369 protein-coding genes, 2 tRNA genes and 3 pseudogenes (2 of these 374 only partly in view) are annotated in these 458,534 nt (G+C 70.8%); 193 read left to right on the forward strand and 181 right to left on the reverse strand.

Going from position 1 to position 458,534, the window contains the following annotated elements:
- The 6 genes in view from FHT37_RS06565 to FHT37_RS06590 are tightly spaced (at most 14 nt apart) and all read left to right on the forward strand, a layout consistent with a single transcriptional unit that may run on beyond the window.
- Positions 1-560 carry the 3' portion of an aldo/keto reductase gene (locus tag FHT37_RS06565; protein ID WP_183479620.1) on the forward strand. Its footprint begins 454 nt before the window's first position, so 560 of the gene's 1,014 nt are visible here — the last part of the coding sequence; the start codon falls outside the window, past its left edge; the stop codon is at positions 558-560.
- Between the two features lies 1 nt (position 561).
- Positions 562-1,407, forward strand: a complete 846-nt coding sequence (locus FHT37_RS06570) for an amidohydrolase (RefSeq protein ID WP_183479622.1) — start codon at positions 562-564, stop codon at positions 1,405-1,407.
- Entirely contained in the window at positions 1,401-2,411 is a 1,011-nt protein-coding gene (locus FHT37_RS06575; RefSeq protein WP_183479624.1) for a zinc-binding alcohol dehydrogenase family protein, read from the forward strand. Before FHT37_RS06570 ends, FHT37_RS06575 begins: the two co-directional genes overlap by 7 nt.
- Complete coding sequence (locus FHT37_RS06580) at positions 2,405-3,550, forward strand: mannitol dehydrogenase family protein (protein ID WP_183479626.1); 1,146 nt, start codon at positions 2,405-2,407, stop codon at positions 3,548-3,550. Before FHT37_RS06575 ends, FHT37_RS06580 begins: the two co-directional genes overlap by 7 nt.
- 14 nt (positions 3,551-3,564) lie before the next feature.
- Positions 3,565-3,894 carry an L-rhamnose mutarotase gene (locus FHT37_RS06585; RefSeq protein WP_183479628.1) on the forward strand — a complete coding sequence of 110 codons (330 nt, stop codon included), beginning with the start codon at positions 3,565-3,567 and terminating at the stop codon, positions 3,892-3,894.
- Complete coding sequence (locus FHT37_RS06590; RefSeq protein WP_183479630.1) at positions 3,884-5,461, forward strand: UxaA family hydrolase; 1,578 nt, start codon at positions 3,884-3,886, stop codon at positions 5,459-5,461. Before FHT37_RS06585 ends, FHT37_RS06590 begins: the two co-directional genes overlap by 11 nt.
- Positions 5,462-5,471: 10 nt before the next feature.
- Here FHT37_RS06590 and FHT37_RS06595 read toward each other — a convergent pair whose 3' ends face one another.
- On the reverse strand, positions 5,472-6,200 hold the full coding sequence (locus tag FHT37_RS06595) for a FadR/GntR family transcriptional regulator (RefSeq protein ID WP_147242367.1): 729 nt from the start codon (positions 6,198-6,200) through the stop codon (positions 5,472-5,474).
- Between the two features lie 110 nt (positions 6,201-6,310).
- Here FHT37_RS06595 and FHT37_RS06600 point away from each other — a divergent pair, with 110 nt between their 5' ends.
- Positions 6,311-7,843, forward strand: coding sequence for an alpha-N-arabinofuranosidase (locus tag FHT37_RS06600; RefSeq protein WP_183479632.1), 1,533 nt, complete (start codon positions 6,311-6,313; stop codon positions 7,841-7,843).
- A 131-nt stretch (positions 7,844-7,974) separates the two neighbouring features.
- On the opposite strand, the gene FHT37_RS06605 is transcribed toward FHT37_RS06600, so the two are convergent.
- Positions 7,975-8,613, reverse strand: coding sequence for a FadR/GntR family transcriptional regulator (locus FHT37_RS06605; RefSeq protein WP_183479634.1), 639 nt, complete (start codon positions 8,611-8,613; stop codon positions 7,975-7,977).
- A gap of 215 nt (positions 8,614-8,828) precedes the next feature.
- Between FHT37_RS06605 and FHT37_RS06610 the strand changes: the two genes are divergently transcribed.
- From FHT37_RS06610 to FHT37_RS06625, 4 genes are all read left to right on the forward strand, one after another.
- Positions 8,829-10,334 (forward strand): tryptophan halogenase family protein, encoded by a 1,506-nt coding sequence (locus FHT37_RS06610; protein ID WP_183479636.1) that lies wholly within the window; start codon positions 8,829-8,831, stop codon positions 10,332-10,334.
- A gap of 26 nt (positions 10,335-10,360) precedes the next feature.
- Positions 10,361-13,018 (forward strand): glycoside hydrolase family 2 TIM barrel-domain containing protein, encoded by a 2,658-nt coding sequence (locus tag FHT37_RS06615; RefSeq protein WP_183479638.1) that lies wholly within the window; start codon positions 10,361-10,363, stop codon positions 13,016-13,018.
- 88 nt (positions 13,019-13,106) lie between these two features.
- Positions 13,107-15,968 carry a beta-galactosidase GalA gene (gene galA / locus FHT37_RS06620; RefSeq protein WP_183479640.1) on the forward strand — a complete coding sequence of 954 codons (2,862 nt, stop codon included), beginning with the start codon at positions 13,107-13,109 and terminating at the stop codon, positions 15,966-15,968.
- Between the two features lie 219 nt (positions 15,969-16,187).
- Entirely contained in the window at positions 16,188-18,722 is a 2,535-nt protein-coding gene (locus FHT37_RS06625) for a glycoside hydrolase family 3 C-terminal domain-containing protein (RefSeq protein ID WP_221210969.1), read from the forward strand.
- 105 nt (positions 18,723-18,827) lie between these two features.
- On the opposite strand, the gene FHT37_RS06630 is transcribed toward FHT37_RS06625, so the two are convergent.
- Positions 18,828-19,166 carry a hypothetical protein gene (locus FHT37_RS06630; RefSeq protein ID WP_183479642.1) on the reverse strand — a complete coding sequence of 113 codons (339 nt, stop codon included), beginning with the start codon at positions 19,164-19,166 and terminating at the stop codon, positions 18,828-18,830.
- Between FHT37_RS06630 and FHT37_RS06635 the strand changes: the two genes are divergently transcribed.
- The 3 genes from FHT37_RS06635 to FHT37_RS06645 all read left to right on the forward strand — a co-directional run bounded on the left by FHT37_RS06635 (position 19,165) and on the right by FHT37_RS06645 (position 22,807).
- The gene (locus FHT37_RS06635; RefSeq protein ID WP_183479644.1) at positions 19,165-19,788 is read left to right on the forward strand and encodes a hypothetical protein; all 624 of its coding nucleotides are present in this window, start codon (positions 19,165-19,167) and stop codon (positions 19,786-19,788) included. The genes FHT37_RS06630 and FHT37_RS06635 overlap by 2 nt on opposite strands.
- 649 nt (positions 19,789-20,437) lie before the next feature.
- A complete protein-coding gene (locus tag FHT37_RS06640; RefSeq protein WP_183479646.1) occupies positions 20,438-21,403 on the forward strand; it encodes a hypothetical protein in 966 nt (321 codons plus the stop codon).
- A 243-nt stretch (positions 21,404-21,646) separates the two neighbouring features.
- A complete protein-coding gene (locus FHT37_RS06645) occupies positions 21,647-22,807 on the forward strand; it encodes a GGDEF domain-containing protein (RefSeq protein WP_183479648.1) in 1,161 nt (386 codons plus the stop codon).
- A 15-nt stretch (positions 22,808-22,822) separates the two neighbouring features.
- Here the strand turns inward: FHT37_RS06645 and FHT37_RS06650 are convergent, their stop codons facing one another.
- Positions 22,823-23,626 carry a polysaccharide deacetylase family protein gene (locus FHT37_RS06650; protein ID WP_183479650.1) on the reverse strand — a complete coding sequence of 268 codons (804 nt, stop codon included), beginning with the start codon at positions 23,624-23,626 and terminating at the stop codon, positions 22,823-22,825.
- A 217-nt stretch (positions 23,627-23,843) separates the two neighbouring features.
- Between FHT37_RS06650 and FHT37_RS06655 the strand changes: the two genes are divergently transcribed.
- The 9 genes from FHT37_RS06655 to FHT37_RS06695 all read left to right on the forward strand — a co-directional run bounded on the left by FHT37_RS06655 (position 23,844) and on the right by FHT37_RS06695 (position 43,675).
- On the forward strand, positions 23,844-25,427 hold the full coding sequence (locus FHT37_RS06655; RefSeq protein ID WP_183479652.1) for a glycoside hydrolase family 28 protein: 1,584 nt from the start codon (positions 23,844-23,846) through the stop codon (positions 25,425-25,427).
- A 72-nt stretch (positions 25,428-25,499) separates the two neighbouring features.
- Entirely contained in the window at positions 25,500-27,056 is a 1,557-nt protein-coding gene (locus tag FHT37_RS06660) for a methyl-accepting chemotaxis protein (protein ID WP_183479654.1), read from the forward strand.
- A gap of 136 nt (positions 27,057-27,192) precedes the next feature.
- Positions 27,193-28,326, forward strand: coding sequence for an ABC transporter substrate-binding protein (locus FHT37_RS06665; RefSeq protein ID WP_091724681.1), 1,134 nt, complete (start codon positions 27,193-27,195; stop codon positions 28,324-28,326).
- Positions 28,327-28,444: 118 nt separating this feature from the next.
- On the forward strand, positions 28,445-29,086 hold the full coding sequence (locus FHT37_RS06670) for a response regulator transcription factor (RefSeq protein ID WP_141225288.1): 642 nt from the start codon (positions 28,445-28,447) through the stop codon (positions 29,084-29,086).
- Complete coding sequence (locus tag FHT37_RS06675; RefSeq protein ID WP_183479656.1) at positions 29,070-32,282, forward strand: histidine kinase; 3,213 nt, start codon at positions 29,070-29,072, stop codon at positions 32,280-32,282. Before FHT37_RS06670 ends, FHT37_RS06675 begins: the two co-directional genes overlap by 17 nt.
- Positions 32,283-32,482: 200 nt before the next feature.
- Positions 32,483-32,806: a winged helix-turn-helix domain-containing protein gene (locus tag FHT37_RS06680; RefSeq protein ID WP_175538274.1), complete on the forward strand. Its 324-nt coding sequence runs from the start codon at positions 32,483-32,485 to the stop codon at positions 32,804-32,806.
- 22 nt (positions 32,807-32,828) lie between these two features.
- Entirely contained in the window at positions 32,829-35,450 is a 2,622-nt protein-coding gene (locus FHT37_RS06685; RefSeq protein ID WP_183479658.1) for a 2-oxoglutarate dehydrogenase E1 component, read from the forward strand.
- Positions 35,451-35,499: 49 nt separating this feature from the next.
- Positions 35,500-41,955: a filamentous hemagglutinin N-terminal domain-containing protein gene (locus tag FHT37_RS06690; protein ID WP_183479660.1), complete on the forward strand. Its 6,456-nt coding sequence runs from the start codon at positions 35,500-35,502 to the stop codon at positions 41,953-41,955.
- A gap of 97 nt (positions 41,956-42,052) precedes the next feature.
- Positions 42,053-43,675 carry a ShlB/FhaC/HecB family hemolysin secretion/activation protein gene (locus FHT37_RS06695; protein ID WP_183479662.1) on the forward strand — a complete coding sequence of 541 codons (1,623 nt, stop codon included), beginning with the start codon at positions 42,053-42,055 and terminating at the stop codon, positions 43,673-43,675.
- 48 nt (positions 43,676-43,723) lie between these two features.
- On the opposite strand, the gene FHT37_RS06700 is transcribed toward FHT37_RS06695, so the two are convergent.
- Positions 43,724-44,743, reverse strand: a complete 1,020-nt coding sequence (locus tag FHT37_RS06700; RefSeq protein ID WP_183479664.1) for an expansin EXLX1 family cellulose-binding protein — start codon at positions 44,741-44,743, stop codon at positions 43,724-43,726.
- A 190-nt stretch (positions 44,744-44,933) separates the two neighbouring features.
- Between FHT37_RS06700 and FHT37_RS06705 the strand changes: the two genes are divergently transcribed.
- Positions 44,934-46,910, forward strand: coding sequence for a phosphatase PAP2 family protein (locus tag FHT37_RS06705; RefSeq protein WP_091724689.1), 1,977 nt, complete (start codon positions 44,934-44,936; stop codon positions 46,908-46,910).
- Between the two features lie 17 nt (positions 46,911-46,927).
- Positions 46,928-47,785, forward strand: coding sequence for an NPP1 family protein (locus tag FHT37_RS06710; RefSeq protein ID WP_221210970.1), 858 nt, complete (start codon positions 46,928-46,930; stop codon positions 47,783-47,785).
- Between the two features lie 72 nt (positions 47,786-47,857).
- Here FHT37_RS06710 and FHT37_RS06715 read toward each other — a convergent pair whose 3' ends face one another.
- Positions 47,858-49,069, reverse strand: a complete 1,212-nt coding sequence (locus FHT37_RS06715) for a PAS domain-containing sensor histidine kinase (protein ID WP_183479666.1) — start codon at positions 49,067-49,069, stop codon at positions 47,858-47,860.
- 59 nt (positions 49,070-49,128) lie between these two features.
- Positions 49,129-50,691 (reverse strand): nitric oxide reductase transcriptional regulator NorR, encoded by a 1,563-nt coding sequence (gene norR, locus FHT37_RS06720; protein WP_183479668.1) that lies wholly within the window; start codon positions 50,689-50,691, stop codon positions 49,129-49,131.
- Positions 50,692-50,874: 183 nt separating this feature from the next.
- On the opposite strand from norR, the gene hmpA reads away from it, so the two are divergent.
- Both hmpA and FHT37_RS06730 read left to right on the forward strand, forming a co-directional pair.
- Positions 50,875-52,068, forward strand: coding sequence for an NO-inducible flavohemoprotein (hmpA, locus tag FHT37_RS06725; RefSeq protein ID WP_183479670.1), 1,194 nt, complete (start codon positions 50,875-50,877; stop codon positions 52,066-52,068).
- A gap of 78 nt (positions 52,069-52,146) precedes the next feature.
- The gene (locus tag FHT37_RS06730; protein WP_183479672.1) at positions 52,147-52,980 is read left to right on the forward strand and encodes an enoyl-CoA hydratase-related protein; all 834 of its coding nucleotides are present in this window, start codon (positions 52,147-52,149) and stop codon (positions 52,978-52,980) included.
- Between the two features lie 184 nt (positions 52,981-53,164).
- Here the strand turns inward: FHT37_RS06730 and FHT37_RS06735 are convergent, their stop codons facing one another.
- From FHT37_RS06735 to FHT37_RS06750, 4 genes are all read right to left on the reverse strand, one after another.
- A complete protein-coding gene (locus tag FHT37_RS06735) occupies positions 53,165-53,440 on the reverse strand; it encodes an HU family DNA-binding protein (protein WP_091724693.1) in 276 nt (91 codons plus the stop codon).
- Positions 53,441-53,689: 249 nt separating this feature from the next.
- Positions 53,690-55,177 carry a PA domain-containing protein gene (locus tag FHT37_RS06740; RefSeq protein ID WP_183479674.1) on the reverse strand — a complete coding sequence of 496 codons (1,488 nt, stop codon included), beginning with the start codon at positions 55,175-55,177 and terminating at the stop codon, positions 53,690-53,692.
- A 3-nt stretch (positions 55,178-55,180) separates the two neighbouring features.
- A complete protein-coding gene (locus tag FHT37_RS06745) occupies positions 55,181-55,636 on the reverse strand; it encodes a post-PEP-CTERM-1 domain-containing protein (RefSeq protein WP_147242362.1) in 456 nt (151 codons plus the stop codon).
- 61 nt (positions 55,637-55,697) lie between these two features.
- Positions 55,698-56,378 carry a choice-of-anchor J family PEP-CTERM protein gene (locus tag FHT37_RS06750; protein WP_183479677.1) on the reverse strand — a complete coding sequence of 227 codons (681 nt, stop codon included), beginning with the start codon at positions 56,376-56,378 and terminating at the stop codon, positions 55,698-55,700.
- Positions 56,379-56,936: 558 nt separating this feature from the next.
- Here FHT37_RS06750 and FHT37_RS06755 point away from each other — a divergent pair.
- The gene (locus FHT37_RS06755) at positions 56,937-57,707 is read left to right on the forward strand and encodes an alpha/beta fold hydrolase (RefSeq protein ID WP_183479679.1); all 771 of its coding nucleotides are present in this window, start codon (positions 56,937-56,939) and stop codon (positions 57,705-57,707) included.
- A 195-nt stretch (positions 57,708-57,902) separates the two neighbouring features.
- Positions 57,903-59,447, forward strand: coding sequence for an HD domain-containing phosphohydrolase (locus FHT37_RS06760; protein ID WP_409072690.1), 1,545 nt, complete (start codon positions 57,903-57,905; stop codon positions 59,445-59,447).
- A 31-nt stretch (positions 59,448-59,478) separates the two neighbouring features.
- On the opposite strand, the gene FHT37_RS06765 is transcribed toward FHT37_RS06760, so the two are convergent.
- The 4 genes from FHT37_RS06765 to FHT37_RS06780 all read right to left on the reverse strand — a co-directional run bounded on the left by FHT37_RS06765 (position 59,479) and on the right by FHT37_RS06780 (position 64,736).
- Positions 59,479-60,312 (reverse strand): alpha/beta fold hydrolase, encoded by an 834-nt coding sequence (locus FHT37_RS06765; protein WP_409072691.1) that lies wholly within the window; start codon positions 60,310-60,312, stop codon positions 59,479-59,481.
- A gap of 303 nt (positions 60,313-60,615) precedes the next feature.
- A complete protein-coding gene (locus FHT37_RS06770; RefSeq protein WP_183479683.1) occupies positions 60,616-61,857 on the reverse strand; it encodes an MFS transporter in 1,242 nt (413 codons plus the stop codon).
- Between the two features lie 94 nt (positions 61,858-61,951).
- Complete coding sequence (locus FHT37_RS25625; protein ID WP_183479685.1) at positions 61,952-63,739, reverse strand: ATP-binding protein; 1,788 nt, start codon at positions 63,737-63,739, stop codon at positions 61,952-61,954.
- Between the two features lie 307 nt (positions 63,740-64,046).
- On the reverse strand, positions 64,047-64,736 hold the full coding sequence (locus FHT37_RS06780) for a response regulator transcription factor (protein WP_217648414.1): 690 nt from the start codon (positions 64,734-64,736) through the stop codon (positions 64,047-64,049).
- A 441-nt stretch (positions 64,737-65,177) separates the two neighbouring features.
- Here FHT37_RS06780 and FHT37_RS06785 point away from each other — a divergent pair, with 441 nt between their 5' ends.
- From FHT37_RS06785 to FHT37_RS06820, 8 genes are all read left to right on the forward strand, one after another.
- Positions 65,178-67,808: a TonB-dependent receptor gene (locus FHT37_RS06785; protein WP_183479687.1), complete on the forward strand. Its 2,631-nt coding sequence runs from the start codon at positions 65,178-65,180 to the stop codon at positions 67,806-67,808.
- Between the two features lie 10 nt (positions 67,809-67,818).
- A complete protein-coding gene (locus tag FHT37_RS06790; RefSeq protein ID WP_091724702.1) occupies positions 67,819-68,787 on the forward strand; it encodes a family 43 glycosylhydrolase in 969 nt (322 codons plus the stop codon).
- Positions 68,788-68,882: 95 nt separating this feature from the next.
- Complete coding sequence (locus FHT37_RS06795; RefSeq protein ID WP_183479689.1) at positions 68,883-70,631, forward strand: IlvD/Edd family dehydratase; 1,749 nt, start codon at positions 68,883-68,885, stop codon at positions 70,629-70,631.
- A gap of 99 nt (positions 70,632-70,730) precedes the next feature.
- Complete coding sequence (locus tag FHT37_RS06800; RefSeq protein ID WP_310739721.1) at positions 70,731-72,284, forward strand: alpha-L-arabinofuranosidase C-terminal domain-containing protein; 1,554 nt, start codon at positions 70,731-70,733, stop codon at positions 72,282-72,284.
- Positions 72,285-72,286: 2 nt separating this feature from the next.
- Entirely contained in the window at positions 72,287-73,861 is a 1,575-nt protein-coding gene (locus FHT37_RS06805) for a glycoside hydrolase family 43 protein (protein ID WP_183479691.1), read from the forward strand.
- Positions 73,861-76,470, forward strand: a complete 2,610-nt coding sequence (locus FHT37_RS06810; protein ID WP_255489510.1) for a glycoside hydrolase family 127 protein — start codon at positions 73,861-73,863, stop codon at positions 76,468-76,470. The genes FHT37_RS06805 and FHT37_RS06810 overlap by 1 nt, the downstream gene beginning before the upstream one ends.
- A gap of 300 nt (positions 76,471-76,770) precedes the next feature.
- Complete coding sequence (locus FHT37_RS06815; RefSeq protein WP_183479693.1) at positions 76,771-77,487, forward strand: MipA/OmpV family protein; 717 nt, start codon at positions 76,771-76,773, stop codon at positions 77,485-77,487.
- 132 nt (positions 77,488-77,619) lie between these two features.
- Positions 77,620-78,765 carry a sterol desaturase family protein gene (locus tag FHT37_RS06820; protein WP_183479695.1) on the forward strand — a complete coding sequence of 382 codons (1,146 nt, stop codon included), beginning with the start codon at positions 77,620-77,622 and terminating at the stop codon, positions 78,763-78,765.
- Positions 78,766-78,775: 10 nt separating this feature from the next.
- On the opposite strand, the gene FHT37_RS06825 is transcribed toward FHT37_RS06820, so the two are convergent.
- Positions 78,776-79,894 carry a DUF4126 family protein gene (locus tag FHT37_RS06825; RefSeq protein ID WP_183479697.1) on the reverse strand — a complete coding sequence of 373 codons (1,119 nt, stop codon included), beginning with the start codon at positions 79,892-79,894 and terminating at the stop codon, positions 78,776-78,778.
- 86 nt (positions 79,895-79,980) lie between these two features.
- On the reverse strand, positions 79,981-81,432 hold the full coding sequence (locus FHT37_RS06830; protein ID WP_183479698.1) for a PLP-dependent aminotransferase family protein: 1,452 nt from the start codon (positions 81,430-81,432) through the stop codon (positions 79,981-79,983).
- A gap of 244 nt (positions 81,433-81,676) precedes the next feature.
- Between FHT37_RS06830 and FHT37_RS06835 the strand changes: the two genes are divergently transcribed.
- A complete protein-coding gene (locus FHT37_RS06835) occupies positions 81,677-82,138 on the forward strand; it encodes a carboxymuconolactone decarboxylase family protein (RefSeq protein ID WP_091724709.1) in 462 nt (153 codons plus the stop codon).
- Between the two features lie 29 nt (positions 82,139-82,167).
- Here the strand turns inward: FHT37_RS06835 and FHT37_RS06840 are convergent, their stop codons facing one another.
- Positions 82,168-82,809 (reverse strand): N-methyl-D-aspartate receptor NMDAR2C subunit, encoded by a 642-nt coding sequence (locus tag FHT37_RS06840; protein WP_183479701.1) that lies wholly within the window; start codon positions 82,807-82,809, stop codon positions 82,168-82,170.
- 60 nt (positions 82,810-82,869) lie between these two features.
- Between FHT37_RS06840 and FHT37_RS06845 the strand changes: the two genes are divergently transcribed.
- Entirely contained in the window at positions 82,870-83,781 is a 912-nt protein-coding gene (locus FHT37_RS06845; RefSeq protein ID WP_183479703.1) for a pyridoxal-phosphate dependent enzyme, read from the forward strand.
- Between the two features lie 14 nt (positions 83,782-83,795).
- Here the strand turns inward: FHT37_RS06845 and FHT37_RS06850 are convergent, their stop codons facing one another.
- On the reverse strand, positions 83,796-84,209 hold the full coding sequence (locus tag FHT37_RS06850; RefSeq protein WP_147242564.1) for a helix-turn-helix domain-containing protein: 414 nt from the start codon (positions 84,207-84,209) through the stop codon (positions 83,796-83,798).
- 92 nt (positions 84,210-84,301) lie between these two features.
- Between FHT37_RS06850 and FHT37_RS06855 the strand changes: the two genes are divergently transcribed.
- The gene (locus tag FHT37_RS06855) at positions 84,302-85,255 is read left to right on the forward strand and encodes an aromatic alcohol reductase (RefSeq protein ID WP_183479705.1); all 954 of its coding nucleotides are present in this window, start codon (positions 84,302-84,304) and stop codon (positions 85,253-85,255) included.
- Between the two features lie 23 nt (positions 85,256-85,278).
- Here FHT37_RS06855 and FHT37_RS06860 read toward each other — a convergent pair whose 3' ends face one another.
- Positions 85,279-85,713: a DUF1801 domain-containing protein gene (locus FHT37_RS06860; RefSeq protein WP_183479707.1), complete on the reverse strand. Its 435-nt coding sequence runs from the start codon at positions 85,711-85,713 to the stop codon at positions 85,279-85,281.
- A gap of 360 nt (positions 85,714-86,073) precedes the next feature.
- On the opposite strand from FHT37_RS06860, the gene FHT37_RS06865 reads away from it, so the two are divergent.
- The 5 genes from FHT37_RS06865 (at position 86,074) to FHT37_RS06885 (ending at position 91,760) form a co-directional block, all read left to right on the forward strand.
- The gene (locus FHT37_RS06865) at positions 86,074-87,048 is read left to right on the forward strand and encodes an ABC transporter substrate-binding protein (RefSeq protein WP_183479709.1); all 975 of its coding nucleotides are present in this window, start codon (positions 86,074-86,076) and stop codon (positions 87,046-87,048) included.
- Positions 87,048-88,568, forward strand: coding sequence for a sugar ABC transporter ATP-binding protein (locus FHT37_RS06870; RefSeq protein WP_183479711.1), 1,521 nt, complete (start codon positions 87,048-87,050; stop codon positions 88,566-88,568). Before FHT37_RS06865 ends, FHT37_RS06870 begins: the two co-directional genes overlap by 1 nt.
- 201 nt (positions 88,569-88,769) lie before the next feature.
- Positions 88,770-89,753, forward strand: a complete 984-nt coding sequence (locus FHT37_RS06875; protein WP_147241643.1) for an ABC transporter permease — start codon at positions 88,770-88,772, stop codon at positions 89,751-89,753.
- On the forward strand, positions 89,750-90,733 hold the full coding sequence (yjfF, locus tag FHT37_RS06880) for a galactofuranose ABC transporter, permease protein YjfF (protein ID WP_183479713.1): 984 nt from the start codon (positions 89,750-89,752) through the stop codon (positions 90,731-90,733). Before FHT37_RS06875 ends, yjfF begins: the two co-directional genes overlap by 4 nt.
- A gap of 37 nt (positions 90,734-90,770) precedes the next feature.
- Positions 90,771-91,760 (forward strand): glycoside hydrolase family 43 protein, encoded by a 990-nt coding sequence (locus tag FHT37_RS06885; protein ID WP_183479715.1) that lies wholly within the window; start codon positions 90,771-90,773, stop codon positions 91,758-91,760.
- Between the two features lie 21 nt (positions 91,761-91,781).
- On the opposite strand, the gene FHT37_RS06890 is transcribed toward FHT37_RS06885, so the two are convergent.
- The 11 genes from FHT37_RS06890 to FHT37_RS06940 form a co-directional block, all read right to left on the reverse strand.
- A complete protein-coding gene (locus FHT37_RS06890) occupies positions 91,782-92,732 on the reverse strand; it encodes a LysR family transcriptional regulator (RefSeq protein WP_183479717.1) in 951 nt (316 codons plus the stop codon).
- Between the two features lie 15 nt (positions 92,733-92,747).
- Positions 92,748-93,509: a FadR/GntR family transcriptional regulator gene (locus FHT37_RS06895; RefSeq protein ID WP_183479719.1), complete on the reverse strand. Its 762-nt coding sequence runs from the start codon at positions 93,507-93,509 to the stop codon at positions 92,748-92,750.
- Between the two features lie 132 nt (positions 93,510-93,641).
- Positions 93,642-94,595 (reverse strand): family 43 glycosylhydrolase, encoded by a 954-nt coding sequence (locus FHT37_RS06900; RefSeq protein ID WP_183479721.1) that lies wholly within the window; start codon positions 94,593-94,595, stop codon positions 93,642-93,644.
- A gap of 51 nt (positions 94,596-94,646) precedes the next feature.
- Positions 94,647-96,266, reverse strand: a complete 1,620-nt coding sequence (locus tag FHT37_RS06905; RefSeq protein WP_183479723.1) for an alpha-N-arabinofuranosidase — start codon at positions 96,264-96,266, stop codon at positions 94,647-94,649.
- Between the two features lies 1 nt (position 96,267).
- The gene (locus tag FHT37_RS06910) at positions 96,268-97,581 is read right to left on the reverse strand and encodes an extracellular solute-binding protein (protein WP_175538278.1); all 1,314 of its coding nucleotides are present in this window, start codon (positions 97,579-97,581) and stop codon (positions 96,268-96,270) included.
- Between the two features lie 194 nt (positions 97,582-97,775).
- Positions 97,776-98,612: a carbohydrate ABC transporter permease gene (locus FHT37_RS06915; protein ID WP_091724724.1), complete on the reverse strand. Its 837-nt coding sequence runs from the start codon at positions 98,610-98,612 to the stop codon at positions 97,776-97,778.
- Positions 98,609-99,523 (reverse strand): carbohydrate ABC transporter permease, encoded by a 915-nt coding sequence (locus tag FHT37_RS06920; protein WP_183479724.1) that lies wholly within the window; start codon positions 99,521-99,523, stop codon positions 98,609-98,611. Before FHT37_RS06920 ends, FHT37_RS06915 begins: the two co-directional genes overlap by 4 nt.
- Positions 99,520-100,611, reverse strand: coding sequence for an ABC transporter ATP-binding protein (locus FHT37_RS06925; protein ID WP_183479727.1), 1,092 nt, complete (start codon positions 100,609-100,611; stop codon positions 99,520-99,522). Before FHT37_RS06925 ends, FHT37_RS06920 begins: the two co-directional genes overlap by 4 nt.
- A gap of 71 nt (positions 100,612-100,682) precedes the next feature.
- Positions 100,683-101,732 (reverse strand): arabinan endo-1,5-alpha-L-arabinosidase, encoded by a 1,050-nt coding sequence (locus FHT37_RS06930; protein ID WP_183479729.1) that lies wholly within the window; start codon positions 101,730-101,732, stop codon positions 100,683-100,685.
- 2 nt (positions 101,733-101,734) lie between these two features.
- The gene (locus tag FHT37_RS06935) at positions 101,735-103,183 is read right to left on the reverse strand and encodes an aldehyde dehydrogenase family protein (RefSeq protein WP_183479730.1); all 1,449 of its coding nucleotides are present in this window, start codon (positions 103,181-103,183) and stop codon (positions 101,735-101,737) included.
- Between the two features lie 102 nt (positions 103,184-103,285).
- A complete protein-coding gene (locus FHT37_RS06940; RefSeq protein ID WP_091724729.1) occupies positions 103,286-104,215 on the reverse strand; it encodes a dihydrodipicolinate synthase family protein in 930 nt (309 codons plus the stop codon).
- A gap of 183 nt (positions 104,216-104,398) precedes the next feature.
- Between FHT37_RS06940 and FHT37_RS06945 the strand changes: the two genes are divergently transcribed.
- The 3 genes from FHT37_RS06945 to FHT37_RS06955 are packed head-to-tail and all read left to right on the forward strand — an operon-like array spanning position 104,399 to position 107,174.
- Positions 104,399-105,151 (forward strand): SDR family NAD(P)-dependent oxidoreductase, encoded by a 753-nt coding sequence (locus FHT37_RS06945; protein WP_183479732.1) that lies wholly within the window; start codon positions 104,399-104,401, stop codon positions 105,149-105,151.
- Positions 105,148-106,122, forward strand: coding sequence for an SMP-30/gluconolactonase/LRE family protein (locus FHT37_RS06950; RefSeq protein ID WP_183479734.1), 975 nt, complete (start codon positions 105,148-105,150; stop codon positions 106,120-106,122). The genes FHT37_RS06945 and FHT37_RS06950 overlap by 4 nt, the downstream gene beginning before the upstream one ends.
- Positions 106,119-107,174, forward strand: a complete 1,056-nt coding sequence (locus tag FHT37_RS06955) for an aldose epimerase family protein (RefSeq protein ID WP_183479736.1) — start codon at positions 106,119-106,121, stop codon at positions 107,172-107,174. Before FHT37_RS06950 ends, FHT37_RS06955 begins: the two co-directional genes overlap by 4 nt.
- A 57-nt stretch (positions 107,175-107,231) precedes the next feature.
- Here the strand turns inward: FHT37_RS06955 and FHT37_RS06960 are convergent, their stop codons facing one another.
- The 6 genes from FHT37_RS06960 to FHT37_RS06985 form a co-directional block, all read right to left on the reverse strand.
- Positions 107,232-107,459: a hypothetical protein gene (locus FHT37_RS06960; protein WP_221210971.1), complete on the reverse strand. Its 228-nt coding sequence runs from the start codon at positions 107,457-107,459 to the stop codon at positions 107,232-107,234.
- Between the two features lie 184 nt (positions 107,460-107,643).
- A complete protein-coding gene (locus tag FHT37_RS06965; protein WP_183479740.1) occupies positions 107,644-110,832 on the reverse strand; it encodes an efflux RND transporter permease subunit in 3,189 nt (1,062 codons plus the stop codon).
- A gap of 10 nt (positions 110,833-110,842) precedes the next feature.
- A complete protein-coding gene (locus FHT37_RS06970; RefSeq protein WP_183479742.1) occupies positions 110,843-112,129 on the reverse strand; it encodes an efflux RND transporter periplasmic adaptor subunit in 1,287 nt (428 codons plus the stop codon).
- Positions 112,130-112,137: 8 nt separating this feature from the next.
- On the reverse strand, positions 112,138-113,442 hold the full coding sequence (locus FHT37_RS06975) for a TolC family protein (protein ID WP_183479744.1): 1,305 nt from the start codon (positions 113,440-113,442) through the stop codon (positions 112,138-112,140).
- Between the two features lie 135 nt (positions 113,443-113,577).
- Complete coding sequence (locus FHT37_RS06980; RefSeq protein ID WP_183479746.1) at positions 113,578-113,958, reverse strand: DUF2946 family protein; 381 nt, start codon at positions 113,956-113,958, stop codon at positions 113,578-113,580.
- Complete coding sequence (locus FHT37_RS06985; protein ID WP_183479748.1) at positions 113,928-115,037, reverse strand: beta family protein; 1,110 nt, start codon at positions 115,035-115,037, stop codon at positions 113,928-113,930. The genes FHT37_RS06980 and FHT37_RS06985 overlap by 31 nt, the downstream gene beginning before the upstream one ends.
- A 256-nt stretch (positions 115,038-115,293) precedes the next feature.
- Between FHT37_RS06985 and FHT37_RS06990 the strand changes: the two genes are divergently transcribed.
- Complete coding sequence (locus tag FHT37_RS06990; protein WP_183479750.1) at positions 115,294-116,346, forward strand: alpha/beta fold hydrolase; 1,053 nt, start codon at positions 115,294-115,296, stop codon at positions 116,344-116,346.
- Positions 116,347-116,536: 190 nt separating this feature from the next.
- Here the strand turns inward: FHT37_RS06990 and FHT37_RS06995 are convergent, their stop codons facing one another.
- Positions 116,537-116,983, reverse strand: a complete 447-nt coding sequence (locus tag FHT37_RS06995) for a DUF4148 domain-containing protein (RefSeq protein WP_175538280.1) — start codon at positions 116,981-116,983, stop codon at positions 116,537-116,539.
- A 191-nt stretch (positions 116,984-117,174) separates the two neighbouring features.
- Between FHT37_RS06995 and FHT37_RS07000 the strand changes: the two genes are divergently transcribed.
- A complete protein-coding gene (locus FHT37_RS07000; RefSeq protein ID WP_221210972.1) occupies positions 117,175-118,026 on the forward strand; it encodes an ATP-binding protein in 852 nt (283 codons plus the stop codon).
- Positions 118,023-119,342 carry a 3-oxoacyl-ACP reductase gene (locus tag FHT37_RS07005; RefSeq protein ID WP_183479754.1) on the forward strand — a complete coding sequence of 440 codons (1,320 nt, stop codon included), beginning with the start codon at positions 118,023-118,025 and terminating at the stop codon, positions 119,340-119,342. Before FHT37_RS07000 ends, FHT37_RS07005 begins: the two co-directional genes overlap by 4 nt.
- Before the next feature lie 81 nt (positions 119,343-119,423).
- Here FHT37_RS07005 and FHT37_RS07010 read toward each other — a convergent pair whose 3' ends face one another.
- Positions 119,424-119,579, reverse strand: a complete 156-nt coding sequence (locus FHT37_RS07010) for a DUF3309 family protein (RefSeq protein WP_091725332.1) — start codon at positions 119,577-119,579, stop codon at positions 119,424-119,426.
- A gap of 323 nt (positions 119,580-119,902) precedes the next feature.
- Between FHT37_RS07010 and FHT37_RS07015 the strand changes: the two genes are divergently transcribed.
- Complete coding sequence (locus tag FHT37_RS07015) at positions 119,903-120,253, forward strand: DUF1778 domain-containing protein (protein WP_183479757.1); 351 nt, start codon at positions 119,903-119,905, stop codon at positions 120,251-120,253.
- A 27-nt stretch (positions 120,254-120,280) separates the two neighbouring features.
- Here the strand turns inward: FHT37_RS07015 and FHT37_RS07020 are convergent, their stop codons facing one another.
- Positions 120,281-121,192: a LysR family transcriptional regulator gene (locus FHT37_RS07020; RefSeq protein ID WP_091724745.1), complete on the reverse strand. Its 912-nt coding sequence runs from the start codon at positions 121,190-121,192 to the stop codon at positions 120,281-120,283.
- A 164-nt stretch (positions 121,193-121,356) separates the two neighbouring features.
- Here FHT37_RS07020 and FHT37_RS07025 point away from each other — a divergent pair, with 164 nt between their 5' ends.
- From FHT37_RS07025 to paoC, 13 genes are all read left to right on the forward strand, one after another.
- A complete protein-coding gene (locus FHT37_RS07025) occupies positions 121,357-122,052 on the forward strand; it encodes a substrate-binding domain-containing protein (protein WP_310739722.1) in 696 nt (231 codons plus the stop codon).
- 50 nt (positions 122,053-122,102) lie between these two features.
- The gene (gene ligK, locus FHT37_RS07030; RefSeq protein WP_183479758.1) at positions 122,103-122,786 is read left to right on the forward strand and encodes a 4-carboxy-4-hydroxy-2-oxoadipate aldolase/oxaloacetate decarboxylase; all 684 of its coding nucleotides are present in this window, start codon (positions 122,103-122,105) and stop codon (positions 122,784-122,786) included.
- 155 nt (positions 122,787-122,941) lie between these two features.
- On the forward strand, positions 122,942-123,979 hold the full coding sequence (locus tag FHT37_RS07035) for a tripartite tricarboxylate transporter substrate binding protein (protein WP_183479760.1): 1,038 nt from the start codon (positions 122,942-122,944) through the stop codon (positions 123,977-123,979).
- 1 nt (position 123,980) lies between these two features.
- Positions 123,981-124,952, forward strand: coding sequence for an NAD(P)-dependent oxidoreductase (locus FHT37_RS07040; protein WP_183479762.1), 972 nt, complete (start codon positions 123,981-123,983; stop codon positions 124,950-124,952).
- Positions 124,953-125,045: 93 nt separating this feature from the next.
- Positions 125,046-125,984 carry an amidohydrolase family protein gene (locus FHT37_RS07045; RefSeq protein ID WP_183479764.1) on the forward strand — a complete coding sequence of 313 codons (939 nt, stop codon included), beginning with the start codon at positions 125,046-125,048 and terminating at the stop codon, positions 125,982-125,984.
- Between the two features lie 59 nt (positions 125,985-126,043).
- Positions 126,044-126,505 carry a protocatechuate 4,5-dioxygenase subunit alpha gene (ligA, locus tag FHT37_RS07050; protein WP_091725334.1) on the forward strand — a complete coding sequence of 154 codons (462 nt, stop codon included), beginning with the start codon at positions 126,044-126,046 and terminating at the stop codon, positions 126,503-126,505.
- Positions 126,502-127,398 (forward strand): class III extradiol dioxygenase subunit beta, encoded by an 897-nt coding sequence (locus tag FHT37_RS07055; RefSeq protein WP_183479766.1) that lies wholly within the window; start codon positions 126,502-126,504, stop codon positions 127,396-127,398. The genes ligA and FHT37_RS07055 overlap by 4 nt, the downstream gene beginning before the upstream one ends.
- A 53-nt stretch (positions 127,399-127,451) precedes the next feature.
- The gene (locus FHT37_RS07060; protein ID WP_183479768.1) at positions 127,452-128,411 is read left to right on the forward strand and encodes a Gfo/Idh/MocA family oxidoreductase; all 960 of its coding nucleotides are present in this window, start codon (positions 127,452-127,454) and stop codon (positions 128,409-128,411) included.
- A 65-nt stretch (positions 128,412-128,476) separates the two neighbouring features.
- Positions 128,477-130,603: a diguanylate cyclase domain-containing protein gene (locus FHT37_RS07065; RefSeq protein WP_183479777.1), complete on the forward strand. Its 2,127-nt coding sequence runs from the start codon at positions 128,477-128,479 to the stop codon at positions 130,601-130,603.
- Between the two features lie 81 nt (positions 130,604-130,684).
- Complete coding sequence (locus FHT37_RS07070) at positions 130,685-130,867, forward strand: DUF3606 domain-containing protein (protein WP_091724754.1); 183 nt, start codon at positions 130,685-130,687, stop codon at positions 130,865-130,867.
- Between the two features lie 97 nt (positions 130,868-130,964).
- Positions 130,965-131,705 carry an aldehyde dehydrogenase iron-sulfur subunit PaoA gene (gene paoA / locus FHT37_RS07075; protein ID WP_183479780.1) on the forward strand — a complete coding sequence of 247 codons (741 nt, stop codon included), beginning with the start codon at positions 130,965-130,967 and terminating at the stop codon, positions 131,703-131,705.
- Entirely contained in the window at positions 131,702-132,670 is a 969-nt protein-coding gene (locus tag FHT37_RS07080) for a xanthine dehydrogenase family protein subunit M (protein WP_183479782.1), read from the forward strand. Before paoA ends, FHT37_RS07080 begins: the two co-directional genes overlap by 4 nt.
- Positions 132,667-134,889, forward strand: coding sequence for an aldehyde oxidoreductase molybdenum-binding subunit PaoC (gene paoC / locus FHT37_RS07085; RefSeq protein WP_183479784.1), 2,223 nt, complete (start codon positions 132,667-132,669; stop codon positions 134,887-134,889). The genes FHT37_RS07080 and paoC overlap by 4 nt, the downstream gene beginning before the upstream one ends.
- Here paoC and FHT37_RS07090 read toward each other — a convergent pair.
- Complete coding sequence (locus FHT37_RS07090) at positions 134,864-137,149, reverse strand: ATP-binding protein (protein WP_183479786.1); 2,286 nt, start codon at positions 137,147-137,149, stop codon at positions 134,864-134,866. The two genes, paoC and FHT37_RS07090, sit on opposite strands and share 26 nt — an antisense overlap.
- 95 nt (positions 137,150-137,244) lie before the next feature.
- Here FHT37_RS07090 and FHT37_RS07095 point away from each other — a divergent pair, with 95 nt between their 5' ends.
- Positions 137,245-137,937, forward strand: coding sequence for a heavy metal response regulator transcription factor (locus tag FHT37_RS07095; RefSeq protein ID WP_091724759.1), 693 nt, complete (start codon positions 137,245-137,247; stop codon positions 137,935-137,937).
- On the opposite strand, the gene FHT37_RS07100 is transcribed toward FHT37_RS07095, so the two are convergent.
- A complete protein-coding gene (locus FHT37_RS07100; protein ID WP_091724760.1) occupies positions 137,910-138,863 on the reverse strand; it encodes a DUF4886 domain-containing protein in 954 nt (317 codons plus the stop codon). The genes FHT37_RS07095 and FHT37_RS07100 overlap by 28 nt on opposite strands.
- Positions 138,864-139,132: 269 nt before the next feature.
- Between FHT37_RS07100 and FHT37_RS07105 the strand changes: the two genes are divergently transcribed.
- Positions 139,133-139,924 (forward strand): Crp/Fnr family transcriptional regulator, encoded by a 792-nt coding sequence (locus FHT37_RS07105; protein ID WP_091724761.1) that lies wholly within the window; start codon positions 139,133-139,135, stop codon positions 139,922-139,924.
- Positions 139,925-140,138: 214 nt separating this feature from the next.
- On the opposite strand, the gene pepA is transcribed toward FHT37_RS07105, so the two are convergent.
- Positions 140,139-140,939, reverse strand: coding sequence for a flocculation-associated PEP-CTERM protein PepA (pepA, locus tag FHT37_RS07110; RefSeq protein ID WP_183479788.1), 801 nt, complete (start codon positions 140,937-140,939; stop codon positions 140,139-140,141).
- A 460-nt stretch (positions 140,940-141,399) separates the two neighbouring features.
- Between pepA and FHT37_RS07115 the strand changes: the two genes are divergently transcribed.
- Positions 141,400-141,699 carry a hypothetical protein gene (locus FHT37_RS07115; RefSeq protein WP_183479790.1) on the forward strand — a complete coding sequence of 100 codons (300 nt, stop codon included), beginning with the start codon at positions 141,400-141,402 and terminating at the stop codon, positions 141,697-141,699.
- 275 nt (positions 141,700-141,974) lie between these two features.
- Here the strand turns inward: FHT37_RS07115 and FHT37_RS07120 are convergent, their stop codons facing one another.
- The 5 genes from FHT37_RS07120 to FHT37_RS07140 form a co-directional block, all read right to left on the reverse strand.
- Complete coding sequence (locus FHT37_RS07120) at positions 141,975-142,361, reverse strand: hypothetical protein (RefSeq protein ID WP_183479792.1); 387 nt, start codon at positions 142,359-142,361, stop codon at positions 141,975-141,977.
- Positions 142,362-142,527: 166 nt separating this feature from the next.
- On the reverse strand, positions 142,528-143,358 hold the full coding sequence (locus tag FHT37_RS07125) for a protein-glutamate O-methyltransferase CheR (RefSeq protein WP_091724765.1): 831 nt from the start codon (positions 143,356-143,358) through the stop codon (positions 142,528-142,530).
- Positions 143,359-143,371: 13 nt separating this feature from the next.
- On the reverse strand, positions 143,372-146,962 hold the full coding sequence (locus FHT37_RS07130) for a response regulator (RefSeq protein WP_183479794.1): 3,591 nt from the start codon (positions 146,960-146,962) through the stop codon (positions 143,372-143,374).
- A gap of 111 nt (positions 146,963-147,073) precedes the next feature.
- Positions 147,074-147,865, reverse strand: coding sequence for a beta/gamma crystallin-related protein (locus FHT37_RS07135; RefSeq protein ID WP_255489511.1), 792 nt, complete (start codon positions 147,863-147,865; stop codon positions 147,074-147,076).
- A 111-nt stretch (positions 147,866-147,976) separates the two neighbouring features.
- The gene (locus tag FHT37_RS07140; protein WP_183479799.1) at positions 147,977-149,074 is read right to left on the reverse strand and encodes a response regulator; all 1,098 of its coding nucleotides are present in this window, start codon (positions 149,072-149,074) and stop codon (positions 147,977-147,979) included.
- A gap of 206 nt (positions 149,075-149,280) precedes the next feature.
- Here FHT37_RS07140 and FHT37_RS07145 point away from each other — a divergent pair, with 206 nt between their 5' ends.
- From FHT37_RS07145 to FHT37_RS07170, 6 genes are all read left to right on the forward strand, one after another.
- On the forward strand, positions 149,281-150,171 hold the full coding sequence (locus FHT37_RS07145) for an STAS domain-containing protein (RefSeq protein WP_091724768.1): 891 nt from the start codon (positions 149,281-149,283) through the stop codon (positions 150,169-150,171).
- Positions 150,168-150,602, forward strand: coding sequence for an STAS domain-containing protein (locus FHT37_RS07150; protein ID WP_091724769.1), 435 nt, complete (start codon positions 150,168-150,170; stop codon positions 150,600-150,602). Before FHT37_RS07145 ends, FHT37_RS07150 begins: the two co-directional genes overlap by 4 nt.
- Positions 150,550-150,996, forward strand: a complete 447-nt coding sequence (locus FHT37_RS07155) for an anti-sigma regulatory factor (RefSeq protein WP_183479801.1) — start codon at positions 150,550-150,552, stop codon at positions 150,994-150,996. The genes FHT37_RS07150 and FHT37_RS07155 overlap by 53 nt, the downstream gene beginning before the upstream one ends.
- 2 nt (positions 150,997-150,998) lie before the next feature.
- Positions 150,999-152,039 (forward strand): ATP-binding protein, encoded by a 1,041-nt coding sequence (locus tag FHT37_RS07160; protein WP_183479803.1) that lies wholly within the window; start codon positions 150,999-151,001, stop codon positions 152,037-152,039.
- Positions 152,040-152,111: 72 nt separating this feature from the next.
- Positions 152,112-153,053 (forward strand): sensor histidine kinase KdpD, encoded by a 942-nt coding sequence (locus FHT37_RS07165; protein ID WP_183481370.1) that lies wholly within the window; start codon positions 152,112-152,114, stop codon positions 153,051-153,053.
- On the forward strand, positions 153,050-155,044 hold the full coding sequence (locus tag FHT37_RS07170; RefSeq protein ID WP_183479805.1) for a response regulator: 1,995 nt from the start codon (positions 153,050-153,052) through the stop codon (positions 155,042-155,044). The genes FHT37_RS07165 and FHT37_RS07170 overlap by 4 nt, the downstream gene beginning before the upstream one ends.
- Before the next feature lie 24 nt (positions 155,045-155,068).
- Here FHT37_RS07170 and FHT37_RS07175 read toward each other — a convergent pair whose 3' ends face one another.
- Positions 155,069-157,201 (reverse strand): TonB-dependent receptor, encoded by a 2,133-nt coding sequence (locus FHT37_RS07175; protein WP_183479807.1) that lies wholly within the window; start codon positions 157,199-157,201, stop codon positions 155,069-155,071.
- Positions 157,202-157,383: 182 nt separating this feature from the next.
- Here FHT37_RS07175 and FHT37_RS07180 point away from each other — a divergent pair, with 182 nt between their 5' ends.
- The 3 genes from FHT37_RS07180 (at position 157,384) to FHT37_RS07190 (ending at position 160,772) form a co-directional block, all read left to right on the forward strand.
- Positions 157,384-158,805, forward strand: coding sequence for a sorbosone dehydrogenase family protein (locus tag FHT37_RS07180; RefSeq protein WP_183479809.1), 1,422 nt, complete (start codon positions 157,384-157,386; stop codon positions 158,803-158,805).
- A 162-nt stretch (positions 158,806-158,967) separates the two neighbouring features.
- A complete protein-coding gene (locus FHT37_RS07185) occupies positions 158,968-159,291 on the forward strand; it encodes a helix-turn-helix transcriptional regulator (RefSeq protein WP_183479811.1) in 324 nt (107 codons plus the stop codon).
- Positions 159,288-160,772 carry a type II toxin-antitoxin system HipA family toxin gene (locus FHT37_RS07190; RefSeq protein ID WP_183479813.1) on the forward strand — a complete coding sequence of 495 codons (1,485 nt, stop codon included), beginning with the start codon at positions 159,288-159,290 and terminating at the stop codon, positions 160,770-160,772. Before FHT37_RS07185 ends, FHT37_RS07190 begins: the two co-directional genes overlap by 4 nt.
- Before the next feature lie 13 nt (positions 160,773-160,785).
- On the opposite strand, the gene FHT37_RS07195 is transcribed toward FHT37_RS07190, so the two are convergent.
- From FHT37_RS07195 to FHT37_RS07205, 3 genes are all read right to left on the reverse strand, one after another.
- The gene (locus tag FHT37_RS07195; protein WP_091724777.1) at positions 160,786-161,349 is read right to left on the reverse strand and encodes a hemerythrin domain-containing protein; all 564 of its coding nucleotides are present in this window, start codon (positions 161,347-161,349) and stop codon (positions 160,786-160,788) included.
- On the reverse strand, positions 161,346-161,990 hold the full coding sequence (locus tag FHT37_RS07200; protein WP_091724778.1) for a PAS domain-containing protein: 645 nt from the start codon (positions 161,988-161,990) through the stop codon (positions 161,346-161,348). Before FHT37_RS07200 ends, FHT37_RS07195 begins: the two co-directional genes overlap by 4 nt.
- A 207-nt stretch (positions 161,991-162,197) precedes the next feature.
- Positions 162,198-163,190 carry an SDR family oxidoreductase gene (locus FHT37_RS07205; RefSeq protein WP_217648416.1) on the reverse strand — a complete coding sequence of 331 codons (993 nt, stop codon included), beginning with the start codon at positions 163,188-163,190 and terminating at the stop codon, positions 162,198-162,200.
- A 138-nt stretch (positions 163,191-163,328) separates the two neighbouring features.
- On the opposite strand from FHT37_RS07205, the gene FHT37_RS07210 reads away from it, so the two are divergent.
- From FHT37_RS07210 to otsB, 4 genes are all read left to right on the forward strand, one after another.
- Entirely contained in the window at positions 163,329-163,541 is a 213-nt protein-coding gene (locus FHT37_RS07210) for a hypothetical protein (protein WP_175538128.1), read from the forward strand.
- A 126-nt stretch (positions 163,542-163,667) separates the two neighbouring features.
- A complete protein-coding gene (locus tag FHT37_RS07215; protein WP_183479815.1) occupies positions 163,668-164,234 on the forward strand; it encodes a hypothetical protein in 567 nt (188 codons plus the stop codon).
- Positions 164,231-166,522, forward strand: a complete 2,292-nt coding sequence (locus tag FHT37_RS07220; protein WP_147242625.1) for a trehalose-6-phosphate synthase — start codon at positions 164,231-164,233, stop codon at positions 166,520-166,522. The genes FHT37_RS07215 and FHT37_RS07220 overlap by 4 nt, the downstream gene beginning before the upstream one ends.
- The gene (gene otsB / locus FHT37_RS07225) at positions 166,519-167,304 is read left to right on the forward strand and encodes a trehalose-phosphatase (protein WP_183479817.1); all 786 of its coding nucleotides are present in this window, start codon (positions 166,519-166,521) and stop codon (positions 167,302-167,304) included. Before FHT37_RS07220 ends, otsB begins: the two co-directional genes overlap by 4 nt.
- Positions 167,305-167,477: 173 nt before the next feature.
- Here the strand turns inward: otsB and FHT37_RS07230 are convergent, their stop codons facing one another.
- The gene (locus tag FHT37_RS07230; protein ID WP_183479819.1) at positions 167,478-168,599 is read right to left on the reverse strand and encodes a mechanosensitive ion channel family protein; all 1,122 of its coding nucleotides are present in this window, start codon (positions 168,597-168,599) and stop codon (positions 167,478-167,480) included.
- A gap of 83 nt (positions 168,600-168,682) precedes the next feature.
- On the opposite strand from FHT37_RS07230, the gene FHT37_RS07235 reads away from it, so the two are divergent.
- Complete coding sequence (locus tag FHT37_RS07235; RefSeq protein ID WP_183479821.1) at positions 168,683-169,039, forward strand: hypothetical protein; 357 nt, start codon at positions 168,683-168,685, stop codon at positions 169,037-169,039.
- 117 nt (positions 169,040-169,156) lie between these two features.
- Here FHT37_RS07235 and rpoN read toward each other — a convergent pair whose 3' ends face one another.
- Entirely contained in the window at positions 169,157-170,560 is a 1,404-nt protein-coding gene (gene rpoN, locus FHT37_RS07240; RefSeq protein ID WP_221210973.1) for an RNA polymerase factor sigma-54, read from the reverse strand.
- A gap of 537 nt (positions 170,561-171,097) precedes the next feature.
- Between rpoN and FHT37_RS07245 the strand changes: the two genes are divergently transcribed.
- From FHT37_RS07245 to FHT37_RS07255, 3 genes are all read left to right on the forward strand, one after another.
- Positions 171,098-172,351, forward strand: coding sequence for an AI-2E family transporter (locus FHT37_RS07245; RefSeq protein WP_175538284.1), 1,254 nt, complete (start codon positions 171,098-171,100; stop codon positions 172,349-172,351).
- A 79-nt stretch (positions 172,352-172,430) separates the two neighbouring features.
- Complete coding sequence (locus FHT37_RS07250) at positions 172,431-174,782, forward strand: ATP-binding protein (RefSeq protein WP_183479824.1); 2,352 nt, start codon at positions 172,431-172,433, stop codon at positions 174,780-174,782.
- 44 nt (positions 174,783-174,826) lie between these two features.
- Positions 174,827-175,285 (forward strand): PA2169 family four-helix-bundle protein, encoded by a 459-nt coding sequence (locus tag FHT37_RS07255; protein ID WP_147242642.1) that lies wholly within the window; start codon positions 174,827-174,829, stop codon positions 175,283-175,285.
- Between the two features lie 50 nt (positions 175,286-175,335).
- Here FHT37_RS07255 and FHT37_RS07260 read toward each other — a convergent pair whose 3' ends face one another.
- From FHT37_RS07260 to FHT37_RS07275, 4 genes are all read right to left on the reverse strand, one after another.
- Positions 175,336-175,977, reverse strand: coding sequence for a hypothetical protein (locus FHT37_RS07260; RefSeq protein WP_183479826.1), 642 nt, complete (start codon positions 175,975-175,977; stop codon positions 175,336-175,338).
- Positions 175,952-176,494: a hypothetical protein gene (locus tag FHT37_RS07265; RefSeq protein ID WP_183479828.1), complete on the reverse strand. Its 543-nt coding sequence runs from the start codon at positions 176,492-176,494 to the stop codon at positions 175,952-175,954. Before FHT37_RS07265 ends, FHT37_RS07260 begins: the two co-directional genes overlap by 26 nt.
- Positions 176,495-176,507: 13 nt before the next feature.
- Positions 176,508-176,873, reverse strand: a complete 366-nt coding sequence (locus tag FHT37_RS07270) for a YqjD family protein (RefSeq protein WP_091724791.1) — start codon at positions 176,871-176,873, stop codon at positions 176,508-176,510.
- A 95-nt stretch (positions 176,874-176,968) separates the two neighbouring features.
- A complete protein-coding gene (locus tag FHT37_RS07275; RefSeq protein ID WP_183479830.1) occupies positions 176,969-177,472 on the reverse strand; it encodes a hypothetical protein in 504 nt (167 codons plus the stop codon).
- A 252-nt stretch (positions 177,473-177,724) separates the two neighbouring features.
- Between FHT37_RS07275 and FHT37_RS07280 the strand changes: the two genes are divergently transcribed.
- Both FHT37_RS07280 and FHT37_RS25305 read left to right on the forward strand, forming a co-directional pair.
- The gene (locus FHT37_RS07280) at positions 177,725-178,258 is read left to right on the forward strand and encodes a response regulator (RefSeq protein ID WP_183479832.1); all 534 of its coding nucleotides are present in this window, start codon (positions 177,725-177,727) and stop codon (positions 178,256-178,258) included.
- A gap of 22 nt (positions 178,259-178,280) precedes the next feature.
- Positions 178,281-178,829: pseudogene (locus tag FHT37_RS25305) on the forward strand (D-glycero-alpha-D-manno-heptose-1,7-bisphosphate 7-phosphatase); the annotation flags it as partial.
- Positions 178,830-178,881: 52 nt separating this feature from the next.
- Here FHT37_RS25305 and FHT37_RS07285 read toward each other — a convergent pair.
- From FHT37_RS07285 to FHT37_RS07310, 6 genes are all read right to left on the reverse strand, one after another.
- Positions 178,882-180,102, reverse strand: a complete 1,221-nt coding sequence (locus FHT37_RS07285) for a DNA topoisomerase IB (RefSeq protein ID WP_183479834.1) — start codon at positions 180,100-180,102, stop codon at positions 178,882-178,884.
- Positions 180,103-180,181: 79 nt separating this feature from the next.
- Positions 180,182-181,657 (reverse strand): sigma-54 dependent transcriptional regulator, encoded by a 1,476-nt coding sequence (locus FHT37_RS07290; RefSeq protein WP_147242506.1) that lies wholly within the window; start codon positions 181,655-181,657, stop codon positions 180,182-180,184.
- A 262-nt stretch (positions 181,658-181,919) separates the two neighbouring features.
- Positions 181,920-182,267: a hypothetical protein gene (locus FHT37_RS07295; RefSeq protein WP_183479836.1), complete on the reverse strand. Its 348-nt coding sequence runs from the start codon at positions 182,265-182,267 to the stop codon at positions 181,920-181,922.
- 228 nt (positions 182,268-182,495) lie between these two features.
- Positions 182,496-183,557 carry a glycosyltransferase family 9 protein gene (locus tag FHT37_RS07300; protein WP_183479838.1) on the reverse strand — a complete coding sequence of 354 codons (1,062 nt, stop codon included), beginning with the start codon at positions 183,555-183,557 and terminating at the stop codon, positions 182,496-182,498.
- Between the two features lie 142 nt (positions 183,558-183,699).
- On the reverse strand, positions 183,700-184,920 hold the full coding sequence (locus tag FHT37_RS07305) for a hypothetical protein (RefSeq protein WP_183479840.1): 1,221 nt from the start codon (positions 184,918-184,920) through the stop codon (positions 183,700-183,702).
- A 200-nt stretch (positions 184,921-185,120) separates the two neighbouring features.
- Complete coding sequence (locus tag FHT37_RS07310) at positions 185,121-186,035, reverse strand: YihY/virulence factor BrkB family protein (RefSeq protein WP_175538285.1); 915 nt, start codon at positions 186,033-186,035, stop codon at positions 185,121-185,123.
- A 164-nt stretch (positions 186,036-186,199) separates the two neighbouring features.
- On the opposite strand from FHT37_RS07310, the gene FHT37_RS07315 reads away from it, so the two are divergent.
- Positions 186,200-186,541 (forward strand): PRC-barrel domain-containing protein, encoded by a 342-nt coding sequence (locus FHT37_RS07315; protein WP_147242765.1) that lies wholly within the window; start codon positions 186,200-186,202, stop codon positions 186,539-186,541.
- A 219-nt stretch (positions 186,542-186,760) separates the two neighbouring features.
- Here FHT37_RS07315 and FHT37_RS07320 read toward each other — a convergent pair whose 3' ends face one another.
- Complete coding sequence (locus tag FHT37_RS07320) at positions 186,761-187,216, reverse strand: CBS domain-containing protein (protein ID WP_091724801.1); 456 nt, start codon at positions 187,214-187,216, stop codon at positions 186,761-186,763.
- Between the two features lie 100 nt (positions 187,217-187,316).
- Here FHT37_RS07320 and FHT37_RS07325 point away from each other — a divergent pair, with 100 nt between their 5' ends.
- The 3 genes from FHT37_RS07325 to FHT37_RS07335 all read left to right on the forward strand — a co-directional run bounded on the left by FHT37_RS07325 (position 187,317) and on the right by FHT37_RS07335 (position 189,879).
- On the forward strand, positions 187,317-188,630 hold the full coding sequence (locus FHT37_RS07325; RefSeq protein WP_183479842.1) for an O-acetylhomoserine aminocarboxypropyltransferase: 1,314 nt from the start codon (positions 187,317-187,319) through the stop codon (positions 188,628-188,630).
- 5 nt (positions 188,631-188,635) lie between these two features.
- A complete protein-coding gene (locus FHT37_RS07330) occupies positions 188,636-189,457 on the forward strand; it encodes an alpha/beta fold hydrolase (protein WP_183481373.1) in 822 nt (273 codons plus the stop codon).
- Between the two features lie 62 nt (positions 189,458-189,519).
- Positions 189,520-189,879, forward strand: coding sequence for a DUF962 domain-containing protein (locus tag FHT37_RS07335; RefSeq protein WP_091724803.1), 360 nt, complete (start codon positions 189,520-189,522; stop codon positions 189,877-189,879).
- 43 nt (positions 189,880-189,922) lie between these two features.
- Here FHT37_RS07335 and FHT37_RS07340 read toward each other — a convergent pair whose 3' ends face one another.
- The 4 genes from FHT37_RS07340 to kbl all read right to left on the reverse strand — a co-directional run bounded on the left by FHT37_RS07340 (position 189,923) and on the right by kbl (position 193,231).
- Positions 189,923-190,126, reverse strand: a complete 204-nt coding sequence (locus FHT37_RS07340; protein ID WP_183479844.1) for a hypothetical protein — start codon at positions 190,124-190,126, stop codon at positions 189,923-189,925.
- Between the two features lie 111 nt (positions 190,127-190,237).
- Entirely contained in the window at positions 190,238-190,972 is a 735-nt protein-coding gene (locus FHT37_RS07345) for a hypothetical protein (RefSeq protein ID WP_183479846.1), read from the reverse strand.
- Positions 190,973-191,014: 42 nt separating this feature from the next.
- Positions 191,015-191,992 (reverse strand): NAD-dependent epimerase/dehydratase family protein, encoded by a 978-nt coding sequence (locus FHT37_RS07350; RefSeq protein ID WP_183479848.1) that lies wholly within the window; start codon positions 191,990-191,992, stop codon positions 191,015-191,017.
- A gap of 21 nt (positions 191,993-192,013) precedes the next feature.
- Positions 192,014-193,231, reverse strand: a complete 1,218-nt coding sequence (gene kbl / locus FHT37_RS07355; protein WP_091724806.1) for a glycine C-acetyltransferase — start codon at positions 193,229-193,231, stop codon at positions 192,014-192,016.
- A gap of 129 nt (positions 193,232-193,360) precedes the next feature.
- On the opposite strand from kbl, the gene FHT37_RS07360 reads away from it, so the two are divergent.
- Both FHT37_RS07360 and FHT37_RS07365 read left to right on the forward strand, forming a co-directional pair.
- Positions 193,361-193,939 (forward strand): helix-turn-helix domain-containing protein, encoded by a 579-nt coding sequence (locus FHT37_RS07360; RefSeq protein ID WP_183479850.1) that lies wholly within the window; start codon positions 193,361-193,363, stop codon positions 193,937-193,939.
- A 110-nt stretch (positions 193,940-194,049) separates the two neighbouring features.
- Positions 194,050-194,370 (forward strand): hypothetical protein, encoded by a 321-nt coding sequence (locus FHT37_RS07365; RefSeq protein WP_091724808.1) that lies wholly within the window; start codon positions 194,050-194,052, stop codon positions 194,368-194,370.
- On the opposite strand, the gene FHT37_RS07370 is transcribed toward FHT37_RS07365, so the two are convergent.
- Complete coding sequence (locus tag FHT37_RS07370; protein WP_255489512.1) at positions 194,354-195,628, reverse strand: YihY family inner membrane protein; 1,275 nt, start codon at positions 195,626-195,628, stop codon at positions 194,354-194,356. The two genes, FHT37_RS07365 and FHT37_RS07370, sit on opposite strands and share 17 nt — an antisense overlap.
- 57 nt (positions 195,629-195,685) lie before the next feature.
- Here FHT37_RS07370 and FHT37_RS07375 point away from each other — a divergent pair, with 57 nt between their 5' ends.
- The 3 genes from FHT37_RS07375 to FHT37_RS07385 all read left to right on the forward strand — a co-directional run bounded on the left by FHT37_RS07375 (position 195,686) and on the right by FHT37_RS07385 (position 200,925).
- Complete coding sequence (locus FHT37_RS07375; RefSeq protein WP_183479854.1) at positions 195,686-196,138, forward strand: DUF2069 domain-containing protein; 453 nt, start codon at positions 195,686-195,688, stop codon at positions 196,136-196,138.
- Positions 196,135-197,547: an FAD-binding oxidoreductase gene (locus tag FHT37_RS07380; protein WP_183479856.1), complete on the forward strand. Its 1,413-nt coding sequence runs from the start codon at positions 196,135-196,137 to the stop codon at positions 197,545-197,547. Before FHT37_RS07375 ends, FHT37_RS07380 begins: the two co-directional genes overlap by 4 nt.
- A 189-nt stretch (positions 197,548-197,736) precedes the next feature.
- Entirely contained in the window at positions 197,737-200,925 is a 3,189-nt protein-coding gene (locus tag FHT37_RS07385; protein WP_183479858.1) for a sensor histidine kinase, read from the forward strand.
- 6 nt (positions 200,926-200,931) lie between these two features.
- Here the strand turns inward: FHT37_RS07385 and FHT37_RS07390 are convergent, their stop codons facing one another.
- A complete protein-coding gene (locus tag FHT37_RS07390; protein ID WP_183479860.1) occupies positions 200,932-204,165 on the reverse strand; it encodes an efflux RND transporter permease subunit in 3,234 nt (1,077 codons plus the stop codon).
- A gap of 30 nt (positions 204,166-204,195) precedes the next feature.
- Positions 204,196-205,389, reverse strand: a complete 1,194-nt coding sequence (locus FHT37_RS07395) for an efflux RND transporter periplasmic adaptor subunit (RefSeq protein WP_147241974.1) — start codon at positions 205,387-205,389, stop codon at positions 204,196-204,198.
- A 389-nt stretch (positions 205,390-205,778) separates the two neighbouring features.
- On the opposite strand from FHT37_RS07395, the gene FHT37_RS07400 reads away from it, so the two are divergent.
- A complete protein-coding gene (locus tag FHT37_RS07400) occupies positions 205,779-206,855 on the forward strand; it encodes a glycosyltransferase (protein ID WP_183479862.1) in 1,077 nt (358 codons plus the stop codon).
- On the forward strand, positions 206,848-207,777 hold the full coding sequence (locus FHT37_RS07405; RefSeq protein ID WP_183479864.1) for a glycosyl hydrolase family 43: 930 nt from the start codon (positions 206,848-206,850) through the stop codon (positions 207,775-207,777). The genes FHT37_RS07400 and FHT37_RS07405 overlap by 8 nt, the downstream gene beginning before the upstream one ends.
- 13 nt (positions 207,778-207,790) lie before the next feature.
- Here FHT37_RS07405 and FHT37_RS07410 read toward each other — a convergent pair whose 3' ends face one another.
- Together FHT37_RS07410 and FHT37_RS07415 are read right to left on the reverse strand one after the other, a co-directional pair.
- On the reverse strand, positions 207,791-209,272 hold the full coding sequence (locus tag FHT37_RS07410) for an MFS transporter (RefSeq protein WP_183479866.1): 1,482 nt from the start codon (positions 209,270-209,272) through the stop codon (positions 207,791-207,793).
- Between the two features lie 59 nt (positions 209,273-209,331).
- The gene (locus FHT37_RS07415; protein WP_183479868.1) at positions 209,332-210,120 is read right to left on the reverse strand and encodes an inositol monophosphatase; all 789 of its coding nucleotides are present in this window, start codon (positions 210,118-210,120) and stop codon (positions 209,332-209,334) included.
- 133 nt (positions 210,121-210,253) lie between these two features.
- Between FHT37_RS07415 and FHT37_RS07420 the strand changes: the two genes are divergently transcribed.
- A complete protein-coding gene (locus tag FHT37_RS07420) occupies positions 210,254-210,637 on the forward strand; it encodes a FlxA-like family protein (RefSeq protein WP_183479870.1) in 384 nt (127 codons plus the stop codon).
- Positions 210,638-210,701: 64 nt separating this feature from the next.
- The gene (locus FHT37_RS07425) at positions 210,702-211,136 is read left to right on the forward strand and encodes a response regulator (RefSeq protein ID WP_183479872.1); all 435 of its coding nucleotides are present in this window, start codon (positions 210,702-210,704) and stop codon (positions 211,134-211,136) included.
- A gap of 273 nt (positions 211,137-211,409) precedes the next feature.
- On the opposite strand, the gene FHT37_RS07430 is transcribed toward FHT37_RS07425, so the two are convergent.
- The 7 genes from FHT37_RS07430 to scpA form a co-directional block, all read right to left on the reverse strand.
- Positions 211,410-213,776 (reverse strand): cold shock domain-containing protein, encoded by a 2,367-nt coding sequence (locus FHT37_RS07430; RefSeq protein WP_221210975.1) that lies wholly within the window; start codon positions 213,774-213,776, stop codon positions 211,410-211,412.
- A gap of 724 nt (positions 213,777-214,500) precedes the next feature.
- A complete protein-coding gene (locus FHT37_RS07435; RefSeq protein WP_183479876.1) occupies positions 214,501-214,641 on the reverse strand; it encodes a hypothetical protein in 141 nt (46 codons plus the stop codon).
- An 86-nt stretch (positions 214,642-214,727) separates the two neighbouring features.
- Positions 214,728-215,246, reverse strand: coding sequence for a VOC family protein (locus FHT37_RS07440; RefSeq protein WP_183479878.1), 519 nt, complete (start codon positions 215,244-215,246; stop codon positions 214,728-214,730).
- 11 nt (positions 215,247-215,257) lie between these two features.
- Positions 215,258-217,351 (reverse strand): acetyl-CoA carboxylase biotin carboxylase subunit, encoded by a 2,094-nt coding sequence (accC, locus tag FHT37_RS07445; RefSeq protein WP_183479880.1) that lies wholly within the window; start codon positions 217,349-217,351, stop codon positions 215,258-215,260.
- 23 nt (positions 217,352-217,374) lie between these two features.
- On the reverse strand, positions 217,375-218,907 hold the full coding sequence (locus FHT37_RS07450; RefSeq protein WP_183479882.1) for an acyl-CoA carboxylase subunit beta: 1,533 nt from the start codon (positions 218,905-218,907) through the stop codon (positions 217,375-217,377).
- Positions 218,900-219,931 (reverse strand): methylmalonyl Co-A mutase-associated GTPase MeaB, encoded by a 1,032-nt coding sequence (gene meaB / locus FHT37_RS07455; RefSeq protein WP_255489591.1) that lies wholly within the window; start codon positions 219,929-219,931, stop codon positions 218,900-218,902. Before meaB ends, FHT37_RS07450 begins: the two co-directional genes overlap by 8 nt.
- Before the next feature lie 53 nt (positions 219,932-219,984).
- On the reverse strand, positions 219,985-222,192 hold the full coding sequence (gene scpA, locus FHT37_RS07460) for a methylmalonyl-CoA mutase (RefSeq protein WP_183479884.1): 2,208 nt from the start codon (positions 222,190-222,192) through the stop codon (positions 219,985-219,987).
- Positions 222,193-222,272: 80 nt separating this feature from the next.
- Here scpA and FHT37_RS07465 point away from each other — a divergent pair, with 80 nt between their 5' ends.
- The 7 genes from FHT37_RS07465 (at position 222,273) to FHT37_RS25630 (ending at position 242,432) form a co-directional block, all read left to right on the forward strand.
- Positions 222,273-222,950: a GntR family transcriptional regulator gene (locus tag FHT37_RS07465; protein WP_183479886.1), complete on the forward strand. Its 678-nt coding sequence runs from the start codon at positions 222,273-222,275 to the stop codon at positions 222,948-222,950.
- A 614-nt stretch (positions 222,951-223,564) separates the two neighbouring features.
- Positions 223,565-233,020: a hypothetical protein gene (locus FHT37_RS07470; protein WP_183479888.1), complete on the forward strand. Its 9,456-nt coding sequence runs from the start codon at positions 223,565-223,567 to the stop codon at positions 233,018-233,020.
- 124 nt (positions 233,021-233,144) lie between these two features.
- A complete protein-coding gene (locus FHT37_RS07475) occupies positions 233,145-237,689 on the forward strand; it encodes a heme utilization protein (RefSeq protein ID WP_183479890.1) in 4,545 nt (1,514 codons plus the stop codon).
- 79 nt (positions 237,690-237,768) lie between these two features.
- Positions 237,769-238,923: a glycosyltransferase family 4 protein gene (locus FHT37_RS07480; protein WP_183479892.1), complete on the forward strand. Its 1,155-nt coding sequence runs from the start codon at positions 237,769-237,771 to the stop codon at positions 238,921-238,923.
- A 1-nt stretch (position 238,924) separates the two neighbouring features.
- Positions 238,925-239,683 (forward strand): DUF5672 family protein, encoded by a 759-nt coding sequence (locus tag FHT37_RS07485; protein WP_183479893.1) that lies wholly within the window; start codon positions 238,925-238,927, stop codon positions 239,681-239,683.
- A 61-nt stretch (positions 239,684-239,744) separates the two neighbouring features.
- Complete coding sequence (locus tag FHT37_RS07490) at positions 239,745-240,752, forward strand: hypothetical protein (protein WP_091724829.1); 1,008 nt, start codon at positions 239,745-239,747, stop codon at positions 240,750-240,752.
- 111 nt (positions 240,753-240,863) lie between these two features.
- A complete protein-coding gene (locus tag FHT37_RS25630; protein ID WP_183479894.1) occupies positions 240,864-242,432 on the forward strand; it encodes a methyl-accepting chemotaxis protein in 1,569 nt (522 codons plus the stop codon).
- An 86-nt stretch (positions 242,433-242,518) separates the two neighbouring features.
- Here FHT37_RS25630 and FHT37_RS07500 read toward each other — a convergent pair whose 3' ends face one another.
- Entirely contained in the window at positions 242,519-245,002 is a 2,484-nt protein-coding gene (locus FHT37_RS07500) for a glycosyl hydrolase family 95 catalytic domain-containing protein (protein ID WP_221210976.1), read from the reverse strand.
- Positions 245,003-245,431: 429 nt separating this feature from the next.
- Between FHT37_RS07500 and FHT37_RS07505 the strand changes: the two genes are divergently transcribed.
- Positions 245,432-245,656 (forward strand): hypothetical protein, encoded by a 225-nt coding sequence (locus tag FHT37_RS07505; RefSeq protein WP_147241610.1) that lies wholly within the window; start codon positions 245,432-245,434, stop codon positions 245,654-245,656.
- Positions 245,657-245,744: 88 nt separating this feature from the next.
- Here the strand turns inward: FHT37_RS07505 and FHT37_RS07510 are convergent, their stop codons facing one another.
- From FHT37_RS07510 to FHT37_RS07530, 5 genes are all read right to left on the reverse strand, one after another.
- Positions 245,745-247,028: a patatin-like phospholipase family protein gene (locus tag FHT37_RS07510; protein ID WP_255489513.1), complete on the reverse strand. Its 1,284-nt coding sequence runs from the start codon at positions 247,026-247,028 to the stop codon at positions 245,745-245,747.
- 131 nt (positions 247,029-247,159) lie between these two features.
- Positions 247,160-248,200 (reverse strand): TRAP transporter substrate-binding protein, encoded by a 1,041-nt coding sequence (locus FHT37_RS07515; protein WP_183479895.1) that lies wholly within the window; start codon positions 248,198-248,200, stop codon positions 247,160-247,162.
- A 53-nt stretch (positions 248,201-248,253) separates the two neighbouring features.
- A complete protein-coding gene (locus tag FHT37_RS07520; protein WP_147241587.1) occupies positions 248,254-249,546 on the reverse strand; it encodes a TRAP transporter large permease in 1,293 nt (430 codons plus the stop codon).
- 18 nt (positions 249,547-249,564) lie between these two features.
- Entirely contained in the window at positions 249,565-250,104 is a 540-nt protein-coding gene (locus FHT37_RS07525) for a TRAP transporter small permease (RefSeq protein ID WP_409072692.1), read from the reverse strand.
- Positions 250,101-250,595: a gluconokinase gene (locus FHT37_RS07530; protein ID WP_183481389.1), complete on the reverse strand. Its 495-nt coding sequence runs from the start codon at positions 250,593-250,595 to the stop codon at positions 250,101-250,103. Before FHT37_RS07530 ends, FHT37_RS07525 begins: the two co-directional genes overlap by 4 nt.
- Before the next feature lie 346 nt (positions 250,596-250,941).
- On the opposite strand from FHT37_RS07530, the gene FHT37_RS07535 reads away from it, so the two are divergent.
- The gene (locus FHT37_RS07535; RefSeq protein ID WP_183479896.1) at positions 250,942-251,964 is read left to right on the forward strand and encodes a LacI family DNA-binding transcriptional regulator; all 1,023 of its coding nucleotides are present in this window, start codon (positions 250,942-250,944) and stop codon (positions 251,962-251,964) included.
- 88 nt (positions 251,965-252,052) lie between these two features.
- On the opposite strand, the gene FHT37_RS07540 is transcribed toward FHT37_RS07535, so the two are convergent.
- From FHT37_RS07540 to surE, 9 genes are all read right to left on the reverse strand, one after another.
- Positions 252,053-255,325: an efflux RND transporter permease subunit gene (locus FHT37_RS07540; protein ID WP_183479897.1), complete on the reverse strand. Its 3,273-nt coding sequence runs from the start codon at positions 255,323-255,325 to the stop codon at positions 252,053-252,055.
- Positions 255,326-255,481: 156 nt separating this feature from the next.
- Positions 255,482-256,636, reverse strand: coding sequence for an efflux RND transporter periplasmic adaptor subunit (locus FHT37_RS07545; RefSeq protein ID WP_183479898.1), 1,155 nt, complete (start codon positions 256,634-256,636; stop codon positions 255,482-255,484).
- Positions 256,637-256,903: 267 nt separating this feature from the next.
- Positions 256,904-258,133: an MFS transporter gene (locus tag FHT37_RS07550; RefSeq protein ID WP_183479900.1), complete on the reverse strand. Its 1,230-nt coding sequence runs from the start codon at positions 258,131-258,133 to the stop codon at positions 256,904-256,906.
- Positions 258,134-258,188: 55 nt separating this feature from the next.
- The gene (gene aroC, locus FHT37_RS07555; RefSeq protein ID WP_183479902.1) at positions 258,189-259,298 is read right to left on the reverse strand and encodes a chorismate synthase; all 1,110 of its coding nucleotides are present in this window, start codon (positions 259,296-259,298) and stop codon (positions 258,189-258,191) included.
- Positions 259,299-259,399: 101 nt separating this feature from the next.
- Positions 259,400-260,872, reverse strand: a complete 1,473-nt coding sequence (rlmD, locus tag FHT37_RS07560) for a 23S rRNA (uracil(1939)-C(5))-methyltransferase RlmD (RefSeq protein ID WP_183479918.1) — start codon at positions 260,870-260,872, stop codon at positions 259,400-259,402.
- Positions 260,873-260,927: 55 nt separating this feature from the next.
- A complete protein-coding gene (gene rpoS / locus FHT37_RS07565) occupies positions 260,928-262,061 on the reverse strand; it encodes an RNA polymerase sigma factor RpoS (RefSeq protein WP_091724843.1) in 1,134 nt (377 codons plus the stop codon).
- A 24-nt stretch (positions 262,062-262,085) separates the two neighbouring features.
- A complete protein-coding gene (locus tag FHT37_RS07570; protein WP_183479920.1) occupies positions 262,086-262,967 on the reverse strand; it encodes a peptidoglycan DD-metalloendopeptidase family protein in 882 nt (293 codons plus the stop codon).
- A 55-nt stretch (positions 262,968-263,022) separates the two neighbouring features.
- Positions 263,023-263,868: a protein-L-isoaspartate(D-aspartate) O-methyltransferase gene (locus FHT37_RS07575; RefSeq protein ID WP_091724845.1), complete on the reverse strand. Its 846-nt coding sequence runs from the start codon at positions 263,866-263,868 to the stop codon at positions 263,023-263,025.
- A complete protein-coding gene (gene surE, locus FHT37_RS07580; RefSeq protein WP_183479922.1) occupies positions 263,865-264,620 on the reverse strand; it encodes a 5'/3'-nucleotidase SurE in 756 nt (251 codons plus the stop codon). The genes FHT37_RS07575 and surE overlap by 4 nt, the downstream gene beginning before the upstream one ends.
- A 107-nt stretch (positions 264,621-264,727) precedes the next feature.
- Between surE and FHT37_RS07585 the strand changes: the two genes are divergently transcribed.
- The 3 genes from FHT37_RS07585 to FHT37_RS07595 all read left to right on the forward strand — a co-directional run bounded on the left by FHT37_RS07585 (position 264,728) and on the right by FHT37_RS07595 (position 266,843).
- Complete coding sequence (locus tag FHT37_RS07585) at positions 264,728-265,705, forward strand: NADPH:quinone oxidoreductase family protein (RefSeq protein WP_183479924.1); 978 nt, start codon at positions 264,728-264,730, stop codon at positions 265,703-265,705.
- An 82-nt stretch (positions 265,706-265,787) separates the two neighbouring features.
- The gene (locus FHT37_RS07590) at positions 265,788-266,531 is read left to right on the forward strand and encodes a response regulator transcription factor (RefSeq protein WP_091724848.1); all 744 of its coding nucleotides are present in this window, start codon (positions 265,788-265,790) and stop codon (positions 266,529-266,531) included.
- A gap of 9 nt (positions 266,532-266,540) precedes the next feature.
- Positions 266,541-266,843, forward strand: a complete 303-nt coding sequence (locus FHT37_RS07595; RefSeq protein ID WP_183479926.1) for a hypothetical protein — start codon at positions 266,541-266,543, stop codon at positions 266,841-266,843.
- 139 nt (positions 266,844-266,982) lie between these two features.
- On the opposite strand, the gene FHT37_RS07600 is transcribed toward FHT37_RS07595, so the two are convergent.
- From FHT37_RS07600 to FHT37_RS07640, 9 genes are all read right to left on the reverse strand, one after another.
- Positions 266,983-267,390 (reverse strand): hypothetical protein, encoded by a 408-nt coding sequence (locus tag FHT37_RS07600; RefSeq protein ID WP_183479928.1) that lies wholly within the window; start codon positions 267,388-267,390, stop codon positions 266,983-266,985.
- Between the two features lie 93 nt (positions 267,391-267,483).
- Positions 267,484-269,829 (reverse strand): TonB-dependent siderophore receptor, encoded by a 2,346-nt coding sequence (locus tag FHT37_RS07605; RefSeq protein WP_255489515.1) that lies wholly within the window; start codon positions 269,827-269,829, stop codon positions 267,484-267,486.
- Between the two features lie 133 nt (positions 269,830-269,962).
- Entirely contained in the window at positions 269,963-270,388 is a 426-nt protein-coding gene (locus tag FHT37_RS07610) for a DUF1828 domain-containing protein (RefSeq protein ID WP_183479932.1), read from the reverse strand.
- A 117-nt stretch (positions 270,389-270,505) separates the two neighbouring features.
- Positions 270,506-271,117 carry a GNAT family N-acetyltransferase gene (locus FHT37_RS07615; RefSeq protein ID WP_183479934.1) on the reverse strand — a complete coding sequence of 204 codons (612 nt, stop codon included), beginning with the start codon at positions 271,115-271,117 and terminating at the stop codon, positions 270,506-270,508.
- Between the two features lie 47 nt (positions 271,118-271,164).
- On the reverse strand, positions 271,165-272,406 hold the full coding sequence (locus tag FHT37_RS07620) for an MFS transporter (RefSeq protein WP_183479935.1): 1,242 nt from the start codon (positions 272,404-272,406) through the stop codon (positions 271,165-271,167).
- A 281-nt stretch (positions 272,407-272,687) separates the two neighbouring features.
- A complete protein-coding gene (locus FHT37_RS07625) occupies positions 272,688-274,763 on the reverse strand; it encodes a S9 family peptidase (RefSeq protein ID WP_183479937.1) in 2,076 nt (691 codons plus the stop codon).
- A 166-nt stretch (positions 274,764-274,929) separates the two neighbouring features.
- Positions 274,930-276,393: an efflux transporter outer membrane subunit gene (locus FHT37_RS07630; protein ID WP_221210977.1), complete on the reverse strand. Its 1,464-nt coding sequence runs from the start codon at positions 276,391-276,393 to the stop codon at positions 274,930-274,932.
- A 17-nt stretch (positions 276,394-276,410) separates the two neighbouring features.
- Positions 276,411-279,617 carry an efflux RND transporter permease subunit gene (locus FHT37_RS07635; RefSeq protein WP_183479941.1) on the reverse strand — a complete coding sequence of 1,069 codons (3,207 nt, stop codon included), beginning with the start codon at positions 279,615-279,617 and terminating at the stop codon, positions 276,411-276,413.
- Positions 279,617-280,909, reverse strand: coding sequence for an efflux RND transporter periplasmic adaptor subunit (locus tag FHT37_RS07640; protein ID WP_183479943.1), 1,293 nt, complete (start codon positions 280,907-280,909; stop codon positions 279,617-279,619). Before FHT37_RS07640 ends, FHT37_RS07635 begins: the two co-directional genes overlap by 1 nt.
- 144 nt (positions 280,910-281,053) lie before the next feature.
- Between FHT37_RS07640 and FHT37_RS07645 the strand changes: the two genes are divergently transcribed.
- Positions 281,054-282,445, forward strand: a complete 1,392-nt coding sequence (locus FHT37_RS07645; RefSeq protein WP_183479945.1) for an ATP-binding protein — start codon at positions 281,054-281,056, stop codon at positions 282,443-282,445.
- Positions 282,438-283,184 carry a response regulator gene (locus FHT37_RS07650; RefSeq protein WP_255488662.1) on the forward strand — a complete coding sequence of 249 codons (747 nt, stop codon included), beginning with the start codon at positions 282,438-282,440 and terminating at the stop codon, positions 283,182-283,184. Before FHT37_RS07645 ends, FHT37_RS07650 begins: the two co-directional genes overlap by 8 nt.
- Before the next feature lie 75 nt (positions 283,185-283,259).
- Here FHT37_RS07650 and FHT37_RS07655 read toward each other — a convergent pair whose 3' ends face one another.
- The gene (locus tag FHT37_RS07655) at positions 283,260-285,125 is read right to left on the reverse strand and encodes a GDSL-type esterase/lipase family protein (RefSeq protein ID WP_183479947.1); all 1,866 of its coding nucleotides are present in this window, start codon (positions 285,123-285,125) and stop codon (positions 283,260-283,262) included.
- A 137-nt stretch (positions 285,126-285,262) separates the two neighbouring features.
- Positions 285,263-285,742: a VOC family protein gene (locus FHT37_RS07660; RefSeq protein ID WP_091724858.1), complete on the reverse strand. Its 480-nt coding sequence runs from the start codon at positions 285,740-285,742 to the stop codon at positions 285,263-285,265.
- Between the two features lie 269 nt (positions 285,743-286,011).
- On the opposite strand from FHT37_RS07660, the gene FHT37_RS07665 reads away from it, so the two are divergent.
- Both FHT37_RS07665 and FHT37_RS07670 read left to right on the forward strand, forming a co-directional pair.
- Positions 286,012-288,255 (forward strand): TonB-dependent siderophore receptor, encoded by a 2,244-nt coding sequence (locus FHT37_RS07665; protein WP_183479949.1) that lies wholly within the window; start codon positions 286,012-286,014, stop codon positions 288,253-288,255.
- Positions 288,256-288,444: 189 nt separating this feature from the next.
- On the forward strand, positions 288,445-289,488 hold the full coding sequence (locus tag FHT37_RS07670; RefSeq protein ID WP_183479951.1) for a GAF domain-containing protein: 1,044 nt from the start codon (positions 288,445-288,447) through the stop codon (positions 289,486-289,488).
- A gap of 33 nt (positions 289,489-289,521) precedes the next feature.
- Here FHT37_RS07670 and FHT37_RS07675 read toward each other — a convergent pair whose 3' ends face one another.
- Positions 289,522-290,526 (reverse strand): tripartite tricarboxylate transporter substrate binding protein, encoded by a 1,005-nt coding sequence (locus tag FHT37_RS07675; protein WP_183479954.1) that lies wholly within the window; start codon positions 290,524-290,526, stop codon positions 289,522-289,524.
- A gap of 626 nt (positions 290,527-291,152) precedes the next feature.
- Positions 291,153-292,481, reverse strand: a pseudogene (locus FHT37_RS25320) (acyclic terpene utilization AtuA family protein); the annotation flags it as partial.
- A gap of 145 nt (positions 292,482-292,626) precedes the next feature.
- Between FHT37_RS25320 and FHT37_RS07685 the strand changes: the two are divergent.
- Positions 292,627-293,658 (forward strand): LysR family transcriptional regulator, encoded by a 1,032-nt coding sequence (locus tag FHT37_RS07685; RefSeq protein ID WP_183479958.1) that lies wholly within the window; start codon positions 292,627-292,629, stop codon positions 293,656-293,658.
- Positions 293,659-293,766: 108 nt separating this feature from the next.
- On the opposite strand, the gene FHT37_RS07690 is transcribed toward FHT37_RS07685, so the two are convergent.
- The 3 genes from FHT37_RS07690 to bluB all read right to left on the reverse strand — a co-directional run bounded on the left by FHT37_RS07690 (position 293,767) and on the right by bluB (position 295,966).
- Positions 293,767-294,555, reverse strand: a complete 789-nt coding sequence (locus FHT37_RS07690; RefSeq protein ID WP_255489516.1) for a MipA/OmpV family protein — start codon at positions 294,553-294,555, stop codon at positions 293,767-293,769.
- Positions 294,556-294,697: 142 nt separating this feature from the next.
- Positions 294,698-295,105, reverse strand: coding sequence for a hypothetical protein (locus FHT37_RS07695; protein WP_183479962.1), 408 nt, complete (start codon positions 295,103-295,105; stop codon positions 294,698-294,700).
- Positions 295,106-295,240: 135 nt separating this feature from the next.
- Positions 295,241-295,966 (reverse strand): 5,6-dimethylbenzimidazole synthase, encoded by a 726-nt coding sequence (gene bluB, locus FHT37_RS07700; protein ID WP_091725358.1) that lies wholly within the window; start codon positions 295,964-295,966, stop codon positions 295,241-295,243.
- 87 nt (positions 295,967-296,053) lie between these two features.
- On the opposite strand from bluB, the gene FHT37_RS07705 reads away from it, so the two are divergent.
- Complete coding sequence (locus tag FHT37_RS07705) at positions 296,054-296,608, forward strand: GNAT family N-acetyltransferase (protein WP_183479964.1); 555 nt, start codon at positions 296,054-296,056, stop codon at positions 296,606-296,608.
- 16 nt (positions 296,609-296,624) lie between these two features.
- On the opposite strand, the gene FHT37_RS07710 is transcribed toward FHT37_RS07705, so the two are convergent.
- Positions 296,625-297,425, reverse strand: coding sequence for a DUF4239 domain-containing protein (locus FHT37_RS07710; protein ID WP_091724867.1), 801 nt, complete (start codon positions 297,423-297,425; stop codon positions 296,625-296,627).
- A 250-nt stretch (positions 297,426-297,675) separates the two neighbouring features.
- Here FHT37_RS07710 and FHT37_RS07715 point away from each other — a divergent pair, with 250 nt between their 5' ends.
- The gene (locus FHT37_RS07715; protein ID WP_091724868.1) at positions 297,676-298,005 is read left to right on the forward strand and encodes a DUF4148 domain-containing protein; all 330 of its coding nucleotides are present in this window, start codon (positions 297,676-297,678) and stop codon (positions 298,003-298,005) included.
- Between the two features lie 71 nt (positions 298,006-298,076).
- On the opposite strand, the gene FHT37_RS07720 is transcribed toward FHT37_RS07715, so the two are convergent.
- Positions 298,077-299,006: a LysR family transcriptional regulator gene (locus FHT37_RS07720; RefSeq protein WP_183479966.1), complete on the reverse strand. Its 930-nt coding sequence runs from the start codon at positions 299,004-299,006 to the stop codon at positions 298,077-298,079.
- Positions 299,007-299,117: 111 nt separating this feature from the next.
- Here FHT37_RS07720 and FHT37_RS07725 point away from each other — a divergent pair, with 111 nt between their 5' ends.
- Positions 299,118-299,897, forward strand: a complete 780-nt coding sequence (locus FHT37_RS07725; protein ID WP_183479968.1) for an SDR family oxidoreductase — start codon at positions 299,118-299,120, stop codon at positions 299,895-299,897.
- Positions 299,898-299,960: 63 nt separating this feature from the next.
- Here FHT37_RS07725 and FHT37_RS07730 read toward each other — a convergent pair whose 3' ends face one another.
- Positions 299,961-300,266 (reverse strand): YMGG-like glycine zipper-containing protein, encoded by a 306-nt coding sequence (locus FHT37_RS07730; RefSeq protein WP_091724871.1) that lies wholly within the window; start codon positions 300,264-300,266, stop codon positions 299,961-299,963.
- A 235-nt stretch (positions 300,267-300,501) separates the two neighbouring features.
- Here FHT37_RS07730 and FHT37_RS07735 point away from each other — a divergent pair, with 235 nt between their 5' ends.
- Complete coding sequence (locus tag FHT37_RS07735) at positions 300,502-300,822, forward strand: plasmid stabilization protein (protein WP_091724872.1); 321 nt, start codon at positions 300,502-300,504, stop codon at positions 300,820-300,822.
- Between the two features lie 9 nt (positions 300,823-300,831).
- Here FHT37_RS07735 and FHT37_RS07740 read toward each other — a convergent pair whose 3' ends face one another.
- The 4 genes from FHT37_RS07740 to FHT37_RS25635 all read right to left on the reverse strand — a co-directional run bounded on the left by FHT37_RS07740 (position 300,832) and on the right by FHT37_RS25635 (position 309,218).
- Entirely contained in the window at positions 300,832-301,125 is a 294-nt protein-coding gene (locus tag FHT37_RS07740; RefSeq protein ID WP_141225299.1) for a hypothetical protein, read from the reverse strand.
- 582 nt (positions 301,126-301,707) lie between these two features.
- Positions 301,708-304,155, reverse strand: coding sequence for an RHS repeat domain-containing protein (locus FHT37_RS07745; RefSeq protein ID WP_183479971.1), 2,448 nt, complete (start codon positions 304,153-304,155; stop codon positions 301,708-301,710).
- 3 nt (positions 304,156-304,158) lie between these two features.
- Positions 304,159-306,681 (reverse strand): RHS repeat domain-containing protein, encoded by a 2,523-nt coding sequence (locus FHT37_RS07750; protein ID WP_183479973.1) that lies wholly within the window; start codon positions 306,679-306,681, stop codon positions 304,159-304,161.
- 2 nt (positions 306,682-306,683) lie between these two features.
- Positions 306,684-309,218, reverse strand: a complete 2,535-nt coding sequence (locus tag FHT37_RS25635) for an RHS repeat domain-containing protein (RefSeq protein ID WP_221210978.1) — start codon at positions 309,216-309,218, stop codon at positions 306,684-306,686.
- A 373-nt stretch (positions 309,219-309,591) separates the two neighbouring features.
- On the opposite strand from FHT37_RS25635, the gene FHT37_RS07760 reads away from it, so the two are divergent.
- From FHT37_RS07760 to FHT37_RS07780, 5 genes are all read left to right on the forward strand, one after another.
- Positions 309,592-310,479, forward strand: a complete 888-nt coding sequence (locus FHT37_RS07760; protein ID WP_183479977.1) for a DUF2272 domain-containing protein — start codon at positions 309,592-309,594, stop codon at positions 310,477-310,479.
- The gene (locus tag FHT37_RS07765; protein WP_183479979.1) at positions 310,476-311,087 is read left to right on the forward strand and encodes a hypothetical protein; all 612 of its coding nucleotides are present in this window, start codon (positions 310,476-310,478) and stop codon (positions 311,085-311,087) included. The genes FHT37_RS07760 and FHT37_RS07765 overlap by 4 nt, the downstream gene beginning before the upstream one ends.
- A 150-nt stretch (positions 311,088-311,237) precedes the next feature.
- Positions 311,238-312,173, forward strand: coding sequence for a sensor histidine kinase (locus FHT37_RS07770; RefSeq protein ID WP_091734212.1), 936 nt, complete (start codon positions 311,238-311,240; stop codon positions 312,171-312,173).
- An 83-nt stretch (positions 312,174-312,256) separates the two neighbouring features.
- Positions 312,257-312,943: a response regulator transcription factor gene (locus FHT37_RS07775; RefSeq protein ID WP_091734214.1), complete on the forward strand. Its 687-nt coding sequence runs from the start codon at positions 312,257-312,259 to the stop codon at positions 312,941-312,943.
- On the forward strand, positions 312,934-313,782 hold the full coding sequence (locus FHT37_RS07780; RefSeq protein WP_183479981.1) for a DUF4239 domain-containing protein: 849 nt from the start codon (positions 312,934-312,936) through the stop codon (positions 313,780-313,782). The genes FHT37_RS07775 and FHT37_RS07780 overlap by 10 nt, the downstream gene beginning before the upstream one ends.
- A gap of 14 nt (positions 313,783-313,796) precedes the next feature.
- On the opposite strand, the gene FHT37_RS07785 is transcribed toward FHT37_RS07780, so the two are convergent.
- Both FHT37_RS07785 and FHT37_RS07790 read right to left on the reverse strand, forming a co-directional pair.
- The gene (locus FHT37_RS07785) at positions 313,797-314,276 is read right to left on the reverse strand and encodes a hypothetical protein (RefSeq protein WP_183479983.1); all 480 of its coding nucleotides are present in this window, start codon (positions 314,274-314,276) and stop codon (positions 313,797-313,799) included.
- Entirely contained in the window at positions 314,273-317,809 is a 3,537-nt protein-coding gene (locus FHT37_RS07790; protein WP_183479992.1) for a winged helix-turn-helix domain-containing protein, read from the reverse strand. Before FHT37_RS07790 ends, FHT37_RS07785 begins: the two co-directional genes overlap by 4 nt.
- A gap of 278 nt (positions 317,810-318,087) precedes the next feature.
- On the opposite strand from FHT37_RS07790, the gene FHT37_RS07795 reads away from it, so the two are divergent.
- From FHT37_RS07795 to trxB, 25 genes are all read left to right on the forward strand, one after another.
- The gene (locus FHT37_RS07795) at positions 318,088-318,666 is read left to right on the forward strand and encodes a DUF4255 domain-containing protein (protein WP_183479994.1); all 579 of its coding nucleotides are present in this window, start codon (positions 318,088-318,090) and stop codon (positions 318,664-318,666) included.
- 17 nt (positions 318,667-318,683) lie between these two features.
- The gene (locus FHT37_RS07800; protein WP_183479996.1) at positions 318,684-319,541 is read left to right on the forward strand and encodes a hypothetical protein; all 858 of its coding nucleotides are present in this window, start codon (positions 318,684-318,686) and stop codon (positions 319,539-319,541) included.
- Between the two features lie 18 nt (positions 319,542-319,559).
- A complete protein-coding gene (locus FHT37_RS07805) occupies positions 319,560-321,179 on the forward strand; it encodes a phage tail sheath C-terminal domain-containing protein (RefSeq protein ID WP_091734224.1) in 1,620 nt (539 codons plus the stop codon).
- Positions 321,180-321,286: 107 nt separating this feature from the next.
- Entirely contained in the window at positions 321,287-321,712 is a 426-nt protein-coding gene (locus FHT37_RS07810) for a phage tail protein (RefSeq protein ID WP_233218237.1), read from the forward strand.
- A gap of 11 nt (positions 321,713-321,723) precedes the next feature.
- Positions 321,724-322,242, forward strand: coding sequence for a phage tail protein (locus FHT37_RS07815; protein ID WP_255512067.1), 519 nt, complete (start codon positions 321,724-321,726; stop codon positions 322,240-322,242).
- Between the two features lie 34 nt (positions 322,243-322,276).
- The gene (locus tag FHT37_RS07820; RefSeq protein WP_183479998.1) at positions 322,277-322,444 is read left to right on the forward strand and encodes a DUF5908 family protein; all 168 of its coding nucleotides are present in this window, start codon (positions 322,277-322,279) and stop codon (positions 322,442-322,444) included.
- Position 322,445: 1 nt separating this feature from the next.
- A complete protein-coding gene (locus tag FHT37_RS07825; protein WP_183480000.1) occupies positions 322,446-323,183 on the forward strand; it encodes a peptidoglycan-binding protein in 738 nt (245 codons plus the stop codon).
- Between the two features lies 1 nt (position 323,184).
- A complete protein-coding gene (gene vgrG, locus FHT37_RS07830; RefSeq protein ID WP_183480002.1) occupies positions 323,185-324,978 on the forward strand; it encodes a type VI secretion system tip protein VgrG in 1,794 nt (597 codons plus the stop codon).
- Between the two features lie 13 nt (positions 324,979-324,991).
- Entirely contained in the window at positions 324,992-325,291 is a 300-nt protein-coding gene (locus FHT37_RS07835) for a PAAR domain-containing protein (RefSeq protein ID WP_099864373.1), read from the forward strand.
- 71 nt (positions 325,292-325,362) lie between these two features.
- A complete protein-coding gene (locus tag FHT37_RS07840) occupies positions 325,363-325,788 on the forward strand; it encodes a GPW/gp25 family protein (RefSeq protein ID WP_091734236.1) in 426 nt (141 codons plus the stop codon).
- Positions 325,785-329,714, forward strand: a complete 3,930-nt coding sequence (locus tag FHT37_RS07845) for a hypothetical protein (RefSeq protein WP_183480004.1) — start codon at positions 325,785-325,787, stop codon at positions 329,712-329,714. The genes FHT37_RS07840 and FHT37_RS07845 overlap by 4 nt, the downstream gene beginning before the upstream one ends.
- Positions 329,711-330,511, forward strand: coding sequence for a hypothetical protein (locus FHT37_RS07850; protein ID WP_091734240.1), 801 nt, complete (start codon positions 329,711-329,713; stop codon positions 330,509-330,511). Before FHT37_RS07845 ends, FHT37_RS07850 begins: the two co-directional genes overlap by 4 nt.
- Positions 330,508-333,306 (forward strand): hypothetical protein, encoded by a 2,799-nt coding sequence (locus FHT37_RS07855; protein WP_183480006.1) that lies wholly within the window; start codon positions 330,508-330,510, stop codon positions 333,304-333,306. The genes FHT37_RS07850 and FHT37_RS07855 overlap by 4 nt, the downstream gene beginning before the upstream one ends.
- Complete coding sequence (locus tag FHT37_RS07860; protein ID WP_183480008.1) at positions 333,299-335,233, forward strand: contractile injection system tape measure protein; 1,935 nt, start codon at positions 333,299-333,301, stop codon at positions 335,231-335,233. The genes FHT37_RS07855 and FHT37_RS07860 overlap by 8 nt, the downstream gene beginning before the upstream one ends.
- Positions 335,217-336,647 carry an ATP-binding protein gene (locus FHT37_RS07865; RefSeq protein ID WP_183480010.1) on the forward strand — a complete coding sequence of 477 codons (1,431 nt, stop codon included), beginning with the start codon at positions 335,217-335,219 and terminating at the stop codon, positions 336,645-336,647. The genes FHT37_RS07860 and FHT37_RS07865 overlap by 17 nt, the downstream gene beginning before the upstream one ends.
- Before the next feature lie 5 nt (positions 336,648-336,652).
- Positions 336,653-339,589: a putative Ig domain-containing protein gene (locus FHT37_RS07870; RefSeq protein WP_183480012.1), complete on the forward strand. Its 2,937-nt coding sequence runs from the start codon at positions 336,653-336,655 to the stop codon at positions 339,587-339,589.
- A gap of 115 nt (positions 339,590-339,704) precedes the next feature.
- Positions 339,705-340,271 carry a DUF4157 domain-containing protein gene (locus FHT37_RS07875; RefSeq protein ID WP_183480014.1) on the forward strand — a complete coding sequence of 189 codons (567 nt, stop codon included), beginning with the start codon at positions 339,705-339,707 and terminating at the stop codon, positions 340,269-340,271.
- Positions 340,272-340,392: 121 nt separating this feature from the next.
- Positions 340,393-340,791 carry a type II CAAX prenyl endopeptidase Rce1 family protein gene (locus FHT37_RS07880; RefSeq protein WP_183480016.1) on the forward strand — a complete coding sequence of 133 codons (399 nt, stop codon included), beginning with the start codon at positions 340,393-340,395 and terminating at the stop codon, positions 340,789-340,791.
- Between the two features lie 13 nt (positions 340,792-340,804).
- The gene (locus tag FHT37_RS07885) at positions 340,805-342,910 is read left to right on the forward strand and encodes a choice-of-anchor D domain-containing protein (RefSeq protein WP_183480018.1); all 2,106 of its coding nucleotides are present in this window, start codon (positions 340,805-340,807) and stop codon (positions 342,908-342,910) included.
- Between the two features lie 41 nt (positions 342,911-342,951).
- A complete protein-coding gene (locus FHT37_RS07890) occupies positions 342,952-343,512 on the forward strand; it encodes a TlpA disulfide reductase family protein (protein WP_255489517.1) in 561 nt (186 codons plus the stop codon).
- A 143-nt stretch (positions 343,513-343,655) separates the two neighbouring features.
- The gene (locus FHT37_RS07895) at positions 343,656-343,916 is read left to right on the forward strand and encodes a DUF4266 domain-containing protein (RefSeq protein ID WP_091734254.1); all 261 of its coding nucleotides are present in this window, start codon (positions 343,656-343,658) and stop codon (positions 343,914-343,916) included.
- A complete protein-coding gene (locus FHT37_RS07900; RefSeq protein ID WP_310739724.1) occupies positions 343,903-345,129 on the forward strand; it encodes a DUF3570 domain-containing protein in 1,227 nt (408 codons plus the stop codon). The genes FHT37_RS07895 and FHT37_RS07900 overlap by 14 nt, the downstream gene beginning before the upstream one ends.
- 10 nt (positions 345,130-345,139) lie before the next feature.
- Positions 345,140-346,219: an FAD:protein FMN transferase gene (locus FHT37_RS07905; RefSeq protein WP_183480022.1), complete on the forward strand. Its 1,080-nt coding sequence runs from the start codon at positions 345,140-345,142 to the stop codon at positions 346,217-346,219.
- Entirely contained in the window at positions 346,216-348,141 is a 1,926-nt protein-coding gene (gene dsbD / locus FHT37_RS07910; RefSeq protein ID WP_183480024.1) for a protein-disulfide reductase DsbD, read from the forward strand. The genes FHT37_RS07905 and dsbD overlap by 4 nt, the downstream gene beginning before the upstream one ends.
- A gap of 16 nt (positions 348,142-348,157) precedes the next feature.
- Positions 348,158-349,117 (forward strand): thioredoxin-disulfide reductase, encoded by a 960-nt coding sequence (gene trxB / locus FHT37_RS07915; protein WP_183480026.1) that lies wholly within the window; start codon positions 348,158-348,160, stop codon positions 349,115-349,117.
- A 10-nt stretch (positions 349,118-349,127) separates the two neighbouring features.
- Here the strand turns inward: trxB and FHT37_RS07920 are convergent, their stop codons facing one another.
- Positions 349,128-349,889 (reverse strand): hypothetical protein, encoded by a 762-nt coding sequence (locus tag FHT37_RS07920; protein WP_183480028.1) that lies wholly within the window; start codon positions 349,887-349,889, stop codon positions 349,128-349,130.
- Positions 349,890-349,941: 52 nt separating this feature from the next.
- On the opposite strand from FHT37_RS07920, the gene FHT37_RS07925 reads away from it, so the two are divergent.
- From FHT37_RS07925 to FHT37_RS25640, 3 genes are read left to right on the forward strand one after another with little or no spacing between them, the layout of a single operon-like run.
- A complete protein-coding gene (locus tag FHT37_RS07925) occupies positions 349,942-350,562 on the forward strand; it encodes an RNA polymerase sigma factor (protein WP_091733763.1) in 621 nt (206 codons plus the stop codon).
- Positions 350,559-351,302: a zf-HC2 domain-containing protein gene (locus tag FHT37_RS07930; protein ID WP_183480030.1), complete on the forward strand. Its 744-nt coding sequence runs from the start codon at positions 350,559-350,561 to the stop codon at positions 351,300-351,302. Before FHT37_RS07925 ends, FHT37_RS07930 begins: the two co-directional genes overlap by 4 nt.
- Positions 351,303-351,305: 3 nt before the next feature.
- Positions 351,306-352,823 (forward strand): S8 family serine peptidase, encoded by a 1,518-nt coding sequence (locus FHT37_RS25640; protein WP_183480032.1) that lies wholly within the window; start codon positions 351,306-351,308, stop codon positions 352,821-352,823.
- A 59-nt stretch (positions 352,824-352,882) separates the two neighbouring features.
- Here FHT37_RS25640 and FHT37_RS07940 read toward each other — a convergent pair whose 3' ends face one another.
- From FHT37_RS07940 to uvrC, 12 genes are all read right to left on the reverse strand, one after another.
- Positions 352,883-353,329 (reverse strand): SgcJ/EcaC family oxidoreductase, encoded by a 447-nt coding sequence (locus tag FHT37_RS07940; RefSeq protein WP_183481403.1) that lies wholly within the window; start codon positions 353,327-353,329, stop codon positions 352,883-352,885.
- Positions 353,330-353,583: 254 nt separating this feature from the next.
- Positions 353,584-354,273: a response regulator transcription factor gene (locus tag FHT37_RS07945; RefSeq protein WP_091733757.1), complete on the reverse strand. Its 690-nt coding sequence runs from the start codon at positions 354,271-354,273 to the stop codon at positions 353,584-353,586.
- Entirely contained in the window at positions 354,270-355,901 is a 1,632-nt protein-coding gene (locus tag FHT37_RS07950) for a cell wall metabolism sensor histidine kinase WalK (RefSeq protein WP_183480034.1), read from the reverse strand. The genes FHT37_RS07945 and FHT37_RS07950 overlap by 4 nt, the downstream gene beginning before the upstream one ends.
- A 30-nt stretch (positions 355,902-355,931) precedes the next feature.
- On the reverse strand, positions 355,932-357,473 hold the full coding sequence (locus FHT37_RS07955) for a YXWGXW repeat-containing protein (protein WP_183480036.1): 1,542 nt from the start codon (positions 357,471-357,473) through the stop codon (positions 355,932-355,934).
- A gap of 454 nt (positions 357,474-357,927) precedes the next feature.
- Positions 357,928-358,440, reverse strand: a complete 513-nt coding sequence (locus FHT37_RS07960) for a hypothetical protein (RefSeq protein ID WP_183480038.1) — start codon at positions 358,438-358,440, stop codon at positions 357,928-357,930.
- Between the two features lie 66 nt (positions 358,441-358,506).
- Positions 358,507-358,582 (reverse strand) — tRNA-His (locus FHT37_RS07965).
- A gap of 116 nt (positions 358,583-358,698) precedes the next feature.
- The gene (locus FHT37_RS07970; RefSeq protein ID WP_183480040.1) at positions 358,699-360,609 is read right to left on the reverse strand and encodes a peptidylprolyl isomerase; all 1,911 of its coding nucleotides are present in this window, start codon (positions 360,607-360,609) and stop codon (positions 358,699-358,701) included.
- A 147-nt stretch (positions 360,610-360,756) separates the two neighbouring features.
- A tRNA-Val gene (locus FHT37_RS07975) sits at positions 360,757-360,832 on the reverse strand.
- A gap of 9 nt (positions 360,833-360,841) precedes the next feature.
- A complete protein-coding gene (locus FHT37_RS07980) occupies positions 360,842-361,114 on the reverse strand; it encodes an HU family DNA-binding protein (protein ID WP_067270581.1) in 273 nt (90 codons plus the stop codon).
- A 115-nt stretch (positions 361,115-361,229) separates the two neighbouring features.
- On the reverse strand, positions 361,230-361,796 hold the full coding sequence (pgsA, locus tag FHT37_RS07985) for a CDP-diacylglycerol--glycerol-3-phosphate 3-phosphatidyltransferase (protein ID WP_091733749.1): 567 nt from the start codon (positions 361,794-361,796) through the stop codon (positions 361,230-361,232).
- A 48-nt stretch (positions 361,797-361,844) separates the two neighbouring features.
- On the reverse strand, positions 361,845-362,390 hold the full coding sequence (locus FHT37_RS07990; RefSeq protein ID WP_183480042.1) for a hypothetical protein: 546 nt from the start codon (positions 362,388-362,390) through the stop codon (positions 361,845-361,847).
- A 29-nt stretch (positions 362,391-362,419) separates the two neighbouring features.
- Entirely contained in the window at positions 362,420-364,570 is a 2,151-nt protein-coding gene (uvrC, locus tag FHT37_RS07995) for an excinuclease ABC subunit UvrC (RefSeq protein WP_183480044.1), read from the reverse strand.
- Positions 364,571-364,602: 32 nt separating this feature from the next.
- On the opposite strand from uvrC, the gene earP reads away from it, so the two are divergent.
- Together earP and efp are read left to right on the forward strand one after the other, a co-directional pair.
- Positions 364,603-365,709 carry an elongation factor P maturation arginine rhamnosyltransferase EarP gene (gene earP / locus FHT37_RS08000; RefSeq protein WP_183480047.1) on the forward strand — a complete coding sequence of 369 codons (1,107 nt, stop codon included), beginning with the start codon at positions 364,603-364,605 and terminating at the stop codon, positions 365,707-365,709.
- A 146-nt stretch (positions 365,710-365,855) separates the two neighbouring features.
- Positions 365,856-366,410 (forward strand): elongation factor P, encoded by a 555-nt coding sequence (efp, locus tag FHT37_RS08005; RefSeq protein ID WP_091733741.1) that lies wholly within the window; start codon positions 365,856-365,858, stop codon positions 366,408-366,410.
- A gap of 101 nt (positions 366,411-366,511) precedes the next feature.
- Here efp and FHT37_RS08010 read toward each other — a convergent pair whose 3' ends face one another.
- From FHT37_RS08010 to FHT37_RS08035, 6 genes are all read right to left on the reverse strand, one after another.
- Complete coding sequence (locus FHT37_RS08010) at positions 366,512-366,955, reverse strand: hypothetical protein (RefSeq protein WP_183480049.1); 444 nt, start codon at positions 366,953-366,955, stop codon at positions 366,512-366,514.
- Positions 366,956-367,045: 90 nt separating this feature from the next.
- Positions 367,046-367,906, reverse strand: coding sequence for a 2OG-Fe(II) oxygenase (locus FHT37_RS08015; RefSeq protein WP_091733737.1), 861 nt, complete (start codon positions 367,904-367,906; stop codon positions 367,046-367,048).
- A gap of 53 nt (positions 367,907-367,959) precedes the next feature.
- Complete coding sequence (gene yaaA, locus FHT37_RS08020; protein ID WP_183480051.1) at positions 367,960-368,745, reverse strand: peroxide stress protein YaaA; 786 nt, start codon at positions 368,743-368,745, stop codon at positions 367,960-367,962.
- Positions 368,746-368,865: 120 nt separating this feature from the next.
- Entirely contained in the window at positions 368,866-370,218 is a 1,353-nt protein-coding gene (locus FHT37_RS08025; RefSeq protein WP_147242481.1) for a TolC family outer membrane protein, read from the reverse strand.
- A gap of 256 nt (positions 370,219-370,474) precedes the next feature.
- Positions 370,475-371,128 (reverse strand): protein-L-isoaspartate O-methyltransferase, encoded by a 654-nt coding sequence (locus FHT37_RS08030; protein WP_091733731.1) that lies wholly within the window; start codon positions 371,126-371,128, stop codon positions 370,475-370,477.
- Between the two features lie 48 nt (positions 371,129-371,176).
- Positions 371,177-371,872 carry a TetR/AcrR family transcriptional regulator gene (locus tag FHT37_RS08035; RefSeq protein ID WP_183480053.1) on the reverse strand — a complete coding sequence of 232 codons (696 nt, stop codon included), beginning with the start codon at positions 371,870-371,872 and terminating at the stop codon, positions 371,177-371,179.
- A 263-nt stretch (positions 371,873-372,135) separates the two neighbouring features.
- On the opposite strand from FHT37_RS08035, the gene FHT37_RS08040 reads away from it, so the two are divergent.
- The 4 genes from FHT37_RS08040 to mnmH all read left to right on the forward strand — a co-directional run bounded on the left by FHT37_RS08040 (position 372,136) and on the right by mnmH (position 377,647).
- Positions 372,136-372,963 (forward strand): undecaprenyl-diphosphate phosphatase, encoded by an 828-nt coding sequence (locus FHT37_RS08040; protein ID WP_147243002.1) that lies wholly within the window; start codon positions 372,136-372,138, stop codon positions 372,961-372,963.
- Positions 372,964-373,076: 113 nt separating this feature from the next.
- Positions 373,077-373,895, forward strand: a complete 819-nt coding sequence (map, locus tag FHT37_RS08045) for a type I methionyl aminopeptidase (protein WP_091733726.1) — start codon at positions 373,077-373,079, stop codon at positions 373,893-373,895.
- Positions 373,896-373,911: 16 nt separating this feature from the next.
- A complete protein-coding gene (locus FHT37_RS08050) occupies positions 373,912-376,575 on the forward strand; it encodes a [protein-PII] uridylyltransferase (RefSeq protein WP_183480055.1) in 2,664 nt (887 codons plus the stop codon).
- 4 nt (positions 376,576-376,579) lie between these two features.
- The gene (gene mnmH / locus FHT37_RS08055; RefSeq protein ID WP_183480057.1) at positions 376,580-377,647 is read left to right on the forward strand and encodes a tRNA 2-selenouridine(34) synthase MnmH; all 1,068 of its coding nucleotides are present in this window, start codon (positions 376,580-376,582) and stop codon (positions 377,645-377,647) included.
- A gap of 202 nt (positions 377,648-377,849) precedes the next feature.
- On the opposite strand, the gene FHT37_RS25335 is transcribed toward mnmH, so the two are convergent.
- The 4 genes and pseudogenes from FHT37_RS25335 to FHT37_RS08070 all read right to left on the reverse strand — a co-directional run bounded on the left by FHT37_RS25335 (position 377,850) and on the right by FHT37_RS08070 (position 380,661).
- Positions 377,850-378,197 (reverse strand): FKBP-type peptidyl-prolyl cis-trans isomerase, encoded by a 348-nt coding sequence (locus FHT37_RS25335; RefSeq protein WP_147241905.1) that lies wholly within the window; start codon positions 378,195-378,197, stop codon positions 377,850-377,852.
- A 33-nt stretch (positions 378,198-378,230) separates the two neighbouring features.
- A pseudogene (locus FHT37_RS25340) lies at positions 378,231-378,575 on the reverse strand (FKBP-type peptidyl-prolyl cis-trans isomerase); the annotation flags it as partial.
- Between the two features lie 125 nt (positions 378,576-378,700).
- Positions 378,701-379,594, reverse strand: a complete 894-nt coding sequence (gluQRS, locus tag FHT37_RS08065) for a tRNA glutamyl-Q(34) synthetase GluQRS (RefSeq protein WP_183481406.1) — start codon at positions 379,592-379,594, stop codon at positions 378,701-378,703.
- 104 nt (positions 379,595-379,698) lie between these two features.
- The gene (locus tag FHT37_RS08070; RefSeq protein ID WP_091733716.1) at positions 379,699-380,661 is read right to left on the reverse strand and encodes a LysR substrate-binding domain-containing protein; all 963 of its coding nucleotides are present in this window, start codon (positions 380,659-380,661) and stop codon (positions 379,699-379,701) included.
- A 122-nt stretch (positions 380,662-380,783) separates the two neighbouring features.
- Between FHT37_RS08070 and FHT37_RS08075 the strand changes: the two genes are divergently transcribed.
- Together FHT37_RS08075 and FHT37_RS08080 are read left to right on the forward strand one after the other, a co-directional pair.
- Positions 380,784-381,506, forward strand: a complete 723-nt coding sequence (locus FHT37_RS08075; RefSeq protein ID WP_183480061.1) for a pirin family protein — start codon at positions 380,784-380,786, stop codon at positions 381,504-381,506.
- A gap of 61 nt (positions 381,507-381,567) precedes the next feature.
- On the forward strand, positions 381,568-382,278 hold the full coding sequence (locus FHT37_RS08080; protein WP_183480063.1) for a DUF599 domain-containing protein: 711 nt from the start codon (positions 381,568-381,570) through the stop codon (positions 382,276-382,278).
- A 55-nt stretch (positions 382,279-382,333) separates the two neighbouring features.
- Here the strand turns inward: FHT37_RS08080 and clpB are convergent, their stop codons facing one another.
- The 4 genes from clpB to FHT37_RS08100 all read right to left on the reverse strand — a co-directional run bounded on the left by clpB (position 382,334) and on the right by FHT37_RS08100 (position 386,940).
- Positions 382,334-384,946 carry an ATP-dependent chaperone ClpB gene (gene clpB, locus FHT37_RS08085; RefSeq protein WP_091733710.1) on the reverse strand — a complete coding sequence of 871 codons (2,613 nt, stop codon included), beginning with the start codon at positions 384,944-384,946 and terminating at the stop codon, positions 382,334-382,336.
- A 97-nt stretch (positions 384,947-385,043) separates the two neighbouring features.
- Complete coding sequence (locus FHT37_RS08090; RefSeq protein WP_091733708.1) at positions 385,044-386,072, reverse strand: S66 peptidase family protein; 1,029 nt, start codon at positions 386,070-386,072, stop codon at positions 385,044-385,046.
- Positions 386,069-386,449: a fluoride efflux transporter CrcB gene (gene crcB, locus FHT37_RS08095; RefSeq protein ID WP_091733706.1), complete on the reverse strand. Its 381-nt coding sequence runs from the start codon at positions 386,447-386,449 to the stop codon at positions 386,069-386,071. Before crcB ends, FHT37_RS08090 begins: the two co-directional genes overlap by 4 nt.
- The gene (locus FHT37_RS08100) at positions 386,446-386,940 is read right to left on the reverse strand and encodes a molybdenum cofactor biosynthesis protein MoaE (protein WP_183480064.1); all 495 of its coding nucleotides are present in this window, start codon (positions 386,938-386,940) and stop codon (positions 386,446-386,448) included. The genes crcB and FHT37_RS08100 overlap by 4 nt, the downstream gene beginning before the upstream one ends.
- 208 nt (positions 386,941-387,148) lie before the next feature.
- On the opposite strand from FHT37_RS08100, the gene FHT37_RS08105 reads away from it, so the two are divergent.
- Entirely contained in the window at positions 387,149-387,658 is a 510-nt protein-coding gene (locus tag FHT37_RS08105; protein ID WP_091733703.1) for a hypothetical protein, read from the forward strand.
- Positions 387,659-387,800: 142 nt separating this feature from the next.
- Positions 387,801-388,526 carry a glutamine amidotransferase gene (locus FHT37_RS08110; protein WP_091733701.1) on the forward strand — a complete coding sequence of 242 codons (726 nt, stop codon included), beginning with the start codon at positions 387,801-387,803 and terminating at the stop codon, positions 388,524-388,526.
- Positions 388,527-388,645: 119 nt separating this feature from the next.
- On the opposite strand, the gene FHT37_RS08115 is transcribed toward FHT37_RS08110, so the two are convergent.
- The 10 genes from FHT37_RS08115 to FHT37_RS08160 form a co-directional block, all read right to left on the reverse strand.
- On the reverse strand, positions 388,646-389,533 hold the full coding sequence (locus FHT37_RS08115; RefSeq protein ID WP_183480066.1) for an RNA ligase family protein: 888 nt from the start codon (positions 389,531-389,533) through the stop codon (positions 388,646-388,648).
- 344 nt (positions 389,534-389,877) lie between these two features.
- Positions 389,878-390,150 carry a hypothetical protein gene (locus FHT37_RS08120; RefSeq protein ID WP_147241639.1) on the reverse strand — a complete coding sequence of 91 codons (273 nt, stop codon included), beginning with the start codon at positions 390,148-390,150 and terminating at the stop codon, positions 389,878-389,880.
- Positions 390,151-390,246: 96 nt separating this feature from the next.
- The gene (gene kdpE, locus FHT37_RS08125; protein WP_183480068.1) at positions 390,247-390,942 is read right to left on the reverse strand and encodes a two-component system response regulator KdpE; all 696 of its coding nucleotides are present in this window, start codon (positions 390,940-390,942) and stop codon (positions 390,247-390,249) included.
- Positions 390,939-393,683 carry a DUF4118 domain-containing protein gene (locus FHT37_RS08130; RefSeq protein ID WP_183480070.1) on the reverse strand — a complete coding sequence of 915 codons (2,745 nt, stop codon included), beginning with the start codon at positions 393,681-393,683 and terminating at the stop codon, positions 390,939-390,941. The genes kdpE and FHT37_RS08130 overlap by 4 nt, the downstream gene beginning before the upstream one ends.
- A gap of 174 nt (positions 393,684-393,857) precedes the next feature.
- Positions 393,858-394,448 carry a potassium-transporting ATPase subunit KdpC gene (gene kdpC, locus FHT37_RS08135; protein ID WP_091733689.1) on the reverse strand — a complete coding sequence of 197 codons (591 nt, stop codon included), beginning with the start codon at positions 394,446-394,448 and terminating at the stop codon, positions 393,858-393,860.
- Between the two features lie 16 nt (positions 394,449-394,464).
- A complete protein-coding gene (gene kdpB, locus FHT37_RS08140; protein WP_183481409.1) occupies positions 394,465-396,639 on the reverse strand; it encodes a potassium-transporting ATPase subunit KdpB in 2,175 nt (724 codons plus the stop codon).
- Positions 396,640-396,712: 73 nt separating this feature from the next.
- Positions 396,713-398,506, reverse strand: a complete 1,794-nt coding sequence (gene kdpA / locus FHT37_RS08145; RefSeq protein ID WP_183480072.1) for a potassium-transporting ATPase subunit KdpA — start codon at positions 398,504-398,506, stop codon at positions 396,713-396,715.
- A gap of 1 nt (position 398,507) precedes the next feature.
- Positions 398,508-398,597: a K(+)-transporting ATPase subunit F gene (gene kdpF / locus FHT37_RS08150; RefSeq protein ID WP_091733683.1), complete on the reverse strand. Its 90-nt coding sequence runs from the start codon at positions 398,595-398,597 to the stop codon at positions 398,508-398,510.
- Between the two features lie 200 nt (positions 398,598-398,797).
- Positions 398,798-399,970 carry a hypothetical protein gene (locus tag FHT37_RS08155; protein ID WP_183480074.1) on the reverse strand — a complete coding sequence of 391 codons (1,173 nt, stop codon included), beginning with the start codon at positions 399,968-399,970 and terminating at the stop codon, positions 398,798-398,800.
- 43 nt (positions 399,971-400,013) lie between these two features.
- Positions 400,014-400,694, reverse strand: a complete 681-nt coding sequence (locus tag FHT37_RS08160) for an AraC family transcriptional regulator (protein WP_183480076.1) — start codon at positions 400,692-400,694, stop codon at positions 400,014-400,016.
- A gap of 140 nt (positions 400,695-400,834) precedes the next feature.
- Here FHT37_RS08160 and trhA point away from each other — a divergent pair, with 140 nt between their 5' ends.
- The gene (trhA, locus tag FHT37_RS08165; RefSeq protein ID WP_091733677.1) at positions 400,835-401,506 is read left to right on the forward strand and encodes a PAQR family membrane homeostasis protein TrhA; all 672 of its coding nucleotides are present in this window, start codon (positions 400,835-400,837) and stop codon (positions 401,504-401,506) included.
- A 36-nt stretch (positions 401,507-401,542) separates the two neighbouring features.
- Here trhA and FHT37_RS08170 read toward each other — a convergent pair whose 3' ends face one another.
- On the reverse strand, positions 401,543-402,217 hold the full coding sequence (locus FHT37_RS08170; protein ID WP_091733675.1) for a TetR/AcrR family transcriptional regulator: 675 nt from the start codon (positions 402,215-402,217) through the stop codon (positions 401,543-401,545).
- Between the two features lie 125 nt (positions 402,218-402,342).
- Here FHT37_RS08170 and FHT37_RS08175 point away from each other — a divergent pair, with 125 nt between their 5' ends.
- The 14 genes from FHT37_RS08175 to FHT37_RS08240 all read left to right on the forward strand — a co-directional run bounded on the left by FHT37_RS08175 (position 402,343) and on the right by FHT37_RS08240 (position 416,148).
- Positions 402,343-403,536: an MFS transporter gene (locus FHT37_RS08175; protein WP_183480078.1), complete on the forward strand. Its 1,194-nt coding sequence runs from the start codon at positions 402,343-402,345 to the stop codon at positions 403,534-403,536.
- A 105-nt stretch (positions 403,537-403,641) separates the two neighbouring features.
- Positions 403,642-404,061 (forward strand): DUF2147 domain-containing protein, encoded by a 420-nt coding sequence (locus FHT37_RS08180; protein ID WP_183480080.1) that lies wholly within the window; start codon positions 403,642-403,644, stop codon positions 404,059-404,061.
- A 24-nt stretch (positions 404,062-404,085) separates the two neighbouring features.
- Positions 404,086-405,006 carry a TorF family putative porin gene (locus tag FHT37_RS08185; RefSeq protein ID WP_183480082.1) on the forward strand — a complete coding sequence of 307 codons (921 nt, stop codon included), beginning with the start codon at positions 404,086-404,088 and terminating at the stop codon, positions 405,004-405,006.
- Positions 405,006-406,610 (forward strand): FGGY-family carbohydrate kinase, encoded by a 1,605-nt coding sequence (locus tag FHT37_RS08190; protein ID WP_183480084.1) that lies wholly within the window; start codon positions 405,006-405,008, stop codon positions 406,608-406,610. The genes FHT37_RS08185 and FHT37_RS08190 overlap by 1 nt, the downstream gene beginning before the upstream one ends.
- Positions 406,607-407,269 carry a class II aldolase/adducin family protein gene (locus FHT37_RS08195; protein ID WP_183480086.1) on the forward strand — a complete coding sequence of 221 codons (663 nt, stop codon included), beginning with the start codon at positions 406,607-406,609 and terminating at the stop codon, positions 407,267-407,269. The genes FHT37_RS08190 and FHT37_RS08195 overlap by 4 nt, the downstream gene beginning before the upstream one ends.
- A 140-nt stretch (positions 407,270-407,409) precedes the next feature.
- The gene (locus tag FHT37_RS08200) at positions 407,410-408,840 is read left to right on the forward strand and encodes an aminotransferase class III-fold pyridoxal phosphate-dependent enzyme (protein ID WP_310739725.1); all 1,431 of its coding nucleotides are present in this window, start codon (positions 407,410-407,412) and stop codon (positions 408,838-408,840) included.
- The gene (locus FHT37_RS08205; protein ID WP_183480090.1) at positions 408,837-409,529 is read left to right on the forward strand and encodes a hypothetical protein; all 693 of its coding nucleotides are present in this window, start codon (positions 408,837-408,839) and stop codon (positions 409,527-409,529) included. The genes FHT37_RS08200 and FHT37_RS08205 overlap by 4 nt, the downstream gene beginning before the upstream one ends.
- A 119-nt stretch (positions 409,530-409,648) precedes the next feature.
- Positions 409,649-410,701, forward strand: a complete 1,053-nt coding sequence (locus tag FHT37_RS08210; protein ID WP_091733659.1) for an SPFH domain-containing protein — start codon at positions 409,649-409,651, stop codon at positions 410,699-410,701.
- A gap of 32 nt (positions 410,702-410,733) precedes the next feature.
- Positions 410,734-412,335, forward strand: coding sequence for a DUF4178 domain-containing protein (locus FHT37_RS08215; protein WP_183480092.1), 1,602 nt, complete (start codon positions 410,734-410,736; stop codon positions 412,333-412,335).
- Positions 412,336-412,448: 113 nt separating this feature from the next.
- Complete coding sequence (locus FHT37_RS08220) at positions 412,449-412,673, forward strand: DUF350 domain-containing protein (protein ID WP_091733655.1); 225 nt, start codon at positions 412,449-412,451, stop codon at positions 412,671-412,673.
- A gap of 91 nt (positions 412,674-412,764) precedes the next feature.
- Positions 412,765-413,556, forward strand: a complete 792-nt coding sequence (locus FHT37_RS08225) for a hypothetical protein (RefSeq protein WP_183480094.1) — start codon at positions 412,765-412,767, stop codon at positions 413,554-413,556.
- 268 nt (positions 413,557-413,824) lie between these two features.
- Positions 413,825-414,592 (forward strand): hypothetical protein, encoded by a 768-nt coding sequence (locus tag FHT37_RS08230; RefSeq protein WP_183480096.1) that lies wholly within the window; start codon positions 413,825-413,827, stop codon positions 414,590-414,592.
- Positions 414,593-414,737: 145 nt separating this feature from the next.
- Positions 414,738-415,175 (forward strand): PA2779 family protein, encoded by a 438-nt coding sequence (locus tag FHT37_RS08235; protein ID WP_175538485.1) that lies wholly within the window; start codon positions 414,738-414,740, stop codon positions 415,173-415,175.
- A gap of 7 nt (positions 415,176-415,182) precedes the next feature.
- On the forward strand, positions 415,183-416,148 hold the full coding sequence (locus FHT37_RS08240; RefSeq protein ID WP_183480098.1) for a PA2778 family cysteine peptidase: 966 nt from the start codon (positions 415,183-415,185) through the stop codon (positions 416,146-416,148).
- 82 nt (positions 416,149-416,230) lie between these two features.
- On the opposite strand, the gene FHT37_RS08245 is transcribed toward FHT37_RS08240, so the two are convergent.
- Complete coding sequence (locus FHT37_RS08245; RefSeq protein ID WP_091733647.1) at positions 416,231-416,488, reverse strand: hypothetical protein; 258 nt, start codon at positions 416,486-416,488, stop codon at positions 416,231-416,233.
- 365 nt (positions 416,489-416,853) lie between these two features.
- Between FHT37_RS08245 and FHT37_RS08250 the strand changes: the two genes are divergently transcribed.
- Positions 416,854-417,693 (forward strand): PEP-CTERM sorting domain-containing protein, encoded by an 840-nt coding sequence (locus tag FHT37_RS08250; RefSeq protein ID WP_183480100.1) that lies wholly within the window; start codon positions 416,854-416,856, stop codon positions 417,691-417,693.
- 15 nt (positions 417,694-417,708) lie between these two features.
- On the forward strand, positions 417,709-417,936 hold the full coding sequence (locus FHT37_RS08255; RefSeq protein WP_091733643.1) for a hypothetical protein: 228 nt from the start codon (positions 417,709-417,711) through the stop codon (positions 417,934-417,936).
- A 53-nt stretch (positions 417,937-417,989) separates the two neighbouring features.
- Here FHT37_RS08255 and FHT37_RS08260 read toward each other — a convergent pair whose 3' ends face one another.
- Entirely contained in the window at positions 417,990-418,682 is a 693-nt protein-coding gene (locus FHT37_RS08260) for a glutathione S-transferase N-terminal domain-containing protein (protein WP_183480102.1), read from the reverse strand.
- Between the two features lie 85 nt (positions 418,683-418,767).
- On the opposite strand from FHT37_RS08260, the gene FHT37_RS08265 reads away from it, so the two are divergent.
- Entirely contained in the window at positions 418,768-419,514 is a 747-nt protein-coding gene (locus FHT37_RS08265; protein WP_147242151.1) for a hypothetical protein, read from the forward strand.
- Between the two features lie 63 nt (positions 419,515-419,577).
- Here the strand turns inward: FHT37_RS08265 and FHT37_RS08270 are convergent, their stop codons facing one another.
- Together FHT37_RS08270 and FHT37_RS08275 are read right to left on the reverse strand one after the other, a co-directional pair.
- Positions 419,578-423,198, reverse strand: a complete 3,621-nt coding sequence (locus FHT37_RS08270; protein ID WP_183480104.1) for a UvrD-helicase domain-containing protein — start codon at positions 423,196-423,198, stop codon at positions 419,578-419,580.
- Complete coding sequence (locus tag FHT37_RS08275) at positions 423,195-425,894, reverse strand: PD-(D/E)XK nuclease family protein (protein WP_183480106.1); 2,700 nt, start codon at positions 425,892-425,894, stop codon at positions 423,195-423,197. The genes FHT37_RS08270 and FHT37_RS08275 overlap by 4 nt, the downstream gene beginning before the upstream one ends.
- 312 nt (positions 425,895-426,206) lie before the next feature.
- Between FHT37_RS08275 and trxA the strand changes: the two genes are divergently transcribed.
- The 4 genes from trxA to FHT37_RS08295 all read left to right on the forward strand — a co-directional run bounded on the left by trxA (position 426,207) and on the right by FHT37_RS08295 (position 430,333).
- Positions 426,207-426,536, forward strand: coding sequence for a thioredoxin TrxA (gene trxA, locus FHT37_RS08280; protein WP_088383781.1), 330 nt, complete (start codon positions 426,207-426,209; stop codon positions 426,534-426,536).
- Positions 426,537-426,772: 236 nt separating this feature from the next.
- Positions 426,773-428,035, forward strand: coding sequence for a transcription termination factor Rho (rho, locus tag FHT37_RS08285; protein WP_091733634.1), 1,263 nt, complete (start codon positions 426,773-426,775; stop codon positions 428,033-428,035).
- Between the two features lie 140 nt (positions 428,036-428,175).
- Positions 428,176-428,439 carry a type B 50S ribosomal protein L31 gene (locus tag FHT37_RS08290; protein WP_091733632.1) on the forward strand — a complete coding sequence of 88 codons (264 nt, stop codon included), beginning with the start codon at positions 428,176-428,178 and terminating at the stop codon, positions 428,437-428,439.
- 244 nt (positions 428,440-428,683) lie between these two features.
- Entirely contained in the window at positions 428,684-430,333 is a 1,650-nt protein-coding gene (locus tag FHT37_RS08295) for a hypothetical protein (RefSeq protein WP_091733630.1), read from the forward strand.
- 22 nt (positions 430,334-430,355) lie between these two features.
- On the opposite strand, the gene phoR is transcribed toward FHT37_RS08295, so the two are convergent.
- From phoR to FHT37_RS08355, 12 genes are all read right to left on the reverse strand, one after another.
- A complete protein-coding gene (gene phoR / locus FHT37_RS08300) occupies positions 430,356-431,735 on the reverse strand; it encodes a phosphate regulon sensor histidine kinase PhoR (RefSeq protein WP_183480108.1) in 1,380 nt (459 codons plus the stop codon).
- Positions 431,736-431,745: 10 nt separating this feature from the next.
- Positions 431,746-432,447 (reverse strand): phosphate regulon transcriptional regulator PhoB, encoded by a 702-nt coding sequence (phoB, locus tag FHT37_RS08305; RefSeq protein WP_091733626.1) that lies wholly within the window; start codon positions 432,445-432,447, stop codon positions 431,746-431,748.
- A gap of 83 nt (positions 432,448-432,530) precedes the next feature.
- On the reverse strand, positions 432,531-433,238 hold the full coding sequence (gene phoU / locus FHT37_RS08310) for a phosphate signaling complex protein PhoU (RefSeq protein ID WP_091733624.1): 708 nt from the start codon (positions 433,236-433,238) through the stop codon (positions 432,531-432,533).
- A gap of 19 nt (positions 433,239-433,257) precedes the next feature.
- Positions 433,258-434,043: a phosphate ABC transporter ATP-binding protein PstB gene (gene pstB, locus FHT37_RS08315; RefSeq protein ID WP_091733906.1), complete on the reverse strand. Its 786-nt coding sequence runs from the start codon at positions 434,041-434,043 to the stop codon at positions 433,258-433,260.
- A 72-nt stretch (positions 434,044-434,115) separates the two neighbouring features.
- A complete protein-coding gene (gene pstA, locus FHT37_RS08320; protein ID WP_091733622.1) occupies positions 434,116-434,976 on the reverse strand; it encodes a phosphate ABC transporter permease PstA in 861 nt (286 codons plus the stop codon).
- Entirely contained in the window at positions 434,973-435,995 is a 1,023-nt protein-coding gene (pstC, locus tag FHT37_RS08325; RefSeq protein ID WP_404932678.1) for a phosphate ABC transporter permease PstC, read from the reverse strand. The genes pstA and pstC overlap by 4 nt, the downstream gene beginning before the upstream one ends.
- An 87-nt stretch (positions 435,996-436,082) precedes the next feature.
- Positions 436,083-437,117 carry a phosphate ABC transporter substrate-binding protein PstS gene (gene pstS / locus FHT37_RS08330; protein WP_409072693.1) on the reverse strand — a complete coding sequence of 345 codons (1,035 nt, stop codon included), beginning with the start codon at positions 437,115-437,117 and terminating at the stop codon, positions 436,083-436,085.
- 352 nt (positions 437,118-437,469) lie between these two features.
- Entirely contained in the window at positions 437,470-438,804 is a 1,335-nt protein-coding gene (glmM, locus tag FHT37_RS08335; RefSeq protein ID WP_091733620.1) for a phosphoglucosamine mutase, read from the reverse strand.
- Between the two features lie 146 nt (positions 438,805-438,950).
- Positions 438,951-439,799 carry a dihydropteroate synthase gene (folP, locus tag FHT37_RS08340; protein WP_183480112.1) on the reverse strand — a complete coding sequence of 283 codons (849 nt, stop codon included), beginning with the start codon at positions 439,797-439,799 and terminating at the stop codon, positions 438,951-438,953.
- Positions 439,800-440,018: 219 nt separating this feature from the next.
- Complete coding sequence (gene ftsH / locus FHT37_RS08345; protein ID WP_147240354.1) at positions 440,019-441,923, reverse strand: ATP-dependent zinc metalloprotease FtsH; 1,905 nt, start codon at positions 441,921-441,923, stop codon at positions 440,019-440,021.
- Positions 441,924-442,155: 232 nt separating this feature from the next.
- Positions 442,156-442,830: an RlmE family RNA methyltransferase gene (locus FHT37_RS08350; protein ID WP_147240355.1), complete on the reverse strand. Its 675-nt coding sequence runs from the start codon at positions 442,828-442,830 to the stop codon at positions 442,156-442,158.
- Between the two features lie 92 nt (positions 442,831-442,922).
- Positions 442,923-443,741, reverse strand: coding sequence for an alpha/beta fold hydrolase (locus FHT37_RS08355; RefSeq protein WP_183480114.1), 819 nt, complete (start codon positions 443,739-443,741; stop codon positions 442,923-442,925).
- A 239-nt stretch (positions 443,742-443,980) separates the two neighbouring features.
- Here FHT37_RS08355 and FHT37_RS08360 point away from each other — a divergent pair, with 239 nt between their 5' ends.
- Positions 443,981-444,658, forward strand: coding sequence for a type III effector (locus FHT37_RS08360; RefSeq protein WP_183480116.1), 678 nt, complete (start codon positions 443,981-443,983; stop codon positions 444,656-444,658).
- Positions 444,659-444,765: 107 nt separating this feature from the next.
- Here the strand turns inward: FHT37_RS08360 and FHT37_RS25645 are convergent, their stop codons facing one another.
- Positions 444,766-445,491 carry a pectate lyase gene (locus FHT37_RS25645; protein ID WP_310739726.1) on the reverse strand — a complete coding sequence of 242 codons (726 nt, stop codon included), beginning with the start codon at positions 445,489-445,491 and terminating at the stop codon, positions 444,766-444,768.
- Positions 445,492-445,983: 492 nt separating this feature from the next.
- Between FHT37_RS25645 and FHT37_RS08370 the strand changes: the two genes are divergently transcribed.
- Together FHT37_RS08370 and FHT37_RS08375 are read left to right on the forward strand one after the other, a co-directional pair.
- Complete coding sequence (locus tag FHT37_RS08370; protein WP_183481587.1) at positions 445,984-446,238, forward strand: hypothetical protein; 255 nt, start codon at positions 445,984-445,986, stop codon at positions 446,236-446,238.
- A gap of 187 nt (positions 446,239-446,425) precedes the next feature.
- Complete coding sequence (locus FHT37_RS08375) at positions 446,426-449,587, forward strand: hypothetical protein (protein WP_183480118.1); 3,162 nt, start codon at positions 446,426-446,428, stop codon at positions 449,585-449,587.
- A gap of 67 nt (positions 449,588-449,654) precedes the next feature.
- On the opposite strand, the gene FHT37_RS08380 is transcribed toward FHT37_RS08375, so the two are convergent.
- Positions 449,655-451,124 (reverse strand): pectate lyase, encoded by a 1,470-nt coding sequence (locus tag FHT37_RS08380; RefSeq protein ID WP_183480120.1) that lies wholly within the window; start codon positions 451,122-451,124, stop codon positions 449,655-449,657.
- Positions 451,125-451,362: 238 nt separating this feature from the next.
- Between FHT37_RS08380 and FHT37_RS08385 the strand changes: the two genes are divergently transcribed.
- A complete protein-coding gene (locus tag FHT37_RS08385; protein ID WP_183480122.1) occupies positions 451,363-452,001 on the forward strand; it encodes a GNAT family N-acetyltransferase in 639 nt (212 codons plus the stop codon).
- A 58-nt stretch (positions 452,002-452,059) separates the two neighbouring features.
- On the opposite strand, the gene FHT37_RS25110 is transcribed toward FHT37_RS08385, so the two are convergent.
- Both FHT37_RS25110 and FHT37_RS08390 read right to left on the reverse strand, forming a co-directional pair.
- Entirely contained in the window at positions 452,060-452,299 is a 240-nt protein-coding gene (locus FHT37_RS25110) for a LamG domain-containing protein (protein ID WP_221210980.1), read from the reverse strand.
- Between the two features lie 12 nt (positions 452,300-452,311).
- Entirely contained in the window at positions 452,312-454,252 is a 1,941-nt protein-coding gene (locus FHT37_RS08390; RefSeq protein WP_221210981.1) for an alginate lyase family protein, read from the reverse strand.
- Positions 454,253-454,532: 280 nt separating this feature from the next.
- On the opposite strand from FHT37_RS08390, the gene FHT37_RS08395 reads away from it, so the two are divergent.
- Positions 454,533-455,171 (forward strand): OmpW family protein, encoded by a 639-nt coding sequence (locus FHT37_RS08395; RefSeq protein WP_183480123.1) that lies wholly within the window; start codon positions 454,533-454,535, stop codon positions 455,169-455,171.
- Positions 455,172-455,182: 11 nt separating this feature from the next.
- On the opposite strand, the gene FHT37_RS08400 is transcribed toward FHT37_RS08395, so the two are convergent.
- Entirely contained in the window at positions 455,183-455,626 is a 444-nt protein-coding gene (locus tag FHT37_RS08400) for a helix-turn-helix domain-containing protein (RefSeq protein ID WP_310739727.1), read from the reverse strand.
- 33 nt (positions 455,627-455,659) lie between these two features.
- Here FHT37_RS08400 and FHT37_RS08405 point away from each other — a divergent pair, with 33 nt between their 5' ends.
- On the forward strand, positions 455,660-456,067 hold the full coding sequence (locus FHT37_RS08405) for a DoxX family protein (protein WP_255489521.1): 408 nt from the start codon (positions 455,660-455,662) through the stop codon (positions 456,065-456,067).
- Positions 456,068-456,247: 180 nt separating this feature from the next.
- Complete coding sequence (locus FHT37_RS08410) at positions 456,248-457,627, forward strand: TAXI family TRAP transporter solute-binding subunit (RefSeq protein WP_183480127.1); 1,380 nt, start codon at positions 456,248-456,250, stop codon at positions 457,625-457,627.
- 664 nt (positions 457,628-458,291) lie between these two features.
- On the opposite strand, the gene FHT37_RS08415 is transcribed toward FHT37_RS08410, so the two are convergent.
- Positions 458,292-458,534, reverse strand: the final stretch of a protein-coding gene (locus FHT37_RS08415) for a LysR family transcriptional regulator (RefSeq protein ID WP_254783578.1). Its footprint extends 675 nt past the window's final position; only the last 243 of its 918 coding nucleotides appear in the window; its start codon lies beyond the right edge, outside the window; its stop codon occupies positions 458,292-458,294.

Consider the following 458,534-nt stretch of genomic DNA (forward strand, 5'->3'; position numbering starts at 1 on the left):
GGCGCCACTGGCGCGCGCTCACCCAGGGCCGGGGCTTTCGCGCGCTCGAGTCGCTGCGCGACCAGGGCGCGGTGCAGGCCATCGGGCTGGGGGTGAATGAATGGGAGGTGGCCTGGGATGCGCTGTCGGCCGCGCCGATCGACTGCGTGCTGCTGGCCGGCCGCTACACGCTGCTGGAACAGGGGGCGCTCGGTTTCATGGACCGCTGCGTGGCGGACGGCGTGGACGTCCTCATTGGCGGGCCGTTCAACTCCGGGCTGCTGGCGGGCCAGGCCAGGTACGACTACGGCGCCGTGCCGGCGGCGGTGCGCGAGCGCGCCGAGGCGCTGGCCGCCGTCTGCGCCGAATTCGAGGTGCCCCTGCCGGCGGCCGCGCTGCAGTTCCCGCTGGCCCATCCGGCGGTGGCGAACGTGCTGTCGGGCATGCGTTCGCCGGACCAGGTGCGGCGCAACGTCGACTGGATGCGGCAGCCGATTCCCGGCGCGCTGTGGCACGCCTTGCGCGATCGCGGCCTGATCCATGCCGGCGTGCCGCTGCCGGACGAACCGGGGGCGGGCTGACATGCGGGTCGATGCCCACCAGCATTTCTGGCGCCTCGCCGACCGCGAGGGGCAATGGCCGCCGCCGTCGCTGGCGGCCATCCACCGGGACTTCGGCCCGGAGGACCTCGAGCCGCAACTGCGCGCCTGCGGCATCGACGCGACGGTGCTGGTGCAGTCGCTGCCCAGCGTCGAGGACACGCGCTGGATGCTGTCCGTCGCGGCGCGGACGCCCTGGGTGCGCGGCGTGGTCGGCTGGGTCGACTTCAAGGCGACCGACGCCGCGGCGCAGATCGACGAGCTGGCGCGCGACCCCGCGCTCAGGGGCCTGCGACCGATGCTGCAGGACCTGCCGCGGGACGACTGGATCGACGATCCGGCCTGCGCGCCCGCGGCCGCCGCGATGCAGCGGCACGACCTGGTCTTCGACGCGCTGGTGCTGCCGCGCCAGCTTCCCGCGCTGGGCCGCTTCGCCCGGCGCCATCCCGGCCTGCGCCTGGTCGTCGACCATGCCGCCAAGCCCTTCATCGCGCGCGGCGAGCTCGAGCCCTGGCGCACCGACCTCGCCGCGCTGGCCGCCCTGCCCCAGGTCCACTGCAAGGTCTCCGGCCTGCTGACCGAGGCGGGGGACCGCCTCGACGACGCGGCGCTGCGGCCCTACGTGCAGGCGCTGTGGGAGCTCTTCGGTCCGCGCCGGCTGCTGTGGGGCAGCGACTGGCCCGTGCTGCGCCTGGCCGCAGACTACGCGCCCTGGTGGCACCAGGCGCAGCGCCTGGCCAGCCAGCTCCACCCCGCACCGGCCGCCGCCGACCTGGATGCCCTGTTTGGCGGCAATGCCGCCGCCCTCTACCGCCTCACGCCATGCTGACCGTCCTCTGCGAATCCCCGGGCACCCTTGCCGTCCACCATCGTCCCAAGCCGCAACGCCAAACCGGCGAGGTGCTGCTGCGCGTCCGCCGCGTGGGCGTGTGCGGGACCGACCTCCACATCTTCACCGGCCACCAGCCCTACCTCGCCTACCCGCGGGTCATGGGGCATGAACTGTCCGGCGTGGTCGAGGAGGCGGATCCCGACAGCGGCCTGCAGCCCGGCGACACCGTGTATGCGATGCCCTACCTGTCCTGCGGCCGCTGCCGGGCCTGCCGGCAGGGCAAGTCCAACTGCTGCGTGCAGATGCAGGTGCTGGGCGTGCATCGCGACGGCGCCTTCACCGAGTACCTCTGCCTGCCCCGCCGCTTCGTCGGCAAGGCGGACGGCCTCACGCTGGACCAGGCCGCGATGGTGGAGTTCCTGGCCGTCGGGGCGCACGCGGTGCGTCGCGGCGAGGTCGGCGCCGGGCAGCGCGTGCTGGTGGTGGGGGCCGGTCCGATCGGGCTGGGCGCGATGCTGTTTGCCGCCCTGCGCGGCGCCACCGTGGTGGCGCTGGACAGCCGGCGGGACCGGCTCGAGGTCGCGCGCGCCCACGCCGGCATCGCGGCCGCGGTGCCGCTGGGCGACGGCGACGAGGCCGAACTCGCGCGGCTGACCGACGGCGAGTTCTTCGACGTGGTGTTCGACGCCACCGGCAATCCGCAGGCGATGGAGCGCGGCTTCCGTTTCATCGCGCATGGCGGCCGCTACGTGCTGCTGTCCATCGTGCAGGGCGACATCCGCTTCTCCGATCCGGAGTTCCACAAGCGCGAGGCCACGCTGCTCAGCAGCCGCAACGCCACGATGGAGGACTTCGACACCGTGATCGCCGCGATGCGCGCGGGCCAGGTGCCGCATGCCGCGCTGGCGACGCATCGCCTGGCGCTGGGCGACCTGCCGGCGCGCTTCCCCGACCTGCTCGATCCCGGGCAAGGCGTGATCAAGGCGCTGGTCGAATGCTGAGCCCTGGCCTGGACGGTGCGCCGCCGATCCTTCAATTCGGCACCGGGCGCTTCCTGCAGGCCCATGTGGACCTGCTCGTCAGCGAGGCGGCGGAGACCGGCGACGCGCTGGGCGGCATCACCGTGGTGCAGAGCACCGACCATCCGGCCAGCACCCGCCGCGCGCGGGAACTGGCCCGCGCGCAGGGGTTTCCCGTCGTGCTGCGCGGTCTGGTCGGCGGCGTGCCGGTGGAGATGCAGCGCACCTGCCGCTCGGTGCGCGAGGTCCTGCATGCCGCCGCCGACTGGCCCGCGGTGCGCGAGCGCGTGCGCGGACCGGTGCGAGTGATCGTGTCCAACACCGGCGACGAGGGCTGGGCGCTGTCGCTGCGCGACGGCCCGGCGCTGCTGGCCGACGCGGCGCCCGCGCCCGAGGCCTTCCCGGCCCGGCTGCTGGTGCTGCTGCACGACCGCTGGCAGGCGGCCCCGGACGCCGGGCTGACGCTGCTGCCCTGCGAGCTGGTCTCGCGCAACGGCGCCGTCCTGGGCGACCTGGTGGTGGCCCTGGCGCGGTCCTGGCACTGCCCGCCGGCCTTCATCGACTGGCTGCTCGGCCACGTCGTCTGGGCCAGCTCGCTGGTCGACCGCATCGTGGCCCAGGCCCTGGAGCCGGTCGGCGCGGTGGCCGAGCCCTATGCGCTGTGGGCCGTGCAGGCCCAGCCGGGCCTGCAGCTGCCGTGCCGGCACCCGGCGCTCATCGTGACCGAGGACCTCGCGCGCCATGAACGGCTCAAGCTCTTCCTGCTCAACCTGGGCCACACGATGCTGGCGGAGCTCTGGCGCGTCCTCGACCGGGCGCCGGACATGACGGTGCGGCAGGCCATGGAAGACCCCGCGCTGCGCCAGCCGCTCGAGGACACCTGGCAGGAGGAGGTGCTGCCGGTGCTGGCGGCGCTCGGGCAAGGCGATGAGGCGCTCGTCTACCTGGACGGCCTGCGCGACCGCTTGCTCAACCCCTTCCTCGAGCACCGGCTCGCCGACATCGCGCAGCACCACGCGAGCAAGAAGGCCCGCCGCCTGCTGCCGGTGGTCGAGCTGGCGCGGCGGCATGTGCCGGCGCTGTCCCAGTCGCGGCTGCGGACCGCCCTCAGGACCTCGTGATCAAGGGGCAGGACATGGAACGCATGGGCATGGTGATCGGCATCGCGCCGGAGCACATCGCCGAATACAAGCGCCTGCACGCGGCCGTCTGGCCGGCGGTGCTGGCCCGGCTGGCGGCGTCGAACGTGCGCAACTACAGCATCTTCCTGCGCGAGCCGGAGCACCTGCTGTTCAGCTACTGGGAGTACCACGGCAGCGACTATGCGGCCGACATGGCCGCCATCGCCGCGGACCCCGAGACCCAGCGCTGGTGGACCTTCTGCGGCCCCTGCCAGCGCCCGCTGGACAGCCGGGCCGAGGGCGAGCACTGGGCCGCGATGGAGCAGGTGTTCCATGTCGACTGAATCGCCGGGCGAAGGCGCCGCCGTGGATCCAGGGACCCTGCCGGCCTCGGCGCTGATCGTCCTGCATCCGGACGACAACATCGCGGTCGCGCGGTTCGCGCTGCCCGCCGGCGCACGCATCGCCCGCCCCCACGGGCCCACGCTGCCAGTGCTGGCGCCGATCGAGGCCGCGCACAAGGTCGCGCTGCGCGCGATCGGGCGCGGCGAGCTGGTGCTCAAGTACGGCCAGCCCATCGGCCTGGCCAGCGCGCCGATCGAGCCCGGCGCCCACGTGCATGGGCACAACCTCGAGATGGCCGAGGTGATGCCGCCGCGAGCGGCGGCGCAGGCCGCGGACGCCGCGGCTGCCGTGATGCCCGTCGACTCGGCGGCGACCTTCGAGGGCTACCGGCGCGCGGATGGCCGCGTCGGCACCCGCAACTACATCGGCGTCATCGCGTCGGTGAACTGCTCCGCGACCGTCTGCAAGGCGATCGCGCAGGTCTTCCAGGGGCCGGGCCTGCCGGCGGGCGTGGACGGCGTGGTGGCCATCACCCACGGCAGCGGCTGCGGCATGAGCGCGGAGGGCGACGGCCTGGTGCTGCTGCAGCGGACGCTGCGCGGTTATGCGGCGCATCCCAACTTCGCCGCCGTGCTGCTGGTCGGCCTGGGCTGCGAGGTCAACCAGATCGAGCCGCTCGTCCAGGCGCTGCCGGCGGCCACCCGCGAACGCCTGCGCCTGCTGACCATCCAGGAGGCCGGCGGCACCCGGGAAGCCGTCGAGCAAGGCCAGGCGCTGGTGCGCGAGCTCGCCGAGCAGGCGGGGCTGGCGCGCCGCAGCACGGTGCCGATGTCGGCGCTGGTGGTGGGGCTGCAGTGCGGCGGGTCGGACGGTTACTCGGGCATCAGCGCCAATCCCGCGCTGGGCGCCGCGGTCGACCTGCTGGTGCGCCATGGCGGCACCGCCCTCCTGTCGGAGACGCCGGAGATCCATGGCGCCGAACACCTGCTGACCGCGCGGGCCGCGTCGCCCGAGGTCGCCCGGCGACTGCTGGACCGCCTGCAGTGGTGGGAGCAGTACGCCGCGCGCCACGGCGCGCGGCTGGACAACAACCCCTCGCCCGGCAACAAGGCGGGCGGCATCACCACCATCCTGGAGAAGTCGCTGGGCGCGGTCGCCAAGGGCGGTGGCAGCCCGCTGAACGACGTGATCGAGTACGCCGAGCCGGTCCGCGCGCGCGGTCTGGTCTTCATGGACACGCCGGGCTACGACCCGGTGTCGGCGACGGGTCAGGTGGCGGGCGGCGCCACGCTGATCTGCTTCACCACCGGCCGCGGCTCGACCTACGGCTGCAAGCCGACGCCCTCGCTGAAGCTGGCCACGACCACCACGCTGTTCGAGCGCATGCGGCTGGACATGGACTTCAATGCCGGCGGCATCGTCGACGGCACGCAGACCGTGGCCGAGGCCGGCGAGGCGCTCTTCCAGCTGATGCGCGAGACCGCCTCGGGCCGCCGCACCCTCAGCGAGGAACACGGCCTGGGCGACAACGAGTTCGTGCCCTGGCAGCTCGGGGCGGTGATGTGAGCGCCGCGGCTCAGAGCATCAGGGCGCCGCGCGACGGGATCTCCGCGGCATCGCCGGTCCAGCGCGCATGCGAGGCGATCAGGTGACGGCAGATCGCCGCCGACGCGGCCTGCGGGTCTCGGGCCTCCAGCGCCTGGTAGATGGCCTCGTGCTCGGCCAGCGCGTCCTTCCAGGTGTCGTTCGACTCGATCTGGCCGCTCATGTGCAGCGACAGCGGGCTGTGGCGGCCATCGAAGAGCGATCCGACCATGTCGACGAGGACCGAATTGCCGCTCATCTCCGCGATGCTCAGGTGGAAGCGGCGGTCCGCCTCCACCGGCTTGAGCCCGCCGGCCAGTTCCGCGCGCATCGCGTCCAGGGCTTCCTGCACGCGCTGCAGTCCCGCCTTGGTGACGCGGGCCGCGGCCAGCGTGATCACGGCGCTCTCCAGCACCAGCCGCGCGTGCATCAGTTCCGCCGGGCTGTCGCCCAGGGACGGCGTCCCGTTGTCCGCCAGCGGGCGGACGCTGGTCACATAGACGCCGGAGCCGCCGCGGATCTCGATCCGGCCCTCGATCTCCAGCGCGATCAGCGCCTCGCGCAGCGAGGGTCGCGACACCCCCAGCTGCAGCGCCAGTTCCCGCTCCGCCGGCAGGCGCGCCCCGGCGGAAAAGCCGCCGGTCTCGATGAGGGACCGGATGCGGTCGGCAACCAACTGGTATTGCCGGCGGGTCTCGCCGCCGCGGTGTGGCATGGCCATGCTCTTCCCAACGCTCTCAAGTGGACTGACCAATGGTAGCGCTCTCAAGCGGCCTCCCGATTCGACGGATCCCCAAGAACCCAGGCGTCAAGCGCCATGAGAAGAGACAGATGACGCAGTTGCTTTCCCTCGCGGCGCTGAGCTGCACCCTCCTGACCACGGCGGCCCCGGCCCAGACCGCCCCGACCGCGCCGGCGCAGGCGCGCCTCGATCTCGGCCAGGACGCCGCCGGCCCGGCGATCGACCCCGCCGTCTACGGCCATTTCGTCGAGCACATGGGCACCGGCGTCTATGGCGGCCTCTGGGTCGGCCCGGAGTCCCCCATTCCCAACACCCGGGGCTGGCGCAATGACGTCGTGCAGGCGCTGAGACAGGTCGGCATCCCGGTGATGCGCTGGCCGGGCGGCTGCTTCGCCGACGACTACGACTGGCGCGACGGCATCGGCGATCCGGCGAAACGGCCGGTCCGGGTCAACCGCTGGTGGGGCGGCACGGAAAGCAACCGCGTCGGCACCCACGAGTTCATGGACCTGGCCGAGCAGCTCGGCAGCGAGGCCTACCTCGCCGGCAACATGGGCTCGATGCCGCCGCGCGCGCTGAGCCAGTGGCTGGAGTACATGACCGCCGACGGCGCCTCCACGCTGGCCGAGGAGCGCCGCCGCAACGGCCGCGAGCAGCCGTGGAAGGTCAAGTACGTCGGCGTCGGCAACGAGAGCTGGGGCTGCGGCGGCAACATGCGCGGCGAGTACCAGTCCGACCTGCACAACCGCTACGCCACCTTCCTGAACCAGGTGGTGCGCGTGGCCTCCGGCGATGGGGAAGGCAACGACCAGCTGGTCGAGGTGCTGATGGCGCGTTCGGGCAAGCACATGGACGCGTTCACGCTGCATTACTACACGATGCCCGGAGACTGGTCCGCCAAGGGCGCGGCGACCGGATTCGACGCCACCGCCTGGGCGCGCACGCTGAAGTCGGCCATGGGCATCGACGGCCGCATCGCCGCCGTCTCGCGCATCATGGACAAGCATGACCCGACGCGTCGCATCGGCCTGTATGTCGACGAATGGGGCAGCTGGTACGACACGCCGCCCGGCGCGCCGGCGCTGCACCAGCAGAACTCGCTGCGCGACGCGCTGATCGCGGCGCTCAGCTTCAATGTCTTCCATCGCCATACCGACCGGGTCCGGATGGCCAACATCGCGCAGATGGTCAACGTGCTGCAGGCCATGGTGCTGACCGACGGCCCGTCCATGGTGCTCACCCCGACCTATCACGCCTTCGACCTGTACCGGCCGTTCCGCGGCGCGACGCCGCTGCGCGCCACGCTGACGACGCCCCGCTTCCGCATCGCCGATGTCGAGCTGCCGGCGGTGGACGTCAGCGCGGCCCGCACGCCGGACGGCCAGGTCGTTCTGGCGCTCGTCAACCTGGATCCGAAGCAGCCGGCGCAGCTCGCCACCGGCCTGAAGCGCGCGGCGCACGGCCGGCTGCTGACCGCCCCCGCGATCGATGCCCACAACACCGTGGCGCAGCCCCGCGCGGTGGTGCCGGTCCCGTTCGATGCCTTGCCCGGCAAGGACGGCCTGACGCTGACGCTGCCGCCGGCCTCGATCGCCGTCGTCACGCTGTCGGCTGCGCCCTGACCGCCAGCGGAGGCCAGACCCGCCCGCCGGTCCTGGCGCGCGGGCCGGTCGTCGCCGCGCCGCAAGGCGCTTCAGTCGGACACGCCGGCCCAGCGGTCGTGGGCCGCGAGCAGGTGACGGCACATCGCCGCCTAGGCCGCCTGCGGATCGCGCGACTCGAGCGCGCGCAGGATGGCTTCGTGCTCGTCCAGCGCGTCCCGCCACGGTGGGGTCACCGACTCGATGCGACCGCTCATGCGGGTGGAGATCGCGCCGTGGCGCCCGTCGAACAGGGTCCCCACCACGCCGGCCAGCACCAGATTGCCGCTCATCTCGGCGATGCTCACGTGAAAGCGACGATCCGCCTCGACCGGCTTGCGCCCCGCGGCGACATCGGCGCGCATCGCCTCGAGCGCGTCGCGGACGCGATCCAGCGAGGCCTTGTCGACCCGCGCCGCCGCCAGCGTGGCCACGGCGCTTTCCACCACCACCCGCGCATGCATCAGCTCCGCGGGGCTTTCCCCGAGCGTCGGCGTCGCGCCGAGCTCCTCCGGCGCGGCGCAGACATAGACGCCGGAGCCGCCCCGGATTTCGATCCGGCCCTCGATCTCGAGCGCGATCAGCGCCTCGCGCAACGAAGGACGCGACACGCCGAGCTGCTGGGCGAGCTCGCGTTCCCCCGGCAGCCTCGCGCCGGCGAGGTAGGCCCCATCGCGGATCAGCACGCGGACCCGGTCGGCCACGACCTGGTATTGCCGGCGGACCTCGCCGCCGTACGGATGTTGTGCCATGGCTCCCTGCGCGCGAAAACGCGACTCCTGTCCTTGTGGGCCTTTTATAGGGGGAGCCCTCGCCCCCGAGGAACAGGGTATCTACCGGTCTGACCAACAAAACATCATGGCAAAGTGGTAATACCAAAAATTGGGCGAGGCCATCGTGGCGTTGGCATCGCCCGCGCGAGGCTGCGCGCGTGCGTCGGCGCCGGCTTGCGAAAGAGGAGAAGCAGATGGTCCAACGCATCGTGATCGTGGGCGGCGGCGCCGCCGGCTGGATGACCGCCGCCGCGCTGGCGTCGAGTCGGCAGGGGCGCTGGTCGGTGACGCTGGTCGAGTCCGAGGAGATCGGCATCATCGGCGTCGGCGAGGCGACCTTCCCCTCGATCCGCGCCTTCAACGAGCGCATCGGCATCGACGAGGCGGAGTTCCTGCACGCCACCCACGGCAGCTACAAGCTGGGCATCGAGTTCCGCGACTGGCACAGCATCGGCGATCGCTATTTCCACACCTTCGGCAACTTCGGCAGCCTGCTCGGCCCCTACATGCTGTGGGGCCAGTACCGGCGCGCGGCCGATGCCTCGCTGGGCGAGCTCGGCGAGCAATGCCTGCCCACGGCGATGGCGATGCAGGGCCGCTTCGTGGTGCCCGACGAGGACGGCGGCGCGCCCTACAAGTACGCCTACCACTTCGACGCGATGCTGTATGCGGCCTTCCTGCGCGAGTGGTCGATGCGCCGGGGCGCACGGCGCATCGAGGGCCGCATCGTCGAGGTGCTCCGGCGCGAGGACGGCGACGTCGAGCGGCTGCGCCTGGCCGACGGCCGCGAGGTCGAGGGCGACCTGTTCATCGACTGCTCGGGCTTCGCCTCGCTGCTGCTGGGGCGCGCGCTGAAGGAGCCCTTCGTCGATTTCAGCCACTGGCTGCCGGTCGACGGCGCCTGGGCCTGCCCCTGCGAGCGCGTCGGCGAGGCGCTGACGCCCTACACCCGCGCCACCGCGCTGGAGGGCGGCTGGGCGTGGCGCATCCCGCTGCAGAGCCGCACCGGCCATGGCCACGTCTTCAGCAGCCGGTACATCGACCCGGACGCCGCGCGCGCGCAGCTGATGGCGCAGCTCGACGGCAAGCCGCTGGCGGAGCCGCGGCTGCTGCGCTTCAGCACCGGTCACCGCGAGCGCTTCTGGGTCCGCAATGTCGTGGCGCTCGGGCTCTCCTCGGGTTTCCTGGAGCCGCTGGAGTCCACCAGCATCTTCCTCATCCAGACCAACCTGGCCCACCTGATGACGCTGCTCGAAGCGAAGGCGCCGATCGACGAGGCGGCGATCGACGCGTTCAACGCGCGCGGCACGCGCGAGTTCCGCCGCATCCGCGACTTCATCCTCCTGCACTACTGCCTCACCGCGCGCCGCGACAGCGCGCTCTGGCGCGACATGGCGACGATGGACCTGCCCGAGACCCTGGCCTACAAGATCGAACTCTGGCGCCATCACGGCGTGCTGCATCAGCAGCAGGACGAGGGCTTCGACGAGACCAGCTGGCTCGCGATCCACGCCGGCATGCGGCATTGGCCGCAGCGGACCGACCCGGTCCTGGAGGAACTGCCGCTGGACCACGCCCGCGACATCCTGCGGCAGCGTCGCGAGGCCATCGCCCGCGCCGTCGCGCCGCTGCCTCCGCATCACGCCTACCTCGCCAGACTCATGAACCTGGCGCAAGGCGCCGGAAGATCCACTCGATGACCACGCCGATCCCCTGTTTCCGCCCCATGACCACCCTGCCCGTCCTGGCCATCGCGCTGTGCGCCGCCCTGCTCGCGCCGCTGGCGCGCGCGGCGACCGCCGCTGTCCCCGCGACGACCACGGCTGCGGCGAGCGAGCGCACCAGCGAGCTCATCAACCGCGACTGGACCTTCACGCTCGGCGACCCGGCCGATGGCCAGGCCATCGACCGCGACACGGCGGACTGGCGCCGCGTGGATCTGCCGCATTCGTTCTCCGAGCCCTACTTCCTGGGCACCGGCTTCTATGTCGGCCATGGCTGGTACCGCAAGCAGCTGACGCTGCCCGCGTCCGTCGCGGGTCGGCGTGTCTCGCTGGAGTTCGACGGCGTCTTCCAGGACGCCGAAATCTTCGTCAACGGCCAGCGCGCCGGCCGCCACGTCGGCGGCTACACCGGCTTCAGCATCGACATCACCCCGTTCGCGACACCGGGGGCCAACCTGGTCGCCGTGCGGGTGAACAACGAATGGAACGCGCGGGTCGCGCCTCGCGCCGGCGAGCATGTGTTCTCCGGCGGCATCTATCGCAACGTGCGGCTGGTCATCACCGACCCCATCCATGTCGCGTGGTACGGCACCTTCGTCACCACGCCGCAGGTGTCGGACGAACGCGCCACCGTGCGCGTGCAGACCGAGGTGCGCAACGACCGCCCCCGCGCCGCGGCCCGGGTCGCGCTGGTGTCCGAGGTGCTCGACGCGACCGGCCGGCGCGTGGCCTCGCGGCGCAGCGAGCGCAGCGTGCCCGCCGCCACCACCGTCACCTACGACCAGACGATGCCCGCGATCCCGACCCCGCGGCTGTGGTCCCCCGACCATCCGCATCTCTACCGCATGATCAGCCGTCTGTACGTCGACGGTCGGCCGGTCGATCGCTTCGAGACGCCCTTCGGCATCCGCAGCCTCAGGTTCACCGCCGACCGCGGCTTTTTCCTCAATGGCAAGCACCTCTACCTGGTCGGCGCCAACGTGCACCAGGACCAGGCCGGCTGGGGCGACGGCGTGACCGACGGCGCCGCGCGCCGCGACGTCCGGATGATCAAGGACGCCGGCTTCAACTTCATCCGCGGCTCGCATTACCCGCACTCGCCAGCCTTCACGCAGGCGACCGACGAACTGGGCCTGCTGTTCTGGTCGGAGGCGCCCTTCTGGGGCATCGGCGGCTTCGGCGCCGATGGCAACTGGCTGTCCAGCGCCTATCCGCCGGACCCGGCCGATCGCCCCGCCTTCGAGGCCAGCGTGCTGCAGCAGGTCCAGGAGATGGTGCGCATCCACCGCAACCGGCCGTCGGTCTTCCTCTGGAGCGCCAGCAACGAGCCCTTCTTCACCAAGGGCGAGGCGATGCCGGCGATGCGCGACTTCCTGCGGCGCGAGGTGGCCTTCTTCCACCGCATCGATCCGACGCGCCCCGTGGCCATCGGCGGCGCCCAGCGCGGCGAGATCGACAAACTCGGCGACGTGGCCGGCTACAACGGCGACGGCGCCACGCTCTTCCTCGATCCGGGCGTGCCGTCCATCGTGTCGGAGTACGGGTCCACGATGGTAGACCGCCCGGGGGAGTACGAGCCCGGTTTCGGCCTGATGCCCGAGACGCCGGACCAGAAGGCCAAGGCCGGCGCCGCGCCGAGCGCCCCGGGCTCGCCCACCTACGCCTGGCGCTACCCGTGGCGCTCGGGCGAGGCGCTGTGGGCCGGTTTCGACCATGGCTCCATCGCCTCCATCGAGTTCGGCTCGATGGGCTTCATCGACTACTTCCGCCTGCCCAAGCGGCAGTACCACTGGTATCGCAACGCCTACGCCGGCGTGCCGCCGCCGGTCTGGCCGGTCGACGGCAAGCCTGCGCAACTGCACCTGGCGGCCAGCCAGACCGTCATCCACGGCACCCAAGGCCTGGACGACGCGCAGCTGGTGGTGTCGGTGCAGGACGAGGCGGGCCGCGCGCTGAGCAATTCACCGGACGTGACGCTGACCATCGTGAGCGGTCCGGGCAAGTTCCCGACAGGCCGCAGCATCCGCTTCAGCCACCAGTCCCTGGTCGCCATCCGCGACGGCCAGGCCGCGATCAGCTTCCGGTCCTACTTCGCCGGGCGCAGCGTCATCGAAGCGAGCTCGCCCGGCCTGAAGCCGGCGCGCATCGAGATCACGACCACCGGGCCCGATCCCTTCATCCCGGGGCAATCGCCGCTGGCGCCGGACCAGCCGGTCATCGCCTATCCACCGGTCACCCGCAAGGCCTTCGAGGGCGACCCGATCAACGTGACCATCAGCCGGCCGACCTCGACCAGCGGCTCCGCGCCCGGCCACGAGGCGCCGCTGGCCAACGACGACCAGCTGCAGACCGCGTGGCGCGCGGCCGCGAAGGACGGTCCGGCGTTCTGGGCCGTGGACCTGGAGAACCTGTACACGCTGCACTGGCTGTCGGTGATCCTGCCCGATGACCGGGCGCCCGACTTCGTCGTCGAGATCAGCAACAACGCCAGCGACTGGCGCCAGGTCGGCGAGGCCAAGGCCGGTCGGAAGAGCTATGAGTTCGCACTGTTCGAGCCGGTGGTCGCCGCGCGCTTCCTGCGCATCCGCTTCCCCGCCGTCACGCCCGACCATCCCGCCGCGCTCAGCGAAGTGCGGGTGATCGGCAAGCCGGCCAACTGACGATCGAGCCCTCGCGAGGCCAGCCGGCCTCGCGAGGTCCCACCACCGGACGGCGCGATCGAGCGCGCCGCCCGAGCCCTTCCTCCTCATGAGACGACAACTGCTCACCTCCTGGCTGCTCGCGCTGGCGATGTTCGTGATCGCCGGCCCCGCCGCGGCCGACGATGTCCGGCAACGCGTGCGCATCGATGACGGCTGGCGCTTCGCGCTGGGCCATGCCTGGGACCCGGCCCAGGACTTCGACCATGGCACGCGTGCCTTCTTCTTCGCCAAGGCCGGCTTCGGCGACGGGCCCGCCGCGGCGGACTTCGACGACCGGCCGTGGCGCCGCGTCGACCTGCCGCACGACTGGGCGGTGGAACTGCCGTTCAGCGAGCGCGGCAGCTCGCCCCATGGCTCGAAGGCGATCGGCCGCGCGTTCCCCGAGAACAGCATCGGCTGGTACCGGCGCGAGCTGGCCATCCCGGCGTCGGCGCAGGGTCGGCGCATCGCGCTGGAGTTCGACGGCGTCTTCCGCGACAGCGTCGTCTGGATCAACGGTCACTACCTGCGGCGCGAGGCCAGCGGCTACTCGAGCTTCCGGGTGGACCTCACCGACTACCTGAACTACGGCGGCCGCAATGTCGTCGCCGTGCGGGTGGACGCCACCACGCAGGAGGGCTGGTGGTACGAGGGTGCGGGCCTCTATCGCCATGTCTGGCTCACCCAGACCGACCCGCTGCATGTGGACCACTGGGGCACCTTCGTGCGCTCGACCGTCGCGGGACAGCGGGCCGAAGTCGCCGTCGACACCACGGTGCGCAACGACGGCAAGGGCGCGGCCTCGTTCACGCTGGAACATGAACTGCGCGACCCGGACGGCCGCGTCGTCGCGCGCACCGCCGTGCCGGCGCGGCAGGTGGCCGCCGATGCCGCCTTCACGAGCGGCGCGACGCTGCGGGTGGCCATGCCGCGGCTGTGGTCGCTGGAGACGCCGCAGCGCTACACCTTGACGACGCGGGTGCGCCGCGACGGCCGGGTCGTCGATCGCTACGACACGCCCTTCGGCATCCGCTCGATCCGCTTCGACGCCGACCAGGGCTTCTTCCTCAACGGCCGCCCCGTCAAGCTGCATGGCGCCAACAACCACCAGGACCATGCCGGCATCGGCATCGCGTTGCCGGACGCCATGCATGACGCGCGGCTGCGGATGCTCAAGGCCATGGGCGTCAACGCGATCCGCTCGGCCCACCATCCGGCCACGCCGGAGCTGCTGGACGCCTGCGACCGCCTGGGCATCCTCGTCATCGACGAGCACCGCATGATGGGCACCGCGCCGCAGATCCGCGACGAGCTCGAGCGCATGGTGCGGCGCGACCGCAACCATCCGTCCATCATCCTGTGGTCGGTGGGCAACGAGGAATGGGCGATCGAGAACACCGAGATCGGCACGCGCCTGGCGCGGGAGATGCAGGCCATCGTGGCGCGCCTGGATCCCACCCGCCCGGCGACGCTGGCGGCGTCCAGCTCGGGCCAGCCGGAGGGCACCTCGGTCGGCTCGCAAGTGATCGGCTTCAACTACAAGGGCCAGCACGACATCGACGCGATGCACCGCCGCTTCCCCCAGCGGCCGATGGTCGTGACCGAGGAGGGCCTGACCTACGCCACCCGCGGCGTCTACGCCGACGACGCGGCGCGGGTGCAGGTCGCCGCCTATGACCGGCGATCGGGCGGCGCGTCGACCTCGACCATCGAGGAGGCCTGGCGCTTCAATGCCGAGCGGCCCTTCCTGGCCGGCATGTTCGTCTGGACCGGCTTCGACTATCGCGGCGAGACCACGCCCTTCGGTTGGCCGGCCATCTCGTCCCAGTTTGGGATGATGGACACGACCGGGGCGCTGAAGGACAGCGGCTACTACCTGAAGGCCGCCTGGACCACCGAGCCGATGGTCCACCTGCTGCCGCACTGGAACTGGCCGGGCCGCGAAGGCCAGCCGATCGACGTGCGCGTCTACGGCAACACCGAGGACGTGGAGCTGCTGCTCAACGGTCGCTCGCTGGGCCGCAAGACGCTGCAGCGCTACGGGCACCTGCAGTGGAGCGTGCCCTACGAGCCGGGCACGCTGGTGGCGCGCGGCTACAGGCGCGGCGAATGGGTCGCCTCCGACACGGTGGCCACCACCGGCGATGGCGCGGCGGTGCGCTTGACGGTGGACCGCGCGAAGATCCGCGCCGATGGCACCGATGTGGCGCTGGTCACGGTCAACGTGGTCGACCGCGAGGGCCGGGTCGTGCCTACGGCCAGCCAGCGGATCGACTTCGAAGTCGACGGCGCCGCGCGGCTGATCGGGATGGGCAACGGCGATCCGGGTTCTCACGAGGCCGACAAGCCGGCCGAGCGCCACCGCTTCGTGCCGCTCACCGAATGGCGGCATCGCGGCATCGAGCGGCCGGAGGACGCCGCCGCGCTGATCGCCGACACCGGCGCGACGGGCTGGCGCGAGCCCTTCGGATGGGTGCCGCCCGAGCAGCAGCCTGCCGACAGCGCCTGGAACCTCGTGCGCGCCAGTTTCCCGCGCCCGACCACGGCGGCGGGTGAGCGGTCAACGCTGTTCATCGGCGACCTGGGCGCCGGCCAGTTGGTCTACGTGAACGGCCGGGCCGTGACGCCGAGGCTCGAGCAGGGCCTCGGCGTGGTGGACCTGGATCCTGCGCAGCTGCGCGACCGCAACACGCTCGCCCTGGTCTTCCCCACGCCGGCCGGCGGCCTGCGCGCGATGACCGACAACGCGCAAGGCGGCAAGCGCTGGGTCACCTTGCGGGCGACGACGCCGGCCGCGCCGTGGCAGCGCCGGGTCTTCAACGGGCAGGCGCAGGTGATCCTGCAATCCACCGGCGCGAGCGGCCCGGCCACGCTGCGTGCGCGCGGCGAGGGGCTGCCGACCACGACCTTGACGATCGACGCCTTCTGAAACGGCATGCCTGCTGAAACACCCCTGCCTGCAGCCTCGACGGATTGGCGTCGGCGCGCGATGTCGGTCCTGGCCCCGCCCCTGACCACAGTGCTGGCGACGTCGTTGGCCACGTCGCTGGCGTGCGCGTCGACCACCGGCGTCGCGGCCGCCCCCACCGCGTCCCCGCTCGCGGACGCACCGCCGCCCGCCGCCACCGGTGCGCCGCCGAGCCCCTCGATGCAACGGGCGCAGGCGCTGGTGGCGCGGATGACGCTGGCCGAGAAGGCGAGCCAGGTGCAGCACGAGTCGCCGGGCATTCCGCGGCTCGGCATCCCGGCCTACAACTGGTGGAGCGAAGGCCTGCACGGCGTCGCGCGCGCCGACGTGGCGACGGTGTTCCCCCAGGCCATCGGCCTGGCGGCGACCTGGGACACGCCGCTCGTGCAGCGCGTGGGCGAAGTCATCGGCATCGAGTTCCGCGCCAAGTTCCGGGGCACCGTCGGTGCCGACGGCTCCTCCGGCCTGTACCGCGGCCTGACGGTGTGGTCGCCCAACGTCAACATCTTCCGGGACCCTCGCTGGGGCCGCGGCCAGGAGACCTATGGCGAGGACCCGGCGCTGACCGCGCGCATGGGCGTGGCCTTCATCCAGGGGCTGCAGGGACCGGACCCGCGGCATCCGCGCGTGTCCGCGGCGGTGAAACACTTCGCGGTGCACAGCGGCCCCGAGGCCGACCGCCACAAGGAGGACGTGCGGGTCTCGCCGCGCGACCTGGTGGACACCTACCTGCCGGCCTTCCATGCGGCGGTCACCGAAGGCCGCGCGGAATCGGTGATGTGCGCCTACAACGCGGTCGACGGCGTGCCCGCGTGCGCCAGCGAGCCGCTGCTGCGGCAGCGGCTGCGCGAGGAATGGAAGTTCCAGGGGCATGTGGTGTCGGACTGCGGCGCGGTGGCCGACATCCACCAGGACAGCGCCCACCACCATGTGAAGACGCCCGAGGCCGCCGTGGCCCTGGCGGTGCGCGCCGGCACCGACCTGATCTGCGACTTCGGCGGCAACAGCACCGCCTCGCCCATCACCACCGTGGCGGCCGTGCGGCAGGGCCTGCTGGCCGAGGCCGACCTCGACCGGGCGCTGCATCGGCTGTTCGACGTGCGCCTGCGCCTGGGCCTGCTCGACCCGCCTGGGCAAGGGCCTTTCGCCGGGATCACGGCGGACGAGTTCGACACGCCCGCGCATCGCGCGCTCAACCTGGAGACGGCCCGTCGCTCGCTGGTCCTGCTGAAGAACGATGGGCTGCTGCCATTGAAGACGCCGCCCCGGCGCATCGCGGTGATCGGCCCCAACGCCGACAGCGTCGACGCGCTGGTGGGCAACTACAACGGGACGCCGTCCCGGCCGGTCACCCTGCTGGCCGGCCTGAAGGCCCGCTATCCGGATGCCCGGATCGACTTCGTCGAAGGCACGGGCTGGGTGGCGCCGCCGCTGGAAGACCTGCCGGCCGAGCGGCTGTGTGCCGACGCCGCCTGCACCCGCCCCGGGCTGAGCTTCGAGCGCTTCGCAAATCTCCAGCTCGAGGGCCCGCCGATCTCGTCGACGGTCGAGGCGCAAGCCCGCTTCCGATGGGGCTGGCCGGACGCGCATGACCGCCAGGAATCGGCGCGCTGGAGCGGCTTCGTGCGCGCCGCCGAGAGTGGCGAGCATCTGTTCCGGCTGAAGGGGAACCGGGGCTACCGCGTCTGGATCGACGGCGAACGGGTGGTGGACCTGTGGGACATCGCCTGGCCCACCAGCACCCGCGGCGTGCAGCTCGAGGCGGGGCGGACCTACGCCCTGCGCGTGGAGGCGCTGCAGACCGGCTGGGAAGGCGAGCAGCGCCTGCAGTGGAGCCGGCCCGGCGCCAGTGACGAGGCCGCCCTGGCCGCCGCGCGCGAGGCCGACCTGGTGGTCTTCGCCAGCGGCTTGACCTGGGAGTTCGAAGGCGAGGAGATGACGGTGCTGGCGCCCGGTTTCGCGGGCGGGGACCGCACCCGGATCGATCTGCCGGCACCGCAGCAGAAGTTGCTGGAGCGCCTGGCCGGCCTGGGCCGCCCGCTGGTGCTGGTGAACTTCAGCGGCAGCGCCATGGCCTTCGGCGCCGCGACATCGCAGGCCGCGGCCATCGTGCAGGCCTGGTATCCGGGCGGCGAAGGCGGTCAGGCGGTGGCGGAGCTGCTGGCCGGCGACTTCAGTCCGTCCGGCCGGCTGCCGGTCACCTTCTACCGGTCGGCCGAGCAACTGCCGCCCTTCAAGGCGTACGGCATGCAGGGGCGCACCTACCGCTGGTTCAAGGGCGAGCCGCTGTTCCCCTTCGGCCATGGGCTGGGCTACGCGCGCTTCAGCTATGCACAGGCCCGGCTCGCGAGCCCCCGGGTCCGGGCCGGGCAAGGCACGCGGCTGTCGGTGCTGTTGAAGAACGAGAGCGGACGCGAGGCGGCCGAGGTCGTCCAGGTCTATGCCCGGCGCCCCGGTGCCCTCGCGCCGGAACGCACGCTGGTGGCCTTCCGGCGGGTCGTGCTGCGCGGCGGCGAATCGCGCCGGCTCAGCGTCGATCTGGACGCCAAGGCGATGAGCGTCGTGCAGGCCGATGGGCAGCGCGTCGTGGAGGCCGGGCCGGTGTGGCTGTGGATCGGCGGAGGACAACCGGTGCCGGCGATCACCGGCGTGCGCGCGCCGGGTCAGGCTTTGACCCTGCAGGTCACCGGCCGCGCGCGACTGCCGGCGTTCTGAGCGGGCGTCGCACCGGTCCACGGCGTTACGCTGTCCGGCCGCCATCGCCTGGGCGCGGCCCGGGCAGGCTCGAACGAAGGAAGGACACATCGGCATGGCATCGAATCAGGGCTCGCGAGCGGATCGGCCGCGTCGCCACATGGCGTTGGCCGTGGTCATCGGCGCATTGCTGCTGGCTGCCGGCGGGTGGCTGTCGAGCCGGCCCAGTGATGCCGCTGGCCCCGCCAAGGCGACGGCGGCGAGCTCGCCCACGAATGAACCCGGCTCGTCGCTTCCGGCGGCGAAGACGGAGGCGGCATCGGCCGTGATGGCGGTCGCCTCGTCGGCGCCCGGCTCGACGAGCGCCCCGCCTCCTGCGCCCGGCTGGCCAGAGGACGCGCTGCGTCGGGTCCAGCTGGCGCTGGACGGCCATGGGACGCCGAAGGACATGATGGAGGCGGCCATGATGCTCTCCGCCTGCCAGGGCGCGGACGCGATGGTGGACCACCAGTACAGGGAGCGCGACCAGCCGTCCGCGACGGGTCGGCAGCTCCAGCGGATCACGGGCCTGTCCAGCCAGGAGTGGATCCGCCGCTCGCAGGATTTCCAGCGCCACTGCCAGGTCTTCGATGCGGCCACGCTCGCGCGCCAGGGCGAGCTGCTCAAGCGTGCCCACGACGGCGGAGTCAAGGAGGCCGCGCTGCCCTACCTGCAATGGCTGGACGCGAACCGGCAGCCGATCGATCCGGCGCTGCGCGGGCAACTGCAGCGCGAGGCGCGCCAGACGGCCGAGGACGGCGATTTCATGGCGCTGGTGACCTTCAGCTTCGCCTTCAGTCCAGGCGCGATGGGCATCACCGAGGTCCAGCGGCAGGCCTACAAGGAAGCGCAATTTCGCATCCAGGGTTTGATGTCGGGCGCGGAGATGGAAAAGGCCAGCCGCGATGCGATGGCGGACACGGAAAAGATGATGGCCCAGTGGGGCGCGGTGCCGCCGCCATTGACGGCCGACCAGCAGCGCGAGGCCGACGCGCTCGCCGCGCGGGTGATCGAGGCCTGGCGCAAGCGTCAAGGCAAGCCGGGGTGAATCGCACAAGCCCTCGCTGTCGATGGGCAAGTGCTGGCCCGCGAATTGCACTCCTTCGCGCGCACGACGCGCGAGGCGCCTAAAGCGGCTCCGTCCGAGCCGCGTCTGACATTCCTTGGCCGCCTTGGATGACAACGCTGACAAATTTCGTCAGTGCGATGCAACCAACTTGCAACGGACCCGTCACCGCCGCGCGCGCATGACGCTTCACATCATTCGAAAGGAACCCATGTCGTCCATCCCGAACGCCACGCCCGCGGTCCAGCGGCTCGCGCTCGCCCTCCTGACGGCAGGCCTCGCCGCCTGCGGTGGCGGCGGATCGGCCTCATCGCCGGCGACCGACGCGCCGGCACCGCCGCTTGGTGCCGCACCGGCACCTTCGCCCTCGCCTTCGCCCTCGCCTTCGCCTTCGCCCGCGCCCTCGCCTTCGCCCGCTCCAGCGCCGGCCCCAGCACCTTCCCCCGCGCCGGCCCCAGCACCTTCCCCGGCGCCGGCACCAGCACCCACTCCGGCGCCCGCACCTTCGCCCGCTCCGGCGCCCGCACCAGCGCCCGCGCCTTCGCCTTCGCCTGCGATCTCGATCACCACGGCCCTGGGGACGGCCAACCGGCTGCTGGGCGGCCTGGGCGCCGGCAACCCGATCGCGGAGATGACGACGCAGCAGATCCGTCCCGACATCATCGACACCTACCTGGTTGGTGTCGGTGGCGGCGCGTGGCCCACCTGGAACAGCCCGGACGGGGCTTATGTCACTTACACGGCCGCGAACGTGTCGGCCGTCGGCGCGGTGCCGATGTTCACGCTCTACCAGATGGCGAGCCGGGGCGAGGGCAACCTGGCCGCGATCAACGACGCGAGTTTCATGACCCCCTACTGGGCCCAGGTCAAGCTCATGTACCAGAAGATCGGCGCGACCAACCTGCCCACGCTGGTCAACCTGGAGCCGGATTTCTGGGGCTTCGTGCTGACCGGCGCCCCGGGCGGCGACCCGACGAAGGTGCCGGCGCGCGTGAGCCAGGTGGCCGAATGCGCGAACCAGCCGGACAACGCCGTCGGCATGGCGGGTTGCCTGCTGGCGCTGGGACGGACCTACGCGCCCAAGGCCCGGATCGGTTTCCCGCCGTCCTTCTGGGGCCGCGACGCCACCACCGTCGGCAACTTCATGCTGAAGCTGGGCGCAGACAAGGCCGACTTCATGGTGGCCCAGACCAGCGACCGCGATGCTGGCTGCTTCGAGGTCTCGCCGCCTCCGTCCGAGTGCGCCGGTCGTGGCAACGGGCCGTTCTACTGGGACGAGAACAACGTGGCGACGCCCAACTTCCATCAGGACCTCGCCCAATGGGTCGCCGTGCAGGGCAAGCTCGGCAACCTGCCCATCCTGTTCTGGCAGACGCCGATGGGCGTGCCCTCATCCACGCCCGGCGGCACCTGGGGGCACTACCGCGACAACCACGTCCAGTACATGCTGACCCACCCGACCGAGTACACCGCCAACGGCGTGTTCGCGATCGTGTTCAGCGGCGGCGGCGCGGGCTCGGTCAACATCACGACGGACGGCGGCCAGTTCGCCCGCCTGTTCAAGGCCTACCTGGCGAATCCGGCCCCGCTGCGCTGAGCGGCAGGCAGCATCGGACGCGTGGCGGCGGCGGGTCGCCGCGGCGCCCGGTCGTCCATCGGCAAGCTTCTGCGACGAGAATGCGCGCGGGGCGCGGCCCATCCCTCGGGATGCGGACCGCCCCACGATCGCCTGCCCCGGCGACAGCCACCGAGGTTCGATACCGATGGCCGGCCTGCGCGGGGTGGTCCTCAACCGCCAGACCCGCGCACCCGGCCGCTCGTGTGCCGGCCGAGTCCCCGCATGCTGTCCCGTCTCGATCTGCCGACCGTCCTGTTGTTCTACAACACGTCCCTGCTCGCCGGCGCGTTCGCCATCGTCCACGTCCGTCGCAATTCATGCCGCCCCGAGGGCCTCATGGCGCTGGCGATCGCCTACCTCATGCTGGCCGCCGGAGCCGCCCTGGCTTGGAACGGCGAGGAAGCCGCCCTGCCGGCGGCGGTCTGGACGCACGGCAGCCTGCTGCTCGGCACGGCCGGCTATGCGGTGTTCCTCGCCGGCATCCTCGCGATGAGCGGCCGCCGCCGTGTCCACTGGGGGCTCCTGCTGACGCCGGTGCTGCTGTGTTTTCTGGTGGGGCTGGTCACCGGATTCCCCCGCGACAACCTGAGCCGCGCCGGCGTGTTCCATGCGGCCGCCGTGCTGTCGCTCGCGTGCAGCGCCCACGAGATGCTGCGCAATCATCGCCTCGAGGCCTTGCCATCGAGCCGGCTGCTTGCGGCGCTCCTGGCGCTCAGCGGCGGCGTCTACACGCTCAGGCTGGTGTTCATCCTGAATGGCACCGCGGGCAGCGCCGGCTTCTCGCTGGCGTTCTTCGTGCAGATGTTCTGCCATTTCGGCATCGCCCTGATGGTGGCCACCATCTCCAAGGAGCGCGCGGAAGTGCGCCTCGCCCAGTTGGCGGACACGGACCCGTTGACCGGCGTGGGCAACCGCCGCTGGCTCGGCACGCGCCTGCCCAAGCAGCTGCGAGGCCACAGTGCGGTCCTCCAGCTGGACCTGGACCGGTTCAAGCGCATCAACGACCAGTACGGACACGCCGCCGGCGATGCGGTCCTGGTGGCCTTCGCCAGCTGCCTGAAGGCGCAGCTGCGCGAGTCCGATCTGCTGGCCCGCACCGGCGGCGAGGAGTTCCTGGTGTACACGCCCAACGTCACCGAGGCGGTGGCGCGCTCCATCGCCGAGCGACTCCGGGCCAGCGTCGAGCAGTTGCGGATCGTCGAGGACGGCACGCCCCTGCCGGTGTCCACCAGCATCGGCGTGGCCTGGGTGCCGGACGGCAGCGCGCCCGCGGAGGCCTGCCTCGCCCGGGCCGACGAGATGCTCTACGAGGCCAAGCGCGACGGCAGGAACCGCGTGGCCTTCGCCACGATGGCAGTGCAGGCGCCCGACCGCGCCGCATGACGCGTGGCGGGGGACCTACTCCTCGCGCCACTGCAGGTGCACCACGCGCAGGCCCTGGGCCTTGATCGTGCGCAGCAGCAGCGGCAGCGCCGCGGCAGTGCGGTCCTGCGCATCGTGCAGCAGCACGATGCCGCCACCCGAGGCGCCCAGGCGCTGCGCGAGCTTGTCGGCCATCTGCTGGGCGCTCTGGGGCTCCCAGTCCTCGACGCCCAGGTCCACCGACATCACGGTGTAGCGCGAGGCCGCGAGCGCCTCGCGCAGGACCGGTGTTTCCTCGAGGAAGGGAAAGCGGTAGGCCGCCGCCCGGCCGCCGAAGACCTCGCGGTACGCGGCCTCGGCCGCCCGCAGGTCGCCGAGCTGCTCCGATGCGGGCAGTGACGCGAAGTGGGGATGGCGGAAGCCGTGCAGGCCGACGCTGTGCCCCTGCGCCTTCACCTCCCTGGCGAGCGCCGCATCGGCCAGCATCGGCTCGCCGTTCATGAAGAAGGTCGCACGCACGCACTCGGCCTTCAGCGCCTGGAGCACGAGCGGGGTGGAGGCCGGCCGCGGCCCGTCGTCGAAGGTGATCACCACCTCGCCCGGCTGCAGCGGCAGTGGCCCGTGCTGCGAGCGACCGTAGGCCGCGGCTTCACGTGGCAGCGTCAGCACGCGCGAGGTGCCCAGCGCGGCCGGGCCGCAATCGGCCGCCGCGCCCAGCGCCTGGCCCAGCGCGAGCACCGCCAACGCCGCACGCGCCGTGCGCAGCCGCGGCCGGCGCGCCGTCCGGGCCGAGGCCCGCGCCTCGTCGGCCTCGGGGACGTCGCCCCATGCATTCCTCATGTCGTCTCCTGCGGTCATGGTCGCCAGCGAGCTTAGCGAAGGGGCGCGCCCTGCGAAGCGGTGCATCCACCGATACCGCCTGTTTCCACGCCGGTGACGCGACGGTGCGAACTCGGTGATGTTTGCGTGGCGACTCCTCCGTAAGCTGCGGCCCCCGATCAATGCTTCGCGCCCGCCTCGGCCCCACCGCAGCCGGCGCACCGACTTCAAGGATCCCATGTCCCTGTCCTGCTCGATCCGCCACCTCGCGGCCGTCACCGCGCTTGGCGCGGCCGCCCTGCCGGCGGCGCACGCCGCCTCGTTCAATCCGACGTTGCCAGCCGAACCGCGCCTGCCCACCGCCACCGAGGTGTGCAAGACCCTGACCGCCTCGCTGACGCAGACCGGCGGCCTGCTGCCGAGCTCGGTCGACGCGGATCCCACGCACTCGCAACCGGACACCGCCCAGATCCAGGACGCCATCAATCACTGCCCCGCCGGCCAGGCGGTGCGCCTGGTCGCCAGCGGCAACGCCAACGCCTTCCTGTCGGGACCGCTGGTGCTGAACAGCGGCGTCACGCTGTGGGTCGACAGCAACGTGACGCTCTTCGCGTCCCGCAGCCCCAAGGACTTCGACAACGGCGGCGGCCGCTGCGGCACCGCCGGCGGTGACGGCAAGTCGTGCAACGCGCTGATCCGCCTGAAGAATGCCGCGAACAGCCGCATCGTCGGCGACGGCCGCATCGACGGACGCGGCGGCGCGGTGCTCACCTCCGGCCCCAACGCCGGGAAGATGACCTGGTGGGACGTCGCCAACCTGCTGGAGGCGACCGGCAAGAAGCAGAACAATCCGCGCCTGGTCAACCTGATCGGCGGCAGCAACTTCACGCTCTATCGCATCTCGCTGCTCAACTCGCCGAACGCGCATGTCGTCGTCAGCGGGCTGACCGGCTTCGTGGCCTGGGGTACCAAGGTGCTGGCGCCGTCGCTGGCCTACGCCAAGCCCAACTACGCCTGCGCCGCCGGCACGACGCCCAACCCCGACGTCGCCGCCACCCAGCCCAGCACCTGCTTCACCCCGGCCACCGCCGCCAACACCGACGGCATCGACGTGGTCGAGAGCTCCAAGGTCAGGATCGCGCACTCGTCGATCAGCACCGGCGACGACCACATCGCGATCAAGGCCGCCGACGCGCCGGCCTCCGACATCTACATCGCCCACAACGACCTGTACCACGGCCATGGCATGTCGATCGGCAGCGAGACCACGCAAGGCGTGAACCAGGTGCGGGTCGACGACCTCAGCATCGACGGTTTCGACGACGCGCAGGTCAACGGCCTGCGCATCAAGACCTACGACAGCGTCGGCGGAACGGTCAGCAACATGATCTTCGCCAACGTCTGCATGCGCAACGTCAAGCAGCCGCTGATCTTCACGCCCTACTACAGCTCGGGCAACCACAGCACCGCGCCCAACATCAACGACATCCTGCTGCAGAACATCCATGTGCTGAGCAGCGCGAAGTTCGGCGCCGGCAAGCTGGTCTTCCGCGGCTATCGCAACGGCAGCGTCGTCAACCCGCTGAAGATGACCCTGGACAACGTCGTCTTCGACTCGACGAGCTTCCTCACCGCCGACGGCAAGAAGGGCGGCCCCACGCAGCCGGATGACGCGACCCTGACGCTGGGCCCCGGACCGGTGACGATCCCCTTCGCGGCGTCGTCGACCTTCAAGCTGATCGACCAGCGCGCCGGCTCCCAGGCACCGCGGGCCTGCGACAGCGCCTTCCCGCCCTTCCCCCTGGCCGAATCGCCGATCTGAACGCGGGCTATCGCGGTGGCGCGATGGCCTGCCGATGCGATACAACCCTCTCATCGAACGAGGGAGACCATCGTGACCGCATTCAGCAACCTGAAGATCGGTGTCCGCCTGACCGGCGGCTTCGCGGCAGTGATCGCGCTGCTGATCGTGCTGGCGGTGATCGGCGTCACCAAGATCAGCGCGGTGGACGCCAACACCGAGGTCATCCTGCATGACCGCTTCGTCAAGGTGCAGCTGGCCCAGACCGTCGAGAACGAGGTCAACAAGCAGCTCCGCGCGATGCGCACCGCGCTGATCGTGTCCGACCGCGCCATCGTCGACAGCGAGCTGGCCAAGCTCGAGGCCTCGCTGCCGCTGGTCGGTCGCGCGATCGACCAGCTCGGCGCGACGGTGCACAGCGAACGCGGCAAGGCGGCGCTGCAGGCGCTGGTCGAGGGCCGGGCGAAGTTCAAGGACAAGGAGCGTCAGCTGGTCGACCTGATCAAGGCCGGCAAGGTCGACGAGGGCCGCACGCTCCTGGTGACGGACATCCTGCCGCTGCAGACCGTCTACCTGGAGGCCGTCGAGCGCTTCGTCGAGACCCAGGCGGAGAGCATGGAGGAGTTCGGCGCGCAGGCCTCGGCGCTGGCCCGCGGCGCCCGCACGCTGATGATCGTGCTGTCGGTGATCGCGGTGCTGCTGGCGGTGGGCATCGCCGTGCTGCTCACGCGCTCGATCACCCGGCCCATCGCCCAGGCGGTGCGGGTGGCCGAGACGGTCGCCGCCGGCGACCTCACCTCCACCATCGCGGTGGGCGCACTCGACGAGACCGGCCAGCTGCTGGCCGCGCTGCGCTCGATGAACGACAGCCTGGTGCGCATCGTCGGGGAGGTGCGGCTGAGCAGCGAGTCCATCGCCACCGGCTCGACCCAGATCGCCACCGGCAGCATGGACCTGTCGCACCGGACCGAGGAGCAGGCCTCCAGCCTCGAGCAGACGGCCGCGGCGATGGAGGAAGTCGCCTCCACCGTGCAGCGCAGCGCCGACTCGGCGCGCAACGCCACGGCGCTCGCGGCCACCGCCAGCGAGGTCGCCACCCGCGGTGGCTCGGCCGTGGCCGAGATCGTCGCGACGATGCGCGACATCAGCGCCAGCTCGACCCGGATCGCCGACATCACCGGCGTCATCGACGGCATCGCGTTCCAGACCAACATCCTGGCGCTCAACGCGGCCGTGGAGGCGGCGCGCGCCGGCGAGCAGGGCCGCGGCTTCGCGGTGGTGGCCGGCGAGGTGCGCACGCTGGCCCAGCGCGCGGCCACCGCCGCCAAGGAGATCCGCGCGCTGATCGGCGAGAACGTCAGCCGCGTCGAGACCGGGTCGCGCCTGGTCGAGGGCGCCGGCACCACGATGGACGAGATCGTGCGGCAGATCCGGCAGGTGGCCGAGCTGATCACCGAGATCGGCACCGCCACCGGCCAGCAGAGCCTGGGCATCGGCGAGGTCAGCAAGGCGGTGCACGTGCTCGACCAGGTGACGCAGCAGAACGCCGCGCTGGTCGAGGAATCCGCCGCCGCCGCGGACAGCCTGAGCCAGCAGGCGCGCCGGCTGACCGAGCTCGTCGGCGCTTTCAAGCTGCACCTCGGGCGCTGAGCGGCAGTGCGGCAGTGCGGCTGGCGGTCTTCCGGGCAAATTTCCGCGCCGGTGAACGCGGCGTCAGCGCTCGGTGATGTCTGCGGCGCGGTCCCTCCGTAAGCTGCGGCCACCCCTTCCAACCAGCAGTCTTGCCATGCGCATGTTCTCCACACTGGGTGTCTTTTTCTCCACCATGGCGGTGGCCGGCGCCGCCGCCGCGGCCGATCCTGCGGTCACCGGGACCATCCTGCTCGGCCAGGTCGCGCCGTTCAGCGGCCCGTCGGTCAAGCTGGCCGAGGAATACAACCTGGGCGCACGGACCTACTTCCAGGCGCTCAACGAGCGCGGCGGCGTCAACGGCCATCGCGTCGAGCTGCGCACCCGCGACGATCGCTACGACCCCGCCGAGACCGCCCGCCAGGCCAAGGCGCTGATCGAGCAGGACGACGTGTTCGCGCTGTTCGGCACCGTCGGCACCGGCACGACGCTGGCGGCCGTGCCGGTCGCCACCGCGGCGGGCGTGCCGCTGTTCGCGCCGTCCACCGGCGCCGAGGCGCTGCGCACGCCGCTGAACCGGCAGATCTTCCATGTGCGCGCCGGCTATAACCAGGAGGCCGATTACATCGTCGAGCAGCTCTCGACCAGCGGCCTGCGCAGCGTCGCGGTGCTCCATCAGGACGACGCCTTCGGCAAGGCGGCGCTGGAGTCGGTGACACGCGCGCTGACGCAGCGCGGCGTGAAGAACGTGGGCATGGCCGCCGTCGAGCGCGACGCCACCGAGGTGGCCGACGTCGCCCGCAAGCTGGCCGCCGGTCATCCGCAGGCGGTGATCCTGATCGCCTCCTACACCTCGAGCGCCGCCCTCATCAAGACGATGAAGAAGCAGGGCTACGCCGGCCAGTTCGTCGCGACCTCCTACGTCGGCGGCAAGTCGCTGGCCGATGAGCTCGGCGGCGAGGGCAGCGGCGTGTGGATCTCCGAGGTCGTGCCCTTCCCCTGGGGTGAAGGCACCGCGCTGCAGCGCGAGTACAACCAGGCGCTGCAGCGCGCCGGCGTGCCGCACCGCAGCTTCGGGTCGATGGAGGGCTTCCTGGCCGCCAAGGTCTTCACCGAAGGACTGCGCCGCGCCGGCAAGGAACCGAACCGCGCCCGGCTCATCGCCGCCCTCGAGTCGATGCAGGGCTGGGACGCGGGCGGCTACCGGATCTCCTACTCGCCCACCGACCACGCCGGCACCCATCGGGTTGAGATGACAATGATCGGCCCCGGAGGCAAGTTCGTGCATTGACGATGACACCCAGCATATCCAGCGACCGCCCCTGCCCGCGCCCTGCGCGGGCGGCTCTTTTCCCGCGATCCGCCTCGCATCCCCGCGGACCCGCCGCGCGCGACCGGGGGGCTTGGCGGTGAGCCCCGCCGCCAAGACCCGCGTGGTGATCGCGGACGATCATGCGCTGGTGCGCGAGGGTCTGCGCAAGGTCCTGGAGCTCGATGACAGCATCGAGCTGGCCGGCGAGGCCGCCAACGCCGACGAGGTGATGGCCCGCCTGGCGCAGGGCGGCGTCGACCTGCTGCTGCTGGACCTGCTGATGCCGGGCTGCACCGATGTCGAGCTGATCCAGCGCATCCATGCCGCCCATGCCGAGCTGCCGGTGCTGGTGCTGACCATGCATGCCGATCCGCACATCGCGCGCCGCGCGCTGGAGGCCGGCGCGGGCGGCTACCTGACCAAGGACATCTCCACCGAGCTGCTGATCGACGCCATGCACCACGTGGCCGCCGGCCGCAGCTACGTCGACCCCTCGCTCAGCGCCGCGCTGATCCGCCAGGAACCGAAAGCGCCGGAGCCGCTGGAATCGCTGTCCCCGCGCGAGCGCCAGGTGCTGGTCGCGCTGGTGCGCGGCCAGTCGCTGGTGGACATCGCCGCCGCGCTCCAGGTCGCGCCGAACACGGTGAGCACCTACAAGACCCGCCTCATGGACAAGCTGGACCAGGCCTCCCTGAGCGACCTGGTGCGATACGCCGTGCGCCATGGCATCGTCGACTGAGCACGCGACCGGGCTCGCCCCGGTCGTGTCGCCGGCGCGGCGCCTGCTCGACCTGCTCCCCTCAAGCGGCCCACCCGCCGCCTCGCGCCGGGCGCGTCTCCCGCTCCTCGCTGTCGTCGCCTCCCTCGCCCTGGCGCTGCTGGCGGTGCTTTTGCCCCTGCCCGCGCGCGCCGAGCGCATCGTGCTGGCCTCCTACCAGGAGCGCGAGGGCCTGCAGAACCTCACCCCCACCTGCCTCACGCAGGACCGGCGCGCGGTGCTGTGGATCTGCACCGAGAACGGCCTGTTCCGTTTCGACGGCTTCCGGGTCCATCGCGAGCCGCTGCCGGCCGCCGTCGGCAACGGCATCTGGGGCGGCCGTGTCGACGGGCTCGGCCGGCTCTGGCTGACCACCGACCAGGGGCTGTTCCTGCGGCGCCCGTCGAGCGACGCGGCACGCCCGGAGGGCGGCGAGGCCGCGGACTGGGTGGAGATCCGGCGCGCCGACGGCCAGCCGCTGGACGTGGCCTTCGACGGCCAGTTCGACGTCGACGAGCGCGGCGTGCTGGTGGCGGTCGATCGCGACCATCGGTTCTGGACGGCCACGGTCAGCGATGCCGGACCGTCCACGGTCCGCGCCGAGCCCCTCCCCGTGGCTGCCCTCGACCGCCCGCCGGCGGCCGGCTACGTCGAGACGATCCCGCTGCGGCGGCTTGGCGACCGCCTCTGGTTCGGCTGCGGCGACGGCCTGTGCGCCTGGGACCGACGCCAGGCGGCGGTGACGCTGTGGTCCGCCGCGCAGGGCCTGCCGCCGGAAACCTGGGCGACGCTGCTGGTCGGCCGGGACGGTAGCCTGTGGGCGCGCGGTCGCAGCCACCTGGCCCGCCTGGCGCCCGGCGCCCAGCGCTTCGAGACCGTCGAGGCGCCGATGGTGAACCAGGAATGGGAGGCCAGCAGTCCCCTCATCGAGGATCCCCGCGGTGGCATCCTGATGGCCGCGGCGACCGGGATCGCCCGCTGGGACGGCCGGGCCTGGCAGACCTGGTCCCGCGACGACGGCCTGCCCGACTCGGCCGTGCGCAGCCTGCTGGTGGACCGCGACGGCGCGCTGTGGCTGGGCGCGTCCGGCCAGGGTTTCCATCGCTGGATCGGCTACGGCGACGTGGACCACTGGAGCCGGGCCTCGGGCCTGCCGTCCGACGTCGTCTTCCGCCTGCTGCAGGACCGCAGTGGCCGTCACTGGGCCATCACCCGGGAGGGCCTGGCCTGGTTCGACGCCGCGGCCCGCCGCTTCCAGCCGCTGCCCCCTTCCGCCGCCACGGCGCCCCGCGTTGCCGGCATCGTGGCGGGCGCGGCCATCGATGCCGCGGGCGACCTCTGGTGGCTGGACCGCGGCCAGCTCAACACCATCAAGGCGGGCGGTACGACGGCCCGCCGCGTGCTCACCGAGCCTGCGCTGCTGGGCCTGCTGGCCGGGCATGGCGGAAAGCTCTACGTCACGAGCCGCTCGCGGATCGAGCGGCTGATCCCCCAGCCCCGGGGCGGCGTGAAGCGCGAGCCGGTCGCCGCCGACCTGCCCGGCGGCGAGCCGGCCATCTCGGTCTTCAGCGACGGCACGACGGACTGGTTCATCAACGTCCGGTGGCAGGTCTTCCGCGCGCAAGGCGACGCCTGGGTGCCGCTGCGCGACGAGCAGGACCGGGTGCTCACGGCCTACACCGCGACGGTGGCGGACGGCGCGCTGTGGGCGTCGGACGACCGGGGCGTGGCCACCTACACCTTGTCCGGCGACCGCGCGCAGTTGCAGCGGCGTATCCCCAAGGCGTCCTTCGGCGGGGCCGATCCGATGTGGGTGGTCCGCGGTCCGGGGCACGAGATCTGGCTGGGCACCGGACGGGGTGTCTTCCGCCTCGGCCCGCAGGGCGAGTGGCTGGGGCTGCTGGACCGCGACAGCGGCCTGGTGTGGAACGACGTCAATGACGACAGCTTCCTGCTGGACGCCGCCGGCGACGCCTGGATCGGCACCAGCGGCGGCGCGACGCGGGTGCGCCGGCGGCCGCCGCCGCCGGGCCCGCCCGCCGTGTTGCGGGTGGACCGGCTGGAATTCGGCACCCACCAGTTCAGCGGGCCGCCGACCGCGCCGGTGCCCTGGACCGACCGCCAACTGCGCATCACGCTGGGCACGCCGACGCTCTCGCTGCCGCGCGACCGCCGCATCGAATACCGGCTGTCGCCGCAGGCGCCATGGCGCACGGTCGAGGGCGCGTCCATCGACGTCGGCGCCATGGACGAGGGCCGGCATGTGCTGACGCTGCGCGCCGCCGGCCGCGTGCCGCTGGAGCCACCGGGGCCGGAGCTGGTGCTGCCCTTCACCATCGCGCCCCCGTGGTGGAACTCGCCCGGCATGCGGCTGACCTACCTCGCGCTGCTCGGCGCGCTCTGGTGGGCGCTGACGCTGTGGACGCAGCGCCGCGCGCGGGCGCGCCGGCGCACGCTCGAACGGGCCATCGACGAGCGCACGGCCGAGCTGCAGGCCTCGCGCGAGGCGCTGCACCGGCTGAGCGAGCACAACGCGCTGGCGCTCGAGCAGGAGCGCACCCGGGTGTCCCGCGAGCTGCACGACGAGCTGGGCCAGCAGCTGGCGGCGCTGCGCCTGGAGATCGCCGTCATGCGCGCGCGCGCCGCACGGGCCACCGCCTCGATCGACGCCGGCCAGTTGGACCTGCTGCATGAGCGGGTCGACCGGCTCGTCGCCGCCGTGCGCGCGGTGGTCTCGCAACTGCGTCCGCCGGCGCTCGATGGCGGCCTGGAAGCGGCCTTCCGCTGGCTCGGCACCGAGTTCAGCCGCGACACCGGCCTGCCCTGCGACGTGGCCGTCGCGGCGGGCGCCGGCCAGCTGGGCTCCGAGGCCGCCACACAGCTGTTCCGCGTCGCGCAGGAATCGCTCAACAACGTGCGCCGTCATGCCGACGCGACCCGGGCGGCCCTGTCGCTGTCCTTCGACGACGGCCTGTGGATCCTCACGGTGCGCGACGACGGTCGCGGCTTCGACCCCGGTGGCCGGCCCGCCGGCTACGGCGTGATGGGCATGCATGAGCGGGCCCGCCTGCTGGGCGGGACGCTGTCGATCCACAGCGCACCCGGTCAGGGCACGGTGGTCGAACTGCGCGTCGTGCCCGGCACGCCCGCGGCGCCACCGTCCCCCTACGGTACGTAGTTGTTCGACTACACGAAGTGGCAAAAGTGCGGATTCCTGCACAGGTTTTTCATTGCATCGTCCTGTAGAGTTTCACCTACACGCTCGCAGTAGCTCTTCAGGATCCCACGATGTTCATTGCCGTGCCACCGCGTCATGCGGCTTTCCTCCCGACGGGCCTTGATGCGGACAGCCGCGCGGAACCCCCTCTTCGACCCTCGGTGCCCTTCTCCGACGCCAGCTGGCGTTTCGGTGAATGCATGGTTCGGCCGGCCTGTCGTGACATCGTTGTCAGCGGCCAGTCGCGTCACCTGCAACCGCGCCCCTTCGACCTGCTGGTCCACCTGATCGAGCACCGCGACCGCGTGGTCAGCGCCGACGAGCTGCTGGACGTGGTCTGGGGCGAGCAGGATGTGCAGCCCGGCGCGCTGGCGATGGCGATCGCGCGGATCCGCGCGGTGCTGCAGGGGGCGCTGCCGCCCTCGGTCGAGATCATCCGCACCTACCACCGCGTCGGTTACCGCTTCGTCGCCGCACTGGAGTGAGCAGACCCGGCGCGAACCTCCCATGAGTTCCTTCCGTGTGGGCACGGACGCGCCCCGCCCCGCCGTCACGGCCCTGATCGAGGCCTTCCGACGCGACGGCCACCGCCATGCGCTGCTCGACCCGCTGGCGACGAGCTCGCGGGTGCGGCCGCCCCGCCCTGCCGACTTCGGCCTGGCGCCGGGCGATGCGCTGACCGGCGACGGCGGTTCGGTGATGGGCGCGACCGATGTCGAAGCGCTGTTCGCCCGGCTGCGGGCGATCTACTGCGACACCTTGACGCTGGACGCCTCGGCCGTGCGCAGCGCCGAGCGACGCGACTGGCTGCAGCGCCGGATGGAGTCGGACCGGCCGGTGCTGACCGGTCCGGAGGCGGCCACGCTGCTGCGCCGCCTGGCCAATGCGCAGGCCTGGGAACGGCATGTCGCGCGCCTGCATCCGCAGGCCAAGCGCTTCTCGCTCGAAGGCTGCGAGGCGCTGCTGCCGCTGCTCGAGCAGGTGCTGGAGACGGCGGCCGCGCAGGGCGTGGACCAGGTCTTCATGGGCATGCCGCATCGCGGGCGCGTCAACCTGCTCGCCACCCTGCTGGGGCATCCGGTCGCCGAGCTGCTGGACCACTTCGCGACCGAGCCGGTCCATCCGGAACGCCAGCGCGAGCTGGTCCACCAGCTGGGCGGCGACTATTGGCTGCACACCCCGCGAGGCGAATTGCGGGTCGCGCTCGCGAGCAACGCGTCCCACCTGCAGAGCGTCTATCCGGTGGTGCTCGGCCGGACCCGCGCGGCGCGCAGCGCCGACGGCCCGGGGCGTGAGCGCAGCATCGCCGTCGTGCTGCATGGCGACGCCGCCTTCGCGGGCCAGGGCGTGGTGATGGAGACGCTGGCGCTCGGCCTGCGGCCGGGTTACGAGGTCGGCGGCGTGCTGCACATCGTCATCAACAACCAGCTGGGCTTCACCGAACCCAACCGGATGGACCCGATGGCCGGGCGCTTCTGCACCGATCCGGTCCGGATGATCGATGCGCCGGTGCTGCGCGTCGGCGCCGACGATCCCGAGGCGGTGCTGCAGGCCGCGCGCCTGGCGGTGGACTATCGCGCCCGCTTCGCGGCCGACGTGGTGCTGGACCTGGTGGGTTATCGGCGCCACGGCAATTCCGAGCACGACGTGCCCGCGCTGACCAGCCCCGCCCTGTATCGACGCCTGGCGCGTCGCGCCAGCGTGACCGCGCTCTACGCCGACCGGCTGGTGGCCGATGGCCGCTTGTCGGTCGCCGAGGGACGCGCCTTGGCGGCCACCGGCGACCGCTTCGATCCCGACGCGGCGCCGGGCCGGCCGGTTCGCGACCTTCCCGCCGCGATGGCCCGGCCGCTCGGCCACGACGCGACCGCGCACGCCGTGCGGGAAACCGAACGGACCGGGAGCGTCGCCGCGCCCTCGCCCGTGGACGGCGAGCCCACGGCCGCGCTGACGACGGCCGCCGTGCGCTTCGCCCTGACGCTGCTGACGACGCCGCCGCCGCGCTTCGAGCCGCATCCGATGCTGGCCGCGCTGCTGGTGCGTCGACGCGCCCTCGCGGCGGACGAGCACCTGGGCGTCGACTGGTGCACGGCCGAGGCGCTCGCCTGTGCGACGGCCTTGCGCGCCGGCGTGTCGCTGCGCCTGTCCGGGCTGGACGTGCAACGGGGCACCTTCATGCATCGGCACGCGGTCTGGCACAACCAGGCCGACACCGCGCCGTCGAGCTGGACACCGCTCGCACCCGCGGCGCGACGCGGCGCGCGGCTGGAGATCCACAACTCCCTGCTGTCCGAGGAGGCGGTGCTCGGCTTCGAGTACGGCCACAGCGTGCAGGCCCGCGACACGCTGACCGTGTGGGAAGCGCAGTTCGGCGACTTCGTCAACGGGGCGCAGATCTTCCTGGACCACTACATCAGCTGCGGCGAGGAGAAATGGGGCCTGCCCAGCGGCCTCACGCTGCTGCTGCCGCATGGGCACGAGGGCGCGGGGCCGGAGCAGTCCAACGCCTTCTTGGGCCGCATGCTGCAGCTGTGCGGCGCGGACAACCTGCGCGTCGCCTGCCCGTCGACCTCGGCCCAGTACGCGCACCTGCTGCTGGACCAGGCGATGACGCCGCGGCGCAAGCCGCTGATCGTGCTCACGCCCAAGACCCGTTTGATGAGCGACGCGCGCAGCCAGACGCCGGTCCGGATGCTCGCCGACGGTCGCTTCGAGCCCGTGCTGGACGAGGTCGCGGCCGATCCGGCCGTCGTGCGGCGCGTCGTGCTGTGCAGCGGCAAGCTGCATTACGAGTTGCGCGACGGACGGGACGCGATGTCGGTGTACGCCCCCGAGCGGGCGGCCGAGATTGCGCTGGTGCGCGTCGAGCGGCTCTACCCGTTCCCGAGCGATGAACTGGGCGCCGTGCTGCGGCGTTATCCGGGCCTGGAGATCGCGGTCTGGGCGCAGGAGGAAACCCGGCACCAAGGCGCGTGGCATTTCGTGCGCGACGAGTTGTCGGCGCTGCTGCCGGCCGGCGTGACGCTGCGCGAGGTCTCGCGGGCGCCCTCCGCGGCGGGGGCGACCGCGTCGGCCGTGTTGCACCGCGAGCAGCAGGCGGACCTGGTGCGGCAGGCCCTGGATGGCTGATTCCGCCGCACTTGCGTAAGAATGCGACGTCACGTCTGCAGGCCCGCCCATGAACAAGCACGTTCCGCGCGTTCCGCATCGAAGTGCCCCGCCGGCTCCGCTGCCAGCCCCGTTGCCGGTGGCCTGCGCCGCGGCGATCCTGCTGGCGGGCGCGGCCCTGGCGCCGTCCGCGGCGGCCGCGCCGGGCGGCGGCCAGGTGACCGCGGGCAACGGCCGCATCGTCCAGGGCAACGGCACCACCACCATCACGCAGCAATCGCCCCGGCTGGCGATCGACTGGACCAGCTTCGGCATCGCCGCCGGCGAATCGGTCCGCTTCATCCAGCCCGGCCCCGGCGCGATCGCGCTGAACCGCGTCACCGGTCGTGAACCCAGCAGCATCCTGGGCGAGCTCAGCGCCAACGGCACCGTGTTCCTGCTCAATCCGAACGGCGTGCTCTTCGGCCGCGGCGCGCGGGTCGACGTCGGCAGCCTGGTCGCCAGCACGCTGCAGCTGAGCAATGCGGACTTCGAGGCCGGGCGTCATGCGTTCTCCGGCGACAGCGCCGCGAGCGTCGTCAACCGCGGCGCGATCCAGGCGGGCGCCGGCGGCAAGCTGGCGCTGATCGCCGCCAAGGTCGAGAACGCGGGCACGCTGAACGCGGACGGCGGCAGCGTGCTGCTCGCGGGCGCGTCCGCGGTCTCGCTGACGCTGGCCGATGGCCGGCCGCTGGGCTACACCATCAGCCGCGGCGCGGCCCAGGCGCTGGCCGCCAACGGCGGGCTGATCGTCGCCGATGGGGGCCATGTCGTGCTCACCGCCAAGGGGCTGGACGGGCTGGCCGAGTCGGTCGTCAACGCGTCGGGCGTCGTGCAGGCCAGGACGGTGCGCCAGGACCGCGGCGTGATCGAGTTGATCGCCGACCCGGCCACCGGCGTCGCGCGGGTCGAGGGGCGACTCGACGCCAGCGCGCCGGAGGCCGGCGGGGTCGGCGGCACGATCCGCGTGCTGGGCGACAAGGTCGGCGTCTTCGACGGCGCGCGGCTGGACGCCCGCGGCGCCGGCGGTGGCGGCCAGGTGCTGGTCGGCGGCAACTTCCAGGGCGCGGGACCGTCGCCGAATGCGACCGCCGCCTATGTCGCGCCCACGGCCGCCATCGACGCGAGCGCCACCACGCGGGGCGACGGCGGCGAGATCGTCGTCTGGGGCACCGAGGTCGCGAACGTCTTCGGCCGACTGAAGTCCGTCGGCGGACCGCAAGGCGGCGCCGGCGGTCGCATCGAGACCTCCGGCCATGTGCTGGACACCACCGGCATCGATGTCGAAGTCTCCAGCGGCGGCCTGTGGCTGCTGGACCCGTACAACGTCACCATCTCCACCGGCACGCAGACCGGGGGCGGCTTCTCCGGTGGGATCTGGACGCCGAGCGCGAGCGGCTCGCTGGTCAGCGTCAACAGCATCCAGACGCTGCTCAACAGCGGCAGCAACGTCACCATCCGCACCGTCGGCGCGGGCGCGCAGGAAGGCAACATCGCGATCAACGGCAACATCGCCAAGACCGCGGGCGGCGCCGCCACGCTCAGCCTGGTGGCCGATGGCCGGATCACGACCAATGCCAGCGCGGGCACGCATCGCACGATCACCAGCACCAGCGGCGCGCTGAACGTGTCGATGAGCGCGGCGGCGACCACCACCACCTCGGGCAACAGCCCGATCAGCCTGCGCTTCCTGGACATCAACGCCAACGGCGGCAACATCACGGTCACCGCCAACCGCGCCTCGGCGGCCACGGCCGCGGCGGTGGACCTGAGCACCAACGTCTGGACCACCGCCGGCGCGGGCAGCATCTCGATCACCGGGACGCAGGCCGGCAGCGGCAACGGGATCGGCGTCTGGCTGCGCTCGAACAGCTTCAGCACCGCCGCCGGGTCGATCTCGGTGAACGGCACCAGCGGCGGCATCGCGACGGTCACCGGCACGAACGCCAATGGCGCGCCGCTGTTCTCGACCGGCAACATCGGCGTCTACCTCAACGGGGGCAACACCCTGAGCAGCAGTGGCGGCGGCGCGATCACCCTGGCCGGGACCGCGACCGGCAACACGGCCACCTGGTCCGGCAGCGCGGTCACGCTCGGCGCGCTGGACGCGCTGTCGACCGCCGGGGCGCTGACGATCACCGGCACCGCCTCCAATCCGTCGGCGAGCACCTACCGGAACCAGCAATCCACGGTGGCGCTGATCGGCAGCAGTTCGAACGCGGTCACGCTGACGGGCGGGTCGGTGACGATCAACGGCACGAACACGACGGTCGGCGGCGCCGCCAGCACCAGCAATGGGAACGCGGCGGTGAAGCTCGACGGCAAGGTCGACATCACCGCGTCGACCGGCGCGCTGCACATCGCGGGCAGCAACGCGGGGGGCGACGGCGTCTGGGGATCCGGCACCGCCGCCGTCCGGCTCAGCGCGCCGGCGGCGATCCCGATCCAGATCTCCGCGCAGGCGCTGGACACGGTCAGCGGCTACACCGGCTTCTACATCGGCGGCCCGGCGACGCTGTCGGTGCTGACGCTGGCGCCCTTGCAGATCAGCGCCGAGAGCCAGGTCGCCACGCGGCGCGCGCTGTGGAACAAGGGCGGGCTGATCGTGCCCGGCGCGCTGAGCATCACCACGGCCGCCGGCATGGTGGCCGACGACACCACCTTCGGCGGCTACTTCCACATCGGTGGCGCGACCTCGATGACCGCGGCCGGCGCGGGCAACACGGTGAGCCTGGTCAACGCCGGCAATGCCTTCTCGGGCGCGGTCGCGGTGACGGCGGCGGACACGACCTTGCGCAACAGCGCGGCGCTGACCTTCGGGGCGTCCAGCATCAGCGGCGCACTGACGGTCACGGCGCCCGGGATCTCGCAGAGCGGCGCGGTCTCGGTCTCCGGCGCGAGCACGCTGAACAGCGGCAGCTCGGCCATCACGCTGGCCAATGGCGCCAACGCGTTCGGCGGCGCGATGAGCCTCACCGCCGGCAATGCGACGATGGCCGCGAATGCGCCGCTGACGTTTGGCGCATCGACGCTGGCCGGCTCGTTGACTGCGAGCGCGCCCGGGCTGCTGCAGACGGGTGCGCTCTCGGTCGCAGGCACGACCGCGTTCAACAGCGGCGCGTCGGCGATCGCGCTGGCCAACAGCGGCAACGTGTTCACCGGCGCCGTGAGCCTCACCAGCGGCGACGCAACGATCAACTCCAGCACGGCGCTGCTCCTCGCGGCCTCGACCTTGAGCGGTGGCCTCACTGCCACCGCACCGGGCATCTCGCAGAGCGGCGTCCTCTCCATCGCCGGCCCGAGCGCGCTCAACAGCGGCAGCTCGGCCATCACGCTCGCCAACGCCGCCAACGTGTTTGGCGGCGCGATGAGTCTTACCGCTGGCAATGCGACGATGGCCGCGAATGCGCCGCTGACGTTTGGAGCGTCGACGCTGACCGGCTCGTTGACTGCGAGCGCGCCCGGGCTGTTGCAGACAGGCGCGCTTTCGGTCGCAGGCACGAGCGCGCTCAATAGCGGCAGCTCGGCCATCACGCTGACCAACGGCGCCAACGCGTTCGGCGGCGCGATGAGCCTCACCGCTGGCGATGCGACGGTGGCAGCGAATGCGCCGCTGACGTTTGGAGCGTCGACGCTGACCGGCTCGCTGAACGCGACCGCGCCCGGCCTGCTGCAGACGGGCGCGCTTTCGGTCGCCGGCACGGCGACGTTCAATAGCGGCACATCGGTGATCACGCTCGCCAACAGCGGCAACGTATTCACCGGTGCTGTGAGCCTCATCGGCGGCGATGTGACGATCGGCTCAAGCACGCCGCTGCTGCTCGCGGCCTCAACCTTGAGCGGCGGCATCAGCGCCACCGCGCCGGGCATCTCTCAGAGCGGCGTCCTCTCCATCGCCGGCCCGAGCGCGCTCAACAGCGGCAGCTCGGCCATCTCGCTGGCCAACAGTGCCAACGCGTTTGGCGGCGCGATGAGCCTCACGGCTGGCAATGCGACGTTGGCGGCGAATGCGCCCCTGACGTTTGGAGCGACGACGCTGACCGGCTCACTGAACGCGAGCGCGCCCGGGCTGCTGCAGACGGGCGCGCTCTCGGTCGCAGGCACGACGACGCTCAACAGCGGCACGTCGACCATCACGCTGGCCAACACCGGCAACGTGTTCACCGGCGCCGTGAGCCTCATCGGCGGCGATGCGACGATCAGTTCAAGCACGCCGCTGCTGCTCGCGGCCTCGACATTGAGCGGTGGCCTCAACGCCACCGCGTCGGGCATCTCGCAGAGCGGCGTCCTCTCCATCGCCGGCCCGAGCGCGCTCAACAGCGGCAGCTCGGCCATCACGCTGGTCAACGGCGGCAACGCGTTTGGCGGCGCGATGAGTCTCACGGCTGGCAGTGCGACGGTGGCCGCCAATGCGCCGCTGACCTTTGGAGCATCGACGCTGACCGGCTCGTTGACTGCGAGTGCGCCCGGGCTGCTGCAGACGGGCGCACTCTCAGTCGCAGGCACGACCGCGCTCAACAGCGGCAGCTCGGCTATCACGCTCGTCAACGGCGCCAACGTGTTTGGTGGCGCGATGAGTCTCACGGGCGGCGATGCGACGTTGGCCGCCAACGCGCCTCTCACGTTTGGAGCGTCGACGCTGACCGGCTCGCTGATCGCGAGCGCGCCGGGTCTGCTTCAAACGGGCGCCTTGTCGGTCGCGGGTCCGTCCACGCTCGACAGCGGCACTTCGGCCGTCACGCTCGCCAACGTCGGCAACACCTTCGGCGGCGCGCTGAGCCTCACCGGCGGCGACGCGACGATCGTGGCCCACACGCCGCTGACCTTCGCCGCATCGACGCTCAGCGGCTCGCTGACGGCCAGCGCGCCCGGGCTGCAGCAGACCGGAGCGCTGTCGGTCGCCGGGACTTCGACGCTGAGCAGCGGCACCTCGGCGATCACGCTGGCCGACGCCGGCAACGTGTTCACTGGCGCCGTGAGCCTCACCAGCGGCGACGTGCTGCTCAACACCAGCGTCCCGCTGGCCTTCGCGCCCTCGTCCGCGGGCGGCGCGCTGCGCGTGAACGCCCCAGGCATCCAGCAGGTCGGCGCCGTCTCGGTGACCGGTCCCGCCACGCTGGACGCCGGTGGCGCCAACATCGCCCTGCCCCGCCCGGACAACCACTTCGGCGGCACGCTGAGCCTGACCGCCGCCGACGCCAGCGTTGCCGCCGCCGGACCCCTGGTCGTCGGCGCTTCGGCTGTGAGCGGCAACCTGGACCTGACCGCGTCCGGTGTCTCGCAGCTGGGCGCGCTGGCGGTGGGCGGCACCACGACGCTGAATGCCGGCGGCGGGGCCGTCACGCTGCAGGACCCGCTCAATGCCCTGCACACGCTGCGCGTCGTCGACGCCGGCAACCTTGCCGTCGTGAACGGCCAGGCGATGACCGTCGATGGCGTCGGTGCCACGGGGAATGTCTCGTTGAGGACGACCGCCGGCGACCTGACCGCCTCCGGGACCTGGCGCGTCACCGGTGGCGACCTCCTCCTGTCGGCCGGCGCCACTCGCGCGCGCGGTGATGCGGCCGGTGGCGACGTGATCAGCACCGCCACGCTGAGCCTGGACCCCGGCCGCCTGCTCTCCGTCTACACCGGCAGCCTCGATGGGACCGGGCTGGCGGGCACGCTCGCCGAGCGCGCGCCCGACGGCAGCGGCAATTTCCGCTATGGCCGGCAGGCCGGCGACGCGCCCGGCGCGATCGGCATCGGCGACGGCAGCACCTACGTCCTGTACCGCGAGCGCCCCTCGCTCACGGTCACGCCCACCGACGGCGCCAACACCAAGGTCTACGACGGCGGCCTGAGCGATCCCGGCATCGCCTACACGGTGGCGGGCCAGCGGCACGGCGACAGCGCCGCGATGATCCTCACCGGCAGCCTGGACCGCGCGCCCGGCCAGGACCGCGGCCGCTACGCGGTCCAGCCGGGCACGCTGGCCGACCGCCTCGGCTACCTCGTCACCGTGACGCCCGGGCACAGCTACGAGATCAAGCCCGCGCCGCTGCTGGTTTCGGTCACGGACGCCAGTCGGCTCATCGGCCGGCCCGACCCGGCGTTCTCGGTGACCTATGCCGGCCTGGTCGCCGGCCAGACGGCCGCGACCAGCGACCTGTCCGGCACGCTGCGCTACCTCACCGGCGCGACGGCATCGTCCCCGCCCGGACGCTACGAGGTGTCGGCCACGGGCCTGTCCAGCCGCAACTACGACATCCGCTATGCGCCGGGCGTCCTGACCGTCTTCCCGGCCAGCGCCGGCCTGATCGCGACCGGCTCGGAGCAGGCCGCGTCGCGTTACCTCTCGGCGCTCGCCGACCTGTTCTGGAAGGCCCGGACCATGACCTCCGCACCGCTGGACCACCTGGAACCGGCGACGGTGGGCATCGGCCGCTGGTGGACCGGGACGCTCTCGGTCGAGACCCGCGATCTGCCGCCGGAGTCGGTGCGATAGAGTCGGCGGGTCCGACGACGAACCCCTCATGATCCGCCGCCCGCGCGACACACCCCCAGCTCATCGAACCCTCGTCCAGGCCTCGCTGCTGCTCCTGATGGCACAGCAGGCCCAGGCGGACGTCCTGCCCATGGCGGACACCGCCCATCGCGCCAGCGCGCCGCCCAGCCAGCTCACCGCCCCCTCGCGCGACATCGCCTTGCCCCGTCGCCCGGACGATCCTGCCCAGGCTTCGGCGTCCGGAGACGCGACCCCCATTCCCGTGCGCCGCGTCCGCGTCACCGGCGCGCGGCTGTTCCCGGCCGAGGCCCTGGAGGCCCTGGTCGCCGACCTGAACGACGGCACGCGGACGCTGGACGAGCTCGCACGCGGCGCGGCCCGCATCACCGAGCACTACCGCGATCACGGCTGGTTCCTGGCACGCGCGGTCCTGCCGCCGCAGACGATCCGCGATGGCGAGGTCGAGATCCGCGTGATCGAAGGCCGCTTGGCCGAGGTGCGTGTCCAGGTGGCCCCCGGCAGCCGCATCGACGCCTCGGTCCTCGAGGCCCGCATGACCGCGATCCCGCTCGGCGAGCCGCTGAACCAGGCGCAGGTGGACCGCACGCTGCTGCTGCTGTCCGACCTGCCCGGCGCCCGGTTGAAGGCGCGGCTGCAGGCCGGCGCGCAGCCCGGGGACACGACGATCTCGATCGAGTCCGAACCCGCCCCTCTGGTCAGCGGCCGGATCGAGGCGGACAACCACGGCTCGCGCTACACCGGCCAGCGCCGCGCCGGTGGGTCCATCGTGCTGGACAGCCCGACCGGGCACGGCGAATCGATCAGCGCCCGCCTGCTCGCGAGCGAGGGCGACCTCTACTACGGCCGCCTGGCCGCGCAGCTCCCCCTCGGCAACGGCGGATGGAGCACGGGGCTGAGCGTGACGCGCACCCAGTACGCGCTGGGCTCGTCCTTCGCCGAGCTCGACGCGCGCGGCCAAGCCAACGTGGCGGAATGGCAGCTCAGCTATCCGCTGATCCGCAGCACCGCCCTCAACCTCACCGCGCAGGCCAGCCTCGAGCGCCGTCGCCTGAACGACGAGATCCGCGCCACCGGGACCGCCACCGGCAAGCGTGCGACGCATGGCACGCTGCAGCTGATGCTCGGCCTGCGGGACGATGTCGCCGCCGGCGCGGATACACGGATCGCGCTGCGCGTCGGCCGCGGGCACCTGGGCTTCAGCTCGCCGGACGCGGCGCTCATCGACAGCCTGAGCGCGCGCACCGCGGGGCGCTACGGCACGCTCAACCTCGACCTGCAGCGCAACCAGCGACTCGGCGGCGGCTGGGGCGTGCTGATGGCGGCCAGCGGGCAGCTCGCCTCGCGCAACCTGGACTCGTACCAGAAGTTCGTCCTCGGCGGCGTGCAGGGCCTGCGCGGCTACCCCTCGGGCGAGGCCGTCGGCGACGAGGGCTGGCTCGCGTCCGGCGAGCTCTACTACGCGGCGAATCCGGCCTTCATTCCCAGCGTGTTCCTGGGCGCCGGCGGCGTGCGGCTCAACGAGGCGCCCTTCCTCCCGACGGACAACCGTCGCACGCTGCACAGCTACGGCGCCGCCCTGCGCGGCACCTGGCGGACGATGGACTGGACGCTCTCGATCGCCGGGCACGGCGCGGAGCGGGCGCAGTCCGAGCCGGACCGCGCCGTGCGCGTCTGGGTCCAGGCCGGCTGGGCGTTCTGACCGGTCAGGGTCATCGCGCCGGGCCGGCCCCCGCCCGTCTCGTGCCGCTCAGCGGTTGGCGCAGAAGCCGAACGAGGTGGTCGCGCCGGCCTGCAGCGTCTGGTTCCAGCTGACGCCGACCGCGGTCGCACTGGTGCCGCTCTGCGACACCGTCGCGTTCCACGCGGTGTAGATCGCGCCGACGACCGGGAAGGACACCGTCCAGTTCAGCGGCGTCGCGTTGGGATTGCCCACGGTGACGTTGTTGCAGTAGCCCTGGCCCCAGTCGTTGGCCACGCTGATGCTGACCGTGGCCGGCTGCGCGGGCGTCGTCGGCGTCGTCGGCGTGCCGCCGCCGCCGGACGATCCGCCCGAGCCCGCCGCCGGCAGGACCAGCGGGAACTGCTGGCCGAGGTCGATCTCCGTCGTCACCGCCAGCGTCACGTTCGGGGCCAGCATCTGCTGGCCGAAGACGTCGGTGATCCGGATGTCGTAGGGGCCGGGGCCCATGCCGCTCGGGGCGATGAAGTAGTTGTACATCTCGCGGCCGAGCGTCGTGAACGCGCCACCGCTGCTGGGCCGGTATTCGAGCGAGGCCACCGGGCCGGCGTGATCGCGGACCTGCACCCCCGCCCACCACTGGCTCGATCCCTCCTTGAAGAACAGCTTGGCCGAGCGCGCGTTGCACGACACGTAGCGCCAGCTGATGGGGATGCGTCCGGCCTCGATCGGCGAGATCTTCGCGAAGGCCTCCTGCGACAGGTCCACGTCACCGGGCGCGCACTCGGGGCAGCGGTCATCGACGCGTGCCACCACCTTCTGCTGCGTGTTGAGGTTGGTCACCTCGATGCAGGCGCCGCAGGCCTGCGCGGTGTTGTAGTCGGCGGTGTTCATCGCCGCGGTCAGGATGTCGGTGGGCTTGGGCAAGGAGCAGTTGCCGCCTCCGCCGTAGCCGTAGAAGGTGCCCTGCCCGGTGTGGGTCTGCTGGTAGTTGCCCTGCGCCGCGGCGGTGAGCTGCAAGCCCGCCAGCAAGCCGCCAACCAGCAGCGACAGAAACGCGCGGCGCTGCGCCGCAAGCCGTGATGTCATGACGATTCCCCCGTTGACCTCGATGAACACTGGTGAATCCGTGGTCTGCCCCACCGGACCGCCGCAGTGTCCCGGCTTCGTCCGCAAGCCCTGGTGAGAATGGGTAACGCCATATGACTGCGTTGTCATCGGCACGACATCGAGGTCCCCTAGAGTCCGCCGCCGTTCCCACCCGCTTGTCTCACCACCGATGTCTCTCTCCGCCTTCCCGGCCAAGCGCCGCCCGCTGCTGCTCGCCCTGCTCCCCGTGTTCGTGCCCGCGCTGCTGCTCGGCGCCTGCTCCTCCGACGACGACGACAGCCCGGAGCAGCCGCTGGTCATCCCCGCCGCGCCCAAGGGCCTGGGCACCACCGACAGCGCCGCGGTGCAGGACGAGACGCAGGTCCCGCCCTTCATCGACAACATCGCGAGCAACCAGCGCGGCGACGCGCGCTACGCCACCTTGCAGACCAATGCCGGCGTGCGCGTGGTGTCGGGCTTCCTGGACATCTGGCAGCCGAGCACGCTGCTCGTCGACGCGGGCGCGAGCGCCCCGGCACGCGACGGCTTCGCGGCCGTTGCCGCATCGAGCTGGAGCGGCCTGCCCGGCGACGCGACCGACGGCAAGGTGCTCAACGCGGCGGTCCATGCCGCCAACGTGCAGTACGTCGTCGATGCCACCGCGCGCCGCACGCCGGCGCAGGAGCTGGCCGCCTACCTCGACGATCGCCGCGGCAAGGGCTACAGCATCAGCGACGGCATGGGCCCGTTGACGACGGCCTGGCGCACGCTCAGCGAGCAGAGCACCACCATCACGGACATCGCGGCCGACGCGACCACGGTGCTCTACAACGACAAGGGCAACGACATCGGCAACGCGGGCAGCGCCAACAGCCACGGCTTCGGCGCGGCGATCGACCTGGTGGCCAACATCGGCAACAACGCGTCGACGGAGCCGGCCAAGCGCTTCTACAAGTACGCCCGCCCCTGGCGCTGGAGCGCCAGCGTCAAGGTGGTGCCGGCGCTGGAGCCGGCCAAGAGCGGCACGCCGACGACCGATGGCGGCTTCGTCAGCGGCCACAGCGCGGAAGCCGTGCGCAAGGCGCTGGCGATGGCCTACCTCGTGCCCGAGCGCTACCAGGAGATGGTCACCCGTGCCCTGGTGCTGGGCGAGAACCGCATCTACGCGGGCATGCATTCGCCGCTGGACGTGATCGGCGGTCGCATCCAGGGCGTGGCGGCCGCGGCGGCCAACCTGGCGACCGATCCCAACAAATCCGGCCGTCAGGCCGCCTACGACCAGGCGCGCACGGCCTTGATGGCCGCCGTCGGCGCGAAGGACGCCGCGGCGCTGCAGGCCTATGCGCATTCGCTGCCGCTGGCGCAGGACCCCTACGCCGACTACGCCACCAACAAGGCGACGGTGTTGCGCCTGATGACCTTCGGCCTGGCGCCGATCGCCGCCACCACCAAGGCGGCGGTCGTGCCCAAGGGCGCGGAGGTGCTGCTGGAGACCCGCCTGCCCTACCTCAGCGCCGACCAGCGCCGCGTGGTGCTGAAGACGACCGCGCTGGCCTCCGGCACGCCGGTCATGGACGATGCCGAGGGCTGGGGCCGGCTGAACCTCTTCGCCGCGGCCGATGGCTACGGCGCCTTCGATGGCGACGTCAGCGTCACGATGGACGCGGCCCGAGGCGGCTTCCAGGCGCTGGATGTGTGGCGCAACGACATCCGCGGCGCCGGCAAGCTGACCAAGCTGGGCAGCGGCACGCTGGCCCTGGCCGGCGCGAATGCATTCACCGGCGGCACGCAGGTCTCGGGCGGCGTGCTGCGCGCCGACAGCGCCAAGGCGCTGGGCACCGGCGATGTCTACGTCGACACCGGCACGCTGATGACGCAGGCGGCCACGCCGGTGGCGGTGGTGAACTACACCCAGCTCGCGACCGGCGCGCTGGAGCTGCACCTGGGCGCCGCCAACGCCGGCAGCCTGACCGCGGCGGGCAACGTGGTGATCGCTGGCGGCACGCTGACGGTGAAGTTCCAGGCCGGCACGGTGCCGCGCAGTGGCGACACCGTGGTGGCGATCCAGGCGGCGACGCTGAAGGGCAAGTTCGACAAGGTGGTGGTCGAGGGCTTCACCGCGACGCCGACCTACACGGCCACCGGTCTGCAGATCCGCATCAACTGAGCACGAGGGGACATCGCATGAACCGCATGAAGCGCATGAACCGCATGAAGCGCATGAACCACACGAAGCGCATGAATCGCATGAGACGCTTGAGCGCCGCCGCCGCGCTGGTCCTGTCGACCGTCGTCGCCGCGCCGTCGGCATGGGCCGACGACTTCCCCGCCCTCTCGGCGGCCTGGCCGGCGAACGTGTCGATCGCAGCGACCTATCCGCTGTTCGACTTCGACACCGACGGCTGCCTGCCCAGCGCCGGCGTCAGCCGCAGCGGGCAGCAGAACGGCGGACTGAAGACCTCGGGCGGCATCACCGCCGGCTGCCGCCGCGCGGACTTCCTGGACTACGCGAACACGCTGCATCGCCACGCCTGCGTCACCAGCGGCGGCAACGTCTATTGCGGCCATTTCTACGCGCTGTATTTCCTGAAGGACCAGGTGACGGCGCTTGGCGGCGGTCATCGCCACGACTGGGAGCACGCGGCGATCTGGACCACGAATGGCGTGGTCACCCATGCCGGCTACAGCGCGCATGGCGACCTGACCAACGCGGCGGTCGGCACGCTGGCCGTGCAGAACGGGCACGTGCGCTTCGTCTATCACAAGGACGGCGCGCTGACGCATGCGATGCGCTTCGCCGGCACCGACGAGATCGCCGCCGAGAACCCGTATGGCCAGTGGCTCACGCCGGCGATCGTCAGCTGGACCGCGATGACCGGCGACGGCGTGAGCAACGCGACGATGCGCGGCCTGCTCAACGGCTTCGACTACGGCTCGGCCAACGTGCCGGTCAAGGACAGCAACTTCCTGACCAACCTCAACAACGGCCGCCCGGCCGGTTATCCGGCGTTCACGTCGGCCAGCATCGACGCGGCGCGCTGAGTCGCCGCGATCGGTTCGGCGCCTCGGGCGCCGGGCGCGACCCAGGGCCGCGGCGCGATGCCGCGGCCCTTGTCATTTCATCGCGTGCGCCGGCTCGTCCGCCAGCGGGTCGGCGCTCAGCGGCAACCGGACCGACACCGACGCGCCCTGCCCGCTGCCCGCGCTGTGGGCGGCCGCGCCGCCCCCATGCAGTTCCGCGATGCTGCGCACCAGCGCGAGCCCCAGGCCCAGGCCGCCGTGCGCCCCATGCGCGCCGTGACCGCGCGCATGCTCCTCGCCCTGCGAGAAGGGCTCGAACGCATGGGCCAGCGTCTGCGCGGTCATGCCGATGCCGTTGTCGACGACGGTGATCACCGCCGCATCGTCGTCGCGCCGCAGCGTCAGCGCGATCGTGCCGCCCGGCGGCGTGAACTTGATCGCGTTGCTGAGCAGGTTGCTCACCAGCTGGATCAAGCGCGTGCGGTCGCCCGTGACCGCCAGCGGCTGCGTCGGCCAGGTGGCCTGCAGGCGATGCTCGCGGGCCTCGGCCGCCGGACGCATGCCCTCGACGGCCTCCCGCACCACCTCGCCCAGCTCCAGCGGCGTCATGGTCAGGCGCACCTTCCCGGTGGTGACGCGGCTGACGTCGAGCAGGTCCTCGACCAGCCGGTTGATCTGCCGCACCTGCTTGCTCGCGACCTCGACGCACCAGGTGGCGCGTGGGCTCAGCGTCTCGCGGTCCAGCAGGGACAGCACGTTGGTCAGCGGCGCCAGCGGATTGCGGATCTCGTGCGACAGCACCGCGATGAATTCGGTCATGCGGCGGCTCTCCTCGACCAGCTCCGCCATGCGGCGGCGCTCGCGCTCCTGCTCCATGCGCGCGGTGAGGTCGCGGGTGACCTTGGCGTAGCCGAGCAGGTCGCCGTCCGCATGCTTGATCGCCGTGATCACGACATTGGCCCAGAAGGTCGACCCGTCGCGCCGCACGCGCCAGCCCTCGTCCTCGAAGCGGCCGTGCTCGCGCGCGAGCTTGAGCTCCGCGTCGGGCCAGGCCGCGTCGATGTCCGGCTGGGTGTAGAAGACCGAGAAATGCCGGCCGATGATCTCGTCCGCCTCATACCCCTTGATGCGCCGCGCGCCCGCGTTCCAGGTCGCGATCCGGCCGGACGGCGTGAGCAGGAAGATCGCGTAGTCCAGCACGCCCTCCACCAGGCGCCGATAGGCCTCGTCGCCCGCCTGGTGCAGGCGCGCGACGTCGTCGCCCTCTCGGTCCTGTCCGTCGTTTCCTGGCTTGTCAGCCGTCATCCCGTACCTCGTCCGCCTCACTGTCCCGTGAGTCCGTGACCTGCCCTGAGCGGCCGACTCTATCGCGCCACGCCGACGCCCAGCCGCTTGGCCAGACGGAGGAAATTGCTGCGATCCATGCCGGCCTCGCGGGCCGCGGCGGCCATCGCGCCACCGTGGCGCCGCAGCGCCTCCTCGATCCAGCGGCGCTGGAACTGCTCGGTCGCCGCGCGCAGGCCCGGCCCCGTGGCGTCCGTCGCAGCATCGACCGCCGAGGCCATCGGGTCACGGGGCATTCGGGGCTCCCGACCGGCATCCGCGCCGTCATCGGTGGGCGCAGGGCGAGTCACCGATGCACCTTCGCCCAGGCCGAGGTGCTCCGGCTCGATCGCGATCCATCGCCCGCCGCGCCCGGCCGTCGCCAGCGCGCGGAGCGCGGCGCGGCTGATCAGATGCTCGAGTTCGCGGACATTGCCCGGCCAGTCGTGGGCGAGCAGCGCCTGCGACGCCGCCGGCGACAGCCGCAGGTTGCGGGCGCCGAGCCGGTGCTGGTTCTCCTCCAGGAAGCTGCCCGCCAGGGCCAGCACGTCGCGGCCGCGCTCGCGCAGCGCCGGCACGCGCAGCGGATAAACCGACAGCCGGTGATAGAGATCGGCGCGGAAGCGCCCGCGCGCGACCTCCTCGCGCAGGTCGCGGTTGGTCGCGGCCAGGACCCGCACGTCGACCCGCTGCACGCGATCGCTGCCGGGACGCTGTACGTCGCCGCTCTGCAGCACGCGCAGCAGCTTGGCCTGCACCGGCAGCGGCAGCTCGCCGACCTCGTCCAGCAGCAGCGTGCCGCCGTCGGCCAGCTCGAACTTGCCGACGCGGTCCGCCACCGCGCCGGTGAAGGCGCCGCGCTTGTGGCCGAAGAGCTCGCTGTCGGCCAGGGTCTCGGGCAAGGCGGCGCAGTTGATCTGCACCAGCGGCCGGTCCTGGCGCGTCGAGCGGGCATGCAGGCGCTCCGCGACGAGTTCCTTGCCCACGCCGGTCTCGCCCAGGATCAGCACCGTCAGGTCGGAGGCCGCGACGGTGTCGATCTCGCCGCGCAGGCGGACCATCGCCGCGCTGCGTCCGAGCAGCTCGCGCGGACTGTCGCGCCGCACTGCGCGCGCCAGCGCCTGTTCGCGCGCGGCACGCTGGGCCAGCGTCGCGATCGTGTCCTCGGCCGCGAGGCCCGCCTCGAGCAGCCGCACGACCGCCGCCAGCCGTTGCGGACCGACCTCGTCGAACGCGTGGGGATCGAGCGCATCCAGCGTCACCAGGCCCCAGACGCGGCCGTCGACGCGCAGCGGTGCGCCCATGCAGTCGTGGACGGCCTCCAGTTCCTGCTGGTGCTCGAGCAGGCCGTCATAGGGATCGGGCAGGCCGGCGTCGGCGGCGAAGCGCAGGCCCTCGCCGCTGGCCAGCAGGCGGGCCAGGCGCGGATGGGCAGCCGCCGGAAAGCGCCGGCCCAGCGCTTCCTCGGCCAGTCCGTCGACGGCCACCGGTTGCAGCACCGGCTCGCCCTCTTCGGGCAACAGGCGCAGCAGCGCGGCCGCGTCGCAGCGGACCAGGCCGCGCACCGCAGCGAGCAATTGGCGAAACCGCGCTTCCGTTGTCATTTCGACACCTTCGTTGTCTGTTCGACAGCGGCGGATTCTCGGTCATTCCGACCACACATCCGCCGTGCAGCGCGGAAACCCCAGCCGGCTCAATGACTTGCAGCGCCACTGCCAACGCCGCATGCTTGGCACGATTCCTGATTGCTGACGGGCATCCTCAACGAATCCGGAGTTCCGACGCTCATGTTCAAGCCCCAGACCATCGCCCTGATCCAGGCCACGGTGCCGCTGCTGAAGTCGCGCGGCGAGGAGATCACGCGCCACTTCTATCGCGTGATGCTGTCCGAGCATCCCGAGCTGAAGGCCTTCTTCAACGAGGCGCACCAGGCCGAGGGCACGCAGGCGCGCGCACTGGCCGGCGCGGTGCTGGCCTACGCGAGCCACATCGACCGCGTCCATGAACTGGCCCCGGCCCTGCCCCGCATCGTCCAGAAGCATGTGGCGCTGGGCGTGCAGCCGGCGCATTACCCGATCGTCGGCCAATGCCTGCTGCGCGCGATCCGCGAGGTGCTGGGCGCCGAGGTGGCCACCGACGCGATCATCGACGCCTGGGCCGAGGCCTACGGCGCGCTCGCCCAGTTGCTGATCGATGCCGAAGAGCAGGCCTACGCCGCCACCGCCGCGCTGCCGGGCGGCTGGCGCGGCCAACGCACGATGGTCGTCGCGCGCAAGGAGCGCGAGAGCGAGCTGATCACCTCGTTCTACCTGGAGCCGGTCGACGGCCAGCCGCTCCCGCCCTTCCAGCCCGGGCAATACCTGACGCTGGTGCTGGACATCGACGGCCGCACGGTGCGCCGCAACTACTCGCTGTCGGACGCGCCGGGCAAGCCCTGGTACCGCGTCAGCATCAAACGCGAGGACGGCGGCCTGGTGTCGGGCTGGATGCACGACCGCGTCGAGGTCGGCGCGCGCCTGGAGGTCCAGGCGCCGGCGGGCGAGTTCACGCTCGACCCGCAAGCCACCCGGCCGCTGCTGCTGGTGACCGGCGGTGTCGGCATCACGCCGGCGATGGCGATGCTGGAGTCGGCGGCCCCCAGCGGCCGGCCGATCCGCTTCATCCATGCGGCGCGCCACGGCGGCGTGCACGCCTTCCGCGAGCGCGTGGACCTGCTGGCCGCGGCGCACCGCAACGTCGAGGCCATGTACGTCTACGACGCGCCGCGCGAAGGCGACGAGCCGCACGAGGTCGGCCAGGTGACGGATGCGCTGCTGGCGCGCCACCTGCCCGAGGACCGCGACGTCGACCTGTACCTGCTCGGACCGAAGCCGTTCATGCAGGCGGTCTACCGCGCCGGCCGCCAGCTCGGCGTGCCCGAGGCGCAGCTGCGCTACGAGTTCTTCGGCCCGACGCAGGAGCTGGTCGCGTCGCCTCGATGACGCGGCGCGGCGGGGTCTGCCGCTAGCATGGCCCGTCCCCTGCCCGCCCGACGGCAGGGACGGAACAAGGAGACCCGCATGGAATGCCTCACCCTGACCGAAGACGCCGGCGTCGGCCACCTGGTGCTGAACCGGCCCGACGCGATGAACACGATGTCGCCGCAGCTGTGGCGCGAGCTGGAGACGGTGCTGGACCAGCTGCATCGCAGCCCCACGCTGCGGGCGCTGGTGATCTCCTCGACGGGGCGGCATTTCAGCGCGGGCATGTCGCTGGACGTGTTCCAGAACGGCGGCATCCAGCTCGACGACCGCAGCGCCGAGGGGCGTGCCGCGATCGTCGACCTGCTGGCCGACATGCAGCAGGCCTTCAACCGCCTGGACGACCTGCGCGTGCCGACGATCGCCGCGATCCAGGGCGGCTGCATCGGCGGCGCGGTGGACCTCGTGGCGGCCTGCGACATCCGCTATGCGGAGGCTGGCGCCTTCTTCTGCATCCAGGAGATCAACATCGGCATGGCCGCCGACCTGGGCACGCTGCAGCGCCTGCCCAAGCTGATCCCGCTGGGGGTGGTCAAGGAAATGGCCTACACCGGCCGCCGCCTGCCGGCGGCGCGGGCGCTGGCGGTCGGGCTGGTGAACGATGTCCTGGCGACGCCGGCCGAGTGCGTCGAGGCCGCGCTGCAGTGCGCGCGCGAGATCGCGCAGAAGCCACCGGTGGCGGTGTGGGGCAGCAAGCAGGCGATCCACTACGCGCGCGATCACGGCGTCAAGGACAGCCTGCAGCAGATGGGCTGGCTGCAGGCGGCGATCTGGCAGAACAGGAATTTGATGGAGGCGTTCGCGGCGACGCAGGCCAAGCGGCCCACCGCCTTCCCGGATCTGGCTGCGCTGAAGTTCTTCCGCGAGGGCTGAGGTCCTCGCTGCCAGCCCGCCCTTGGCCTTCATCGGAAAAGGCGGCTCCGCCTCAAGGCCCCCAGACGTCCCGGCGTCGTAGCTCCAGGCCGAGGTCAAGCCCGACGCGGCGGTCCAGAAAACAGAAACGCCCGCCCTGCTTATCGCAGGAGCGGGCGTTGTCGCGAGACAAGCGCCGGGAGGCTTACTTGTTCACCGCATCCTTCAGCGCCTTGCCGGCGGTGAACTTGGCGACCTTGGAGGCCGGGATGTCCAGCGCTTCGCCGGTGGCCGGGTTCTTGCCGGTGCGGGCGGCGCGCTCGCTCACCTTGAAGGTGCCGAAGCCGACCAGGGCGATCTGGTCGCCGGCGGCCAGGGCTTCGGTGATGGTTTCCAGGGTCGCGTCCAGGGCGGTCGCGGCCACGGCACGGGTGACGCCCGCCTTGGTGGCGATGCCTTCGATCAGTTCACTCTTGTTCATCAATGCTTCCAGTAAAAAACCAGGGTCCGGCGAGCCGGGGCCGCGATTATCAGCCAGTCCGGCACCCCCGCCTGTTTGAAGACGCAACCGCCTCGACGCCAGGGCCGTCAGGCGTCCGCATCGCGGATGGCATCGCCTTTTCGGGCGACATCGTCCCCCTGAAGACGGCCCTCCCAGCCATTCAGTCCCCCTGAACGACGAAGCCCGGCGCGAGCGCCGGGCTTCAGGGGCGTCAGGTCGCCGGAAGGCTTACCAGCCCAGGTCCTTCAGCAGCGACTTGGTCAGGTCCTTCGGCGGCACCAGCACCAGGCCCAGGTCCGGGCTGATGTTGGGTTCCATCAGCAGGTTGGGCGAGGCCGAGACATCCCAGTGCGACACCGACGAGCCGCCCACCAGCGGGTTGGGCGTGTACAGCAGCGGCCGGCCCAGCGCGTCGGCACCGGCGCGGCGGCTCGGGTCGGTCGTCAGCGAGCCGGTCGCGTAGCCCACCTTGCCGCGCATGCCGTAGGGCACCGAGGCGGTGATGGCGGCGCGCAGCTTCACGCCGTCGGCCTGCGACACGCTGATCGTGGGGATGGTGACCGTCGGATCGCTGCCGCCCAGGCCCGGCGCGGCGCCCGCGGCGTTGTTGGCGATGATCACGCCGATCGCGCCGGCGTTCTGCGCGTTCTTGGCCTTAACCGCGAAACCGCAGGTACCGCGATCGATCACCACCACCTTGCCGGCGCTAGCGGCCGTGTCGGCGCCGTTGAACGGCAGGCAGCCCTGGCCCGCGCCGACCGTGTCCGGCGCGATCGTCGAGATCGACCCCAGCGTCATCCCGCTGCCGACCGCCGGCCCGAAGGAGGCGGTGCCGTAGGGGTACTGGCCCGAATAACCCGGCGCCGCGGTCGCAACCTTCAGCACCGGCGTGGCCGCCAGCATGCCGGCACCGGCGACCACGTTGGGCCCGACCCAGGCCAGGCCCAGCGGGTTCACCGCCGAGGCCTTGCGCTCCGCGCTCGTCATGTTCAGCCAGGTCTTGCCCTGGGTGTTGTCGAACATGAAGCGCTCCCAGATGCTGGGCAGTCCGTCGTCGGTGTAGGCGGTGCCGGCGCGGTTGATGCGCTTGCCGGTCGAGGTCTGCACCGACAGCACGCTGAAGCCCAGGCCATGGCCCAGCTCATGCAGCAGCGTCTCGACGAAGTTCACGCCATTGCCGAAGTTGCCGTCGATGCCCAGGTAGAACGGCGAGCCGGTCAGGCAGCCTTCCTTGCCCAGGTTGATGTTGAACTGGGTCTTGATGTCGACGTTGTTGAAGCCCGTGGTGTCGGGCTGGCCCTCGCTCAGGTTGACCTTGGCCAGCTTGTTGGCCAGGGCTTGCGGATACCAGGTGTCGGGCGCGCCGCCCTGGAAGCCGTACCAGAAGTTCCAGGCGCTGGCGCTGCCCAGCGTCGCCGACGAGGCGGTGCAGGCCAGCGGTTCCCAGGCGGCGCTGACGGTGATGGTCACGTCGCTCTCCAGCGCCTGTTCCCACACGTCGGCGACGTAGCGGTAGATGAACATGCGCTGCTCGCCGAGCGTGGTGCCCGGGTTGCCGCCCACCGGCGCGACCGGCGTCGTGTCGTTGAAGCCGACGCCGGCCGGATCGCGGCTCTGGATGACGATGGTGGCGGCCTGCGCCAGGCCGGCGCCGCACAGGGCGGCCACGACGGCCGAGCGCAGCAGGGTCTGCTTGAAGCTGAAGGTCTTGGGCATGGCTTACTCCGTGGGCAGGGCCGACTTGGCGGCGGCGGCGCTCTTCATGAAGGCCTCGGCCTCTTCCTTGCTGGCGAAGCAGGCTTCGATCAGCTTGCCGTCGGGACCGCGCACGACGACGGACTGGCTCGCCATCTCGTCGGTCGCGCGGATGCCGGTGGCACCGCTGCTGTGCAGCTTCATCTGCGGCGAGAGCGCCACCGCGCGCAGCGCGACGCGGGCCTTGGCGGCCGGCAGCTGCGCCTGCAGCGCGGCATGTTCCTCGGCCGTGGCCGGGCGGAGCTTGCCGGTCTCGGCGTCGCGCACGACGACGAGGGACTCCTGCGCCATGACGGGCGCGGCGGAGGGTGCCGACGGCGCGGCGGGGGCGGCAGTCGCCGGCGCGGCGGCTTCGTGAGCCTGCGCCGCCAGCGGCAGGGCCACGGCGATCGCCAGGCCCAGGGAGATGCGGGTGATCATGGTCGTTGTCCTTGCGGAGATGACTCGGAGGGATCGGGAAACGGGAAGCGCGCGTCGGCGCTCAACGCGCGGCGCGACGGCGGCGGGCGGCCATCAGGCCCAGCAGGCTGACGCCGGCCAGCGCCCAGCTCGAGGGCTCGGGCACCTGCGCCACCACCAGGCTGTCGACGGCGGCGATGTCGGAGGTGTCGACGGCGCCGACGTGGCCGAGGGCGAAGCGCGCGCTCGAGCCCGCGCCCTGGCCCGCGATCGTGAAGGTGTATCGGCTCCACTCGCCGAGGGTGGCGGTGATCGTGGCGACCGGCAGCAGGCTGGCCAGGTCGCCGGCCGCGTCCACCAGGCCGTAGGTCAGGTCGTCGGCGTAGTTGCCGTCGACGCCGCCACGGGCCCAGAAGGAGACCTGCGTGTCGAAGGCCGTCGAGAAGGCGGAAGTGATCAGCCAGCTGCCCAGCGAGCCGCCGTCCGGACCGGCCGCCCAGCGCGCCTGCAGGAAGGATTCGCCGGCGCCGGCCTGGGCCGGGAAATTGGACTCCAGGCCCTGCGTCCAGCCCGGCACCGCGCCCGACGGCGAATTCAGGTTGATGAAGCGCCAGTCGGCGGCGCCCAGGCGGTCGGGGGCGAGCACCGTGCCGCCGTTGACGACCGTGGTGTCGAAGCCTTCGTTGATGAGGATGTATTGCTCGGCATGGGCCGACGCCATCGCGCCGAACACCGCCGCGGCCAAACAGACTTTCTTGAACATTGCTGCGTCCTTCTTCGGGATGAAGGTGGGATGACCACCTGGACTCGAGCGGCGGCGCACCGGGATGACGGACGCCGCCGCGACTGCTGTCGGCCGGCGGGAGGGCGGCCTTCGGGCGGGTCGATTCTGTGACTCCCGTCACGGTTCGCAGGAGGGGGTCGGGCCGTGCCTCCCCCCCGGTGCGGGGGTGGTTGTTTCCCTAAGGCGTGTGGGGACGCGGGTCGCCATGACGGGGACAGGACTTGCCCGGTCCGGTCGCGCACGCGGACGCAAACGGCCGCGCAAACGCATCGTCACGGGAAGTGCCTGCGGCGGGCCACCGCGCGCGTGGCGGCACGACATGGCGCCAGCCGCCCAAGGCGCGCGATGCGCAAACCACGCGCCTCGCAACTCGCCCGTCGGCGAGTGTGGCGAGCTCCGCGTAAATCCGGATGGGCAGCGGGTGCGAATCTCACCGGCACGGTGCCCTCGGACATTCGTCCGATACCGGCGCGCGCCTCGATTCGCGACAGTGGAGCCCTGTTCCAACACCCCTCCACTGTCCTCAGGAGCTTCCCCATGAACATCGCCCGCCGCCTCCTCGTCGCCGCCACCGCGGCCTCCGCCCTCGCCGCCTCGGGCCTCGCGTCCGCAGCCACGCCGGCGCCGCAGCCCTCGGTCGTGATCGTCCACGGCGCCTTCGCCGACGGCTCGGACTGGGCCAAGGTGATCCCGCTGCTGCAGCGCGAAGGCGTGCAGGTCACCGCGGTGCAGAACCCGCTCAGCTCGCTGGCCGACGACGTCGCCGCCGCGCGCCGCGCGATCGACGCGCAGCCCGGCAAGGTGGTGCTGGTCGGCCACTCCTGGGGCGGCACCGTGATCACCGAGGCCGGCGCCGCGGACAAGGTCGCCGCGCTCGTCTACATCGCGGCCTTCGCGCCCGACGTCGGCCAGAACACCGCCGAGCAGGGCAAGGGTTTCCCGACGCCCTCCGGCCTGGCGCACTTCAAGGCCGACGCGCAGGGCTGGCTGAGCCTGACCCCCACCGGCATGCGCGACCACTTCGCGCAGGACCTGCCGGCCGCGACCACCGCCGTGATGGCGGCGACGCAGGGGCCGATCCAGGCCAAAGCCTTCGAGCAGCCGGTGTCGGTCGCGGCCTGGAAGACCAAGCCGTCCTGGTACCTGCTGGCCAGCGCCGACCGCATGATCGCGCCCGAGGCGCAGGCCGCGATGGCGCAGCGCGCCGGCGCCAAGGTGACCCGGGTCGGCACCTCGCACGTGCCGCAGCAATCGCAGCCCGAAGCGGTCGCCAGGCTCATCCTGGACGCCGTCCGGCAATCCCGGTAAGGTCCGCGCCGACCGCGGGCCAGCCCAGCGCGCCGAGCACGCAAGGTGCGCCACGCCGGCGAGGCGCGCCGGACGCGCCCCGTGCGCGGCCCGCGGTGCGCTGGACCTCGCTCCTGGAATGCCGTGACCGCTGCTTCTCTTCCGATCTCTCCGTCAATCCCGTCGACGCCCTCCCCGGCGCCGGCGGGTTCGCGCGTGCCGGTGCTCGATGCCGTACGCGCACTCGCCTTCGTCGGCGACCTCAGCATGGGCCAGCCGGTCGACCACTCGACCCGCGCCGCCTGGCTGGCGACCCGCATCGCCGAGGCCGCCCGGGCTGAAGGCCTCGCGCTCGGCCGCGATGCCGACGAGGCTCCCGGCCATGCGACCTGCGTCGCGCTGCTGCGCTGGTCTGGCTGCACGGCCAACGCGCCGGAGTTCTCGGTGCTGATGGGCGACGACGTCGGCGGCCGCGACGCGATGCTCTCCAACGGCTCGGCCGCGGAGGCCTCGGCGCTGGCCGGCACGCTCGGCGACGCGGCGCTGATCCACTGCGAGGTCGCCGGCGAGATCGCCCGGCTGCTGGGCCTGCCCGCGGGCATCGAGCGCGCGATGCATCACCTCTTCGAAACCTGGGACGGCCGCGGCAAGCCCGCCGGCCTGCGCGGCGACGCGGTGCCGGCCGTCGTCTTCGCCGTCGCGCTGGCCGGCGACCTGGAGATCTTCAGCCGCGTCCACGGGCTGCCGGCGGCGCTGCGGCACATCGCCGAGCGCGCCGACGCCAAGTACCCGCAGGCGCTGGTGGCGCTGTCCACGCGACACGCGGCCGACTGGATGGCGGCGCTCGACGAAGGCGCCCATGAGGCCGTGGGTGACGCCGCGATGGCGAGCTCGATGGCCGGCCCTGAACGCGGCGCCCAAGGTGCCCCCGGTCGGCGAGCGCCCGGCAACGCGCCCGACCTGAACGGCGCGCTGGCCGCGCTGCACACGCCGCTGGAGCTCGTCGCGGACGTCATCGATCTCAAGCTGCCCTGGATGACCGGCTTGTCGCGGCGCGTCGCGGAGGCCGCCCGCGCGGCCGGCGCCGCGCTCGGCCTGGACGAGCCGGCGCAGGCGCGGCTGCACCGCGCCGGGCTGCTGCATGGCATCGGACGGGCGTCGGTGCCCAACGCGCTGTGGAGCGAGGGCCGCCGCCTCGGCGAAGCCGATCGCGAGCGCCTGCGCTTGATGCCCTACTGGACCGGCCGCGCCGCCCGGCGACTGACCGCGCTGCAGGAGGAGGCCGAACTGGCGTCCTTCGTCGACGAGCGCATGGACGGTTCGGGCGCGTTCCGGGGCGCGTCCGGCGCGGCGATCCCCGTACCGGCGCGGGTGCTCGCGGCGGCGGCCGCCTGGGTCACCGCGCGCACCGCCCGGCCCGGTGCGCCGGCGCTGGACGTCGACGCGGCGCGCGCGACCCTGCAGGTCGAAGTGGCGGCGGGCCGGCTCGATGCGCAGGCCACCGCGGCCGTCTGCGGCGCCGAACCGCGTCGCGTGACGCCCACCGCGCCCTCGCCCGCGACGGTCACGCTCTCCGCGCGCGAGACCGAGGTGCTCGCGCGCATCGCGATCGGCGAGAGCAACAAGGAAGCGGCCAAGGTCCTGGGCATCAGCCCGGCCACCGTGCGCACCCATCTGGAAAGCGCCTTCCGCAAGCTCGGCTGCAGCACGCGCGCCGCCGCGACGCTCAAGGCGATGACGATGGGTTTGCTGCCGGTCTGAGCGGCTCTCTCCCGGACCCGCGCGACACCGCTCAGCGCGGCGCGCCGGGGCCGACCTCGACCAGCCAGTCGCGGACCGCGGCGATCACCTCCGCGGGCCGGTCCTTGTGCGGCGAGTGTCCGCAGGCGGGGATCTCGAAGAGGCGCGTCCACGGCACCGCGCGGGCGATGCCGCGGATCTGCTCGAGCGTGCCGTATTCATCGTCGACGCCCTGCATCGCCAGCAGCGGGCAGCGGATCGCGCGGATCTCCTCGACGATCGACCAGTCGCGGAACGCGGGGCTGAGCCAGCAGTCGCTCCAGCCTCGGAAAGGCGAGTCGGGATCGTCATGGAAGCGCGCCAGGCGCTCGCGCAGCGGGCCGCGCTCATACGCCGCGACGGTGTCGCGGATGCCGTCGATGGAGAGCGACTCCACGACGATGTGCGGCGCTGCGACGACCGCGCCCGCGGTGGGCAGGCGGGCCGCATGCAGCAGCGCGATGGAGCCGCCGTCGCTGTGGCCGAAGAGCCAGGGCGGCGAGTCGACGCCCAGGCCGGCCAGCACCGCGGGCAGCACCTCATGCGCCTGGCGGTGGAGATAGTCCGGGGTCCAGCGCTCATCGGGGGCCCGCATCGTCGAGCGGCCGTAGCCGGGCCGCGAGTACACCAGGCCGCGCAGGCCCAGGGCCTCGCACAGGCGGGCCGGGAAGTCGCGCCACATCGCGATCGACCCGAGCCCCTCGTGCAGGAACACCATCACCGGCGCCGGCGCGCCGGCCGGTCCGCGGGCGGTGTCGTTGACCCAGGCGTAGTCGATGTCGGTCGGCCGGCCGCGCCAGTCGATGCGCAGGCGCTGCGTCGTTGTCGTGCTGTCCATGGCGCGCATCTTAGGCAGGCCGGACGATCGCCTGGACGCGCCAAAAGAAAAGGCCCCGGTCGTGAGACCGGGGCCGAAAGTTCGTCCGTCTGCAGAGGGAAAAGACGGACCATGCGAGAGAGAAGCATGAACAACGGAAGCTCGAATTCCGTTGTCAGGATCTACTGTACGGAGGTCCGCATCCGCGGGCACGAGGGCAACGGCGCATCGTCGCGGAGGACATCGCCCGATGCGGCTGTCAGGCGATCGCCTACAAGCCTCGCGGTCGTGCCCGCCCTCGCTCCCTGGCGCCTCGGCGCCCTTGCCTCGCCTTCAGTCCGCGGCGCCTGCGGGCGCCCCGGTGGCACCGCGCTGCTGGGTCACGCCCAGCGCGCGGTTGGCGCTGATCGCCATGATCAGCGCGAAGAAGACCACGCAGGAGAGCCCGGCCGTCAGCGACGAGTGCTCCCCGATCATCCCGATCAGCGGCGGCCCGGCCATCATGCCCAGGTAGCCCAGCGACGACACCGCCGCGATGCCGTGCGCCGCGCTGACGCCCGGCACCTTGGACGCGGCGCTGAACAGCACCGGCACGACATTCGACAGCCCCAGGCCCACCAGCGCGAAGCCCAGCAGTCCCGCCGGCGCGACCGGCACCAGCAGCGCCGTGGCCATGCCGGCCGCGGCGAGCAGCCCGCTCGCGACCATCAGCGGCACCGGCGCGACACGCGCCCGCACCCAGTCGCCACCGAAGCGGCCCAGCGCCATGGCCAGGCTGAAGCTCGCGTAACCCAGCGCCGACACGCTGGCATCGCTGGCCCGCTCCTGCTTCATGAACAGCACGCTCCAGTCGTACATCGCGCCCTCGGCGATCAGCCCCAGCGCCGCGAGCGTGCCGATCAGCGCGAGCACGCCGCGCGGCAGGCTCAGCGGCTGCTTCTCGCCGGGCTCGGTCCGCATCTTCAGCATCGCCGCGCAGGCGCCGACGATCAGCGCCATGCCGACGCCGCAGGCCACCAGCAGATGCGTCTGCGGCGCCCAGCCCAGCAGCGGCAGCAGGCTGCCGACGCCGGCCCCGACCATGCCGCCCAGGCTGAACATCGCGTGAAAGCCGCTCATCAGCGGCCGCGCCGCGAGGTGCTCGATCTCGGTGGCCTCGGCGTTGATGGACACGTCGAAGAGGCTGGCCGTCGCGCCGAACAGCGCCAGCAGCAGCACCAGTCCCAGGTAGGCGCTCGGCACGATCAGCAGCGAAACGCCCGCCGCGCACAGCACGCCGGTCACGCCCGCGACGCCGCGCGGGCCGAAGCGCGCCACGACCCGCCCCGCCTGCGTCAGCGCCAGCAGCGCGCCCACGCCCGAAGCCAGCATCGCAATCGCGAGCGACTGCTCGCCCAGGCCGTAATGCGCCTTCACCGTCGGCACGTGCACGCCCCAGGTCGCGAACAACGCGCCGGAGACGAAGAACTGGATGCGCAGCGCCCAGGCGGCCGCCGACAGGCGGCGGGGTGTCGGGACCGGGGCGCTCGAGGCGGAGGCCGTGGAGGAACTCGTGGAGGCGGTGTCGGCGGACATCTTCGGCAGGGCGTGAAGAGGCCGTTACTGTAGGCGGCGCGGCGTGGACCGCGCGCGAGGGTCGCCCCCGGCGAGGGCGCACGAAGTCAGGCGCTCAGGACACCATGCCGCGCAGCGCGTTGAACAGCTTGCGCGGCTGCAGCGGCTTGAACAGCACCGTGTGGCCGCTCTCGGTGGCGCGGCGCAGTTCCTCGCGGCTGGTGTCGCCGGTGACCAGGATCGCCGGCACCTGCAGCGCGCAGAGCTCGCGCACCGCGCGGATCGCCGCGATGCCGTCGGGCCCGTCGCCCAGGTGCAGGTCGGACAGGATCAGGTCGGGCGGCATCGCCCGCGCCCGCACCGCATCCGCCGCCTCGCCCGCGGTCGCCGCGATGATGGTCTCGTAGCCCCATTCCTCGAGCAGCAGCTGCAGGCCGAGCCGGATCGACTCCTCGTCGTCGATCACCAGCACCGAGCGCGGTTCCATCACCGGCATCGGCACCGTGTCCGCGGCGGTGGTGAACTCGGGGATCTCGGGCAGCCCGCCCAGCGGGACGCTCAGCCGGAACATCGTCCCGCGCCCCGGCCGCGACGCCACCATCAGCCGGTAGCCCAGCAGATGCGCCAGGCGCTTGACGATCGCCAACCCCATGCCCAGGCCCTGCGTGCGGCTGCGCTCGCTCTGGCCCACCTGGTAGAACTCCGCGAAGATCCGCGGCAGGTCGCTGGACTTGATGCCGATGCCGGTGTCCCAGACCTCCAGGTTGAGGGACTCCTCGGTGGTGCGGGCCACCACGACCACCCCGCCCTCCTCCGTGTACTTGATCGCGTTCTGGATGAGGTTGCCCAGGATGCGCTCGAGCAGCTGCGGGTCGCTGGTCACCGACTTGCCGCCCGGCGAGAAGCGCAGGCCCAGGCCCGACGCCTCCGCCTGGCCGGCGTAATGCATGTGCAGGCGCCGGAACAGGTCGCGCAGCGGGAAGTGCTGCAGGTTGGGCTCCACCGTGCCGGCGTCCAGCCGCGAGATGTCCAGCATCGCGTTGAAGGAGCGCTCCAGGCCCTCGATCGAGCGCATCACGTTGCGGATCAGCGGCTCCTCCTCGGTGCCCTGCAGCCGCCGCTCGAGGCTGGCCGCGAACAGCCCCAGCGCATGCACCGGCTGGCGCAGGTCGTGGCTCGCGATGGCCAGGAAGCGGCTCTTCTCCTGGTCGGCGCGGATGGCGCCGTCGCGGTCCTGCTCCAGCGTGCTGACGTGCAGGTCCTGTTCCATCAGCAGGCGCTTGGCGCGCTGCCAGCGGTAATGCTCCAGCAGCGCCAGGCCGCCGATCACCGCCGCGGCCAGGAACCACACCGGCCCGGCACCGGGTCGGGCCGCCGGATCGAACAGCCGCGCCACGCCCTCCGAGGCCGGCAGCAGCGCAATCACCGCCGCCCAGCGCCCCATCGGCGCGAGCAGCACGCCCACGACCGCCGCGGTCGCGGCCAGCAGCGGACCGGTGAGCAGGCCGCGCGATCCCGGCGACTCCGCCAGCCAGGGGTGCAGGCACAGCAGGCCCAGGCAGCCGGCGGCCTGCAGGTAGAGCAGGCGTCGCCCATCCCGGTCGCTGAAACCGGTGCGTGCGTCGACCTTGGCGCCGCGGTAGGACATCGACCGCGCGGTGAAGACGCAGCCCACCGCCAGCGCGATGACGCCGATGATCCAGACGATCATCCCGGTCGTCGGCGTGCCGCGCAGCAGCGCCGACACCAGCGGCACCGCGACCGCGATCAGCAGCCACGGCCAGTGGCTCCAGGCCTCGTCGAAGCCGGCATCCTGCAGCCGGCGGGCGATCGCGCGGCGTTCGCGCCGGCGGCCTTCCTGCACGGCCTCGTCGGTCGCGGACGCGGCGCCGGCGACGGCCACGAACAGGCTGGGACGTGGCGCGCGCCGGGACCGCTTCTGGCGCGGGGGAGGCGCCGGCGGCTCCTCGTCCGGTGTCCCGCCCGACATCCCTCCCGAGGGTGGGCTCGTGGGCGTCGCGGCGGGGGGCGAGTTCATTGGGCCGGCGGCCCCGTGACCGCCGTCGCGGCGGGGCGGGCCGCCAGAAACGGCGCTCGCCGGCACGTCGTCGACGCCCGGCGAGTCGATGAGGATCTCGGTCGGCGGAAAGGTGGTGTCGGGCGCGCGTTCCTCGCCCGGGTGATCGCCTCGGTGAGCCGTGGCCACCTCGTCAGCGGAACAGGCTGATCATGTGCGAGCGCGACTTGACGTCCAGCGCCAGCAGCAGCGAGGACACATAGTTCTTCACCGTGCCCAGCGACAGCTGCGTGGAGTTGCTGATCTCCTGGTTGCTGCAGCCGGACAGCACCAGCTCCAGGATCTCCAGGTGGCGCGGGCCCAGTTCGGCCACGCGGTCATACATGGCGGAGGACGGGAAGCGCGGGAACAGCGAGCCGGCCTGGGTCGAGCGATGGCGCTGGCCCTCGGCCAGCAGCGTGCGCAGCGTGCTGCGCATCTCGGCCATCAGCGCGCCCTTGGGCAGGTAGCCCACGGCGCCCAGCGCCCGCGCCTGGCGCACGACGAATTCATCCTGCGTGCCGCTGAACACGACGACGCGCGCGTCGGGGAAGGCTTCCATGAACTGGCGCAGGCCCTGCAGGCCCTTGCAGTCGCCCAGGTTCAGGTCCAGCAGCACCGCGTCCACCGCGCCACGCTCGCCATAGGCCAGCAGGCCTTCCTGCAGCGACGCGGCCTCGACCCATTCGATGTCGATCTCGTCCAGCGTCTGGTAGAGCGTGCGGATGCCCGCGCGCACCAGTTCGTGGTCGTCGACCAGCAACACGCGGCGCTTGAGCGCGGGCATCGTGTAGCCGCCATTTCCTGCCGCCTCGAATGCACGGGCAACGGACACTGCTTCCATAGGGCCTCCCTTCTTTGACTGACCGATCGTCTCCGGTTCGGCCGTCGTCACCCTTTGATCACCGGAGAAGGCCCGCATGATAGGCCGATGGTCACTTGCGTCGCCCCCTCTTCAGGGGGAACCCTGAGGGGCTGCGCCCGAAACACTTGTGACGACATGTTGCTGGTGCGATTCGTCAACGTTGTCAGGCCCCTTCCCTATTCCCTATTTATAGGTCTTGGCCGGTCCACGCCACCCCCTGTTCGGTGGGGACGCCCATCCGCCGCGCGGGCGATATCGGGGCCTGCCCTGATGCCGGAAATAGCATTGGCCAACTGGAAAATGTGATTGGCCGGGGATCACCCGGCTCCCTAGCATTTGCTCCGCTCGACAACAACCCCACGGCGGTTGTGGAGTCGCCCGGTCAGCGGGTTGACACGCCAGAAAAACGACGGAGACAACATGAGCAAGATTCCCTTCGGGCTGCGGACCACCGTGGCCGCGGCCGCCCTCCTCGGGGCGGCGATCCAGGTCCAGGCGCAGAGCCAGCCCCCGGCCGACGAGAAGAAGTCGGACGACACCAAGCTGGAAACCGTGGTCGTGAGCGGCATGCGCCGCTCGGCCGAATCGGCGCAGACCATCAAGCAGAACAGCGACCAGGTGGTGGATTCCATCGTCGCCGAGGACATCGGCAAGTTCCCCGACAAGAACGTCGCCGAGATCCTGGGCCGCGTCACCGGCGTGCAGATCCAGCGCAACAACGGCGAAGCCAGCGGCGTGATCGTGCGCGGCCTGGGCGGCGTGGTGACGCTGCTCAACGGGCGCGAATTCTTCTCGGACTCGGGCCGCAGCCTGTACCTGTCGGACGTGCCCGCGACGATGCTCAAGCGCATCGACGTCTACAAGACCCAGGAAGCCGCGCTGCCCGAGGGCGGCACCGCCGGCGTCATCGACGTGCGCACCAACCGCCCGCTGGACTTCAAGGACGCGCAGCTGGTGCTGTCGGCCCGTGGCGAGCACCGCGACAAGGCCAAGACCAACAACCCGGACATCTCCGGCATGGCCTCCAACCGCTGGAAGACCGACCTGGGCGAGATGGGCGCGTTGATCGGCCTGTCCTACCAGCGCGGGCAGTACCACGACGAGACCGGCTTCGTCGGCAACCCGGAATCCATCGTCGTGCCGGGCCGCGCGAACCCGGTGCTGGGCACCGACTCGATGGGGCGCGTCTTCGCGCTGGGCGACCGCAAGCGCGTCGCCGGCAACTTCGCGCTGCAGTGGAAGCCCAACAAGGATTCGGAGATCTACCTCGAAGGCTTCGGCACCCGCATCGACCATCGCTATCAGCTGTCCTTCCTGGTGGGCGGCATCGGCATGTTCAACGACGGCGCCTGGCGCCCGGTGCCCGGCACCGTCATCACGACCAAGCCCGGCACCGACAACCTGGACACCGCGACCAACACCAACTACCCGGGCTGGGGCTTCACCTCGACGCAGGCCAAGCATGACGAGGTCGGCAACAACCAGTTGGCGCTGGGCGGCAACTGGCGCCTGACCGACCGCCTCAAGGTCAGCACCGAACTGGCCCGCACCCGCAGCGTGATCGACTGGGTCAACCGCATCCTGGACACCGGCTACAGCCCGACCAGCACCGTCGCCGCGGTGCGAGGCGGTGGCGGCTACATCGACTACCCGGGCCTGGACCTGACCGACGCCGCGAACTTCCGCGTCAACGGCGGCGTCGACGTGCGCGGCCGCCGCGAGGGCAAGTCCACCGACTGGCGCGCCGATGCCGACTACGACATGGGCGACGGCTTCCTGAAGGAGCTCAGCACCGGCGTGCGCCTGGCCAAGCGCGACGCGATGTCGATCAACACCAACATGCCGTGGACGACCTCGTTCTCGGCGGTGGGCCAGACCCTGACCAACTTCCCCGGCATCTACGAGGTCTCGCCGAGGACCTACGGCGACTTCGGCGTGAAGCAGTACGTCTTCGCGTCCCGCGACTGGCTGCTCGACAACGGCGAGGCCTTCCGCCAGATGCTGACCGGCAGCACGGCGCTGACGCCGTACGACCCGATGACGCTCTTCGACGACACGGAGAAGACCAGCGCCCTCTACGGCCGCGCCAAGTTCGGCTTCGACGCCTGGGGCGTGCCGGTCTCCGGCGTCGCCGGCCTGCGCGTGGTCCGCACCGAGCAGACGCTGCGCGGCAACTCCCGCGACGCGTCGACCAACGTCATCACGCCGGTGCTGGTCGACACCTCGCGCACCGACACGCTGCCGACGCTGTCGCTGCGCGCCGACCTGACCCCGCGCCTGGTCAGCCGCCTGGTCTGGGGCAAGACGATCGAGCGTCCCAACTTCGTCGACTACAACCCGGGCCAGACCAACACGCCTCCCGGCGGCGGCGTCACCTTCGGCACCCTGGCCGGCGGCAACCCCAACCTGAAGCCGACCGAGTCCAACAACACCGACGTGGCGCTCGAGTACTACTTCGCCAAGACCGGCTCGGTCACCGGCACGGTCTTCGAGCACAAGTTCAAGAACCGCGTCATGACGCAGACGACGCAGACGACGATCAACGGCGTGCCCTACAACGTCACGCAGCCGATCAACGTCACCCGCGCCAACCTGCATGGCTACGAGCTGAGCTACCGCCAGTTCTACGACTTCCTGCCGGGCTGGCTGGGCGGTTTCGGCATGGAGGCCAACTTCACCTTCATGACGGGCAAGCAGACGCAGCCCGACGGCACCGACGGCCCCTTCCTCGGCCAGTCCAAGAAGGCCTACAACATCGTCGGCATGTACGAGCGCAACGGCATCTACGCGCGCCTGGCCTACAACTGGCGCGACAAGTTCCTGGCCGAGTCGCCGTACCGCAGCACCCAGCACCAGCTGTGGGTGGCGCCGCTCAAGACCCTGGACCTGTCGCTGGGCTACGAGCTGACCAAGCAGATGACGGTGTCGCTGGACGTGACCAACCTGCTCAATCAGGCCTATCACGACTACTTCGACAAGGACCCGTCGCTGGTGCGTGACGTGCGCTACTACGACCGCACCGTGGCCGTGGGCCTGCGCTGGAAGCTCTGATCCCGCCGCGATGCTCGACGACCCGCAAGTCCTGACCCCGCTGATCCCGCAGCGGGCCGATCCCCACCTGACCCGTCACGTGGACGGGGCCGGCCGCGCGCGCTACTTCTTCACCGCCTCGGTGCCGGAGTACGACCGCATCGAGCTGCGCGCCGCGGACGCGTGGCAGGACCTGCCCCACGCGACGCCGCGGGTGGTCTGGCGCAAGCCGGACACGGGGCGTTGGAGCGAGCTGATCTGGGCGCCGGAACTCCATTTCCGCCAGGGCGCCTGGTACCTCTACTTCGCGGCGGCGCCGAGCCGCGAGATCGTCGGCGGCCTGTTCCAGCACCGCATGTATGCGCTGCGGAACCGGTCGCCCGATCCGATGGCCGGCGAGTGGGAGTTCCTCGGGCAGATCGACACCGGCATGGACACCTTCTGCCTGGACGCGACGACCTTCGAGCATCGCGGCCAGCTCTACTACCTGTGGGCGCAGAAGGCGCTCGACATCCCGGGCAATTCCAACCTCTACATCGCGCCGATGCGCACGCCCTGGCAGCTGGCCGGCGCACCGGTGATGCTGAGCAAGCCGGAGTTCGACTGGGAATGCCGCGGCTTCCTGGTCAACGAGGGCCCGTCGGTGCTGCACAGCCACGGCAAGGTCTTCATCAGCTACTCGGCCAGCGCGACCGACGAGAACTACGCGATGGGCCTGCTGTGGATGGACGAGTCCGCCGATCCGATGGATCCGGCGAGCTGGACCAAGTCGCCGGCGCCGGTGCTGACCACGAGCCCCACCCAGCCGATCTTCGGCCCGGGGCACAACAGCTTCGCGCTGGACGAGGACGGCCGCACGGTACTGCTCGTCTATCACGCCCGCACCTACACCGAGATCGTCGGCGATCCGCTCTGGAACCCCGATCGCCACACCTTCGTCAAGCACCTGGGATGGACCGCGGACGGCATGCCCGACTTCGGCGACGCCGGATTGGCGTGATATCCGATTCGATATCGGAATCCCGGAAGTTTTGATTGGATCCGAATCACCTGTCTCCCTAGCATGGCTCACGGAGACATCACCCACTACCTGCAATGACCGAGGCCAAGAAGAAGATCAAGCTGCGTTCCGCCGAATGGTTCGGGACCCAGGACAAGAACGGATTCATGTACCGGTCCTGGATGAAGAACCAGGGCATCCCGGACCATGAGTTCGAGGGCAAGCCGATCATCGGCATCTGCAACACCTGGTCCGAGCTGACGCCGTGCAACGCGCACTTCCGCAAGCTGGCCGAGCACGTCAAGCGCGGCATCCTGGAAGCGGGCGGCTATCCGGTGGAGTTCCCGGTGTTCTCCAACGGCGAGTCCAACCTGCGCCCGACCGCGATGCTCACGCGCAACCTGGCCAGCATGGACGTCGAGGAATCGATCCGCGGCAACCCGATGGATGCCGTCGTGCTGCTGGTGGGCTGCGACAAGACCACGCCGGCGCTGCTGATGGGCGCGGCCAGCGTGGACCTGCCCACCATCGTGGTCACCGGCGGGCCGATGCTCAACGGCAAGCTGAACGGCAAGAACATCGGCTCCGGCACCGCCGTCTGGCAACTGCATGAGCAGGTCAAGGCCGGCGAGATCTCGATGCACGACTTCATCGCCGCCGAGGCGGGCCATTCGCGCTCGGCGGGCACCTGCAACACGATGGGCACGGCCTCGACCATGGCCTGCATGGCGGAGTCGCTGGGCACCTCGCTGCCACACAACGCCGCGATCCCGGCGGTCGACGCGCGCCGCTACGTGCTGGCGCACCTCTCCGGCATGCGCATCGTCGAGATGGTCTGGGAGGACCTGAAGCTCTCCAAGATCCTGACGCGCGAGGCCTTCGAGAACGCGATCCGCACCAACGCCGCGATCGGCGGCTCGACCAACGCGGTCATCCACCTGAAGGCGATCGCCGGCCGCATCGGCGTGCCGCTGGAGCTGGAGGACTGGACCCGCATCGGCCGCGGCACGCCCACGCTGGTGGACCTGCTGCCCTCGGGCCGCTTCCTGATGGAAGAGTTCTATTACGCCGGCGGCCTGCCCGGCGTGCTGCGCCGGCTCGGCGACAACGGCCTGCTGCCGCACAAGGACGCGCTGACCGTCAACGGCAAGACGCTCTGGCAGAACTGCCACGACGCGCCCATCTACGACGAGGAAGTGATCCGCCCGATCGCCAAGCCCCTGATCGAGGACGGCGGCATCTGCGTGCTGCGCGGCAACCTCGCGCCGCGCGGCGCGGTCCTCAAGCCGTCGGCGGCGACGCCCGCGCTGATGCAGCATCGCGGCCGGGCCGTGGTGTTCGAGGACTTCGACGACTACAAGGCGCGGATCATGGATCCGAACCTCGAGGTCGACGCCGATTCCATCCTCGTCATGAAGAACTGCGGCCCGATGGGCTATCCCGGCATGGCCGAGGTCGGCAACATGGGCCTGCCGCCCAAGTTGCTGGCGCAGGGCATCAAGGACATGGTCCGCATCTCCGACGCCCGCATGAGCGGCACCGCCTACGGCACCGTGGTGCTGCACGTCGCGCCGGAGGCCAAGGCCGGCGGCCCGCTGGCGGTGGTGCGCGAGGGCGACTGGATCGAGCTCGACTGCGCGGCCAACCGGCTGCACCTGGACATCAGCGACGCGGAGTTGCAGGCGCGCCTGGCCGACTGGGCCGCGAAGCAGCAGCCCGATCCCGCGGACCAGAGCGGCTACCGCAAGCTCTATGTCCAGCACGTGCTGCAGGCCGACGAGGGCTGCGACTTCGATTTCCTGCGTGGCTGCCGCGGTTCCGCGGTGCCGCGGCACTCGCACTGACCGTGCGCGTGGACTGAAGAACGAAGGACCGGGAACGGTCCTTCGTCGTTTCGGCACCGCAGAGTGCCGACGAAACGATAACGACACCTGGAGACAAGCATGACCATGAAGAGGACGGCCTTCGGCCTGGCCGCGGGCGCCCTGCTCGCCTGGAGCGCGCACGCGGCCGATGTTCAGCTCACCGTCGATGCGGGCAAGCCCGGTCCGGTGATCCACCGCAATGTCTACGGCCAGTTCGCCGAGCATCTGGGCACCGGCATCTACGAAGGCATGTGGGTCGGGCCCGACTCCAACATCCCCAACGTGCGCGGCTGGCGCAAGGACGTGGTGGGCGCGCTCAAGGCGCTGCACGTGCCGCTGGTGCGCTGGCCCGGCGGCTGCTTCGCCGACGAGTACCACTGGCGCGAAGGCATCGGCCCGCGCGGCAAGCGGCCGGTGAAGGTCAACACGCACTGGGGCGGCGTTGCCGAGAACAACGCCGTCGGCACGCACGAGTTCTTCGACCTGGTCGAACAGCTCGGCGCCGAGGCCTATGTCAACGGCAACCTGGGCACCGGCAGCGCGCAGGAGATGGCCGAGTGGCTGGAGTACATGACGGCCGAGGGCAACTCCACGCTGGCGCAGCTGCGCCGCAAGAACGGCCGCGACAAGCCGTTCAAGGTCAGCTACTTCGCCGTCGGCAACGAGGCCTGGGGCTGCGGCGGCAACATGACGCCGGAGTACTACGTCAACCAGTACCGTCAGGTCGCGACCTTCCTGAAGACGCCGGACAACAACCGTCCGAAGTTCATCGCCAGCGGCGGCAATGCCAACGACACGCGCTGGACCGAGGTGCTGTCGACGCAGAACATCAAGTTCAACTTCGACGCGATCGGCCATCACTACTACGTGTTCCCGAGCGGCAAGTGGGAAGGCAAGGGATCGGCGGCCGGTTTCAAGGAAGACGAGTGGATCTCGCTGCTGTCCTACACGCAGGACTTCGAGAAGACCGTCGCCGCCAACATCGCGGTCCTGGACAAGAACGACCCGCAGAAGCGCATCGGCCTCTACCTGGATGAGTGGGGCAGCTGGTACGACCCGGAGCCGGGCACCAACCCGGGCTTCCTGGTCCAGCGCAACACGCTGCGCGACGCGGTCCTGGCCGCCCTGCACTTCCACATGTTCCATGCGCATGCGGACCGGGTGCACATGACCAACATCGCGCAGATGGTCAACGTGCTGCAGGCCATGATCCACACGGACAAGACCCGCATGGTGCTGACGCCCACGTATCACGCCTTCGCGCTGTACACGCCGTTCCAGGATGCGACCACGCTGCCGGCGACGCTGAGCGGCAATCCCGAGTACGCGCTGGCCGGCAAGTCGCTGCCGGCGGTGAGCGCGTCGGCCGCGCGCGGCAAGGACGGCAAGCTCTACCTGGCGCTGATCAACGTGAACCCGCGCGAGGCGCAGACGGTGAAGCTGGCCGTGCAAGGCGCCGCCGCGCGCCGCGCCGTCGGCCAGGTGCTGAGCGCCGAGGCCATGGACAGCGAGAACACCTTCGCCAAGCCCGAGGCCGTCAAGCCCAAGGCCTACGAGGCGCAGGCGAAGGACGGCGCGCTGAGCCTGCCGCTGCCGCCCAAGTCCATCGTCGTCGTCGCGCTGGAGGGCTGAGCATGAGCACCCTCAACAGACGCACCCTGCTCGCGCAGGGCGGCGCGGCGGCGCTCGTCCTGACCGGATGCGGCGGTGGTGGTGGCGGGTCGTCCAGCGTCGACGTCAGCGCGGCACCGGCGCCGAGTCCCGCGCCGGCTCCGGCTCCGGCCCCTGCGCCGGCTCCAGCACCCGCGCCCGCTCCGACGCAGGCCGCGATCCCGTTCACCGAGATCTCGGTGCACGATCCGTCGGTGATCCGCGTGGACGGCAGCTTCCTCGTGTTCGGCTCGCACCTCGCGGCGGCGAAGACCACCGACCTGATGAACTGGACGCCGGTCGCCGACGGCGTCAACGACGCCAACCCGCTGTTCAACAAGGTCACGACGGCGCTGGCCGACACCTTCGCCTGGGCGCAGGTCACCGACCTGTGGGCGCCCGATGTCGCGCGGCTCGACGACGGCAAGTTCCGCATGTACTACTGCGCCTGCAAGGGCGACTCGCCGCGCTCAGCGCTGGGCGTGGCGATCGCGGACGCGGTCACCGGTCCCTACGTGAACCAGCAGATCCTGCTGAAGTCCGGTCAGTGGGGCCTGCCCAGCGAGGACGGCACGATCTACGACGCCACCGTGCATCCCAACGTGGTCGATCCGAACGTCTTCAAGGACGCCACCGGTCGGCTCTGGATGGTCTACGGCTCGTACTCGGGCGGGCTCTTCATCCTGGAGCTCGACAAGACGAGCGGCCTGCCGCTCGCGGGCCAGGGTTACGGCAAGCACCTGATGGGCGGCAACCATGCGCGCATCGAGGGCGCCTACGTGCTCTACAGCCCGGCCTCGCAGTACTACTACCTGTTCAGCAGCTTCGGCGGGCTGGACGCCAACGGCGGCTACAACGTGCGGGTGTCGCGCTCGCGCAATCCCGATGGCCCGTATCTGGACGGACGCGGCACCGACATGGCCACCGTCAAGGGCGCCGCGGGCACGCTGTTCGACGACGCCAGCATCGCGCCGCACGGACAGAAGCTGATGGGCGGCCACCAGTGGAGCCTGGCGGCCGGGGAGACCGGCACGCCGCTGGGTTACGTCTCGCCGGGGCACAACTCGGCCTACTTCGACGCGGGCACCGGGCAGTACTTCCTGATCTTCCACACCCGGTTCCCGGGCACCGGCGAACTGCACCAGGTCCGCGTGCACGAGATGTTCCTCAACGCCGACGACTGGCTGGTCGCCGCGCCCTTCCGCTACGCGCCGCTGTCGCTGGCGACGCCGGCGGTGACGGCCGCGATCGGCGCCGCCGAGACGGCGGGCAGCTACCAGCTGATCAACCACGGGCTCGACATCACGGCCGTGTCCAAGAGCGCCATCGCGGTGAAGCTCGGCGGCGACGGCACGGTCAGCGGCGGCGCGAGCGGGACCTGGACGCATCAGGGCAACAACCGCATCAGCCTGACGCTGAGCGGCAGCGGCACTGCGGGCGGGACCTTCGCCGGCGTGCTGTCGCGGCAGTGGAACTCCAAGGCCGGAGCCTTCGTCGTGACCTTCACTGCGCAGTCGAGCGGCGGCGTGTCGCTCTGGGCCGCGCGCGCGGGCGACTGATGCGACGCGACTTCCTGCGCCAGTGCGCCTGCGGCGTCGCGAGCGCGGCCGGAGCGGCGATGGGCGGCCCGGGCCGCGCGCTCCTCGGTCCGGCCTTCGGCGCGCTGCTCGCGACGGATGCGATGGCCCGGGCCGGCGCGATGCCGGCGTCCGCCCCCGAGGACGCCGCTTCCGCGATCACACGGCGCCACGCGACCGAGGCCATGTCGACCGCCGCCCGCGTGCCGCTGTCGCAGGTGCGGCTGCTCGACGGCCCGCTGAAGGCGGCGCAGGACGTCGACCAGCGCTACCTGATGGCGCTCGATCCGGACCGGCTGCTCGCGCCCTTCCGGCGCGAGGCCGGCCTGCCGCAGCCCAAGCCGTCCTACGGCAACTGGGAGAGCAGCGGCCTGGACGGTCACATGGGCGGGCACTACGTGTCGGCGCTGGCGATGATGGCGGCGTCCACCGGCGACCCGCAGGTGCATCGCCGGCTCGTCGAGGTGCTGCGCGAGCTCCGCCAGTGCCAGCTCGCCCATGGCGACGGCTACCTCGGCGGCATCCCCGATGGCAAGGCCGCCTGGCGCGAGGTCGCGCGTGGGGAGCTCAAGGTCGACAGCTTCTCCGTCAACGGGCGCTGGGTGCCTTGGTACAACCTGCACAAGACCTTCGCCGGCCTGCGCGACGCGTGGCAGCTGACGCAGGAGCCGCTGGCGCGCGAGATGCTGATCGACCTGGGCGCCTGGGCGCTGGCCCTGCTCGAGCCGCTGAGCGACGCGCAGCTGCAGGACTTGATGCGCGCCGAGCACGGCGGCATGAACGAGGTCTTCGCCGACATCGCCGCGATGAGCGGTGGCGCGCGTTACCTGCGCCTGGCCGAGCGCTTCTCGCACCGCGCGATCCTCGATCCGCTGCGCGAGCCCCGCGACGCGCTGACCGGGCTGCATGCCAACACGCAGATTCCCAAGGTGATCGGCTTCGCCCGCATCGCCGAGGAGCGCGACCCCGGCGCGGCGGACAAGGACTGGCTGGCGCCCGCGCGCTTCTTCTGGACCACGGTGCGCGAGCGTCGCAGCGTCGCCATCGGCGGCAACAGCGTCAGGGAGCATTTCCATCCGCTGACCGACTTCCAGCCCATGCTCGACGAGGTGGAAGGTCCCGAGACCTGCAACACCTACAACATGCTCAAGCTCACCGAGCTGCTGCACGCGCACGCGGCCGGCGACGAGGAGCGCGCACGCTACGCCGACTACTACGAGCGCGCGCTGTTCAACCATGTGCTGGCGTCGCAGCATCCGGCGGGCGGCTTCGTGTACTTCACGCCGATGCGGCCCAACCACTACCGGGTGTACTCGCAGGTCGATCTCGGCATGTGGTGCTGCGTCGGCTCGGGGCTGGAGAGCCACGCGCGGCACGGGCAGTTCATCTACACGCGCGACGAGGGATCGAATGCCGAGGCCGCGCCGGTGCTGTTCATCAATCTCTTCGTGGCCTCGTCCCTCGACTGGCGCGAGCGCGGCCTGCGGCTGACGCAGCGCACGCGCTTCCCCGACGAGTCGACGACGCGCATCGTCATCGACGAGGCGCCAACGCAGGCCCGCTTCACGCTGAAGATCCGGCATCCTGGATGGCTCGCGCCGGGCGCGCTCCGCGTCAAGGTCAACGGCGAAGCGCTTGCCCTGAGCGCCGCGGACCGACAGCCGGGCGGCTATGTCGCGCTGACGCGCGACTGGCGCGCCGGCGATGTCGTCGAGGTCCGCCTGCCGATGCGCACGACGCTCGAGGCCCTGCCCACGCGCAGCGACTTCGTCGCGGTGCTGCACGGCCCGATCGTGCTCGCGGCGCGGACCGTGCCGATCGCCGGCGAGCGGCTCGAGTACCGGGCCGGCGAGGCGCGCATGGACCACGTCGCGCAGGGCGCGCTCGTACCGCTGGCGCAGACGCCGCAGTTCGTCAGCGCGAAAGCGGACTTCGGCGGACGGCTCGCGCCGGTGCCGGGCCGCTCGCTGAGCTTCAGCGCCGGCTCGCTGCTGCAGGGACCGGATGGCGCGCCGATGCCGGACCTTGTGCTCGAGCCCTTCTTCCGCGTGCACGACTCGCGTTATGTCCTGTACTGGCCCTGCAGCACGCCGGCCGAGGCGAAGGCGCGCCGCGAGCGACTGGCCCTGGAAGAGCGCGAACGGCTGGCGTTGCAGGCCCGCACCGTCGATGCGGTCGCGCCCGGCGAGCAGCAGCCCGAGAGCGATCACGGCTTCGCTGGCGAGGGCATCGAGACCGGCCTCAACAAGGGCCACCGCTGGCGCCATGCGACCGCATGGTTCAGCTATCGCCTGAACGATCCCAAGCGCGAGGGCCGGCTGCTGCGGCTGGCCTTCTCGGCGCTGGATGACGGCCGCCGGTTCTCGGTCTGGGTCAACGACCGGCGGCTGGCGGATCTGACGCTGCGCGCGGACGAGGCCACCGACCGGGCTCCGGGCGCGGAGATCTACAGCCGCGACTTCCCGTTGCCAGAGGACTGGCCGCGAGCGGCGGACGGCGCCGTGCGGGTGCGATTGGTCGCGGAGCCCGGCTCGATCGCCGGCGGGATCTACGACCTGCGGCTGTTGCGGGCCAGCGCGCCGGCGCACTGACGGCGCTTCCAGGCGCTCGGACGACCCAGGCGGCCCGGACGGATCGAGCGCATCGGACAACCGGAGCGACCGGGAGGCGGGAACGGGTCGGTTCGCGGCGACAGATTGCCGCAAGGTTGCGGCGGGGACCTCTTCCTAGAATCCCGCAACCTGTTTTCGTCCATGCGCCGCTCCGTCCCTTGCCCGCCCGCGCGCGGCGCCGCCGCCCTCCGCTGCGCCGCGCGAGCCACCCTCCCCTTGCTTGGCGCCGGCCTCATGGCCGGCTCGGCGGGATGCTGGGCCGCCGGCAGCCTCGTGTTGATGGACGCACCGCCCGAGGCCGCGAGCTGGTCCGGCGGGGCGACCGCCCACAGCTGGCCGTCGGCGCCGGGTAGCCGCTCGCGCAGCGACGACCTCCTGCCCGCGCTGGAATACCTCGCGCCCAGCGGCGCCTTCGTGTCGACCGACCTGGGCATCGGCTGGAACCTCGTGCCGCTGCTCGCCGGCGCCGAGGCCGCCAGGACCTGGCAGGTCGGCGCCCGGCTCTGGCCGCAGTTCGGCCGCCCGTCGCGATTCACGCCAAACGGCATCGACCGGCTGGGCCCGCGCGTCACCACCGAGGCCTTCGCCAACGTCCAGGCGACGCCGTGGCTGCTGCTGCAATCGGGCCTGTCCTGGGGCAGCGCCCGCCATCACGACGGGCAGTTGCTGGAGCTTGGCATCACCTCCGGCCTCCCCGTCGGCGACGACCTGATCGCGGTGACGCTGGCGGCGACCGCGGCCAACGGCGCGCACCTGCGCAGCAGCTACGGCGTCGGCCCCGGCGAGTCGCTCGCCAGCGGCCTGCCCGAGTGGCGCCCGCGCGCCGGGATGATGGACTGGAGCGTGGCGCTGAGCGGTGAGCACAAGTTCTCCGAGCGCTGGTCCGTCAGCGGGCAGTGGCTCAACGCGCGCCTGGTCGGCGACGCGGCGCGCTCCCCGCTGACGAACTCGAAGTCGCAGCAGACCTTCATCCTGAGCCTGTGGCATCGCTTCTGAGCAATCGCAGGTCCGTTCCCGCCGCCCCTCGTTACTGCCTCTCATCACCGCTCGCCGTCACTGCTCGCCGTCACTGCTCGCCGTCACTGCTTCCGTCACTGCGCCCGTCACCGACTGCCGCCACCGCCCGCCATGCACCGCGTTCTCCTCATCGCCGTCCCGCTGTTCGGGCTCTGCATCGCGCTCGAATGGCTGTGGGGCCGGCTCACCGGCCGCGACAGCTACCGGCTGCCGGACTCGATCAGCAGCCTCAGCCAGGGCGTGCTGAGCCTGGCCGTAGCGGCGGTGACACCGCTGTTCCAGAGCGGCCTGTACGCCTGGGCGCTGCCGCACCTGGCGCTGCTGCCGGCCTCGACCTGGTCGGGCGCGTGGGGATGGGTGGTCGCGATCGTGGTCTACGACTTCTGCGACTACTGGCTGCATCGCGTCAGCCACGAGAGCGCGCTGTTCTGGGCCGCGCATGCAGTGCATCACCAGAGCGAGCATTTCAACCTGACGACCGCGCTGCGCCAGGAGAGCTTCTACGCGGTGATGGGCGCGCCCTTCTTCCTGCCGATGGCGCTGCTGGGGCTGCCGGTCGACCTGTACCTGGGCGCCGGGCTGTTCGTGCTGCTGTACCAGTTCTGGATCCACACCGAGCACATCGGCCGCCTCGGCTGGCTCGACCGCGTGTTCTCGACGCCCTCCAACCACCGGGTACACCACGCGGTGAATCCGGGCTACCTGGACAAGAACTACGGCGCGGTGCTGGTGATCTGGGACCGGATGTTCGGCACCTTCGCCGAGGAGACCGAGCGCTGCGTCTACGGGACGGTCAAGCCGCTGCGAAGCTGGCATCCGCTGCAGGCCGTCGGGCAGTTCTATGGCGAGTTGCTCGACCGCGCGCGGGCCACGCCGCGCTGGTTGGATCGGGCGCGGCTATTGTTCAAGTCGCCCGGCTGGGCGCCGCCCGGACTCGCGCCCTTCGCGCCTCCGGACGAAGCCCGGCTGCGACAGCCGCGTTTTGATCCGCCGGTCAGCTTGCTCGACAAGATCCGCGCGACCAGCCTGCTCCTCGTGACGGCGGTGGCGTCGGCGGTCTGGCTCGACGTCAGCGATGCGCTTGGCGAAGGCCGCAATCTCCTCGCGGCGGCCGTGATCGCGATCGGCCTGTCGGCCGCGGGCGCGATGCTGTCGCGTGGTGCGACGGAGCCTCGCCGGACAGCGCGGTGGCTGGCGTGGGGGATCTACCTCGGCGCGATGGTCGCTTGCGGGGGATTGATCGCGGTGATGGTCTGACGCCAGCCGTTCAGCTGTGCGGCCAGCCCAGGGCCGCCAACGCGTCGTCGTAGTCCTCAGTCGAGGCCGCATCGAGCCGCGCGGTGTCGGCTTGTTGGCCGAGCGATGCAAGGCAAAGCAGCGTCGCGCCGCCGAAGGCGATCAGATCTTCGGCCGCAGCCACCGGGGCGTCGTGGCCGAGCGCCCGCGACAGGCGCTGGCGCAGCCGGTGACAGGCGTAGGTCGACACGACGGCGCCCACGGTGCCGGCCAGCGCCGCCGGCCATGAACGCCCACCCGCCAGCGCGGCACCGGAGATCGCGCCACTGATCGCGCGCGCGGCGAGGCCGGGCGGATCGGTGCGATCGGGCGTCGACGGCAGCTTGTCGACGATCAGCTCGCCCAGGGCCATCGGCGTGGTCAGCGCCACCGCGGGCGTCGTGCCGAGCATCGCCAGCGGGGAGTCCTTCAGGTCGATCCAACTGAGCTTGGCCGCCCAGCTCGCGGTCACCAGCGGCGCGCTGGTGCGCGGTCCCGCGGTCGCACCGAGCAGGAAGGCCATGGTCAGCGTCCGACGCGAGTCCGCCACCGGGCGGGTGACGATCGCGACACGTCGCGCCTTCGCCTGGCGGATCACCGCCGCGCCGGCTCGCGCATCGCCGAAGAGCCGGCGGAAGCAGCGGCGGGCGGCCTCGGTGAACGCGCCGTAGACGAGGTGCGAGACATACGAATAGGGATGCGACTGGACCGGCGCCCGCGTGACCGGATCGCCAAAGCGCATGGCGGGCACCAGGCCCTCGTCCAGCAGCGTCGCGGTGGCGATGCCGAAGGCAGCGCCCCGCCCCCAGGCGGCCTGCGGCTGGCGTTCCGCCACGGCGCCGTAGAGGCCGCCGACCAGTGATCCCACCGTGTAGTGCACCGCCTCGCCCGCCGCTGGCCGATGGCGTGACGGCAGCCGGCGGCCGCCCAGGCGGGCGAGCCGATCGGCGGCCCGCTCGGTGGAGGGCCAGCCGCGCACGCCGGACGTAATGCCCACGCGCGCGAGCAGGTCCTGGAACGCCGTCATCGCCGCGGCACCGATCAGTCCGCCGGCCAGGCCGGCCGCGGCGCCCAGCGGAAGGTCGGAACGACAGGGAGGTGACGTGTTCATGGGGACTCCTTGGCTGACGAAGCCCGCACTGCGGCAAGGCTCGTGCCTTGCGGGTCGACCGGTCGCCGGTCAGCGCGATGTGCGCCTCAGGTGGCCGGCCGCCGCGCCGTCCCGGCCGGGGCGAATCGCGCCAGTGTCTCGACCACGCGGTCGCAGGCGCGCTCGACCTGCGTCGCCGGGGCCGTGGCCACGCTGAGCATCAATCCCGACCGGGCTTGCGCCGGCCGGGCGAACCAGACCGACAGCGGCGCCGGCGCGATGCCGAAGGCGAACAGCGCGCGAGCGACCGCCAGGTCGGACACACCGTCGGGCGTGCGCACCAGAACCGCGAGCGCGGCCGGGTGGCTGCCGCCCAGGCCGCGATCGCGCAGCGCCCGCAGCAGCCCCTCGCGCTGCGCCAGGTACAGCCGCTTGGTCCTGCGCAGATGGCGCAGGTAGTGCCCGTCGCGCATGAACGCGGCGACCGCCAGCTGCGCCGCCGGTCCGGGGGGCGGCGCCAGGCAGGCGGCCACCTCACCCAGGCGCGCCGCCAGCGACGCCGGCGCGACGACAAAACCCAATCGCAGCCGCGGATCGATCGTCTTGCTGAAGGAGCCGATGTGGAGGACGCGGCCGTGGCGATCCTGCGATGCCAGCGCCGGGGCGGCGCGGCCCTGCAGCTGCAGCTCGCTCAGGTAGTCGTCCTCGACGATCCAGCCGCCGGTGCTGGCGGCCCAGTCCAGCAACCGCAGCCGGCGTCGCAGCGACATCGTCACGCCCAGCGGCGCCTGCTGCCCGGGCGTGACCACCGCGAGCGCCGCATCGGGCGCGTCGCGCCAACCGGCCTCGACATCCAGGCCTTCCTCGTCCACGAGTACCGGAACGGGTGTCAGCCGCCCGAGCTCGAGCGCGTGGCGCGTGAAGAAGAAGCCGGGCTCCTCCATCCAGGCGCGACGCCCCTCGAGACCGAGCGCACGCAGGGCGAGGCCCAGTCCCGCCGCGTAGCCGCCGGTGACCAGCACCTGATCGGGGGAACACACCAGCCCGCGCGCCACCGCGAGGTAGCCGGCGATCTCGCGCCGCAGCGCCAGTTCGCCGCGAGGGTCGGGATAGAGCGCCGCGCCGCTGATCTCCGCCGCCAGCGCGCGCGTCCGGAGCCGGGCCATCAGCTTGGCCGGCAGGCTGTCGCGCGAGGGAATGCCCGGCTGGAACAGCCCGGGACCGCCGGTCAGCTCGCGATACATCGACACGAAGGCGCCCGGGTCCAGCGCTTCGTCGCTGCCACGCGCCCGCGACGGCCGCTCGGCGACACGGGTGCCGGCGGCGCGCGAGGCCTCGATCAGCTGGTCCGCCGCGAGCTTCTCGTAGGCGACGCGCACCGTGCCACGCGACACGCCCAACTGGGCCGCGAGGTCGATCCACGACGGCAGCCGCATGCCAGGGGTCAGCACCGACTGCTCGATCGCCGCCGAGATGCCGCGATGGATCTGGTCGGTGAGCGGCGTGGCCGCGGACTTGTCGAGCGTGAGCGGCAGTGGCGGGTGCGGCGTGGAGGTCATCGGAGGCCTGCGGGGCAAGGGGATGGCACGGAACGGGACGGCAGTGGCGAAACCGCGAAACCGCGAAACCGCGAGACGGCGAGACGAAAAGGTATTGGCTCGTAGTACAGCGATTCTTGCGAATCTTGGGCCTTCGCATTGCACCACTGGCGGCGAAGAATGGCGCTCATCGATGACGCGGTCCGTTGGCAGCGTCACCGTCCCCGCCTCGGGCGATGCCGCCCTACCCCTTCAGGAGTCCCTCATGACCCAACGTCTCGATTACACCCAGGTCTCGCCCGCCGGCGTCAAGGCGCTCGGCGGCGTCTACGGCTATGTAACGCAGAGCGGCCTGCCCGCCGCGCTGGTGGAACTGGTCTTCCTGCGGATCTCGCAGATCAACAACTGCGCCTACTGCCTGGACATGCACACCCGCGACCTGTTGAAGAAGGGCGTGCCGATCGAGAAGCTCGCCCTGGTGCAGGCCTGGGAGGAAGGCGGCGCGCTGTTCGATGCCCGGGAGCGCGCGGCGCTCGCCTGGGCCGAATCGGTGACGCGCGTGGCGAGCACCGGCGTCCCGGATGCCGACTTCGCCGCGGCGCATGCGGTGTTCAGCGAGAAGGAACTGGTCGACCTGACGATCGCGATCGGCCTCATGAACACCTACAACCGCCTCGCGATCAGCTTCCGCAACACGCCGCAGGCGGTCGCGATGGCGGCACGCTGAGCGCCAGCCATGGCGCCGCGCCGGGGCGTTCAGCCGATCGCCCGGCGCAGGTTCTCGCGGGCGCGTGCCTCGAGGCGCTCGCGCAGCATCGCCGTGCTGTACAGCACCGGCCGGTCGAGGAATGTGCGCAGGATCTGTCGACGCTTGCGGCGGAACAGGAAGCCGGGCACGAACGCGTATTCATTGCGGATCTGACGTTCGTACTCGTCGAAGCGCGGGCGCTCGGCGCCGAGGATGGCCAGGTCGATGTCCACGAGCACCTGCTCGTCGACGTTGCCCGGCACGCCGTCGTGCCGCGTGACCAGCACCAGCTGCCGCACCCGCTCGGCCGCCGCGGCCGCCGCGCCGGCGCTGGTCAATGCGCGGTGCGCCCATTCGGCGCTTCGTTCCTCGTTGCCGGATCCCTTGACGTCATAGATGGCGTCGTGGAACCACAGCGCCATCTCGACCTCCTCGGGGTGCTCCGCCAGATCGCGCACCTGCTCGAGCAGCGCCAGGCATTCCTCGAGGTGCTGCTGCGTGTGATAGCGGCGTTGCGGTTCGGCATAGCAGGCGAGCAGCTCATCGCGCAGCGCGATGCCGTCCGGGCCGTCCGGGCCGCGGGTTCCGGCGCCGGGTCCGACCAGGGCGGACCACGCGCGCCGCCAGGAGCGTTCGAAGAGAGCGTTCATGTGGGCGCGATGGTAGCGACTCCTGGGGCTTGATCGGTCACTGCCCTACGATGCGGCCCCATGGCCATTCACATCACCACCCCGACCGTCGACTCCGACGCCTTCAGCACCGCCGATCAACGCGTCTGGCTCAAGCTCGAAGCCCTGCAGCCTTGCGGCTCGTTCAAGCTGCGCGGCGTCGGCCATGCCTGCGAGGTCCATGCGGCGCGCGGCGCGAAGCGATTGCTGTCGTCATCAGGCGGCAATGCGGGCATGGCGGTCGCGCATGCGGGCAGGCGGCTCGGGCTGCCGGTGGTGGTGGTCGTTCCCGAGACCACGCGCGAATGGCCGAAGACGCTGATCCGGCGCCAGGGCGCGGAGGTCATCGTCCACGGCAAGAGCTGGATGGAGGCCAATGACTTCCTGATAGCGATGCGCCAGCCGACGGATGCCTTCATCCATCCGTTCGACGACCCGCTGCTGTGGGAGGGGCACGCCACGATGATCGAGGAGGCCGCCGCGCAAATGCCCAAGCCCGACGCGGTCGTGCTGTCGGTCGGCGGCGGCGGGCTGATGAGCGGCGTGCTGCAGGGGATGCACGCCGTCGGATGGCAGGACGTGCCGCTGGTGGCGGTGGAGACCATTGGCGCGGAGTCGCTGAACGCGTCGATCGCCGCGGGAGAGCTCGTCACGCTGGACGCCATCACGAGCATCGCCACCTCGCTGGGCGCACGCCGCGTCAGCGAGCAGGCCTTCGCGTGGACGAAACGGCATCCGGTCACGGCGACCACGGTCAGCGACGCGGAGGCGGTGCAAGCCTGCCTCACGGTGGCGAAGGAGCATCGACTGATCGTCGAACCGGCGTGCGGCGCGGCGGTCGCCGCCGCGCTGAAGCGCTCGGTGCCCGTGTTGCAGGGCGCCCGGAACGTGCTGGTGATCCTGTGCGGCGGGGCTTGTGCGACGTATGAGGATCTGCAGGCGTGGGCGGGGTGAGGCGATGAAACCGGCTAGGCGCCGGTGTTACGGTGCCGGCTGTCGAAGTCTTGCCTCGCTTCTCGGAAGCGGTCCGCGTTCCCGACGATCCAAGTCCACAGCGGGACCATGCGAACCAGCAGCTCCATGCCCATGTCGGTGAGCTCGTACTCGACTCTGGGAGGCACCTCTTCAAAGTCGTGACGAAGCACCAAGCCGTCGCGTTCGAGTTGTCTCAGGGTGAGCGTCAACATGCGCTGAGTCACCCCGTGCATGCGCCTGCCGATCTCGGCGTGGCGAAGCCTGCCATACACACCGAGGGTGTGCACCACGCCGAGTGACCAACGACTTCCGGCATGCGCGAGCACCTCGCGCCGCACGCCGTCGTCGTCATCTCGCAGACCGTCACACACGGTCTGCGAATACTGAAGGATTTCGTCTCTGTTCACAGTGTTCAGCCCTCGGTATCACGCGTGTGCCTTCTTACGTCCGCGCTCCTGCGTGACTAGACTGGCGCCACTTCCTTGCAGTGGCCTACACGATGAACCGATCCGATCCTAACGCTACGTCTCAGAACATCCTCGTCCTCGGTGCCGGAGAGCTCGGCCTGCCTGTGCTGCGCCATCTCGCTCGCCGGGCGAAGGACGTGAAGGGTGCCAGGATCAGCGTGCTGCTGCGCGCGAGCGCTGTTGAATCCAACGATCCGGGCAAGCAGCGGGATATCGGGGAGATTCGACACCTGGGCATCGAGATCGTCGTGGGCGACCTCGTGAAGAGCTCCATCGATGAACTCGCCACGGTCTTCGCGCGCTATGACACGGTCATCGGTTGCGCAGGCTACGCCGCGGGAATCGACACGCCGATGAAGCTGGCGCGAGCCGCCCTGCAGGCCCGCATCCCAAGGTATTTCCCCTGGCAGTTCGGCGTCGATTTCGACGTGATCGGCCGAGGCAGTCCACAGGACATCTTCGATGCTCAGCTGGATGTGCGCGAGTTGCTGCGCGGCCAGCAAGAGACGGAGTGGGTCATCATCTCGACCGGCATGTTCATGAGCTACCTGTTCGAGCCCGAGTTCGGCGTGGTGGATCTCCAAGCGAATGCCGTCCATGCCCTGGGCAGCCTCGACACCGCGGTGACGCTGACGACACCGGACGACATCGGCGCACTGACGGCCGAGGTCGTCTTCTCCGAGCCTCGAATCCGCGACGAGATCGTTTACCTCGCAGGCGACACCGTCACCTATGCGGAGGTGGCCGACAAGCTGCAATCGGGCCTGGGCCGCCCCTTCAGCCGCCACGAGTGGACAGAGCAGTACCTGTTGGACGAGCTGGCGCGCGACCCGAACAACATGATGCGAAAGTACCGCGCGGCTTTTGCCCAAGGACGGGGTGTGGCATGGGAGAAGAGCGGCACATTCAATCAGCACCGCGCCATCCCTGTTACCGACGTGGCGTCCTGGATCAATGCCAATCTCGCTTCGAGTCGTCGCGACTAGTTCGGCTTGCCGGGCGCATCCCCCTACATCTTCTCGCCGGGCAACTCGCTCGCGGCCTTCGCCCAGGCGATGAAGACGGCTTCGTCGAGCGGGTCCTGTTCGCTCACGTGAAGATAGCGCGCATGCGCGGTCTTCGACTCGACCGGCGGCATCGGATCCAGCGACCTGCCGTTGAAGAACGCCACCTTGACGTAGCGCGTCATCACATGGATGCCGAGGAACCAGGTCTCGCCGTCCGTGCCGTAGAGCGGGGAGTTGTACTTCACCGCCTTGCGGACCTCGGGCACCGCGTCGGTGACCAGCGCGTCCAGGCGCCGGACCACGGTCTGCTTCCAGCCCGTGAGGGCCGCGATGTAGGCCTGCACCGGCGCGTCGCCGTGGCCCTTCGGGATCTGGGGATTGCCGCCGGCGAGCAGCACGCCCGTGGCGGCCGGGCTCGCCGTCTTCTGCTTCGTCATGCGCGCGTCCGTCTGTCGAGGAGATCGGCGGACCTTAACACTGCCTTCACGCCGACGCCCGCTGACTGCATCGAGCCCCCTCACCCCTTCCCTCTCCCCCTCGGGGGAGAGGGAGTGAATCCTGGATCGCCCCCCTTGCTCTCCCTATTGCTCTCTTCACTCGCTCCACTCTCCGTCCCTCGGGGGAGAGGGAGTGGATCTGGGCGGGGATCTCACGGAGTGATATCGATCAGGACATCGCCGGCACTAGAAATGTGATTGGTCCGACATCCCTGGCCTCCCTACGATCGCTGTCACCTCACGAGGCGCGCCGGCCATCGGCGTGACCTCCACAGCAACATCAACGAGGAGACAACGACCATGAAGACGACGCGTCGTCATCTGCTGGCCATGGCCGCGCTCGGCCTGTCGCTGGCCGGCACCGCTTACAGCGCCTTCGCCGCCGACAAGCCGCTCGTCCTGGGCTTCTCCCAGGTCGGCGCCGAGAGCGAATGGCGCACCGCCAACAGCAACTCCATCAAGGACGCCGCCAAGCAGGCCGGCATCACCCTCAAGTTCGCCGACGCCCAGCAGAAGCAGGAAAACCAGGTCAAGGCCATCCGCTCCTTCATCGCCCAGAAGGTCGACGTCATCGCCTTCTCCCCCGTCGTCGAATCCGGCTGGGACACCGTCCTGCGTGAAGCCAAGAACGCCAAGATCCCGGTCATCCTCACCGACCGCGCCGTCAAGGTCAGCGACCCCTCCCTCTACGTCACCTTCATCGGCTCCGACTTCGTCGAGGAAGGCCGCAAGGCCGGCCGCTGGCTCGTCGACTGGGCCAAGAAGAACGCCCCCACCGGCGAGGTCAACATCGTCGAGCTCCAGGGCACCGTCGGCTCCGCGCCGGCACTCGACCGCAAGCGTGGCTTCGAGGAAATCATCCAGGCCGAGCCTCGCCTGAAGATCGTGCGCTCGCAGTCCGGCGACTTCACCCGCGCCAAGGGCAAGGAAGTCATGGAGGCCTTCCTCAAGGCCAAGGACAAGAAGATCCACGTCCTCTTCGCTCACAACGACGACATGGCCATCGGCGCCATCCAGGCCATCGAGGAAGCGGGCCTCAAGCCCGCCAAGGACATCGCCATCGTCTCCATCGACGGCGTGCGCGGCGCCTTCCAGGCCATGGCCGCCGGCAAGCTCAACGTCACCGTCGAGTGCAACCCCATGCTCGGCCCGCAGCTCATGCAGCTGGCCAAGGATGTCGTCGCCGGCAAGCCGGTGGCCAAGCGCATCACGACCGAGGAAGGCGTCTTCACCGCCGACGTCGCGGCCAAGGAACTCCCCAACCGCAAGTACTGATGGACGCCCCGGCTCCGCTGCTCTCGCTCGCCGGCATCGACAAGGGCTTCCCCGGCGTGCAGGCCCTGTCCGGCGTCGGGCTGCGGCTCTTCGCCGGCGAAATCCACGCGCTGATGGGCCAGAACGGCGCCGGCAAGTCCACGCTGATCAAGGTCCTCACCGGCCTCTACGCGCCGGATGCCGGCCGCATCGAACTCGGCGGCGCGCCCATCGCGCCGCGCTCCACCGCCGACGCGCAGGCGCTGGGCATCAGCACCGTCTACCAGGAGGTCAACCTCGTCCCTAACCTCTCGGTGGCGGAGAACCTCTTCATCGGCCGCTATCCGCGGCGCTGGGGCCAGATCGACTGGCGCCGCATGCGCGAGCGCTCGCGCCAGCTGCTGGCGGAACTGGAGCTCGACATCGACGTGGACGCGCCGCTGGCGCGCTACTCGCTGTCCATCCAGCAGATGGTGGCCATCGCACGGGCGCTCAACATCTCGGCGCGCGTCCTCATCCTCGACGAGCCCACCTCCAGCCTCGACGAGGCCGCGGTCCAGCACCTGTTCCGCGTCATGCGCCGGCTGCGCGAGCAGGGCATGGCCCTGCTCTTCGTCACCCACTTCCTGGACCAGGTCTACGCCGTCTCCGACCGCATCACCGTCATGCGCAACGGCCGCACCGAGGGCGAGTACCTCGCCCGCGACCTCGGCCGCCTGGAACTGGTCCAGAAGATGGTGGGCCCGCACGCGGCCTCGACGGCACCACCCGCGTCCTGCGCCCAGACCACCACGCCGGCCCTGATCACCCACGGCCTCGCCCGCCGCGGCGGCTTGCAGCCGCTGGACCTGGAGATCCGCGAGGGCGAGGTACTGGGCCTGTGCGGCCTGCTGGGATCGGGCCGCACCGAGGCAGCGCGGCTGCTCTTCGGCGCGGACACCGCCGATGCCGGCGACATCGAGATCGCCGGCCAGCGGCAACGCTTCGCGTCCCCTCGACAGGCCATCGCGAGCGGCCTGGCCTTCTGCTCCGAGGACCGCAAGCTCGAGGGCGCGGTGCTGGCGCTCTCGGTCCGAGAGAACATCGTGCTTGCGCTGCAGGCGCGGCAAGGCTGGTGGCGAGCGATCCCGCTCAAGCGCCAGCAGGCGATTGCTGCCGACTACGTCCAGCGCCTGGGCATCAAGACGGCGGACATCGAGACGCCGATCGGTCTGCTCTCCGGCGGCAACCAGCAGAAAGCGCTGCTGGCTCGCTGGCTGCTGACGCAGCCGCGCCTGTTGATCCTGGACGAGCCGACGCGCGGCATCGACGTTCGCGCGAAGGAGGAGATCATGGACGAGGTCCGTCGCCTGTGTGCCGAGGGCAACGACGAGGACCGCCGCATGGCCGTCCTGTTCATTTCGTCCGAGCTCCCCGAGGTCCTGCGCTGCAGCGATCGTGTCGTCGTCCTGCGCGACCGCCGCGCGATCGGCACCTACGAACGGGGCCAGCTCGACGAACGCTCGGTCCTCGAAGTGATCGCCGCCGATGGTCCTCGGTAGCAAAACCGTTGAAGGAAGGTGGTGGTTGGGGACGGCAGTGCGTGGGGTTTTGGCGCTTGCCGCCAAGGCCCCATGCACTGGCGGCCAACGCCCGGACCGCGGCAGTGAATGCCAGAGCGCATGAATCGAAAGACTCCCGTGACAGACGCCCTCCCCCTGAGCGCTCTCCCGACGCCGAAGCGTCGACGCGTTTTCGCCCTCATGGCCGAGCACCCTCTGCTCCGCCCGATCGCCGCGCTGGCGATCCTGTTGCTGATCGACGTGATCCTGCTGCCCGGTTTCTGGCACCTGGAGATCAAGGACGGCCACCTCTACGGCCCGTTGATCGACATCCTGAACCGTGCTGCGCCCTTGATGCTGGCGGCCTTGGGCATGAGCCTGGTGATCGCGACGCGCGGGATTGACGTGTCGATCGGCGCCGTCGTGGCGATCGCCGCCACAGTGGCGGCGATGCTGGTCAACGGTGACCAGCCCCTGGTGCTGGCCTATGCCGGTGCGCTGGGCGCGGCGCTGCTTTGCGGCGTCTGGAACGGCGTGCTGGTGGCCGGCCTGAAGCTGCAGCCGATCATCGCGACCCTGATCCTGATGGTGGCGGGCCGCGGCCTGGCGCAGCTGCTGTCGGACGGCCAGATCCTGACCGTCTACCGCGACGATTTCTTCGTGCTGGGCGGCGGCTACCTGCTGGGGCTGCCGGTGTCGCTGTGGGTCGTGGCGGCCCTCTCGCTTGCCACCATCGCGCTGCTGCGCAAGACCGCGCTGGGCCTTTTCATCCAGGCGGTGGGCCTCAACCCGGTCGCATCGCGCCTGGCGGGCCTGCGCACCGCGACGCTGATCTTCGGCACCTATGTCTTCGCCGCCGGCTGCGCGGGCCTGGCCGGCCTGATGATCGCGTCCAACATCAAGAGCGCCGACGCCAACAACGCCGGCCTGCTGCTGGAGCTCGACGCCATCCTGGCCGTGACGCTGGGTGGCGCCTCGCTGGCCGGCGGCCGCTACCACCTGGCCGGCGCGCTCATCGGCGCGCTGATCATCCAGACCTTGACCACGACGATCTACTCGCTGGGCGTGCCGCCCGAGGTGAACATGGTGGTCAAGGCCATCGTCGTGTTCCTGCTCTGCATCCTGCAATCGAGCGAGCTGCGGCCGATGCTGCGCCGGCTCGCCCCGCGCGGAGGCGCCCGATGACTCCCCTCGTCCTCTTCCAGCGCTGGCTCCGCCAACCCGCCTTCAGCGCGCAGGTCACCGTCGTGCTGCTGCTCGCGCTGATCGCCGCCGGCGGCGCCCACTACACCGGCTTCGCCGCGCCGCAGGTGATGCTCAACCTGATCATCGACAACGCCTACCTGCTGGTGCTGGCCGTCGGCATGAGCCTGGTGATCCTGTCGGGCGGCATCGACCTGTCGGTCGGCGCGGTGCTGGCGCTGGCCACGACCGTCGCCGCCTGGCTGCTGCATCACGCCCACTGGCCGGCCTGGGCCGTCATCGCGCTCGTGCTCGGCGGCGGCGCGGCCTTCGGCGTGCTGCAGGGCGCGCTCATCCATGCGTTCCGGCTGCAGCCCTTCATCGTGACGCTGGCCGGCATGTTCCTCGCGCGCGGCCTGTGCTACCTGATCAGCGTCGATTCGATCACCATCGAGGATCCCACCTTCGTGCTGGTGTCCCAGACGCAATGGGCGGTGCCCGGCGGCTTCATCTCGCCCAGCGCCGCCATCGCGGTGGCGGTGCTGGTGGCGGGGATCTGGCTGGCGCACCGCAGCGCCTTCGGGCGCGCCGTCTACGCGCTGGGCGGCAACGAGCAGTCGGCGCTGATGATGGGCCTGCCGGTCGGGCGCACCAAGCTGATGGTGTACGGCCTGAGCGGCCTGTGCGCCGCCCTCGCCGGCCTGCTCTTCGCGTTCTACATGCTCAGCGGCTACGGCCTGCATGCGCAGGGCGCGGAGCTGGACGCGATCGCCGCGGTGGTCATCGGCGGCACGATGCTCAGCGGCGGCTATGGCTACGTCGCCGGTGCGCTGTCGGGCGTGCTGGTGCTGGGAGTGATCCAGACGCTGATCGCCTTCGACGGCACGCTCAGTTCCTGGTGGACCAAGATCGTCATCGGCGCGCTGCTGTTCGTGTTCTGCGTCGTGCAGCGCCTGCTGGCGCGGCCCGCGGGCCAGGCCTGAGCGGGCGTCCGACTTCAACCCTTCAATTCCTTCCCGCATGAATCCCTCCGCGTTCAGGTCCTGCCTCGCCGCCGCGCTGGTCACCGCCCTCGCGATCACCGCCGCGCCGGCGCGAGCCGCCAACCCGCTCTTCCCCCAGCTCTACACCGCCGATCCCGCAGTGCTGGTCGACAAGGGCCGCGTCTATCTCTACGTCGGCCATGACGAAGCCAAGCCCGATGGCAAGGACTTCGTGATGAACGAGTGGCGGGTGTATTCCAGCTGCGACCTGGTGCGCTGGACCGACCACGGCTCGCCGATGAAGGCGCTGGACTTCAAGTGGGCCAAGGGCCGCGCCTGGGCCTCGGACATCACCCGGCGGGTGGTCGACGGCAAGCCGACCTACTTCTTCTACACGACCGTCGAGCATGCGACGGTCCCCGGCTTCGCCATCGGCGTCGCGAGTTCGGACAGCCCCACCGGCCCGTTCAAGGACGCGCGCGGATCCGCCCTGGTCACCAACGACATGACGACCCAGACCGACATCGCCTGGGACGACATCGACCCGGCTGTGTTCGTCGACGACGACGGCCAGGCCTACCTCTACTTCGGCAACACGGTGCTGAAGGTCGCGAAGCTGGCGCCGTCGATGACGGCGTTGGCCGGCGCCATCGACGTCGTGCCGGTCAAGGACTTCACCGAGGCGTCCTACCTGCACAAGCACGGCGCGACCTACTACCTGTCCTACTCGCAGCATTTCCCCGAGGAGACGGCGTACATGACCGGCCCGTCGGCCACCGGCCCGTGGACGCCGCGCGGCGTGATCATGGCGAAGAACGCAGGGACGCCGACGATCCATCAGGCGATCTTCGAATTCAACGGCAAGAGCTACATCGCGTATCACAACGCCAAGCTGCCCGGTGGCGGCGAGTTCCGCCGCTCCGTCGCCATCGAGGAACTGCACTACAACCCGGACGGCACGATCCGCTTCATCCCGCAGACCGACGCCGGTCCCGCCGCGAATCCCTCGCCGGGTTGCCGGGGCTGAGCCCCTCGGCCCGTCAGCGTCTCAGCGCGCGTAGAGCTCCCTGGCGACGCCGCGCACCTCCTGCAGCAGCGTCCGCGCCCCGGGCGACAGCAGGTGCCCCTCGCGCGTGATGATGCCGAACGCGTCCATGCTGCAGGGCAGCTCGATCGGCAGGATCGCCAGCGCCTTCAGCGAGGCGTAGTAGCGCGCCACCTCGATGGGCATCACATGCAGCGCGTCGGTCTGCTGCAGCAGCGCCGTGATCACCAGCAGCGCCGTCGTGTCGACGGCATCGGCCGGCGGCTCGATCGCGGCGCGCCGGAACATCTGCTCCCAGCGATGCCGCAGCACGCTGCCGGGCGGCGGCAGGATCCACGCCTGGGTGGCCAGGTCGGCCAGCGACAGGTCGTCGCGCAGCAGCAGCGGATGCCCGATCCGGGCGACGGCGCAGGCCGGCTCGCCGCTAAGTTCCTCGTACTGCAGGCCCGACACGCTGTCCTCCTCGAGGATGCGGCCGATCATGAAGTCGAGCACGCCGCGCTGGAGCTGGTCCAGCAGCACCTTGCTGGTCTCCATCTGCACGCCGATGCGCAGCAGCGGCGCCTGCGCCTTGACCCGCGCGATCGCGCGCGGCAGCAGCGACATGCCCGGCGTCATGATCACGCCGACCTCGACCTGCCCGGTCAGGCCCTTCTTGAGCGCGACGATGTCGTCATGCGCCGCCGCCAGGCTGGTCAGCGCCATGCGCGCGTGCCGGATCATGGTCTCGCCGAACAGCGTCGGCACCATGCCGCGCGGCAGGCGCTCGAAGAGCTTGACCTCCAGCATGTCCTCCAGGTCCTTGAGCTGCTTGGACGCGGCGGGCTGGGTCATGCACAGCGCCTCCGAGGCGCGGTGGATGTTGCGGTGGTCGTCCAGCGCGATGAGCAGCAGCAGCTGCCGCGTCTTCAGCCGCGCGCGGAGGAACCAGTTGGGATTGGGAGCGTCGTCCATCGCGTCGGGGGTCGGTCAGGCCAGGTCCACGATGCCCTTGGCGGAGAGCACGTTGCTCAGGTCGTCGCCGGTTTCCTGCAGCTGCACCAGCGTGGCCTGGCGCGCGCCCAGCGGGTCGCGATTGCGGATCGCCGTCAGGATGGCCTGGTGGCGCGGCAGCGAGAGCTCATGGGTGTTGGGCAGCTGGCTGCTCAGCAGGATGGATTCGCGCAGCGCCAGCGAGAGCATGTTGCCGATGTAGGCCATCAGGTCGTTGTTGGTGGCCTCGGCGATGTGGCGGTGGAAGGCCAGGTCGGGCTCGAGCAGTTCCTCGGTGTCGGTGGCCGCGGCCATGCCGTCGAAGGCTTCCTCGATGCGATGGAGCTGGTCCGGCGTCGCGGCCTTGGCGGCCAGCGCGGCGGCGGCCGGCTCGAACACCCGCCTCACCTCCATCAGCGTGTTCAGGAACTCCGTCTGCGGCTTGGACTGGATCAGCCAGTACAGCACGTCCGGGTCGAGCAGATGCCACTCGTTGCGCGGGCGCACGATCGCGCCGGCGCGCTGGCGCGACACCACCAGCCCCTTGGCCACCAGCACCCGGATGGCCTCGCGCAGCACCGGCCGGCTGATTTCGTAGCGGTCCAGCAGCTGCTGCTCGGGCGGCAGGCGGTCGCCGGGGCCGAGCTCGCCCGAGACGATCGCCAGGCCCAGCTCGCTGACGATGCGGCCGTGCTGGCTCTTGCCCTCGGCGCGGCGGGAGCGCGGGCTGTAGGTCGAATGGTCGGCGCGGGTCTTCATATCGGGCGGCAGGCTATCACGGGCGGCCGGCCGGGAGACTCGCGACAAATCCTCCCTTGGCGGGCGGCGCGAGGCGTTGCAGGCAGCCGCCCTGGCGCAGCGCCGGCCGCCGCCTCGCGCGTCGACCCGTCGTCATGCGTCCACCGCCTGCACCGGCCCGTCGGGCTGCGGCTGGCCGAAGTCCGGCAGCCCGTCCGCGCGCCAGCCGAAGGGTTGCACGCGCGCATGGCGGTTGGGATCGTGCAACGGGTCGCCGACGATGTCGCGATAGCTGCGCGCGTGGTAGACCAGCAGGTCGGTGCGGCCATCCAGCGTGGTCGTGAAGCTGTTGTGGCCCGGACCGTACTGGCCGTTGGCGCTGGCGAAGACCGGCGTCGGCGACTTGTGCCAGACCGACGGATCGAGCAGATCCGCCTGGGCATCGGCCCACACCAGCCCCATGCAGTAGTTCGCATCGGTCGCCGCTGCCGAGTAGGCGACCAGCACGCGGCCGAAACGCTGCAGCACGGCCGGCCCCTCGTTGACGGCGAAGCCCACCCGCTCCCACGGCAGCACCGCCTCGCTGATCAGGGTCGGCGCGCTCTTGAGCGTCCAGGCATTGGCCAGCGTGGCCAGGTAGAGATTGGTCTTGCCCTGCCGCGCGCGATCCGCTTCCGCCCAGCACAGGTACTGCTCGCCGCCATGGCGGAAGGTCGTCGCATCGAGCGCGAAGTCGTCCAGCGGCGTGTGGATCTGGCCGCGTTCGATCCATTCGCCCTGCGTGGGATCGGCATGTGCGTTCTCCAGCACATGCATGCGGATCTTCCAGATGTCGTCGCGCTCGCCGCCGGCGAAGTAGATCAGCCAGCGGCCGTCGACGCGATGGAGCTCGGGCGCCCAGATGTGCCAGCTCGCCGGCCCCTGCGCATGGCGGGTCCAGACGATCCGCGGCGCTGCCTCGGGCAGGTCCTCGATGCGCGCGGCGCTGCGCAGCTCGATCGCATCGAAGCCCGGCACCGAGGCGGTGAACCAGTAGCGCCCGTCGTGCAGCGACAGGTGGGGATCGGCGCGTTGGGGAATCAGCGGATGGGACCAGTTCAGCGACATGGGAGCGACAGGAGGAAGAAGGAGGATCGACGAAGGCCAGGCAGCCGGTGATCAGCGGGGACGAAGGACGATCACGTTCCAGGACGCGGGCCGGAGCGTCGCGCGCAGCGTGTCGCCATCGACGCAGATGCCGCCCAGCGCGCGCGGCTGGAAGCGGTCCGGCAGGTCGACGGTGTTGGTGGCGTGGAGGTCCAGGTCATGGAGCTCCCAGGCCTCGCCGAGCGCCAGCCCGGCGTCGCCGCCCAGGCCCTGCAGTGCGACCGCGAGGTCCATCGGCGCGGCAAGGTGACGGTTCAGCGCGAAGACCGCGAGCGTGCCGTCGTCCTCGTTCCAGACCACGCTGGCCACCAGGTAGGGCAGCTCGCCTTCCTTGACATGGGGATAGGTCGGCGACGCGATCGACGGCCGCAGCACAGTGCCGCGCCCGAAGCGCGAGGCCAGCGCGAAGGGCCAGAAGATGGTCTGCCGCCAGGCCGGGCCGCCGGGCTCGGTCATGATGGGCGCGATCACGTTGACCAGTTGCGCCAGGCAGGCCACCTTCACCCGGTCCGCATGGTTCATCAGCATGCACAGCATGCCGCCGACCAGCAGCGCGTCCTCGACGGTGTAGACCTCCTCGAGCAAGCGCGGCGCCTCGGGCCAGCCGCCCTGCTTCAGGTGATGGCCGTGCCGCGCGCGGTACCAGACGTTCCACTCGTCGAAGCTCAGCATCAGCCGCTTCTTCGAGCGCCGCCGCGCCGCGACCGCATCGGCGATCGCGACGGTCGCCTCGATGTAGCGCGCGTTGGTCTCGATCTGGGCGAAGAAGCTTTCGGTGCTGGTGTCCGCACCGGGCGGCAGCACGCCGTCCGGCGCGAAGGGCTTCACGAAATAGCTGTGCAGCGAGACGAAGTCGACCTCGTCATGGCAATGCGACAGCACGCGGTCCTCCCACTCGCCATAGGTCGGCATGTCGAAGGCCGACGAGCCGCAGGCCGCCAGCTCGATGCCGGGCTGCAGCATGCGCATCAGCTTGGCGGTCTCCTGCGCGAGGCGACCATACTCGTCCGGCGTCTTGCGGCCGATCTGCCAGGGGCCGTCCATCTCGTTGCCCAGGCACCAGAGCGGGATCCGATGCGGCGGCTCGACGCCGTGCGCGCGGCGCCGGTCCGACAGTTCCGTCCCGCCGGGATGGCAGCAGTACTCGAGGTAGCGGCGCGCATCGTCCATGCCGCGCGTGCCGAGGTTGACGCCGAACATCGGGCTCAGGCCGAGTTCCTCGCACCAGGCCATGAACTCGTTGGTGCCGACCTGGTTGGTCTCGGTCGAGTACCACGCCAGGTCCAGCCGGCGCGGCCGCTGGTCCCGCGGCCCGACGCCATCCTCCCAGTCGTAGCCCGACATGAAGTTGCCGCCCGGATAACGGACCAGCGTGACGCCCAACTCCTTCACCAGCGCCTTCACGTCGCCGCGGAAGCCCTGTTCATCGGCGGTCGGGTGACCGGGCTCGAAGATCCCGGTGTAGACGCAGCGGCCCAGGTGCTCGACGAAGGCGCCGAAGAGGCGACGATCGAGCGCGCCGATGGCGAAGTCGCGGTGCACCGTCAGCGCGGCCGGGAAGCCCTCGCCCGCGGCGCCGGGCGATGCGGTACCGGCGTGGGCGCCGGCAGCAGCGGCATTCGGGAACGTCATCTCAGCGCCTCACCTTCTTCAAGGCCTTGTTGACCTGCTTCTCGACGTCGTCCTGCACCTCGGCGATGGGCTTGCCGGACACCAGCAGGTTGCTCACGTCCTCGCCGATCAGCAGCTCGACCGCCCGCTGCGTCGGCACGCTGCTGGGCATGGACGCGCCGGTGCGGGTGATCTCGGCCAGGTTCTCGCGGAACGGCAGCGCGCGGAAGGCCGCGCTCTGCGCCACCGAGCGCCGCACCGGCAGATGGCCGGTGCGCGCCCATTCGGCGCTGCGCTGCCAGATGAACTGCAGCAGCTTCAGCGCCGCCGCATGCTGCTCCGGCGTGGCGGCGCCGCCCTTGAAGAGCGCCCAGCTGTGACCGTCGGCGAAGACCGCCGGCCGCTGGTACAGCTGCGGGAACGGCACGACGGTGTAGCCGCCCTTGAGCGGCGACTCGGGCTTGCGGGCCTCGCGCAGGAACTGGTCGATCGTCCAGGTGCCGACCACCACGACACCGGCCTCGCCGTTGAGGAAGGCCTGGTTGGCCGCGCCGTAGTCGAGGTTGGGCTTCACATGCCCCTCGGCATAGAGCCGCTGCATCAGCGACAGCGCATTGACCACCTGCGGCTGGTGCATGTCGATACGGCGGCCATCGTCGCTGAACAGCTTCGTGTCCTGCTGCGCGATCAGCGTCTGGAAGGTGCGGTTGGTCGCCGCCGTCTCCTTCACGATCGCCCAGGCAAACAGCGGCTTGCCGGTCCGCTGCTTGAATTGGCGCGCCATCGCGAGCAACTCGTCCGGCGAATGCGGCAGGCGCGGCTTGCCATCCGCGCCCATCAGGCCGGCCTGGCCCATCAGCGTGGTGTTGATGTGCCACAGCCAGGCCCAGGTATCGAAGGGGAGCGCGTAGATCTGGCCGTTCAGCGTCACGCCGCGGCGGGCATGGTCGGTGAAGTCGTTCACGTCGATGCCCAGCGCCGGCAGCGACGCATCCAGCGGCTCGATCAGGCGGCGGCGAACGTAGTCACCGAGCGCCGATTCGTGCATCACCGCCACCGTCGGGATGTCCTTGGCCACCAGACGCGCAGTCAGCTGGTCATAGTACGGCGCCCACTCGGCCGTCTGCGTCTTCACGCGGATGCCGTCGGTGTTGGTGGCGTTGAACTCGTTGACCATCGCGGTCACGATGCCGCATTCGCCAACGCCCTGGCTCGCGTCGTTCACCGCGCCGAACTTGGCGTCGCAGCTGCCGAAGAAACGCATCAGCGTGATCTCGGTCTTGGGCGCGGGCTCGGCGTGGTTGTCGCCGCAGCTGGTCAGGAACGTGGTCGACATCAAGGCCGCGATGGTGGCCATGGCGAAGGCGGCCGCCCTTCGCGCGAAGGACTTCGCAACGCCTGGCGCGGGCTCTCCACGGGGCATGGGGGATCCCTCCTGGACCCCCAAGCCCCATTCCGGCCCCAGCAGCGCTCGTTGACGGCGGGCCTGAGCATGCGCGGCGTGCGCGGCGTGCGCGGTGGGCTGCGCGGTCATGAGCGGCCCGTCCCGGCGACGGCGGTCACCAGATGCTTCTGGAAGAAGAGATAAATCATCAGCACCGGGGCGCCGGCGAAGACCGCCTGCGCCATCAGGAAGCCCAATCCCTCCGACTGGGCGAAGTTGGTCTGCGTGGAGGCCAGGCCCCGCGTCAAGGTGTACATCTCCGGCTTGGTCGCGATGACCAACGGCCAGAGGTAATCGTTCCAGCACGCCAGGAAGGTGAAGATGCCCAGCGTCGCCTGCGCCGGCAGCGTCAGCGGCAGCACCACCTTGAAGAAGGTCTTGAAGCGCGAGGCGTTGTCCAGCATCGCCGCCTCCTCCAGGTCGATCGGGACGGCCTTGAAGTACTGCGTCATCAGGAAGACCCCGAACGGCGCGGCCAGTCCCGGCAGCGCCAGCCCGGCGTAGGTGTTCTGCAGGCCCCAGTCGGAGAACAGCCGGTGCAGCGGGATGAAGACGCTCTGCGAGGGCACGGCCAGGCCGAAGAGCACCAGCGGGAACAGCCAGCGCCGGCCCGGGAACTCGCAGCGCGCGAAGCCGTAACCCGCCAGCGAGGACAGCACCAGCACGCCCAGCGTCTGCAGCGCCGCCACCAGCGCGCTGTTGCCCAGCCAGCGGAACACCGCCGAGGTCTGCAGGATGTCGGCGTAGTTGGCCAGGGTGTAGGGCGGCGCCAGGAAGACGTCGGTGCGGACCATCAGCAGCTCGTTGGGCTTGAACGAGAGCGCCAGCACCCACAGCAGCGGCAGCATCCACAACGCGGCCAGCAGAACCAGCGCGGCCATCACCGCGCGGTCGAACCAGCCCTTGCGCAACATCGGGGTCATCGACGCGCTCCTTGCGCGGCTTCGCGCCGCTCCAGCCACATCTGCACGCTGACGCCGACCAGCATCACCGCCAGCAGGACCTGCGACGCGGCGGTGGCGTAGCCCAGCGAGAGCTGCATGAAGGCCTGCTCGTAAATGAACTGCACGATGGGCCGGGTGGTGTTGTTGGGGCCGCCGTTGGTCATGAGCATGATCTGCGGGAAGACCTGGAACTGGCGGATCACCTCGATGACGGCCACCAGCGCGACCGTGCGCTTGAGCGCCGGCAAGGTGACATGCGTCAAGGTGCGCCAGCGGCTGGCGTTGTCCAGCGCGGCGGCCTCGTAGACGTCGGACGGGATCTGCTGCAGCGCCGAGAGGAAGAGCATCATCGGCAGGCCGATGATCCACCACACCGTCACCAGCGCGAGCGTGGGCAGGGCCAGCAGGTCGCTGGTGAGCCAGGGCAGCTGCGGCAGGCCGAGCGCGGCGCTGCCCTGCGCGATCAGGCCGCGCTCGGGCATCAGCGCGAGTTGCCAGACCAGCGTGATCAGCGTGACGGAAAAGACGCTGGCGCAGAAGAAGACGGCGCGCAGGAAGGCGGCCAGCTTGCCCGGCCGGTTCAGCGCCAGCGCCAGCATCAGCGACAGGCCGACGAAGACCGGCACGCTCAGCAGCACGAAGCGGATCGTGTTCCAGACGACCTGGTGGAAGACGTCGTCGGCGAGCAGTTCGCGGTAGTTCTGCCAGCCGATGAAGAAGCTGTCGTTGGACAGCAGGTCGTGGTCGTGGAAGCTGATGAACCAGCCCTTGGCCAGCGGCCAGAGCAGCAGCAGCGCGTAAACGGCGACGAAGGGCAGCACGAACAGCGCATGCGCCGGGCGCGAGGCGCGCAATCCGACGGAGGACCGCGCAGGGACCTCTGGACTCATGCCGCCGCTCCCTGCGCCGACGCGTGGTGCGCCAGTCCCTGCTTGTCGAAGAGATGCGCCTCATCCATCGCGAGGTCCAGCTGCACCGTCTCCCCGGCCGTCGGCGACACGCCCGCGACCGTGGCGATCGCGCGGGTGCCGTCGACCAACCGCACATGCGCCAGGGTCCGCTCACCCAGGAACTCGACCATCTCCACCTGCGCCGGCAGCGGACCGCGCGCCGCGGTGACGAGGTGCTCGGGACGGATGCCGAGCGTGAGCTCGCTGCCCGGTACCGCCGCCTCGACCAGCGTCCCGATCTCCTGGCCGCCCGGCAGCTCGACCACCGCCCGTCCCTGCCGATCGGCCAGCCGCCGCACCGGGATGAAGTTCATCCCCGGCGTGCCGATGAACCCAGCCACGAAGCGCGTCGCCGGCCGGCGGTAAAGCTCCGCCGGCGGCGCGACCTGCTCGATGCGGCCGGCATTCATCACCACGATGCGGGTGGCCAGCGTCATCGCCTCGATCTGGTCGTGGGTGACGAAGACCATGGTCGCGCCCAGGCGCCGGTGCAGCTGCGCCAGCTCCAGCCGCGTGCGGCCGCGCAGCGCCGCATCCAGGTTGGACAGCGGCTCGTCGAACAGGAAGATCGCCGGCTCCTTCACCACCGCGCGGCCGATCGCCACGCGCTGCCGCTGACCGCCGGACAGCTGCCCCGGCTTGCGCGCCAGCAGCGCGTCGAGCTCCAGCATCCGCGCCGCCTCCTGGATGCGGCGGTCGATCTCGGCCTCGGTCAGCTTGATGTTGCGCAGGCCGAAGGCCAGGTTGTCGCGCACCGTCATGTGCGGATACAGCGCGTAGTGCTGGAACACCATGGCCAGCTGCCGCAGGCCCGGCGCCGCATGGGTGACGTCCTGCCCGCCGATCAGGATGCGTCCGGCCGTCACTTCCTCCAGCCCGGCGATCATGCGCAGCAGGCTGGTCTTGCCGCAGCCCGACGGGCCGAGGAACACGATGAACTCGCCCGGCGCCACGTCGAGCGACAGGTCGGGGATGACCTGCACCGCGCCATAGCGCTTGCCGATCTGCTCCAGCTTGAGGGCTGCCAACGGAATGTCTCCTGAATCCTGGTGGGAAGGCCGGGGATCGTGTCGATCTTCTCCGGCCGCATGAAATTCGCCTACAGCTGGGGCCAGCCGTCCTCGGTCCAGCGCAGCGCGTCGATGCGCAGCTTGGGTTTGCCGCCGTCCTCGGCGTCATAGGCGTGACGCACGATCCAGCGGCCGGCCACGTCCTGGTGGCCCGGACCGATCCAGCGCCCGGCGCCCTGCTCCACCACCGTGCCGCCGCCGTCCAGCATCGCCCGGCCGTCGCGGTCGAGGAAAGGGCCCGTCGCCGACCGCGCGCGGCCGACGCGGATGTTGTAGGTGCTGGCCGTGCCGCGGCAGCAGAAGTCGTGCGAGGCGAACAGGTAGATCCACTCGCCATGCCGCACGATCGTCGGCGCCTCGATCGCGTCGCCGCGGCCCACGCCGTCCTTGCCGCGGCCGCGCGCGATGAAGCGCGTCGGCCCGGTCGGCCGCATCGTGGCGGGGTCGAACTCCACCAGGCGGAGTCCGCCCCAGAAGGAGCCGTAGCTCAGCCACAGCCGGCCATCGCCGCCCGCCGCGCGGTCATCGATGAACAGGTCGGGATCGATCGCATTGAAGTCGTCGCCCTCGACGCTCTTCACGACCAGGCCCTCGTCGCGCCACGGCCCGTCCAGCGACGCGCTGCTCGTCAGCCCGATCGCCGAGCGGTTCTTGCCGAAGGTCGAGATCGAGTACAGCAGCCAGTAGCGCCCCTGCAGCGCGAAGACCTTGGGCGCCCAGACGTCCAGCCCGCGATGCGCGGGCACGGCCTCGGCCCACCAGGCCGGCGCCTGCTGGAGCGCCGGCGCCAGGCGCGACCAGCGGCGGCCATCCTCCGAGCGCAGGTGCTGGATGCCGTTGCCAGTCGTGAAGACGTGCAGCACGCCGTCGCGCTCGATCAGCGTCGGGTCATGCGCGCCGGGGGCGAGCTCCGCCGCTTGCCGGTCGCCGCCCGACGACACGCCGGACGGCGCGATGGCCGCGCAGCCCGCCGTCAACGCCGCTGCGAGCGAGACCGTCAGCGCAACGCTGGCCGCCTGCGCGAGCGAGGCCCGACGCGCAGGTCGATGCGGACGATGACGGGGCTGCGCGCCTTGCATGGTCAGCCGGCGAAGGTGTAGGCGGTCTTGACCGTCGTGTAGAACTCGCGGGCATGGGTGCCCTGCTCGCGCGGCCCATAGCTCGAGCCCTTCGTGCCGCCGAAAGGCACGTGGTAATCGACGCCGGCGGTCGGCAGGTTGACCATCACCATCCCGGCCTGCGCATGCAGCTTGAAGTGGCTCGCATGCTTCAGCGAGCGGGTGCAGATGCCGGCGGACAGGCCGAACTCGGTGTCGTTGGCCAGCGCCAGCGCCTCGTCGTAGTCGCGCACCCGCACGACGTTGGCCACCGGGCCGAAGACTTCCTCGCGACTGATCGTCATCGCGTTGGTCGTGCCGGTGATCAGCGCCGGGCGCTGGTAGAAGCCCTTCGTCTCGCGCTCGACCACATCGCCGCCGAAGGCGAGCGTGCCGCCCTCCCGCTGCGCGATGTCGACGTAGCGCAGGTTCTGCTCGAGCTGGCGCTGGTCGACCACCGGGCCGATGTCGGTGCCGGCCTTGAGCGCGTGGTCGATCTTCAGCGTGCCCAGCTTGGCGACGACGGCCTCGACGAAGCGGTCGTGGATGCCCTCGGTGACGAGGATGCGGCTCGACGCGGTGCAGCGCTGGCCGGTCGAGAAGAAGGCGCTCTGCACGGCCGAGTTCACGGCCACGTCCAGGTCGGCGTCGTCGAGCACGACCAGCGGATTCTTGCCGCCCATCTCGGCCTGCACCTTGGCCTGGCGCGCGGCGCAGGCGGCGATGATGCGGCGGCCGGTGCCCACCGAGCCGGTGAAGCTGATGGCCTTGACGCGCGGCGAGTCGACCAGCGTCTGCCCGACCTGCGAGCCCGCGCCCATCACCAGGTTGAAGACGCCCTTGGGCAGCGCGGTGCGCGACAGGATGTCCGCCAGCGTCCAGCCGCAGCCCGGCACCAGCTCCGCCGGCTTGAAGACCACCGTGTTGCCGTAGGCCAGCGCCGGCGCGATCTTCCAGGCGGGGATCGCGATCGGGAAGTTCCACGGCGCGATCAGGCCGACGACGCCCACGGGCTGGCGCAGCACGTCCACCGACACGCCGGGACGCACCGAGGCCACCGTCTCGCCGCCGCAGCGCAGCGCCTCGGCGGCGAAGAACTTGAAGATCATCGCGGCGCGGTGCGTCTCGCCCATGCCCTCGGGCAGGGTCTTGCCTTCCTCGCGCGATAGCAGCCGGCCGATCTCCTCGCGGCGCGCCAGCAGCTCGTTGCCGACCGCGTCCAGCACGTCGAAGCGCTGCTGCGGCGTGCTCGCCGCCCACGCGGGGAACGCGGCCTGCGCCGCGGCGATGGCGGCCTCGGTCTGCGCGGCGTCGGCTTGCGCGTACAGCCCGATCACGTCGCTGGTGTCGGACGGATTGATGTTGGGTCGCTGGTCCACGCCGGCGACCCATTCGCCGGCGATGTAGTTCTTGAATTCGGGGATGGCGCTCATGACGGTCCTTGCTGACCCGGCGTCGCTCACGGCCTTATGCGGCTCTGGGCGGCTCTGGCCGGGTCTCGGCGGGTCTGGAAGTGAGGGAGAAGAAGGCGGGACTCAGCGGCCCCAGCGCAGCACCAGCGGATCGAGCCGCCGGGCCGCGTCGAGCAGGCCGGCCCGCACCTGCGGGTTCATCGTCGGGAACGGATGGCGCGGTGCGTCGCACGCGATCACGCCGCCCTCCTTCATCAGCGCCTTGGCGGTCAGGATGCCGCCCTGGCGGTTCTCGTAGTTGATCAGCGGCAGCCAGCGGCCGTATTCGGCCACGGCGGTCTCGCGGTCACCGGCGGCGTAGGCATCGACGATGCGACGGATGCCGTCCGGATAGGCACCGCCGGTCATCGCGCCGGTGGCGCCGGCATCCAGGTCGGCCAGCAGCGTGATCGCCTCCTCGCCGTCCCAGGGACCCTCGATCGCCTCGCCGCCCAGCGCGATCAGCTCGCGCAGCTTGCTGGCGGCGCCTGCGGTCTCGATCTTGAAGTAGCGGACCTGCTCGATCTCCTTGGCCATGCGGGCCAGGAACGGCGCCGGCAGCGGCGTGCCCGACATCGGCGCGTCCTGGATCATGACGGGGATGTCGATCGCATCGGACAGGCGCGCGTAGAACTCGAAGATGCCGGCCTCGCCCACCCGCAGCGTCGCGCCGTGGTACGGCGGCATCACCATCACCATCGCCGCGCCCAGGTCCTGCGCCAGGCGGCTGCGCTCCGCGCAGATCTGCGTGCTGTAGTGGGTGGTGGTCACGATGACCGGCACGCGACCGGCGACATGCTCCAGGATCGTGCGCGTCAGCACCGCGCGTTCGTCGTCGCCGAGCACGAACTGCTCGGAGAAATTCGCCAGGATGCACAGGCCGGTGGAGCCGGCATCGATCATGAAGTCGATGCAGCGCTTCTGGCTTTCCAGGTCGAGGCCGCCCTGGGCGTTGAAGGTCGTGGGCACGACCGGGAACACGCCCTTGTAGGGCCGGGGGAAGCTCAGGCTCATCTTGTCTCCAGAGGATCGGTGATTCTTGTTGGATCGAATTAAAGTATTACTTTATTGATTCACGTATCGGTGCAAACCCTCATTCATGGCTTCTTCACTTCTCAAATAGTCAGACTTATAGAATCAGCACCACGACACACCCACAAGGGCGCGACACTCGCGTCCGACAACGACGGAGACACCATGACCAGCGCCCTCTATCCCAGCCTGCGCGAGCAGCGCGTGCTCATCACCGGTGGCGCGACCGGCATCGGCGCGACGCTGGTCGAGCGCTTCGCCGCCCAGGGCGCGCGGGTGGGATTCATCGACATCGCCGCGGACGCCGGGCGCGAGCTCGCGGCGCGGCTGCCGGGTTGCGCCTTCGTCGCGGCCGACCTGACCGACATCGCGCAGCTGCGCGCCGCGATCGCGACGCTGCGCGAGCAGCTCGGCGGCCCGTTCAAGGTGCTGCTGAACAATGCCGCCAACGACAAGCGCCATCCGCTCGATGAGGTCACGCCCGAGTTCTGGGACCAGGCGATGGCCGTCAACATCAAGCACCAGTTCTTCGCCGCGCAGGCGGTGGCGCCGGACATGAAGGCGCTGGGCGGCGGCTCGATCATCAACTTCGGTTCCTTCAGCTGGATGCTGATGCAGGGCGGCATGGCGGCGTACACGACCTCCAAGGCCGGCGTGCAGGGGCTGACGCGCTCGCTGGCGCGCGACCTCGGGCCCTTCAACATCCGCGTCAACACGCTGGTGCCGGGCTGGGTGATGACCGAGAAGCAGCTCAAGCTCTGGGTCAACGACGAGACCAAGAAGGAGATCGACGCCAACCAGTGCCTCAAGCAGCCGCTGATGCCGGACCATGTCGCGGCCATGGCGCTGTTCCTGGCGGCGGACGACAGCGCGATGTGCAGCGCGCAGGACTACATCGTCGACGGGGGCTGGGCATGAGCGCCGGGCTGGCATCGACGGCCGCCGCCCCGCGCGGCGCGGCCGGAGCGGCGGAAGCGGCCCGCGTGCATGTGAACGGGCGGGACCGGCTCGGCGAATGCGCGCTGTGGTGCGAGCGCGAGCAGGCGCTGTACTGGACCGACATCGACAACCAGCGTCTCTTCCGCTGGCGGGCCGAGGCCTCGGCCACCCGCGAGGCGGGCGGGCCGGCGCTGGCCGGCGAGATCACCGAATGGCCGATGCCGGAGCCGCTGGGCAGCTTCGCGCTGTGCGACCAGCCGGGGCAGCTGCTGCTGGGGCTGGCCTCGGGCGTGGCGATGTTCGACCTGGCCACCGGCGAGGTCGGACCGCTGACGCCGGTCGAGGCCGATGAGCCGCGCACCCGCATCAATGACGGCCGCTGCGATCCGCAGGGGCGTTTCGTGTTCGGCATGTTCAACCCGCACGGCGCGGTGGTGGGCGGTTATTACCGCGCGGCCATGGCGGGCGTCGGCATCGGCCGCGGTCTGGCCATCGAGCGCTTGCCGCTGCCGCCGGGGATCGTCGGCAACTCGCTGAACTTCAGTCCCGACGGCGGCACGCTGTACTACACGGACTCCCCCACCCGCACGATCTGGGCGATGGACTACCACGCCGACGGGCGGCTCGGGGAGCGCCGCGTCTTCGCGCAGCTGCCCATGGACGGCGGCGAGCCGGACGGCGCGGCGGTCGATGCCGACGGCGGCCTGTGGTCGGCCATCTGGGGCGATGGCGTGGTGATCCGTTTCGACGCGCAAGGCCGCGAGACACTGCGCCTGTCCGTGCCGGCCTCGCAGCCGACCTGTCCGGTGTTCGGCGGGCCGGCGCTGGACCGGCTCTTCGTCACGACCGCGCGCCGGCAATGCGAACACGAGCCGCTGGCCGGCGCGCTGTTCGAGCTCGATCCACACGGCCATCGCGGCCAGGTTCCTCACCGGTTCAACACACGATGACAGCGATTCAACAGCGGGTCTACGGCCACCTGCCCGACGGCCGGCCGGTGCATGAATTCACGATGGACAACGGGCGCGGCCTGCGGCTGTCGGCGATCACCCATGGCGGCATCGTCACGCGGCTGGAGGTGCCGGATGCGCGGGGCGAATCGGCCAACGTCGTGCTGGGCCTGCCGACGCTCGAGGACTACGTGCTGCGCAATCCGCATTTCGGCGTGATCGTCGGCCGGTATGGCAACCGAATCGCGGGCGCCACCTTCCGGCTGGACGGTGAACGCCACACGCTGGTGGCCAACGACGGCGGCAACTGCCTGCACGGCGGCCCGCGCGGATTCGGCCACCTGCTGTGGCGGGCCGAAGCCGAGAGCGACAGCTGCCTGCGACTGGAGCTCGACAGCCCGGCGGGCGACCAGGGCTTCCCGGGCCGGCTGCGGGCGGTGGTGCGGTACCGGCTCGATGACGAAATGGGCTGGGCCATCGAGTACGAAGCCACGACCGATGCGCCGACGGTGGTCAACCTGACGCATCACGACTACTTCAACCTGGCGGGTCGCGGGTCGGTGCTGGGGCATGAGCTGCAGATCTTCGGCAGCCGCTATTGCGAGGTGGACGAAGCGCTGATTCCGACCGCGATCGCGACGGTGGCTGGAACACCCTTCGACTTCCGTGAACCGCGGGTGATCGAGTCGCGGCTGCGCCAAGCGCATCCGCAGTTGCAGCGCGGCAAGGGCTACGACCACAACTGGGTGCTGGACGCGCCCTTCGATGGTCGACTGCACCTGGCGGCGCGGCTGCGCGATCCCGTCTCGGGCCGAAGCATGGAGGTCCTGACCACCGAGCCGGCGATGCAGTTCTACTCCGGCAACTTCCTGGACGGCAGCCTGCTGGGCAGCGAAGGCGCCTTCTATCGGCAGGGAGATGGCCTCTGCCTGGAGACGCAGCACCACCCGGACTCGCCAAACCGACCGGCGAGCCCCGACTGGCCGTCCACGATCCTGCGACCCGGCGAGGTCTATCGCAGCGTGACACTGCATCGCTTCGCCGCTGCCTGAGCCGGGGCTTGTCAAACGGACGACCGCACGCGGTGCGGTCGTCGATGAGGACACAGATCAGATCGCGGCGGGTGGGTTGTCGTCTCTTTCGTCGTGGGACGACTCATCGCGCCTGGGCCACGGCTCCACGACCACGACCGCGGGAGCGGCCTTGACGGTCACGCGCACGCTCCCGTCTTCCTGCAGCTCCCAGAAGAACCGCGTGTCCAGCTTCGCGCCCGTGGCCTTGCGGATCTCCTTCGGGACGAGGATCCGGCCATTCATCTCCATGCGGGTCATCGGCACCTGAGTCTCCTGGCGGCCTCCAAATTGAGCTGCCCACTCTAGGAATCCAGCCCAACGCGTGCCATGGCCCTCATGTGTCGAGATCGCCTCACGCCGACTTCGACAAGGCAGCGCACTGCCTCCGATGCGGGGCAGCGCGCCGCCACCCGGGTCGTCTCCCGACGCCCGGGTCGGAGCGCCCGCCTCAGGAGGCCACCGGGTCCCGCGTCGGACCCTGATCAAGCAGCTCGGGCGCCTGCGCCTGCGCCGGCTCATCGCGCCGGTAGGCCCACCGGTACAGCACCGGCAGCACCAGCAAGGTCAGCGCCGTCGACGACAGGATGCCGCCGATCACCACCGTCGCCAGCGGCCGCTGCACCTCCGCCCCGGTGCCCGTGGCCAGCGCCATCGGCACGAAGCCCAGCGAGGCCACCAGCGCCGTCATCAGCACCGGCCGCAGGCGCGTCAGCGCGCCCTCGTGGATCGCCAGGTCCAGCGGTCGGCCCTGCTCCCGCAACTGCCGGATGAAGGCGATCATCACCAGTCCGTTGAGCACCGCCACGCCGCTGAGCGCGATGAAGCCCACCGCCGCCGAGATCGACAGCGGGATCCCCCGCAACCACAGCGCCAGCACGCCCCCGGTCAGCGCGAAGGGAATGCCCGAGAACACCAGCAGGCCGTCCCGCGCATTGCCGAACATCGCGAACAGCAAGGCGAAGACCAGCCCCAGCGCCACCGGCACCACCACGCGCAGCCGCTCGCTGGCGGACTGCAGGTTCTCGTACTGCCCGCCCCAGCCGAGCCAGTAGCCGGACGGCAGCACCACCTGCTCGCTCACCGCCCGCTGCGCCTGCGCGACGAAGGAACCGAGGTCGCGGCCACGCACATTGGCGCTGACCACCACCCGGCGCTTGCCGTCCTCGCGGCTGACCTGGTTCGGCCCCGGCGCCAGCGACAACTTCGCCAGCGCCGACAGCGGCAGGAAACGCACCGCGCCGTCCGCGCCCTTGGGCAGCGGCACCGGCAGCCGCTCGATCGCCGACAGGTCGGTGCGCAGCGCCTCGGGCAGGCGCACCACGACCGGGAAGCGCCGGTCGCCCTCGAACAGCGTCCCCGCGATCGCGCCGCCGGTGGCCGTGGCCACCAGCTCCTGCACGTCCAGCAGGTTCAGCCCGTGCCGCGCAACCTGCTCGCGGTCGATGTCCACCGTGAGCACCGGCAGGCCGGTCGTCTGCTCGACGTTGACCTGCGTCGCGCCCTCGATCCCGCCCAGCACCGCGGCGATGCGCGCCGCGGCCGCGTCCAGTTGCGCCATGTCGTCGCCGAAGACCTTCACCGCCACGTCCGAGCGCACGCCCGAGATCAGCTCGTTGAAACGCAGCTGGATCGGTTGCGAGAACTCGTAGTTCTGCCCCGGCAGCGTGGCCAGTTCCGCCTGCACGGCTTCGATCAGCGCCTCGCGCGTGCGCCGGGGCTCGGGCCACTGGTCGCGCGGCTTGAGCATCACGTAGGCATCGGAGATGTTGGGCGGCATCGGGTCCGCCGCGATCTCGGCCGTGCCGGTGCGCGAGAACACCCGCTCGATCTCCGGGAACTTCTGCTTGAGCCGCGCCTCCAGCTGCCGCTGCATCGCCACCGATTGCGTCAGGCTGGTGCCCGGCAGCCGCAGCGCCTGCACCGCGAAGTCGCCCTCGTCCAGGCTGGGCACGAACTCGCTGCCCAGCCGCGTGGCCAGCAGCGCGGACAGCACCACGGCCACGACCGCGCCGGTGATGACCACCGGCCGCGCCGCCATCGCGCGGCCCAGCAGCGGCTCGTAGGCGCGATGCGCCCAGGCCATCAGGCGGCTCTCCTTCTCCTGGACCTTGTCGCCGATGAACAGCGCCACCGCGGCCGGCACGAAGGTGATCGACAGGATCATCGCGCCCAGCAGCGCCAGCACCACCGTCACCGCCATCGGATGGAACATGCGGCCCTCCACGCCGGTGAGCGCGAAGATCGGCAGGTACACCACCATGATGATCAACTGCCCGAACAGCAGCGGCCGGCGCGCCTCCTGCGCCGCGGCGAAGACCTCGTGGAAGCGCTCGCCGCGGGTCAGCGGCCGGCCCAGCCGCGCCTGGGCATGCGCCAGCCGCCGCACGCAGTTCTCGACGATCACGACCGCCCCGTCCACGATGATCCCGAAGTCCAGGGCGCCCAGGCTCATCAGGTTGGCGCTGACCTTCTGGCTGACCATGCCGCTGAAGGTGAACAGCATCGACAGCGGGATGACCATCGCCGTCAGCACCGCCGCGCGCAGGTTGCCCAGGAACAGGAACAGCACCGCGATCACCAGCACCGCGCCTTCGACCAGGTTCTTCCTCACCGTGGCGATGGCCTTGTCCACCAGCACCGTGCGGTCGTAGACGGTGACCACCTGCACGCCCTTGGGCAGCGTGGTGGCGACCGCCTTCATCTTGCGGTCCACCGCCTGCGCGACGCTGCGGCTGTTCTCGCCGCTCAGCATGAACACGGTGCCCAGCACCACCTCGCGGCCGTTGTCGGTCGCGGCGCCGCCACGCAGTTCCTTGCCGATGCCCACCTGCGCCACGTCGCGCACCCGCACCGGCACGCCGCCGTCGCTGCGCAGCACGACCTGGCCGATGTCGGCCAGGCCGCGCAGCTGGCCGGGGGCGCGGATCAGGTACTGCTCGCCGCGCCGCTCGATGTAGCCCGCGCCGACATTGGCGTTGTTGCGCTCCAGCGCCGCGACCACGTCCGCCAGCGTCAGCCCGTGCGAGGACAGCCGGCCGGGATCGGGCGCGATCTCGAACTCCTTCGCGAAGCCGCCGATCGTGTTGACCTCGGTCACGCCCGGCACCGTGCGCAGCTGCGGCTTGACGACCCAGTCCTGCAGTTCGCGCAGGTCGGTCGGCGTGTAGGGCGTGCCGTCGGCCTTGCGCGCGCCCTCCTCGGCCTCGAGGGTCCACTGGTAGATCTCGCCCAGGCCCGTGGACACCGGCCCCATCGCCGGCGTCAGGCCGTCGGGCAGTTGCTCGCGCGCGGCCTGCAGCCGCTCGTTGACCAGCTGCCGCGCGAAATGAATGTCGGTGCCGTCGCGGAAGATCACCGTGACCTGCGACAGCCCGTAGCGGGACAGCGAGCGGGTCTGCTTCAGCCCCGGCAGCCCGGCCATCGCGGTCTCCACCGGGAAGGTCACGCGCTGCTCGGTCTCCAGCGGCGAATAGCCCGGTGCGCCGGTGTTGATCTGCACCTGGACGTTGGTGATGTCGGGCACGGCGTCGATCGGCAGCTTCTGGTAGCTGAAGACCCCCAGCGCCGCCATGCCCAGCACGGCCAGCAGCACCAGCCAGCGGTGCTCGATGGCGAATCGGATGATGCGTTCGAACATGCCGCCTCCGTCAGTGCGAATGGGTCGCCGAGCCTTTGCCGGCCTCGGACTTGATGACGAAGGCATTGCGCGTCGCGACCCGTGTGCCGGGCTTCAGGCCCTCGAGGACCTCGATGCGTTGCCCGTCGGCGCGACCGGTCTTCACCGGCTGCGCGGCGAAGCCCTCGGCCACCCGCACGAAGACGACCGGCCGGTCCTCGACGACCTGCACCGCCTCCGCCGGCACGGTGACCGGCGCCGACGTTTCGCCGGTCACCAGGTCCACGTCGACGAACAGGCCGGGTCGCCAGGCGCCGTCCGGGTTCGACAAGGCGATCCGCGCCTGCGCCGTGCGGGTCTGTCCGCCGATCAGCGCGCCGACGTAGGTGACGGAGCCCGGCGCCGACTGCTCGAAGGCGGTGGCGCGCACCACGGCGCGCGCGCCCACACGCACCTTGGCCAGGTCGGCGGCGGGCACGTCGATCCGCGCCCAGACGGTGCGCAGGTCCGACAGCACGAAGGCGCTGGCGTCCTCCTTGACCTGCTCGCCCAGCGCGAGATGCTTCTCGACGACGACGCCATCGAAAGGCGCGCGCAATTCGAAGCGGTTGAGCGCGCCGCCGGTCGGCGACGCGCCCACGGCCTGCAGCTTCTGGCGCGCGTTGGCGACCGCGATCTCCGCCTCGCGCAGCGCCTGCTCGGCCACGTCGACGTCCTGGCGGGGCGAGATCTTCTCCTCCCACAGCTGGCGTTCGCGCTCGAAGGTCGTGCGCGCCAGCTGCAGCCGCTTCTGCGCGGCGAGCCACTCGCTGCGCTGGTCCGACACCTGCGCGCTGGCGATGACCGCCAGCAGCTCGCCCTTGCGCACCGCCTGGCCGAGCGCCGCCGGCACCGCCTCGACGACCCCGGCCACGCGCGGCACCACATGCGCGGTGCGGTCCTCGTTGAAGCCGATCTCGCCCGGCAGGCGGGTGGTCGCGCGCAGGGTCGCCGGTCCGGCGGCCTCGAGCGCGATCGCGGCGGCCTGGACCTGCGCCTCGCTCATGGCGACGGTCTCGGGCGCTGCGGCCGAGCCCGCATGCCCGTGCTCATCCTTCGCCGCAGCCGGCCGCGCACCCGGCGCCTCGTCATGCCCGTGGTCATCGTGTCCGTCCTCGGCGTGCTCGCCGTGGCCCTTGGGCGAGGAAGCAGGCCCCGAGGCCAGGATCGCGGCGCCGCCGCCCAGGCCGATGGCCAGCAGCACCGCGATCGCGATCCGTTGCCGCTTCGGCAGCGCGTGGCCCGAGGCGGTCTTGTCGTCTTGCTTGTTGAAATTCATCGTCGTTCTCACGGTTGCTGGGCGGGGGCGCCGAGGCGCCGGTCGAGTTCAGCCTGGGCGCGGTAGGCCTTGACCAGCGCGTCCAGGAGCTGCGTCCGCGCCTGCAGCCAAGTGCGCTGCGCGTCGAGCACGTCCAGGAAGCCGAACTTGCCGAGCTCGAAGCCGCGGCTCGCGGCGGTGTAGGCCTCGCGCGCGCCGGGCAGCACTTCGCGGCGCAGCGCCTCGACCTCGTCGGCCCGGGCCCTCAATTCGTCGGCGGCGGCCAGCACCTCGGCCCGCAGGCGCTGCGATTCCGCCTCGGCGCGCTGCTCGGCCGCCTGCCGGCGCTTGTGAGCCTCGCGTTGCGCGCCCTGGTTGCGATCGAACAGCGGCAGCGGCAGCGACACGCCGATGACGGCCTGGCTGCGGCCGATCTCCTGCGAGCGCTTCGCGCCCAGGCTCACCGTCAGGTCGGGGATGCGCTGGGTGCGCGCCAGGTCATAGGCGGCCTGGGCCTGCTCGACGTCCAGCCGAGCCCGGCGAAGCGCCGGCGCATCGGCCAGCCGCCGGCCGACCTCGGCCGCATCGGGCAACGGCGGCAGCGCGTCCGCGCGACCGTCGAGCGCGCCGATCGTGGATTCCTCCACGCCGATGGCGGCCGCCAGCGCATGCCGCGAAGCGAGCTGCTCGGCCTGCGCCTGGCGCCATTCGATCCGCGCCGTCGACACCGCGACCCGGGCGCGGGTCTCGTCGATCGGCGACAACTTGCCGGCCGCGACGCGGCGCGCGGTCGCGCCGGCGCCGTCGCCCGCGATGCGCAGCGACTCCTCGGCGCTCTGCAGGCGCTCCTGCGCCAGCAAGGCAGCGAAGAAGGCCTGGACCACCTCGGCGCGCAGCTCGGCGCGCACGGCGTCGAGTTCCGCCTGCGCCAGGTCGCGACCGCGCCGGGCCCATTCGGTCCGGGCGGCGCGCTGGCCACCGATCTCCAGCGGCTGGCTCAGCAGGACGGTGACGGTGCGGGTCTCGCGCCGGGTGTCCTCCTGCTCGAGGCTCAGCGTGGGATTGGGCGGCAAGGCCGCCTGCCGCACCGCGCCGTCGGCGGCCTCGACGTCGAAGGCGGCCGCGCGCAGCCGCGGGTGCGCGCCCAGGGTGCGCTCGATGGCGGCCTCCAGCGAGAGCGGCTGCGGCGTGTCGGGCCGCGGCGAGGCGGCTGGGGGTGGAGATCCGGCATCGGACGAAGGCCCGGCGGTGGCCGGACCGGACGAGGCCCGGCTCGCCAGGGGAAGAAGGGACAGCAGTGCCGCGCTGCACAGCGGCACCAGGAACTTGCGCATCGGAGACTCCGGCGTTGCGCCCGCCGCCGCGTGGAGCGGCGGGCAGGAAAGGGATCAACGGGGAATCGGCGAGCGCCTGAGGCCTCGGCCAGGCCGAGGCGGTCGAGGATCAGGGAAGGGGGAGGCGCCCGCCGCTCAGGCGGTGCGCCAATTGGGGCGTTCGCGGCGGTCGGGGCCGCGTGAGGACCAGGACTCGGGCGCGGCGGCGCGAGCGATCGGCCCGTTCACCGCGGGCAGCTCGAGCGGCGTGCTCGCCACCGGCTGGGTGTGCCCCAGATGGCAGAAGCCGCAGTCGTCGTCAACGCAGGGCGTCGGCAGATGGGTGGCCTTGGCGGCGTCGGCGGATGGGGCCTCCGGCGAGGAGCCAGACCGATGCTCGCCCTCATGACGATGCTCGTGATGCCCGACATGACGGGCGGCGGGATCTTCCTCATGCCCGCAATAGGTCGCCGCCACCGCCCAGCTCAGCTGGAGCGGCACCAGGATCAGCAGGAAGACGGCGAACCAGCGGCGCATGGGGCGCGAGTATAGGCGGCCGCTTCCTCGATCATCTCGTCGACCTGCGTCGCCAGATGCAGGTTGACACGCACGGCGGTCCACTCCTCCCGGCCGCGCGCGAAGGCCCGGCCGTTCGCGGCCTCCTGGATCGCGTGCTCGCCCCAGAGGCCGCGTTCCCCGAAGCCCGGCGCGCCCGAGACGATCGCCGACGCCGCCTCCTGGCTGGCCTCGTCGACGGTCGATCGCAGTCGTCGTTCGAAACGCCATTCACCCTGCCGCGAGTAATCGATCCGCACCAGGCCCGGCGGCCACTCGGCGCCAGGCTCGCTCGGCACGTGGACCGCCCCATGGTCGCCATAAGCGACCCGCGCCGAGGCGCCCACCCGTCGATGCAATTCCCGCTCGAGCAGGGCCAGGCGCCCCGAACGCGGGAACTCGCCGGTCGGCGCGCGGCCCACGGCCTGCGCCGCGGACGGAAAGCTGTTGCCCATCACCACGACGCGCAACTCAGGCCATCTGGCGCGCCAGCGCAGCACCAGGTCACGCGCGTTGCCCGCGCAGCCCAGCAGCCAGTCCCGCTCGGTCCCGAAGTCCAGGACGACCAGCGCCCGCCCGGGCGCGTCGAGCTGGTCCAGCGCCAGCTCGACGCCGCTCGTCAAGGGCACCGCGCCGCGCAGGCGGAAGACGACCAGACCGAACTCGCGCTCGATGTCCACCGCCTGCTGCGCGACGGCACGTGGGTTGGCACCGTCGGGCGCCTGGACCACGGGCAGCGCGCCCGGATGGTCCTGGACGAACTCGCGCCAGAGCCGGAAACCCTGCGCCGGATCGACCAGTTGCCGCCAGGCCGCGGCATGCTCGGACGGCGCACGGCCGAGGTCCACCAAGTAGGGCAGCGAGCGCATCACCTCTTCGGCCTGCCGGGCGGCATGGCGGAAGTCCACCAGGGCGGGCATCCGCGGCGTCGGCGTCAGCGTAAGCAAGGGCAGCATGCGGCGCTTGCGCGCCCGATCGAGCTCGCGCAGGCCCAGCAGTTCCGCCGGCTGCGTCCGCAGCGAGGGAAAGTAGACGACCTCGTCCAGCGACACGTCCTTCATCGACTCCTCCTTGGGGCCCTGCCCCGGTCGCGGACGCCCCGCGCGCCCGGTCCGCGCAGGCTAGGAACGCGGGGCCTCGCATGCCAGCGGCGGGATTGATCGATGTCAGGAATCGCAGCGGACGACGCGTTTGTATGCCGCTGTATCTGCTGGCGCCCGGGCGACACCGGCATGCACCCCGGCCGGCAGGTCGACAAGCCGGCGATACATCCGCCCGGTCCACTGGGGCCTTCGCCACCACACCCTGGAGACCGACATGACCGAGGCCTTCCTGCCCCGCCGCCGCTTCCTGATCAGCGCCGCTTCCGCGGCCACCGCCGTTGCCGTCCCGACCGGCCTGAGCCGGGCCGCCACCGCCGCGCCCGCAGGTGACGCGTCCGGCGCCAGCGGATCCCCGATCGCCGTTTCGCCGGCCTTCGGCGTCCTGAAGGAGATCGACGCCGGCGACCTGCGCGTGGGCTACGTCGAAGCGGGCCCCGCCGACGGCCCGCCGGTGCTGCTGCTGCATGGCTGGCCGTATGACGTCCATACCTACGAGGCGGTCGCGCCCCTGCTGGCCGCGGCCGGACATCGCGTGATCGTTCCCTACGCGCGGGGTTACGGCACGACGCGCTTCCTGTCGGCCGGCACGCCTCGCAACGGCCAGCAGGGCGCGCTGGCCAGCGATGCCATCGCCTTGCTGGACGCGCTGCGCATTCCGAAGGCGCTGGTCGCCGGCTGCGATTGGGGCGCGCGCACGGCGGGCATCCTGGCCGCGTTATGGCCGGAGCGCTGCGAGGCGCTGGTGTCCGTCAGCGGCTACCTGCTGGTCAGCCGACAGGTCAACCAGCAGCCGCTGCCGCCGGCGGCCGAGCTGCAATGGTGGTACCAGTACTACTTCGCGACCGAGCGCGGCCGCCTGGGCTACCAGCAACACCGCGAGGCCTTCGCGCGGCTGATCTGGCAGCTGGCCTCGCCGCAATGGCGCTTCGACGACGCGACCTTCGCTCGCAGCGCGGCCGCGTTCTCCAACCCGGACCATGTCGACATCGTCGTGCACAACTACCGCTGGCGCCTCGGGCTGGCCGAGGGCGAGCCGCGCTTCGATGCGATCGAGGCCCGCATCGGCGCGGCGCCGGTGATCGGCATTCCGACGATCACGCTGGAGGGCGATGCCAACGGCGCGCCTCATCCGTCGCCCGCGGCCTATCGACCCAAGTTCAGCGGGCGTTACGAGCACCGCGACCTGCGCGGTGGCATCGGCCACAACCTGCCGCAGGAAGCGCCGAAGGCGTTCGCGCAAGCCATCCTCGACGTCAGGCGGTTCTGAGCGCCTCAGAATTTCCGGTGCGAAAACGAAAGCGGGGTTCCCATGCGGGAACCCCGTTGCTCGAAGTGGGATGACCGTTCGGTACGGGTCGGGTCATCCGAAGTCCATCCTGCGGTCCATCAGGCCAGCACGGTTCCGGTCGGACCCGACGAGCGGATCGTCACGGCCGGTGCGGGATCTGAGGGAGCGATCAGCGAGTGGACGAACGCGCCGCCTCGAACTCCGGCGCATACCCCTGCTCGCTCCACAGACGCTCCAGCGTCCCGTCGGCGCGAGCCTGTTCCAGCTCATCCATGACCTGGGCACGTGTCTTGCCACCCGCAGCTGGTGCGGAGAAGCGCACTTCGCTGCTGGTGTCCGACGACATGCCCACCGTCACATCGGCATCGGCCTGGTGATTCGAATACTGCACGTCCATGCCGCGGGCTTCATCGAAGTCCGGCGCATAGCTGTGCTCCCCCTGCAGCTGAGCCAGGGTGCCGTCCGCGCGGGCCTGCTCCAGCTCCGCGATCACCTGGTCGCGGGACTTGGGCCCGGACACGATCTCTTCCTCCACCTGGGCGAATGCGGGCACGGCCAGCGCGGCGGCCAGGGCCGCGGCGCCCAGGGGAATCGACAGTTTCTTGAAGTGATGCATGGTGAAACTCCTTCGGTTGAAAGTGGTCCAGCACGCGTGATCCATCGCGTTGCCGCGGAGCGGATCTCGCTGCGTCGGCGCGCTTTTCAAACGCCTTGGGATCGACTCTACGCAGCCCGCGCTGACACGAGGCGGACATGCGGATGACCGTTTTGTCATCGTTGCGCAGCGCGGGTGGCCTGCTCCGCGCCATGCGGCAACGCGTCGACCAGCTGACCGCGATGCTCGAGCGGCAGCGGCGCTCCTGCGCGCAGCGCGAGGCCTTCAGCGCGAACGTCGCGCATGAACTGCGCACGCCGCTGGCGACGCTGATCGCCGGCACCGAACTGACCTTGCGCGAGGGCGGCCTGCCGCCGGCCGTCGCGGATCGTCTGGGCGGTCATCTGGATGAACTGCATCGCATGCAGGACATCGTGGGCGACATGCTTTTCCTGTCGCGCGCTTACGGCGGCCAGCGCGCGCGGCGTCAAGCGGTCGACAGCCTGGCGGCGCTGGCGCGCGAGGTGGCGGACTATCACGATGCCGCGCTCGACGAAGCCGGACTGTCCCTGCGCATCGAGGGCGACGGCGCGGCCGAGGTCGATGCGGCGCTGCTCAAGCGCGCGCTGTCCAACCTGATCGGCAACGCGACCCGCTATGCGACGCCGGGCAGCGCGCTGCGCGTGGGCATCGAGCCGGTTCGAGGCGGCGTCGTCCGGCTGTGGGTCGCCAACCTCGGGCCGGTGATTCCGGCGGCCCGGTTGCCGCGGCTCTTCGACCGCTTCTATCGGGCGGAGTCCTCGCGCGAGTCGCAGGCGGTCGGCACCGGGCCGTCCGGGGAGCATCTGGGCCTGGGGCTGTCCATCGTCGACGCGATCGCGCGCATGCATGGCGGCGCGCCGTTCGCGCGGTCCGGCGACGGGGAGACGCGCATCGGGTTCACCTTGACCGGGGGCCGGCGCGCGGCCGCCTACACTGCGCGCCGGCCCGAGGCGGCCCCCACCGGCGCGCGTGCGTCGACGCCGTCCGCCTCGACGAGTTCCCCGCCCGCCTCGCCCCGATGACCGATCGCCTGCTCTCCTTCGTCCAACATCCCCTGGGTCGCCGCGTCGCACGCGCGCTCGGCCTGCCGCAGCCGGTGCCGCTCCTGCGGCGCCACGATGCCTGGCGGGACCAGGAACTGGCGGGACGTCTCCTGAGCGTGATCGCGCCGGGGAGCGCGGCGCCGATGCCCTCGCTGCTGACGGCCATCGCCGCGCAAGGCGGCACGGCGGCGGGTGATGCACCGGCAAGCGCGCTGGTCATCGACGCCACCGGCTGCCGCGATGTCGCCGCGCTGCAGGCGCTGTTCATGCAGGCGCAGTTCGGCGTCTCGCGGCTGGCGCCCGGTGGCCGGGTGCTCGCGCTGAGCTCGTCCGGCGCGGCCAGTGCGGCCGAAGCCGCCTGCCTGCAGGCGGTGTCGGGTTTCATCCGCGCGCTGGCCAAGGAGATCGGTCGCCGCGGCGCGACCGCGAATGCGCTGGTGCTGGGCGAAGGCGCGGCGTCGGCCGAATCGCTGGCGGGCGCGCTGCGCTTCTTCGCGACGGACCGCTCGGCCTACGTGTCCGGACAGGTGCTCGCCTGGCGCAAGGAGGCGGCGCCCGCGCCTGACCGGCCGCAGCCGGTGGCGCTGGTGACCGGCGCCGCGGGCGGGATCGGCGCCGCCACCGCGCGTCGGCTGGCGCGTGACGGGCTGCGGGTGCTGTGTGTCGACGTGCCGGCGGCGCGCCAGCCGCTGGAGGCGGTGGCGCGCGAGATCGACGGCCCGCTACTGGCCGCGGATCTGACCGCGGCGGGCACGGTCGACGAATTGGTCGATGCCGTGCGCCGGGTCGGTGGCGTCGACGTGCTGGTACACAACGCCGGCATCACCCGCGACCGCACGCTGGCGCGGATGTCGACGGCGGAATGGGACGCCGTGATGGCGGTGAACCTCGCGGCGATCCTGGCGATCGATGCGCGCCTGGACGAAGCGGGCCTGCTGAACGCGGGCGTCCGCGAGGTCTGCCTGTCGTCGATCAGCGGCATCGCCGGCAACGCCGGGCAGACCAACTACAGCGCGTCGAAGGCCGCGTTGATCGGTTACGTCGCGGCACGCGCCGCGCCTCTGGCCGAACGCGCCGGCACGATCAACGCCGTGGCGCCGGGATTCATCGAGACCGCGATGACACGGCGCATGCCGCTGATGGTGAGGGAAGCGGGGCGCCGCCTGAATGCGCTCAAGCAAGGCGGCACGCCGGCGGACGTGGCCGAAGCGATCGCTTTCCTGGCCTCGCCCGCCGCGCATCCGCTGACCGGCCAGGTGCTGCGCGTATGCGGCCAGTCGCTGCTAGGCGCGTGATCGCTTGAGGCCATGGACGGGCGCCTGAGCGCCCGGCCCGCTGACGGGGCGTGAGCGCCCCGGTGGCCGCTGACCGACCGGTCAGATGTAGCCCATCAGCAGCAGGATGACCAGGATGAGCACCACCAGGCCCAGGCCGCCGCTGGGGTAGTAGCCCCATCCGCGGCTGTGCGGCCAGGCGGGCAGCGCGCCGATCAGGAGCAGGATGAGGACGACAAGCAGGATGGTGCTGATCATGCGGATCTCCGGCATCTTGTGAATCGATCCCGGCCGGCGCCCGGGAGCGCCGCCGGCAGATGCCTTTGCGTGGCAACCGCTGTGCCTGCGCCGGCTATCGAGCTCCCCCGCGCGATCCCCCATTGGCGGGCCCTCTCTTCCCGCCCATTCAGAGCGATGGTCAAGCGCACCTGCTTTCCGCGAGCATGACTGCCGTCGCGTCGTGCATTGAGGCAGATCAATCGAGTGCAGCAATCACGTCGCGCCCCTGCCGGGCCGACTTGCCGATCCGCATTCCGCGCACCAGCATATCGACCCCTCGCCCTTTGACTTGCCACTTGATCATGACCACCCTCCCCTTCGATGCCCGATCGAGCGCTCCGGCGCTCGCAAAATTCCCGTCCCCGCTTGGACAGTCGGGAGGTCCCCGACCTGCCGAAGACACGATCGGCCTGCGCCTGCCCGCGGAAGTCTGCGAACTGATCGACCGCGCCGCCGCCGCGGCGGAGAAATCACGCGAGGCCTTTCTGATGGATGCCATCCTGGATGCTTCCGAAGCGACGCTGCTGCACCGGGCCACGTTCGGCCTCGACGAGGCGCAACTGAGCGCTTGTCAGGCGCTGCTCGACCGCCCGCTGGACGAGAACCCCGGCTTCCAGCGGCTCATGGCCAGGAAAGCGCCATGGGCGACCTGACGGATGCACTCCATCCGCCACTGATGCTCATGCTCGCTCTTTCCCCAACGGCCCCGCGCCGTCCCCCACCATGCGCATGAGCACCGCCGCCGTGCGCTGCATCAGCGGCGTCGCGCGCTTGCTGGTCGGGGTGACCAGGCAGAGCGTGCTCTGGATGTCCGCCCGCGCGAACGGCGTCGTGACCAGACGCTCCGGCCGCTCGTAGATCTGCAGCGCGTCCTCGCCGAGCGCCGCGTGGCCGATGCCCGCCGCGACGCAGTCCAGGATCGCCGGCACGCTGGCCACTTCCCAGCGCACGTCCAGCTGCACGCCCGCCATCGCCGCCGCCTGCTCCATCAGCGCGCGGAAGATATGCCCCCGCTGCGGCATCACCAGCGGATAGCGGGACAGCTGCGACAGCGTCGGCGGCCGCGCCGGCGCCTGGTCCTTGGGGCTCACCAGGCACAGCCGCTCGCGGCGCAGCGGCAGGATCTCCAGCGCCGGCAGCGGCTCCGGGTTGTAGACCAGCGCCAGGTCGGTGCGCCCGGTCAGCAGCCACTCGGTCAGGTGCACCGAGAAACCCTCCATGATCGTCAGCCGCGCCTGCGGCATCTCCGCCTGGAACGCCCGGATCAGCGCCAGCGTGTGCAAGCGCGCCAGCGTCGGCGGCATCGCGATCGTGATCTGCCCCACCGGCTCGCTGCGGCGCGAGCGCAGGTCGTCCTTCGCGTGGCTCACCAGGTTGAGGATGTCCTGCCCGTGCTGCAGCAGCCGCCGCCCCGCCTCGGTCAGCGCCACGCCGCGCCCGTTGCGCAGCAGCAGGGTCTCGTGCAACTCCGTCTCCAGCGCCCGCACCTGCCGGCTCAGGGCCGGCTGCGCCACGCCAAGCACCATCGCGGCCTTGCTGAAGCTGCCGTGTTCGGCGACATGGACGAAGGTTTCCAGCTGGGTCAGGTTCATGCGGCGATGCTCTCACGATCCGGCATGGCCGGACCATCCGGTCCATGCCCGATCGGAATATCAGCTAGTGGAAGCTAGAACTGGATCGTCTGGCCCGGCCGGACCAGAATCCGCCGCAATCCCTCCCCGCCCCTCCGACCTCGACCTCCAACGGAACCACCTACGTGATCGCCCCCCTCGCCGGCATTTCCTCGATGGCCACCCGCGTGCTGCTGGCCGAGCTGTCCGCCGCCTACACCGCCGCGCACGGCCTGGAGATCCGCTTCGAGTCGATCGGCGGCCTCGATGCCGCGCGTCGCGTCGAGGCCGGCGAGGCGGTCGACCTCGTCGTCCTGGCCGCCGACGCGATGGCGCGCTTGGCGGCCGCCGGTCGCCTGCGAGCGGGCTCGCTGCGGCCGATCGCGGATTCGCCGATGTACGTCGCCGCACCCGAGGGACAGGCACGGCCCGCCGTCGACAGCGCCGGCGCGCTGCGCCAGGCGCTGCTGGACGCGCGCGCCATCGGCTACTCGACCGGCCCCAGCGGCCAGGCCTTGCTGGCCCTGCTGGCGGACTGGGGCCTGAAGGACGCGCTGGCCGCGCGCCTGCGCCAGTCGCCCGCGGGCGTCCCCGTCGCGACGATGGTCGCCGGTGGCGACGTCGACCTGGGTTTCCAGCAGCTCAGCGAGCTGCAAGGCCATCCCGGCGTGACGCTGCTGGGCCCGATGCCGCCCGGCCTGGAGATCGTCACCCGCTTCACCGCCGCCGTCGCCGCCAACAGCGGCGAACCCGCCACCGCGCAGCGGGTCGTCGACGACTTTGCCTCGGCCCACCACGACGCGCTGCGCCGTCGACTCGGGCTGGCCACGCCGGCGGCCTGAAGCGAGCCCCCTTCTACCGCCCACCGTCCACCGCCCACCAGGAATCCGCCATGTACGAACTCGGCGTCGTCTACCGCAACATCACCCGCGCCGACCGCACGGCCGCCGACGCGCTCGGCCACTTCGGCGCCGCGACGGTCCATGAGGCGCTCGGCCGGGTCGGTCTGCTCAAGCCCTACATGCGGCCGATCCAGACCGGCGTGTCGGTGTCGGGCACCGCCGTCACCGTGCTGCTGCAGCCCGGCGACAACTGGATGCTGCATGTCGCCGCCGAGCAGATCCGCGAGGGCGACATCGTCGTCGCCGCCGTCACCGCCGAGTGCAGCGACGGCTACTTCGGCGACCTGCTCGCCACCTCCTTCAAGGCGCGCGGCGCTCGCGCGCTGGTCATCGACGCCGGCGTCCGCGACGTGCGCACGCTCAACGAGATGGGCTTCCCGGTCTGGAGCCGGTGCATCTCGGCCAAGGGCACGATCAAGGCGACGCCCGGCTCGGTCAACATCCCGGTCGTGTGCGCCGGCGCGCTGGTCCATCCCGGCGACGTGATCGTCGCGGACGACGACGGCATCGTCTGCGTCCCCGCCGCGATGGCGTCCAAGACGCTGGACGCCGCCGCCGCCCGCGAGGCCAACGAGGGCGCCAAGCGCGACCAGTTCGCCGCCGGCGTGCTCGGACTGGACCTGTACAAGATGCGCGAGCCGCTGGCCAAGGCCGGCCTGCGCTACATCGACTGATCCGGCCAGTCCGCCCGCCGTCCCTGGTTCCCGCAGTTCCCCTGAAGTCGCCCTGAAGTCCCTCTGAAGTCCCCCGCAGTCCCCAACGCAGTCCCCCTCCCCCGAACGGCCCGCCCCGCAGAGGCCGACGATCGACGCCCCTGGAGACAACGACGATGACCGCACTCCGCCTTCGCGCCCGCCGCACCGCCCTCGCCCGCAGCGGGCAAGTCCTGGCCCTGGCCGCCGCCGCGCTGTTCGCCGCGGCCCTGCCCCGCCTCGCCACGGCGCAGGCCAGCGCGCCCGCCACCGACTGGCCGACCCGGCCGGTGCGCATCCTCACGCCCTTCCCGGCCGGTGCCGGTCCGGAAACCGTGGCCCGCGTCGTCGCCGAGAAGCTGTCCAAGAAGTGGGGCAAGCCGGTGATCGTCGAGAACAAGCCCGGCGCCAACGGCTTCATCGCGATCGACACCTTCAAGCGCGGCGCCACCGACGGCCACGACCTGATCCAGCTGGACAACGCCCACCTGGTCATCTATCCGCACCTGTTCAAGAAGCTGCCCTACGACCCGGTCAAGGACTTCGACCCGATCGCGCCGCTGTTCAAGGCCTATTTCTTCGTCGGCGTGTCGGCCAACAGCAAGTACAAGACCGTCGGCGACATCGTGGCCGATGCCAAGGCCCATCCCGGCGCGCTGAACTACGGCTCCTGGTCGGTCGGCAACCCGGTGCACCTGGGCGCGGCGCAGCTCGAGGCGATGACCCAGACGCAGATGACGCACGTCGTCTACAAGGAGACGTCGATGCTCTACACGGCCGTGGCCAACGGCGAGCTCAACTTCGCCCTGGGCACGATGGCGACGGCCGGTCCGCTGCAGCGGGCCGGCAAGATCCGCTTCATCGCCATCACCAGCCCGAAGCGCCACCCGGCCTTCCCCGACGTCCCCACCGTGGCCGAGTCCGGCGGCCCCGCCGGCTACGAGGCCACCGGCTGGACCACCATCGCCGCGCCGCGCGGGCTGCCCAAGGCGGTGCAGGAGCGCATCCAGCGCGACATCGAGGCTGCGCTGGCCGAGCCCGACATCCGCGAGCGCTATGTCACCTTCGGCTACGACGTCTTCCCGACCACGAAGGAGCAGTACATGGGCTTCATCGCCGCCGAGTCGGCCAAGTACGCCGCGCTGATCAAGCGCTTCAACCTCTCGCTGGACTGACATGAGCACCGCCGCCAACGATCAGGGCCAGCCGCCGTCGCTGGACGAACTGCGCGTGGGCCTCGTCGGTTACGGCGAGGTCGGGCGCATCCTGGCCGAGGACCTGCGCGCCGTCGGCGTCGCCGTCAACGCCTACGACCTGAAGCTGGAGTCACCGTCCGCCGACGCCGACACCATGCGCGAGCACGCCGTGGAGTTCGGCGTCGGGCTCAGCCCGTCGGCGACGATGGTGGCCACGCCAGCCGACCTGATCGTGAGCGCCGTCACCGCCAGCCAGACGCTGGACGCGGCGCGCGCAGCCGCCGCGGGCCTGCGGCCCGGCACCTTCGTGCTGGACTTCAACTCGGCCTCGCCCAAGGCCAAGCGCGAGGCGGCCGAGGCGGTGCAGGCGGCCGGTGGCCGTTATGTCGAGGGCGCGGTGATGACCAGCGTGCCGCCCTACCGGATCAAGGTCCCGCTGCTGCTGGGAGGCCCGCATGCGGACGCGATCGCGCCGCTGCTGGCGCGGCTGGGCTTCGCCGCCAGCGTGGGCAGCGCGGAGCTCGGCATCGTCAGCGCGACCAAGATGTGCCGCAGCGTCATGATCAAGGGCCTGGAGGCCATGGTCATCGAGAGCCTCACGGCCGCCCGCCATTACGGCGTCGAGGACGCGGTGCTGGCCTCGCTGAAGGAGACCTTCCCCGGCATCGAGTGGGAGAAGCAGGCCGCGTATTTCTTCCAGCGCGTGATCCAGCACGGCCGGCGCCGCAGCGAGGAGGTGCGCGAGGTCGCGGAGACCGTCCGCGACGCCGGGCTCACGCCCTGGAGCGCCGAAGGCACCGCCGAGCGCCAGGCCTGGATGGCCGACCTGGCCGAGGACGGCCTCTTCGGCCAGCGCGGCGATGCGGCCTTCGGCCGCAGCCCCGACTGGCGCACCGAGGCCGACCGGCTGCTGGCGCACCTGGCCAAGCCCCGGTTGCCGCCGCACGGCTGAGCGCTGCACCTCGCCACCGGCCGCCGAGTTCCCGCTTCCGATTTCCGGCTCCTCGATTCCCTGGTTTCCCCGATCCTCCACAAGGACCCCGCGATGACGCTCCCCACCACCGGCGGCTTCGACAAGACCCCGGGCTGGCTCGACTGGCACCCGAGCCCGTCGACCCCGCGCTTCCAGCTGCCCGAAGGGGCCGTCGACGCGCACTGCCACGTCTTCGGTCCCGGCGCCGAGTTCCCCTACGCGCCCGAGCGCAAATACACCCCCTGCGACGCCGGCAAGGCCCAGCTCTTCGCGCTGCGCGACCGGCTCGGCTTCAGCCGTAACGTCATCGTGCAGGCCACCTGCCACGGCGACGACAACCGCGCGATGGTCGATGCCTGCCGCGCTTCGGGCGGCCGCGCGCGGGGCGTGGCCACGGTGCGACGCGGCGTCACCGACGCGCAGCTGCGCGAGCTGCACGAGGCCGGTGTGCGCGGCGTGCGCTTCAACTTCGTCAAGCGCCTGGTCGACTCCACCCCGCGCGACGAGCTGATGGAGATCGCCCACCGGGTGAAGGCGCTGGGCTGGCACGTGGTCCTCTACTTCGAGGCGCCCGACCTGCCCGAGCTGTGGGACTTCTTCGCCGCGCTGCCCACCACCGTCGTGGTCGACCACATGGGCCGGCCCGACGTGACGCAGCCGGTGGACGGCCCCGCGTTCGCGCTGTTCCTGCGCTTCCTGCGCGAGCATCCCTTCGTCTGGAGCAAGGTCACCTGCCCGGAGCGGCTCTCGGCCAGCGGCCCGCCGGCGCTGGACGGCGAGACCGAGCCCTACCGCGACGTGATCCCCTTCGCGCGCCGCGTCGTCGAGGAGTTCCCGGACCGCGTGCTCTGGGGCACCGACTGGCCGCATCCCAACCTCAAGGACCACATGCCCGACGACGGCCTGCTGGTGGACCTCATCCCGCGCATCGCGCCCACCGCCGCGCTGCGCCAGCGCCTGCTGGTCGACAACCCGATGCGGCTGTACTGGCCGGAGGCCTCATCTCGATGAGCCTGATGAACCCGACGAGCCAGATGCGCCCGATGGCGAACCGTTTCCAGGAGACCTCGATGTCGATCGACAAACCCTACCGGGACATCCCCGGCACCACCATCTTCGATGCCGACCAGGCTCGCAAGGGCTACTGGCTCAACCAGTTCTGCATGTCGCTGATGAAGGCCGAGAACCGCGCGCGCTTCAAGGCCGACGAGCGCGCCTACCTCGACGAATGGCCGATGACGCCGGCGCAGAAGGAGGCCGTGCTGGCGCGCGACCTCAACCAGTGCATCCGGCTGGGCGGCAACATCTATTTCCTGGCCAAGATCGGCGCCACCGACGGCCGCAGCTACCAGCAGATGGCCGCCGGCATGACCGGCATGACCGAGACCGACTACCGCGACATGATGCTGGCCGGCGGGCGCCAGCCCGATGGCACGCCGCGGCGCAAGCGGGTGGACGACGCGGCCTCCGCGGATGCGAAGCAGGCGACGGCGGGCGACACCCGGGGCGCGACGAAGGGAAATACCCGATGAGCACGCATGCGCGCATCACCGCCTCCGTCTACACCTCCCATGTGCCGGCCATCGGCGTGGCCATGGACCAGGGCCGCACGCAGGATCCCTACTGGCAGCCACTGTTCGCGGGCTACGAGGCCTCGCGCCGCTGGATGGACGCGCACCGGCCGGACGCGATCGTGCTGGTCTACAACGACCATGCCAACGCGTTCAGCCTGGACATGATCCCCACCTTCGCGCTGGGCACCGCCGAGCGTTACGAGCCCGCCGACGAAGGCTGGGGGCCGCGCGCGGTGCCGCCGGTCCTCGGTCATGGCGAGCTGGCCGCCCACCTCGCGCAGAGCGTGATCCAGCAGGACTTCGACCTGACACTGGTCAACCGCATGACGGTCGACCACGGGCTGACCGTCCCGCTGTCGCTGATGTTCGGCGAGCAGCCGGCCGGCGCGGCGCACTGGCCGGTACCGGTGATCCCGCTGGCGGTCAACGTGGTGCAGTACCCGGTGCCTTCGGGCCGGCGCTGCCTGCAGCTGGGGCAGGCGATCCGCCGCGCGGTGGAAAGCTTCGACGCGCCGCTCAAGGTGCAGGTCTGGGGCACCGGCGGCATGAGCCACCAGCTGCAGGGACCGCGTGCCGGCCTCATCAACCAGACCTGGGACCAGGCCTGGATGGACCGCCTGATCGCCGACCCGCGCGGCCTGTCCGAGATGCCGCACCTGGAGTACGTCCGCGAGGCCGGCTCCGAGGGCATCGAGCTGGTGATGTGGCTGATCGCGCGCGGCGCGATGAGCGACCTCGCGGACCTTCCCGGGCTCGACGCCCCGCCCCGCACGCCGCGCGTGGCCCACCGCTTCTATCACGTGCCCGCCTCCAACACGGCGGTCGGCCACCTGATCCTCGAGAACCCCTGATCCCCCGCGATCCCCGGGGCTCCCATCGGAGCCCCGCCCCACTGGAGCCTTCCATGTCCACTCCCCTGCGCATCGCGCTGGCCGGCGCCGGCGCCTTCGGCCAGAAGCACCTCGACGCGCTGCGACTCATCGACGACGTCGAGGTCGTGTCCCTGATCAGCCGCGACCTCGACAAGACCCGCGAGACCGCCGCCAAGTACGGCATCGACCACGCCACGACCGAGCTCGACGAGGCGCTCGCCCGCGACGACGTCGACGCCGTCATCCTCTGCACGCCGACGCAGCTGCATGCCCGCCAGACGCTGGCCTGCCTGGACGCCGGCAAGCATGTGCAGGTCGAGATCCCGCTGTGCGACGTGCTGGCCGAGGGCGAGGCCGTCGTGCGGCGCCAGCGCGAGACCGGCCTGGTCGCCATGTGCGGCCACACCCGCCGCTTCAATCCCAGTCACCAGTGGCTCCATCGCCGCATCGCGGCCGGCCAGCTGCGGATCCAGCAGATGGACGTCCAGACCTATTTCTTCCGCCGCACCAACATGAATGCGCTGGGCCAGGCCCGCAGCTGGACCGACCACCTGCTGTGGCACCACGCGGCGCACACGGTGGACCTCTTCGCCTGGCAGTGCGGCAGCCCGATCGTCAAGGCCCACGCGCTGCAGGGCCCGATCCACCCCACGCTGGGCATCGCCATGGACATGAGCCTGCAGCTGCAGGCGGCCAACGGCGCGATCTGCACGCTGTCGCTGTCCTTCAACAACGAGGGGCCGCTGGGCACCTTCTTCCGCTACATCGGCGACACCGGCACCTACATCGCCCGCTACGACGACCTGGTCACCGGCAAGGACGAGATCATCGACGTCAGCCAGGTGGATGTGTCCATGAACGGCATCGAGCTGCAGGACCGCGAGTTCGTCGCCGCGATCCGCGAGGGCCGCGAGCCGGTCGCCAGCGTCGCCCAGGTGCTGCCCTGCTACCAGGTGCTGCACGACCTGGAGCGCGAGTTGACGGCCGGCTGATCTTCGGCTGACCACCGGCGGGGGGTCGGCGCGGTTAGGATGGCCGCCTCGTCCCCGTGCCGCCGATGGACCGCCTGCCCCCCTACGTTCCCCGCTCGCTGACCCGTCTGGCCTTGTGGCTGGCGGTGGGCAACCTCGTCATCGCCGCGGCCATCGTCGCCGCGACCTGGCTGGCGCTGCAGGCCGGCCGCGAGTCCGACCTGACCCGCGCCCGCGAGACCACCGAGAACCTGGCCGCCAGCCTCAGCATCGAGATCGGCGCCGAGCTCAAGCAGGTGGACAACGCGCTGCAGACGCTGGCGCTGCAGTACCGCCGCACCGGCGGCGGTCCCGAGGCGCTCAAGCGCGCGATGGAACGCGCGCTGGCCGACCAGCGCAGCCTGCTGCCGCAGGTCGACGCGATCCGCATGACCGACGCGCATGGCCAGGTGATCTACGGCCTGGCGGCCGAGGAAAGCAGCGTCAGCGTCGGCGATCGCGACTACTTCCAGCGCGCCCGCGACAGCGACGGCGTGGTGATCTCCGAGCCGCTGTTCGGCCGCGTGCTGCGCAAGTGGGGCATCGTCGTCGCCCGCCGGCTCGAGGCCGGGGACGGCAGCTTCGCCGGCGTCGTCTACACCACGCTCTCGACCGAACACTTCATCGAGGGCTTCAAGGGCCTGACCATCGGCGCCGAGGGCGCGATCTCGCTGCGCACCCGCAGCCAGCGGCTGATCGCGCGCTACTCGGCGGCGGAGCCGCATTCGATCCGCGGCGTCGGCGACGTGATCGTGTCCGAGGACCTGATGCGCAAGATGGCGGCCAACCCGCAGCAGGGTTGGTACATGACCAAGACCAGGCTCGACAACATCGAGCGCATCACCTGCTACCGCCAGGTGCGCGGTTATCCGCTGACCATCTTCACCGGCGCCAGCACCGCCGACTTCCTCGCCGCCTGGCGCGGCGAGGTGCTGCAGCAGGGCGCGCTCGCGGCGGTGGTCATCCTGACGGTGCTGGGCTGCTCGGTGCTGGTGTTCCTGCAGCAGCGCCGCGACCGCCGTGCCGCCACCGGCCTGCAGCAGCTGGCGCTGGAGCAGGCGCTGATGCTGGACAACGACATGGTCGGCATGATGCGCCTGCGCGGCCGCAACGTCGTGTGGCAGAACCGCGCGTTGTCGTCGCTGTTCGGTTATGCGCCCGGCGAGCTGCTCGGCCAGCCGACCCGCCAGCTCTACCTGGACGAGGCCAGCTTCCGCGAGGTCGGCGAGGCGGCCTACCCGGCCATCGAGTCCGGCCGGCGCTACCGCCAGCAGCTGCGGATGCGGCGCAAGGACGGCACGCCGGTGTGGATCGACCTGAGCGGCGCGTCGGTGTCGGGCAACGAGTCGCTGTGGATGATGATCGACGTCTCCGCGCTCAAGGAGAGCGAAGCCACCGCCCGGCACCTGGCGGTGCACGACGCGCTGACCGGCCTGCCCAACCGGGTGCGCTTCACCGAGCGGCTGGCCGGCGCGCTCACGCTGCTGGGCGAGCGGGTCGGGCTGGTGGCGGTGTGCTGGGTCGACCTGGACGGCTTCAAGGAGCTGAACGACCAGTTCGGCCACGAGGCCGGCGACGTGGTGCTGCGGGTGGTGGCGCAGCGCCTGCAGGCCGGCGTGCGCAACCACGACCTGGTGGCGCGCATGGGCGGCGACGAATTCGCCCTGCTGCTGACCGCGCTGCGTGGGGAGCACGAGGCCGAGCCGGCGCTGCGCCGCATGCTGGCGTCCATCGCCGAGCCGATCCGCCTGCCCGACGGCGATCATGCGGCGATCACGGCCAGCATCGGCATCGCGTTTGCCCCGCTGCATGGCCGCCAGGCGGAAGCGCTGATGCGGCTCGCCGAGACGGCGATGACGATGGCCAAGCGCGCCGGCAAGCGGCGCGTGGTGTCGGCCAGCAGCATGCCAGGGAACGCCATGAACGCACCGAACTCGCCGGCGACCTCCGTCGGCCCCGACGCGCCCACGCCGGTGGACGCGATCGACACGCCCTCCAGCCCCGCACCCGAACCGGGGACCGACAGCGCCGCGCCCGCGGGCCAGCGGCCGAGAGACCCCGGGCCACCGGCGGTGCCGGACCATTCGTTCGACGAATCGGTCGCCGGGGAGGAAGACCCGGGCGCCACGCTGGACGGCGAGGACAGCAGCCGGGTGCCGCCGCGGCGGTCCTAGCGCGACGGCCACGCGGCCGCGGGCCGGTGGCAGCGATAGCGGCAGCGACAGCGATACCGTGACCGACAGGGAGCGATCGTCATGACCGAGGAAACCTCCAGCCCGCACACCAGCGACCGCCATCGGGTCAACGTGCAGGACGACTACGAACTGCGTTACTGGGGCGAGCGCTTCGGTGTCTCGCCGGAACTGCTGCGGCACGCGGTGGACGCGGTCGGCACCAGCGCCAAGGCCGTCGAGGAGTGGCTCCAGGCGCACCGTTGAGCGGCGCGCCGAGCGGCCGAGGGTGCTCCGCCCACCGCCGGGAACAAGGATTGCTGCCTGGGCAGTTTCCCGATCCGACCCGCCAGGAGTGCCCAGCATGGATGTCGACCCGGACCTCGCGTCTTCCCTGTCTCCCCCGGACGCCGCCCCGTGCGACGCTGACCCCGGGGCGATCTCGCGCCGCGGCCTGCTGATCGCCGGCGCGGGCGCCTCAGCCGCGGTCGCCGCCGGCGCGCCCCTCGAGGCGGCCGCGCAGACCCCGTCGCGCCCCGGCGCGCGCCCTCAGGAGAACCTCGTGGCCACCACCCGCGTGACGCTCGACGTCAACGGCCAGTCCCACACGCTGGACGTCGACAACCGCACCTCGCTGCTGGACCTGCTGCGCGAGCACCTGCAGCTCACCGGCACCAAGAAGGGCTGCGACCACGGCCAGTGCGGCGCCTGCACCATCCACCTCGACGGCCGGCGCGTCAACGCCTGCCTGACGCTGGCGGTCATGCACCAGGGCGCGAAGGTCGTCACCATCGAGGGCCTGGGCACGCCGGAGCGGCTGCATCCGATGCAGGCGGCCTTCGTGCGGCATGACGGCTACCAATGCGGCTACTGCACGCCGGGCCAGATCTGCTCGGCGGTGGCGGTGCTCGACGAGATCAAGGCCGGCCTGCCCAGCCACGTCACGCCCGACCTCCAGGCCCGTCCGCTGCTGTCCATCGACGAGCTGCGCGAGCGCATGAGCGGCAACCTGTGCCGCTGCGGCGCCTACTCCAACATCATCGACGCGATGGCCGAGGTGGCCGGCGTCGCCGTGCCGGGCACCGGCGAGCGGAGGCCCGCATGAAGCCCTTCACCTACGAGCGCGCCGCCTCGCCCACCGCCGCGGTCGCCGCGGCGGCGGCGCGGCCCGGCGCGCGCTTCATCGCCGGCGGGACCAACCTGCTCGACCTGATGAAGCTGCAGATCGAGGCGCCCGTCCACCTGGTCGACGTGGACGGCCTGGGCCTGGACCGGATCGAGCCGACACCCGAGGGCGGCCTGCGCATCGGCGCGCTGGTGCGCAACACCGACCTGGCGGCGGACGCCCGCGTGCGGCGCGACTACGGCGTGCTGTCGCGCGCGCTGCTGGCCGGCGCTTCCGGCCAGTTGCGCAACCGCGCCACCACCGCCGGCAACCTGCTGCAGCGCACCCGCTGCCCCTACTTCTACGACACGGACCAGCCCTGCAACAAGCGCCAGCCCGGCAGCGGCTGCCCGGCAATCGCCGGCATGAGCCGGCCGCTGGCGGTGATCGGCGTCAGCGACGCCTGCATCGCCTCGCATCCGAGCGACATGGCGGTGGCCATGCGGGTGCTGGACGCGACCGTCGAGACCCTGCGGCCCGACGGCCAGGCGCGGCGCATCCCGATCGCCGACTTCCACCGCCTGCCGGGCAACACACCGCACATCGAGACGACGCTCGAGGCCAACGAGCTGATCACCGCGGTCACCCTGCCGCGGCCGCTCGGCGGCACGCAGCTCTATCACAAGGTGCGGGACCGCGCGTCCTATGCCTTCGCGCTGGTCTCGGTGGCCGCGGTGATCCCGCGCGACGGCGGCGCCGCGCGCTTCGCCGTCGGCGGCATCGCGCCCAAGCCCTGGCGCGTCGAACGCGCCGAGACGGCGCTGCGCCAGGGCGTGCCCGCCGCCGCGCAGGCGCTGCTGGCCGGCGCGACACCGACCGCGGAGAACGCGTTCAAGCTGCCGCTGGTCGAGCGCACGCTCGCCGCCGTCCTGGCTCAGGCCCGGCTCACCGGGAGGACCGCATGAAGTTCGACACCCCCGCCACCACCAATCCGATCGACCAGCTGCGGATCGTCGGCCGGCCCAGCGACCGCATCGACGGGCCGCGCAAGACCACCGGCACCGCGCCCTACGCCTATGAGCGCCATGACGTCGCCCGGGACGCGGCCTACGGCGTCGTCGTCGGCGCGGGCATCGCCAAGGGCCGCATCGCGTGGATCGACGTCCAGGCCGCGGAAGCGGCGCCCGGCGTGCTCGCCGTCGTGACCGCGCAGAACGCCGGCAAGCTCGGCAAGGGCCGGATGAACACCGCCGCGCTGCTGGGCGGACCGGAGATCGCGCACTACCACCAGGCCATCGCCGTCGTGGTCGCCGAGCGCTTCGAGCAGGCGCGCGCGGCGGCCGCGCTGATCCGCGTCGAGTACACGCCCGAGCCGGGCGCCTTCAGCCTGGCCAAGGCCAAGGACCAGGCCAAGCCGCCCAAGCAGGACGACGGCCCCGGCGGCACGCCGCCCGAGACGCGGGTCGGCGACTTCGACGGCGCCTTCGCCCGCGCGCCGGTGCGCATCGATCACACCTACACGACCCCCGACCAGTCGCACGCGATGATGGAGCCGCATGCGACGCTGGCGGTCTGGGAAGGCGATCGCCTCACCGTCTGGACCTCCAACCAGATGATCGACTGGGGCCGCGGCGACCTGGCGCGCACCCTGGGCCTGCAGCGCGACAAGGTGCGGCTGATCTCGCCCTTCGTCGGCGGCGGTTTCGGCGGCAAGCTCTTCCTGCGCGCCGACGTGCTGATGGCCGCGCTCGGCGCGAAGGCGGCCGGCCGTCCGGTCAAAGTGGCGCTGCAGCGGCCGCTGATGATGAACAACACCACCCACCGCCCGGCGACGCTGCAGCGCATCCGCATCGGCGCGGGCCAGGACGGCCGCATCACCGCGATCGGCCATGAGAGCTGGTCGGGCGACCTGCCCGGCGGCTCGCCCGAGACGGCGGTGGCCCAAACCCGCCTGCTCTACGCGGGCGAGCACCGCATGACCGCGATGAAGCTGGCGGTGCTGGACCTGCCGGAGGGCAACGCGATGCGCGCGCCGGGCGAGGCGCCCGGCCTGATGGCGCTGGAGATCGCGATCGACGAGATGGCCGAGCAGCTGCGCATGGACCCGATCCAGTTCCGCCTGCTCAACGACACGCAGGTCGATCCGGAGCAGCCCGACCGGCCGTTCTCGCAGCGCCGGCTGGGCGAATGCCTGCGCACCGGGGCCGAGCGCTTCGGCTGGAACCGGCGCACGCCGCCGGGCCAGCGGCGCGAAGGTCCCGGCGGCCGCTGGCTGGTCGGGATGGGCGTGGCGGCGGCCTTCCGCAACAACCTGGTGATGAAGTCGGCCGCGCGGGTGCGGCTGGACCGCCGCGGCATCGTCACGGTCGAGACCGACATGACCGACATCGGCACCGGCAGCTACACCATCCTGGCGCAGACCGCGGCCGAGATGATGGGCGTGGGGCTGGACCAGGTCGTCGTGCGCCTGGGCGACTCGGCGCTGCCGGTGTCGTCCGGCTCGGGCGGGCAATGGGGCGGCAACAGCTCGGCCTCGGGCGTCTACGCCGCCTGCGTCGCGCTGCGCGAGGCGGTCGCCCGGCGCGCCGGCATCGACCTCAAGGACGCCGTCTTCGCCGACGGCCAGCTGCGCGGCGGCGGCCGCAGCCTGCCGCTGGGCGAGATCGCCGGCGCCGAGGGCATCGCCGCCGAGGACCGCATCGAGTTCGGCGACCTCGACAAGAAGTACCAGCAGTCCACCTTCGGCGGCCACTTCTGCGAGGTCGCCGTCGACGCCTACACCGGCGAGGTGCGCGTGCGCCGCATGCTGGCGGTCTGCGCCGCAGGGCGCATCCTCAATCCGAAGACGGCGCGCAGCCAGGTGATCGGCGCGATGACCATGGGCGTGGGCGCGGCGCTGATGGAGGCACTGCATGTCGACGAGCGCCGCGGCTTCTTCGTCAACCACGACCTGGCCGGCTACGAGGTGCCCGCGCATGCGGACATCCCGCACCAGGAAGTGATCTTCCTTGACGAGACCGACCCGGTCTCCTCGCCGCTCAAGGCCAAGGGCGTCGGCGAGCTGGGGATCTGCGGCGTCGCGGCGGCGGTGGCCAACGCCATCCACAACGCCACCGGCGTCCGGATCCGCGACTATCCGATCACGCTCGACAAGCTGCTCAAGGACCTGCCGAAGCCGGCGTGAGGTCCTCGCGCGTCGGATTCATCGCCTCGGCCAGCACCGCGGCGAGGCTGTCGATGTCGTAGGGCTTGGGCACCAGCGGCACGTTCGGCGCCTCCTCGATGCGCACCGGATGGCCGCTGGCCAGCACCACCGGCAGTGTCGGCTTGAGCACCTTCAAGGTCCGCACCAGGTCCACGCCGCTGCGCGCGCCGGGCATGACGATGTCGGTCAGCACCACGTCGGCGCTCAGGCCGGCCCGCAGCTGGTCCAGCGCATGGTCGGCCGAGGGCGCCGTCTTGACGGTGAAACCGCGCTCCTCCAGCGCCTGCGCGGTGAGCTCGCGCACCGAGGGTTCGTCCTCGACCAGCAGCACCGTGCCCGCATGGCGACGCTCCGCGGCCGGACCGGCGGGCACCGGCGACGCCGGGTCCTCCATCCGCCCATGCGAGCGTGGGAGCCACAGCGTCACCTCGGTGCCCAGGCCGATCTTGCTGACGATGCCGGCAGTGCCGCCCGCCGACCGCGCCAGCGCATACACCTGCGCCAGCCCCAGGCCCGTGCCCTGCCCCACCGGCTTGGTGGTGAAGAAAGGCTCGAAGGCGCGCTCCATCTGTTCCTGCGTCATGCCGTCGCCGGTGTCGCGCACCGCGATCGCGACGTACTCGCCCGGTTGCAGCTCCGGCGCCAGGCCAACCGGGTCGCCCTCGGCCAGCACGCGGTTGCGGGCCGACACCGTCAGCGTGCCACGCCCCTGCATCGCATCGCGCGCGTTCAGCGCCAGGTTGAGCACCGCCAGCTCGAGCTGGACCGGATCGGTGCGCACCGGCCAGAGCGCCTCGTCGATGGCCAGCGTGACCTCGACCGCGCTGCCCACCGCGCCGCTGGCCAGCGCCATCAGCTCGGGCAGTTGGCGGCGCAGGTCGATGACGGTCTCATGGCCCACCTGCTGGCGACCGAAGGCCAGCAGCTGCCGCGTCAGCTGCGCGGCCTTGGACGTGGCGCGCTGGCAGGCGTCGAGCGCGCTGTCGGCGCGCGGATCGCTGCTCAGCCGACGCGCCAGCTGCAGCCCGGTGGTCATCGTCTGCAGCAGGTTGTTGAAGTCGTGCGCGATGCCGCCGGTCAAGCGGCCCAGCGCCTCCAGCTTCTGGCTGCGCAGCGCCGTCTGCTGCGCGTTGCGGGTCTGGGCGACGGCGGTGTCGACCTCCTCGCGCAAGCGCTGCTCGCTACCGGCGCGCTCGCGGCTGGCCACGGCCAGGGCGCGCTGGACGATGTCGATCTCGTCGATGCCGCTGCGCACCTCCTCGAGCGTGCCGCCTCCGCCCAGCCGGATCGCGTCCTTGCGCAGGCGGCGCAGCGGCTCGGCGATCGCGCGGCTCATGCGCCGTGCCAGCACCAGCGCCAGCACGATGAAGACCAGCGACAGCGCCAGCATCATCGCGAACGCGGCCCAGGCGCTCTTGGCCAGCTCCGCCTGGCTCAGACCGATCAGCACCACCCAGCCGGAGTCCGGCGCGCGGCTGAAGGCGGTGAAGACCGGCTCGCCGTCGAGCGTGCGCAGGTCCACCACGCCGCGGTCGGCGCGGGCCAGGGCGTCCAGCATGTCGCCGGTGGCGCGCTGCCCGACGCGGCGTTCCGGCTCGCGCGTGCGGGCGATGACGGCGCCCTGCCCGTCCAGCACCACGCCCAGCCAACCGGCGGGCAGCGGCTGCTGGCGGAAGATCTGCTGCATCTCGCTGACCGGACTGCCCAGGCCGAGGAACATCGCCTGGCCGGCCACGGTCACCGGCACCCGCACCGCGAAGCTGGGGCGACGGTCAACCGGACCGAGATAGAGGTTGGAGACGATCAGCCGGCGGCGCGTGTCGATGCCGCCCGGGAAAGCCGCAGCCGCCGGCAGCGGCTGCCCCCAGGCGACCCGGGTGTTGAGCAGTTGCCGGCCGTCCGGCGCCGTCAGCACGATGGTGCTGGGCGTGCCGGCCACGAGCCGCGTGGCCTCGCCATGGAACTGCGCCAGCCGGCCCTCGGCCAGGCTCGGGGACACGCTCAGGGCCTGCAGCAAGGCGGTGCGCACCGCCATCTCGCGGTCGGTGACCAGGCTCAGCGCCTCGGCGGTCTCGGTCGCGGCGGCGACGGCCGCGCGCCGTTCGGTGTGGAAGACCGCCATGCCGGCGATCACCGACAGCAGCAGCGTCGGCAGCACGATCAGCCAGACCATGGCGCGCAACTTGCCGCTGACGGACCCGGCGCGCGGCGCGGTGGAGGTCGGGGTCCGGTCGGGCATGGTGCGCGATTCTAGGCGCGGGCCCGGGCCCTTGACGGTGTCCTCACACCCCCGATCCGGGGCCACGCGACCATGACCTGCCAGGGAGGGCGGCGATGAAACTGCTCGTCATCGAGGACGAGGACAAGCTCGGCGAATACCTGCGCGGCGGCCTCACGCAGGAGGGCTTCGTCGTCGACCTGGTGCGCGACGGCGTCGACGGCCTGCACCAGGCCAGCGAAGGCGCCTACGACCTGGTGCTGCTCGACGGCGTGCTGCCGGGCATCGACGGCCTGGCCGTGCTGGCCGCGCTGCGCCAGCAGGACCACACCCGCACGCTGCCGGTGCTGATGCTGACGGCGCGGGCCGAGGTCGAGGACCGCGTGCGCGGCCTGCAGGCCGGCGCCGACGACTACCTGGTCAAGCCCTTCGCCTTCTCGGAACTGGTGGCCCGCATCCAGGCGCTGCTGCGGCGCGCCAGCGCGACGCCGGTGGCCGAGGCCACCGTGCTGAAGCTGGCCGACCTGGAGCTCGACCTGCTGCGCCGCAAGGCCCACCGCGCCGGCCAGCGGCTGGACCTGACGGCCAAGGAGTTCAGCCTGCTCACGCTGCTGCTGCGGCGCCAGGGCCAGGTCTTGTCACGGACGGAGTTGGCCGAGCAGGTCTGGGACATGAACTTCGACAGCGGCACCAACGTCGTCGAGGTCGCCGTGCGGCGCCTGAGGACCAAGCTGGACCGGCCCTTCGAGGCGCCGCTGCTGCACACGGTGCGCGGGATGGGCTACGTGCTGGAGACGCGCGAGCCCTGAGGCCGCCGGCGCCACCACGCCAGCAGCCCCAGGCCGCCGGCCAGCATCGCCCAGCTCGACGGCTCGGGCACCGGCGCCGCCAGCTGCTCGAAGGCCAGCTGCTGCATCGCCGTGGCCTGCGCCTGCGAGATGCCGAGTTGCGCCGCGGCCGTCTCCGTCGCGCCCAGGCTGCGCGGGTCCAGCCCCGTGATGCGGCCGAAGATCGTCAGCGCCTCCAGGTAGCTGCCGAAGCGGCTCGCGTGGTAGTTGTCGTCGGCCCAGAGCTTGACCGTGCCCGGGTCGATGCCGTCATAGGGATTCGCGTCCGCGAAGCCCTGCGCCATCGCCCGGTTCCAGGCCAGGCCCACCGGGATCACGCCGTCGATGTGCTCCGACGCCAGGTCCGCCTGCTGATAACCGGCGTAGACGTCCCGGGCCATCTGGTAGATGGATTCGCCGTACCAGGCGCCGCTGGGCGGATAGGTCTGGTCGGCGCGCGACCAGGTCGCCATCAGGTTGATCTTCACGTCCGCGTTGCGGGCATGCAGCGCATCGGCCAGCAGGCCCGAGTACTGGATCAGCTTGGCCGGATTGCCGGGATCGGACGCGTCCAGCGTGCTGTAGCTCTGCAGCACCACGCGGTCCCAGGGCTTGTCGATCAACGCCATCTTGGTGTTGTAGTGCAGGTCCAGACCGCTGCCGCCGACGGTCTCCAGGCTCACGTCGTAGTTCAGCCCCGCCTGCACGGTGAAGGCCTTGAACAGCGCGGGGATGCCGCCGATGCCGGTGCCGTTCAGGTCGGTGACCGAGCCGGGGTTGAACTGCATCACGGCCGAGCCCTGCGCGTAGGTGAAGCTGTTGCCGACGAACAGGATGCTCTCGGCCCGCGCCGCGCCGGCGGACAGCGCCAGCACGACGCCCGCGAGCGGGCAGAAGAATCGATTCATGGATGTCGTCCTCGGTGTGGAGTCGTTGAAGCGCGCCCGCGTCCAGGCCGGCGCCTCGCCCTTATAGGAAGCGGGACACCGTCCGGGAGGACCTCCCCCTAGTTCGCTGTGCGGCAGGCATGTGGAAACTGGTGCGCCAGCGCACGCAAACGGCGCATGGGCTGCGCGAGGACGCAGCTTGGCACAAACGGACACCCGCGTTTACCGCGGCGGGCACGGTGATTGCCGTCTTGTCCGGTTGGAACGATGTCCAGTTCCTGGAGCTTTTGATGTCCCTGCCCGTTGCCGCAACTCCTTCCGCGTCCCAGCCCCGCGCCAATCTCCTGCTCGTGCAGATGCCCGAGGAGGATCAGGCCCGCTGGTCCGGACAGCTCGAGACCGTCGAGCTGCTCAAGGGGCGCGTGCTGTTCGAGGCCGGCGCTCCCGCCACGCATGTGTATTTCCCGATCACGGCCATCGTGTCGCTGATCCACACCACGCATTCGGGCGACTCGGCGCAGGTCGCGATGATCGGCTCCGAGGGCGCCGCCGGCCTGGCGGCCGCGATGGGCGGCGAATCGCCCGCCTGCCGCGCCGTCGTGCAGCGCGCCGGCCTGGCCTTCCGCATGCGGGTGTCGCTGGTGCGCGAGGAACTGATGCGGCCCGGCGGGTCGACGCAACTGCTGCTGCGCTACCTGCAGTCCCTGATCTCGCAGATCGCGCACACCGCGGTCTGCAACCGTCATCACTCGCTGGAGCGGCAGCTGTGCCGCTGGCTGCTGTTGTGCCTGGACCGCCAACATGGTCACAACGAGCTGTCGGTCACCCAGGAGTCGATCTCCAACCTGCTGGGCGTGCGCCGGGAAGGCGTCACCGAGAGCGCCCAGCGCCTCCAGGCCGCCGGCCTGATCCGTTACTCCCGCGGACATATCGCGGTGCTGGATCGACCGGGGCTGGAGGCCCGGGCCTGCGAGTGCTACGCCCTGCTCAAGCAGGACTTCCAGCGCTTGCTGCCCCAGGACCCGGACGGCGTGAACGCGGCCACCTCTGCCACCTTCGCGCCCGTCGCCGTGCAGGCCTGAGGGCTTCTTCGCATCGCTTCAAAGCATCGCAGCGGACGTCCCGTCGAGGACGGGGCGTCGTCGAGCGCCTGTTGAACGCTCCGTGCCGCGCGCCACGGTGCCGGCCCGCACCGTCGCCGTGTCGCGCGTGTCGGTCCGGCGCTTGCGGGCACCCGCATGCCCTCGAGATCCGGACCCTGGACCTGACCAGCCCCGGGCGGGACCGGTCGCACGATCACTTCTCCGTGCGGCCGCGACGGCGCGCCACGAAGCCGATGGCACCCAGACCGGCGATCAGCATCGCGTAGGTCGAGGGCTCCGGCACCACGGCGGCGGCGAAGTTGATCGAGCCGCCGCCCTGGCGGATGCGGAAGCCACCGGCGAAGGGCTCGACCTGCGACGTCGTGTTGGAGAACGAGGTCAGCGCCAGGTCATACACCGGCAGCGAGGTCTGGAAGCCCGGCACCAGCCAGTTCAGCGTCAGCTTGGCATTGGCCGAGGGGTTGAAGGTGCCGTCGCCCAGCGGCGTGGTCGCCACCGTGCCCAGCACCAGCGAGCCGCTGGCCAGGGCCACTTCGCCGGCCGCGCTTTCGGTCGGGGTGTTGCCCGCGAAGCCGAACGACGAGGTGCCGTTGTAGCCGTACAGGGTGTAGGTCAGCGAGGTCAGCGTGCCGACCGTGGACACCGAGCCCGGGTCACCGGCCTGCGTCAGCGTGCCGTTGCCGCTGAACTGGATGTAGAAGCCGTAGTCCGAGTTCAGGCCGTTGGACGGCAGCGTGGTGCCGCCGAGCTGGGCGGCGCTGATGGCCAGGTAGCCCGATTCGCTGAACGTGTTGCCGGCCCCGAAGGTGATGGTCGAGTAGTTCGACACCAGCAGGTTGTCGGCGGTGAAGGCCGAGCCGTTCAGGCCGGCGGTGGCCGGGTCCCAGGTGAATTGCGGCAGCGCGGAAGCGCTGGCGCTGACGGCGGCCAGGGCGATGGCCAGCAGGGTGCGCTGGAACGCCACAGGCTTGCGGGAGAGCAAAGGCAGGGTCATGGTGGTTGCTCCGATAGAAAGATGTCCGCCAATCGCGGACGGCGCAGTGTCCCCAGGCGCCCCAGAGAGCGTCTGTACGTCCACCCACATAAAAACGGCCCCTCCCGGGGGCTGTACCCGGAAGGTGCGACGAACCGCCCCCGGCGTGCCTGGAACGCCCCCGCGTTCGCGGGATGCCGCGTGTGCGCGACGGGCCACATCCCCGATGCCATCGGGGGCAAGTCGCGCTGCGGCGCCAACGCGTCAAGGTGCGTCGGCATGCGTCGATGTGCATCGGCACGTGCAGCCTGCAACGACCTGCATCGGGATGCGTGGCCCGCATCGGCATGCGCGGCCTGCGCTTGCATGCGTCGATGCGCCTCGGCGCGAATTACTGCGCTCGCCCGGCGCTTTTCCGTGGCCGCATCGGCGCGGCCGCACCGGACAATCGCGCATCGCTTCCGACGCCCCTTCGCCCGCCATGTCCCAGCCCGCCCGCTCCGCCGCTTCCGCCGCCCTGACCTCCACCGCCGCCTCCGGCGTCGCCGGGCTGATGCTGGGCCAGATCGTGTTGGCGCTGGCGCTGCATCACAACCGCTCGGTGGAGGGACTGGGCTTCGCGCTCGTCTTCCTGCTGGCCGGCGGCGCCGCGGTGGCCTGCTTCCTGACGCACCGCCACCAGCAGCGCCGCCCGCGCCAGGAGCCTGCGCCGCTGCGCCTGTGGCTCATCGCGCTGGCGGGCGGCGTGCTCGCCTCGATGCTGATCATCGGCGCGCTCTGAGCGTCGTAGCTCCGCACCCCACGCGCGCCATGCGCGATGGCGATCGCCATCGATCGCCGCGGGACGGGCACACTCCTTGCCCTCGAGCCGCGATGCCCACCGATCGCCACGTCCGCACCTCTGCCACCGATGCCACGCCCGCCCGCACGCGCGCCGCGTCGGCGACACCTGGGCGCGGCGCACGGCGGGCCTCGCCGCGCCGGATCCGCACCGGCCGCGGCTGAGCGGCGCCGGCGGCGCTTGCGCGCTGCCGGCGGCTTCTCTCCACCGGCGCTTCAGGCCGACGGATCGTCCTTATGCTCCGGATCCGGCCCCGCGGACGGATCGTCGCCGCTGGCCAGGTCCTCGACGTCGATCGACGCGTCCACGTCCTCGATCGCCGGCGAGCGGCTCACCCGGTCCGGCAGGATGTCGGCGGCGTCCGTCGCGCGGCCCGGCGTGGCCGAGCCACGCTCGCCGGTGCCGAAGCGGTCGGTATCGCTGGAAGGATCGGCGGGCGTCGCGCCCAGTTCATCCGGATCGTCCGTCCCGGTGGCCAGCGGACGTTCGCCGAGCACGTCGCTGCCGCTGTCGGAACTGTCGCTCGGGCCGAGCGAGTCGGTGCCGCGTCCCTTGGACTGCGACGGGGCGGGCACGCCGCCAAGGATGCTGCTGGTGGCCATCTGGGTACTCCTTGCAAGACCTCGAGGGGTCGATGCAGACAGTTCGGCAAAGGCCGGACCCGCAGCCCAGACATGCAAACCCCATCGCTGCTCCCGCGCGGCCGCACGACCACAAGGCCACACGACCCCCTCGCCCGCTTGCGGGAGAGGGTTGGGGTGAGGGTCTTCAACGCGCCCGCTTCTGATAGAGCCGCTCACGCGCCGCGATCTCGACGAAATCGCCGGCATGCGAGGAAAAGCGCAGCGTCTCCCGCGCGCCCAGGCCGAGGAAGCCGTTGCGGCACAGCGCCTCGCTGAACAAGCCCAGCGCCCGGTCCTGCAGCGCGCGATTGAAATAGATCAGCACGTTGCGGCAGGACACCAGCTGGACCTCGGCGAAGACGCTGTCGGTGGACAGGCTGTGGTCGCTGAAGACGATGCGCTCCTTGAGCGCCTTGTCCATCAGCACATGGTCATAGGCGGCCGTGTAGTACTCCGACAGCGAGCCCCTCCCACCCGACGCCCGGTGGTTCTCCGAGAACAGCGGCACCTGGTCCATCCGGTACACCCCGGCCTGCGCCTGCGCCAGCGCCTCGTGGCTGATGTCGGTCGCGTAGATCAGCGTGCGCTCCAGCAGCCCTTCCTCCTTCATGAGGATCGCCATCGAATAGGCCTCCTCGCCGCCGCTGCAGCCCGCCACCCAGATCCGCAGCGACGGGAAGGTGCGCAGCACCGGCACGACCTGCTCGCGCAGCGCGCGAAAGTACTCGGGGTCGCGGAACATCTCGCTGACCTGCACCGTCAGGTCGGCCAGCACCGAGCGGAAGACCTCGGCCTCGCGCAGCAGCCGCCCCTGCAGCTGCGACAGGTTGGCGCAGTGGAAGCGCTGCATCGCCGCCTTCAGGCGGCGGCGCAGCGAGGTGCCGGCGTAGTCGCGGAAGTCGTAGTGGTAGCGCTCGTAGATCGCTTCCAGGATCAGGCGGACCTCGATGTCCAGCTCGGGGGCTGCTTGCGCCATCGGCCGGTCGTCCTCAGCGCGGCATCCAGACCCGCACCAGCGAGAGCAGCTTCTCGATGTCCAGCGGCTTGGCGATGTAATCGTTGGCGCCCGCGGCCATGCACTTCTCCTGGTCGTCCTTCATCGCCTTGGCGGTGAGCGCGATGATCGGCAGCCGCTTGAGCTCGGGCCGCGCGCGGATCTCGCGCATCGCGGTGTAGCCGTCCATCTCCGGCATCATGATGTCCATCAGCACCAGGTCCACCGGCGCCTTCGCGCCCGGTCCCTGCAGCGGCGCGGCCAGCCGCTCCAGCGCCTCGCGGCCGTTGCGCGCGATCTCCACCTTCACGCCCTTGGGCTCCAGCACCGCCGACAGCGCGAAGATGTTGCGCACGTCGTCCTCGACGATCAGCACCCGCCGCCCCTCCAGCATGTTGTCGCGCGCCCTCACCTCCTTGAGCATGCGCTGGCGCTCGGGCGGCAGCTGGGCTTCCACCTGGTGCAGGAACAGCGTGACCTCGTCGAGCAGCCGCTCGGGCGAACGGGCGCCCTTGATGATGATCGAGCGCGAGTAGCGCCGCAGCTGCTGCTCCTGCTGCGGCGACAGCGTGTGGCCGGTGTAGACGATCACCGGCGGGAAGGCGACGTCGTCCTGACGCGCCATCTGGTCGAGCAGGTCGTAGCCGCTCATGTCCGGCAGGTTCAGGTCCATGACCATGCAGTCGAAGGTCGACTGGCGCAGCGCCTCCAGCGCCTCGGCCGCGGTCGAGACGCCATGGATGCGGACCTCGTCCGCCGCCAGCAGGTGGCGGATGCTGTCGAGCTGCCGGGCATCGTCCTCGACCACCAGCACCGTGCGCAGGCGCTGCGAGAACTTGGCCTCCAGCCGCTGCAGCGCGATCTCCAGCTCGTCGCGCTTGACCGGCTTGAGCGCATACCCGACCGCGCCGCGCTCGAGCGCCTCGTGGGTGTAGTCGGCCACCGAGATCACGTGCACCGGGATGTGCCGCGTCAGCGGCTCGCGCTTGAGGCGGTCCAGCACGCCCAGCCCGGAGTGGTCCGGCAGGTTCATGTCCAGCAGGATCGCGCTGGGCGCATAGCGCTGGGCGACGGACAGGCCGTTCTCGGCCGTGTGCGCCATCAGGCAGACGAAGCCCATCTCGCGGATCAGGTCGCGCAGGATGAGCGCGAAGCGCGGGTCGTCCTCGATGACCAGGATGGCGCGGTCGCCCGGCACCCAGGAGAGCCGGTCGTCGTCGAGCTGCGGCAGCCGCGGCTCGGGCGCGGCGGGCGCCGGCTCGCGCAGCAGCGACACCGCCAGGCCGTCGGCGCCCTCCTCCGCCTCGCCGTCCGCCGGCAGCGAGGCCTGGAAGGCGGCGATGGCCGGCGGCGCGGTGATCGGCGCCTGCGCCGGCGACAGCGGACGCTGCACCTGGCCGTCGGCCGGCAGCTCGTGCGTGGGCGGCAGCACCAGGCTGAAGGTCGAGCCCTCGCCGGGCGCGCTGCGCAGGTGGATGTCGCCGCCCAGCAGCCGCGCCAGGTCGCGCGAGATCGACAGGCCCAGCCCGGTACCGCCGTACTTGCGATGGGTGCTGCCGTCGGCCTGCCGGAAGGCCTCGAAGATCGGCGCCTGCTGGTGCGCCGGGATGCCGATGCCGGTGTCGGTGACCGCGAAGGCGATGCGGCCGTCGGCGGTGGCGCCCACCTCCATGCGCACCGAGCCGCGCTCGGTGAACTTCAGCGCGTTGGACAGCAGGTTCTTGAGGATCTGGCCCAGGCGGGCCTCGTCGGTCTCGATCCATTCGGGCGCGCCGGGCGCCAGCTGCAGGCCGAAGGCCAGGTTGCGCTGCGCGGCGATCGGCGCGAAGACCTGGGTCAGCTGCTGCAGCAGGCGCGGCAGCGACACGCGGTCGATCTGCATGTCGACCTTGCCGGCCTCGATCTTGGACAGGTCCAGGATGTCGTTGATCAGCGCCAGCAGGTCGTTGCCGGCCGAGCTGATGGTCTGCGCGAAGCGGACCTGCTCCTCGCTCAGGTTGCCGTCCTTGTTGTCGGCCAGCAGCTTGGCCAGGATCAGGGTCGAGTTCAGCGGCGTGCGCAGCTCGTGGCTCATGTTGGCCAGGAACTCGCTCTTGTACTGGTTGGAACGCTCCAGCGCCTCGGCGCGGTCGGTCAGCTGCGCCTGGGCCTGGGTCAGCTCCGAGCGCTGCAGCTCGAGCTGGCGCGCCTGCTCCTCGAGCTGGGTGTTGCTTTCCTCGAGCTCGGTCTGCTGCTTCTCCAGCCGCAGCTGCGAGTCGCGCAGCGCGTTGCCCTGCTCTTCCAGCTCCTCGTTGCTGGCGCGCAGCTCCTCCTGCTGCATCTGCAGTTCCTCGGCCTGGCGGCGGCTCTCCTCGAGCAGCGACTCGAGCCGGCTGCGGTCCTTGGCGGCGCGCAGCGCCATCGCCAGCGGTTCGGCCACCCGCGCCAGCAGCTCGCGCTCGGCCTCGCCGACGTGATGCAGGAATCCGAGTTCGATCACGCCCTGCAGGCGCCGGTCCACGCCGACCGGCGCGATCAGCAGCTCGGTCGACGTCGCCCGTCCCAGCGCGGAGCTGACCGGCAGGTAGTCGGCCGGAAGCCGCGTGACATGCACCGGCCGGCGATCGCGCGCCGCCTGGCCCACCAGCGTGTCCCCGCCGCGCACCACGGGCGCGGACTCGCCCTCCGCCGCGACCGGCAACGCATAACCGCCCACGCGCAGGTAGCTGCCGTCGTCCTGGGTGACGTAGAAGGCCCCCACCCGGGCGTCGGTCCAGCGCGCCAGGAAGCTGGTCGCGACGTCGGCGAGCCGCTCCACATGCGGGTCGCCCTGCAACTCCACGCCCAGGCCGGCCAGGCCGGCCTTGAGCCACTCCTCGGTGCGGGCGGCGCGATGGGCGCGCGCGCTCAGCGCGGCCGCGACCGCCGTCAGCACCAGCAGCAGCGCCGAGCCGCCCCACATCATCCCGGCCGTCTGCTGGACGGCGGCGTCCCAGAGCGCGCGGCGCTCGGCGGCGCGATCGCGCTCCTCGCGCTCCATCTCGCCCAGCAGCGTGCGGATGCGCTCCATCAGGATCCGCCCCCGGTCGCCCTGCACCACGGTCACCGCGCCGATGCCGTCGCCCTTGCGGCGCATCGCGATGGATTCCTCCATCTCGCCCAGCTTGGCCTTGACGAGCTGCTCGATCAGCTCCAGCCGGGCCAGCTGCGAACGGTAGTTCTGGAAGCTCGCGCGCAGGCGCTCGGTCGCGGCCGGCAGCGTGACCTGCGCGGTGTTGAACGGCAGCAGGTAGTTGTCCAGGCCGGTGATCAGGAAACCGCGCTGGCCGGTCTCGGCATCCTTGATCGCCGAGCCCAGCGCCTGGATCTGCTCCTGCACGGCCAGGGTGCGCGCCATCGCATCGGCGGCCTCCGCCTGCGTGCGCTGCGTGCGCCATGAAAAGGCGGCGACGACCACGATGGTGAGCACCGCCAGCGCGAAGCCGAGCAGCGTGGGCAGCGGGAGCCATTCATGGCGGCGGGCGAGCGCGCCGCCAAGGTTCGCGCTGTTGGCACTGGTGGCGCCGGTGGCGCTGGCGAGGGGGCCGGAAGTCGTCGTGGTGTTCATGAATGCATGAATGAGAAAGCGGGGCGGCCGGGACGGGGGCGCATGCTAGCGCGCCCTCGTCCCGGCCGGTCCCCGGGATCCTCTCGGGGGGCTGTCGATGACCCTGGCCGGTCACTCGCGCGGCTCGCCGCGCGCATTGACCGTCACGGTCGCTCCCGGCGGCTGCCGGGTCTGCATGTAGTGCTCCTGTCCGTTGAAGCGATAGGTCACGTCCCAGTACTGCGGGTTGCCGCCGTTGGGCGCCGCGCCGCAGCGCTGCACGTTGCGCACGTCGTTGCGGTTCACGTTGCTGCCCACCACCGCGCCGCCGATCGCGCCGGCCGCGGTCGTCACCGCCTGCCCGCTGCCGCCGCCGAACTGATGGCCCAGGATGCCGCCCAGCACGCCGCCGATCACCGCGCCGCCGACGTTGGGCCGGTCCCGCACTTCCTTCTGCTCGATCCAGCAGCGTTGCTGCCCGTTGCCCATCACGGCGCGCACCGACACCACCTGCGCCTGGTACAGCGTCTCCTCGCCGCGGCGGTAGTAGGTGGGCTGCGGCTCGGGGCCGTAGCGGTCGCGGCCGACCTCGGCGCGCTCGTCCACGCGCCGCGCCGAGCTGATCCGGTTGTCGAGGCCCATGGAGCGCAGCGACGGGTAGCTGCCCGGCTGCAGCACGCGGCAGCGGCCGCGATAGTCCGGGTCCTCGCAGACCTCCCAGCGCTCGCCGCGCACCTCGATCGAGGACGCGCGGTCGTTGAAGCCGATCTCCTTGAGGAAACGCACCTGCGTGTCGATGCCGCCGGTGCGGCCGCGGAACTGCTCGTCCTCGTAGAAGGTGATGTCGGCCATCGCCTGGCCGGCCAGGACGCAGGCGGCGGCCGCGACGGCCGCCTTCATCGTGCGGGAGCTGCAAGGCTTCATGACGATCCCCATCGTGTTGATGCGATGCCTCCACTGTGGTCCAGCGGCGCGCCGGGGTCTGTCGGGCCGCGCTGGCCCGGGCTGTAGGACGCCACGCCGCATCGGGGCCTCTCAACGTTCCGACTGCAGCCGCGGCAGCAGCAGCTCGAACATCGTGCCCTGCCGCGCCCGCGACGCGCCGATCAGCGAGCCGCCATGCGCGCGCGCCACGCGCTCGGGCTCTTCCAGCCCCGGGCCGACCAGGGCCGAGGACATGCCCGACACCGGCTCGGTGCCGCCGAACAGGTGGATGGCGGCCTCGGGTTCGAGCACGCGATCGAAGCTGATGCGCAGCGTCAGCGAGCGATGCGCCGCGCCGTCGACCTGGATGCGGATCCCGCAGTCGCCGGCATGCGTGGCGCCCTGCATGATCAGCCGGTCGATGGCCTGGGCCATCAGTTCCGGATCGAAGTCGCCGGTGGTGTCGCCGACGCGTTCGAACGCGGGCGGCACCCACATCACCGCCTGGTTGCTTTCGACGTCCAGGCGCTGTGCCGCCAGCGTGGCCAGGTCGCTGCGCACCGGCTGCACCTGCAGCAGCTCGCAGGGCCGCCGCGCCAGGCTGCCCAGGTGGTCCACCTGGCGCCCGAGCAGCGTCGCCGCCGCCTTGACGCGCTGGCCGGCCTTCTGCAGCGAGGGCGACTCGGTCTGGCGGATCAGCAGCTCGGCGTTGAGCATCATGACCGACAGCGGGCTGCGGATGTCGTGGCTGAGCGCGCCCAGCATCAGCGCGTTCACCCGCGCCAGGCGTTCCTGCTCGACGATGCGCTCGGCCAGCATCAGGCGCTGGCGGTGCAGGTCGGCGAAGACCGCGACCTTGCTGCGCAGCACATGCGCGTCGACCGGTTTGTAGATGAAGTCGACCGCGCCGGCCTCGTAGCCCTTGAAGCTGCGCTGCGCCTCCTGGGAGCCGGCGGTCAGGAAGATGATCGGCACGTGCCGGGTACGCTCCGCCCCGCGCATCAGCTCGGCCAGGGTGAAGCCGTCCATGCCCGGCATCTGCACGTCCAGCAGGGCCAGCATCACGTCATGCACCAGCAGCAGTTCGAGCGCGGCGGGACCAGATTCCGCCGTCAACACGCGCAGCCCCGAGTCGGCCAGCAGCGCCTTCATCGCGAGCAGGTTCTGCGGCTTGTCGTCCACCACCAGCACGCTGATCTCATCGGCCACGTCGTTCTCCCAATCGTTGGTCTTGAATGTCTGACAGGGGCACTGGGCAAACGGCATGCCCATTTCGCCCCAGGGCTTACCCGCCCCCAATCCTCGCCCCGTGACGCCGGAGCGGGTGAGGTCGGCAGAGTACGATCGCGGCCGCCGCGCCATCCCGCGCACCCTTCTCCCCGCATCACGGCGTCAACCGCGCCCAAGAGGACCCGATGAAACAGAACAGCGCCGCCGTCGAAGATCTCCTGTCCACCCAACGCGACCGTGTGCTCGCCGAATGGCAGGCCGAACTCGCCGCCAGCGGCCGCGCGCTGGCCAGCGAAGGCCGCGAGACCGGCGAACTGCTGGACGCCCTCCTCGCCGGCGTGCGCGCCACCGGCAACACCGAGAACTTCGACGATGCGCCCTGGGCGCCTTTGCGCGAGGTGCTGGCGAGCCTGTCGCGCTCGCGCGCCGCCCAGGGATCGACCGCCGCCGACACCAGCCGCTTCGTGCTGGCGCTCAAGAAGCCGCTGTTCGCCGGCCTGCAACGCCGCTTCAGCGACCAGCCGGCCGCACTCGTGGACGCCACCTGGGAGGTGTCCTCGCTGCTGGACCACATGGCGCAGCACACCGTCAGCACCTACCAGCGCAGCCGCGAGGACATCATCGCCCGCCAGCAGCAGGAGCTGCTGGAGCTCTCCACCCCGGTCGTCAAGCTGTGGGACGGCGTGCTGGCGGTGCCGATGATCGGCACGCTCGACAGCGGCCGCACCCAGCTGGTCATGGAGACGCTGCTGCAGCGCATCGTGGAGACCGGCTCCGCGCTGGCGATCATCGACATCACCGGCGTGCCGACCGTCGACACGCTGGTCGCGCAGCATCTGCTCAAGACCGTCACCGCCATCCGGCTGATGGGCGCGGACGCGATCATCAGCGGCATCCGGCCGCAGATCGCGCAGACCATCGTGCACCTGGGCATCGACCTGGAAGGCATCACGACCAAGGCGACGCTGGCCGACGCGCTGGCGCTGGCGATGCGACGCGCCGGCTTCGTCGTCTCCAGGGCCAAGGCCGCCCCGGGCGCCATGAGCGGAACGGCCGGCACGGGCGGCGCCGCATGACGACGCGCATCCCCATCCTGCGCATGGGCAGGACGCTGCTGGTCACCATCCAGGTCGACCTGCAGGACCAGACCGCGATGGCGCTGCAGGACGACCTGGCCAACCGCATCCAGGAGACCGGCGCGACCGGCGTGCTGATCGACATCTCCGCGCTGGAGATCGTCGACTCCTTCATCGGCCGCATGCTGGCCGGCATCTCCGGCATCGCCCGGGTGCTGGGCGCCAACTCGGTGGTCGTCGGCATGCAGCCGGCGGTGGCCATCACGCTGGTGGAGCTGGGCCTGTCGTTGCCGGGCGTGAGCACCGCGCTGGACGTCGAGCGGGGCATGGCGCTGCTGCGCCGCGCCGACGCCCTGGCGCAGGCCGGGCTGGACGAGGATGAGGCCGCATCGACCGACGACATCGAGGAGCCGCCCGGTGCCGGCCGCTGAGTCCGCCGGCGCGCTGCCGATCCGCGTCGAGTCCGACATCGTGCTGGCGCGCCAGCTGGTGCGGCGCCTGACGCAGGAGCTGCGCTTCTCCCTGGTCGACCAGACCAAGATGATCACCGCGGCCAGCGAGCTGTCGCGCAACACGCTGATCTACGGCGGCGGTGGCGAGATGGCCTGGCAGTTCGTCCAGGCCGGCGTGCGCACGGGCCTGCAACTTGCCTTCGTCGACCAGGGGCCGGGCATTCCGGACCTGGAGCTGGCGATGAAGGATGGATGGACCTCGGGCAACGGGATGGGCATGGGCCTGTCCGGCAGCAAGCGGCTGGTGAACGACTTCGAGATCGAGTCCGGGCCCGGACGCGGCACGCGCGTGACGATCACGCGCTGGAAGTAGCCATGCGTCCGCTTCGTCGCTTCCCCATCGACGACGTCAGTCAGGTGGGCGAGGCCCGGCGGGCCGCGCAGGCGCTGGCCACCGAACTGGGCTTCGACGCGGACGCCGCCGGCCGGCTGGCCCTGGTGGTGACCGAGCTCGGCACCAACCTGGTCCGGCACGTCGGCCCCGGCCGCAAGGCCGAATTGCTGGTCGGCCCCGACGTCGCGCGCGATGGGGGCCCGCCCGCCGTGCAGGTGCTGGCCATGGACCAGGGCGACGGCATGGACCTCGAGCGCTGCCTGCGCGACGGCTACAGCACCGGCGGCTCGTCCGGCACGGGCCTGGGCGCGATCCGGCGCCAGGCCGACCGCTTCGGCGCGTTCTCGGCGCCTGGCCGGGGCACGGTCATCGCCACCCGCCTCGCGGTGCGGGGCGAGCGCACGTCCGTGCCCGCGCGCCCTGCGGCCTTCGACATCGCCGGGCTGTCGCTCGCGGCGCCCGGCGAGTCGGTGAGCGGCGACGCCTGGGCCCTGCGCCGCGACGGCACGCAGTGGTCGCTGGCGCTGGCCGACGGCCTCGGGCACGGGCCCGACGCGGCCACGGCGGCGGATCGGCTGATGGCGCTGCTGGGCGAGGCGGCGCCGGGCCTGCTGGCCTCGCCGGCCGCCTTCCTGGACAGCGCGCACGAGCCGCTGCGAAGCACGCGCGGCTGCGCCGCCGCGATGGTCGCGCTCGATGAAGGCGGCGCGTCGCTGCGCTTCGGCGGCGCCGGCAACGTCATCGGGCGCCTGATCTCCGGCGTGGCCGACCGCTCGCTGCTATCGCAGCACGGCACGCTCGGCCTGCAGGTGCGACGCCTGCAGGATGTGGTCTACGATTGGCCGCCCCACGCGGTGCTGGTGCTGCACTCCGATGGCATCGTCAGCCGCTGGTCGCTGGCGGACACGCCCGGCCTGCTGCAGGCCGACCCGGCGGTCATCGCCGGATGGATCGCCCGGGACCACCTGCGCGGACGGGACGACGCGACCGTCGTCGTGGTGCGCCGCCATGAAGGACCATGACGGACGATGAAGGACCGTGAGGACAGCGAGACAGTGAGGACAGTTGTCACAGTTGGAACGCGCATGACGCCCATGAACGACACCACGACCATCGCTCCGGATGTCGCCGCGCTGCAGGCCGCGCTGGCCGCGGCCCGCGCCCAGGTCGAGGCCTTGCAGAGCGAACTCGACGAGACCAACCGCGGCGTGCTGGCGCTGTACGCGGAGCTGGACACGCAGGCCCAGCAGCTGCGCCAGGCGACCGAGCTCAAGAGCCGCTTCCTCGCCTACATGAGCCATGAGTTCCGCACGCCGATCTCGTCGATCCGCAGCCTGACGCGGCTGCTGCTCGACCGCATCGACGGCCCGTTGACGCTGGAGCAGGAACGGCAGATCAACTTCATCCGCACCACGTCGGAGGAATTCGCCGACATGGTCAACGACCTGCTCGACCTGGCCAAGGTCGAGGCCGGCCGCATCGACATCTCGCCGGCCTGGTTCGAGCTGGTCGACCTGTTCGCGGCGCTGCGCGGCATGTTCAAGCCGGTGCTGGTCAACCCGGAGGTGCAGCTGGTCTTCGAGGAGCCGCAAGGCGTCTCGCAGCTCTTCACCGACAACGCCAAGCTGTCGCAGATCCTGCGCAACTTCATCTCCAACGCGCTGAAGTTCACCGCGCAGGGCGAGGTGCGCGTCAGCGCGGTGGTGGGCGACGGTCCGGACGGCGCGGACGAGGTCACCTTCTCCGTGCGCGACACCGGCATCGGCATCGCGCCGGAATTCCACGGCGCGATCTTCCAGGACTTCGCCCAGATCGACTCGCCGATCCAGAAGCGCCTGCGCGGTACCGGCCTGGGCCTGTCGCTCAGCAAGCGGCTGGCGGAGCTGCTCGGCGGCCGCGTCGCGCTGAGCAGCACGCCGGGCGTGGGGTCGGTGTTCTCGGTGACGCTGCCGCTGCAGCTGCCGGGCGCGACCGGCGCGACCGAAGCGCCCACCGACGCGGAGGCCAACGCAGTCAGGGAAGTGCCCGACGCATGAGCGAGCCCCACGCCATCGACCGCTCGCGGCACCGGCTGCTCGTCGTCAACGACGATCCGGTGGGCCGCTACACCACGGTGCGGCTGCTCAACGCGGCCGGTTTCCCGACGCTGGAAGCCGCCACCGGCGCCGAGGCGCTGCGCGCCGCGGAGCAGCGGCCGTCCGCCGTCGTGCTGGACATCCACCTGCCCGACATCGACGGCTTCGAGCTGTGCCGCCGCCTGCGCGCCCAGGCCAGCACCTTCCGTATGCCGGTCATCCACCTGACCGCCGCCTACCTCACCGACGAGGACAAGGTCCGCGGCCTGGACGCCGGCGCCGATGCCTACCTCACCCACCCGGTCGAGCCGGCGGTGCTGGTGTCCACCATCCAGGCGCTGGTGCGCACCCGCGAGGCCGAAGAGGCGATGCGGCGCAGCGAGGCCAAGTTCCGCGCCGTCTACGCGCAGGCGCCGATCGGCATCTGCCTGCTGCGGGCCGGCGACAGCACGCTGCTGGAAGCCAATCCCGCGATGCTGGCGCTGCTGGGGCTCGGCGCCGACCAGGGCGAAGCGGTCGCGGGCCGCCCGCTGACCGACTTCGTCGCCAGCGATGACCTAGGCGCCGCGCGCGGTTTCATCGCGATGCTCGGCAGCGAGGGCGCGCGCGCGGAGTTCCCGCTGCGCTCGAGCGGCGGCCGCGCGGTGCCGGTCGAATGGACCGCCTCGCCGCCGATCGAGCCCGGCATCTGCATGGCGATGGCCTCGGACATCTCGCAGCGCCAGCTGCTGGCGCGGCAGCGCCAGGAACTGCTCGACCGCGAGCGCGTCGCGCGCGGCGAGGCCGAGCGGCTCTCGCGCATGAAGGACGACCTGATCGCGGTGCTGTCGCACGAGCTGCGCACGCCGCTGAACGCGATCATGGGCTGGACGCACGTGCTGCAGCGGCACAGCCCGCCGGAGCTGCTCGTCAAGGGGCTGGCGGCGATCGACCGCAACGTGTCGATCCAGGCGCGGATGATCACCGACATCCTGGACATGTCCCGGCTCAACATCGGCAAGCTGCCGCTGGCGCGCGAGCGCGTCGAGGCCGGCGCGGTGCTGCGCGAGGCGGCGGCGGTGGTCCAGCACACGCTCGACGAAAGCGGCCACCGGCTGGCGCTGGACCTGCGGGACGAGGCCACGCCACTGCTGGCCGACAGCGGGCGGGTGCAGCAGGTGATCTGGAACCTGATGGGCAACGCCGCCAAGTTCTCGCCGCGCGGCAGCACGATCACCCTGACGCTGCGAGCCGCCGACGGCGGCGTGCGCGTGGAGGTCCGCGACGAGGGCCAGGGCATCGCGCCGGAGTTCCTGCCCCATGTCTTCGACCGCTTCACCCAGAGTGACGCGGCCAGCAGCCGCCAGCACGGCGGGCTCGGCCTGGGGCTGGCAATCGTCAAGAGTCTGGTGGAGGCGCATGGCGGCTGGGTGGAGGTCCACAGCGAAGGGCGTGGGCGCGGCGCGGCCTTCCGCTTCTGGCTGCCCGGTGCCGACAACGCGCCGCCCGACGTGGACACCGGCCCCGGCATGCTGAGCGCCTTCGGCGCCCTCGGCGAGGCCGCCACCGGCGACGCGCCGGCGATCGTGCTGCCGGGCCTGCGGGTGCTGGTCGTGGACGACGACGTGGACGCCGGCGCGATGCTGAAACTGATCCTGGGCGAGCGCGGCGCGCAGGTGACCGTGGTCCACGGCGCGGACGAGGCGCTGCTGGCCCTGGCCGGCAACGCCTTCGACCTCTTGATCAGCGACATCGGCATGCCGGGTCGCGACGGCTACGACCTGGTGCGGGACATCCGCGGCCTCGAGCCGCCCGGCGAGCGGCTGCCGGCGATCGCGCTGACCGCCTTCTCGCGCGACGTGGACCGGCAGCAGGCGCTGCAGGCCGGCTTCGACGCCCACCTGGCCAAACCGCTCAAGCCGCCGCTGCTGATGCGGCTGGTGGCGCAGATCACCCGCGCGGACGTGGGCTGAGGCGCGCCGCGACCCGGCGCCGGATCAGCCGCCGCCCGGCGGCGCGGCGCGCAGCGACAGGCCCAGCCAGAAGGCGCGGCCCGGCGCCGGCTCGTAGAAGCGGCCGTTGCCGTCGTTGACGATCACGCTGCCGGCGTAGCGACGGTCGGCCAGGTTGTCGATGCGGGCGGTCAGCTCGGCGCGCAGCGCGCCGACGGTCCAGCCGTGACGCGCCCGCAGGTTGAGCACGCCGTAGCCGGCGGCCCATTCGCTGTTGAGGTCGTTGACCGCGGTGCGCTTGACGCCGCGCCATTCGACCGCCCACTCGCCGTCGCGCGCCGTCTCGAAGGGCCGCCAGGCCAGCTCGGCGTAGGCGCTGCCGCCGTTGGTTCCGGCGATGCGATTGCCTGAGGGCACCGCCACGTTCGCGGATGGACAGGGCGTGCCGACACAGGTCAGGAATCCATCGCGGTATCGCGCCTTCAGCGTGCCGAGCGCCAGTTGGGCCCGCCAGCGCGGCGTCGCGTCCCAGCTGCCCGCCAGCTCCACGCCGCTGCGCCGGGTGCGACCGACGTTCTGGAAGCTCGACCGCCCGCCGCTGTTGGACAGCACGCCGATCTCATCGCGCGTCGCGACATGGAACACCGCGGCGTCCAGCGAGACCGTCCCCGCGCGCCACTTGGCGCCCAGTTCCTGCTGCGTGCTCTCCTGCGGCCGCAGTCCCGCGTTGAAGCCGCCCTGCCCGTCCGCCCGGTAGGCGAACTCGTTGAGCGTCGGCGATTCGAAGCCGCGGCCGACTGCGGCATGCAGCAGCAGCGCCGGCGTCAGTCGCCATCCGAGTCCGACGGCCGGCGTCGCGTAGCGGTAGCGCATCGCGCCCGAGTCGTCGCCGTTGCTCAGGAAGCGGTCGCGCGCGGCCAGGCGCACGCGACCGGCGCGCAGGCCGGCGCTGGCGTCCAGCGTCGCCGTCAGCGGCAGTTCCAGCTGCGCGTAGGCCTCACGGGTGATCGCCTCGTTGCCCTCGTCGCGGCGCAGCGCGCCGGTGACGCCCAGGCGCTGGGCCGCGCCGCTGCCGACGAAGTTCTCGTAGCCCTGGCGGTCGTCCTCCTGGCGTTCCGTGTTCACGCCGGTGACCAGCGTCGCCGCGCCGACGCGCCACAGCGCCCGCGCGTCGATGCCGTCGTAGTCGCGGCTGAAGTCGACCACGCCGCCGCCGCTGCCCGGCGGCGTCTGCGCGGCGACCGGAATGGACTGCCACTGCGTCACCGCGCGCCGGCCCGCATAGGCCGTCAGCACGCTTTCCGCCAGGGGACTTGCCGCTTCGAACTGATGACGCCAGCGCAGGCCGAGCTGCGTCTGCCGGGCGTTCTTGCGGGTGTTGAACTGCGTCGCCGACGCCGCGGTCTGGTCCGGATCGGCGGCGAGCTGCGCGGCGGTCAGTCCCAGTGGGTCCTGCGCGCGCTGGTCGATGTCGCTGAGCAGCATCAGCACCTGGTCGCGCGCGCCGGTCCAGGCCAGACGCCCGCTGGCCAGCGTCCGCCTGGCCGCGCTGTGCGGCCGGCTGCCGTCGGTCTCCAGGTGGGACGCGCCCAGTCGCGCCTCCCAGCCGTCGCCGAAAGGCGTGCCGGCCTGGAGCCGCGTCTGGCGCAGGCCGGCGCTGCCGGCGTCCAGGTCCAGTTCCGCGAATCGCTCGCGCACCGGCGCGCTCACCAGCGCGATCACGCCGCCCGAGCTGTTGCCGTACAGGGCGGTGAAGGGCCCGCGCAGCACCTCCACCCGCGCGGCGGAGGCCAGGTCGAAGTGCGTCACCTGCCCCTGGCCATCGGGCATCGTGGCCGGGATGCCGTCGGTGTACAGGCGCAGCCCGCGCACGCCGAACGGGGCTCGCGCGCCGAAGCCGCGCGACGACAGCTGCAGGTCCTGCGCGTAGTTCTGTCGGTTGTTGGCGGTGAGGCCGGGCACGCGATTCAAGGCCTCGGACAGATGGATGCCGGGGCCGGCGCCGCGCAGCGTGTCGGCGTCGACCACCGACGCCGCGTAAGGCGCGTCCTGCAGCGCGCGCTCGGACGTGCTGCCGGTGACCACCACCGCCGGCAGCGCGGCCGGCTGTCCCTGCGCCACGGCCAGTCCCCATCCCCACAGCGCCGCGGCGCCTATCCATTCCCTCGTCGATCGCATGAAGTCCCCGGTGAATGACGGACCGCGACGATACGCGGCCCGGCGCCCGAGGGAGCAATCGGGATGCCAGCGGCGTGCGACGCGCGCCAGGTCCGGGCACCTCGCTTGCTGGACCGCACGAGGTGCCGCGCCCGGACGCGGCGTCCCGGTCCGCGCACGGACCGATCCCGCCTGGAGTCCGCATGAACGACAACACCTTCCGGCGCCTCGCGCGCCCAGCCGCCGCCGGCCTCGCGCTGACGGCCCTCGCCGCCGTCGCGGCGCTCGGCCATCAGGCCGTGCTCGCGCTCGAGGCGCAGACCGCCACGCCGCCCGGCTACGGGCCCAACCCGACGCTGCCCGAGCCGCAAAGGACGCTGGTGCCGACGGTCAAGGTCGCCAAGGCGGTCGGCTGGCCCGCCGGCGGCAAGCCGCAGGCGGCGCCCGGGTTGGCGGTCACGCGCTTCGCCGACAAGCTGGACCACCCGCGCTGGCTGCACGTGCTGCCCAACGGCGACGTGCTCATCGCCGAGACCAACGCGCCGGAGCGCCCCGACGACGGCAAGGGTCCCAAGGCCTGGATCACCAAGCAGTTCCAGAAGAAGGCCGGCGCCACGCCCAAGAGCGCCAACCGCATCACGCTGCTGCGCGACACCGACGGCGACGGCGTCGCCGACCAGCGCTTCGCCTTCGCCGAGGGCCTGAACTCGCCCTTCGGCATGGCGCTGATCGGCAACAACTTCTACGTCGCCAACACCGACGCGGTGGTCCGTTTCCCCTACGCGAGCGGGCAGACCCGGTTGGCCGGCGCGCCGGTCAAGGTGGCGGACCTGCCGGGCGGCACGATCAACCACCACTGGACCAAGAGCCTGATCGCCAATGCCGAGGGCACCAAGCTCTACGCGGGCATCGGTTCCAACAGCAACATCGCGGAGAACGGCCTGGAGAACGAGCAGCGTCGCGCCGCGATCCTGGAGATCGACCTGCAGAGCGGCGCCTCGCGCGTCTTCGCCTCGGGGCTGCGCAACCCGGTGGGCCTGGCCTGGGAGCCCACCAGCAAGGCGCTGTGGGTGGCGGTGAACGAGCGCGACGAGCTCGGCGACGACCTCGTGCCCGACTACATCACCTCGGTGCGCGACGGCGGCTTCTACGGCTGGCCCTACAGCTGGTACGGCCGGCACGTCGACGAGCGGGTCAAGCCGCAGCGGCCGGAGCTGGTCGAGCAGGCGCTGGTGCCGGACTACGCGGTCGGCGCGCACACGGCCTCGCTGGGGCTGGCCTCGGCGGATGGCAACAAGCTCACGCAGGACTATGCGCACGGCATGTTCATCGGCCAGCACGGCTCCTGGAATCGCAAGGTGCCCGCGGGCTACAAGGTCGTCTTCGTGCCCTTCGTCGGCGCCAAGCCCAGCGGCATGCCGATCGACGTGCTGACCGGCTTCCTCGACGCCAAGGGCCAGGCGATGGGCCGGCCGGTGGGCGTGGCGATCGATCGCCAGGGCGCGCTGCTGGTGGCGGACGACGTCGGCAACGCGATCTGGCGCGTGACGGCGGCCGGCGCCGCCGGGCCTCGCGCGGCCTTCCCGGCCGCGGCCGGCGCGGCCAGCACGCCGGCTTCCCGCTGAGGAGCCGCGCATCGGGCGCCGTCGCGCCCTTCCCTTTCGAGGGCGGCATTGGAGAATGGCACTTGGGTGCCATTTTCATTTTTATGCGCAATATATTGCCAATCTCTTGAAGCCGATCTGGCAATAAACTACGGTTTAACCATCGATCAGCAATTCATTACCATGCTCACCCTCCCGGAAATCGCCGGCACCCTGCGCGATGCCGCCAAGCGCAACGGCTGGACGCAGGCGCGTCTGGCGGAATCGTCCGGCGTGTCGCCGCGCACGCTGACCCATGTGCTCAGCGGCGAGGAGGACTTCCGTCTCACCACGCTGATGGCGCTGGCCGACCGGTTGGGACTGGAGTTGCTGCTGGTGCCCAAGGGCGCGGCGCGGGCACTGGGCGCAGGCGAGGAACTCGGCCCGCCGGTCCGGTCCGTCGTCACCGAGGCGCTGGACGCGCTGCACGCGCCCGCCGGGTCCTCCGCCGCCAAGGGGCCGCGATGAACGTCAAGGCGCTGGCCATCCACCTGGGGGAGCTCCGCCTGGGCGTGCTGTTCCAGTACGCCCTGCCCGGTGCGGCGGTCACCAACCGCTTCGTCGCCGACGAGGACCTGGTCGCGCGCGCCGGCGCCGTCATGCCCACGCTGTCGCTGTCGATGCGCGCGGCCACGCCGCAGGCGCAGGCGGCGGTCTGGCGCGACATCCGGTCCGCCAGCTTCAACGGTCGCCACTCCGCGAAGAACGGCTGGCTGCTGCCGGCCTTCTTCCAGAACCTGCTGCCCGAGGGCGTCTTCCGCGACCACGTCGCCGCGCTGCGCCAGTGCGCCCCGACCGACCACTTCGAGATGCTGGCCGCGTGCGGCAAGGATCTGCCCGGCAAGGTCCACGCGCTGCCGGTGGCGTTGTCGCGGGACGAGCTCGCCCGCTACGTGACCCAGGGCCAGGACGCGCTGGAGATGTCGGTCACCGCCGATCCGCTCGAGGAAGGCGTGTCGCTGTCGGGCGTGCAGCCCAAGCTCGGCGTGATCCGCGATGGCGACCGCTACGTCGGCCGCACCAAGGACCACGACACCCACATCATCGCCAAGCTGCCGGTCGTCGGGCAGCCGCTGCTGCCGGAGGTCGAGGACCTGACGCTGCGCCTGGCGCGCGCGGCCGGCGTGGACACCTGCGACGCGGCGCTCGAGCCGCTGGAGCGCCTGGGCCTGCCGCATGGCTACGACCTCGGCGACGCGACGGGGCAGACCCGCTTCCTCGCGGTGACGCGCTTCGACCGCTCGCCGGCCGGGCGCATCCACGTCGAGGACTTCGCCCAGATCCTGGGCCGCATGCCGGAGGACAAGTACGGCGGTGGCCCCGACGGACGCCCGGTGACCTACCTCGACATCGCCGCGGTGCTGATGGCCGAGCCCTCGATGGGGCAGCCGGCGGTGCATGAGCTGCTGCGCCGGCTGGTGGTCAACGAGATGGTCGGCAATGCCGACATGCATCTGAAGAACCTCGGCGTGCGCTACCTCGACGGCCTCACGCCGACGTTCTCGCCGGCCTACGACCTGGTCGCCTACGCGGTGTACCACCGCCTGCGCGGCCATGCGCTGCTGATCCTGCCGCCGGAGTACCTGCCGCGGGCCGCGCGGGCTTCCGAAGGCGCGGCGACGGCGCCGCAGTCGATGTCGCCGGCGCTGCTGCAGGCCTTCTGCGACCGGCTGCGCATCCCGGTCAAGCCGGCGGAGCAGGCGATCTCGCGCTGCGTCAAGGCGGCCTTCGCGCACTGGCCCGAAATGATCGAGGCGTCCCTGCTGACCGCGCAGCAGAAGCAGCGGCTGCTGGCGCACTTCCAGGCGCATGAGCTGGTGGCATCGCTGGCGCGACGCGCGGCACGCACCGCCGCAAAGGCCCAGACGGCCCAGTCTGTCCAGACGGCACAGGCATCCCCGACGGCCCCCATGGCCGAACGCCACGACGGCGAGGCGGCCTCGGGCTGAGGCCCATGGACGCTCAGGCGTCCTGCTGCCGCTCGTATTCCGCGCTCTCCTGGGCGAGTTCGTCGCGCCACTGCCGTTCCAGCTCGTCGCGACGGCGCCGCAGCGCGGTCGACAGGGACGACCAGTCCACCGATGAGGCGTGCGTCAGCCGCGGCAGGATGCCCTGCTCCACGTCCTTGGCGTGATGGCTGACGTAGCGGCCCAGCACGCCGACCAGGGGCGCGAACTGCGCGTCGTCCGCGCGCATGCGCCGCAACTGCGACATCAGGATGCGCACGACCAGGTGCTCGATCTCGGCCTCGTTGATCAGCCGGCGCTCCACGGCGCCGACCTCCGGACACTTGCGCACCGCCGGGTAGAACAGCTCTTCCTCCAGCGTCGCATGCACCGTCAGCAGCGCGCAGGTGCGGCGCACCAGCGCCTCGCAGGACTCGTGGTCCCCCAGCGCCCAGAGCCGGTCGAACTGGTGGAAGGCGTGCTGCGCGCGCTGGTGGTCGTCGATCAGGAGGGCCACGACCTCATCCCGCGCCATCAGGTCGGCGCGGAACTCGGTCCTCGGCAGGACATGGGCTCTCATGCCGGTTCCCCTTGCTCGAGGCACTCCGCCAGCGGCTGCGCCAGGCGTTGCCTGGCCGGCGTGGCGTGGTCGTCGTGATAGCGCCGGGGGCCGTCGGGGTGGACGCCTGGATCGTCCGGATGCTCATGGGGCGCCTGCTCTGGGCCGGGCGCGGGCGGCTCCGCGGGCGCGGTTTCTTCGGAGCGCTTCGGCGCCTCGGTCGGGCCTGGCGCGGGCGGCGAGGCGGCGTCCGGCCCCTCCCACAACTGCTGCCAGGACGACTCCCCGAGCGCCTGCGCATCGAGCGGCGCTTCGCCGAGTGCCTCGATCACGCCCAGGGTCCGCAACTCGCCGCTGAGCGGATCGCGGCGGCGGAAGCGCCGGTCGCGCACGCGGTAGAGGTGCAGGTCGGCGCCGATCATCCGGTACTCGCGCACATGCCCGTCGCCATGCGGCAGATCGTCGGCGCAGAACGGCCGCGGCAGCTCGCCGGCATCGGCCGGCAGCACCGCGTGGTTCCACTGGATCGGGTCGTCGAGCAGCGACTGCGGGGTCAGGCCGAGCAGCCCTTCCACCGAGGCGCTGACATGCAGCAGGCGTTGACTCGCGACGTCGGCGCACCACACCAGGTGCCAGGGCGTCTCGAAGGCCTTGTCGTTCATGAGGCGGGTCTCCTTGGAACTTCCGGAGGGCGGGTGGCGCGGGCGGGGAACCGCCTTCGACAGGCTCCGGGCAATCGCGGTGCCGTCCCCGATCCGGGGACAGCGGCCGCGCATCGCCCCCCCCGGCGCGCCGCTCGGAGCGCGCTGGGGGAACCGGCGTCGGAGCCAAGGTCGAAGGCGGCATGGAAGGCGGCGTCGGGCTGATCCTCAAATGGCGCCCACGCTGCCGGTCACCGGCAGCACGATGCCAGTCACGTAGCCCGAGCACACGGGCGAGGCGAGGTAGACGTAGGCCGGCGACAGCTCCTCGGGCTGCGCGGCGCGTTTCATGTCGCTGGTGGCGCCGAACTCGGACACCTTCTTGGCGGGCGAGTCGGCCGGGTTGAGCGGCGTCCACACCGGCCCGGGCGCGACCGCGTTGACGCGGATGCCTTGCGGCAGCAGGTTCTGCGCCAGCGACTTGGTGAAGGCATGGATCGCGCCCTTGGTCGAGGCGTAGTCCAGCAGCGTCGCGCTGCCGCGCAGGCCCACCACCGAGCCGGTGTTGATGATGCTCGCGCCCTGCTTCAGGTGCGGCAGGGCCGCCTGGGCCATGTGGAAGTAGCCGAAGATGTTGGTCCGGAAGGTCAGCTCCAGCCGTTCCTCGGTCAGGTCGGCCAGCGTCTCGGCGTGCTCCTGGAAGGCCGCGTTGTTGACCAGCACGTCCAGCCGTCCGAAGCGCTGCACGACCTTCTGCACTGCTTGCCGACAGAACTCCCGGTCCTGCACGTCGCCCTTGATCAGCTCGCACTGGCGGCCCTCGGCCTCCACATGGCTGGCGGTCTTGCGCGCGTCCTCGTCCTCGCTGAGGTAGACGATGGCCACGTCCGCGCCCTCGCGGGCGAACAGCACCGCCACCGCGCGCCCGATGCCGGAGTCCCCGCCGGTGACGATCGCCGTCATGCCCTCGAGCTTGCCGCTGCCGCGGTAGTCCGGCGCCAGGAAACGCGGTGCGAGGTCGAGATCGCCCTCCTCGCCCGGCTTGTCCAGGTGTTGCGTGGGGAAGCGGCTGGGCTGCTCGCGCGCGCCGGCCTGCACCGGCTCGTCCTTCGAGGACTTCCTGCCGGCTTCCTTGGCCTGCTTCTCCTGGTCCTTGACGTCCTGCTGATGCTGCACGTGCTGCTGCTTCTCCACGGTGTCCTTCGCGGTCTTCGTCGTCATGGGGTACTCCTTGGGAACGGTCGTCGATGCCGGGATTCGGCAAGCGCCGGACCGGGCTGCGCGCCTCCATGGCGGCGAAGCCGCCACTTGAAACCGGGCGCGCCGCTTGCAGGCACCCGTGCGACACAAGGACCGCTCATGACGCCATTCGCTCCGCCGCTCCACGCCCACACGGTGCCGCCCAGCCCGCCGCATCCGAACGAGGTGCCTTTCGTGCCGCCGCCGCCGCACGGCCCCACGCCGGAGCCGGACGACCAGCCGCCCGACGTCATCGACCCGCCCATCCCTGGCGAGAACCCGATCCCGGTGCGCGAGCCGCCCTACATGCCGCCGCCCACCGCCATCAACTGACTTCGGGCGGCTGGGCGAGCGGGCGAATCGCGGGCGGCGCGTTCGGAGAGAGGCGCGCACCAGCATCGGGCGGCACGGCGATTGCCAATGACAGGGGCTTGTTTCCCTCTGTCACAGGAGTCGCCTTTGAATGCATTGCTGCTCCCGGCGCTGCGCCGGGCATGCGCCGACGGCGTGTTGGCCAGCCTGTTCTCGGGGCTGGCGCTGTTGCGCGGCAGCCGGTCCGACCATGCCCATCTGGTCGGTCGTTCCGAGTACCGCGTCGGCCGTCCGCCGCTGAAATCCTCCGCCGCCAACCTTTTGCTACACACCGCCACCGGCCTGGTGTGGGGCGCGCTCTACGACCGCCTGCGGGCCCTGCGTGACCGCCCCACCCGCGGCAACGCCGTCACCGACGCGCTGCTGCTCACGGCCGTCGCCGTCGGCGTCGACCGCGTCGTCGCGCCCAGCGTGCTCACCCCTGGCGCCGACAAACGCGCCACCGCCGCCGGCACGCGCCCGCCTTCGGCGATGAGCCTGCTGATGATCTACGGCGGCTTCGCGGCCGGCCTGGCGCTGGGCGGCATGCACGCGCTGCGCGACCATCCCCGCGCCAGCGCGGACGCTGAGAACGACAGCGACTACGGCGACTACGACGAGGACTTCGACGTCCTGGCAGACCCTGCGCCCCGACGCGCAGGCAGCCGCGCATGAAGTCGCTGCATCTCCAGATCCGTTTCCTGGTTCCGCTGCTGATCACGCTGACCGTCGCGGCGCTGCTGGCGCTGCCGCTGCTGGACCGGATGACGCTGCGCTGGTTCTCGCGCGACCTGAGCGCCCGCGGCGAGATGGTCGCCAAGACCCTCTCCGTCGCCATCGCCGACATCGATCCCACCGCCAAGCGCGACCGCCTGCGCAACCTGCTCGAGCGCGGCGTGCTCGACGAGCGCCTGGTGGGCATCGCCATGTGCGCGGCCGACGGCACGCAGGTGCTCAGCACCAAGGGCTTCCCCGACACGCTGGGCTGCAAGGAGGCCGAGATCACCGCCGCGCGCAAGGATCCGCGGCTGGAGCTGGCCAGCGGCGCGGTGCACGTGGGCGTCTTCCCGGTCAATCCGCAGCAGGCCGACTCCGACCGCCTCGTGCTGCTGCACGACCTGAGCCTGCCCGACCGCCGCAGCCTGGACACGCGGCGCTACATGATCATCTTCATCACGGTGCTGGGCCTGGCGGTCGCGGGCATCACGATGGTCGTGGCGCAGCTGAGCTGGCGCGGCTGGGTCTCCGGCATGCGCGCGATCCTGCGCGGCGAGGGCCTGGTGCGGCCGCTGCTGGGCGGCGCCGCTTCCGACGGCAGTGGCCCGCAGACCGCGCCGCCCGAGCTGCAGCCGCTGGAGGTCGAGATCCGGCAGCACATCCGCGAACTCGAGGACAACCTCTACCGCGAGCACGGCCCGCTCACGCCCTGGGACCCCGACCGCCTGCGCGGCCTGCTGCGCACGCAGCTGCGCGGCGACCAGGTCATCGTCGTCTCCAACCGCGAGCCCTACATCCACCAGCGCGGCCCGGGCGGCATCTCGGTCAGCCGGCCCGCCAGCGGCCTGGTCACCGCGGTCGAGCCAGTCATGCGCGCCTGCTCCGGCACCTGGATCGCGCACGGCAGCGGCAGCGCGGACCAGGACGTCGTCGACGCCAACGACCGCGTCGCCGTCCCGCCCGACACGCAGGAGTACGTGCTGCGCCGCATCTGGCTCAGCGACGAGGAAGAGCGCGGCTACTACCAGGGCTTCGCCAACGAAGGCCTCTGGCCGCTGTGCCACGTCGCCCATGTGCGACCGGTCTTCCGCGAATCCGACTGGGCGCAGTACCGCGCGGTCAACCAGCGCTTCGCCGACGCCGTCGTGGCCGAGGCGCGCGGCGACGACCCCGTGGTCCTGGTGCAGGACTACCACTTCGCGCTGCTGCCGGCGATGGTGCGAGAGAAGCTGCCCAAGGCGACGATCATCACCTTCTGGCACATCCCCTGGCCCAACCCGGAGTCCTTCGGCATCTGCCCGTGGCGGCGCGAGTTGCTGCAGGGCATGCTGGGCAGCACCATCCTCGGTTTTCACACCCGCTTCCACTGCAAGAACTTCACCGAGACCGTGGACCGCTACCTGGAGGCCCGCATCGAGCACGAGCACTCCACCATCAGCTACCAGGGCGAGCCCACGCTGGTGCAGAGCTACCCCATCTCCATCGCCTGGCCGACCGACGAGGAGCGCGCCGGCTGGCCCTCGCCGGCGGACGCGCGCGCGGCGGTCTTCGAGCGGCTGGGCCTGGCGCCCGACACCGTCATGGCGGTCGGTGTCGACCGCTTCGACTACACCAAGGGCATCCTGGAGCGGCTGCACGCGGTCGAGCGCCTGCTCGAGAAGTACCCGCAGTGGCAGGGCCGCTTCGTCCTCGTGCAGGTCGCCGCGCCCACGCGCAGCGCACTGGAGGAATACCGCGAGTTCCAGGACCGCATCCACCGCGTCACCGAGCGCATCAACCTGCGCTTCGGCGGCGCGGGCTACAAGCCGGTGCTGCTGCTGGCCGAGCACCACGACCACTCGGCCCTGATGGAGCTCTACCGCGCGGCCCACATGTGCGTCGTCACCAGCCTGCACGACGGCATGAACCTCGTCTGCAAGGAATTCATCGCCGCGCGCGACGACGACCAGGGCGTGCTCATCCTCAGCCGCTTCGCTGGCGCCGCGCGCGAGCTGCCGGAGGCGCTGGTCATCAACCCGTACCACGTCGAGGAAACCACCGATGCCTTGCACCGCGCCGCCACCATGCCGCCGCAGGAGCAGCGCGAGCGCATGGCCAGCCTGCGCATGACGGTGCGCGAGTTCAACGTCTACCGCTGGGCCGGCCGCATGTTGACGGACGCCGGCCAGTGGCGGCTGCGCGAGCGCATCACGCGGCGCGTGCAGCGCCGTGCGCGCGAGTCCGGCGAGGAGGCCCTCACGCCATGAAGCCGGTGCGATACCTGCTCGACGCGGAGGGCCGCGCCGCGCTCGCCCGCCTCATGACCCGCCGACCGCTGCTTGGTTTCGATTTCGACGGCACGCTCGCGCCCATCGTCATGCATCCGGACGAGGCGCGCATCCCGGCGCGCACGGCGGCCCTGCTCGCGCGGCTCGCGGAGCGCGTGCCGATCGCGGTCGTCAGCGGCCGCCAGGTCCTGGACGTCCGGCACCGGCTCGGCTTCAAGCCCACGCACATCGTCGGCAACCACGGCGCGGAGGACGAGTTCGACGGCCCGGACCCGCGCCTGGTCACCACGCTCGAGGCCTTCCGGGAACGGGCGCGGCGCCTCGCGCCGATGCTGGCCGACGCGGGCGCGACCATCGAGGACAAGGGCGCCTCGCTCGCCATCCATTACCGCTTGGCGCCCGACCCGGTGCTGGCGCGCGAGGCGATCGCGACGCTCATGCGCGAGTTGCCGCCGGGCGTCGAGGCGGAGCATGGCAAGCGCGTGGTCAACATCCTGGTCGAGAACGCGCCGGACAAAGGCGACGCCATGCAGCGCCTGGCCCGCCGCTACGGTGCCGAGGCTGGTTTCTACGTCGGCGACGACACCAACGACGAGCCTGCCTTCGAGCGTGCGGGCGACGACTGGGTGACGGTGCGCATCGGTCCTCGCCTGGACCACAGCCACGCGCGCTACTACCTCCAGGAGCAGTCGGAGATCGACGAAGTCCTGCGTCTGATGCTCTCGCACCTCGACAGCTCCGGCTCCTACGCGCGCCCCTGACGCCGCACGTGACGTCGCAGGACGTCGGTGCAACGGGCTCAGTCCGACCGGGTCCCCTTTTCGGAACTTAAGGAGGGAATTTGGCGGCCGGGGCGGCCGCCAAAGGAGGGAGATGGAGAAAAGGGGACCCGGTCGGACTGAGCGGCGCTCGGTCTCCGCAGAACCAGCCGCCTTCAAGGCGCCGGCGACGGCGGCAACGAGGGTTTGATGACGGGTGCCGCCGGCGCTGGCACGTCTTCCACAAGCGCCCTCACCCTGGGCAGCGACTGCGGATAGGTTTTCTGCAGCCAGGCGATGAGCCCTTCCCTCAACTCGCATCGCAGGTCGAAGGCTTTCCCGGAGTCTTTCGCGCTGACCAGCACGCGGATCTGCATGGTGCGCTCGGTGGTCTCGACGACCTGCACGCCGCAGACGCGCCCATCCCAATGGGTTGAAGCTTTGCACATCGCCATGGCCTTCTCCCGCAGATCCTGGACTGGGAGCGTGAAGTCGACCCACAGCATGACGGTGCCGAGGATGCTGGCGCTGGTGCGCGTCCAGTTCTGGAACGGGTGTTCGATGAACCATTGCAGCGGGATGACGAGCCGGCGTTCATCCCAGACCTTGAGCACGACGTAGGTGGAGGTGATTTCCTCCACCCGTCCCCATTCGCCTTCGATGATGAGCACGTCGTCGAGCCGGATGGGTTGGGCCATGGCGATCTGCAGGCCGGCGAGCAGGTTCCCGAAGACCGTGCGTGCGGCCAGGCCGAAGACGAGGCCGGCGATGCCGGCGGAGGCCAGCAGGCTGGCGCCGACCTGTTTCGCGCGGGGGAAGGTCATCAGCACGAAGGCCAGCGCGGTGAGCATCACCGCGCCCTTGGCCACGCGGGCGAGCACCTTGGTCTGGGTCTGGATGCGGCGTGCCGCGAGGTTGTCCTCGACGTCGGCCGGATGCATCAGCGCCACGCCCTGCGCGACGCCGGTGATCGCCCCGGCGCCGACGGCCGCGAGCGCGAGGATGGTCAGCACGCCCAGCAGGTGTTGCACGCCGCCGATGCCGGCGACGGTATCGGGCACGCCCTGGGCGGCGATCAGCAGGCCGATCAGCGGCAATGCCCAGCGCGCGGGGTTGTCGCAGCGTTTCACCACCGCGGTCAGCAGCGGCGAGAAGCGGGTCAGCCGCAGCGCGATCGGCCGCAGGATCGCGTGCAGCAGGAGCGCGCCCGCCACCACGGCCAGTGCGCCGAGCAACAACTGACCCCACAACAGCAGGTCGGCATCGAGGACGTTGAATCGGGTCTTCCAGGCTTGCATGCGGCCCGGACCGGCAAGTCCCGTTCCGACGCCGGGCCGCCCGCTTGCCGGACGGGGAGTGATTCCACGATCAGGAGACCGACATGGCCGACAGCAAGACCCGTCCGTCGCCCGGCGACGCGTCGCAACCGCGGCGCCTGCTGGACCAGGCGCCGGTCGCGCCGGGCACGCAGGCGCCCGACGCGCAGCCACAGCACCAGGAGGATATGCAGCTGCCGCACGAACGCGACCAGAGCGTGCGCGGCGACTCGACCGGCAGCCACGGTACCGGCGCCGCGGGCGAGCGCCAGCGCGAAGTCATGGGCCAGGCGGGCGACGACCTCCAGCAGGGGCAGGTCGATACCGACTTGCGCACCACACCCGGCCTGGATGCCGAGCGGCGCGACCGGCTGGTCCCCGGACCGGCGCCCTCCGGCCCCACGCGCCGCGGCGGCGGCTGACCACCGCACCGCGCCTCCACGGCGCACCGCGCGACCGCACGGCACGCGCCAATGAAAACAGGGCCTCTTCGGGCCCTGTCCTTGTCTCCATCGCGCCTCGGGATTGATCGTCGGTCGTCAGCTGTGCTGGCGGCGCCGCTCAACGGCGTCGATGCGCAGCATCTGGCGGTACTTGGTCACCGTGCGCCGCGCCACCACCAGGCCCTGGCGGGCCAGTTGGCGCGTGATCTCGGCGTCGGACAGCGGGTTCTCGGGCCGCTCGGCCTCGATGATGTCCTTGATCAGCCCGCGGATCGCCGTGCCGGAGCAGGCGCTGCCGTTGCTGCTCACGATCGCGCGGGAGAAGAAGTACTTGAGCTCGTACACGCCGGTGGGCGTCGCCAGGTACTTGTTGTTGGTCACCCGCGAGACGGTCGATTCATGGATGCCGACCTCGTCGGCGATCTCCTTGAGCCCCAGCGGCTTCATCGCCATCGCGCCGAACTCGAGGAAGTGGCGCTGCCGGCGCACGATCGCGCTGGCCACGTCCAGGATGGTCGAGAAGCGCTGCTCGATGTTGCGCATCGTCCAGCGCGCCTCCTGCAGGTGGTTGGCCATCTCGGCATGCCCCTGCTGGCGATGGCGCTGGAACAGCTCCGCATAGACCTGGTTCATCCGCACCTTGGGAATGACCGCCGGATTGAGCTGCACCCGCCACTGGCCGCGCACCTTGGTCGTCAGCACGTCCGGCACGATGTAGGCGGCCTGCGTCGTCTCGTAGCGCCAGCCCGGCCGAGGATCGAAGCGGCGCAGCTTCAGGCAGACCGCCTCCGCTTCCGCCACGCTGACATCCAGCAACTGCGCCAGCGCCGGAATGTCGCGCGAGGCCAGCAGGTTCAGGTGCTGGGTGATGATGCGCTCGGCCAGCCGGCGGCTGCGGGCGTCCTCGATCTTGGGCAGCTGCAGCAGCAGGCATTCCGCGACGCTGCGCGCGCCCACGCCCAGCGGGTCCAGCGCCTGCACGCGCTTGAGCGCGATCTGCATCTCTTCCAGCGCCACCGGCGGTTGCATCTGGGCCACCGCGGCCAGCTCCTCCAGCGAGCTGCGCAGGTAGCCGTCGTCGTCGACCGATTCGGCCACGATGGTGGCCAGCACCAGGTCGCGCGGCGACAGCCGCAGCACGTTGAGCTGGCTGCGCAGGTGCTCGCGCAGGCAGGTCTGCGCGGCGGTCATCTCGAGCGCGCTGAGTTCGCCGTCTTCGGCGCGGCGCATCGAGCCGGAGCTCTCCGCGCGCCAGATCTCGCGATCGTCCGGCAGCGGCTCCGGGGTTTCGGCCATCACCGGCGACGGCGCCACCGGCACGTCGGCGTCCAGCGGCAGGGCTTCATCCGAGCCCTCGGTGACTTCGAGGAAGGGATTGCGCCCCAGCATGTCGGTGACCATGGTGGAGAAATCCAGCGAGGACATCTGCAGCAGCCGCACGGCATGCTGGAGGCGAGGCGACAGTGTCTGCGACTGCTTGTGCTCGTGCCTGAGTTCCATTGCTCCCACTTGTGAGACTCCTGTCCGGTAGAGGATGAAACTGCCCGCAACCGGTTCCGGAGGTCCCCGCCGCGGAGGACGGGAACGGGTTGCAGGCAGTGCCGGCGAACCGGCCTGATGGTCCTTCTGCGCAAGGACCATGCCACCTCGCCGCGACGGTTTCACATCGCGGAGCCGGCGTCATCCGGCGTGCCTGCCCGAAAGCCGCAAACCCACTGGGCACGGGGCCTGCCGGCGAATTGGTCGGACGCGACGGCGACCTCGGATTCATCGCTCGCGCGCCGGTCCGCGGCGTCCCGCAAGGTCGCGGGCCCTCTTTCACCGGCTCGATCGAGCAAGGCTTTCGGCACCGTTTACCGATGGCCGGCGTGGTCGTGCCCGCTCGCCGGCGCGCCATTCCAGTCCGTTGGGCGGGTAACCACCCGTACCGTGCCTGGGTCCCGCGCGCCCTCGGGTCATGGACGCGAGCGGCACGACGGCTGGCCCGGGGCTTGCTTCGAGCGTCCGACAGCCCCGTCCCTCCGTCATCCTTACATCTTGCGAGCCGCCACCCTGCCCCCGACCACGATGCGCCGCTGGGCGACGCGGGGCCTCCTCTTGATCGCGCTGGTCTTCCTGTTGAAGGAAGCGAGCGCCATCGTGCTGCCGGTCCTGGTGGCCCTGATCCTCACCTTCGTGCTGGCGCCGGCCGTGCGGACGATGCGGCACCATGGCATGCCCGAATCGGTGAGCGCCGCGATGCTGGTGACGACCGTGGTGGGCTGCAGCGTGCTGAGCGTGGCGCTCCTCGCGGAGCCTGCCGCGCAATGGTGGCAGCGCGCGCCCGAGGCGGTGACGCAGGCGCTGAACCGGGTCGACCGGTGGCGCGCGTCGATTCCGGGTTTCGGCCCGCCGGTCGAGCGGCGCAGCGCCGGCCGCGCGCCCGCCCCGCCCGCCGACCCGGTGCGCGACCGCCTGGCCAGCGAAGGCGTCGCCTTGACGGCGCAGGTGCTGGGCGGCGGCCTGAAGTTCCTGGTGTCGGCCGCGGCGACGACCATCCTGCTGTACTTCCTGCTGGCCTCCGAGCACTGGGTGCTGTCGCGCTGCATCGAGCTCCTGCCTCACCGCCCGCGGCTGCGCGCGATGGTGCTGGGAGGACTGCGCGCCGCCCAGCGCGACATCTCGCGCTACGTGGCCTCGGTCACCGCGATCAACGTCGGCATGGGGCTGGTGGTGGCCGGCACGATGTGGATGGTAGACCTGCCCAACCCGGGCCTGTGGGGCGCGCTGGCCGGGCTGCTCAACTTCATTCCCTACCTCGGGCCGCTGATCATGTGCGGCCTGCTGCTGGCCGCCTCGCTGGCCTCGGCGCTGGGCGACGCGGGCTTCGCGGCGATGAGCGCGCCGGTGCTGGCCTACCTCTGCATCCACGGGATCGAATCCAACTTCGTGACGCCGATGGTGATCGGCAAGCGGCTGTCGATGAACCCGCTGTCGGTGCTGCTGTCGGTGATGTTCTGGGGCTGGCTCTGGGGCGTCGCGGGCGCGGTGCTCGCGGTGCCGCTGCTGATCTGCCTGCGCAGCATCAGCCAGCGCAACCGCCACATGCGTCCCGTCGCGGTCTACCTGCGCGGCAGCGACCGGCCCTGCCCGCCGCTGAGCAGCTTGCTGCGCCCGCCGCCCTTGTCGTCGACGCCCTTGTCGCCGGCCGCCGTCTCGGCGGTCCCGCCCTCCTCGACGTCGCCCGTGACTTCCCTCGACGGCGCCGCCCCGGCGGCCCGTCCCGACGCCCTTGAACAGCACCGCCCATAATCTGCCGCCGCGACGCTCCCGCGTCCGCGCCGCCGGCCTCTGGCCGCGGCGGCATGACCGTTCCTCCGCCGCACCGCCCATGCCTTTGCCGATCCGTTCCCGCCTGCTCGTGCTCGTCCTGTCCGTGATGCTGCCGGGCATCATCGCGGCGCTGTGGGTCAGTTGGCGGACCTGGAGCGACGAGCAGGAAGCCACCGTGCGCCACATGCGCGACAGCACGCGCGCGCTCTCGATGGTGGTGGACAAGGAACTGGCGCGCCGCGCCGGCATCGCGCGGGTGCTGTCGCTGTCGCAGATCCTGGACAGCGCGCCGCAGGTCCCGCAGGACGACCTGGCGATGCTGGAGCTGCAGTCGCGCCGCGCGATGCAGGGCTTGTCGGGCTGGGTCGAGCTGAACGCGCCCGGCCGCACGCTCTTCAGCACCCGCCTGGCCAGCGGCCGCGTGCCCGACACGCCGCTCGCGCCGGCGGCCGCCGCGTCCGCACCGGGGCTGGCGGTGACCGGCCCGGCAGCCGTCGCCGCAGCGCCAGCGCCCCTCGAGCTGCCCACGACGGCCGCCTCGCGCCCGGTGCTGGTCCGCGAGGCCGTCCCGCTGATCGAGCAGGCCGTCATCGGCGACCTCGGGCCGGACCCCGCGACCGGCCAGTTGCGCGCGCAGATCGTCCAGCCGATCGAGCGCGGCGGGCATGTCTGGCTCAACATGAGCATCAGCGTCCTGCCGCAGGAGATGCAGCAGATCATCGATGCCCAGCGGCTCCCGCCCGACTGGACCGCCACGATCATGGACGGCCGCGGCACGGTGGTCGCCCGCCACCCGGGCGGCATCAGCTACGCCGGCCGCCCCGGCACCGACGATCTCCGGCGCCTGATGGCCACGCGCGAGGAAGCGCGCTTCGACTCGGTCAACCTGGACGGCAAGCCGGTGGTCGGTTATTTCACCAAGTCGCCGCAGGGCTGGACGGTGGTGACCGCGGTGCCGCGCGACAGCGGCATGGGCGGGCTGGGCGGCCGCACCGCGCTGCAGCCGATCGCCATCGGCGCGCTGCTGCTGGTGCTGGTCGGCATGTTCGGCGCGCTGTGGATCAGCCGGCGCATCTCCGGCCCGATCCACGCGCTCAGCGCGATCGCCAGCGAGCTGCGCGCCGGCGAGCCGGTGCGCGCGCCCAAGACCGGCATGCTGGAGTGCGACGAGGTCGCGCTGGCGCTGGCGGACGCCAGCGTCGCGATCCGGCAGGGGCGCTCGGAGCTCGAGGACCGCGTCAACGAGGCCATCGACCGCACCCGCGAGGCCGAGCAGCTCAGCTCGCGCTCGCAGCGCACGGCGGCGCTGGGCCGGCTGACCGGCGGCGTCGCGCACGACTTCAACAACCTGCTGGGCGTCATCAGCAACAGCGCCCACCTGATCCAGCGCAGCCCGCATGCGGAATCGCTGGCGATGCCGCTGGGCGCGATCATGCGTTCGGTCGACGTCGGCAGCCGGCTGACCCAGCACCTGCTGCGGGTGGCGGGCCGCCAGCCGGTGCATCCGCAGGTGGTGGACCTGCGCTCCACGCTCGGCGAGATGAACGAGCTGCTGGCCACCGTGCTGGGCAAGCGCATGCAGCTGACGATGACGATGGCGCCGGACCTGCCGAGCGTGCGGGTCGACCCTTCGGAGCTGGAGCTCGCGCTGATCAACATCGCGCTCAATGCGCGCGACGCGACCAACGGCATGGGCGAGATCACGCTGGAGGCCGGCCGCGCCGCGCCGGGCGACGTCCAGGACCTGGCGCCCGGGGAGTACGTCGCCATCAGCGTCTCCGACCGGGGGCCCGGCATTCCCGAGGACCTGCTGGTGCGCGTCTTCGAGCCCTTCTTCACCACCAAGCCGGTCGGCAAGGGGACGGGCCTGGGCCTGAGCCAGGTGCTGGGTTTCTGCGTGCAGGCCGGTGGCACCGCGCGCATCGCCAGCCAGCTGGGCGCCGGCACGACGGTGACCCTGCTGCTGCCCGCGCGCAGCAACGCGTCCGCCGGCGGCGGCGCCCGCGACGAGGTGGCGCAACCGGAGACGCGCGCCAACGCGCTGGCCGGCGCGCGGGTGCTGCTGGTCGAGGACAACGAGGAGCTCAACCGCGTCACCGCCAGCCTGCTGCGCAGCTTCTCGTGCCAGGTGCTGACGGCCAAGGACGCCGACGAGGCGCTGCAACTCTTCGGCAGCGGCGCGGCGGTGGACGTCGTGCTGTCGGACGTGGTGATGCCCGGCTCGATGGACGGCCAGGCGCTGGCGCGCGAGCTGCGCAAGCGCCGGCCGGGCCTGCCGGTGGTGCTGATCAGCGGCTACAGCGAGGCGCTCACCGCCGAGTCCTCCTTCATCGTGCTGCGCAAGCCGGCTTCGCCGTCGCAGATCCTGGAGGCGCTGCGGCGCGCGATGGGCCTGCCCACGGGTATGTGACTTGCTGAATCCAGGCATCTCCACTCCCCAACGGAAGGACTGCCATGGACAACAAGGATGTCATCGACGAGCTGAACACCCTGATCGAGACCTGCAAGGACGGCGAATACGGCTTCCTCAGCTGCGCCGAGCACGTCAAGAGCACCAGCCTGCGCGAAGTCTTCGCGCAGCGCGCGGCGGACTGCCGCCAAGCCTGCTCGGAGTTGCAGCAACTGGTGCGGCAGCACGGCGGCACCCCCGAGGATGACGGCAGCACCAGCGGCGCGATGCACCGCGGCTGGGTCGCGGTCAAGGGCACCCTGACCGGCTACAGCGACAAGGCCATGCTCGAGGAATGCGAGCGCGGCGAGGACGCCGCCGTGGGCCGCTATCGCAAGGCCGCGCAGAAGCCCCTGCCGGCCGGCGTGCTGGAAGTGGTGCAGCGCCAGCTGGCCGGCGTGCTGCGCAACCACGACCAGATCAAGCTGCTGCGCGATCAGGCGCGTAACGCCGAGAAGGTGTAAGCCCTCCCCGGACCGCACGGGAGCGCGCCGCTGGCGCGCTCCTCGTCGTTTCAGCGTGGGTCCTGGCGAGGGCCTTGGCGCCGACCGTGAGACGGCGCCGCGGCTTCATCCTGGGCCGCATCGCGGTCTGACGCGCCGCCCGCCGCCGCGCCCTGCGCCTGTCGCGCTTCCTCGCGCTGCTGCTTGCGGCCTTGGAGGAATCCAGCGATCACGCCCAGCAGCAGCTGCGTGACCTCGGGCCCGAGGCGGCCGCGCACGCGCGTCGGCATCAGGCCCCACAGCACCGTCAGCAGCTGCAGCATGCCGAGTTCCGGCCGGCCGCCGCCGCCCTCGTGCGCCGGGCCGGCGGCCGCGTCGCGATCATGGGCGTGGAAGGTCCGCGCGGTCGCGTCGTGCCGCCCGCCGCGCTCATGTCGCGCGTGACGGCGGCGCTTGCCCCGCACCAGGCGCCAGAACAGCCAGCTCGCGCCGGTGCCCAGGGCCGGCAGCAGCCAGCGGCTCGGCACCATCACGGCCTTGCCGCGCTGCTGCAGCGCCTCCCAATGCAGGCGGAACTCCAGGTCGCGCCGGACCACCCGCAGCTCGGCCATTTCGATGCGCAGGTTCAAGTCCTCGATCGTCTCCGTCGCGAGCTCGCGATCGGGGACGTCGGGAATGCGGCGGGGATCAGGGCGGGGTTGAGGTGTGGCCATCGGCGCTCGGTGCCTCGGGATCCATCGGATCGTTGAACAGCCAGTGGAACTGGCGACGCGAGGCCGGCAGCGCCAGCATCGGCGCCAGCGCCTTCATCGCGGCCACCACCCACAGCAGCAGCAGCAGGTTGACGGCCAGGATGCCGGCGAAGGCCCAGGGCCAGCTCAGGCCCAGGTGCACCGCCAGCGCCGCCAGCAGCGCCCACAGGGCGAGCCAGGCGGTCGCGCCGGCGATCGCGGCCACGACGCCGAGGATCGCCAGGCTGACCAGCCCGTGCCGGGCCCGGCGGAGCTCCAGCGCCAGCAGCAGCAAGCGGCCGGACAGCATGCCGCGCGCGGCGCGGGCCATGCCCTGGATCTCGCCCATCCAGCCCTGCCCGCCCGGCGGCACCGCGGCGCCCGGCGAGGCGTCGGCGGCGCTGCCCGGCGGCGCCCCGGAGGGCGGCGACGGCGGCGGCGGAAAGGGTGGCGGGAACGGGGGCGGGAAGGACGGCGAGCCGTGCGGCACGTCGCTCATGGGCGCGCCGGGCTCAGCGCGTCAGACGCGCGATCAGCAGGCCCACCGCCAGCGCGGTGCCCACGGCCATCAGCGGATGCTCGCGCACGTTCGCGCGCAGGCTGTCGCACCACTCGTTGCCGGTCGTGCGCAGCCGGTCGGCGCGCTCGTGCAGCAGCTCGTTCGTGTCTTCCAGGCTTTTCTGCAATTGCTGCGCCTTCGGCGCGGCGGTCGTCGCCAGGCGGTCGATGGTGGCGTGGGCCTTGTCGGCGACGCGATTCACCAGGTCGACCGCGGCGGTGCTGGACGGCGCGCTGCCGTTGGCGATCTTGGCGGCGTCGTCGGCCGTCGTGAACGGCACGGACTTGTCGCTCTTCTCGTTGTTGGGCGTGGTGCTCATGGGAAATTTCCTTTCGTCGTGCACGAGGGCGGCGGGAGTGCCGGGACAGTAATCGGGGTGACGGCAAGCCGCGTGCCGTCATTCGCAGGCGCGATTCAGCGTGGCAGCGGCGGCTTCGGATGAGCGTCCAGGCCGCGGTGCGGCGACTCGGCCACCTGCGGCCGACCGCCTTCGGGCTCGAGCAGCTCCTCGATGATGAAGTGCCCGTAATACTGGGCGCGCTCGGCCCGGTTGCGACGCGCGATCTCGGCGATCTCGCGCGCCTGCGCATCGTCCTTGGCCTTGACGACCAGGAAGTGGTAGCCGCGTTCGGCCAGCTCGCCATGGCTGCGCAGCAGGTTGATCTCCTGCCCGATCGCCGCCAGCGGGCTGGCATGGCGCAGGTCGCGCTCGACCAGCTTCACCATCTCGCGATCGTCCACCGCGTGCAGGTCGGCCTCGGCGATGCCGTGCGCCGCCAGCGCGGCGCGCGCCTGGCCCGCCTCGGCGGCGCCGGGGAAGCTGATCACCAGGTGGTCCACCGGCTTGTGGACGCCGAAGCTGGTGGGACGGTCGTCGTCGCTGCCGCCGGCGGCGCCGGCTCGGGTACTCGTGGCCATGACGGGCTCCTTGGAGTGGCGAGTCTTCCTCGGCAAGGCAAGCCTCGTACCCATCGCGCGCTTCGCCTTTCCGGATGGCGAAGCACGAAATCCCAAGCCCCCGACATCGTGTCAGGACCGTTGACGGATCGGTCGTCGGGCGGTTACACCGCTGGAGCCGAATGCGTGACATCCCCAAGGATTGGGACGCATCCGGGCACGAGGATTGCCCTTTTTCGCGACCAACTGAAGGACCAGGGAAGGAGCGAAACGATGAACGACGGTCTCACGTCGGTGCTGTACATCGAAGACAGCCCGCTCAACGTCATCGTGATGGAGGCGATGTTCGAGCAACGCCGCGACCTGCGGCTGCATGTGGCCGAGGCCGGCATGCCGGCCTGGCGCCTGAGCGCGCGGCTGCAGCCCTCGTTGCTGCTGGTGGACCTGAACCTGCCCGACTGCCACGGTTCCGACCTGCTGAAGCTGCTGCGCATGCGGCGCGGCTGGGCGCAGGTGCCGGCGATCGCGGTGACCGCCGATTCCGATTTCGACGCGCTCGGCGCGGGCTTCCTCGAGCTCTGGGCCAAGCCGCTGGACGTGCGCAAGACGCTGGACCGCCTGGCCGAGCTGCTGCCGCCGCCGCGTGGCGGGCAGCACCTGGGCGCCGAACGGACGGCACCGTCCGTTCAGGCCGGCGTCGTCATCGACCCGGCCGCCGACGGCCCGGCGCGCCGCGAGGCCGGCATGATGGCGCGGCACAAGCAGTCCTTGGCGCCGCGCCAGACCGATTACGGCTGGATGCGCTGAACGCGCCGCGGAGGCTGCCCTCGTGACTGTCTGGCTCGACGCCCCCCTCGCCACCCTCTCCCTACACGACCTCGACTTTTCCCGCGCGCCTGCCGGCAGGCCGGCGCGCGCGCGGCTGCGTCCCGCCGTCTTCCTCGACAAGGACGGCACGCTGACGGTCCCGGACGACGGCGCCATCACCGATCCGGCGCGGCTGCGCCTGATGCCGGGCGCCGGCGAGGCGCTCGCCCGGTTGCAGGCCGCGGGGCTGGCGCTGGTGCTGGTCACCAACGAGAGCGGCATCGCCCGCGGCGCGTTCACGCGGGTCCAGTTCGCCGGGCTGCAGGCGGCGCTGGTGCGGCGCCTGAAGGACGACTTCGGCGTGACGCTCGACGACGTGGCGGTCTGCCCGCATGCGCCCGATGCGCAGGGCCGGCCCGGCTGCCTGTGCCGCAAGCCCGCGCCGGGGATGCTTACCCGCGCCGCGCGGGCGCACGGCCTGGACCTGGCGCGGTCGACGATGGTGGGCGACCTGCTCGACGACGTCGAGGCCGGCCATCGCGCCGGCGCGTCCGGCCTGCTGCTGGACACCGGCGGCGAAACCACCTGGCGGCGCTCGCCACTGCGCGAGCCCGACGGCGTCTTCAGCGACTGGCCGTCGCTGTGCGATCACCTGCTGCGCGCGCACGCGTCCGCGTGGACCGTTGACGCGCAGGAGCCGCCGCTGGACCCTTTCGACGCGGCGGGCGCGGCGGCCGCTGCGGGCGCGCCGAAGGGCTTGTCGTCGCTGCCGATGTCGCCGTCGAGGCCCGCGGGCGCGGCGCCCGCGCCGACGGCGCCGGCATCGGCGTAGCGATCGCCACGCGCGGCTGCGTCCGCAGCAGCCCCAGCAGCCGGCGTTCGGCGACGCTCAGTCCGGGCAGCGCCGGGGGCGACTGCGTCCAGCGCTGCGTCGGCAGCGCGGCCAACTGGTCCGACTGCGCCCAGGCCAGCACGGCGGGATGGATGTAGGACTTGCGACAGACCGCGGCGGTATTGCCCAGGCGCGCGGCGACGTCCTTTACCGTCTGCTTCTGCGCGTCGACCGGCGCGGTGCCGGCGCGCGCATGCGCCAGCAGCAGGTCCAGCGCGAGCACGCTGGCATGCCAGGTGCGGAACACCTTGGCGCTGCAGGTCGGCCCGCCCGCCTCGGCGAGCCAGTCGTTCGCGTCCGAGGCATCGATGCGATGCGCGATGCCGGCTTCGTCCTCGTAGCCGAAGAGCTCCTGTCCCGGCAGGTCGCGGCAGCGCCGCACCAGCGCGGCCACGCGGTCGTCGCGCACGGCGAGCTGGTGCCGCACGCCGCTCTTGCCGGGGAAGCTCAGCAGCAGCGCGTCGCCCTTGACCTTCACGTGGCGCGACAACAGGCTGCTCAGGCCGTAGGAGCCGTTGCTGCGCGCGTACTCGCGATGGCCGATGCGCATCCAGGTGCGATCGAGCAGCCGCACCAGCGCCGCCAGCACCCGCTCGCGATCGAGGCCACCGTCGCGCAGGCGGCGTTGCACCTGGCGGCGCAGCCGCGGCAGGCGATGGCCGAAGTCCAGCAGCAGGCCGAACTTGTTCTCGCCCCGCAGCGCCATCCAGTCGGCGTGATAGCGGTACTGCTTGCGTCCGCGCGCGTCGCGCGCCGTGGCCTGGATGTGTCCGTCGTCGCGGGGACAGATCCAGACATCCACATAGGCCGGCGGGATGGCCAGCGCGCGGATGCGCCGCAGCGTGGCCTCGTCCCGCACCGGACGCCCGTCCGCGTCGACATACCGGAAGCCGCGGGCCGCGCGCACGCGGCGCAGTCCCGGTTCATCGTCACAGACCCAGCGCAGTCCCATCGGCTCGTCCTCCTGCCTTCCCCAGGCAGGGCGCATGCCGGGCCGCGCGACGAGCCGAGATCGCGCGTGCGACCGCCCGTTACTGCGCGGCCTTGTCGGCCGCCGCCGCGTCCTCCGCGGCGTATTCCTTGAGCCGGTTGTAGAGCGTCTTCAGGCTGATGCCGAGCACGGCCGCCGTCTGCTCCTTGTGATGCTTGTAGTGCTGCAGCGTGGCCAGGATGAAGGCCTTCTCGACCTGCGCCATCGAGCTGCCCAGCGGCATCGTGATCGACGGACCGGACGACTCGCCCGAGCCCGCGACCAGCGTCGGGACCGCGGGCGCCGCGGCGGGCTGCCCCGGCGCCGCGCCGAAGCTGGTCACCGCCGCCGCGGAGGCGGCCGTGGCCGGGATCTCGGCGCCCTCGCCCTTGGGCAGCCATTGCTCGTCGACGATGTCGCCGGCGGCCATCACGTAGGCGCGCTGGACCGCGTTGCGCAGCTCGCGCACATTGCCGGGCCAGTGGTAGGTCTGCAGCTGCGCCAGCGCCTTGGCGGTGAAGCGCTTGTTCTTGCCTTCCTTGGCCGCGATCTGGCGCAGGAAGTGGTCGGCCAGCAGCGGCACGTCGTCCAGGCGGTCGCGCAGCGGCGGCATCTCGATCGGGAAGACGTTGAGGCGGTACAGCAGGTCCTCGCGCAGCTTGCCCGCCTGCACCGCCTGCAGCAGCGGCCGGTTCGACGCGGCGATCACCCGCACGTCGGCATCCAGCGTGGTGGTCGAGCCCACGCGCATGAAGCGCCCGGTTTCCAGCACGCGCAGCAGCTTGACCTGCAGTTCCATCGGCATCTCGGTGAGCTCGTCCAGGAACAGCGTGCCGCCGCTGGCGCGCTCGAAGAAACCTTCGTGCTGCTTGTCCGCGCCGGTGAAGGCGCCCTTCTCGTGGCCGAAGATCTCGCTCTCGATCAGGTTGGGCGAGATGGCGCCGCAGTTGACCGCCAGGAACGGCTTCTTGCGGCGGCGGCTGAGGTCGTGGACGGTCTGCGCCACCAACTCCTTGCCGGTGCCGCTTTCGCCGTTGATGAAGACCGACACGCTGGTGCCGGCCACGCGCGAGATCTGCTCGTAGATCCGCTGCATCGGCTGGGTGCGGCCCCAGAGCAGGCCGAAGTGGCCGCTCTGCGCGAGGTTGGCGTTCAGCTCGGACACCTCCGCCTGCAGCGCGGCGGGCTTCATCACCCGCGACAGCACGCCCTGCAGCTGCGTGATGTTGATGGGCTTGACCAGGTAGTCGGCGGCGCCCATGCGCAGCGCCTGGATGGAGGTGTCCAGGCTGGCGTGGCCGGTGATCAGCACCACCTCGGAATTGGCCACCAGCTGCGGGTCCTGGAACAGCTCCATCCCGTTGCCGTCGGGCAGTTGCAGGTCGAGCAGCACGACATCGGGCTGCTGCAGCGCGATGTGCCTCCGGGCATCGCGCAAGGTGTGGGCCACCGACACGGTGAATTTCTCGCTCGCAATCAGTTCCTGCAGGGTGGCGACGGAATCGACATCGTCATCCACGATCAACGCATGGGTCACCGGTACATCCTTGTGTGTGGGGGGAACACGCCTGGGCGTGGGGATTCGACGATTCGTGATGAATGTCTGTCGAACCCGGATAACTCATTCTTGCAGCAAGCGGCCGGCTTGCCAGCCCCTGCCTGAACTCATTTGAAAAAAATTCCGGTGACGACCTGGCGATCAACAACCAGGCACGCACGACATTCGAACAATGGCGCACGAAAACGGCACCGGGAGGCGGTCCGCGGACCGCGCCGGTGCCGGCCAAGGGAAGGTCGGGTCAGACATCCCGGCGGCGACGCTGGATCCATCCCACCAAGGCCAAGGCGACGACCAGGGTGAGGAAGTTGCGGATCTCGAAGGTGGCGTCGGCGGGCTCGTCTTCCGTGTCGATGGCGGCGGACGGGCCGGGCGCGGGGACTGTCTGCAAGACCGGCGTCTGGGCTGGAGCAGCGGTTCTGACGGCGGCCGGGTGGCGGTGGGAGGGGCTGTGCGCCGGGGCCGCGGCCTCCGGTCGGCTCAGCGCCGCGAGCTTGGCACCCTCCAGGAAACTGCCGGAGCTGTCCGCCTGGACCGCGGTCGCGGCCAGCATCAGCGGCATCGCCCAGGCGAGCTTGCGCAGGTGCATGAAAAACCTCCTGTGATGGAAAAACGGGGTGTCGATCCGGGGATCGAGCGCGGCGCGGACATCCGTCCGGCCGCGCAGGCGCCGCACGTCCGCGCGCGGCCCGCGACCAGGGCAAGCGCCGTGCCCGGCGGAACGTTCGGTGACGATTTCGCACCGTTTTTCGGGACATCAGGAGGTGGCGCTCCGGCCCGCCGCCGACCTCGCGAACACGGGACAGCCCCGCCACGATCAGGGCGGGCTCATCTCCCGTCGCAAGGCCTGACCGGGCAGCACCGCCGGCACTCGCGCGGCGGCGGCGACGGTCAGCGGCAGGTCGTCCGCGGCGATCATCACGCGCGCGTCTGCGGCCAGCGCCGCCAGTTCGCCGATGGAGGACACCGGCGGCAAGACCTGTCCCCGCGCGGGCATGGCCGCGCGCAATTCCGCCAGCGCGGCTTCGTCGCCGGGCAGCGCGCACAGGACCACCGCGGTGTCGTCGGCCCAGGTGTCGATCAGCACGTCCACGGCCGCGGCGTAGGCCGCCATCGGGCAGTGCCGCGCGCCGCCGCCGCCGGGGCACACCAGCAGGTAGCGCTGACCGAAGCGCAACCCCGCTTGCTGCAAGGCGTTCCGCATCTGGTGGCTGTCCTTGGGCAGCAGGCGCAGCCGCGGCCGCTCGTCCGCCGTGCGCATGCCCACATGGCCGACGAGATCGAGTTGGCGACGCGTGTCGTCCTGGGCGGTGTCGTCGCCCAGCAGTTCGTCGCTGAGCAGCCCGTGCGCCGGCTCGCGCACCTGGGCGAGCGTCAGCGGGATGCCGGCCATGCGGCACAGCAGCGCCGCCGGCAACGCCGCCTGCGAGGAAGCCGCGAACAGCACCGCCGCGTCGAAGTGGCTGCGGCGCAGCTTGCGCACCAGGTGCATCTCGGCATCGCCGCGCATGGTGGACGGTTCTGCGTTCAGCGCGGCGGCGCCGTCGGCGGTCCAGGGCGCGTTGAAGGTGAGCAGTTCGTCGACCGCTTGCAGGTGCGGTCGCAGGACGAGGGCCTCCGGCGCGGCGAGCAGCGTCCGCTGCGTCCACGGCATCGTCTCGTGCAGGGCCGCGAAGGCGGCCGTCGAAGCCAGCACGCCGGCGACGCCGTCGAGCCGCACCAGCAGCACGCGGCGCACGTTGCACCAGCGGCGATGGCGCGCCTCGGCCAGCGAGCGCGCGTCGACCGGCGCCGCGCCGTCGAGCACGGGAACGCCCGCCTCGCCCAGTCCGGGAGGGCTCGGCGGGCGGGCGCGCTGTTCGAGGCTCGTCGCGATCATGAGGCTCGCGCGGCAAGCGGCATGCCGGACCAACAACAAGCATCCACGCGGTCTGCCGCGTGATCGCCCGCTCGCGTTCGGCTGCCGTTCCGTTGTACCGCCGCGCTGATCGCGTCACCGCGACGCGCGGCTCATCGCGGCCTCACTTGGTCTTGCTGGAGGACGCCCCCGAGGAGGTACCGGAGGACGAGCCCGGCGTCGTGCTGCTGGATGCGCCGGGCGTGGCGCCGGTGGAGGCGCTGGACAGGCTGGACGACCCGCTGGTGGTGGACTGGCCGCTCTCGTGCGTCCCGGTGCCGCTACCCAGCGTGTTGCCGCCCTGCCCGAAGCGCGTCGAGTCGCTGGTGTCCTGCGAACTCATCGACTGCCCCGACGAGGATCCGGTGCCGCTGGACGAGCCCTGCCGCGAGGAGCGCTCCGACCGCCACTTGTTGAAGTCCTCGGAGAACTTCTGGTAGCGGTCCTGGCGCCAGCCGTGATAGTCGTTGTCGAGGCTGCGCATCTGCTCGGCGCGCCATTGCTCGTAGTCGGGGTCGTAATGCTGCCGGCGCTGCGACTGGGCGCCGTAGCCGCCGCCCTGTTCGCCGTAACCGCCGTAGCTGCCCGAACCACCCGAACCGCCATAGCTGCCGGACTGGCCACCATAACCGCCAGACTGCCCTCCGTAGCCGCCGGACTGGCCGCCATAGCCGCCACGCTGGCTGCCCGGATAACCGCGACCTTCGAGTCCGCCACCCTGCGCGTCCTGGCTGCCGCCGTAATGCTCGCCGAGCGAGGCGCCATAGCTGCTGCTCGAGCTGGAGCCGGCCATGCCGCCATAGTCACCGCGGCGACCGGCGTCCTCGCGCCAGCCTTCATGGCGCGGTCCCTGGTCGCGATAGCCGCCCGAGCCGGTACTGTCACGCCCGTAGCCGCTGGACGCGCCATAGCTGCGGCTGCCGTAATCGCCGGACCCGCTGTAGCCGCCGTAGCCACCGCTGTCGCCCTGGCTGCCACCGCCGTAGTTGCCGCTCATCGAGCGCCCGCGATCACCGCCCCAACCTTCGTTCTCGTAGCCGCCGCGGTAGCCACCCTGGCTCTGGAAGTCGCCGTGGCTGCGGTAGTCCTGGCGGTAGTCGTCGCGCTCGTCACGGCCCTGACCATAGCTGCCGCCGTAACCGCCGCCGTAGCTGCCGCCGCGCGAGTCATCCGGGTCGGCCTGGAAGCTCGAGCCCTGGTAGGCCGCCTGCTGGTCCTCCCGCGACCGGTCCTGGCCGCGCTGGCTGCCCGTCTGCGCCCCGTAGTGCGAACGATCGCGATCGCCCTGGCCCCACTGGTTGTCCTGACGCTGATCCTGTCTGCCTCGTTGCCCATACTGGTTCATGGCACTTCCTTTCAGGCGTTTCGCCGGTTGTACAAACCCGGCGGCCCATGCCGCCGAATCCACAAGGGATCAAGGCAAACCTCATGCCGGCGTCGACGGACCTGATGGCCGGAATCCCCGTGTTCATCGGGCATCCACGGGTCGTCAGGGGAACGGCTACGGGACGTCGGCGCGGCGTCGGCACCGCGCCGACAAAGGTTTCAGCGAGCCTGCAGCGCCCGCGCCGCGGTGGCGGCCGCCTGCTCCCGCAGGCTGTGGCGCTTGGCGAAGGCCCAGCTGAGTTCGGCACCCATCAGGAAGACCTGCGTCGAGTAGTAGACCCACAGCATCATCACCACCAGCGACGCCGCCGCGCCGTAGGCGGAACTGACGCCGCTGCGGCCGATGTAGAGCCCGATCAGCGTCTTGCCCAGGCTGAACAGCGCCGAGGTGATCAGCGCGCCCACCCAGACGTCGCGCCAGCGCACCGGCACGTCCGGCACCCATTTGTAGATGACGGCGAACATCACGGTGATCAGCGCATAGGCGAGCGTGGCGTTCAGCACCTGCGCCAGCAGCACGAACTCCGCGCCCAGCCAGCCGGTCCACCACTTGCTGATCGCCGCCAGCGCGGCGCTGGCCACCATCGACACCATCGACAGGAAACCCAGGCCGAGGATCAGCCCGAGGGACAGCAGCCGCTTGCGCAGCAGCGTCAGCAGGCTCTTCCAGACGGGACCGCTATTCGCCAGCGGCGCCTTCCAGATGCGGTTGAGCGAGTTCTGCAGCTCGGCGAAGACCGAGGTCGCGCCCACCAGCAGCACGACGGTCCCGATCGCGGCGGCCCAGCCACCCTCGTCGGGCCGGTTCACGCGCTTGAGCAGGTCCTCCACGGCCATCGCGCCCTGCGTGCCCAGCAGGTCGGAGAGCTGCGCCATCACCTCGCCGCGCGCGGCCTGCTCGCCGAACACCAGCCCGGCCACGCTGATGACGATCAGCAGCAGCGGCGCGATCGAGAACAGCGTGTAGTAGGCCAGCGCCGCGCCCATGCTGGGCGCGTTGTCGTCGCTCCAGCCTTGCGCGGCCTCGCTGACGATGTCGACGGCTTCACGGACGGCGGTGGGCAGCTTGGGCATGCGGGAGGGCCGCGGCGCGGCGGTGAAGGGTTCCCTTGTTCAGGCAAGGGAAATTCCCGGTCGAGTTGCGTACGGGCGAGGGGCGGGTGAGCGGGTGGCTGGGAGGAGCGCGGCACGCGATTTGCCTCCTTCCCCTTATCGCAACTGACTAGGAGAACCCCCTCATGGCCAGCACCACCATCGCCTCCGATCGCGTCGAAGGCACCAAGGTCTACAACGGCAACGGCGACAAGCTCGGCACCATCGACAACCTGGTGATCGACAAACGCTCGGGACTCGTCCGCTATGCAGCCCTGGAGTTCGGCGGCTTCATGGGCATCGGCACCGACCGCTATCCCATCCCCTGGAACATGCTCAAGTACGACACCAGCCTCGACGGCTACGTCGTCCCCCTGCGCGAAGACCAGCTCGAGAAGGCCCCACGCTACGCCCAGACCGACCGCCCCGAGTACACCGACGAGTACGGCCGCAAGGTCTACGACTACTATGGCGTCGCCTGGATGTGACGCCCGCCGCGGCGCCCGGCTGGGCGCGGGGCGGCGTTGCAGATCCTCGCCATAGCGCCGCTATGGCTCCGGTCTGCGCCTAGCCCCGCATCCCAGCCGGACACCGCGGCAGGCATCACATCTGTCTCGCCGCGCACGACTGCCCCTTGACCGAGGGCGCGGTGGGCAAAGACAAACGCCCCGTGGAAGCGGGGCGTTTTTTCTTGTGCGCGAGTCGCGTCAGGAGGGCTGGGCGCCGTCCTCGGACGGCCAGTCCCGGATGTAGGCCTTCAGCATTCGGTTCTCGAAATCCTGCGCATCCACCACCGTCTTGGCCACGTCGTAGAACGAAATCACGCCCATCAACTGCTTGCCATTGAGCACCGGCATGTAGCGCGCGTGACGACCCAGCATCATCCGCCGCACCTCGTCGATCTCGGTCTCCGGCGTGCAGGTCAGCGGCGCATCATCCATCACGCTGCGCACCAGCCGCGTCCCGACACTCCCGCCATTGCCCACCACCGCCTGGATGACCTCGCGGAAGGTGAGCATGCCCACCAGGTCGCCAAACTCCATCACGACCAGCGAGCCGATGTCGCGCTCGGCCATGGTCTCGGCCGCTTGCGCCAGCGGCGTGTCCGGAGAGACAGTGAACAGCGTGCTGCCCTTGACGCGCAGGATGTCGGAGACTTTCATGGTCGCCTGAGAAAAACGTGAGGAAAAGTTGGCCGCCAACATAGCACACAATGCCCGGCGCCAGACCTCACCTCACCGCATCACAAGCAGGAGACCACCCATGTCAGGTCCTTCCGACCCGGGCTTTGATACCTTGGCGCTACACGCCGGCGCCGCGCCCGACCCCAGCACCGGCGCCCGCGCCGTGCCGCTGCACCTGACCACCTCCTTCGTGTTCGAAAGCGCCGAACAGGCCGCCGGCCTGTTCAACATGGAGCGCAGCGGACACGTCTACTCCCGGCTGTCCAACCCGACGACCGCCGTGCTGGAGGAACGCATCGCCGCACTCGACGGCGGCGTCGGCGCCATCGCCACCGCCAGCGGCCAGGCCGCACTGCACCTGGCCATCGCCACGATCGCCAGCGCCGGGGACCACATCGTGGCCTCGAGCGCGCTGTACGGCGGCTCGCACAATCTGCTGCACTACACGCTCAAGCGCTTCGGCATCTCGACAACCTTCGTCCGGCCCGGCGACCTCGACGCCTGGCGCGCGGCGATCCGGCCCGAGACCCGGCTGCTGCTCGGCGAAAGCCTGGGCAACCCGGGACTGGACGTGCTGGACATCCCCGCCATCGCCCAGATCGCCCACGACGCCCACCGCCCGCTGCTGGTGGACGCGACCTTCGCAACCCCCTACCTGCAGCAGCCGATCGCGCTGGGCGCCGACCTGGTCCATCACTCGGCGACCAAGTTCCTCTGCGGCCACGGCACCGTGGTGGGCGGGCTGCTGGTCGACGGCGGCCGCTTCGACTGGGACCGCGCCCACGCGGCCAGCGGCGACCGCCGCCGCTACGCCGAACTCTGCGAACCCTACGACGGCTTCCACGGCATGGTGTTCAGCGAGGAAAGCACGGTGGGCGCCTTCCTGCTGCGCGCGCGCCGCGAAGGCCTGCGCGACTTCGGCGCCTGCATGAGCCCGCACACCGCCTGGCTGATGCTGCAAGGCATCGAGACGCTGCCGCTGCGCATGCAGCGCCACGTGAGCAACGCCCAGCGGATCGCCGAGTTCCTCGAATCGCAGGACATCGTCGAACGCGTCAACTACCCCGGCCTGCCCTCGCACCGCGACCACGCGCTGGCGCAGCGCCTGCTGCCCAAGGGCGCCGGCGCGGTGTTCAGCTTCGACCTGAAGGGCGGCCGCGAGCCCGGCCGGCGCTTCATCGAATCGCTGCGGCTGTTCTCGCACCTGGCCAATGTCGGCGATGCGCGCTCGCTGGTGATCCATCCCGCCTCGACGACGCATTTCCGCATGGACGACGCGGCGCTCGCCGCCTCCGGCATCGGCGCAGGAACGATCCGGCTGTCGATCGGCCTGGAGGATCCCGAGGACCTGATCGCCGATCTCAAGTCCGCATTGAAGGTGGCCGCCAAATGAGCGCGATGAAGCTGAACGTCCAAGGCCGCGCGGCCTACGCCTACACCGGCGGCAAGCGCTTCGACGCGACGCTGCCCGTCGTCGTGTTCATCCACGGCGCGCTGCACGACCACAGCGTGTGGACGCTGCTGGCCCGCTACTTCGCCCACCACGGGCGCGGCGTGCTGGCGGTGGACCTGCCCGGCCACGGCCGCAGCGCCGGGCCGGCGCTGGATGACGTCGAGGCGCTCGGCGACTGGATCAACGCGCTGCTGGACACCGCCGGCGTGACGGCCGACGGCGCGGTCTCGCTGGTCGGGCACTCGATGGGATCGCTGATCGCGCTCGAGGCCGCGGCACGGCGCCCGGCGCGCATCGCCAGGCTGGCGATGGTCGGCACGGCCTGGCCGATGAAGGTTTCGGACGCGCTGCTGGCCACCTCGCGCGAGCGGCCGCGGGCGGCGATGGCCATGGTCAACGCGTTCTCGCATGCGACGACCGCCGGCAAGCCGTCCTATCCGGGACCGGGCGCGTGGCTGCACGGCGGCAACCTCGCGCTGATGGAGCGCATGCAGGATGGCTACGGCGAACGGGGCAACCTGTTCGAGCACGACTTCCTGGTCTGCGATCGCTACCAGGGTGCGCCGCAGGCCGCCGCGACGCTGACGGCCGCCGGCGTGCGGACCGAGCTGATCCTTGGCGCGAAGGACGCGATGACGCCGCCCAAGGCGGCGAAGCAACTCGCCGAGTTGCTGGGCGCGCGGGTGCAGACGCTGCCGGCCGGGCATTCACTGATGACCGAGGCGCCGGAAGGGATGTTGAATGCGCTGAAGGCGGCGCTCGGCTGAGCGCCGTACGGTGAGTCCCTCACCCGCAGACGGCCCCGCGAGGGCCGCGCCAGGAGACGCCCATGAGCACCAGCCCCCTGCCCCACGCGCCGCGCGACTCGGACGCCGGCGCGGACCGCGTGAAGGCGATGCGCAGCTTCGCCGAGTTCTATCCCTTCTACCTCGGCGAGCACCGCAACCGCACCTGCCGCCGACTGCACTTCGTCGGCTCGACGCTGGGGCTGGCGTTCCTGGCCTACGCGCTCGCGACGCAGCGCTGGGGCTTCATCCTGGTCGGGCTGCTGTGCGGCTACGCCTTCGCCTGGGTGGGGCACTTCGGCTTCGAGAAGAACAAGCCCGCCTCGTTCAAGCGCCCGCTCTACAGCTTCATGGGCGACTGGGTCATGTACAAGGACATCTGGACCGGGAAGATCCGCTTTTGAGCGCAGGGTTCTCGCACGGCCAAGGGCGCCCGGCACATGAAGATCAATTCAGAGTCAGTCCCCAATCGTCCTTTGCACCGGCCTGCACGTCCTTGAACATGGCCGCGAGCTTGATCAGCTTCTCGTCGGCCAGAATCTGCGCATCTTCACTCTCCGCCGCGGAGGACGCCTGCTGCAGATGGCGCTCGTAGAGCTTCAGCGCCTCCCAGAGCAAGTTGTACTCGCTGACGATGAACCTAACAGGCATCTGAATCTCCTTCCTCGATGAGTTGCAGCCGAGCTGGAACTCTGTCGCGGTGGGAGGCCCGGGTCATTGACCTGTCGATGCCGACATCGGACCGGCGCTGCCCGCATCCAGTCAGGACTTGCCCGATTCAGGCAGCAAGGCCTTGGCCGCCTCGATCCGCATCGCCATCGGCAGCGTCGCGTCGTTCATGACGTGCAGCAGGAAGGTGCGGGGGTCGGTGAAGTTCGTCGGGATGGTTGACTGAACGGCAGGCGTCGACATCGCCCGCGGCGCTTCCGGCGTCGCCTCGCCGGTCGATGCGCGGTCCGAGCGCCCGTCAGGGCGCGCGCCGTCGTCCTGCGGGCCGCGCGGCGCGAGGGTCGCCAGCGCCGCTTCCCACGCCTGCGGCGTTATCGACTTCAAGGACTTCAGCAAATCCGCCTGGCCTTCGGCGCCGGGCGGGATGTCCAGCCACGTCGCCTCGACGAACACCGGCGCGAGGTCCGGTGCGACGAACGCCGACCATTGCCCTTCCCGGACTTCGGCCGGCACCACCGGCGGCTCCGTCAGGCAGCGAATGCGCGGGCCCGCGATGCCGGCCAGGTATCGGGACTTCAGGCCCTCGAAGAAGGCGGCGGCCGCCTCAGGCGCGCAGCCGCGCTCCAGCGAAAACCACAGCTGATAGCTGTTCTCGCCCTCGATGGCGATGCCCGGCGCGGGCAGCGCCAGGTCGAGCTGCACGCCGCGCCACACGTTGGCAAGCAACTCCCAGTCCGACGGGCGCCCCACATCAAGCACAAGCGCGCGCGAGGCACCATCGGGGCCGGCGGCGTAGAGGCGTTGGAATTCGGCGGCGAGTCGGGACACGGTGTGTTCAGGGCAACGAAGACAGCCCGTGACTCTACGTCCTCAGGCCTGTGCTGCCTGGGCGGCCGAGGCGCTCTGCTCGGCTTGCGCCTTCAGCGAGGCCAGCATGTCGTCAGCCATCGCGTCCAGGTCGTAGCCCAGCTTCCAACCCCAGTCGCGCTGCGCGACGCTGTCGTCGATGGACTGCGGCCAGCTCGCGGCGATGTTCTGGCGGAAGTCCGGCGCGTAGTCGATCGTGAAGCCCGCGATGCGGCGGCGGATCGACGCGGCGATCTGCTCCGGCGTGAAGCTCACGCCCGCCAGGTTGTAGCTGCCCCACTCGGTGATGCGCTCCGCCGGCGCCTCCATCAGCTCGATCGTCGCGCGCAGCGCATCCGGCATGTACATCATCGGCAGCGCCTGGTCCTCCTTCAGGAAGCAGGTGTAGCGGCCATGCTTGAGCGCCTCGTGGAAGATCTCCACCGCGTAGTCGGTCGTGCCGCCGCCCGGGGGCGTCTTCCAGCTGATCAGGCCGGGATAACGCAGGCTGCGCACGTCGACGCCGTGGTTGGCGTGGTACCAGCGGCACCAGCCCTCGCCGGCCAGCTTGGAGATGCCGTAGATCGTCGTCGGGTCCATCACCGTCGTCTGCGGCGTGGCCTGCTTGGGCGTCTGCGGTCCGAAGGCCGCGATGGAGCTCGGCCAGAACACGCGCTCCAGCTTCGCCGTGCGCGCCAGCTCCAGCACGTTCAGCAGGCCCTTCATGTTCAGGTCCCAGGCCCACATCGGATGCTTCTCGCCCGTGGCCGACAGCGCCGCGGCCAGGTGATAGATCTGCGTGATGCCGTGGCGCTTGACCACCGCCGCCAGCGCCGCCGCGTCGGTGACGTCCAGCATCTCGTGGGTCAGCTGCGGCACGCGGCCCTGCGGGGCCACGTCGCTGGTGATGACATTGGCGTTGCCATGGCGCTTGGCCAACTCCACCGCCAGTTCGGAACCGATCTGGCCGTTCGCGCCGATCAACAGGATCTTGGTCGTCATGGGGATCTTCTTCTCAGCGCCTTACTTCACCAGTCCCAGCTCGCGGCCCGCCTGCGCGAACGCGGCGACGGCCCGCTCCAGGTGCTCGCGCTCGTGCACCGCCGAGATCTGCACCCGCACCCGGGCCTGCTCCTTGGGCACCACCGGATAGAAGAAACCGACCGCGTACACGCCCAGTTCCAGCAGCCGCGCGCTCAGTTGCTGCGCCTTGACCGCGTCGAACAGCATCACCGGCACGATCGGATGCGTGCCCGGCTTGATCTGGAAACCCGCCTGCTGGATGGCCTCGCGGAAGAAGGCGGTGTTGGCCTCGAGCTTGTCGCGCAGCGCGGTGCTCCCTTCCAGCAGGTCCAGCACGGCGATGGACGCGCCGACGATGCTCGGCGCCACCGTGTTGGAGAACAGGTAGGGCCGCGAGCGCTGGCGCAGCAGCTCGATCACTTCCTTGCGCCCCGTCGTGAAGCCGCCCGACGCGCCACCCAGCGCCTTGCCCAGCGTGCCGGTGATGATGTCGACCTTGCCGAACACGCCGCGGTACTCGTGGGTGCCGCGGCCGGTCTTGCCCATGAAGCCGCTGGCATGGCATTCGTCGATCGCCAGCAGCGCGCCGAAGCGATCGGTGATCTCGCGCATCTTGTCCAGTTGCGCGATCGTGCCGTCCATCGAGAACACACCGTCGGTGAAGACCATGACGTGACGCGCGCCGGCGGCGCGGGCCGCGGTCAGCTGCGCCTCCAGGTCGGCCATGTCGTTGTGCTTGTAGCGGAAGCGCTTGGCCTTGCACAGGCGGATGCCGTCGATGATGGACGCGTGGTTCAGCTCGTCGCTGATGATCGCGTCCTGCTCGCCCAGCAGCGGCTCGAACAGCCCGCCGTTGGCGTCGAAGGCGGCGGCGTAGAGGATGGTGTCCTCGGTCCCGAGGAACCGCGCCAGGCGCTGCTCGAGTTCCTTGTGGATGTCCTGCGTGCCGCAGATGAAGCGCACCGACGACAGGCCGTAGCCATGGGTGCGCAGCGCCTCGTGGGCGGCCTCCACCACCTTCGGATGCGAGGACAGGCCCAGGTAGTTGTTGGCGCACAGGTTGAGGACCTCGCGCCCGTCTCGCGTCTTGACGACGGCGCCCTGCGGGCTGGTGATGATGCGTTCGCTCTTGAAGAGGCCGGCGTCGCGGATGCCCTGCAGCTCGTTCTGCAGGTGGCGATAGAAGTCGTCGGTGGACGGGGAGGCGATGTTGGTCATGCGGTGCTCCTGCGGCACAATCCGTTAAATCGAACGCGTTCGTTATATCGAACAGCCGTGCAGTATCAAGGAAGAGCGGAGGCCGGTCAAGGCGCCGCCTTCCGCCCCGGAACTCCCCGCCCGCCGCCCATGTCCACCAATCCTTCCGAAAAACTGGAACCTCCCCGCGTGGGCGCGACGCTGCAGGCGCTGCGGCAAGCCCAGGGCCTGTCGCTGGACGAGCTGTCGCGGCGGGCGGGCGTCTCCAAGTCCATGCTCTCGCAGATCGAGCGCAACCAGGCCAATCCCACGGTGGCCGTGGTGTGGCGGCTTGCCAATGCGCTGCGGGTGGAGTTGTCGGAGCTGCTGGGTGGCGAGCGGCCCGCCGCGCCGCCGATCGAGGTGGTCGCCTCGCACGCGACGCCAGCGCTGTCGAGCCCGGACGGCCTGTGCCGGCTGCGCATCCTCGGCCCCATTGACCTGGCCGGCAACTTCGAGTGGTACGAGCTGACGGTGCAGCCCGGCGGCGCGCTCGAGTCCGCCGCGCACGAGCCCGGCTCCCGCGAGCACCTGAGCGTGCTGGCCGGTGAGCTCGAGGTCACGGCCGGCGGCAGCCGCCAGCTCGTCAAGAGCGGCGAGACCGCGCGCTACGCCGTGGACGGTGCACACGCGATCCGCAACCTGTCGAAGAAGGCGGCGACGGCGCTGCTCGTGGTGCTGCACGCCTGATCGCGGCGAACGCCCCGGATCACCTCCTGTTACTTGACCCGCGCGTCGTGGTCGAGACAATCGCCCGATTCGCGGAGGCGAGGGAGCGTATTGCAGTCAAGGCAGTCCACATGCAGCAACGCTCGTTTTCAGAGAAGCATCCCCACATCCCCACCCCGACCCAGCCGGCCACCGTCGACACCGAGACCCAGGCGAAGCAGCTCCAGCTGCTCGATGGTTCGGCGCGCCTGCGCGTGGCCGAGCAGCGCGCCCGCGAGCACCGCGCGCAGCCGCTGATCGACAAGGCCGCGCTGCCGCTGGGCGCGACGCCCAAGTACGGCATGAAGCCCACCGGCGCCACGCGGCCCAAGCCGCCCTACCGGCGGGCGGTCTATTCGATCGTGGCCCTGCTGGCGGTGATCGGCGGCGCGGCCGTCACGCTGTGGCGCTAGCCACCGGCACCGGCCGCTCGATCAGCGCGCCCAGCGTGGCGCGCCCCCAGCCGGCCTGCTCCCACAGGGCCGCCAGCCCCGGCTGGCGCTCGGCCAGCAGCGCGCGCACCAGCGGCTCGGCGCTCGTCGAGGCCGGCTCGCACAGCAGCACCACGCGCTGGGCGCCCTCCTCCTCCAGGCGGCCGACCCAGTCCAGCTTCTGCAGCTGCTGGAGCACCGGTTCGAGCTGCAGCGGATCGACGCTCATGCGCTGCGACATCGCCAGCATCGACAGCCCCGACTCCCCGCCCGCGCGCGCGGCCTCGAGCTCCCGCACCACGTCCAGCGCCAGCGCCATCTGCATGCCGGGCCGGTTGCGGCGCACGCTGACGCCGCCGGCCAGCGCCGGCGCATTGGCCGCCAGGATCGCGCCGAGCAGCACGATCGACCAGCCGACGTAGATCCAGATCAGGAAGATCGGCACCGCCGCGAAGGCGCCGTAGAGCGTCGAATAGGTCGGCACCTGCTTCACGTACCAGGCCAGCGCCTGCTTGGCCAAGTGAAAGGCCACCGCGACGAAGGCCGCCCCGGTCAGCGCGTGGCGCCAGCGCACGTCGGTGTTGGGCACGTAATGGAAGAGCGCCGCGATCGCGCCCCACAGCACCACCAGGTCCACGCTGTTGAGCAGGACCACCAGGCCGCGCGGCATGTTGTCGACCAGGTCCCGGCTGTAGGTGATCAGCACGCTGGTGACGGTCAGGCTGCCGCCCAGCAGCAGCGGGCCCAGCGTCATCGCCGCCCAGTACACCAGCACCCGCTGCGCGATCGGACGCGGCCGCTGCACGCGCCAGATCTGGTTGAGCGTGCGGTCGATCGTCAGCATCAGCGACAGCGCCGTCACCGCCAGCACGATCAGGCCGACCACGCCCAGCCGGTTGGCCTTGGCCGCGAACTGCGTCAGCGACATCAGCACCGGGCGCGCGATGTTGTCGGGGATCAGCGACTTGAGGAAGTATTTCTCCAGCGCCGACTGGAAGCTGGAGAACATCGGGAACGCGGTGAACAGCGCCAGCGCCACGGTCAGCAGGGGCACGAGCGAGATCAGCGTGGTGAAGGTCAGGCTGCCGGCGGTCAGGCCCAGGCGCTCCTCCCGGAAGCGCTGCACGAACAGGCGCAGCGTGCGTGCGTAAGGCCAGGTCAACAGCTCGCGCGCGAGCTCGCGGATGCCCTCGCGCCAGCTCTGCGGCGGCGCCTGATCACTGCTAGGTTCCCTCAACATGCTGGCTATGATGCCAGCCATGTCAACCCTCGCCGCCGCCCCGCGGATCGCCTCGCGATGACACCGACCGCGCCGCCCGCGACCGCGACGACCTCGACGACCGCCCGCCCCCCGACCTCCCGCACCGAGCCGACCGCGCGCGAGCGCGGCAGCCGCCAGGTCGCATTCCTCGCCACGCTGGCGCTGGCGCTGGTCTGCCTGGCCTGGGAACTGTGGCTCGCGCCGACCGGCCGCGGCACGTTGGCGATCAAGGCCCTGCCGCTGCTGCTGCCGCTGCCCGGCCTGTGGCGCTACCGGCTCTACACCTACCGCTGGGTCAGCCTGATGATCTGGCTCTACATGACCGAGGGCCTGGTGCGCGGCACCTCCGAGGGCGGCGCCGGCATGGCGCTGGGGTGGATCGAGGTCGCCCTGTCGCTGACGATCTTCATCGCCTGCGCGGCGCAGATCCGCCTGCGGCTGGCGCAGGCGCGCGCGACCGAGGCCCGATCGACGGGAGACGCCGCATGAGCGCCGCGCTGATCGACGCCCTGCGCGCCTGCCTGGGCCAGGCGCATGTCCTGCTGCCCGGCGAGCACGACCTTTCCGGCTACGAGCGCGACTGGCGCAAGCGCTATGCGGGTCGCGCGCTGGCGGTCGTGCGGCCGGCCGACACCGCGCAGGTCGCGGCGATCGTGTCGCTGGCGCGCGAGCACGGCGTGCCGCTGGTCCCGCAAGGCGGCAACACCGGCCTGGTGGGGGGCGGCGTGCCGGACGACTCCGGCACGCAATTGCTGCTGAGCCTGCAGCGGCTCAACCGCGTGCGCCAGATCGACCCCGCCAACCTGACCATGACCGTCGACGCCGGCTGCGTGCTGCAGCAGGTGCAGCAGGCGGCGCGGGACGCCGGCCTGCTCTTCCCGCTGAGCCTGGCCGCCGAAGGCAGCTGCACCATCGGCGGCAACCTGGCGACCAACGCCGGCGGCACCCAGGTGCTGCGCTACGGCAACGCGCGCGAGCTGTGCCTGGGCCTGGAGGTGGTGACCGCGGACGGCACCGTCTGGGACGGGCTGTCCGGCCTGCGCAAGGACAACACCGGCTACGACCTGCGCGACCTCTTCATCGGTTCGGAAGGCACGCTGGGCGTGATCACGGCCGCGACGCTGAAGCTGCATCCGCTGCCGCTGGCGCGGATGACGGCGCTGGCCGCCTGCGACACGCTGCGCGACGCGGTCGCGCTGCTGGGCCTGGCGCAGGCGCGCTGCGGCGCGGCGCTGACCGGCTTCGAGGTGATGAACGCGCTGTCGCTGGCCCTGGTGGGCAAGCATTTCCCGCAGCTGACGCAGCCGCTGGGCCCGCGGCCGTGGACGGTGCTGCTGGAGCTGTCGGACAGCGAGGGCGAGACCCATGCCCGCGCGCAGTTCGAGGCCCTGCTCGAGGACGCGCTGGAGCGCGGCGTCATCGACGACGCGGCGGTGGCCGAGACGCTGGCGCAGAGCCATGCGATGTGGCACCTGCGCGAGTCCATTCCGCTGGCGCAGAGCGAGGAAGGCCTGAACATCAAGCACGACATCGCGCTGCCGGTGTCGCGGATCCCCGATTTCGTCGAAGGCTGCGACCGCTTGCTGGCCGAGCGCTTCCCCGGCTCGCGGCTGGTGGACTTCGGCCATCTGGGCGACGGCAACCTGCACTACAACGTCCAGGCGCCGGAGGGCGTCGCGCCCGCGGACTTCCTGCGCACGCACGAGGCGGCGGTCAACGCGCTGGTCTATGACCAGGTGGCCGCGCACGGCGGCTCGATCTCGGCCGAGCACGGCATCGGCCAGCTCAAACGCGAGGAGCTGGCGCAGCGCAAGAGCCCGGTGGCCCTGCAGCTGATGCGCCAGATCAAGCAGGCGCTGGATCCGCGCGGGCTGCTGAACCCCGGCCGGGTGGTCTGAAGGCGCGCGGCGCTTCCCCCGGGCGCTTCTCCCGAGCGCTTTCCCCGGGGGCTTTCGGCGAGCGCTTTCCTTTAGAGAGGCCAGTCACCGGCGCTTGCACGGATCGTGCTGGCCGCGCGGGCACAATCCTCGCGCTTGCGCGTGCCTTCCCGTCTCTCCGTCTCGATGTCCGTCCCGAACTCGCCCTTGATGCCATCGCCGCGCCCGCGTGGCTCGCTGTCCGCCGCGCGCGTCTGCCGGCCACACGCCATCGCCCTGGCCCTGGCCCTGGCCCTCACGCTGTCCGGCCCGGCCGCGCATGCGCAGTCCTCGACGCCTTCCGAGCAGCCCCTGGCCCATCTGCAGCACACGAGCTGGGGCCTGAAGGACGGCATGCCGGGGCCGGTGATGGCGATCGCGCAGACGAGCGACGGCTACCTTTGGCTGGGCACCGGCAACGGCCTGTTCCGCTTCGACGGCCTGCGCTTCGAGCGCTTCGACGCGATCGCCGGCGAGCAGTTGCCCAGCCGCCAGGTGCTGTCGCTCTTCGCGACCGCCGACAACGGCCTGTGGGTGGGCCTGCTGGAGGGCGGCCTCGCGCTGGTGCGCCATGGGCGCATCGTCCAGGTCGAGCCGGCGACCGGCCATTTCGTCACCTCCACCCGCGCCTTCGCCGCCGAGCGCGACGGCACGCTCTGGGTCGCCACCGGCCGCTCGCTGCTCAAGCGCCAGGGCGCCGGCTGGGTCGCGATGGACCCGGGCTCCGGCTTCGACGATGGCAACGGACAGGCGCCGATCGCGCTGTCGGTGGCGGTCGACGCGGCCGGCAACGTCTGGTGCGTCACCGATCGCACCGTCTTCGTCCGGCCCGCGGGCCGCGCCCGCTTCGTCGCCTCCGACGTGCCGTCGCTGGGTCAGACCCAGCTGACCATCGGGCCCGATGGCCGCGCCTGGGCCAACGACATCTCGCCCGCCGTACGCGGCTTCTTCCGCCTGCCCCTGCCGGGTGAAGGCGCCGGCGCCATGACCGGAGCGGGCGGCGCCAAGGCCGGCTCGGCCGCCGTGGTGACCACCGACATGATCGGGACGGCCACCACGCCGGTGCCGGTGCCCCGCAGCTTCTTCGTGCCGACCTTCGATCGCGCTGGCCGGCTGTGGTACGGCGCGAAGGACGGGCTCAACCGGATCGATCCGGCGGACGACGCCGGGCCCCAGTTCCTCGGCACCGACAAGGGCTTGTCCGGCCCGCTGGTGATGCGTGTCTTCCAGGACCGGGACGGTGCGATCTGGGTCGGCACCAACGGCGGGCTGGACCGCTTCCGCGGCGCGGCGGTCGATCGCGTGGAGTTGCCCAACCGCGGCGCCAGCATCGCGATGGCGGTCGACGGGTCCGGCGGGCTGCTGGTCGCCGCCGGCGATTCGATCCAGCGCCTCGCGCCCGGCGAGACCACGCCCCGCGCCGTGCCCACCGACCCGGGCATGACCACCTTCACTTCGGTCTTCGTCGACAGCCGCCAGCGGCTCTGGGCCGGCGGTCGCACCGGCTTGTGGACGCAGGAGAACGGCCGTTTCGTGCCCGTCCCCACGCCCGATGGCGAGCCCTGGCGGGCCGCCGTGTTCGAGATCACCGAGGACGCCACCGGCGCGCTGTGGTTCAACGGTCATCGCTACGGGCTGATGCGATACGCCGACGGCAAGACCACGCGCCTGTCGGGCTCGGGCGTCTTCCCGCGCAAGGGCCCCGACGCGATCGCCAGCGACGCGCAGGGCCGGGTCTGGATCGGCTACTCCGACGGCACGCTGCTGCGTCACGAGGCCGGCCAGACCACCCGCCTCACCGCGGCCGACGGCCTGGCGATCGGCGCGATCAAGGTCATCGCGCGCCAGGGCCCGCACCTGTGGGTCGGCGGCGAGCGCGGCGTTCAGCTGCTGTCCGAGCCCGGTTTCCCCCGGCTGCGGCTGGCCGACGCGGATGCGCTCGAGGGCGTGTCGGGCCTCGTCGAGACGCCGGAGGGCGAGCTCTGGATCAACGGCGCGAACGGCATCACGCGACTGCGCGCCGACGAGGTGCGCCGCGCGCTGGCCAGCACCACCGAGGCGGCGCAGCGCCCGGCGGGCCGCCGCTTCGACCTGCTCGACGGCCTGACCGGTCGCGCCGAACAGTCCTGGCCGCTGCGCACCGCGGCCCGCACGCCGGACGGGCTGCTGTGGTTTTCGCTGAGCAACGGCGTCGTGCGCATCGATCCGCGGCGCCTGCCCGAGGGCGAGTCCAAGCCCCCGGCGGTGGACATCCACCAGCTGTCCGTGCATGGCGAGCCCGTCGCGGCCCGCGCGGACGGCCTGTTGCGCCTGGCTCCCGGCACCCGCGATCTGGAGATCGCCTACACCGCGATCAGCCTGGCCCAGCCCGAGCGCACCCGCTTCCGCTACCGGCTGGTCGGCCAGGACCGCGACTGGCAGGACGCGGGCGCGCGGCGCCGCGCGTTCTATACCAACCTCGGCCCGGGCACCTACGAGTTCCGCGTCGAGGCGTCCCAGGACCGCGGCCCCTGGAGCGCCACGCCGGCCGCGCTGCGCTTCGAGATCGCGCCGACGCTGACGCAGCACGCGGGCTTCCGCGTCGCGGCGGTCGCCATCGGCATCGCGCTCCTGGCCGGCCTGGCCGCGCTGCGCGCCCGCCAGCGCCGCGTGCATGAGCAGGACCGCCTCGCCGCCCGCATCCAGGAACGCGAGCGCATCGCGCGCGACCTGCACGACACGCTGCTGCAGGGCGTCTACGGCCTGATCCTGCGCTTCGAGGCGATCGCGCGCCGGCTGCCCGGCACCGAACGCGCCGCGATGGAGCGCGTGCTGGTCGATGCGGACGCGCTGCTGATCGAAGGCCGCGACCGCGTCACCGACCTGCGCCTGCCGCCGCCCGACCTCAACCGGCTGGAGCAGACGCTGGAGGCGCTGGGGCGCGAGCTCTCCCACACCCACGGCGCGGCGTTCGTGTTGACCGTCGAAGGCACGCCGCGCCCGCTGGCGCCGGCGCTGGCGGCGTCGATCTGCCTGATCGCGCGCGAGGCCATCTTCAACGCCTTCCAACATGCGCAGGCCGGGCGCATCGAGGTCGCGCTCCGCTATGGCGACGGCGGCTTCACGCTGTTCGTCCGCGACGACGGCGTCGGTGTGCCGGACGAGGTGAAGGCCCGCGGCGGTCGCCCCGGCCACTGGGGCCTGTCGGGCATGCGCGAACGCGCGGAACTGGCGGGCGTCGCGTACCGGCTGGACTCGCAGGCCGGCATCGGCACGCAGGTCGAGTTGCACGCTCCCGCCGCGCGCGCCTACGAAGGCGCCAGCGACGACGGGCCGGCGGTCTCCCGCGGCCCATGGTGGCGCCGCGTTCGACGCGGCTGACGCGGATCAGTCGTCAGCGCCCACCGGCACCGCGTCGGCCCGCGGCGCCGGCTTCACGCGCCGGTAGAGCCACTCCAGGACCCAGAACACGAACAGCACCCAGGTCAGGAAGGCCAGCCCGACCAGCAGTGTCTGGAAGATGCTGATCGCCCAGGCACCAGCCGCGCTGAAGCGCTCGACGCGGCGCGGGAAGCGCTCGATCAGGCGATCGAAGAAGAGCTGGATGCTGTCGTAGAAGCACGGGACCATCAGCAGCGTCAGGAAGGTCGAGGTGATGGTGCCGCCGATGATGGCGACCGCCATCGGGCGGTAGAACTCGCCGCCCTCGCCCACGCCGACCGCCACCGGCAGCATGCCGGCCACCAGCGCGAAGGTGGTCATCAGGATGGGCCGGAAGCGCTTGCGGCCCGCATGCATCAGCGCTTCCTCGCGCGGCACGCCGGCGGCCTCCTCCTGGCGCGCCGCGTCCAGCAGCAGGATGGCATTCTTCGCCACCAGGCCGGCCAGCATGATGATGCCGATGAAGCTCATCAGGTTCAGCGTGCCCTTGGTCAGCAGCAGCGCCACCACCACGCCGATCAGCGACAGCTTGAGCGAATACATCACCCCGATCGGCGCCGAGAAGCTGCCGAACTGCATCACCAGGATCAGGTACATCAGCCCGATGCCCGAGAACAGCGCGATGAACATGGCGCCGAAGACCTCTTCCTGGTCCTTGGACGCGCCGGCCAGCTCGATGCCGTAACCCTGCGGGAAGTTGATCGAGCGCGCCAGCTTGACCGCGTCCTTGGTCACCTCGCCGGGCGAGCGGCCATGCGCGTTGGCCGACACCGCGATCATCCGCTTGCCGTCCGAGTGCTGGATCTTGGCCGGGCCCTTGCCCATCGACACCGTCGCGATCTGCTCTAGCGGCACCATCACGCCGGCACCGCTCACCGCGATCGGCAGGCGCTCGATGTTGCTCGCGTCGACGCGGTCCTCCGGCGCCAGGCGCACCGCCACGTCGCGGGTCTCGCCGCTGGGGTCAACCCAGTCGCCGACCTCCACGCCGGCGAAGGCCACGCGCAGCGCATTGGCCGCGTCGCCGACGGAGATGCCCAGCGAGTTGGCCAGTCCGCGGTTCATCTCGATCTGCAGCTCGTCCTGCGGATCCTGCTCCGACAGGCCGACGTCGACCGCGCCCGGCACATTGCGCAGCTTGGCCATGTACTCGGTGGTGATCTCCATCAGCTTGCGCGACTCCGCGCCGTGGAAGCGGATCTGCACCGGCTTCTGCGCGCCGTTGTTCAGGTCGTCCAGCACCACGTACTCGGCGCCGACCAGGCGGGCCACGCGGGTGCGCAGGTCCGCCGCGATCTCGGCGGCGCTGCGCTTGCGCTCGGTGCTCTTGCCCAGGTCCACGTAGATGCGACCGCCGCTGACGTTGACGTACTCGTTGGTCGCCTTGGTCTCGGGCAGCTGGCGCGCCAGCGCGGAGCCGGCGGCCATCTTCAGCCGCGCGTATTCCAGGCTGGAGCTCGCGGGCGTGCGGACCTCGATGGCGATGGTGCCGGAGTCCGAGGCCGGCAGGAAACTCGAGCCGCCCAGCGTCGACTGCAGCACGATCGCCAGCACGAAGCTCGCCGCCGCGAAGAAGGCCATCCAGCGGCGGTGGTGCAGCGCCCACTCGATGACCAGGCCGTAGCGGTCGGCCTGGTGGTCGAACCAGTCATTGAAGCGCTGCAGCAGTCGCGACACGCCGGTCTTCTTCGCATGGTGGTAACCGGGCGGGTCGCCCCAGTAGGCCGACAGCATCGGGTCCAGGGTGAAGGAGATGAACAGCGACACCAGCACCGAGGCCACCACGGTCAGGCCGAAGGGCCGGAACCATTCGCCCGACACGCCCGGCATGAAGGCCACCGGAATGAACACGGCCACGATGGAGAAGGTCGTCGCCGCGACGGCCATGCCGATCTCGGCGGTGCCCTTGAGCGCCGCGGTGCGGCGGTCGGCGCCGCGTTCCATGTGGCGCACGATGTTCTCGCGCACCACGATCGCATCGTCGATCAGCACGCCGATGGCCAGCGACAGGCCCAGCAGGCTCATGAAGTTCAGCGTGAAGCCGCACAGCCAGACCGCGATGAAGGCCGCGATCACCGAGGTGGGCAGGGACAGCGCGGTGATCAGCGTCGAGCGCCACGAGTTGAGGAACACATAGACCACGAACACCGTCAGGCCGGCGCCGAAGACCAGCGCGTGGATCACGTTGTTCAGGCTGTCCTGCGCGTCGCGGCCGCCGTCCTGCGTCACCTCCAGCTTGGTGCCCTTGGGCAGCGTGGCGTTGATCTCCTCGACCAGCTTGCGGGTGGCGTCGGCCACCGTCACCGTCGATGCGTCGCGCGAGCGGGTGACCGAGAGGCCCACGTTGGGATGGCCGTTGCGCACCGAGAAACCGGTCTGCTCGGCGAAGCCGTCCTGCACCGTCGCGACCTGACCCAGGCGGATCAGCTCGCCGCCGGAGCGCTTGACCACGATCTGGTTGAAGTCGCTCGGCGATTCGATGCGGCCCAGCAGCCGGATCGACTGGTCCTCCATCAGCCCGCGCACCTTGCCCACCGGCGCGGTGGTGTTCTGCATCTTCAGCGCGTTGACGACCTCGGTCACCGAGACATTGAACTCGCGCAGCTTCTGCGCGCTCAGCAGCACCGACAGCTCCCGGTTCAACGAGCCGTTGACCGTCACCGTGGCCACGCCGGAGATGGCGCGGAAGCGGTCGGCGAGCTGGTCCTCGGCCAGGCGGGAGATCTCCGCGTGGGTCTGCGAGCTCGACGACAACGCCAGTTGCATGATGGGCTGCGCCGACGGATCGATGCGCTGCAGCACCGGCTCGCGCATCTCCAGCGGCAGCTTGTGCCGGACCGCGGCGATCGCGTTGCGGACCTCATCGGCCGCCTCGATCATGTTCTTGTTGAAGTTGAAGATCAGCAGCAGCTGCGCGTAGCCCTCGCTCGCGGTCGAGCGCACCTCGGTCACGCCCGAGATGCTGTTCAGCGACTTCTCGATGCGGTTGATGATCTCGCGCTCGGCGGTCTCGGGCGAGGCGCCCGGGTAGGTGATGCCCACGACCAGCAGCGGCTGCTCGACGTCGGGGATCTGGTTGACGCGCAGCTTGGACAGCGCCAGCAGGCCCAGCGCCATCAGCCCGATGATGATGACCACCATCGAGATCGGCTTCTTGACCGAGAAATTGGACAGGAACATGGCGGAAGTCTCCTCGAGTCCGGCCGGTCGTCAGATGCCCGAGGCCGCGGAGGCCGCGAAGTCCGGCGCCGCGCCGGCGGGCGCGGCGGACTTGGTCCCGGCGCCGCTGGCCATGGGCACGGCGGCCTTGGTCAACTCGACGCGCTGGCCGTCGATCAGCGTGCTGGTGGGATGGCGCAGGATGCGGTCGCCCTGCTTCAGGCCGGTGGTGACGACGTACAGCCCCTGGCGGTCGTCGCGCGCGCCCAGGCGGACCGCGGACTTGCCGACCTTGCCGCCGTCCACGCGCCAGACGAAGGCCTTGTCGCCCTCGCGCACCAGCGCGCCGTCGGCCACCATCAGCGCCGATACGCTGTTGGTCTGCACCCGGCCCTCGGCGTACAGGCCGGCCACACCCGGCTGCTGGGCGCCGGCGAAGTCGACCAGCACTTCCACCTGGCGGGTGCTCGCGTTGGCGGCCTGCGCGATGCGGCGCACCTTGCCCTGGAAGTCGACCTGCGGATAACCGTTGACCCGGAAGTAGACCGTCTGGCCCAGCTTGAGCTCGGCCATGCGGTCCGCGGAAACCAGGCCCTCGAAGCGCATCGACGCCGGATCCATCACCTTGATCAGCTCCTTGCCGATCTGCGCCGAGTCGCCCGGCGAGACCTTGCGGTCGCTGACGACGCCGTCGAACGGGGCGCGCACCTCGGTGCGCTGCTGCTGCTGGCGCGCCGTGGCCACGCGGGCGCGGGCGGCCACCAGGTCGCTCTGGGCGTTGTTGCGGCGGATTTCCGCGTCCTCCATCGCCTGGATGGAGCTCATGCCCTGGGCCTGCAGCGTCTTCAGGCGCTGGTACTGGCGCTCGGCCTGCTCGAAGCTCTGCGAGGCGGCGCGGGCGGCTTCGTCGGCGGACTGCACCGTGTCGCGGATCGCGGTGTCGTCCAGGCGGACCAGCAGGTCGCCGCGCTTCACCCGCTCGCCGTTCTCCTTGAACACCTGCAGCACGACGGCCTGCAGTTCGGCGCGCAGGTCGGCCCGGCGCTCCGGCTGGATCGAGCCGGTGATGACCGGGCCGCTGGCGTATTCGCTCACGCCCAGCGTCTGCACGTCCTCCGGCGCCACCAGCAGGCTGGGCGCGCTGGCCGCGGCGGCGGCGGGCGATGCCTGCTTGTCGGGGGAAGGCTTGCCGCAGGCGGCAAGCAGGGACGCGGCGACAACGGCGATCAGCGACAAACGCAACATGAAGCGGGCTCCGGCGGAGAAGACAAGGTCGTAAAAAAATGTCCTTCGTGCGCAAGCCGCAAAAAGGGCGCGCTAGCTTAACTTCAATGACCCTGCATGCAGGTGGTCACCCCCTGCAGTTCATCCCCGGGAAACAGCGCTTCGTCGCGCCGTCCCCGCTGCCCGGGAACCACCGGCGCCGGTTACCTAAGGTTTCATCGCGACGCCCCGTCCGCCGCCCGACCGAGGGTCAGGTGTTCACAAGCCGTTAATGCCCCACCGGGAATTGCGCACACCTGCTGCACATGCGCTACCCGTACACCCCACGACTAGGGGAAGTGCCGTCCATATTGCTGATTGTTAAGAAATAGACTCGAAACGTTTCTTAGCTTTTTTGCCGTTTCGACGTCATGCGCGCACTCTCCATCGTCCACGTGGTCTTCTCGTCTCGCATCGCCGGTGGCGAGCATCACTGCGTCGACCTGGCCAACGCCCAGGCGGCGCTGGGCCACACCGTCCATGTGATCGGCCCGGCCGGCTCGGCCGTCCGGCATGCGCTCGACCAGCGCGTGCGTTTCCACGGCCTGCGCCTGCCGGTGCTGCGCGGGGTGCGCGTGCGGCGCCTGGCGGCCCGGCTGGGCGCGGACATCGTCCACGGCCACCTGGGCCCGGCCTGCAAGGCGGTGGCGGCGGCCCGGGACCGGGTGCGGGTCGGCACGCTCCATGTGGGCTACAAGGCGCACCACCATGCGCGGATGGACGCGCTGGTGTGCGTCAATTCGGCCCAGGTCGGTCACTTGAAGGATTTCGGCGGCATGCATCGCGTCATCTACAACTGGGCGCCGGAACGCAGTCCCGCGTCCTGCGCGGCGAAGGCGCCCTCGGGCTCGCTGCGGCAGGAGCTCGGCATCCCGGCGGCCGCGCCGGTCATCGGCTGCGTCGGCCGGCTGCACGCGGCCAAGGGCATGCACACGCTGATCGAGGCCTTCCAGCGCCATGCGCCGCCGCAGGCCCACTTGGTGCTGATCGGCGAAGGCCCGCAGCGCGCGGAACTCGAGTCGCTGCGCGGCGACGACCGGCGCATCCACCTGCTGGGCTTCCGCTGGAACGTCGACGAGCTGCTCGGCGAGATGGACCTGTACGTGTCCTCGTCGCGCGAGGAGCAGTTCCCGCTGGCCATCCTCGAGGCCATGCGCGCGCGGCTGCCGATCGTGGCGACGGCCACGCTGGGCGCGCGCGAGATGCTGGACCCGGCGCAGTCGGCGATCGTGCCGGTCGACGACGCCGTGGCGATGGGCCAGGCGATCGCCGCCGCGCTGGCCGAGCGCGCCCGCAATGCCCGCCGCCCGGTGGACTACGACATGGACCGCTACGACCGCTCCAGCGCGGTGCGGGCCACGCTGGGCCTGTACCAGGAGGCGCTCGCGCGCCAGGGCGTCAAGATCCACGACCTCGCGGGACTGAGCGTGGAAGACGCCCGTGGTTAAGCGGCCGAAGTCGGATTTCTGGACCGTCGGCGTCGTCCCCGAGCGCCTGGACCGCCTCAGCCCCGAGCGCCTGCGCGAGCTGCGCGACCGCATCGTCTGGATGCCGGAAGCCGGCGACTGGCGCTACTACGCCGACCCCTTCGCGCTGCGCGAGGGCGACGCGCTGCATGTCTTCGTCGAGCACTTCGACTACCGGACCAAACGCGCCGACCTGCAGCGCCTCACGCTGAACCTGGCCGATGGCGCCTGGAGCGCGCCCAAGCCGGTGCTGCGCCAGCCCTTCCACCTCTCCTATCCCTTCGTCTTCGAGCACGAGGGCCAGGTCTGGATGGTGCCGGAGTCCAGCCAGGCCGCCGAGGTGGCCCTGTACCGCGCGGTGGATGGCGCCGAGCGCTGGGAGCGCTGGGAACGGGTCTGCGCGCTGCTGCCCGGCGTGCATGCGGTCGATGCCTCGCTGCTGCGGCATGAGGGGCGCTGGTGGATGTTCTATGCCGTCATCGGGCCCGACAAGCGCGACCAGCGCGAATTGCACGTCGCCTGGGCCGACACGCTGCGGGGTCCCTGGACGCCTCACCCGGCGAATCCGGTGAGGTCTGCGCATGACGGCGCGCGTCCGGCCGGCACCCCCTTCGTCGACGTCGACGGCCGGGTGACGCTGCCGGTGCAGGACAGCCGCACCAGCTACGGCGGCGCGACGCGCTGGCTGCGCTTCGACCGGCTCACGCCGCAGGCCGTCGAGGTGCGCGCCTTGCCGGCCACCTTCACCGGCGACCTCGCGCATCCCGGGTTCCTCAGCGGCCTGCACACGATGTCGGCTTGCGGTGAGTTCACGCTGATCGACGTCAAGCGCATCGACCGCTCGCGCCATCGCCAGTGGCTGGATTGGAAGCGCCGCGTGCGGCGCTGGTTCGGCCAGCGCTGATCCGCCCGGCGGCTTAACGACGCGCGACCGCGTCGCGCGACACGCCCTCGAGCCCGTCGCCCCCATCGTGCGCGCCGTCCATCGACGGCGCGATGTCCTCCAGCGGTTTGCACTCGGCGTCGACACCGAAACGCAGCGCCAGCAGGCCGGCCACGATCACCAGCGCCGAGCCGATGCCGTAGCCGATCGCCACCTGGCCGCGCTGGGCGCTCTCGACCAGCCAGCCGAACAGCAGCGGCGCCGCGAAGCCGCCGGCCCCGGTGCCCACCGCATAGAAGATCGCGATCGCCATCGCGCGCATCTCGAGCGGGAAGACCTCGCTCACCGTCAGGTAGGCGGAGCTCGCGGCGGCGGACGCGAAGAAGAACACCGCCGACCAGCACAGCGCCTGCGAGCGCGCGTCCAGCACATCCGCGACGAAGGCCAGGCCCGTGGCGGCCAGGCCCACGCCAGCCAGTCCGTAGGTCAGCGCGATCATCCGCCGCCGCCCGACGCGGTCGAAGAGCGGCCCCAGCAGCAGCGGTCCCAGCACATTGCCCAGCGCGAACGGGAAGATGTAGAGCGCCACGCGGTGGTCCTCGACGCCATAGAAGCGGGTGAGCACCAGCGCATAGCTGAAGAAGATCGCGTTGTAGAAGAAGGCCTGCGCCAGCATCAGCGCCAGCGCCACGGCGCTGCGCGTCCGATAGCGCCGCAGCAGCACGTGCAGCACCTCGCGCAGGTCGGGCACCGCGCGGCGGTGCTCCCGGCGCGCGACCGGCGGCACCTCGGGCAAGGGACCGTGCTGGGCGGCGACCTGCGCCTCGATGTCGGCCAGGATGCGCTGCGCCTCCTCGACGCGGCCGTGGCGCAGCAGCCAGCGCGGGCTTTCGGGCACGTGACGGCGCACCAGCACCATGGCCACCGCCAGCAACGCCCCCATCGCAAAGCCGACGCGCCAGCCCCGCACCGGACCGAGCACGTCCGGATGCAGCAGCAGCAGGCTGGCCGCGGCGCCGAGCGCGGCACCGATCCAGAAGCTGCCGTTGATCGCGAGGTTCACGCGGCCGCGCACGCGGGCGGGCACCAGTTCATCGATGGCGGAGTTGATGGCGGCGTATTCGCCGCCGATGCCCAGGCCGGTGACGAAGCGGCACAGCGCGAAGAACGCGAAATCGGTCGAGAAGGCGGTGGCGAGCGTCGCGACGGCGTAGACGGCCAGCGTGGCGAGGAACAGCCGTTTGCGGCCGAGCCGGTCGGACAGGCGCCCGAAGACCAGTGCGCCAACGATCGCGCCGGCCAGGTAGAGCGAGCCGGACCAGCCGACCTGCACCGCGGACAGCCCCAGCGTGTCAGGTCGCTCCAGCACGGCGCCGACGGAGCCGACCAGCGTCACCTCCAGGCCGTCCAGCACCCAGGCCACGCCCAGCGCGAGCACCACGCGCCAGTGCCAGCGTGACCAAGGGAGCCGATCGAGCCGGCGGGCGATGTCCAGGGAAGCGAGCGAGGCCGTCATCGACGGGCGATGCGGCAATCGGCGTTCCCCGCTCGGGGCGTTCGACGGCGCAGGCTCGGTCAGGCCCTCCAGGCCGCCGCGGCTTCGTCCCACACCTCGGGGCTGCGCGCCACGAGCAACCCAGGCTCGCGGTCGCCCGCGCGGTACGGCGTGCCGTCCAGCCGCGCGGCGACGCCGCCCGCCTCGGTGACGAACAGCGTGCCGGGCGCGTGGTCCCAGGCCAGCTTGCGCCAGTAGAGCGTCGCGTCGAAGGCGCCCTCGACGAGCGCAGGGTATTCCGCGCCGGCGCAGTTCAAGCCCGGGAGGATCTCGACGCCTTGCCAGGTCGCCACGCGGGCCTGATGTTCCTGCGGCAGGAAGCGCGTCTTGACGACCGCGCGGCGCAGCCCGGGTCCCGGCGCCGCCTTCAGCCGCTCGCCCTCGCGCCAGGCGCCCTGCCCGCGCCGCGCGTGGTGCAGCACGCCGCCGATCGGATCGAGCATCCAGGCGCCGACCGCCACGCCATCCTCGAGCAGCGCCACCATCGACGACAGCGGCTCGCGTCCCGAGATGAAGTTGAAGGTCCCATCCAGCGGATCGACCAGCCACACCTGACCCTCGTCGAGCTGGTCCAGCAGCTCCGGGGTCTCCGCGCACTGCTCTTCCCCGACCACGCGCGAGCCCGGCACCAGCGCGCGCAGCTCGGGGGTCAGGAAGGCCTCGACCTCCCGGTCCACCGTCGTGACCCATTCGCCGGGCGCCTTCTGCATCACGTCGTCATCCGCCAGGCGGCGGAAGCGCGGCGCGATGTAGGTGGTGGCGGCGTGCCGCAACAGCTCGGCGACGGGATCGGGACGGGTGGCGCTCATCCGGCGATGCTACCCGCACGGGCTTGCCCCTCGCGGCGACAGGCGCGCCGGCACGCTGCGCGGCATGCGCCCGGACGACGCTCAAGACCTGCCCCCGGCGGTCGATATCCCGAGGGTTGCCGAAGGAGTTTCCATGCATGTCGCCGTTCCCACCGCCGCCGCCCCCGCCGGATCGTCCACGTCCGCGCCTTCGGGGTCGGGCAGCGATGCGCAGATCGCCCGCCTGCAGGCCCAGCTCAAGCAATTGCAGAAGCAGATGAAGGACCTGGCGACCGATTCGACGATGGACGCGTCCGCCAAGGACAAGCGCCAGAAGCTGCTCCAGACGCAGATGCAGATGGTGATGGAGCAGATCGCGCAGATCCAGAAGGCGGCCGCGGAAGCCGCCCAGGCGAAGGCCGCGGCCCGCAGCGCCCCGCCGACGGCACCGACGACGGCTCGCGCCGAGGAGGAGCCGGTGGGCCGGCGCTCGCCGGCGACGTCGATGCTGGGCGCGCTGCTGGACGAGGTCGCGTGACGCGCGCCGGGCGCTCGGGCGCGGATCCTGCCGCGCTACGATTCCCCGCCTGAAGAGGTGTCAGATGGTCACGACGATCAAGCGCGAAGAATTCTGTTTCCTGGTGGTCGACGACTTCTCGACCATGCGCCGGATCATCTCCGGGCTGCTGCGCGAGCTCGGCTTCAAGAAGATCCTGGAGGCCGAGGACGGCAAGGCGGCGCTGCGGCAGCTGGAGCTGTCGGCCGAGTCCGGCGAGCCGGTGCACTTCGTGCTCAGCGACGTGAACATGCCGGTGATGAACGGCTTCCAGCTGCTGGAGGCGCTGCGCACCAGGCCCGAAGGCGACTCGCTGCGCACGATCCCGGTGCTGCTGGTCACCGCCGAGGGCCGCAAGGAAGACATCATCCGCGCCGCGCAGCTCGGCGCGACCGGCTACATCGTCAAGCCGTTCAACAAGGACACGGTCGGCGACAAGATCCACCTGACGCTGAAGAACCGGAACATCTTGGTCGACTGACGCGCCCTCGCCACCCGCTGCAGCCGCAGGTGGCGCGTTGCCCGTAACGCCGGTAACGGATCTAACTAACAACGCCGGCAAGAGGGTACGAAGGCATTCGTCGCGTGCGTCCCCACGTGCTTGCAGCGGTGGGTCCATGCCGCTCGACGCCACCGAGCCATTCGCACGCACGAAGCTTTTAACCTTCTCCCGATTTGGCTTGCTGCCCGGTGCTAGTCCGGTAGGACGGTCTGCACGTTGAGAAGCTCCGTGGCTAGACCATCGCTACATGCTCTAACTAATCAATCCAATATCGATCGCGCATAGGCCCTTCTCGTTTTCACCCAGAGAGAACATCACTTGCTGTCCGGCCCTCAGATCCTCCCAAGGCAACTCCGGGCGAAGCGAATTCTTATGGAAGAACAATCGCGATCCATCTCCTTCCACGAGGAATCCGAAGCTGACTTGGAGGTTGTGAACCGTGCCGCGGCGCCGTCCATCATGATCAATTCCGCGCCCTGCCCCCGATCCAATCGATTCATTAATTTCACGCGCGGCCGTATGATCACGGTCTAGGCTCATAAGCCTAGCGCGAAGTGCCGGGAGCCACTCGATATTCTTCAGAGCTGCCCATCCGCCAGACATAAACGGAATTGACTTTTTACCACTCGCGATTTGAATTCTTTCTGCACTCGAAACTAAGAATTCCACATAGCCAACGGGCTCCGAGAACTCGCGACGCGACAGACCATCGCCAAGAATTTTCGCAACGGTGCCTAGGAGCTTGTCATCTACATCGCCGAGAGCCGCCGAGTTTTCGATGATTGTCATCGCTCTGCGAAAGTGTCCCTGCGCAACTGAGTACTCCTTCTGCTCCCACGCACGAAAACCCCACCGGCGATAACAGTCGGCAGCTTGGTCAACCCCCGTTAGTCGCCAACGCCGCTCCCGCGTTGCGATCGAAGCCAGCAATTCCTCATGAATTGTGGCAGCCTTTGAAAACTGACCAATTCTAGTAAGCGCCATAGCCATTGCAGTCAGAAGCGTTGGATTCTTTTCATCCAATTTCAGTGCCGCCTCGAACTGAAGCATTGCTCCATCAACCTCGCCCATATTATTCATGAGAAACATACCAAAGCAATACCTAGATATGCGCGAACTCGCATCCAAATCTACCGCCTCGTCATAATAGCGATATGCCTGATAGAAATCTCCCGACCTTTCTTCGACAAGTCCCGCAATACGCGCTGCCTCACCACTTTGGGGCGCCAAGCGCCGAGCCTCGACCACCTCTCGCCGAGCATAATCAAAGTCTCCTCTGCGCAACCCGTCGAGCGAACGACGCAAGTAGGTGGCACAAATCCTCTCATCTCGTCCCTCACCACTTCTAACGAAAAATGGGTCGAGTTCATACCTACTTTCGCGAACCGACTCCTGGACCAAAACAATTCGAAGATCTTGCAGCTTAGCCTGAATCTTCATAAAGAAGTCTTGATTTGGCGGAGCATGTCGCCCCACGAATCCAGTTGTTGAATCAGAAAGTGAATATTCAAATCCATCAGTACCATTTTTGGTTCGAACAACAATACTGGAATTGTGCAAAGCAATAAGCGCAACCTCCAAGTCCAGCGCAGACAACTCAGGCATCAAAAAATGCATTTCAGCTGAGGTGAGTGGACGCCTTGCGCTGGCCAAACAAGCAACGACGGCGCGTTCGGGATCGCCGAGGCGCTCATACAAGTTCTGAAAGCAAAAAGCGATGGCCGCGGAGAATTCCGTACCACCGCTCGCAACAAGAGAATTCGCGTCAGCACCTCGAGCCACCCCCGCCACAAACCACTTAATGAGAAGAGGGTTGTGAAACAGCTTCTTGGAATAGCCTTTGAGATTGCCATCATCCATTTTTTGCAACGCACCAACCGCCAGAACGCGCGCAAGTGACCGCATTAGGACTACGGCAGCTTTGTCTTCCAACCCTTGAAGAGCGTATCTAGCTTCAAACTCACCTAGACCTACTCTAGACGTAAGAAGGACTTTGGAGGTTGAGGGCACGCGCAGAAGGAGATCGCGCAATGGCCCTACAGAAACTGTCTCCAGGTTGTCAATTGCAATCAGAATTTTATATAGCCCAAGATATTCTATAATCTCGTCTATATATTCCTCTTCTGACCTTGCAGAAACTGTGGCACCAAGCTGTTTAGCCACCTCAGACAGCAGCCCGAGCGTAGAGGTGATCGCACCATTCAGTTGACGTACACCCGCCGCAGTAAGAGTCGTTGATTTCAACGAAACCCAAATTATTGCATCAAAGCCGTCTGGAGCGTCCAATACATCATACAAGCAACGCAACGCCAAGGCGGTTTTCCCAATCCCCCCCTCACCCACAATTGTCACAACTGGATAATGTGACTTTAGAAGCTTCAGAACTTGCATTCTGTCAGCTTGCCGACCAACAAACCCCGTTTCATCAAACTCTGGAATCGGAAGATTATGGTGAATCTTGGCCCGTTCCGTCCAGTACGACGGGATTTGCAGGGTAAAGACGAAACCGGGTTCTTCTCCGAGCCTTTCCCGAACCTGCGACAAAGATAAAAATGGAAAAGGGCAACCTTGCCTCAGCAGATGATCAGAAAAGTCAACCAGTCCAGGTAGGTCCTCCATCTCTAAAGGCCTAGAGTGGCAAACTCTATTCCGAGCCGGCGCAAGAGCGACCAATCGCTTAGCGGCGTCGACAAGCCACGTTCGTTGAGTTTCGTGTCTGCTTGCGATTTTCGACTCCGTGATCTTCGCGACATCCGCGAAGTCGATATAGGGAAGCAAGTCCACATCAGAAACCGCCGCTGAGTCCCCTTCCAGTCGGACATCCAGATTTCTACGTCTGGCAGCGCTCTCTCTAACATCTAAAGGGAGAAGATCTGCTGGATCACCGAGCGCAATAAAGAGAGATCGAAAATCGCTCTCGATCGCCGATATTATTGCGAAGCATGTATTTCGAGTCGCGACTAATCCATTCATTTTATCCTCCCTTGGATAAGACTGTCCGATGACAAGAAGCTGCCTCTTAGAATTTGCTTTTTTGTATTCTTGACTAACCGGACCTCGGCAGTGCCTCTCGTTAACCCAGGTCCACAAGCAGGTCGATGTTGCGTCGGGTAGCTCGTCTATGCCCCCGCCTTCGCATGATCTCAGCGCTGCATCGGTCGCCGGGAGACTGCAGCATGACCCGAGCAACAATTGCCCGACCGTCGCAGTGGTAAAGCGTCAGTTCGCAGCTCGTAGCTGATCACACCTTCGATCGCCGCGACGATAAGCTCTATCGACCTCTGGAATCTGCGGGTGAGCCCGAGCACATCGCGCGTCACGCGCTGTTCCTTGGGCCTGGCTCTCAATCGCTGTGTCCGCGTACGTCGAGCCCCGCTCGATGCGCGACGCTGAAAAACGTCATCAGCTTCAAAGCGACTCTTGCCAGCGCAGGATTGGACGCGCTGCCGTGCTGCGCAAGCAGGTCGATCAGCTCATGGACCACGAGCCCTCCCTGTTCAGCGGACAGCAGCGGATCGTCGTAGAGCCGCGTCCCTGGCTCGACGAATGGCGGCCATGGACGCGCCGCGCTCAGCCGCCTCCCAGCGCCTTCACCACGTCCTCCGGCGCCTGCACCAGCTCGATCAGCACGCCCTCGCCCCCGATCGGGAACTCGTCATTGCTCTTCGGATGGATGAAGCAGATGTCGTAGCCGGCCGCGCCCTTGCGGATGCCGCCCGGCGCGAATCGCACGCCGTTGGCCGTCATCCACTCGACCGCCTTCCGCAGGTCGTCGACCCACAGGCCGACGTGGTTCAGCGGCGTCGCATGCACGGCCGGTTTCTTCTCCGGATCCAGCGGCTGCATCAGGTCGACCTCGACCTTGTGCGGCCCGCTGCCGATGGCGCAGATGTCCTCGTCGACGTTCTCGCGCTCCGAGACGAAGTTGCCGGTGACCTGCAGCCCCAGCACGTCCACCCACAGCCGGCGCAGCGCCGTCTTGTCCCGGCCGCCGATCGCGATCTGCTGGATGCCGAGGATGCGGTAGGGCTTCGCCGCGGCGGTCGTGGATGCGGTGGTCGTTGCGGTCGTCGTTGCGGATGCGGTCATGGCCTGCCCCTTCATTCGAAACGCACGATCGGCTGGTCGACCGCCAGACTCTCGCCCACCTTGGCCAGCACCTCGGCGACCTTCACGTCCTGCGTCGCGGTGAGGATGTTCTCCATCTTCATCGCCTCGATCACCGCCAGCCGTTCGCCGGCTTGCACCAGTTGCCCCGGCTGCACGGCGATGTGGACCAGCAGCCCCGGCATCGGCGACAGCAGCAGCTTGCTGGTGTCCGGCGGCGCCTTGTAGGGCATCAGCCGGTGGAGCTCCGCCGCGCGCGGCGACAGCACCGTCACCTCGATCGCGCGCCCGTTGTGCTGGATGCGATACGCCAGCGGCGCCCTCGGCGTGCCGCGCTCGGCCTGGGCGACGAAGGGCCGTCCGTTCACGGTGCCGAAGAGCCGCGTGTCGTTCAGCCGCGAAGTGCTGACGATGCGGTAGGACTTGCCGCCGCCCTGCGCCTGGCCGCGGCCCTCGACGCCATCCGCGCCCTCGGCGCCGACGTGGATCAGCGCCTCGCCCTGCGCGCCGACGTACTCGGTGATGTTGAGCGGATACCGCCGGAAGCTGCCCTGCCCTTCGCTGACCACGGCGACATAGTCATGCTCGATGCGGACCTCATGCCCCGGCAGCTGGCCGGTGATGCCGGCCTCGCGCTCGCGGGCCTTGCGGCGGATGAAGCCGGCCAGCGCCACCAGGAAGTCCGGATCGTCGTGCGGCACGTCCTCGGCGTGGAAGCCGCTGCCGTAGTGCTGCGCGATGAAGCCGGTGTTGAAGTCGCCCGAGCGGAAGTCCGGATGCGCCAGCAGCGCCGACTGGAACGGGATGTTGCTCGAGATGCCGCGGATCACGAAGCCATTGAGCGCCTCGCGCATCTTGGCGATCGCGTCGTCGCGGTCGCGGCCGTGCACGATCAGCTTGGCGATCATCGAGTCGTAGAACATCGGGATCTCGCCGCCGTCGAAGACGCCGGTGTCCACGCGCACGCCGAAGCGCGCCTCGCCGGCCGCCTCCATCGAGGTCTCCGGAGGCTGGTACTTCACCAGCCGGCCGGTCGACGGCAGGAAGTTGCGGAACGGATCCTCCGCGTTGATGCGGCATTCGATCGCCCAGCCCTCGCGCCGGATCTCGTCCTGCTTGAACGGCAGCGGCTCGCCCGCGGCGACGCGGATCATCAGCTCGACCAGATCCAGCCCGGTGATGCACTCGGTGACCGGATGCTCGACCTGCAGCCGCGTGTTCATCTCCAGGAAGTAGAAGGACTGGTCCTTGCCGACCACGAACTCCACCGTGCCCGCGCTCTGGTACTTCACCGCCTTGGCCAGCGCCACCGCCTGCTCGCCCATCGCGCGGCGCGTGGCCTCGCTGATGAAGGGCGACGGCGCCTCCTCGATCACCTTCTGGTGGCGGCGCTGGATCGAGCACTCACGCTCCCACAGGTAAACCACGTTGCCCTGTGCGTCGCCCAGCACCTGGATCTCGATGTGGCGCGGGGACTCGACGAATTTCTCCATGAACACGCGGTCGTCGCCGAAGCTCGCGCGCGCCTCGTTGCGGCAGCTGGTGAAGCCGTCGTGGCAGTCCTTGTCGTTGAACGCGACGCGCAGCCCCTTGCCGCCGCCGCCCGCGCTCGCCTTGATCATCACCGGGTAGCCGATGCGATGGGCGATGGCCACGGCCTCGTCGGGCGATTCGATCGGCTGGTTGTGGCCGGGGATGGTGTTGACCTGCGCCTCGCCCGCGAGCTTCTTCGAGGCGATCTTGTCGCCCATCGCCGCGATCGAGTAGTGCTTGGGCCCGATGAAGACCAGGCCTTCCTCCTCCACGCGGCGCGCGAAGTCCTCGTTCTCCGACAGGAAGCCATAGCCGGGATGGATGGCCTGGGCGCCGGTCTGCTTCGCCGCGGCGATGATCTTGTCGGCCACCAGGTAGGACTCGCGCGAGGGCGCCGGACCCAGCAGCACGGCCTCGTCGGCCAGCGCCACGTGGCGGGCGTCCTTGTCCGCCTCCGAATACACCGCCACCGTGGCGATGCCCATCTTCCTCGCCGTCTTGATCACGCGGCACGCGATCTCACCGCGATTGGCGATCAGGATCTTCTTGAACATGTTCTGCGTCTCCTGCGCGCCGGTCAGAGGGGGATGTTCCCGTGCTTGCGCCACGGGTTCTCGAGCTGCTTGTCCTTGAGCATCACCAGCGAGCGGCAGATGCGCTTGCGCGTCTCGTGCGGCTGGATGACGTCGTCGATGAAACCACGCGCGCCGGCCACGAACGGGTTGGCGAAGCGCGCCTTGTACTCGGCCTCGCGCGCGGCCAGCTTGGCCGGATCGTTCTTGTCCTCGCGGAAGATGATCTCCACCGCGCCCTTGGCGCCCATCACCGCGATCTCGGCATTGGGCCAGGCGAAGTTGACGTCGCCGCGCAGGTGCTTGGAGCTCATCACGTCATACGCGCCGCCATAGGCCTTGCGCGTGATCACCGTCACCTTGGGTACCGTGCACTCCGCATACGCGTAGAGCAGCTTGGCGCCGTGCTTGATGATGCCGCCGTACTCCTGCGAGGTGCCCGGCATGAAGCCCGGCACGTCGACGAAGGTGATCACCGGGATGTTGAACGCATCGCAGAAGCGCACGAAACGCGCCGCCTTGATGCTGCTCTTGATGTCCAGGCAGCCCGCCAGCACCAGCGGCTGGTTGGCGACGATGCCCACCGTCTGCCCCTCCATGCGGGCGAAGCCGGTCAGGATGTTCTTCGCGTTCTCGGCCTGCAGCTCGAAGAAGTCGCCGTCGTCCACGACCTTGAGGATCAGCTCCTTCATGTCGTAGGGCTTGTTCGGGTGGTCCGGCACCAGCGTGTCGAGCGAATGGTCCAGCCGCGCGCCCGGATCGCCGCTGGGGCGGCACGGGGCCTTCTCGCGGTTGTTCAGCGGCAGGTAGTTGAAGAAGCGCCGCAGCATCAGGATGGCTTCGACGTCGTTCTCGAAGGCCAGGTCCGCCACGCCGCTGCGCGCCGTGTGCGTCGAGGCGCCGCCCAGTTCCTCGGCCGTCACCTCCTCGTGCGTCACGGTCTTCACCACCTCGGGGCCCGTGACGAACATGTAGCTGCTGTCCTTCACCATGAAGATGAAGTCGGTCATCGCCGGCGAGTACACCGCGCCGCCGGCGCAGGGGCCCATGATCATGCTGATCTGCGGGATCACGCCCGACGCCATCACGTTGCGCTGGAACACCTCGGCATAACCGCCCAGCGAGGCCACGCCCTCCTGGATGCGCGCGCCGCCCGAGTCGTTCAGGCCGATCACCGGCGCGCCGACCTTCATCGCCTGGTCCATCACCTTGCAGATCTTCTCGGCATGCGCCTCGGACAGCGCGCCGCCGAAGACGGTGAAGTCCTGGCTGAAGGCGAAGGCCAGCCGGCCGTTGATCATCCCGTAGCCGATGACGACGCCGTCGCCCGGGATCTTGTTGTCCGCCATGCCGAAGTCGACGCAGCGGTGCTCGACGAACATGTCCCATTCCTCGAAGGTGCCGTCGTCGAAGAGCAGGTCCAGCCGTTCGCGAGCGGTCAGCTTGCCCTTGGCGTGCTGGGCCGCGATGCGCTTTTCGCCGCCGCCCTGGCGCGCCTGCTCGCGCTTGTCCTCGAGCATCTGTTGGATGTCATGCATGTCGTTGGTCCTTTGAATCCTCGGGATTCCTGTCTCCGGAAAACTTCGCCAGCAGCTCCCGCGCCGCCGTCGACGCCGCGAGCTGCCCGCCGAGCACCCGCGCCGTGATGTCCTCGAGCGCGCCGCGCACCGCGGGCGCCGCCTTGAACTGCTGCTTCAGGCCCGACTGGATGCGCTCCCACATCCACGCCAGCGCCTGCTGCTGGCGTTTCTCCTCGAAAGCGCCGTTGGCCTGCTGGAGCGCCTGGAACTCGGTCACCGCGCGCCAGAAGGCGTCGACGCCCTCGCCCTTGAGCGCCGACATCCGCATCACCCGCGGATGCCAGATCGCCGTGTCGTGATGGGCGTGGTCGGGCCGGCCATGCAGCCCGTACAGCCGCAGCGAGGACGTGATCTGCGCCTGCGCCCGCGTCGCCGCGGCGTCGTCCAGGTCCGCCTTGTTGATCACGACCAGGTCGGCCAGCTCCATCACGCCCTTCTTGATCGCCTGAAGGTCGTCGCCGGCATTGGGCAGCTGCAGCAGGCAGTACATGTCGGTCATGCCCGCCACCGCCGTCTCGCTCTGGCCGACGCCGACCGTCTCGACGATCACGATGTCATGGCCGGCGGCCTCGCAGACCAGCATCGCCTCGCGCGTCTTCTCCGCGACGCCGCCCAGCGTACCGCTGGACGGACTGGGCCGGATGTAGGCGCGCGGGTCCATCGAGAGCCGCTCCATGCGCGTCTTGTCGCCCAGGATGGAGCCGCCAGACACCGTGCTCGACGGATCCACCGCCAGCACCGCGACGCGATGGCCGCGCGCGATCAGATCCAGGCCGAGCGCCTCGATGAAGGTGCTCTTGCCCACGCCCGGCACACCCGAGATGCCCAGCCGCAGCGAGCGCCCGGTGTGCGGCAGCAGCCCGGTGAGCAGCGCGTCGGCCTGCGCGCGGTGGTCGGCGCGGGTCGACTCCAGCAGCGTGATGGCCTTGGCCATCGCGCGGCGCTGGGCCGGCCCGGGCTCGCCCAGCAGCGGCGCGGCCAGCGGGTGCTCCGGGAGGTCGGAAGGGAGCGGCGCGTTCACGCGATCCGCTCCGCTCAGGCCGCGACCGTCTTGCGGATCTGCTCGAGCACGTCCTTGGCGCTCGCCGGGATCGGCGTGCCGGGCCCGTAGATGCCCTTGACGCCGGCCTCGTAGAGGAAGTCGTAGTCCTGCGCCGGGATCACGCCGCCGACGAACACGACGATGTCATCGCCGCCCTGCTCCTTGAGCGCCTGGATGATGGCCGGCACCAGCGTCTTGTGGCCGGCCGCCAGCGTCGACACGCCGACGGCGTGCACGTCGTTCTCGATGGCCTGGCGCGCGCATTCCTCCGGCGTCTGGAACAGCGGCCCCATGTCGACGTCGAAGCCCAGGTCCGCGTAGGCCGTGGCGACAACCTTCGCGCCGCGGTCATGCCCGTCCTGGCCGAGCTTGGCGATCATCACCCGCGGCCGGCGGCCCTGCTCCTCGGCGAAGGCGGCGATCTCGTCCTGCAGCTTGGCCCAGCCTTCGGCCGAGTCATAGGCCGCCGCGTAGACGCCGGTGACCTTCTGCGTGTCGGCGCGGTGCCGGCCGAAGACCGCCTCCAGCGCGTCCGAGACCTCGCCCACCGTCGCCCGCAGCCGGATCGCCTGGATGCTCAGGTCCAGCAGGTTGCCGGTGCTCGAGCGCGCGGCCTCGGTCAGCGCCGCCAGCGCGGCCTGCACCTTCGCGCCGTCGCGCGTGGCCTTGATCTTCCGCAGGCGCGCGATCTGGCTGTCGCGCACCTTGACGTTGTCGACCTCGAGGATCTCGACCGGATCCTCCTTGGCCAGCCGGTACTTGTTGACGCCGACGATCACGTCCTTGCCGCTGTCGATGCGCGCCTGCTTCTCCGCGGCGCTGGCCTCGATCTTGAGCTTGGCCCAGCCCGAGTCCACCGCCTTGGTCATGCCGCCCATGGCGTCGACCTCCTCGAGGATCGCCCAGGCCTTGTCGGCCATGTCCTGGGTCAGCGACTCCATCATGTAGCTGCCGGCCCAGGGGTCGATCACGTTCGTGATGTGGGTCTCCTCCTGGATGATCAGCTGCGTGTTGCGCGCGATGCGGGCGCTGAACTCGGTCGGCAGCGCGATGGCCTCGTCCAGCGAGTTCGTGTGCAACGACTGCGTGCCGCCGAACACCGCCGCCATCGCCTCGATGGTGGTGCGCACCACGTTGTTGTAGGGGTCCTGCTCGGTCAGGCTCCACCCGGAGGTCTGGCTGTGCGTGCGCAGCATCAGGCTCTTGGGGTTCTTCGCGCCGAAGCCCTTCATGATCCGGCACCACAGCAGCCGCGCGGCCCGCATCTTGGCGATCTCCAGATAGAAGTTCATCCCCACCGCCCAGAAGAAGGACAGCCGGCCGGCGAAGTCGTCCACGTCCATGCCCTTGGCGATCGCGGTCTTGACGTACTCCTTGCCGTCGGCCAGCGTGAAGGCCAGCTCCAGCGCCTGGTTCGCGCCCGCCTCCTGCATGTGGTACCCGCTGATCGAGATCGAGTTGAACTTCGGCATGTGCGAGGCCGTGTACTCGATGATGTCGCCGATGATGCGCATCGACGGCTCGGGCGGGTAGATGTAGGTGTTGCGGACCATGAACTCCTTGAGGATGTCGTTCTGGATGGTGCCGCTGAGCTGGGCCTGCGCGACGCCCTGCTCCTCCGCCGCGACGACATAGCCGGCCAGCACCGGCAGCACCGCCCCGTTCATCGTCATCGAGACCGAGACCTTGTCCAGCGGGATGCCGTCGAACAGGATCTTCATGTCCTCCACCGAGTCGATCGCCACGCCGGCCTTGCCGACGTCGCCGGTCACGCGCGGATGGTCGGAGTCATAGCCGCGGTGCGTCGCCAGGTCGAAGGCCACCGACACGCCCTGCCCGCCGGCGGCCAGCGCCTTGCGGTAGAAGGCGTTGCTCTCCTCGGCGGTCGAGAAGCCGGCGTACTGGCGGATGGTCCAGGGCCGCACCGCGTACATCGTGGCCTGCGGGCCGCGCAGGAAGGGCTCGAAGCCGGGCAGCGTGTCCGCGTGCGGCAGGTCGCGGGTGTCGGCCGCGGTGTAGAGCGGCTTGACCACCAGCCCTTCGGGGGTGTGCCAGTTCAGGGTGGCGGGGTCCCCGCCGGGCGCGGACTTCGCCGCCGCCTTGTGCCATTGCTCCAGCGTCGCCGGCGCGAACTCCGGGGGAGTGTTCGTCCCGCTTGTGGCGGACGGCGCGGCGGAGGGGACCTTGTGTTCGTTCGACATGGGGGACTCCTGGAAGCGGCGGATCATAGCGTGGTGCGAATTCATAATTATGAATTTCGGATTCGCTACACTCCCGCGCCATGCCCCTCAACGGCCCGCTCACCGCACCGCTCGCTCCCCGCGCTCCTCTTTATGAGGAGGTCGCCGAGCGGCTGCGCCAGCGCATCTTCGCCAAGGAGCTCGAGCCCGGCAGCTGGATCGACGAGCTCAAGCTCTGCGCCGAACTCGGCATCAGCCGCACCCCGATGCGCGAGGCGCTCAAGGTGCTGGCCTCCGAAGGGCTGGTCACGATGCGGGTGCGCCGCGGCGCCTACGTCACCGAGATGTCCGAGCGCGACGTGCGCGAGGCCTACCAGCTGCTGTCCCTGCTGGAGAGCGACGCCGCCGCGGTCGTGGCCCGCACGGCGACCGACCCGGAGCTGGCGGAACTTCGCCAGCTGCACCAGGCCCTCGAGGAAAGCCTGGCCGCTGGCGAGGCCGGCCGCGAGCACTTCTTCGCCGCCAACGAGCGCTTCCACCTGCGCATCATCGAGATCGACGGCAACCGCTGGCGGATGCAGATCATCACGGACCTGCGCCGGGTGATGAAGCTCAACCGCCACCACTCGCTGTTCAAGCAGGGGCGGCTCCAGGAGTCGCTGCAGGAGCATCGGGAGATGCTGGCGGCGCTGCTCGAGCGCGATGCCGACCGGGCGGCGCGGCTGGTCCGGTGTCACTTCGACAATGGACTCAAGGCCACCGGCCGCGCTGCCGATTAGGCGCGCGCGCGAACGCGGGGCCGCCGTGAAAATCCCTCGGCATTAATTCACCGGCGATATTCCCGGTGTATTTGAGATAACCCCCGAAAACCACCTTTCCGGGCCCTCGGAAAACCCGTGAACTTGTCACGGACGACACCTTCCGCGTCCTCGGCTCCCCCGCCCGGGCCCACCCGGCAGCGGTGTTCGTTCACACGACTCACATCTTGTTGCAGCCATCCAAGAGGCTCACGCCGGCCTCACCACCGCGGCAAACCCGGGCTCCGCGTGCTTCAGAGTCGCGCCTAAGTGCCGATCACCATTGGATGTCCCGGCCGCGACAAGTGAACGACCGTTCGCTCATTGGCCCCGGAAACCTTGCCGCGGCAAGCATCCCCTCCCCCGCGTTCGCGGGCTTTACGCGCCGTCTGTAACCGTGAACTGAGGCCGACTCCCGGCCCTTTTGTTCCGTTCACGTTAAGCGGTGGGCAAATAACATTTCTGGGCTAGCTCAAGTTCGTCATTCCGCGTCCGAAAACCGGATGACGGCATCCGGAAGTCGGGTGCCAAAGCTGACCCAAATCACCTCGCGCCTATGGGCGCATCCGCCCCCATAGGTTCACGGAGTTCCAAAGATGGCATCGCTGATTACCAACCTGACGACCGACCAGATCGCCGCCCTCACGTCGACGACCCTGGCGCGCCTGACCAGCGAAGACTGGGCAGCGTTTTCCACCGAACAGTTCCAGGCGCTGACGACCTCGCAGTTCGCGACGCTCGGCACCCGGGCGGTGTCGTTCTTCACGACGACCAACATCGCCGCCATCGAGTCGGACGACCTGCGCGCCCTGTCGACGGCCGCGGTCCAGACCTTCACCAGCGCGCAGCTCAATGCGCTGGGCTCCGACCAGTTCGGCGCGATGACCACCCGCCAGGTCGGCGCGATGACCACCCAGCAGGTCCGCAACCTGGAGTCCGACGACCTGAACGCGCTGGCCTCGGACCAGATCCGGGCGCTGAGCACCCAGCAGGTGGCCGCCATCTCCACCAGCCTGATCAACAGCCTGGCCTCCGATGACCTGCAGGCGCTCAAGACCGAGCAGATCAAGGCCCTGAGCTCCCAGCAAGTCGCCGCCCTCGCCACCGAGGGCGTCGCCGCTCTGGGCACCGGCCAGGCCGCCGCGCTGACCAGCACCCAGACCGCCGCGCTGAGTTCCGACCAGGCCGCCGCGCTGAGCTCCGACGCCGTCCATGCGCTGAGCACCGCCGCCGTCAAGGCGCTGGGCACCGATCAGGTCGCCGCGCTGAACTCGGACCAGGTCGCCGCGCTGACGACCGCCCAGATCAACGCGCTGTCCACCCAGCAGATCCGCCAGCTGGCCAGCGATGAAATCGCCGCGCTGGACACCAACCAGATCCGCGCCATCACCACGCAGCAGATCGCCGCGCTGACCACCGACCAGCTGGCCGGCGTCGACAGCGCCGACGTGCAGGCGCTGTCCACCGCGCAGGTGCGCGCGCTGAGCTCCGCCCAGATCGGCGCGCTGAGCTCCGATTCCATCGAGGCGATGAGCTCCGGCCAGATCGGCGCGCTGACCTCGACCCAGGTCAAGGGCCTGACCACCGACCAGATGGCCGCGATCGGCTCCGACGACATGAAGGCGCTGTCCACCGCCACCGTGCGCGCGCTGTCGACCGACCAGGTCCAGGCGCTGAACTCGGACCAGGTCGCCGCGATGTCCAGCAGCCAGATCGGCGCGCTGACGACCGGCCAGGTCGCCGTGCTGTCCACCGATGAGCTGAACGCGCTGAGCAGCAGCCAGATCCGCGCCCTGGGCACCGCCCAGATCGCCGCGCTGTCGACCGACCAGGTCCAGGGCATGGAGTCCGCCGACGTCCAGGCCTTCACCACCGCCCAGATCGCCGCGCTGAGCTCGGCCCAGATCGCCGCGCTGTCCACCGACGCGATCGTCGCGCTGAGCTCGGCCCAGGTCGCCACCCTCACCTCCCGCCAGCTGGCCGGTCTGTCGACCGACCAGATCGCCGCCATCGAGACCGGCGACCTGCGCGCGCTGTCCTCGACCGCGATCCGCTCGCTGACCACCGACCAGTTCGACGCGCTGAGCTCCGACCAGGTCGGCGCGCTGACGACTGGCCAGGTCGCCGCGCTGACCACCGGCCAGGTCCAGGCGATGGCCAGCGACGACCTGAACGCGCTGGGCTCGGCCCAGATCCGCGCGCTGGGCACCGCCCAGGTCGCGGCGCTGTCGACCGCCCAGGTCAACACCATGGAAAGCGCCGACGTCCAGGCGCTGAGCACCCAGCAGGTGCAGGCGCTGAGCTCGGCCCAGGTCGGCGCGCTGTCCACGGAAAACGTCGCGGCGCTGAGCTCGCAGCAGGTCGCCGCGCTGTCGACCCGCCAGATCGCGGGTCTGACGACCGACCAGATGGGCGCGATCGAGACCGGCGACCTGCGCGCCATGTCCACGGCCGCGATCCGCTCGCTCACCACCGACCAGTTCGACGCGCTGAACTCCGACCAGGTCGGCGCGCTGACGACCGGCCAGGTCGCCGCGCTGACCACCGGCCAGGTCCAGGCGATGTCCAGCGATGACCTGAACGCGCTGGGCTCGGCCCAGATCCGCGCGCTGGGCACCGCCCAGGTCGCCGCGCTGTCGACCGCCCAGGTCAACACCATGGAAAGCGCCGACGTGCAGGCGCTGACCACGCAGCAGGTCGCCGCGCTGGGCTCGGCCCAGGTCGGCGCGCTGTCGACGGACAACGTCGCCGCGCTGAGCTCGACCCAGGTCGCCGCGCTGTCGACCCGCCAGATCGCGGGCCTGACCACCGACCAGATGGGCGCGATCGAGACGCAGGACCTGCGCGCCATGTCCACCGCCGCGATCCGCTCGCTGACCACCGACCAGTTCGACGCGCTGGGCTCGGCCCAGGTCGCCGCGCTGACGACCGGCCAGGTCGCCGCGCTGACCACCGGCCAGGTCCAGGCCATGTCCAGCGACGACCTGAACGCGCTGGGCTCGGCGCAGATCCGCGCGCTGGGCACCGCCCAGATCGCGGCGCTGTCGACCACCCAGATCGCCAACATGACCAGCGAGGACGTGCAGGCGCTGAGCTCCGGCCAGATCGCCGCGCTGAGCTCCGACCAGATCGCCGCGCTGTCGACCGAGAACATCGTCGCCCTGACCTCCTCGCAGGTCGGCGCGCTGTCGACCAAGCAGGTCGCGGGCCTGACCACCGACCAGATGGGCGCCATCGAGACCGGCGACCTGAAGGCGCTGGGCACCGCCGCCGTGCGCGCGCTGACCACCGACCAGCTCGGCGCCCTGGGCTCCGACCAGGTGGCCGCGCTGTCGACCCAGCAGGTCGCCGCGCTGTCGACCGCCCAGGTCAGCAACCTGAGCAGCGATGACCTGAACGCGCTGACCAGCGGCCAGATCAAGGCCCTGTCGACGCAGCAGGTCGCCGCGCTGACGACCGCCCAGGTCAACACGATGGAAAGCGCCGACGTGCAGGCGCTGTCCACGCAGCAGATCGCCGCGCTGAGCTCCGACCAGGTCGGCGCCCTGTCCACCGAGAACATCGCCGCGCTGAGCTCGCAGCAGGTCGCGCCGCTGTCGACCAAGCAGGTCGGCGGCCTGACGACCGACCAGGTCGGCGCCATCGAGACGGTGGACGTCCGCGCGCTGACGACCAACGCGCTGCGCGCCCTGACCACCAGCCAGATCGACGCCCTGAGCTCGGACCAGATCGCCGCGCTGACGACCGCCCAGGTCGCCGCGCTGACGACGGCGCAGGTGCAGGCGCTGGCCAGCGACGACCTGAACGCGCTGGGCTCGGCCCAGATCCGCGCGCTGTCGACCGCCCAGGTCGCCGCGCTGACCACCGGCCAGATCAACGGCATGGAATCGGCCGACGTGCAGGCGCTGTCGACCCAGCAGGTCGCCGCGCTGGGCTCGGCCCAGGTCGGCGCGCTGTCGACCGAGAACGTCGCCGCCCTGACCTCCGCCCAGGTGGGCGCGCTGACGACCAAGCAGGTCGCCGGCCTGACCACCGACCAGATGGCCGCCCTGGAAACGGGTGACCTGAAGGCGCTGTCCACCGCCGCGCTGCGCGCGCTGGGCACCGACCAGCTGGACGCGCTGGGCTCCGACCAGATCGCCGCGCTGTCGACCCAGCAGGTCGCCGCGCTGTCGACCGCCCAGGTCGCCAACCTGTCCTCCGACGACCTGAACGCGCTGACCAGCGGCCAGATCAAGGCGCTGTCGACCGCGCAGGTCGCCGCGCTGACGACCACGCAGGTCTCGACCATGACCAGCGACGACGTCGCCGCGCTGACCACGGCGCAGCTGCAGTCGCTGGGCTCGGCCCAGATCGGCGCGCTGAGCACCGAAGCGATCGTCGCGCTGGGTTCCGCCCAGGTCGGCGCGCTGACGACCAGGCAGGTCGCGGGCCTGACCACCGACCAGATGGCCGCCATCGAGACCGGTGACCTGCGCGCGCTGAACAGCGCCGCGCTGCGCGCCCTGTCGACCGACCAGCTCAATGCGCTGGGCTCCGACCAGGTCGCCGCGCTGAGCACCGTCCAGGTGGCCGCGCTGACGACCGCGCAGGTCGCCGGCCTGACCAGCGACGACCTCAACGCCCTGGGCAGCGCCCAGATCAAGGCGCTGGGCACCGCGCAGGTCGCCGCCCTCACGACCGCCCAGGTCAACGCGATGGAAAGCGCCGACGTGCAGGCGCTGTCCACCCAGCAGGTCGCCGCGCTGGGCTCGGCCCAGGTCGGCGCGCTGAGCACCGAATCGGTGGTCGCGCTGACCTCCAACCAGGTCGCCGCGCTGAGCAGCAAGCAGGTCGCGGGCCTGACCACCGACCAGATGGCCGCCCTGGAAACGGGTGACCTGAAGGCGCTGTCCACGACCGCCGTGCGGGCGCTGGGCACCAACCAGCTCGATGCGCTGAACTCCGACCAGGTCGCCGCGCTGACGACCCAGCAGGTCGCCGCGCTGACGACCGGCCAGGTCAGCAACCTGTCCTCGGACGACCTCAACGCGCTGACCAGCGCGCAGGTGAAGGCGCTGTCGACCCAGCAGGTCGCCGCGCTGACCACCGGCCAGGTCAACACCATGGAGTCCGCCGACGTGGCGGCGCTGACGACCCAGCAGGTCGCCGCGCTGAGCTCGTCGCAGGTCGGCGCGCTGAGCACCGACTCGATCATCGCCCTGAGCTCCGGCCAGGTCGCCGCGCTGAGCAGCAAGCAGGTCGCGGGCCTGACCACCGACCAGATGGCCGCGCTGGAATCGGCCGACCTGCGGGCGCTGTCCACGGTCGCCCTGCGCGCCCTGACCAGCGACCAGCTCGAGGCGCTGAGCTCCGACCAGGTCCAGGCGCTGACGACCCAGCAGGTCGCCGCGCTGACGACCGCGCAGGTCAGCCAGCTCGCCACCGATGACGTGGGCGCCCTGACCTCCGGCCAGCTGCGTGCCCTGGGCACCGCCCAGGTCGCCGCGCTCGGCACCGCCCAGCTCGACGCGCTGAACAGCGACCAGGTCGCCGCGCTGACGACCCAGCAGGTCGCCGCGCTGACCACGACCCAGGTCAGCAACCTGTCCAGCGATGACCTGAACGCGTTGACCAGCGCCCAGATCAAGGCGCTGACCACGCAGCAGGTCGCCGCGCTGACGACCGGCCAGATCAACACGATGGAAACGGCCGACGTGGCCGCGCTGGCCACCAACCAGATCGCCGCGCTAAGCTCGTCGCAAGTCGGCGCGCTGAGCACCGAGGCCATCGTCGCGCTGACCTCCTCGCAGGTCGCCGCGCTGACCACGAAGCAGGTCGGTGGCCTGACGACGGACCAGATGGCCGCGATCGAGACCGGCGACCTCAAGTCGCTGTCCAGCGTCGCGCTGCGCGCCCTGGGCACCGACCAGCTGGATGCGCTGGGCTCCGACCAGATCGCCGCGCTGTCGACCCAGCAGGTCGCCGCGCTGACCACCGGCCAGGTCAGCAACCTGTCCAGCGATGACCTCAACGCGTTGACCAGCGGCCAGATCAAGGCGCTGACCACGCAGCAGGTCGCCGCGCTGACGACCACGCAGGTCTCGACCATGACCAGCGACGACGTCGCCGCGCTGACCACCGCGCAGGTGCAGGCCCTGGGCTCGGCCCAGGTCGGCGCCCTGAGCACCGACGCGATCGTCGCGCTGGGCTCGGCGCAGGTCGCCGCGCTGACGACCAAGCAGGTCGCCGGCCTGACGACCGACCAGATGGCCGCGATCGAGACGGGCGACCTCAAGTCGCTGTCGACCGCCGCGCTGCGTTCGCTGGGCACCGACCAGCTCGACGCGCTGGGCTCGGACCAGATCGCCGCGCTGTCGACCCAGCAGGTCGCCGCGCTGTCGACCGCCCAGGTCAGCAACCTGAGCAGCGATGACCTGAACGCGTTGACCAGCGCGCAGATCAAGGCGCTGTCGACCGCGCAGGTCGCCTCGCTGACGACCGCCCAGGTCTCGACGATGACCAGCGACGACGTCGCCGCGCTGAACTCGGCGCAGGTCGCCGCGCTGAGCTCGGCCCAGGTCGGCGCGCTGAGCACCGACGCCGTGGTGGCCCTGAGCTCCGCCCAGGTCGCCGCGCTGAACAGCAAGCAGGTCGCCGGCCTGACCACCGACCAGATGGCCGCCCTGGAAACGGGCGATCTGAAGGCCCTGTCCACCAACGCCCTGCAGGCGCTGACCTCGGCCCAGCTGGAAGCGCTGGGCTCCGACCAGATCGCCGCGCTGTCGACCCAGCAGGTCGCCGCGCTGACGACCGGCCAGGTCGCCAACCTGACCAGCGATGACCTGAACGCGCTGACCAGCGGCCAGATCAAGGCGCTGTCCACGCAGCAGATCGCCGCGCTGACGACCACCCAGGTCGCCGCGATGGAGTCCGCCGACGTGCAGGCGCTGGCCACCAACCAGGTCGCCGCGCTGAGCTCGGCCCAGGTCGGCGCGCTGAGCACCGACGCCGTGGTCGCCCTGAGCTCCGCCCAGGTCGCCGCGCTGAGCAGCAGGCAGGTCGCCGGCCTGACCACCGACCAGATGGCCGCGATCGAAAGCGGGGACCTGAAGTCGCTGTCGACGCTCGCCCTGCGAGCGCTCAGCAGCGACCAGCTGGAAGCGCTGAGCTCCGACCAGGTCCAGGCGCTGACCACCGCGCAGGTGGCCTCGCTGACGACCACGCAGGTCAGCCAGCTGGCGACGGACGACTTCGCCGCGCTGACGACCGGCCAGCTGCGCGCCCTGACCACCGGTCAGATCGCGTCGCTGGGCTCGGCCGAACTGGAAGCGCTGGGCTCCGACCAGGTCGCCGCGCTGACGACCCAGCAGGTCGCCGCGCTGACGACCAGCCAGGTCGCCAACCTGACCAGCGACGACCTCAACGCGCTGACCAGCGCGCAGGTCAAGGCGCTGAGCACCGCCCAGGTGGCCGCGCTGACCACCGCGCAGGTCGGCACGATGGAGACCGCCGACGTGGCCGCGCTGGCCACCAACCAGGTCGCCGCGCTGAGCTCCGACCAGGTCGGCGCGCTGACGACCGAAGCGGTCGTGGCGCTGAGCTCGACGCAGGTCGCCGCGCTGACCAGCAAGCAGGTCGCCGGCCTGACCACGGACCAGATGGCCGCCCTGGAATCGGGTGACCTGAAGGCCCTGTCGACGGTGGCGCTGCGTGCGCTGACCAGCGACCAGCTGGGCGCCCTGGGCTCCGACCAGGTCGCCTCGCTGACGACGACGCAGGTCGCCGCGCTGACCACCGGCCAGGTGAGCACGCTCGCCAGCGACGACCTGAACGCGCTCACCAGCGCCCAGGTCCGCGCGCTGACGACGCAGCAGGTCGCCGCGCTGACGACCACGCAGGTTTCCACGATGGAGAGCGCCGACGTCGCGGCCCTGAGCTCGCAACAGGTCCAGGCGCTGAGCTCGGCCCAGATCGGCGCGCTGAGCACCGAGGCGGTGATCGCGCTGAGCTCGGTCCAGGTGGCCGCGCTGAGCTCGGCCCAGGTCAAGGGCCTGACGACGGACCAGATGGCCGCGCTGGAGACCGGTGACCTGCGCTCGCTGTCCACGGTCGCCCTGCGCGCCCTGGGCACCGACCAGATCGAGGCGCTGGGCTCCGACCAGATCGCCGCGCTGACGACCGTCCAGGTCGCCGCGCTGACGACCGCGCAGATCGCCAACCTGAGCAGCGACGACCTGAACGCGCTGACCAGCGGCCAGATCCGCGCGCTGGGCAACAGCCAGCTGCAGGCCCTGACGACCACGCAGATCTCGACGATGACGACGGACGACGTCGCCGCGCTGAGCTCGGCGCAGCTGCAGGCCCTGGGCTCGGCCCAGATCGGCGCCCTGAGCACCGACGCGATCCAGGCGCTGAGCTCGTCGCAGGCGGCGGCCCTGAGCTCGGCCCAGGTCGACGGCCTGACCACCGACCAGATGGCGGCCTTCGAGTCGGCCGACCTGCGCAGCCTGAGCACGCTGGCGATCCGTTCGCTGGACAGCGCTCAACTGGAAGCGCTGGGCTCCGACCAGATCGCGGCGCTGACCACGCAGCAGGTCGCCGCGCTGAGCACGCTGCAGGTGAGCCAGCTGGCCACCGACGACGTGCAGGCGCTGACCTCGACGCAGGTCGTGGCGATGAGCTCGGCCCAGCTGAGCGCCTTCACCACCGACCAGGTGCAGGCGATCGACACCGGGGACCTGGCGGCGATCGCCAGCGGCAACCTGGTGGCCTTCGGCTCGGCGGACTTCGAGGCCTTCAGCTCGGATCAGATCCATGCGCTGACCTCGCAGCAGTGGAGCGCGGTGAGCGCGACGCAGGTGGCGGGCATCGAGACGGCCGACATCGCCTCGATCTCCACCGCTGGCATCCACGCGCTGAGCACCGCGGCGATCCACGCCTTCAGCACCGACCAGATCGCGGCGCTGACCAGCGACCAGGTCCATGAATTCAGCACCGCGCAACTGCGCGCGCTGGGCACGGACCAGATCGCGGCCATCACCACGGACGACATCGGCGCGCTGACCAGCACGCACTTCGGGACGATGACCTCGTCGCAGCTGCATGCGTTCACGACCGACCAGATCCTGGCGCTGGACTCGAGCGACATCCACGCGCTCACCTCGGTGCAGATCCAGGGCCTGTCGACCGACCAGATCGTGGCGATGACCTCCGACCAGTTCATCGGCTGGGACACGCAGGACCTGGCCAGCATGAGCATGGAGCAGGTGCTGGCGATGACCTCCGACCAGAAGGCCGGCTGGAGCGACGAGCAGATCAACGCCCACTTCATGGCCACGCCGATCATGCTGGACCTGGACGGCAACGGCATCCAGACGCTGGCGGCCAAGGACGGCGTGCACTTCGACCTCAACGCCACCGGTCACAACGACAAGTGGGGCTGGGTCGGCGGCAACGACGGCCTGCTGGTGATGGATCGCAACGGCAACGGCACGATCGACAGCGGCGCCGAGCTCTTCGGCTCGGGCACCACGGTCAACGGCCGCAAGGGCCTGGACGGCTTCGCCGCCCTCGCCTCGCTGGACGCCAACCATGACGGCCACATCAACGCCAAGGATGCGGACTTCAGCCACCTGCAGGTCTGGGTCGACGCCAACCACGACGGCAAGACCGACGCGGGTGAACTCAAGTCGCTGACCGATCTGGGCATCGTCGACCTGAACCTGGGCGCGACCAAGGGCACGGACGTCGATCACGGCAACCTGATCGGCCTGGTGTCCAGCTACACCAAGGCGGACGGCACGACGAGCGAGATGTCCGACGTGTGGTTCACCAAGGACGGCGCGACGCAGCAGGTCCATGGCACGACGCGGGAAGCCGCGCCGCAGCTGGGCGACCTGCTCGCCCAGCCGGAAGCCAACCTGCTCGGCGGCGCGACGGCGCACACCGCGACGGCGGCCACGGCGGCCACCACCGCGGCGTCCACCGACGCGGTCAACCACGACGTGCTCAGCGCGGCCTACAAGAAGCTGCATGACGACGACCAGAACGGCGCTGTTCCGCTGATCTAAGCGGCAGTCCGGAACCGGGGGCCTCGCGCCCCCGGTTTGCCGTTTGCGGCCCTCGCCCGCGCGCCCCGCCGGCGTGGGCCGCAAACGACAGACCGCCAGGTTCCAGCAGTCCCCTCCCACCCCCATGGCCACCTTCGACGTCGGATCGCTCACTCCCGAGGAGATCGCAGCCCTCACCACCGCGCAGCTCGCCACGCTGACCGGGCCGGAGTGGGCCATGCTGAGCGCCGCCCAGGTGGTGGGCCTGACCACGCTGCAGGTGCATGCGCTGACCGCGCGGCAGCTCAACTATCTGGCCTCGGGCCAGCTCGCGGCGCTGGAGCTGCAGGACGTGCAGGCGCTCAACACCGGCGCGCTGCGGACACTGACCACCGCCTCGCTGGCCGCGCTGACCACCGACCAGATCCATGCGCTGACCACCGCGCAGATCCCGGCGCTGACGGTGGACCGGCTGCGCCGCATGGACAGCGACCAGTTCAGCGCGCTCGACAGCGCGCAGATCGCGGCGCTGTCCTCGGTGCAGGTGCGCGGCCTGGGCAGCGCGCAGATCGGCCTGCTGAGCACCGAGGAGGTGGCCGTGTTCAGCACCGCCTCGATGCAGGTGCTCAACACGGTGCAGATCGGCGCGCTCAGCGTCGACCAGCTCAACGCCTTCAGCACCGCCCAGATCGGCGCGCTGCGCGGCAACCAGACCCGCGGCCTGAGCGGCGACCAGCTCAGCGCGCTCGGCACCGACGCGCTGCAGGCGCTGAGCACCGGCGCGATCCGCGGGCTGACCACGGCCGCGGTGTCGCAGCTGTCCTCGGACGCGGTGCAGTCGCTGGACAGCCGCCAGATCGCCGCGATGACCAGCCAGCAGTTCCGCACGCTGGGCACCGACGCGCTGGTGGCGCTGACCACCGAGCAGGCCGGCGCGCTCAACACGCTGCAGATCAAGTCGCTGAGCACGGCCCAGGTGGCCGCGCTCGAGGGCGAGGACCTGGCGGCCATCGGCACCAAGGGCCTGCGCGCGCTGAACTCGGCGCAGCTCGGCGCGCTGTCGTCCGACCAGTTCGACGCGCTCAGCTCGCGCCAGGTGCAGAGCCTGACCTCGACCCAACTGATCGGCGTGGGCAGCGAGCAGCTGCCCGCCTTCAGCACCGACGAGCTGCGCCTGCTCAGCAGCAGCGCGTTGATCGGCCTGAAGCCGGAGGTGCTGGGCGCGATGAGCGCCGAGCAGCTCGGCGCGCTCAAGACGCTGCAGATCGCGATGCTGACCACGCGCCAGCTGGCCGCGCTGGACACCGACGACCTGGCCGCGCTGTCGACCGCGCAGTTGGCCGCGCTGAGCTCCAAGCAGCTGCAGTCGCTGACGACCGAGCAGTTCCACTCGCTGGGCACCGAGGACCTGGCCGCGCTGAGCAGCGCGACGCTGCGCGGGCTCACGCCGGCGCAGATGGCCTCGCTGAGCTCCGAGCAGCTGGCCGTGCTGAGCGGCGCGCAGACCGGCGCGCTGACGACGGCGCAGCTGCGCGACCTGAGCGACGAACAGCTCGCCGCGCTGGGCACCGGCGCGATCCAGGCGCTGTCCACCCGCGTGATCGCGACACTGACCGACCACCAGCTCGGCGTGCTGAGCTCGGACCAGCTGCAGGCGCTGACCAGCGGCCAGATCCGCGCGCTGGGCACGGCGCAGCTCGCGGCGATGAGCCCGGAGGACCTGAACGCGCTGAGCACCGCGCAGTTCGCGACGCTCACTTCGGCGCAGTTCCGCGGCCTGACGACCGACCAGGTGGCGCAACTGGAGCCGGAGGATTTCGGCGCGCTGAACGCGACGGTGATCCGCTCGCTCAGCAGCGCGCAGGTGCAGGCGCTGGACGTCACCCTGGTGGCCGCCTTCAGCACCGGGCAGACCGGCGCGATGACCGCGGCGCAGGTGGCGGCGCTGACGCCGGCCCAGCTGCAGGTGCTGGCCCCGGCCTCGCTGCAGGCCATCAGCACGCTGGCGATCCGTGGCCTGAGCGCCGACCAGCTCGACGCGCTCGGCCCGACCGGCCTGGCCTCGCTGCGCGACGGTCAGCTCGCCGCGCTCAGCACGGCGCAGGTGCGCACGCTGGACCATGACAGCCTCAATGCGCTGGGCACCCATTTCGCCGCGCTGACCTCCTTCCAGCTGGCGGCGATCTCGACCGACGAGATCGGCGCGCTCGATCCAGCGCTGCTCGCCGCCGTCAAGCCGGTCTACCTGAGCGCGCTGAGCACCGAGCAGATCCATCTGCTGAGCCGCGAGCAGGTCGGCGCCTTCGGCAGCGCGCAGACCGCGCTGCTGGGCACCGGCCAGGTCGCGGCGCTGACGCCCGCCCAGATCGACGCGCTGTCCACCGACGGCGTGCGCGGCCTGAGCGTCCAGGCCCTGCAGGGCTTCACGACCGAGCAGCTGAACGCCCTGGTGCCCGACCAGTTCGCGGCGCTGCGCACCAACCAGGTCGCCGCGCTCACGACGACCCAGATGGCTGCGCTGGAACAGGTCGACCTGAACGCGCTGGATTCGGCGCAGTTCTCGGTCTTCTCGTCCCGGCAGCTGGCGGCGCTGTCCACCGACCAGATCGCCAACCTGGAGTTCCAGGACGTGGTCGGCCTGACCACCCGCGCCCTCGCCGGATTCAGCTCGACCCAGATCGCCGCGATGAACGGCGACAGCATCGCCTCGCTGAGCAACGCGCAGCTCGCGGCGCTGAGCTCCAGGCAACTGATGGGGCTGACGGCCGACCAGATCGACCGGCTGGGCACGGCGCAGCTGGCCAGCCTGGGCTCGCAGGCGTTGCTGGGAATGAGCAGCGACCAGTTCGGCTCGCTCGACCTGGACCAGATCGGCGCGCTGTCGGTCAAGCAGATCGCGGCGCTGAACTCGCTGCAGATCGCGGCCATGGATCCGACCGCGCTGGCGTCCCTGACGACGCTGCAGTTCGCGGCGCTGCGCTCGTCGCAGCTGGCGGCGCTCAGCGCCACGCAGCTCGCGGCGCTGGAGACCCAGGACCTGGCGGTGCTCCACACGACGGCGCTCAAGGCGATGGGCTCCGACCAGATCGCGCTGCTGAGCGTCGACCAGGTGGCGGCGCTGCGGCCCGACCAGGTCGGCGCGCTGAGCTACCAGCAGGCGGCGGCCATGACCACCGAGCAGATCCAGGCCCTGGGCACGGCCCAGATCCTGGGCCTGACCAACGTGCAGGTGCTGGCCTGGACCAGCGACCAGATCGCCGCGCTGGACGCGCAGGACGTGGCCCTGCTGCCCGGCCGCGCGATCCGGGTGATGGACGCCGGCGACTTCGCCGGGCTGACCACCGACCAGGTCCACGCCATGACCAGCCTGCAGCTGGCCGAGATGACGACCGCGCAGCTGGCCGGCTTCGGCACCGAGGACTACGCGGCGCTGAGCTCGTCGGCCTTCCGGGCGCTGGGGACGGCGACGCTGAACGCGCTGTCGACCGAGGTCTTCGCCTCGCTCGGTTCGGACCAGGTCCACGGGCTGTCGACGCAGACGCTGCGCGGCCTGCACACCGAGGCCCTCGCGGCGATGAACTCGGACGCGATCGCGGCGCTGGACAGCCACCAGGTCGCCGCGCTGAGCTCCCAGCAGGTGGCGGCGATCTCGTCCGAGGGCTTCGCGGCGATGTCCAGCGAGGATCTGGCCGCGCTGAGCCGCGACCAGGCCCGGGCGCTGACGCTGGACCAGATCCATGCGATCGGCACCGACGCGATCGTCGGCTTCGAGACCCGCGACCTGGCCGCGCTGAACATGGACCAGGTGCTGGCCTTCAGCACCGAGGCGCTGCAGGCGATGAGCGGCGCGCAGCTCGACGCGCTGTTCCTGGCCACGCCCATCCTGCTGAACCTGGACGGCCACGGGCTGGGCACGGTGTCCGCGGCGCAGGGCGTGAGCTTCGACATGAACAACACCGGCCATGCCCAGCAGTGGGGCTGGATGGCGCAGGGCAACGGGCTGCTGGCCCGCGACCTGAACGGCAACGGCCAGATCGACTCCGGCGGCGAGCTCTTCGGCAGCGGCACCCTGCTGGCGAACGGCCATCGCGCGGCCAACGGCTACGAGGCCATGCAGGCGCTCGACGCCAACGCGGATCACGTCCTCAATGCGCAGGACGCCGCCTTCTCGCAGCTGCGGATCTGGGCCGACGCCAATGGCAACGGCAAGACCGACGCGGGCGAGTTGAAGTCGCTGTCGGAGCTGGGCATCGTCGAGCTGGACCTGGCCGCCCGCTCGAGCGCGACCGTCGATCACGGCAACCTGGTGGGCCTGATCTCGGGCTACAAGACCGCGGACGGCGTGACCCACCAGATGGGCGACGTCTGGTTCGCCAAGGCCAGCGACGGCACGGCGGACGCCGCGACCGAGGTCACGGGCTCGGCCTCCCGGGCCCACCTGGCCGCGGAGGACCTGCTGGCGGCGCCCTCGGCGTCCACCACCGCCCTGCTGTCCGACGCCGCGCACACGGCCGCGGCGGCCGCCGCGGCAAGCTCGGCGACGGTCGCCCCTGGCGCCGCGGCCGGAGCGGCGCCTGGGGCGGCGGCAGCGCCGGACGAGACCGCCGCCACGGTCCACCACGCCGCGATGGCGGCCCTGCAGGCCACCGCCCGGCGGCTGGAAGAGGACGGCGCGGTCCCGCTGCTCTGACCCCTGAGCGCGGGACTGGGCCGGAGCCATCCCCCTTATCGGCGCATGCCCCCCGGGACGAGGGGACACAATCGGCCGGATGAAGACACTCTGCATCGAGGGCTGGCGGGGGGTGAACCACTCCATCGCGATGGTCAACCAGAACCAGATCCTGGAGATGGTGAAGGACCCGCGGTTCGAGCTGTTCCACCGGGACGCGCCCTTCTTCATGCCGCACTGGGACAAGAGCAAGCTGGACTCGGGCTTCGCGCCCGAGGAGCGCGCCATCATCGACGCCCTGCCCGACCCCGGCGACCGGGTGATGGATGTGCGGCTGCGCATCGCCTCGCCGGTGCGGCTGGGCGATCCGGCCGCCGCGCGCCGCAACGCGACCTTCGTCGTCACCGAGTTCGGCCTGTCCGGCAAAAGCTTCGACCCGCCCGAGATGCCGCCCGCCGCGCTGACGCAGGGCGACGACTTCGTCGTCACGCCGACCCGCTGGTCCAAGGCGCGGCTGGTGGACTACGGCTTCGAGGCCGACAAGGTCCTGGTCGTGCCGCACGGCTACAAGACCGACACCTTCTTCCCGATGACGCCCGAGCAGCGCCAGGCTGCCCGCGCGGCGCTGGGCATGCAGCCGCACGAAACGGTGTTCAGCAACGTCGGCGTGGCGACCTGGAACAAGGGCATCGACCTGCTGCTGCTGGCCTTCGCCGAGCTGCGCCTGCAGGGCCTGCCGGTGCGGCTGATCCTCAAGGACCACCAGGGGCTGTACGGCATCGGCGTCGAGCGCCTCTTCGCCGAGCTGGCCACGCGGGCGCCGGCGCTGAACGCGCCGCAGGTGCGCGACGGCATCTCCATCCTGTCGACCAGCCTGAACCTGCCGCAGCTGCGCTCGCTGTACGCGCTGTCCGACGCCTATGTCTCCCCCTACCGCGCCGAAGGCTTCAACCTGCCGGTGCTGGAGGCGATGGGCTGCGGCACGCATGTGATCGTCAGCGGCGGCGGCGCCACCGACGACTTCACCCCGCCCGAGCTCTGCCACCGCCTGCACAGCCGTCCCGGCACCGCGGCCGACGCGCCGCAGCCGGTCGGCGCCTTCGTCGTGCCCGACCTGGACGACCTGCGCGAGGCCATGCTGCAGGTGGTCGAGCAGCGCCTGACGCCGGCGCCGCGCCGCGAGGCCGCCCGCCAGCGGCTGGCGCAGCGCTTCTCCTGGGGTACGGTCACGAAGCAGCTGCTGGACCTGATGTGACATGAGCACTGCCAAGCCCAGCATCGCCGTCGCCATCGTCGACACCGACCTGCATGTCCTGGCGCGCCAGGCGCTGCTGCACAGCATGCGGCAGATGGAGCTGCAGGGCCTGCCCTTCAGCCAGGTGCTGATCTATTCGGACAAGCCGGAGCTCTGGCCCGGCCTGCCGGTGATCCCGGTGCCGACGCTGCGCTCGATCGCCGAGTACAACCTGCTGATCACCCGCGAACTGGCCAAGCACCTCAGCGCCGACCATGTGCTGGTGATCCAGTACGACGGCTTCGTGCTCAACGCCGATCAGTTTTCGCCGCACTTCCTGCATTACGACTACATCGGCGCGCCCTGGCCCAACTACGAGGTCAACGAGGTCGGCAACGGCGGCTTCTCGTGGCGCTCCCGGCGGCTGGTGCATGCGGTCGCCCAGCTGGACTACCCGGACCCGACCGAGGCCGAGGACCTCTACATCTGCCGCACGATGCGCGAGACGCTGGAGCGCGCCGGCTGCCGCTTCGCGCCCAAGGCGATCGCCTCGCACTTCTCGGTCGAATTCCCCGCGGTGCCCTACCCGACCTTCGGCTTCCACGGCATCTTCCACCTGCCGACGGTCTACCGCGAGATGCCGGACTTCCTGCTGGACCACCTCTCCGACCGCATCGTCAAGACGCGCAGCGGCTTCCTGCTGCCCGGCTTCCAGTCGGTGTCCCCGGCCACGGCCGAGAAGCTCCAGCAGCGCCTGGCGGCATTGAACGCGGTGTCCTGAACGCCCGCGCCCAGCCCCGCCCCTTCTTTCCAAGAACGACACGAGACCCACAAGGCCACCGATGAACGCGAAGCAGCAGATCGTCATCCTGATTCCCCACGGCGTGCAGACCGGCGGGCCGGAGGCCTTGCACCAGCTGTCGGATTCGCTGATCCGCCAGGGCCACGACGCGCGCGTCTGGTACGTGCTGCCCACCGACCTGCCGGCCGTCGACGACCTGTTCCGCCGCAACGGTCTGGGCGCCGGCACGGTGCTCAAGCTGCAGCCGCGGCCCAACACCGTCGCCGACTACGAGAAGTACCAGGTGCGGCTGGCCGAGGAGATCGCGATGACGCCGGACACCTGCGTCGTCCTGGCCGAGACCTATGTGCACTGGCTGCGCTACTTCCAGCCCTGCAAGCCGATGGTCTGGTGGCTGAGCATCGACAACGCCTTCGAGTACCTGTCGGTCAACAAGATCAACCTCAACCTGCTGCGCAGCGAGCGCGTCCTGCACACCTACCAGTCGGGCTACGCGCGCGACGTCATCCAGGCGCTGGGCTGCACCCGCACGCTGCCGCTGTCGGACTACACGCCCGGCAAGCCGGTGCCGGCCGCGGGCGAGCCGGTCTTCGAGACCGCCGCCAAGACCGACATCGCGCTCAACGCCAACCACAAGGTGGTCTACGACGTGGGCGCGATCGCCGCTCGGCTGGAGCGCGAGAACGGCTGCAAGGTCCACCTGATCCGCGGCCTGACGCGGGCCCAGGTCTACGAGGCGCTGGGGCGCAGCAAGCTCTTCATCGACCTGGGCACCTTCCCTGGCAAGGACCGGCTGGCGCGCGAGGCGCTGATGCGCGACTGCTGCGTCTTCGCCCTGGACGTGGGCGCCGCGCGCGACTACGCGCTGCCCGACGAGTGCTATTTCAAGCCCGACCAGGTGGACCAGGTGTTTGCCGGCGCGGCCGGGCTGATGCGCGATTTCGAGCTCTACCTGGAGCTGTCTCGCCCGGCGCGGCAGGCGGTGCTGCGCGAGCGCATGGTCTTCGAGCGCGAGGTGGCCGGGCTGGCCCACGCCTTCGCCGTGTAGGCAATCGCCGCACACCGCCTTGCGCCGGGTGCTTCTTGAGAAGTCGCGACCCAACGCCGAAGATCAGACAGGCTGCGATGACGGCCCGGGCATCTTTCAGGGGGAACACCAATGAACCTTTCAGATCTCAAGGTCAAGACCAAGCTGTGGGCGGGCTTCGGCGTGATGGCGGTGATCGTCGCCGCCGTGGCCGGCGCGGCGCTGCACTGGCTGAACCAGTCCAGTTCGCGCGTCGAGACCTACCTGCAGGGCGTGGCGGCGCGGGAGCGCCTGGTCGTCGAGCTGCAATCCGCAGCGAAGTCGCGGGCCATCTCGGCGCGCAACCTGGTGCTGGTGAGCACGCCGCAGGACCGCGCGCTGGAGCTGGAGGCGGTCACTCGTTCCCATGAGGCGGTGCAGCAGTCGCTGGACCGGCTCAAGCGGCACCTGGCCGCCGCGGCCGACGCGACCGCGCAGGACCGGACGCTCTTCGACAAGGTCGATGCGATCGAGCAGCAGTACGGCCGGGTCGCGCTGGCGATCGTGGGCCTGGCCAAGGACGGCCAACGCGACGAGGCCATCAGCAAGATGAACGCGGAATGCCGGCCGCTGCTGGCGGCGCTGCTGACGGCCACCGGCGACTTCATCCGCTACGAGGACGAGCGCTCGACCGCCGAGACCCAGGCCGCGACCGCGCTGTTCGCGCAGGACCGGATGCTGCTGATCGCGACCGCGCTGCTGTCGGCCGGCGTGGCGGGGCTGCTGGGCTGGCTGATCAGCCGCGCGGTCACCCGGCCGCTGAACCGCGCGATCCAGGTCGCGCAGTCGGTGGCCGACGGCGACCTGCGCGACGAGATCCAGGTCGAGGGCCGCGACGAGTTGAGCCAGCTGCTGACGGCGCTCAAGGCGATGAGCGGCAACCTGTCGACGATGGTCACCAATGTGCGCCAGGCCGCGGACGGCATCGCGACCGCGTCGACACAGATCGCCACCGGCAACCAGGACCTGTCCAGCCGCACCGAATCGCAGGCCGGCGCGCTGCAGCAGACGGCGTCCTCGATGGCGCAGATGACGGAGACGGTGCAGGTCAATGCGGAGACCTCGCGCAAGGCCACCGGCCTGGCGGACGCCGCGGCGCAGGTCGCCGGCCAGGGCGGCGAGGTGGTGGACCGGGTCATCACCACGATGGCGGCCATCACCGGCTCCAGCAAGCGCATCGGCGACATCACCGGCGTGATCGACGGGATCGCCTTCCAGACCAACATCCTGGCCCTGAACGCCGCGGTGGAAGCGGCGCGCGCCGGGGAACAGGGCCGCGGCTTCGCGGTCGTGGCCAGCGAGGTGCGCGCGCTCGCGCAGCGCAGCGCGCAGGCGGCCAAGGAGATCAAGACGCTGATCTCGGACAGCGTCGAGAAGGTCGACGCCGGCGGCGTGCTGGTGCAGGAAGCCGGCCGCACCATGGGCGAGGTGCTGTCACAGGTGCGCAAGGTCACCGACCTGATGGGCGAGATCAACGCCTCCACCGAGCAGCAGACCCAGGGCATCGTGCAGGTGAACGAGGCGGTGGCGGCGATCGACCGCGGCACGCAGCAGAACGCGGCCCTGGTCGAGGAAAGCGCCGCGGCGGCCGAGAGCCTGCGCCAGCAGGCCATGGCGCTGACGGAGGCGATCGCGCGGTTCAAGGTGGCTACGCCGACCTAGGCGTCGCGGCATCAACGCACCCCGCTGCCGCGGGATGTGAACCGGCATCGCCCTGCCGCGTCGCACCTGGGCGGCTGGGCCCTGGACTAGCCGATCCCGGGTTGCGACTCGCGGGAGAACGCTAGGCCGTCGAGGGTCGCCCGCCCCCGGTGATCCAGCACCACCGTCATCCGGCGACCTCCGTGGCGCAGCAGGACCTTCGTACCGGCCGGCCCCCGAAGCGACAGCCGAACGGGACGGCTGTCGCGCCATTCGATGTCCAGGTCCAGGCCGCCGCGCACGCGCATGCCACGCACGGTGCCCCGGGGCCACGCCTGGGGCAGCGCGGGCAGCAGGTGGACCTCGCCGCCCCACGACTGCACCAGCATCTCGAGCATGCCGGCGGTGCCGCCGAAGTTGCCGTCGATCTGGAATGGCGGATGCGCGTCCAACATGTTGGGGTAGGTGCGCTGCGGCCCGAGCAGCGTCTTCAGCACCTGGTGGGCATGGTCGCCTTCCCCCATGCGCGCCCACAGGCACAGCCGCCAGGCCGTGCCCCAGCCGGTCGCCAGGTCGCCACGCTGTCGCAGGCTGGTCTTGGCCGCGTTCAGCAGCTCGGGGGTGTCGCGCGGGTTGATCTGGCTGCTCGGATAGACGGCGTACAGGTGCGAGACGTGGCGATGCTGCTGGTCCGGCGCGCCGGCATCCCAGTCCTCCAGCCACTCCTGGAGTTGCCCCTGCCGGCCGATGCGGTCGGGTGCCAGCGCTGAGCGCGCGGCCGCCACGCGGTCCAGGAAGTCCGCATCGGCGCCCGACAGCCGGCCGGCATGCACGGTGCGGTCAAACAGGTCGCGCAGGATCTGCCGGTCCATCGCCGGGCCGGCGCACAGCGATGAGCCGTGGGGATGCCAGTTCTCGGGCGAGATGGACGGCGAGGTGACGAGGCCGCGGCCCTCCTTGTCTTTCACGAGCGTATCCAGGAAGAACTGTGAAGCGCCCTCCAGCAGCGGATACAGCCGCTTGAGCAGCGCGGCGTCGCGCTGGTGATCCCAGTGGTCCCACAGCGTGTTGCAGAGCCAGGCGCCACCGCAGGGCCACAGACCCCACAGCGGGCCGTCGATCGGCGCCGCGGCCCGCCACAAGTCGGTGTTGTGGTGCGCCACCCAGCCACGCGCGCCATACATCGTCCTGGCGGTCTGCGCGCCAGTGACGGCCAGTTCCTCCACCATGCGCAGCAGCGGCTCCACGCAGTCGCCCAGCGCCGCCGCGTCGGCGGGCCAGTAGTTCATCTCGGTGTTGATGTTGATCGTGTACTTGCTGCCCCAGGGCGGATTCACGCCCTCGTTCCAGATGCCCTGCAGGTTGGCCGGCTGCGTGCCGGGGCGCGATGAGGCGATCAGCAGATAACGGCCGTACTGCAGGTACAGCGCGGCCAGTGCCGGGTCGTCGGACTTCTCGGCGGCGGCGATTCGCTCATCGGTGGGCCGCCCTGCGGCGGGCGTGCGACCCAAGTCCAGCGTGAAGCGGCGGTACAGCGACTGGTGGTCGCGCACGTGGTCGCGGCGCAGCGCGGCGTAGGGCTTGGCGGCTGCGGCCACGGTGTGCCGGCGCACCGTGGCGACGGGATCGCCGCTGGTGTCGCGGAAGTTGACGTAGCTGGTGGCGGCCGCGATCAACAGCGTCGCGTTGCGGGCACCGCTGACGCGCAGCCGGCCCTCGGGTGTCACCTCGACGCGGCCGTCGGTGACGACCTTCACGCGCATCGCGTAGGTCAGTCCCGGGGCCGTGTCGGGGCCGGCCTCATTGCGGCCGGTGACGAGCAAGGCCCCCTGGTCGTCGGCAACTTTCACGTGATCGGGTTGCTCGAAGCCAGCCTCTTCGCGCTGCATCCAGTCGACCGGCTGGTCCGCCACCAGCACCGTCGCGGAGCCCTGGTAATCGGGGCTGGCGTACGTCGCCTTGCGCGGCCCGCGGCAGGCGAGTTCGAAGGCGATGCGCCCGCGCGCGGCCTGCAGGTTCAGCACCACGACCTGATCGGGCGCGGACACGAAGGCCTCGCGCCGCATCGAGACGCTCGCGCTCTCGTGGTGCAAGGTGGCGATGGCGGTGTCCAGGTCCAGCTCGCGGTGGTAGGTGCGCGGCGCCTCGGCGCCGTCGAAGTCGAGCAGCAGGTCCCCCAGCGAGCCATAGGCCATCTGCCATAGCGGGCGGGCCATCATCCAGGCGCTGGCCAGGTCCGTGGCCTCCTTGTAGCGGCCTTCGTCGAGCAGGCGACGCACCTCGGGCAGCGCGGCCAGGGCTTCGGGGTTGTCGGGCGTGTACGGGGCCCCTGCCCACAGCGTGTCCTCGTTGAGTTGCAACCGCTCCTGACCCACGCGGCCGAAGACCATCGCGCCGAGCCGGCCATTGCCCAGCGGCAGCGCTTCCTCCCAGCGCGTGGCGGGACGCCGATACCAGAGCAGATGGTCGGCCCGCTCCTGCGCGCGCCGCGGCGCCGAGGCGGTCAGGCCAGAAGCGCCAGCGAGCGGCAGCGCCGCGGCTGCGGCCAGCATGCTGCGGCGGGTGAAAAGGGGGCGTCGTGAGGGGGTCATGTCGTGCTCAAGGGGGTGCGGTTGCGGAGTGATCGGCCCCGGCAGGATGACCGCGGATCCCTCGGCGCTCTCTAGGTGTTTGTATTGGTAAGGCCAGACAACTTATCCACGTAGACTGGTAATACCAATATAGCTACGGCTACATCCACTGCCGTAAACGCTTCCATTCGTCGGAGAGATCGTCGACACGCTGCGCGAGTTCCGCGCCGCAAGCTGCCCGTCGACGTGATGGTGCAGGACTGGCGGTACTGGGGCCGCCATGGCTGGAACGCGATGCGCTTCGACGAGGACCGGCAGTCAACACCGGCCGCAGCATGCCGGCAGGTGCGGTGACCGAATCCAAGTCATGAAATGCCAGGGTCAGGCCCTTGCACTTGCTGCGATGCCGCATAAAGTCGCGCCGTGTTCGTCCAGCTCGTGAGGTCCAGCATGAGTTCGATCGCCATGACCGTGTTCCTCGACTCGTCCCCCGGGGAACTTGTCGACCTGCCGCACGCCGGCTCCGGCCTGGAGCATCCGCTGGTCTTCGACAGCGCCGCGCGCGAGATCCGCCAGCTCGCCGCCGACGGCCGCGTCGAGGTGGTCGAGCAGCGCGTCAAGACGGTGGGGAACGACACGCTGATCGAGGAATTGCGCTTTCGGCGGTTGAGCTGATCTCGAAGGCCTCGCGGCGGTCGCGGTGTCGCGCCGCGGACGGCAAAGTCCGCCGCCGCCGGTCGACCGTCGACCCTGCGTCCCAGGGTCAGGCCTTGCCGCCCTTACCCGCCCTGCCCGGCGCCTTCGCCACTGCCTTCTCCGGCGCCTTCACCGGCGCCTTGACCGCCGGCCGCGCGTTGCGCACCCGATTGGCCAGGAACACCTCGCCGATGTCCAGCGTGCTGTCGTGGCCGACGTGCCGCGCGCAGGTCGTCAGCCATTTGTCGGCGGCCTCGCGGCCGAGCACGAACAGCGTGGTCAGCAGCCGCGGGTCGGTGTTGAGCTTGCTCGACGCGCCGAAGGGCGCCAGGCCGTCCTCGTCGGCGATGCGGTGCAGCCGCATCTGCTTGTAGCGCGTCGGATCGATGCGCCGGTCGCGCAGCAGCCGCTGCACGAAGGCGATCGCGCGCAGCTCCGCCACCAGGCTCGCGTTGAAGGTGATCTCGTTGATGCGGTCGTCGATCTCGGACGCGGTGCGGGGAATGCCCGCGTGCTCGCGCGGATTGATCTGGATCAGCAGCACGTCGTCGGAGTGGGTGCCGTAGACCAGCGGCCACAGCGCCGGGTTGCCCGAGAAGCCGCCGTCCCAGAAGGGCTCGCCGTCGATCACCACTGTCTGCGCGCTGTGCGGCAGGCAGGCCGAGGCCATCAGCGCCTCGATGCCCAGGTCCTCCCCGCTGAACACCCGCGGCTGGCCGGTGCGCACCGAGGTGGCGGTGACGAAGACCTTGATCGGTCCCTCGCGCAGCGCGTCGACATCGACATGGCGTCGCACGATGTCCCGCAGCGGATCGAGGTTGAAGGGATTGAGCTGGTAAGGGCTCCACAGCCGCAGCCAGGCGTCCCAGGCCGCCATGCCGGGCCAGGCGCTGCGGTTGAAGACCCAGGCCGGCGTCTCGCGCCGCGCGGCCTCCTCCGGGCCCTTGGTCTCGCCGACGACGCCGAAGCAGGCCGGCACGCCCGAGACGTCCTGCCAGAAGCGCGACAGCGCCTGGCGCGCGCCGAGCGCCCCGCCGCGGGCGAAGCCGGTGGCCATGACCGCGGCGTTCATCGCGCCGGCGCTGGTGCCCGACACGCCGTCGATGCGCAACCGGCCGTCCTCGAGCAGCCGGTCCAGCACGCCCCAGGTGAAGGCGCCGTGCGAGCCGCCGCCCTGCAGCGCGAGGTCGATGGAACGCGGCGCCTCCTGGGCCGGGACCGGCGCGCGCGTGCGCATCGGGACCTCGAGGACGCCCTCGGCGCCGGCACCGCCGGCAGGGCCGATGCCATCGGGATCGGTGGCGGGCAAGGCACGGGAGCCGCGGCGGGGCGGGCGGGAAGACGTCGTCATGGATGAAGCGGTCGAGAAGCGACGCCGGTCGCGTCGGAACCCGCAGCCTATACCGTGACGAGCCGTCCTTGGGCGCTCAGCTGCCGCTCACCTGTCGCTCACGCGCTGCCCACGTGCCGCTCACTTGCCGTTCACTTGCCGCCGCGCAGCTTGGCCAACTGGCCCTGGGTCTCGTTCCACAGGTCCATGCCGACCTGCGTCGCCACACCGGCATTCACGCGGGTCAGCTTGTCGCGCATGCGGGCGGTCTCCGCCGGGCTCAGCTCGTTGACCGCCATACCCTTGGCCTTGAGCTCGGCCAGCGCCTTGGCGGCCTCGTCGCGCGTGTCCTTGCGCTCGAAGTCGCGGCTCTTGATCGCCGCCTGCTGCAGCACCGCCTGTTCGTCCTTGGACAGGCCGTCCCAGAACTTCTTCGACACGGTCACGATCCACGGGCTATAGACGTGGTTGGTCACCGTCAGGTACTTCTGCACCTCGTAGAACTTGGCCGACAGGATGGTGTTGTACGGGTTCTCCTGGCCGTCGACCGCCTTGGTCTCCAGCGCCGAGAACAGCTCCGAATACGGCAGCGGCACCGCGTTGGCGCCCAGCTGCTTGAAGCTGTCCAGGAAGACGTTGTTCTGCATCACGCGCAGCTTGATGCCGTCCAGGTCCTCCAGCCGGTTGACCGCGCGCTTGCTGTTGGTCAGGTTGCGGAAGCCGTTCTCCCAGTAGACGAGGCCGACCATGCCCTTGTCGGCCAGCTTGCCGCGCACCTTGTCGCCGACCGGGCCGTCCAGCAGCGCGTCGGCCTCGCGCACGTTGTTGACCAGGAAGGGCGTGTCCCACAGCGCCATCTCCTTGGCGATGCCCACCAGCGTGGCGGTCGAGCCGACCATCATCTCCTGCGCGCCGCCGATCAGCGCCTGCTGCATCTGGGTGTCCGGGCCGAGCGCGGCGCCGCCGATGGCGCGCACCTTCATCTTGCCGCCCGACAGCCGCGCCACCTCGTCGGCGAAGACCTTCACCGCGCGGCCCTGGTTGCTGTTCTCGGCCAGGCCGTAGCCGAAGCGGATCAGGCGCGGCTTGATGTCGGCGGCCTGCGCCGATGACACGGGCAGCGCCGCGCTCAGCGCGACGGCGGCCAGCGCGACGGCGGCGGCCAGGGTGTTGCGGCGGGTCTTGAAGCTCATGGTTGTCTCCTGGGTACGAGGGTCGCTGAGGATCAGGGAAGGGTCGCGGCCGGTCAGCGCATCCACTTGACGGGCGCGATGACCAGCTCGGGGAACACGGTGAACAGGACGAGGATCAGCGCGTAGGTCAGCAGGAACGGATTCACGCCCTTGATGACCTGGTGCATCGACAGCCGGCCCACGCCGGCCACCACGTTGAGGACCGTGCCCACCGGCGGCGTGATCAGGCCGATCGCGCCGTTGAGCACGAACATCAGCCCGAAGTACACCGGGTCGATGCCCGCCTTGACCGCGATGGGCAGCATCACCGGCGCGAAGATCAGGATCGTCGGCGTCAGGTCGAGCGCCGTGCCGATCACCACGAGGATCAGCATCATCAGCGCCATCAGCAGCCGCGGCGACTCGATCAGCCCGCCCAGCCAGCCGGTGAGCACGCCCGGCAGGTCCGCCAGCGTGATCATGTAGCTCGCCACCTGCGCGCCGGCGCACAGGAACATCACGATCGCCGTCGTCTTGGACGCCCGCACCAGCACGCCGTGCAAGTCGCGCAGGCCCATCTCGCGGTGCACGACGAAGCTGATGACCAGCGCGTAGAACGCGGCCACCACCGCGGCCTCGGTCGGCGTGAACACCCCGGTCTTCATGCCGCCGATGATGATCAGCGGCATCAGCAGCGCCCAGAAGGCCTGGGCGGTGGCCTTGAGCCGCTCGCGCATCGGCAGCGCGGTGCCCGGCGGCAGGTCGATCCTGCGCAGCTGCAGCTTCCAGGCGACCAGCAGCCCCAGGCCCATCACCAGCCCGGGCACGATGCCCGAGAGGAACAGCGCCGAGATCGAGGTGTTGGTCGTCACGCCGTAGATCACGAACGGCATCGACGGCGGAATGATGGGCGCGATGATGCCGCCCGAGGCGATCAGCCCGGCGGAGGTCGCCATCGGATACCCATGGCGTCGCATCATCGGCAGCAGGATGGTGGCCAGCGCGGCGGTGTCGGCCAGCGCCGAGCCGCTCATGCTGGCCATCAGCACCGAGGCGCCGATCGCCACGAAGCCCAGCCCGCCGGGGATGTGGCCGACCCAGGCCTGCGCCATCTGGATGATGCGGCGGCTGATGCCGCCCGCGTTCATCAGCTCGCCGGCCAGGATGAAGAAGGGCACGGCCAGCAGCGGGAAGCTGTCGATGCCGGCCACCAGGTTCTGCGCCAGCAGCTGGGTGTCCCAGAACTCCAGCGCCCAGGCCATGCCGGCGCCGGTCAGCACCAGCGCGAAGGCCATCGGGATGCCGATGCCCATCAGCAGCACCATGCCGCCGACGAAGACGATGAAGGACAGTGCCTCGTTGCTCATGATCGACCTGCCCCGTCCTTACTCGACGTCCGACTCGTGCTCGAGGTCCAGCGGCTTGCCGCGGACCAGCTCCCAGGCCGCCATCGCCGCGATGGCGGCGCAGGACAGCAGCGCCGGCAGCGGCAGCAGCGCGGTGGGATAACCCAACACCACCGAGCGGCTGTCCATGCCGACGACCACCTGCTGCCAGGCGCCCCAGCCCACCAGGCCCGCCGCGGCGATGACCGCGAGGCGGATCACCCCGGTGACCGCCCGCAGCGCGCCGGGCTTGCCGCGCAGCGGCAGCAGCAGGCTGGTGAAGGCCATGTGCTCGCCCAGCGGGTAGGCGGCGGTGGCGCCGATGAAGACCATCCAGACGAAGAGCAGCCGCGACAGCTCCTCACTGGCCGCGATGCCACCGCCGAAGCCGTAGCGCAGCACGACGTTGACGAACACCGCCAGCGCCATCACGCCCAGGCACAGCGCCATCGCGGCCTCGCCGGCCAGGAGCAGGCGCGAGCGCGGCGCGGTGGCGTCCGCGCCGGCCGCGGAGGAAGGATCGTGGTCGGACATGCTCATGCGTCGATCTCCTGGGAGGGGGGCACGGCGAGCAGCGCCAGCGCGCGCCCGACCTGCTCGTCCAGCGGCAGCGCCGCCGGCACGGTCACGACGCCCGGCTCGCCGGTCGGCGGCTCGAGCGTGGCGAACTGGCTGTCCACCAGCGTCGCCGAGAAGAAATGGCGGTCGGCCCGCGCCGCCACGCGCTGGAGCGCCAGCGGCTTGTCGATGTCCATGTAGACGAAGCGCACCGCTGGGCAGGCGGCGCGCAGCCGCTCACGGTAGGCGCGCTTGAGCGCCGAGCAGCTCAGCACCACCGGCGCCTGCGTGCGCAGCATCTGCCCGAGCTGGTCCAGCCAGCCCCAGCGGTCTTCGTCGGCCAGCGGCTGGCCGGCCTGCATCTTGGCGATGGAGGCCGGCGCGTGGTGCGCGTCGCCCTCGATGAAGCCCCAGCCCAGCGCGCGGGCCAGCGCTTCGCCGACGCTGGTCTTGCCGCAGCCCGCGACCCCCATGACGACAAGGGCCGTGGCCGGGATCGGGCCCGGGATCGAAGCGGCGGTGGCGGTCGGCGAAGTCATCGGATAGCGCTATCCCACTGGCTGAAAAGAGACGGCGAGCGGTAGTCCGGAATCGCCGTCGGTCCTCGTCACGCAAGGAAATTCCCGGTCCGGTCGGACGCCAAGGCGGGCGTCCGACGATTGGGATAGCGCTATCTTAGGTGGTGCATCCAGGCACCAGGAGAGGGATTACGCGTAGTTTCGGGGCGCGTCGATCGATGCGCGGCCGCGGTTCGCCGGGCCACAGGCCTCGGGTCCGACCCGGCTGGCGACGCAGGGGGATAGCCCTATCCTCCCGCCGATGAACCCGCCCTCCTCCAAACGCCGCCGCGCCACCGGCCGGGCCACGCTGCAAGACGTCGCCCTGGCCGCCGGCGTCAGCCCGATCACCGCCTCGCGCGCGCTGCGCGGCGAGCGCAGCGTGGCGGCGGAGCTGGTCCAGCGCGTCACCGTGGCCGTCGCCCAGCTCGGCTACGTGCCGGATCCGGCGGCCCGGGCGCTGGCATCCTCGCGCAGCAACCAGGTGGTGGTGCTGATCCCGCTGCTGTCGAACGCGCTGTTCGTCGACCTGCTGGACGCGGCGCAGCGCACGCTGCTGGCGGCCGGCTACCAGAGCCTGATCGGCGTGACCCACTACCACCCCGAGGAAGAAGAGGCGCTGCTGCGCACCTACCTGATGAACCGTCCGGCGGGGTTGCTGGTCACCGGCTTCGACCGCACCGACGCGGCCCGGGCGCTGATCCACGGCAGCGGCGTGCCCTGCGTCCACGTGATGGAGAACCGCGGCGAGCCGGGCCTGTATTCGGTCGGCTTCTCGCAGCAGGCGGCCGGTCACGCGATGACGGCCGAGCTGATGCGGCGCGGTTATCGCCGCATCGCCTTCGCCGCAGCGCAGCTGGACCCGCGCACGCTGCAGCGCGCGCAGGGCTATCGGGAAGCGCTGGGCGCGGCGCACGATCCGGCGCTGGAGTTCATGGACGCGGCACCGTCGTCGTTCGCGCTCGGCGCGGCGATGTTCGAGCGCGTCCTGCAGGCCGTGCCCGATGTCGACGCGATCTTCTTCAACAACGACGACCTGGCCCAGGGCGCGCTGCTGCAGGCGCTGCGGCTGGGGATCCGGGTGCCCGAGCGCGTCGCCGTCGCCGGCTTCAACGACCTCACCGGCGGCGGCCAGATGCTGCCGCCGCTGAGCACCGTGCGCACGCCACGCGGCGAGATCGGCCTGGAGGCCGCACGCATGCTGGTCGCGCTGATGCGCAACGAAGCGGTCCCCGAGCCCTGCCTGGACTTGGGCTTCGAGCTGGTCCTGCGCGAGAGCTGCTAGGCACCGTCATGAACGACAACGCCGGATCGTTGCCGATCCGGCGTCCGTGCCATCCACGACGGGCGCCTGGCCCGTCGCGCGTGCGGCCTCAGTCGGCGATGCCTGGCGTCGGCGTGCCTGGGCCGATCGCCGGGCCCGCCGAGCGGTCATCCGCCGAGGCGTCGAGGTCCGCGTCGGTCGGCGTCGACGCCGCCGCGAAGGTCTTGCGGCCCTTCACCAGGTAGGAATAGATCACCGGCACCACGACCAGCGTCAGGATCGTCGAGGTGATCACGCCGCCGATGATCGCGCGGCCCATCGGCGCCTGGATCTCGCCGCCCTCGTTGAGCGCGATCGCCATCGGCAGCATGCCGAACACCATCGCCGCGGTCGTCATGATGATGGGCCGCATCCGCGTCAGGCCGGCCTGCAGCAGCGCCTCCGGCACCGACAGACCCTGATCCTTGCGCGCATGGTTGGCGAAGTCCACCAGCAGGATCGCGTTCTTGGTCACCAGGCCCATCAGCATCACCAGGCCGATCATCGAGAACACGTTCAGCGTCGTCTTCCACAGCAGCAGCGCCAGCATCACCCCGATCATCGCCAGCGGCAGCGAGGCCATGATGGCGATCGGCTGCACGAAGCTGCCGAACTGGCTGGCCAGCACGATGTAGATGAAGATCAGCGCCAGCCCCATCGCGATCAGCAGGCCGTTGAAGGCCTCCGCCTGCTGCTTGCCGTCGCCGTCGACCATGAAGCTGATGCCCGGCGGCAGCTGCGTCTCCTTGATCAGCTTCTGCACGTCGGCGTTGACGTCGCCGCCGGGGCGGCCCTGCACGCCGGCGTAGACGGCCTCGCGGCGCTGCAGGTTCTGGCGACGGATCACCTCGGGGTTGAACACCGGCTCGATGGTCGCGACCTGCTCCAGCGCGATCGGCGAACCGTCGCGGGCGAAGGCCACCGGCAGGTTGCGCATCTGCTCGATGCTCTGGCGCTGCGCCTTGGGCAGGCGCAGCAGCACCTCGACCTGGTTGCCGTCGGGCGTGGTCCAGTAGGTCGCGATGTCGCCGTTGACGTAGGCCCGCAGCGAGGACGCCACCTGCACCGCGTTGAGCCCCAGCTCGCGCACCGCCGAGTCCTTGAGCTTGACCGCGTAGGCCGGCAGCCCCGGCTTGACCGTGGTGTCCACGTCCACCGCGCCCTTGATCTTCTTGACCTTCTCGGCGAAGTCCTTGGCCACCTGGGTCAGCACCTCCGGATCGGAACCGAGGATGGTCACCCACACCGGACGGTTGAAACCGACGCTGACCTCGACGCCGGGGATGCGCGCGATCTCGGCGCGGATCGCGTCCTCCACCTGCATCTGGGTGCGCTTGCGCAGCTTGCGGTCGACCAGCGCGATGTCCAGGTTGGCCTGGTTGCGGCCGGTGGCCATGCCCTCCCCGCTGCTGCCCACGACGGTCGCGACGGTCTTGATCTCGGGGAAGGTGGCCAGGATCTCCTCGACCTGGCGCACCTTGGCCTCGCCGCGCTCCAGGCTGGTCGCCACCGGCATGCGCAGCGTCAGGTGGGTGAAGCCCTGGTCGATCTGCGGCTGGAACTCGCTGCCCACCGCCGGCACCAGCAGCAGGGCCAGCACGAAGCTGCCGATGCCCGAGCCGGTCACGATGCCGCGCGGCGTGATGGTGGCCAGCCGCAGGCGGCGCGGCGCGCTCTTCAGGCGCTGGCCGTCCGGCCCGAACGGGCGACCGAAGGCCGGCAGCGGCGGCACCAGCATCCGGTAGCGGCGGCCGGAGAACACCCAGCGCAGCGTCTTCTCGTAGACGTCGTGAAGCAGGTCCATGCCGCGGTCGGTCGCGCGCACCAGGTGGCCGATGACCGGCACCTTCTTGATGTAGGTGCTCGGCGGATCGGGCCAGACCGAGGACAGCATCGGGTCGAGCGTGAAGCTGACGAACAGCGACACCAGCACCGCCACCGCGACGGTGATGCCGAAGGGATAGAAGAACTTGCCGACGATGCCGCCCATGAAGGCGACCGGCACGAACACCGCGCAGATCGCGAAGGTCGTGGCCATCACCGCCAGGCCGATCTCGTTGGTGCCGTCCTCGGCCGCGCGGTGGTGGTCCTTGCCCATGCCGACGTGGCGCACGATGTTCTCGCGCACGACGATGGCGTCGTCGATCAGCAGGCCGATGCACAGGCTCAGCGCCATCATCGTCATGAAGTTCAGCGTGAAGCCGAAGGCATAGATCGCGATGAAGCTGGAGATCACCGAGATCGGCAGCGTCAGCCCGGTGATGATGGTCGAGCGCCAGCTGTGCAGGAACAGGAACACGATGGCGATGGTCAGCAGCGCGCCCTCGATCAGCGTGTGGCGCAGGCCGTCCAGCGAATGCTTCACGAAGTCGCTGTTGACGTAGACCAGCCGCAGCTCCATGTCCTTGGGCAGCGTCTTGCGCATCTCCTCGACCGCCGCCTTGACCGCCTCGCCGGTGGCGACGATGTTGGCGTCCTGCTGCTTGAAGATGTTGAAGGTGACGGCGGGCTGGCCGTTGATGCGGGCGATGCTGTCGAGCTCGCGTTCGCGCTCGCTGAGCGTGCCGAGGTCACCCAGCGTCAGCGGCAGGTCGCCGCGGCGGCCGACAACGACATTGGCGAATTCCTTCGGATCCTTGACCTTGCCCTCGACGCGCAGCATCGCGTCATCGAAGCGGTTGGAGATCAGGCCCACCGGCGCGTCGGTGTTGGCGGCGTTGAGCGCCGCCGAGATCTGCGCCGGCGTGATGTTGAAGGCGCGCAAGCGGGTCGGGTCCAGGTCGATGCGAACCTCGCGCACCGCCATGCCGCCGACGTCCACCTTGGCCACGCCCTCGACGCGCCCCAGCCGCTTGGAGACGGTCAGGTCGGCCATCATCGACAGCTCGCGCAGCGTGCGGTCCGGGCTCATCAGCGCGGCCACGATGATGGGCTGCGCGTTCTCGGTCTGGAAACGCTGCACCATCGGCGGCTTCACGTCGCGCGGAAACTGCGCCTGGGCCTGCGCCACGCGGTCGCGGATCTCCTGCATGCCGCGGTTCATGTCGGCGTTCAGCGAGAACTCGACCGAGGCCTGCATCCGGCCCTCGAAGCTGCGCGACTGCACCCGCTCCACGCCGGCGATGGTGTTGAGCGCCTCCTCGAGCGGCTTGGCCACCTCGCGCTCCACCGCCTCGGGCGAGGCGCCCGGGTACTGGATGTCGATCTGGGCACCGGGGAAGGTGATGTCGGGCGACTGCTCGACGCCCAGCTTGGAATAGGCGACCAGCCCCAGCACGCACAACGCGACCATGACCATGGTGGCGAAGACGGGGTTGCGGATCGAGACACGGGTCATCCACATGGGAAGCTCCCTTCGAGGGTTCGGTTCGGTCGTGGCCGGTCGGGCCGGTCGGGCCAGGCAGACGCGCGCGGCACCGGCGGTCGGCCGTTCTTGTCGTTCTTTCCGCCGGGCCCCGGGCGCGGCAGCGGCGCCGCCGCCGCAGGGCCCGGACGGCGATTACTGGGCGGTCGCGCCGCTCGCGGCGACGCTGGCCATGCTGGCCTTGGGCGCGCGGATCTCGGCGCGCTCACCTTCCTTCAGGTTGTCGAAGCGCGCGCCCAGCACCTGCGACTGCGGCGTCACGCCAGCCAGGATCTCGACGCGCCCTTCGCGCGGATCGCGCCGGCCGGTGGTCACGATGCGGCGCACCAGCATGCCCTTCTCGATCAGCCAGACATGTTCCTGGCCGGACACCGCGCCCACCGCCGTGGACGGCACCGTCAGGCGCGGCTTGTCGTCGGGCAGCTCGACGCGGGCGACGGCGTACTGGCCGGCACGGAAACGCTCGCCGGTGTTGTCCAGCGTCAGCGTCACGCCGATCGAGCGGGTGCCGGGCTCGGCGGCCGGCGCGATGCGGGCGATGCGGGCCGTCACCGGCTCATCGCTGCCCTCCACCTTCACCTGCACCGTCATGCCGGGCGAGAGCTTGCCCACCTCGTGCGTGCCGACCAGGCCGGCGAGCTCCAGCTTGGACAGGTCGACGATGGTCAGCACCTGCTGCTCCGCGGCGACCTTCTCGCCGGGCAACGTGTGCCGCTTGGCGACGATGCCGTCGATCGGCGAGATCAGCGCGGCCTGGCGCAGCAGGACCTCGCTGGTGCCGAGCTGCGCCTGCGCGGACAGCATCTGGCCGCGCGCGGACTCGAGCTGCGCGCGGGAGTTGTCCAGCGCCGTCGGCGCGATGAAGTTCTGCGAGGCCAGGCCCTGGTTGGCCTTGTACTGGCGCTCGGACTGCTCGTACATGGCGCGGGCCGATTCGACGCTGGCGTTGCGCTCGGCCACCTTGTGGCGCAGTTCCTCCAGGTCCAGCTGGCCCAGCGACTGGCCGGCCTTGACCCGGCTGCCCTCGCCCACCGTCAGGCGGTCCAGGCTGCCCGAGGCCTTGGCGCGGACGATCACGGTATTGGGCGCGACCAGCGGGCCGGAGAACTCGATCAGGCCCGGCATCGGCGCCATCGTCGGCTTGATGACCTCGCCCGCCTGGAACTCCAGGGCCGGCTTGGCCGCGTCCTTCTTCGCCGCCGGAGCGCTGCTCCCGCTCGTGGCGTACACGCCGGCGCCGCCCGCCAGGACGGCCACCGCCACGCCACCCAACCACCATTGCTTGCGCATGATCTCCCCCATCCGTCGACACGGGATCACCGGTTCGATGATCCTTGAATGCGGCGGAGTGTAGGAATCCCCAAATTGATGCGGGAGACAGACGCGACGAACTGCTGTTTGTGCGTCATGGCCTGCTTATCTCTGGGACTGAAATCGGCCGTCTCAACGACAAATTGCTAGTCGGAGCGACGAAAGCGCAGAAGAAGGCGATGGCACCCGATTGCCTTTTGGCTTTCGGAACCGGTGCGGCCATAGCGCCGGGCCGGGCGGCGGCGCTCAGGCCGCCTGCAGCGGATCGCGCTTCGCGCAGCGCCAATGACAGACCGCGCCGACGAGCGCGGCGACCGACGCGGCCCAGAAGCAGGCCGCGTAGCCATGACTTTCGGCGAGCCAGGCGCCGCCCAGGCTGCCCAGCACGCCCGAGACCCCGTAGCCCAGCACCGCGTACAGCGCCTGGCCGCGGCCCTGCAGCCGGCCGGGGAAATAGCGTCCGATCAGGCCGATGCAGGCGGTGTGCTGCGCGGCGAAGGTGACCGCGTGGCAGCACTGGAGCAGGACCATCGCCACGAGGCTCGCGCCCAGGCCGGCGGTGCCGGCCAGCCGGAACGCCGCCAGCAGCGCCGCGACGATGAGCCAGTGATGCAGGTGCTGCTGCCGGACCCAGCGGCCCTGGAAGGCGAACCAGGCGATCTCCGCCGCGACCGACACCGCCCACAGCGCCCCCACCTGCCCCTTCCCGTAACCGAGCCGGTCCAGGTAGAGGCTGTAGAAGGCGTAGATGGCGGTGTGCGCCAGCACGGTGAAGAACATGCCGAGGAAGAACCAGCCGACTTCCGGTCGGCGCAGCGTGGCGGCGATGGAGACCGGCGCGGCCGCGTCGTGCTGGACGGCGGCTCTCCGCGGCAGCCGCCAGGCGGCGATCACCAGCGTCGTGAGCCCCGCGACGATGGTCCACGGGAACACCGCCATGCCGGCCGCGTCGAACCACCAGCCGCCGCCGACGACGGTCGCCAGGAAGCCGACCGAACCCCACAACCGCACCCGGCCGTAGCGCTTCGGATCCATGCCGCCGCTGGTGGCCAGCTCATGCGCGATCAGCGCCTCGTTGAGCGGCGTCACGCAGGCGTTGAAGAAGTACATCAGGAACACGACCAGCGTCAGCCCGAGCACCGACGCGCCGCTGCCGCTCGGCGACACCAGCAGCAGGCCGCAGGCGCTGATCCAGCAGGCGAGCGCCGCGGCCCGGATCAGCTCGACGCGCCGGCCGCTGCGGTCGGCCACCAGGCCCCACAGGTAGGGCGCGAACAGCCGGGTCCAGCTCTGCATCGACACCAGCAGCCCGATCGCCACCACCGGCAGGCCGAGCGACTTGTACCAGAGCGGCGCGAACGGGTTGAACAGGCCGATGCTGCCGTAATAGGCGCAGCCGAGCAGCGCGCTCGCGCGCAGCACGCGGGCGCCGTCCGGCGTCGCCGGGACGGCCGACGGGGCGGTGGATCGGGCCATGAGGCAGTCGGGGGACGGACGGGGACCGCGCCGGCGTGCAGGCGCGGTCGCGGCTTCAGCCCGCGTCAGAGCGATGCGCGGCGATCGCAGGGATGGGCAGCTCGACGTCGCCGCACTGCGCGCGGTCCATCAGCACGTGGTCGATGACGACCAGCGCCAGCATCGCCTCGGCGATCGGCGTCGCGCGGATGCCGACGCAGGGATCGTGGCGGCCGAAGGTCTCGACCGTCGTGGGCTCGCCGGCGCGGTTGATGGACGCCTTGGGCGTGCGGATGGAGCTGGTGGGCTTGATCGCGATCGACACGCGCAGGTCCTGGCCGCTGGAGATGCCGCCCAGCACGCCGCCGGCGTTGTTGCTGGCGAAGCCCGCCGGCGTCAGCTCGTCGCCATGCTGGCTGCCGCGCTGGCGCACGCTGTCGAAACCGGCGCCGATCTCGACGCCCTTGACCGCGTTGATGCCCATCATCGCGTAGGCGATGTCGGCATCGAGCTTGTCGAACAGCGGCTGGCCCAGACCGGCCGGCATGCCGGTGGCCTCGACCATCAGCTTCGCGCCGACCGAGTCGCCGTCCTTGCGCAGCGCGTCCATGTAGTCCTCCAGCGCCTGGATCTGCGAGGCGTTGGCGGCGAAGAAGGGGTTCTGGCCGACGTGCTCCCAGCCCTCGAAGGCCAGGTCGATCTCGCCCAGCGCCGTCATGCAGCCGCGGAACCGGACGCCCAGTTCCTGCTTCAGCCATTTGCGGGCGACGGCGCCGGCGGCCACCATCGGCGCGGTCAGCCGGGCCGACGAGCGCCCGCCGCCGCGCGGATCGCGCAAGCCGTACTTGCGCCAGTAGGTGTAGTCGGCGTGGCCGGGGCGGAAGGTGTCGAGGATGTTTCCGTAGTCCTTGCTGCGCTGGTCCACATTGCGGATCAGCAGGCAGATCGGCGTGCCGGTGGTCAGGCCCTCGTAGACGCCGGACAGGATCTCGACCTGATCGGGCTCCTGCCGCTGCGTGACGTGGCGCGAGGTGCCGGGGCGGCGGCGGTCCAGCTCGGGCTGGATGTCCTCGACCGACAGCGCCAACCCGGGCGGGCAGCCGTCGATCACGCAGCCGATGGCCGGGCCGTGACTCTCGCCGAAGTTGGTGACGCGAAACAAGCTGCCGAAAGTGCTGCCGGACATCTGGAGAACCTGCCGAGGCGAGAAACCGAAGCTGCCGATTCTACGAGCGCGCCCCGGGCCGACGACTCACCCTGCGCCCGCTCCGCCCACCGCCAGCCTCATCAAGCGATGAAGCCAGCGCTCGGCGGCGGCGAGGCGTCGCCCTGCGCCGCGGTCCGGGCCTGGGCCTGGGCCTGGGCCTGGGCCTGCGCTTGCGCCTGCGCCTGCGGATCGCGCTCGAAGACGGCGATCGATTCCACGTGCGCCGTGTGCGGGAACATGTTCACCGCGCCGGCCTGCACGCAGCGGTAGCCGGCCACGTTGACCAGCAGCCCCGCGTCGCGCGCCAGCGTGGCCGGCGCGCAGGACACGTAGACGATGCGCTCGGGCGGCGTCCAGCCGGGTGCCAGCGACGGGTCCTGGACCAGGTCCGCCAGCGCCTTGACCAGCGCGAAGGCGCCCTCACGCGGCGGATCGATCAGCCAGCGGTCGGCGGCGCCGTCGGCCACCAGCAGCTGCGGGGTCATCTCGAACAGGTTGCGCGCGACGAAGCTGGCCTTGTGGTCGAGTCCATTGCGCTTGGCGTTCTCGCGCGAGCGCTGCACCAGCGCCTCGCTGCCCTCGATGCCGAGGACCTCGCGCGCCTGCGTCGCCAGCGGCAGGGTGAAGTTGCCCAGGCCGCAGAACCAGTCGATGACGCGCTCGCCGGCCTGCACGCCCAGCAGCCGCAGCGCTCGGCCGACCAGCACCGTGTTGATGTGGTGGTTGACCTGGGTGAAGTCGGTCGGCTTGAACGGCATCACGACGCCGAACTCCGGCAGCGTGTAGGCCAGCTCCGGTCCGTCCGCATCGAGCAGGTGCACCGTCTCCGGCCCCTTGGGCTGCAGCCACCATTGCACCCCGTGCTCGGCGGCGAAGGCGCGCAGCCGGGCGACGTCGCCCGCGCTCAGCGGCTCCAGGTGGCGCAGCACCAGCGCGATCACCTGCGTGCCGCCGTTGTCGCCGATGGCCAACTCGATCTGCGGCAGGCGGTCGCGGCCGTCCATCGCGCCGATCAGCTCGCGCAGCGGCAGCAGCATCGCGCTGACCTTCTCGGGCAGCACCTTGCAGACCTGCATGTCGGCGATGTAGCGGCTCTTGCGCTCATGGAAGCCGACCAGCACGTGGCCCTTCTTCGGCACGTAGCGCACCGACAGGCGGGCGCGATAGCGGTAGCCGGTGGCCGGTCCCTCGATCGGGCGCAGCAGCGCCTCGGCCTTGACCTTGCCGAGGTGCCACAGGTTGTCCTCGAGCACGCGCTGCTTGACCGCCACCTGGGCGCCGGGATGCAGGTGCTGCATCTTGCAGCCGCCGCAGGCGCCGGCATGCAGCCCGAAATGCGGGCAGACCGGCCGCACCCGTTGCGCGCTCTCGCGTCGCATCGCGACCATCGCGGCCTGCTCCCAGTTGTTCTTCTTGCGGCCGACGGCGACCTGGACTTCTTCGCCGGGCAAGGCGCCCTCGATGAACACGACCTTGCCTTCGCTGTTGTGGGCGACGCCCTGCGCTTCAAGGTCCAGCGACTCGACCTTCAGCCATTCCGATACATCAGTCATGGGCGCGCATTATCCCAGCGACGTCCGGCGCGGGCGTCACGGCGAGCGCCGCGAATCAGAAGATCGAATCCCGGCTGATGCCCTGCCGCATCATGTTGCGCTTGAGCTTGGCCAGCGCCTCGATCTGGATCTGCCGGATGCGCTCGCGGGTCAGGCCCAGCCGCACGGCGAGGATGTCCAGCGTCTCGGGCTCGCGGTCGGCCAGGCCGTAGCGGCCGGCGAGCACCTCGCGCTCGCGGTCGCTCAGCGAGGCCAGCCCGCTCTTGAGCAGGTCCTCGAGCTCATGGCTGAGCCGGTGGCCCGCCGGGTCGACCGCCTGCTCGTCGGCAACCAGGTCCAGCATCGATTCGCCGCCGTCGCCATTGCGGTCCACCGGCGAATCGAGCGAGCTGGGCAGTTCCGCATAGGCGAGCAGCTCGGCGATCTCGTCGACCGGGCGACCGAGCGCTTGCGCGACATCCTCAGCGCGCACCGCGCCTTCGCCGCCGCGCTGCGCCGCGAGCGCCTCCAGCGCGCGGCGCGCCTTCAGCACCTGATTGAGCTCGCGCACGATGTGTACCGGCAGCCGCACCAGCCGCGCCTGATGCATCAGCGCGCGCTCCACCGCCTGGCGGATCCACCAGCTGGCGTAGGTCGAGAAACGGAAACCGCGCTCGGGCTCGAACTTGCCGATCGCGTGCATCAGGCCGAGGTTGCCTTCCTCGATGAGGTCGCTCATCGGCAGGCCGCGGCCCAGGTAGTTCTTGGCGATGCTGACGACCAGCCGCAGGTTGTGCTCGATCATCGCCTGGCGCGCCTCGAAGTCGCCGGCGCGCGCCTTGACCGCGGTGTCGTACTCCTCCTGGGGCGTCAGCAGCGGGGTGCGCCGGATGTCGCGCAGGTAGGCCTGCAGCGCGTTGGTCGCGTCGCCGTCGGCGGGACCCAGGTCGCCCTTGCCGTTCCTGGACTTGCTCTTGCCGTCCTCGGACTCGGCGCTGCGCAGCGCGCGGACTTCATCGTCCTCGTCGGCCACGACCTCGGGACTGTCCGCCGCATCGCCCTCGGCCGGCGCGGCGGCGTCATGGTCGTCAGCCGGCTCGGCGGACTCGGCCGCCAGCTCGGGCGGCAATCTGAAACGGCCTGGATGACCGGGGCGGTCCAGGCCGTCGGGCGAGAGTCCATCTGACGAAGAGGCGCGTTGCAAGGTCATGTTGCGGCGCCTCCTTGAGCGCCCTCAGCGCGCGGGCAACAGCTTCGACGGATCGATCGGCTTGCCCTGCTTGCGCACCTCGAAGTGCAGCTTCACCGAATCCGCGTCGCTGCTGCCCATCTCGGCGATCTTCTGGCCCTTGCGCACCACCTGGTCTTCCTTCACCAGCAACGTCTGGTTATGCGCGTAGGCCGTCAGATAGTTCGTGCTGTGCTTGATGATGATCATGTTGCCGTATCCGCGCAACCCCGCGCCCGCGTACATCACGCGGCCATCGGCGGCGGCGAACACCGGGTCGCCGGGCTTGCCGGAGAACGCCAGGCCCTTGTTGCGGACTTCGTCGAAGCCCGCGGCCACCGGGCCGGAAGCGGGCCAGCCCCAGCTGATGTCGTCATCGTCGCGGGTGGCGGGTGCGGGCGTCGCGGCGGCGGTGGCGGGCGCCGAGGCGGCGGACGCGCTGCCCGTCGCCGGAGCCGGGGACTTGCCATCCAGCGGCCGGGTCTCGACTTTCGAGCTCGCCAGCGGCTTGGTCGTCACCGCGGTCGGATCCACGCCCGGGGGCGCCACGCGCAAGACCTGACCCACTTCGATCAGGTTGGGGTTGTCCATGCCGTTCCAGCGCGCCACGTCCTTCCAGCCTTGGCCGTTGTCCATGGCGATGCGGATCAGCGTGTCGCCGGGCTTGACGGTGTAGTAGCCGGGCTTGCCGGCGTTCTCGGCGCCGGGCAGCGGTTTCGATTCCGGCGCGGGCGTCACCGCGGTGCCCGGGATCGCGGACTGCGCGGACGCGCCCTTGCCGACGGCGCGGTCCTCCACCGGCGCGCGATGCGGTGTGTTCTGGCAGCCCGTGAGCGCCAGCACCACCACGGAGACCCAAAGCAGCGGAGAACGGAAGAGATGTTGCATGCGCGCGTGTTTGTCGTTGCGAAAGCCGAAGCGCGGGAGCCGTGAGGCTGCCGCGCTACAGGACCCCCGATTTTAGGGGCACGAACAGGACCGCTTCGTGCAGGCTGCGCACGAAGCGCGAGCCCGCCGCGTCACGGACGTGGTCGATGAGCACCAGCACCTGGCCGCGGCCGCTGGGCGCGGTCATCGGCGCGACCAACCGGCCGCCCGGCGCGAGCTGGTCCAGCCAGGCCTTGGGGATGTCGTCGCCGCCGGCGGCGGAGATGATGCTGTCGTAGGGCGCGGACGGCGGATGGCCCAGCATGCCGTCGCCGTAGACCAGCCGCACCTGGTGGTGGCCGACCAGGTTCGCGCGGGCCTTGTCGTGCAGCGGCCGCAGCCGCTCGACCGACACGACCTGTTTCGACACTTGCATCAGCAGCGCCGCCTGGTAGCCGCAGCCGGTGCCGATTTCCAGCACCTTGCCGAGATGGCCGCGTTGGCGCGCGCCCGGCGCGTCCAGCATCAGCGCCATCATCCGGCCGACGACCGACGGCTTGGAAATGGTCTGGCCGTGCCCGATCGGCAGGCTGGTGTCCTCGTAGGCCTGCGTCGCCAGCGCGGAGTCGACGAAAGCATGCCGGTGCACCGTCGCCAGCGCCTGCAGCACGCGCTCGTCCGTCAGGCCTTCGCGGCGCAGGCGGTCCACCATGCGCTGGCGCACGCCGGCGGAGTCCAGCCCCAGGCCGATCGGCGTCGTCTGCCGCGCCTTGATGGCGGCAGCCTGCTGCCAGTGGCCCTGCGGCTTGAGCGGCTCGCGGGCCTCGGCGGCCGCGGCCGCGGACGGCGCGCCCGGGCGCGCCGGGGCGAGCTTGTCCAGCGACAGCGGGAAGCGCTTGGGCCGGGGCGGCAGCGAGGTCATGGACGGCCGGCGGTCTGCAGCCGCTGGCGCCAGTCGTCCAGCGTCGCGTGTTCGGTGAGGTCGACCTGCAGCGGCGTGATCGAGACGGCGCCGTTGCCGGTGGCGTGGAAGTCGGTACCCTCGCCGGCCTCGCGCTCGGCGCCGGCCGGGCCGATCCAGTAGATCATGTCGCCGCGCGGGCTGCGCTGCTGGATGGTGGCCTCGCTGGCGTGGCGGCGGCCCAGGCGCGTGATGCGGCGCGGCAGCGCGGCGGCGTCGGCGCGGTTGGGGATGTTCACGCTCAGCAGGAAGGGCCGGTCCAGTCCGCCGGCGATCACGTCCTGGACCAGCGCCCGCACCACGGCGGTCGCGGCGTCGAGGTGGCCCCAGCCCTTCTCGACCTGCGAAAACGCGATCGAGGGCACGCCGAACAGGTAGCCCTCGGTGGCCGCGGCGACGGTGCCGGAATACAGCGTGTCGTCGCCCATGTTGGCGCCGTTGTTGATGCCCGAAAGCACCAGGTCGGGCTTGTAGTCGAGCAGGCCGGTCAACGCCAGGTGGACGCAGTCGGACGGCGTGCCGTTGACGTAGCGATAGCCGTTGGACGCCGTGTAGACCGACAGCGGCCGGTGCAGCGTGAGCGAGTTGGACGTGCCGCTGGCGTTCTGCTCGGGGGCGATGACTTCCACCGTGCCGAGCCCTTCGCAGGCGCGGACCAGGGCGGCGATACCGGGGGCCAGGTAGCCGTCGTCGTTGGCGATGAGGATGCGCATGGGGCGGCATTGTAGGCAGGCCGTCACCCCGGCGACGCGGGCCGCGCGGCGCGCTGCCTATCATGCGCCCCGACCCTCCACCGGAGGCCTGGACAAGGAGACGAGAGATGAAGGCTTGGCTGTGCGAGAACCCCGTCGGCGTCGAGGCGCTGCAATGGAAGGAGCTGCCGTCTCCCACGCCCGGGCCGGGCCAGCTGAAGGTGGCGATCAAGGCGGCGAGCCTGAACTTCCCCGACCTGCTGATCATCCAGAACAAGTACCAGATGAAGCCGCCGCTGCCCTTCGTGCCGGGCACCGAGTTCGCCGGCATCGTCGAGGCAGTGGGCGACGGCGTGAGCGGCTTCCAGCCGGGCGACGCGGTGGCGGCCTTCACCGGCACCGGCGGCTTCGGCACCGAGGCGCTGGTCCCGGCCGCGCTGGCCATGCCGCTGCCGCCGGGTTTCCCCTTCGAGGACGCGGCCGCCTTCATCTGCACCTATGCGACTAGCCACCACGCGCTGATCGACCGCGCCGCCCTGCAGCCGGGCGAGACGGTGCTGATCCTGGGCGCGGCCGGCGGCGTCGGCACGGCGGCGATCCAGATCGCCAAGGCGGCGGGCGCGCGCGTGATCGCGGCGGCCTCGTCCGACGAGAAATGCGCGCGTTGCCGGGAGATCGGCGCCGATGCCACCATCAACTACGCCCAGGGCTCGCTGCGCGACGAGATCAAGGCCCACACCGAGGGCCGCGGTCCCGACGTCATCTACGACCCGGTCGGCGGCGACCTGGCCGAAGCGGCCTTCCGCTCGATCGCCTGGCGCGGCCGCTACCTGGTGGTGGGTTTCGCCCAGGGCGCCATCCCGGCGCTGCCGCTGAACCTGGCCCTGCTCAAGGGTGCGTCGCTGGTGGGCGTGTTCTGGGGAGAGTTCGCCAAGCGCGAACCCAAGCGCAACGCCGCGATGATGGCGACCCTGGCGCAGTGGTATGCCGCCGGCAAGATCCGGCCGGTGATCGACAAGGTGCTGCCGATGACGTCGCTGCCGCAGGCCTTCGAGCGCATGGCCTCGCGGCAGGTGGTGGGCAAGCTGGTCGTCGTCAACGGCTGACCGCCCGTCGACACCCTGTTTCACGGGGCATGCAAGCCGGGGGGCCGCTGCTAGGATGCGGGCAGCTTTTGCTCCCCACACCATGGCCGTCAAAGTTCTCATCGTCGAAGACAACCCCGTCGCCCGCAGCTTCCTGTGCCGCGTGGTGCGTGAAAGCTTCAGCGATGGCATGGAGATCACCGAGGCCGGCGACCTGGAAGGCGCCCGCCGGCAACTCGCCAAGGTCGAGAGCGACGGCAGCGCCGGCAACGGCTACAAGCTGATCCTGATCGACCTGGAGCTGCCGGACGGCAACGGCATGGAGTTCCTGGGCGAGCTGTCCGGCAAGCCGGCGGTCAAGATCGTCACGACGCTGTACTCGGACGACGACCACCTCTTCCCTGCCCTGCAGCGCGGCGCGGACGGCTACCTGCTGAAGGAAGACCGCTTCGAGGTGCTGGTCGAGGAACTGCAGCGCATCGTGCGCGGCCAGCCGCCGCTGTCGCCGGCGATCGCGCGGCGGCTGCTGTCGCATTTCCGGCCGGGCTCCACCGGCGATTCGGGGCCGATGGGACTGAACTCCGGCTTCGGCAGCCTGACCTCGACGGCCACGCCCAGCGGGCGCGGCGTGACGCTGGATCCGGTGCCCGAATGGGAACGCCTGACCCCGCGCGAGAACGAGGTGCTGACCTACCTCAGCAAGGGTTTCACGATCAAGGAGATCGCGAACCTGATGGGCATCAAGTGGTTCACCGTCAACGACCACATCAAGTCCATCTACAAGAAGCTCAACGTCTCCAGCCGCGCCGAGGCGGCCGTGCTGGCGAGCAAGCAGGGGTTGGTCTAGTCGTTCACCATGCCGTTTGCTGCCAAGGTCGTGCTTTACTGCCCCACGGGCTACCACTTCACGCTGGACCAGTTGGTCGAGCAGTTCATCTCTGACGGCGTCAAGTTCGTCGGCGTGGTTGGCCATGACTGCCAGCGCGTCGAGGACATCATTGACGAACTGGTTGTGGGTAATGGCGATGACCCCAGCAGGTTCCTCCTCACGTCGTCGCACCCCGGCGAAACCGTGAGGGACGTGGTTGAGTTCGCTCGGCCGCTTTTCGATGGTGTCGACGCTGAAGCCCAGGTGATCGAACTTCCCGCCACGGCCTGAGCCGTATCGGATTGCCTTCCTGATCTCCTTACCTCCGATCGAAACGAGATTCAGCGCAATGAGTTCAAGGACTCGCGCCTGTTTCCGCTGAGAAATGCTGCCGCCAACGTCACCGCGCAGCTAGCGACGGAGATATCCGTCACGCAGGAAGGTGCTTCTCGTTGACCCGTTGGACCGAGAGGTTCGAAACCGGCCAGTCCGTCAATCGCTGCACGACCAACTCTCGAAGCGTTTCAAGCTCAGCGCAGTCCTCGACCTTGTCACTCAAGATGAAGCGAGGCCGGCGTGCAGAGAGCAACACCTGAAACTTCGAGCGGTCATCGTCCGTCGAGATGTCCACTGCAAGTTTTATCGGCCCGTCTTCGAACCAGGCGAACCACCCCCAATCCTCCTGGTTCGCATGCAGCTCGTTGCCGTATTTGCTTCTGAGCGCGGGAAGCAGCCGGCCCAAGACCACGTCCCCACCAATGCAGCAGCCGTTGATGTACTGGTCGTCATCTGCAATCTCGACCTGCCTCGAGAAGGTCAAGGTGTACGGCATCTGCATTTAAAGCAAGTTTGTCGATGCCGGATCATCCGCTCAATTCGCTGACTCTTGCCAATCTACTGTTCTCTCACCAGCGGCAGGACGCCTTGCACCTCACCACCGATAACCCACCTTCGCGTAGTACTGCCGCCCATTGAAGCCGAAGGGCGAGAACTGGTTGTAGGCCAGGATCCCGCCGATGGCATTGGCGGCGATGACCCGGTCCGGATAGCGGTCGGTGAGGTTGTCGATACCCGCGCTGAGCTGCCAGGCGCCCTGCTCCCATCCCGCCGACACGTCCAGCAGCCAGGCCGCGCCGAAGGTCTGGTCGTTCGCCGCGTTGGACTGGCGGATGACGAAACTGCCGTAGCGGCTGGCGGCCACGCGGCCGCTCCACGGTCCCCAGCGGTGTTCCGCGCTCGCGACCAGCTTGTCCTTGGGCGAGCCGACGGTCGCTCGCGCCAGCGTCACACGATCGATCAGCGTCAGGTTGTTGGCGCTCAGCAGCGCCGGGTTGTCGTCGACATGGCGCACCGAATTCCTGTTGTGGTTGTAGGCCAGCGTGTACTGGCCACGGCCGGCACGGCCCCAGTCCTGCTGCCAGGTGCTCACGACATCGACACCGCGGGTGCGCGTATCCAGCGCGTTGGTGAAGTAGCGCCCGGCGCTCACCAGCACGCCCTGCGCGGCGAGCTGGTCCCGCAGCGCGGTCGGCAACGAGAGGTTGGCCGACAGCAGGATGCGGTCGTCGATGTCGATCTGGTAGACGTCCACCGTGGTCTGCCACTGCGCCAGGGGCTGCAGCAGCAGGCCCAGGCTGAGGTTGCGGGACTTCTCCGGCTTCAGCGGCTTCGCGCCCAGGGCCGCGGCGGCAGCGGACTCGACCGGGAAGGTGCCCGCTTCCACCAGCGCACCGTTGATCAGATTGGTCGAGGTGGTGGCGAAGAACCGCTGCGCCAGCGACGGCGCGCGGAAGCCGGTGGACACGGTGCCGCGCAGCGCCACGGCCGGCGACCAGGCATAACGGCCCGACAACTTGGCCGAACTCGCGCCGCCGAAGTCGTCGTAATGCTCGGCCCGCAGCGCGGCCGAGGCGCTGAAGGCCTGCGTCACCCGGCCTTCCAGGCTGGCATAGGCCGCCACGTCGCGGCGCGCATGCGCGCCGGCATTGCCAGGCTGGAAGCCGGGGAAACCCGACGCGCCGCCGCTCTGGTACGACGCGGGCTCGCCGGCGTCGATCTCGTAGCGCTCGCGGCGGGCCTCCGCGCCCAGGGCCAGCGTCCACGGCGCGGCGAGGCCGAGGTCGAGCTCGCGCGAGAGGTCCAGGTTGAGCACCGTCTGCTGGTTGCTCAGCCGGCCCGCGTCGAAGCGCGTCGGGCTGGCATTGCCCAGCGAGTAGTTCGCGGTGTCGGTGACGTCGATGTCGAAGCGGTTGCGGCCGTGGTTGAGGCTCGCATCCCAGGACCAGCCGGCGAGTTCGCCCCGCACGCCGGCGATCAGGCCGACGTCGACCGTGGTGCTGCGCTGCAGCGGGAGGAAGCCCTCGGGATACAGGCCGGCGACGTTGTTGGCCACCGCGGTGGCGCGGGTGCGCCAGAAGGCGGCGGACACCGTGTCGCGATGGCTGAGCGTGGCGACGGCATAGGCCTGCAGCGCGCCGGCCAGCGGCAGCTCGGCGTTCAGCACGGCGGCCTGCTGATGGCTGTCCGGATCGCCGAGCCGGTTGTTGACCTGCCCGAAACGCGGCTCGGTCGCTGCCTCACGGGTGTCGACGCCGGCACGGTTGGTCCGCTGCTGATGGCGGTTCTCGAGCGCGAAGCGGATCCATCCGTCCGGCCCCAGGGCGAATCCGGCGCTGGCGGACTCGGTGTGCCGCAAGCCGTCGCCGGCATCGGTCTGGCCGAGCTCGCCATTGACGCCGCCGCCGCGCGCGCCTTTCTTCAGGACGATGTTGATGACGCCGGCGATCGCGTCGGACCCGTACTGCGCCGCGGCGCCGTCGCGCAGCACCTCGATGCGCTCGATCGCGGCCAGCGGAATGGTGTTCAGGTCCACCGGCGCGGAACCCCGGCCCTGCGTGCCGTTGATGTTGACCACCGCGGTGGTGTGGCGGCGCTTGCCGTCGATCAGCACCAGCGTCTGGTCGGGTGACAGCCCCCGCAGCTGGGCGGGCCGCACCGCGTCGGAGGCGTCGGTCAGCGACGGGCGTGGGAAGTTCAGCGATGGCAGCAGCTGCCCGAGCGCCGTCGCGAGTTCGGTGGTCCCGGTGCGCTGCAGGTCCGCGGCGCTGAGGACGTCGACAGGTGACTCGGACTCGGCGACCGTGCGATTGACACGGCGCGTGCCGGTGACGACGACCTGCTGGAGCTGATCCGCCGATGCCGCCGCCGAAGGCGACGAGCTTTGAGCATGCACCGACGGCGCGAAGCTGGCGATGGCGGCGAGCGCGACGACGCTCAACGGGATGGCGTGGCGGTGCGGCAGAGGAAATGGCGAGCGAAGGACCATGGGGCTTTCAAGGATTCATCGATCAAGACAGTGCCGTAGCCTGCGTGAGCCAGCATGCCCGGACAAAGAAGCTCGGCGCAGATGCTCATGCGGAGGGAGTACTCGACAGTGCGAAATCGCGGCCGCGGCTTCTAAGTCCTAAATCTTCCAGCCGGCAAATGCACCGCCCCAACCGGAACAAGCCTCGCACCAGATCATTGACGCCAACGGCGACGACCAGCTCTCCGTCGTGATCCGAGACACCGCACTCTCGAAGCACCCGCTGAAAGTGCTCGCCACATGAGCCGCTGAGAAGCTCCGTCAAATCGTTCTCGTAGCTGAGGCGCATCAGCGTGTTGGCCGAGTCGCTCAATCGCCAGCCTTCGTTCTCCCGTGCGAGATGGATGACAGGGCAATCTCCGTCCCGCCCTTCGAAAGGCAGGGACACCGCAAACTGCCCCCTTCGCTCGACGACGTTCACCTCCCGATAGAACATCGCGAACAGCTGCTGCTCAAAATCGCCTGGTTCCATTGACCACGCCCTCGCTTCACCTGAGACCGAAGGCCAGTCTAGGCACGCTCCAGCAGGTCGATTTCAAGCGAGTTGGCATGAACGCAACGCTTCACAGCGCGCCGGCCGGACTGCCGCTCACGCCACCGGCCGCTGCGTCTCCCCCCACCCCGGATTGATCAACGCGAAGGTCTCGTGGTCGCGCCACGCGCCGTCGATGAACAGGTAGCGCGGGCTGAAGCCCTCGCGCCGGAAGCCCAGGCGTTCCAGCACACGGCGGCTGCGCGCGTTCTCCGGCCTCACCGACGCCTGCACCCGATGCAGCGACACCGCCGGCCCGAAGGCCTGGTCGAGCAGGCACTTCAGCGCCTCCTGCATCAGGCCGCCGCCGACGCAGGCCCGGTCCAGGCTGTAGCCCAGCATCGCGCTCTGGAACACGCCCCGCACCACGTCGGAGAGCGCGCACTGGCCGATCACGCGATCCGGCGCCTCGTGCAGCGACAACCAGAAGCGCCAGATCGTGCCGGCCTCGAAACCGGCCTCCTCGCGCGCCAGGCGGGCCCGCGTGGGCTCCAGGTCCCAATGGTCGGGCGGCCGCGTCGGGTCCCAGCGCGCAAAGTGCGCGGCGTTGCGGGACTGGTAATCGATGATGGCCTCGGCCATCGCGGGCGCCGAGGCGTGCATCAGCAGGCGCGCGGTGCGCAGCCGCTTGAGCGGCGATCCGGCTTGGGGCTGGGGTTCGGACGACATGCCGCGACTGTAGGGCCTCGCACCGCGGTCCTCACCGCGAAGCCAGCTCAGCGCGGTGGCGTTGACGGCGTTGCCGACGCTGCCGCGTTTCGCGCCGGGATCCACACGCCCAGCATCCCCGCCGCCAGCAGCGCCAGCCCGCCGGTGACCGCGATGCCGCCGGCCAGCGACGCGGTCGCCACCAGCGCCGAGAGCAAGGCCGGGCCGCAGGAGCCGCCCAGGTCCGAGAGGAAGCGCCACACCGCGAGGAAGTAGGCGCGGCCGTGGCGCGGGGCGTGGTCGGCGCCCAGCGTCATGATCAAGCCCGACCCGATGCCGTTGCCCAGGCCGATCGCCGTCGCCGCCGCCAGCAGCGAGACGAAACCGGTGCTGAACGGCATCGCCAGCAGCGCCAGGCCGATGAGGGCCATCGACGGCACCGCCACCCAGCGCCGGCCCTTGAGGTCCATCACGCGTCCGGCCGGATAGAACAGCAGCATCTCGATGCCGCCGGAGATGCCGTAGATCAGCGAGGTCACCGCCGGCGCCAGCAGCAGGTGGTCCGCCCACAGCGGGATCACCGCCTGGCGCGAGGCCCGCACCGCGCTGACCAGCAGCACGCCCAGCCCCAGCGTCAGGAACACGCGGCGGTGGTCGGCCAGGATGGCGCCGAGCGTGACCGGCGCCGGCGCGCTCGCGCCCGCGAGGTGCGGCGGCAGCTCCAGGTCGGGCAACCGCGCGCCGACCGCCGCCGCAGCCAGGACGCCGGCGATGCCCACGCCGAAGGCCGCCGACAGGCCGAAGGCATGGACCGCCGCGGCCGACAGGAAGGGGCCGATGAACATGCCGATGCGCATCACGCCGCCCAGCGTCGAGAGCGCCCGCGCGCGATAGACGGCCGGCACCGCCTCGGTGAGGTAGCTCTGGCGCGCCAGGTTGTAGACCGCCTGCGACATGCCCACCATGAAGCAGCCGATCGCCAGCGGCACCACGCCCGGCAGCAGCACGCACAGCGCCATGCCGAGCGCGCTCCACACGCCGGCCGCCACGATGGCCCAGCGCTCGCCCCAGCGCATCGTGATCAGCGAGGCCGGGATGTTGTTGAGCAGCGAGCCCAGCCCGATCAGCGTCACCACGAAGGCCGCCATCGACACGGACGCGCCCAGCTCGCGCGCCATCAGCGGCACGATCGGCAGGATGGCGCCCTCCCCCAGGCCGAAGAGCAGCGACGGCCCGAAGGCCGGCACCGCGATCCGTCGGAACGAGAAGCTGGCGGCGGGATCGGCGCTGGGGGTGGGCGTGGGCTGCATGGCGGAGACAGGCTGCGAGGTCCGCAACGACGATAAGCGAGGTCGGTCCGCATCGATGCCGCCACTCGCCCGTCCCGCGCTGGGCGCCCGGACATCGCACAGCCCTGCGCACCGAGGGCCACGCCAACGGCCATGGGCAGGCCGATGGCTTCGCCCGCGACGACGTCGGCGATCTCAGCCCCTCGCTGCACACGAACGCGCCGACGACGGTGACCTACACCATCGGCTGGTAAGCCGCACCGCGTGGGCACCGGCCTCGCCTCCCGGCGAGGCCGGGCGCCTCACTGCGCGCTGGTCGGGGTCGCGGGATCCTTCGTGGCGAGGTGCTTGGCGAGGAAGCGCTCCATCCGCCCGAAGAAGTCGACGTCCGTGGCCAGCATGCGCCAGCCGTGGCCTTCCCCGTTGTAGGTGACGTACTCGACGTCCTTGTGGCCGGCCCGCTCGAGCGCGCGGCGGAAGTCGGTCGCGTGGTCGATCGGCACGCGGCGATCGTCGATGCCGTGGGCGATCAGGACCGGCGCCTTCAGGTCGGCCGCGCGGCGCAGCGGCGAGGTGCGCCGCAGCCGCTCGGCCTCCTTGACGCGGTCGCCGATCATCGCGGTCATGCCGAAACGGCGCGAAGCATCGCTCGCATCGCTCCAGTCCAGGGTGAAGAGGTAGTCGAGGTCGGTGACGCCGGCCCAGCTCACGCCGCAGCGGTACTGCCCCGGGTCCTTGATGAGCGCCATCATCGACGCGTAGCCGCCGTAGCTCGCGCCTGCGATGCAGACCCGCTTCGGATCGACCAGGCCCTGCTTGACGGCCCAGGCCAGCGCATCGCTGAGGTCGTCGATCATCCCCTCGCCCCATTGCCGCCAGCCGGCGCGGAAGAGCCGGTCGCCATAGCCGCTGCTGCCGCGGAACTCGGGTTCGATCACGACATAACCGCGCGAGGCCAGGAACTGCGGCAAGGCGTTCCAGCCCCAGGAGGTGCCGCGCACGAAAGGCCCGCCGTGCACCAGCATGACGGCGGGACGCGGACCGGCCGCGGCGCCACGGGGCTTGGTGACCATCACCGGGAATTCGAGCCCGTCGCGGGCGCGCACGCGCGACAGGTCGACCTGCGCCATCTCCGCGGCGCGGATCCACGGCCGCGCGGCGCCGAAGGCCAGCAGCTTGTGGGTCCCCTGGTCGTAGAGGAAGTACTCCGGCGGCTGCGTGTCCGACATCGAGGTCACCATCACCCGACCCGTCTTGAGGCAGCGCCGGCAGGCCAGCCGGTTGATGCGGCCCGGCAGCGCGCCGTCGACCTCGGCCTGCATGCGCTTGAGCGTCGGGTCGAACCAGTGCGTCGACGGCGCGTCGTTTTCATAGTGCAGGCCCAGCAGGCGCCGGCTCTCGGCGTCGAAGACCGCCTCGCCCTGGAAGTCGTAGCCCTGCACCGAGACCAGCGGCTCGTCCTCCTGCTTCAGCGTCTTGGGATCGATGCGATACAGCGCCTGCGTGCCCGCCGGCGTGCCGGCGATCACCAGGCGCAGGCCGCGGCCGTCGGAGGCCAGCGGCTCCGCCGTGGGCGAGTTGACCCAGTCGCCAGACTGCGCCAGCGTCCAGGCGCCCTCGGCCGTCTTGAAGTACAGCGCCTCGCGGTCCTCGTCATGGGTCTGCAGCGCCCAGGGCTCGCCGCCGGGGTCGAGCTCCCAGCGGACCACGTTGGGCGGCGACTTGGCCTCCAGCGTCCGGCGCTGCTGCGTCTCGATGTTCAGGCGGGCCAGCTGGACCGACTTCAGGTCCCAGCGCGCGTCGTAACGGCCGTAGCCGACGATGACCTCACCGCTGTCGTCGTCGGGCACGTCATAGAGGAACCATTCGAAGGGCAGCGCGCGCGTGATGATGCGCGACTCGAGCCGGCTCTCCTGCGCGTAGCGCGTCAGGATCAACTGCCGGCGCTCGCTGCCGTCGCGCTTGACGGTCCACAGGCCGGCGCTGTTCCCGTCGCGCCGCCTGCCGGCCTCGTCCTTGCCGGAGGTGTAGACCAGCCGGTCGCTGCCCACCCAGTCGAAGAAGGCGATGTCGGAGTCGGTGAAGCTGGCCACCACCGTGATGCGGTTGCCCTGGTCCGGCTCGATCACCGCGAGCGCGCTGCGCTCGCTCTCCGAGTTGCTGACGATCATCGCGACCGCGCGGCCATCCGGCGACAGCTTGGGGCGACGCACCTGCGGGTCGCGGAAGAAGTCGGCGATCGGCGGTGGTGAGGCGGCCGTCGTGGCCGCCGTGGCCTGCCCTGCGGGCGCGCCTTGCGCCGTTCCCATCAGGCCCAGCGCGGCCAGCGCGCACAGGCTCGCCCAGGCGGTCAGCCGCCCTGCGCGAATTCGATTCATCCCTCGCTCCCTGAAACAAGAATGGTGTGGTTCGTGTCCCCGCATTCTTGGCCAGTTCGCTCCGGCCCGGCACCGGGTCGATCCATGAGGGAAAAGCCTCGGTCGTGATCGACACGACCGGGACCGCGTCACCGCCACATCACCACCGCATCACCGCGTCACCTCATCAGGGCGTCCACCGGCCGCCGAGCGCGCGCAGCAGCGCGACGCGATTGACCTGCTCGGTCTGGCGCAGCGTGACCAGCGCGCGCTGGGCGGTGGTCAACTGCCGCTGCGCGTCCAGCAGCTCCAGCTGGCTGCTGCCGCCGAGCCGGTAGCTGCGCTCCGCCAGGCGCAGCGACTGCGCCGCCGCGTCGACCTGCGCCTGCTGCGCATCGAGCCGCTCGGCCAGCTGATCGCGCACCGCGAGCGCGTCCGCGACCTCGCGGAACGCGGACTGCAGCGCCGACTCGTAGTTCGCCAGCGCCTCGCGCCGGCTGGCCTCGCTGACCTCGACCTGCGCGCGCCGGGCACCGCCATCGAACAGCGGCAGGTCGATCTGCGGGACCAGGCTCCACACGCCGCTACCGCTCTTGAACAGGCCATCCAGGTCGGGACTGCGCGTGCCGGCGCTGGCCGTCAAGGTCAGGCGCGGGAAGCGCGCGGCGCGCGCGGCACCGACGTCAAAGGCCGCCGCGCGCAGGCGCTGCTCCGCGGCGCGGAGGTCGGGGCGCTGCAGCAGCACCTCGGCGGGCAGGCCGCCGGGCAGCTCCGGCAGCGCGGTCACCGTGGGCAACGCGGGCTGCGGGGTCGGCAGCAGGCGATCAGGCACCGGCTGCCCGACGAGCAGCTCCAGCTGCAGCCGCGCCTGCGTGACCGCGCCGACGCTTTCCGCCGCATCGCCCCGTGCCGATTCGAAGGCGGCGCGCGCCCGCGCGCGGTCGAGGCCGGACGCCGCGCCCAGCGCGTACTGCCGCTCCGCCAGGTCGAGGGAACGCTGCTGGCTGTCGCGCAGCGCCTGGTTGAGCACCAGTCGCTGCTGCGCCGCCGCCAGCGACAGCCACGCGGTCGCGACTTCGGCGGCCAGGCTCAGCCGCGCGCTGCGCTGCGTCTCCTGCTCCGCGAGGAAGCGCGACAACGCCGCGCCCTCGAGGCTACCCAAGCGGTTGAACAGGTCGATCTCGTAGCTCGCCAGGCCCAGGTTGACGCCGTAGGTGGTCGTCGCGCCCTCGCCGTTGGTCGTGCGCTGGCGCGTCGCGGAGGCGCCCAGGCCGATCTCCGGCAGGCGATCCGCCGCCGTGATCCGGTACTGCGCCCGCACCCGCTCGACGGCGGCCGCGCTCGCGCGCAGGCTGCGGTTCTGGTCGAGCGCGAGCGCCACCACCTCGTCCAGCCGAGCGTCGGCGAAGAAGCCGCGCCACTCGTGCGCGGCGGCGGTCGATGCCTCGGTCGAGGCCGCGTTCGCGGTCGGGGTTGCGGTGGGCGTCGCGGCCGAGGCTGAGCCGGCGTCCGATGCCGCCGATGCCGGAGCGGCTGGACGGAAGTCTTCGCGCAGCGGCGGACGCGGCGCGTCGGTCGACGGCACCAGGCTGCCGCAGGCGCCCAGGCCCAGCAGCAGCGCGATCGCCGCGCATCGGGTCTTCAAGCTCATGGATGCACGCGCGCGCCTCATGTCCGCGCCTCCGGCCCGGCCGCATCGCCAGCGGCGTGATGGCCCTCGTCGGTCGGCCTCGTCCCGGCATCGCCGGCGGTCCCGGTCTTCGTCATGCGGCTGAAGCGCTGCTTGACCCACAGGTAGAACAGCGGCACGAAGAAGATGCCCAGCAGCGTCGCGCTGCCCATGCCGCCGAGCACGCCCACGCCGATCGCGCGCTGCGAGCCCGAGCCCGCGCCACTGGCGTAGGCCAGGGGCAGCACGCCCATCATGAAGGCGAGCGAGGTCATCAGGATCGGCCGCAATCGCTGCCGGCAGGCCTTGAGCGTGGCGTCGAGCAGGCCCATGCCCTGCGCCAGCAGGGTCTCGGCGAACTCGACGATCAGGATCGCGTTCTTCGCCGACAGGCCGACCGTCGTCAGCAGGCCGACCTGGAAGAACACGTCGTTCATCTGCCCGCCGAGGTGGCTGGCCGCGAGCGCGCCGATGATGCCCAGCGGCACCACCAGCATCACGCTGAAGGGCACCGACCAGCTCTCGTACAGCGCCGCCAGGCACAGGAAGATGAACAGCACCGAGACCGCATACAGCATCGGCGCCTGATCACCGGACAGCCGCTCCTGGTAGCTGCGGCCGGACCACTCGAAGCCGATGCCCGGCGGCATCTCGCGCAGCACCTGCTCCATCGCGGCCATCGCGGCGCCCGAGCTCACGCCCGGCGCGACGTCGGCCTGGATCTCATAGGCGGCGCTGCCGTTGTAGCGGACCAGCTGGCGCGGACCGTTGGTCCAGCCCGCCTTCGCGAAGGCGCTGAAGGACACCATCTCGCCGCTGGCGTTGCGCACGTACCAGAAGCGCAGCGCCTCGGGATCGGCGCGGTAGGCGCCCTCGCCCTGCACCAGCACGCGCTTGACGCGGCCGCGGTCGAGGAAGTCGTTCACATAGCTGCTGCCCAGCGCGATCGACAGCGTGTCGTTGATCGTCGAAGTCGTCACGCCCAGCGTGCCCGCCTTGTGGTCGTCGATGTCGATCTGCAGCTGCGGCGTCTCGGTCAGGCTGTTGGTGCGGGCGCGGCTGAGTTCGGGCCGCTGGTTGGCCAGGTCGATGAGGCGGTCGCGCGCGGCGATGAGCGCCTCCGAGCCGACGCCGCCCAGGTCCTGCAGGAACAGCTGGATGCCGGCGCTGCCGCCCAGGCCGCGCACCGTCGGCGGCTGCACGACGAAGATGTTGGCGTCGCGCACGCGCTTGCCGAGCTCGCGGCTGAAGCGCTCGGCCAGCGCGCCGGCGCCCTGCGCCTTGCCGGTCCGCGCGGACCAGTCGGTCAGGCGGATGAAGCCCTGCCCCGAGCCCTGGTCGCCGCCGGCGCCGCGCACGATGTTGTAGAACTGGACTTCCTTCTGGTCGGCCAGGTAAGCCTCGATGCTCTGCGCGACGGCCTCCATCCGCTCCGCCGTGGCGCCCGGCGCCATGCGCACCTGGATCTGCAGGCCGCCCTGGTCCTCGTCCGGCAGGAAGGAGGTCGGCAGCGTCTTGTAGAGCGCCGCCAGCCCCGCGATCAGCAGCAGGTAGACCATGAAGCTGCGCACGCCGCGCGCCGTCAGCCAGCGCACGCGCGACACATACCGCTCGGTGAAGCGGTCGAAGCCGCGATTGAAGCCGCCGAAGAACCAGTCCAGCTGCTTGCCGAAGGGCCCGCCATGCGCGGCATGCTCGCCCTTGTGGACCGGCTTGAGCAGCGTCGCGCACAGCGCCGGCGACAGGCTCATCGCCACCAGCACCGACAGCACCATCGCGCTCACCACGGTGATCGAGAACTGGCGGTAGATCACGCCGGTGGAGCCGCCGAAGAAGGCCATCGGGATGAACACCGCCGACAGCACCACCGCGATGCCGACCAGCGCGCCGCTGATCTCCTTCATGCTGGCGCGGGTCGCGTCGCGGGGGCTCAGGCCCTCCTCGCGCATCAGGCGCTCGACGTTCTCGACCACCACGATCGCGTCGTCAACCAGCAGGCCGATGGCCAGCACCAGGCCGAACATGGTCAGCGTGTTGATCGAGTACCCCGCCAGCGCCAGCACGCCGAAGGTGCCCAGCAGCACCACCGGCACCGCGATCGCCGGCACCAGCGTCGCCCGCAGGTTCTGCATGAACAGGTACATGATCACGACCACCAGCACCATCGCCTCGATCAGCGTGTGGACCACGCCCTCGATGGAGACGCTGATGAAGGGCGTCGTGTCGTAGGTGAAGGTGACCTTCATGCCGTGCGGGAAGAAGGGCTCGAGCTCCTTGAATTTGGCCTTGACCAGCTCGGCGGTCTTGAGCGCATTGGCGCCGCTGGCCGGCACGATGGCCATGCCGGCGGCGGTGACGCCGCTGCTGCGCACGTTGGTGGTGTAGCTGTCGCGGCCGAGCTCCACCCGGGCCACGTCCTTGAGCCGCAGCGCGGAGCCGTCCGGCTGCACGCGCAGCACGATGTTGCGGAACTGCTCCGGCGTCTGCAGCTTGGCGCGCGCGGTGATGATCGCGGTGAGCCGCTGGCCCTCGGGCACCGGCTGCGCGCCGAGCTGGCCGGCCGAGACCTCGGTGTTCTGCGCCAGCAGCGCGTTGCGGATGTCGCCTGGCACCAGCGCGTAGCGCTGCAACCGCGCCGGGTCCAGCCAGATGCGCATCGCATAACCGGAGCCGAAGACGTTGATGTCGCCGACGCCCTCGATGCGGCTGATGATGTCCTGCAGCGTGCTGGACAGGTAGTCGCCGAGGTCGGCGGAGCTGACGCTCGGATCGTCGCTGGTGAGCATGACCACCATCAGCGGCTCGGAGCCCGCCTTGGTGACGCGCACGCCCTGCGCCTGCACCGCCTGCGGCAACCGCGAGAGCGACTGCGAGACCTTGTTCTGCACCTGCATCTGCGCCAGGTCGGGATCGGTGCCGGCGACGAAGCTCAGCTGCGTGTTGGCGCCGCCGGAGGCATTGCTGGTGGACTCGATCGAGAACAGGCCGTCGATGCCCTTGAGGTTCTGCTCGATGACCTGCGTCACCGAGTCCTCGATCGCCTTGGCCGAGGCGCCGGGGTAGCTGGTGTTGATCGAGATGCGCGTCGGCGCGATGTCCGGATAGCGCTCCAGCGGCAAGCCGAGCACCGCGGCGATGCCGGCCAGCATCACGACGATGGCCAGCACCCAGGCGAAGATCGGCCGGTCGATGAAGAAGGCGGCCATCAGAGGCTCCCGCCCGACGCCGGGCCAGAAGCCGCCATGGACGCCGGGACGGACGCCGCGCTGGCGGCACCACCGCCGGCCGGGGCGCCCGGCTGCTCGCCGCCCTTCTTCTTGCCGGCGCCGGCCGGCACCGGCGTCACCACCTGGTTGGGCCGCACGCGCTGCAGGCCCTCGACGGCGAGCTTGTCACCCGGCTTCAAACCGCTGGCGACGACCCACTGGTTGCCCATCGCGCGCTTGAGCACGAGGCGGCGCAGCTCGGTCTTGTTGCCTTCGCCGACGACCAGCGCGGTCGCCTCGCCGGTCGGCGACCGGGTGACGCCCTGCTGCGGCACGACGATCGCGTCGCGGTCGACGCCCGCCAGCAGCTGCGCGCGCACGACCATGCCGGGCATCAGCATGCCCTGCGGATTGGGCACGACCGCGCGCAGCGTCACCGCGCCGGTGCCGCGGTCGACGGTCACGCCGCTGACCTGCAAGGTGCCGGGACGGGCGTACACGGTGCCGTCCTCGAGCACGACGCGGATCTGGCGGCTGCCCTGGCCGTTCGGGCCCTCGCCCTCGAGCTGGCGGCGCAGCTGCAGGATCTCGGCGCTGCTCTGGACGATGTCCACATGCATCGGATCGAGCTGCTGCACCGTGGTCAGCGCCTGCGTCTGGTTGGCGGTGACCAAGGCGCCGGCGGTGACGGTGGAAACTTCGATGCGGCCGGAGATCGGCGCCGCGATGCGGGTGCGGTCCAGCTGCACGCGCGCGGCGTCGAGCGCGGCGCGGGCCACGGCCACGTCGGCCTGGGCCTGGCGCAGCGCGCTGGCGCTGTCGTCGGCGCTCTGGCGGCTGAGCGCGTCGGCCTTGAGCAGCTCGGCGTCGCGCTCGGCGCGGGTGCGGGCGACGGCCACCTGGGCCTCGGCCTTCTGCAGCGCGGCCGCGGCGCGCGCGCGCTCGGCCTCGTAGCTGGCGGCATCGAGCTGGTAGAGCGCCTGGCCGGCGCGCACCGTCGTGCCTTCCTCGAAGAGCCGCTTCTGGACGATGCCGCTGACCTGCGGGCGGATCTCGGCGACCTGGCTCGCCGACAGGCGGCCAGGCAGCTCCAGCGCCAGCGGCGCGTCCTGCGTCGCGACGATGACCACGCCCACCTCGGGCGGCGCGGGCGCGGCGGCGGCGGTCTTCTTCTCGCCGCAGCCGGCGGCCAGGACGGCCACCAGGGCGCCCAGCAGGGACAGCGCGGCGGGACGCGGCATCGACGCGCGCGGACCGGCCGCCCGCGCGCAAGGTGTCAGAATCTTCGGCATGGCGGCGGATGCTGGCCCACGAATGTGGAGACACCTTGAAGATCGCGTCCGCCGCGCGGGCTCCGCCCGGACGGCTTGCCTGCCGCACGCGCCGCCGGTCATCATGCGGCCCGCCCCGCTCCACTCGCCGCCCCGTTCTCCTGGATGAAGCTCCCGTTCACGCTCACCGCCCGGCTGTTCATCGCCGTCTTCAGCACCGCCATGGCGGTCGCGCTGGCGATGGGCGTGTTCTCGCACATCAACCTGAACCGGGACTTCATCGGCTACCTCAACGAGCAGGCGGTCAACCGGCTGGAACTCGCGCGCACCAGCGTCACCGCTGGTTATCGGGAGAACGGCCGGAGCTGGGACTTCCTGCGCCAGAAGCCGGAGCTGTGGGGGCGGCTGCTGCGGCCGCTGGTGCCGGAGGCGGAGATGCCGGCGGTCAAGCACGGGCCGGCCGACCTGACCGGCGCGACGCGGCGCTTCACGCTCTTCGACGAGAACCGCGAGCGGGTGGCGGGCTATGCCGGGCCGGTCGAGCCGACGATCGAGCGGCCCATCATCGTGGACGGCCTGACCGTGGGCTGGCTGGCGCTGACCCCGATCGAATCGGTGAGCCCGGGCGCGGAGAAGCATTTCTACGACGCGCAGCTGCGCTCGGCCTGGGTGGTCGGCGGCGCGGCGGTGCTGCTGGCGGCCGGCGTGGCGTACTGGATCTCGCGGCGGCTGCTGCAGCCGGTGCGGCGCGTGGCGGACGCGACGCACCGCCTGACCGCCGGCGACTTCGGCGTGCGGGTGCGGGAGACGCGCGGCAACGACGACATCGCCGGCCTGCAGCGCGACTTCAACCAGCTGGCGCTGACCCTGCAGCGCAACGAGGCGATGCGGCGCGAGTTCCTGGCCGACGTCTCGCACGAGCTGCGCACGCCGCTGGGCGTGCTGCACGGCGAGCTGGAGGCGCTGGAGGACGGCGTGCGCAAGCTCGACGCGCAGGCGCTGCGCTCGCTGCAGGGCGAGGTCGCCATCCTGCACAAGCTGGTCGACGACCTGCACGAGCTGTCGATGGCGGACGTGGGCGCGCTGGCCTACCGCAAGTCCGAGGTCGACCTGCGCGAGCTGATCGGCGTGACGGCCGGCGCCTTCGGCGAGCGCCTGCACGGCAGCGGCCTGTCGCTGCGGCTGGACCTGCCCGAGCAGCCGCTGCGGGTCTTCGGCGACGAGCGCCGCCTGCGGCAGCTGCTGGGCAATCTCTTCGAGAACAGCTGCCGCTACACCGATGCCGGCGGCGCGCTGAGCATCAGCGCCCGGCGCAGCGGCGAGCATGCGGTGATCGACGTGCAGGACACCTCGCCCGGCGTCGGGCCGGAGCACCTGCCGCGGCTGTTCGAGCGCTTCTTCCGCGTCGATGCCTCGCGCAGCCGGCGCGGCGGCGGCTCCGGGCTCGGGCTGTCGATCTGCCAGCGCATCGCCGAGGCCCACGAGGGCCGCATCGAGGCGCGTCCCTCGCCGCTGGGCGGCCTGTGGATGCGGGTGGAGCTGCCGGTCCATGGCTGAGCGCGCGGCAGGCCTGGCGCCGATGCCGATGGAACCGGGGCCCTCGCGGGTGCTGGTGGTGGAGGACGAGCCCAAGCTCGCGGCGCTGCTGGCGGACTACCTGCGCGCGGCCGGGCACGAGCCCGAATGCGTGGCCGACGGGCGCGAGGTGATCCCGGCCTGGACGGCGCGGCGGCACGACCTGATCCTGCTGGACCTGATGCTGCCGGGCATCGACGGGCTGACGCTGTGCCGCGAACTGCGCGCGGTCAGCAGCGTGCCCATCCTGATGCTGACGGCACGGGCGGACGAGTCGGACCGGCTGGCCGGCCTGGAGACCGGCGCGGACGACTACATCGCGAAGAACCCGTTCAGCCCGCGCGAGGTGATGGCGCGGGTGAAGGCGGCGCTGCGCCGAAGCCGCGCGCACGAAGTGGAAACGGCGGCCGCGGTGGCCGCCTTCGCGGCGGGCAGCGAGCCGCTGTCCATCGATGAATCCGGCTGGAAGGCGAGCTGGCGCGGCCAGCCGCTGGACCTCACGCCGATCGAGTTCCGGCTGCTCCACATCCTGGCGACGCAGCCGGGGCGCGTCTACGCGCGGACCCAGCTGCTGGACCTGCTGCACGTGGACGGCCGCGAGGTCACCGAGCGCGCGGTCGACAGCCACATCAAGAACTTGCGCCGCAAGCTCGAGAAGGCCGGCGCGGGGACGGACCGCATCCGGTCGATCTATGGGGTGGGATACCGGTTCGAGCGATGAAAGGTGGAAGGGCCCCCGAGTCGCCTCAGGAGCCCCGCGCTGATCCTCTCCTCGGAATCGCGCTCGCGACTCGCCTTACTGCTTGTGGAACGTCACGTCGTCGACGTTGAGCCAGCCGGTGCCCGTCGAGTCGCTCGTCCAGAACCCGATCTCGGCGTTCCCGTTGCTCACGTTGATGTTGCTGAGAGTGAGCTGCGTGTAGCCATCGGACGCCACCGTGGCGACGGCCACCTGGCTGCCGCCGAAGTTCTTCACGTACAGCTGGTGTCCGGCCGTGCCTCGCACCCAGGCCTTCACCGTGTACAGCCCGTTCGGGAGGCCCGTGAGGGTCTGGGCGGTGTAGGCCCAATACGCCCCCGTGCCGCTGTGCACCAGGTGGGATGCGCCGGAATTGGGCCGCGTCGTGGCGGTGGACACCGCGCCCCCTTGCGACCCCGTGAACCAGCCGCCCAGCCCGTTCTCGAAGCCAGCGTTGCTCAGCAGGTTCACGCCACCGTCGATCACGTCCACGCGGTCGGCCGTGACGAAGGTGTTCGACGCGCTGGCGTTCTTCATGCCGGTGGCCCGCACCTTCAGCGTGTGGCCACCCGCCGCCAGCACGGGGCTGCTCCACAGCAGCACGTCATCCTTGCGAGCGGCCGAGTAGGTGTCGATGGCGACTTCCGCGCCGCCGTCGATGGACACCGCGGCGATGCCGTGCGCCGGCGCCTGACCGCCATACAGCTTGACCTGCGTGCCGTTGAAGGGCACCTGGTAGTAGGCGCTGGTCAGCCCGGACCAATGGTTGTCGTTCTGGTAGGCGCCGGTCTGGCTGCCACTGGGCCAGTTGGCGGTGTTGTCGTAGCTGAAGCTCGTATCGTTGCGCGTCACCCGGCCCAGGTAGGGCAGCAGGATCGGCAGCAGGCGGTTGCTCACCTTGACGTGGCCGGTGTCGCTGGGGTGCAGGCCGTCGGTGAAGTCCGTGGACCCGCTGGACGAATCCAGCCAGCCGGCGGTGTCGATGTAATGCACCTTGGCATCGCCCGCATTGACGCGCGCGGTCACCGCCGCCTGCGTCTCGGCCTGGTAGAAGCCGCCGAAGGTGCGCAGCGCGAAGATGTCCGCGTTCGGATACTTGGCCCGGATGTTCTGCAGGAAGCCGGTGTAGCGGCTCTGGAACGTGGCCGTGGGCACCGAGTTGAACGAGTCGTTGCTGCCCAGGTTCACGACGACCAGCCTGGCCGTGTAGTTGGCGAAGTTCCAGGCCGGGTTGCCGGTGCACGCGACATCGGGGCAGCGGTTGGCCTGCCACAGCTTGAAGTACAGCGACTCCATGCCTGGGAAGGTGTTGTCCGAGTAGTGATACCCGTCCGACAGGGTGATCCCGGGATAGGAGACCTGCGTGTGATCGGCGGCCATCCGCTCGCCGGTGAGCCAAGCGTAGTCCGAGACCGCGACGTCGGTCGTCGTCACGCCGGAGGTGATGGAGTCGCCGACGAACTCCACGAGCGGGAGAGCGTCGGGCCGCACCGTGACGGCGCCGGCGTCCAGCACCAGGCCCTGGAACGGCAATTCCGTCTTCTCGTACTTGGCGACGATCTTGAGCGAGTGCGTTCCGTTGGCCAGCGGCGTGGGCGTCAGGTTGATGGTGCCGACGGCATCCCAGTAGGTGGTGGGAACGCCGTCCACGATGGCCATGAAGACGGTCTTCTCGGCCAGCTTCACCTTCACCGTGGTGCCGGTGAACCTGGTGGACAGGTACGAGCCGTTCCAGTAACTGCGATACGTGGCGCTGCTGCTCTTGTCCCAGCGTCCGACGTAGTTGATGTTGGTGTCCGTGGGGTCACCGTTGCCGGTGGCGGCCAGGACGGAAGCGCTGCAGGAGAACGCCATCCCCATCAGCGCCAGACGAAGGAAATGCGGGGGCGCGATCGCCCGGACTGAACCACGATGACCGGTCATGTCTCGAAACCTTTCAACGCAACGCGCCATCACTTCGGAGTTGATTTAGCGCTAAATCCCGGTGGCATCCTAATTCATGCACCCCACGAACTATCTAGGGAAACACCTGACCGAGGCGTGGGAGGCGCAGCTGTGCCTCAACCGCGCCGCGCCGCCTCGATCTTCGCGATGTCGATCTTCCCCATCTCCATCATGGCGGCGAAGGCGCGCTGCGACGCGGCCCGGTCCGGATCGTGCAGCGCGTCGGTCAGCACGCGCGGCGTGATCTGCCAATTCACGCCCCACTTGTCCTTGCACCAGCCGCAGGCGCTCTCCGCGCCGCCGTTGTCGACGATCGCATGCCAGAGGCGGTCGGTCTCGGCCTGATCGTCGGTCGCGATCTGGAAGGAAAAGGCCTCGGTCTGCTTGAACTGCGGCCCGCCGTTCAGGCCGATGCAGGCCACCCCGCAGACGGTGAACTCGACCACCAGCACGTCGCCCTGCTGCCCCGACGGGAAGTCGCCCGGCGCCCGCGTGACGCGGCCGACGTGGCTGTCGGGGAAGGTCTTCGCATAGAAGCGCGCGGCCTCCTCGGCGTCGCGGTCGTACCAGACACAAATGGTGTTCTTCGCAAGCATGGGGATCTCCATCAAGGGATTGCAACGAGGATCGGCGAGACATCGTCCGCGGCGCCGGTCGGTCGGGCAACCGGCTTACCTACCGCGGGCGGGCCTCGTCTCCTCCCCCACGACGAGCGGCCGCGTGCCATTTCGACAACAGCTCGCACGCCTCGTCACGCGCTGCGCACGCTCCAAATGAGAATGTTCTCAAATAGGAACTACTATCAACAACTTCCCCATTTCCTGACGCCTGCCGGCCGACAAGACTGGCGAGGCCTCCTGTTGCCATGCGAATCCGATCCCTCCCGCGCCTGGTCCGGCGTCCTGCTGCGCGTTCGAGCTTCCGCCATGCCGGCATCGCCGCGGCGGCGTCCCTGTTCGCGGCGGCCGTCGCCGCCCAAGGGTCGGCCGCTGGCGCCGCCGCCTCGACGGCATCGGCCGCGCCCGCCGATGACGCCGACAAGCCCGTCACCATCGCCCCGGTGACCGTCAGCGGACAGCGCGCCGAAGGGTATGCCGCCTCCGAGACCGCCTCGGCGACCAAGCTGACGCTGTCGCCGCGCGAGACGCCGCAGTCGATCACGGTCATGACGCGGCAGCGCCTGGACGACCAGAACCTGACCTCGCTGCGGCAGGTGCTGGACGTGACGCCCGGCGTCTACTCCAACGCCTACGACACCGAGCGCGTCCTGTTCTACGCACGCGGCTTCCTCGTCGACACCCTGATGCACGACGGCGTGCCCGCCCACACCAACTTCAGCACCGGGTCGGTGGACGAGACCCTGGACACCGCGCTGTACGACCGCATCGAGGTCGTGCGCGGCGCCACCGGCCTGATGACGGGCGCCGGCAATCCGGCGGCGTCGATCAACCTGGTGCGCAAGCACGCGGACAGCCGCACGACCACCGCGTCGCTGAAGCTGACCGCCGGCTCCTGGAGCAACCGCCGCGCGGAACTCGACGCCTCCACCCCGCTGACCGCCGACGGCCGCATCCGCGCCCGCGGCGTCGCGGTGGTCGAGAGCACCGACAACTACCAGGACCTCTATCACAAGCGCCGCAACGTGCTCTACGGCGTGGTCGACGCGGACCTGACGCCGGCCACGCGCGTGTCCGCCGGCTTCGAGTACCTGGAGAACAAGCCGCGCGGCAACACCTGGGGTTCGTTCCCGAAGTTCTTCTCCGACGGCACGCAGGCCGACTGGCCGACCTCGGTGACCACGGCGCCGGACTGGTCCTACTGGGACCGCAAGACGCAGACCGTCTTCGGCGAGCTGCGCCACCAGTTCGGCAACGGCTGGACGCTGCGGTCGTCGCTGAGCCGCCGCGTCTACAAGGAGGACGTCAAGCTGTTCTACGTCTCGGGCTGGCCGGATCCGACGACTGGCGAAGGACTGGCGCCCTGGGCCTACCGCAGCAAGGGCAAGATCACCGAGACCGCGCTCGACGTCCACGCCTCCGGCCCCTTCGAGCTGCTGGGCCGCCAGCACGAGCTGGTCCTCGGCTACAACGGCTCGCGCGCGAAGAACACCGGCACCGAGCAGGCCGTGGCCGGCGACCTGGCTCCGGTGGGCAACTTCTTCGAATGGAACGGCAGCTACCCGGAACCCGCCTGGGCCGATCCCACGCCGCTGAACAACATCAAGACCGACCAGGACGCGGTCTACGCCGCCGCGCGGCTGTCGCTGACGGACTCGCTCAAGCTGATCGGCGGCTCGCGCTACGGCCGCTGGAAGATCGATTCCTTCTACGTCTACGACTCGCCGACGACGTCCAAGTACGACTACACCAAGGCCATCCCCTACGCCGGCTTGGTGTGGGACGTGCTGCCCGAGCTCTCGGTGTTCACCAGCTACACCGGCATCTTCAAGCCGCAGAGCAGCCGCGACATCAACGGTCATTACCTCGACCCGATGGACGGCAACTCGGTGGAGGTCGGCATCAAGGGCGAGCACTTCAACAAGCGCCTGAACACCTCGCTGACGCTGTTCAAGACCAAGCAGGACAACGTCGCCGCGCCGGTGCTCGACCCGGTGACCGGCGCGCCGGTGCTGCTGCCGGACGGCACCACCGCCTCGCAGGCCATCGACGGCACACGCACCCGCGGCTTCGAGTTCGAGCTGTCGGGCCGGGTGGTCGACGGCGTGCAGGCCTCGCTGGGCTGGACGCGCTACATCACCAAGGACGGCGACGACCAGACCATCCGCACCTTCATCCCGAGCACGATGGTGCGGCTGTTCGCGACCTGGGACGCGGCCCGCTGGGTGCCCGGCCTGACGCTGGGCGGCGGTGTCAACTGGCAGTCGTCCAGCTCGGCGGCCGTCGGCACGCCCAGCGGCGGCACGACGCTGCGCCAGGGCAGCGTGACCAACCTGTCGCTGATGGCGCGCTACCAGGTCTCGCCCAAGGTGTCGGTGCAGCTCAACGGCAACAACCTCCTGGACCGCAAGTACTTCGTGCTGGACCAGTACGACAACACCTACTACGGCGCGCCGGCCAACTACTCGGTCTCGCTGCGGCTCGCGTACTGAGGCGGCTTCGGCGGCGGGCGCCTCCTCTGCGCGGCGGCAGGCCACCCGGCCGCCACGCGCGTCCATCCCGGGATCGGGTGACGCGCGGATGCCGCGCACCGGGAACGGACAGGGATACTCGACGGGCGACCGCGAGCCGGTGAATCACCGGTGGCGGTCGCCCGCCCTGCCCGCTTCCGAAGGAATCCCATGAGTGCAGCGTCACTCCTCGTCCTGCTGATGGCGGCCTGCATCGCGGGCCTGCTGTGGGGGCTCGCGCGTCAGCGCCGTGCACACCGTGCGGCGCTGGCTCAGGCCGAACGCATGGGCCGCGTGCTGCTCACGATGGCGCGTGCGAATCGCCTGGTGCTGCGCATCGACGATGAACGCGCCCTCTTCCACGAGGCCTGCCAGATCTGCGTCGATGCCGGTGACGCCGCCCTGGCCGCCGTCTACCTGCGCGACGGCGAGCTGGCGCACCGCGTGGCCTTCGCCGGCCCGGCGGCGCAGGTGCTGCGCAACGTGCCGGACCCGCTGGACCTGCGCCTGCCGGAGGTCCAGGGCACCTACACCGCGCGCGTGCTGCGCGACGGCCGCAGCGCCGTCAGCAACAACTACGTGCTGGACGCGCAGGCCGGCCGCTGGCGCGAGGAGGCCGTCGCCCAGGGCATCCGGGCGATCGCCTGGATCCCGATCCGCCGCGCGGGCGAGGTCGCCGGCGCGCTGATGCTGTGCGCGCGCGTGCCCGACTTCTTCGATGACGAGCTGATGGCGCGGCTCGAGGAACTCGGCGCGGACCTGTCGTTCGCGCTTGACAGCGTGGACAGTCGCCGCGCGCGCGAGGCCGCGCTGCGCGAGATCGAGGCCGGGCGGGACCGCTTCCAGCGCCTCTTCGACGCCGCGCCAGTGCCGATGGCGATCGTGTCGGTGGAGGACCGCCGCATCGTCGAGGCCAACCAGGCGCTGTGCCGGCGCTACGGCAAGACGGTGCAGGAGGTGGCCGGCACGACCACCGCCTCGCATGCCTATGGCGTGATCGCCGAGGACCGCGATGTCTTCTACCGCGTGCTGGGCATGCAGGGCCGCGTGACCGACATGGTGGTGCGGCTGCGCGACGCCGCTGGCGCCATCCATCCGGCGGTGCTCAACGCGGAGCCGCTCGAGTACATGGGACGGCCCTGCTGCCTGATCATCAGCCTGGAGCTGCAGCATCTGCCCGGCCCGGGATGGCCGGAGCAGGCGCCAGCGCGCTGAGGGCGCCGCGATCGGCGCGCCCATCGCCTCGCCTCACTCCGGCTCGATGCCGGCGGCCTTGATGATCTGGCCCCACTTGCGCGTCTCGGTTTCCTGGAAGGCGCGCAGCTCTTCCGGCGTGCTGGACCACGCATCGACGCCGGCGCTCTCGAAGAAGGCCTTCGCCGGCGCGCTGCGCAGCGCCGCGCCGAGCAGCTCGTGCAGGCGCTGGACGACCGGCGCGGGCGTGCCGGCCGGCACGTAGGCGGCGAACCAGTAGCTCATGTCGTAGCCCTTGACGCCGGCTTCGTCGAGCGTCGGCACATCGGGCAGCAGCGGCGAGCGGCGCGTCATCGAGAAGCCCAGCGCCCGCACCTTGCCGGCCTTGATCTGCGGCAGGCCGGTGGCCGTGTCGGTGATCATGAAATCGACCTGGCCGCCGATCAGGTCGGTCAGCGCGGGCGGATTGCTCTTGTAAGGTACGTGCAGCAGCTGCGTGTGGGACAGCTGCTGGAACTGCTCGCCGGCGACGCGGCTGGAGGCGCTGCCGCTGCCGAAGCTGACCTTGCCGGGCTCGCGCCTGGCGCGCGCGATGACATCGGCGACGCTGCGGTACGGGCCGTCGGCCTTGACCACCATCACCTGACCGCCCTTGCCCAGGCCGGTGACCGGCGCGAAGTCCTTGACCGGGTCGTAGGACAGCTTGCGGAAGAGATGCGGATTGGCGGCCTGCGTGGTGTTGGTGGCGATCAGCACCGTGTAGCCGTCGGGCGCGGCGCGCGCTACCTGCTGCGCTGCGATCATGCCGCTGGCGCCGGCCTTGTTGTCGACGACGACGGCAATCCGCGTCTGCTCGGTGATCGCCTGGCCCAGCGCCCGCGCCAACTGGTCCGTCGCACTGGCGGCGGCGAAGGGCACGAGCAGCGTGATCGGCTTGCTCGGATAGGCCGCGGCGCCGGTCTGCGCCTGCGCGAGGCTGGTCCATGCGAGGGTCGCGGCGCATGTGGCGGCGGCGACCAACACCGCCCGGCGGCGGGTCGTCGGTTTCAAGACAGTCATCAAGCAGTCTCCATCGTCTCGTTGTGATCCATGCCCGGGCCTCGCAGCCACGGGACCAGCGTCTCCGGCACCATCAGCGGCATCGCCAGCACGACGAAGGACAAGGCCTTGCCGTGGCTGTCCAGGTTCAGCGCATCATTGACGCCACCGTCGAGCACGCCATCCAACACGAAGTTGATCGCGCCCAGGCGCGGCAACAGGTGGCGCGTCACCCGCGTCGGGCGGCGGGACGCAAACTGGCGCGCGACAGCATCTTCGGTCAGTTGCTCAACCAGCAGCGGGTACAGCGCCGGGTGCCAGGCGATCACGCTGATGTTGGAACGGTCGCCCTTGTCGCCGGTGCGGCCGTGAGCGGCGGCGCGGAGTTCGACTTGGCGGGTGGGGGTTGAGGGCTCCGGTGCTGGGTGTGCTGTGTGTGCCGCGGGCGTTGCGGAGGCCGTCGTCGGTCGGGAGGCCAAGCGCGGGCTCTCCACGGGGCATGGGGGATCCCTCCTGGACCCCCAAGCCCCATTCCGGCCCCACCCACCCTCGCTGCCAGCGGAAGACCGCGTGAACGCCCCTTTGCTGCCGTCGGGAGACAGCGCGGCGGCATCCTCGTTGCCATCGGAAAACAGCGTGACGGTGACGGGGGCGTGCTCTCGAGGGAACAGGCAGGAACGCAGGCCGAGGCGGGGGCGGAGATTCGTGCGGACGCCGCCGCCGCCCGCAGGACCACAGGTGTAGAGCGCGGTGACCTCGCGGGTCAGGCGGTCGGCTCCGGCACGGTCCGGATGGTTCGCGGCGACACGCAGGCGCACATCGCTGGCGTCGCCCGCCGCGCGCCGCCGCAAGGCATCGCCGGCGTCATCGCCCAGCACACTCGTCACACCGATCAGGTCGATCCGCAACGGGCCCTGCCGGTCCCGTGCATCCAATCGCGCTCGCAGCACCTCGCCGGCGAGCCGCGCGCGCGCCTCGGCACCGGGTCCCGCGTAGGAAATCTCACCCTCCGCCAGCCAGCCGTTGGCGAAGAAAACATTGGCCTTGAAGGTCGCCGGGCGCGAATGCCCCCGCACACCAGCCAAGCGCACCGCGTCCGGGCCAACCGGCGTCACGCTCGCGGCGCTGATGTCGGCGACGACGTCCGGCGTCAGGTAGGCGGCCGGATCGTGCAGCTCATACAGCAGCTGCTCCTTGACCGTGTGCGTGTCGAGGCGACCACCCGTGCCATCGGCCTTGAAGATCGTGCAGGCGCCGTCGGCGTCGATCCTCGCGATCGGGAATCCGACGCGGCTGAGGTCCGGCACCTCCTTGAAGCCCGGATCGGCGTAATAGCCGCCGCAGACCTGGGCGCCGCACTCGAGCAGGTGACCGGCCATCGTCGCGCCGGCCAGCCGGTCCCAGTCATCCAGCGCCCAGCCGAAATGCGCGAGCGCCGGCCCCACGGTCAACGACGGATCGGCCACCCGCCCCGTGACCACGACATCAGCGCCCCGCCGCAAGGCCTCGGCGATGCCTTCGGCACCGAGATAGACATTGGCGCTGGCGATGGCGCCGTCGGGCAGCGGCGGGCCGTCCTCCTTGAGCGCCGCGGCGAGCCGCGCGCGCTGGTCCGGCGACACCAAGGCATCGCCGGCCACCACCGCCACGACCGGCGGCCGCAGGCCGAGCTCGGCCGCGATCGCGGCCACCCGCCGGGCCGCCGCCGGCGGATTCGCCGCGCCGAAATTGCCGACGATCGGAATGCGATGCGCCAGGCAGTCGGCGAGCACCGGCCGCAGCATCTCATCCAGCAGCGGCTCGTAGCCGGCCTCCGGATCCCGTTGGCGCGCGAGTTGAGCCAGCGCGAGCGTGCGCTCGGCCAGCGTCTCGAAGATCAGCACGGCAGGACCACCGAGCCGGATCAAGGTGTCCACCACCGGCCGGGCGGCGTCGGTGCGGTCCCCGGAAAAGCCCGCCGCGCAACCGACCAGCAAGCCACCAGCGTCGGAGGTCGCGACGGTCGAGAGTGTCGGATCGGTGGCGCTGGTCGTGTCCTGGCGGGTGTCCATGTGGGCGACTCTAGTCGTGCCGGCCTTATCGGAGAATTCGATTGTTTGGATTCATTCATCGAGATTGCCAATGAATCAGCCCGACCCGCTCTCGCCCTCCGCGCCGGACTTTCCGCTGGCCAACCTGTCAGCCCGACAGCTCGCGGCCTTTGTCGCGCTGGCGGAGGAGCGCAGCTTCACCCGCGCGGCCGCGCGTTGCCATCTGTCGCAGCCGGCCTTCAGCGCGCTGATCCGGACGCTGGAGGACGGCCTGGGCGCGCGGCTGTTCGACCGGACCACGCGCACGGTCGAGCCCACCGCCGAAGGCGCCCTCTTCCTGGAACCAGCCCGGCGCCTGCTGCAGGACATGCGGCTCGCGGCCGACGACCTGCGCGACCACGTCGCGCGGCGCCGCGGCCGGGTGGCGCTGGCCGCATTGCCGGCGCTGGCGGCGGGCTGGCTGCCGCCGCACCTCGCGGCCTTCCGCCGCACCTATCCCGGCATCGAGCTGGACCTGGCCGACGTGCTGTCGGAAAGCTGCGTGGAGCGGGTGCGCTCCGGCCGCGCCGATCTGGCGCTCGCCGCGCTGCGCGCCACCGCGCCGGAGCTGTCCGTGGAGCCCTTCCTGTCGGATGTCTTCTTCCTGGTCTGCCGGCGCGACCATCCGCTGGCACGCCGCCGGAGGCCGTCGCTGGCCGAGCTCGAAGGCCAGCCGCTCATCGGCCTGGCGCGGCACAGCAGCGTGCGGCAGGCGCTGGACGCGGCGCTGCCGGGCCGGCCGCTGACCCCGGTACTGACTCTCGAGCAGCTGAGCTCGGTGGCCGGCATGGTGGTCGCCGGACTGGGCGTGACGCTGGTGCCGGCGCTGACGCTGTTCCACTTCGCCCATGCGGACCTGGTCGCCCGCCCGATCGCCGAGACCGGATTGCAGCGCCACATCTACCTGATCCGCCGCCGCGACCGCGCGCTCTCGGCGGCGGCCGAGGCGATGGCGCAGTCGCTCTGGCGCTGGGCCGGCGAGGGACCGCGTCGACCGGGCATCACGGTGCATGCGGCGCCAGCGTCGACGCCCGCCCGCATGACCGTCGGGCCGGCCACGGCAACGCCGGGCCGGCGCGGGTGACGACCAGGCGCAGGCCGGGATCCTCGGGCTCCGCCGACAGCGTCCGGCCATGCGCCTCGGCGATCGATGCGGGCTGAAGCCCGGCCCCCGGTCGCACGCGGCGCGGCATCAGAAGCGGTACAGGTAGCCGACGAAGACGCGATTCTCGGTCGAGCCATCCACCAGTGGGCTGTCCTTGATGCCGCTGCCCAGGCTCGTCACGCCGACGTCGACGAAGACCGCGTTCTTCGGGTTGAACAGGTAGGTGCCGCGCAGGCCCAGCTCGGCGTTGACGGTCGACTTGCCCTGGTAGGCGGCCCGCGTCGCGGTGACCTCGCTCGCGCGGACGCCGTAGTAGTAGTCGACGTATTTCTTGTCGACCCACTGCGCGCCCAGGCGCGGCGTCAGCATGACGTGCTGGCCCAGGCGCCAGGAGCGCTCCAGCGTCAGCGCCAGGCGCTGGCCCTTGCTGTGGCCGGAGGCGTCGGCGGTCCACTCGGCGCCCAGCTCGGCGATGTCGCTCTTCCAGCTTGCCTTCGCGCCGGCCCACAGGCCGCCCTTGCGCTCGGCCATGCCGTTCAGGATGGGCGCGTCGCCGGCCTCGTAGCCGCTGCCGTCCCACTTGGCCACGAGGCCGAAGTCGACCTGGTGGCCCGGCGCGACCTGCCAGCGCGGCAGCTTCACCGTGAGACCCGGACCGAAGACGCGCACCCAGCGGTTCTCGTACTGGATCATCGGCAGCGCCCTGTTCTCGCGGTCGATGTCCTTGTAGGCCTTCTGGGTGCTCACCACGCCCACGCCCAGGCCCCAGGAGGAAGACTCGCCCTCCTGACCGACCGGGCCGCCCGGACCGGCCGCCAGCACGCCCGACGGGGCCGCGGCGCAGAGCACCGCGGCGGAGGACAGGGAGGCGCGCAACAGCGCCGTGCGAGCGTGCGGACCTGCAAGCGATCGGGCGAGCGAGAGGAGTCGTTTCTGCGTGAGCATGAGGGTTCCCGAGAGGGCGGTGAAAGGAGGCCGCATCCTCGAAGGGCACGTCTTACTGCGCACTTACCAACGATCACGCGCGCGGGCCCGGCGTGACCGTCCCCACCGCCTTGAGCGCCGCGATGGCTGCCGTATGCGCATGCACCAGCGGCGGCGACTGGTCGAAGCGCTGCGCATACCGCTGCTTGAACGGATCGGCGCTGTCGCGATCCAGTCCCAGCAGGTCGCGCGCACGCTGCGCCACCGCGCGCGGCGTGGCGGCCGCGTCGGCGGCACCCTCGATGGCCTCGTCCAGCATGGTGATCAGCCGGCTCAGCGGCTCCAGCCAGCGCATGTCCTCGCTGAAGGCCATCACCTGCAGGAACTCGCCCGCGCTCTGCGGACCATGCTGTTTCTCGAAGTCGCCGCGCTCCAGGTCGACCAGCGCGCGGTGGAGGTCGAGTAGCGCGCGGCGCAGCTGCTGGCAGGTATCAGTGGTCATGGGGCCGTCCAGTCATGGGAAGGCGCAAGCGTACAGGGGCTTGCGGCGCGGCGCCTGTCCCCTTTGGCAGACGCTTGGCAGAACGCTCGGCGGACGGCTCCGCAGACGGCTTCGCAGCAGGCTCGGGCCGGCGCCTCAGGGCGCCGGCGGCTCCATCAGCATCTCGCGCAGCGGTCGTGCCTGACGCCAGCCGGTGGCCTCGAGCATCGGCTGCTCGTAGAAGTCGGGGACTGGGCCGAGGCACAGCAGGCCCAGCGGCTCCGCGCCCTCGGGCAGGGCCAGCGCCTGGCGCAGCGCCGCGGGGTCGAACATCGAGACCCAGCCCAGGCCCAGGTGCTCCGCCCGCGCGGCGAGCCACAGGTTCTGGACCGCGCAGGCCGCGGAGCACCAGGCCATCTCGCGCGGCAGGCTCAGGCGGCCGAAGACGGTGCCGTCGTCCGGCGCCAGCACGATGGCCAGCAGTTCGGCGCAGTCGCGCAGGCCTTCGACCTTGAGCCGCAGGAACTCCGCGCCGCGCTCGCCCAGCGCCTGCGCGGTGCGCCGGCGCTCCGCCTCGACGATGGGCATCAGGCGCTCGCGCCACGCGGTCGTGCTCAGCCGCATGAATCGCCAGGGCTGCATCAGCCCGACCGACGGCGCGGCATGCGCCGCCTGCAACAGGCGCTCGAGCTGCTCGTCGGGCAAAGGCGCGGACGGCGTGAAGTGGCGCATGTCGCGACGCAAGGCGATCGCGCGATAGACGGCGGCGCGCTCGACGTCGTCGAAACGATGCTGCGGGTCCGGCGCGGCGGTCGGGGTCGCGGATGAAGTCGGGGAAGAGCTCGAGTGGCGCGGCGAATCGGCGGAGGACGGCGGAGTCATGCCGCGATTGTCGGCCGGCGCGCGAGCCATACTGTCGGCCGCTTTGACAAATCCGCGCTGCCGGTCCCGGCTTGCGTCTTTTCCCGAATGCCCGTTTCACCGCCATCGCCCGAGTCCACCGCGTCGACCCTGCGCGGCCCGCTGCGCCTGTCGCCGCTCATCGACACCGACCTCGACGCGATGGCCGCGCTGCTGTGGGACGAGCGCGTCTACCAGCACATCGGCGGATTGCCGGACTCCCCGGCGCTGGTCGCGCTCGGCCTGCGCCGGGCCCTGGCCGGACCGCCCGACGACCATGCCGACCAGCGCTGGCTCAACTACCCGATGCGCCTGGCGGCGACCGGCGAGCTCATCGGCCGACTGGAAGCGACGGTCCACGACGGCATCGCGGAAGTCGCGTTCCTGCTGGGGACCGCGCACTGGGGCCGCGGCCACGCGACCGAAGGCCTGCGGTGGCTCCACGAGGAAATCGCCCGCGTCAGTCCGGGCGTCGCATGCTGGGCGACCACGCTGCCGGAGAACGCGCGCAGCGCCCGCCTGCTGACGCGCTGCGGTTATGTGCCGATGGATCCGGCGACCGCGCCACCGCTGCTGACCTACGACGACGGCGACCTCGTGTTCCGGCGCCCGGCCGCGGACTGACATCGGCCCGGGCCGATCAGCGCGGCCCCTGGTCCCAGCTCTCCATGCCCGACAGCGTCCGCTCGTAGGGCCGCGGGCTGATGCTCAGGTCGCCGACGAAGGGCCGGTCCATCTGGGCGATGAAGAAGAACACCAGCCCGGTCGAGAAGGACAGGAAGATCACCGCGGCCCGGTTGAACGCCGTGGCCGGCAGCACCAGCAGCGGGATCAGCGACATGACGCCGCCCGCGATCACGACGAACCAGAGCGATGCCGGCACGGTCGACTCGCTGGCGCTGACCCGTTCGCGCCGGAACTTCAGCATGTCGTTGGTGCGGGCCCAGATCTCGTGCAGCAGTGCCTGCTGGGCCGCGCTGCCCGGCTCGATGCGCTGCACGGCGCGGAAGATGCGGTTGACGTGCAGGCCGCCGCCGGCCGTGCCGGTGCCGCCGGGCGTGCCCTGCATGTCCTGCCACTCCTCGTCGAGGATGGACCGCGTGTACGCGCGGACCCGCTCGCGCGCCTCGAGCGCCGGCGGCGTGCCCATCACGGCCAGGTCGCGGGACAGCGCGCTCAAGGTCACCGCCTCGTTGCTGACCGCGGAGTCGGCGCTGCGGAAGGACTCCCACACGGACACGGCGCAGAAGGCCAGCAGCAACGAGTTCAGCGTGGCCACCAGCGCCAGCAGCGTCAGGGCCAGGCCCTTGTCCGTGTCATCGAAGCGCGGCTTCCACAGGCGGTGCACCAGCTCGAAGCTGGCGAGCGCCGGGATGATCCAGCCGGCGAGCAGCAAGGATCCGAACTGCCAGACCGGCAGGTGATAGAGCCACAGCGGCATGGTGTCCCTCGCGAAGGATGGTGATGGCCTTCAGCGTAGGAATGCCGCGCGCTCGCGGCCATCGGCAATCGGCGGAAGCGGCGGGGACAAATGACGGAGGGCGGCGATTGTTGCGCCATGCACAACGGCACATTCCGGAGTCCGCCATTTATGCGATCCGGGGCACTGCCTACTCTTCGTCCATCGGCAAACGCAACAGCGAACCGAACGACGACACCCCGATCCACCGCTCTCCTGGAAGGACACCATCATGAATGCCAAGACCCTGATCGCCTCCGCCCTGATCGCCCTGTCGACCGCCGCCGTGCCGGCCTTCGCGCAGAGCTACAGCCACCTGGACCCCATCACCCCGAGTCAGAAGAGCCGCGCCGAAGTGCTGGCCGACCTGGCGATCTATCGCGAGTCCGGCCTGGCCGCCGTCGACCGCACCGAGGACTTCGCGCTGAACGCCGGCCAGCGCGCCCAGGCCGAGGCCCGCTACGCGGCGCTGAAGGCTTCGCCCAAGTACGCCGAGCTCGTGCAGCGCTTCGCCGCCAAGGACGCCAAGGGCGCCGCCACCGACGGCGTCGCGGCCCGCTGATCCCCGGCCGCGACGATCCGCGGCCTCGGCAGGCCAGTGCCCTGCCGCCTCGCCGCCTCGCCGCCTCGCGTTCAGCCGGCGGCGAAGCGCTCGGCGTGACCCCGCGCGCGGAATTCCTCGATGACGTGGTCGACGAACACCCGCACCTTGGCCGGCACCAGCTTGCGGCTGGTGTAGTAGATGGACAGCGGCCGCGAATCCGCGGACCAGTCGGGCAGCACGCGCACCAGCTCGCCCCGCTCCAGCAGCGGCAGGGCATGCGGCCGCGGCAGCATGGCGATGCCCATGCCGCTGGCCGCCGCGCGCGCCAGCGCCTCGGGATCGTCCAGCACCATCACCGGCCGCACGCTGGCCACGACCTCCTCGCCGGCGCGGCTCTTCAAGGCCCACGGCAGCAGCCGCCCCGAACCCAGCGAGCGGCGCAGCAGACCGCGATGACGCGCCAGCTCCGAGGGATGCGTCGGCGCCGGATGCGCCGCCAGGTAGCCCGGCGAGGCCACCAGCACGATGCGCAAGCGCGCCAGCTCGCGCGCGATCAAGGCATCGGTCAGCTCGATGCCGCCGCCGATCGCGACGTCGAAGCCCTCGGCGACGAGGTCCACCTGCCGGTTGTCGAAATGCAGGTCGGGCACCACGTCCGGATAGCGCCGGACGAAGCTCTCCATCATCGGCACGAAGTACTCGCGCCCCACGGTGTAGGCCAGCGCGACCTTCAGCGTGCCGGCCGGTTTGCCGGCGCCCTGCCGCAGGTCGGTCAGCGCATCGCCGATCTCCGCCCACGGCAGCCGTACCTGGCCGTACAAGCGCTCGCCGTCGGTCGTCAGCGCCAGCCGGCGCGTGCTGCGCTGGAACAGGCGCACGCCCAGGCGCGCCTCGAACTGGGCCACGCTCTTGCTGACGGCCGCGGGCGTCAGTCCCAGGCGGCGCGCGGCCGCGGAGAAGCTGCCGTCGTCCGCCGCGGCGATGAAGGCGTCCAGGTGGCTGCGAAGTTCGGTGGACATGGGATTCGATAGGAATGGTTGAAGCTGATCGTCTGCTTCTGAGACTACCGGAATCAGGTGCCAGCGACCAGACTTCGTTCATCCCAACTCCCTTTTCAAAAGGACGACGCCATGAGCACCTCGACTTCCATCTCCACTGCCACTTCCACCTCCGCCACCCTGGCCGGCAAGGTCGCCTTCATCCACGGCGGTTCGCGCGGCATCGGCGCCGCGTCGGCGCGCCGGCTGGCGCGCGAGGGCGCCACGGTCGCGATCGGTTATGCGTCCTCGGCGATCGCGGCCGAGGCGCTGGCGGAAGAGATCCAGGCCGCGGGCGGCCGGGCGATCGCCATCAAGGCGGACGCCACCGACGCGCAGGCCCTGGCGGCCGCGATCGACGGCGTGGCCGAGCGCTTCGGCCGCCTGGACATCCTGGTCAACAGCGCCGGCGTCCTGCACGTCGCGCCGACGGAAGACTTCTCGCTGGCGGACTTCGACCGCACGCTGGCGGTCAACGTGCGCTCGGTCTTCGTGGCCTCGCAGGCGGCCGCCCCGCACATGCGCGAAGGCGGCCGGATCATCAACATCGGCAGCACCAACGCGCAGCGCATGCCCTTCGCTGGCGGCGCGGCGTATGCGATGAGCAAGTCGGCGCTGATCGGCCTGGTCAAGGGCATGGCGCGCGACCTGGGGCCGCGCGGCATCACGGTGAACAACGTGGCGCCCGGGCCGGTCGACACCGACATGAACCCGGCCGACACCGATTTCGGCGCGGGCCTGCATGGCCTGATGGCCGTGCCGCGTCACGCCAAGGCGGACGAAATCGCGGCGATGGTGGCCTACCTGGCCGGGCCGGAAGCCGGGTTCGTCACCGGCGCCGACCTGCTGATCGACGGCGGATTCGCCGCCTGAGGCCGAGGGCGCCGGTCAAGGGATCGACGAGTCGACAGACCGACGGACCGACGGTCCGACGGATCAACGGACCGTATGGCGCCGGCCGTCCTCGTCGACCCAATAGCGGCCGCCCTGGCCATCCGAGTAGACCTGGCGCTCGCGGCCGTCGACGACCAGCCGCCCGATGAGCGCCCCGGCGACCGCGCCGACCGCCGCGCCCGTGAGGGCGTTGCCGCCGGTCGCCGCGCCGATGACGGCGCCGCCCACCGCGCCCACGGCCGCATTGCGGGCGTCGTCACGACGCTGCTGCCGGTCGGAAGCGCAACCGACGCTCAAGGCCGCGCAGGCGATGACCAGCGCAGCGGTGCTGAAGGGGGAGGTATTCATGAGAAGTCTCCTGAAGGGTGATGTTCGCCCGCCCTCCTCCGGCGCGACGAGACCACCGCCTCATCGCGCGGCGGAGGGCAGCGCGCGACTGATGCATCACGCCATGAGCGGCAAGGGGCATGCCCTGTCGGCGGCAGTAGCCGGAACGGCACGGGCGGCAAGGCGTAGCGAGAAGCAACGAGCGGCGGCGGTACGGCGATTGCCGCGCCTGGGTATCCCACTTCAGGAGAGCGCCATGCCTCGCGGAGACAAATCCTCCTACACGGACAAGCAGAAGCGTCAGGCCGAGCACATCGAAAGCGGCTATGAGCACCGCGGCGTGCCCAAGGACGAAGCCGAACGGCGCGCCTGGGCCACGGTCAACAAGGAAACGGGCGGCGGCAAGAAGTCGGGCTCGGGCCGCGGCCAGGCCGAGAACCACGAGCCCTCGCGCAAGGGCGGGCGCCTGGGCGGCAAGGCCGCGGCGAGCCGCACGGCGGCGGAGCGCTCAGCCTCCGCGAAGAAGGCCGCGGCGACCCGCAAGCGCAATGCGGCGGCGCGCGCGGCCCATCATTGAGAACGAGGGTCAGCGGTCCTCGCGGGAGGAATCGCTGTCCTCACTGCGGTCGTCACGGGACGCCTGGTTGCGCTGGCTGCCGGGCGACTGCTGGCTGGACGGCTGCTGCGAGCGCTGGTTCAGCTGCCCCTGCTGACCGCCGGACTGGCTCTGCTGGGACTGCTGGCGCTGGCCTTGCGAGCCGCCGCCCTGCTGCCCGCCAGGCTGGTTCTGCTGCCCTTGCTGCCCCTGCTGATGCTGGTTCTGCTGGCTGGAACCGCCCTGGGGTTGCGGCGATGACTTCGTGTTGGGTTGCTGGGCCATGGTGATCTCCATGTTGAGCACGCCGGCAACTTCGCCGGCAGCTTGGAGGGGCAATGGTCATGCCGGCGGGGGCGCGTGACGGATCGACAGATCAGCGGGTCGGCGCCGTTCACATCGACGGGACACAGCGCCCAACGCGAAAGGCATGCCAATCAATCCGCCCTCAGTGAGTAAATTCCGGTTGGCTGCCAGCGCCTTTGGGGAGACCTATATTGGATCTCGAACAAGGCCCCCCGAACAGCAATAAAGGAACAATTTATTATCACGCCACCCTCGTCAATCGCAACACACTTAAATATTATATGCTCTTCCATCCCCTCAAGACCTGGCAACAACCTTGGGAAGGGCCGCAGTTTATTAAATTTCTTATAATAAAAGTCGGTGAATCCATAGGCAAGTCTCGGCTCATTTGCGTCCAGCACGCGATTAACAAAATTGAAGCGCGCAATTTGGTCAAGCAAGACACCTCGCATGTCCACATCCACGGATTCGCATAAAAAATCAAGCAACCGTGCCTCGAACTCCGTCAAATTAAATAGGCCAAAGAAGTTTTTGAGCCTTCCCAGCCACTGATGTTCCGAGCTATTCCTCACAAGTGCAATCCGTTTCATTAAATGTCATGGATGCCACTCCATAAATAGCGGCCCCAGGGGTGTATGGCATACGATTAATTAGCCTCCGCCAAGCAGGCCACGGAATATATCTCGCGCGCTGCGCGGCATTCATGCCGATTCCGGCTGCTGTGGCATCCATGAGGTCATGAAGATCTGGTCTCCCCCCCGTGGTGGGAATGTAGTCACCATTCATGCGATTGCCAGTCTTGTTCATCCAGTTTGCCGGCGAACTACCCGCTCGCTTGAGAAACTTTCTGGAGAATAGGCTATGCGAGAAGTTACTTCCTCCATTGGGACTAATATTGCGTGCAAATGCTCGAGTACCAGCAGCATTACCAACCGCAATGGAAGCCACAACGCCAGAGACTTCACCGGCGGCGTACCATTTCGAGCAGCGATTGACACTATTGATGTCCATAACGCGTCGAAGTTGTCTCGATATTCCGAACGTCACAACGTCACCGAATCCACCGCCAAAATCAACCAGCCCCTGCGACGGCTCCCAGCCACCAGTCATGTTGTAGATGGCGTCGTACACGCCATCGGTGCCCCACAGGCCATACGGGTCGTAAAAAGTCAGTGGGTTTCCATTCGCGTAACCATATGTATTGACACCTCCCGTCAACCCAATAGGATCACTTTGAACATACCTCCCCGTCGTCCCGTCATAGTCCCGGAAGTAGTTGTAGTTCAACCCGGACTCGCTGTCATAGTACTGCCCGGGAAAGCGCAGGTTGAACGTGATCGGTGAGAGGCCCGCCGGCGCCTGCTCCGGCTGCGTCGTGCCAAAGGGCTCGCTGATCCAGCGCCAGCGCGCCGCATCGGTCTTGTCGATGAGCACGCGCGGTGCGTTCAGGTGATCCGCGTACGCGAGCAGCGGCAGCGGTGACGCCACCGATCCAACGATCACCGCCACGGGCGTGTCGCCCAGCCAGACGAACTCCTGCACCACGCCCGAGGCGTTGTACTCGCCCAGGAGATGCCCTTCTTGGTCGTACACGAAGTCCCTCAGCCCCGCGCTGTGCTCCTTGTGCACCCGCTGCCCGCCCGCGTCGTATTGGTAGGTCGTCGTCAGGCCGTTTTTGGTGAGCGTGCCCAGCCGGTTGTCCAGTCGGATCGTCGTGGTGTACGCCAGGCCCGTGTCGCTGAGCGTGTTGCCCGCCGCGTCGTAGCCGAAGCTGCGCGTGGGATTGGCGACGCTGGTGAGCCGGTTGCTGGTGCTGGCCGTCGTGTAGGTCCGCGTCGTGGCGTTGAGCTTGACGCTGGTCCGGTTGCCGTTGGCGTCGTAGCCGATGGTCCAGGAGTTGGCCGGCGTGACGATGCTGGTCAGCCGCCCCAGCTCGTCATAACCGAAGCTCTGGTTCATCGCCTGCGCGGCGGCGGTGGCTTCACCGGTACTCGCATCCAGGTGCGTGTAGCTGACGATCCGGTCAGCCGCGTCGTAGGTGATGTCGCGGACGACGGCGCCCAGCGGATAACGGACCAGGCGGCCGTAGGCGTCGTACACCCGCTCCTGCAGCTTCGTGCCGCTGTTCATCTGCATCTGCCAGCTGCGCACGCCGCCGAAGGGCTCGAACTGGATGCCGCTGATCAGCGGCTGTGCGGCGCTTGAGGCGTCCTTGGCCAGGCTCATGCTGACCGGCAGTCCCGCGTCGTACTGGATCGTCAGCACGCGGCCCGAGGGGTAGGTGATACGGGTGACGTGACCGGCGGGGTCGTAGCCGTAGCGCGTGGTCAGCACCGCCGTGCCCACCGTCTGGATGGCCGTCGTCAGTCGTCCGAACGCGTCGTACCCGTACTTCGTGTTGCCCGACGGGCTCGTGGCCGTCGTGAGCCGGCCGATGCCGTTGGTGAACTCCCCGCCCGTCTGGTCGTAGGTCCAGCTGTAGGTCAGCGTCGACTGGCCGCTCTGCGTGTAGATCGCGGAGCTCACCCGGTTGAGGTCGTCGTAGGTGTAGGTGGCCAGCACGCCGCGGCTGTCCAGCCGGGTGAGCAGGTTGCCGTTGGGGTCGTAGGTGCTGGTGGCGGTGCCCGTGTCGGGGCTGGTGAGCTGCGTGAGGTCCCCCAGTCCGTTGCGCTGATAGCTCGTCACCAGGTTGCGAGGATCGGTGACTTGCTTGAGCTGATCGATGCCGTCGAAACCCAGCGTCGTCACGCCGCTGCGAGCGTCGGTGTTGGTCTTGACGCGGTCCAGCGCGTCGTAGGCAGTGCTGGAGGTGAAGCCGAAGCCGGAGACACCTTTGGCCTTGATGACCTTGGTCGGATTGCCCTTGGCGTCGTACTCGTAGTCGGTGACCGGTGCCGGGGACACCGGCGGGGGCGGCAGCGTCGCCGCGTGTGCGCCGATCCCCAAGCACGCGGCTATCGCAGCCGCGAGTGCGCTCCGGCACTGCCAGTGCCATTTCTTGCTTTGCATGAATTACTCCCTGCCTGTTGTTTGTTGTGCCCGGCCGAGCGCGTCGAAGACGCGGCTCATGCTCCGCTTGAGCGTGCCTTGCGGGTCCTTGGCGACTTCCGCGGTCCGATTGCCGCTCTGGTCCAGCGTGTATTCGATGCGATTGCCTTGGCCGTCGGCCACAGCGGTCAGGCGATGCGCGTCGTCGTACTCGTAGGTCACGATCGCGCCATCGGGCTGTGTCGTCTTCTTGAGCAGCCCGGTGGGCCAGTACTCGTAGCTGGTCGTTGAACCACCGGTGGACACCGAGATCAGGCGCTGGCGAAGGTCATAGCCATAGGTGGTCGAGACCATGTTGGCGTCGATGACCTCCAGCGGCTTGCCATAGGCGTTGTAGCGGGGGAACTGCGTCAGGTGGCCGGCGCTGTTCACCGAGGACTTCAAGTCGCCCTTGGTGTGGTCGGCCGTCGTGTCGGTGTAGTACTCGTTGGTCACGACGAGCTTGCCGCGCGGGTCGGTCTCGATGAGCACCTGGCCGGTGGCGTCGTAGGTCCAGCTCGTCGCGCGAGCCGGCACGCCGGACTGCAGCGTCGCATTGAAGCCTTGCGCACCGCTCTCATCGGTCGTCGCCTGCTCCACGCGCTTGCACAGCACGACGATGGGGTTGCCATCGGGCAGCAACGCGCTGGCCGGCGCGCAGCTCGCCACCGCATTGCCGTTGAAGGGATCGGGCTGTCCGTTGTAGACCAGCGTCGTGATGCGGCGCGGCTCCGCCGTCCGGGTGGCCAGACGCCAGTCGGGGTGCCATTGAGAACTCACTTTGCGTGCGCCCGCGGGTAAAGCTGCCCCCGCGCTCAACACCGGCGCACAAGCCGCGCCCGCCGTCAGGCCCTCGACACGTGACGACTCCAGATGCCGCACGTCAACATAGCTGTGACAGGTTTGACCACCATTGAAGTCAGTCCTGCGGTTGACATTCCCTTCGGCGTCGTAGTCCAGCGATGAACTTGACGCCTCGCATCCCGCGCCCGCCGGCTGCGACTGTTCCTTCGTTAGTGTGGAGCCTGCAATCTGCTGGCTCGTGACCCCCAGTGCCCGTCCATCAGGACCTGTCACGCTGGCATTCACAGCTTGCAGCACATCCAGCCGGCGAGTGGTCCGCAAGTTGGGAACATCGTCGGTGAGCGTCAGCGTCCACCGAGGGGGAGCCGGCCACTCCACGTGCCACCGCTCACCGTTGCTACCCGTGGCCGTCGTGATGGCGCGACCTTCCGAGTCGTACTCATACCTACCCAGGACCTGACCTCCTTCGTCGACCAACGACGTGATGGCCCAGGTCTGATCGGCATTCTCATAGCCGTAGCGCCGCGACGTGTCGTCCGGATGACCGATCTCGCTCAGGCCGCCAAAGCCTCCATACCGAAACGTGTGACGACGGCCGCCCGGGTCGTTTACAGCCTTGACCCGAACGGTCGAAAAATAGAACGGATCAGGCTCGTACTCGAAGCCCAACATCCTCCCCGTCTCGTCGCGGACGGCGCTGATGACGCGCACGCGCATCGTGCCCTCCTCCTTGGCAAGCACTTCGCCATAGAGATAGTCCAGATATCGACCATCGGCGAAATGCACACGCGTGAGTTCCGGGCTCGAATCACCGACATACCGTTCGACGGCAGATGCCGTCACGTCGTAGTAGTTCCAGCCCGCATTGCTTCGGGTGAAAGTCGCCTTGTCGAGCTCCAGCGGCGTCGACGCCGAATCGCCGAAGGACTGGAACGACTTCGACGTCCCGTCGCCGCGCATGAAGACCGGCGTGTAGAGATCACCATTGATCATGGCGCGCTTGAGAAGATTGGCCTGCCAAAGCCTTCCGAAAGTGGCCGGTCCGCCTGGATACCGATCGATGCTCATGGCGGCATCCCGCGGTGCATAGCTGAGGACAAGCTCGTGCCCCCGCCCCCATCCGACAATGCGCTCGCGCTGCGACTTAAGGCCAGTCAGCACACCGATCGGATTCCCCCGATTCGGCGTGCATGTTGGGGCGGGACGCTCATCGCGGAACCTCATGCAGAGGCCGAGCTCGGGTCGCCAGTTCGAGTTGAGGTATCCCCCACAGTCCATCACCACGTCGAAGTAGCTGTCGGTGACGTATGAGTAGGTGGTCTCTCCGGTTCGCTTATTGCGCAGTGTGGTGTTGATGGTGTACGTGCACTTGTGGATCGGATAAGGGAGTACGTCATGGAATCCAGAGGGGAAACAGCGTCCAGGGCTGGCAACGCTGGTCTCTACGTATTCGGGGTAGTCGATGGGCGCTTCAATGATTGGCCTCACCTTTGCCCATAAAGCCTCCTTCAAGGCGTCCGCCGTTGGGTAGCAACCCGGCACCCCGCCTGCCGGCCTTAACGCCCGGTGGACGAAGTCGTAGGAGTTGTAGAGCTTGTGGCAATCCTCCGCATAGGAGGAGTGAGCAGCCAGCAAACACAGCAGCACTGTCCCCCACTTCAACCATCTCGCCATTGCTATTCCCTTCTTATCGACGCTGATCAATCTCAATCCCTGCCTATCGATTGTTGTTCCCGGCCCAGCGCGTCATACACGCGCGCCAGGGTCCGCTTGAGCGTGCCTTGTGGGTCTTTGGCCGCTTCGGCCGTCCGGTTGCCGCTCTGGTCCAGCGTGTACTCGATGCGATTGCCTTGGCCGTCGGCCACAGCGATCAAGCGATGCGCATCGTCGTACTCGTAGGTCACCACGGCGCCATCGGGCTGTGTCGTCTTCTTGAGAAGTCCGGTGGGCCAGTACTCGTAGCTGGTGGTCGATCCGGCGGTGGACACAGAGGTCAAGCGCTGACGAGCGTCATAGGCGTAGGTGGTCGAGACCAGGTTGGCGTCAACCACCTCCAGCGGCTTGCCGTAGGCGTTGTAGCGCGGGAACTGTGTCAGATGGCCACCGCTATTCATCGAGGACTTGAGGTCGCCCTTGGTGTGCTCGGCGGTCGTGTCGGTGTAGTACTCGTTGGTCACCACGAGCTTGCCGCGCGGGTCGGTCTCGGTGAGCACCTGGCCGGTGGCGTCGTAGGTCCAGCTCGTCGCGCGAGCCGGCACGCCGGACTGCAGCGTCGCATTGAAGCCTTGCGCACCGCTCTCGTCGGTCGTCGCCTGCTCCACGCGCTTGCACAGCACGACGATGGGTTTGCCATCGGGCAGCAACGCGCTGGCCGGCGCGCAGCTCGCCACCGCATTGCCGTTGAAGGGATCGGGCTGTCCGTTGTAGACCAGCGTCGTGATGCGGCGCGGCTCCGCCGTCTTCGTCGCCATGCGCCAATCGGGATGCCATTGGGAGCTGATCATTCGGACGCCCGCCGGCAACGCTGCCGCCGACACCGATTCGCACGCCATTGCCGACGACACACCTTCGATTCGCGTCACCTCCAGCTTGCGGACCGCGTCATAGGCCATGCAAGTGCGGTTGCCGTTGAAGTCGTCGCTGCGCGTGACGTTGCCAGCGGCATCGAAGGCCGAGCTCGAAGTGGACGCCGCACATCCCGCGCCTGCCGGCTGGCTCTGCGCGTCCAGCAACTGCAGGTTCCCTACCGCCGTGCCATTCCAGGTGGATTGCCGTCCATCCGGTGCCGTGACCTGCGCCTCCCTCGGAGTCCCATCCAGACGCACATGCTCGCGCACGAAGACGTCGAGTTCAGGGTCGTAGCGCTCCACTGGCAGGGCGAACTTCGGCGGGTTCGGCCAGGCAATCGTCCAGCCGTTCAGCGACCCCGTCTGGGAGAAAGTGGCGCGGCCCTGGTCGTCATAGCGATAGGTCCCGATGCGCCCGCTGCCTTCGTCCAGGCGCCCCGTCAGCAAATGACGGAACGTGGTGTTCTCATAGAGGAACCGCTTCGTTGTCTGGTCCGCATAGGTGATGGATGTGAGGTTCCCGACATCGTCGTACGACAGCGGCAATACGACGCCGGCCGGGTCCGTGATGCTCTGGATGGCCGCGTATTTGAAATCGACAGACTTGTACTGGAAGGCGATCTGCCGACCGGCTTCGTCACGGATCAAGCTGATCAGATTGCGGCTCTCCGTGTACTCGCCGCCCGCCGGAACCGGAGTGATGGTGTAGTCCAGCCGGCGGCCATCGATATAGGCAATCGACGCCAACGTGCCATCGGGGCGAAACACCTCGATCGCGCGCTCAGCCTGGTCGAAGTACAGCGTCTGCTGGCTGTCGACCTGAGGCCACAGATCCCGCTCCGTGGGGTCCGCCTGGTCGCCGAAGGACTTCCAGGCCCCCAGGCCTCGCTGGAACAGATGGATGCGCTTGGGGTTGCCCTGGTTGATCCACTGCTTGTGGAGGTTGCTGAACCAGTAGCGGCCGAACGAGTTGGAGCCTCCCTCATGGATCGTCCCGTTCTCGGGCATCAGCAGGCTCAGGTAATTCATCTTGAGCGCGTGGCCGCGCCCCCAATCGAAGATGTCCTCGGGTTGCTGCTTCAGGCCGGTGAGCGGCTCGATGGGATTTCCGACGCCCGGCCGTCTCTGGCAATTGCCGCCAACGAAGAGGTCCCTGTCGATGATCGGCTTGCAGCTGTCGGTAGCACTGGTAAGGGCTTTGGTACGGAACTTCTCTCCGCAAGTCATCAATAGTTCGAAGGTTGACTTCTCCTCATCAACGGTGACGCGATCCGGATACCAGATGTGGGTCCTGGTCGTGCGAGCTGTGTAGTCACAAATTGCTGTGGGATATCGCGACGTCCCATACTCCCCATTCGGTCGACAGGAGCCGGGTAATACCACCGTCGTTTCAGTCCATTCGCCGGAACTGCCCTTCTCCGCAGCAAGGGGCGCAACGGCTGCATAGGTTGCCGCGGACACATCACCGATGGAGTCCCGGCACTCTTGATACACGCTCCTTGTCGCTGGCGTGTCCATGTGGAGATACCTCGCGACAGGCCCACTCGGCGTCCACATGTGCCAGCAGTCCTTGGCCGCCATCGCCGGCAGCGCGAAGAGGCTCAGCCCTGAGGCAATCAGAAGACGGGCCCGCAGCCTGCGAGCTGGAATGAATCGATGCGCTGGGTCGCTCACGCGAGAACTCCCTGATGTGGTTTGGCAAGCCATCAGGAAGTCGCACACGTCCCAAGGGAAACCCCTGCGGCCGCACCATGGTCCAACCGGCAAGCGTCTGTCGCGCTCAATGCCAGGTCGGTCTCACTCCCTGATTCAGGGCGGCGATTCTCCATGATGAAGATGTCGATTGCAGGAATCGCTCCGGACAGTTGCAGGTCTCACCACGGCATCACAGGCATGCGGCTCTCGCGAGGACCAGACCGGCCAGCGAAAGCACGATGACCGCCTCCGACATTCCTCCCCCCAAGCTCAGCCCCGCGCCGATGCCCTGATCGCCACCGCGCCCTGACGATGAGCGCTCCACGCCGCCCTTGCGGACGCAGGAGCCCGCATGTCCTCGCGCATCCTTCGCTTCCCTCCCCTCCTTGACCGCCCCGGCATCGCCGGCCTGGCGCTGCGGCTCCTGGCCGCGCTGTCCATCTCGATCCTGCCCGGCTGCGCGGCGCTGCAACCGCCGCCTGCCGAGCGATGGCCGGCGACCGATCCCGCGCCGATCTACGCCGTCGAGGACATCCGCCCCGCGCCCGGCCTGGGCGGCGAGCTCGCGCCCGACCCCGCCTCGACCGAGCGCCTGCTGGCGCTGGCGCTGCAGGAATGGCAGCTCTGGGGCCGGGGCCGCTGGGACGCCGCCACCAACCTCACCGAACGCCGCCTCGACGAGCCCCGCGGCCTGGAGGCCGAGCCCTACCTCCACGCCCGGGTGCTGCTGTACTGGCTCGGCGTCAAGGGTGGCGACTTCCCGGTCCAGCGCACCCGCCACGAGGACGGCTCGCTGCGCCCCTGGAGCGCCGTCTTCATCTCCTGGCTGATGCGCGGCGCCGGCTTCGGCGAGCGCCAGTTCGAAGCCGCCGAGCTGCACTGGCAATACATCCGCGCCGCGCTGGACCACGGCGTCCGCGCCGGCGTCGAGGCCCGCGACGCCGCCTCCACCGCCCCTCGCCCCGGCGACCTGATCTGCGCGCCGCGCGACGCGACCCCGGAGGCGCCGTCGGGATTCGCCCAGTGGAGCGCCCTCGCCCGCCCGCTGCGCGCCCGCGCCTGGCCCTGGCATTGCGACCTGGTCGTGCAGGTGGACGGCGCCGAGCTCGGCGCCATCGGCGGCAACGTCAGCGACAGCGTCACCTGGACCCGCACGCCGCTGGACGCCGCCGGCCGGCTGGTGCCCACGCCCGAGCGGCCCTGGACCGTCGTGCTGCGCCAGAAGGGAGCCCCGCCATGAGCGCCGCGCTGGACGGCCCGGCAACGCGTGGGCGGCGAGCCGCGGTGCTCGGTTTCTGGCAGGGGACGGTCGGTCTGGCCACCGGCCTGAGCGTCATCGCCGGCGTGCTGATCTCGGTGACCCAGCTGGTCGAATGGGTCGACGACAGCAAACGCGCCAACCTGACCGGGCGCCTGCAGTCGCTGCAGCACGTGGCCCACCTGCTCGAGCGCGACGAGCGCATCCGCCTGCGCGCCCGCGCCTTCCTCAAGGAGCGGCTGCCGGAGATCCTGCCGCGCCTGGACGAGCTGATCCGGCGCGCCGGCTCCGGCGAGGACCTCTACCTGAGCCAGGACATGGAGGACTACGCCGCCGTCCACTTCCATTACGAGCAGCTCGGCGCGCTGGTGAAGCTCGAGTACATCGAGTTCCCGCTGGTCTACGAGGTCATCCCCTTCCCCGACGACTACCTGGCGGCCGTCGAGCCGCTGCGCCAGGCGCTGGCCGACAACTGGAAAGGCCCCGGACGGCCGCTGCCGGATCTGGGCGCCAACATCGTCTATCTGAAGCGTTGTTACGCCTTCAGCCGCGCGCATCCGGACCAGATGGCGCGATGTCCGCCGCCCTGAGCGGTCGCGCCCGACGCGGCGAGGCGGTCCGCCGGCCTCCGGAAGGTTTCCGGAAGGTCGCGCTCCCCGGTCCCGCCTACCGTTGACGGTACCGATCCCCGGATCGTTCCTTCGACACGACGACGCCGCCATGGCGCACAGGGAGCTCCCATGAACCTCACCCCGCACCGTTGCCCTCCACCCCCGGCCTCGCCCCCCGCGGGCCGGCCCCGCCAGGGCGGCTTGCCCGCCCGGCTGGCCGCCGAGCACCGGCTGCAGCGCCTCACCCGGCTGCAGACCACGCTCGCCGAAGCCCACGCCGAGGCCGAGCGCCGCGAGCGCGAGCGCATGGCCCAGCTGCTGCATGACCAGGTCGGCGGACTGATCGTCCGCCTGCGCCTGGCCCTGGGCGACTGGCGCAGGACACAAGCGGACGGAGTCGGTGCCGATGCGAGTTCCGGCTCGGACTCGGACTCGGGCTCGGGCTCGGACGCCGGCTCCCACGCGGACGCGGCCTCGGGCGCCGTCCGCGGCCTCGGCGGCCGTGACACCGCGCCGGCGCACCCGGCGACGCGCTTCGGCGAGTTGCTCGGCGAGCTGTCCGAGACGGTGCGGACGCTGGCCTTCGCACTAGCGCCGCCGGACTGGCACGGCGACCTGCCGACGGCGCTGGAAGCGGTGGCGGTGGAGCTGGGCCTGCGCGGCACCCTGGAGGTGCGCATCGACGGCCGCGCGCTGTCGGCGGCCGACACCGTCGAGGTGCCGGATGCGCAGCGCGCCGCCGCCTGCCGGGTCGTGCGCGAGCTCTGCCTGAACGTGCAGAAGCACGCCCGGGCGACGCGGATCGAGATCACGCCCAAGATCCGGCAAGGCTGGTTGAGCGTGCGGGTGCGGGACGACGGTCGCGGCCTGCCGGCCGCGCCGCGCGGCGCTCACCGTCCGGAGCAAGCCAGCGAGGACGACTGGCGCGGAGCCGCCGATGGCCACGGCCTCGGCCTGGGCGGCGCTCGCGCGCAGCTGCAGGCGATGGGCGGCGCGCTGGTGCTGCGCTCCGAGCCGGGCCGCGGCACCAGCGCCACGCTGCTGCTGCCGCTCGCGCCCAAGTGAAGCGATCGAGGCGCGCGCCTGCGACCGCCCGCGCCCCGTCGCCATCCCATCCCCTCCCTTCCCCATTCATCGAGGAGACTCCCATGCCCCTGCGCATCGTCCTGGCCGATGACCACCAACTCGTGCGCGAAGGCCTGCGCGCGCTCCTGTCCCGCGATGCGGCGCTGGACGTCGTCGGCCTGGCCGAGGACGGCGCCGCCGCCGTCAAGCTCGTGCGCCACCTGCAACCGGACCTGCTGATCACCGACATCGCCATGCCCGGCCTCAACGGCCTGGAGGCGACGCGGCGCGTGCGCGCGCAGCATGCGGCGGTGCAGGTGATCTGCCTGTCGATGCACGGCGACCAGCGCAGCGTGGTCACCGCGCTGCAGGCCGGCGCTTCCGGCTACGTGCTCAAGGACGCGTCCAGCGAGGAACTGCTGCGCGCGGTGCGCGACGTGGCCGCCGGCCGCATCTACCTCAGCCCGGGCCTGATGGGCGGCCTGGTCGACGAGATCCGCACGCGCCAGCGCCTGCCCGACGGCGCCGCGTCCGCGCCGGCCGGTCCCGCGCTGACCGCGCGCGAGCGCGAGATCGCCCAGCTCTTCGCCGAGGACCTGAGCACGCAGGAGATCGCCGACCGCCTCAAGCTCAGCGCGAAGACGGTCGCCACCCACCGCGAGAACGTCACCCGCAAGCTGGGCGTGCGCGGCGTCGCCGGCATCACCCGCTATGCGCTGGGCGAGGGCCTGAGCGACGGCGCGCCCCAGGGAGCCGGGTCATGCCGCTGATCGTCCACGCGTGGCCGGCCTGGGTCCTGGGCGGCGCGCTGGTGCTGGCCTGGATGGCGATCGGGCTGGGCGCGCAGGCGCTGTTCCCGCGCCGCTGGCGCGAACGGGCCACCGCGACCGACCACCGCGTCGCGCTCGCGTCGCTGGCCGTGATCGTGACGGTCAACGTGCTGCTGCTGGCGGTCTCGGCGTTGTCGGTCCGGGACGCCTTCAGCGCCGCTGAACAGGCGGTCGAGCGCGAGGCCACGGCGATGGCGCAACTGGCGCGCTCGCTGGCGGTCTACGGCACACCCGAGTCGCGCCTGGCCCGCGAGCGGCTGCGCGGCTACGGCCGCAGCGTGGTCGGCAAGGAATGGATCGCGATGCAGCGCGACCAGGCCAGCCTGCCGACGCTGGATGCCTTCGACGACCTCTACCGCACGCTGGGCGACCTGCATCCCGCGGCGGCGTCGGAGGGCGCCCTCCTCGCGCAGATCTGGACCCAGGCCAACGAGCTGCTGAGCCAGCGCCGCGCGCGGCTGATGGCCGCCCGCGACCAGGTGCCCGCGACGCTGTGGGCGGTGGTGCTGGCCAGCTCGCTGCTGACGCTCGCGCCGGTGGCGGCGCTGCCGGTCAGCGCCTGCAGCCGCGGCGCGATCGTGGTGCTGGCGCTGGTGCCGGGCCTGGTCTTGCCTGTCGTCGTGGCGATGGACCGGCCCTTCCTCGGCGCTGGGCGGGTCAGCGCGACGCCGATCGAGAACGCGCTGGCCCACATGCAGCGCTGGGATGCCCGGTGGAGCGCCGATGCCCCGTCGTCGTCGTCGTCGCCATCGCGGCCTGGCGCGGCGCCCCTGCGCTGATGGCCGCGCGACGATCAGTCGTCGCTGCTGCTGCCGTTGCGGATCTCCGGATCGGAGGTCGCGATCAGCGTCTGCGCGTTGCCGGAGGCCGGGCGGCGGAACACCAGCACCACGCCGCGTCGCGTGCCCGGCCCGACCGGCACGGTGACCGTGGTCGCCTGGTCCAGGCCGGTCGCGACGAAGGTGTTGGGCAGCCCGCTCGGCTTCTCCAGGGTCTTGGCCACCGCGACGAACAGCGTCACGCTGGTGTCCGGCTTGCTGTTGCCCAGTTGAGCGAGCACGTCCGGCGACAGCCCCACGGACTGCTGCGCGAACATGATCGCGTTGGTGTTGACGGTATCCAGCGGCTTGGGGCTCGGGATGCGCTCCCAGCGCGCATTGAAGTAGGCGCAGGGAATCACGTTGTCGGCCGGCCCGATCAGGGGCACGACGAAGTACAGCGTCGATTCTTCGGCGTCGGCGCGCGCGAGCGCAGCGGCAGTGAGGTCGTTCATGAGGGTCGCCTTCCTTTCAGGGAGGGAGTTGGGACATCAGCGAAAAGGGCCGCGTGGGCCGGCACATAGCCGTCCGCCGTCAGCCGCCGGGTCCAGCCGTCGTCCGGCGCCTGCGGACTCGCGCAGGCGCGCAAGGCCAGCCAGGCCTCGAGCACCAGCCCGGCCTGCCCGGCGTCGACCGCCGGCTGGATCTGGTCGCGTTGCCGCGCGCAGCGCGCGCGATCGGGCGCCGCGCCGGCCGCATCGGCCCGCAGGCCCAGCAGCGCCCGGCGCGCCTGCAGTTCATGGTTCTGCCAGTGATGCGGCCGCAGACGCAGCAGCGTCGCCATCGCCTCCTCGGTGGCTGCCAGCCGCGTGCGCACGCCAGCCCAGTCGCCGGCGCGCGCGGCGGTCCCGGCCTCGGCCAGCGCGACCCGCATGAGGGCCTCGCGCCGCAGGAAGTCCCGCGCCGGATCGCTGCCGGCGGTGGCCAGCTCACCGGCCAGTTGATCGCGCAAGGCTGCCAGCGCCGCGTCGACGGCCTGACCGGCGTCCAGACGCGCCAGCAGCAGGCTGCCCTCGGCGTGCTGGCGGTCGGCGCGCCAGTAGCGGTTCTCCGGATCGTGCCGCTCGGCCTGGCGCAGCCGCGCGACGCCCTCGGCCATCGTCGCCGCCGCCTCGCCGAGACGCCCCGCCGCGCGCAGCGCCTCTGCGCGGCGCAGCTCCAGCGTGCCCAGGTCGCGCAGGCGCAGCTGCTCGTCGGGGTGGGCGGCCGCCTGCGCCAGGCGCTCCGCGCGCGCGGCGTCCAGCGCCGCCAGGGCCTCGATCGGCCGACCCCGCACATGCGCCACCAGGCCGAGCCAGGTCCGCGAGGTGGCCACGCCGTCGCGCAGGTCGGCGTCCGCGGGCGAACGGGCCAGCGCCTCGAGCTTGAGCGCCAGCGAGGCCTGGAACCAGCGCTGCGCGTCCTCCCAGGCCCCGCGCCGGAACGCGATCGAGCCCAGGCTGTTGAGCGCGTAGCCCAGTTCCCCCTGCGCGGTCGCGTCCTCGGGCGCCTGCTGCCGCCAGCGCTCGCTGGCGACGCGGTAGCGGTCCATTGCCCGCGCCGCCGCGTCGAAGTCGCCGGCGTCGAAGGCGATCTGGCCCAGCCAGAACGAGGCCGCGCCGAGGGTGCGGTAGTAGTCGCCGGCGCTGACGCCCGGCACGCGCTCCAGCGGCTCGAGCGGCGCCAGCAGGCGCAGCGCCGCGTTCAGCGCGTCGATGGCGATGTCGGTGCGACCCTTGCCGCGGCTGCTGTTGACCTCGCCGATCACCACCAGCGCCTTCGCGCGTCCCAGCGTGTCGGCGCCATTGGCCACGGTCGCGGCGGTCGCCGCGGTCGCCAGTTCGGCCTCCGTCTCGCCGCCCTCGGCCGGACCGAGCAGCCGCAGGCCCTGCTCGCCGATGCGCCCCAGCAGGTCCAGCTTGCCGATCGGCCGCAGGCCGTCCGCCAGCTCGCCGAGCATGAAGGACGCCAGTTGCCGGCTCTGGCGCTCGCGCTCCGCGGCGACCTCGGCCTGCCGCGCATAACCGATCGCCGCCACGCCCGCGACCGCCGCCAGCAGGAAGGCGCCAGCGCTGGCCGCGCCCAGCCCCCAGCGTCGCAGGCGCAGCCGGCGCTGCGAGCGCGCGATGAAGTCGCGGGCCTCGTCGCCGAGCAGCCCGGGCGCCTCGGCCAGGATGCGCGCGGCGTTCCACAGCGTCGTGCCGCGCGGCAGCAGCAGCGCGCTGGCCTGCCCTGCCTCGCGCCAGCGCGCGACCCAGGGGCGCAACTCGTCGCGCGCCGCCAGCGCGGCGCGGTGCTGCGCCACCCAGGCGGTGACCCGCGGCCAGCGCCGCAGCAGCGCCTCGTGGGCGACGCGGTAGCCGTTGACGCCGCCCGCGTGGTCCGCCACCAGCAGCCGGGCCTCGACGAAGGCGGCGACCAACGCGCGCTCGGGCGCGTCGCTCAACTCCGCCGCGGCGACCCAGCGGCCGGTCGGCGACGCTTCCTCGCCGGCCAGCGCCACCAGCCGCGGCAGCAGCCGGGGCAGCGCCTCCTGCTGGTCCGCCGGCAGCTCGCCCAGCAGCGCCTCCGCGCGGCGGCCGATCGCGCCCTCCAGGCCGCCCAGGTCCTCGTAGGCCGACCAGGCCAGCACCTCGCCCGGCGCCCGGTGCAGGTAGAGCTGCTGCAGCGTGTACTGCAGCAGCGGCAGCGCGTCCGGCGCCTGCATCGCGTCGGCGCAGAGCCGGTCGTCGAGCCGGTTCAGCCCGCTCGCGTCGGCGCCATAGCTCAGCCCGGCGGCCCGCGCCGGCAGCCGGATCATCTGCGCGATCGCCGACGCGGCGGGCGGCGCCAGGTCGAGGTGGGCGCCGCTCTCCTTGCCGCGCATCAGCAGCGGCCGCCGCGCCATCGCCGGGTAGAAGTCGTTGCGGCAGACCGCCAGCACCACCAGCCGCGCGCTGCGCACCAGCCGCTCCAGCGCGTCGAACCAGGCCGCGGTGCGCGCGTCGTCCTCCTGCAGCAGGGCCTCGAGCCGGTCCAGCACCAGCAGCGGCGGCGCCTCGGCGCCGCCGCGCAGCGCGCGCGTCGCGTCCAGGCCGATCGCGAGCTGGCGCAGCACCTCCTCCGGCGCCTCGCGCAGCGCCACCGACAGCGTGTCGATGCTGTGGCCGGACAGCAGCGGCACGCCCTGGCAGTCCCAATCCAGCATCGCGCCGGCCAGGCCCGCCCAGGCGTCGAGGCCGCCCAGCGCGCCCAGGTCGACGCTGGCCGCGGCGCAGACGCGCAGGCGGGGGACGTCGCCGTCCACATCGCCGCCCCCATTGCCGCGGCCTTCGTCGACAGGCGGGCGCGCCAGCGCCGGCACCAGTCCCGCCTGCACCAGCGAGGTCTTGCCCGAGCCGCTCGGCCCCAGCAGCACCACCAGCGGATGACCCAGCCGCCATTGCCGCGTCAAACGCGCATGCAGCGCGGCGACGGCCTCGTCGCGGCCGAAGAACACGCTCGCATGCGCGGCGTCGAACGGCTCCAGGCCGCGGAACGGCGACTGCCCGCGCCAGCCGCCGGCATGGCTGCGCGGCCCCTGCGCCGACAGCACGCCCAGGGGCGCCACCACGCGGTAGCCCTCCTTGCGGATGGTCTCCAGGTAACGCGGCGTCGCGGCGCTGTCGCCCAGCGCGCGGCGCAGGCCGGCCACCACCTTGTGCACCGGGTTGTCGCCCAGCGTGGTCGCCTCGGGCCAGCAGTCCTGCAGCAGCGCCTCGGCGGACACCACCTCGCCGGGCTGGCGGCACAGCGCGACCAGCACCGCCATCGGCCGCGGCTCCAGCACCACGGTCTCGTCGCCGCGGCTCAGCCGCCGGGTCCGTACCTCCACGCGCCAGTCGCCGAGCAGGAACTCGCGCGGCGCGGCGGCAAGCACGCCGCCGGCGACCGATCCGTCCGCACCGGCGACCTTCGGCCGCGATGGCGCGGCCAACGCTGGCATCGCGGGCATCTCGGGCACCGAGCCCCCGCCGCTGCTCCTGTCCATGGTGATTGCTCCCTGCGACACGCCTCTGCGGGCGTGTGATGGCGCGGAGTCTAGGAGCGCCGGCCGCGCGCGTCAGCCCCTGCGCCCCGGCAGGGTTGACAGCTTGACAGCCGCGCCCGCATCGACATGCGCAACACCGAGGCGGATCTCGGCAATCGCGACGGCCAACATCCGCATCCGCCGGATGGGCCGCGGCGGGGCGCGCTCCTATCGTTCATCCCATCGACCCTCCGGCGCCTCCCGGCGTCCGAACCTCCCACCCGCCCTCGGCCCCCACCATGATCGACGCCGTCCTCCTCCACCTCGCCGGCCACCTCAACGCCGTGCTGCGCCGCTCGCACCAGTCGGCGGAGGACCTGGTCGCGGTGACCGCGCTGCACGAGGCCGACGGCGGACCGGCGGCCGGCGCCTCGCACCGGCTCGCGGCCTTCCTGGTGAACCTGGAGCGCGACCCGGTCGCCAGCCTGCCGGCCCAGGCGCTGGGCAGCGGCGAGCGCCTGGCCCGCTCCGCCCCGCCGGTGCAACTGAACCTGCTGGTGATGTTCGCCGCCAACTACGGCGGCACCACCTACCCGGAAGCGCTCAAGCTCATCGCCAGCACCATCGCCTGCTTCCAGGCCACGCCGGTGCTGGACACGCAGAACTCGCCCGGCATGGATCCGCGCCTGGACAAGCTCACGTTGTCCATCGAGCCGCTGAACCTGAACGAGATGGCGACGCTGTGGGGCGTGCTCGGCGGACGCTACCTGCCCTCGGTGCTGTACCGGGTGCGCCTGCTCACCATCGACGCCCGCCAGTCCGATGCCCAACTGCCGTCGGTGCGCACGCCGGGCGTGGGCGTCGGGGCCCACGGCTGACCGCGAAGGAGCACCTCATGGGCCCCTACCTTCCCCTGCTGCGCATCGACGTCGAGCACGGCTACTACGCCGATGGACGCTGCCGCGGCCTGCGCTTCGTCCCCGCCGGCACGACCGCCGAGCGGCTGCGCCGCGCCGACGCGCTGGTGCGGGCGGACGGCGGCACGCTGCTCGTGCACGGCCCGGCCGAGGCGGTCGAGCGGCTGCGCGCCGACACCGATCCCGACAACGGCGAGGCCGCGCTGGACTGGCTGGTGCATGCGACCGACGACGACTTCGCCTGCGGCACCGAGGACCCCGCCGACCGGCCGCGCGAGCTGCTGTGGGTCGCGCCCGCGGCGCCGGGAGCGTCCGGCGACGACGACGCGACGCTCGTCGCCTCGCCCAGGGCGCTGGACGCGCCCGAGGTGACGGCGCTGCTCGCGCCGGGTGACCGCTGGCTGCCGCCCTTCGCGCTGCTGCACCTGCCGCTGCCCAGCCTGCCGGCGCATGGCCCGGCCGACAACGCCACCGCATGGCCAGTGCAGCTCCGCTGGCCGCTGGCGCCGCGCGCCACCGTCTGGAAGTACTGCCTGTTCGGCGACTGGCCGGAACCGGCGCTCGCCGTCGTCGACCTGGCCGGCGAGACCGAGTTCAGCGCGCCCGCCCCGGACCGCCTGGACAACGGCACGCCGATGCTGGCCATCCGTTCCCGCGTCCGGTTGCCGCTGGCCCAGCGCTCGCCGCGACGTTTCCAGCTGCGCAGCCGTCCCGACGGCGCCGGCAGTCCCAAGGTGCTGATCCGCCGCCTGCCCACCGCGGCGGCGCAACTGCTCGCCCGCGAAACGATCGACGGCCAACCGACGATCGTCTCCGAGATCCACGTGCATCGATAACCCGCAGAGGAGGCCGCCATGGCTATGAAGACACCCGGTGTCTATATCGTCGAGAAGAATGCGTTTCCCAACTCGATCGTCGAGGTGGCCACCGCGGTGCCGGCCTTCGTCGGCTACACGCGCCGCGCCGAGAACGGCGGCAAGTCGCTGCTCAACAAGCCATGGCGCATCAGCTCCATGGCGGAGTACCACACCTACTTCGGCCACGGGCCCGATCCGCGCCTGACCATCACCGAGGCGCCTGCCCCCGCCCCGTCCGACTTCCGCGCCGACGGCAAGGACTACGCGCTGACACAGGCCGACGGCGCCGACGGCGGCCGCTTCCTGCTGTACCGCGCGATGGTGCACTTCTTCCAGAACGGCGGCGGCCCCTGCTACATCGTGTCGGTGGGCGGCTACGGCGGCCAGGTCGAGGCGCCGGCGCTGGCCGGCGGCATCGAGGCCCTGATCAAGGAACAGGAACCGACGATGCTGGTCATCCCCGACGCGGTGCTGCTGCCGCGCGCCGACTGCGTCTCGGTGCAGCAGGCGATGCTCCAGCACTGCGGCGGCAAGATGCGCAACCGCATCGCGATCCTGGATGTCTGGGGCGGCTACCTGGACCGCAAGGATCCGGCCGGCGATCCGGTCGAGGCCTTCCGCAACGACCTGGGCGTCAACTACCTGGACTTCGCCGCGGCCTACTACCCGTGGGTCAACACCACGGTGGTCCAGGACAAGGACCTGGACTACACCCGCATCGCCAATCCCGCGCTGCTGGCCACGCTGCTGCGCGCCGAGCTGTCGCTGCCCGAGAACGTCGATCCCAAAACCACGCCGCCGCGCATCGCGCAGCAGGCCCAGGCGGTGGCCGACATCCTCAAGACCGACGACGACTGGACCCAGTACGTCACCGGCCTGGTCAACGCCTCGACCAAGACCGACGAGGAAAAGCAGAAGGCGCTCACGCCGGCCGCGCTGGCGGTCGCGGTGGAGACGCACAAATCGCTGCTGCACAAGAGCCTGGTGTCGATGAGCCCGCTCTACAACGCGGTGATGACCGAGGCGCGCAACCGGCTCAACCTGCTGCCGCCCTCGGCCGCGATGGCCGGCGTCTACACCATGGTCGACAACAGCCGCGGCGTCTGGAAGGCGCCGGCCAACGTCAGCCTCAACGGCGTGGTGTCGCCGCAGGTGTCGATCTCGCACGAGGACCAGGAGGACCTGAACGTCACCACGCAGGGCAAGTCGATCAACGCGATCCGCTCCTTCATCGGCGAGGGCGTGCTCGTCTGGGGCGCCCGCACGCTGGACGGCAACAGCCTGGACTGGCGCTACATCAACGTGCGCCGCACGATGATCATGCTGGAGGAATCCTGCCGCCTGGCGGCCAAGGCGATGGTCTTCGAGCCCAACGTGGCCAACACCTGGGTGACCATCAAAAGCATGATCGCCAGCTTCCTCACCGGCATCTGGAAGCGCGGCGGCCTGGCCGGCGCGGTCCCTGACGACGCCTTCAGCGTGCACGTCGGCCTGGGCGAGACGATGACGCCCGAGGACATCCTCGAAGGCGTCCTGCGCGTGACCGTGCTGGTGGCCATCAGCCGCCCGGCCGAGTTCATCGAGATCACCTTCCAGCAGCAGATGCAGAAGTCGTGAGGCCGGCCCGGCCCGCGGCCGGCGTCCCGACCTACGACCCCGATTTCCATCCATAACCCTCGCGGAGGCAGCCAATGGCAGACGACGGATCAGCGCAATCGACCACGGTGTGGCCGCTCCCCAAGTTCCGCTTCGAAGTGAAGTGGGACTCGGCGGTGATGTCCTTCCAGGAAGTGTCCGGCCTGGACGTGGAAGCGCAGCCCATCGAGTACCGGCACGGGGACAGCCCCGCGTTCTCGGTGCTCAAGATGCCGGGCATGAAGAAGTACAGCGACGTCACGATGAAGAAGGGCGTCTTCAAGGGCGACAACAAGTTCTGGGACTGGTTCAACGAGATCAAGATGAACACCATCAAGCGCAAGCCGGTGACCATCAGTCTCCTGGACGAGGCCGGCAAGCCGACCATGGTCTGGACCCTGGCCAACGCCTGGCCGACCAAGATCACCAGCACCGACCTGAAGTCCACCGGCAACGAGGTGGCGATCGAGACCATCGTCATCGCGCACGAAGGCCTCACCATCGCCAACGCCTGATGCCGCCGCCCGTGACACGTTCCGCGTCGGCGTCGGCCCCGGCCCCGGGCCCGGCCCGGGCACCGGACGCGCTGCGGGCGCAGCTGCTGTATCCGCCGCCGGCCTTCCACTTCGCGGTGACCTTCGGGTCCAACGCGAAGGACCGCGACGGCGCCTTCCGCGAGGTCACCGGGCTGGGCCCGGAGCTGGAGACCGAGACGGTGGTCGAAGGCGGCCAGAACGCCTTCGTGCACCTGCTGCCCAAGGCGGCGAAGCATCCCAAGCTGGTGCTCTCGCGCGGCATCGCGACGATGGAGTCGCGGCTGCTGCTGTGGTGCCAGGCGGTGCTGGAGGGCGGCTTCGCGCAGCCCATCGCGACGCAGCAGCTGCATGTCTTCCTGCTCGACGGCGATGGCGCCCCGCTGCGGGTCTGGGCGGTGAGCAACGCGTATCCGGTGAAGTGGTCGGTCGAGGCCTTCCAGGCCACCCGCAACGAGGTCGCCATCGAGCGCATCGAGCTGGCCTACGCGGGATCGAGCCGGCTGGTGTGAGCGTCACAGAGGACCAGGACCGAGGACGACGAGCATGAGCATCGAAGTGAGACAACTGCTGATCCGCTCCCAGGTGACGCCCGCGCCGGCCCCGCCGGCGCCCGCCCTGGCGCAGCGCGAGCTGCTGCGGCTGCGCGAGCAGCTGCTGGCCGAATGCCGCGCCTGGCTGGCCGACCGGCTCCACGCTCAGCGGGAGCGCTGAGATGCCGGCCTCGTCCTCCTCCCCCTCCGCCTCGGGCGGCGGCGCCGACGGCGCCTCCACCGAGCTCACCCGGCTGCTGCTCACCCGCTACAGCCTGAGCCGCACCGGCACGGTCCAGCTGGACAAGGCCACCAGCTTCCAGGCGCAGATCAACCCGGCCGAGTTCAGCCACAGCTTCGGCATCCGCTACGACAAGACCAAGGCGCAGGGCTCGTCCGGCGTCGAGCCCAAGTTCAGCACGATGGACGACGAGCGCGTGGCCTTCAACATCGTGCTGGACGGCACCGGCGTCGTGCCGCCGGTGCCCGGCCAGCCACCCGACGTGAAGGGCCAGCTGGCGCAGCTGAGCAAGGTGGTCTACGAATACGTGGACCTGCGCAGCGAGCCGCCCTACGTGCGGGTGCTGTGGGGCACGCTGATCTTCTTCGGCCGGCTGGAATCGCTGAAGGCGCAGTACACCCTGTTCAAGCCCGGCGGCGACCCGCTGCGGGCCAAGGTGGACCTGAGCTTCGTCGGCGCGATGAGCAAGGAGGAGGAGCGCCGCGTCACCCAGCGCGCCAGCACCTCCGAGCAGACGCGCACCGTGCGGATGTACGGCAACGAATCGATCGGCCAGGTCTGCGAGCGCATCTACGGCGATCCCTCGGTCTTCATGAAGGTCGCCCGCTTCAACGGCCTGACCGACTTCCGCAACATCCCGCCGGGCACCGTGCTGCGGTTCCCGCCGATGGAGAAGTGACATGCCCGGCGTCTCCCCCAACCAGGACACCGTCGGCGTCGTCACCCTGGCCGTGCTCGCCAACGGGCAGCGGCTGGAGGCCAGCGCCGACCTGATGTCGGTGACCATCCGGCGCGCGGCCAACACCGTGCCGTCGGCGCGGCTGGTGTTCAACGACGGCGACATGCCGGACCGCGACTTCCCGCTCAGCGACTCCGCGCACTTCAAGCCCGGCGCCCGGCTGACGATCCGGGCCGGCTACGGCCAGCAGGAGGACACGATCTTCGAAGGCCTGGTCGTGCGCCACGGACTGCGCGTGCAGGGCGACAACGACGCTCGCCTGGTCGTGGACTGCCGCGACGCGGCGGTGAAGATGACCATCGGCCGCCGCAACGCCAACTACATCGACCAGCTCGACAGCGACATCATGAGCACGCTGGCCGGCGCGCACGGGCTGTCGGCGCAGGTCGACGCCACCACCGTCACCCATCCGGAGCTGGTCCAGCACTTCTGCAGCGACTGGGACTTCCTGCTGACGCGGGCCGACGCCAACGGCCTGCTGGTGATCGCCACCGACGGCGCGCTGGCGGTGACCGCGCCCGCGGCCGAGGGCGAACCGGCCCTGGCGGTCACCTACGGCATGGACCTGATCGACTTCGAGGGCGACGTCGACGCGCGCCACCAGTACGGCAGCGCGATGGCGGTCTCCTGGGACCCGAAGGCGCAGGCCGCGCTCGAAGGCAGCGCCGCCGATCCCGCCACGCTGCCCGCGCAGGGCGACCTGGACAGTACGACGCTGTCGGCCGTCATCGGCCTGGAGAGCTTCCGGCTGCAGGCCGGCGCGCCGCAGTCCAAGGACATGCTGACCCAGTGGGCGAAGGCGCAGCAGGTCAAGTCCGGCCTGGCGCGGATGCGCGGCCACCTGAAGTTCCAGGGCAGCGCCAAGGCGCGCGTCGGCGGGCTGATCGCGCTGCAGGGCGTCGGCGCCCGCTTCAGCGGCACTGTCTTCGTCACCGGGCTGCGCCACCACATCGAGGACGGCGCCTGGACCACCGAGGCCGAGTTCGGCCTCGATCCCGACTGGTTCAGCGCGCGGCCCGACGTGCCGGCGCAGCCGGCGGCAGGCCTGCTGCCGCCGGTGCCCGGCCTGCAGGTCGGCGTGGTGCTCAAGCTCGACGGCGACCCCACCGGCGAGCCCCGCATCCAGGTCAAGGTGCCGGTGCTGCAGGCCGAGACCGAGGGCGTCTGGGCCCGGCTGCTGCAGGGCCACGCCAGCAGCGGCTTCGGCGCCTTCTTCCTGCCCGAGGTCGGCGACGAGGTGGTGCTGGGCTACTTCGCCGGCGATCCCTCGCACCCGGTCGTGCTGGGCAGCCTCTACAGCAGCGGCCGCACGCCGCCCTACGCGCTGGCCACGCCCAACGACACCAAGGCCTTCGTCACGCGCTGCGGCCACAAGCTCGAGTTCGACGAGAAGGACCAGGTCATCACCGTCGCCACGCCGGCCAACAACCGCATCGTGCTCAGCGACAAGGACAAGTCCATCCGGCTCGAGGACCAGAACGGCAACACCGTCGAGCTCAAGCCCGGCGGCATCGCGCTGGACAGCCCCAAGGACATCACCGTCACCGCGCAGGGCCGCATCGCGCTGGACGCGGTCGGCGCGGTGAGCATCAGCTCGCAGGCCGACGTCCAGGCCACCGGCCTGAACGTCAACTGCGAGGCCCGGATCGGCTTCACCGCCAAGGGCAACGCCGCCGCGGAGCTCTCGGCCTCGGGCCAGACCGTGGTCAAGGGCGCGATGGTCATGATCAATTGAGCAAGGAGCCACCATGCCCCCCGCCGCCCGACTCACCGACCTGCATGTCTGCCCCATGGTCACGCCGGGGCTGCCGCCGGTGCCGCATGTCGGCGGACCGGTCATCGGCCCGGGCGTGCCCACCGTGCTGATCGGCCTGCTGCCCGCCGCGGTGCAGGGTGACAACGCGACCTGCGTCGGCCCGCCCGACGCGATCGTGATGGGCTCCACCACGGTGCTCATCGGTGGCCGGCCGGCGGCGCGCGTCGGCGATGCCACCGCGCACGGCGGCAACGTCGCGCTCGGCCTGCCGACCGTGCTGATCGGCGGCTGACGCGCCGCCAACGACGCCCCTCGACGCCCCTTCATCGCCCCGTAACCGCCCCACCCTTCACGGACCTCGACATGGACGGCGAACTCGACTTCCTCGGCACCGGCTGGGCCTTCCCGCCGGCCTTCGACCGGCGCACCCGCGGCGCGGTGATGGTCTCCGGCGTGGCCGACGTCGAGGAGAGCCTGCGCATCCTGCTGACCACCACGCCGGGCGAGCGCGTCATGCATCCGAGCTACGGCTGCGGCCTGCGGCGCATGGTCTTCGAGACGATGAACGACAGCACGCTCACCGAGATCCGCAGCCTGATCGAGAAGGCCATCCTGTTCTTCGAGGCCCGCATCGCGCTGAACGCGGTCGACATCGACACCTCGGGCCTGTACGACGGCGTGCTGCGCATCCGGCTGGACTACACGCTGCGCAGCAGCAACAGCCGCCACAACCTCGTGTTTCCGCTCTACCTGCGCGAGGGCGAGGTGCTGGGGAGCGAACCCGCATGACGACCGGCACCGAACAGCGCGAGCGCTTCCCGATGGCCCTGGAGCCCGGCTACTTCCGGCCGGACGACCTGAGCTTCGAGCAGCGCGTGGACATGATGGCGCGGCTCGCGGAGCAGCTGCGCTTCATCGACCTCGACGACCAGGAGGACGGGGACTGGCGCGGGCTCTTCGCCACCGACCCGACGCTGGTGATGGCGGGCATCGCGGCGCTCGATCCCTGGCCGCTGCAGCAGCAGTTCGGGCGCGACGCGGACTCGGCGCCGCTGGAGCTGCTGGCGCGCCAGGTGCTGGGCCTGGCGGCGCGGCTGGACCACTGGTGGCGCGCGCTCGCCGGCATCCATGACGACGCGCCGCGCGTGCTGCGCGAGCGCATCCAGCAGCTGGTGGAGCAGCAGCTCGCCGCCGACCTGCGCTGGGTGGAGCGTCGTTTCCTGCGGCGCGGCGACGAGGCGGCCGCGAGCCGGCCGACCGGGCCGGTGGAGCGCGACCTGTCGCGGATGTGGCATCGCACGATCGGCGAGGAGCCGGCGGCCGATGCCGCCGCCGAGCGCGAGGACCGCGAGCGGCTGCGGGAGCGCTTCTTCGCCTTCCTCAGCGCGGTCGAGGAGGTCCGGCGGCTGGCGCGCGAGCTGCTGCCCGACAGCATGGCCACCGCCAACCACGAGCCGGCGGCGGCCATGCTGATCGCCTTCCTGAAGGTCTGCGAGACCGCGCAGCGCGAGGTCAACCGCCTGCCGGCGCGCCACACCGCCTTCTACTACCGCGATTGCCTGGGCTTCGGCCCGGCGCCGGCGCACGCCGACCGCGTCCACCTGGCCTGCCAGCGCGACCCGCGCGCGCCGGGCGACCTGACGCTGCCCACCGGCACCGCCTTCGAGGCCGGCAAGGATGCGGCGGGCCGGCCGGTGCGTTTCGTCAGCGAGGCGCCGATCGCCGTCACCGACACGCGGGTGGCCGCGCTGTGCACGCTGCGGCTGGAGCGGGATCCGCTGATCGCGCCGGAGCGCGACCTCCATTACGTCACCCGCGCGAAGGTGGCGCGCCCGGTCGCGGACGGCCGCACCGTCTGGCCGCTCTTCGGCGCCGCCGGCGGCGCGGGCGCGGAGGACGCGCGCATCGGGCTGGCGGTGGCGTCGCCGCTGCTGGCGCTGCGCGAGGGCGATCGCGAGATCCGCGTGATCCTGCGCCAGACCTCCTCCGGCGCCGCGCCGGACCTGCGCGGCCTGCGCGACGCGGCGCTGCGGGCCGAGTCGGCGTCGGCCTTCCGCGACGCCTTCGGCGACCTGCTGCCGCAATGGCTGCTGGCCGACGGCGCGGACAGCCCGGCGGCCAGCGCGAGCAGCGCGAGCGCCACGACCGGTACGGGCGTGAGCGGCATCGAGATGGACGTCGACGACCTGTCGGAGGCCGACTGGACTGCGCTGCGCCATACCGCGCATCGCCTGACCGGCAACGGCCTGCCGGCGCTGTTCAACGGTCCCGGCCGGCCTCATCGCGCGCTGGTCTTCGACCGGCTGCTGCAGGGCGCCTTCCGCGTCAGCCTGAGCACGCCGTCGGGCTGGCACGCCGTCGAGGCGCGGCTCGAACGCGCCGCCGGCGCCGGCCTGTCGCTGTTCATCCGGCTGCGCGCCGACGCGCCGCCGGTGACCGGCTGCGACCCGGTGGTGCATGGCGCCGAATGGCCCACGCGGCTGCCGGTGCTGCGCCTGGAGCTGGCCACGCAGGCGCGGCTCTATCCCTACTCGCTGCTGGCCCGGCTGCCGCTGGCCGAGGTCGACCTGCGGGTGAAGGCGCGCGGCGTGCGCGACGTGCGGCTGGCCAACAACCTCGGCCGGCTGGATCCCTCGAAGGCCTTCGCGCCCTTCGGCCCGCTGCCGGGCCTGTCGTCCTACCTGGTCGTCGGCTCGCCCGAGGCCGCGCGCAAGACCCTGGACCACCTCTCGCTGGACCTCGAATGGGGCGGCCTGCCCAACGAGCCGGGCGGTTTCGACACCCACTACGCCGGCTACGCCGGCCCGGCCGGCAAGGAGCTGCGGCAGGGCCAATTCAGCGTCGAGATCGCCTGGCTGCGCGACGGCCAGTGGCAGGACTGCGCCAACCGCTCCGCCCGACAGCCGCTGTTCGCCGGCACCAATGCCGCCAGCGAGCTGATCGCGACGCAGCACATCGAGCTCGATCCGGGCTCGGTGCGCAAGCTCAGCCGCGCCACCGAGGAGGACTGGTCGACGATGGCGATGCCGCGCAACGGCCTGTGCCGGCTGCAGCTCAGCGGCCCGCGCGCCGCCTTCGGCCACACCGCCTACCCGATCGAGCTCGGCGCGACGGTGGCGGCCAACGCGCGCACGCGGCGGCCGCGTCCGCTGCCGAATCCGCCCTACACGCCGGTGATCGAGCGGCTCTCGCTGAACTACGAGGCGGCCAGCGTCATCGCACTGGACCGCGACGACGACCCGCCCGAGGGCGTCGACGGCGAGCGCCTCTTCCACCTGCATCCCTTCGGCCTGCAGACGCTGCTCTCGGCCGTCTCCGGCGGCGGACACGGGCTGCTGCCGCGGCTGGGCGCCGACGGCAACCTCTACCTCGGACTGAGCGGCTCGGACCCGGGCGGCGTGCTGACGCTGCTGTTCCAGCTGCGCGAGTCCTCCGCGCGCGGCCCCCTCAACGGCGCCCGTCCGCGCGCGCTGCAGTGGTGGACGCTGGCCGACGACGACTGGCGCCCGCTGCCACCGACCCGCGTGCTGGGCGACACCACGCACGGCGGCCTGACCTCCGGCATCGTCACGCTGGACCTGCCGCGCGACATGAGCACCACCCACACCGTGATGCCGGCCGGGTTGTACTGGCTGCGGCTGTCGGCGACGAGCGACTTCGACGGCTTCGGCGGCCTGGTCTCGGTGCGCACGCAGGGTCTGCGCCTGCGTCGCGAACTGCCCGGCGACGCGGGCGCCCCGCCGCGCGCCACCGGCGCGCCGGCCGCGCCGCCGCAGCCGCTGGTGGACGGCGTCATCACCCGCCCCACCGCGACGCTGGCCGGGCTGGCGTCGGTCGCGCAGGTGGGGCGCTCCTTCGGGCTGCGCGCCGCGGAGGACGAGCGCGCGCTGATCACCCGCGCCGGCGAGCGCCTGCAGCACAAGGGTCGCGCCTCGCTGGGCTGGGACGTCGAGCGACTGCTGCTGTCGCGCTTCCCCGAGGTGCTCAAGGTCCGATGCCTGCCAGCAAATGACGGCAGCGGCGGCGTCACGGCGGTGGTCCTCCCGACGCTGCCGCGCAACCTGCCCGCCCTCGCCTGCGCGGCGCCGCGCTTCAACGCGATCGAGCTGGCCCGCATGGCCAGCGCGCTGCGCGAGATCGGCTCGCCCTTCGCGCGCTTCCAGGTGCGCAACCCGGCCTACGACCGGCTGCAGTTGCGCGCCACCATCGGCCTGGCGCGCGGCGCGCACGAAGGCGCCACGCTGCGCCGCGTCAACCAGGAGATCGTCGAGTTCCTCTCGCCCTGGTTCGACGACGGCTACGGGCCGCGCTTCGACTGGCTGGTGCGCAGCGAGGACCTGGAGGCGCGGCTGCGCGGGCTGGAGGGCGTGAGCTTCGTGACGCGCTTGTCGCTGATCACCGTGGCCTGCGACGACCACGGCGTCTACACGCTGGCCGACACCGCGCGCGCGGAGATGGTCGCCGACCTGCCCGACCAGCCGCCCGCCATCGGCGCGGCCCATGCGCACGCGCGGCTGCCGTGGAGCATCGCGCTGCCGATGCCGCAGCACATCCTCACCGCGGTCGACCGCTTTCCGCAGACGGTGGCGCCCAGCGCCACCGGCGTGGACCGGCTGGCGGTCGGCAGCACCTTCGTCATCGGCGGACCGGCCGCACAGGATGCCTCGGGCGTTCCGGCCGGCCCCGCCTTCGTGATCGGCAGGGGCGCGCCATGACGACCCGCAACCGCGACACGCTGAAGCAGTTCTTCCAGGAGGGCCGGCTGCCCACCAGCGACCACTTCGGCGACCTCATCGACTCGATGCTCAACATGAGCGACGAGGGTTTCCGCAAGACGCCGGAGAACGGCCTGGAGGTCTCGGCGCCGGTCAGCCACGACGCGCTGCTGAGCTTCTACCGCGAGCAGAGCGGCCGCGAGGCGATCTGGTCGATGAACTACGGCGGCGACAGCGACCAGCTGATGTTCCATCACGGTGACGCGCGCGCCGCCGCGGCGCAGGCGCCGGTGCTGGCGCTGGACACCGCGGGCCGCGTCGGCATCGGCACGGCGCGGCCGCGCCAGACGCTGGAGGTGGCCGGCGTGGTGGCCTCGTCCGGGCGGCTGGGCGACCTGCGGCGCGCCGACCAGAAGGGCCAGCCGCTCAAGGCGGACGGCGAGTGGCACGACCTGACCGGCCCGCTGGGCGGGTGCCAGGCCTTCGAGGTGATGGCCGGCGTCGGGCAGAAGGACGGCGGCCGCTTCGCGATGCTGCATGCGATCGCGATGAACACCTACAACCCGCTGCCGGGCTGGCTGGAGTTCCTCTCGCCGCGCAAGCGCATCCGCAGCCAGCACGCGTGGTACGGCCGCCGCTGCGACCGGCTGCAGCTGCGCTGGGCCGGCGACCACGGCCGGCGCGCCAGCTACCGGCTGCAGATCCGCACGCAGTGCGACTACGGCGAGGACAAGCTGATCCAGGCCGCGGTGACGCAGCTGTGGTTCGACCCCGAGATGGCCGGAGGCACGCCATGAGCAGCGGCACCGCGATGCGCAAGCACCCGGTCTTTCCGTCCGACCTGCCGGGGCCGGTGGCCAATCCCGCCGTGCCGGAGATGCCGGTCCGGCTCTCGCCGCCGACCGGCGAGGAGCGCGAGCTCGGCTTCGACGGCCTGCGCGCCCGCGGCCTGGAGTGGCTGCAGGCGCTCGGCGGCGGCGTGTGGACCGACCACAACCTCCACGACCCCGGCATCACGCTGCTGGAGCAGCTGTGCTTCGGCCTCACCGACCTGGTCTACCGCGCCGGCTTCCCGGTGGCCGACCACCTGACCGGGCCCGACGGCACGATCGACTACGCCGGCCTGTCGCTGCATCCGCCGGCCGAGGTCTTTCCCTGCCGGCCGACGACGCCGGCGGACCATCGGCGCCACCTGCTCGACGCCGTGCCCGGGCTGGACGACGCGACGCTGATGCCGGACGCGGACAGCGGGCTCTACCGGCTGCGGCTGAAGCTGTCGCAGGACGGCGGCGGCGCGCCCGGCGCGGCGCCGTCGCCGGCCGCGGATCGCATCGCGGCGGCGCGCGCGGCCTACTTCGCCCGTCGCAACCTGGGCGAGGACCTGGCGCCGGACATCGTGCGCCTGCGCGACGTGCCCTGCGAGCTGCATGCCGACATCGACATCGCCGGGCCGCGCGACGGCGTGGACATCCTGGCCGAGGTCTACGACCGCTGCGCGCGCCACATCGCACGGGCCGCCGTCTCGCGCACGCTGGACGAGCTGCTGCGCGAGGGCCGGTCGCTGGAGGACATCTACACCGGTCCTGCGCCGCGCCACGGCTTCATCGAGGACGCGCCGCCCTCCGAGGCCGGCCACGCGGCCGAGCGGCTGTTCCTGTCCGACCTCACCGCCGTCGTGCTGGCGGTGCCGGGCGTGGTCGACGCGCGCGTGATCGCGCTGCGCGCCGAAGGGCGCGAGGCGACGGCCGGCTCGGTCGAGTGGCGCGGCGAGGACTGGGCGCTGGCGCTGCGGCTGCCCGACCGCGACCAGCCCTCGACGATCACCGTGCGCCGGCGCGGCAATGCGGTGCCGGTGGCCTGGAACGACCTGCGCCGGCGGCTGGAGGACCTGCGCGCCGCCGGCCGGGCGCACCAGGCGCGCGGCCAGGCCGGGCATGCGGCGCGCGCGGCGGCGCTGCTGCCGCTGGGCGTGCACCGGCGGCTGGACACCTATGTGTCGGTGCAGGACCACCTGCCGGCGATCTACGGCCTGGGCCGCTACGGCGTCCCGGCCTCCGCGCCGCCGCAGCGGCAGGCGCGGGCCAAGCAGCTCAAGGCCTACCTGGTGATGCAGGAGCAGGCGATCGCGCAGGGCCTGGCCCAGCTGCAGCACCTGCGGGCGCTGTTCTCGGTGGCACCGGGCGCGCGCCAGGGGCTGTGGTCGCAGCTGATCGGACCGGACGCGGTGCCGGCGATCGACCGGCTCTACCGGCAGCCGCCGCAGGCGGTGATGGACACGGTCTACCGGCCCTTCGACCGCTCCGCGAAGCGCAAGAACCGGGCGCTGGACCACCTGCTCGCGCTGCATGGCGAGACCTACACGCAGAACTCGATGCGGCAGTTCCTGGGCCACCTCGGGCCCGAGGAGGCGGAGACGCTGCTGCTCGAGAACAAGGCCACCTGGCTGCGCGACATCGTGACGCTGACGCGCGACCGCGCCGGCGGGTTCGACCCGGGGCGTCCGTCCTGGGACGCGCCGGACAACTGCGGCGGCCTGCAGCGCCGGGCCAGCCTGCTGCTGGGTTTCCGCCTGTGGCACGACCGGCCGCTGACGCGCGTGCTGCGCGAGCAGCGCTTCACGCTCGTCGAGCATCCGGGGCCGGCGCACCAGCCCTGGCTGCTCGATCCAGACGACGACGCGGTGCGCCTGGCGCCGGCGGCCGGCCAGGCGGTGCAACCGGCCGACCGGACGCAGGTGCTGGCGGACCTGCAGCGCATGCCCTGGCTGCGGCTGCCGCTGCCGGCCGGCCTGCTGCGCGCCGGGCAGCACGGCGCGCGCTACCGCCTGCTGACGGGAACGAGCGGCGGTGTCGGCGGTGTCGGCGGTGTCGGCGGCAGCGGCAGCGGCAGCGGCAGCGGCAGCGGCAGCGGCAGCGGCGAGCATGGTCCGCGTCGGCTCGCGCTGGGTCCTGACGAGCACGGCCGCTGGTGGTTGCTGGGCGAGTTTCCGGACGCCGACGCCGCGCGACGCGGCGCGGCCAGCCTGCGCCTGTACCTGCGCCACCTGGACCAAGAGAGCGAAGGCCTGCACGTGGTCGAGCACCTGCTGCTGCGACCGACGCGGCCGGGCGGCTCGGCTCATGCGCGGCTGGACCTGCCGGAGGACTTCCACCGGCTGCGCGTGACGGTGGTGCTGCCCGGCTGGACGCAGCGCTGCTCGCAGCCGGCGTTCCGGAACTTCGCGGAGGAGACCTTGCGCATCAGCTGCCCCGCTCACCTGACGCTGCGCTGCCTGTGGCTTGACGCGGCGCCGATGCAGCGCTTCGAGGAGGCGCATGCCGCCTGGCTGGAGGCGCGCATGGCCTGGGTCGCGTCGCCGGACGCGGCATCGGCGCAGGCGCTCGCGGACGAGGCGGCCTGCCGCGTGATCGAGTGCCTGCCGCTGCCGCCCGATGAAAAAGCAGCCACCGCGCGCGGCAACGGCAACGGCAACGGCAGTAGCAGTAGCAATAGCACTAGCGGCCGAGACGGCCGCAGCGGCAGCGGCAGCGGCAGCGGCAGCGGCAGCGGCGACAGTGACGGCGACGGACCGGTGGTGCAAGGCCATGCGTGACTCGACCGCTCCCACTGCGCACCTCGTCGAGCGCCTGACCGTCGACGCGGGCTTCGGCGCGGGCATCGCGCCCGGCGACGCGGAGGCCCGCCTGGTCGCCTGCGCCCAGGGACCGTTGCTGCGCGTGATCGACGAGGTGTTCGATGCCTGCTGCCCGCCAGACGAGCAATGGCGGCTGGATGAACTGGAGATCGACCTGGGCGAGTTGCCCGCCGCCGACTGGGAGGCCGAGGCACCGCGCCTGCTGCGCGAGCGCCTGCGCCGCGTGCTGGAGGAGCTCCGCGCACCGGGCGGCGTCAGCGCCAGCGGCCGCGCGACCGGTCTGCGGGTCCGCACGCGGCCCCAGGCGCGGCTGGACGCGCTGCTGCACTTCCTGCGCCACGGCCGCCTGCCCTGGCAGGGCCGCGGCGACGACCCCGCCGCGCTGATGCGCGACGCGCTGCGCGAGGACCCGGCCGCCCTCGCTGCGGGACTGCGCGCCGCGCCGGACCGCGCCGCGCTGCTGCGGCGACTGGCCGCGCAATTCGACGAGGACACGCTGGCCGCGCTGGTCCACGCCTGCATGCCCGGCGAGCCCGCCGCCGCGGCGCGGCTGCTGGCCATAGTCGCCCAGGCGCGTCGCGACGGCCGCGCGCCGCGCACGCTCGCCGCGCTGTGGGAATCGGTGCTCGGCCAGGCGATGGACCATGCGGTCGCGCCGCGCCCGGCGGCGCTGATGCTGCTGCGGGCCCAGTTGCTCGCGGCGCTCGACACGGACGGCAACGCCGCGGCCAGCGCCGATCCGCTGCAGAGCGTCGCCCATGCCTGGGCACCGCTGCTGCGCGAGGACCGGGACTGGCTGCGCGCGACATTGCAGCGCGCAGCCGAGACGGTGACGCTGCGCGAGCGCCTGTCGCAGGCGCTGCCGGAAGCACTGCTGCCGCGACTGCTCGCCCTGTGGATGACCGAGCCCGAAGTGCGCGCCGTCACCGACTGGATCGCCGCCGTGGCGGCTGGCGACACGGCAGCGATGTCCATGGCCGCAAGCGCGTCGAGCGCGACAGGTGCGAGCAACGCGCCCGGGACGATGGCGGCCGGGGCGACGACGACAGCGACCGCCACGGCGACGGTCGTCGCGGCTCGGCGGCGTCGTCTGTGGCAGGCGACGCTGGGCCACGCCGCCCGGCATTCGTCCGCGAGCTTCGACGCGATCCGCTACGAGACGCAGGTGCGCGAGGACCTGACGCGCCATGCCGGCGCCGAGCCGCCGGCGCGCTGGTACGACCGCGTCGTGCGCCAGGCCACCGCGGTGCTCGCCGCGGCACTCGGCGCGCTGCGCCTGCCCTGGCGCAAGGCCGCGCCGCCCGCGACCACGGCCACGGCCGGTGCGTCCGGGACGGCGACTCAAGCCGCCTCCCCCGCGACCGCCACCGCCGAGCCGCTGCCGGAAGTGATCGCCGTCGACAACGCCGGACTCGTGCTGCTGTCGCCTTACCTGCCGCGGCTGTTCTCGATGCTGACACTGGCCGACGACCGGGCCTTCACCGGGCCCGAGGCCGCCGCCCGCGCCTCGCTGCTGCTGCAGGCGCTCGCCACCGGCGAGGCCGCGGCGCCAGAGCCGGCGCTGGTGCTCAACAAGCTGCTGTGCGGCGTCCCGCTGGACGCGCCGTTGCCGCGCGAGATCACGCTCACCGAGCCCGAGCGCACGGCGATCGACGGCCTGCTCGGCGCGGTGATCCAGCACTGGCGGATCCTGGAGTCGACCTCGCCGGCCGGGCTGCGCGACACCTTCCTGCGCCGCGCCGCGCGCCTGGAGCGCCGCGACGACGCCTGGCAGCTCGCGGTCGAGCCCGGGCCCTTCGACATGCTGATCGATCAACTGCCATGGGGTTACGCGACGCTGCGGCATCCGTGGATGGAAAGGGTGATTCATGTGGACTGGCGCTGACCCCTCGCCACGCGCGGCCATCAACGCGCGGGCCCTGGAGGCCGAGCTGCGCTGGCTGGACCGCGCGCTGCAGCTGCGGCTGGCCGGGCATTTCGGCCACGAGGAGGCGGCGGGCGCGACGCTGCTCCCGACCGCCGCGAGCGGCACGACCGCTGCGACCGCCGCGATGGCGCCCTTGCCCGATCCTCCCGCCCTGCCCCGCGACGGCGCGGCCGACGACCACGACCTCGCGCGCCTGATCCGCCAGGGCGGGCTCGGGCCGGCGGAGCGGCTGGTCCTGGCGCTGGCGCTGGCGCCGCACCTGCGGCCACAGCTGCTGGACCTGCTGTTCGTCAGCAACCGCAACCTGGACCGCGGCTTCTGCGAATTCGGCGGCTGGAAGGGACGGCACCACGGCGGCTTTCTGCCGACGGTGGAGACGGCGGCCTTCCTGGTCGCCGGCGAGGACCTGGCGCGGCGCTTCGAGTTGCGCCGCATGCTGGACGAGGCCGCGCCGCTGCGCCGGCTGGGCCTGGTGAGGCTGGTGCACGAGTCGCCGGGCGAGCCGTGGTACGGCGCGGCGCTGGTGGCCGGCGCCGACACGCTGGACCTGCTGTGCACCGGCGAGGCGCGCAAGCCCGACTACAGCGCGCAGTTCCCCGCCAAGCTGATCGAGACGCGGCTGGACTGGGACGACCTGGTGCTGGACGCCGAGGTGATGGACGAGGTGCAGGCCATCACGACCTGGGCCCGCCACGGCGAGGCGCTGATGCGCGACTGGCGCCTGGAGAAGTCGCTCAAGCCCGGCTACCGCTGCCTGTTCTTCGGGCCGCCCGGCACCGGCAAGACGCTGACGGCGACGCTGATCGGCCGGCAGGTGCAGGCGGACGTCTACCGCATCGACCTGTCGATGGTGGTGTCCAAGTACATCGGCGAGACGGAGAAGAACCTGGCCCAGGTCTTCGACCAGGCGCAGCACCGGCGCTGGATCCTGTTCTTCGACGAGGCCGACGCGCTCTTCGGCAAGCGGACCGCGACCTCCAGCAGCAACGACCGCCACGCCAACCAGGAGGTCTCCTACCTGCTGCAGCGGGTGGAGGACTTCCCCGGGACGGTGATCCTGGCCAGCAACCTCAAGGGCAACATCGACGACGCCTTCGCGCGGCGCTTCCAGTCGGCGGTGTACTTCCCGATGCCCGATGCCGAGCAGCGGCTGCGGCTGTGGGAAGGCATGGTGCGGCACACCGGCCGGCTGGACGCCGAGGTGGACCTGCGTGAGCTCGCCGAGCGGCATGAACTGGCCGGCGGCGCGATCGCCAACGTGGTGCGCTTCGGCGCGATCAACGCGATGCAGGCGGGACGCGAACGCATCCTGGCCGCCGACCTGCGCAAGGGCATCGCCAAGGAACTGCGCAAGGAAGGACGCACGGTGTAGCCGCCATGGGGACACGCTCCTTCTTCAGAATCCCGCGACTCCCGCGCGCGTGGCGCGCGACCGATGAATGGGTCGACGCCGCCGGTGATGCGGGCCTCGGCGCGAGGGTCGACGCGGCGGTCGACGCGACACGCGCCGCGCCGGCCGCGGGCGCGGGCTGCCGCCATTGCGCGCGGCTGCGCTGGTTCGTCGGCGGCTCGCTGCTCGCGGCGGGGCTCGTGATCCTGCACGCGGCGGCGCAGGCACCGGCCGGTGGGTCGGCCTCCGCGACGCCGGCGTCGGCCGCCGCCGACAAGGCCGGTGGCAAGGGCTCATCGGTCTACATGGCCAAGCCCGCCGCGCCGCCGGGATCGATGGCACCTATGGCATCAACGGCATCGACAGCGGCATCAACAACCTCCGGCACCTCCGACGCGACGCTCTACGTCGCGACGCCGCGGCCGCTGCCCGAGCGGCCCGAGCGCCCCTGGACGGCGACGGCCGTGCCCGAAGCGCCAGCGGCGAAGGCCTCGGCGCCGAGCCCGGCGGTGGCCTCGGCGCCCGCTCGCGACGACCTGATGTGGCTGGTCTACCAGACCGTGCCGCTGCCCAACGCCCGGCTCCACCAGCCCTACAAGGCCCGCGACGTGGTGCGCGGCGGCCGCGCGCCCTATCGCTTCAGCGTGGACGGCGCGCTGCCGCCGGGCATGTTCCTGGAGGAGGACGGCGTGCTGGCCGGCACGCCCACCGCCACCGGCACCTTCCGCTTCCTGCTGACGGTGCGCGATGCCTCGCGACCGCCGCACCTGGACCAGGCGATGTACGTGCTGCGTGTCGTCGATCCGAAGCCGGCCGCGGCGACGCCTGCCGCACCACCGGCGACCAAGCCGGCGGCCGCTGCGGCGCGTCCTGCCAAGAGCCGGCCGGACAACACGCTGAAGTCGGTGACCGAGGACCAGACCAACCTCACCGTGCCGCGCGATCCGCCGCTGCCGATGACCTATGTGCTGACGGCCGCGAAGCTGGAGACGATCTTCAAGAACGCCGAGGCCTCGATGGGCGAATCGCTGATGACCGCGGCCAATGCCGCCAACGCGGCCGACGCCACCGACGGGACCACCGTCGAGAACGAGGCCTCCGCGCCCCGCCCGCTGGCGGTGAAGCCGCCGGTGCTCGGCCCGACGCTGGACCAGCTGCGCGAGATGCTGACGCCGCTGCAGGACGTCGAGCATCCGACGCGCGCGGTGTTCCAGGACTCGCTGCGGGCGCGGCAGTGCGAATACTTCCTGCGCCACGTCAACGCGCTGGCCCTGGAGCAGCACAAGGACGCGATCCGTCGCTGCCCGCGCCGGGAGGACCTCGCCGAGACCGATCGACCGCACCTCGCGGCGAGCGGCAGTGCCGCCACGGTGAAGGCGACGAAGGCGGCCAAGCCCACCTCGCCCACCATGCCCAACTCGGCGCTCGCCCCCGGCAGCCTGCCGGTGATGACCTTCCTGGACATGCTGATGCCGCCGCATCTGCTGGAGGAGATCACCGACGTCGCCGGCACCGAGCATCCGCTGTCGCAGGCGCGGCCGCTGCGGCTCAAGCCCGATGGCTGCGGCTGCAGCCTGCAGGACATCGAGAACGACGTCTTCGGCTTCCTGCCCTACTGGATGGGCGGCGAGACCGACGCGCCCATCCCGGTGCGCTTCGACAAGTTCACCCGGCTGCAGTACATGGGCGTCCTGCTGCGCAACAACGGCGAGTACCTGCGGCCGGCGGGCTGGGATAGCCCCGGCGGCGGCTTCGCGCGGCGGGTGGACGAGCATGGCGTCGGCCTGGACCTGGTGCTCTACCGCCGCGACTTCCGCGCGCTGATGCGCCTCACCGACGAGGAGCGCAAGACGGTGCTGGACACCACCGCGGCGCAGGTCGGCGAGATGCTGGACCTGCGCCACGGCGACCTGCAGGGTGGGCTGGAGGCGCTGCTGCCGCCGGGCTGGCGCGAGGAGGCGCATGTCTACGACGGCCTGACCGTGTTCTTCGAACCCACCGACGACGAGGCCGCGGACCCGCGCTTCGAGCAGTTCCTGCTCGCCTACCTGCATCGCCTGACCGAGACGATGCAGGCCCGTAGCACGCGCGCCTTCCACCTCAACCTGGTGATTCCGCAGCACCTGCTGGGGGAGACGTCGACCGCGTTCCGCTTCAGGAACCTGCTGGCCATCATGAAGGCGGCGGAGCGCCAGCGCGGCGTCGGCGACGACAGCGGCCGCAAGGAACGCAGCGCGGCGGCGGCGACCTACAAGTCCTCGCCGGACTACGTCGGCACCAGCGACATCACGGTGAGTTTCCTCGCGCCACTGGGCACCGGCTCCGACATCGGCAAGATGCAGCTGCGCTCGCGCACCGACTTCAACGACGAGCTGGCCGGCCAGGACCGCATGGCGGTGCTGGGCAGCGTGGTGCCGGTGCTGCTGCACCCGGGCGGCAAGCCCGAGGCCCTGGCGCCAGAGGAGCAGGAGTCGCTGGACCGCGACCTGGTCTACATCGGCTGGTCCTTCGGCGGCGTCGCGCTGTGGCCGCTGCCGGTGGCGGGCCTGGGCGCGGGGGAGAGCGTGCTGACGGCGCTGGACCATCGCTTCTGGTCCTTCCTGGACCAGGACACCAGCTTCTGCCGCATCGTCTGCCCGATGCGCATGCCGCTGCGGCTGGCGCTGGAGGCGCTGATGGTGCTGGTCGGCACGGCGCTGCTGGTCTACGGCTGGAACTGCCGGGTGCGACGGATGGGCCGCGTCATCCTGATGGGGCTGTGGGCCGGCGCGATCGCCACGCTGGCGGTGGCCTTCGCGATCTTCTCCTGCGACCCGTCGCTCAACGAGCTGCGCAAGGGCAACACGCTGCTGGTCGCGATCATCCTCATCCTGGTGGTGGGCGGACTCGTCGTCACCTTCAAGCCGCGGGTGGAGCCGCCGTGAGCGCGACGGACACCGCGGGCGCCGGCAGCGCGGGAAACACGGGAAACACGGGAAACGCCGGCCACGCCAGGCGCGCCGTCCGGCGGCGCATCGATCACCTCATGGGGAGCAGACGATGAAGGACTCGACCACGGACAGCGGCACGCGGGAGCAGGTGCCCGCGGCGACGACGACGGCGCAGCGGCGCGCCGGAATGGAGGGCGGCGAGCTGTCGGAGGCCATCGACGCATCGCCCCGGCAACTGGCGCAGCGCCAGCGGATCGACGCGACCTTCGGGCCGGTGGCGCAGCGCGCGACCGACGCGCTGGAGGAAGACGAAGCGGGCACCGCGCAGGCGAAGGCCGCGCCGGTGCAGCGGCAGGAGAACCGCACCGGCATGCCGGACGGGCTCAAGGCCGGCATCGAAGCGCTGTCCGGCACCGACCTGTCGGACGTGCGGGTGCATCGCAACTCGGCCCAACCGGCGCAGCTCAACGCACTGGCCTACGCGCAGGGCAACGACATCCACCTCGGCCCCGGCCAGGACCATCACCTGCCGCACGAGGCCTGGCACGTCGTGCAGCAGCGCGAGGGCCGCGTGCAGCCGACGATGCAGATGGCCGGCGTCGACATCAACGACGACGCCGGCCTGGAGGCCGAAGCGGACCGCATGGGCGACGAGGCGCTGCGACACGGCGGGTGACGCGTCCAGCGCGGGCGTCGCCCCCATGGCGGTGCTCGGCCGTCTGATTCATTTTTTTACGACAACCTTTTTCGAGCCCCCCGGAACACACGCAGAACGTCACCGACTTCCGCCTGTGTCCATGCCGACCTTCCTCCTCGCACTGCCCCCCTGGGAGACGCTGCTGCGGCAGCTGCTGCTGGCGCCGTGTCTGGAGGAGATCGTCTTCCGGCTCGGCCTGCAGGACTTGCTCGCCAACTCCCGCGCCCTGGCGGCACGCCGTCACGCGGTCACGCTGACGGCGCTCGCCTTCGGCGCCGCGCACGCGCTCGCGCTGCTCGTCGCCGCGGCGCCCGGCCCCTGGCCCACGCTCCCCGCGCTGCTGCTCGCGCTGGCCACCGCCGCACCGGCCTGGTGGATCGGCCACGGCTATCGCCGCCATCGCTCGCTGCCACGCTGCATCGCCTGGCACCTGCTCTTCAACGCCTGCTGGCTGCTGCTTGCGGCGCCCGTGGTCCTTCCGCTTCTCTCCACCTCCTGACGAGGCTCGCGCCATGATGACCCTGCCCCGCTCCCGCGCCCTCCCCGGCGCACGCTCCGCTGTCGCCGCTTCCCCGGCTTCCGCCGCGCTCTCCACGCTCGCCGCCATCGCCGCCGCGCTGCTGGCGGCGCCCGCGTTCGCCGCCGACCCGGTCGCCGGCCAGACCCGGTTCTCGCAGGTCTGCGCGGCCTGCCACACCGTGGCCTCCACCGCCGTGGTCGACCGCGGGCGCAACAACCCCGCGATGATCCAGAACGCGATCAACACCATCCCGGCGATGACCGCGGCCGTCTCGGGCAACGTCAGCGCCACGGACCTGGCCGACATCGCCGCCTACCTGGGCAACTCGCCGGCCTCGATCAGCTTCGCGCAGACCACCGTCGGCCAGACCAGCGCCGTCTCCACCGTCACCATCAGCGCCAGCCGCCTGGCCGCGCTGAGCAGCCTCACCGCCGTCGCCAGCGGCGACTTCGCCGTCCAGGGCGGCAGCTGCGGCACCAGCGTCCCCGCCGGCACCAGCTGCACCGTCGGCGTCGTCTTCAAGCCGACCGCCGCCGGCGCGCGCAGCGGCGCCTTGACGATCACCCACAACGGCATCTCGACGGCGATCCCGATCGCGCTCAGCGGCACCGCCAACGGCGCGCTGCAGGCCGGCCTGTCCGCCGACGCCAGCAGCGTGGACTTCGGCACGCAGACCGTGGGCGTCGCCTCCGCCGCGCGTACCGTCACGCTGACCAACACCGGCACCGCCTCGCTGGACTTCGGCAGCATCGGCGTCAGCGGCGCCAACGCCGGCGACTTCACCCGCGGCGGCAGCTGCGCCGTCGGCACGCCGCTGGCCGTCGGCGCGACCTGCACCGTCACCGCGACCTTCTCGCCGGCCGCCGCGGGCGCCCGTTCCGCCTCGATCGCCGTGGCCGCCACCGCGCCGGCCGCCGGCGGCGCCGCCGCCAACGTGAACCTCGCGCTGAGCGGCACCGGCCAGATCGCCGCCGCGCCGGTGTCCAGCCTCTCGGCCAGCTCGCTGAGCTTCGGCACGGCCACGGTCGGCACCACGACCGCCGCGCAGACCCTCACCGTCACCAACACCGGCAGCGCCGCGCTGAGCTTCAGCGCGATCGCGGCCAGCGGTCCGTTCGCGGCCACCCACACCTGCGGCGCCAGCATTCCCGCCGCCGGCACCTGCACCGTGTCGGTCACCTTCACGCCGACCGCCGCCGGCGCGGCCACCGGCGCGCTGAGCCTGACCAGCAACGCCGCCGGCTCGCCGCAGAGCGTGGCGCTGGCCGGCACCGGCGCGCTCGCCAACACGGCGATCCTGGGCTGGAGCCCGGCGGCCGGCGCCGACTTCGGCACCGTCACCGTCGGCGCCGACGGCGGCCTCAAGCACTTCACGCTGAGCAACACCGGCACCGCCGCCGCGACGCTGGGCAGCTTCAGCCTGGCCGGCGCCGCCGCCGCGGACTACCGCGTCGACACGGCCTCCACCTGCGTCGCCGGCGCTTCGCTGGCGGTGGGCGCGAGCTGCGACCTGGCGATCGGCTTCAGCCCGCGCGCCGTCGGTGCCCGCGCCGCCACGGCCAACGTCGTCGCCGACAACGCCACGCTGCCCGCCGCGCTGGCGCTCAGCGGCACCGGCCAAGGCGCGCCGCAACCGGCGCTGCAGCTCTCGGCGACCTCGATCGACCTGAGCGCGGCCGACACCGCCGGCCGTCCGCTGACGCTGACCAACAGCGGCAACGCGGCGCTGCACATCGCCTCGCTGGCGATCAGCACGGCGCGTTTCTCGATCGACACGAGCGGCACCGGCAGCTGCGGCGCGGCACCGTTCACCGTCGCGCCCGGCGCGAACTGCCAGGTGACCGTGCGCTGGCTCGGCGCGGGCGCGGCGGCCTCCGACGCCGCGGCCACCGACACCGCCACGCTGACGCTGCAGGGCGACATGTCGCCCGCCACGGCCACCGTCGCGCTCAGCGGCTCGGCCGGCAACACGGCGATGTCCAACAGCGGCGGCGGCGGTTGCACGATCGGCGCCGGCACCGGCGCGGCGGATCCGCTGCTGCTGCTGATGGCCGGACTGTCCGGACTGATCCTGTGGCGCCGTCGCGCACGCCGCTGAACACGGCCGCGATCTCCCACCCTCAACGCCCTGGAGCCCCGATGTCCACTCGCCCAACTTCCTCCCACGATGCCGCGCGCCGCGGCGCGTCGTCGCGCGCCCTCACCGCGATCGCCTCGCTCGGCGCCGCGCTCTTCATGACGCTGTCGCCGGTCCACGCCGCCGATGTCGGCCAGGCGCTGCCGGTCGCGAGCGTCCCCGGCGCCGACGGCGCGCCGGTGCCGCTGTACGACGGCAAGGCCAAGCTCACCTACGTCGACTTCTGGGCCTCGTGGTGCGGCCCCTGCCGCGAGTCCTTCCCCTGGATGAACGAGATGCAGGCCAAGTACGGCGCGCAGGGCCTGCGCATCGTGGCGGTCAACCTCGACGCCCGCCGCGACGACGCCCAGGCCTTCCTCAAGGAGGTGCCCGCCAAGGTCGCGCTGGCCTTCGATCCGAAGGGCGGTTCCGCGCAGCGCGTCGGCGTGCGGGCGATGCCGAGCTCGGTGGTGCTGGGCCCCGACGGCCGCGTGCTGATGGAGCACGCCGGCTTCCGCGCCGAGGACAAGGCCGAGCTCGAGGCCCGCATCGCCGCCGCATTGAAGGCGGCCAAAGCGCCCTGAGCGCCATGAATGCCGCCCTGAGCGCCCGAGCTTCCCGAGCGTCCTGAGCGCGCGATGGCGCACCCGGCGCCGCGTCCCGACACCCACCGGCGCGGCCACCCGCGCTCCGCCGCTCCCCCTTGCTTTCACCCTGGAGTCCCACGATGTCCCTGCCTCCGACGCCTCGCCGCCGCGCCCCGCTCGCGACGGCCGCCCTGGTCGCCGGCGCGACGCTGCTCGCGTTCGCGACCACCGGCTGCGCGATCCAGCCCCCCAAGCCCTGGGAGAAGGGCGCGCTCGCCCGCCCCGAGATGACGATGGGCGGCGACGTGCTCGGCGACCGTTTCGCCCAGCACATCTACACCAGCAAGGAAAACGCCTCCGGCGGCAATGGCGTGGGAGGAGGCGGTTGTGGCTGCAATTGAGTTCGAACGCGTCCCTGCTGCGGGAGCCGTCGACGCGCCCGCGACGCGCGATGCCGGCGGCCCCGCTGCCGACACGACCGCGGCCCGCGCCGGCGCCTGGGGCGGCGTGCTCGCCGCGGCGCTGCTGCTGCCGGGGCTGCAGCCAGCGGCGCTGGCCGAGACCGCGCCCGAACAGGCCGAGGTCGCCGTCAAGCTGCTGTCCTACCGCGACCGCCAGCCCGGCTTCGACCGCATCAAGGTGACCGCGCCGTCGGTCTACCTGATGGTGCCGGTGGCCGGCCGCTGGTCGGTCGAGGGCTCGCTGGTGACCGACAGCGTCTCCGGTGCCTCGCCGCGCTTCCACAGCGCCGTCTCGGGCGCCTCGCGGCTGGACGAGGAACGCAAGGCCGGCGACATCCGCGTCACGCGCTACAACGACCGCGACGCGTGGTCCGTCGGCGCGGCCTACTCGACCGAGCACGACTACCGCTCGCGCACGGTCTCGGCCGACTACCGGCGCTCCAGCGAGGACAACAACACCACCTGGAACATCGGCGCCGCCTTCGGCGACGACTGGATCGGCTCCTCCAACGACCCGACGCTCAGCCGCGGCCGCAACACCACGCAGCTGACCGCCGGCGTGACCCAGGCCTGGACCGCGGTGGACCTGGTGCAGCTGAGCCTGGGCGCGAGCTGGGGCCACGGCATGTACTCGGACCCCTACAAGTTCCCGGACCGCCGCCCGGACCGGCGCGAGCAGTACACGGTGATGGCGCGCTGGAACCATCACTTCAGCGACTGGCGCGCGACGCTGCGCAGCAGCTGGCGCTATTACGCCGACAGCTTCGGCGTGCGCGCCAACACGGTCGAGACCGCCTGGGTGCAGCCGCTCGCTGGCGGCTGGACGCTGACGCCGATGCTGCGCTACACGACGCAGCGCGCGGCCAAGTTCTATTACGACCCGGTCTACGACCCCGCACTCGGCGCGCCCTTCCCGCCCGGCTACACCGCCACCTCGCCGCAGTACCTGTCCGGCGACCAGCGCCTGTCGGCCTTCGGCGCGATCACCGCCGGGCTCAAGGTCGCCTACGAGTTCGCGCCGCGCTGGACCGCCGATTTCAGCCTCGAGCACTACGAGCAGCGCGCCGCCTGGCGCCTGGGCGGCAGCGGCTCGCCGGGTCTGGACCGCTTCCAGGCCGACTGGCTGCAGATCGGCCTCTCGCACAAGTTCTGAGGCCACGACGATGCTGCGCGACGCCACGACCTCGCCGCCCTCGGCGGCTGCCCCGGCGGCTCCCCTGCCGCCGGACGGTCCCGCCGAACGGGAGCATCGCCACGCCTTCACGGCGATGGCCTCGCCCAACGAGATCGTGCTGGCCGGCGTCCCGCCGGCGCAGGCCGCCGACGCCTGCGCCTTCGCCGAGGCCGAGGTCCGCCGCATCGAGCGCAAGTACTCGCGCTACCGCGACGACAGCGTGATCTCGGCGATCAACGCGCGCGCGGGCCGCGGCGGCGTGACCGTCGACGCCGAGACCGCCCACCTGCTCGACTTCGCCGCCGAGCTGCATCGCCAGAGCGACGGTCTCTTCGACCTCACCAGCGGGTGCCTGCGCCGCGCCTGGGACTTCAAGGCCGGCCGGGAGCCCTCGCCCGACGCGCTGGCCCTGCAGCTCGCGCGCATCGGCTGGCATCGCGTGCAGTGGGACGGCCGCGCCATCGCGCTGCCGCAGGCCGGCATGGAGATCGACTTCGGCGGCATCGGCAAGGAATACGCCGCCGACCGCGCCGTCGCGGTGCTGCGCGAGCTCGGCTTCCGCCATGGCTTCGTGAACCTGGGCGGCGACCTGCGCGTGCTCGGTCCGCGTCCGGACGGCCAGCCCTGGGTCTTCGCCATCCGGCATCCGCGGCGCGAGCACGAGGTCTGCGCGCGCATCGCGCTGGGCAGCGGCGCCCTGGCCACCAGCGGCGACTACGAGCGCTTCTTCATCGCCGCCGACGGCCGGCGCTGCTGCCACATCCTCGACCCCCGCACCGGCCAGCCGGTGCGCCACTGGCAGGCCGTCAGCGTGGTCGCGCCGCTGTGCATCGCCGCCGGCGCCCTGGCCACGATGGCGATGCTGATCGGCGCGCCCGCCGCCACGCGGCTGAGCACGCCGGGCGTGGGCTTCCTGCTGATCGATGCCGACGGCCACCGCCACACCCACGATCCGGAGCAGCTCCTCCACACCCCGGCCGCGGGCCTGGCGACGCCGCCATCGAACGCGTCCGCGCCGGCCCTGCACGCCACTTCCCTCCCTTCCACCACTTCCTCCACGCCGTCATGAGATTCCTCGCCTCCTTCCTCGCCGGCGCCGCGACCGCGATCACGCTGGTCCTCGCCGCGCCGGGCAGTGCCCGCGCCGCCACCGATCAGCCGCCTTTCCTCGACGTCGTGCAGGCCTTCCCCGGCCAGGCGCGCGTCGACGACGCCGGACGCGGCCCGCTGCTGGTCCAGTTCGACGTCCCTCCCGGCTACCACCTCTACCGCGAGCGCTTCGCGATCGAGGCCGAGGGCACGGCGCTGCCCGCGCCGCGCCTGCCCGAGGGCAAGGCCGAGTTCGATCCCAACTTCAACAAGACGATGACGCTGTGGGCCGGCGCGGTCCGCATCGCACAGCCGCTGCCCGCCGGCGCGCTGCCCGCGTCGCTGACGGTGCGCTTCCAGGGCTGCGCCGACCGCGGCCTCTGCTATCCGCCGCAGCAGGCGCTGGTGCACCTGACGCGCGGCGGCGATGGCACCGTGACGGCTCGCTGGGAGTCGCAACCCGATGCGCTGACGGCGCCGGTCGATGAGCCTTCCACGTCGGCCGCACCCGCTGCTTCGGCGTCGCCCGCACCGTCCGGCGCCACGACGGCGACCGGAGCCGCACCGGCTACCGCTGCCGCCACCGCAGCCGCCTCGGCGGACGCGCCCGTCGACCGCAGCGCCGCCGCGCTGCAGTCGGGCAGCCTGTTGCGCGTCATCGGCATGTTCCTGCTCGGCGGGCTGCTGCTGTCCTTCACGCCCTGCGTGCTGCCGATGCTGCCCATCCTGTCGTCGATCATCGTCGGCCAGGGCGCGCCGGTCTCGCGCGCCCGCGGCTTCACGCTGGCGCTGGCCTACTCGATGGGCATGGCGATGGTCTACACCGCGGCCGGTGTCGTCGCCGGGCTGCTGGGCTCGGGCTTCGCCGCCGCGCTGCAGAACCCGTGGGTGCTGGGGTCCTTCGCGCTGCTGCTGTCGGTGCTGGCGCTGTCGATGTTCGGCGTCTGGGAATTCCAGATGCCCGGCTTCATCCAGGACAAGGTCAACAACGCGTCCAACCAGCTCAAGGGCGGCCGCCATGTCGGCGTGTTCCTGATGGGCGGGCTGTCGGCGCTGCTGGTGGGTCCCTGCGTCGCGGCGCCGCTGGCCGGCGCGCTGGTCTACATCAGCCAGACCCGCGACGTGGTGCTGGGCGGCTCGGCGCTGTTCGCGCTGGCCTGCGGCATGAGCGTCCCGCTGCTGCTGCTGGGCCTGTCCGCCGGCACGCTGCTGCCGCGCGCCGGCCGCTGGATGGAGCACGTCAAGACCTTCTTCGGCGTCGTGCTGATCGCGGTCGCGCTGTGGCTGGTGTCGCCGGTGCTGCCGACCGGCGCGCTGATGTTCCTGATCGGTGCCGCGGCGCTGATCCTGGCGATCTGCCTGGGCGCGTTCGAGACCGGCAAGCCGCGCGCGCTGAAGGCGGGCGGTGCGCTGGTGGCGCTGTGGTCCATCGCGATGATCGGCGGCGCGCTCTCGGGCGGCGACAGCGTGCTGCAGCCGCTGCGCCACCTGGCACGCGGCACCGGGTCCGCGCTGCCGATGGCCAGCGCGGAGGCCGCCGCCGCCACGCCCACGTTCGAGCGCATCACCACCGTCGCGCAGCTGGACGCGGCGCTGGCCTCGACGGACCGGCCGGTGATGCTGGACTTCTATGCCGACTGGTGCGTCGCCTGCAAGGAGATGGAGCACCTGACCTTCGCCGATCCCGCGATCGCCGCCCGGCTGCGCCAGGCGCGCCTGCTGCAGGCCGACGTCACCGCCAACAGCGCGGACGCCAAGGCCCTGCTCAAGCGCTTCCAGCTGTTCGGGCCGCCGGGGATCCTGTTCTTCGACGCCAAGGGCCGCGAGCTCGCCGCCGCGCGCACGATCGGCTTCCTGCCGGCCGATGAATTCGCCCAGCGCCTGGACCGCGCCAAGCTGTGAATCGACAGGACACCCCATGAGCACCGCCACCCGCCACACCGCCCTCCTCATCCTGGGCTCCGGTCCCGCCGGCTACACCGCCGCCCTCTACGCGGCCCGCGCCAACCTCAAGCCGCTGCTGGTCACCGGCATGGCGCAAGGGGGTCAGTTGATGACCACCACCGAGGTCGACAACTGGCCCGCCGACGTGATGGGCGTGCAAGGCCCCGAACTGATGCAGCGCTTCCAGCAGCATGCCGAGCGCTTCCAGACCGAGATCGTCTTCGACCACATCAACAGCGTCGACTTCTCCAAGCGTCCCTTCACGCTGACCGGCGACAGCGCCGTCTACACCGCCGACACGGTGATCCTGGCCACGGGCGCCTCGGCGCAGTACCTGGGCCTGCCGTCGGAAGAGTCCTTCATGGGCCGCGGCGTCAGCGCCTGCGCGACCTGCGACGGCTTCTTCTATCGCGAGCAGGAGGTCTGCGTGGTCGGCGGCGGCAACACCGCGGTCGAGGAAGCGCTGTACCTGTCCAACATCGCCAGCAAGGTCCACCTGATCCACCGCCGCGACAAGTTCCGGGCCGAGCCCATCCTGGTCGACAAGCTGATGGACAAGGTCCAGGCCGGCAAGATCGAGCTGCACCTGTTCCACACGCTGGACGAGGTGCTGGGCGACGCCAGCGGCGTCACCGGCGTGCGCATCAAGAGCACGCAGGACGGCACGACCACCGACGTCAAGCTGCAGGGCTGCTTCATCGCCATCGGCCACAAGCCCAACACCGAGATCTTCCGGGGGCAGATCGAACTGCGCGATGGCTACGTGCTGACGCGCAGCGGCTCCGAAGGTTTCGCCACGATGACCAGCGTGCCCGGCGTCTTTGCCGCCGGCGACGTGCAGGACCACGTCTACCGCCAGGCCATCACCAGCGCCGGCACCGGCTGCATGGCGGCGCTGGACGCGCAGCGCTTCCTGGAGCAGCAGGCCGGCTGAGCGGCCGCGGTCAGAAGGACCAGGCCACGCCGGCGACCCAGCGCTGCTGGGGCGGCACCGAGCTGTAGAGCCGCGACACGGTGAAGCGCCAGGCGCCGGCGGTGTAGCTCAGGCCGCCGTTGGCGAAGCGGTAGGAGCTGCCCTCGCCGCCCCAGGGGCTGACTATGCCCCAGCCCACGTCGGCGGCGAGCGCGCCCCACAGGCGCCGATGCCAGGTCAGCTCGACGATGGTCGCGCCGGGATGGCCGACCGCGTAGCCCCGCGAGGACGACGCGGCCAGGTCCGGCGACAGCGACACCGTGCCGCCCCACTGGCCCCAGGCGCCGCCGTCCCAGAGGCTGCCGATGGAGATTTCGCTGTAGCGCAGGCGGCCCGCGCCGGGGCCGGTGTAGTCGTAATAGGCGCCGGACAAGGTCAGCGTCCGGTGGTCGTCGACCTGCCACCAGCGCGTCGCCGACACGATGGCCTCGGCGGTCGCGCCGCCGTCGGGATTGAGCGTACCCAGGCCCAGGCCCAAGGCCCAGTTGCGGTCGTCGCGGTAGAAGAAGTCGGCGGTCGCGCCGGGATGGTCGCCGCTCAGGCTCAGCCCGCGCGAGACCCGCTCCGACACCACCGACAGCGTGCCGCCCCAAGTCTGTGCATCGGCGGCGCCGGGCACCGTGGCGACGGCGGCCAGCGCGGCGATTCCCACCGCCAGCGGCCGGTCCCAGACCCGGGTTCTCCCTCTGACAAGCAGGGCGGTGACGACATTTTTAGGGGGCTCGACAACCATCGGCGGCGATTGTGGCACCCATGAACGACACTTCTGCAGAATTCGTCGCCCCATGTTTCCATCTGTTCCCAATGAGTCGGACACGGCCCTCGAGTCGCGTCTGCGCACCTGGCTGCAGGCCGCCGCGGCCGGCGACCGGTCCGGCTTCGAGCAGCTCTACCGGCATTGCCAGCCGCGCCTGTCGCGCTTCGTGCTGCGCTGCTGCGGCCGGCCCGACCTGGCCGACGAGGTCGTCAACGACGCGCTCTGGATCGTGTGGCGCAGCGCCGGCAACTTCCGCGGCGAGTCGCGTGTCTCGACCTGGATCCATGGCATCGCCTACCGCTGCATGCTCAAGGCGCTGCGCGACGGCGTGACGGCCGAGGAGATCAATGCCTCCGCCGTCCATGAAGCGGAACTGGCCTCGGCCGAACCCGCCTTCAACGAGGCCGCCGACCGCGAGCAGCGCGACTGGGTGATGCGCGGCCTGGCGACGCTGCCGACCGAGCAGCGGGTGACGATGGAGCTGGCGTATTACCTGGGCGAGACCTGCGAGGACATCGCCCGCATCATGAATTGCGCCACCGGCACCGTGAAGGCGCGCATGTTCCACGCGCGGGTCCGGCTGCGCAACGTGCTGCCCGAGCTGGGCGGCCTCCCCCGTCCCGCCAGCGGCACCGAAGGACAGCCATGAGTTCCCACGACACCCCCTCCGACGCCGGCAAGGCCACCACCGATCCGGTCCACGTGACACCGAACGAGCACCGCCAGGTCTGGGACATGATCGCCTGGGTCGTCGCGGGCACCGCCACGCCGGAACAGCACCGCCAGGTGCAGGCCCACCTGCCGCACTGCGCGCATTGCCGGGACGAACTCGCGCTGCAGCAGCGCATCCACGCCGCGATGCAGGATCCCGCGGGCGTGGGCAGCGCTGGCGCCACGGCGGACGCCGACGCGATCCAGGCCGGCCTGGATCGCCTCTGGGCGCGCGACCGGGAGGCCGGACCCACGATGCCGGTCCAGGGGCCTCGGGGCCGGGCCGCCAATGACGGCGGCCGCCTGACGCGCTGGCTCAGCGCCGCGGTGGCGGTGCAGGCGGTGGCGCTGTGCGTGCTCGGCCTGAGGATCTGGCCGGGCGAGGCGACCGCCTCCGACTACGTCACGCTGAGCCAGCCGTCGACGCTGCCTTCCGGCGCGGTCGTGCGGCTGGTGCCGGAAGAGCGGGTCGACATGGGCCGGCTGCGGCAGATGCTCGCGCACCACGGGCTGCGCATCGTCGGCGCGGACGAGGACGCGAGCAGCCTGCTGCTGGCGCCCGCCATGCCGGCGGCATCGAGCGCCTCGATGCCGGCACACGCGCTGGTGCAGCAGCTGCGCGCGGAACCCGGCGTGCTGCTGGCCGAGCCGGTGGGCAGCGCGGTCGCGGAGCGCTGAGCGGTGGCTGGAGATCGCAAGTTCACGCGACGCGGCGGCGTCGCACGTCGGCTCGTGGCGCTGGCCTCGCTCGCCATGCTGGCCGCGCCGGCCCTGGCGGCCTTGGCGGCCACACCCGGCGACGAGGCCCCGCTGGCGCCGTCCACGGAGACGGTCGCGCCCGATGGCCCGTCGGCCGCGGCGAGTGCACCGCAGGCCGAAACGCGCCGTGTGATCCTGGCCGTCGAGGACCGGGGCGAGCCCTTGTCCGGCGCGGGCGGATCGCCGCGCGGCGACTACCGCCGCATGGCCGGCTACGCGGGCAGCGCCCGCGCTTCGGCGCTGTCGGAAGCGCTGGCGCGCGACTACCACCTGCACGAGGAAGCCGCGTGGACCATCGCGCCGCTGAACCTGCGCTGCATGCTGTTCACGCTGACCGGCGACGACGACGTGGGCGCGCTGCTGACGCGCGTGCGACGCGACGCGCGCGTGAAGCTGGCGCAGCCGCTGAACGAGTTCGAGACGCTGGCCGGGGGGCCGCAGGGCGGCGAGGCCGCGACGCGGCCGGGTGCGACGGGTGGACCGTCGATCGATCCGGGCACGGCCTCGGCGTCCGCCGCGGCAGCGACCTCGCCCGGCACCACGCTCGGCACGCCCGGAGCGCCCTACAACGACCCCTACTTCGGCCTGCAGAAGGGCTTCCAGCAGATGTCCGCCGCCGCGCTGCAGCAGGTCAGCGTGGGGGCGCGGGTGAAGGTCGCGGTGATCGACACCGGCGTGGATGCGCGCCATCCGGACCTGTCCGGCCAGGTCGCGCGGCAGCGGGACTATGTCTCGGGCGGCGGTGCGCTGGTCGAGGGCGTGCCCGAGCGCCACGGCACCGAGGTGATGGGCCTGATCGCCGCGCGCGCCAACAACCGCCAGGGCATCGTCGGCCTGGCGCCCGGCGCGGTGATCACCAGCTACCGCGCCTGCTGGACCGAATCGCGCGCGGAGCGGCCCGGCCCGGGCACGGCGCGCTGCAACTCGTTCACGCTGGCGCAGGCGCTGGGCGCGGCCATCGCGGACGGCGCCGACGTGATCAACCTGAGCCTGGGCGGCCCCAGCGATCCGCTGCTGACCCGCCTGGCGCGCCATGCGCAGTCGCGCGGCGCGGTGCTGGTCGCCGCGGCGCCGCCGGAGCGGCTCGGCAAGGGCTTTCCCAGCGAGGTGCCCGGTGCGCTGGTCGTGGCCAGCGCCGGCGATGCGGCCGAGGCGGACGCGGACGGCTGGCTGGTCGCGCCCGGGCGCGCGGTGCTGACGACGGTGCCCAACGGCGGTTACGACATGGACACCGGCAGCTCGCTCGCCGCCGCGAACGTCACCGGCGTCGTCGCGCTGCTGCGCGCGGCCGATCCGGTGGCCGATGCGCCGCGCCTGCGGCGCGCGCTGCTGGGTTCGATGAGCGCGACCGGCGGCATCAATGCCTGCGCGGCGGCGCGGATGCTCGGCGTGTCCGGGCTGCGCTGCGACGGCGAGGCCGCCGCGACGGCAGCCCGCTGAGCGCACTCGCCGCGCGAGGCGCCGCGCCGCTCAAGGCCCGTTGATCACGGGCTCGTCGATCAGGGACGCGTCGCCTCGGGCATCGCCGACGAGTGGTGATGCGCGATCAGCCATTGCCCGTCGCGCCACTGGTACACGTAGGTGTAGCGCGCCTTGACCGAGCTGCCGTCGGCGAAGCGGAAGGTGTAGGTGCCGACGTCCTGCGCGACATTGCAGTCGATCTTGATGACGCGCTTGTCGATCGTTCCCTGCGGCTTGTTCTTCAGGAACTTCACGAAGTAGTCACGGATCTCGGCCGGCGTGGTGCGCGGCTCATTGGTGAGCGTGGGCAGCAGCACGGCATCGGGTGCGTAGTTGGCGATGACGCGCTCGGGACTGCCGGTGGTCAGCGAAGCATTCCAGCGGTCGAAGAGCGCCGCGATCTGCGCCCGGTCCGCGGCAACGCAACTGGCGGTGGACGCGGCCCGGTCCTGGGCCGAGGCGGTGCCGGCGACGGCGCCGAGCATCAGCGCGGCCAGCGTGGGCACCCAGCGGGCGCGGGACAGCGACCCCGGGCTCGAGCGGACAGCGGAGGCATCGCGGAGATGGGCGGTGACGGTCATGTAGGAAGGCTCCAGATCGATCGTTGAGAGAAGCGCCTGCTCGGCGCCGCGCCGGAAGACCCGGCGCAGGATCGATTCTGGAAAGCCCGCATGAACCCGAGCCGCACGGAAGATGAACCGAAGCGGCGATCCAGATGAACCGCAGATGAACGGGCCGGCTACTCGGCCGCGTCGTCCATCCGGTAACCCAGGCCCCGCACCGTCTTGAGCAGCGGCAGCGCGTGCCCCTCGTCGATCTTGGCGCGCAGCCGGCGCACGTAGACGTCGACGACGTTGGTGAGCGGATCGACCTGCGCGCCCCACACGTTGGCCAGGATCCGTTCACGGCTGAACAGCCGGCCCGGCGCGCTCATCAGCAGCTCCAGGAAGGCGAGCTCCTTCGCGGTCAGCGTGATGGGCCGGTCGGCGCGGCGCACCTGCATGCGCTCGCGATCGAAGGTCAGGTCGGCCACGCGCAGCACGGCGGCCTCGACCCGCTGCTCGCGCCCGCGGCGCTGCAGCGCGACGAGCCGCGCGAGCAGCTCCTCGAAGTCGAAGGGCTTGACCATGTAGTCGTCCGCGCCCAGGCGCAGGCCACGGACCTTGTCGGCGGTGCTGTCCATCGCGGTCAGCATCAGGATGGCCGCGTGATGGCCCTCGGCGCGCAGCGTCTGGCACAGGTCCAGGCCGCCCAGGCCCGGCAGCATCAGGTCCAGGATGATCAGCGCCGCCTCGCCGGTGCGGGCGCGGGCCAGGCCCTCGGGCCCGGTCGTCGCCACCTCGACCACGTAGCCCTCGGCGCTCAGCCCGCGACGCAGGAAGTCGGCGATGCGGGCATCGTCCTCGATGAGCAGGATCTGTCGGTTCATTCGTCGTGGGCACCGGCTGTCACCAGCGGCGCGTCGTGGGAGTCGGGAAAGATCAGGTGGACGGTGGTGCCGGCGCCGACGCGGCTCTCGATCTCGAGCGCGCCGCCGTGCGCGGCCAGGATGGACCGGGCGATCGACAAGCCGATGCCGGTGCCGTCGGCGCGATGGTCGCGGGCCAGCCGCCCGCGCATGAAGCGCTCGAACACCAGCGGCAGCTCGTCCTCGGGAATGCCGATGCCGGAGTCGATCACGCTGATCCGGTGCTGGCCCTCGCCGGCGGTCCAGGCGACGTGCACCGTGCTGTCCGGGCGGGAGTAGCGGATCGCGTTGTCGATCACGATGACCAGCGCCTGGCGCAGCCGGGTCTCGTCGACATGCACGTCGATGCCATCGGGCACCGCGTCCACCGCCAGCGTCAGGCGATGGACCGCGGCCAGCGCCCTCGCCTGCGCGATCGCGCCGTCCAGCAGCGTCCCCAGCGGCAGCCAGTCGCGCGCGATGTCGAGCTCGTTCGCCTCGGCCCGCGCGATCAGCAGCAGGTCGTCCACCAGGCCGGTCAGCTGCTTGACGGCAGCGACGATGCGCTGGAGCGCCAGCCGGTAGTCCTCGACCGGCAGCGCGGCCGCGCGCAGCGCGACGTCGGCCTCGCCGCGGATCACCGTCGCGGGCGTGCGCAGCTCGTGGCCGAGGTCGGCGAAGAGCTGCCGCCGGCGGTGGTCCAGCTGCTGCAGCGACTGATGCGCGCGCTCGAGTTCGCCGGTGCGGGCGCGCACCTCGTCCTCCAGGCCGCGCCGCACGGCCTCGGCGGCCTCGCGGTGGTGCTGGACCTCCTGGGCCATCGCGTTGAAGCGCCGGGCGACATGGTCGAACTCGTCGCCGCTGCCGACGGGGATGCGGTGATCGAGCCGACCGGCCTGCACCGCCTGGGCGCCCTCGAGCAGCGCATCCAGCGGCCGCTTCAGGCGCCGGCTCAGGTGCAGGCTGAGCAGGACCGCGAGCGCGAAGGTGATGCCGACCATCGCCACCGCCTGCAGCCGCAGCCGTTCGATGCCCTGCTCGGTGGCGGCGCGGGCGATCGGGACCGCCTTGCGCTGACTCTCGATCGCGCCGTTGAGCAGGTCGCGCAGGTCGCGACCGTGGGTCATGTCGAAGACCTGGTTGAGCTGGCGCCAGACGGCCTCGAAGCCTTCCCGGTCCTGGTGCGGCGTCAGCGCGCGCAGCTGGCGCCGCAACTCGACGAGGCTCTCGCCGAGCAGCGCGCTGATGTCCACCAGCTGCGTGGCCTCGGCCGGGACGGGGACGCCGTCGCGCTCGGCGATGTCCTGCCAGGACTCGAGATGGCGGCGCGTCACCTCGTCCAGACGACGCACGCTGGCATCCATCGCGTCGAGCAGGCGCTCGCGCGCGGCGTCGGTGGCGCCGGCCCCCATCACCTGCTGGGCGGCCCAGTTGCGCAGGCGCTGCTTGTTGGCGGAGAGGTCCAGCAACTCCGACAACAGGTCGCTGGTCAGGCGGCTGTGGCGCGCGTAGCCATCCACGCGCACCGTGCCCAGGTAGACGAAGCCGGCCTGGAGGCAGACCAGCGCCAGCATGGCGGACAGCGCGAGCGTGAGTCGGAGTCGGTACATGCGGCGCGATTCTAGGGATGCGCGCGCGCGTCAGCGGTCGCGGTCCTTCTCCTTTTCCTTCTCCTTCTCTCGTTCCTGCTCACGCGACCGGTCCTGCCCGTGGGCGTGCGCCCGATCGGCGTCGCGGGCATCGCGGCGGTGGTCGTCCGGGCGACCGGCCTCGCGCGACGGAGCGCTGGCCGGCGGGCGGTGCGGCGCCGCGTTGCCGTCGCGGGCGTCCTCGCGGCCCTGCTCGCGGCCCTGCTCGCGCGCTTGCGCCCGTTCCCATTGCTGGCGCTGCTGTTGCTGCTGCTGCAGACGCTGCTCCTGCAACTGCCGCTCGCGCTGCTGTTGCTCTTGCTGTTGATGCGCTTGTTGCTGGCCCCACTGCTGTTGGCGCTCTTGCTGCTGACGCTCCTGTTGCTGACGCTCCTGCTGAAGACGCTCCTGCTGAAGACGCTCCTGCTGTTGGCGTTCTTGCTGTTGGCGCTCCTGCAGCAGGCGTTCTTGTTGCTGGTGCTCTTGCTGCTGACGTTCCAGCAATTGCGGGTCGCGCTCATGCTGCAGGGCGGCGGGATCCGATGTCGGCCGCGTCGATGGCGGCAGGCCGGTCGCTGCCAGCGGCGGTGCCGGATGGCCCGGTGGCATCGGCGTTGACGCCGAGGTCGGCATGGCCTGTGGCGCTGCCCCGAAGGCGGCAGGACGTCCGCCGTTGGCAGTGGGCAGCGGCGGCGTGCTCACAGGCGGCGGCGTGGCCGCGCGGACATGCCCGAAGGTCGGCATGGCCGCGGCCAGGTGCGAGGCCGCGGGCACATCGCCATGGAAGGCCTTGCCGTCGGCGGTCGATCCGGGCGGCGCCACGATCGTGACGTTGGTGATGTTGGTGACATTGCGAACGTTGTTGACGTTCGTCGTGTTGTTCACCGTGTTGTTGATGACCGTGTGATTGATCTGCGTGGTGTTGTTCTGGATGCGCATGCCGATGTTGGTCACCGGCGGCGCGCTGACGACGACCGCCGGCGGCGTGCCGATCGGCGCCGGCACGATGAGGCCCGGACGCGACCCGGGCGGCGGCGGCACGAACACGCCCATCGGACCGACGGGGCGGGTCCCTCCGCCGATCGAGACCTGGATCGAGAGATGCAGTCCCGGCGGCGGCGGCACGAAGGCCACGCCGCGCGCCGCCCAGAAGCCGGAGACGAACACGACGGCGCCATCGCGATGCTCGTAATAGGGCTGGACCCAGACGTCATCGGTGCGCGGCGGCGAGGCCCACCGCCCCGCGCACCAGACCCAGCGGCCCTGCCAGCCCCAATAACCGCCGGTCCAGACGGCACCGGGATAAGGCTGGGGCGGCGGCACTTCCACCAGCATCGGCGGCGGCGCGACGTCGACGAGGACGGGCGCCGGCTGCACCAGCGGCGGTTCGACCTGGACGCTGATGACGGGTTCCGGAGGGGGCGGCGTCCAGACGGGCGCGACGCGGTAGGAGGCATCGGCATGGACGACGGTGTGCGACGGCGCGACGCATCCGGCGAGGAGCGTGGCGAGCGCCGCGGTCGCCAGCGCGGTGAGACGGAAGGAGATGCGCATGGAGGGACATCCAGGGTGGCTGTGATGTCCCGCCAACGGGGGGGCGGTGCCAGTCGTTGACCCTCGAAATGGCGTTTCGTATCGGGCTGTTAGCCAGATCAAGAGGGGGTCAAGCGGGGGTCGCGCAAGCCTCAGGAAGCCGTCATGCGAGCGCGAATTTCACTTCAATGAAGCGTTGATGAGCGACTTCGCGCGCCCGCGGCATCGGGGCGCCGAAGCGAGGTCGTAATTCCGCAAGATGCAGCCGCGCCACACGAAGTGCGGAGCGCGGAGCATCCCCCTGAATTGGCGATCACGCCCCGCTGATGCCTCCGCTACATTCCTCCGCACAACAAGGTGAGGGATGGACGTATGTCGGGATGGAGCGCGTTGCTCGTGGGCGGTGGAGCGGCCGTCGTGTTGATCGGTCTGTTGGCGTTGAGCGTGCGTCGCGCGGCGCGACATGACCTGAAGCTCAGCGAGGAGGAACTGATCCAGCGCGACAAGGACGACGCCTGGTAATCCAGGCCGCGGCCCGCTGTATCGCCGGCCGCGGCTTCGTCCGAAGCGTCAGCAGTGCCGACAGCATCGCGACCGGCACCAGTGCAATGAACAGTCCCAAACCGTAGGGCGCCAGGTCGGCGAGCTCCGGCGCGTGCAACTGGCTGCCGTCCGGGGAGCGCCACACCTCGATTTCGGCGCCAGGGGCGTGCCGGTCGACGAAGGCCTGCGCCCGTTCCAGGTCACGGTCGACGATCCGCAACGCGTGCTGGCCGTCGACCGCGATGACCTCGAGCGCACGAGCACGGCTGCCCTTGCCTTTTCCGAAGGTCGTTTGGATCTCGATCCAGTTGGATTGAATCAAATGAACCTTGCGAAGCCAGAATGACTCCGATCGCGAGACGTGGAGGAACGCGACGATGGCCGTCATGCCAAGCATGACGACGAGCAGAAATGCCAGCAGTCTTCGAAGCGGAATGGAATTCACGGAATGACGAGCACAAAACAAAACGCCCGCAGGACTTGCGTCTTGCGGGCGTTTTCTTCTATTCGGTGGGGTGGCTGATGGGACTCGAACCCACGACAACCAGAATCACAATCTGGGACTCTACCAACTGAGCTACAGCCACCGGAGAAGCCTTAGATTATGGCTGAATTTCTCCTCTGTGGGAAGCACTTTCTGCGATTCTTTTGAAAATCATTCGAATCGCGCGAGTGCCGCCCCGCTTCATTCAGCGCGACGCCCTCAGTTCGTCGGCGCCGAGGCCGCCGTCGCCGCCAGCGCCGACGGCTTGATCGTGGCCTTGTACTCGCTCTTCAGCACGTTGTAGTAGCCCGCCATCTCGGCGGCACTCCACGCCCGCGCGTACTGCTCGGCCGCGCGCTTGGGATCGATCAGCGCCGGATCGCGCGGCAGCACCTTCTCGATCTTGACGACCAGGTAGCTGCCATCGCCGACGTCCACGCCCGCATAGGCCGGCAGCTTGGACGCATCCGCGCGCAGGACCTGGTCCAGCGCCTTCTGCGGCAGCACGCCCGGCTTGGCGCGCGACACCGTCACCGGCTCGCCCAGGCCCTTCGCGTCGCCGCCCTTCTGCAGTTCGGCCAGGCGCGTCTCGCCCGCCTTCTTCGCGGCCGCCGCCGACTGGTCCTGCACCCAGGCCGCCGCGACTGCCGCCTTGACCTCGGCCAACGCCGGCACGCGCGCGGCGTTGTACGCGACCACGCGCGCCGACACCAGCTGGTTGCCGCCCGCCTCGATCGCCGAGGTGTTGCGCTTGTTCTTCAGCGAGTCGGCATCGAACACCGCCTCCAGCAGCTTGGCCGAGGCCAGCGGGCCGGTCGCGTCCGGCGCGGCCTTGCGGCGCACCGTCGCCTTCTGGATGGCCAGCTTGAACTTGTCGGCCGCCGGCTTCAGCGAATCGCTCTGCTCATACACGGTGTTGCCGAAGTCCTCGGCCATCTCCGTGTAGCGCTTCTGCGCCAGCTGCTTGCGAAGCTCGGACTCGATCTCGCCCTTGACCGTCTCGAACGGGCGCACCTGGCCGCCGCGCAGGTCGGTCAGCATGATCACGTGGTAGCCGAAGTCGGACTGGACCACGTTGCTGATCTCGCCCTTCTTCAGCGCGTACACCGCGTCCTCGAAGGGCTTGACCATCGCGCCCTTGCCGAAGAAGTCCAGGTCGCCGCCATTCGCGGCCGAGCCCGGGTCCTCCGAATTCTTCTTCGCCAGTTCGGCGAAGCCGGCCGGGTTCTTGCGCGCCTCGGCCAGCAGGGCCTCGGCCTTGGCCTTCGCCTTGGCCTTGTCCGCCGCCGACATGTCGGCACCGGCCTTGATCAGGATGTGGCTGGCGCGGCGCTCCTCGTCGCTGGTGAAGCGCGCCTTGTTCTGCTCGTAGAACTTCTGCACGTCATCGGCGCTGACCGTCACCCCGCCCTGCAGCGCGGCGGCGTCCAGCACGACGTATTCGATGTCGGCGCTTTCGGGCAGCTGGAACTTCGCCGAGACCTTGGGGTCCTTGTAGTAGGCCTCCAGGTCCGCGTCCTTGGGCGTCAGCGTCGCGGCGAAGTCCTTCGCGGCGAAGTTCTGGAAGCGCAGCTCACGCTGCTGCAGCAGCGCGTCGAAGGCCAGGCCGGCGCTCGCCTGCGTGGGCAACGCGCTCTGCGCGATCGGGCCCAGCACGCCGTTCATCTGCAGCTCCTGGCGCAGGCGCTGCAGGAAGCCGTCCACCGTCAGGCCCTGCTGGGCCAGGATCTGCTTGGCTTCCGGGCCGCGCAGCGGCGCCAGCTGGGGATCGGTGCGGACGATCTCCTCCAGTTGCGCGTCGGTGATGTTGCGGTGCTCGTCGGTCACGACCGCGGCCAGCACGCGCTCGCGCAGCAGGTTCTCCAGCACGTCCTTGCGCACTTCCGGCGAGTCGAAGACCTTCGGGTCCATCGTCGGCGCCTGCTGGCGCATGCGCTCGACCTGCTGGCGCAGCGCCGCGTCCCATTCCGACTGCGTGATCTTGTGGCCGTCCACGCTCGCCACGGCGGTGTTGCCCCCCTCCATGAAGCGGCTGTAGCCCTCCACGCCCACCAGCACGAAGGACGGCAGGATCACGATCAGCAGCAGGAACTGGAGCAGCCGCGTGTGCTTGCGTACGAAATCAAACATCAACAACCTCGGGTCATCTCGGAAGGGTCGACGCGCACGGGCCGGAGCAGGGGCCGGCCTCGCGTCTGGCCGCCCATCGGGCGGCGTCACATACGACAAAGGCGAACCGGGGTTCGCCTTTGCGCCGCGGCATTCTAGCCTCGGGTTTGGTGGGCGCTGACGGTCTCGAACCGCCGACCTACTCCGTGTAAAGGAGCCGCTCTACCAACTGAGCTAAGCGCCCGGGAACTGGTCAGTTCACGGCGTCCTTGAGGGCCTTGCCCGGACGGAACTTCGGCACCTTCGCCGACTTGATCTTGATCGCCTCGTTCGTGCGCGGGTTGCGGCCGGTGCGCGCGGCGCGCTTCGTGACGCTGAAGGTGCCGAAGCCCACCAGCGACACCGTCCCGTTCTTCTTGAGCGTGGTCTTCACACCGCCGATCACGGCTTCCAGCGCACGCCCCGCGGCGGCCTTGGAAATGTCCGCCTGCTTGGCGATGTGCTCGATCAATTCGGACTTGTTCACGAAGGTACCCCCTCATTGGTTTGCCAGGCCGCCGAACGGCGCGGGAAGCGGATTCTAGACGCATTGCCCTCGGGCCCCGACAAGGGGGAAGTCCCGATACAAGCGGGGGGATGGCTCAGCGCACCTTGGCGCGGATCTCGGGCAGCGCCTTCTGCAGGTAATAGACCATCGACCAGATGGTCAGCACCGCGGCCAGGTAGATCAGCCAGGTGCCCCACGCGGCGGTGTTGATCACGCCGAACAGCGTGCCGTTGAAGAGCAGGAAGGGAATGGCCACCATCTGCACCGTGGTCTTGAGCTTGCCCAGCATGTGCACGGCCACCGAGCGCGACGCGCCGATCTGCGCCATCCATTCGCGCAGCGCGGAGATGGCGATCTCCCGCCCCACGATGACCAGCGCCACCAGCGCGTCGACGCGGCCCTGCTCCAGCAGCACCAGCAGCGCCGCGCAGACCAGGAACTTGTCGGCCACCGGATCCAGGAAAGCGCCGAAGGACGAGGTCTGGTTGAGCTTGCGCGCCAGGTAGCCGTCCGCCCAGTCGGTCAGGGCCACCGTGATGAACAGGACGGTGGCCAGCAGGTTTTGATGGGCGGGCGTCATCTGCAGGTGGAACACCCCGACGATCAGCGGGATGGCCACGATGCGGGCCCAGGTCAGCAGGGTTGGCAGCGTCCAGAACATGGGCGGCATTGTGGCCCAGGTTCCAGGCGGCGAACCGTGGGCTGTCGCTTAATCGTCCAGCGTGCGCGGCTTGAAGCGGCGGTCGTCGTCGAAGAGGAAGACCTCGACGAACTTCCAGGGCTTGGGCAGCCGGCTCACGTCGCCGAAAGGCGCGGCACGGCGCACGGCGGCGATGGCGACCTCGATGGTGTCCTCGGCCTGACTCGGCTTGCGCAGCACGCGGATGTGCCGGATCGAGCCGTCCTGGTTGAGCTCGACCTCGAGCACCGGGATCGCCAGCAGCTGCGGCGGCACCTCGCCCATGTAGGTGCCGTCGGGATTGGCGGCCACCATGCGCTCGGCCGCCTGGCGTCGCAGCGCCTCGTGCGAGCTCACCGCGCGCGGCGCGGGCAGCGGCAGGCCGCGACGGGCGACCGGTGCGGCGGGCGCCGCGGGCGTCACCGCCGCCTCCGGCGCGGCGGCCGGTGGCTGGGCCGGCGGTCGCGACGGCGCCTGCGGCGCGGGCGCCCCGCAGGCGGCCAGCATCAGCGCGAGCGCCACCTTGGCGCCCCAGCGCGCCGCGTCCCTCCCGGGGATCCGATCGATCGTTGTCATGACTCCATTCCCAACCCACCGCGCCGCATTCAATGCAGCGCGCGATAAATGTCCTCGGCGAGCTCGCGCGAGATGCCCTTGACGCTGCACAGCTCCTCGACGCTCGCCCCCGCCACGCCGCGCACGCCGCCGAAACGCTGCAGCAGCTGCGCGCGCTTCTTCGGCCCCACGCCCGGCACGTCCTCCAGCCGCGAGCCGCCGGTGCGGATCGACGCCCGCTTGGCCCGCATGCCGGTGATGGCGAAGCGGTGGGCCTCGTCCCGGATCTGGGCGACCAGCATCAGCGCCGCCGAATCGCGGCCCAGGTAGACCTTCTCCCGCCCGTCGGCGAAGACCAGTTCCTCCAGCCCCACCTTGCGGCCCTCGCCCTTCTCGACGCCGACGATCAGGCTCAGGTCGACGCCAAGTTCCTCGAAGACCTCGCGCGCCATCGACACCTGGCCCTTGCCGCCGTCGACCAGGACCAGGTCCGGCAGACGACCGGTGCCATTCTGTGCGGCCTCGGCCATCTTGCTGTAACGGCGTGTCAGCACCTGCCGCATCGCCGCGTAGTCGTCACCGCCGGTGATGCCCTCGATGTTGAAGCGCCGGTACTGGCTGCTCTGCATCTGGTGGCCCTCGAAGACGACGCAGGACGCCTGCGTCGCCTCGCCGGCGGTGTGGCTGATGTCGAAGCACTCGATGCGGAACTTGTCGAGCTCGGTGACGCTGAGGTCCAGCGCGTCCACCAGCGCGCGCGTGCGCGCCTGCTGGGAGCCCTCCTCCGACAGCAGCCGCGCTAGCGCGATCTCGGCGCCCTTGACGCACATCTCCTGCCAGATGCGGCGCTGGCCGCGCGGCTGCGCCTGCGTGGTGACGCGGTAGCCGGCCTGCGCGCTCAGCGCCTCGGCCAGCGCCGGATCGACCGGCTCCGAGAGCACCAGCAGCGAGGGCACTGCCATCTCGAGGTAGTGCTGCGCGATGAAGGCCTCCAGGACCTGGCGCTCCGGGCTCGGCGGCGTGGGGCGCGTGACCGCGGCACCAGCGGCGCCCTCGCCCGCCGCCGAAGCGTCCAGCTCCGGCAGGTCGTCGTCGTCGAGCAGTTGAACCGCCGTCGCGTCGTCGACGTGTTTCGGGAAGTAGGCCCGGTCGCCCAGATGCCGACCGCCGCGCACCATCGCCAGGTTCACGCAGGCGCGTCCGCCCTGCAGCTTCACCGCCAGGATGTCGACGTCGCGATCGCGGCCGGTGGCGCTGTTCTCGTCGACGGCCTGCTGCTGCAGCACCTTCGACAAGGCGGTGATCTGGTTGCGGATGCCGGCGGCCTGCTCGTACTCGAAGCGCTCGGCGTGGCTCATCATCTGCGCCTGCAGCGCGTCCAGGACCTCCTGGGTCTCGCCGAGCAGGAAGCGCTCCGCGTTGCTGACGTTGCGGCGGTAGTTGTCGTTCTGGCCCTCGGGCACGCAGGGGCCGGTGCAGCGGTGGATCTGGTGCAGCAGGCAGGGCCGGCTGCGGTTGTTGAAGACGGTGTCCTCGCAGGTCCGCAGCTGGAAGACCTTCTGGATCAGCTGGATCGATTCCTTCACCGCCCAGGCGCTGGGGAACGGGCCGAAGTAGCGATGGCGCCGATCGACCGCGCCGCGGTAGTAGCTGATGCGCGGCCAGGCGTGGCCGGACAGGCGCAGGTAGGGATAGCTCTTGTCGTCGCGGAACAGGATGTTGAACCGCGGGTTGAGCGCCTTGATCAGGTTGTTCTCGAGCAGCAGCGCCTCGGCCTCGGTACGCACCACCGTGGTCTCGAGCCGCGCGATGCGCGCCACCATCATCCCGATGCGCGTGCCGCCGTGATCCTTCTGGAAGTAGCTCGAGACGCGCCGCTTCAGGTTCTTGGCCTTGCCGACGTAGAGCACATGGTCCTGCGCGTCGAAATAGCGGTAGACGCCCGGCAGCGCCGGCAGCGCCAGCACCTCGGCCAGCAGCCGGTCGCGAACCGCGCGGGCGGCGCGCTCCATGTCGGCGACGCGGCGGGACTCGGCCGCCTCGATGGCTTCGGACTGGGCGTTCCACGCCTCGGCGTGGGACGGCGGCGCCGCGTCGGGCGCATCGGTTGCAGCCGGCGCATCGGCGCGCGGGGGCTCCGCGGGAACGGTCGGGGAAGAAGGCTCCGGCACTTCGCTGGCGCCGGCGGGGGTCGTGCTCATGGGGCGCGATTGTGCCGCCGGATAATTCCGCGATGCCCGACGCCCTCGCCGAATCCGCTTCCCCCGCGCAGTCTCCTGACACGATGACCTGGGACATCTTCTGCCGCGTCATCGACAACTACGGCGATCTCGGCGTCTGCCTGCGGCTGGCGCGCGACCTGGCCCGGCGCGGCGAGCAGGCGCGGCTCTGGTGCGACGACTTGTCGCCACTGGCCTGGATGCAACTCGAGGCTGTCCCGGGCCTGAGCTGCCGGCCCTGGGACGAGAGCGTGGGGGCGGCACCGGGCGACGTCGTCGTCGAGACCTTCGGCTGTGAGCTGCCCGCGCCCTTCGTCGCCGCGATGGCCGCGCGGCCCGTCCGGCCGGCGTGGATCAACCTCGAATACCTCAGCGCCGAAAGCTACGTCGAGCGCAGCCATGGACTGAAGTCGCCGCAGTTCTCCGGACCGGGCGCTGGACTCGACAAGTGGTTCTTCTATCCCGGCTTCAACGATCGCACCGGCGGCCTTCTCCGGGAGCCGGGACTTCTCGACGCCGTCACCGCGCATCACGGCGACGCCTGGCGCGCGGCGCGCGGCTGGGGCCGCCGGCCCGGCGAGCGGGTGCTGAGCCTGTTCGCGTATCCGCAGGCGCCGCTGGCGCCCTTGCTCGAGGCGCTCGGTCCCGGCTGGCTGCTGCTGCTCTGCCCCGGGGCGGCCCAGAGCGCCGTGCCGGCCTTGCTACGCGACGGGCAGCGCGCGCTCGCGCTTCCTCATCTGACGCAGGACGGTTACGACCAGTTGCTCTGGTCCTGCGATCTCAACCTCGTGCGCGGCGAGGACTCCTTCGTGCGCGCGCAATGGGCCGGCCAGCCGATGCTGTGGCAGATCTACTTCCAGGACGATGGCGCGCACGGGCCGAAGCTGGAGGCCTTCCTGGACGCCGCGCTGGCGGGCGCCGAGGACCGGTGGGCCGCGAACTGGCGCGCCCTGTCGCGCGCGTGGAACGGGCTCGGGTCGTGGACGCCGGCCTGCGCCGAGGCCCTGCGCGAGCGGCCGGCCGCCGTCGCGCAGGCGCGCGCATGGCGTGCCGAATTGGCGGCGCAAGTGGATTTGACCTCGCGGCTGCAGGCCTTTGCCCGGCGCGCGAGTGGCGCGTGACAGGCCTTTCGAGCTAGAATGCGCGGCTTTTCGCGTTCTGAACGCGCGGTTCCCCGAACCAGCGCCGAACGCCTCACACCGCCGGAACAGTTCGGATCTCCAAGCATCCAAGTGACTGTGCCCGGACCCAATCTCCCGGAATCATCATGAAGATCGCTCAAGAAATTCGCGCCGGCAACGTGATCATGCACGGCAAGGACCCCATGGTCGTGCTGAAGACCGAGTACAGCCGCGGTGGCCGCAATGCCGCGACGGTGCGCATGAAGCTGAAGAGCCTGCTGAACAACTCCGGCACCGAAGTCGTCTTCAAGGCCGACGACAAGATGGACCAGATCATCCTCGACAAGAAGGAGTGCACCTACTCCTACTTCGCCGACCCGATGTACGTGTTCATGGACACCGAATACAACCAGTTCGAAGTCGAAGCCGAGAACATGGGCGACGCCATCAACTACCTGCAGGACGGCATGGAAGTGGAAGTGGTGTTCTACGACGGCAAGGCGATCTCGGTGGAACTGCCCACCAGCGTCGTGCGCGAAGTGACCTGGACCGAGCCGGCCGTCAAGGGCGACACCTCGGGCAAGGTCCTGAAGCCCGCCAAGATCGCCACCGGTTTCGAGATCCCCGTGCCCATCTTCGTGGCCCAGGGCGACAACATCGAAATCGACACGCGTACCCACGAGTACCGCAAGCGCGTCTGAGCGATGCCGGAGCCGGCACCGGCTCCTCGCCCAACGAAAAAGCAGCCCTCGGGCTGCTTTTTTGTTGCCGCGTCGCGGGTCGTCCCGGTCGACCGCCAGGCTCAGGCGGCGGCCTGTCGCGCCCTGCTCTTCTTCGACTTGGCCGTGGCCAGCTTCTTCGAGCCGGTCTTGCCTGCCGACGAAGCGTGCTGCCCAGTTGGCTTGGCACCGGACTTCTTGGCGCCCGACTTCTTCGCGGTGGCGTGCGACTTGCCACCGGACCTCGCCGTCTTGCCGGCGGTTTTTCCAGCGGTCTTGCCAGCCGTCTTCCCCGTGGCCTTCCCCGCCGTCTTGTGCCGGGTGCCCGACTTCGTGGAAGTCGCGGACTTGTCCAACTTCGTGGCCGTGGCGGCAGGCGCGGTGGCCGGCGCGGCCATGTCGGCGTGCGGGGCGGGGATCGGCGCCGTGGCCGGCGGGACCGGCTGGGGCTGCGTCTGCGGCTGGCCTTGCGCCTGCGCGAGGGTGCTCAGCAACACGGTGCCCAGGGCGGCGATCAACGACTTCATGAAGTGGTCCTTCTTCGAGGCGCGCCGACGCGAAGGCCGGCGCTCATGGGATTGAGCGGCGAGTCTAGCCGCGCGCCGGTCAAGGCCGCGTCAAACGAACTCACCCCGACGTAACCATTTGGTGGCGACCCACTTCTCGCCCTCGACGACCGGCGCGCCGCCATGCAGCGTCAGCGTGCTGGGATCGGGCCGGTCGTAGCTGAAGAAGACCGCATTGCCCTTCTGGGCCATGACGTCGAGCTTGATGTCCGGGAAGACCGTCGCGCCGCCGCGCGCCGGCGTGTTCAGGTACATCACCAGCGTCGCGACGCGCTGGCCGCCGCGCTCCAGGATCGCCTTGCTGCTGGCGTGCCGCGGGTCGAAGTAGTCGTAGTGCGGCTGGTATTCGGCGCCGACGCGATAACGCAGCACCTGCAGGCCCTCGCCGTTGCGCAGCGGCCAGTTCAGCAGCGTCGCGATGCGGCGCTCGATGCGGGCGACGACCTCGTTCTCGCCGCGCTCGAAGAACATGCCCTCGCTGGTGCGCGCCGAGTTCACTTCGCTGCCCTCGCGCTGCGCCGCCACCGTCTCCGAGCGCGCCAGCCGGGCACCCGCCGAGGCGACCATCGCGTCGCATTCCTGGGCGCTCAGCAGGTTGCCGAACACGATCACCCGTGGCCGCTGCAGCGCCATCAGGATCTCGACGCGGTGGCCGTCGGGCAGCAGCACGCTGCGCTGGTCGGTCAGGTCCGGTTCGGGCAGCGAGCCCGGCTCGATCGCCGGCTCGGGCAGCTCCGGCAGCGTCAGCGGCGGCTCGAAGGGGCGGTGCTCGGCCAGCGCCTGCTGCGCCATGTCGGGCTGCCAGCCGCTGGTCAGCATGGCCTGGTACAGCGCCTCGCGTGTGATGCCGTTGCGCAACTGCGCGGCCACCCAGTCGCGCAGTTCGGGCGTGAGGTATTGCGAATTGCTCATGGCCGCAACGGTATCAAACTGATCGGTGTCTGCCTGTATCCCGGTGTGCCAGCTCAGTCGGCGACGCGGCGGCGGAACACCAGCCGGTCCGGCTCGCTGGCCTCGGGCGCGTAGGCGTAGCCGTCGACCGCGAAATCCTGCAGCCCCGCCGGCGTGCCGATCCGGTGCTGGATCGCATACCGGGCCATCAGGCCGCGCGCGCGCTTGGCGAAGAAGCTGATGATCTTGTAGCGGCCGCCTTTCCAGTCCTCGAACTGGCACTCGATGACCCGCGGCTTCAGCACCTTGCGGGCGGCGGCCTTGAAGTACTCCTGCGAGGCCAGGTTCACGATCACCGGCGCCGACAGCTGCGCGCACTGCGCGTTCAGGTGTTCGGCGATGGTGTCGCCCCAGAAGGCGTAGAGGTTGCCGCCGCGCTCGTTCTTCAGCGCGGTGCCCATCTCGAGCCGGTAGGGCTGCAGCCGGTCCAGCGGCCGCAGCACGCCGTAGAGCCCCGAGAGGATCGCCAGGTGGCGCTGCGCCCACTGCAGATCGTCGACCGACAGCGTCGCGGCCTGCAGGCCGTCGTAGACGTCGCCATTGAAGGCGAGCACGGCGGGCTTGCTGTTCCTGTCGGTGAAGCGCGTCGACCACGCTTGGTAGCGGGCCACGTTCAAGGTCGCCAGTGCCTCGGAGATGTCCATCAGGCCGCCGATGTCGGCCGCCGTCTTGGTCTTGAGGATCCCGATCAGCTCGGCCGCCTGGGGCGCGAAGTGGGGACGACCCGCCAACGCGGCCAGCGCCTCGGGCGTGGGGGTGTCGTAGTCCAGGGACTTCGCGGGGGAGATCACATACAGCATGGGGGCGGATTGTCGCGCGTCCGGGGCGCAAGACCTGTCACCAGACCGTCGGATGAACGAAGGCCGCCCTGGGGCGGCCTTCATCGGTGGTTCGCGACGCCTTGCGACGTCCCGCGACGCTCAGCGGGCGAGCAAGGCGTTGATCGCGGTCACGTCCTCGGGGCGCAGTTGGCCGGACGCCTGGCGCAGCTTGAGGCTATTCACCAGCACGTCATAACGGGCCTTGGCCAGGTCGCGCTGCGTCGTGTAGAGCTGGGTCTGGGCGTTCAGCACGTCCAGGTTGACCCGCACGCCGACCTTGTAGCCCAGCTGGGTCGCCTCCAGCGCCAGCTTCGACGAGGCCTCGGCCGCCTCGTAGGCCTTCACCTGCGCCTGCAGCGACTGCACGCCGAAGAACGCGCGCTTGGTGCCTTCCTCGACGCTGCGGCGGGCGAAGTCCAGGTCGTTGCGGGACTTCTCCTCCAGCGCGACCGTCTCCTTGATGCGGTTGGTGATCGCGCCACCGCTGTAGATCGGCATGTTCAGCGCAACGCCGACCGACGCGTTCTTGAGGTTGCCGGTGTACTGCACGCCCTCGCCGGTGGAGCGCTGCACGCCGAGCTGCGCGGTCAGGTCGACCGTGGGCAGGCGCGCGCCCTTGGCGCGCTCGATCTCGTAGCGGGCGATGTCCAGGCCCAGCTGGGCCTTGCGGATCGCCGGATGACCGCCTTCGGCCTGGCTGACCCACGGATCGACCGTGGACGGCGCCACCGGCGGCAGCACCACCGGCACGGCCAGCGGACGCGGCTCGACGCCGACACGCCCCACCAGTTGGTCCAGCGTGACGCGCTTGACGCGCAGGTCGTTGTCGGCAGCCAGTTCCTGGGCGGTCGCCAGGTCGTAGCGGGCCTGCGCCTCGCGGGTGTCGGTGATGGTCGCGGTGCCGACCTCGAAGTTGCGCTTGGCCGAGGCCAGCTGCTCCGCGATCGCGGCCTTGTTGGCGCTCGAGGTCGAGAGCGTGTCCTTGGCCGCCAGCACGTCGAAATACGCCTGCGCGACGCGGACGATCAGGTCCTGCTCCGCCGTGGCGAGATCCGACTCGGCCACGTCGACGCCCAGTCGGGCCTGGTCGATCGAGCCCTGGTTGGGACGGTTGAAGACGGCGTACTTGGCGTTCAGGCCGGCATTGGTGACGGTGTTGCCGAAGCGGTCGCGCTGCACGCCGCTGCCGGGCGGGTCGAATTCCGAGCGCGTCGAGCTGACGCCCACGCCGACCGAGGGACGCGCCAGCGCCAGCGCCTGGCCGTAGCGGTATTGCGCCGATTCCGCCGTCGCCCGCGCCGCCAGGTAGGTGGCGTCGTAGGCGCGGGCCGCGTCGTACAGCTCTTGCAGGCTCTGCGCCTGGGCCGCCCCGGCCATCAGCGCGAGCGCCGCGGCCAGGAGCGAGACCCGCGGCAGGCGGGAGATCGGAGACGTACGGCGTTCAGCGGCCATGAGGCTTCCTCGTATCGATGTGGTGTTCTTCGGAGCGATCCAACTGCGGACCGGCCGCGGACGTGCCGCGGCCGGTATCCAGGTCCAGGGCACCCGCCGGTCGATCGCCGCCGACCCGGGTCCGGTGCCGGGCGAGGTTATAGATCACCTCGCCCCCCTGTCTCGAAAGAAATGCGACGACTTGCAGTCTTCGCACCCCGTGACGGCAATAACGCGCGATGGGCTGCCAGCGCCCCGCCCGCCGCGCGCCTTCCGCTCAGAACGTGAAATGCGATCCGGTGTCGAAACCGTCCAGGCGCTGGACGACGGTCTCGAACAGGTTCTTGGTCGTGAACTCGCGCTCGCCGGTGCGCGTGATGATGCGCGCGCTCATCGCGGGCTCGTCGCCGACGATCACGCCCATGCGGCCGCCGATCTTGAGCTGGTCCAGCAGCGCCTGCGGCGCCTGGGGCACCGAGCCGGACAGCAGGATCACGTCGAACGGCGCCTCGCCGGGCAGGCCCTTGACGCCGTCGCCCTCGACCACCGTCACGTTCAGCACGCCATTGCGGCGCAGCGCGTCGCGGGCGGCGCCGGCCAGCGCGGCGTCCTTCTCGACGCTGAAGACCTGCTGCGCCTTGTGGCCCAGCAGCGCGGCCATGTAGCCGCTGCCGGTGCCGATCTCGAGCACCTTCTCGTGGCGCTCGATCTGCAGCTCCTGCATCCAGCGGGCCTCGACCCGCGGGGGCAGCATCTTCTGGCCATTGGCCAGCGGCAGCTCGACGTCGGTGAAGGCCACGTTGCGGTAGGCGGCGGGCACGAAGTCCTCGCGCTTGACCACGGCCAGCAGGGCCAGCACCGAGGGATCCAGCACATCCCACGGGCGGATCTGCTGTTCGATCATGTTGAAGCGGGCTTGTTCGAAGTTCATGTTCAGTCCTCTGGCGGCCCCCTTGGCGCGCCGAATGCGGGCGGTATTCTAGGCGGGCGACCGGGGTGGGGCCGGATGGCGCGGGCGGTTGAGGAGTCCCTCGAACATCAGCTCGAGCTGCAGCGACAGCACCTGCTCCGGCGTGCACTTGTGGTCGTGGGTCACGCCGGCCGCGCCGATCGAGTGCTCATGCAGCACCAGGTGCAGCATCGGCCCGATCAGCACCATCACCGCCGCGTCCGGATCGACCTCGCGGAACTCGCCCGAGGCGACGCCGCGGCGCACCACCTCGGCCAGCAGCTCGCAACAGGGATCGATGACCTCGTCGTTGTAGAACGCGGCCAGCTCCGGGAAGTTGCGGGCCTCGCTCATCATGATCTTGTGGATGCCGCCGGCCGGCGTCCGGCCCAGGCGCTCCCACCAGGTCCACAGCATCCAGGTCAGCAGCTCCGCCATCGAGCCCTGGTGCTTGGCGAGCTCGGAAATCCCCTCCGCGATCTTGCTGCCCAGGGCCTCGCGCACCACCGCCTTGAAGAGCTCCTCCTTGGAGGGGAAGTAGAGGTAGAGCGTGCCCTTGGAAACCCCCGCCTTGGCGGCCACTTCCTCCGAACGGGTGGCGGCGAAGCCCTTCTCGACGAACAGCGACAGCGCGGCTTCGAGCAGCTCCTGCGGGCGCGCCTCCTTGCGCCGCTGTCGGGCGGAGGACGGCGCGGAGCTGTCGGTCTTGGCGGAAGCGCGAGGCATGGGGGATGGAGGACTGCTAACTGACTAACCGGTCAGTAATGTAGCGGCGCGCTTTCAGCCCGGTCAAGCCAGCAGTGCCCGCCGCGCGCGGCGTCCCCTGGCCAGGCGACGCCCCGCATCCCGTCGTGGCGGCATCGTCACGCGCCCCTCACGCCGGAGCGCCCACATCGATGCTGCGCTGCGGCAAACCCTTCCCGAGCCAGGGCTATGATCCGCGCCGACCGCCTCCGGACCCGAGCGAGGCGGCATTCTGGAGTCGTAGTTTGGACACTGTGCTGCTGATCAAGGCCGCGATCATGGGGATCGTGGAGGGCCTGACCGAATTCCTGCCGATCTCGTCGACCGGCCACCTGATCCTCACGGGCGCGCTGCTGGGCGGCTTCGAGGATGCGCGGGGCAAGGTCTTCGACATCGCGATCCAGACCGGCGCGATCCTGGCCGTGATCATCGTCTACTGGCAGCGCCTGCGCGACACGGCCGCCGGACTGGGCAGCGACGCCCGCGCGCGCCGCTTCGTCCTCAACGTCGCGATCGGCTTCCTGCCGGCGGTGGTCCTGGGCCTGCTGTTCGGCAAGGCGATCAAGGAACACCTGTTCACCCCGGTCGTCGTGGCCAGCACCTTCATCATCGGCGGCGTGATCATCCTGTGGGCGGAACGCCGCCAGCAGAGCGCCGTGCGCATCCACGAGGTCGACGACATGAGCCCGCTGGACGCGCTCAAAGTCGGCCTGGTGCAGTGCCTGGCGATGGTGCCGGGCACCAGCCGCTCGGGCGCGACCATCATCGGCGGCATGCTGCTGGGCCTGTCGCGCAAGGCGGCGACCGATTTCAGCTTCTTCCTGGCGATCCCGACGCTGATCGGCGCCGGCCTGTACAGCCTCTACAAGGAGCGCTCGGTGCTGTCGACCGGCGACATCCCGCTGTTCGCGGTCGGCCTGTTCTTCTCCTTCGTCAGCGCCTGGATCTGCGTGCGCTGGCTGCTGCGCTACATCGCCAGCCACAGCTTCGTGCCCTTCGCCTGGTACCGCATCGCCTTCGGCATCGTGGTGCTGGTCACCGCCTACACCGGCCTGATCGTCTGGGCCGAATGAGCGCCGCCCGGCCCGGCGCGCCGCGAAGCTGACGCCCCGATGACGCGTTCCCCCGGATGGGGAACGCGTCCACCCCTGCGGGGGGATGGCCGAACGCCTAAAATACCGGCCTTATGACCATCACGATCAAGACCGGCGCCGACATCGACGCCATGCGCATCGCCGGCCGTCTGGCGTCCGAGGTGCTGGACATGCTGACCCCGCACGTCAAGCCGGGCGTCACCACCGACCACCTCGACAAGCTGGCCCACGACTACATCGTGAATGTCCAGCAAGGCATCCCCGCCCCGCTGAACTACCAGCCGCCGGGCTACACGCCGTACCCGAAGTCGATCTGCACCTCGATCAACCACCAGGTCTGCCACGGCATTCCCAACGACCGCCCGCTGAAGAACGGCGACATCGTGAACATCGACGTCACCGTCATCAAGGACGGCTGGCACGGCGACACCAGCCGCATGTTCGTCGTCGGCGAGGGCTCGATCGCGGCCAAGCGGCTGTGCTCCTTCACCTACGACGCGATGTGGAAGGGCATCCAGAAGGTCAAGCCGGGCGCGCGCCTGGGCGACATCGGCCATGCGATCCAGACCTTCGCCGAGAACGCCGGCTTCAGCGTCGTGCGCGAGTTCTGCGGCCATGGCATCGGCCAGAAGTTCCACGAGGAGCCCCAGGTGCTGCACTACGGCCGCCCGGGCACGCTCGAGGAACTGGTGCCGGGCATGGTCTTCACCATCGAGCCGATGATCAATGCCGGCCGGCGCGAGATCCGCGAGATGGGCGACGGCTGGACCATCGTCACCAAGGACCGCTCGCTGTCGGCGCAGTGGGAGCACACGGTGCTGGTCACCGAGACCGGCTTCGAGATCCTGACGCAGTCGGCCGGCACGCCGCCGCCGCCGGCCTTCGTCGCGCCCCAGGCCGTCCCGGCCTGATCGCGGCGGACCGCGCATGAACGCCAGGACGCCGGGCGAGGCCGGCGCATCGCCGGCCGTGCCGCCCTCCGACGCCGCCCCGCTGACCGTCGCCGACCTGCGCCAGCGCTTCAAGGCCGGCAAGCAGCAGCTGCTGGAGGACTTCGCGGCGGCCAAGGCCAGCGTCGCTGCCGCCACGCGGCTGATGCGCCTGCTGGCCCGGCATGTCGACGGCACGCTGCAGGCGCTCTGGACGCATTCCGGCATCGCCGCCGCGGCGCCGGAGGCCGCGCTGGTCGCCGTCGGCGGCTACGGCCGCGGCGAGCTTTTCCCGCATTCGGACGTCGACGTGCTGGTGCTGCTGCCCGATGCGCTGCCGGGCGGTTTGATGCCCGATCAGCCCGGCCCGCTGAAGCAGGCGATCGAGGCCTTCATCACCGCCTGCTGGGACATCGGCCTGGAGATCGGCTCGTCGGTGCGCACCGTGCGCGAATGCCTGGACGAGGCCGCCGGCGACGTCACCATCCAGACCGCGCTGCTCGAGTCGCGCTGGCTGGCCGGCTCGCGGCCGCTGGTCAAGCGCTTCGACCAGGCCTTCCGCGAGGCGGTCGATCCACGCGCCTTCATGCGCGCCAAGACGCTGGAGATGCGCCAGCGCCACACGAAGTACGAGGAAACGCCCTACGCGCTGGAGCCCAACTGCAAGGAAAGTCCCGGCGGCCTGCGCGACCTGCAGGTGCTGATCTGGATCGCGCGCGGCGCGGGCCTGGGCCGGACCTGGTCGCAGCTCGCGGCCAAAGGCCTGATCACGCCCTTCGAGGCCCGCCAGCTGCAGCGCAACGAAGGCGTGCTCAAGAGCATCCGCTGCCAGCTGCACCTGGCGGCGAAGCGGCGCGAGGACCGGCTGGTCTTCGACCTGCAGACGGCGGTGGCGGAGCGCTTCGGCTACGAGTCGACCCGCTCGCTGCGCGCGTCCGAGAAGCTGATGCGTCGCTACTACTGGGCGGCCAAGGCGGTGACGCAGCTGAACCAGATCACGCTGCTCAACCTGGAAGACCAGATCAACGGCACGCGGGGCAACGAACCGCGCCCGGTCAACGACCGCTTCCTGGAGCGCAGCGGCATGCTGGAGATCGCGGCCGACGACCTCTACGAGCGCGAGCCGCACGCCATCCTCGAGACCTTCCTGATCTACCAGCAGACGCCCGGCATCAAGGGCCTGTCGGCCAAGACGCTGCGCGCGCTCTACAACGCGCGCGGGCTGATGAACAGCGCGTTCCGGCGCGATCCGGCCAACCGCGCGATGTTCATGCGCGTGCTCGAGGAGCCGCAGGGCCAGACGCACGCGTTCCGGTTGATGAACCAGACCTCGGTCCTGGGGCGCTACCTGTGGGTGTTCCGGCGCATCGTCGGGCAGATGCAGCACGACCTGTTCCACGTCTACACGGTGGACCAGCACATCCTCATGGTGCTGCGCAACATCCGCCGCTTCTTCATCCCCGAGCACACCCACGAGTACCCCTTCTGCTCGCAGCTGGCGGCGCAGTTCGACCGCCCTTCCCTGCTCTACATCGCGGCCCTCTTCCACGACATCGCCAAGGGCCGCGGCGGTGACCACTCCGACCTGGGCGCGGTCGAGGCGCGGCGCTTCTGCCGCGCGCACGGCCTGCCGAAGGCGGATGCGGCGCTGGTGGTGTTCCTGGTCGAGCATCACCTGACGATGTCGCGGGTGGCGCAGAAAGAGGACCTGTCCGATCCCGACGTCATCCAGCACTTCGCGCAGCTGGTGAAGGACGAACGCACGCTGACGGCGCTGTACCTGCTCACCGTCGCCGACATCCGCGGCACCGGCCCCAAGGTCTGGAACGCGTGGAAGGGCAAGCTGCTGGAGGATCTCTACCGGCTGACGCTGCGTGCGCTGGGCGGCGCGAAGCTGAACATGGCCGCCGAGATCGAGGCCCGCAAGCAGGAAGCGCGGCAGGAGCTGGCCCTGAAGGCGCAGCTGCCGGGCACCGAGGACGCGCTGTGGAAGACGCTGGACCTGAGCTACTTCGCGCGCCATGACGCACCGGACCTGGCCTGGCACGCGCGCGCGCTGTGGCGCCATGTCGCGAGCGCCGAGCCGGTGGTGCGGGCGCGCCCGTCGCCGGTCGGCGAGGGCCTGCAGGTGCTGGTCTACGCCAAGGACCAGCAGGACCTGTTCGCGCGCATCTGCGGCTACTTCGACGGCGCGGGCTTCAACATCCTGGACGCCAAGGTGCACACCACGCGCAGCGGTTATGCGCTGGACACCTTCCAGGTCATCGCGCCCGAGCTGGACCTGCACCACCGCGACCTGACCGCGCTGGTGGAATCCAAGCTCGGCCAGGCGCTGGTCGCGCAGGGCCCGCTGCCGGAGCCGCGCAAGGGGCGGCTGTCGCGCCGGGTGAAGAGTTTCCCGTTCACGCCGCGCATCTCGCTGCGCCCGGATGAACGCGCGCAGCGCTGGCTGCTGTCGGTCAGCGCGACCGACCGCGCCGGCCTGCTGTACGCGATCGCGCGGGTGCTGGCGCGGCACGGCATCAACCTTCAGCTCGCCAAGGTCTCGACCCTGGGCGAGCGGGTCGAGGACACCTTCCTGCTCGACGGCGCGGCACTGCAGCAGAGCCGGATGCAGCTGCAGATCGAGAGCGAGCTGCTGGACGCGCTGTCGGTGCAGTGAGGCGATGAGCCAGTACCACGTCATCCCGTCGGCCGAGGCCTTCGCGCGGCTCGACGGTTTCAGCACGGTCATCGACGTGCGCTCGCCGGCCGAGTTCGCCGAGGACCGCCTGCCGGGCGCGGTGAACTGGCCGGTGCTGGACAACGACGAGCGCCGCATCGTCGGCACGCTCTACAAGCAGGATCCGCTGGAGGCCCGCAAGGTCGGCGCCGCGATCGTGGCGCGCAACATCGCCGCCCACCTGGACGCGAACCGGGCGCTGATGCAGAAGCATTGGCGGCCGCTGGTCTATTGCTGGCGGGGCGGGCAGCGCTCGGGGGCGATGAACTGGTTCCTGAACCAGATCGGGTTCAAGTCGCTGCAGCTGGTGGGGGGCTACAAGGCCTTCCGCGGCGAGGTGATCCGGACGCTGGCCGAGCTGCCGGCGCACTTTGATTTCGTGGTGCTGTGCGGGCGGACCGGCTCGGGCAAGACGCGCTTGCTGCACGCGCTCGCGGGCGTGGGGGCGCAGGTGCTCGACCTGGAGGCGCTCGCGCGTCATCGCGGATCGGTGCTCGGCGCCCTGCCCGACCAGGCGCAGCCGAGCCAGAAGGCCTTCGACACGGCGCTGTGGCAGGCGATGGTGCGGCTCGACCCGGCGCGGCCGGTGTTCGTCGAGAGCGAGAGCCGCAAGATCGGCGGCGTGCAGTTGCCGGAGCCGCTGCACCTGCGCTTGCGTCAGCAGGGGCGCTGCGTGTGGATCGACATGGCGGAGGCCGGGCGCGTGCAGCTGCTGCTGGAGGACTATGCGCACTTCCGGTCCGACGCGGAGGGCTTCAATGCGCTCATCGCGGGTCTGGTGACGCTGCGCGGTCGCGAACGCGTGGAGCGCTGGCAAGGGATGGCGCGGAGCGGGCAATGGGCTGAGCTCTTCGGGGAGCTCATGCGCGATCACTATGACCCTGGCTACGAACGGTCGCTGACCAACCACTTTCCGCAGTTGAGCTCGGCGCCGCGCATCAGCCTGGAAGACAGCGGCCCCGGCAGCACCGGTCAGGCGGTGCAGGCCCTGCTGGCCATCGCTGGCGCATGACCCTCTCTCGCGGCCTGCGACGAGCCCCCTCACCCTAACCCTCTCCCCCTCGCGGGGGCGAGGGGATGACTCACCCTCGCAAAAGGATGGTTCGCGAGGGGATCACTCGGGAAAGGGATAGCTCGCGAGGGGCTGCTGCGTGCCGAGCACTCCCTCGCCCCGCTTGCGGGTAGAGGGCGGGGGGTGAGGGGAAACCGTGCCGTCAGACGGCCAGCAGTTCCACCTCGAACAGCAGCGTCGCGTGCGGGGGAATCACGCCGCCGGCGCCATACGCGCCATAGCCCAGTTCCGACGGAATCACCAGGAACCGGGTCCCGCCGACCTTCATGCCCTGCACGCCCTCATCCCAGCCCTTGATGACTTCCCCGGCGCCGAGGTGGAAACGGAACGGATCCCGGCGGTCCTTGGACGAATCGAACTTGCGCCCACGCTGGCCGTCCTTGTAGAGCCAGCCGGTGTAATGCACGGTCACGCGCTTGCCAGCCTCGGCCACGGCGCCCTCGCCGGTGGTGACGTCCTCGAACTCCAGGCCGCTGGCGGTCTTGGTCAGCTGGTTCAGCGTGATCGGCTCGGCACCGCCGGAGACGCCCAGCAGCTCCACCTCGAACATCAGCGTCGCGTTCGGCGGAATCACTCCACCGGCGCCGCGCGCGCCATAACCGAGTTGCGGCGGGATCACCAGGACCCGGGTCCCGCCGACCTGCATGCCCTGCACGCCTTCATCCCAGCCCTTGATGACCATGCCGCCGTCGAGCTCGAACTCGAAGGGCTCGCCGCGGTCCTTGCTGGAATCGAACTTGACGCCCTTCTGGCCGTCCTTGAACAGCCAGCCGGTGTAATGGACCTTCACGTCCTGGCCGGCACGGGCCGTGGCGCCGGTGCCCGGCGTGGTGTCGTCGTATTGCAGGCCGCTGTCGGTCGTTTTCATCAAAGGATTCCTTGAAAGGGGATGTCCGCGGACATCGGGAACGCAAAGGCGTGATCATGCCAGCCGTCGGGCCGCCCGGCCGTGCCACGGGTTCACGCACGGGCTGGACGCGGCGTGGCGGCGCCTCAGGGCTGGCGGGCCGGCCACGCGGCCACCGCGCGCTCGAACCACTCGGGCATCGTCCGCGCCGCCAGGGCCGGCAGGCCCAGGCGCTCGCCGGCACGGCGCAGCGCGGCAAGCGGGTCGCCCAGGTCCAGCGCCCGGGCGCCGTTCTGCTTGGACAGCTTCTCGCCGTTGTCGCCCAGCACCAGCGGCGTGTGCAGGTAGCGCGGGCGGGGCAGGCCCAGCAATTCCTGCAGCCGGATCTGCCGGGGCGTGTTGTCGGCCAGGTCCTCGCCGCGGACCACGTCGGTCACCCCCTGCCAGCCGTCGTCGACGACGACCGCCAACTGATAGGCCCACAGCCCGTCGGCGCGTTTCAGGACGACATCGCCGACCTCGTCCGTCAGGTCCTGCGACTGCGGCCCGAGCCGGCGGTCCTGCCAGGCGATGCGCAGCGGCACCGGCGCCTCGCCCGCCCGGCCGACCTGGGCCGTGCTGCGCAGACGCCAGGCGCGCGCCGGCTTGCCGTGCAGACCATGGCGGCAGGTGCCCGGATAGACCAGTTCCCCGTGGCGCTCCCGCTGCCCGCCTCGGGCCGCGATCGCCTGGGCGATGTCCTTGCGCGAGCAGCCGCAGGGGTAGGCCCAGCCGGCGGCGACCAGCCGGTCGAGCGCCGCCTGGTAGGCCGCACCGCGCCGGGACTGCCACACCGGCGGCGCGTCCGGCAGCAGCCGCACCTGGGCGAGCTGCGACAGCACCATCGCATCGGCGCCGGCCGGACAGCGCGGCCCGTCGACGTCCTCGATCCGGATCAGCCAGCGGCCGCCATGCGCCCGGGCGTCGAGCCAGCTCGCCAGCGCGGCCACGAGCGAGCCCTCATGCAGCGGCCCGGTCGGCGATGGCGCGAAGCGGCCCACATACCGGCCGGCGCGGCGGCCATCGCCGTAATCGCCGTGATTGCCGTGATCGACGCCAGCATCGGCGGCTTGCGCCTCGCCGCTGCCCGAGCGCCCCGCACCGCTCACAGCAGCAGGCCCTCGTGCTGCTCCAGCAGCGAGCGCCGCGTCGCCTCGCTCTTGAGCCGCTCCAGCCACCAGGCCAGCGCCTTGGCGGGCCGGTGGCCGGTGTTGCGCCACGCGTAATGCATCGGCGAGATCCGCTTGCCCTGGAAGGTCTCCTTCCTCACGAGCCGACCGGCGTCGATGTGGCGGCGCACCATCGGCGTCGGCAGGAACCCCACGCCCAGGCCGCGCAACATGGCCTCCAGCTTGGTCGCCATCGACGGCACGGTCAGCACCTCCTGCCCGGGCACCACCCCCACCGTCATCGGCGCGAGGCTGCGCGCCGTGTCCGCCACCGCGACGATGCGGTGGCGCGCGATCTCGGCCGAGGTCAGCACGCCCTCGAACTCCGCCAGCGGATGGTGCGGCGCGACGCAGAACACCATCTCCATCGGCCCCAGCACCTCGCAGACCACCGAGCTGCCCGGCGGCTGCGCGCTGGTGCCGATGGCCAGGTCGGCCTGGCCGGAGATCAGCGCCTCCCAGGTGCCCGACAAGACCTCGGTGCGCAGCTTCAGGCGGGTGGGCGGCGGCTTGCCGTCCTCCTTCTCCTGGTAGAAGGTCTCCATCAGGTCGAAGATCGCGCGCCGCGCGACCGCGTCGTCGAAGGCGATGGTGAGCTCGCTCTCCCAGCCGGTGGCCACGCGCTTGACCCGGTTCGCGACCGCGTCCATCTCCTGCAGCAGCCGCCGGCCCTCGGTCAGCAGCTCATGGCCGGCGGCGGTCAGCACCGCCTGGCGCGAGCTGCGGTCGAACAGCAGCACGTCCAGCGCCTCCTCCAGCTGCCGCACCGAGTAGGTCAGCGCCGACGGCACCTTCCCCATCTCCCGCGCCGCCGCCGCGAAGCTGCCGCTGCGCGCGATGCTGTCCATCATGGCCAGCGCCTCCGGCGTCAGCACCCGTCGTTTGTCTTGCTGTGACATTCCTTCATCTTATTTGAACGGTGGCTTCAAGCCCCCTCCCCCTCGGCAGAGGCCCTCATCCCTACAGTGAACCCATCGCAACACAACGGCCCGCCACCACAGGCCAGCAAAGGAGCATTCAAATGCGTGAAGTCATCAAGTCCTCGGACCGCGGTTATGCCGATCACGGCTGGCTCAAGAGCTTCCACAGCTTCTCGTTCGCGGACTACTTCAACCCGCGCCGCATGGGCTTCGGCCCGCTGCGGGTGATCAACGAGGACCGCATCGCCGGCGGCACCGGCTTCGGCACGCACGGCCACCGCGACATGGAGATCATCAGCTACGTGCTGAGCGGCGAGCTGGCGCACCAGGACAGCATGGGCAACGGCAAGCCGGGCGGCGCGAACGCCGGCGTGATCCGCCCGGGCGACGTGCAGCGCATGAGCGCCGGCACCGGCGTGATGCACAGCGAGTTCAACCACTCCAAGGACGGCGAGACCCACTTCCTGCAGATCTGGGTGATGCCGGACCGGCAGGGCGTGACACCCGGCTACGAGCAGAAGCACTTCGCCGAGGCGGACAAGCGCGGCCGGCTGCGTCTGGTCGCCTCGCCGGACGGCGCGCAGGACTCGGTGTCCATCCACCAGGACGCGCGCCTGTACGCCGGCCTGTTCAACGGCGATGAACGCGCCGAGCTGCCGCTGGCGCCGGACCGGCTCGCCTACGTGCATGTCGTGCGCGGCCGGCTGAGCGTCAACGGCGAGGCGCTGGGCGCGGGCGACGCGCTGCAGCTGGCCAAGGAAGCGGCCATCACGCTCGAGGCCGGCGAGGACGCCGAGGTGCTGGTGTTCGACCTGCCGGTCTGACGCCCGCCGGCGGCGGGACCATCCCGGTCCCGCCGCGCACCCCGGCCTCTACACTCGCGCGATGCAATCGCTCCGACAACTGCTGACCGCGCTGCCGCTGCTGGACTGGGCCGCCCTGGGCCTGTATTTCCTGACCTGGGTCGCCTACGCCCACTTCTCCAAGCACCATGCGGAGGGGCAAGGTTCGCTGCTCGCGATCACGAACCGGGTGCGGCGCCAGTGGATGCTGCAGCTGACCTACCGCGAGATGCGGGTGCTGGACGGCGCGGTCAGTCAGGCGCTGCTGTCGAGTCCGTCCTTCTTCGCGTCGACGACCATCCTGATCATCGGCGGCCTGCTGGCCGCGCTGGGCGCGAGCGAGCAGACCAGCGCGATGGTGCTGGAGCTGCCCTTCACGGTGAAGACCAGCACGCTGGTCTTCGACATCAAGCTGGCGCTGCTGACCGGCATCTTCGTCTACGCCTTCTTCCGCTTCACCTGGAGCATGCGGCAGTACACCTTCGGCGCGCTGCTGGTGGCCTCCGCGCCGGAGGCGGGCCAGTTCGAGCAACAGGGGCCCGAGGCCCGCGAGCAGTTCGCCGACCGCGCCGGCGCGGTCGTGGGCATGGCCGCCGAGGCCTTCAACGACGGGTTGCGCGGCTACTACCTGGCCTTCCCGGTCGTGGCCTGGTTCTTCTCGCCCTGGGCGTTGATGCTCGCCACGGCCGGCGTGATCTACGTGCTGTACCAGCGCGAATTCCGGTCCGAAGTGCTGGAGAAGCTGCGCACCTGAAACAGGCGCGGGGCGCCTGGGCGCCCCGCGGTCGTTCCGGCGCCCGCGGGCGCAATCAGTGGACGACGCGTCCGAACGAGAACTCGCCCGGCTCGCCGCCGATGGCGTGCTCGACACCGACCGGGATCACGTCCTTCGGACCGAAGCGCCCCTGCAGGATCAGCTTGGACAGCGGGTTCTCGATACGCTGCTGGATCGCCCGCTTGAGCGGCCGCGCGCCGAAGACCGGATCGAAGCCGACCTTGGCCAGCTCGTCGAGCGCCTCGTCGCTGACGTCGAGCTTCATCTCGAGCTTGTCCAGCCGCTGCTCCAGCTGCCGCAGCTGGATCTTCGCGATCGACTTGATGTGCGCCTGGCCCAGCGCGTGGAAGATCACCGTCTCGTCGATGCGGTTGAGGAACTCGGGGCGGAAATGCGCCTTGACCTCGCCCCACACCGCGTCGCGGATCACCTCGTCGGACTCGCCCTGCAGCGCCATGATGTGCTGCGAGCCCAGGTTGGACGTCATCACGATCACGCAGTTCTTGAAGTCCACGGTGCGGCCCTGGCCGTCGGTCAGGCGGCCATCGTCCAGCACCTGCAGCAGCACATTGAACACGTCCGGATGGGCCTTCTCGACCTCGTCCAGCAGCAGCACGCTGTAGGGCTTGCGGCGCACGGCCTCGGTCAGGTAGCCGCCCTCGTCGTAGCCGACATAACCCGGAGGCGCGCCGATCAGGCGGCTGACCGAGTGCTTCTCCATGAACTCGCTCATGTCGATGCGGACCATGTGGTCCTCGCTGTCGAACAGGAAACCGGCGAGCGCCTTGCACAGCTCGGTCTTGCCCACGCCCGTCGGGCCCAGGAACAGGAAGCTGCCCAGCGGCTTGTTCGGGTCGGACAGCCCGGCGCGCGAGCGGCGGATCGCATCCGCCACCGCGACGATGGCCTCGTCCTGGCCGACGACGCGCTCATGCAGCTTCGCTTCCATCTGCAGCAGCTTGTCGCGCTCGCCCTGCATCAGCTTGGACACCGGGATGCCGGTCGCGCGCGAGACCACCTCGGCGATCTCCTCGGCGCCGACCATCGTGCGCAGCAGCTGCGGCACCGACTTGTCCTTGGCCTTGCCGGCCTCCTTGGCCTGGGCTTCGTTCAGGCGCTTCTCCAGCTCGGGCAGCTTGCCGTATTGCAGCTCGGCGACCTTGTTGAAGTCGCCCTTGCGCTTGAGCTCCTCGATCTGGAACTTGATGCGGTCGATCTCTTCCTTGACGTGCGCGGAGCCCTGGGCCTGCGCCTTCTCGGCGGTCCAGATCTCCTCCAGGTCGTTGTATTCGCGCTGGAGCTTGAGCAGCTCTTCCTCGATCAGCGTGAAGCGGCGCTGCGAGCCCTCGTCGGTCTCCTTGCGCACGGCCTCCCGCTCGATCTTGAGCTGGATCATGCGGCGGTCGAGCCGGTCCATCGCCTCGGGCTTGGAGTCGATCTCGATCTTGATCTTGGCGGCGGCCTCGTCGATCAGGTCGATGGCCTTGTCGGGCAGGAAGCGGTCGGTGATGTAGCGGTGCGAGAGCTCGGCCGCCGCGACGATGGCCGGGTCGGTGATCTCGACGCCGTGGTGGACCTCGTATTTCTCCTGCAGGCCGCGCAGGATGGCGATCGTGGCCTCGACGCTGGGCTCGTCGACCAGCACCTTCTGGAAGCGGCGCTCCAGCGCGGCGTCCTTCTCGACGTACTTGCGGTACTCGTCCAGCGTGGTGGCGCCGATGCAGTGCAGCTCGCCGCGCGCGAGCGCGGGCTTGAGCATGTTGCCGGCGTCGATGGCGCCCTCGGCCTTGCCGGCGCCCACCATGGTGTGGATCTCGTCGATGAAGAGGATGATGCGGCCCTCGTCGGCGGCGACTTCCTTGAGCACGGACTTCAGGCGTTCCTCGAATTCACCGCGGAACTTGGCGCCGGCGAGCAGGCCGGCCATGTCCAGCACCAGGACGCGCTTGTCCTTGAGCGATTCGGGCACCTCGCCGTTGACGATGCGCTGGGCCAGGCCCTCGACGATGGCGGTCTTGCCGACGCCGGGCTCACCGATCAGCACCGGGTTGTTCTTGCTGCGGCGCTGCAGCACCTGGATCGCGCGACGGATCTCGTCGTCGCGGCCGATCACCGGATCGAGCTTGCCGGCGCGGGCGCGCTCGGTCAGGTCGAGGGTGTACTTCTTCAGCGCCTCGCGGTTGCTTTCCGATTCCTGGCTGTCGACCTTCTGGCCGCCGCGGACCGCCTCGATCGCGGTCTCCAGGGCCTTGCGCGTCAGGCCATGGCCGCGCACGACGCCGGCCAGGTCGCTCTTCGCGTCGGCCAGGGAGAGCAGGAACATCTCGCTGGCGATGAAGTGGTCGCCGCGCTTGGCGGCCTCCTTCTCCGCGGCCTGGATCAGGCCGATCAGGTCACGGCTGGGCTGGACCTGCTGGCCCTCGCCCTGCACCTGCGGCAGGCCGGTGAGGATCGCGTCGACGGCCGCCTTCAAGGCCGGCACCTTCACGCCGGCCCGCTCCAGCAGCGCCTTGGGGCCCTCGTCCTGGGCCAGCATCGCGCCCAGCACGTGGGCGGGCTCGATGTAGGGGTTGTCGCGCGTCACCGCGAGGCTCTGGGCCTCCGCCAACGCTTCCTGAAACCGGGTGGTGAGCTTGTCGACTCGCATGGGAAAAACCTCCGTTGCGACCCCAACTGGGAGTGTGTCCCCATATTTCAAGATGCTGGGATCGTGGCAAGGCGGGTGCCCAACGGCGGCAGGCGCTTCAGATCAATCTCTGCTCCAGCACCAGGCGGCCGTCCGCCCAGTGCAAGCGGGTGGAAGCACCCTGCACGATCGACCACTGCGGCGCCACATGGCCGATGTCCACATCCAGCAGCACCGGGCAGCTCAGGCCGCCCAGCGCGCGCCGCAGCGCATCTCGCTCGGTGAAGTCACCAGCCGACGCGACCGCCTCCGGCACAGCGCTGCGCCCCAGGACCACGCCCGCCGCGTCCTCGAACCAACCCGCCAGCCGCAGGCCATGCAGCGCCCGGGCCAACTCGAAGGGCGGCAGCTCGGCCACCTCGAAGAACAGGATCGGCCGCCCGCCAGCGCCGCAGGCGGCCCGGAACGCCCGGACGTCACCGAACGGCGTTCCCGCCAGCCTCGACACCGAATCCAGACAGCCGCCGATCATCCGGCCCTCGATGGTCAGCGGCTCGGCGCCATCGTCCAGCGCGCGGACAACCGTTCCCGGCGCCTGCGGCTGCGCCAGTTCGGCACCAGCGCCACTGGCCCAGGCATCGAAGATCCGTGCCGACACCGCATCCAGCGCCGGATCGGCCAGCTGCATGAGATTCGGCCCATGCAGCGATGCCCAGCCCACCCTCACCAGCAAAGGCAACTGGATCGTCGACAGGTCCGAGAACCCGCTGAACCACTTGGGCGGAGCGTCGCGGAGGCGGTCGAAGTCGAGATGCTCCAGCACCTCGATGGCCAACTCACCGCCCCAAGGCGGGATGACCGCCGCGACCGTGGGGTCGAGCAGCGCCGCCATCAATTCCGCCGCGCGCTCGGGCCCACTCGCGCTCGCGCCCTGCTCCTGCCGGCGCAGCGAGCGGCCCTCACGGACCTCGAACCCCTTGGCGCGCAGCAACGCCAGTGCCGCATCGAGTCGCTCATGCATCGCCGGACGGACGCCGGACGACGGCGCCATCACCGCGACGGTATCCCCCGGCCGCAACGCGCGGGGGAAACGCGGGCGTCCGGCGTTCACGGCGTCGGCTGCGGTCACGGTGCTTGCGGCGCTCATGCCGTGGTCAGCATCTGCATGAGCTTGAGCCCCGCCGCCGCCGCGGCCAGCGCACCGACGACATGCGCGGCCGAGTGCGACAGCGCCATCAGGAACTCACCGCGCTGCAGCAGCGACAGCGATTCGCCCGAGAACGAGGAGAAGGTGGTAAGGCCGCCCAGGAAACCGGTGACCAGCAGCAGCTTGAGCAGGTCATCGGGATAGCGGCCGAACCACTCGAGCGCCATGCCGATCAGGAAGCCGCCGACCAGGTTCACCGCCAGGGTGCCCAGCGGAAATCCCTGCCACTTCGTGTTCAGCCACAGGCCCGCGCCCCAGCGCGCCAGCGCGCCGCCCGAGGCCCCGACGGACACCGCCGCCACTTGCAACCAGCTCATCGACCATTCCCCTCCACGTGAATGCCCCATCGGGCGAGCGCCTCGTCGTCGGCGACGCGGGCGTCGACCCAGCGGGCGCCGTCCGGCCCGTGCTCCTTCTTCCAGAACGGCGCCTGCGTCTTCAAGTAGTCCATCAGGAACTCGCAGGCCTGGAAGGCCTGGCCGCGATGCCGCGCGCTGACCACCACCAGCACGATCTGCTCGCGCGGCCGCAGCGGGCCGACGCGGTGGATGACGCGCGCGCCCCGCAGGTCGAAGCGGCGGAAGGCCTCGTTGATCATGGCCTCGATCGAGGCCTCGGTCATGCCGGGGTAATGCTCCAGCTCCATCAGCGACACCGGCGTCCCGTCCGCGCCGTCGCGGACCGTGCCGACGAAGCTGACGACGGCCCCGACGCCACCATCCGCGGCGCGCAGCGCGAGCGTCTCGGCGCTGAGGTCGAAGTCTTCGGTCTGGACGGTGACGCGCGGCGTCGCGGCGGGCGGATTCATCCCGCCATTCTGGCCCATGGCCCGCGGCGCCCACCGGCCCGGCAACCGGCCGCCGGGCGGGCAGCGGCGCAGGCATGTTCCTGGGGAAAACCCACCCCGTCGCCTCCCCCATCCGATCGATGCGCGTACCGCACCCGCCCTCTAGCTTTGAGGCTGGAGTGCGCCGCGCTCCGGCTCGCCGCGCCGGTGCGGCCTTGCAGGAGCATTCATGTTCGGTCTGACCCTTCTCGGCGCCGTGCACACGGCCTTCGCGCTGGTGGCCCTCGTGGCCGGCTACGCGATGCTCTTGCGCCACGGCCGCATCGACGGCGCGTCCACCTGGGGACGCCTCTACGTCTGGTGCACCGTCGTCACCTGCCTGACGGCCTTCGGCATCTTCCGGCACGGCGGTTTCAACATCGCGCACACGCTGGCCATCATCACCCTGGTCACGCTGGCGATCGCCGCCGCCGCGGCCCGCACGCGCTTCCTCGGCGGCTTCTCGCCGTACGCGGAGACGCTGGGCTACTCCGCCACGCTGTTCTTCCACATGATCCCGGGGCTCAACGAGACCTTCACCCGCGTGCCCGTCGGCGCGCCGCTGTTCACCGGCCCCGACGACCCGGCGCTGCAGAAGGCCATCGGCGTGGTGCTGCTGCTCTTCCTGATCGTCATGGCGGCGCAGGCCTGGCGCATCCGCAAGGGCCCCGCGGCCGCACGGCAGCCGCATCCCGCCTGAGCGCAGCCCCCAAGCCTGAAGCGCCCATCGGCGAGCCTGTACGAATGGATAGGTCGTCTGGACGATCAGACGATGGCCGGGGCCGGGCGGGCGCGGATACTCGGCGCTCACCCTCCTCCCGCGCGCCGGCCGCGCCCGCACCATGTCCACGCTCAAGACCGTCCTGGCCCTGCGCCACCTGGCTTTCGAAGACCTCGGCCTGCTCGGGCCGGTGCTCGAGGCGCGCGGTTTCTCTCACTTCCTCATGCGGGACGCCGGCGTGGACGACCTGCGGGACGTGGACCTGGACGCGGTCGACCTGCTCGTGGTGCTCGGCGGCCCGATCGGCGCGTATGACGACGCGCTGTATCCGTATCTGAACGACGAGCTCGCGCTGATCCGTCGGCGCCTCGCCGCGCGGCGGCCGCTGCTGGGCATCTGCCTGGGCGCGCAGTTGATGGCGCGGGCGCTCGGCGCATCGGTGCGGCCGATGGCGCATGGCCGCAAGGAAATCGGCTTCGCGCCGCTCACCTTGACCGACGCCGGCCGCCAATCGCCGCTCGCGCCGCTGGCGCAAGGCCAGCCGGTGCTGCACTGGCACGGCGACCAGTTCGAGATCCCCGCCGGATGCGCGAGCCTCGCGACAACGCCGCTGTGCCCGCATCAGGCCTTCGCGGTCGAGGACTTCGCGCTGGGCCTGCAGTTCCATCTGGAAAGCGATCCGGCGCGGCTGGAGCAATGGCTGATCGGGCATGCCGGCGAGCTCGCGCAGGCGCGGGTCCCGCTGGACGCGCTGCGCAGCGACGCGAAGGCGCACGGGCCGGCGCTGCGCGTGGCCTTGGGCGATGTGATGGACCGCTGGATGGCGGGCTGGCCCGGCCGGACCTGACGCCCGGATCGGGCCGGCCGTCCGCCAAGGCATTCGACCACGCGACGCGGGCGCATCGCCGGCGCCAGGCCCGTCGCAAGAGGCAGGCACGCAACAGGCGTTCAAGCGCATCGCCGGCATCAGGCGCACCGCCGCTCGGGCGCGCCGGCGGACAGCGCTCGCAGCGCGCCCAGCGAGCGCAGCGTCTTCAGGCCGAGGTCGCGCCAGTGCACCGTCGGCTGCGCCGCGAACAGGTCCGCGCCGCCCGCGAGCGCGTTGGGCAGCAGCGAGGGCAAGGGGCTCGGGCCCTCGTCCGCCGTCTGCACCAGCCGGTAGCGCGCCAGCACCTGCCGGTCGTCCTCGACCTTGACGATCAGCCCCGCCGCCGGGCCGCTGCGGTCCGCGCGCGACTGCCACAGCGCCGCCGGCAGCGACTCGCGGATCGCCACCGCCTCGAAGGCGCGGCGCCAGTCGGTCGAGGCCGCGAGCGACGCGCGCAGCAGCGGCTCCAGCCAGTGCGGGTGGGTCGGCATCGGCCCCGCGTAGAGCACCGGCGCGCTCAGCACCGGTGAGCCCTCGAGCAGCGCCAGCCGACGCGATGTCGACAGGCAGTGGCCGCTGTCGCGATCGACCAGCTCGGTCGCGATGAAGTAATGCGGCAGCCGGTCGTACCAGACGCGACGCATCGCGTAGGTCCAGGCGCCGTGCAGCGCGAGGCGGTCGCCGAGCCGCTCCATCAGCCGATGCTCGTGGGCCAGGGCCCAGATCTTCAGCGGGATGAAGGGGCGCTCACCGAAGCCGCCGGCCAGGGGACGGCCCTTCGAGGCGAGCCGCAGCTCGCCGCGCGCGTCGAAGCCCAGTTCGGCATCGGCGCCGTCGAAGGCTTCCTCGATGACGACTTGTTGCCCGGCCAGCGTCGACAGCGGCAGCCGCTCGACGCTGGGGCCCGTGGGGTCAGACAGCGGGCTCGGGCCCGCAGGGGTCGCCGCGCGCGCCGAGGGCGGCAGCGGCAGGGAGATGAGATGCATGGATCCGTCGGCCTGTCGCGTTGTTGGCGCGAGCAGGACCTCATGAGGTCAAGGGACCGACGGGGAGCGGAAGGTGGCGCGCCATGCGGCACCGGCATCAGGACCGGTGGAGCATCGCGGCGAAGGAATCGGAAGGATCCGGACAGCCGTCGGCGATCAGCGAAGGGTGAACGTCGGGTTCTTCATCGGGCACCTCCTGGATGGCAAAGAGGTTGAGGGAGCGCGCGGGCGGTGGGCCTCGGCGGCGTGGGCGATTCTTCCACCGCGGCGATGACGGCGTCAACCGCGCGTGACGCCCCTGCTCGCCGCAGGGCCGGGGACGCGGCCACGACGGCCGCGCGGGCTCACTTGCCCTTCTTCTGCACCAGCTTGGCGTAGTCCGCCTGCAGCTTGGTCATGAAGTCGACCGTCGCGCGGAACTGCTGCTCGTGGAAATCGATGAGCTTCTGGAACTCGTCGGCCGCGACCTCGAAGGGCGTGCCCGCCGCGCGCATCGATTCCATGATCGCCTTCTGCGACGCGAGCACCGTGCTCCACGCCGCGTAGTTCTGCTCGAACGCCTTCTTCGACTGCTCGAAGAAGGTCTTGGCGAGTTCGACCTGGGCCTGCTGAATCATGAGATCTCTCCTGTTGAGCGTGTTGTCGAGCCAGCGCCCGGGACGGGCGTGCGGGCAATGCTACAGGGGACGCGGCCCGCGCGGGACCGCCGGCGCTCAGGGCATGAGCCGGTAGCCGACGCCGGTCTCGGTCAGCAGGTGCCGCGGGCTGGCGGGCTCGGCCTCCAGCTTCTGGCGCAGGTTGCCCATGTAGACGCGCAGGTAGTGGTTCTGCTCGACCTGCGACGGCCCCCACACCGCCTTCAGCAACTGGCGGTGCGTCAGCACCTTGCCGGCGTTGCCGATCAGGTGGCTGAGCAGGCGGTACTCGATCGGCGTCAGGTGTACGTCCTGCGCCGCGCGGCGCACGCGGCGCGCGGCCAGGTCGACCTCGACCTCGCCGAAACGGAACACCGGGTCCTGCTGCTCGCTGGCCCGCGCCTGGCTGCGGCGCAGCGCGACGCGCACCCGCGCCATCAGCTCGCCGACGCCGAAGGGCTTGCTCAGGTAATCGTCGGCGCCATGGTCCAGCGCGGCGATCTTGTCGTCCTCCGCGCCGCGCGCGGACAGCACGATCACCGGCACCTGCGACCAGGCGCGCAGGTCGCGCAGGAAGTCCTGGCCATCGCCGTCCGGCAGGCCCAGGTCGAGGATGACCAGGTCCGGCCGCCGGGTGCCGGCATCGATCAGGCCCTGGCGCAAGGTGCCGGCCTCGTGCACGGACCAGCCCTCGCCCTCCAGGGCCAGCCGCACGAAGCGGCGGATGTTCGGTTCGTCCTCGACGATCAGCGCGATCGGCTGCGGTTCGCTCACGGCAGCGGTTCCCCGTCTTCTTCGAAGGCCGGCAGCGCCGGCGATTGACCCAGGCGCAGCGAGAGGCTGAAGCGCGCCCCGCCCTGCGGTGTCGCGCGCTCGGCCCGGATGCTGCCGCCGTGGGCCTGCATGATGGCACGGCAGATCGCCAGGCCCAGGCCGACGCCCGGCAGGTGCGACTCGGCATGGCCGCGCGCGAATTTTTCGAACAGCGCCTCCTCGCGACCGGGCGGCAGCCCCGGGCCGTTGTCCTCGACGGACAGGCGCATCTCGCCCTCGCCCGCCTGCAGCGCGCGCGGGTCGCCGATCGCCCGCGCGATCACGCGGATCTCGCTGCCCGGCGGCGTGTACTTCGCCGCGTTCTCCAGCAGGTTGACCAGCACGCGCTCGATCAGCACCGCGTCCAGTTCCACCATCGGCAGCGTCGCCGGCACGTCCAGCACGACGCGATGTCGCGCCAGCGTCGTCCCCATCAACTGCAGGCTGCTGCCGACCACCTCGTCCACCGGCTGCCATTGCCGGTTGAGCTTGAGCGCGCCGCTCTGCAGCCGCGCCATGTCCAGCAGGTTGTGGACCATCGCGTTGATGCGCAGCGACTGCTGCTCGATCGCGCGCGCGGTCTCGGCCGCGCCGGCATCGAGCTCGCGCCGGGCCAGCGTCTCGGCCAGGCCCTGCAGCGCCGCCAGCGGCGTGCGCAGGTCATGCGACAGCGCCGACAGCAGCGAGTTGCGCAGCCGCTCCGACTCGATCTGCAGCAGCGCCTGCTGCGCGACCTCGACGTAATGCACCCGCTCCAGCGCCTGGCCGGCGATGCGCGCGGCGGTCTCGAGCTGCGCGCGGCGCTCGGGCAGCAGCAGCGTGCGCGCGTCGCCGGGGCGCAGCGCCAGGACGCCGCGGGTGCGCATCGGCGCGCGCAGCGGCAGGTAGAACCACTGGCTGCCCGGCAGCGTGTCGGTGCCCAGGCCCGCCGCCTGCTCGTGATCGAGCGCCCAGCGCGCCGTGCCCGCGTCGGAGCGCTCGCCCGGCGGCAGCGCCTGCTCGGTGGGCGACGGCTGCAGCCGGTCGTCCTCGTCGAGCACATGCAGCAGCGCCCGTCCGCCGAACTGCTGCGCGATCTGCTGCTCGGCCGTCGCCACCACCTGCTCGGTCTGCAGCGCGCCGGCCAGCTCGCGGGTCAGCTCGAACAGCCCGCGCGCGCGCGCCTCGCGCTCGGAAGAGACGCGCGCCTCATACCGCAGCCCCGCCGTCAGCTGCCCGGTGACCAGGCCGACGGCCAGCATCACCGCGAAGGTGATCACGTATTGCACGTCGCTGACCGCCAGGCTCAGCTTGGGCGCGACGAAGAGGAAGTCGAACAGCGCGACGCTCAGGAAACTCGCCAGCACCGCCGGCCCGCGGCCCCAGCGCATCGCCACCCCGACCACGCCGAGCAGGAACAGCATGACGATGTTGTCGTTGGCGATCCGGTGCGACAGCGGCCAGCAGGCCAGCGCCACGCCCACGCAGGCCAGCGTCGCCCAGAGGTAGCGACGCGGCGCGGCGCCGAAGCCGGGGCCGCGCTCGTCGGCGCTGCTGCGCTGCGTGGCCGATGCGCCGACCTGGATCAGGTCCAGCTCCGGCGCGGCGCCGCCCAGGCGGGCCGCCACACCGCGGCGGCCCCAGCGCCGCGACGCGGGCTCGACGCGGCCCATCAGCAGCTTGGACAGGTTGTGCTCGCGCGCGTACTCGGCCAGGGCCGGCGCCGGGTCCTGACCCGCCAGAACCGCCGTCGTCGCGCCCAGGTCCTGGGCCAGTCGCACCACGCGCAGCGTGCGCTCGCGCCGCGCATCCGGCAACCGGTGCAGCGCCGGCGTCTCGACATGGATCGCATGCCAGCTCACCGCCAGCTGCTGCGCCAGTTGCGCGGCGCTGCGCACGACCGATTCCGCCTCGTCGCCCGGTCCGATCGCGCAGAGGATGGCCGCCTCGGTCTTCCACACCGGCGCGATGCGCTCGTTGCTGCGCCAGGCCTGCACGTCGTCCTCGACGCGATCGGCGGTGCGGCGCAGCGCGAGCTCGCGCAGCGCCATCAGGTTGCCCTTGCGGAAGAAGTGCTGGCCCGCGCGCTCGGCCTGCGCGCCCTGGTAGACCTTGCCGGCCTTGAGCCGCGCGAGCAGCTCGTCGGCGGGCGTGTCCACCAGCACCACCTCGTCCGCGCGATCGAAGAAGGTGTCGGGCAGCGTCTCCTGCACCCGCACCCCGGTGATGCCGCCGACGACGTCGTTCAGGCTCTCCAGGTGCTGGACATTGACGGTGGTGTAGACGCTGATGCCGTTGGCCAGCAGTTCCTCGACGTCCTGCCAGCGCTTGGGATGCCGCGAGCCGGCGACATTGGAATGCGCCAGCTCGTCCACCAGGATCAACGCGTCCGGCTGGCCGCGCAGCCGCTCGAGCGCGCCGTCGAGGTCGAACTCCGGCAGCGTGCGGTCGCGGTAGGCCACCTGCTGCATCGGCAGCCGCGGCAGGCCGTCGAGCAAGGCGGCGGTCTCGGCGCGGCCATGGGTCTCGACGACGCCGACCAGCGGCGCGCGGCCCTGCCCGGCCAGATGCCGCGCCGCCTGCAGCATCGCGAAGGTCTTGCCCACCCCGGCCGAGGCGCCGAAGTAGATGCGCAGGCGACCGCGCGACGCCGCCTCCTCCTGCTGGCGGAGCTGCGCCAGCAGGCTGTCGGGGTCAGGTCTCTCATCGGTGACGCTGGGCATTCGGCGATTCTCTCCTTGGATGACGGGCCGCGGCGGTCAGAAGCTCCGGGAGACGCTCAGCACGACGCCCGTATCGCCCAGCCGTTTCGCCCAGCCGTTTCGCGCGCTGCATGAGCGTCGTCGAAGCCGACCCGGAGCGGCCAGGCGCTGGCGGCAGACAGGTCTTCATGACATTCAACGAGCGGAGGGCGCGTGGTCCAGCGCGAGGTTGAGCTTGAGCACGTTGACGCGCGGTTCGCCGAGCACCGCCAGGTCGCGGGCCTCGGTGTTGGCCTGGATCAGGCGCTGGACGGCTTCGACCGGCAGGCCGCGCTCGCGCGCGACGCGGGCGGCCTGGTAGCGGGCGGCGGCCATGCTGATGTGCGGGTCCAGCCCGCTGGCCGAGGCGCTGACCAGGTCGACCGGCACCGGCGCGCGGTTGTCCGGGTCGGCGGCCTTGAGCGCCTCGACGCGCGCCTTGACCGCGTCGACCAGCGCCGGGTTGGTCGGTCCCTGGTTGGAGCCGCTGGAGCCGGTCGCGTTGTTGGCCATCGGCGCGGTGGCCGACGGACGGCCCCAGAAGTAGCGCGGCGACGAGAAGCTCTGGCCGATCAGCTCGGAGCCGATCACGCGGCCGTCGCGCAGCACGAGGCTGCCCTCGGCCTGGAACGGGAACAGCGTCCTGGCCACGCCGGTGACCGCGGCCGGGTACAGCAGGCCGGTGACGGCGCTGAGCAGCGCGAAGCCGACCAGCGCCGGACGCAGCATCTTGAGAGTCGAGTTCATGGTGAGTTCCTCCGCGTCACACGAGACGCAGCGCGACCAGCAGCAGGTCGATCGCCTTGATGCCGATGAAGGGCACGACCAGGCCGCCCAGGCCGTAGATCCACAGGTTGCGGCGCAGCAGCGCGGCCGCGCCGATGGGGCGGTAGGCCACGCCCTTCAAGGCCAGCGGGATCAGCGCCACGATGATCAGCGCGTTGAAGATGACCGCCGACAGGATCGCCGACGCCGGGCTGTGCAGACCCATCACGTTGAGCGCGGCCAGCTGCGGGTACACGCCCAGGAACATCGCCGGGATGATGGCGAAGTACTTCGCGACGTCGTTGGCGATCGAGAAGGTGGTCAGCGAGCCGCGTGTCATCAGCAGCTGCTTGCCGGTCTCGACGATCTCCAGCAGCTTGGTCGGATTCGAATCGAGGTCGACCATGTTGCCGGCCTCCTTCGCCGCCTGCGTGCCGCTGGCCATGGCCACCGCCACGTCGGCCTGCGCCAGCGCGGGCGCGTCGTTGGTGCCGTCGCCGGTCATCGCCACCAGCCGGCCTTCGGCCTGGTAGTCGCGGATCAGCTTGAGCTTGGCCTCGGGCGTGGCTTCGGCGAGGAAGTCGTCGACGCCGGCCTCGGCCGCGATCGCCGCGGCGGTGAGGCGGTTGTCGCCGGTGATCATCACCGTGCGGATGCCCATCCGGCGCAGCTGCGCGAAACGCTCCTTGATGCCGCCCTTGACGATGTCCTTGAGCTCGACGACGCCCAGCACCCGCGCGTGGCCGTCGGCCAGGTCGGCCACGACCAGCGGCGTGCTGCCGCGGCGCGCGACCTCCTCCGCCACCGCGGTGACCTGCGCCGGCATCTGGCCGCCGTGCTGCTCGACGAAGCGGCGGATCGCGTCGACCGCGCCCTTGCGCAGCTGGCGCTTCGGATGCTCGGGATCGCCGAAGTCGACGCCGCTCATGCGGGTCTGCGCGGTGAACGGCACGAAGTGCGCCTGCAGCGCGGCCAGCTCGCGCTCGCGCAGGTTGAAGCGCTGCTTGGCCAGCACGACGATGCTGCGGCCCTCGGGCGTCTCGTCGGCCAGCGAGGCCAGCTGCGCCGCGTCCGCCAGCGCCTGCTCCGGCAGCGCGGGCGCCGGCAGGAAGGCGCTGGCCTGGCGGTTGCCCAGCGTGATCGTGCCGGTCTTGTCGAGCATCAGCACGTCGACGTCGCCGGCGGCCTCGACCGCGCGGCCGGAGGTGGCGATCACGTTGGCCTGCATCAGCCGGCTCATGCCCGCGACGCCGATGGCCGAGAGCAGGCCGCCAATGGTGGTCGGGATCAGGCACACCAGCAGCGCCACCAGCGCGGTGATCGACACGACGGTGCCGGCGCCGGCCGCCTCGACCGCGAACAGCGAGTACGGCAGCAGCGTCACGGTCACGACCAGGAACACCAGCGTCAGCGCGACCAGCAGGATGGTGAGCGCGATCTCGTTGGGCGTCTTCTGGCGCTTGGCGCTCTCGACCATCGCGATCATGCGGTCGAGGAAGGCCTCGCCCGGATTGACGGCGATGCGCACGACGACCCAGTCCGACAGCACCCGCGTGCCGCCGGTGACGGCCGAGAAGTCGCCGCCCGATTCGCGGATCACCGGCGCGGACTCGCCGGTGATGGCGCTCTCGTCGACGGAGGCGACGCCCTCGATGACCTCGCCGTCCAGCGGCACCAGGTCGCCGGCTTCGACCAGCACGACATGGCCCTTGCGCAGTTCCTCCGAGGCCACCGGATGCCAGGACGAGCCGTGGCGCGGCGCTTCGAGCTTCTTCGCCCAGGTCTTGGCCTTGAGGCCGCGCAGCGAGGCGGCCTGCGCCTTGGAGCGGCCCTCGGCCAGCGCCTCGGCGAAGTTGGCGAAGAGCACGGTGAACCACAGCCACAGCGCGATCGCGAGCATGAAGCCGGGGCCCTCCGCGCCCGCCAGCGCGGGCTGGGCGAAGCTCGCCAGCCACAGGCCGGTGGTGAGGAGGCTGCCGGCATAGACGACGAACATCACCGGGTTGCGCAACTGCACCGACGGCGCGAGCTTGGCGAAGGACTCGCGGATCGCCGGCTTCACCAGCGTGGGATCCCACAGGCCGCCGTTCCCGCCGGAACGTGACGGTGCCGGGGGTGGATCGTGCGGTGCCGGACCGGAGGGCGTGGCGCCGCCGAGGACCTCGGCGCGCATCGAGGTCGGCACCGAAGTCGGCGCCGAGGGGTGAACTGTCTTGAGGGGTTGGGTCATGTCAGGCTCCGAAGCTTCACTTCCAGAGCATCAGGTGCTCGACGACGGGGCCGAGCGCGAGCGCGGGCACGTAGTTCAGCAGGCCGACCAGGAGGACGGTGCCGATGAGCAGGACGACGAACAGCGGGCCGTGCGTGGGCAGCGTGCCTTCGCCGACGGGGATGCGCTTCTTGGCGGCCAGGCTGCCGGCGATGGCCAGCACAGGCACGATCACCAGGAAGCGGCCCAGCCACATCGCGATGCCCAGCAGCGTGTTGTAGAAGGGCGTGTTGGCGGACAGGCCGGCGAAGGCGCTGCCGTTGTTGTTGGCCGCGGAGGTGAAGGCGTAGAGGATCTCGCTGAAGCCATGCGCGCCGGGGTTGGCGATGCCGGCCTTGCCGTCGCCCGAGAGCACCGCGATCGCGGTGCCCGCCAGCACGACGATGGGCGTGACGAGGATGGCGACGGCGCTCATCTTCATCTCGAAGGGCTCGATCTTCTTGCCCAGGTACTCGGGCGTGCGGCCGATCATCAGGCCGGCGATGAAGACGGCGAGGATCGCGAAGATCAGCATGCCGTACAGGCCGGTGCCCACGCCGCCGAAGACGACCTCCCCCAGCTGCATCATCACCAGCGGCACGGCGCCGCCGATCGGGGTGAAGCTGTCGTGCATCGCGTTGACCGCGCCGCAGGAGGCGGCGGTGGTGACGACCGCGAAGAGCGCGCTGGCCGAGATGCCGAAGCGGGTCTCCTTGCCTTCCATGTTGCCGCCGGCCTGCAGCTCGGAGGCCTGCAGATCGACGCCCTGCGCGGCCACCAGCGGATTGCCGGCCTGCTCGGCGGGCGTGGCCACCAGCACGCCGGCGATGAACAGCGCGCTCATCGCCGCGAGGATCGCCACGCCCTGCCGGCGATCGCCGACCAGTTGGCCGAAGCTCAGGCACAGCGCCGCGGGGATCACGAAGATCGCCACGATCTGCAGCAGGTTGGTCAGCGGCGTCGGGTTCTCGTAGGGATGCGCGGAGTTGGCATTGAAGAAACCGCCGCCATTGGTGCCCAGCATCTTGATCGCTTCCTGCGAGGCGACCGGGCCCATCGCGAGCTGCTGTTCGCCGGTGCGCTGGTGCTCCATGACGGGCTGGCCCTGCGCGTCCTTGAGCGGCTGGCCGTCGGCGCCGAGCTTGGGCGTCTGGTAGTCCTGGGCTTCGATCGTCTGCACGGTCTTGTAGCCGTCGAAGTTCTGGATGACGCCCTGCTGGACGAAGACGACCGCGAGCAGGAAGGACAGCGGCAGCAGCAGCCAGAGGGTGCAGCGGACGATGTCGGCCCAGAAGTTGCCGACGTGGCCGGACAGCCGGGAGGCGAAGCCGCGGATGAGCGCGAACACGACGGCGATGCCGGTCGCGGCGGACAGGAAGTTCTGCACCGTCAGCGCCAGCATCTGGGTGAGATAGCTCATCGTCGACTCGCCGCCGTAGCCCTGCCAGTTGGTGTTGGCGACGAAGCTGATGGCGGTGTTGAAGGCCGAGTCGGGCGTCACCGCGCCCAGTCCCTGCGGGTTGAGCGGCAGCACGCCTTGCAGGCGCTGCAGCGCATAGACCGCGAGCACGCCGATGAAGTTGAAGACCAGCAGCGCGACGGCGTACTGCTTCCAGCCCATGCCTTCATCGGGCCGGATGCCGGCCAGGCGGAACAGCGGGCGCTCGATGGCGGCGATCCAGCGCGGCACGCGACCCTGCGCGAGCGCGGTGATCCAGCGGGCGAGCGGCCAGGCCAGCAGCAGCGTGACGGCGAGGTAGAGGGCCAGGTTGGCCCAGGCGAGGTTCGTCATGTCAGAACTCCTCGGCGCGCCAGAGCGCGATCAGGAGATAGACGAACAGACCGGCGCTGAGGAGTCCGGTCAGCCAGTAGAGCGCGTTCATGGCCTGCTCCCCAGCCGGTCGCTGGCGACCGCCAGCCCGACAGCGACAAGGAACAGGACCACGCTCAATCCGAGAAAGAGTGCATCCATTTTTTCGAGGTCCCATGCCCTCTGGATTGAGGGCGGGATGGGATGGATGGACTCTAGGAATCAGCGGGTCAAGGGCGTGTAGAAGGTCGGGGCCCGGGTATCAAGATCTCATCAAGAAGACGGTTTGGCCGCCACCACCGGCCACAGCGCATCGACCGGCCGCTCCAGCACCCGCGCCGCGACGGGATGGAACGCGGCCGGAGCCAGCCGGCCGTCGCGGACGGCCCCGGCGAGCCAGCGCTCGATCGACCCGCCCTGCTCCACCCATCGGTCCTGGCGCAGCAGGCCGTAGAGCCCGGCGGCGACGACGTGCATGCCGTCATCGGCCTTGCGCCAGCGGTCGGCCGGATTGCGGGCGACGCCCAGGGCCTCGCTGATCAACTGGTCCAGCGCCTGGACCAGGTCCTCGTTCACCAGGCCCTCCAGCGTCGTGTAGCCCCAGCGCGGATCGTGGTCCCGCACGATGCGCATGACCAGCGGATCGCGCTCGAAGGCCGCCAGCGCGGCGGTCGCGGCGGGGCCGTCCATCGGCACCGGCGGATGGAGCATCTCGTGGGCGGCGATGCGGACGGTGGTGGCCGTGTCGTAGTCCGCCGATTGCAGGAAGGTCTGCCCCTGCACCTTGATGCCATGCGGCTTGGCGAACTGCAGCAGCACGATCTGGATCTCTGGATCAAAGCGCCGGCCGGTCAGCTTCTCCTGCCAGGAGATCACGTCGAAGCCGGCCAGCGCGCGGCCGACCTCGGCGATGCGGCGCTCCAGGTCGCCGATCCGCTCCTTGCGGAAGGCCGCGAAGCCGGCATCCCGCAGGCCGACCAGGATGGCCTCGATCCGCGGCGCCGCGCGCTCGAACCAGGCCCAGTCGGCGTCGCTCCAGTAGCTGCTCGCCCGGTAGCTCGGGAGGATGGCCGTCCGCCGTGACCGCAGCGCGGTCAGCAAGGTGTCGAGCGTGGCGTCGTTGCCGTCCGCCGAGAACAGCACCTGCAGGTTGGGGCCGAGCAGGCCGAAGCCGTCCTTCGTCGCCTCGTTCCACAGCCGCGCCACGTCGTCCCGGACCACCGCCGGCAACCGCGGCGAGAAGGCGGCAGCATCGGCGGCATAGAAGTCCAGGTAGAGCTGCGTGCCCGACAGCGGACCGAGGAAGGCGATCGCATCGGCGCCTTCGGAGCCGCGCACCCGCCATCGGGCGCGATTGGGCTTGGCCTGCGCTCGCGCGCGCAAGGCGGGCAGCAGGGACGCGAGGCCCACGATCGCGGGCGCGGAGAGCAAGGTGCGGCGTTTCATGCCGCGATGCTAGGTGGCAGGCCTCGCCCGCTCTTGAACGGACTTAACCCAAGAGCCGCTTCGGTGTCTGGCCGGTCAGGGCAACGATGGCGCGCGTGAAATGGGCCTGGTCCGCGAAGCCCGTCTCGGCGGCGAGCGCCGCCAGCGTTCCGCGCCAGCCGGGCAGCCGGCGCAGGGCCTGCAGCGCGCGCAGTTCCAGGCGGTATCGCTTCGGGCTGATGCCGTAGGCGAGACGGAAGCCCCGGCTGATCGACTGCGGCGCGAGGCCCATCTCATCGGCCCAGTCGGCAATGCCGAGCGCCGGATCGTCCGCCAGCGCCTCGGCCAGCAGGTCGGGCCAATCCTGGAGGCGGGACTTCACGGGACGAAAGCTGCGCCGCAGCAGATCGGCGGCCTGGACCGGATCACGCTCGGCGAGGCGGGCGATCGCGTCGACCTCGTCGACATGGCCCAGCGCGTCGCCTCGCGCATCGCTCGAGGCCACCGCGGGCCAGCCCATTTCCGCGATCGGCAGGTTCAACACCCGCGCCCCGCGACCGGAGAACTCGTTGCGATGCGATTCATGCGCCCCGTGGAGCACGGCCTGGCCGGCCTCGACGCGGAGACGGCCCCGGTCGCCGGCTTCCACGTATCCGCCCGCCAGCACGAGCGCGACATAGCCGTGATCGTGGCGGTGCCGGGGCATCCGCTCGAAGGCGCTGTGCATGGAGATCACGGTCGTCATGGGCTGTCCCTCTGGCCAGATCGCGAATCGCGGCGCCGCGCAGCGGACGGCCGAGGCGGTGGAGTATCGCCGCCCGCTCCCGCGCGTGGACAATCGCCCGATCGCCGCCCCCGTCACGCTCACCCGTCACGCCAGCCTTCATGACCGCTCGCACCGTCCCCGCCGACCGTCCGCAGACCCGCGGCGAAGAGATCGCCAACGCCATCAGCCACGGCCTGGGCGCCCTGCTGGCCGTGGCCGCCCTGCCCATCCTCGTGACGCGGGCGATGGGGCACGGCGAGGTCGCGGACGTGGTGGCCGCCGCGATCTTCGCCTCCACCGGCATCCTGCTGTACGGCATCTCCACGCTGTACCACGCGCTGCCGGCCTCCCTGGCCAACGGCCGGGTCAAGGCCTGGCTGATGCGCCTGGACCACGCGGCGATCTACGTGTTCATCGCCGGCAGCTACACGCCCTTCACCCTCGGCGTGCTGCAGACCGGCCCCGGCGTCACGCTGCTGGTCGCCGTCTGGGCCGCCGCGGCCTTCGGCGTGACGATCAAGCTGCTGAACCGGCTGCGCCACCCGCTGGTGTCCACCGCCCTGTACCTGGCCATGGGTTGGGTGGTGGTCTTCGCCATCGGCCCCCTCGTGGAGCAAACGCCCGGCCCGGGCCTGGCGCTGCTGGTGGCCGGCGGGCTGAGCTACACGCTGGGCGCGGCGGTCTTCCTGCTCGACAACAAGCTGCGCTACGCGCATTTCGTCTGGCACCTGTTCGTGCTCGGCGGCAGCGTCTGCCACTTCTTCGCGGCGCTGTTCTACGCCTACCGCTGAGGACCGCATCCGGCCGGCGGCCTCGGCGCGGCGCGCTCAGGCCTTCACCTTCGCCAGGTGGCTGGCCAGCATCCCGGCGGTGATGCGCGCGACCTCCTTGGGCTTGAGGCTCTCGTCGAAGAGCATCTCCACCGTCGCGTAGATCAGCTCCACGACGATGCGGCTCGCCAGCTTGAGCTCCGCACGCCGGGCGCCGGGCAGCGCCTGCACCAGCAACTGCGTCTGCGCCTCGGTCACCGCCGCGTGCGAGGCCAGCCGCACCTCCTGCAGCGCCGGCACCGCCCGCATCGCGCGCATGATCCACACGCCGCCGGCGGTCGCGCGCGTCGCCTCGTAGGTGTCGAGCAGCAGGCCCGCCAGCGCCTGCTCCAGCGCCGGCACGCCGCCCTGGATCACCTCGACGGACATCCACTTCGCGACGCATTCGTTCTGGCGCTGCATCAGGCGCTGGCCCAGCTCATGCAGCAGCGCGTACTTGTTGGGGAAGTAGCGGTACAGCGCCGGCGGCGACACCCCGGCGCGCTCGCACACCAGGTTGGTGGAGAGCCGCTCCACGCCCACCTCGATCAGGGTCTGCGCCGCGGCCTCGAGCACCCGCTCGTAGGTCTCGGCGGCGCGCTGCTGCGCCGGCAGCTTCTTGGCCGCGAGCGCTGGCGCGGCGGTCGTGGGCGTGGGCGGAGGAGCGGCGGTCTTGCGGCGGGCAGTGGGCATGGGAATCGAAATGGCGAGGCAACGGCAGGAAGGCTGCGGGATTGTTCCAGGGCGCGAGGCACCCCAGAACGATAGCCATGACTATAAGATCGCCAGCCATCATCCACCGCTCCGCTTGCGCCGAAATGACACACACGCTGCCTCCCGGCCCGACGTCTCCCAGCGCCCGCGGCGCGCAGGTGCTGGCGATCCTCGTCGGCTCCGTCGCCCTGCTGATGCTGGGCCTGCAACCGCTGCTGCTGGGCGCGCTGCTGGAGGCGGGCCAGGTGACGCTGGAAGGCGTGGGCCTCGTCGCCATGGGCGAGATCGTGGCCCTGGGCCTGGGCGTGCTGATCGGCGACCTCTGCTTGCCGGTGCGCTCGCTGCGCGCCATCACCACCCTGGCCGCGTTGGCGGCGGCCGCCCTGGACCTCGTCACCACGCGGGTCGGCGGCGACCTGGCGCTCGGCCTGGTCCGCGCGGCGGCCGGCATCGCCGAAGGCCTGATGGTCTGGAGCACCACCGCCGTGATCGTGCGCGCCGCCGTGCCGGAGCGGCTGGCGGGCCTCTTCTTCGTCGTGCAGACCCTCGCGCAGGCGACGACCGGCCTGGTGCTGGCGCACCTCGTGCTTCCCGTCGCCGGCTGGCCCGGCGGCTTCGCACTGCTGGCCGGCCTGTGCGCGCTGGCGGCCCTGCTCGCGGCCCGCTTCGCGCGCCCGCTCGGTCCGCTCACGCCCACGGTGAGCCAGGCCGGCGTCGGCATGCGCTGGACGCGGCCCCGCATCGGCACGCTGCTGCTCGTCTTCCTCCAGCTCGCGACGCTGGGCGCGCTGTGGGCCTATGCCGAGCCGCTCGGCACCCGCGCCGGCTTCTCGCCGACAGCGGTGCAGACGCTCATCGCGGCCGGGCTGGGCATGCAGGTGCTGGGCGGCAGCGTCGGCACCTGGCTGGTCCGGCGCGCACCGATCCGGCCGGTCCTGCTCGGCTGCTGCCTGGTGCTGGGGCTGAGCGCGCTGGGCATCGCGCGCACCGCCCAGGGCGGGCCCCTGGCCTTCGCCGCGCTGTGCGGCCTGTTCACCTTCACCTGGCTGTTCATGCTGCCCTTCCAGATGGCGCTGGCCTTCCGCGTCGACGGCAGCGGCCAGGTCGCCTCGCTGGTGCCGGCGGCGCAGCTCTTCGGCAGCGCCTTCGGGCCGCTGATGGCCTCGCTGGTCGTCACCGGCGAGGCGGTCGCGCCGGTGCCCTTCGTGGCCGCCGGCTTCGCGCTGCTGGCCATGCTCGCGCTGCCGCTGACCCGCAGCGCGCCGCGCCAGGGTTTCTCCGAGCGTCAATTTCGGTAGTCATCGCTATACCATAGCCATCACTATCAACTTGACGCGAGGGCGTGCCCCTCCGGAAAGCAGGCGATGGCTTCACGACCGGTCCCTCCGCGACGCCGCTGGCCGATGGCCAGGGCCATAGTCGCCCTTCTGTGCGCGGCGGCCCTGTCCGCGCCGGCGCTGGCCGCCGGCCCTGACGACGCCAAGGGCCTGTGGCTGAGCGCCGACGGCGGCGCGGTGATTGAGTTCAAGCCCTGCGGCGACAAGCCGTCCGCGCTGTGCGGCCGCATCGTCTGGGACAAGGACGCGGGCCAGGCCAACGACACCTGCGGCATCCAGGTCGCGCAGCTGGAGCGCTATGACAACGAGGCCTGGCGCGACGGCTGGGTCTACGACCCGCGCGACCGGAAGAAATACAAGGGCGCGCTGCGCGTGAAGGGCGGCGACCTGTACCTGCGCGCCTTCATCGGGACCGAAATCCTCGGTCAGACCGAGCAGATGAAGCGCGTGGCCGCCCTGCCGGCGACGCCGGTCTGCAAGTCCTGAACAGCCCTGACGAGGAGACCCGAGATGACCCGCACGACCTCCGCCCCCGCGACCCGACCGGTCCTCGCCGCCTACGCGGTGTACGCCGCATTGGCCGCCCTGGCCGCGCTCGGCCCCTCCGGCGCCCGCGCCGACGACGCCGGCGTGGCCACGATGGCGATCGACACCGAAGTGAAGCTGCTCTCGGACCTGCGCAACCGCGGTGTCTCCGACTCCGGCCGCAAGCCCTCGCTGCAACTGGGCGTGCAGCTCGCCCACGAGTCCGGCGTCATTGGCCTGGCGCAGCTCTCCACCGTCAGCAAGAAGGCCTTCACCGACGGCGACGGCGTCAACCTGCTGCTGGGCACCGGCTACCGCTTCGGCGATCCGGACGCCTGGCACTTCGGCGTCGGACTGGCCAAGGAATTCTTCCCCGGCGCCAAGTTCGACGCGCCGCACGGCATCGACCTGGAAGCCGGCGTGCCGGTGGACTTCCGCCGCACCCGCTACGACACGGCCTACGCGGTGCTGGAGATCGGCTGGGGCCGGCTCGAGGGCCGGGTGCTGCACGTGCTCTCGCGCACCTACCGCGGCGCGGACACCGGCGGCGTGTGCGGCCAGATCCTCGCCGCGGCCGTCGATCCGACGCCGGCGCTCGAGTGCTACGCGCGCGGCGACCAGAACTCGCGCGGCAGCATGCTCTACGACTTGAGCTATCGCCACCCGCTAACGCCGACGACCACGCTGAACCTGCATGCCGGCACCCAGAAGATCCGCCATTTCAAGGAGGCGGACTTCAGCGACTACTCGATCGGCGTCACCCATCAGCGCTGGGGCTTGAACTGGACCGCCGAATGGGTGGCCACCCGCACCCATCGGCCCGAGCTTTTCATGATCCCCGACGGCGACGGCTGGAAGCGCCAGGACAACAACACGCTGGTGGTCTCCGTGTCGCGCAAGTTCTGATGACCACGCCGGGCACTGCGCCGCTGGTACTGGCGGTGGACCTGGGCACCAGCGGGTGCAAGTGCGCGCTGGTGGCGCAGGACGGCACCGTGGTCGCGTGGGCCTTCCGGCCGGTGGCGCTGCATGTCGAGGGCGTGCGGGCCGAGCAGGACCCCGAGGCCTGGTGGCAGGCGCTGCTCGAGGCCGCCGGCGAGGTGCTCGCAGCCGACGCCAGCCATCGAGGCCGCGTGTCGGCGGTGTGCTGCTCCACGCAGACCGAGGTGACCGTCTGCCTCGGCCGCGACGGCCGCGCGATCGGCCGCGCCTTCAGCTGGCTGGACGCTCGCGGCGCCGCCGCCGTGGCCCGGCGCGTGCGCGGCCGCTGGCTCAACATCGAGGGCTATGCGCCGCTCAAGCTGTGGCGCTGGCTGCGCCTGACCGGCGGCGCGCCGTCGCTGACCGGGCGCGACGCGGCCGGCCACATGGCCTTCATCCGCGACGAGCAACCCGCCGTCTACGAGGCCACGCGCTGCTTCCTCAACGCGCTGGACTACCTCAACTTCCGCCTCTGCGGCCGGCTCTGCGCGACGCAGGATTCCATCCTCACCAGCTGGGTGACGGACAACCGCGATCCCTCGCGCATCCGCTACGACGACCGCCTGATCCGCGCGCTCGGGCTGGACGCCGGCAAGCTGCCCGCGATCGTGCATTCCACCGACGTGCTGGGGCCGCTGCTGCCGGCGGTCGCCCATCAGCTGGGCCTGCCGGCCACGACGCCGGTGGTGGCCGGCGCGGTGGACACCTCGGCTGTCGCGGTCGGCGCCGCGGTGCCGGACTACGAGACCCACCTGTACCTGGGCACCTCGTCCTGGCTGGGGGCGCATGTGCCGGGCATGCGGACCGACGTGCGCCACAAGATCGCGGCGGTGCCCTCGGCGGTCGATGGCCGCTACCTCGCGCTGGCGCTGCAGTCGACGGCCGGCGCCAACCTGTCCTTCCTGCGCGACCGCATCCTCTATCACCCCGACGAACTGGCCGCCGACGAGGAGCATCCCGCCGTCTACGAGGCGCTCAACCGCATCGCCGCGCGCGTGCCGCCGGGCTCGCGCGGGCTGATCTACACGCCCTGGCTCTTCGGCGAGCGCACGCCGGTGGACGATCCGCTGCTGCGCGCGGGGCTGATCAACCTGTCGCTGGAGCATTCGCGCGAGGATATCTTCCGGGCCTTCCTCGAGGGCGTCGCGCTGAACACGCGCTGGATGATGGAGCCCTTCGGGCGGCTGCTGGGCCGGTCGCCCGGCACGATCGCGGCGGTCGGCGGCGGCGCGCAGAGCGACGTCTGGTGCCAGATCCTCGCCGACGTCACCGGCCAACCGATCCGGCAGCTGGCGCATCCGATCCAGGCCAACGCGATCGGCGCGGCCTACCTCGCCGGCGTGGGCACCGGCGCGCTTCGTTTCAGCGACCTGCCGGCGCTGCGCCGCACGCGCCGCCTCTACGAACCCGCCGCCGCGCTGCGCCAGCTCTACGGCGACAAGTTCGAGGCCTTCAAGGAAGTCCGCGCGCGCCTGGCGCCGCTGTACCACCGCCTCAACCGCGTGCCCGCGACGGGAGCCACCGCATGAAGCACGCAGCCGAACGGCGGCAGGTGGTGGCCCTGTGCCTGCGTTTGTCCGAGCGCGGCTACTTCGCCGGCACCGGCGGCAACCTGATGCTGCGCATCGACGACGAGCGGGTGGCGGTGACGCCGTCGGCGACGGACTACCTCGTCATGCGGCCGGAGGACGTCTGCGTGCTGCGCCTGGCCGACCTGGCCGTCGTCGACGACGCCAGCGACGGCGCCCGCCGGCCTTCGGTCGAGACCGGGCTGCATGCGCGCGTGCTGCGGGCGCGGCAGGACGTCGGCTGCAGCATCCACACCCACCAGCCGCTGGCCAGCGCCTGCGCGCTGATCGGCGAGCCGCTGGCGGTGCCGCCGGCGCTGCGCGACTGGCTCGGCGACGAGGTGCCGGTGATCGGGTATGCGCCGTCGGGCACCGCCTGGCTGGCGGGCAAGCTCGGCAAGGCGGTGCGCCCCGGACGCCAGGCTTACCTGCTGCGCAACCACGGCATCCTGTGCTGCGCCGCGGACAGCGACACGGCGATGGCGGCCGTCGAGCGCCTGGAGGACCTCGCCCGTGACCGCCTCGCCGCGCGCATCGACGAGCGCGTCCGCCGCGCACCCGATCTCCGGGATCGCCTCGCCCCGGTGCGCGACCTGCTGCTTTATCTCAAGGGACCGTGATGTCTTCGCTCGCCTCTTCCTCGTCTTCCCCGCCTTCTCCGTCTCCCTCGGCGTCGTCGTCGTCCGCGTCGTTGTCAGCCACGCCGTCGCTCGCGACGGACGGTCCCGCGCGAGAGACCGCCGACGCGGACCTGCCCGCCGTGCCCACCTGGCCCGACACGCACGCGCTCTACGAGCGCTTCGCCGCGCTGGTCAACCAGCCGATGCGCCCGATCCGTCCGGACGCGATGCCCAAGGTGCTGCGCTGGTTCGACGAGCACTGCGCCGGCTCCAAGCGCCTGGCCGAGCGCGCCGCCACCGTCATCCCGGGCGGCGTCCAGCACAACCTCGCCTTCAACCATCCCTTCCCGCTGGCGATCGCGCAGGCCCGCGGCGCCCACCTCATCGACGTCGACGGCAACCGCTACATCGACTTCCTGCAGGCCGGCGGTCCGACGCTGCTGGGCAGCAATCCGCCGGCGGTGCGCGAGGCGGTGCAGGCGCTGCTCGACGACTGCGGCCCGGTCACCGGCCTGCTGCATGCCTACGAGGTCGAGCTGGCCGAGCGCGTCTGCCGCCACATGCCGGGCGTGGAGATGCTGCGCATGCTGGGCTCGGGCACCGAGGCGGTGATGGGCGCGGTGCGGCTGGCCCGCACCTTCACCCGGCGCCAGCGGGTCATCAAGATCGGCGGCGCGTACCACGGCTGGAGCGACCAGTTGGTCTACGGCATGCGCCTGCCCAAGACCGGCCGCATGGAGGCCACCGGCATTCCCCGCGGCGCGACGGCGCACACGCAGGAATGCCTGCCCAACGATCCCGAGGCGCTGCGCCGGCTGCTGCGCTGGAACCGCCTGCGCGGCGGCACGGCGGCGGTGCTGCTGGAGCCCTTCGGGCCGGAGAGTGGCACGCGGCCGGTGCATCGCGAGTTCAACGCCCAGGTGCGCGCGCTCTGCGACGAGTTCGGCGCGCTGCTGATCTTCGACGAGGTGGTGACCGGCTTCCGCGCGGGCCTGGGCGGCGCGCAGGCCTACTTCGGCGTGACACCCGACCTGACGGTGCTGGGCAAGTGCCTGGCCGGCGGCTACCCGATGGCGGGGGCGATCGGGGGGAAGCGGGAGATCATGATGTCGCTCGTCGGCGGGATCGGCACCACCTCGCGGCGGGCCTTCGTCGGGGGGACGCTGTCGGCCAATCCGCTCAGCTGCGTGGCGGGTTACCACGCGCTGCTCGAGGCCGAGCGGACCAACGCCCCCGGCGTGGCGGCCCGTGCCGGCGATCGCCTGCGCCGCGGGCTGGAGGAGATCATCGAGCGCCGCGGCCTGCCCTACGTCGCCTACAACATCGGCTCGATCGTCCACCTGCAGACCTCCGGCGTGCTGCTGCTCGACACCAGCAGCCTGTGGAAGCTGTTCCGCCTGAAGGACGAGGCGCGGCGGCGCAAGCACATGATGGAAGAGATGGGCGCGGCCTTCACCGCGCATGGCCTGATCTCGGTGGCGGGCAGCCGGCTGTACACCAGCCTGGCCGACACCGACGCGGTGATCGACGACGCGCTCAACCGCTTCGACGACGTGATGGCGCTGACATGAGCGAAGAGCACCTGCTGCGCGATACCTGGCTCGGGCTGCGGCGGCGGCTGCTGGCGCGGGGGCTGATGCCGGGCGCCGTGGACAGCCTGTCGCTGCGCGATCCCGCCAGCGGGGCGATGGCGTGGGGGACGGCGGAGGATGCGCTCGCGCTGGTCGAGCCCCTGGCGCCGGCGACCGGCGCCCGCAAGGAGGGCGCGGGCGGCGCGGACGGCCCGGACCGCGTGGACGGCCACCTGCCCGCGATCGCGCTGCACCGCGCCGTCTACGCCGCGCGGCAGGACGTCTGCGCGGTGCTGATCGGCGGCGGCGCCTTCGGTCGCCAGCTGCAGGCCTTCGGCGGTTGGATGCCGGCGGTCTTCGACGAGCAGATCCGCCAGCTCGGCCACATGGGCCGGCCGACCGAGGCGCTGGCGCGATTGCCGCAGGCGCTGTCCAAGGGCGGCAACGTCACCCTGCATGCGGGTCGGCTGATCGTGCTGGGTATGACGCCGTCGCGGCTGGCGCTCAATGCGGAGCTCTTCGAGAAATGTGCGAAGGCCTGGGTGCCGGCGGTGGCCGGCGGCGCGGCGGTGAGCCTCCTGCCCTGGCTGGTGCGCCACATCGCCAACGGCCGATTGAGGAAGGAACAGGCCCAGGCCCGCGAGCAGGTGCGCCAGGGCCGCTGGCCGGCGGAGACGCGGGGGTACTGACGGGGGTGCGGACGAGGCTATGGAATCTCCCCCCTCGGGGTGACCAAGGTCGTCGCCTCGCTGAGGGATACTCGCCCGCGGCGGTCGGTTTGGATCGCATCTTTTTGTGGAGCTGCGCCATGGGCCTGATGGATTTCATCAAGAAACAGTTCATTGACATCATCCAGTGGACCGAGGACGACAACGGCGTCCTGGCCTACCGGTTCCCGATGCAGGACTTCGAGATCCAGTACGGCGCCTCTCTCACCGTGCGCGAATCGCAGATGGCCGTCTTCGTCAACGAAGGCAAGGTGGCCGACGTCTTCGGCCCCGGCATGTACAAGCTGACCACGCAGACGCTGCCGGTCCTCACCTACCTCAAGAACTGGGACAAGCTGTTCGAGTCCCCCTTCAAGAGCGATGTCTACTTCTTCTCCACCCGCCAGCAGGTGGACCAGCGCTGGGGCACGACGCAGCCCGTCACCATCCGCGACAAGGACTTCGGCGCGGTGCGCCTGCGCGCCTTCGGCAACTACAGCTACCGCGTCGTCGACCCGAAGAAGTTCCACACCGAGATCTCCGGCACCCGCGAGCGCTACACCGTCACCGAGCTCGACGGCCAGCTCCGCGGCCTGATGCTGCAGCACATCTCCGACGCGGTCGCCCAGTCCGGCATCCCGTTCCTTGACCTGGCGGCCAACCAGGTCGAGTTCGCCAAGGCGCTGCAGGAAGCCACCCAGCCGGCCTTCGACGCGCTGGGCCTCAAGCTCGAGATGGTCACGCTGCAGAACGTCTCGCTGCCCGAGGAACTGCAGAAGATCCTCGACCAGAAGATCGGCATGGGCATGATCGGCCAGAACATGGGCCAGTTCATGCAGTACCAGACCGCGCAGGCCATCCCCAAGCTCGCCGAGGGCGTGGGCTCGGGCGGCGGCGGCGTGGCCGGCGACGCGATGGGACTGGGTGCCGGCCTGGCGCTGGGCCAGACCATGGCGCAGCAGCTGCAGCAGGGTCTGACCGGCGCCAATCAGGGCGCCCAGCCGGCCGCGCCGGTCCAGCCGCAACCGGTCAGCCAGGGCGCCGACGAGGTCCTGCTGCTGCTCGAGAAGCTCGGCGACCTCAAGGCCAAGGGCATCCTCACCGACGAGGAATTCGCGGCCAAGAAGGCCGAGTTGCTGAAGAAGCTCAGCTGACGCCGCCAGGCGTGCTCCGCCCCGGGTCCTGATTGGCTACCGCTTCCCCCCAGCGCCGCTGGCAGGCGCAGTGCCCCCATTGCGGCGCGCCGGTCGAGTTCGCCTCGGCCGCGTCGGCCAGCGCCGTCTGCAGCTATTGCCGCTCCACGCTGCTGCGTGAGGGCGACGCGCTGCGCCGGATCGGCACCAGCGCCGAGGTCTTCGAGGACTACTCGCCGCTGCAGCTCGGCAGCGCCGGGCGTTATGCCGGCGCGGGCTTCGTGGTCGTCGGCCGGCTGCAGATGTCCTATGCGGACGGCGGCTGGAACGAGTGGCACCTGCTCTTCGACGCCAGCGCCGACCAGCCGCCCCGCAGCGGCTGGCTGGCCGAGGACAACGGCAGCTTCGTCATCAGCTTCGAGGCGCCGCTGGCCGAGCGCGCGCCCGATCCCGCCACGCTGCGCCCGGGCGGACTGCAGATGCTGGCCGGCTCGGCCTGGCAGGTGGCCAGCATCGTCGACGCGACCGTGGCCGCGGCCCAGGGGGAACTGCCCCATCCGCCGCGGCTGGCCAGCAGCTATCCGGTGGTCGACCTGCGCAACACCGCCAACGAGGTCGCCTCGCTCGAGTACAGCGACCCCGCGCAGCCGACCTGGTCGGTCGGCCGCCCCGTCAAGCTCGCCGACCTGCAGCTGACCGGGCTGCGCGCCGAGAGCGGCGCGACGCTGCAGTCCAAGGCCCTGCCCTGCCCGAACTGCGGCGCCGCGCTCGAACCGCGGCTCGACACGACGCAGTCCATCGTCTGCGGGCAGTGCAAGTCGGTCGTCGACATCTCCAAGGGGGCCGGCGCGGAGCTGGCCGCCTACCGGCAGAACACCGGCGGCGAGCCGCAGATCCCGCTGGGCACGACCGGCCAGCTCGCGATCTCCGGCGGCGCGCCGCAGCCGTGGCAGGTCGTCGGCTACCTGGAGCGCTGCGACCTGCCCGAGTCCGCCGAGGACGAACAGACCTTCTGGCGCGAGTACCTGCTGTTCAACCGCATGGAGGGCTTCGCCTTCCTCGTGGACACCGAGGACGGCTGGAGCCTGGTGCGCCCGATCACCGGCGCGCCGGCCAATGCGGGGGCGAAGTCGGTCAGCCACCAGGGCAAGGACTTCAGGCACAAGTGGACCTACACCGCCAAGGTCACCTACGTGCTGGGCGAGTTCTACTGGCGCGTCAAGCGCGAGGAACGCGCGCTGGTGCGCGACTACGAATGGCGCAACGGCACGCGGCTCGAGTTGCTGAGCAGCGAGCAGACCGGCAACGAGGTCACCTGGAGCCATGGCCGCGCGATCGACGCGGCCGAGGTGCGACGCTTCTTCTCGCTGCCCGAGGACCGCATGCCCGCGCTGCAGCGCGATGTGTCGTCCGGCCTGGACCAGGGCAAGCTGCTGCGCAACATCATCATCGCGATCTTCGTGATCGCGGTGCTGTTCGCGCTGCTGCGCGCCTGCAGCAGCGACGACTGCGACCGCTACAAGGACAGCTACGGCGAAAGCAGCGCCGAGTACCAGCAGTGCAAGCGCAGCAGCCGCGGCAGCGGCGTGGGTTACGTCGGTTCCAGCGGCGGCTCGTATGGCGGCTACAGCAGCGGCGGCGGCGGTCACAAGTAGTCGCCATCGTCCCGCCGACCCGTCCGCATCCACGCCGACTTCCCCGCGACAATCGCCGGCCCGCGCCGACCCCAGACCTTCAACCCCACCGAACGACCGACCAGGAGAACGAGATGGAAGGATTCGAATGGCTCAAGCCCGCCATCGTGCTGGGCTCCATCCTGTATGCCGTCATCGGCGTGCTGGTGTTCTGGATCAGCTTCGTCATCATCGACAAGCTCACCCCCTACAAGCTGTGGGAGGAGATCGTCGAGCACAAGAACATGGCGCTCGCGGTCGTGGTCGCGGCGATGTGCATCTCCATCGGCCAGATCGTGGCCGCGGCGATCCACGGCTGAACGGGCCATGCCGATGCGTCGATCCGCGCGACTGTCCGCCCACCTGCCGGCTCGCCTGCCCGCTCGCCTCTGCGCCCTCGCCACCCTTTCCGTGTTGGCCCTGACGGCCACCGGCGGCGTCGCACTGGCCCAGACCCAGCCCTACAAGCCGCCGCCGCCCGCGCGGCCCACCGGCATCGCGCCCAAGGGCGACTTCACCAAGGGCCTCGAGCCGGCCCGGCCCGAGCTCGATCCCGGCCAGGCCGCCGGCAGCGAGGGTTCGGACGAGGCCTTCCGCGCCAAGGCCGAGGCCGACGCGATCCGCAAGGCCAACGTCGGCGGCGGCCACGTGCTCATCAAGCGCGCCGGCTCGCGCCTGATGCTGCCGACCGGCTCCGGCCGGCCCGAGGTCTTCGACAGCGTCTGGCCCAATGCCTCGGGCAACAACGAGGGGGCCTACGAGGATTACCGCTTCGACGGCCTGTCCCCCGACCGCGAGTTCTTCGTCGTCCGCGCCACCTTCTACGAAGGCAGCAATGTCTACTGGGTCTCGCGCAAGGACGGCACGCGCTACACGATGCACGGCGAGGTGCGCCCGTCGCCGGACGGCCGCTTCCTGGTGATGGCCAATGCCTCGGCCTCGCACGACTTCAACGGCATCGTGGTCTGGGAGAACCTCGGCGGGCGGCTGGTCGAGCGTTTCCGCTTCTCGCCGCCGCTGGTTGGGATCTCGTTCTACCGCTTCATGCGCTGGAAGGACGGGCGCACGGTGGAACTCGAGCACACCGCCCTGGGCGACGAGATCACCTGCCACGGCGGCACGCAGGAGGCGCTGGCCGTGCTGACCCGCGATGGCGAGCAGTGGGCCGTCAAGGACGTGACGGCGTCGCGCTGCAAGCGCTGACCCGGCAGCCGCATCCCGCCCGCCGAGACCGCTCCGACGGTCGACCTCACGCCACTCTTTCGCTCTCCGCCATTTCGCTCCCGCGCTTCCGCTCTCGCCCTTCCGCCCGATGACCGCCCGCTCCTCCGCGCGTCCCGACGCCCTGCCCCTCCCCGTCGCGCCTGGCATCGCGCGTCCCATCATTCTTCGCACGGCGTGGCGCACCACCCTTCGCCTCGCCCTTCGCAAAGTGCCGACCGATCGCCTCGGTCGCGTCCTGAGGCTCGGCGTGACCGCCCTCACGCTGTGCGCCGTGATGGCGGGCGAAGCGGCCGTGATCGCACCGCCGCAGCCCCCTCGCCCCGCCGTGTCCCAGGGCATCGCGCCGCGCGGTGCGCTCTTCACGGCGGAGACGGCGCCCGAGGCCGCCGCGGGCGCCGATGAGGACTCCGACGAGGCCTTCCGCGCCCGTGCCGAGGCCGAGGTGCTGCGCCGCGTCGGCGCCGGGGTGCGGCGCGAGGACCAGCGCCTGTGGCTGCCCATCGCCAAGGGACGGCCGGTCGTCCTGGACAGCCGGCGTGCCGATCCGTCCGACCCGGCCTCGCCCGAGGTCGACTTCCGCCTGGACGGCCTCTCGCCGGACCGCGAGTTCTATGTCGTGCGCGCAACGCTCGCCGCCGGCAGCGAACTGCTCTGGATCTCCCGCGCCGACGGCACCCGCTACGCGATGCACGGCAACGTCCATCCGTCGCCGGACGGGCGCCATCTGGTCGTCACCCATGCGTCGCCGGGCACGGAATTCAACGGCGTCGTCATCTGGCGCCGCGAGGAAGGTCGCCTGGTCGAGCGCTACCGCTTCCAGCCCACGCCGGACCAGACGGCCGTCAGCTTCCGCTTCCTGCGCTGGCGCGACGCCGACACCATCGAACTGGCGCAGTTCGCCGAGGTCGACCCCTCGACCTGCGGCCTGGGCACGCTGAGCGCCACCGCCCTGCTGTCCCGCAAGGGCGAGCGCTGGATCCTGCGCAGCGCCAGCGCCCCGCGCTGCGAGCCGTGACCCCGCGATCGCCGCGGGCTTAACACGTTCTTCAAGCGCCGTCGGACCCCGGAATTGCATCCGATGTGACGCTCGGTAATCGAACTTGTAACAGCGCCGAGGGCGGACCTAGGATTTCATCGATCCTTCAATTTCAGGTCCGCTCATGAACCCACAAGCCTCCCGCCAAGACGCCGCCCGCCCCTCGCTGGCCAAGCGCGCGATCGCCTCGACGCTGATCGTCTCCTGCTCCCTGATGGCGCTGCCGATGCACGCCAGCGCCCAGGTCGTGCCCACCGACGCCCTGGTGCAGCAGGACGCGCCCGCCGGCACCGCCGCCGACAGCCGCGTGCGCGTCAATGCCTTCTTCGCCCGCGAGGACGTGCGCCAGGCGATGGTCAAGGAAGGCGTGAATCCGGCCGACGCCCAGTCGCGCGTGGACGCGATGTCCGATGACGAGATCCGCGCGCTGGACGGCCGCATCGCGCAGGCGCCGGCCGGCGGTGACGTGCTGGGCGTGATCTTCGCGGTCTTCGTGATCCTGCTGGTGACCGACATCCTGGGCTTCACCAAGGTCTTCCCGTTCACCCGCTCGATCCGCTGAGGTCCGCATGCGCGTCGTCCGGTCGTCCCGGTCCCTGCTCCCGCTGGCCGCTCCCGCGCTGGCGCTGGCCCTGCTGCTGGGCGGCTGCGCGAGCACGCCGCCGCAGCTGAAGGCGCTGGAAGCGCAGTGGCCCACGGACCTGCCGGCGCGCGTGGACCTGTCCGCGAAGACGCCCTTCATCGCGCAGGACGACTATGAATGCGGACCGGCCGCGCTCGCGATGCTGCTGCGCACCGCCGGCAAGACCGCGACCGTCGAGCAGCTCAAGCCGCAGGTCTTCCTGCCGGGCCGCAAGGGCTCGCTGCAGACCGAGATGCTGGTGGCCACGCGCCGCCAGGGCCTGCCCGCCTACGTGCTGCCGCCGCGGCTGGACGCGCTGCTGGCCGAGCTCGCGGCCGGCCATCCGGTGATCGTGTTCCAGAACCTGTCGCTGGACCTGGCACCGGTGTGGCATTACGCGGTCGCCGTCGGCTACGACCGCCAGCGCCGCACCGTCCTGCTGCACAGCGGCAAGACCGAGCGGCAGGAGGTCGAACTGCCGGTCTTCGAGCGCACCTGGGCGCGTGGCGACTACTGGGCGATGACGACGCTGCCGCCGGACCTGCTGCCGGCCTCGCTGGACGGCGCGCAGACGGGCGCGGCGCTGGCGGCGCTGGAGCGCCTGAATCCGGCCGCGGCGCGCAAAGGGTACTCGGCCGCGCTCACGCGCTGGCCCGGCGAGCCGGTGCTGCTGCTGGGCGCCGGCAACACGGCCTACGCCGCCAAGGACCGCCGCACCGCGGCTCGCCATTACGCCCGGCTGACCGACGTGCGCCCCGACCTGCCCGAGGGTTGGAACAACCTGGCGCAGGTGCTGATGGAACAGGGGCAGCGCTACAAGGCCTCGCTGGCGATCGAGCGCGCGGTCGCGCTCGGCGGCCCGCGCCTGGACCAGTACAAGGCGCTGCAGAAGAAGATCACCGCCGGCATGTGAGCCGGGCCGGCCTCGCCTTGCGCCCAGTGCCGCAAGGCATCAAGGCATTGGGGCCTTGCGGCTGCTTGGGTCCCTTGGGACCTCAGGGCCGGAAGTCGATCGTGCGCTGCGCCGCCTCGAGCGCGGCATCGGCCGCATAACTCCAGGTGTCGAAGCTGCGCTCCAGCTCATGCCAGTAGCCGTTGAGTTCCGGCTGCCCGCCCGCTGCCGGATGCGCGGCGATCACCAGGTAGCGCGCCCGGAATGGCGGCGCCTCGCCGACGACTTCACGGACGAACCAGCGCCCGTTGTGACTCTCGACGCCGCCGACGGCATCGGTATGGTCTGGCTTGGCTGACATGGACGCTCCTTTTCGCGTTGTGGCCGCAACCGCGGCCAGAGGATCGACGGGCCGCTCGTTCAGCGCCTGGGCAAGTTTCCCTCCAAGCGTCGTCCGGCGCCACGCGCGCCGACGATGTTTTACCCCCGCATTACAAGGTCGACTGCCGGGGCGATCCGCGAAGCAACTGCCGCACCGCCGGTGTCGGGATTCATTACACCGCCTGACCCCTTCTCGGGGGACAGGCCTTGCAAGTGCTTGAGCCAGCGGGACATCCTGCCCCGTGGCTTGGATGTTGCTTCCCCGAGCCGCTTCCGGCCGCGCGCCGGATGTCGCCCGGCCTCCCGCCCAGGGCCTCCACAAGAATGACCGCCAGAGAGATCCCGATGAAGCGCTCGCCCCTCGTTCCCCGACTTCTTTCCTGCCCTCCCCGCCTCCGTGCCTCCCTCGCTGCCGCCGCGCTGTGCGCCCTCGGCGGGGCCGCGCAGGCCTCGGTGCTGATCCTGGGCGCGACGGGCCAGCCCGGCGGGCTGACCGACGTGCAGTCCAAGATCGCCGCCACCGGCGTGGTCAGCGGCACGGTGGACGTGTTCAACGCCAACACCGGCACGCCCACGCTCGCGCTGCTCAAGAGCTACGACGCGGTCCTGGTGTTCAACGACACCTTCAACAAGCCCTTCGCCAGCGCCACGCAGCTGGGCAACGTGCTGGCAGACTACGTGGATGCCGGCGGCGGTGTCGTCGAGGCCGGCCTGTCCCACGCGACCATCCCGTTCGGCGGGCTCACCGGCCGCTTCGTGACCGGTGGCTACGACGTCTTCAACGCCAACAACAACCAGAACTCGTGCGGCAGCCTGGGCCGGGTCGCGGATCCGCAGAGCCCGCTGATGCGCGACATCGACAGCTTCAGCGGCGGCCTGTCGGCGCTGTGCTACCGCGTCACGCCCAAGGCCGGCGCGAGCGTCGTCGCCTACTGGACCAACGACAAGCCGCTGCTGGGCTATCGCACCGACCACAAGGGCATCGTCGTCGGGCTGAACATGTTCCCGGTCTCGGGCGACGTGCAGGCAGGCCTGTGGGACAGCAGCACCGACGGCGCGCGGCTGATGGCCAACTCGCTGGCCTTCGCCGCGGGCGAGCTGCCGGAGCCGGGCTCGCTGGCGCTGCTGGGCATCGCCGCGGTGGCGGCGGGCGTGGCGGGCCGTCGCCGCGCGCGCCGGGCCTGAGGGATACTTCCGCGCATGTCCACGCCGCCGACCTTCAAGTTCCCCGTTCCGCCTCCCGACCTGGTGATCACCGACGAGGAGCGCGCCGCGCTCTACTTCATCCCGCAATCGCCGGGCGGCATGCCGGTCAGCGAGGAGATGCAGCAGCGGCTGCAGGACAAGGGCCTGGCCACGCCGATCCGCGAGGACGGCCGGCGGTGGCTGACGGAACTCGGCGACCGCGCGCGGCTGGGCAAGATCTGACCCCGTGCCGGTGGACGCCGGCAGGCCCGGTGCCCGCGCAGGCGCCTGGCGGCTCAGCGCCGGTCGTACTGGGTCTTGCCGAACAGCACCTCGCGGGCCTTGTCGTCGACCAGCGGCCGGCGCTTCTCGGCCAGCACCTCGACGGCGCGCATCACCGCCGGGCGGGCCGCGATCTCGTCGAACCAGCCCTTGAGGTGCGGGAAGTCCGCCATCTCCACGCCCTGGTTCTTCGCGCCCCGCAGCCAAGGGAAGATCGCCATGTCGGTGATGCCGTAGGCGGGGCCGGCGATGTAGCGGCTGCGCGCCAAGCGGCGGTCGATGACGCCGTACAGCCGCTTGGCCTCGTTGGTGTAGCGGTCGATGGCGTACTCGATCTTCTCGGGCGCGTACATCCGGAAGTGATGGGTCTGGCCCAGCATCGGCCCGACGCCGCCCATCTGGAACATCAGCCACTGCAGCGCCTCGTAGCGTCCGCGGGTGTCGGGCGGCAGGAACTGCCCAGTCTTGCCGGCCAGGTACAGCAGGATCGCGCCGGACTCGAACAGCGACATCGGCTGGCCGTCCGGCCCGTCGGGATCGACGATCGCGGGGATCTTGTTGTTGGGGCTGATGGCCAGGAAGCTCGCGTCGAACTGCTCGCCCGCGCCGATGTCCACGGGAATCACCCGGTAAGGCAGCCGGCATTCCTCCAGCATGATGTGGACCTTGTGGCCATTGGGCGTGGGCCATGAATACACTTCGATCATCACGCGTTCTCCCAAGGGGCGCGGGGCCCCGGTCGCCGACACCTCAATGCACGGACACCAGGCCGCTCGCGCATCGTCCCGCCTCATGGTAATCAAACAAATCAAACAGTGGTTGACCGCCCGCGCCAACTCGGCCCGGTGGCGCCCCTTGAGCGAATGGGCCGCTGAACGCGGCGGCCAGTTGCGTCACGCCCGCGACGGCCGCGGCTTCGTGATCGACCTGCCGCGCACCCTGCCCGGCCTGACCCGCATCGAATGGGGGCCCTCGCAACGCAGCTACATCGAGGGCTTCGAGCTGCGCATGAGATGCGAGCTCAAGGTCAATCCCGACATGCAGATGATGCTCATCGAGCGCAAGCTGATGGAGCGCCTGGAGAGCAGCGTCTTCGAGGCCTACACCGACACGCTGCGCACCCGCGTGGACACCGACACGCCGGAGGAGATGCGCTGGCTGGTGATGTTCCCGAAGCAGTCGCAGATCGAGTCCAAGCTCGTGCGACAGCGCTTCGGCGCGGTCGGCATCAATCGCGAGCTGATCATGGCCTGGCTCGACAAGGACCTGTCCGAGCGCCTGGCCCAGGCGACGCAGGACGTGCTCATCGAGGGCCGGCCCTTCGTGCTGCTGAGCCTGCGCGGCAACGTCTATCTGCGCACCGCGATGCCCGAGCCGGCACTGGCCGAGGTCGAGGCCCTGACCCGCGTGCTGGACGCCGCGGCGGGCAGCGCGCTGGCGGTGCACCAGCGCATCGGGGACGGCGGTCCCTGGCCGACGACCACCTCGGTGGCCTGGCACAGCCGGCCGTCCGAAGGCGATTACGGCGCGCCGGTCTGAGCCGCCCTCGCGGCCTGGCCGACGACGGCGGCGCATGCCCCACGGCGGCCCGCGCCGCGCACTTCAGGCGAAGAGATCCGCCGCGCCCGCGACCGCCTCGGTGCAATCGATCAGCCGGCCCTGGCCGGTGATGAAGGCGCAGCGCACCGGCTCGCCGGGCTGCAGCGCCATCACCGCCTCGCGATAGCGCCACAGCTGCTGCAGGTAGTCCGGGTTGCGCTGCGGCGCCGGATTCAGCTTGTAGTCGAGCACCCACCAGGTCCGCGCGCCCGCGGCGTCCTGCCGGCAGACGAGCCGGTCCAGGCGCATGTCGTGCCCGTTCCAGCTCAGCGGCACCTCGTTGCCGTGCCAAGCCAGCGCGTGGCCATCGAAGAAGGCGGCGCAGTCGGCGCTGCCCAGGATCGCCTTCACGCTGCGCTGCAGGCGCTCGTCGCGACGCGCGTCGAGCCCGTACATCTGGGCCGCCGCCGCCATCAGGCGCTCGAGCGCGTGATCGCGCCCTCGCGGGCCGCTGTGCCACTCCAGCACGCGATGCAGCGCCTCGCCGAGCGCGGCGCTTTCGTCGACCTCGTCCGGGCTCTGGCCGACCTCGGCGCCCATCCCATCGACCGCCTCGGCGGGCAGCGGCGCGACGCGCGGCAGCACCTTCAAGCGGGCCACGGCGGCAACGCCATCGGCATGCGAGGCGACAGCGGCATGCGCGGCACGAGCGGCACGAGCGGCACGAGCGGCACGAGCGGCACGAGCGGCATCCTCAGCGTTGGCGGCATCGACATCCACACTCGCGTCGAGCTCCGGCACCGCCAGCGGCGCCGCGTGCGGCTGCACCCGCGCCCACCAACTCGCCGATGCGCTCTGGCGCTTGGCCGGCGTGCGGCTCAGCAGCAGCCGATGACGCGCCCGGGTCATGGCGACATAGAGCGCGTTCAGCTCCTCGCGCTGGCGCTGCTCCTTTTCGTCGTCGAGCAGCGCTTGCAGCGACGGCGGCGGTTTCGCCTCCGAGACGATGAAGGCCACAGTTCGCGGCACCGGCTCCTGCACCGGCCATGAGATCGCCAGCGCCATGCTTTCGGCGCGCGCCGGCCCGGCTTCCGCGTCCATCAGGACCACGACCTTGGCCTCCAGGCCCTTGGCGCCATGCACCGTCAGCAGCTGCACCGCATCGGGCTCGGCGGGCGCGGCCAGCTTCAGCGCGCGGCTCTTCAGCGCGCGCACGAAGCCGTACAAGCCGGCGTAGCGACCACCATCGAGTTCCAGCGCCAGCGCCAGCAGCGCCTCCACCGCATGCAGCCGCGCACGGCGCTCGCTGGCCGGCACGGCGGCGGCCAGGCGAGCCATCAGGTCGCCCTCGTCAACGATCGCATCCAGCAGGTCGTGCGGGCTGCGCAGCGCGGCCACCGACGCCCAGCGCGACAGCAGGCCCTGCGCGCGTCGCAGCGCCTCGCTCAGCGACGCCGGCTCGGCCTGCAGCAGGACCTCCCACCAGGAGCGCGTGACCGGCCCGGTCGAACTGACTGCGGATTCGTCACTGTCCGCCGAGCCGTTCGGCGGCGCGTCGTCAGCCAGAGGCGCTTCATCGACCGCGGGCGTCGACCGGCGCGCTTGCGGCGGCTCCTGGCCGAGCCAATGCGCGGAGCGCGACGCGGCCGCGAGCCACAGCAGGTCGGCCTCGGTGGCGCCGAACAAGGGGCTGCGCAGCGCATGCGCCAGCGACAGCTGATGCCCGCTGGACGCCAGCGCATCCAGCAGCGCGAGCAGGTCCCGCACATCCGGCGCGTCGAGCAGCGCCATGTCCTCCGGCGCCGCATGCGCGATGCCCAGGCCCTTGAGCACCTGCGCCAGCACCCGCAGCCCTTCGCGCTTGCGCGCCAGCACGAACACGTCGCCCGGCTGCACCTGGCCGTCCCTCAGCAACGCCGCGATGCAGGCGGCGATGCGCTGGGCCTCCGCTTCACGGCGATGCAGTTCCGGCTCGCGCCGCGGCTCGGTCAGGCTCGGGCGCCAGGTGTCCGCGTCGCGCGTGGCCGCCGCGGATTCCGCGTCGTCCGCCTCGTCGCCCGCGATGAAGTGGACGCCATCCAGCGGATCGCCGCCGCCCGCCTCGGTGGTGTGGGCCCGGAAGCCGGTGTACTGCTGCGCCAGGCTGGCCTGCTCGAACACCGCGTTCACCGCCGCCAGCACCGGCGCCGAGTTGCGCCGCGTGTGGTCGCAGGCCAGCAGCACGCCGTCCAGGCCTTCGCGCACGAAGTCCCGCGCCGCGGCGAAGACGCGCGGTTCGGCGCGTCGGAAGCGGTAGATGCTCTGCTTGGGATCGCCCACGATGAACACCGAGGGCGGACGTTGTCCGCTGGCGCCGCCCCCGGCGCCGACATAACCCGACAGCCACGCGTACAGCGCGTGCCACTGCAGCGGGCTGGTGTCCTGGAATTCGTCGATCAGCAGGTGTCGCACCTGGCTGTCCAGCCGCTCCTGCACCCAGCCCGACAGCTCGGCGTCGCCGAGCAGCGCCAGCGCGCCGCGCTCGAGGTCGTTCATGTCGACGAGGCCGCGCTCCCGCTTCAGGCGCTCGAAGGCCTCGAGCAGCGTCAGCGCGAGCCCGCACATCTGCTGGTGCCAGGCGCGCGCGTCGGCCTGGTCCAGCGCCAGCTGCAGCCGGGCGAGCCGGTCGCCCAGGTCGAGCAGCAGCGGCGAATCGCCCAGCGCCTTCACCAGCGTGCCCTTCTGCGTGAACAGCTCGGCGCGCACCGCGGCGAGCGCGCGGGCCTCGGCCAGCGGCTCGTTCCGCGGCGCCGACAGCGCCATCTCCAGGGCCACTGCCGCGGCCTTCTGCGTCTTGTTGCGCCCCTGCCCCAGCTCGGCGGCCAGCGCCTGCAGCTCGCCGCGCATCGCGGTGAAGGCGTCGATCGGATCGGCGAACGCGGCCAGTTCGGGCACCACCTCGGCCGCCGTCGGCACGCTGTCCATCAGTCGACCATGCGCCTGCGCCAGGCGCAGTTCAACGCGCTTGTCGAAGGCCGCCATCAGCCAGTCCTGCAGCTTGTTGCGGCCGTGGACCAGGCAGAGCTCGCGATAGATCGCCAGCAGCGATTCGTCCGCCAGCACGGCCGCGTGGAAGCGCTGCCAGAGCTCGGGCATCAGGTCGGTCTCGTCCTCCAGCAGTTGCAGCTCGGGCGACAGCCCCTGCGCGCGCAGCAGTTCCAGCGGCGCGGCGCGCAGCAGCTGGGAGAACCAGGCGTGGAAGGTGCGGATCTCCACTGGCCGCGCTTCCTGCAGCAGGCGCTGCTGCAGCGTCGCCAGCCGCGGAGCGAGCGCCTCGGCCTGGGCCTGCGGCAGGCCGCGCTGGCGCAGCGCGAGCACGCGGCCCGCGTCGTCGCAATGGGCGAATTCATGCAGCCACTCGTTCAGGCGGGCGCGCATCTCGCCGGCCGCCTTGCGGGTGAAGGTGATCGCGACGATGTCCTGCGGCCGGGCGCCGTCCAGCAGCGCGCGCAGGATGCGCGACACCAGCATCCAGGTCTTGCCCGCACCGGCACAGGCCTCGACGACGACGCTGCGTGCCGGATCGCAGGCCAGCGCGTAGAAGCGCTCGCGCGCGACCGGCGCGCCATCGAGGGTGTAGGCGGCCGCGGTGCCGGCGAAGGCGCCGGTCGCGAGGTCGGTCGTCATGTCCGTCGAGCCGGTCACGGCGCGGCTCCTTCCCAATCGTCGCGACGGCACAGGCCGCGCATCTCGCAGTAGGCGCAGGCGACGCCCTCGCCCAGCGCGGGCAGCGGATCGCCCGCGTGGATGGCCATCAGGTCGCCGCGCAGGCCGTCCAGCATGACGGCGGCGGTGGTGGCGACGTCCTCGTGCTCGATCGGGGTGATGCCCTTTGAATCGTCCAGGGCCAGGTATTGCGCGCGGAGCGGTGCGTTGGAGCCCGAATGCCCCATCAATACGGCATAAACGGCGAGCTGCGTATCCTCGAGCGGATTCGCGACCTTGTCCTTGAGGCCCTTGACGCTGCCGGTCTTGTAGTCGACGAGCAACTGCCCCTCGGGCGACTCGTCCACCCGGTCGATGCGGCCCAGCAGCGCCAGGTCCTCCAGCGCCGGCTCGATCCCGGCCCACGGACGCACGCGGCGATCGACCTCGCCGCGCTCGAAGCGCTGTCCCTCGGACTCCCGCTCGGCCAGCCAGTCCAGGTAGGCCGGCAGGAAGCGCGCGAAGCTCGCCGAATACGGCAGGAACTCCGCCGGCGCCAGCCCCAGCTCGCGCATCTGGTCCTGCGCCGCGCGCTGCAGCCGCGCGGCGTCGTCGAGCGCCGGGTCGAGTCCCTCCGCCCGCTCGGTGTGGAACTGGTGCAGCACCGCATGCAGCCAGGTGCCGTAGTCGCGCTTGTCGGCCTGGACCTCGAGCTCGTTGGCCTCGCGCAGCCCCAGCAGCACGCGGGCGAAGAACTGGTACGGGCACTGGCGCAGCGACTCCACCGCGCTGGCGCTCAGCGCCGCGGGCAGCCGCCCGCCGGCGCGCGCCGCGGCGCGGTCCGCCGGCGCGGCCTGCACGGCCACCTCGATGCGAGGATCGCGCCACGCCGGCAAGCTCGCTCCCACCGCCCGCAGCGCCAGTTCGAGCCGCTCCAGCAGCGGACTGGCCGCCAGCGGCTCGCTGCCCAGGTGACCGCGGCGCAGCAGCGTCACCGCCGGCGCCCGCAGCAGCTGCGCGAACTGCCAGGCGAGCGCCTGGCGCTTGTCCTCGGCGGTCGGCAGGCCCAGCTGGCGCGCCAGCCCGTCGCCGATCAAGGCCGGGCCGGGCGGCACCGGCCCGAGCGTCGCGGCGTCCGCGCCGGGCAGCACGATGGCGCCGAACGGGCGCAGCATCGTCCGCGCGAGCGGCGTGATCATGACCTGCAGCCCGCCCTCCAGCGGCGGCTTGTACTCGCCCGCCTCGAGCGTCTGCGACACCCAGTCGACGAACTCCGCCGCGCTCAGCTGCGCCTCCCGCAGCACCGCCTCGTGCCCGGATCCCGGCCAGGGCGTCTTGCTCAGCCAGAGCGCATCCAGCACCTGCGGCCCGCCGGCCGGCTGGCGCTTGAGCTGCTCGTCGGCGCCGAGCTGCTGCAGCGTCTGCGTCAGCGCGGCGATCCATTGCTCGAGCGCCTGCGCGCCGCGCAGCTGCAGCGGCGCCAGCGCCTCGCGCGCGGCCGTCCACAGGCGCGCGCTGCCGGCGGGCAGGCGCTCGGTGCGCACCGCCTGCGGCGAGGACCAGCCGCGCTTGCGGCAGTGGCCCTCCAGCGCGCTCAGCGACGCGCTACCGCCGTGTTCCCGCAGCGACGCGGCCAGCGGCGTCTTCAGCCAGGCCAGCCACTCGTCGACCGTCGCCTCGCGCCGCGCCGCGCGCAGCAGCGCCATCAGCTGCGCGGCCGGCGCGGTGGTGGCGAGCGTCCAGCCGGTCTCGTCCTTGATGCCCAGGCCCTGCCGCTCCAGCAGCGCGCGCACCCGGCGCAGTAGCACGCGGTCCTGCGCGATCAGCGCGACCGGCGCGCGCCCGGCCTGCAGGTGGTCCAGCACCGACGCGGCGCTGCACTGCGCGAGGTCCTCGAAGTCCTCGCAGACCGCCTGCTCCAGCCGCCCGACCGGCGCGCCGCCGTCGAAGGCCGTGTCCAGCGGCAGGTCGGCGTTCAGGCGCAGGCAGGGGATGCCGGCCGCCTCGGCGCTGGCCAGCAGCGCCTCGGCCAGCGCGTCGGGCCCGCCGCATTGCAGGTGGAGCCAGGCGCTGGGGCGCAGGTGGAAGAGCGCATCGGTCGCCGGCGCGCGGCCGTCGGCGGCCGCCCATTCGAGCGCCACCGCCAGCAGCGCGCGCTCCAGGTGACCGACGCCGCCCTGCTGCGCCAGCGCCAGCCGGCCGTCGTCCCAGAAAGCCGCGCGCCGCGCCGGATCCCGCAGCGTCGCCTCGCGCGCCAGCGCATGCGCGGACTCGACCAGCCGCAGCACCGCCGCGTCGTGGGCCCGCGGGTCCTGCTCGCGCAGCGCCTCGGCCCAGCTCTGGCTTCGCAGCAGCGCGCGCGCGGCCAGGGCGTCGATGGCGGCGTCGCCGGTGATCTGACGGGCCTGCGGGAGCGGGCTCGGGCCCAGCGCCGACGCCAGGCTGCGGGTCGTCTCGATGCGCGGCTGCCAGCGCGAGAGCTTCATCCAGGCCAGCCGGGCCGGCTGCAGGTGCTGCGCGAAGGGCAGCAGCAGCACCGCGTCGCGGGCCGCCAGGCCGCTCGCCTCCAGCCACTGCGCGGCGCGGCGCGCGACGCCGTCCCAGATCGCGGCACTGGTGTGGGCGGGCAGCAACGGGAAGTCGACGGTCGCCGTCGCGCGCGGGAGCGACGGCGGCAGGTCCGGAGCGGACGTCATCCGGGGCATCGGCGGGGGCGACTGAGGCGTCAAGGCGGTGGCGGACTCTGGCGAATGAGGGATTGAAGGCTGGGACGGCGGCATTCCGCGAATCGCGACGATAGCGAAATCCTCGGCCCCCGCGCCTTGAGATCCGCCCTGCGCACCGTCATGTGGCTGGAGCGCCTACTCGGGCCGAGGTTTCCGGGCTTGTGTGAGAATCGTCGCTCGCCCTGCAACCCTGGGGCTCCCGAGGCGGCACATATTGTCGCCCGGCCGGCCGCCCATCCCGAGGCATCCGCCCGGCAGGGACATCACGCAAGGACCATCTCCATGAGCAGCGAACAGATCAAACACATCTCCGACGCCTCGTTCGACAGCGACGTCATCCAGTCCGACAAGCCCGTGCTGGTGGACTACTGGGCCGAGTGGTGCGGCCCCTGCAAGATGATCGCCCCCATCCTGGACGAAGTGGCCAAGGACTACGGCGACCGGCTGCAGATCGCCAAGCTGAACGTCGACGACAACCGCGAGGTGCCCGCCAAGTTCGGCATCCGCGGCATCCCGACGCTGATGCTGTTCAAGGGCGGCCAGCTCGCCGCCACCAAGGTCGGCGCCCTGTCCAAGGCCCAGTTGACGTCGTTCCTGGACGCCCACCTATAATCATCCGATCCGCCGGGGCCCATGCGGCTCCGGTGGACAACTTGCCAACACGCCCTCCCGGGCAGCGCGGCGTCCTCGGACGCCGTCGACGTTCCGGGTGAGCGCGTGGACTCGGCGCCCAAGTCTCCACGCATCCTCTCCGTCCGCAGCAACGCGGCAGCGCGTCCCTTGGGCTCGCCGTTGTTTGTGTCCCTGGCCTTGGCAGGCCCTGGACGACAGACCGGGTCAACCCCCCCATGCATCTTTCTGAACTGAAGGCGCTTCACGTCTCCGCCCTGATCAAGATGGGCGAAGAGCTGGAGATCGACAACGTCGCTCGCATGCGCAAGCAGGAGCTGATGTTCGCGATCATGAAAAAGCGCGCCAAGGCCGGCGAACAGGTCTTCGGCGACGGCGTGCTGGAAGTGCTGCCGGACGGCTTCGGCTTCCTGCGCTCGCCCGAGACCAGCTACATGGCGTCCACCGACGACATCTACCTGTCGCCGAGTCAGATCCGCCGCTTCAACCTGCACACCGGCGACATGATCGAAGGCGAGGTTCGAGTCCCCAAGGACGGCGAACGCTACTTCGCGCTGGTGAAGGTGGACCGCGTCAACGGCCTGACGCCGGAGGAGTCCAAGCACAAGATCATGTTCGAGAACTTGACGCCGCTCTTCCCGAAGGAGCAGTTCAAGCTCGAGCGCGACATCCGCGGCGAGGACAACATCACCAGCCGCATCATCGATCTGATCGCCCCGCTCGGTAAGGGCCAGCGCGCGCTGCTCGTCGCGCCGCCCAAGTCGGGCAAGACGATGATGATGCAGCACCTGGCGCACTCGATCGCGGCCAACTATCCCGACGCCCACCTGATGGTGCTGCTGGTGGACGAGCGCCCCGAGGAAGTGACCGAGATGCAGCGCACCGTGCGCGGCGAGGTCATCAGCTCCACCTTCGACGAACCGGCCGCCCGCCACGTGCAGGTCGCCGAGATGGTCATCGAGCGCGCCAAGCGCCTGGTCGAGCTGAGAAAGGACGTGATCATCCTGCTGGACTCGATCACCCGCCTGGCCCGCGCCTACAACAACGTGCTGCCCAGCTCCGGCAAGGTGCTGACCGGCGGCGTGGACGCCAACGCGCTGCAGCGCCCCAAGCGCTTCTTCGGCGCGGCGCGCAACATCGAGGAAGGCGGCTCGCTGACCATCATCGGCACCGCGCTGGTGGACACCGGTTCCAAGATGGACGAGGTGATCTACGAAGAGTTCAAGGGCACCGGCAACTGCGAGATCCACCTGGATCGCCGCATGGCCGAGAAGCGGGTCTACCCGTCGATCCTGCTGAACAAGTCGGGCACGCGCCGCGAGGAACTGCTGCTCAAGCCGGAGATCCTCCAGAAGGCCTGGATCCTGCGCAAGCTGCTCTACCCGATGGACGAGATCGAGGCGATGGAGTTCATCCTCGACAAGATGAAGTCCTCGAAGAACAACCACGACTTCTTCGACATGATGCGCAGAGGCGGCTGATACCGGCCCTGCCAAGGACTTCACGGAAGCCGCCCTCTGGGCGGCTTCCTTCATTTCAGCTATACTCCACGTTTTTCCGCTGTCGACAAGTGCACTGCAAGGGGCGGTGTGGCTGGCGGCACTGCAGCGAGGTAAGCGAGATGGCCAAAGAAGGCATTCACCCCAACTACCGTGACGTGGTCTTCGTGGACCAGTCCAACGGCGCCCAGTTCATCATCCGCTCGACGGTGGTGACCAAGGAATCGATCAAGCTGGACGACGGCCGCGAACTGCCGCTGGTCAAGCTGGAAACCTCCAGCGAATCGCACCCGTTCTACACCGGCACGCAGAAGAGCGTCGACAGCCTGGGTGGCCGCGTCGAGAAGTTCCGCAACAAGTTTGCGAACCTGCGCAAGAAGGCCTGAGCGCCCTCCCCGACCGGATGCTCTCCGGTCCCCGCGAAGAAGGCAGCCACACCGGCTGCCTTTTTTCATGGCGCCGCGCGGCGTCACGCCTTCCGGCCCGCCGGTGCCGCGTCGCTCCCGCCCGGGACAGCGCGTCGCGGCCCTCGAGCCCTTTACCGTGCGCTGTCAGCAGAGTCGTCCCGAGGGCACCGAAGCTGCGGCATGATGCGCACCGGCATTCACAACGACAACGAGACAGACGCGCATGAATCTGCCCACCCCGGCCGTCGTGGCCGAGCGCAGCACGCACCCGATCCCTCGCTGGGCCCTGCTGCTGCTGTGCGCGGCCTACGTGCTGCCCGGCCTGTTCGGCCGTGACCCGTGGCGCAACGCCGATCTCACCGCCTACGGCTTCATCGCCAGCATCGCGCAGGGCCACGCGCCGTGGCTGCAGCCGGCGATCGCCGGCCTGCCTGCGGATGGCGGCCTGCTGCCCTACTGGGTCGGCGCGCTGGGCATCAAGCTGCTGCCCTTCCTGGAACCCTCGGTGGCGGCACGCATCCCCTTCGGTCTGATGCTGGCGGCGGTGCTGGCGCTGGCCTGGTACAGCTGCCTGCACCTGGCCCGCACCGAGGCCGCCCAGCCGGTCGCCTTCGCCTTCGGCGGCGAGGCCCATGCGGTCGACTACGCCCGCGCCATGGCCGACGGCTGCCTGCTGGCGCTGATCGCCAGCGTCGGCCTGCTGCGCCTGGGCCACGAGATCACGCCCGAGATCCTCCAGTTGCTGGGCATCACCCTCTTCGTCTACAGCCTCGCGGCGCTCCCCTTCCGCAGAGGGAAGGCGCGCGCCGCGATGTTCACCGCGCTGCCGGTGCTCGCGACCAGCGGCGCGCCGGCCGTCGCGCTGGCGCTGTCCATCGGCGCGCTGTGGCTGTGTTACCGCTCGACCTACGAGGACGCCCGCAAGTTCCTGCCCTGGATCCTCGGCGCGATGGCGCTGGCGGCACTCGTGGCCTGGCCGATGCACGGCTGGGCCTGGCGCGTCAAGGCCAGCGAACGCAGCGTGCTGGACTGGCTGCGCCTGCTGGGCTGGTTCTGCTGGCCGGCCTGGCCGCTGGCGGCCTGGTCGCTGTGGCGCTGGCGCTCGCACCTGATGCGGCGCCACCTGTCCGTGCCGCTGTTGGCCTCGCTGGTACCGCTGCTGACCAGCCTGCTGATGGGCGCCGACGACCGCGCCATGCTGCTCGCGCTGCCGCCGCTGGCGGTGCTGGCGAGCTTCGCGCTGCCGACCTTCCAGCGCAGCGCGAGCGCGCTGCTCGACTGGTTCTCGGTGTTCTTCTTCACCGCCGGCGCGATCTTCCTGTGGCTGTACTACACCGCGCTGCAGGTTGGCTGGCCGGCCAAGTTCCTGGCCAACGTCCGCAAGCTGGCCCAGGGCTATGAGCCGGAATTCAGCCTGCTCACCTTCGTGCTGGCCCTGCTGGGCACCCTGGCCTGGTTGTGGCTGGTGCGCTGGCGCACCGCCCGCCACCGCCACGCGATCTGGAAGAGCCTGGCGCTGCCGGCCGGCGGCGTGGCGCTGGCCTGGTTGCTGGCGATGACCCTGGGCCTGCATCCGCTGAACTACGCGCGCAGCAACAAGCCGCTGGTCGACCGCATCGCGGCGCACGTGCCGAGAGATGTCGACTGCATCGCCGCGCCGAGCCTGCCGACGCATGCGCTGGCCGCGCTGGAGTTCCAGGGCCACTGGCGCGTCGATGCCACCCAGAACCTGGCCGCCACCGCCTGCTCGATCGCGATCTCGGTGCAGGCCGAAGGCACGCCGACGCCGCCGAGCGGCTGGAAGGTCCTGGGCGTCGTCCGCCGCCCGACGGACCGCTTCGCCACCTACCTGGTCATGCAGAAGGACCGCTGAGCCTTCCCGACGCCGCCGCGCCTCAGAGCCCTTCGCCGCCCGCCAGCGCCGCCGGGGCGGCCTCATCCCCCATCGCCGGCGAATCCGCCAACCGGACGCGCGTGGCCGGGAACTTGAGCCGGAAGCTGGAGCCCTTGCCCGGCTCGCTGTCGATGCGCAGTTCCCCGCCATGGCGCTGGACCACGTGCTTGACGATGGACAGTCCCAGCCCGGTGCCGCCGGTATCGCGCGAGCGGCTGCCGTCGACGCGATAGAAGCGCTCCGTAAGCCGCGGCAGGTGCTCGCGCGCGATGCCGGGGCCGTTGTCGATCACCGAGATCTCGCCGCCATGGTCCGGCGTCCAGCGCCATTGCAGCTCGATGCGGCCGCCTTCCGGCGTGTAGCGCACCGCGTTGCTGACCAGGTTGGCGATCGCGCTGAGGATTTCGGTCTCGACGCCCGCCAGCTCGACGCCAGTCTGGCGCTCGCAGACCAGTTCATGCCTCCCGTTGGACAGCGCCTGCGCGTCGGCGCCGACGCGCGCCAGCAGCGGATCCAGCGCGATCCAGTGATCGGCGGCCGGTCGCGGGCTGCCCTCGAGCTGCGCCAGCGTCAGCAGATCGCCGACCAGGGTCTGCATCCGCGTCGTCTGCTGCTGCATCAGGTGCAGCACGCGCTTGCGCTCGGCTTCGGTCAACTGCAGGCTGGCCATGGTCTCGATGAAGCCGGCCAGCACCGTCAGCGGCGTGCGGATCTCATGCGACACGTTGGCCACGAAATCACGCCGCATCGCCTCGTTGCGCTCGCGGTCCGTCACATCCAGCGACAGCACCAGCTTGCGCGACTCCCCGCCGACGCCGTAATCGCGCACCAGCACCTGCAGCGTGGATTTCGCGCGGGTGTTGGTCAGCGTCAGCGGCTGCTGGAAGTTGCCGTTCTGCAGGTAGGAGACGAAGGCGGGATACCGGACCAGGTTGGTGATCCGCTGCAGCTTGTCGCGCTGCGGGTCCAGCGAGAAATGGTCGCCGGCGACGACGTTGCACCATTGGATGTGGTCCTGGCCGTCGAGCAGGATCACGCCATTGGGGGAAGCCTCGATCGCCAGCAGGAACTGCTCGAGCTGCTGGCGCTCGCGGTCGTAGCGGCGCTCCCGGTCGCGCAGGCCGCGTTCGACGCGGTAGGCCATCTCGCCCCACAGGCCGCCAAGCCGGGGCGCGTCGTCGTTCTGGTCGCCGCGCAGCCAGGTCACCAGCCGATGCGCCCGCGCCGCGTCCCAGACGGCCATCAGGATGACGGCCGCCGCCGCGGCCAGCGCCGCCGCCAGCTGCGGCATCCGCATCCATTCCCCCAACCAGTAGCCCAGTCCCCCCGCCACGCCGGTGCCCAGCACCAGCATCAGCACCCGCGACAACATCCATGCCATGGACGCGTCCTCAGGCCGACAGGGCGCTGCTTTGCTGGGTCAGTCGGTAGCCGGCGCCGCGCACCGTTTCGATCATGCGGGCGCAGCTGACCTTCTCCAGCGCCTCGCGCAGGCGCTTGACGTGGACGTCAACGGTGCGCTCCTCGATGAACACGTGGTCGCCCCAGACGCGGTCCAGCAGCTGCGAGCGGCTGTGCACGCGCTCCGGGTGCGTCATGAAGAAGTGCAGCAGGCGGAACTCGGTCGGGCCGAGCTTGACCTCCACGCCCTCGCGGCTGACGCGGCGCGTGCCCGGGTCCAGCACCAGGCCGCCGACCTCGACCGCCGTGTCCAGTGCCTCGGGCGCCTTGCGGCGCAGCACCGCGCGGATGCGGGCCAGCAGCTCGTTGGTGGAGAACGGCTTGGTCAGGTAGTCGTCGGCACCGGCATCCAGGCCGGAGACCTTGTCGACCTCCTCCGCGCGCGCCGTCAGCAGGATGATGGGCAGCTCGCGGGTGCGGGTCGCGCCACGCCATTGGCGCGCCAGCGCCAGGCCGGTCTGGCCCGGCAGCATCCAGTCGAGCACGACCAGATCCGGCAGCACGCGGTCCACTTCCAATTGCGCCTGCTCGGCATTGCCGGCCAGCGTGACCTCATAACCGGCGTGGCGCAGGTTGATGGAGATCAGTTCAGCGATGGCGGATTCGTCCTCGACGACCAGGATGCGACTCATGCGGGGTAACTCCTCTTATTCGGTCCCGCCGGTCCTGGCACCCCGATCGGGGCCGGGCCGCACGGGAGGATCGCGATCGGTGCTCAGCGCACCATGTGCTCGACGGCGTCGGGCGTGTTGTGGCGGACGTCGGTGCCCTTGACCACGTAGATGATGACCTCGGCCAGGTTCTTGGCATGGTCGCCCACGCGCTCGATCGCCTTGGCCACGAAGACCAGGTCGATCGACGACGAGATGGTGCGCGGGTCTTCCATCATGTAGGTGATGAGCTTGCGCATCAGGCCGTCGAACTCCTTGTCGATCTGGTCGTCGGCCTTGAGCACCTCCAGCGCGCGGTCCACGTCCAGCCGCGCGAACGCGTCCAGCGCCTTGCGCAGCTGCGCGGTGGCCAGCTCGGCCTCGTACGACAGGTCCGACATCGGCAGGCGCAGCCGGCTGGACACGCCGGTGTTGATCAGGCGCTGCACGGTGCGGGCGATGCGGGCGGCCTCGTCGCCGACGCGCTCGAGGTTGGCGATCGTCTTGGACACGGCGATCAGCAGGCGCAGGTCGCGCGCCGTCGGCTGGCGGCGGGCGATGATCGTCGACAGGTCGCGATCGATCTCGATCTCCATCGTGTTGACGATCTCTTCCTGCTTGAGGACGTGGCTGGCGATGTCGCCGCTGAAGGTGCCCAGCGCCTCGACGGCCTGCGCGACCTGCGATTCGACCAGGCCGCCCATCTCGAGCACGCGGGTGGAGATGCCGCTGAGTTCGGCGTCGAATTGGGTGGACAGATGCTTGTCAGTCATGGTCTTCGCTCCCCTCTGATTAACCGAAACGACCCGTGATGTAGTCCTCGGTGTCCTTGCGCTTGGGCTTCATGAAGAGCTCCGCGGTCGGTCCGAATTCGATCAGGTCGCCCAGGTACATGTAGGCGGTGTAGTCCGAGCAGCGGGCGGCCTGCTGCATGTTGTGGGTCACGATCGCGACGGTGTAGTCGTGCTTGAGCTCGTGGATCAGCTCCTCGATCTTGCCGGTGGAGATCGGGTCCAGCGCCGAGCAGGGTTCGTCCAGCAGCAGCACTTCCGGCTTGATGGCGATGCCGCGCGCGATGCACAGGCGCTGCTGCTGGCCGCCCGACAGGCCCGAGCCGCTCTGGTTCAGCTTGTCCTTGACCTCGTTCCACAGCGCGGCCTTCTTCAGCGCCCACTCGACGCGCTCGTCCATCTCGACGCGCGACAGCGTCTCGAACAGCCGCACGCCGAAGGCGATGTTGTCGTAGATCGACATCGGGAACGGCGTCGGCTTCTGGAACACCATGCCGACCTTGGCGCGGATCAGCGACACGTCTTCCTTGCTGGTGAGGATGTCCTCGCCGTCCAGCAGGATCTGGCCTTCGGCGCGCTGCTCCGGATAGAGCTCGAACATCCGGTTCAACGTGCGCAGCAGCGTGGACTTGCCGCAGCCCGACGGCCCGATGAAGGCGGTGACCTTGTTCTCGGGGATGTCCAGGTTGATGTTCTTCAGCGCGTGGAAGCTGCCGTAGTAGAAGTTCAGGTTTTTCACCGAGAGCTTCGCCTTCTCGGTCACCGGCATGTCGACTTTGACGTCCATGTTGTTTCTCGATTCGTGGGATTCGTTGATCGTGAGGCGCCGGAGCATGCGGCTCCGGCGGCAGTCAGCCGGTCAATGCTTTTCCTTGAACAGCACGCGGGCCGCGATGTTGAGCAGCAGCACGCCGATGGTGATGATGAAGACGCCGGCCCAGGCGAGCTTCTGCCAGTTCTCGTAGGGGCTCATCGCGAACTTGAAGATGGTCACGGGCAGGCTGGCCATCGGGCTGCCCAGCGAGCTGGTCCAGAACTGGTTGGACAGCGCGGTGAACAGCAGCGGCGCGGTCTCGCCCGAGATGCGGGCCAGCGCCAGCAGCACGCCGGTCACGACGCCGGCGCGCGCCGCTTTCAGCGTCACGGTCAGGATGACCTTCCACTTGGGCGTGCCCAGCGCGTAGGCGGCTTCGCGCAGCGCGTTGGGGATCAGGCTCAGCATGTTCTCGGTGGTGCGGATCACCACCGGGATGACGATCAGCGCCAGCGCCAGGATGCCGGCCAGCGCCGAGAACGACTTCATCCGCGTGACGACGACCGTGTAGATGAACAGGCCCACGACGATCGACGGCGCCGACAGCAGGATGTCGTTGATGAAGCGCACCGAGGCGCCGAGCCAGGTCTTCTGGCCGTACTCCGCGAGGTAGACACCCGCCAGCACGCCGATCGGCGTGCCGACGCAGGTCGCCAGGCCGACCATCAGCAGCGAGCCGTAGATCGCGTTGGCCAGGCCGCCCTCGTCCGCCATCGGCGGCGGCGTCATCTGCGTGAAGGTCGCGATCGTCAGGCCGCCGACGCCCTGGATCAAGGTCTCGAGCAGGATCCAGATCAGCCAGACCAGGCCGAATCCCATCGCGCCCATCGACAGCGTCAGCGCGATCTGGTTGACGCGCTTGCGCTTGTTGTACATCGCCAGGCGCTTGGCGTTGGTGGCGCTCATGAGCGGGCTCCCTCGTTCTTCTTGAGCTTGTTGAGCAGGACCTTGGAGAACGCCAGCACCACGAAGGTGATGAAGAACAGGACCAGGCCCAGGTAGATCAGCGAGGCCTGGTGCAGGCCGGCGCCGGCTTCGGCGAATTCGTTGGCCAGCGCCGAGGTGATGCTGTTGGCGGCCTCGAAGACCGACAGCGAGTTCAGCTGGTTCATGTTGCCGATCACGAAGGTGACCGCCATGGTCTCGCCCAGCGCGCGACCCAGGCCCAGCATGATGCCGCCCACGACACCGGTCTTGGTGTACGGCAGCACAACCTTCCAGACCACTTCCCAGGTCGTGGAGCCCAGGCCGTAGGCCGACTCCTTGAGCATCGCGGGCGTGACCTCGAAGACGTCACGCATCACCGAGGCGATGAACGGGATGATCATGATGGCCAGGATGATGCCGGCCGAGAGGATGCCGATGCCCACCGGCGGGCCGGACACCAGCGCGCCCAGGTAGGGCACGCCGCCCAGCAGGGATTGCAGCGGCTGCTGCACGTAGGTCGCCAGGATCGGCCCGAACACCAGCAGGCCCCACATGCCGTAGACGATCGACGGCACCGCGGCCAGCAGCTCGATGGCGATGCCCAGCGGGCGGCGCAGCCAGCCCGGCGCGAGCTCGGTCAGGAACAGCGCGATGCCGAAGCTCACCGGCACCGCGATCAGCAGCGCGATCAGCGAGGTCATCAGCGTGCCGTAGATCATCACCAGGCCGCCGAACTTCTCCTGCACCGGGTCCCAGTCCGCGGTGATCAGGAAGTTCAGGCCGAACTGCTTGATCGCGGGCGCGGCCCCGATCAGCAGCGAGCCGATGATGCCGGCCAGCAAGGCCAGCGTGAGCCAGGCCGCGCCGTGCGTCAGCGCCGAGAACACGGTGTCGGCCCAGGGCGCGACGCGTCGGCGCTGGGGCGGACGGCCGTCAGGCTGGGCGCGCTCCTGGCCGCGATCTCGGTCGATGGAATTGGCTGGAAGTATTGCGGCCACGGGGCCTCCGCTGGGAGTGTCTGGAATTCTTGTGCGAAAGCCCGGTGGCCGCGACGCGGGTCACCGGGCTGTGTCGTCAGGCGAGGATCACTTGAAGCTGACGGCCTTGCCCGAACCGTCCTTCACATGATCGGCCCACTGCTTGCGGACCAGATCCTTGACGGCGGCCGGCAGCGGCACGTAGTCCAGCTCGTCGGCGGTCTTGTCGCCCTGGGTGTAGGCCCAGTCGAAGAACTTCAGCGCGGCGGCGGCCTGGGCCGGCTTGTCCTGGGCGGCGTGCATCAGGATGAAGGTCGCGCCGGTGATGGGCCAGCTGTCCTTGCCGGCCTGCTCGGTCAGCACCTGGTAGAACGATTCGTTCCACTTGGCACCGGCGGCAGCGGCCTTGAAGGCGTCGTCGCTGGGGCTGACGAAGTTGCCGGCGGCGTTCTTCATCAGCACGTAGGTCATCTTGTTCTGCTTGGCGTAGGCGTACTCGACGTAACCGATCGAGTTCGGCAGGCGGGTCACGAAGGCCGACACGCCTTCGTTGCCCTTGCCGCCGGCGCCGGTGGGCCAGTTCACGGCGGTGCCTTCACCGACCTTGGACTTCCACTCGGCATTGACCTTGGACAGGTAGTTCGTGAACAGGAAGCTGGTGCCCGAGCCGTCGGCGCGGCGGACCACGGCGATGGCGGCGTCCGGCAGCGCCACGCCCGGGTTCAGGGCGGCGATGGCGGGGTCGTTCCACTTGGCGACCTTGCCCAGGTAGATGTCGCCCAGGATCTGGCCGTTGAGCTTGAGCTGACCGGGGGTGATGCCCTTGACGTTGATGACCGGCACGACGCCGCCGATCACGGTCGGGAACTGGATCAGGCCGTCCTTGGCCAGTTGCTCGTCCTTCAGGGGGGCGTCCGACGCGCCGAAGTCGACGGTCTTGGCCTGGATCTGCTTGATGCCGGCGCCAGAACCCACCGACTGATAGTTGATGCGGACGCCGGTGGCCTTGTTGTAGGCGTCAGCCCACTTGGCGTACACGGGGGCCGGGAAGGAGGCACCCGCGCCGGTCACCTCTTGAGCATGGGCCACGGAGAACATCGCGGCGCAAGCGGCGAACAGCAGGCCAGCACGCAGTTGATTCATGGTCATTCAGTCCTATCGCTTGGTTGGTTGGCGAACGGAGCGGATGCTATGACCTCAATGTGACACATCCGTGACGCTGACCCCGGGTCGGAAAAATCTCGTTACGGAGAGCGTCCCAGAGGAGAAATGGCGCTTGGGCGGCCGGGTCGCGGCCATTGTCATATTCGATTCACCCCGCTGTCATCTTCGTTCCAGGGCCCGCCAGACCGCGCAGAAAACCCTTTCGACGACGGTGTGGGCCCGTGCTGGGGCGATGAGTCGGAAAAAAGCCGCCGACGCTTTCGCGCCGGCGGCTCTCTTTTTCACGTTCCGGACTGCCCGGAGCGGCGCGTGCCGCCCAGGCTTCCGAGGCTCAACTGCGGATCGCGTCGGCCAGACGTTCCGCGCAACGTTGCGCCAGCCCGGCATCGCTCGCCTCGACCATGACGCGCAGCAGCGGCTCGGTGCCGGACTTGCGGATCAGCACCCGGCCACGATCGCCCAGTTCGGCCATGACTTCGGCCTCGGTGCGGGCGAGCGCCGGGTTGCTCTTCCAGTCCTGCTGGTCGGCCTGCAGGCGCACATTGATCAAGGTCTGCGGGAACAGGGAGACGCCGTCCAGCAGGTCGACGAGGCGGCGGCCGCTGCGGCAGACGGCTTCCAGCACCAGCAGGCTGCTGACGATGCCATCGCCCGTGGTGTGACGGTCCAGCGCCAGCAGGTGACCGGAGCCCTCCCCGCCGAGCTGCCAGCCGCGAGCGGCCAGTTCCTCGAGCACGTACCGGTCGCCCACCTTGGCGCGCACGAACTCGACATCCCGCTGGCGCAGCGCCAGCTCGACCGCCATGTTGGTCATCAGCGTGCCGACGGCGCCCGGGACGCGCTCTCCGCGCGCCAGGCGATCCGCCACCATCACGTACAGCAGCTCGTCGCCGTTGTAGAGACGGCCGTCGCCGTCGACCATCTGCAGGCGGTCGGCATCGCCGTCCAGCGCGATGCCGTAGTCGGCCTGATGCTCCTTGACGGCGGCGACCAGGGCCTCGGGCGCCGTGGCGCCGACCTTGTCGTTGATGTTGTAGCCGTCCGGCTTGTTGCCGATGGTGATCACTTCCGCGCCCAGTTCGTGGAACACGGACGGAGCCACCTGGTAGGCGGCGCCGTGCGCGGCGTCGACCACCAGCTTCATGCCACGCAGGCTGAGGTCGCCGCTGAAGCTGGCCTTGCAGAACTCGATGTAGCGGCCCTGTGCGTCGTCCAGGCGGCGCGCCCGGCCGAGGCTGGCGGAATCCACCCAGACCGGCGGCTCGTCCAGCACGGCCTCGACGTCGAGCTCCCAGGCATCGGGCAGCTTCTCACCCTTGGAGGAAAAGAACTTGATGCCGTTGTCGGCGAAGGGATTGTGGGAGGCCGAGATGACCACGCCCAGGTGCTGCCGCAGCGCCCGGGTCAGGTAGGCGACGCCCGGGGTCGGCAAGGGACCGGTCAGGAGGACGTTGACGCCGGCGGAGGCAAAGCCCGCCTCGAGCGCCGACTCGAGCATGTAGCCGGAGATGCGGGTGTCCTTGCCGATCAGGACACTGGGCTTGGCATAGCTGCGCTTGAGCACCCGGCCCACCGCATGGCCCAGCCGCAACATGAAGTCAGGCGTGATGGGGGTACGGCCAACGGTCCCGCGGATGCCGTCGGTCCCGAAATACTTGCGGCTCATTGAAGCAACCTCCTGAGACTTCCCAATCGTGAATCCGCGGATTGTCGCCGAAGCCGTATCGGGCCCTCCTCGCCCAGGATGGGGGCCCGCAATCGGGGGATGGGGGATGCGGGATGGGGGGGTGGACCGGGAACGACGCGGGCCGTTCATCCTTGTGGGGCGCCGAAAGCCTGCCAGACCTTGAGCGCGTCGACCGTGGCGCCGACATCGTGGACGCGCACGATCCGCGCGCCCAGGGCCACCGACGCCAGCGCCGCGCCAATGCTGGCCGGCAGGCGCTCGTCGACGGCCCGCCCCGTCACGGCCCCCAAGGTCGATTTGCGCGACCACCCCACCAGCAGCGGCCGCCCCAGCGACAGCAGCTCGCGCTGCCGGCACTGCAGGCTCAGGTTCTGGTCGACCGTCTTGGCGAATCCGTATCCCGGATCGAGCGTGATCCGCTCGGCCGCGACGCCCTGCGTGATCAGATGCCGCATCCGTTCATCCAGGAACGCCGACACCTCGGTCACGACATCCGCGTAGTCGGTCAGCTGCTGCATGCCGGCGGGCTCGCCCCGCATGTGCATCAGGCAGATGCCGGCGCTGCCATGTTCCGCGAGCAGCGCATCGGCGCCCTCATCCCGCAGCGCCTGCACGTCGTTGATGATGTCGACGCCCAGGTCCAGGGCCCGGCGCATCACCTCGGTCTTGCAGGTGTCGACGGAAACCGGGACGCCAAAATTCAGCACCGCCCGCATGACCGGCTCCAGGCGACGCCATTCCTCGTCGGCGTCGAGCCGGGGAGCGCCGGGCCGCGTCGATTCGCCGCCCAGGTCCAGGATGTCGACGCCCTCGCCCAGCAGTCGCTCGCAGAAGTCGATCGCCTTGGCCGCCTCGGCATGCTGCCCGCCGTCGGAGAACGAGTCGGGCGTCACGTTCACGATGCCCATCACCAGCGGGCGCTCCGTCAGGTCGAGATCGAAGCGGGTGGTTTTCCAGAGCGAGGCAGCAGTCATGGGCGGCAGGGCATCGGGCGCGCGGCGGCACGCTAGATCGCGCTGGGAACTGCCACGCCAAGCGGACAGTATGACGGAAGCTGCGGAGGTGCGGCGCCAACGGCCCGCTAACGGCTCGCTAATGGTCCGTCGTGAACTTCGCCGGGCGGAAAGCAGAAAGGCCGGTCTCTCGACCGGCCTTTCAAAGGGATAGCCCCTGGTGCGTTGACTGCCCGACGATCAGGCGGCAGCGGGAGCGCTGCCCGTGTTCACCGCGGGGGTGCCGCCGCTGTCCGACTTGTTGGCCGGCGGCGTCCAGTCCTTGGGCGGACGCGGGGGGCGGTTGTCCATGATGTCGTCGATCTGGTCGGCGTCGATGGTTTCCCATTCGAGCAGCGCCGTCGCCATCGCGTGCATCTTGTCCTTGTGCTCCTCGATCAGGTTGCGAGCGATGGTGTACTGCTCGTCGATGATCTTGCGGATCTCCTGATCGACCTTGCGCATGGTCTCTTCCGACATGTTGGTCGTCTTCGTCACCGAACGGCCGAGGAACACCTCGCCTTCGTTGTCCGCGTAGACCATCGGGCCCAGCTCATCGGTCATGCCGTAGCGGGTCACCATGTCGCGGGCGATCGCCGTGGCCCGCTCGAAGTCGTTGCTGGCGCCGGTCGTCATCTGGTTCATGAAGACCTCTTCCGCGATGCGGCCGCCGAACAGCACCGAGATGGTCGAGAGCATGCGCTCCTTGTCCATGCTGTAGCGGTCGCCTTCCGGCAGCTGCATCGTCACGCCCAGCGCGCGGCCGCGCGGGATCACCGTCACCTTGTGAACCGGATCGGTCTTGGGCAGCAGGCGCGCCACCAGCGCGTGGCCGGCTTCGTGATAGGCGGTGTTCTTGCGCTCTTCCTCGGGCATCACCATGGACTTCCGCTCGGGGCCCATCATGATCTTGTCCTTGGCCTTCTCGAAGTCCTGCATGTCGACCACCCGGCCATTGCGGCGGGCGGCGAACAGCGCGGCTTCGTTCACCAGGTTGGCCAGATCGGCACCGGAGAAGCCCGGGGTGCCGCGCGCCAGGATGTCGGCGCGGACGTCCTGGCCGACCGGCACCTTGCGCATGTGCACGTTCAGGATCTGCTCGCGGCCGCGGACATCCGGCAGCGTGACGTACACCTGACGGTCGAAGCGGCCCGGACGCAGCAGCGCCGGGTCGAGGATGTCCGGACGGTTGGTCGCGGCCATCACGATGACGCCCAGGTTGGTGTCGAAGCCATCCATCTCGACCAGCATCTGGTTGAGGGTCTGCTCGCGCTCGTCGTTGCCGCCGCCCAGGCCGGCGCCGCGATGGCGACCGACCGCGTCGATTTCGTCGACGAAGATGATGCAGGGCGCGCTCTTCTTGGCCTGCTCGAACATGTCGCGCACACGGGCCGCGCCGACACCGACGAACATCTCGACGAAGTCCGAACCGGAGATCGTGAAGAACGGCACCTTGGCTTCACCGGCGATGGCCTTGGCCAGCAGCGTCTTGCCGGTGCCGGGAGGGCCGACCAGCAGGACGCCACGCGGGATGCGGCCGCCCAGCTTCTGGAATTTCTGCGGGTCCTTCAGGAAGTCGACGAGCTCCTTCACTTCCTCCTTGGCCTCGTCGCAACCGGCGACGTCGGCGAAGGTGGTCGTGTTGTTGGCTTCGTCGAGCATGCGTGCCTTCGATTTGCCGAAGCTGAACGCACCGCCCTTGCCGCCGCCCTGCATCTGGCGCATGAAGTACACCCAGACGGCGATCAGCAGCAGCATCGGGCCCCAGCTGAGCAGGATGCTCATCAGGACCGAGGGCTCTTCGCGGGGCTTGGCGTCGAACTTGACGCCGTAGTTGATCAGGTCGCCGACCAGGCCGCGGTCCATGTAGGGCGCGGTGGTGCGAAGCTTGTTGCCGTCACCGGTCGTTGCCTGGATCTCGGTGCCTGCAGGGGTTTCCTGCAGCACCACCTGCTTGATGCGCTTGGCGCGGACTTCTTCAAGGAAGTCCGAGTAACCGATCTGAGTCCCCTGGGTTGCGCTGCGATCGAACTGCTTGAAGACGGTGAACAGCACCAAGGCGATCACCATCCACACAGCCACTTTCGAGAACCACTGATTGTTCACCGCGACTCCTTTGTCATTCCATCACCGCCGACCCATGGAAACAGCCTCGGGCAGCGGACTTTCACGGCATATGGGGCGGATTCTAGGCCAGTCAAGTCCCACGACTTGATTGGCATTCCCACACGCCACGATAGATATTGCCATGCATGCCTCAAGGCAAGCGCCCGAAGCGGCCCCGACTTTGACGCTTGATCGCGGCTTCAGCCGGGGCCGAACTGGCCCGCACGCCCGCTCACCCCTTCTTCAGGCCGATGCCGACCAGGAAGTTTTCCGCGGATTTGTCCCGGGAGGCCTTGGGTTTGGCGGTCTTCACGCGCTTGAATTGCGCCCGGAAGGCGTGCACCAACTGGTCATAGCCACTGCCGTGGAAGACCTTGGCAACCAGCGCGCCTTCCGGCTTGAGGTGCTGCTGGGCGAAATCCAACGCCAGTTCGATCAGGTGCTCCATCCGCGCCGCGTCGGTGCTTTCGATGCCCGACAGGTTGGGCGCCATGTCGGAGACCACCAGGTCCACCTTCGCCCCGCCCAGCGTCGCCTCCAGCTGCGCCAGCACCTCCTGCTCGCGGAAGTCGCCCTGGAGGAACTCCACGCCCTCGATCGGTTCGAAGTCCAGCAGGTCGAGCGCGATGATGCGGCCGTTCAGCGCGCCCACCGCCGCGCCGCCGGCGCCAGCCTCCTTGGGCGCGAAGCGCCGGCGCAGGTACTGGCTCCACGCGCCGGGCGAGGCCCCCAGGTCCACGACCACCTGCCCGGGCCGGATCAACTGGAATTCCTCGTCGATTTCCTTGAGCTTGTAGGCGGCGCGCGACCGGTAGCCCTCTTTCTGGGCCTGTTTCACGTAGGGATCGTTGACATGGTTGTTCAACCACGCCTTGTTCACCTTCTTGCTTTTGGTATCGACTTTCATGGCACGGATCACGGCGGCTTCCGGCGGGATCGCCTGGACGCAGGCCGCACCATATCACCTCGGATACGTATGCCTGGACTGCACGGCGCCCATCAACGCCCGATCTGCCGCTCCAGCCAAGCCTCCAGTGCCCGCGTGACGAACACGGGTTGTTCGAGATTCGAGATGTGACCCGCGTCGGGCACGATGACCTGCTCGCAGCCGATGAGTTCGGCCATCCGGGTGGTTTCGGCCGGCGGACGGGGGATGTCCAGCGCGCCGCACATCAGCAAGGTGCGGTCCGGATCGAGCGCCGCCAGGCGCGGCAGCGCCTCCGGACGGCCGAAGATCAGTCGGCCCAGCGGCACGATGGCGTTGCGCAGCTGCTCGGTGGAGAACCCCTCCAGCGCGCGCCGGAAGGCCGTCGGCAGGGGACCGCCCAGGTCGGCGCCGCTGCGGAAGAACAGCGGGACCACCGCATCGAGGATGGGCGGCGGGAACCGGCCCAGCGACTCGATCGTGTCCAGCATCTGGAAATAGCGTGCGCGGGTCGCCTCCGGCTCGGCGCCGAGGTAGGTGTCCATCATGACCAGCGCGCGGACCCGCTCCGGTTCGCGCAGGGCGAGCTCGGCGCCCCACATGCCGCCGACCGACAGCCCGACCACCGCGCATTCGCGGATGCCCAGCGCGTCCAGCAGCAGCCCGGCCTGCGCGGCGAGGTCGCCCAGCGTGCGTGTGCCCTCGGGCGGGGCATCGGATCGTCCATGCCCCCAGAGGTCCGGCGCGATGACGCGATAGGACCGCGAGAGCGCCTCGATCTGCGGCGCCCACATGGCGGAATCCCACAGGTAGCTGTGTCCGAGCAGAAGCGGGAATCCGGTGCCGCGGTCCTGGAAGTGCAGGGAACGGCCGGCGATGTCGATGACAGGCATGGGTGTACGAGGAAAGATCGGGAGAAGGTCGGCGGAGGTGCCAGGTCTTGCCCGGCACCACGCAAGGCCCGGGCGGAATTGTAGGAAGCGCACCGGAGGCCCCGGAACGCCACGTGCGAAGGACGGTGCGCGGGAACGAAGCCCTTCGCCCCGCCCTGCTCCGTTTCGCACCGGGCGTCACGTCGGGACTCACCCGCCCTAGATTCGGCGGACAACCACAACCGCGACAGGAGACAGCCGTGTGGAGACGCCCCCTCACCAATTCGCCACCGATCCGCGCCGCACTGGGATCGGTCCGCGACAACGCCGGCAAGTCCGGCGCCGAGTCCACGTCCGCATCCAACCTGCCCAGCGGGGCGCTCGCGGACCTGCCGCAGCGGGGTTCCCGCCCCATCTCGACGGTCATCGACCCCACGCGCACGCGCGAGGCTGACGGAGAGACCAAGATCCTCACGCCGGGCCATGTGCAGTTCCAGCCATCGGCCGAGGATCTGCGGCTCAATCCGAGACTGGCGCCTGCGCTCGGGCATTCGCCACAGTTCGTGGCGGGCCAGCGACCAGACTCCTTCCTCGTGCAGGGTGAATTGAGCGATGGCCGCAAGTTCAAGGTCATGGGCGTGCGCGCGGAGGCGAAGCTCGCCGGCGAGGACAAGCCGCTTCCCATCGGGCCGTCGACGCTGGTGATCGACCACGGCACGATGACGCCAGAGCAGTCGCGTCTCTACGAGACCATGCAGGCGCGCACAGTCTTTCCGCGCTATGAGACCAGCGGCCTGGAGGGCAGCAACTGCGTGCATGCCCATGCCGAGAACGTGAGGCAGCTCCTCGACCACGATGTCGGCCCGCTGCCGGCGCACCTGATGCCGCAGGAAATGCAGCCGCTGCTGAAGGACGTCAAGACCGAGCCGGAGCGCTGAGCCGTCCCGCCGCCGGCCCCGGTCCCGGGCCGATGCACGCTTGAACGACCGACCGGCCGCATCGCGGCCGGCCATCGCTTCTGGACGCCGCGGTTGCGGCGCCTCGATCAATTGCCGCCGCCGGCCGGATCCGAGGACGGCATCACCACCGTCGCCCCGCTGGCATTGGCCGGCGTGCCCATCATGACCTGGAGGCGTCCCGTGTCGGTGCTGACGTTCGGGCCGAGTCGCAGCGTGGAGTCGCGATCGTCCAGCCGCACCAGGTGCGAGCGCACGCCGCTGAACTGCGAGTCGTCGATCGACACGTTGGCCTTGATCGGCTGGCCGCCCAGCGTCACCAGCAGCTGGCCGACGTCCTCGGCGTAGACGCCGCTGAGCTTCACGTTGGCATCGCCGTTGACCTGGATCGCCTTGTCATGCGAGTGCCGGAACGAGGAATTCCTGATCTCGACCTCGGCGGGCCGGTCGTTGGGAATCGACGCCGGGGAGATCCCCGCCAGCTGGGCGTCGTGGGCGCGGTTGCCGGGCCCGTCGATGGTGATCATGTCGTCCGGGCCGCCGTGCACCGCGTGCACGTTGTCGATCTTGGCGTCGCCCAGCAGGTGCACGCCGTCACCCCCCTGGAACTGCACGTTCTTGAGCGTGGCGCCCGGGCCGAGGATGAAGACCGGCTGGTACGTCTCGGCCGAATTGCCGCTCAGCCCCGACCCGGCGGTGAACAACTGGTTCTTGCCGTCGAAGGTCTCGCCCGGGCCGACGACGATGGGCTTGTTCACCACGACCTCGCCGCGATGCGGCGGCAGTACCGAGGTCGCGGGGGTACTGCTGGACACCGGCCCCGCGTCGTCGGGCTTGGCGGGAGCGCCGACCGAAGGTGCCGGCGCCGGTGCGGGCGCGAGCAGCGGATCGGGCGTCGCCGGAGCCGGGGCATGGCCGTGATGGTGGTGGTGATGGCCATGAGCTGGAGCTGGAGCTGGAGCGGGCGCGGCACTCGGGCTCGGGCTCGGGCTCGGGCTCGGAACAGGACTTGGACTCGGAGCAGGACTCGGACTCGGACTCGGACTCGGACTCGGACTCGGACTCGGGCTCGGAGCAGGACTCGGCTCTGGGGAAGCGGGCGCCGGCGCAGGCGGAGCCTCACCGAAGCCGCCGAGGCCGGGACTCCCGCTCCCCGCGCCACCGAAGCCGCCGGCGGGACCGAATGGATTGCCTCCACCGCCGCCTGGCCCGCCACCGGCGGCGAACGGGTTCCCGCCTCCGCCGCCGGGCGCTCCGCCGAGCCCCCCGCCCGCGCCGCCGCCTCCGCCGGGCATGCCCTGCTGCCCTTGCTGCCCCTGCTGCTGGGCCTGCAGCGACTGCAGGAGCTGCTGCACCAGCATCGCGATGATCTGCTGGACCAGCATCGTCATGAGCGGCGCGATGACGTTGGCCGGGGATGCGGGCTGCGGGTCCGCGTAGAGCTGCTGCTGGTACAGCTGCTGCATCGGCGACAGGCGCGGGCCGCTGCCGTTGAGGGAAGAGATCGGATCGATGGCGCTCATGGACGGTTCCTGTGCGAGGACATGGGGATTCACCCCTGACTCTCGGGACCGGACCCGGGCGACGGTCGACAGCCGCCGAACCGCCGTCCGGCGAAGCGAAGACATCGCCTTCCGCGGCGGCATGCGCCCGTCGCGCCGGCGCCCCTTCGCGCCCGACGCCAGTCCTTCGCCCCGGCGCGGCTGGCCGTCATGACCGCTCGCCACGATCGGGACGAAGGAGCAGTCCATGTCCTTCACCACTCGAATCGCGCGCCAACTCGGCCTCTCTCGTGTCGCCATCGACACGCCGCTCTCCCAGGAACAGCGCACGCCGCTGCTGCCCAGCACAGCAATCCGCCCGCTGGATGCTCCGCCGGCCCGGCCGCAGCCGGAGTCCGCCACCGCGCCGCGCGCTGCGCTGCCGGCCCGGCCGGTCGAGGCCGGCGACGCCGCCGCAGCCGCCGTGTCGCCGCCCGAGACACCGTCCCGCGCCGCGCCCACCGGCGCGGTGCTGCTGGACACGATGCGCGTCGACCGGCCCGACTTGGCCCCGCTGATCGCGACGCTGTTCACCCGCGACGGCACGATGCCGGAAGACCTGGCGCGCCTGTCCGGCCAGCTGTCGCGGCTGGACCTGTCCGGCGTGCCGCCCACGCCCGACCTGCCGTCCGCGCCGGTGGTGCTGCTGGCGCAGTCGCTGGCCGCGGCCTGCGATGGCGACGCGCGGCTGGCGCTGGACGCCCTGGACTCGCTGGCCGCGCTCGACGCGGAGGCGGAACTGATCGCGGCCTGGCAGGCCGGCGCGAACCGGACGCCGACGGGATCGCCGCTGCTGTCGGCATCGGCGTCGCCATCGGCCGCGCTGCTCGGCAGTCCCGGTCGGCTCACCGACGTCGGTCGTCGCCGGCGCCAGGACGGGCTGCGCAACAACCGGCTGGGCTGGGGGCCGATGCTGATCGAGCACGCGGCGGCGGACGAGCTCGCCGCCCGGCAGGCCGCGTGGCGGACCTCCTCCGCGCTGGGCGGCACGCCGGCCGGCATGGACGTGCTGATGGCCGTCACCGCGCGACCGGTCGATCCCGCGCGGCGACGCGATTTCGCGCTGCTGCTGAAGGCGTCCGAAGGCGCGCCGCGCGGGCTCGATCACCACGGCGATCCGACGGCGCTGCTGCGTGATCCGGCCGCGCTTCGGACGCTCACCGGCGAGGCGCTCTCCTGCGCCGCCGCGCGGATGGCGGGCGACGTGGAAGCCGCGCGGCCGCATCAATGGGCGCTCGCGGCCGCCCGCAACGACCTGCACGAGACCGGTCCCGGCACGCTGTTCGCAGCGCTCGACGCGCGGCTGATGAAGATGGGCCGCTGGATCGACCGCGCCGCGCCGCGCGATGGCCTGGGCCTGCGCAATCCGCTGATCGGCAAGTCCCCGTTCCGGGCGCTGCGGCACGGCGTGCAGGGCGTGGAACGCGGGCCGGCCGCGGCGCGCCATCGCCCGGCGCGCGAGCGGGCCCTGACCGAAGCCGCGAGCGCGCTGCGGGACGGGCTGCTCCGGGCGTCGGCGGGCCGGTCGAGCGGCCCGGCCGCGGTGCCGGCCCACCTGTTGCGCGCCGCGGTGCTGTCGCACTGCCTGGAGGAGGCCAGCCCGTCCTTCGAGCGCGTGGGCTTCGATGCCGACGCGCGCAAGGCGATCACGGAGCGGCTGGCGCGGCTGATGCTGTCCGAGGCGGCCGCCGCGGATCCGCCGGTGCTGAGCGCCCTCGCCCGCCGCCTGGACGAATTGCCCGACCTCAAGGCGCTGGCCGGCTTGCGACTGGACGCCGCGGCGCTGGCGGACTGGGTGGCCGACGCGCGCTCACAGGGCGCCAGCGGAGCGCCCCCGGCGCGTCCGACCGACTTGGCCAACCCGGCCAACGCCGGCAACGCCGACGTGACCAACGCCGCCAACGCAGCGCCGGCGAGCTCCGCGTCCCTGCTCCTCACCGCGTCGGCCGCGCTCGCCCGTGCCGAGGACGAGGCCAACGGCCGCGACACGCGCGTGAAGGCGGTCGACCGCGAGACGCTGCGGACCGCGCTCAAAGACATCGTCGCCAACATCGAGGGTTCCTCGCGGCTGCGCTTGACCGGCGGCGGCATCGCCGGCGTCGGGCTGCGGCAGATCACGGCGTCGATCAGCGCGGTGGCCTCGGCGCTGTTCGTGCGCGGACGCGTCGATGCACGCGCGCAGCGGGCCCGGCATGCCGTCTTCGAGATCGCCATGCCGCCCTACGACATGGAGATCGTGCTGGGGACGCAGCGCCAGACCACCGGCCAGGTGGGGCTGGGCGTGAGCGTGGGGCCGGACCTGGGCGCGTTCAAGGTTGGCGGCAACGTCGACGCGCTGCTCTACGGCCGGGACCGGGCCGAGCTGCAGGGACTGTCGCTGCGCCTGCCGCGCGTCGGCCGGCCGGTCCCCGAGCTGCGCGAGGAGTTCTCGCGCCTGGTCGACCGGCTCATCGATCACGGCGCCGGCGGAGCCGCCCGCCACCCCGGCGATCCCCCGCTGCTGCGCCACCTGCTGCAGGAGTTCCCGGAGCTGACCATCAACCAGATCGGCGAGGCGGGGGACGCGCGTCGGCGGCACGGTCTGGGGGCCGACGTCACTGCGTCGCTGGGCAAGTGGCGGCTCAAGGCGACGGCCAGCGCGGGCGGCTACGTCGAGACGCAACGCGACGTCACCCGCCGCTACGGCGACGCCAGCGGCGCGATGCGCGTCGAGCGCCGCATCGACGGCCACGCCAGCCGCGCCGGCGCGGCGCTGCGGGCCTCGCTGGGCGCGTCGCAGACGGTGGCCGGCTCGGTCGGCGATGCCGGCAAGGCCGACCTCACGATGGGCGCGCTGCAGGCGGGCCTCGGCGCGGAGCGCATGCTGGGCGGCGTCTTCGAGCGTCGGGAGGCCGTCTACGAGGACGGCCGACTGCATCCGCTGTCCTTCGTCGAGACCGAGTACCAGGACCTCGACGCCTTCGCCGAGCAGGTGAAGCCGCAACTCGGCGACTGGGTCGCGGCGGGCGCTGACCGCCAGCGGCTGGAACAGCTGGTGGCCGACATCCAGCGACATGGCGGCCCCAACCACAGCGCCGCGGCGCGGGTGGTGGTCGGCACGGACATGCGATTGCGCGACGATGCCTACCGCTCCGCGATCGCGCTGTGCGAGCGCCAGCCCGGCGGCCTGCCGGCGGAAGTGGCCGCGCTGGAACGCGAGATTGAATCGCAGTGGCGGGATTCCGCGGCGATGCGGCCTTACTCGATGCGCTCCTACGAGCGCAACATGGCGCAGCGCACGCACGGGCTGGACCTGGTCGTCCAGCTTGGCAGCGTGACCGCGGCCGAGGCGTCGCACATCGACGCGCGAGTCGACGTGCCGGCGCGCTGAGACCGCGCGCCTTCCTTCGAGAGCCTTCGTGCGCGAAGCCCCGGCGCCAGGCCGGGGCGGTTCGCGATCAGCCGCTGTAGGGCTTGTATTCCCAGGCGCCGACGCCTTGCACGTCGGCCGTCGAGGGCGCGAGCACCTTGTGCGGTGTGTTCTCGATCACCACGTCCGAGGCGATGTTGATCTTCGCGTCCTTGGCATCGCTGCGCACCACGGCCTCGTCGCCGTTGCGGAAGACCGAGTTGCGGATGTCGATGCTGATCGGGAAGTCGTGGCCGCCGTTGGTGCGCACCGCCTTGCCGAAGCCGTCCGCGGTGAAACCGTCGATCGACAGCGATCCCGGGGCATTGATCTGGAAGATCTTGTCGGTGGCCGCGTAGGCGCCGCCGCCGATCACCTTGACGTTGCCGGGGCCCTTCATCGTCATCGCGTCCTCGCCGACGTCCTTCCACCAGACGTCCTTGAGCGTCGCGTCGCCGCGGGTGTGGATGCCGTCGCCACCGGCGACCTGCACGTTCTCCAGCTTCGCGCCGGGCTCGAGGATGAAGACCGGCTTCTGGGTTTCGCTCTGGCCGCCGTCGCCCAGCGACGGACCGGCTTGGTAGAGCTTGCCCTCGCCGTTGAAGGTCTGGCCGGCCTTGACGACGATGGGCTCGTTCACGATCACCTTGCCGGTCGCCGGCGGGATCTCGGTCGGCTTGCCCGCGCCCGAGGCCGGTGCGGTTCCGGAGGGCGAGGACGGCGAGGACGGGGACGGCGGCGCGGACGGCGCACTTGGTGCCGACGGCGCGGCCGGGCTGGCCGGCGTCGAGGGTGCGCTCGGCGAGGACGGCCGGGACGACGGCACCGGAGGGGTCGAAGGGGCTGGGGAAGTCGACGGCTTGCCCGGTGGCGATGACCAGGGCGAGAAGGGATCGGACTCCGGCGAGGAAGGCATCGATGGGATCGAAGGGATGGACGGGGCCGAGGGCATCGACGAGAACGGCGAGCCGCCGCCCGGTCCACCCGCGCCCGGGCCCATCGACGGTCCGCCCATGCCACCCATGCCGCCCATGCCACCGAATGGCGAGCCGCCACCGCCGCCGCCCGCTCCGCTACCGAAACCGCCGCCTCCACCCCCGCCGCCACCGCCGAACTGGTTGGCCAGCTGGTTGGCGGCACTGGTGGGCTGCAGGCCGTTCTGCGCGAGCGACTGCAGCAGCGGCAGCAAGGCCTGCAGCAACTGGAGGATGCTGTTGATCAGCGCGAGCTGGCCGGCCTGCGGGTTGTTGCCCGCGGTACCCGGGCCCATCGGCCCGGCCGGGCCGGCGGTCGATCCGGGGCCGGCGGCGGTGTCGGGCCAGGGGCTGCCGCCGCCTTGCTGCGGCTGGGCGGCGGCCATGAGGCTGTAGACCAGCATGGCCATCAGCTGCTGGCCGGGCGACCCACCGCTGGCGGGCCCTTGCGGCTGCGCCATGGGCGCGTTGAGGAACTGGCTGTAGAGGTCGAGCGCCGACGGGCGCTGCACGGACGAGGGGCGATCGATCGCATCGATGGACATGGCTGCTCCTGGGTAAGGCCGGGATGGCGCGGTGCGCCGCGTGTTATCGATTGGTGAGGGTAGGCATCGCCCTGCGCCCGGCGTGCCCCTGGGCGAAGCGACGTGCCCGGCCGCGAAGCGCCGCGCGGGGCGGACCTCGTTCCCTTCGCGCGCCGGCGCGCCGCTTCGCGATGCGCGCCATGACGGCTCCCGGTCCTTCCTAGATTGCGGTCATCCCAGACTTCAGCGCCGAACCGCCATGACTGCGACGACCGATGCCCTGCCCGCCTCCACCGCGTTCACCGTGGCGCTCGCGGCGATCACGGGCGAGCCACCCATCGTGGCCGCGACGGCGATCGCGATCCGTCCGGCGCTGGATGGCGACCTCGCGGCCATCACCCGGATCTACAACGAGTCGCTGCCGCCGTTGCCCACGCCGCTGCCAGGCGTCGACGCGCGCGCCGGCGGCCGACCGGTGCTCGGCAGCTGCCTGGCGCAGTTGCCGGCCGACGGCCTCGCGAACTGGATGGCGTCGCATCGCGCCAATGGCCGGCCGCTGTGGGTCGCGCAGGCCGGCGTGGAGGTCGTGGGATGGCTGAGCCTGCTCGGCTTCGCCGACCGGCCCGCCTGCATGCCGGCGGCGGAGGTCGCGATTTACATCGCCAGCGGCTGGCGCGGCTGCGGCGTCGGACGGCGCCTGCTGTCCCACGCGCGGATCGAGGCGCCGCTGTGGCACATCGACCGGCTGATGGCCTTCATCTGGCACGACAACGCGGCCAGCCTGACGCTGTTCCGCGCGCAGGGCTTCAGCGCCTGGGGGCGCCTGCCCGGCATCGTGTGGGCCGACGCGAAGAGCCGGGACATGGTGATCCTCGGCCAGGTGCTGCAGGCCGGCTGAGGCCGGCCCGGACCGGCTCAGGCGACCGGCGGCGCCCGGCGTCGCCCGGCGGGACCGCTCACGCCGCGGCCAACGCCGCGATCTCCCGCTCGTCCATCGCGCCGCTGCGGATCAGCAGGTCGCTCATGCGGCCGTTGAATCGCGGGACCGGCGAATGCGGCGCGTCCGGATACTGCGAGCGCCCGAGCCAGTTCTGCGTCGTCGCTCCGAGGTCGCACGGCGCGAAGTCCCAGCCCTCCTTGCGTCCGTCGAGCTGCCCGTCCACATAGACGCTGCACACGCCGCCGGACAAGGTCACCGCCACATGCACCTAGCGGCCGGTTGGCAGCGCGCCGCTGGTCGCGACGATGCGCTCGGACGGCCAGCGCATGGTGGTGATCATGAAACGCATCCGGTGGTCGTCATGGTGCCGAGGGGTCAGCGCCATGTAGGCGACGTCGTCGTGCCCGAAGTCGAAGATGCGGGTGTTGTCGGCGGCCTGGTCCCAGTACACCCACAGCGCGACGGTGAAGTCGCTCACGCCCTGCAGGATCCCGGACGGCAGGACCAGGTGTCCGGCGCTGCCGTCCAGCGCCAACGCGCGTCCCGCCTTGCGTCCCGCGCCCCAGGATGCGCCTTCCGCGAGCTGTCCGGTCTTGCCGCTGCCGCCGGCGTCGCGGGCATTGCCGTCCAGCGGCAGGTGGAGCAGTACTTCCCCGGCGGTGGCCGCGCGCGCGATGTTGGAGGGCCGGCCCTCACCGCGCGCCGTCACCGCGGTCACCGCGTAGAACCAGACGCCCCGGCCCGGTTCGTCGGTGAAGGTGCGCGGTTCGGTGGCGCGACCGATGGCGACGAAGGGGCCGCTGGCCGATCTGCCGCGCTTGATCACGTAGCCCGTCGCCGCCGAGGTGCCCCACCACGACAGCACCACCTGCCCGGCCCGCACGCGGGCCTCGAGCCCGCTCGGCGCCGCGGCCGGCGTGCCGGGCTGGCGGCTGTAGGTCAGCCTGCTGAAGCCCGGCATGTCGCCGTCCAGTCCGTCCGGCGCCGGCTGCAGCTGAGCCACCATGGCCGTCGTCCACGGCGCCGACAGCCCTTTGACGTTGACGTAGTGGTTGTGGATCAGCGCCCAGCAATGCCGGCGATGCGGCGAGCCGCTGACCTCGGTGGCCGTCTCGGGATGGCCGTTGGCGCTGTTGAAGCGGGTCATCGGAACGAACGGCAATTGGTGGAGGCGATGGCCGTCCGCGTCGGCAAGGTTGGACAGGGCCACGTATTCCGCGCCCGCCAGCAGCCGGTTGTTGAGGTGGCCGAACAGGTCGTCGCCCTGGTTCCAGGCGATCTGGCACAAGGCGCCGGCCAGCGCGATGCCCAGCGTCGAATGGCCCTGATCGCGACCGCTCTCCTGCCACTGGCCCAGGTAGCCCGGATGCACGTAGTAGACGCAGCACAGCGCGGCGCCGTTGCCGCGGCCGGTCTGGTAGTAGCTCAGCGCCGTGTCGTAAAGGTCGCGGCGATCGCAGAACACGCCGATGGCCATCAGGCCGCACAGCGCGCACAGGTCCCAGTTGGCGAAGTAGTTGGTGATGTCCGCGCCGTTGTGCGCGAGCAGGAAGTCGCGGCTGAGCGGCACGAACACGTCCAGCAGCCACTGCTGGAACTGCCGGACGTCCGCCGCCGCCCAGCCTTCATACGTGCGCATGATCTCGGCCGTGTTGGCCCATTGGTAGCCATAGATGCCGGCGGCCAGGAAGCGGTCCGCGTTGCCCTCGATCCGTTTCGTCGTGGTGGCCCAGGTATTGAGCACGGCCATGGCGTCCCGCGCGCAGTCGAGGTCGCCGGAGATCTTCCAGCGCAGCGCGAGCTCATACGCATGGTTCATCTCATGCACCATCGTGCCGAAGTTCTGGCCCTCGCCGCCCCGCCGCGTCACGGACTGCGAGCTGATCGGCGAGCCGGGGCGCGACTGCGCGTCGCCGGTCAGTTCCCGCCAGCTGTCGAGCCAAGGCTGCGCGCCGGCCTTCATCTGGGTCCGCATCCGCTGGAAGTCTTCTTCGGTGTGGAGCACGCCCGGATGCTTGAAGGCCGGCTCCCCGGCCGTGGCCGCCGATGCGCCGCCGGCGTTGGCGATCAAGGGCAACGCGGGCAGCAGCGGCAGCAGCGAGAGCGCGCCGGCGCCCCGCAGGACGGCTCGCCGCCGCGGGTCGTGCTCCGGCGCGCCGTCTTCGGCGACGCGTGGATCGAGGGGAAAGGCGGTCGGGGACTGATTCAAAGCGCTGTTCCATCGTGCGGGGACAGCGGCACTCTAGGGAAGCGCGGCGGCGGAGTCGTCACCGCGAAGTTCCCGCCAGGCAAGGATGGCATCTCAAGGACGTGAAGCACCCTCGCATGCCGTGCTCGCCCTCGCGTCCGCGTTCATGTCCTGTTCATCGTCCGGCGAGCGTTGCATTCATTCCCGCCACGGAGAATTTTTCGCACGCCGCCATCCACCGGCCACGGCGGCGCGGCGTCCGGTCTGGACGCCTGGCTTCTCCCATGAACACAAGGTTTCCATGACCGATCGCGCTTTCGCTCTCCCGACCCGCCCCGTCCTTGCCGCCGCGTCGCTCGCGGCGCTCCTGGCCGCCACCGCGATGCCGGTCCAGGCGCAGGAATCGCCCTGGCAGCTGCGCGTGCGCGCCGTGAAGATCGACCCGGCCGACAAGGACCGCACCGGGCTTGGCCTGTCGCTGAGCCAGAAGACGATTCCTGAAGTCGACATCAGCTACTTCCTCACGCGCAACATCGCGGCCGAGCTGGTGCTGACGGTGCCGCAGCGTCACACGCTCTACAGCGAGGGCACGCGCATCGGCAGCGTCAAGCAGCTGCCGCCGACGCTGCTGGCGCAGTACCACTTCAACCCGGAAGGCAGCTTCCGTCCTTACCTCGGCGCCGGCCTGAACTACACGCTCTTCTCCAGCGTGAACTTCGATCCCGCGGTGCAGGCGGCGCTGCAGCCGAGCATCAAGAAGCACAGCTTCGGCCTGGCCGCGCAGGCCGGCTTCGACTACATGCTGGACAAGCGCTGGTCGATCAACGTCGACGTGAAGAAGATCCAGATGTCGACGGACGTCCGGTCGGCCGGCGCGTCGGTGGGCAAGTTCAAGATCGATCCGCTGCTGGTGGGCGTGGGCGCGGGCTATCGGTTCTGATCGGGCTCGGCTCATCGTGCCGCGGGGCCGGGCCTTGCCGGACGGCCTCGCGGCGGTCCCTTGACCGGCACGCTGTCGCCGTACTCCGCCCACCAGGCCTGCAAGGCCGCCATCGTCGGACCCAGCCCGCGCGCCTTCGGCGTGATCTCGTATTCGACGCGAGGCGGCACCTCGGCATGAACGGTCCGGGAGACCAGCCCGTCCGCTTCAAGCTCTCGCAGTTGAGCGGTCAGCATGTGCTGCGTGATGCCGGGAATGGCCTTGCGGAGTTCGCCGAAACGATGCATGCGCTGGTTGAGCAGCCACATGATCTCCAGTTTCCATTTGCCCGAGAGCAGCGCGAATGCGCGCCGCATCTCCTCGTGCATGTTGACGCCGCTGCGGTCATTGGTCTGCATTTCCATACTGGCCCCGACGAATTCATCCCACTTGCGCGCTTGATGGCTGGCCGACATTCTCCCGGCTCCCGATTCACCCTGGAGAAGCTTTTGACCGCATCCACCGTCTACTGGATCAGCACGGCGCTGTTGTCCCTGCTCTACCTCAGCTCCGCGACGCTCTACCTGCTCAAGTCCGCCTGGGTCAGGACCCAGCTGGCAGCGCTCGGTTATCCCGGCTACCTCGTGCCGCTGCTCGTCGCGCTGAAAGTCCTGGCGGTCGCGGCCGTCCTGTCGCGCATCAACACGCCATTGAGCGACCTGGCCTATGCCGGCATGTTCTTTCATCTGCTGCTGGCGGCGATCGCGCATGCCGGTGCCGGCAAGCCGAAGGACGCACTGCCGGCCGTGATCGGCCTGATCCTGCTGGTCGCCTCATTCGCCACGCAGAACGTGGCTCGAGAGATGCCTTCTCCCCATGGCGACGTCCAGGCATGGACCCGGGCGGTGTCTCATTGACTCCGGCCCGCGCGCCTCGCATACGATGCGCCGTTCCTCCATCGGCAAAGACGAGCCCATGCGACGCGCCGGCATCACGATCATCTTCACCCTCGCCACCACCACCCGTGCGGATGCCCTGGACCGCGAACGACGTCGCGGCGCGCAGACCCGGAACTCTCGCGCACAGGGCGGCCGGCCATGACCCCGATCCAGCAATGGCATGCCACCCGCAGCCTGCGCCTGCTGCTGCAGACGCTGCGCGACATGATGGTCTCGATGGGGCCGCTGCTGCTGCTCGGCGGCGGGTTGCTGATCGCGGCCTACTGGTGGCTGGACCCGCAGCCGCCGCGCCAGGTGCGGCTGGCCACCGGCCCGGCCGGCAGCGCCTACGCCGGTTTCGGCGAGGGTTATGCGAAGGCGCTGGCGCGCGAGCGCATCCAGGTGGAGCTGATCGCCAGCGAAGGCGCGCAGGACGACCTGGCGCACCTGCGCGCGGGCACGGCCGACGTGGGCTTCGTCCGCGGCGGCATGGCCGATCCGGCGGCCGATACCGAGGCCGGCATCGTCTCGCTGGGCAGCCTGTTCTACGAGCCGATCTGGATCTTCTATCGCCGTGATCTCGGCATCGCGCGCCGCCAGCCTGGCGGCGAATTGCAGCGCCTGACCCAGCTGCGCGGTCTGCGCGTCAATGTGGACCAGGACGGCAGCGGCGTGCCGCAGATCGTCGAGAAGCTGCTGGCGCTGAACCAGCTGTCGCCGGCCGACCTGCGGCTGTCCAACCTGCCGCCCGACGCCGCCGGCGCTGCGTTGCGCGAGGGCCGGCTGGACGCCGCGGTGCTGATCTCGGCGCCGCAGGCGGGCCTCATCCGCGCGCTGCTGCGCGACCCGGCCATCGGGCTGATGGCCTTCGAGCAGAACGAAGCCTATTCGCGCCACCTGCCCTTCCTGTCGACCGTGACGCTGCCGCGCGGCGTGGTGGACCTGGCGGCCGATCTGCCGCCGCACGACGTGCCGCTGCTGGCCACCACCACCGCGCTGCTGGCGCGCGAGCAGACGCATCCGGCGCTGCGCCAGCTGTTCGCGCAGGCGGCGCTGGGGCAGCACAGCGGGGCTGGCTGGTTCAATGGCGCGCGCGACTTCCCCAACACCCGCACCAGCGAGCTGCCGGTCAGCGCCGAGGGCGACCGCGCGATCAACGGCACGCCGCCGGCGTGGGCGCGCTACCTGCCCTTCTGGGCCGGCAATCTGCTGGAACGCATGTGGCTGGTGGTCGGCGGCCTGCTGGTGCTGATGCTGCCGCTGTCGCGCGTGGTGCCGCCGCTGTACACCTTCCGCGTGCGCTCGCGGGTGTTCCGCTGGTATGCGCGACTGCGCGAGGTGGAGGCGAAGCTGGAAACCGGCACGGGCGAGCGCGAGGCTTTGCTCGATGAGTTGGATGAGCTGGACCGCGTCACGCACCGCATCGCGGTGCCGCTGTCGTATGCGGAAGAGCTTTACGCGCTGCGGAACAACATTTATGCGGTGAGAAAGCGCCTGCTGGCGCAGCGGTCACGGCCGGCAGAGGGGGCGAGTGACTGATTGAGGAGCGGCGCGGCGAGGGGCGGCTTGTCTATCCGTCATTCAGTCAGGTGCTGCGCATGCACCCTGGCATTGAAGTGGAGCGCGCGTCCAATACCGAGAAGGCTTTGAGAAAGGCTCCGTTGGAGTGGGTGGCAGGTTAGCAGCGTTCGCGGTCGGTCGCCGTTGGGCATCGCGTGACCGGACATCAGCGCATACCGGCCTTACGGGTGCCAGCCGGATCAGCCTCCGGCCAACTGGCCTGACGGCAAGAGCGGCCGTTCGATGCTGCTGGCTGCACTCATGCCGTCCGAGCGACCGCTCTTGACGCCTGCGACCGCCTCAGATTGACCCAGGGCCGACCTTCGAGGTGGAGAGTACGAAGGGAAAAAGCTGTCGCTTGCGCGCGCAATGCCTCAAAGCGAGCCGTTGCGCTTCGAATCTGAGCCGTATGCGTCCGGCAAACTCACCTTGAACCGGCGCGCTGAGGCGGTCAGGATGGTGTCCACCAACGCAATGAACTGACCCCGAGAAGTTGGACAGCCAGTGTCTTTGCTTGGGAGAAGTTCTGCAAACTGTGAGCGAATCACTGGTTGAATGGCGCTCCACATCTGCAGACGCGCGACACCGCCTCTGCGCCGACGCGGTGTCGCGCGATTGAGGCCAAACCATCCGTGGATGGCAGTCATTCTTGAATGTTGCCGACCGGCTTGGCGGTGCCGCCAAAGGCAGGCGTCCGCGAGAACACATCGGCAATGAAGTCCATGAACACCGTGGCTCGCGTCGGCAGCAGTCGATTTGCGACGTAGACGATCTGGACAGGGACGGCCGGCGCTGAGTAGCCGGTCAAGATGAACTTCAAGCGCCCGCTCCTCAGCCCTTCGTCAAAGAGCCACGCCGGACCATGGCCGACCCCCAGACCCGCAAT

It is taken from the genome of Mitsuaria sp. BK037, from assembly GCF_014193045.1.
Classification (GTDB): domain Bacteria; phylum Pseudomonadota; class Gammaproteobacteria; order Burkholderiales; family Burkholderiaceae_C; genus Roseateles.

Excerpts from the sequence above, each read along its gene's own strand:
- FHT37_RS07035 (WP_183479760.1), top strand. The coding sequence starts at position 122,942 with ATGACCGCACTCCGCCTTCGCGCCCGCCGCACCGCCCTCGCCCGCAGC.
- FHT37_RS06635 (WP_183479644.1), top strand. The coding sequence starts at position 19,165 with ATGATGCTCTCCGCCTGCCAGGGCGCGGACGCGATGGTGGACCACCAG.
- FHT37_RS06965 (WP_183479740.1), bottom strand. The coding sequence starts at position 110,832 with ATGTTCGAACGCATCATCCGATTCGCCATCGAGCACCGCTGGCTGGTG.
- FHT37_RS06630 (WP_183479642.1), bottom strand. The coding sequence starts at position 19,166 with ATGGCCGCCTCCATCATGTCCTTCGGCGTCCCATGGCCGTCCAGCGCC.
- FHT37_RS07485 (WP_183479893.1), top strand. The coding sequence starts at position 238,925 with ATGAGCACTGCCAAGCCCAGCATCGCCGTCGCCATCGTCGACACCGAC.
- FHT37_RS06645 (WP_183479648.1), top strand. The coding sequence starts at position 21,647 with ATGCTGTCCCGTCTCGATCTGCCGACCGTCCTGTTGTTCTACAACACG.
- FHT37_RS08010 (WP_183480049.1), bottom strand. The coding sequence starts at position 366,955 with ATGAAGTCGTTGATCGCCGCCCTGGGCACCGTGTTGCTGAGCACCCTC.
- FHT37_RS07685 (WP_183479958.1), top strand. The coding sequence starts at position 292,627 with ATGAATCAGCCCGACCCGCTCTCGCCCTCCGCGCCGGACTTTCCGCTG.
- accC (WP_183479880.1), bottom strand. The coding sequence starts at position 217,351 with ATGTTCAAGAAGATCCTGATCGCCAATCGCGGTGAGATCGCGTGCCGC.
- FHT37_RS08395 (WP_183480123.1), top strand. The coding sequence starts at position 454,533 with ATGACCGATCGCGCTTTCGCTCTCCCGACCCGCCCCGTCCTTGCCGCC.
- FHT37_RS07440 (WP_183479878.1), bottom strand. The coding sequence starts at position 215,246 with ATGACCGCATCCGCAACGACGACCGCAACGACCACCGCATCCACGACC.
- FHT37_RS07270 (WP_091724791.1), bottom strand. The coding sequence starts at position 176,873 with ATGAGCACCACGCCCAACAACGAGAAGAGCGACAAGTCCGTGCCGTTC.
- FHT37_RS08220 (WP_091733655.1), top strand. The coding sequence starts at position 412,449 with ATGGAAGGATTCGAATGGCTCAAGCCCGCCATCGTGCTGGGCTCCATC.
- FHT37_RS07860 (WP_183480008.1), top strand. The coding sequence starts at position 333,299 with ATGCGTGACTCGACCGCTCCCACTGCGCACCTCGTCGAGCGCCTGACC.
- FHT37_RS07150 (WP_091724769.1), top strand. The coding sequence starts at position 150,168 with ATGACGACGCGCATCCCCATCCTGCGCATGGGCAGGACGCTGCTGGTC.
- FHT37_RS07100 (WP_091724760.1), bottom strand. The coding sequence starts at position 138,863 with ATGAATCGATTCTTCTGCCCGCTCGCGGGCGTCGTGCTGGCGCTGTCC.
- FHT37_RS06975 (WP_183479744.1), bottom strand. The coding sequence starts at position 113,442 with ATGCGCAAGTTCCTGGTGCCGCTGTGCAGCGCGGCACTGCTGTCCCTT.
- FHT37_RS06730 (WP_183479672.1), top strand. The coding sequence starts at position 52,147 with ATGGAATGCCTCACCCTGACCGAAGACGCCGGCGTCGGCCACCTGGTG.
- FHT37_RS06860 (WP_183479707.1), bottom strand. The coding sequence starts at position 85,713 with ATGACGAAGCAGAAGACGGCGAGCCCGGCCGCCACGGGCGTGCTGCTC.
- FHT37_RS07420 (WP_183479870.1), top strand. The coding sequence starts at position 210,254 with ATGCATGTCGCCGTTCCCACCGCCGCCGCCCCCGCCGGATCGTCCACG.
- FHT37_RS07525 (WP_409072692.1), bottom strand. The coding sequence starts at position 250,104 with ATGAGCATGTCCGACCACGATCCTTCCTCCGCGGCCGGCGCGGACGCC.
- FHT37_RS07450 (WP_183479882.1), bottom strand. The coding sequence starts at position 218,907 with ATGCATGACATCCAACAGATGCTCGAGGACAAGCGCGAGCAGGCGCGC.
- FHT37_RS08090 (WP_091733708.1), bottom strand. The coding sequence starts at position 386,072 with ATGAGCGCCGCAAGCACCGTGACCGCAGCCGACGCCGTGAACGCCGGA.
- FHT37_RS08170 (WP_091733675.1), bottom strand. The coding sequence starts at position 402,217 with ATGCCCACTGCCCGCCGCAAGACCGCCGCTCCTCCGCCCACGCCCACG.
- FHT37_RS06595 (WP_147242367.1), bottom strand. The coding sequence starts at position 6,200 with ATGGCCATGCCACACCGCGGCGGCGAGACCCGCCGGCAATACCAGTTG.
- FHT37_RS08245 (WP_091733647.1), bottom strand. The coding sequence starts at position 416,488 with ATGTCAGCCAAGCCAGACCATACCGATGCCGTCGGCGGCGTCGAGAGT.
- FHT37_RS06920 (WP_183479724.1), bottom strand. The coding sequence starts at position 99,523 with ATGAGTCCAGAGGTCCCTGCGCGGTCCTCCGTCGGATTGCGCGCCTCG.
- FHT37_RS06980 (WP_183479746.1), bottom strand. The coding sequence starts at position 113,958 with ATGCGCCGCTGGTTCGCCGTCTTCCTGCTGATCCTGGTGCCGCTCCAG.
- FHT37_RS08025 (WP_147242481.1), bottom strand. The coding sequence starts at position 370,218 with ATGGCCGCTGAACGCCGTACGTCTCCGATCTCCCGCCTGCCGCGGGTC.
- FHT37_RS07675 (WP_183479954.1), bottom strand. The coding sequence starts at position 290,526 with ATGACTGTCTTGAAACCGACGACCCGCCGCCGGGCGGTGTTGGTCGCC.
- uvrC (WP_183480044.1), bottom strand. The coding sequence starts at position 364,570 with ATGAGCACGACCCCCGCCGGCGCCAGCGAAGTGCCGGAGCCTTCTTCC.
- FHT37_RS07145 (WP_091724768.1), top strand. The coding sequence starts at position 149,281 with ATGAAACAGAACAGCGCCGCCGTCGAAGATCTCCTGTCCACCCAACGC.
- FHT37_RS06915 (WP_091724724.1), bottom strand. The coding sequence starts at position 98,612 with ATGACCCCGATGTTGCGCAAGGGCTGGTTCGACCGCGCGGTGATGGCC.
- FHT37_RS07955 (WP_183480036.1), bottom strand. The coding sequence starts at position 357,473 with ATGCGCATCTCCTTCCGTCTCACCGCGCTGGCGACCGCGGCGCTCGCC.
- FHT37_RS07620 (WP_183479935.1), bottom strand. The coding sequence starts at position 272,406 with ATGCAGCCCACGCCCACCCCCAGCGCCGATCCCGCCGCCAGCTTCTCG.
- FHT37_RS08375 (WP_183480118.1), top strand. The coding sequence starts at position 446,426 with ATGTCCTTCACCACTCGAATCGCGCGCCAACTCGGCCTCTCTCGTGTC.
- FHT37_RS08130 (WP_183480070.1), bottom strand. The coding sequence starts at position 393,683 with ATGCCCAGCGTCACCGATGAGAGACCTGACCCCGACAGCCTGCTGGCG.
- FHT37_RS07930 (WP_183480030.1), top strand. The coding sequence starts at position 350,559 with ATGAGTTCCCACGACACCCCCTCCGACGCCGGCAAGGCCACCACCGAT.
- FHT37_RS07320 (WP_091724801.1), bottom strand. The coding sequence starts at position 187,216 with ATGAAAGTCTCCGACATCCTGCGCGTCAAGGGCAGCACGCTGTTCACT.
- FHT37_RS07280 (WP_183479832.1), top strand. The coding sequence starts at position 177,725 with ATGAACGACGGTCTCACGTCGGTGCTGTACATCGAAGACAGCCCGCTC.
- FHT37_RS07660 (WP_091724858.1), bottom strand. The coding sequence starts at position 285,742 with ATGCTTGCGAAGAACACCATTTGTGTCTGGTACGACCGCGACGCCGAG.
- FHT37_RS25630 (WP_183479894.1), top strand. The coding sequence starts at position 240,864 with ATGAACCTTTCAGATCTCAAGGTCAAGACCAAGCTGTGGGCGGGCTTC.
- FHT37_RS07890 (WP_255489517.1), top strand. The coding sequence starts at position 342,952 with ATGTCCACTCGCCCAACTTCCTCCCACGATGCCGCGCGCCGCGGCGCG.
- FHT37_RS06865 (WP_183479709.1), top strand. The coding sequence starts at position 86,074 with ATGAAGACGACGCGTCGTCATCTGCTGGCCATGGCCGCGCTCGGCCTG.
- FHT37_RS07735 (WP_091724872.1), top strand. The coding sequence starts at position 300,502 with ATGCCTCGCGGAGACAAATCCTCCTACACGGACAAGCAGAAGCGTCAG.
- FHT37_RS06810 (WP_255489510.1), top strand. The coding sequence starts at position 73,861 with ATGCGACGCGACTTCCTGCGCCAGTGCGCCTGCGGCGTCGCGAGCGCG.
- phoB (WP_091733626.1), bottom strand. The coding sequence starts at position 432,447 with ATGAGTCGCATCCTGGTCGTCGAGGACGAATCCGCCATCGCTGAACTG.
- ligK (WP_183479758.1), top strand. The coding sequence starts at position 122,103 with ATGTACGAACTCGGCGTCGTCTACCGCAACATCACCCGCGCCGACCGC.
- FHT37_RS08355 (WP_183480114.1), bottom strand. The coding sequence starts at position 443,741 with ATGCCTGTCATCGACATCGCCGGCCGTTCCCTGCACTTCCAGGACCGC.
- FHT37_RS08195 (WP_183480086.1), top strand. The coding sequence starts at position 406,607 with ATGAAGCACGCAGCCGAACGGCGGCAGGTGGTGGCCCTGTGCCTGCGT.
- FHT37_RS06750 (WP_183479677.1), bottom strand. The coding sequence starts at position 56,378 with ATGTTCAAGAAAGTCTGTTTGGCCGCGGCGGTGTTCGGCGCGATGGCG.
- FHT37_RS07115 (WP_183479790.1), top strand. The coding sequence starts at position 141,400 with ATGTCCCAGCCCGCCCGCTCCGCCGCTTCCGCCGCCCTGACCTCCACC.
- FHT37_RS07765 (WP_183479979.1), top strand. The coding sequence starts at position 310,476 with ATGAGCGCCGCGCTGGACGGCCCGGCAACGCGTGGGCGGCGAGCCGCG.
- FHT37_RS07135 (WP_255489511.1), bottom strand. The coding sequence starts at position 147,865 with ATGAAGCCTTGCAGCTCCCGCACGATGAAGGCGGCCGTCGCGGCCGCC.
- FHT37_RS06695 (WP_183479662.1), top strand. The coding sequence starts at position 42,053 with ATGGCACAGCAGGCCCAGGCGGACGTCCTGCCCATGGCGGACACCGCC.
- yjfF (WP_183479713.1), top strand. The coding sequence starts at position 89,750 with ATGACTCCCCTCGTCCTCTTCCAGCGCTGGCTCCGCCAACCCGCCTTC.
- FHT37_RS07125 (WP_091724765.1), bottom strand. The coding sequence starts at position 143,358 with ATGGCGCAAGCAGCCCCCGAGCTGGACATCGAGGTCCGCCTGATCCTG.
- FHT37_RS07780 (WP_183479981.1), top strand. The coding sequence starts at position 312,934 with ATGCCGCTGATCGTCCACGCGTGGCCGGCCTGGGTCCTGGGCGGCGCG.
- FHT37_RS07410 (WP_183479866.1), bottom strand. The coding sequence starts at position 209,272 with ATGACGGCCTCGCTCGCTTCCCTGGACATCGCCCGCCGGCTCGATCGG.
- FHT37_RS06600 (WP_183479632.1), top strand. The coding sequence starts at position 6,311 with ATGACGCAGTTGCTTTCCCTCGCGGCGCTGAGCTGCACCCTCCTGACC.
- FHT37_RS06740 (WP_183479674.1), bottom strand. The coding sequence starts at position 55,177 with ATGCCCAAGACCTTCAGCTTCAAGCAGACCCTGCTGCGCTCGGCCGTC.
- FHT37_RS07640 (WP_183479943.1), bottom strand. The coding sequence starts at position 280,909 with ATGCCGAAGATTCTGACACCTTGCGCGCGGGCGGCCGGTCCGCGCGCG.
- FHT37_RS07760 (WP_183479977.1), top strand. The coding sequence starts at position 309,592 with ATGTCCTCGCGCATCCTTCGCTTCCCTCCCCTCCTTGACCGCCCCGGC.
- FHT37_RS07535 (WP_183479896.1), top strand. The coding sequence starts at position 250,942 with ATGAACCCGCCCTCCTCCAAACGCCGCCGCGCCACCGGCCGGGCCACG.
- FHT37_RS07185 (WP_183479811.1), top strand. The coding sequence starts at position 158,968 with ATGCTCACCCTCCCGGAAATCGCCGGCACCCTGCGCGATGCCGCCAAG.
- FHT37_RS08295 (WP_091733630.1), top strand. The coding sequence starts at position 428,684 with ATGAATCTGCCCACCCCGGCCGTCGTGGCCGAGCGCAGCACGCACCCG.
- FHT37_RS07510 (WP_255489513.1), bottom strand. The coding sequence starts at position 247,028 with ATGACGACGTCTTCCCGCCCGCCCCGCCGCGGCTCCCGTGCCTTGCCC.
- FHT37_RS06735 (WP_091724693.1), bottom strand. The coding sequence starts at position 53,440 with ATGAACAAGAGTGAACTGATCGAAGGCATCGCCACCAAGGCGGGCGTC.
- FHT37_RS07360 (WP_183479850.1), top strand. The coding sequence starts at position 193,361 with ATGTCCACCAATCCTTCCGAAAAACTGGAACCTCCCCGCGTGGGCGCG.
- FHT37_RS07105 (WP_091724761.1), top strand. The coding sequence starts at position 139,133 with ATGTCCCTGCCCGTTGCCGCAACTCCTTCCGCGTCCCAGCCCCGCGCC.
- FHT37_RS08210 (WP_091733659.1), top strand. The coding sequence starts at position 409,649 with ATGGGCCTGATGGATTTCATCAAGAAACAGTTCATTGACATCATCCAG.
- FHT37_RS06855 (WP_183479705.1), top strand. The coding sequence starts at position 84,302 with ATGAACCGATCCGATCCTAACGCTACGTCTCAGAACATCCTCGTCCTC.
- FHT37_RS06590 (WP_183479630.1), top strand. The coding sequence starts at position 3,884 with ATGTCGACTGAATCGCCGGGCGAAGGCGCCGCCGTGGATCCAGGGACC.
- FHT37_RS07600 (WP_183479928.1), bottom strand. The coding sequence starts at position 267,390 with ATGCAGATGCCGTACACCTTGACCTTCTCGAGGCAGGTCGAGATTGCA.
- pstS (WP_409072693.1), bottom strand. The coding sequence starts at position 437,117 with ATGAATCAACTGCGTGCTGGCCTGCTGTTCGCCGCTTGCGCCGCGATG.
- FHT37_RS07465 (WP_183479886.1), top strand. The coding sequence starts at position 222,273 with ATGCCCCTCAACGGCCCGCTCACCGCACCGCTCGCTCCCCGCGCTCCT.
- FHT37_RS06870 (WP_183479711.1), top strand. The coding sequence starts at position 87,048 with ATGGACGCCCCGGCTCCGCTGCTCTCGCTCGCCGGCATCGACAAGGGC.
- FHT37_RS06930 (WP_183479729.1), bottom strand. The coding sequence starts at position 101,732 with ATGCAAGGCGCGCAGCCCCGTCATCGTCCGCATCGACCTGCGCGTCGG.
- FHT37_RS07490 (WP_091724829.1), top strand. The coding sequence starts at position 239,745 with ATGAACGCGAAGCAGCAGATCGTCATCCTGATTCCCCACGGCGTGCAG.
- kdpB (WP_183481409.1), bottom strand. The coding sequence starts at position 396,639 with ATGCGCGCCGAGGTCCTCGGCGGCGCCACGCCCTCCGGTCCGGCACCG.
- FHT37_RS07155 (WP_183479801.1), top strand. The coding sequence starts at position 150,550 with ATGAGGCCGCATCGACCGACGACATCGAGGAGCCGCCCGGTGCCGGCC.
- FHT37_RS07255 (WP_147242642.1), top strand. The coding sequence starts at position 174,827 with ATGGACAACAAGGATGTCATCGACGAGCTGAACACCCTGATCGAGACC.
- glmM (WP_091733620.1), bottom strand. The coding sequence starts at position 438,804 with ATGAGCCGCAAGTATTTCGGGACCGACGGCATCCGCGGGACCGTTGGC.
- FHT37_RS07190 (WP_183479813.1), top strand. The coding sequence starts at position 159,288 with ATGAACGTCAAGGCGCTGGCCATCCACCTGGGGGAGCTCCGCCTGGGC.
- FHT37_RS08035 (WP_183480053.1), bottom strand. The coding sequence starts at position 371,872 with ATGCCTCGCGCTTCCGCCAAGACCGACAGCTCCGCGCCGTCCTCCGCC.
- clpB (WP_091733710.1), bottom strand. The coding sequence starts at position 384,946 with ATGCGAGTCGACAAGCTCACCACCCGGTTTCAGGAAGCGTTGGCGGAG.
- FHT37_RS07065 (WP_183479777.1), top strand. The coding sequence starts at position 128,477 with ATGGACCGCCTGCCCCCCTACGTTCCCCGCTCGCTGACCCGTCTGGCC.
- FHT37_RS07175 (WP_183479807.1), bottom strand. The coding sequence starts at position 157,201 with ATGCGATCGACGAGGGAATGGATAGGCGCCGCGGCGCTGTGGGGATGG.
- FHT37_RS06585 (WP_183479628.1), top strand. The coding sequence starts at position 3,565 with ATGGAACGCATGGGCATGGTGATCGGCATCGCGCCGGAGCACATCGCC.
- FHT37_RS06935 (WP_183479730.1), bottom strand. The coding sequence starts at position 103,183 with ATGAGCGCCATCCCCGAATTCAAGAACTACATCGCCGGCGAATGGGTC.
- kbl (WP_091724806.1), bottom strand. The coding sequence starts at position 193,231 with ATGACCAACATCGCCTCCCCGTCCACCGACGACTTCTATCGCCACCTG.
- FHT37_RS07325 (WP_183479842.1), top strand. The coding sequence starts at position 187,317 with ATGTCAGGTCCTTCCGACCCGGGCTTTGATACCTTGGCGCTACACGCC.
- FHT37_RS06955 (WP_183479736.1), top strand. The coding sequence starts at position 106,119 with ATGACAGCGATTCAACAGCGGGTCTACGGCCACCTGCCCGACGGCCGG.
- FHT37_RS07365 (WP_091724808.1), top strand. The coding sequence starts at position 194,050 with ATGCAGCAACGCTCGTTTTCAGAGAAGCATCCCCACATCCCCACCCCG.
- FHT37_RS07870 (WP_183480012.1), top strand. The coding sequence starts at position 336,653 with ATGGGGACACGCTCCTTCTTCAGAATCCCGCGACTCCCGCGCGCGTGG.
- FHT37_RS06715 (WP_183479666.1), bottom strand. The coding sequence starts at position 49,069 with ATGACGGCTGACAAGCCAGGAAACGACGGACAGGACCGAGAGGGCGAC.
- FHT37_RS07730 (WP_091724871.1), bottom strand. The coding sequence starts at position 300,266 with ATGAATACCTCCCCCTTCAGCACCGCTGCGCTGGTCATCGCCTGCGCG.
- FHT37_RS08175 (WP_183480078.1), top strand. The coding sequence starts at position 402,343 with ATGACACACACGCTGCCTCCCGGCCCGACGTCTCCCAGCGCCCGCGGC.
- phoR (WP_183480108.1), bottom strand. The coding sequence starts at position 431,735 with ATGGCATGGATGTTGTCGCGGGTGCTGATGCTGGTGCTGGGCACCGGC.
- FHT37_RS07475 (WP_183479890.1), top strand. The coding sequence starts at position 233,145 with ATGGCCACCTTCGACGTCGGATCGCTCACTCCCGAGGAGATCGCAGCC.
- FHT37_RS06690 (WP_183479660.1), top strand. The coding sequence starts at position 35,500 with ATGAACAAGCACGTTCCGCGCGTTCCGCATCGAAGTGCCCCGCCGGCT.
- surE (WP_183479922.1), bottom strand. The coding sequence starts at position 264,620 with ATGCGCATCCTCATCGCCAACGACGACGGCTACCTGGCCCCCGGTATC.
- FHT37_RS08250 (WP_183480100.1), top strand. The coding sequence starts at position 416,854 with ATGAAGCGCTCGCCCCTCGTTCCCCGACTTCTTTCCTGCCCTCCCCGC.
- FHT37_RS07545 (WP_183479898.1), bottom strand. The coding sequence starts at position 256,636 with ATGCGCAAGCAATGGTGGTTGGGTGGCGTGGCGGTGGCCGTCCTGGCG.
- FHT37_RS07000 (WP_221210972.1), top strand. The coding sequence starts at position 117,175 with ATGCGGCAACGCGTCGACCAGCTGACCGCGATGCTCGAGCGGCAGCGG.
- FHT37_RS07710 (WP_091724867.1), bottom strand. The coding sequence starts at position 297,425 with ATGCCGCTGTGGCTCTATCACCTGCCGGTCTGGCAGTTCGGATCCTTG.
- FHT37_RS07160 (WP_183479803.1), top strand. The coding sequence starts at position 150,999 with ATGCGTCCGCTTCGTCGCTTCCCCATCGACGACGTCAGTCAGGTGGGC.
- FHT37_RS06885 (WP_183479715.1), top strand. The coding sequence starts at position 90,771 with ATGAATCCCTCCGCGTTCAGGTCCTGCCTCGCCGCCGCGCTGGTCACC.
- FHT37_RS07055 (WP_183479766.1), top strand. The coding sequence starts at position 126,502 with ATGAGCACGCATGCGCGCATCACCGCCTCCGTCTACACCTCCCATGTG.
- FHT37_RS08100 (WP_183480064.1), bottom strand. The coding sequence starts at position 386,940 with ATGAATCCGCCCGCCGCGACGCCGCGCGTCACCGTCCAGACCGAAGAC.
- FHT37_RS06905 (WP_183479723.1), bottom strand. The coding sequence starts at position 96,266 with ATGACGTTCCCGAATGCCGCTGCTGCCGGCGCCCACGCCGGTACCGCA.
- FHT37_RS07610 (WP_183479932.1), bottom strand. The coding sequence starts at position 270,388 with ATGGAACCAGGCGATTTTGAGCAGCAGCTGTTCGCGATGTTCTATCGG.
- FHT37_RS07945 (WP_091733757.1), bottom strand. The coding sequence starts at position 354,273 with ATGAACCGACAGATCCTGCTCATCGAGGACGATGCCCGCATCGCCGAC.
- FHT37_RS06570 (WP_183479622.1), top strand. The coding sequence starts at position 562 with ATGCGGGTCGATGCCCACCAGCATTTCTGGCGCCTCGCCGACCGCGAG.
- paoA (WP_183479780.1), top strand. The coding sequence starts at position 130,965 with ATGGATGTCGACCCGGACCTCGCGTCTTCCCTGTCTCCCCCGGACGCC.
- FHT37_RS07775 (WP_091734214.1), top strand. The coding sequence starts at position 312,257 with ATGCCCCTGCGCATCGTCCTGGCCGATGACCACCAACTCGTGCGCGAA.
- FHT37_RS08235 (WP_175538485.1), top strand. The coding sequence starts at position 414,738 with ATGAACCCACAAGCCTCCCGCCAAGACGCCGCCCGCCCCTCGCTGGCC.
- FHT37_RS07790 (WP_183479992.1), bottom strand. The coding sequence starts at position 317,809 with ATGGACAGGAGCAGCGGCGGGGGCTCGGTGCCCGAGATGCCCGCGATG.
- FHT37_RS07770 (WP_091734212.1), top strand. The coding sequence starts at position 311,238 with ATGAACCTCACCCCGCACCGTTGCCCTCCACCCCCGGCCTCGCCCCCC.
- FHT37_RS08105 (WP_091733703.1), top strand. The coding sequence starts at position 387,149 with ATGTTCGGTCTGACCCTTCTCGGCGCCGTGCACACGGCCTTCGCGCTG.
- FHT37_RS07430 (WP_221210975.1), bottom strand. The coding sequence starts at position 213,776 with ATGGAGGACCTACCTGGACTGGTTGACTTTTCTGATCATCTGCTGAGG.
- FHT37_RS08205 (WP_183480090.1), top strand. The coding sequence starts at position 408,837 with ATGAGCGAAGAGCACCTGCTGCGCGATACCTGGCTCGGGCTGCGGCGG.
- FHT37_RS06755 (WP_183479679.1), top strand. The coding sequence starts at position 56,937 with ATGAACATCGCCCGCCGCCTCCTCGTCGCCGCCACCGCGGCCTCCGCC.
- FHT37_RS07260 (WP_183479826.1), bottom strand. The coding sequence starts at position 175,977 with ATGGCCACACCTCAACCCCGCCCTGATCCCCGCCGCATTCCCGACGTC.
- FHT37_RS07095 (WP_091724759.1), top strand. The coding sequence starts at position 137,245 with ATGAAACTGCTCGTCATCGAGGACGAGGACAAGCTCGGCGAATACCTG.
- FHT37_RS07740 (WP_141225299.1), bottom strand. The coding sequence starts at position 301,125 with ATGGCCCAGCAACCCAACACGAAGTCATCGCCGCAACCCCAGGGCGGT.
- FHT37_RS07825 (WP_183480000.1), top strand. The coding sequence starts at position 322,446 with ATGCCGGCCTCGTCCTCCTCCCCCTCCGCCTCGGGCGGCGGCGCCGAC.
- FHT37_RS06685 (WP_183479658.1), top strand. The coding sequence starts at position 32,829 with ATGAGTTCCTTCCGTGTGGGCACGGACGCGCCCCGCCCCGCCGTCACG.
- FHT37_RS07905 (WP_183480022.1), top strand. The coding sequence starts at position 345,140 with ATGCTGCGCGACGCCACGACCTCGCCGCCCTCGGCGGCTGCCCCGGCG.
- scpA (WP_183479884.1), bottom strand. The coding sequence starts at position 222,192 with ATGTCGAACGAACACAAGGTCCCCTCCGCCGCGCCGTCCGCCACAAGC.
- FHT37_RS07940 (WP_183481403.1), bottom strand. The coding sequence starts at position 353,329 with ATGCTCGGCGCCGTCGCCGGCACCGCCTCGGCCCAGGACCGGGCCGCG.
- FHT37_RS07835 (WP_099864373.1), top strand. The coding sequence starts at position 324,992 with ATGCCCCCCGCCGCCCGACTCACCGACCTGCATGTCTGCCCCATGGTC.
- FHT37_RS06625 (WP_221210969.1), top strand. The coding sequence starts at position 16,188 with ATGCAACGGGCGCAGGCGCTGGTGGCGCGGATGACGCTGGCCGAGAAG.
- rpoN (WP_221210973.1), bottom strand. The coding sequence starts at position 170,560 with ATGGAACTCAGGCACGAGCACAAGCAGTCGCAGACACTGTCGCCTCGC.
- FHT37_RS06945 (WP_183479732.1), top strand. The coding sequence starts at position 104,399 with ATGACCAGCGCCCTCTATCCCAGCCTGCGCGAGCAGCGCGTGCTCATC.
- FHT37_RS07275 (WP_183479830.1), bottom strand. The coding sequence starts at position 177,472 with ATGGCCACGAGTACCCGAGCCGGCGCCGCCGGCGGCAGCGACGACGAC.
- folP (WP_183480112.1), bottom strand. The coding sequence starts at position 439,799 with ATGACTGCTGCCTCGCTCTGGAAAACCACCCGCTTCGATCTCGACCTG.
- FHT37_RS07335 (WP_091724803.1), top strand. The coding sequence starts at position 189,520 with ATGAGCACCAGCCCCCTGCCCCACGCGCCGCGCGACTCGGACGCCGGC.
- FHT37_RS07470 (WP_183479888.1), top strand. The coding sequence starts at position 223,565 with ATGGCATCGCTGATTACCAACCTGACGACCGACCAGATCGCCGCCCTC.
- earP (WP_183480047.1), top strand. The coding sequence starts at position 364,603 with ATGCCCGACGCCCTCGCCGAATCCGCTTCCCCCGCGCAGTCTCCTGAC.
- FHT37_RS08350 (WP_147240355.1), bottom strand. The coding sequence starts at position 442,830 with ATGAAAGTCGATACCAAAAGCAAGAAGGTGAACAAGGCGTGGTTGAAC.
- FHT37_RS07060 (WP_183479768.1), top strand. The coding sequence starts at position 127,452 with ATGTCCACTCCCCTGCGCATCGCGCTGGCCGGCGCCGGCGCCTTCGGC.
- FHT37_RS07595 (WP_183479926.1), top strand. The coding sequence starts at position 266,541 with ATGCCGTTTGCTGCCAAGGTCGTGCTTTACTGCCCCACGGGCTACCAC.
- norR (WP_183479668.1), bottom strand. The coding sequence starts at position 50,691 with ATGACAACGGAAGCGCGGTTTCGCCAATTGCTCGCTGCGGTGCGCGGC.
- FHT37_RS07785 (WP_183479983.1), bottom strand. The coding sequence starts at position 314,276 with ATGAACGACCTCACTGCCGCTGCGCTCGCGCGCGCCGACGCCGAAGAA.
- FHT37_RS06675 (WP_183479656.1), top strand. The coding sequence starts at position 29,070 with ATGGCATCGTCGACTGAGCACGCGACCGGGCTCGCCCCGGTCGTGTCG.
- FHT37_RS07865 (WP_183480010.1), top strand. The coding sequence starts at position 335,217 with ATGTGGACTGGCGCTGACCCCTCGCCACGCGCGGCCATCAACGCGCGG.
- FHT37_RS07540 (WP_183479897.1), bottom strand. The coding sequence starts at position 255,325 with ATGTGGATGACCCGTGTCTCGATCCGCAACCCCGTCTTCGCCACCATG.
- crcB (WP_091733706.1), bottom strand. The coding sequence starts at position 386,449 with ATGAGCTGGTTGCAAGTGGCGGCGGTGTCCGTCGGGGCCTCGGGCGGC.
- FHT37_RS07130 (WP_183479794.1), bottom strand. The coding sequence starts at position 146,962 with ATGAACACCACGACGACTTCCGGCCCCCTCGCCAGCGCCACCGGCGCC.
- FHT37_RS07840 (WP_091734236.1), top strand. The coding sequence starts at position 325,363 with ATGGACGGCGAACTCGACTTCCTCGGCACCGGCTGGGCCTTCCCGCCG.
- FHT37_RS07380 (WP_183479856.1), top strand. The coding sequence starts at position 196,135 with ATGAGCGCCGCGCTGATCGACGCCCTGCGCGCCTGCCTGGGCCAGGCG.
- FHT37_RS07990 (WP_183480042.1), bottom strand. The coding sequence starts at position 362,390 with ATGACAACGATCGATCGGATCCCCGGGAGGGACGCGGCGCGCTGGGGC.
- FHT37_RS06910 (WP_175538278.1), bottom strand. The coding sequence starts at position 97,581 with ATGTCGACCACGTTCCTGACCAGCTGCGGCGACAACCACGCCGAGCCC.
- FHT37_RS07400 (WP_183479862.1), top strand. The coding sequence starts at position 205,779 with ATGCGCGCACTCTCCATCGTCCACGTGGTCTTCTCGTCTCGCATCGCC.
- phoU (WP_091733624.1), bottom strand. The coding sequence starts at position 433,238 with ATGACTGACAAGCATCTGTCCACCCAATTCGACGCCGAACTCAGCGGC.
- FHT37_RS07070 (WP_091724754.1), top strand. The coding sequence starts at position 130,685 with ATGACCGAGGAAACCTCCAGCCCGCACACCAGCGACCGCCATCGGGTC.
- paoC (WP_183479784.1), top strand. The coding sequence starts at position 132,667 with ATGAAGTTCGACACCCCCGCCACCACCAATCCGATCGACCAGCTGCGG.
- FHT37_RS06940 (WP_091724729.1), bottom strand. The coding sequence starts at position 104,215 with ATGAGCCTGAGCTTCCCCCGGCCCTACAAGGGCGTGTTCCCGGTCGTG.
- FHT37_RS07005 (WP_183479754.1), top strand. The coding sequence starts at position 118,023 with ATGACCGATCGCCTGCTCTCCTTCGTCCAACATCCCCTGGGTCGCCGC.
- FHT37_RS07615 (WP_183479934.1), bottom strand. The coding sequence starts at position 271,117 with ATGTCGTCCGAACCCCAGCCCCAAGCCGGATCGCCGCTCAAGCGGCTG.
- FHT37_RS07855 (WP_183480006.1), top strand. The coding sequence starts at position 330,508 with ATGAGCAGCGGCACCGCGATGCGCAAGCACCCGGTCTTTCCGTCCGAC.
- FHT37_RS06650 (WP_183479650.1), bottom strand. The coding sequence starts at position 23,626 with ATGAGGAATGCATGGGGCGACGTCCCCGAGGCCGACGAGGCGCGGGCC.
- FHT37_RS06895 (WP_183479719.1), bottom strand. The coding sequence starts at position 93,509 with ATGAAGACCCGCGCCGACCATTCGACCTACAGCCCGCGCTCCCGCCGC.
- FHT37_RS06605 (WP_183479634.1), bottom strand. The coding sequence starts at position 8,613 with ATGGCACAACATCCGTACGGCGGCGAGGTCCGCCGGCAATACCAGGTC.
- otsB (WP_183479817.1), top strand. The coding sequence starts at position 166,519 with ATGAAGCCGGTGCGATACCTGCTCGACGCGGAGGGCCGCGCCGCGCTC.
- FHT37_RS08190 (WP_183480084.1), top strand. The coding sequence starts at position 405,006 with ATGACCACGCCGGGCACTGCGCCGCTGGTACTGGCGGTGGACCTGGGC.
- FHT37_RS07230 (WP_183479819.1), bottom strand. The coding sequence starts at position 168,599 with ATGCAAGCCTGGAAGACCCGATTCAACGTCCTCGATGCCGACCTGCTG.
- FHT37_RS07305 (WP_183479840.1), bottom strand. The coding sequence starts at position 184,920 with ATGAACCAGTATGGGCAACGAGGCAGACAGGATCAGCGTCAGGACAAC.
- FHT37_RS07625 (WP_183479937.1), bottom strand. The coding sequence starts at position 274,763 with ATGAATCGAATTCGCGCAGGGCGGCTGACCGCCTGGGCGAGCCTGTGC.
- FHT37_RS07520 (WP_147241587.1), bottom strand. The coding sequence starts at position 249,546 with ATGAGCAACGAGGCACTGTCCTTCATCGTCTTCGTCGGCGGCATGGTG.
- kdpC (WP_091733689.1), bottom strand. The coding sequence starts at position 394,448 with ATGAACTCGACTCTCAAGATGCTGCGTCCGGCGCTGGTCGGCTTCGCG.
- FHT37_RS06805 (WP_183479691.1), top strand. The coding sequence starts at position 72,287 with ATGAGCACCCTCAACAGACGCACCCTGCTCGCGCAGGGCGGCGCGGCG.
- FHT37_RS06825 (WP_183479697.1), bottom strand. The coding sequence starts at position 79,894 with ATGAACACGTCACCTCCCTGTCGTTCCGACCTTCCGCTGGGCGCCGCG.
- FHT37_RS06830 (WP_183479698.1), bottom strand. The coding sequence starts at position 81,432 with ATGACCTCCACGCCGCACCCGCCACTGCCGCTCACGCTCGACAAGTCC.
- FHT37_RS08260 (WP_183480102.1), bottom strand. The coding sequence starts at position 418,682 with ATGATCGAAGTGTATTCATGGCCCACGCCCAATGGCCACAAGGTCCAC.
- FHT37_RS07395 (WP_147241974.1), bottom strand. The coding sequence starts at position 205,389 with ATGTTGCGTTTGTCGCTGATCGCCGTTGTCGCCGCGTCCCTGCTTGCC.
- FHT37_RS06705 (WP_091724689.1), top strand. The coding sequence starts at position 44,934 with ATGTCTCTCTCCGCCTTCCCGGCCAAGCGCCGCCCGCTGCTGCTCGCC.
- FHT37_RS07885 (WP_183480018.1), top strand. The coding sequence starts at position 340,805 with ATGATGACCCTGCCCCGCTCCCGCGCCCTCCCCGGCGCACGCTCCGCT.
- FHT37_RS07205 (WP_217648416.1), bottom strand. The coding sequence starts at position 163,190 with ATGACGACGAAGACCGCGAAGGACACCGTGGAGAAGCAGCAGCACGTG.
- pstA (WP_091733622.1), bottom strand. The coding sequence starts at position 434,976 with ATGAGCGCCACCAACGCCAAGCGCCTGGCGATGTACAACAAGCGCAAG.
- FHT37_RS07875 (WP_183480014.1), top strand. The coding sequence starts at position 339,705 with ATGAAGGACTCGACCACGGACAGCGGCACGCGGGAGCAGGTGCCCGCG.
- FHT37_RS07585 (WP_183479924.1), top strand. The coding sequence starts at position 264,728 with ATGAAGGCTTGGCTGTGCGAGAACCCCGTCGGCGTCGAGGCGCTGCAA.
- FHT37_RS08110 (WP_091733701.1), top strand. The coding sequence starts at position 387,801 with ATGTCCACGCTCAAGACCGTCCTGGCCCTGCGCCACCTGGCTTTCGAA.
- FHT37_RS07010 (WP_091725332.1), bottom strand. The coding sequence starts at position 119,579 with ATGATCAGCACCATCCTGCTTGTCGTCCTCATCCTGCTCCTGATCGGC.
- FHT37_RS07920 (WP_183480028.1), bottom strand. The coding sequence starts at position 349,889 with ATGGTTGTCGAGCCCCCTAAAAATGTCGTCACCGCCCTGCTTGTCAGA.
- FHT37_RS07650 (WP_255488662.1), top strand. The coding sequence starts at position 282,438 with ATGGCTGAGCGCGCGGCAGGCCTGGCGCCGATGCCGATGGAACCGGGG.
- FHT37_RS08080 (WP_183480063.1), top strand. The coding sequence starts at position 381,568 with ATGCAATCGCTCCGACAACTGCTGACCGCGCTGCCGCTGCTGGACTGG.
- FHT37_RS06710 (WP_221210970.1), top strand. The coding sequence starts at position 46,928 with ATGAACCGCATGAAGCGCATGAACCGCATGAAGCGCATGAACCACACG.
- FHT37_RS08240 (WP_183480098.1), top strand. The coding sequence starts at position 415,183 with ATGCGCGTCGTCCGGTCGTCCCGGTCCCTGCTCCCGCTGGCCGCTCCC.
- galA (WP_183479640.1), top strand. The coding sequence starts at position 13,107 with ATGAGACGACAACTGCTCACCTCCTGGCTGCTCGCGCTGGCGATGTTC.
- FHT37_RS07925 (WP_091733763.1), top strand. The coding sequence starts at position 349,942 with ATGTTTCCATCTGTTCCCAATGAGTCGGACACGGCCCTCGAGTCGCGT.
- FHT37_RS07220 (WP_147242625.1), top strand. The coding sequence starts at position 164,231 with ATGAAGTCGCTGCATCTCCAGATCCGTTTCCTGGTTCCGCTGCTGATC.
- FHT37_RS06995 (WP_175538280.1), bottom strand. The coding sequence starts at position 116,983 with ATGCATCACTTCAAGAAACTGTCGATTCCCCTGGGCGCCGCGGCCCTG.
- FHT37_RS06875 (WP_147241643.1), top strand. The coding sequence starts at position 88,770 with ATGGCCGAGCACCCTCTGCTCCGCCCGATCGCCGCGCTGGCGATCCTG.
- map (WP_091733726.1), top strand. The coding sequence starts at position 373,077 with ATGACCATCACGATCAAGACCGGCGCCGACATCGACGCCATGCGCATC.
- pstB (WP_091733906.1), bottom strand. The coding sequence starts at position 434,043 with ATGGACGTCAAAGTCGACATGCCGGTGACCGAGAAGGCGAAGCTCTCG.
- FHT37_RS07330 (WP_183481373.1), top strand. The coding sequence starts at position 188,636 with ATGAAGCTGAACGTCCAAGGCCGCGCGGCCTACGCCTACACCGGCGGC.
- FHT37_RS06900 (WP_183479721.1), bottom strand. The coding sequence starts at position 94,595 with ATGTCGCTGAACTGGTCCCATCCGCTGATTCCCCAACGCGCCGATCCC.
- FHT37_RS07645 (WP_183479945.1), top strand. The coding sequence starts at position 281,054 with ATGAAGCTCCCGTTCACGCTCACCGCCCGGCTGTTCATCGCCGTCTTC.
- FHT37_RS07500 (WP_221210976.1), bottom strand. The coding sequence starts at position 245,002 with ATGACCCCCTCACGACGCCCCCTTTTCACCCGCCGCAGCATGCTGGCC.
- FHT37_RS08290 (WP_091733632.1), top strand. The coding sequence starts at position 428,176 with ATGGCCAAAGAAGGCATTCACCCCAACTACCGTGACGTGGTCTTCGTG.
- FHT37_RS06615 (WP_183479638.1), top strand. The coding sequence starts at position 10,361 with ATGACCACCCTGCCCGTCCTGGCCATCGCGCTGTGCGCCGCCCTGCTC.
- FHT37_RS06950 (WP_183479734.1), top strand. The coding sequence starts at position 105,148 with ATGAGCGCCGGGCTGGCATCGACGGCCGCCGCCCCGCGCGGCGCGGCC.
- kdpF (WP_091733683.1), bottom strand. The coding sequence starts at position 398,597 with ATGAACGCGCTCTACTGGCTGACCGGACTCCTCAGCGCCGGTCTGTTC.
- FHT37_RS07725 (WP_183479968.1), top strand. The coding sequence starts at position 299,118 with ATGAGCACCTCGACTTCCATCTCCACTGCCACTTCCACCTCCGCCACC.
- dsbD (WP_183480024.1), top strand. The coding sequence starts at position 346,216 with ATGAGATTCCTCGCCTCCTTCCTCGCCGGCGCCGCGACCGCGATCACG.
- FHT37_RS08180 (WP_183480080.1), top strand. The coding sequence starts at position 403,642 with ATGGCCAGGGCCATAGTCGCCCTTCTGTGCGCGGCGGCCCTGTCCGCG.
- vgrG (WP_183480002.1), top strand. The coding sequence starts at position 323,185 with ATGCCCGGCGTCTCCCCCAACCAGGACACCGTCGGCGTCGTCACCCTG.
- FHT37_RS07425 (WP_183479872.1), top strand. The coding sequence starts at position 210,702 with ATGGTCACGACGATCAAGCGCGAAGAATTCTGTTTCCTGGTGGTCGAC.
- mnmH (WP_183480057.1), top strand. The coding sequence starts at position 376,580 with ATGAGCCAGTACCACGTCATCCCGTCGGCCGAGGCCTTCGCGCGGCTC.
- FHT37_RS06745 (WP_147242362.1), bottom strand. The coding sequence starts at position 55,636 with ATGATCACCCGCATCTCCCTGGGCCTGGCGATCGCCGTGGCCCTGCCG.
- FHT37_RS07285 (WP_183479834.1), bottom strand. The coding sequence starts at position 180,102 with ATGGGACTGCGCTGGGTCTGTGACGATGAACCGGGACTGCGCCGCGTG.
- FHT37_RS07795 (WP_183479994.1), top strand. The coding sequence starts at position 318,088 with ATGATCGACGCCGTCCTCCTCCACCTCGCCGGCCACCTCAACGCCGTG.
- FHT37_RS08410 (WP_183480127.1), top strand. The coding sequence starts at position 456,248 with ATGACCCCGATCCAGCAATGGCATGCCACCCGCAGCCTGCGCCTGCTG.
- FHT37_RS07570 (WP_183479920.1), bottom strand. The coding sequence starts at position 262,967 with ATGCAACATCTCTTCCGTTCTCCGCTGCTTTGGGTCTCCGTGGTGGTG.
- FHT37_RS07370 (WP_255489512.1), bottom strand. The coding sequence starts at position 195,628 with ATGTTGAGGGAACCTAGCAGTGATCAGGCGCCGCCGCAGAGCTGGCGC.
- FHT37_RS08070 (WP_091733716.1), bottom strand. The coding sequence starts at position 380,661 with ATGTCACAGCAAGACAAACGACGGGTGCTGACGCCGGAGGCGCTGGCC.
- FHT37_RS06795 (WP_183479689.1), top strand. The coding sequence starts at position 68,883 with ATGACCGAGGCCAAGAAGAAGATCAAGCTGCGTTCCGCCGAATGGTTC.
- pgsA (WP_091733749.1), bottom strand. The coding sequence starts at position 361,796 with ATGTTCTGGACGCTGCCAACCCTGCTGACCTGGGCCCGCATCGTGGCC.
- FHT37_RS07375 (WP_183479854.1), top strand. The coding sequence starts at position 195,686 with ATGACACCGACCGCGCCGCCCGCGACCGCGACGACCTCGACGACCGCC.
- FHT37_RS07385 (WP_183479858.1), top strand. The coding sequence starts at position 197,737 with ATGCCATCGCCGCGCCCGCGTGGCTCGCTGTCCGCCGCGCGCGTCTGC.
- FHT37_RS06655 (WP_183479652.1), top strand. The coding sequence starts at position 23,844 with ATGTCCCTGTCCTGCTCGATCCGCCACCTCGCGGCCGTCACCGCGCTT.
- FHT37_RS07590 (WP_091724848.1), top strand. The coding sequence starts at position 265,788 with ATGGCCGTCAAAGTTCTCATCGTCGAAGACAACCCCGTCGCCCGCAGC.
- FHT37_RS07665 (WP_183479949.1), top strand. The coding sequence starts at position 286,012 with ATGCGAATCCGATCCCTCCCGCGCCTGGTCCGGCGTCCTGCTGCGCGT.
- FHT37_RS06785 (WP_183479687.1), top strand. The coding sequence starts at position 65,178 with ATGAGCAAGATTCCCTTCGGGCTGCGGACCACCGTGGCCGCGGCCGCC.
- hmpA (WP_183479670.1), top strand. The coding sequence starts at position 50,875 with ATGTTCAAGCCCCAGACCATCGCCCTGATCCAGGCCACGGTGCCGCTG.
- FHT37_RS07950 (WP_183480034.1), bottom strand. The coding sequence starts at position 355,901 with ATGTACCGACTCCGACTCACGCTCGCGCTGTCCGCCATGCTGGCGCTG.
- rlmD (WP_183479918.1), bottom strand. The coding sequence starts at position 260,872 with ATGACTGATGTATCGGAATGGCTGAAGGTCGAGTCGCTGGACCTTGAA.
- FHT37_RS07315 (WP_147242765.1), top strand. The coding sequence starts at position 186,200 with ATGGCCAGCACCACCATCGCCTCCGATCGCGTCGAAGGCACCAAGGTC.
- FHT37_RS07040 (WP_183479762.1), top strand. The coding sequence starts at position 123,981 with ATGAGCACCGCCGCCAACGATCAGGGCCAGCCGCCGTCGCTGGACGAA.
- FHT37_RS08380 (WP_183480120.1), bottom strand. The coding sequence starts at position 451,124 with ATGTCCATCGATGCGATCGATCGCCCCTCGTCCGTGCAGCGCCCGTCG.
- rpoS (WP_091724843.1), bottom strand. The coding sequence starts at position 262,061 with ATGACCTTGCAACGCGCCTCTTCGTCAGATGGACTCTCGCCCGACGGC.
- FHT37_RS06985 (WP_183479748.1), bottom strand. The coding sequence starts at position 115,037 with ATGAAGGACGTGTCGCTGGACGAGGTCGTCTACTTTCCCTCGCTGCGG.
- FHT37_RS08185 (WP_183480082.1), top strand. The coding sequence starts at position 404,086 with ATGACCCGCACGACCTCCGCCCCCGCGACCCGACCGGTCCTCGCCGCC.
- FHT37_RS08155 (WP_183480074.1), bottom strand. The coding sequence starts at position 399,970 with ATGAAACGCCGCACCTTGCTCTCCGCGCCCGCGATCGTGGGCCTCGCG.
- FHT37_RS08075 (WP_183480061.1), top strand. The coding sequence starts at position 380,784 with ATGCGTGAAGTCATCAAGTCCTCGGACCGCGGTTATGCCGATCACGGC.
- FHT37_RS06815 (WP_183479693.1), top strand. The coding sequence starts at position 76,771 with ATGGACGCACCGCCCGAGGCCGCGAGCTGGTCCGGCGGGGCGACCGCC.
- pepA (WP_183479788.1), bottom strand. The coding sequence starts at position 140,939 with ATGACCCTGCCTTTGCTCTCCCGCAAGCCTGTGGCGTTCCAGCGCACC.
- FHT37_RS07415 (WP_183479868.1), bottom strand. The coding sequence starts at position 210,120 with ATGAGCGCCACCCGTCCCGATCCCGTCGCCGAGCTGTTGCGGCACGCC.
- trxA (WP_088383781.1), top strand. The coding sequence starts at position 426,207 with ATGAGCAGCGAACAGATCAAACACATCTCCGACGCCTCGTTCGACAGC.
- FHT37_RS07630 (WP_221210977.1), bottom strand. The coding sequence starts at position 276,393 with ATGAGCTTGAAGACCCGATGCGCGGCGATCGCGCTGCTGCTGGGCCTG.
- bluB (WP_091725358.1), bottom strand. The coding sequence starts at position 295,966 with ATGACTCCGCCGTCCTCCGCCGATTCGCCGCGCCACTCGAGCTCTTCC.
- rho (WP_091733634.1), top strand. The coding sequence starts at position 426,773 with ATGCATCTTTCTGAACTGAAGGCGCTTCACGTCTCCGCCCTGATCAAG.
- trhA (WP_091733677.1), top strand. The coding sequence starts at position 400,835 with ATGACCGCTCGCACCGTCCCCGCCGACCGTCCGCAGACCCGCGGCGAA.
- FHT37_RS07820 (WP_183479998.1), top strand. The coding sequence starts at position 322,277 with ATGAGCATCGAAGTGAGACAACTGCTGATCCGCTCCCAGGTGACGCCC.
- FHT37_RS06580 (WP_183479626.1), top strand. The coding sequence starts at position 2,405 with ATGCTGAGCCCTGGCCTGGACGGTGCGCCGCCGATCCTTCAATTCGGC.
- FHT37_RS07715 (WP_091724868.1), top strand. The coding sequence starts at position 297,676 with ATGAATGCCAAGACCCTGATCGCCTCCGCCCTGATCGCCCTGTCGACC.
- FHT37_RS07505 (WP_147241610.1), top strand. The coding sequence starts at position 245,432 with ATGAGTTCGATCGCCATGACCGTGTTCCTCGACTCGTCCCCCGGGGAA.
- yaaA (WP_183480051.1), bottom strand. The coding sequence starts at position 368,745 with ATGCTGTATGTGATCTCCCCCGCGAAGTCCCTGGACTACGACACCCCC.
- FHT37_RS06575 (WP_183479624.1), top strand. The coding sequence starts at position 1,401 with ATGCTGACCGTCCTCTGCGAATCCCCGGGCACCCTTGCCGTCCACCAT.
- FHT37_RS06640 (WP_183479646.1), top strand. The coding sequence starts at position 20,438 with ATGACGACGCAGCAGATCCGTCCCGACATCATCGACACCTACCTGGTT.
- FHT37_RS07695 (WP_183479962.1), bottom strand. The coding sequence starts at position 295,105 with ATGACCACTGATACCTGCCAGCAGCTGCGCCGCGCGCTACTCGACCTC.
- FHT37_RS07300 (WP_183479838.1), bottom strand. The coding sequence starts at position 183,557 with ATGATCGCGACGAGCCTCGAACAGCGCGCCCGCCCGCCGAGCCCTCCC.
- FHT37_RS07655 (WP_183479947.1), bottom strand. The coding sequence starts at position 285,125 with ATGACCGGTCATCGTGGTTCAGTCCGGGCGATCGCGCCCCCGCATTTC.
- FHT37_RS08400 (WP_310739727.1), bottom strand. The coding sequence starts at position 455,626 with ATGTCGGCCAGCCATCAAGCGCGCAAGTGGGATGAATTCGTCGGGGCC.
- FHT37_RS07090 (WP_183479786.1), bottom strand. The coding sequence starts at position 137,149 with ATGCCCGACCGGACCCCGACCTCCACCGCGCCGCGCGCCGGGTCCGTC.
- FHT37_RS07530 (WP_183481389.1), bottom strand. The coding sequence starts at position 250,595 with ATGGGGGTCGCGGGCTGCGGCAAGACCAGCGTCGGCGAAGCGCTGGCC.
- FHT37_RS06890 (WP_183479717.1), bottom strand. The coding sequence starts at position 92,732 with ATGGACGACGCTCCCAATCCCAACTGGTTCCTCCGCGCGCGGCTGAAG.
- FHT37_RS06990 (WP_183479750.1), top strand. The coding sequence starts at position 115,294 with ATGACCGAGGCCTTCCTGCCCCGCCGCCGCTTCCTGATCAGCGCCGCT.
- FHT37_RS07265 (WP_183479828.1), bottom strand. The coding sequence starts at position 176,494 with ATGAGCGACGTGCCGCACGGCTCGCCGTCCTTCCCGCCCCCGTTCCCG.
- FHT37_RS06765 (WP_409072691.1), bottom strand. The coding sequence starts at position 60,312 with ATGCGCGCCATGGACAGCACGACAACGACGCAGCGCCTGCGCATCGAC.
- FHT37_RS07120 (WP_183479792.1), bottom strand. The coding sequence starts at position 142,361 with ATGGCCACCAGCAGCATCCTTGGCGGCGTGCCCGCCCCGTCGCAGTCC.
- FHT37_RS06790 (WP_091724702.1), top strand. The coding sequence starts at position 67,819 with ATGCTCGACGACCCGCAAGTCCTGACCCCGCTGATCCCGCAGCGGGCC.
- FHT37_RS08015 (WP_091733737.1), bottom strand. The coding sequence starts at position 367,906 with ATGAGCAATTCGCAATACCTCACGCCCGAACTGCGCGACTGGGTGGCC.
- FHT37_RS06835 (WP_091724709.1), top strand. The coding sequence starts at position 81,677 with ATGACCCAACGTCTCGATTACACCCAGGTCTCGCCCGCCGGCGTCAAG.
- FHT37_RS07845 (WP_183480004.1), top strand. The coding sequence starts at position 325,785 with ATGACGACCGGCACCGAACAGCGCGAGCGCTTCCCGATGGCCCTGGAG.
- FHT37_RS07970 (WP_183480040.1), bottom strand. The coding sequence starts at position 360,609 with ATGTTTGATTTCGTACGCAAGCACACGCGGCTGCTCCAGTTCCTGCTG.
- FHT37_RS07895 (WP_091734254.1), top strand. The coding sequence starts at position 343,656 with ATGTCCCTGCCTCCGACGCCTCGCCGCCGCGCCCCGCTCGCGACGGCC.
- FHT37_RS08115 (WP_183480066.1), bottom strand. The coding sequence starts at position 389,533 with ATGCATCTCATCTCCCTGCCGCTGCCGCCCTCGGCGCGCGCGGCGACC.
- FHT37_RS06820 (WP_183479695.1), top strand. The coding sequence starts at position 77,620 with ATGCACCGCGTTCTCCTCATCGCCGTCCCGCTGTTCGGGCTCTGCATC.
- FHT37_RS07045 (WP_183479764.1), top strand. The coding sequence starts at position 125,046 with ATGACGCTCCCCACCACCGGCGGCTTCGACAAGACCCCGGGCTGGCTC.
- FHT37_RS08160 (WP_183480076.1), bottom strand. The coding sequence starts at position 400,694 with ATGACGACCGTGATCTCCATGCACAGCGCCTTCGAGCGGATGCCCCGG.
- FHT37_RS06610 (WP_183479636.1), top strand. The coding sequence starts at position 8,829 with ATGGTCCAACGCATCGTGATCGTGGGCGGCGGCGCCGCCGGCTGGATG.
- FHT37_RS07340 (WP_183479844.1), bottom strand. The coding sequence starts at position 190,126 with ATGCCTGTTAGGTTCATCGTCAGCGAGTACAACTTGCTCTGGGAGGCG.
- FHT37_RS07805 (WP_091734224.1), top strand. The coding sequence starts at position 319,560 with ATGGCTATGAAGACACCCGGTGTCTATATCGTCGAGAAGAATGCGTTT.
- FHT37_RS07850 (WP_091734240.1), top strand. The coding sequence starts at position 329,711 with ATGACGACCCGCAACCGCGACACGCTGAAGCAGTTCTTCCAGGAGGGC.
- FHT37_RS07745 (WP_183479971.1), bottom strand. The coding sequence starts at position 304,155 with ATGCAAAGCAAGAAATGGCACTGGCAGTGCCGGAGCGCACTCGCGGCT.
- aroC (WP_183479902.1), bottom strand. The coding sequence starts at position 259,298 with ATGTCCGGCAGCACTTTCGGCAGCTTGTTTCGCGTCACCAACTTCGGC.
- FHT37_RS07170 (WP_183479805.1), top strand. The coding sequence starts at position 153,050 with ATGAGCGAGCCCCACGCCATCGACCGCTCGCGGCACCGGCTGCTCGTC.
- FHT37_RS07635 (WP_183479941.1), bottom strand. The coding sequence starts at position 279,617 with ATGGCCGCCTTCTTCATCGACCGGCCGATCTTCGCCTGGGTGCTGGCC.
- efp (WP_091733741.1), top strand. The coding sequence starts at position 365,856 with ATGAAGATCGCTCAAGAAATTCGCGCCGGCAACGTGATCATGCACGGC.
- FHT37_RS07550 (WP_183479900.1), bottom strand. The coding sequence starts at position 258,133 with ATGGCCCGATCCACCGCCCCGTCGGCCGTCCCGGCGACGCCGGACGGC.
- FHT37_RS08385 (WP_183480122.1), top strand. The coding sequence starts at position 451,363 with ATGACTGCGACGACCGATGCCCTGCCCGCCTCCACCGCGTTCACCGTG.
- FHT37_RS08265 (WP_147242151.1), top strand. The coding sequence starts at position 418,768 with ATGGTAATCAAACAAATCAAACAGTGGTTGACCGCCCGCGCCAACTCG.
- FHT37_RS07350 (WP_183479848.1), bottom strand. The coding sequence starts at position 191,992 with ATGACGACCAAGATCCTGTTGATCGGCGCGAACGGCCAGATCGGTTCC.
- kdpA (WP_183480072.1), bottom strand. The coding sequence starts at position 398,506 with ATGACGAACCTCGCCTGGGCCAACCTGGCCCTCTACCTCGCCGTCACG.
- FHT37_RS06780 (WP_217648414.1), bottom strand. The coding sequence starts at position 64,736 with ATGGAAGCAGTGTCCGTTGCCCGTGCATTCGAGGCGGCAGGAAATGGC.
- FHT37_RS08255 (WP_091733643.1), top strand. The coding sequence starts at position 417,709 with ATGTCCACGCCGCCGACCTTCAAGTTCCCCGTTCCGCCTCCCGACCTG.
- FHT37_RS07180 (WP_183479809.1), top strand. The coding sequence starts at position 157,384 with ATGAACGACAACACCTTCCGGCGCCTCGCGCGCCCAGCCGCCGCCGGC.
- FHT37_RS07720 (WP_183479966.1), bottom strand. The coding sequence starts at position 299,006 with ATGTCCACCGAACTTCGCAGCCACCTGGACGCCTTCATCGCCGCGGCG.
- FHT37_RS06840 (WP_183479701.1), bottom strand. The coding sequence starts at position 82,809 with ATGAACGCTCTCTTCGAACGCTCCTGGCGGCGCGCGTGGTCCGCCCTG.
- FHT37_RS06845 (WP_183479703.1), top strand. The coding sequence starts at position 82,870 with ATGGCCATTCACATCACCACCCCGACCGTCGACTCCGACGCCTTCAGC.
- FHT37_RS08120 (WP_147241639.1), bottom strand. The coding sequence starts at position 390,150 with ATGATTCAGCAGGCCCAGGTCGAACTCGCCAAGACCTTCTTCGAGCAG.
- FHT37_RS06770 (WP_183479683.1), bottom strand. The coding sequence starts at position 61,857 with ATGTCCGCCGACACCGCCTCCACGAGTTCCTCCACGGCCTCCGCCTCG.
- FHT37_RS07165 (WP_183481370.1), top strand. The coding sequence starts at position 152,112 with ATGAACGACACCACGACCATCGCTCCGGATGTCGCCGCGCTGCAGGCC.
- FHT37_RS08030 (WP_091733731.1), bottom strand. The coding sequence starts at position 371,128 with ATGAACTTCGAACAAGCCCGCTTCAACATGATCGAACAGCAGATCCGC.
- FHT37_RS06700 (WP_183479664.1), bottom strand. The coding sequence starts at position 44,743 with ATGACATCACGGCTTGCGGCGCAGCGCCGCGCGTTTCTGTCGCTGCTG.
- FHT37_RS07670 (WP_183479951.1), top strand. The coding sequence starts at position 288,445 with ATGAGTGCAGCGTCACTCCTCGTCCTGCTGATGGCGGCCTGCATCGCG.
- FHT37_RS08275 (WP_183480106.1), bottom strand. The coding sequence starts at position 425,894 with ATGACGTCCGCTCCGGACCTGCCGCCGTCGCTCCCGCGCGCGACGGCG.
- FHT37_RS07235 (WP_183479821.1), top strand. The coding sequence starts at position 168,683 with ATGGCCGACAGCAAGACCCGTCCGTCGCCCGGCGACGCGTCGCAACCG.
- FHT37_RS07015 (WP_183479757.1), top strand. The coding sequence starts at position 119,903 with ATGACCACCCTCCCCTTCGATGCCCGATCGAGCGCTCCGGCGCTCGCA.
- FHT37_RS07705 (WP_183479964.1), top strand. The coding sequence starts at position 296,054 with ATGCCCGTTTCACCGCCATCGCCCGAGTCCACCGCGTCGACCCTGCGC.
- FHT37_RS07210 (WP_175538128.1), top strand. The coding sequence starts at position 163,329 with ATGACGCCATTCGCTCCGCCGCTCCACGCCCACACGGTGCCGCCCAGC.
- FHT37_RS07195 (WP_091724777.1), bottom strand. The coding sequence starts at position 161,349 with ATGAGAGCCCATGTCCTGCCGAGGACCGAGTTCCGCGCCGACCTGATG.
- FHT37_RS06665 (WP_091724681.1), top strand. The coding sequence starts at position 27,193 with ATGCGCATGTTCTCCACACTGGGTGTCTTTTTCTCCACCATGGCGGTG.
- FHT37_RS07800 (WP_183479996.1), top strand. The coding sequence starts at position 318,684 with ATGGGCCCCTACCTTCCCCTGCTGCGCATCGACGTCGAGCACGGCTAC.
- FHT37_RS07080 (WP_183479782.1), top strand. The coding sequence starts at position 131,702 with ATGAAGCCCTTCACCTACGAGCGCGCCGCCTCGCCCACCGCCGCGGTC.
- FHT37_RS07250 (WP_183479824.1), top strand. The coding sequence starts at position 172,431 with ATGCCTTTGCCGATCCGTTCCCGCCTGCTCGTGCTCGTCCTGTCCGTG.
- FHT37_RS07200 (WP_091724778.1), bottom strand. The coding sequence starts at position 161,990 with ATGAACGACAAGGCCTTCGAGACGCCCTGGCACCTGGTGTGGTGCGCC.
- FHT37_RS06970 (WP_183479742.1), bottom strand. The coding sequence starts at position 112,129 with ATGAATTTCAACAAGCAAGACGACAAGACCGCCTCGGGCCACGCGCTG.
- FHT37_RS07480 (WP_183479892.1), top strand. The coding sequence starts at position 237,769 with ATGAAGACACTCTGCATCGAGGGCTGGCGGGGGGTGAACCACTCCATC.
- FHT37_RS07310 (WP_175538285.1), bottom strand. The coding sequence starts at position 186,035 with ATGCCCAAGCTGCCCACCGCCGTCCGTGAAGCCGTCGACATCGTCAGC.
- FHT37_RS07295 (WP_183479836.1), bottom strand. The coding sequence starts at position 182,267 with ATGCACCTGCGCAAGCTCGCCTGGGCGATGCCGCTGATGCTGGCCGCG.
- FHT37_RS07880 (WP_183480016.1), top strand. The coding sequence starts at position 340,393 with ATGCCGACCTTCCTCCTCGCACTGCCCCCCTGGGAGACGCTGCTGCGG.
- FHT37_RS07390 (WP_183479860.1), bottom strand. The coding sequence starts at position 204,165 with ATGTTCCTGTCCAATTTCTCGGTCAAGAAGCCGATCTCGATGGTGGTC.
- FHT37_RS08050 (WP_183480055.1), top strand. The coding sequence starts at position 373,912 with ATGAACGCCAGGACGCCGGGCGAGGCCGGCGCATCGCCGGCCGTGCCG.
- FHT37_RS06800 (WP_310739721.1), top strand. The coding sequence starts at position 70,731 with ATGACCATGAAGAGGACGGCCTTCGGCCTGGCCGCGGGCGCCCTGCTC.
- ligA (WP_091725334.1), top strand. The coding sequence starts at position 126,044 with ATGTCGATCGACAAACCCTACCGGGACATCCCCGGCACCACCATCTTC.
- FHT37_RS07515 (WP_183479895.1), bottom strand. The coding sequence starts at position 248,200 with ATGAGCTTCAAGACCCGCCGCAACACCCTGGCCGCCGCCGTCGCGCTG.
- trxB (WP_183480026.1), top strand. The coding sequence starts at position 348,158 with ATGAGCACCGCCACCCGCCACACCGCCCTCCTCATCCTGGGCTCCGGT.
- FHT37_RS07575 (WP_091724845.1), bottom strand. The coding sequence starts at position 263,868 with ATGACCTCGCTGCCGCCCCGGCCCAAGCGCTTCCCGCTGTCGCTGGAC.
- FHT37_RS07020 (WP_091724745.1), bottom strand. The coding sequence starts at position 121,192 with ATGAACCTGACCCAGCTGGAAACCTTCGTCCATGTCGCCGAACACGGC.